Genomic DNA, 350,218 nt, shown 5'->3' on the forward strand with positions numbered 1-350,218 from the left:
CTTTATTACTTTATTTGAATGTTAAAGAGCCTCTTGAAATAAATGGTGGACATGACAGGAGTCGAACCTGCGACCCCCTGCGTGCAAAGCAGGTGCTCTCCCAACTGAGCTACACGCCCACAAGATAACTCATCATCTGTTTTAAGCAGTTGATTTGTTTCGTTCATCTCTCAAGGTGAAACGTAATTTATGTGACCTCGTTTCATATGTCAACACTGTTTTTTCTTTTTTTTTACTTTTTTTGCATTTTTTTTAATTTCCTATCATAATTTCATTATGCAAAGGAGAATTTCAATAATGACTATTGTAAAGCTTGTAAGAATCTCACTATTTCTATGCATCTTTTTAAGTTGTAGCAAGAATAGCGATATAAAAACACAGGAAGAAGTATCGGACAAAAAGGTTGATGTCTTTAAAATAAATGTAGATCGTACTGGATTATCTGAATCTGAAGGAATTATTAAGACTTCACACGGTAATATTACCTTTAAATTCTATCCTAAAAAGGCTCCTAATACGGTTGCACGCCTAATTCAGTTAATTCAAAGTGGTTTTTATGATGGATTGGGCTTTCATCGAGTAATTCCTAACTTTGTAGTACAAACAGGGGATCCTATAGGCACAGGTAATGGCGGTTCAGGTAAAAAAATCCAGGCAGAATTTAATAATATAAGTCATGTTGCTGGAACAATGGCCATGGCCCGTACTTTAACAGATGAAAATAGTGCTGATTCTCAATTCTATATAGCACTAACAGCACTTCCTCACTTAGATGGTAAGTATACTGTCTTCGGGCAAGTAGTAGATGGATTAGACATCTTAAAAAAGATTAAAGCCGGTGATAAAATTATCAGTATTGAATACCTAGAATAAGAAAAACTTTTTTTAATTTTAAAAGACCTGCAGTTTGCAGGTTTTTTTTTACTTATTAGCTTAGAAATCATAGCTAAAATTTAGAAAAATTAAATTGCTCTTATCACTTATATAATGCAGACAAAACCGGGTTTAAAGCTATTACAAGTAATATAAGATAATGTGTAAGCGTAACCACTTTTACAAATAATAGTTTAACAAAAACAATCATTACATTTTTTATTTCTTCTTTACTGAAAGAGAAAAAATTTAAAACTAACAAACACACTTTCTAAATATGTTCATAAATTAAATAATTTATAAAGTTAGAACTGAATAACTTCTCCACCACTGTTTAGGCATGGAGATAAAGGAATGCATTCGAAAGAAGAAGAAAGCTTTTTGTATATAAAATTAACTTTATCAATTGCAACTCAAGAAGAGCTAGTAAAAGATTTCAGTACATATTTTTTGATTTTTTTTTCTGATAAAGAATTAAAACACTCAAGTTGCTTTTTAAATTTTCTTACGATTGAAAATCGTCTGGGTTATGGCGTCGGTGTATTTGTAAACAACTGTTTCGTTTTTGGGAAAGAAGGAATAAGGGCAAAAGATTTCTTGTTCAATTTATTTAAAAAGCTAAAAAAAAAGCCCGCATATTCTGCAGGCTTTTTTTATTTTCCATGTCTTTTTTTATCTTTTGTATAAATGAATGTTTTTAAAATCAGGAGCCCAACAATTAAAAATCCAATGATCCAACTTGTTTTCGCAGTAAATTGTCCATCTTTTACTGGTAATGGCTCTTTAGTTGGTACTTGTTGTGTAGTCGTATTCGTGTTTTCAGACATACAAACTCCTTTGTGTCTAATTATCTAAACATTGATTCTAAAATAAGCACAGTAGCATAAACACCTGCTGAAATTGGAATTGCAGCAATAAAACGTGTCCATTTAGTTTCTTCATTTAAGTGCATAAAGTAGTAAGCAACTAAGAAAGCTTTTCCAAGAGCTAAAAGTACTAAAGCACTATCGCGATAAAACTTTGCAATATTTGTCATACCTGGAATGATTAGTTCCACAGCTGTTAAAAACGTCAGTACGAAGAAAATGAAAATATATAATTTCTTGTGTGAATGATGTGCGCCTTCAGCCATTTTATTCTCCATTTATAATTAATTAATTTTTTAAATACTGTTCTTTGTTAACTAATAAACCAAGATCAATCATTAGCTTATTAATATCTTTACTTGTTGAATCGTAATACCCTCTGATTTTACCATGTCCATCAACTAGAACAAGTTTTTCAGAGTGTGCAATATCAAGCATTGTTACCTTTTCACCGTTAACATTGGCCTCAACTTCTTGTAATTTTCCCATCTGAGTACCGAAGCCATCTACTATTGTAGATTGCATATCTTCAGTCTTTCCAGTTAAGAAAGTCCAAATATAAGGATTTGCTTGATGTTTTCTTGCATACTTAAATAGTGTTTTAGGATTATCCGTTTCAGGATCAACAGTAAAAGATACAAGTGCAACCTTTTGCCCAAGTCCTCTTACTCTCTTTTGAATCTTTTGCATTTCTTCCGTTAACCTAAGACAGCTAGACGGACAATTAGTGAAAATGAAGTTTGCTATATAAACACGCCCTTCTAATTCTTTTGATCCAAATGTTTTTCCAAAACTATTAGTAAGTGAGAAAGCTGGTAATTGTTTCATGACTGGAAGTTCAGGAGGTAATTCTCTAAATACTGATTTGAAAAAAGGTACTGAGAAGAAATATAAAACAAATACTAACCAAAACGCTTTCTTTGAGACAAGCGTTTCGATTAGTGAATTTGATCTTTTTATACCTAAACTAGTCATTATTTAACTCTGATGATTCTTATTGATTCTTAATACGATCAAGTAACTCTTTACGAGCTTCTGTGTCTTTTAAGTTCTTAAGATACTCTACGTAGTGAGCAACTGCCCAGATTTGATCATCTGTAAGTGTTCCTTTCCAAGCGGCCATTGCTGTTCCACCAACACCTGCAGCTAAACGAAGAGCAATTTCTTCAACTGTATCTGCCGAACGAATCGTATTCCAAGTGAAATCAGGTGGAAGTGATTTGAATCCCCACTCAGTTTCTTGAAGCTTTGATTGATAATCACTATCAGAGAAATCACTCGCGCTCATACCAGTAAGCTTCGCAAGCTCATCCTTAGGAACGTAAGCTCTGTGACATGACCAGCACATTGCATCTGCGTGATAAACTTTCTTACCTTCTTCAATAGCAGACTTAACGTGAGCTACACCGTAAGGGTTTTTACCAAGAGTAACTTGTTTTCCAAGTTCCTTATCTTTACCTTCCCATACTGATGGAGCAAAAGTTTTAATGTATTGAACAACTTCAAACATTTGATCTTCAGTTAGATCCCATGGAAGCATTGCCGTACCATGAAGACCCTTCTCTAAGATTTTGTAGAAGTGCTTATCGTGTGGAAGAGTTCCCGCTTCAACTTCTCCAAACTTGAAGACACCTTTAGTAAAGTCACGTGGTGGAACTTTCATTGCCTTAGCTGCAACACCTTTTCCATCACCGTCTACACCGTGACAAGGCATACAGTATTCAGTGTAAATTTGCTTCCCTCTATTAAGAACATCTTTCTTAACATAGAGGCCACCTGCGAATACTTTATCTTCTTTGAAGTGGTTTTCCTGGCAAGAAACCAAAGATAAAATTGTAAACATTGCTGTTAAAGTTAATGCCATTTTCTTCATAGCTATCCTCTTAAAATACAAACATAACGATAAACATTACTAACCAAACGACACCTAAAAAGTGCCAAAACTTAGATACATTCTGTACCCAAGTTACTTTCTCCATACTGTAACCTTTCATTGAAACAGGAAGAAGAAATAAAAGTGCAATTAAACCTAAAACAATATGCGCAGCATGTGTCCAAGTAAGTGCATAAAATAAAGATGGGAATACTCCGCCAGAAGCTTGAAGTCCCATCGCTGCCATTGAGTTCCAAAGTTGCCATTGAACAAACATGAAACCAAGACCTAATAAATAAGTTAATGCGAAATAAACTCTCATGGCCTTAGTATTGTGCTTATTGAATGCAGATTCAAACAGCACTAAAGCAACAGAACTTAACGCAATTATTATTGTACTGACCATAGGGAGTGTTAGAGGAATTCTCGGCATTCCCATTGGTGGCCATACATCAACAGTTAAACGGTAAACAGAAAAACCAAGTAACATCGTAGCAAAGAGCATTGTAAATGAAACAAGAAGCACAATCATCGCAATTGATGATGTGAGCTGTTTTGCTTCAAAATCTTTGTTTGTCATTACTTGGTTCATTCTAATTATGCCTCAACTATTTCTTCAGTTTGATATTGGAAATCCTTACCTTCTGGAAGATTTGGGTTTCCTAGTTCGTGTGGTCCACACTTAACAACAGGAATCTCTTTAAAGTTATACACTGGTGCTGGTGATGGTATTGTCCACTCAAGAGTACCAACATTCCAAGGGTTGTCAGATACTGGCTCTTTTTCTTTCTTAAAGAAAATTGTGTAAACAAAGTTGATTACGAATGGAATTTGTCCAAGACCCATTAGTAGTGCAGAGTAAGTAACAAATGCATTAATTGGGATTAGTCTTTCCATAAATTCGTAAACAAATGGGTTATAAAGACGTCTGTGCATACCTGCGTATCCAACAATCATCATTCCCATGAATACACCATTTAGACCAATCATTGTGATCCAGAAGTGCACTTTACCCCAGAATTCATTCAGGAATTTACCAAACATTTTTGGCATCCAGAAATAAATTGCTGCGTATCCACCAAGAAGAACAGAAGCTGCCATCGTATAGTGGAAGTGACCTACTACAAAGTATGTATCGTGTAGGTAAAGGTCAGTTGTAACAGTTGCTAGATATAGACCTGTTAGACCACCAAGACCAAAAACGAATACAACACCAAGAGAGAAAATCATTGGCGTATCAAACTTGATTGATCCTTTCCAAATTGTCCCTAACCAGTTTGCAAAGAAAATTGCAGATGGAATTGAGATCGTCATTGTAAGAGTCATGAAAGTTTGAGTTAAAAGTGGACTCATTTGAGTCGTATACATGTGGTGACCATATACAATTGTTGAAAGAATTGTAATCGAAGTCATAGAAAGCGCAGTTGCTTTCGCACCAAATGCTGGTTTTCTAGCGAAGAAAGAAAGTAAGTCAGATACAATCCCCCACGCAGGAAGAATAAGGATATAAACTTCAGGGTGACCAAAGATCCAGAATACGTGTTGGTAAAGGATAGGATCACCTGTTCCTGTTGTTGCAGCAGCACCAGCAAGGAAGAAAGTTGTTCCAAATACACGGTCAAATAATAGAAGTAAAAGACCTGCACCAAGTACTGGAAGGAAAATTGCGTTTAGAATAGCTGTTAGCCATAGACCCCAAACAGATAGTGGCATATCAAAGTATCCCATACCTGGAGCTCTAAGAACGATAACAGTTGTAATATAGTTAACCGCACCCATTGTTGAAGATACACCAAGAAGGAAAAGAGCAAGAGTCCAAAGAGTTTGCCCGGCCCCTGGTGAACCAATTAGCGTTGATAGCGTTGGGTACGAAGTCCAACCACCTGCTGCAGCACCTAGTGGTAAACACAGAGAAGCAACAAGGATTAACGCTGATGCAGCTGCAATCCAAAAAGAAAGCATATTAAGTAATGGGAAGACCATATCTCTTGCCCCAATTTGTAATGGGATAAGATAGTTTCCGAACGCCCCAATTAGAATTGGTGTAATTGCGTAGAAAATCATGATCGTACCGTGCATAGTGAAAAGCATCGCGTACGTATCTGGTGGAACAACTCCTCCTGTTGAAGGGAAAAGTAAGTTACCTAGAATTGGGAATGCCTCTCCAGGAAACGCTAGTGTCCAGCGAATCATAAGGGCCATCATCCCACCTAAACCTAGACCAATGATTCCGTACCAAAGAAATTGTTTTCCGATCACTTTGTGATCATAAGAAAAAATATACTTTGAGATGAAAGTCTTTGGCTCTGAGTGAATATGTTGCTCGAAAAATGCCATTTTATATTCTCCTAAAAGTTATCTTAAAATTAGTACTGCCACTTCCAACCCCAGAATAATTCAGGGTTTTCAGGGTCATTCTCATGAATAGCTTTCTCTTGAGCTTCCGCAATCCAAGTTGCGTAGTCCTCAGCTGAATAAGTAGTTAGAGAAGCTTTCATTCTGTAGTGATATGTTCCACACATTTCTGCACAAGCAATATCCCAAGTACCAGCTTTAGTTGGTTCAAACCATAGACGAGTTAAACGACCAGGAATTGCATCAACCTTACGACGAGCATTTGGAAAATATAGTGAGTGAATTACATCTTTTGAAAGTACTTGAATAACAACTTTACGACCAACAGGTAGTCTTAAGTCATTTAACTGAACAACATCATCTTCTGTGTTGAAGATATTGTCTGCACCAGCATATCTAAAGTGCCATGCCCATTGCTGACCAAGCGCTTGAATACGAAGTGGATTCTCGTCCTCTTTTGGCCACTTAGCAAAAACATTTACATAATCCTCATTCGACATTCTTGTAATGTTCATATCGATTCCAAGGAATACCGATAGACCAATTACAGTCGCAATGATGATATGAATCTTCTTGTTCCCATAAGTATAATAAGGCTTTGGGTGTCTCTTAGCTGAATAAAAGTAAGAGAAACCAAATAATCCTGCACATACTAATGCAAAGAAAAAGAGGTTCATGTAAGTAGTGTAGCCAAATAACCAATCGATCAAGTGACCGTGCACAGAGATATCTTCAGGTGGTTTCATTCTTTCCCAAAGACTCATCTGCTTAGAAGTTGTACTAACAACTGTAGCTAAAACAGGTGTCAAAAATCCCATAGACCTTCCTTCTATTGAAATACTTTATTAATTTGAATTGATAAATTTTAACCCTTTTTTATAACATTTTCCACGATTTAGCTAAGGAAAATCATCAATGATAGCAAGAGTGGTAAATAGATTATAGAACCCCAAAAATATTGTCGGGCCCAAGCTACGTAACTCGGCTCATCATGAATAAAAAAACTTTGCAAACTCTGCGCAAAAAATAGCCCATTAACTACTAATGAAGCGATAAAAAAGTTCCAAGAATTGAGACCAAAGAAATATCCGGCACTACTAAATAAAAACAAGAGTAATGTCCAAAGAGCAATACAGATCTTCATTTTGGCAATTGAGTAGTAATGAGGATAAACCTTAATATCACCTTCCGCGTAATCTTGTTTATGGTAAATCGAGATGGCCATGAAGTGAGGAATTTGCCAAATAAACAAAATACCAAACAATAAAATTGCTAGACCATCAATTTCACCTGTCACAATTGTGCGCCCCATCACAGGAGGAATTGCCCCAGGAAGTGCACCAACAAATAACGCAGCAGGACTAGTTCTCTTCATCGGAGTATAGACATAAAGATAAGAAAAAAATGCCAACGCACCGAGTAACGCAGTAACTTTATTTACATAAATATAAGTTAGACTAAATCCGAGAATAAAAAGCAGCCATCCTTGAACAACAGCATAAATTGGTTTTATTCGTCCTGCTGGTAAGGCGCGATCTTTAGTACGAACCATATTGGAATCAACTTCAATTTCCATATAGCAATTAATTGTCGTTGCAGACATGACAATTAAAATTGAAAAAATAAGTGCATTAATCAGATAGAAGAAATCAACATATTGTCCAGTAAGTAAAATTCCTGAAATAATAGTCGAAACAACGAGTAGACCAAGTCTTGGCTTAGTTAAGCTTAACAAGTCACTTGCTACAGTATGCTTATAACCACCAAAAAACACTTCCTCAAAACGCTTGAACCACTGAAATAAGAAAAGTAAATTTAGCGTAATGATAATTGCTAATAAAAGATGAAGTACTTGGAAGTAAGTAGTATCAGTTAGTAAGAACAATCTCTTTGCATTAAATAAGTGAACTAAAAATAGTCCAACTAAACTTCCAGATAAAAGAGAGAATTGTTTAAATGCTCTTCCATGTAATAAAGTAATTGTTTTTCTTATACTAAAGAGAAACGCTAGTAGTACTACTAGAAACAGGACTCCTAAATACTTATGAAGAGAGTGTATTTGTGCTGCTACAGTAGTAGGCCAAAAGCGAAGGCCCTCTGCTGTTTGGCATAGGATATTAATATTATCCCCTACTCCACACACATCTTTTGTTGCAGTTTGATGAACAATACCACCAAAGAAGAACTGTCCAAATGCAATTAGTAACATAATAAAGACAAGATCTTTCGACGAAGGTGAATACCCTTTTAAATTCAGTTCTTGTTTTTTGATAACAGGATAAAATTGCTGAGAAAAGATTGCGATATAAGCAAAACTTAAAATTAAGTGGAAAACACTGACAAGAGTTGGAAGCTTATAAATGAAGTTAATTCCACCCAGTAGCGACTGAAGAATTAAAAGAAATAGTCCTAAACGAACAGACTTTTCTTTTGGATGCTTAATAAAAAGAAATGTATTTAAAACAATGATAATTCCAGCAAAAACTCTATGTAAAATTGGATATATTGATGACTTATCAACAGTAGCTGCATAACAGATTGGCCAAGAAGTACACTCTAGGCCAGTGAAGTCCGCACTCACTAACCCACCAATGACAATTAAACCTAAAGTTAATAATATATTGATGAAGGCAAGTGTACGATACATTACAGTTCCACCTCTTGTGATTTTTTAAGAATGATTAATAACTCATAAATAAAGTAAGAAAGTAAAATAGCAAATAATAAGTGAACTGGCTGAGCAAAGGCTGGAAATGCTAAATAAGCTAAGACTACTCCTGCTGTAATGACACCAATTAACACTAACATTATTGAGATACACTTCTTTTGTACAAATGAATTGTCTTTGAACTCTTCCATGATTTTTCTAAGAGTATACGAAAATCCAAGAAGTACTAAGATTGAGAAAGAACGGTGAATATAAAAAATCATATCAAGTCGTTCAACCCAATTTGTCCTAGCTAAATTCGGCTCTGTATTAGTTATCAAGTCAATTTGCTCTCTAACTTGAGTTCCTAAAACGATTTGAATCACAACTAGTCCCACAAGAACCCACAAGAAGTCTTTGTAGCGATCAACGCAGTGTTTGCGATGAAATTTGAGCTCCGTTACCTCATATTTTAAATGGGCAAGCGCAAATGCAAGAAATATCGCGAGTAACATATGAATTGTAATAACAGCTGGATGTAGATGTGAACTAACGACCATTGCTCCTACACCACCATTTAAAACGACTAGAAACAAGGCCAATCCAGAAAGCCATACAACCTTCTTATTATTCTTCTTATAAGCAAATGATAGTACTACTAAAATGATCGAAGCAATACCAGTCCATACACCGGCCATTCTGTTGAAGTACTCCGTCCATGTATGCACAGGATTGAAAATAGCAACAATGCGACCAGGCTTTGCAAAACGAGTTTGATAATCAGCTGGAAGTTGATCAACACTTGTAGGAGGAACAATTTTACCGAAACAAGTTGGCCAATCAGGACATCCCATTCCAGCTCCGGTGCTTCTTACCATCCCTCCAATGAGAATAAGTGCAAAAACAGTGATTATGACTACAGGCAAAAACTTTTTGAATCGTAATTTTTTAGAATTTTCCATTTCAACTTCAGCTTGATTTCAACTTTCTTAACCCAACTAGAAATATGAATAATTTTCAATTTCAAAGTGTTGGGATAGTATTTCTATATAGGAGTCAATATGCACAAAAATCACGGTCCTGTCTATTATGGTGACTATTTAGAACTGAATAAATTACTCGATACACAAAATCCTCTCTCTAAAAAATATGGAGATGAAGCACACGATGAAACACTTTTTATAGTCGTGCATCAAGTATATGAATTATGGTTCAAACAAATACTTCACGAACTACACTCGATAAAAAACATTTTCTCAGTAGATAAAGTTGAAGAATCATTGCTTTCAACTGTTTGTTCAAGACTTGAGCGCATTAAAAAAGTTCAAACTCTACTTCTTGGCCAATTAGAAGTGATGGAAACAATGACCCCGATGGATTTTCTTGAATTTAGAGATTTACTTGTCCCTGCTTCAGGATTCCAAAGTGTTCAATTTAGAGAAATTGAAATTCTGCTTGGACTTTCGACAAATCAAAGGAAAGAAGTTGATCGTGAATATTTCCTTGGAAGACTGAATGATCAAGATAAAGAAAGGCTTTTAAAAATTGAAGCTGAGTCAACATTATTTTCAGCTCTTGAGAAATGGCTAGAAAGAATGCCATTTACCTTTAACGAGGAATTTGATTTCTGGAGTGAGTATCAGGCATGTGTTGAAGATATGTTATGTGGTGACGAACTTACTGTCCTTGATAATATGGCAACACTTCCACCTAAGGCGCTAGAGATACAAAAGGCAAACCTTAAAAGTACACGCGATACATTTGAAACACTTTTTAATTCTGTAGAATATAATAAATTAGTAAAAGAAGGAAAAAGAAGGCTTTCTCAAAAAGCGACTCTAAATGCCCTCTTTGTTCTTCTTTATCGAGATGAGCCTATCCTAACACTTCCATATACTGTTCTTGCACACCTTATGGATATCGATGAGAACTTTACGACTTGGCGTTATAAGCATGCACTTATGGCACATAGAATGTTAGGGACTAAAATTGGAACAGGTGGATCTTCAGGTCATCAATACTTAAAAGATGCAGCAGATAACAATCGTTCCTTCATCGATCTTTTTAATCTATCAACTTTTATTATTCCAAGATCGCAGAGACCAATTTTACCTGAAAAGTTAAAAACAGCTATGAACTTTAATTACAGAGATTAGAATGTATAAGAAATATTTTAAAAGATTTCTAAACGCAAACGAGGGCAAACTTCACTTTGCTGCTCACTCACACCACTACTGGCCAGATGTCACTAGAGATGCACAGATCAAGTACTGGGATGATAGCGCTAAATATGTTGATGAAAAATGGGGATTATTTTTTTCCAATGAGTTTGTCGAATTACAAAAGAATATTGCAAACGTTTTAAATATTTCTAAACCAGAGCAAATTACATTTGCACCGAATACACATGAGCTTGCTTATCGTATACTTTCAGCTCTTCCTAATGGAGCAAAAGTCTTAACAACTGATAGTGAGTTCTACTCTTTTGATCGTCAAATCAATCGTATTTCAGAAGAAAATATTTTTGATGTAACTAAGATTGAAAATAGTAATGATAAAAACTTTATCGATAGATTTATTCAAGAAGCAAATACTGACAAATATGATCTAATCTTTATTAGCCAAGTATTTTTTAATTCTTCTTTTGCTATTAAGGATCTCATCTCATTTGTTAAAGCAATCAATTCTAAAGCTGAAATTGTAATTGATGCCTACCATGCATTTATGGCCCTCCCAACAGATCTAAAAGAAATTGAAGATCGAATTTTCTACATGGCCGGGGGTTATAAATACTGCGGATCAGGAGAAGGATCTTGCTTTCTGATATCACCAAAAAATACAAAACTTACGCCAAAAAATACTGGTTGGTTTGCACAGATGGGAGACCTGACAAATTTTAGTGAAGATAAGGTTCCATTTAGTAATGATGGTTTTAGATTTGCTGGATCAACCATGGATTTCACGGCAATCTATCGTATGAATGCAGTTTTAAATCTATGGAAGAATGAAAAGGTAACTGTCCATGATATTCACTTACACGTTGAAAAAAACCAAGCTGACTTTCTGTCTGGAATAAAAGGGACAACTTTAGAAAATAAAATTGTAACAACGGCCAATAGAGGACACTTTATCGCTTTTATTTTCACCACAGCTTTAGAGTGTGAAGAGTATGCCAAAAGTCTTAAAACAAAGAGAGTTAATGTCGATTACCGCCGAAATATTTTGCGTTTTGGCTTTAGCATTTATCAAGATAGTGATGATATAATTAAGCTTATTAAAATTATTAAAGATATTGGTTAGGGAAAAATGGAAGAGAAGAAAAAGCAATCACAGGAAGAACTTCAATCAGGAGCGTCTAATAAGAAGGGTCTTGCTAAGGTTTTAGAAAATATTTTTAGAAAATATCAGGCCATTGGATATATGGCAGCGATGATACCTCCAATTATAGTTTATATTATTTGTATTACTCTAGGATTGACTCCTGGATACATTTTTTTAACTACTGCATATGAAAATGTAGCAGGACAACACTTCATTATTCAGGCCCTAGCGATGTCATTTGCATTTGTTATGTCTTATGCAGCCTACTCTTTAACTCTAATTTTTATCGTACCATTCTTTAATTGGATTTATCCTCTGAAGATGAAACCATTTAAAGGGAGTTGGATTTCTCTAGAAACTCTTCCTTGGTATTATCACAATGCTTTAACACAACTAGTACGCTATACAGTTTTAGATTTTTTTCAAGCAACACCGATAATCACTCTTTTTTATAAAATGATGGGAATGAAGATTGGAAAGAATTGTGTAATCAATACGACAAATATTTCTGATCCATGTCTGATTACACTTGAAGACTATGTGACAATTGGCGGCTCTGCCACAATTTTTGCTCATTATGCTCAAGCTGGTTTTCTAGTTATTGCGCCAACAGTTATTAAGAGAGGTGCAACAGTTGGATTAAAAGCCTCGATTATGGGAGATGTTATTATTGGCGAAAAAGTTGTTGTTTCACCACATGAAGCGGTACTTCCAAAATCAAGACTAAATGCAGAAGATAGAAAGAAAGCAAAAAAAGAATCTAGTAATTAAGATATTTTAAAAAGAAAAAAATCATTACACCAGTTACTGAAACATAAAGCCAAATGGGTAAAGTCCACTTTGCCCATTTCTTATGGCTCTTAAAACTACCAGTCAAAGCATTCCAAAGAGTAATTAAAATCATTGGCAACATAACAATGCTTAATAAAACGTGTGAAATTAGTATTGAAAAGTACACAGGCCTTACAAAACCTTGCGCTATAAATTTCGTATCCCCATGGAAGTGATGATACAGAAGATATGAAACAAGAAAGAGAGCGGAAGTGGCAGTCGCCCCTGACATACATTTAATATGTGCAGAAACATTCTTATTTTTAATAAATCTCCAACCTACAAATAATAATGTCGCAGAAATTGTATTTAAAGCAGCATTTACCATTGGAAGATAATCTACCCACCATAACTTAACTGCAGCTTCTGGTTTGAAGTAAATAAACCAAACGAGAAAAAGTGCAATTAGACCACTTAAAATAAAAAGTAATGTATAGATGAAATTACTGTTGTTCTTCTTCATGAATCTTAGAAGCTACTGAGTTTTTTCTATATTTGTGAATTGTTTTATAAAGAATAAAAAACGGAATATAGATTAGACCAATGAAAGTCACAAGAATCCAAACTAACCTAGCATCCTTTGGATTATCCATAGATCCAGCACAACCAGGACACGCAAAAACGTAGTCTGAAAATAGTACTAGAATTAATATGCCAATTGGTAATAAGAAACTTTTCATATAATTGCCTTATATACCTTTCGGAAGGCTTAGTCCATTATTTTAGGTCAAAACAAAAAAGGCCCTACATAGGTAGGGCCTTTCTTACAACATATTGTTCACTAATTAAATTAAGTAAATAAATGTAAATACTAGAATCCAAACAAGGTCAACGAAGTGCCAGAAAAGACCACACACTTCTAGAAGTCCATAGTCACCTTTGTCAAAACGTCCCTTAAGAGCAAGTACGTACATATAAATAAGGAATATTACACCTGAAAGTACGTGAAGCCCGTGGAAACCTGTAATTGCAAAAAATGTCGAAGAAAATAAGTTATTACCATGCTCATATGTTGAGAATGTCATCCCCATATCTGACATAAGGTGCATATACTCATATGCTTGAATACCAAGGAAGATAACTCCACCGATAATCGTTGCAAGTAACCAACCTCTAATTGCTTTCGGTTGTCTCATCTTTACAGCATCAATCGCCATAACCATTGAAACAGAAGAACAAATTAGAATGAAAGTCATAATCCCTGAAAGGTGTACTCCACCAAGAGCTTCTACAGGGTTTGGCCAATGCTTAGTTGCACGAAGTACAGCATAAGCAATTAATAAGCCTGAAAATGACATGGCATCAGTTCCAAGAAATAACCACATCCCAATTTTATTTGGACTCGCGTGTCCAAATTGAGGGTCATTTGGATAACTAATTACACCGTCATGAACTAAATCTTTTGTATTAGCATGTCCTGCCATTTATAAACTCCCGTTATCTCTTTCCAGCTTTCTTAGCTTTTGGTGAGTAAAAATCACTTCCTAACTCAAGTACATACTTAGTAACTGCTTCGATTTGTCTCTTAGCATCACCGTCAAGAAGTTCTGGATCCGCAGCCTCTCCTTCTGGCCAGAAAGAAGGCATTGTTGTACCAGGCATAATCTTATCTGGACCTTCAAGCCACTTCTTAATCCAACTCTTTCTTAATCTTCTCTTAGCAAAGTGAAGATCTGGAGCAAGTGCAGGATCACTATTGAATCCAGTTGTGTGACATGAAGCACATGCTAAGTCGTTAAATAATTTAACAGCAGCACGTCTTTCTTCACTACTTTCCCAAACAACTTTTTCATTTTCATCAAAGATTGGTTGGTCAGCTTTTACACGGAACATATCAACAAGTTTTTCTTTTTCTTCTTTACTCATGTTGAAAGAAGGCATTCTTAACTTAAGCCATGGACGGATCTCATATACATCACCAAGGAAGTAATGGAACCAATCAGCTTGTACACGGTGCCCTTGTTCAACTAAACGTGGAGGCGCTTCGTTTACATCATCGTAAATTTTCAGCATATCACCGAACTCACCATCGATCTGGTGACATCCAATACAGTTAAACTTAACAGCAACCTTCATACCTTCATTTGCAACAGTTTCAGCAGCATCATATCTCTTAACACCTTTAAGAGGAATCTTCTGATCAACTTGACCGATAAGAGCTGTTGTAATTAGAGCAGCATCTTTCTCGCTCATATGGAACTGAGGCATTCTTAGTAGATCTTTAAATGGTTTATCAACACCATTGTCCCATCTTCTTGGGTTAAGTAGGTGCGCTTTAATCCAAGCTTCTCTTGAGTGCTCAACTTTCTCATGAGAGAAACCAAATTGAGTTAGAGGCTTAGAACCAATTTTTGAAAGTTCTGGACCAATTGGTGCACGATCTTCAAAACCTTTAATATTGTGACATGAGTAACAACCATATTTACCGATTGAACGACGTCCTAGTTCCATTGTTCTTTCGTGGTCGCTCATTGTCGCAAGCTTAGCTTTTGCAACTTCAACAGTATCAAAAGCAGAGAAGTAAGTTACAAGAATCTCATCTCTTGCACCTTTATCCATATCTGCAAACTTAAGCTTTTCAAATTGATTATTTTTAAGGCTCATTAGGTATGCAGTAATATCGTTAACTTCTCTATCAGATAGTCTGAAAGAAGGCATAATTGTATCTTCTTGGAAGTGACTTGGGTTTTTAAGCCATGAAGCCATCCAATTAGCATCTTTAACTTTAGAACCAATACCATCTAGGTAAGGACCTTTATGAGCATCAACTTTTTGAGACTCAAGTGCAAAGTCTTTAACACCGTGACAAGCAAGACATCCGATTTCACCAACCAGTTGCTTACCTTTTTCTTTATTACCACCAGTGTATTTCATGAAAGGCTTATAGCTTTCAGACTGAGCGTAAATAACTTCAGCGATTGCGTTTACTTCAGCGATATTCTTTTTAACAAACTCTGGTGAGTTATTATTATCGTTATTAAAGAACTGAGGCATTTTTGCATGCTTATTAAATGCTTTTGGTTCCCAAACCCAATTCTTAAAGAAATCTTTATCAAGCTTAGCAGCTATTTTCTCTAAACTAGGACCTGGTTTTCTCTTATGCTCCCAACCTTCAATCTTGTGACAAGCATAACAACCAAATTTTTCAAGAGCACGACGACCTTCATTTAAAGTAGTCGCTTGTGGAATATACTGAACACCACTGTGACATTTAACACATCCAGCTTCGTAATCACCACGTCTTAATTGTACGATAGGTACTTTGTGTGGCTCGTGCCAGTTGTACTTAGCAATCCAATCTTGTTTTTGTTCTTCTGTTGCAGGCATGTGAGCAGCTGCATTAAAGTCATTAACTCTATGCCCTTCACCACCGTGACATGAAGTACAACCAAAGTTCTTCATTGGGTGCTTACCATTAGCTCCAACCATAAGGTCTAAGTTAGGGTGAGTCTTATGTGGGTTTGGTTGATTTTCGTAACCTGGCTTATCAATAAATGTGTGACAAGTCATACAACGATCAACTTTTGGTACGTGTTGAAAGAATCTATCGTCAGTAATATTTTCTAATACTACTTGTTGAACCTTAACAGTTGGGTCCATGAAATCGATAAATGGTAAGTTTCTCAGTGCAAATACCGGAGTAACTTCTTTTCTCTTTTCAGCACCCTTAAGTAGCTCTAGACGACCAACAATACCGTTCACTTGCTTATTAATAGCATCAATATCAGTATTAAAGTCAGCTAGCTGTTTCTTAAGGTTCTTTTCTTTATCTTGAAGAGCTTTCTTCTTATCAGTCGATTTTGCAAAAAGATCTTTCTTCTCTTGAAGTTTTTTAAATAAAGAGCCTGCATTCGATGCATGTTCTGCGTGAGCAACACCGTAATTAAAAGCAAGTGCAGCAACGTCTGAGTTTAGACGACCATTAACGATCTGCTCTTTTTTAATATCTTTAATTACTTGGTTAAGCTCTTTCTCGATAGCAGCAATATCTTTGCTCTTAGCTTCAACTGATTTCTTAGCTGCCGCTAATTCGTCATTAAGAACTTTAACTTTTTCAGCACTGATCTTTGCTTCTTCTTCAGCAATATCTTTAGCAATTTTTTCTTTTTCAATTTTCATTGCTTCGATTTGAATTGCTTTCCAAGGTCTCATGTAATCATCTAGGAAAACCCATATTACCGTGACCAAAAGAACCAGTGAAAAGATCGCGAAGATCTTATTCAGTTTTTTCATATCATAGGCCATGCCTGGCTCATGTTTCTTTGACATTTTTATATACCCTTTATTACTTCTTCTTTAAGTATCTTTATATATCTATATCCAGATTCGCTTATAGGTTAAGTTCCCACTCTGGTAGAGCGATAATATACTTTAAGCTAAATAGCCATCTAAGAACCATCTTAATTGGTAATGAAGTCATACCAAGTACAAGAATGATGAAAATATAGTATCTAATCTGACCAGTGTTTTCGATAATCTTCTTCCCGTACTTTGACTTAGCAATTGCAACAGGAAGTACACAACAGTAAACAAGAGTTAGGATAATACCCACAATCTCTCTAACAACGATATTTGAAGGCATTGGAGTATTTAGCCACTTAAGCCATACAAATTCTGAAAGGTTTACGTTGTACTCAGAAACAACCTTGTGAAAGTCCCAGAACTCAAATGGTCCATAGAATGTCCAGTTTGGACCACGTAAGAAAGTACCAACGATAATTAGGTACATCCAAAGTACGATCCAACCATATAAGAATCCCCACATAGCGATTGGTCTTTCTTTAATTGTGAAATAACCATTCCCTTTTGGGTTTGTGTCAATATATGGAATTGCAATAAGACCAACAAGAATTAGACCTGGAAGTACAACCCCTGCCATCCAAGGGTCAAAGTATACAAGCATTTCTTGTAGACCAAGGAAGTACCAAGGAGCTTTCGCCGGGTTAGGTGCCCAAGTAGTGTTTGCAGGTTCTTCTAGAGGAGCTTTAAAGATAATCGCCCATACTACTAAGAAGATTGTCGTACCGATCATACACATTAACTCAGTAAATACTAAGTTAGGCCATACCCATACTTTTTCTCTATTTTCTGGAAGTGCTTCGATTGGGCACTCACCATTTTCAATTCTCTTGTCATTCTCTGCTGCTCTATAAAGTGCATACCAAGTAAGCCAAGCGATAAGAACGATAATAATGTTAATTGGAATATTATCTGGCCATAGGATAATTGCTCTAAAGTTTGCATCCATACAAAACCAAACTGTAATAGGTGCAGCAGCTATAAGTGCCCATTTAGCAAATTTCTTGCTTCCTACTACACGATAGTACTTCATCATGAAGAAGAATAGGACCGTCGTAATCGGGAATGATCTAATCGGATCGGCCAGCCAGTTTATAAGTTCTTTCATTTATATATCCCTTTCTCTCAAAATATATTTTCTAAAGTGGAGCTGAAATCCCACCGTCTTTTCTTACACGCCAGAAGTGAACTGCAATTAGAACACCAACAACAAGTGGAATGAATACACAGTGAAGAATATAAAATCTTAGTAGTGCTGGTTCCCCAACGAAACGTCCTGCAAGAAGCTGGAAACGAACGTCGTTTTTATCAGAAACCATCACGAAGTCACCAATTTGAGCTAAAGCTGCACCTGGACCACCATGACCTAGGAAAGGTGTTGCTTTTGCCATGTTCGAACCAACGGCAATCGCCCAAATCGCTAGCTGATCCCAAGGAAGTAGGTAACCAGTAAATGATAGTAGAAGAGTTAATACTAAAAGGATAACACCAACACCCCAGTTAAATTCTCTAGGTGGTTTATATGAACCAGTCATAAATACACGGAACATGTGAAGCCACACAGTAATAACCATGGCGTGAGCACCCCAACGGTGAATTTCACGCATAATCCCTAAAGGCACGTGCTCTTTAAGTGCGATAATATCGTTATATGCGTACTCTGCAGTTGGTCTGTAATAGAACATTAAAAGTACACCAGTAACAGTTAGCGCTAAGAAAATGAAAAATGTAAGTCCACCCATACACCATGTATAACCAAGCTGAACCCCTGATTTTTTTAGTTTGATTGGATGTAAGTGTAAAAACACGTTACCAGCTACGACAGCTGCTCTGTTTCTTGCGTTCGTTGGAGGCCCGTGTCTGAAGATCGATTTCCAGACCTGAGTTTCTCTAATGTAATCAACAACACCTCTTTTAGCCATTGTTATTCCTTCCTATTTATTAATCTAAATTAAACTTTTAAGTAACTTTGTGGATTGTCCCACTGACCTTTCTCATAACGATAAATTTTTGTTTTATCGACAATGATTTTTCCTTCAGCATTTAGTGAGATTTTATATCTCTCTAACGGTCTTGGAGCTGGACCTTCGAAGTTGATACCATTTTGGTAGTAACCAGAACCGTGACATGGACATTTAAATTTTAACTCGGCAGGAAGCCAGTTAGGAACACAACCTAAGTGTGTACAGATATTTGAAAGAGCGAAAAGACGTCCTTCCATTTTTACAATCCAAACACCGTAACCATTCTTCCAGCGCTCATCTACACCTTCTTCATAATCGTTAGGACGACCAGCGACGAAATCCATTTCTGGTTCAAAGTTAACGTTTGGATACGTGTAACGGAAAATTAAAGTTAAGAATCCTGCTACCGCAGAAGTGAAGGCTACCCAACCAACAGTAACAAAACTAAAGAACTCTCTTCGGTTTAACTGTTTTTTTACATCATCAGACATTTTAAAAAACCTCTATTTCTAATCATAAATACACAAATTTAAGTCACGATGACCCAATTTATGATTCATAAGTTATTGCAAATTCATTTTATACTTTGAAGGATGTTATCACTATTTCAACGAATTTAAAACTTCCTTTGCAAGACTAACTACTTTTATATCTTTCTCAATATTAATCATTTCCTCGACGCTAGGCGCCATCTTTTTCCAATTCGCTCTCTTTAATGCAGTGAGTACATTAAATTTTAGACCACTGATCTCCTGAACCGTTAACTTCTTACCTAAAGACTCATCATTTAGAGCAAGAATTTCATTTACAGTAGGGATCGCTTCATCACTCTTATATGCGATTAATGCTGTTGCTGCGGCATATCTCACAGAGAAACCAAGGTCGCTATTTAGCCTCTTAATAAATAAATCTTCTGTACCATCAACATTATGAGTAGCTAGAGTCAGAATTGTTACCTGAACCATGGCCGCGTCATTCTTCTCAATAAAGCTTTTTACGATGCTCCAATCAAATGAAATACCTTTAGGCATTTTTGATAGTGCAACCATCGCATGAAAATTAATTTCTGGATTATTTGTTTGTAGTGCATGCTCAAGAACTGGAAGTCCCCCTTCATGTCCAAGGGCACCAATGGCCACGACAATGAAGTCACGTGTTCTTGGGTCTACTGTCGTCTTATAAATATCTCTTAGGTTTGTTACTAACCAAGGGATATCTTCTTCTTTTACTGCTCCAGCAGAGATAACTTTAGAAAGCTCTAATGCTGCAATCCACTTATTACCAAAGGTTTTAGACTTCATCTCGTGGACAAGGTCTTTATAAGAGTGATCGTTAGAAAGCATCTTAGTCACACCAAAAATGATCAGTGCTCCTACTAGTACGATAGCAATAGGAACCATTAAAGAGCCCATTACCGGATTACTTTCGAGTAGTTTTTTATCTAACTTAGTGTTCTGATTTTTCTCGCTCACGAAGAAATTGCCTTATAGTAAATGTTTTATTAAATATGGGATAAGAATTAGCAAATTAGAGTATAGTTGACAATTATAAAAGGTGAAATTATGGCCTATCTACTTAGAGGACTGATCGTTATCATGGTTGCTGCAATTGGATTAACAACTTGCGTAGCACTAGGATTTATTGATGTGGGAATTAGCCACATTAAATTGGCCATTCCAGCCTATCTTTATACAATCTTCGCACAAGCATTTGTGATGTTTTATTTCATCGGTGTTTCACGCCTAGTTAATAACATCAATTTAATAGTGACTAGCGAACAAAATTTAAATGAGCTTTTTGATGAAGCACCAGGTGATTTAACTCCTTATAGAGAAAAAGTTAAAAGGTATGTTCACAAAGCTGACCTTGCAAAGAGACAGACTATTCCTTGGACAATGCTAATGATCATTCTAGGAATGATTGCATTCTTTCTTGGTGGTGCACATGATACGAATATGGTTGAAAAGACAACTCACTCTGGTGTTGCATATGGGTTCATCGCTTCAATGCTGATTGGATTTGTTAGACAATGGTGGTTCCTTGGTCAGACTCACCAATTACTTCGTGAAGTAAAGACGCTATTTAGTATTCCAGATGGACAAATGTAGGGTGCCATTCACCTAATTTCTAGATAGCCTTAAGCCAAATAAACACCTTATTTTTTCCAGGTGGGTTACGACGTGTTCGAGTTCTTGATTCGTAAATAATTACGGAGTCATCCCCTTTAACTTGGGCCATAAATTCTTTCAAGTAAGATCTTGGAACATAAAGGTTGTAATAGAAACCACCAGGTACCGCTAGCCCAGGCTTTACATTATCAACTTGAGTTACTTGATACAGGTCGAGAAGTTTACCAAGACGTTTTCTCGTATCATCAGTATCAGCGGAGTTCATCATAACACGATAAACTTTTGTGTTACCGTAACGACTATCACGATACCCACCACCTTTAATATCTTCTTCAAATGAAGACTGCTCTCTATCTGCTGACGAAATATCACGCGGAAGTGTATCAATAGAAGTTAGTACAACTTCCGATTCAACTTCATCACGTTCTTCATCTTCTAAAGTTTCCCCTAGGAAGTTTTCAGTATCATCAACATTTTCAATATCTTTAATATCTAATTCAAATTGTGCAATTTGCTCTTGATCAGCAATTGTTTCATCAGTGAACTTTAAACCTTCATTTTCCCAACGAAACTGAGGCTCGTAAACACTGATCTTATCTGATAAGTATTTTTCATAAGTTCTATTTGCAAACTCAATGGCCCACACAAGAAAAATTGCGATCCCAATGAAGGCAAAGACTTGAGCAAGGCTCTGCATTTTCGCACTTAAATTATCTCTAAGTTTTAACCTTGAGATATTAAAAGTTGTTCCACGAAAATCCTTCTCCATTTTTTTTACAAAATAAATCCACTCTTGATAGAGAGTAACTTCCATCGAAGTTAAGATTTCGTGATTATGGCTTCCTGAAAATGTCAGATCAACACCTAGTTCAGTAACTAACTTATTGGCGCTAAAATCACGATTCCTAGAAAGAATATCGTTAATTGTGAAATGCTCATTTATATAATCTTCATGCTGAGGAAAAACCTCGACAAAAAAACTACGCAGTAAAATTGAAGTATCACGCTCACTTTGGTGTAAATTTTTAGCAAGCTCTTCAATTGAAATATCTCGAGAAATAAAAACAAAACAAATAAATTTATCCCTAAGCCAAGTAAACCAAGACTCAAGTGGACCTACGTGAATATTGTCGATGATATAATAAAATCTTTTTGAAATTTCAAAAAGAGTTAAGTCTTCATCAAAGAATACATCCCAAAAACGTTCAAAATCTTCACGGTACTTTCCTTGCCAAGTAACATTTTGGATATCCAGGCAAAGCCAATCGCGAAAAGATGCATAATCATGATGAAAAAACTTTAATTCATCGTTAATATTTTTCATTTAAACTCTTTTAATTAAAATACCAATTCCTTGGCCACCACCGATACAAGCACTCGCAATTCCATACTCCTTACCTTCACTTGCAAGTTGATTTGCCAAAGTAGTCGTAATACGAGTTCCAGATGCCGCAAGAGGATGCCCTAATGCAATCGCTCCCCCCCAAATATTAACCTTATTTATATCTAGGGCAAGCTCTTTCATACAAGCAAGTGCTTGAGCTGCAAATGCTTCATTTATTTCCACAAGATCAATTTGATCAAGTTCCATCTTATTATCTGCTAAAAGTTTACGAATTGCCGGCACCGGACCAATTCCCATTATCGTAGGGTCAACACCAACGACTGCACCATCAATAATTTCAGCAATAGGCTTTAACCCATGCTCTTTAACAAAGTCTTCACTTGCCACAAGTGCAACAGCCGCACCATCAACAATACCAGAAGCAGAACCTGCAGTAACAAGTCCATCTTTTACAAAAGATGAGCGAAGTTTATTCATATCTTCAAGAGAAGCACCCTCTCTTAAATGTTCGTCTTTATTAACTGAACCTTTTCTAATTTCTACTTCACATATTTCTTTTTGAAGTTTTCCATCCTCGTAAGCTGCAGTTGCACGTTGGTGTGATAAAAGTGCGAATTCATCACAGTCCGAACGAGACACCTCATATTTTGAACCAAGATTTTCTGCAGTTATCCCCATTGGGCAACCTGCATGTTGATCAGTTAGAGCATCAAGGAGCATATCAACATTCTTCAATGATCCGTATTTCGTACCAAAACGTGAACCATAAGTTAAATGAGGAACCATCGACATATTCTCAGTTCCACCAGCAAGTACACAACTTGCTTCTTCTAATTTAATTAGGCGAACAGCATCGAGAATTGCCTGAATACCCGATCCACATAGTCGATTAATAGTAATTCCAGGAGTAGTTTCAGCGCAGCCGGCTTTTAAAGCGAGATGCCTTCCCCCATACATAGTATCTGTTGATGAAGGAACAACATTGCCCAGGATTACCTGATCAATTAGCTCGGCCTTAACACCTGTTTCACTAAGTAGTGAATTTGTGGCAGCAATAGCTAAGTCAACTGGCTTAATATCCATTAAAGAACCACCAAATTTACCAAATGGTGTTCGTTTTCCACCTACTAAAAATACGCGACGGCCTTTATTTAAGGACATATTTGCCTCCATTCACTTACAGTTAAATACTTACTAAAATATATTAGGACGCTTTTATGTCCTAGTCAAAGAAGAGTAATTTATGTCAACAGAAATCAATCGCCAACAGCTAGAGAGATTCAAACAGCAAGAGTACAAGCGACACTCCTATCAACTAAAGAAGGCAAAGCTTGAGAACTCTCAGGAGTATCAGAAGACTGAGAAAAAGCATCTTGCAGACCTAAAAAGACTCAACAAACACTATGAAACAGAAATTAAAAGTGTTGAAAACAGTACAGAACTTAAGTTAAAGCAAATTAGAGACAAGCAAACTGAACTTGTTAAAGAAGAACATGGTCGCATGGAGCTTGAGCTTGAAAATATGAAAAAGTCTCATCAGGCCAGAGTTGCAGAACTTAAAGAAACTCATGATAATCAGATCTCGCAAATGAATGAGTCCCACAAAGACACGCTTGAGCAAGCACGAGAGAAATACATGAAAGAAAAAATGAAATGGGAAGAGGCTTAATCTCCCAAAGGAAAGTAAATGGAAGCTAATAAGCAAAATGGTGGTGTATTTATAAATGGAAAGGCTCAAATTATTGAGATGCTGAAGTTTATGAATGCGGATGAAAGGGCGACTCTTTTGAAAAATATTCAAATGAGAAATCCTACACTTGCTAAAGAACTTTATGCTGAAAGTATTACTTTCGATACGATCTATGCACTAGATGAGATCGACTTAAATCAAGTAGTTAAATTTATTAAGGCACCAGTGATTGGTGTTGCACTTAAAGAATGTGAGAAATCTTTTCAAAAGAAAGTTCTTACAATTTTACCTAGAGAAGCGGCAGAAGAAGCCTACTCTTACCTAGTAAAAAATCTTGGTGCAAATGAAGCACGCGATATTCAAAGAGCAAGAAAGCGTGTCACAGATACTATTGTCGCCCTCAACAACAGAGGACGACTAAGTCTATAAATCACATTTATAATTAATTTTACGATCATCGATTTGGGGGCAGTTCTTGATATTGCCCTCAAATTCTGCCCTCAACTCTTTTGTATTTAACTGAAGATCTAATAGCTCTATCTGAAGAAGTATTCCATCCTCACTCAACTGATCAAGACATTTTGCCTTAATAGAATATTCACACTTGGCAGGATTTATCTTAGCAAGATTAACAAGAGCATTTTTTAGTCTCTCATTTCCATTGGCCTTCTTCTCTATCCAGCTATCAATATCATCGCGAACTCCATTTGAGTTAGCATCAGCTCCACCATGCCAATCATTATTATTGCCACTACATCCTATTAAGAACGCACAAAGAAAGAATAACGATAGTCTATTCATTGATTAACTTCCTAAATTTAGCTTCTACTTCATCAGTAAAAACAAAGTCGCTACTTTTAGTTGTATCGAATATTTTATGTTCTGCTAAAATATTAATAGCACTATCAAGACGATCGATTGTTGTGTTAACAATTTTTTTAAGCCACAGTTCATTTGAGTCGATAATTTTTGAAATTTCTGTAATTGGAATTGGGACGACTTCAACATCCTCAATTGTAAAACAAGACTCATCATAAACCTTACGATTGATTCCCCCCGAAACACCTAAGAAATCACCTTTCTTATGAGTACCAGTTGGTACAAGTCTTCCACTTTGTTCTTTTACAGTTAAAAGCGTTCCTGACTTCACAAGGAAGACAAATTCAGCACTTGCACTTTCTTTAAAAAGTAGGCTTTCAATCTCAACCTTACTCGTTTCATACGCGGTAAACGTCATCGATCTCTCCTCTAAGTGCCGTACCATAACGAAGTCCATAAGTTGAAAAATGGATATTCTTCGCTTCAATCTTATTTAGAATAGTCTGTGCACAAATCGCTCCAGACTGTATTGTTTTTGATCTTTTTCCAAGAAAAGCAAATTGTTTTCCAAGAGCTTTCGAATCTACTAATTGTATTCGATCAGTACTTTCATTAAAATCAGCTAATGAAATTGAATATTCATTAATAGCTTCCGCATTATAAGAATCTTCACCAGAAAACATTAATGCTAAACTAGTAAGAGTTCCAGCAACACCAATAACATCCTGTCCAAGATAAGATTCTAGGTTAAAGCTTTCAAAAATTTCATCTATTTTATTTCTTAGTTGGCCATCTCTAATCCAGTCATCAACTCGAACTGAACCAATTGGTAAAGAAACCGTTTCAATTATTTCAAACGGCTTTGTCTTTATTAAAATTAATTCACTAGAAGCTCCACCAACATCTAAAATAAGTTGTTTTTTGGATTTCTTCTTCATCATTTCATTTATACCAAAAGCAGTATAGAAAGCCTCTCCTTCTCCAGATATAATTTCAATATCCAAATCAAGTTCAGACTTAATTCTAGAGAAAAAATCAGGTGCATTCTTAGCAACACGAGAAGCTTCTGTTGCAGTAATAATAATATTTTTGCAACCTAATCTTAGACATTCCTCTTTATACTCTTTTAAAGCTTTAAAAGTATCTTCCATTGATTTTTCTTGAAAAACACCTTCTTTATCTAAACCTCGTCCAAGTCCTGTAATTGTAGAAAACTCTTGAACAATTTCCTTTGTATCGCGATCAATAACGAGCAAAAGTGTAGAGTTCGATCCGATATCGACCGAAGCAATTAAGTTTTTAGTCATTTTTAAAAATACCCTTAAATAATTTTTTAATTTTGCCTTTATTTTTTTGAAGGACTTTATCTGATTCTTTCTTTAATAAATTTTTTGCGGCACTCTTTGCTAACTCTTCGAGAGTATATTTATAGTCAGTATTTAGCGCATACCCAATACCTTCTAATCGAAAAGGAATTTTAGCTGTTCCATAGTCTCTATTCAGATCATGCTTTAATTCTTCTTCATTAACAACAACCGCTCCAAGTAATTCACCTGGGGCCTTGAAATCAATTTTCCCATTGCCTTCTAAAGCATATTTTCCTTCATCTAAAATAACCTTATAACTTTTAAATTGATGATAGCGATCGTCTAGGCGTCCATTAAAAGATACTTCGTTAATGTCACCGTTAATTGTAATATCTTTGCTCGCTAACTTATCAAGCTTCTGAAATAAGTTTCCAACTACCTTACCTAAGTTTATTTTATGCAGCTTAGCTTCTTTGATATTTAAAGCGACATTGAAGTCATACTCTTTACCAATCATTTTACCATCTAAATTACCCGACGCTTTACCTTCAATTGATTTAACAATACCTTTTGGAATAAAAAGAGCAGCGCTTACAATATCAACGTCAGTGAATGAAGCTTTTAGTTCAGTAGTTTTTCCCTTCTTATGAATCTCAGACTCAAGATTCAGATTCAAAGGAGCAGTCCCAAGTTTAAGCCTATTTGTAGAAATACTTAATTTCTTTCTATTTACACTTATACCTAACTGACCATTAATCGGTGATTCACCTAAAATAACATTCGAGAATTTAATCTTTGATTTTACAGGATAGTTTGAAAATACCTCACCACTTGTACTAGAAATATCAATATCAGTATTCTCATCTTTTTCTTCGACATCTCGAACCGTTTTATGTTCCGGCATCTTTTCTTTAATTTCTGTCGGAATTTGAATATCTTGTAAATGTAAATTCACTGTAGAAGTTTTTAAATAATCGAAACGGTCAACTCCTAAAACAAAAGGTGTAGACTGACCTACTTTTACAATACCTTCCAATAACTTCAACTCAATTGCAGATCGGATTTGCTTGCTATTGAGATTATTTTTCACATTAACATTTACAGGAATTCCAAGTGCAACGAGATTGCTATCAACTGTCGTTGTAAGACTTGGGAATAGCTTCTCATTTTTCGAAGTGATGCTTCCCTCAACTCTCAGATTGCCATCTTTAATTTTAACGCCATAATCTGCAACATTTACAAAATAAGAAACAATATTTTCAAGATTACTTTCTAAATTTATATTATGTAACTTTAATATTCCCTTTTCTAAGTCGTAGTCTAATTTCGATTTCATGAACTGATGTTCTTCCAGAGCAACCACAACCTTTGAAGACATCAATTTCTTTTCAACATCACCGTCCATTTTTACAGAGAATTTTTTTAATGGCTTAACAATTAGATTCGACTTTATGTTATTAATATCAACTTCGGCATTAAAGTTCAGTTTTTTCTCTTCTAACCATCTATCTAGTACCGTCTCTCCAATAATGAGAAGGTCAAATGATGTTTCATTTGTTTTTCCTTTCGAAAGAATGAAGTGAGACTTAAGTTCAAAAACAGAAGTTGTATTAAAACCAATATCTCTTAAAGCAAGTTTTTCAATTTTTACTTCACCAAAACCACTATCTCTTAATGCATAATTTGCATTAATATTTGTTACGTTAAAGTTTAGTGAGGCGTCAGAGAAAAAACTTAAGACGGCCAGACCAGGGCCATTATCTTCACTTTCTTCTTTTATCTTGATTGATTTTTTATCTTCCTGCTCAAAGCTTACAACTGCTTTTGAGGCAAAAGAGTTTTCCCAATTTGATCCCTTCTTAAATTCTATATAGCTAACTTTAGGATTATCAATATTAACAGAAATTGTTCCGTAACCCATTAACATCGTCCAAAATGGAATCTCTATTTGAAGATTTTCAAATGAGCATAGAGGTAGTTTTCTTCCACCATGAGGATAGAGAATATCAACTCCTCTAATATTCACTTTAGAGTTAAGGCCTAGGGAATAGTCTAGAGACTGCGTTAAAACTTCCGCATTAGGTAATGTTTTTTGCAGCTGTGTTGTAAAGGCTTGTCTAATTGCATCTGGTTTTAAGTTTCGTTTAGCAACAATTAAAATAATTGCAGAAAAAACAATTAGAAACGCTAAAAATAAAAAAATTATTTTTAATGGTGACTTAGTTTTCACATACCCTCCAATGGTATTTTAGATTAAAGTCAGTGGCGCAAACTTTGCCATAAATTTCTTTTGTGCACCGTCATTAAATTTAATCGTTACCTTTTCATCTCCTGAAGGTCCGATACATTCTAAAACCGTTCCTTCTCCATAAAGAGAGTGAACAATCCTTGAACCCTTAGGATAAGTTACTTTTTTTGCACTTATACTTGGCGATTTTTCAACTCGGTAAACTGGTTCATCATCGTAAACTGGATCGCATAGATCGTCCCAATCATCATCCATTGATTGTTGGCGTCCACCACCTAGCTTTTTCCATATATAAAATTTATTCGGTATTTCTTGGATAAATCGACTGAAGCCATTAAAGCGTAGCTGACCAAATAACATTCGACCTTGGGCAAATGTAATATAAAGTCTCTTCATCGCTCTTGTCATCGCAACGTAGAAAAGTCGACGCTCCTCCTCTATTGCTGTTTCTCCATTTTCAATCGATTGATAACTTGGAAAAACAGTCTCTTCAACTCCTGTCACAAAGACATATTCAAACTCAAGCCCTTTTGCTCCGTGAATCGTCATTAAAGAAACTTCGCCTTGATTCTCTTCTTCTTGTCCAATTGCTGAGTTATCAAGAGTTATCGTTTCTAGAAATGCTCCGAAACGTCCGTTAGGGTTCTGATCCTCAAATTGTGTAAATGCACTTCCAAGCTCTTCAAGGTTTTCCATTCGAGCTTGAGACTCATAGTCCTTTGCAGCTCGAAGCATTTCCCAATAACCAGATTCATAAAGGAGCTTTTCATAAACGGTCTCTAATGCTTCCCCCTCATCATGAGCTACTTTAGCTTCAGTAATGAGATGTACAAATTGAGACAGTGAAGACTTAACTCGAGACGAAAGCCTTATATGTTTAAAATCTTCTGGGTTATCCACAACTCTATTCACAACTTCCCAAAGAGAACTATCTGACTTAATCGCCTCCTCTTCAATCTTTCTTAAAGTTGTGGCACCAATTCCACGAGTTGGTACATTGATAATTCGACTTAATGCTAGCGAGTCCTTGTCATTAACAAGAAGTCTAATATAAGCAATTAGATCTTTAATTTCTTTTCTTTCGTAAAACTTAATCCCACCAACAACTCGATATGGGATATTTGATTTTCTAAGTGCATCTTCAATTTGTCTCGACTGAGAATTCGTACGATAGAAGACGGCCATTTCATCGTAATTGACTCCATCTTCACTATGATGATGGATTAATTGTTCAGCGACAAAATCAGATTCTTCTCTATCACTAGAGCACTCAACGATCTCAATTGATTCACCTTCTGGATTATCAGTCCACATACTCTTGCCTTTACGCTGAGTATTTCGTGCAATTACAGCTCCTGCTGCTTCAATAATATTTTTAGAAGAACGGTAATTTTGTTCCAACTTTAAAATTTGAGCATCACTATAAACTTCTTCAAAGTCTAAGATGTTTCGAATATCCGCTCCACGCCAAGAATAGATCGATTGATCTTCATCCCCAACAACACAAATATTCCTTCTTTTCTTTGCTAGTTTTGTGACTAGGTCGAATTGGGCACGGTTCGTATCCTGATACTCGTCGACAAGAATATAACGAAAACGCTCTTGATATCTTTCGAGTACTTCTGGAAATTTTTCAAATAATTGAATAACACCAGAAATAAGGCCACCGAAGTCAGTGGCGTTAGCTTTGTGCAACTCTTTTTCGTATTCAAGATACATATCGTAGAAAATATCATCACTTTCTACTTCATAATCTTTATCTGAAATATCACGATCAGGATAATGACCGTGATTTTTTAGGTCTTCAATAAAATATAAAACTTCAAATGGAGAAGTTTCTTTTTGCGAAATTCCACGTCGATTTAAAATCGCTTTAACAACACTTTTTTGCTCACTAGTATCATAAATCGTAAAATTTCTACTAAGGCCTAAGTAATTTGCCTCAGACCTTAGCATTTTTGCACAAAAAGAGTGGAAAGTAGTAACTTGAAGAGCACCAACATCACAACTTACATCACGTCCGACACGATCTCGCATTTCTTTAGCGGCTTTATTTGAGAAAGTAAGTGCCAATAGTTGAAATGGAGAAATATTCTTCTCTTCTAAAAGATACGCAATCTTTGTAACAAGAGTTCTCGTTTTTCCAGATCCTGCACCAGCAAGGATCATCATTGGTCCATCAATCTCTTTAACGGCTTGACGTTGTTGAATATTGAGGTGGTCTAACTTCATTAAAATTCCTATTTACTCTTTTCTTTTTATTCAACAGTAACTGACTTTGCCAGGTTTCTTGGCTTATCAATATCTGTCCCTAAATTCTTCGCAATATAATAAGCAAGAAGTTGGTTTACTACGTTTACGTAAAGTGGTGCCAAGTCTCCAAGCCCGTCAAAGTCTAATTCAATATAGTGATCAGAGATCTCTCTTAAATCTTCCTTACCTTTTGGACCAATTGAAACAATAAGACCTTTACGTGCCTTAATTTCTTGAATATTCGAAACTGTTTTTTCAAATAAATCTTCACCGACTAGGGCAACGTTAACTTTCTCTTCATCAATAAGAGCAATTGGACCATGCTTTAACTCACCTGAAGCATAACCTTCGGCGTGAACGTAAGCGATTTCTTTGAGCTTTAGTGCTCCTTCTAGGGCAATTGGAAAATATGCTCCACGACCAGTATAGAAGAAACCTTTATACTTATAAATTGCATCAGCAACATCTTTAATTGGTTTTGTATTATCTAAAAGTTGCTCAACTCTTTCAGCAAGAAGACTATAGCGTGAAGAAAGAGAGTTTCTTAAATCATCAGACATACCACCATTAGAAATAACTTCTGAAAGAGTCTTTCCAGTTAATACTTGTTGAGTAAATGCCTTTGTTGAAGCAACACCAATCTCAACACCTGCGCGAATCATAAGATTCACATCACAGTCACGATAAAGAGTAGATCCTTCAGTGTTTACAATTGAAAGTGATTTCATTCCTTTCTCTTTACACATCGTTTGCGCAGCTAAAGTATCTGCTGTTTCACCAGACTGAGAGATGAACATTGCTAGTTCATTTTGACTAAGAATTGGATTGCGGTAGCGGAACTCACTTGCAACTTCTGTAAAACATCTAATGCGATTATTTGATTCGAAGTAATCTTTAATTACAAGACCAGCATAGTAAGCAGTACCACAAGCTGTAATACTAATTGCATCCATTGGTAGTTTAATTGCTGACTCTAAACTCTCTTTTCCTTCACCTTGAAAGTAATATTGAGTTAGAGAACGAATTAACTCAGGCTGTTCGTGAATTTCTTTAAGCATATAGTGCTCAAAATCACCTTTAGATGCAGGATCGTGATCGATCGTTTGCTCTTTTGACATATAACGATGAGTCTTAGATCCATCAAGCTCATAAAAATTTAATAGCTGATTATTTTTTACACTTAGGTGACAAAGAACATTATCTTCAGGGAAGTAAATTCGAGTGGCCATACCAGCAAGAGCATATGGATCACTTGAAACAAATACTTCAGAATTTACTTCATTACTTCCACATACTAATGGAGCACCTTTTTTAATTGCAAAGATTTCATCTGTTTCACGATTTAATACAACAAATGCAGAAAATCCTTCAATTCTTTCAAATGATTTAATTACAGCTTCTTTGATTGGAGTACCTTGGCGTTTATGAAAAATTAAAAGCCCAAGAAATGTTTCCGAGTCAGTTTCTGATTCGAAATAAATCCCTTGTTCTTTAAGTTCGTTTCTAATTTCATTGGCATTTTCAATGATTCCATTGTGAACCATCGCAATTCCATCTTTAGTCGAAACGTGTGGGTGCGCATTGTAATCTGTTACACCACCGTGAGTGGCCCAACGAGTGTGCCCAATACAAGATCTTGCATGAATATCTTTACCTTCAAGCTCAGCTTCAAGGTTTCCAATTTTTCCTTCTTTTTTATAAACGAGAAGCTCATCATTTTTGCTGATGAAACTAACTCCAGCTGAATCGTACCCACGGTACTCTAATCTTCTAAGTCCTTCTAGAACAACGTCAACTGAATTTGATGGCCCAAGATGCCCAACAATTCCGCACATAGTCACTTCCTTATATGTTTAAAAAATACTAATTAAAGAAAGATACCATTATGCGGGCGAAAATAAAATTTTTGCGAGCCTATTTGTCGCTTTTTTTCCTAATGAAACGCCTTGCCATTCCTTCTTTCGTCTCTTGACGCCCTCTGGCAATTGCAAATGATCCATCTGGCATACTTTTGCTAATTGTTGAACCTGATGCAACATAGCATTCTTTACCAATCTCAATAGGTGCAATCATTTGTGAATCTGATCCAATAAAAGATCCATCACCAATAATTGTTTTGTGCTTATTGGCCCCGTCGTAATTACAAGTAATGAAGCCACAACCAATATTTACATTGTCGCCAATTTCAGCATCTCCTGCATAGCTTAAGTGTGAAACAGCTGACTTTTTACCAATCTTAGATTTTTTTATTTCGACAAAGTTTCCAATTTTTGCACCTTCACCAATATCACTTCCTGGACGAAGCTGCGCCATCGGTCCAATTGAAGCGCCTTTTGAAACTTTTGAATCTGTAATATATGAATTGGCCTTAATAATGGCTCCATCTTCAATGATTGAATTCTTAATTGTTACACCTTGCTCAATCACTACATTTTTTCCAATCACTGTTTTGTCATCGATAAAAGCATTTTGATAAAGTTGTGTTCCTTGTCCAATATTTTTAGAATAACAGTAAGTATGCGAAGGATCTGAGAAACGCACTCCCGCTTCTAACATCAGGAAACGAGCAATTGAGCGCCTTAGATAAATATCTGCATCTGAAAGTTGAATAAGGTTATTTACACCTAAAAACTCACGAGCATCTTCAAAAAGAAGTGGAGTTACATTGGCTTCAGGGTTAAAGGTATCCGTAAGGTAAAACTCACCTGACTTATTATTATCAGAAAGATTGAATACATGATCCATTAAATAAAGTGTTTTAAAAATATAAAGACCCGAGTTAACTTCTGTCACAAGTCTTTGCTCTTCAGTTGCATCTTTTTCTTCAACAATCTGAAAGCCTGTCCCCTTACGAATAATTCTTCCGTAACCTGTAGGATTACTTGCTGAAAAAGTTGCACAAACTGCATTTGAACCTTTCTCAATCTCTTCAATGAGAGCGTTAATTGTTTCTTTTGTAATTAATGGTGTATCTGCACATGTCACAATTGTATAATCATAGCCACGAGAGTTTTCAAAATCCTTCAAATAAGTCTGAACGGCATGCCCTGTCCCTAATTGCTCTTTTTGATAAACGTAATTTATACCTGTAAAGCGTTCATTAACATGTTCTTCAACAAGTTCACGTTGATGACCAGTAACTAAAGTGATATCTCCAAAATCTTTAAATGTTTCGATGACATAATCGACTAAAGTATTTTGGTGTAAAGGTGCAAGAGGTTTTGGAATATCCATTTTAAGTCTTGTTCCCTTACCTGCAGCTAATACAACTACCGCAACTTTCTTCGTTGTCTTCTGTGACATATAAAAACTCCTAATAACCGACTATATCGGTCTCTTTTCACTCTATGCGATTACAACACATTAACTAAATCATAGCAAAAAAATCAGTTAAAAAACTCAAAAAAATCACGCATTTTCGCTCTTTTTATTAAAGAGTTTTTTTTATTGCCCGATGTTAATTAAGAACAAATTGCCTATATTGCGCCGACCTGTTGGAGGAAAGATTTATGGTTACAAATTACGAGGGTGAGAACATTGAGTTTAAGGAAGAATTGGCCCTCTTACCAATCCGAGACTTAGTTATTTATCCATTTATGATTTTACCTCTATTTGTTGGTAGAGAAGCATCAATCAAAGCTATTGACCACGCTATTAATCATTCAGATCGTCTGATTCTACTTTCGAGTCAGAAAGATATTGTTGCGGAACATCCTGCACCAGAAGAGATTTATGAACTTGGTACTGTTGCCATGATCATGAGAATGAGAAAACTTCCTGATGGAAGAATCAAAATTCTAGTTCAAGGTTTATCAAAAGCTAGAATTACTTCATTTGAACAACAATCACCTTTCTATATTACTAAAGTTGAAAAGGTTGAAGATATTACGACTGATAGCTCTAATATTGCAACGACTGCACTTATGAGAACTATTAAAGAACAACTTGAAAAAGTTATTCAACTCGGAAAAGTTCTTTCTCCAGATATCTTAATGGTTCTAGAAGATATTACAGATGCCTCAAGACTAGCGGATTTAATTGCATCAAACTTAAATCTACACGTTTCTGAAGCACAAACAATTCTTGAAACATTAGATCCAGTTGATCGCCTACACGCAATCAATGATATTCTAAATCGTGAATTAGAAATCCTAATGATGCAACAGAAGATGAAGACAAACTCTTCAACTGAAAGTGCAAATCAAAGAGATGTATTCCTTAAGGAACAGATCAAGGCAATTAAATCAGAACTTGGTGATGGTTCTTCAGAGCAAGATGAATTCGCAGAATTCAAGAAAAGAGTTGAAGAAGCAGGTATGCCAGAAGAAGTTCTTAAAGAAACGACAAAGCAACTGGCACGTCTAGAGAAGATGCACCCAGATTCATCTGAAGCAAGCATCATGAGAAATTATATTGAGTGGATGTGTGACCTTCCATGGAGTAAAAAATCTGAAGAGCATATTGATCTTGACTCAGCTCTTGAGATTCTTGATGAAGATCACTTTGAACTTACTCAAATCAAAGAAAGAATTCTTGAGCACCTAGCAGTTAGACAACTTAAGGGTGATGATATGAAAGGACCAATCCTATGTTTCCAAGGTCCTCCTGGTGTTGGTAAAACTTCACTTGGGAAGTCAATTGCTCGTGCTACGGGAAGAGAGTTTGTAAGAATTTCTCTTGGTGGTGTTAAAGATGAAGCAGAGATTAGAGGTCATAGAAGAACATATGTTGGAGCAATGCCAGGTCGTTTTATCCAAGCGATGAAGCAAGCAAAAACAAACAACCCTGTTGTTCTACTTGACGAAATCGACAAGCTATCTGGTGACTACAAAGGTGATCCATCTGCAGCTCTACTTGAAGTACTTGATCCTGAACAAAATGTAGAGTTTAGAGATCACTACCTAAACGTACCATTTGATCTTTCAAACTGTATGTTTATTGCGACTTCAAATATGCTTGAAAATATTCCAGGTCCATTAAGAGATCGTATGGAAGTAATCAATCTATCTGGTTACACAAGAGAAGAAAAAGTTGAAATCTCTAAGAGATATATCATTCCAAAGCAAATGGATGAAAATGGTATCAATGATGAGCACGTAGTATTTACTGATGAAGGTGTTGAGAGTGTTATCGAGCACTACACATCTGAAGCGGGCCTTCGTAATCTAGAAAGAAGAATCGGTACACTATGTCGTAAAGTTGCAATGAAAATTGCAAAAGGCGATATGGGAAAAACACACATCGTGAAAGATACTGTTGTTAAATACCTTGGTCCACCAATCTTCGTAAAAGAAGATCACAAAGATGAGGATGAAGTTGGAGTGTCAACTGGTCTAGCTTGGACATCTCATGGTGGTGAAGTTCTTTACATCGAAACAACAAAGATGAAAGGACAAGGACTAACTCTTACAGGTCAACTTGGTGACGTAATGAAAGAGTCTGCAAAAACAGCAATTAACTACATCAGATCACGTGCACTTTACATGGGAATTGATGAAGATATTTTTGAAAACCACGAGTTTCACGTACACTTACCAGCTGGAGCCACTCCAAAAGATGGACCTTCTGCAGGTATCACGCTAGCAACTGCCCTAGTATCAAATTGTACAGGCGTTCCAGTAAGTCGTGATGTTGCAATGACTGGTGAGATTACTTTAACAGGTAAAGTTCTTCCAATTGGTGGACTAAAAGAAAAAGCATTAGCTGCTCTTAGAATGGGTATCTCAACAGTTGTTATCCCATGGGGCAACAAGAAAGATCTTGTTGATATCCCTGAAAACCTAAGAGAACAGATTAATTTTGTTCCTGTTAAAACAATTGATGAAGTTCTTGATATCGCTCTAGTAGATTGGGCAGGTTACAAGAAAGAAGTTCAAATGAAAAAAGTGGACGAAAAACATCAAGAAAAAAGAAAAGCAGGCGTTGCCGCTTAAATAATGAGGGCCAACAAGGCCCTCTTTTTTTTTATCCAACATTAACTTAAAATGGAATGTATATGGGAAAAGAAGAAATGAAAGTAATGATTGTTGATGACTCTGAGATCTCTAGAACTTCTGTTAAAGATATTTTAGAGCAAGAAGGATATGAGGTCGTTGGCTGTGTTGGAAATGCACAGGAAGCGCTAAAACTATCTTTTGACGTTTCGCCAACTCTATTTATCATTGATGTTATTATGCCTGAAATTAGTGGCCTAGAACTAGCTGAATCAGTAGCAAATAACTTCCCTAATGCAAAAATTATGATGATGTCTTCACTTGATATTGAATCTGTTTGTATTGAAGCGATTTCATCTGGAGCGCAAGACTTCTTAGTAAAGCCATTTAAGCGTGAAGATCTACTTAGAGCAGTTGACAAGTTGACTCACGATATAGCATCAGAAAAAGCGAGTTAATTTAATGTTTAGGTTTTTAATTTATTTCACAATTAGTTTTCTTATTTTAGCTTTTCCAGTTTCTAAAAGTTCAACAGTATTTGATAGTGTAAATAAACCTTTGAAGCCTTATACTCAAAAAGTTTACTCAACGATAGCTTTTTACCTAAGTACTAGCCTTAGTGAAGGTAAAGAAATAACTGTAAAGCTATTCAATAATACTGCAAAAAAAGTGGATTATGTTAAACGAGAATCTTCTGGGTTTGCGAAGCCTGTCGCAAAGAAAGCTCAGGACCTCGACGCTCTCGATGACTATCAACATGGTGAGTACACTGTTGAAGAACGTGAGGCCCTTTTAAAAGTATTACGAGAAAGTGAATAGATTATTGATTGATCGACTTTGACTCAGTCTCTCTTTCAACTGTCCCACCAGAACTCGCAATTAACTCATCAATTTCTTGCATTTTTTGTTTGAGGTTTAGTCCCCTCGTTTCACAAATAGAATCATCAGATGTATTAGTCGATGCTTCTTTTACTCCGGCAAACACCTGAGCTGATAGTAGTGTTAGTACAGATAATAAAAATAACTTTTTCATAATACTTCTCCTTTTGTAGTCACTATATTCAATGCATGATGTATGCCAACAAAAGGACTTGTGTTTTCAACAACTTAAACACTAGTAAATGTTTAAGATGTATACGATTTTTCGTTGCTGTCTAGATTTTTAACACTTACCTTACAACCTTTAGTATCTTACCCGAATCAGTCGTTAAATAGAGCTCTCCGGCCGGTGAAATAGCTATCTGGCGCATCCTTTCTTCAAGCTCCTCAAGATAGCTTTCTTGTGCAATAACCTTATTACCATCCATTTTAAGCCTTCTGAGATGCTCACTTCCCAAGGCCGCTAAAAAGATATCTCCTTGCCAGTCCTTATATTTATTTCCTTCATATACAACCATACCAGATGGCGAGATACTTGGTGTCCAGTGCACAAGGGGCTGCTCCATTCCCTTCTTCTTCTCTTCACCAATGCTTGGGCCCCAATATTCTTTTCCATATGTAATTACTGGCCATCCATAATTAAGCCCAGGTTTTACTAGATTGAGTTCATCGCCACCACGCGGCCCAAACTCACAGCTAAAGACATCTCCTTTCTGGTTCATCCCAATGCCCTGTGGATTGCGATGTCCATAACTCCAAATTTCTTTTAGGGCACCACTTTTATTCTCAAATGGGTTTCCTTTTGCAGCACTACCATCAAAATTTAAACGAAGAATTTTACCATTATGATAAGAGAGATCTTGTGCATATTTTCTTTCTCCGCGATCTCCTACAGTCATAAATAAAAAGTTACCTTTAAATAATAAACGTGAACCGAAGTGGCGAGTCGTATCACTTATAATCTTAGTTTCTAAAAGAACTTCAGACTTTTTCAGTTGAGCATTAGAGTATTGCGCACGAGCTAAAGTTGTAACAACGGCCCCTTTAACTTCAGAAGAATATGTGAAATATGCATAGGACTTATCACCTATTTTTTTATAGACAATATCTAGCATTCCACCTTGGCCACGGGCCTTCACACTAGGAGCGAGTAAGTCTTTTGTTTGTTTAGTTTCAAAGTTATGATACTTGATCTTTCCACCTCTTTCAGTGAAAAGAATTTCATTTTCATTGATAAAAGTAAGTCCCCAAATAATGTCATTTGTTTTAAAGACTTCTTTTGCAGCTACTTTAGCTAGGGTAGTAATTGATAAAAAACAGCTTAAGATTAAAATAATTGTTTTGAGACTTTTCATAGAAAAAGTCTATCATGTTAGAAAGATTACGGAAGTAAAAACATATTAAAGTCAAATTGATTACTAGACTGATCAACTTCGATTATATCTCCTCCACCTATGGATTCTTCATGGCGACTTATACGGGAAGAGAACTTCAATCTTTTAACTTTTTCATTAGCAACTCTATAGTCTGTGGATGAATGCATTTCGTCATATTCAACAACATCTCCAGTCCTAAGGTCTAGAATAAGATTTAGTGATTCATTATTTTCATTTCGTATAATGAGCTCTGGGTATAAACTATGTTTTGATAATTCAGAAATAATATTTTCTTCTAAACGATAAGGAGGCTGTCCTCCATATAAACGAATAGAATTAACATCACCCAAGATCTTCACAAAATCTGAAATTGCGCCATTCAACTTAGTCCCACTATCAAGATGGGCCAATATCGATTTTCCATCTGCATTACTCATAACGACAGCAACACAAGTTGTAACTCCATATGTCTGTACAAATGAATGCCTCTGCGAAGATGTATAGATATATTCTCTTTGAAAAACCTCAGGGATATCAGCACGATCTAAAATAGTTAGTGCTAAAGAAGAATTAGCAAATATAAGTGAGCTTAATAAAAGAATATAAAAATGGGCCATTTTCATGACCCTATTATACTAATAATTAATATAAGTTTTTGAGTATTGAAAAGCTTTCAATGACCGTAAATTATTAAGACAGTAGATTCATAATTTTACGGACAAATGAAACCTTCTTTTCATAAGGAGGGTAACGTAGATCATTTTCTAAACAAAAGCTTCTCTTCATAACGGCTTTTTCATGAGAGAAAAGCTTAAATGAGAACTCACCGTGATATGCCCCCATTCCTGACTCACCTACGCCACCAAATGGCAGCTTTTCATTTGATAAGTGTACAATCGTATCATTAATGACCATTCCACCACTGCTAATGCTTTCAATAACCTTTTTCTTATCGCTATTAGAATCAAGAAAAGCATAACAAGCAAGCGGCTTATCATAGCTTTTAACAAACTCAATTGACTCATCTAAACTTTCAGAGTTGATAATAGGCATAATAGGGCCAAATATTTCATCCTTCATAATTGCACTATCTTTGTTGGCCCTTACATAAGTTGGAGAAATATATAATTGTCCCTTATCAACATCTCCACCAATAACAATGTCGTCTTGATTGATCAGAGATGAGAGTCTATCAAAATGCCTCTCATTAATAATTCTACCGTAGTCACCACTTTGTTTAATTTCATCACTATAGAATTTTCTTAAATATTTTTGGGTCGCTTTGAGAAAAGCATCTTCATCTGATTTTTTTATTAGAATATAATCTGGAGCAACGCATGTTTGACCAGCATTAAAAAATTTCCCCCATACAATTCTCTTAGCAGCTAAATCGATATTCTTCGTTCCAACAATCGCTGGTGATTTACCACCTAACTCGAGAGTTAAGGGTGTTAGAAACTTGGCCGCTGCCGCCATCACAATTCGACCGACATGACCATTTCCAGTATAGAAGATATAATCAAATTTTAAACTCAATAGCTCTGTTGTCTCCGCGACACCACCTTCAATAACTGCAGCTATCTCACTATCTAAAGCGTTAGTTATAATTGTATTAATTATTTTAGAAGTGGCAGGCGCTAACTCTGAAGGTTTAACAATAACTTTATTGCCTGCCGCAATTGCTCCAATTAGAGGAACCATGGCCAATTGAAATGGGTAATTCCAAGGAGCGATAACTAAAACTTGTCCATACGGTTCACTATGTATAGCACTTCGAGCAGGCATAAAAGGAAGCGGAGAGAAAACCTTTTTAGGCTTCATCCACTTTTTCAACTTTTTCTTTATGAGCTTAATTTCATGTAAACAAAAATCAATTTCAGAAAGATAAGACTCAAATGCACTCTTGTTTAAGTCAGCTTTAAGTGCAGCTAAAATATCCCTCTCACGGGCCTTTATTTCAGCTTCTAAAGCTTCAAGGGCACTGATACGGTCATAGTAGTTTAAATTTTCACGCCCTTTCTGAGCACAATATGCAGTCGTTATATTATTGTCCATAAATGTATTATAGCTGTATTTGAGGAGTTCAGGCAAAAAAAAGCCTGACTACGTGGCCAGGCTTTTTAAGGAGTTGAATATAATTGTTTGAGTTAAATTTTATTGTCCAATCGATTGAGTTGATGAACTTGATGATGTTGGTGCTGCTGCTGGAGCTTCCGCTTCTACACTTGCTACACTATCAGAGCTTGCATACATATCATCACAGCTAGTTCCTGACTCATCTAATGCAAATACATTTGTTACACTTAATAGAAATAAAAATACTAATGCTAACTTTTTCATAATTTCCCCCATTATGGTTTTGTTTCTTTGCTATTTATAAAGCAAGGAAAATGCCAACTTTTCGGATGTCTTTTTAAGTAGTTAGAGCAATAGAGGGTGTAATATTTTGTACAGTGTTTAGATTTTTAACAAAAAAAGGCCCGTTTCATAACGGGCCCTTTAGTATAAGATAATAAATTTAAAATAATCTTATTGTTGATCAGATGTAGTTCCACCTGGTGTTGCCGGCACTTCAGATGAAGATGGTATAGCAGTTGTAGGTGATGTATCTCTGTTATCTAAGTTAACTTTTGGACACTCACCATCTTTTTCACCAGTAGCCGCACTTTCTGCAGCAAAAATACTAAATGATCCAAGAACCAATAAAAGCGTTAGTAGTTTCTTCATATATCCCTCCAATTACATATTTAGGTTTACACCAGCAGGCTTAACAATTGCTAAGAGTGATTGGAAGGCCTGAGTAACTTGTAAGGCCATCTTATGTCCTGCTTTCGATTCTACTTTTAGAATCTCACCGTAGTTATCGTATTTAACGTTGATCTTTCCTACTTTATTCATAGTAATCTCAACTGGCTTACCTTGAGCATTGTATTGAAACTCAAGAGCTCTTTTCTGCTTAGTCTTTTTATTTAAATCCATCATTTTTGAAATACGACCTTTAGAATCGTAAAGTAAAACAACAGACATACCTTTAGAGTTATTAGCTTTCTTAAGGTTACCCTTCTTATCATAGTCAAACTCTGTCCAACCACGTGGGTTAACTACTTTAGTAATCTTCTTAAATTGCTTGTGATACTCAAGCTCTACAAAGTCACCTCTTGAAGAAGCCTTTTTAACAAGTAGTCCATCTTTATTATATTCAAAATTAGTTACGTGATTTCCTCTCTTAATCTGTTTTGGAAGAGAACAACACTCTGTATAAATCGTCTCTGTTTTAAGTCCATTAATTACAGTAAGGATTCTGTAAGTATAGTGAGATCCGTCTGGTTTCTTCTTGATCTCGTACTCATAACGATTTACAACTTCTTTCTTAGTTGGTGATTTCTTTGCTACTAAAGTCCAGTAGTGGAAATCAGGGTTTTTAGGATTACTCTCATATGAGTACTTAATTACTTCACCACTTCTCTTTGTAAGTTCTTTTACAAATTGAGTTTTCTTTTCATAAGCAATCTTTTGAGTTGATCCATCTTTATAAGTAATAAGAGTCATATTATGATTAGCATCGTAATCATACTTGAAATGATTCCCTGAAATATCTTTTGCATCTACTAAGTTATAATTTGTGTCATAAGTATAAGTCGTCTTTTTACCAGCACCAGATTCTACTGATTTCACAAGACCATTTGGATACCACTTAAAAAAGATTTGCTTGGCCATTGAGTCCTTGATTGACTTTAGTGAACCTTCTTTCGTGTAATCAAGATTAACAACATATCCGTTCTTATCTTTTACTTGAATAAGCTTACCTTCTTTATCAAAGTGGTTCTCTTTTCCATCATTATACTTTCTAATATAACCTTTAGCTGTCTTTACGACTTTTTGCAGCCCGCGAACATTTGAGTATAGTTCAGTTCCCACTGCAAGGTTTGAAGATACATTGAACTTCTTAGCATATGCTTGTCTAAGTTCAGCATCATTTGTAAGCTTCGTAACAAGAGTCTTTGCAACTGTCGTCGAAAGAGAAGTTTTCTTTCTCATCACATCAACGATTTTCTCTGCCGCTGCTTTAGGATCTACAGCCTGTCTTGGAGTGAAACGAGTCTTAGCACCTGAACCATTCTCGTGAACTGTTACAGAACCATCTGCTGAAACAACTAAGAAAGTTTCATAATCAGAACCCCAACCATAACCAAACCACCCCTTTCCAGGAGATTTAGAGTTGTACGTTCTTTCAACAACTAGGTCATTCCCACCACCAGGTACGATAATATCCGTGTACGTAATGTAGAAATTTCCGTTTTTCAGATTTACACCAGCAATCGATGCCAGTGAAAACAAACATAGTACTAATAGTTTTAAACTGATCCTCATGACTTGTATCCTTATTTAGTTAAAGAATCTTCATTCTCTCCATAGGCATATCGGAGGCCTTTAACTAAAACTTAAACATATAATAACTTTATTCTTTAATTTTCACTATTTTAAGAATGAAGAAGGTTCCAACACCGTCTAAAACACAGGCGACTACAAATAAGACAATCCCAATGGCCGAAGAAAACATCTTTGGTAGCAGAGTTGGATCATTTGCAGAGAAAATAGCTAGAATTACAAAGGGCATGGCCGCAATTGTGAAGCCCTGAAACTTTCCCTGGGCCGTGGCGGTATCGATTTTTTGCTTCAATCTAATGCGTTCACGAATAACAGTGACAATAGTGTCAAAAACTTCAGCAAGATTACCACCGGTTTCGCGTAAAATATTAACACTTGAAACGAACATATCATTGTCTTGAGTAGGAATTCTTTCTGCCAAGTTTTCGAAGCACTCCTCTAAAGTTACCCCAACTCTGTTCTGCTGCAGGATAATATTAAATTCTTCAGAAATAGGAGGAGGCATCTCATCAACAACCATACCAAGAGCTTGAGGTACTGATAGACCTGCTCTAAGACCATTTGAAAGCAGAGTTAGACCATCTACCATCTGGTTTTGATAAGCTAAAATACGACGATTAACGAGGTAATCAACAACAGGTTTAGGCGCCTTAAATCCTACAAAACCAACGATTAGGCCAAGAAACGCTCCACCACCCCAACTTCCAAATAAACCAAAAGTAATAAGAGTTAGAGTTCCAAGTCCAAATGACAATGCTAGGAGTGCATACGTAACATGATCTGGCTTAACGTCGATAAAAAGTAATTCAAACTTTTCTAAAATATATGTTCGAGTACCAAATGTTTGTTTTTCAATTAAATCAAAAATACCAACTGAATAGCGATAACAAAATAGAAAGAAGATTAAACCAATAAGTCCAATTAATCCACTTCGTCCTATTTGTTCAATAAAAAAACTCATTTATACCTCTATATCCTAAGCCTTCTTCTTCACAGGTGGTGCACCATTGCCTGGTCTTGGTCTAGCTTGAGGCTGACCCGGTCGTGGCCTTTGTTGTCCCTGCTGTGGAGGTCTCTTATTTGGAGGTGGTGGTGCTTTCTTATCAGCGTTAGCAGGTGTGGCCCCACCACTAGCACCAGGAGCATTCGAAAATAAACCACGAGGAATATTGTAACCTTGTCTTTCAAGGGTTTCGATAAACTTTGGAATAAAACCAGTCGCCTGATGGGAGCCAATAATTTTCCCGTTCTTATCGATATCTTTTTGTTGAAAGAGGAAAATATCTTGAAGAGTAACAACCTCTCCCTGAATACCACCAATTTCAGTAATATGTGTAATCTTACGAGAACCATCATCCAGACGTGAAGCTTGAATGATCAAATGAACTGCGTTGGCAATCATTTCACGAATTGCTTTTGGAGTAAGACCAGCTCCTGCATACTGTACAAGGGTTTCAATACGTCCAATACACTCTCTTGGATTGTTTGAGTGAACTGTCGTTAGAGAACCATCGTGCCCTGTCCCCATAGCTTGGAGCATATCCAGTGTTTCACCACCACGACACTCACCAACAACAATACGCTCAGGACGCATTCTTAGACATTGCTTTACTAGACAACGAATATCAATTTCTCCATCGCCTTCAAGTGAAGGAGGGCGTGTTTCTAAACGAACAACGTGCTCTTGAGGAAAACTAAGTTCAGCAGAGTCTTCACAAGTAATAATACGTTCATTGGCCTGAATAAAACTTCCCAAAATATTTACCAGTGTTGTTTTCCCGGAACCAGTACCACCAGAAACAATTATATTCTTATGTCCTTCAACAGCGATACGTAAGAAGTCCGCCATATTCTGAGTGAAAGAACCGAATTGAACAAGGTGTTTATAAGTAAGTCTCTCTTCAGGGAATTTACGAATTGTAATACAGCATCCGTCAATTGCAGAAGGAGGAATAATTGCATGAACCCTAGAACCATCATGCAAGCGGGCATCAACGTATGGAGTCTTTTCATCAATACGACGACCAATTGGAGCAACAATTCTTTCAATAACGTTAAGAACCTGTCTATCGTTTGAAAAAGTTACTTTTGAAAGCTTAACCTTTCCATCTTCTTCATAGTAAATCTTATTAGGTCCAACAACCATAATTTCAGAGATTGACGAATCAGCAAGCAAGTCCTCTAGAGGCCCTAGTCCCAAGGCTTCATCTAGAATTTCTTTAACAATGCTATTCATATCATCGCGATTGTTTAAGATGCCTTTTGTATCTTCTTTACCAAGTAAATCAATAACGACTTTCTTAGTCTTTTCTTTAAGAATAATTTTCGCTTTCGGATCGTTATCATCATCTTTAGATAGATCCATTTCTTCAACAAGACCTTTATGAATTCTAAGTTTTAGATCTCGCCATCCATTTGCAGCAGCTCCAGTTGGACGCTCTTGTTTTGTACCAACATCATTAGGTTTATTAAGCTTAGCCAATTGACTAAGAATTCCCTTTCCATTGATTGTACGAACTAACTCTGTGACACCTTTAGCAAAAGCACTATTTTTAGCCGCCAGCATAACTGGTTTCTTCTGATTAATGGCCATTGCACAAGTTTGTTCATCTTTTTGAATTTGAGCTAAAACAGGGCGACCAACAGATTTCCCGGCCACATCAGCAGTTACAGGATGACCTTTTTGCGCCTGATTAAAAACAAAATGAATCATTTCTTTAGGAAACATCATTGTTATTAATTCTGAAACAAGGCGCTTAGTCTGATTTAGAGCAAGAAGGTCTGGAGTTATCACAACTAAAATCATCGTTGAATGCTCTAAAGCCTTTGCAGTGAGATCAGTGATTTCCGTTCCAACGTCAATAACAGTGAGTGGATACATGCTTTTTACGGCTTTAAGTACCTTACCAGCTCCATCAACACTCATCCCTTCAGTTGCTACAGGATCATTTGGTAAACCAATATAATGAACACCACTTGGGTGCATATTTACGAATGGCTGAAAAGTTCGTGGATCAATATTTCCATTAAAATTAAAAAGATCTTTTAAGTTCTTATTTGTTTTAATTCCAGTTAACAAATTTAAGTCACCACTAGCTCTTTGATCGAAATCAAGAAGTAATGTCTTAGATCGCTTTTCACCACTGAAAGCAAAAGCTAGGTTTGTAGCAACTTGGGATTTCCCTACGCCGCCTTTACCACCAATGACTGTAATAATATGACCTTCGGCCACTATGGCCCCCTCTTTCTAAATTTTCTTTTAATATCTTCAGTACCAGTTGAGGCACTCTCAATAATCTCAGGAGTGATAAAAACAACAAATTGCTCTTTAGATTTTGAAACATCTTTTGAGCGTACAAATGAGAACAAAGAAAAAACTTGTCCTTCTTCACTTCCATCACTACCAGTTGTTGAAACACCATCAGGTGGGTCTTTGTCATATTCGGTAGCAGTTTTATTAATTGAAATACCACCAACAACTGCTGATTCACGAGACTTAACAATAATTTTCGTATCGAGATTATTAGTTTGTTTATCTGTTCCTTGAGAAGAAGAAACACCAAGAATAATATCAAGATTAATTTTTTCTTCTTGTAGAATCTTAGGTGTTACATCTAAGTTAAATCCCGCTTCGATAACTTTTGCTTGTTGGAACTCCCCAGTACCAACCGCAACGTTCCTCTCAGAACCCTTAGATAACTTTGCCTTTTCACCATCTTTAGTGATCACCATCCCAGATTGAACAATTCGAGCATAACCAGCTGCTTTAGCAGAACTCAGTTTAGGAAATAGTTGTGAGATTGTTCCACCAAAACTACCAGCAGATGAAGTCGTTACTGTTCCACCATTTTCAGTACGTCCAAAAACGATCTGTCCACCTGTTGTTCCAACGCTTGGATTCCATTTAAATCCAAAGACACGATTATAATCTTTTGAAAGCTCAACAAATTGAGCAGTTATTTTAATAAGTTTTGCGGCTTGAGGTGGCTGAGGCTTTCTATTGATGGCCAGAAAGTTTCTAATAATCTCACCCTTATCAAGTTGCTGAACAGAATCTGTTCTTCTAGCTAAACTTTGAATTCTATCAGGTAAGTATGTCGCCGCGATTTTAACAGCAAGGTTACTTTCTTCTTCTGAGTTTACAATTCCTTCTAATAAATATGAATTATTAAAGAATCTAACTGTTACATCTTTTAAGTTATTTCTTCTTAGACCTTCTTGCATTTCTCGAGAAATAATTAAATAAGTCTGTGGTGAAACTTCAACAAGGTTCTTAACATCTGGGTAATCTTCTAAAACTTTTACAATTCGCCCAATATCTCCAGGAACAATAATCTTTCCTTCAACAAAGACCTTACCACCCTTCAAGTTTATTTCTAAACCTTCAATTGGTCCTAATTGTTCTTTAATTTCTGCAATAAGCTTTGACTTCTCTGTTGCAGTAACAGTTACAAGATAACGCTTTTTAATAGCACCTAAGCGATCTCGAACAGTAACAGAAGTAATACCAGGTGCTTCACCTTTTAAAACAAGCTCACTTGTTCCCGCCGCAGTATTAACTGGTTGTACTTTAAGAATTCTTTGATTTGCAATTTGTACACTTCGAGATGTTATTGTGAAATCAATTGGTAAAACTTTATCAATACCAAGAACTACCTCTACTTTTTCTTCAGATACCCCAATACCAGAAGAGGCCTGCTGAGCGCTGGCCGTTAATGCAAATATAAATAGAGTTAAGTACGTTAATATTCTCATTAATTCTTTTTCTTATATTTTTCGTTAAAGAAGGCCCTTGCCTCATTCTTATCAGTATCCGAAAGAATATCGTAGAGTCGAGTTCCTTCGATCATTGCCTTCTCACCATCATTAATATTTCTTAAAGTCAGAATTGGTTTATTTGGTTGGAATACATAAAGATGCGCAATCTTCTGAGCTTGAAATGGACTAAGCTCTAACGTTACTGTTGTATAATTAGAGTAAGTGTTAAGTTTCATTTTTCTTACAACTTCCTCTGTTTTAACACCAATTAGAGGAATATTATTTGAAACACTCATCCCTGTTGAAAGAACACGAACATCTTGAAGGATTGTAACGATTTTTTCTTGATCTTTTCTCGCTCCACCTGTGTAATCAATCGGTGCTAGAACATCGACACGATCACCAGGACGAATAAGCTTTCCTACTGAACTTCTTTCATCAACTTGGAAAGCAATTGCACGCATCCCCACTGTAACTTCTCTTGAAAGACCTGTACTCTCTCCAGGATATGTTACACGTGGTTTTGTAATTTGCTCGCCTTTTAGAATTGGAACTGTCGCAATTGTATTTTCAATTTCTTTTACTGTTTTAAAACTTCCAGGAGCTAAGAATTTCTGTGGAACTGTAATAATTGAAACCTTCGTTTCATCCAGTAGATCGAACTCGCGAATATCTTCTTTAGCAACAAGAACAGAACTCATTGTTCCATACTTTTTAATCAAAGCAGATTGTTGATCTTCGATATAAGTGTGGACCATAAACATGGCAACACCTGCAATAATAAGGGCCAGCGTAAAAGCTCTAGTATTCATAAAACATCCTGTTTTACTTCGTTAAGTAATCACTTAATATTTTAACAAAAAACAAGCATTTAGTTACAATGAGGCATTTTTGGCTACTTATAGCTACAAGAAGTGACCGGAGAAAGGATAGTGGCATCATTGGCCCTAAATAAAACATCACCTGGTTTAGTGAAGGTCTCACCACAGACTCCAAACAAAGTGAACACCTTAATACAATTTGTATCCTCTGGATCACCTGCTTCTTCGCAATTTTCATCTTCAGCTGCGGCCCAAGGAAGAGTTGGAATTTTAAAGCTTGATGAAATCGGTGTACTATTAGATTGTAGTGTTTTATTCCAACCAATCATAAAGCCTCCAACCTCAGTGAACGTCCCACTTAAGCTTCTGATATCATTTCCACCAATTCCATCAGAGTTTCCTTTAAGAATATAAAATGTATATGTTCGAGTTGCTTTATTCTGATTAATCGATGCATTGATTGAGTTGCCTACTGTAATGAGCATCACAACCATATAAAGAAGAATTGGAATAAAAATCATCGCCTCAAATAAGGCCTGTCCTTCTTCATTGTTAAATATTGTTCTTTTCTGATCTGCACTCAAGTTAACATCCGTTATCATAGATCGTTGAGTTCGTACTTGAACAATTCCCATTTCCTAGATCAGTGGCAACCTCAGAAAAAGCTCGACAAACCTGAGCAAGACACTCTCTTATCGTAGGCTCTTTTCCTAGAAACGATTCAATTCGAAAGTCTAAGTCAATATCACCTGTTAATACCTTCATGACAGAGAATTTTGTTTTATAATCTAGATACGTTCCACTTAAGAACCACTGGTTTGTTGTTTTTGAATTAAATTTTATCTGACAATCAGTGCCGCAATTAACAACATTATATGAGTTGAAAACTTCCGTTGCATTTTGACGTGCAAGAGAGTCATTTTGAATTTTATTATCTGCAACGAGATACGCTCGTGATGCCATAAAATTTGCATATTGAAGAAGATAAGTATTTGTATAATTAATTGCAATCTTTGCAAAAACAAAAAAGAAAGCGATCACAAAAGTAAAAGTTGATAGGAACTCAATTGTCGATTGCCCATTTTGATTTCTTATCTTCTTATAATTGCTCATCATAAATTCCTACAGGAGAGAAGAAGTGAGACCTTCCTTCATCATTATTATAATAGAGAGGATGAACTGGATTTCCATAAGTTTTTCCATATGAATCGACACTACCTTTATCACCATAGCGAGCTGAGTATTCCATAGAGCGGGCCAATGTACCAAACATGCCCTCTCCAATCATGCCTTGAAAACCTTCACTTTTGAAGACTAGCATTGCAAAAGATGTCACAACAACAAAAAGTAAAATATACTCTACTGTCGATTGTCCCCTTTCATTTAAAAGAATATATGCTTTTTTATTTTCCATCCTAGAAATATCCATGAAATAAGTATAACAGGGGCAAACGCAAATTTCTTCCCAAAAATCTTTTTAATCTGAACGATATTACCTTCTTTAAAAGCCTGAATAATAAACTCAAGATTTTTAAGAATATTCGTAATAAAAACTGAAAGCCCGACAATCACTGTTACAACAGAAAGGGAGATCAAAGCTTGATCTTGATGAGCGACTGGAATTAAAAGAAATAAACTAGCTAAATATTTCGAATCACCACCGCCCATAATTTTTAAAATAAAAAGTAAAAAACCTGCGAGAAATATCCCTAGAGGGTAAAGAAGTGTTTCAATTCCAATAATGTAGTTATTCGGGAAGAACAATACGAGAACTAAAAATAAAAAGATGTTTCCAATTGACCATACGTTTGCAATCTTTCGAGATTGAATATCGATATAAGAAACATAGAGTAATTGAATAAAGATAAAAACATAGACACTAACGGGCACTCTAACCTACCTATCTTGGTTTACATATGGTGAATGCCAACAGCCATTAGGACACGAGCCTGTTGCAAGCTCCTGCGATAAATGGAATGCAAAACTTTTAAAAAAGCCTGTAGTATAAGCCCCTATTCCCCTTGCCATTGCAATGGAAATACCAGCAAAGAATGCTAAGATAAAAATATACTCTATTAAAGCCTGACCGCTTTGAGACTGACGTGACATACTTAATATTCTACATTAAGTATGCAAAAGGTTTTGGTGAGAAAGTTTTTCCTCCGCTCTCTAGAGTAGAGTGCTTGATAGTCGCATCAAACTAAAGAGCGGAAGAATTAGTTTCCTTGTAGTTCGCGAAGTAGGTTATCCGTGTTCCCGAAAACACCATCAGTAAGAGTTGTAATACCCTCTGATGCCTTTTCCTTAAACTTCATAACAAGCATCGCTGCAACAGCAACAAGTAAGATATACTCTGTTGATGTTTGACCTTCTTCGTCTTTTAGAAACGCTAGCAAGGTTTTCATTTCATACTCCTTTCAATCGCCCCCATTCAGCGGGGTTGAAACTTAAATAACTACTTGAAAGTTTCGGCAATAACTGAGTAAAGCTTTAACTTTTCTTAATAATATTTTAACACTTCGCGCATTTGGTTCAAAAAAAAGGTGTATTTGTTCATAAGTATCTGTAAATACTACCGTCAAGTGCTTTTAATTATGCCTATTATTGTTGCCGTTTACGTTTTTCGGGTATAATTTATGAGTGAGCTAGATGGGCACCAAATAAAGTTGTTTCGCCCTACAAAGCTTAGAAAGGAAGTGGTCACTGGTCACGGTGAGCAGGCCCATGAATCAGTGGGAAGCCTAAAGTGATTATCACTACATCCCCCTGTCGTACGACGGGCGGAAACTTTCATCGCTCATCTAGCTCATTCACACTGCCCTTTCCATTGCGCAATCCAAAAAATTCTTTTCAAATCATCAATATCTAGTAGAATTTAAGTTATGGATATTACAAAATTTGAAAGAAACACGGAAGTATCAACAAAATGGATCGAAAATCTTGCTCTCGAAGAGATCAATATGGACGAGAGTGGTGTTGTAAGTTTTAACGACCACTTAAATCCAGCATTCCAACTTGAAGAATCTTCAATTAACTTCATGAATAAGCTCAGAGATCTTTTTGAGATTTATGTCCATAAATTCAATGAATACCGCGGTGATAATAATACGATCAAAATTTTTAAGATTGCTAATACAATCAATGACTTTATGATCTATCGCAATTCACTTCGTCTTATTTTTGCAAGAAAATCAGATGATCTTATTTCAATTGGCTTCTTAGCGAATGGGAAAGACATCTTTAGTGCTAGAACTAATGAATCTCAAGTTCATGGCGGTGGACATCTTCACGAGATCCGCGCACACATCGGGCCATTTAATCAAATCACATGGCGTTTTGAAAATGAAGTTGTTGATTGTGATGCACTTGTAAGACACTACTTAAGCGAATTTATCAAGCTTTCTGCGCGCTAAGAAGATTTAGATATAGTTAATTGTATCCTTAGACTCATGTGCTTCCTTAGCATCAAGGCCTACCCGTAACTTTTGAGCTGAATATTCTAAAGACTCTTCTACAGTTGGTAGACGCAAATGCAGATAGCCCTCAGCATTAGTGATATTCATATTAAAATTTAGAACACCTGAACTATTATCTCCAACCTTTGCTGAACTCATAATTGGATATGGCCATTTGGCCGATGCAATCAACTTTTGTGGTTCTTGAAATTTTTGACAATACAGTTTTCCAAAAGAATAAGTCGACATAAAATCATTTGAACTAATTTGTAACAAACGATTCTTAAGACCTCTTTCGATGCAAATTTTGATAACCATTCCAAGGTAGTCAATATCGAGAAAGCCCGTTTTAATATAGTCATCAAGTTCAATCTCTTCTCGTGCATGAAGCTTTGCTTGAATTTTCTCAAAGAGATTACGACGAACGTGTACACCGCCTCTTCCATATAATCGACAAACTCTAAAAACTAAGTAATTTAGAGAGGATTTTTGAATATAAAATTCCGCAGCCGCCTGAGTCTTGCCATAAGTAGTAGTTGGATCAGGAATATCTAACTCAAAATTTTCAGATGATTCACCTGAGAAAACGAAACTTGAAGATAAATAAATAATTTGTGATTTATATCGCTGACAAACATCTGCCACAGTAAAGAGTCCACTTGTATTTAAAGCATCCGCCCTTCTCTCACTTAGTGCACAATCCACAATTGAAGATAAACCTACCGCATATATTGTAATGTCTGGTTTAAATGTATACATGATTAACTGAACTTCTTGCTTACTGTGAACATCACATGGAACAGTTGTTATGCCATCAATAGAAACAGGGTTCTTATGATAAGTACCAATGATTTTGTAGTCTTTCTTTAAAAAGCTTGCAAGTGATGAGCCCACAAATGAAGAAATACCAAAGATTAGAATTGTCTTGGTTCTTTGTTCAGTCATGATTCTATTATATAGGTAAGATTTGTTTTTTGAGAAAAAAAAGAGGAGGCAACTATGTCCTATTCAGGACCATAGTCGCCTATATGATTAGTTTATCCGATTAGTTTTAACGCCACATTTGGCACTTGGTTTGCCTGTCCAAGAACAGAGGCTCCCGCCTGAATTAAGATATTGTTTTTAGTCATGTCGGCAGTTTCTTTTGCCACATCAACATCTCTAATTCGCGATTTTGCCGCACTCAAGTTCTCATCACTGATCCCCAAGTTATTGACTGTTGATGTGAGTCGATTCTGTAACGCACCCATACTGGCACGATAACCGTTGACTGCGACCAACGCATCGTCAAGTTTTTGAAGAACTGCTTGAGAGCCTTCTTTAGTGGACACACTATCTGAGGCAAGTCCAAGTGCTGTGATTGTAGCATCTGATCCTGCTGCATCGTAAGTAAGTCGATCAAGCATTGGATCATTGTGAATCCCAACTTGAAACTCGAGCTTGCCACCTGTTCCATCGAGTAGCTGTGTTCCGTTAAAGTTAGAAGATTTTGCGATTCTATCAATCTCTTCTTTAAGCTGTTGGAACTCGATGTCTGAAAATGCTCTTTCAGTATCCCCAATCGTGTCAGAGGCAGTCTGTACTGCAAGCTCTCTAAGACGAATGATGATATTTGAAACTTCATTTAATCCACCTTCTGCTACCTGGACAAGTGAGATTGCATCGTTTGCGTTTCTCTTTGCTTGCCTCATACCTCTGATCTGAGCTTTTAAGTTTTCACTAATTGCCAGTCCAGCGGCGTCATCTCCAGCCTTTGTAATACGTTCACCTGAAGATAGTTTTCTTAAGTTGTCCCCAACTCTTTTATTTGTAAGTGACATTGCTCTTTGTGCTGCGATTGATGCCACGTTTGTATTAATTCTGATTCCCATGATTAGTCTCCTTTAATCATCATATAAACCTCCTGTTTGATAATTGAGCATCCAGCTCAATAAATTCGTTAATAATTAAATAATGCTTCTACGGATAAACCAATCATTCCTCTATATATATTTGCCAAGCAATCAAAGGTTGCAGTCTCTAATTGCCGTACATAACTTATCCAGTAGTATGCATATTATTGACTCCGTGTTCTTTACTCTAAAATTTTCTAAACAATGCTAGTGCCATCCGGCGCTGTCAGGGATTATTACCCTTGAGCAGCAGCCTGGATTAAGCTTAGTGCACTGTTTGTACTAGTGTTCGCCTGAGCAAGAACCGAAGTACCGGCAGTCATTAAAATGTTTTGTTTTGTTAAGTTTGCAGTTTCTGCTGCTACGTCAGTGTCTCTTACACGAGAGTTTGCCGCACTTAAGTTTTCAATCGACGTTGCAATATTATTTACCGTTGACTGAAGTCTGTTTTGAAGGGCACCAAAGTCCGCTCTAATACCAGATACAGAGATAATCGCCTGATCAATTGATGATAGAGAGTTCTGTGCAGAAATCTTATCAGCAACTGATGCTAAGTTAAGACCAAGAGCTGCTACGTTTACGTCAGCTGATGATGCATCAAACGTTAAACGATCTGATATAGGGTCATTACGCGTACCGATTTGGATATCAAATACTGCACCTGTACCGTTTAGTAGTGGTACTCTGTTGAATTCTGTTGAGTTAGCGATACGATCAACTTCAGAAGTTAATTGTTCGAATTCTACGTTTAGGAACTTTCTTTCAGTTGCTCCAATAGTATCCGAAGCTGCTTGTACTGATAGTTCTCTAAGTCTAATTAGGATATTTGAAACTTCCCCTAAAGCACCTTCAGCGATTTGAACTAGTGAAATACCGTCTTCTGCGTTTCTTTCAGCTTGTCCAAGACCTCTAATTTGAGCCTTTAGGTTTTCAGAGATTGCTAGACCTGCGGCATCGTCACCCGCTCTGTTAATTCTCTGACCTGATGATAATTTTTCTAGAGATTGTTGCATACCAAGACGTGTTCCACGTAGGTTTCTCTGTGCGTTTAGAGATGCAACGTTCGTGTTAATTCGTAGTCCCATTCGATCCTCCTTGACTGGGTACCGACAAGATTCCTTCCTGTCAGTCAGCTGAAATCCATACAGCTGTACAATTGTTACACCACCTTATCGCTCCAATTTCTTAACTCTTTAGAAAAAAATTGTATATTTCTTATACGAAACTTTTTGCCTAGTTAAGAATTAACCTCAGTGTTTATGGGGCTTTTGAATTCTGGATAATTTTATTCAAGATTTTATTTGCAATTAAATGTAAAATAAATCGACATGATATTTACAACTCTAGAACAATATTCTCATTTAAAAAATGCTCTCAATAAAGAAATTGAAAAGGCTTTTCATTATAAAGATGAAAACAGCTTTAATACTGACTTCTATCAACTAATGAAGGAGAGCAATCATCACAATTGTCATCTGCTTCTTGATGATAATGAAAATATCGTCGCGCATATTGGTGTTAGACCAGTAACACTACATTATAAAGGGCATGAGTTAAAAACATTATTACTGGGTGGAATTGTTACTAAGGAAGAGTTCCAAGGACAAGGTCATTTTAAAGAACTCTATAATCACATAAAGAGCATCTATAAAGATAACTACTCTCTCGTCATTCTTTGGAGTGATAATATGAGTGTCTATAAGAAGCTTGGCTACACTCAGTTTGGATTAACTGCTGTAATTGGAGATACTCCAGTAACAGAAGAGAAAATACGACAGAGGGGTTACTGGCCGATTAATATTCAAGAAATTGATAAAGAAAATTTAGAAAAAAAATATAATAAATCTTATAAAGACACCATCTCAATTCAGAGATCTCTAAAAGAATGGAACGATATTAAACAAATATCTTCAATGAAGACTTTTACAAACGATAATGGCGATTATCTATTCTTTGAGAAAGGACAAGACTTAAAAGGAATTATTCACGAGTGTTCTTTTTCAAATAATAGGCAAGAACTTGAGAAATTTAAAGGACTTCAACTATTAAACCCTACTCCACTTGATGAAGAGTCTTTTTTTATTCATCTAGCCTGGGGTAAAATTATTAATACTTGTGAATTTTCGAATTTTTTAAAGGCCATCACTAAAAATGCCGTGTCTATTTCAGACTTTAAGCCAGATTTAGATAAGGTAACACTTACTATCAACGAAGAATCTTTTTTATTTAATAAAGAAGAACTTTTACCACTACTTTTTGGACCAGAACAAGCCATCGAGCTACAAGAGTTGATTCCTCAAATTTATATTACTGGAGCAGATAGTATTTAATTTCTGTGCTTCAAAGTCCCATAGCCAATTGCTGATATTGAAAGCACCCACAAAATTATAGTAAGAGTTGGGTAATCGAGTAATGCACCCTTATAAAGATCTTGTTCAGAAACAAATGACTTCCCAGCAAAAAAGAAAACACCGCCAAGAACATAAAATGAAAGTAATCTCACGCTACTGGCAAGAGATGCAATTGGTTTCCAAATTCCTTTGTGTCTAATTTTTACTGCATAGTTATTCTTCGCAAATTCTTTGAGAAACCATTTAAGATGTCTTGGAACAATTCGAGACGCACTTAAGACATCCTTAGCAATCCACATTCCATCTTCAATAAAGCTATCAGTAGAGAAACTATCTCTAATAATATCATTGATATCTCCTTCTAAAAGACTAAAGATATCAAAATCAAGATCTAACGATTGACCTACTCCATCGAGTGTTATTAGAGCTCTAAAGACAACAAACCATTCACTAGGTAAGAAAATATGATGTTCTCTTAGGGTTGTGATGATCGAACTAATAATTAACGAGAAATTTGTTTGTTGAACTGTTAGTCCAATTTGCGGACCAATTGCATTCTTAATATCAATAATTAATTTATCAACATCCGGTACTGTTTCATAGATGGCAACATCCAAGAACTCATATACTAAGTTTTCGAAGTTTTGAGTTAGAATTGCATAAATAATAGCAATAAAATTTTGACGAGCATTTTTAGAAAGATTTCCAACTAGTCCAAAATCAATCAGAGCAATCTTTCCATTTGGAAGATAGAAGAAATTCCCACCATGAAGATCTGCATGGAAAAAACCTTCATTTAGAAAACATCGCATAAAAATTTTCACACACTCATCTAACTTTGAATCAAGCTCTTCTATATGCTCACTGATTTTTTCACTATCACTAAATGGAATTCCCTCAATAAGCTCCATGACTAATAAATCATGGCAAGTAAACTCTTTATATATTTTAGGTAAATGAAAAATTTCAGAGTGATCATATTTTGCAATTATTTTCTTAAGTTTTTCACAATTAAGTGCTTCTACATTGAAATTCAATTCACTTTGAAGGGAGAATGAGAAATCCTCTAAAACTTTAGAAAAGCCTAAGAACTTAAAATCATCTGCTGCTTTTTCCGTTTGTGTCGCTAAAAAGATAAGTATTGAAAGGTCTGTTTCAATAATGCGATCAATACCTGGCCTCTTAACTTTTAAAACAACTTTCTCACCTGTTAAAAGCTCTGCTCGGTAAACTAAGCCAATAGAAGCCGTTCCAATCGGTTGATCTTCAACACTTCTAAAAACATCTTCAATTTTTTTTCCAAGTGATGACTCAACATTTTTCTTTATTCCAGAAAAAGGGATTGGTTTAACTTCATCTCTTAGCTTTTTCATATGCTTAATGAAGTCTTCATCAAAAATATCTTCTCTCGTACTTAAAAGTTGTCCAAATTTTACAAATGCAGGACCAAGTTCTTCAAAGCAAAGTCTTAAGCGATAACCCATCACGTCTCCCCATGAATTATCATGGACAGATACTTTTTGAGATTCTTCACTCTTTCTAGGAAAAACAAAATTAGGAATTATATTAATTACGTTTTGAGAAACAAACTCATCTAGGCCATTTTTAGCAAAAACAGTAGCGATTTCCCTTAAACGAGAAATATTTCTAATTGTTTTTGTTATTTTAAAACTAGTCGTTATTAAGCCCACATAATATCCTTTAGAAAATATCTATTATTTTATCACGATAGAATCAAAAGGTGCATAGCCCTATTGCCAGAAAAATGGTAAAAATAAAGAGTGAAAGAATTTATTATAATTACATCGCTTTTATTTTCTCTAGTGACTCATGCAAATGATGAGACTTGCTCGCGCATTGCAGTAATTAATCAACAAGAAATTCTTATTGACCCAAGCTCATCTTTAAAAGGTGAAGGTCTTCGCTACCATCTTGAAAAAGATAAAGTGGCCCTAAGTTATCTAAATGATTATCAATCGCTACAAGAAGATATTTGGCGTCCTGCAATAATGGGTACTGTTGGATCAGGCCTTATCCTATCGGCTTTTCTAACAAACCCAAGTTCAAATACCAGGAGAAGTCTTATTGCTTCTGGTACCGTCGTTTTAATTCTTAATTACTTATTAACGAAAACAATTCAAACAAGTAATGAAGAGTTACTCTATAAGAGTATTGATGAGTACAATAAGAGACAAGAGCCAAAAATTTACTTGAAGTCTGATGACCAAATTAATACGCCCGAAGTTTATATAGAGAAAAGCTGGAGCTTCTAATGTTGGACAATAATGAAATCACTTGCCATGCGTGTCATAAGGCACTAGATCTTGAACCTGGACAAAAAATCTCATTAAAAGAGGAGTGTCCATATTGCTACGCTAGTGTTCATTGTTGTAAAATGTGCAAGTTCTACGACATTACAGCATATAATGAATGCCGTGAATCAAGTGCTGATCGCATTGTAGAAAAAGAAAAAGCTAATTTTTGTGACTACTTCGTCCTTAAGGGAGCTGGAGATGGTGACGATAGCAAGAATGATATTCTTGCCGCTGCAAACGCATTATTTAAATAAAGGAATTATTAATGGCAAATCCAATAACAAAACAAGGTTACGATATTATTCAAACTGAGCTTGACCACTTGATCAAAGTAGAAAGAGAAGAGCTTAAGGTAACAATTGCAGAAGCAAGAGAACTAGGCGACTTGAAAGAGAATGCTGAGTACCATGCTGCAAAAGAAAAACAAGGTGTTGTAGAAGGTCGAATCTCTCAACTTCAAGGTATCCTTGCACATTGTGAAGTAATTGATCCAAGTACGACTAAATCTAACAAAATTGTTTTTGGTGCAACTGTTACTATTTTAAATATCGAAACAGACGAATCACAAACGATTAAAATTGTTGGTGAGTCTGAATCAGATATGAAAAAAGGCTTAATCTCTTACAATAGCCCACTAGGTAAAGCACTAATTGGTAAAGAAGAAGGCGACGAAGTTGTTGTTCGTGCACCAAAAGGTGATATTGAATATGAGGTGGAGAACATTGAGTTCAAATAAGGATATCCTATCTACTCAAATTTCTGATCTCTACTCAAAGCCTACCAAAACTTTAGAAGCGCTTAATAAAAAAAATATATATACAATCAATGATTTGCTTTGGCTGATGCCAAGGCGAATCGTTAAGTTACCTGAGATTGCAAATTTTCAATATGCAAATATTGGTGACTTTTTTAGAGGACGTGGAACGATTGTTTCCATGCAGGCCAAGCCTAATTTTAAATCAAGAGGAAAAGGACGAGCGGTTCTTTTAAATATTGCTGTTACAGTTAAAGATGATCTTAGTGATAACTATATTACTCTTAAATGGTTTAATGCCTATCAATCGATTCAAAAGAAACTAGAACAACTAAAGCATCTTGAATTCTTAGGTGTCGTTTCTGTATTTAATGATTCGTTACAAATTGTGAATCCAGAGCTTTTTGAAATTGGTAAATCAGATTCCGAAAGTGGTTTACGTATTACCTACCCTACAATTGAAAGTGTTAAGTCTCATCATATTCAAAAGGTTTTCGATAAATTACCAAATGGATTTTGGGACAAAATTCCAGAAATAATCCCAAGTAATATTCTAGAAGACAAGGGCCTTCTCTCTCGCAGTATGGCCTTTAAATACCTACACGGAAGAGTTCCATCTAATGAATGGAGTCAAGACAAGTTTGATCAAGCAAAACGTCGAATTATTTATGAAGAATTTATCTATGATCAACTAAAGATCAAATTACGAAAAAATAAGAGAACGGAATTATCGAGGAAAAGCCTAAAGATTAGTTTAGATCAGATTCAAAAAGCAAAATCGCTCTACCCCTATCAGTTAACTATTGATCAAGATAAGGCTTTAGATGATATTGTATCTGACTTTTCAGGAACAACGCCAGCGATGCGATTAATTCAAGGAGATGTTGGTTGCGGAAAAACAACAGTTGCCGTCGCCTCAGCATACTTAATTCTTAAGACTGGTGGACAAGTAGCACTCATGTGCCCAACAGAAACACTAGCACTACAACACTTTCGTGAAATTGAAGAAATTCTTGGAAATGAATTTAAAGTGGAACTTTTAGTTGGAAGCACGAAGGCCAGTGAAAAGAAAAAGATTAACGAATCACTAGAGAGTGGAGATTGCGATATTGTCATTGGCACACATTCTTTATTTCAAGATAGCGTGAATTTTAAAAATCTTGAATTAGCGATTATTGATGAACAACATAAATTTGGTGTTGAGCAGAGAATCAAGCTAATGAAAAAAGGTGAAAATCCTCATTGCTTAATTATGTCCGCTACACCTATTCCACGCTCTCTAAGTTTAACAAAGTATGGCGATCTCGATATCTCGATAATTAAAACAATGCCAGGAGGTAGAAAGGGGCAGAAAACAAGGATTGTTACAAATGCCAACTTAAATAACTATTTGAGTTTTGTAAAAACAAGACTTGAAATGAAAGAGCAAGCTTATATCGTTGTTCCGGCCATTGAAGAATCAGAAAATGATGATATCAGAAACCTTGAACATACATACGAGCTATATAAACAATACTTTCCTGAATTTAGAATTGCTTACTTACACGGAAGAATGTCTCCAGATGAAAAACAAGCAGCTATAACAGACTTCAAAGAACATAAAACTGATATTCTAATTGCGACCTCTGTTATTGAAGTAGGTATTAATATTATCAACTCCACTATAATGGCGATTCTAAGCCCTGAAAGATTTGGACTAAGTAGCCTCCATCAAATGAGAGGACGTGTTGGAAGAGGAAATAAACCAGGCTTCTGCTTTCTTGTTACTGATAGAGAAATAACTCCTGACAGTATGCAACGACTACAAGTAATCGAAAAATATACTGATGGCTTTAAGATTGCGGAAGAAGATTTAAAAATACGTGGAGAGGGAGACTTATTTGGTCAAGAGCAATCCGGAGTTGTGACGCAAAAAAGATTGGCCAATATTGTACTCAACCAAGATATCCTCTATGAAGCGATTGAAGATATCAAAAAATACCCTAATGACTTTGATTCCATCATAAATTTTATGAACCATGATGAAAAAGTTTTCACTACGATTTAACTTAGCAAAAAACTCAGATCGAGTATAAAATAAAGCTATGATTCATCTTAAAGTATTAAAAACTAACGATCTACTATCTCTTGGAGAATATCAATTTCAACTACCAAGAGTTTATATTGGAAGCTCGGTTCACAATAATCTAATTATTGAAGACAAAACATTATCAAAAGAGCTTGGTGTTTTAAAATCCATCGGCCATCACTTAGTTTTTGAAACAAGCTCAGCTTACAAAGTAAACTCTAAGTCAGTTGAAGGAATTATAAGATTAGAACAAAATGATATTCTTGAATGCCAAGGTATACAGATACAAATAATAGAATTTCAAAAGAGTGATGAAAATGACTTTCAGGACTACTATAAATATCTTGAGCGTATTAAAGAAGAAGATCCTGCAAAATACGACTTTATTCAATCACTAGAAGAACATTACGTAACTTTAACTGGAAAATATGACAATGACCTCTTGGAGAAATAAAGCGAAGTATCACCAAGTTGATGAGACAACTAAGATTCAATATTGGACAAATATTGAAAACTTAGATGAAGAACATAATCAAGTTATTGTTTTTAACTATGGCCTTGTTTGTAATGTAAGACACTTTGTTTACCAAATTGATCACTTCGAAAAGCTTGGCTATAAAATACTTCTTCATGACTACAGAGGACATTACAAGTCAGAGACGACACAGGGAATTGAATCAATTACCTTCAAAAATATTATTAATGATATTAACTCATTAGTTCGTGCATTAAATATTAAAACAAGTATCCATATTGGCCACTCAATGGGAGTGAATGTAACACTCGACTATGCTCATAAATATCCTGAAGAAGTACAAAAAATTGTATTAATTTCTGGAACAATCTTTCCTCCTCAAGATGTCATGTTTGATTCTAATATAATTGATATGACTGAGCCTTATATCAAAGAACTTAAAGATAGATGGAAGTCACAATTTCAATTTATTTGGAAAAATGTTTATCGCAACCCTCTTGCAAGTGCATTAGTCTGGAATGGTGGATTTAATATAAAGAAAACAAATATTGAATTTGTTGAATACTATATGAAGAAACTAGGTGAACTTTCACCTGATATCTTCTTCCAACTCCTTGATCAAATGAGAGATCAAAAGATCATTAAAGAACTTGAAGAAATTAAAATTCCTACGCTAATTATTGGTGGGGATAAAGATAAGGTGATTCCAAATTATCTACAACAAATCTTACATGATAGCCTTAAAAACTCCGAACTATATATCATTAAGAATGGAAGCCATGTTCCACAAGTAGATTTTCCCGAATTCATCAATGAACGAATCGATCTATTCTTGGACTAAACCTTTGTGAATTAGAAGTTTTTTGAAAACACGATTCATTGCATAGATTCGTTGTGCTTTCTTATATTCACTGTGAGACGCCTCGCCTTCAGAATTAATTCTATAAGAAGTTTCATCAACAACTTGAACTTCAAAAGGATAGAAAAATCTAATATCTCTAGCAAGGGAAGAGAAGTCTAAACCTAGTAATTCCTTTGCAACTGCTGAATCTTCCTCTTTGGCTAACTTTCTTAACTTAAAGAACTCTGCCAAAAAAGGATTCTTATATTTTATAAGTTGGCGACAAGTGAATTGAACAGAACGATACTTTGTAGAAGAATGGAGATTATTCTCATTCTTTAAATTATCAAAGCTACATTCATCAATCTCTCTATTGACTGCTGACACAAATCTTTCTTCAGAAAGATTGTTTCTTAAGGCCATCTTCACTAAGCTTGAGTACTTAGTTCTAAAATGACTAATATCAAAGATTGTATTTAGAGATCTTGATGGCTTAATATTGTGAGGAGTAATAATATAATTACGAATCAAAAATTGAATCACTTTTAAAATATCTAATTTATTCTTCGTAACTAATCGTACTCCTACTCTATCAAATAATTCTTCCGCTACGTTTTCGGCCTTGTGGAGTAGCTTAATAATTACACTATCACGTGACTTCTTAGACTTTGTTTCAAAGTCCACTAAAGGAATTGAAATCTCTCCAGACTTTAAGAAAAGATTATTTTCTTGGTCGCGGTGAAGGTAGCGATAAAATTTATCAAATATTTGAGTTTGAATTTGATTAAAGTAGTTAGAACGTAGGTCTTTGTCTGCATGCAGAATTGTGTGCATTACTTTTAAAACAATTTCTGCCCACAATTGTTCTTCTACAGTGTGATCCGAATTACCAGTTGCCATTAAAAACAGGCCACTTATATCAGTAACAGTATAAAGAGAATTAGGTATCTCTAAATCAAGACCATCCGGTGTTCCATCTTTTAAAAAGTAACGTTTAATAAATTGGACGGCCTCTTGAAAATTTCCAAATAACTCCGCCCTTGAGACTGGATCTTCAGTATCAAGTCCGTAGCCTTTTAAGAATTTATTTACTTCTGTAATGTCATCTAATTTAGCTACAAAGAAGTTTGAGTCGAGTGCTGATTTACCACCAACAACAACATCAATTACATCCCAGTCAAAAATATAATTTTTTAAATAATCAGGTCGATTCATAAAGTTACTTTGTTCTATCGTTGAGTAATGCTACCATAAGCCCATGAAGACAGAAAATCAGCTAAAAAATACAAAAAAACTGACATTAAAGTCACTAACTGACTTAAGAATTCTATTTCTTACTTTTTTTGGAGCAGGACTAGCTCCTAAGGCCCCTGGAACTGTTGGAAGTTTAGTTACAATTATCCTTCTTTATTTTATCGGAAAGCTTAATGCGCCATTCTTCTTCTTCATTCCATTTCTCTTAATACTTACAATAGGCGCAGTGTTTATCACTGGTGTTATTGAAAAAGAATATGATTGTGTCGATCCTTCTTGGATAGTAATTGATGAAGTAATCGGGATTTGGATTGCGTCATTTTTTTTACAAGATCAAAGTTACGTAAGTTACGTAGCTATTTTTGCCCTATTTAGACTTTTCGATATCTGGAAAATAGGACCAGTTAAATACTTCGACAATCGCAAAGACGCTCTAGGAACAACATTTGACGATATCGCAGCGGGTCTTATGGCCGGAATCAGCTACATCCTTACTTTTAAATTGTTAGAATTTATCTCTTGACTTACGCAAAACTTACGCTAAAAATATTAATAAGCGAAAAGTAAAAAACTGGAATTCAGTTTTGTTGTGTTCATTAAATCCCCGCACTTAAAGGGAAGTTAAAAATACCGCTTTTTGCATTAGCTGATAGAAGATAAATTTGATAGAACTTATAAAAAAACACGGAGAGCTTATGGCCACAACATCTAACGAGAACAAGCAAAAAGCATTAGACCTAGCACTTTCAACAATTGAAAAACAATTCGGAAAAGGTGCAATTATGAAACTGGATACTGAAAATGGTCCAGAAAGAATTCCAGCGATTCCAACAAGCTGTTTAGGACTAGATCTTGCACTTGGTGTAGGTGGTGTTCCAAAAGGTCGTATCATTGAAATCTACGGACCTGAATCATCAGGTAAAACAACACTAACTCTTCACATTGCAGCAGAAGCGCAAAAGCAAGGTGGTACTGTAGCATTTATTGATGCTGAGCACGCACTTGATACAGTTTATGCTCAAAAGCTAGGTGTTGATATTCCAAATACACTTATTTCACAACCAGATAGTGGTGAGCAGGCCCTTGAAATTACAGATATGCTTGTACGTTCAGGTGCTGTTGATCTTCTTATCGTTGACTCTGTTGCTGCACTTACTCCAAGAGCAGAACTTGAAGGAGACATGGGTGATTCACACATGGGTCTTCAAGCAAGACTAATGTCACAGGCACTAAGAAAACTTACTGGATCAATTAATCGTTCAAATTGTACAGTAATTTTCATTAACCAACTTCGTATGAAGATTGGTGTTATGTTCGGAAACCCAGAGACAACAACAGGTGGTAACGCACTTAAGTTCTATTCTTCAGTAAGACTGGATATCAGAAGAACTGGTGCAATTAAAAATGGTGACGAAGTAATCGGTAACAGAACTAAAGTTAAAGTTGTTAAGAACAAAGTAGCTCCTCCATTTAAAGTTGTAGAATTTGATATTATGTACGGACAAGGTATTTCACAAACAGGTGACCTACTAGATCTTGCTGTTGCAAATAATATCGTTGGGAAAGCTGGTGCATGGTTCTCATATAATGATGCAAAAATTGGTCAAGGGCGTGAGAACTCAAAACAATACTTAGCTGATAATCCAGAGATTGCATTAGAAATCAAAAATAAGATTCTAGCTCTTCACGGACTAATCGAAGGTAACACTGTAGTTGATCAAACAACTGGTGAAATTATCGAAGATGAGCCAGTAATTGAAGAAAAGAAGACGAAGGCAAAATCTAAGTCTAAAAAAGTAGTACAATAAACAAATATAGCCCCTTAAGTTTCTATCCTATCGAATGATAGATATTAATATTAAGGGGCGCCCTTTCTAATGACTCTCAAAGAAACCATTGAAAAACTACCTCTAGACGACTCAGAAACGAAGTCTGAAGACATTCGCTCGTTTAAAAGAGCTTATCAATACTGCATCTGGCTTCTATCAAAGAGAGACTACTCAAGATATAAATTATCTCAAAAATTATACGAGAAAAAATACACTCCTTTCATAGATCAGCTACTAGATTTTCTAGAAGAATCTAAATATCTTCAAGAAGAACAATACATTCGTACACGTATTAAAACATTTATGTATAAAGGCTTAAGTAAGAGAAATATTCTCAATAAATTAAGGGCCGAACGAGTCGAACCTAGTACAGAGCTGATCGATGAATTATACGAAGAGTATCGATATACTGAAGATGGTCAACTAAGAGAGCTAATTAATAAGAAATTGCGTTCTAAAGGCGTTTCGGCCCTCGAAGATTTTAATTTTAAGCAAAAGTTGATACGCTTTCTTTTGTCAAAAGGACATTCATACGACAAAATTAATACTGAACTTAAAAATGTCCAAAATGATGAGGAAAGTAATGAGCAAAACTCCCCTTTTTAATTTTATTCTGATTATTCTGTTACTGCCTCTAGTATCTTGTAGAGTTGATAAAGATGATAAGAATACACTTCGATTTCCACTAACAGAATCGATCTCAACAATTGACCCCGTAAATGGCTATGACTCTGTTTCTATGTCAGTTATTTATCAAGGTTATGAACAATTATTCGAATATCACTATTTAAGAAAACCATTAAAGCTTGTGCCTCTTCTTGCTGAAGAAATGCCACAAGTTTCAGATGATGGACTTACATATACTATTAAAATCAAAGAAGGTGTGCAGTATCATGACCATCCTGCTTTCAATGGTCAGCCACGTTTTGTTGAAGCTCAAGACTTTATCAACCAAATTAAACGCCTCGCCTTTACTCCATATAGAAGTAATGGTTGGTGGCTCTTCGACGGTAGAGTAGTCGGTCTTAATAAGTTTAGAAAAGAAGTTGGAAGTGATTTTGATAAGCTTCTATCTACTGATGTCGACGGACTTAAAGCAATTGATAAAAGAACATTACAAATCAAATTAATTGCACCATATCCACAAATGTTAAACGCTCTGGCAATGAGTTTTACTTCACCTATGCCAGCAGAAGTTATTAAGAAAGAAACATTTCTTGATGAGCTCATTGGTACAGGCCCATATAAACTAGATAAGTGGTTTCGCGGTTCAAAACTCTTTATGAGCCGTTTTGATAAGTATCATAAATCATTCTATCCAGGAAAAGGTGACCGCTTCGCTCATAGTAAGAACTTACTTACTGATGCAGGTAAGAGAATTCCATTCATTGATAAAATTGAATTCCATATCATTAAAGAAGCCCAAACAAGATGGCTACAATTTATGTCTGGGAAATTAGATTTCCTAAGAGTTCCAAAAGACAATTATCACTCACTTGTATCCCCTAGCGGTGAACTTACAGAAGACTTTCGTGATAAGAATATCACTCTTGATATTTTTTCGAGTTTCACATACTGGTGGTTCTCATTCAATATGAAGGATCCAATCGTTGGAACAAATAAGAATCTAAGGCTTGCTATTGCACATGCTGTAAATGTTGAGAAGTATATTAAAACTTTTACAAATAATATTGGATTAAAAGCTAACTCAATTTATCCTCCAGGAATTCCTGGATATGATCCATCAAGAAAACTTCCATATTCTTATAACGTAGAGAAGGCCAAGGAATATCTAAGGAAGGCCGGATATCCAGATGGAAAAGGACTTCCAACTCTTGTTTACGATACGAGAGCATCTTCTACAACTCAAAGACAACGAGCAGAGCTTCTTAAACAAGATCTTGAGAAAATTGGGATTAAAATGAAAATCCAATTGAATACGTTTCCTGCGTTCTTAAAGAAATCGAAAGAAGGTAAATTACAAATATGGCTAGATGGTTGGACTCTTGATTATCCAGATAGCGAAAATGTTCTACAACTTTTAACAACGAAGAACCAAGCTCCTGGACCAAACGTATCAAATTACTCTAATTCAGATTTTGATAAAAAATTTGAAAGTATTAAAGTAATGAACGATAGCGATGAGAAATATCTACTTATGTCACAGGTAGAGGATATTGTTCTAGAGGACCTTCCTTGGGTACTTCTGTACTACTCTCGTGATTATATTGTTTACCATAACCGACTAAAAAACTTCAGATATAACGACCTAGTTGTTAATAAAGTTAAATACTTAAGACTAAAGTAGTTAATAAGCTAATTATTTTGGGGGAATATATTTCCCCCAATTTCCGTTAAAAACGCCCCTATCATTTTTTACCTCATTTTTCCGAATAGTAGATCAGTATGCTTGCAAAGTGTACTACTGCAACAAAGGAAGTAATGAATGAAAACTCTTGCACATTTCATACTCGTCATCATCGGAATCCTATTTCAAACGCAAGTTATCGCGAATGGCTACATGATCTATTCTGTGGAACATGAATTACCTATGACCAATGACGTACAAGAAATTCAAAAGAACTACTATGTGAACCTTGGAGAAAAACAAGGTATAAAAAATGGAACGTTACTCGATGTATACCGAGTCGTTATTTTGAATGATCCATATGACCGAGAGAAGCGCTACCGTCATAAAATGAAGGTTGGCCAGCTCGAAGTAATTCATCACGACTCAGATACTTCTATTGCGATTACTAAGAACTTTAATGACAAAGATAGACAGCCAATTCTAGATATTCCTGCCTTTATGGTTGGTGACCAGGTTAATGTAAACCTTAATTAGAACGCTCATGGAGCAGAAATCTTCTTTCTTTTAGAAGCTCTATCTGCTCTTTAATCGCCTTTGTCGCCTTCTTCTGTCTTCTTATTATATCTTCATCTCCGCCTTGCTCTTCTAATAGCTTTAAAACTTTAGCGGCCATTCCATCCGCGATTGCAAGCTTATTAGACATTTCGTGCAGAAACTTCCTTTCTTCTAAGGCCAGTTCGACTATTGTAGGATTATCCATTATTCACCAAAATATTTATAACTTAACACTTCACCAAAAAGTGTCTTTGATTCAATTTTTATAATATCAATCTTAAAAATATAGTAACCAATTGCCAAATCACATGGACCATTTTTAAAAATTAAATCAATTTTTCTTAATATATTACCTGCACAGACGCCACTGAACTTTCTTTGATAATGTTTAACAGATTTTGAGACGGCCTGTTGTTCAATAAATATAAATAATTGCTTCTTCATATAAAATATAATTTGCAAGTAAAATGCTCAACAATTGCGACCTAAGTTACTTAAATCACGTGAGGCATATTCCTGTATTTCTAAATATTTTAAATATTTAGGCCCAATCTCTAGACAAAAACAGCGCTTTGTCCTATAAAAATAACTTAAGTCACATTTAATTTTTCGGAGTGCACAAAATGGCAAGAATTACGATTGAAGACTGTTTAGAAAAAGTTGAAAACCGTTATGAGTTAGTACACCTAACAGCTAAGCGAGTTAAGCAACTAAGAGATGGTGCAGACCAACTTGTTAAAAGTAAAAATAAAGATGTTGTTACAGCACTTAGAGAAATTGCAGCTGGTAAAGTTAAGCATGCTCCAGTAAGTGAGTACGACTCAGACGAATTCTAAGTCGAATTCTAATTTGAATTTAAATTTTTTCATATAAGAAAGGCCCTCCATGAGGGCCTTTTTTATTACTTAAACTTTGGCTTAAATTTTGGAATCGCAATTTTTAGAACTTCATCAAAATGCGCAACCGGATAAAATTTCATTCCCTTTCTATGTCTTTCAGGAACTTCTTTTAAATCCTTCTCATTATCTATTGGTAGAATAATATTTGTAATACCAGCTCTCTTAGCTGCTAATACTTTTTCTTTAATACCACCAACTGGAAGTACCTTACCTGTAAGTGATAACTCACCAGTCATTGCAAGATTACTCTTAATTGTCACATTATGTGCAAGAGAATAAAGGGCCAATGCCATTGTAATACCTGCTGAAGGACCATCTTTAGGAGTTGCACCTGCTGGAAGGTGAAGGTGAACTTCTCTTTCAGAAAGGAAGTCTTCCATCTCATCTTCTTCATTTTCATCAGAAACCTTTCTCTTTGGTTTCATCTTGAAATACTCATCCATTTCATTTTGAAGAAGTTGTTTTACATAACTATAAGCAAGGTTAGCTGACTCGTTCATTACATCACCAAGCTGACCAGTTAACTTAAACCCTTTACCATTCAATGAAAGAGTTTCGATATAAAGAATATCTCCACCATAACCAGTCCAAGCTAAACCAGTAGTCATACCAGGACAAAGCTTCTTAAGGGCCTTTTCACTTTGGTAGCGAGCAGTTCCTAGAATATCTTCTAGCTCCGTAGGTTTAGGATTGAATACCTTATGTCTCTTTGCCTTAACTTTTTCAAGTGCAGCACGACGACACATTTTAGCAATCATTTGCTCCATGACACGAACACCAGGCTCACGAGCGTAGTCTTCAATAAGCTTCTTAAGAGTAGCTTTTGATAAACTGATGTCTTTCTTTTCTAAACCATGCTTTTTAATTTGCTTTGGAATTACCCATTTAGAGGCAATTGAAAGCTTCTCTTCCATCGTATAACCACTAAGTTCAATGATTTCCATACGATCTAATAATGGTTCTGGAATATCACCAATGTAGTTTGCTGTAGATATAAAAAGTACTTTTGATAAATCAAAAGGAACATCTAGATAATGATCGATGAATGTATGATTTTGTTCTGGATCTAAAACTTCTAATAATGCTGAAGCTGGATCACCCTGAAAAGATTGTCCAAGTTTATCAATCTCATCAAGCATGATTACTGGGTTATTAACCTCAACACGTTTCATTGCTTGAATTAAACGACCTGGCATCGCTCCAACATAAGTTCTTCTATGTCCTTTAATCTCTGCTTCATCTCTCATACCGCCAAGAGAGAAACGATAGAACTTACGTCCTAGAGATTCAGCAATAGATTTCCCCATAGATGTCTTACCAACACCTGGAGGACCTGCAAGACATAGAATTGTTCCATCAAATTGTGGCTTAAGCTTACGAACAGCTAAGAACTCCATGATTCTTTCTTTTGCTTTTTCAAGGCCATAGTGTTCTTTTTCAAGAATCTTTTGCGCCTTATCCATATCTACATAATCATCAGTAGACTTAGACCAAGGAAGGTCTACAATCCAATTTAGGTATGTACGTGTTACGTTATACTCAGGAGAAGAGTCTGGAATTACTTCTAATCTCTCTAACTCTTCATTTACAGACTGAAGAACTTCTTCAGGAAGCTTTGCTTCAAGAACTCTCTCTTTAAGCTTGCTAATATCACGGGCCTTATCATCTTCTTCAAGCCCAAGCTCAGATTTAATTACCTTAAGCTGTTCACGTAAGAAGTATTCTCTCTGATACTTATTTACTTTATCGTTAACTTCGTCTGAGATTTTCTTTTGAATATCTGCAACATCTTTTTCACGCTTTAGATAAACAAGTAGTTTTCCAAAACGCTTTTTAACAACAAGAGTTTCTAAAAAGTCTTGAGCTTCTGGAATATCAAGTGATAATGCAAAGGCAACTAAGTCAGCAAGTGCACCAGGAGAAGAAGAGTTAATCATTGCAAGCTTCATCTCTTCGTTGAAGTATGCGTTTACTTCACTAAGCTTTTTAACCTGATTAATGATAGAACGAGTGTATGCATCTAGTTCTTCATCTTCCTCTAAAATATCATCAAATACTTCATACTTTGCACGTAGTAATGGTGATTGTTCATAGATATTAGATGCACGATATCTCTTAATACCGTGAACTAAAACGTTAACTGACCCATCTGGCAGCTTTAGCCTTTTTACAACTTTACAAAGAACACCTACTTTATAGATATCTTTTGAAGTTATTTCTCTTGAATCAAGATCTTCTTGAATTGTAGGATCAATCTCTCCTTCTTCATTCTTAAGATCATTTTTAACCAAGTTAAGTGCAAGGTAACCACTCTTGATTAGATACTCATCTAATTCAGCTGTAAACTTGTCTTCAGTTAAAATAATTGGTGCAATCATTCCCGGAAAAATCGGGCTATTCATAATAGGTATGATTACAACATCTTCAGGAAATTTTTCATCCCCTGCTGAGTCTTTAATTTGCACGTTGTACTCTTCGTATTCATTCATAATAAATCACACCTACTTTTTAATATCGATTACTAATCGACCTGGATTTTTTAATGTAAAAACATCAATTGAATGTTTTCCATCGATAACAAGTTCTGCAGAGAGTGTATCGTCTCCTACAGGATAAAAATCAACTTTCTTCACAAGCTTAGAAGTTCCAAATGAACCAACTTTCTTATTAAGTTTTGTTTTAAAAAAATCTACATAGATCTTATTCTCTTTTTCTGACTTATATCCATAAACTCTTGGAGCTTCATTTGTTTCAAAGTCGAATACCAATCTTTCAAATCCTCTTGAGCTACCATTTCCATGACGAATTGATTTCAAGACAGAATTGGTATTACTATTTGTCGAATGAAAGATTCCTTTGTTAAAAAAGATTGATCTCTTCTTATCCGGAATTTTGCGAATTCTTTCGTTTAATAAATCTTGTGAATAGGCCTTGTGACCCAGTGAAAAAACTGTGATTAACAAAAGTACTTTTAATAGATTCATATTTACCTTCCATGGGATAATTAGTTAAATTTTACTAAATTGCGCGTCAAAAATGAATAGTAAATTTAGATAATTAGACTTTTGATTTTCTTAACTGTGCCGCACCAAGTAATCCAAAAAGAAGTGCTAACCAATAGATGTGAATTTTATATTCGTTTGATTCTGAAGAGACGTTGAGTGAAGCTATTTTTCTTCCACCCTTTTTCTTATGAAAAATATCCTTATCAGTTCCAATCCCTTTTAATCCTTCGCCATAAATACTGCTGATCCACAGATTAAATGTACTGAATGAATTTGAACCAAACTTTGGGTTATCAGGAAATGCTTGAGAGATGACTGCTTCTTCACCACTTCGTCCAATTACATTATAGACACCAAGTCTTTCATTTAGAGGATAAAAGTCATATTCGCCTTTTCTCAAGAGTACGATATAACGGCGACCTTCAACGAAACGAGGTCGTAATTTATTAGGATACTCAATCCCCTGCCAAGTCCCACCATCGTAGACAAAGCTGAAGGAATTCTTATTCATCAATTGTCGACTTCCTAAACCTACAGATTTTTCTAATTTAAACGAGACATTCGTAACAACGGAGCCGTTGCTTAACTTTTTAGGGAAGCTTCCCTGATAAATTCCCATAATAATCGCATTTGATTCTGAGAGTTGCTTACTCAACGGAATTTGGAATAACTCTTGTGCCGAAACATTCACAGAAAAAAGAAAAGAAATAGTGCACAACAAGAACTTTAACATACTGTTCTTATCGGATAATACTCTTAATACTTTAGCGTTTTAATCAAGCTCTATCGTATTGAAATTGCTAAAAATTTCATGGTTATCGAGTAAAATTAGCGTATTCCCCTGCCTTGTTAACCCCTCAAGTAATTCACAGATTGAATTCAGTTCATTAATTGATAATCCGTAAGAGATATTCGTTAGAACAATAACAGAATTCTTTACCTTCTTATCAATGGCCTTAAGAAGTTTTACACGCAAGCGCTCTCCACCAGATAGCGACGGAATGATACGATCAAGAGTTAGGTAATCGAGATTTAATAACTTTAAATATTCAATTGTTCTCTTAATTTTCGGCGTCGTTGGAATTGACTCAAACAAAGTTGATATAGGAGTTTTACAAGCATCAATAATTGTATATTTTCCATCAGTGATAGTTGCGTAGAATTTTTTTAAACCAGTTCCACCACACTCATCACAATCGAATGTTACATCTTCAAGAAATTGCATATCTATTTCTTGAATACCCTTTCCTTCACAAACAGCACATTGTCCTAATTTACTATTTTTAGAAAAGTGACCTTTTTCTAGTCCAAGTGATTTAGAGACAGGTAGCTTTGAAAAATAGTTTCTGACATGACCACTTAAATCGAGAGCCGTTCCAACAGTAGAGCGACTTGTTGATTTTTCAATCCTTGTTTCATAAATAAAGATATTTTCAATCCCCTCAGGATAACTTAAACCATCTATTTCATAAGAAGTTTCAAAGTCATATTTTTCATTAAAGATATCTTCATTTAACTCATTAAAGAGTGCATTAATAACAAGTCTCTTATCAAATGAATCCATCTGAGTTTTCACTTGATTAATTGTACCGACTTGAAATTTGATCTCATTATATCTAAAGCCTTCAAACTCAATATTTTTAAAGATAATCTCCTCATCAGATAGAGATTTTTTAGAAACTTTCTTTTTAACTGTTTCTAGTTTCGGAAGTTTATGAGCAACAACTTCACCACCTAAATGGCCTGCTCCAGGTCCAATAACAATATTATGGTCACTTCCTTGTTGTAAGACTCTACTATGTTCAACCATTACTACAGTATTATTTGAAGATAGTTTTTTTAGAAACTTCAGTAAAACTTTCTGCTCTTCAGAATTCATTCCAAGACTAGGCTCATCAAGTACAAACAATGAACCACTACCTTGAAAACTTAAATAGCGTACTAGAAGTGATTTTTGATATTCACTAGTTTCTAGTGATTTAAGTTTTGTCATCAAAGGGAATTGTCCTAGACCTAATTCTATTGCAATTTCTAACTTGGCCAATATTTTTTTTACGATCGTCTCATTCTTATCCACGAATATATTTTCATATAGCTCTTCAATAGTGAGAGATAAACATTCTCCATATGAATTTATATTCTGTAAATTTCCACGGTGATGAAGTGCACTTGGGGAAACCCTTCTACCTTCACATAAGTGACAACACTTTTCACTCTGAAGTGATCTCAAAAAGATTCTAGCAGAACGCTTGTATCTTTTTTCTTCAAGGCCATAAAGAAAGTTTAAAACACCATAAAAGCGTCCACTTCCTTTCATTAAAATATCTTCGATCTCCTCTTTAACATCGCAAAAACGACTGTCAGGAGAGATGCCTACTTTTTTAATTTCTGCTACAAAATATTTATAATGATCATTATATTTTGAGTATTCTAAGAAAGTTATTGCACCATCTGATATTTTTTTCTTTGGATATTTAACAATTTTATTAATGTCATAACTTAGTGTCGATCCATAACCCTTACACTCAGAGCAAGCACCAACACCATTGTAAGGAAGCAAGTCACTAATCTGACGTGCACTTCTCAATTCTTCTTGCGAACATTTAGGGCAATAAGCGCTAGTGTTTAAATTGAAGTGTTTTAACAAATCTTGACCTGCAAGAAAAACACTTAACTGAGATACAGCATTATTTTTTATAAGCTCAGTCCACTTTTTACGAAATTGATTCATACTCTTCGGTTTAATTCTAAAAATTTCCCATTGAGAGTCTTCTTTATCAAATTCTCGAATAGTTGAAGTTTTAGAATCAAAACTTCTAGCAGGCATACCATTAATATTCTCAAGATAATGGTCTTTACCAATAAGAACATGAATGACTTTACAGTCATCACTCACGGATTCATTAATTTCAGTCTCAACTTGTGAAAGACCATCAACAAACTCATCACCATGAATCAAGCATTTTGTGGAAAAAGGCTCAAAATATAATTGGGCCAATTCATAACTAATCTCTAACTGGTCGGCCATATTTAATCGCGAACCAACTATTGGATTATTTTGTGCCAAACTCCAAACAGGAAGAACTGGCGAAATACTATCGACTTCTGCACTTGTTGGAACTCTTTCAAAAAAATTCATTGAAGAAGGAAGTGAATTTAAAAATCTTCTCTTAGACTCATTTGCCAATGTATTAAAAACTAAAGATGACTTTCCTGAACCGGATACACCTGAAACACAAGTGATCTTATTAATTGGAAATTCAACATCAATATTTTTTAAATTATTAGTTCTTACGCCTTTAAGCTGAATGGATTTTGCCATAAGGATTTATAGCATAGAAGAAAAGTTTTTGGTAGGCCCATGAATAAACAAGGCCCACAAAAGTGGGCCCCGCATATATTCGAAAATATTGTAAGATAAATCTTAACGCTTCGAGAATTGGTACTTTGCTCTTGCACCTTTCTGACCAGCTTTTTGTCTTTCAACTTTTCTTGGATCTCTTGTAAGGAATCCAGCTGATTTAAGCTCGCCTCTAAGTGCAGCATCAATCTTAAGAATTGCTCTTGCAACACCAAGACGAACAGCACCCGCTTGACCAGTAGTTCCACCACCAGTTACGTTGATTTTTAGATCATATTTGTCTGCAAGCTTAAGTAGGTTTAGAGGTTGGTTAACAACGTATCTATCTGTACCTTTTGTGAAGTACTCTTTGATATCTCTATTATTAACAACAACTTTACCAGTCCCTGCAGCCATGTAAACTCTAGCAACTGAAGATTTTCTTCTACCAACTGCCTGTGAATCCCAAGTTTTTCCTTTAGCCATAATAATAACCTCTTACTAGAATTTGTATTCTACTGGTTTTTGAGCTTCATGTGCATGCTCAGATCCAGCAAAAACCTTAAGTTTTGTTAATTGTTTTCTACCTAGAGAATTCTTAGGAAGCATACCTTTAACAGCGCTCATAAGAATCGCTTCTGGCTTTCTTTCTAATTGTTCTTTAGCAGTTCTTTCTTTAAGTCCACCAGCATACCCTGTGTGTCTGTAGTAAACTTTATCGTTCCACTTATTCCCAGTAAATCTAACTTTTTCTGCGTTAATAACAACAACAAAATCACCAGAATCTGTATGAGGAGTGTACTTTGGTGAGTTCTTCCCTCTTAATACATTAGCGATTTCAGTTGCTAAACGTCCAACTACCATATCAGTAGCATCAATTAAGTGCCATTTTTTGTCAGCGTCTGCTGGCTTCAACACAAATGATTTCTCAGTGTACATAGTAACCTTCCACTTTAATAATGTTAAAAATCAATAAAACGTAAACGCATCATCAGAATAAAATGATTTGTTTACAACACTTAAGGACCTAAAGGCCCATAATTCCGTTGTTTGTGGGGTAACGGGTTTCGGCAGATATTAAACAATTTGTCCCAATAAAACAATGGGAAATTGTTATTTTTTTGGCCATGCGTAATATTTTCTTCGGCCATAAGGCACTGAAAATACGTTTTTTATTAGAATTGGCCAATTGTGATGTGAAAACGGCCAAAAGAGTCGCCCCCGATGCGATCTAATTTCACTCCGTAGTCAAAATCTAGAGAGCCAATTGGTGTAAAAAACTTGAAGCTCATACCAACAGATTTCAGTAAGTCAAAATTATCAATTTTATCAACAAATACTCGCCCTGCATCAAAAAATACAGCAATAGCAGAATAGTCACCAATATAATATCTTGGCTCCAGTCTGAAGTTTACAAAATATGCCTCACCTCTAACTGTTGTGTCATTAATATAACTACCGTCATTAAGTCTTCCACTCTCTAGATCGCTATACCCACGCAAATAATCACGTCCAATTAAACGAAATACCTTTAATGGAGGAATATAGCCTGTAGTCATTGGTTTTCCATCTGAATCAATAATTACATTACCGCTACTATCTTTAACGATGTCACTAGAAAAGTTATGTTCATATCCAAGTGCTATTGAAGTCGCTAAAGTAATATCACCCATAGGTATATAGTTAAAATTTCTAACAACTGCCTTATGGTAATCAATCGTTAAATCTTCACTTTCTTGAGAACCTAAATAAGGATTAGCAAATTCCCAAGAAAAGTTAAACCATGAGCCCTTCTTTGGAAGTGTTTTATTGTCTCTAAAATCTAAAGTCAGCTCAGGTCTAATTGCACCAATAATATACTTATCTTCATCAATAGCATCCGTTGCATCAAATTGCCTGATATTATCAAATTCATATGTAAGACTCATCGATAAGACATCAGAGAATGTCTTTATAAGTTGAGGTGAAAAACTAATAATATCAGCGTCAAAGTCAGAATATCTTTTCCTTTCATATCGTGCAGTGGCCTTAAAAGTTACCTTCGAATTAAATAGATCGTAAAATAAATAAGGCTCTACATATTGAAACTGTACTAGCCCTTCTAAAAGCTTTCTAGAATCCTGTTTTCTACGGTCATCAAGATATGAAAAGTCAGTTCTCCAGTTAGTCTGCGCCTTGAAGATAAAAGAACGGTTCATTCCATTAAAGTTGTTATACGAAATAGTTGAAGAAAACTTTAGACCAAGATCAGTACGAAAACCTGGGGCAATTTCAGCAAGCCCAAAATCCTTTTCAGTAACTTTGATAACAAAGTTCAAATACTTTTCAGTAGGAGAAATTTCCTCTCCAACAAATGAAGAGATATTTACGTTCGAAAATAAGCCTAACTCTCTTAATCGTGCAATAAAATCATTCATCGCCTTTGGTGTAACGAGATCACCACGAACAAGAGGAAGCTCTCGTCTAATTACGACGTCCTTAGTTGCTGAATTACCTGTTACAATGACATTCCCTAAGTAAGTTTTTACACCTAGGCCAAACTTGAGATTAAGTTCAATTTCATTAGTTGCTGAGTTAACATTTACAATTTTCTTAGGTCGCTTTTCACTATAAGAACTAAAATAATAACCTCTTGTCTTTAGAGAGATTAGCGCATTTTTCAAATCTTCATCTATATGTACAACGTTGAATGGCTTACCTATTTTATTTTTTAAAACATCTTCTATAAAATATTTAGCCTCTTCATCCTCAATGCCCTCGATATTTATCTTACTTAAAATATACTGTGCACCTTCCGAGATTGAAAAAGATACTACTGCAGCATCGCCACCATCTATAAAGTCAACTTTAGGTTTTTCTATATTTACAAAAATATATCCATCTTTAACGTATAACTCTTTTATTTTTTCAGAAGCATTTTCTAGTCCTCTTTCATGAAGATAGTCTGCTTTGAGTAAGTCAGAGTCTGTTTTATAATAAATATTTCTTAGTCGTTTATTGTCTTTATAGTGATTTCCGTTAAAGTTTACTTGTGAAACTGTAACCTTTCGACCTTCATTAATCGTGAAGTATAGATTTAAAATATTATTTCCATTTAAATCAAATCCCTTCGCTTCCGTAAGTTTAGACTTTGCATAATAGTAACCATTTTCACGATAGAAATTTACAATATGTCGATTGAGAGAAATATCATCAAATCTTCCCTTATTGTTTTGTATATACTTCTTAACATGAGAAAGTAGATCATTATGATTGAGTCGGTAATTATTATGAAAATTAACACCAAATCTAGAACCAAGTTCGATATTAAAAATTAACTCATAATTCCCATTGTTCAAAACTTTAAGTTCTTCTTTTACACGCGATAACCAAAAGCCATCCCTAATAAGCAGGGTACGATACTCCTGCAGCATTTTTTTATAATTAGTAAAATCTAGAGAAGTACCTCTTATACGATGCCAGAACTTTTCTGACTCTTTAAGCTTCACGCCAAATAAACCATTAAGCCTAATTTCTTCTAATCTTCTAATTTCATTCTTCAAAAGATTTAAAGTAAGCTTCACCCCTTCTTGATTTAACTCTTTAGTAATGGTGCCTACTTTAGAACCTTGTTTAAAGTATTCCTTACCGATTGCCTTAAGTCCCTCTTGTGCAGTTGTCTCATCATAATAGTCACCCTCTTTCAAATTAAAATCATTTTTTATACGACGATTAAGAACAGAGTCTGTTCCCTTAACATATACTGATAAAATTCGAGGCTTAGTCTCTACAACAATATTAAGTCGCCCTTTTTTAACTTCATAAAAGAATGTTTTATAGTATGGCTTTGCTAGTTCAAATTGAATCACTCTATTTAACTCCTCACGAGTTAAATCTTTGCCTTCATACTTTTTGAAGCTTTCGATAATATATAAACACTCCTCACGTCCAGTACAATCAATATCAACATTTTTGATATTAATTGATTCGGCTCCAAAAACTGGAGTGATTAGAAGAAAGAATGTGGCTATCAATCTTAGAATGACCATTTGTATTTTATATCGGCTCCTACAGAGCCATCTGTCCCTTCTTTATTGTTTGTATCATCTTCACTTTCAAAAATACCTTCAATCGAAAGTTTGTCACTTATGCTGTAATCAACATTAATTGATTGCTTATTACTTTCACTATCAAAAGTATTGGAAAACTTTAAATTAATATTGTCATTCACTTTTTTCGTTATCTGTAGTTTAGTAGCAGTTTTAACTGATTGCTCAGATTTTGTAGCTTCTTCAATAGGACTATCCGAACTTTCAGTAAATTCAGGTAATACACTCAATTTCAACCCGAGTGCAGCATCTAAACCTTCGTTGATATTAAGTTGATCAACTAAAAAGGTTCCAATCCCAATTGTTGTTAAGTTTGTTCTTTGACTATCTTCTAAGTTCTGTGAGAAGTCTGAAGTTACACCTAAAGTTAATAATGAGAAGATATTATCTCTTGAAAGTGAAGGGGTTGATTCTAGATTAATAGAGATATCATCTACTGAACCAGTTATTCCCATTTCAATGTCATACTGACCAATTGTTGAATTCGCTAAAAGGTTTAATGTAATTGGATCCATATTCTCTTCTTTAGTAAAGTACACAACTCCTTCAGAAAGAATAAAATCATTTCCTCTAAATTTAAACTTACTAAGACCTGGAACAATGATAAGTTGACCTTGCATAGCCGGGTTTGTGAACTGGCCATCAATATGTAAGTCTCCCGCAATTAGTAAATCAGCTAAGCGGTTTCTTAAACGGACAGTTTCCTTTACACTTAAATCAATATCGAGATTAATAAGATCTGGAATTCCTCTTTGATTTTGAGTGATATACTTACTTAAACTTTTATTGAATTCAGAGGAAGATTTAAAATCATTAAATTCGTTTTCAATAAGTCCACCATTAACAAATACACTTCCTTTAATTAAATAAGGAAAACCTCTTCCACTCAGAGTTAAGTTTCCATCTGTATTAACGATAGATCGAGATTCAACTTGATAACCTACATTTGTATAATTTGAAGTTATATATACTTCAGGAAACGGAAAATTAGCTTTAATGTAACCAGAAAGATTAAAATCTCCTGAACCAATTTCGCCACTTAAATTATTTATTAGGATTTTTTGATCACGGTATGCACCAACTCCATTAGCATTTGATATTTCTAACGGAACACTTTTAAGCTTTAATCCAAAATTAGAAGTGCTAAGAGAATGTGATAGGTCATATTTTTTTCGATTACCAACAATAATCCCCTTTCCTTTGATTGATCCTAAAATCCTTTCAATCTCACTAGTAAGTAATGTTAGATAACTTAGATTAATATCTAACTCTTGAACTAATTGAAAGTTAGTATCAACATTACCACTTCCTGACAATTGATAGTATCCTCCGGATCCACTGAGAGAGAGACCTAATTGTTTAATTTCAGATTGTTCTATCTCTATTGAAGTTGGCCTTCTTAAAGTTAAGGATCTTCCATAATTACTTATATGAAACTGAGTTAAATTCATGATAGAACTGACGGGTTTATCAGGATTGAAGTCATAAGACAGTTGACCGCTCATTTGTACAAAACCATTAAGCTCGTTGTTAAAAGAATTGTGCTCAGAAATAAATGCAAGAGATGGTTTAATATCAGGCATATCAACTGCATAATTCAAAATAACTTTAGGTTGTGATTTACTAAAATCTAGCTCACCATCAATATGTATTCCTTGATTAAGAATATTAGTATTAAAATTAATGATCTTATCAATGAATTCAAATTCTAACTCAGAAGCTCCAATTTCTTGGTTTCCGATCTTGGTTTCCGTTAAATATGCGTTACCTTTTCCTTTTAAAACACCATTTCTTTTTGCATCAATACTTGCAGAGAAATAACCATTATACCCAAGGCCAAGATCACGATATCGATATAAATCACTTAATTTAATTGGAGTCGTAATAAATGAAATTTTTTCGAATCCATTTTTGAAATTGTAAACAAAGTCAGCGGATGCACTTGAACGATTCTTCTTTATTATTGCATTTTTTACTTCGACTTCCCTATTCGAGACAATTAGTTCTAAAGATATATTGTCAATAGGCTCTTTATAAGCACTTACTTTATCTGAATCTATTTTCAACTTAGTTACTAAATTTGAAAAATTTCCAGATAGATTTACATCAGCATTAAAAACACCTTCAAGTGGTGTGGTATATACCTTAACATCTTCCCATATAGGTTTAATATTTCTATGTAGAAGACTTAGGTCAACACTCTTCATTTTAATATTTAAATCGACATTTTCTTTTTCTAAATTTACGACACCATAAATATTAGACTGTCCATTTGTTGTATTATTTAAACTATCAACATAAATGATATTTTCGTTAATTGAATACTTAAGATTTGCTTTGGATTTCTTCTCAAGCAAGAAACCAAAAACATCAACATACTCAACATCTGATGAGTTCACATCAATTACAACATTATCAGTTCCCTTTATAGAAATATCAAAGTCGCCATGTCCTTTTGCAACCCCAGCAATTTCACCACCAAGATCTGATATCGAGAAGTTCTTTGCTTTAATATCAAAGTCAACAAGATTACCTATTACTGAACCTTTCCCATTTAACAATGAATTATTAGTTTTAGCATTAACACTTATATTAAAATCACGTCCTGCTACTATATTTAAGTTCTCTAGGCTAATGTTAGAAAAATTTATAATGTTATCACTACTTGGTCTTAAAGCTAAGTTAGTGATTGAGATAGGACTATTCTTAAAGGTATCGACTAAGACTTCACCAGAATTATTCATTCTCAATAAAACCTTTCCATTAGCTCGGCCCTTTAAAAGGACAAAATCCTCGCCTAGAAAATATAAAATATCATTGAGATGAAGATTAGTTGTTTCAACAACGACATCATTATCAATAACTTTGTCAGAATTAAAATTTAACACTAATTCATCAGCTACTTTAACTTTTCCACTATTCACTTCACCAGTGAAATTTCTAATCGTTAACTTGTTATTATGAAAAGAGTGTTTCGTTTTAAAAGAATCAAGATTTACATAATCAGAATGTATATTACTACCATTAGTAAAACCACTAACGTATATATCCTTCTTATCAACAGCACCTGTGATAGTCGATTTCCCTTCTATTACGCCATCAATATTTATATTGTATTTTCTTTTTATGTCCTCAAAACTATCAAAGTTTATTTTGTAATCGATATCGGAATGAACTTTCTTACTGCTAAATTCATATTTTCCTGATCCGCTAATTTTAGAATCTTTAATGAATATATATCCATTTCTGACACGAATATTGTTTTCAACAATTTCAGCGTCAAGATAAAGATTATCGACTACAGCACCTTCCCACTTAACATTTTCAATATCAAGAAGGATGTCATAACTATACTCAAATGGACTAAGTGCTAGGTACTTGATCGGTATATTTAATTTATTTTCAGCAATATAAAAATCAGAGTTTTTAATTTCAATCTTGTTAATTTTAAAAGGTAATTGGTTAGTAACATTGGAAAGAGTATTAAAAATACTTACTTGAGAATTATCATCTTCACTCTTTTCTAATTTCTCTAGAACAACATAACCATCACTAAATTCAACAGAGTTAAATCTTATATTTGATGAGAAAAGACTTAAAAGAGAAAATGCTGCTGAAACATCCTTTACCTGTACTTCAAGTTCATCTCTTACTTTGAAATTAACATCCTCTAAAATAGTTCGAGGAGGGAAAAATCCACCCGAAACTCTAGTGAAAGAAAGAGACATATTTGAATCAATGATTACATTTTTATTAATATACTCTGTTAGTAATGTTGATACATATTTTGACTGTATAAAACGCCAGGCTCCTACCGTGAGAAGTCCAAAGACAAGAGTAAATATAATCAGAAATTTATTTACAAATCTCATCTCTTTAACATTACCTCAACATTCCTATAGCCTGGACTTAAACGATTAACAATAACTGCCATAAAGAAAGCTCGTTCATTATTTCCAAGTCGCTTATAAGCTGCAGCCATTTCAAATAGAGTATTTACATATTCAGTTTTAGACTCACAGCCATCAATTAGTTTTTCTCTTAATTCTACTAACGATAGCAACTCATCTTTCCTATTTGGAGGTAGATACAACGCCTCAACATAATCCCTGTTAAATACGTGCTCTTTCGTATTCTTAGTATGTTCTTCTATACCTGTATAATCTTTCAAATAATGATTAATCGCTCTAATCAAATCATTATCGTCTGAACGTTTAACATAGTTGTATAAAACATCTTGAAATTCTTCAGACTCAAAAAATAGAGGAATGATCTTGAATAGGGATTCAATAAACATCAAAGGATCTATTAAGTTAATATCATTCACTAACCTTTTTCTAATGGCCGATATTTGAAAATATATTTCAGGGTTTTTAACAGCAGTAATTGTTGTGATGATATTAGAGATATCTTCCTTTAACTCTTGGCCACTTATTAATTTAATGTACGATAATAAATCATTTGAATATGTAATATCAAAGTGTGTGAATATTTTTGTTAATTCATTTAAGCGATTAATTTTTTTTCTTTTTATCAAGTAAGTAGTGAGGCTACTAATTTCTAAAAATAATTTTTGAACTTTTCCAGTGGAGTGAAAAAATAAAATTTTTGAGAGTGAGTCTAGATAAAAAACATCAATTGAAGATTGCTCTTCATTATCAATACGATTTGATTCTAAAAAAATAATAAGCTCTTGAGTGTTACTCATTACTTTTTCAAATTCATATTTTGTCATTTCGGTTGTGTTATTTGACACATTTCCTCTGGTATATAAATACAACTAACTATCTAAAATTATTATATCAAATAATTATTTTAATTAATGTTAAGCGTACTTTTTACCACAGAAAGACATGGATTAGAGATAAGAAAAAGGCCCTTTAAAAGGGCCTTTATATTTAAGAAATTATTTGTTTACACGCTCGACGTAATCACCAGTTCTTGTATCAATTTTTAAGATTTCCCCTTCTTTGATAAATAGTGGAACGTTTACTTGAAGACCTGTTTCCATAATTGCCTTCTTTAATCCACCTTGAGCTGTATCACCCTTAAGACCTGGGTCTGTTTCAGTTACTGATAACTCAACAAAGTTAGGAAGTTCAATCGAAATTGGTTTACCTTTATAATATAATAGTCCTACTTTAATACCTTCTTGTAGGTAGTTAGCAGCATCATCAATGTATTCAGTTGCAACGTGAATTGTTTCAAAAGACGATTGGTCCATGAAGTTAAATCCATCAGGATCATTGTATAAATACTCTACTTCTTTTTCTTCTAGATCTGGCTTAAGAGCACCAGTTGCTACACCAGACTTGAAAGTTCTTTCAATAACTGCACCTGTTTCTAGGTTTTTGATTCTTAACTTATAAAAAGCTGAACCTTTACCTGGGTTAGTGAAGTCACATTTAATACAAACATATGGTTTGCCATCGATTTCTAGTTTTAAACCTTTCCTAAAGTCGTTTGTCGATATTTCCATAAAAACCCTTTAAATTAATTGCGATAATATTGCTAGGAAGTAACCTTTTTCTTTTAAACCTTCTATCACAGCTGTTGAAGATTTTGCAGTAATTTTATTCTTTCTAAACTCCTCTCTTAGGTTTGTGTTTGAAAGATGTACTTCAATTACTGGGCATTTCATCACCCGCAAGGCGTCTAAAATAGCAATACTAGTATGAGAGAAAGCTGCTGGGTTGATAATCAGCGCTTTAATATCACTTTCTGACGCAGCATGTATTTTTTCAATGATCTCTTGCTCACCATTAGATTGGAACCATTCAACATCAACTTTATGCCCGAACTGCCCGAGTTTTTCATTGGTGTACTTTTCAATGGCATCAAGATCAAGTGTGCCATAGATAGATGGTTCTCTTTTTCCTAATAAATTTAAATTAGGACCATTAATGACTAAGAATTTATCCATTTAAAACTTCGCTGCTTCTTTTCTTTAAGTATGATTCGAATAGCTCAAAGGCCATTGTCAGTTTTTCCAGTTCTACTTTTGGTTTTTGCTCTAATTTCTTAGCTGTCGATTCAAAAGCGGCCATTAAGTCTTCACGGCCCTTACTCTCACTGATCTCGTCTTGTCCCTCAAGCTCAAGTAGTCTATCTTGGATACGTTGATCTTCAGGATTTTCAGCTAGCGCACTGTTAAGAACTTCTATCGCCTTTTGTTTTGCGCCTTGTTTTAGATAAAGGTCAACTAGAGTATGGCTAAAGATTTGTCCTGGTTCACTCTTAGGTTTATCTTCAACGACTGGCTCTTCTTTAACTTGTGGAACTAAACTTAAGGTACTCCAACTTTCTATTTCATCATCTAAATTCGATATATCAAAAGTTTTTTGAGTTAGATCTTCATTTTCAATACTGTCAAAATTATCATATTTTACAATAAACTCAGTTGCTTCATTATCCTTAGGTGAAATAAAAAGAACTCTTTTATATGTATTTAGGGCCTCAAGGATCAAATTCTGTTTAAAACAAGAATGAGCAAAAAGTTTAAGAAACTTAATATTATCGCCATTAATAGAAAGTTGTGGCTTTAATACAGTGTAAGCTTCTTCAATCTCTTCCCTCTCTAATAATAGCTGGCCATAAACAATAATAGCAGCAGAGAAGTTAGGATGATGAATTAGTCCTCTTTTAAGTAAAGCTAATGCTTCATCATTCATTCCAACTTTTCTGTATATTTCGGCCAAAGGAGCAAAGACCTTCGATCGAGGGTCTTTCTCCAATTGACTTTTATATTTTGTGATTAGATTATTGTAATTTTTCATCTACAAGCTACTTGTTAAACCTGCACGTTCTTGATTAATAACTCTCGGTGTAATGAAAATAACAAGTTCTGTTTTACTTACCTGTGGATTATACGGAGTTCTAAATAGCCAACCGACAATAGGTACATCCTTTAAATAAGGAACACCAGAATGTGATTCAATTTTAGAATAACTATAAAGTCCACCTAGAACAATTGTTGATCCATTTTCAACAAGTACATTTGTCTTTACCTGTCTTTTAGTTTTATCAGGTGGAGCTCCCGCTGCTGGAGCAGTACCAAATTGCTCTTTAGATAGTTCGACAATTAAATCAATTGCCCCATCATTAGCAACCTGAGGAGTAACGGCCAAACTTAGCTCGGCAGTTGTCTCTTTGAATGTAATTGTAATATCTTCACCAGTCCCTTCTCTTTCTTCAAAAGAAGTTGTGTCTGTCGAAATAATTTCTGCTTTTACGTTATGTTTAGTTACAACTCGAGGAGAAGCAATGATCTTACCTTTTGATTCACTTTCTAAAAGTTGTAACTGAAAATTTAAATCAAATAAGCGTCCAAATCTTGAGATTGTAACACCAAGTAAGTTCCTTGTGTTCTCACCAGTTGTTGGAGCACTTGAAAAGCTTAGCCCTGGACCAGAAATACTAGTCGAACTGGCCGAACCTGTTAAATCTGTAGAAGTTGGTATTTGTCCAATTGGGTCATATCCAAAATTGAGTCCATTCTGCAGACCAATTTGTTTTTGATAACCTTCGTTAACTTCAACAATTTTTGATTCAATAAGAACCTGTGGAGTTTGACGATCTAGAATATCAACGATCTTTGCAATTTTTTCTGTCGTCTCAAGAGTATCATTAATGATTAAATTATTAGTTCTTTCATCAGCAATTAAAGAACCTCTTGCAGGAGTAACATAGTCCTTTAAAAGAGTCGTTAAGTCTTTAGCTTTAGAATAAGAGATAGGAAGAACTTTAGTTACGAGAGGTTCTGCTACTTCTTTGATTTGCGTAGCTTCTCTTTCTTTTCTTTTCTCTTCTGTTGCTTGAGCAAGCGTCTTAATCGTTAGAATTGCACCATTTTTTTCTGCTACTAACTTATTAATAGATAAAACTGTATCGAGTGCCTGGTCCCATGGAACATTTACTAAGTTAAGTGATAATGGTTTTAACTCAGCAACATCATTTGTCATAATAACGTTGAAACCTGAGGCATCCGCAATAAGATCAAGAATGTCATTGATCTTCATATCCTTAACATTCAAGGAAATCTTATTACCAACATACTTTTTTTGCCCTGAAAGAGTTAAGTTTTCTAAGATATCTTCCATGCTTTTAGATTTTGGCTTTAGAAGTCTTTGACTCTTCTTTTCTTCAGCTGTTGTTAAAGCACCTTCTTCCTCTTTAGAACTAGCAAATGCACCGTAACGATTTTCAAATATGATACTTGCAAGGTTTCCTGAAGTTTGAAGTTTAGAGCGAACATTATCTCTTAATTGTACGACGACTCTAATATCTTGAGACTTCCCTGGAGCCTTAAAAGCAGAAACAAATACTACCGAACCTGAAAATTCAGAAGTATCAAAAGCTCTAAGAACTCTTTGAGTGGATACTGTATTTTCAATATCAATAATGACTTGTTTGTCTTTAACGACTTGGAACTTTTTAATTTTGAAATCGTTCTTATCAAAATTGAAATTCAAATAACTTAAATCGTCTTTCTGTTGAAAATCAATTTTTGTTAAATTTGCTGATAGTGCAAGAAATGAGTATAGAATTGATACTGCAATAACTATTTTTTTCATTTTTACTCTTCCTAAGTAAAATTATTATATTTTTATGATATCATAAATTGAATTTTATAAAAGTATTATGAACTACTCTGATAAAGGAAGTATTGTTTCCAAGTACTCTTCTTCATCGTATACATTAATAATTTTCTCAACTAATACTACCCCACCAGGTAGAATTGCTTTAACCTCAACTTGATCTGGGCCGATTTTCATACCTTCTTTTATGATTACAGCTTGAGATAATCCTTCTTCTTCAACTTGTTTTATAATCGCTCGTGGATCTTTACCTAAAAAGATACCTGTAACTCTTAATCGATCAATACGAAGATGATCTGTCGTAAGCTTATTAGAGAAACCAGTAAACTTTTCTCTTCTCGCTTTTTTGTTTCCCATTTTTTTCTTATATTTAACTTTAAACGGGTCTCTAATATTTCTTCCGGAACCTAGTTCAACAGGCGCTTGTCCTATTGCTAAGAAACAAAATAAGCATGCTAATATTAATTTGCTCTGATTTTTCAATTCTTATTCCTAGTTCTTTTCTTTCTCGCAGGTTTTTTAGATTGTTCTTGTTTAAGTTTCTGCTCAATTTCTTCAATACCACGCTTTTCTCTATGGTTTTGATTATAAATATAACTCTCAATCGTAGCGTATAGATTAATTATTTCGTAACGAGACTTATTTGTTTTTGTAATTTTACTTAAATTAATATCTCTAACATTTAAAATTCTTTCTTGTTTAGAAATGTTTTCTAGTAAAAGTAAGAATTGTAGATATGTCCCTTTCCCTGAAAATGTATAATATTTCGTAATATAGAATCCATTTTCTTCTTGTCCGCTTGGATTAATTTGTACATCTTTGATCTTTAAGCTTTCCCCGAGCTTTTTGATTAAGTTAATACTTTCATTATCACTAATATCTTTAGGTAGACGTCTTTGTGTCTCTTCAAGTTTTTGAGCAACTATTTCAATCTCTTCTTTCTTTTGCTCAACGTCTCTTTCGTAATCCTTAAGTTTTTTTAATTCTTTTTTCTTCTTACTAATTCTACCGTTTACAATATTAACTTCTTCTTGAAGACTTGCTCTTTCAATTTCAACTTCGTTGTACGCTTCATAAGCCTGGAATGCGCCCCAAACGATTAAGATTAAATATAGCTTATTAATTAGAGATAGCATTACTCAAGATCTCCATATGATTGGATTTTCCCTTCAATTGAAAAACTTTGTAATGTAACACTTTCACCGTAAAGCTGATCTGAAGTTTCTTTAAGTTCTTTCATACCAAATGTTTCAGAAGAGTAGCCATTTCTTGGTATGAAATACTCAAGTTCTTTAACGTTGTTAATAAAGTCCCCGACCGATGAAAAAGATATTGATTCCCCATCAATCTTGATAACTTTTTTGTCGTCAATTGTTAGAGAGTTAAACCAAATATCATCATTCAATGATCCCGAAAGTCCTCTTAGTACTTTATATGGGTTAGATTTATTAGACATAACTTGCGCTACAAGTGCTTCTCTACTTTTTAACTCTTCAATTCTTTTTGTAAAAGCATCCATAACTTCAGTTAAAGAACCAAATGAATCAACTTCTTTTTTTAGTCTGTTAAAGACTGCCTTTTGCTGAACAATCTCATCACGTACATCTTGATTTTTATTTTTAAAACCTGGAATTAGAACAGATGTAAGTCCGTAATAAACAGCATAACCAATAAGAAGCGATTTCTTATTTACCTTATTAAAATCAACACCAAGAATTACTGGTAGCTCTAAAGGTTTCTTTTTTTCTAATAAGTTTATTTCTATCATTTTGGAAACTCCCTAAGGGCCAATCCAAATGAAACAACACCTTCGTGGGCCATATCATTTAATTCATCATCATCGAAATCATTTTCATTAAATTCGATTTCATTAAATGGATTCAATACATTAACATCAACACCAAAAGATGATCGGATTTCCTCAAGTAAATTAGGTAATCGCACTGAACCGCCAGTTACTGTAATATTCTTTAAAGAATCATCAGAAGTTGCATTAATATAAAAGTCATGAGCTTTTTTTAGTTCGTTAACAAGAGTTCCATTAATCTCATTAATAATCATTAACACATCATCAGGAACACCTTCACCAGATGACATCTTCTTTAAGTCTTCCGCTTCTTGAAATGTTACCCCTAATTGTCTCTGAATCTCTTCTGTAATACTCGCGCCACCAATAATGATTTCTTTAACAAAGACTGGAATACCTTTTTTAAGGACGATAAAAACAGTTGCCTGAGAACCAATATCAATTAGCAATGTCGATGGAATTAGAATTTTATTTATATCTGTACTTGAAGTATTTTCAAATATTTCATCTTCTGACTCATCATCAATATCTGATGATAAATCCTCTTCAGAAGCTAGCTCGTAGATATTAGTAATCGAAATAGAGCACAAATCAACGACTTTTACGATCTTACCTAAGGATTCAATTATTGTTTTGAATGATTCAAGGACATCTTTCTTTACCGCACAAACAATAACATCAAGACCACCACCCATGTTTTCACCGATGACATACCAATCGATATTACAGTCCTCAACCGGAAATGGGAGGTATTGCTCTGCTTCCCAAATTACTTGATCTTCAAGTTCTTCATCATCTCCACCGGCCAATTGTAATTTTTTAATTACTGTATTAGGCCCAGATAGACCAAGGCAAATATAGGGCTCTGTGACTTTCGCTTCTTTAAAAGCTTCTTTTAAAGCTTCTTTTAGAGCTTCTTCATCTTGAATTTCATCTTCTATGATTGCAGCTTCCGGAAGTGGAACAGATGCATACTTAACTAATTTATAAGTATCATTCTTGGTAACTATTTTAGAGACTTTTACTGAGCTTTGACCAATGTCAACACCAATAAGTTCTTTAGGAACTAAACCTAAAGCTTCCCTAATTTTAAATATAACATCCTGTATATCAATATTCTTCTTCATCCGTGACCTATCAAAGTATTATTTTATTATACTCTGCACAGTCCAGTCATTTCAAGAAGTTATTTAAAACAACAATGCGCCCAGCATCATTTCAAAGGTACTTGGAAAGTAGATTTGAATAACGGCCACAATAATAATAAATGGCCCAAATGCTATTGCCTGGTCTCTTTTAATAACTTTGAAAAGTAATAAAGGCATCATTAGCAAACTTCCTAGAATACATGAAAAGAGCATATTATGAATAATTCCTAATGGACCAAGATAAATTCCGAGAACACCAAACAGCTTTATATCACCTCCACCCAGGCCGATGACACCTTTAATTTTATAAAATAGGTAAGTAATTAAGTAAGGTACTAAAAATCCAATTAATCCACCTAGAACCCAGTGCTTCCAATGATAAAAAAATACGACATGGATAAAAAAGATTATTCCCAAATATACATTAATTACATCTGGTAATATTTGGTGACGTACATCAATGACAAAATGAACAAGGAGGCAACAAGCAACAGTAAAAAAGAATAAATAAGAAGTTAATCCATGAAGACTTATTTCGCCTCCAAATAGAAATAACGATATAGTTGCCGTAAGTAACTCGATAACTGGATATTGAAAACTAATATTCGTCTTACAGTTAGCACACTTCCCTCTTAAGCCAATGAAGCTTAAAATTGGAATATTGTGAAACCACTTAAGTTGAAAGCCACATTTTGGACAACGTGAGCGATCGATAAAAAACTTTTCATTAGTAGGTAGTCTCAAAATGAGAACATTTAGAAAACTTCCTATCATTGCTCCAAAGATAAACGCATATATTTTAAATAGTAATATCATTAGCTAAGCTCTTTATTTTTGAATACGTATGCATTTATAAAAGAAAGCACTAAAATATAAGCAAGCCCATATAAATAACTATTCATGATATTTTGATTTGACACAAGATTTGAATTAAATACGAATGGCTTATAATTTAATAAGTTTAAATCTGGGAGTACTGCTTTATATATTCGCAGTATTAGTTCAAGTCCTTCTCTATCCTTTACAAAAGATAAACTTGAAATATGAGTTATTGCATGTCCAACAAAATAAATAACGACAGTATTGATAACACTTAGTGCACGTGAAGTTATTAAACTAAAGAAAAGCACAATCAAGAAAAGTAAAATTGACTCTAATATTCCTAGGAATAGTGAATTAATTATAACTCCATCAAGAGCACCACCACGTAATAAGTAAACTATTAACGAAGTTCCAAATATTACAAATGAGCTTAAAACAAGAATTGACGAGACTCCTAAGATTTTACCAAGTAAAAACTTAACTCTCGAAATAGGTCGAGACAAGGTTATATATATAGTTCGCGATTCAATTTCATCTGACAAAACATTTACACCAACAAAAATTGCAAGAATATTTGCTGCCAATGAAGCTCCCCCTAAACCAAAGTCTATTGAAATTCTTAAAACGTTTCCATAAGAGAATTCTGAAGTTATATAACTTAAAGTTAAGATAAAAAGAGCAATCCAAAAAGTAAGATAGAGCACTCTACTCTTAACAATATCTTTAAATGTAAACTTTGCGATTGTTAATATATTCTTCATTTGTTTAACCGATACACTATTTCTTCTAACGACGAGCTTTCTCTATTTAGTTTTAAAACATTTGATCCAGCTTCAATTAATTCTAAGATTTTTTGATCTTTCAGATCTTCATCTACCACTAATTCATGATCCTTATCTCCATCATTGTACTTAATGATAAATTTATTACTTGTATTTTGTGATACTAATTCTTTAATCGTCCCGTTATAAATGATCTTACCACTCTCTAGAACAACAACATCGTGGCAAACTTCTTCGACATCATTCACAATATGTGAAGAAAAGAATACACCAACACCCTCTTCATTAACCTCTTTAATAACGTCTTTAAATTCTTTACGTCCGATTGGATCTAAGCCTGAAAGTGGCTCATCTAATATAATAAGTCTTGGATTATGTAAAAGTACTGAGACAAAACCTAGTCGTTGTAACATCCCTTTAGAATAGCCTTTAATCTTCCTGTCTAAAGCGAATTTAATCTCTAACTTAGTCGCCCATTTTTCAATATTTTTCTCAATCTCTTCGTTCTCAATTTCTTGTAGTTCTCCACAATAGGTTAAGAACTCATAACCTGTTAAATTCTGATAATAGTATGGTCGCTCTGGCATATAACCAATTAACTTTCTTACCTCATCTTCAGTCCAATCAATATTCAAAATTTTAACCGAACCAGTGTTCGGCTTAATGAATCCAAGAATAATTTTGATTAGAGTTGTTTTTCCTGCACCATTAGCACCAAGAAAACCAACGATTCGTCCAGCATTCAGTTCAAAAGTTACATCTTGTAATGCTAAAAAATCTTTATTCCAAAAATCTTTCTTAAATGATTTTGATATATTTTCACAAATTAACATAGAAGCCTTTTTATTTTTTTTAATATTAGTATAATCAGATATGCTCATGAAGAAAACACAACTTACAAATAAATTGATTCCTTTGATCCTATTCATACTTTTAATAGGTATTAACTATAATCTCTCATTTAAAAAACCAGTTAATCCTGAGTTATTTACTACTTTAAATAGTGATTTTATAAAAATTGTTTCATTTGGAAACTACCGTTTTATTTCAAGCTACTATTGGACAAAAACGCTTCTTGACGCTGATATTGAACACGTAAAGAACCAAGAGAAGTCATGGCTATATTATAGGTTTAAACTAATTGCTGATTTAGATAGAGAGTTTTACGAAAATTATCTTCATGGTGGTATCTACTTATCAATCATTAAAGATGATATTTTGGGAGCGGAGATAATATTCAATAGAGGTTTACAGGTTTTTCCTAACGATTACAGACTTATGTACAATGCCGCCTTTAACTATCACTTTCAACTCAAAGATTACGACAATTCCCTATTAATGTATCAAAAGATTCAAAAGACACCTTATGCTGTAAACTTTGTAATTCTCCCAAGATTAATTGAAGAGGCTAAGAATAAACGTAAGTCTAAACAGTCTCACCTCCAACTCCTTCAATTACAATTGAATAGAACTAAAGATATAAAAGAACGAGAAGTTTTAATTAAGAAAATAGAAGAAATAAAAAAGGCCTCAAATTAATGAGGCCTTCTATTTTCAAGATTATTAAATTAAAGATTAGTAACCTTTATTAATCTCTCTAAGTACTTTGTCTTGGTCAATTGCCCATTTACTAGCTCTAGCAGTTGTAATGTTATCTGTATCAATATAGCCAATTGCTCCAGCTACAAAGTAACCACCTTGAGCATCAACACCTGGAGCAGTTTGTGAACCATTCCCCATGTTTGAAACAGCGATCGTAGAAATGTTAGCAACAGTTGTTCTCTGTCCACCAACCTTCTTAAATGCAGGTGCTCCAAATTCGATATTCTGACAAGTTCCGCCGTTATCTCTAACAATTTGGTTTGGTGTCGAGTTAGCAGCACTAAATCCGATTGAATAATAGTTACTTCCACTAGTTGGAGTAGATGAATCCCATGCACCATTTGGAGATACATAACCAGCATCACCTAAACATGTACCGAAGGCATCATAATCAGTTTGGATAGCTGTCATCGCTGAGTAAATTGAAGCTAACTGAAGTTTCGCTTCAGAAGTTTTCGTTTTCGCTTGATACTTTTTAAAGTTTGGAATTGCTACCGCAGATAGAATCCCGATGATGGCAACAACGACCATCAACTCAACTAGGGTAAACCCTTTTGAGTTTTTCAACTCGTTCGTAAATTTCATGTCTTTTCTCCTCGTTAATCTAATTTAGATAGATTAATTTAAATAACTTTAAGAACTTAGCTAAAATTAAGATTTAACCAGCCCTATAACTACTTTACGGCATATTTAAGTTAAAAATTAAATCCCAATAATATCAATGCCTTATCTTAAAACAATAAATAATTTTAACTACTTTTTTGCCTCTAATCTTAGTCAATTTAAGTATTTATGCCCCCGCTGACATGAACATTGGTAAGTAAATTGCTATAAGAACACCACCAATAATTCCACCAAGAACGACAAGAACTAAAGGTTCTAGCATTTTTGTTGCTGCAGTAATTGCATCATTAACTTCATCTTCAAAAACAACAGAGATCTTTGCCAGCATTTGATCAATGGCCCCTGTTGACTCACCAACCTTAATCATCTGAGCAACCATTTCTGGAAAGTAGTCAATCTTAGTTAATGGTTCAGTAAGAGTTTTACCTTCAATAACTTTCTTTCTTACTTCTTTGATATCACCAGAGATAACACTATTATCAATTGTTTCAACACAAATTTCTAAGGCATCGATGAGTGCTACACCTGAACCAAGCAGTGTTGAAAGAGTTCTTGAAAACTGAGCTAAACTCCCCTTAATAATAACAATACCAAAGCCTGGTACACTCATTGAAAACTTATCAAATACAATTTTTCCTTGAGGTGTTTTTATGAAGTAAGTTAGAAAAATTAATAAAGCTATTCCACCTAGGATCATCTTGCCAGAGTATTCACCAAAAAATTCTGAAGTATCAATTACAAATTGAGTAATCCAAGGGAGCTCTTGTCCAGTGTCCGCAAGCATTCCAGTAAACTGAGGCACAACATAAGTAATTAGTCCCCAAACTACTAAAGCACCAATACCTGAAACAATTAATGGATAACTCATAGCTGATTTAATTTGTTTTTTAATCTTCTCTTGCTTTTCTAAGTGCTCTGTTAGTTTAGAAAGAATCTCATCTAGAATCCCTCCAACCTCTCCGGCCTTAACAAGGTTACAGTAAAGGTTATCAAAGCCTTGTTGCTTACGCATACTTTCGGCTAGCGTATTACCTTCTGAAACATCAGTCGCAATATTTTTAACAGCATTCTTTAAAGAAGGATTTTTCTCTGATTTATAAATAATCTCAAGCGCCAAAATAATAGGTACACCTGCATTGATCATAATAGACAATTGCTTTGTAAAGTTCATAAGCTCGGCTGCACCGAAAGCAGAACCAATACCTTTTTCAATTAACCATGTGTTAATATCAAATTCTAAGATCGAAGGTGGAATAATTTTACGTACACGATTTCCTTGGGCGCGAAGTCTTTTCTTAGCGTCCTTCTCATCATTGGCCTGTATTTGACCGTTGGTCTTCTTTCCGTTTTTATCTAGTCCTTCCCATTTATAAATTGGCATATCTTACTCTATCTCTCCTTAAGACCTAGTTGCGGCCCAAGTTCTTCCGGATTCGTTGAATACGACATTGCTGTCTCTGCATCAATTGCCCCTGAATCAACATGTTTTTTAATTGACTGATTCATTGTCGTCATACCAGTCTTATCTTGACCAATCTGCATCTGAGAATAAATTTGATGCATCTTATCTTCACGAATTAGATTTCTAATTGCCGGTGTAGGTCTTAGAATTTCTAAACAAGCGACACGTCCTGGTTCATGTGTCTTAGGTAAAAGCTGTTGTGAAACAACACCTTGTAAAACAAATGAAAGAAGCGTTCTAACTTGATCCTGTTGATCTGAAGGGAATACGTTAACGAGACGGTTAATTGTTTGCACACATGAGTTAGTGTGTAGTGTTCCAAAAACCAAGTGTCCTGTTTCCGCAATCGTTAGAGCGGCTTCAATTGTCTCAACGTCTCTCATCTCCCCGACAAGAACAATATCCAGATCTTGTCTTAAGAGACCTTTTAAAGCATTTTCAAATGAATGAGTATCTCGTCCAATTTCACGTTGGTTTACAATACTCGTTTTGTGAGGATGGACGAATTCAACAGGATCTTCCAGTGTCACAATATGCGCAGGCTCCATTTCATTTAATCGATTTATAAGAGCTGCAAGAGTCGTCGACTTACCAGAACCAGTAGGCCCAGTAACTAGAAATAAACCATTTGAAACATCAGTCATTTCCATTAAAACATTTGGTAAGTTAAGTGCTTTAAAGTCAGGAACAGCACTTGGAATCAAACGAAATACTGCCGCAACTCCACCTTTAGAATAAAAAATATTTGCTCTAAAACGTGCTAGGCCTTTTATCCCAAATGCAAGGTCTAGCTCTAAATTCTTTTCAAACTCATTTCTCTGTTCTTCAGAAAGAATTTGATAGATAAGTGATTTACTTGAGGATGCATCAAGGGCCGGTAGTTTAACTCTTACAATATCCCCGTTGACTCTCATTGCAGGAGCTGTACCAGGAGTTAAGTGCAAATCGGATCCACCATTATCAACCATCAGCTTAAATAACTGTTGAATCTTCAAAGACTCCGCACTCGTGATAGCACCTGTTTTTGTTTCGGTTTTAGTTTTTGTTTGCGTATTATCGCTACTCATCTATATCACCCATTTATATTTTTATAATTTATCAACACTTGAGTTTTTAATTGCTTCCGCTAAAGTTGTGACACCCTCTGCAACCTTGGTTAATGCAGACATTCTTAGAGTTTTCATACCGTCAGCTATAGCCTGTTTTTTCAAATCATCAGAAGAACAATGCTTTAAAACGAGGTCCCTTGCAGCAGGAGTCATTTCTAGAACTTCATAGATTGCGACACGGCCCTTATATCCAGACCCATCACAAAACTCACAACCTGTACCATGATAGACTTTTAAGTTCTTTGCAGAATTAGGAGTAACTCCACATGCAACAATCTGATCAACAGTTACGCTTTCATCTATAGTCTTACAATTTTCACAAATCTTTCTACATAACCTTTGTGCAACAACAACATTCAACGCACCAGTTACAAGAAATGGTTCAATTCCCATATTTAACAATCGAGTTACCGTTGAAGGCGCATCATTCGTGTGAAGCGTAGAAAGAACCATGTGGCCAGTAAGAGCGGCCTCAATAGCAATCTCTCCAACTTCTTGATCTCTAATCTCCCCAACCATGATGATATCAGGATCTTGTCTAAGAAAGGCCTTAAGGGCCCTTGCAAAGTCTAAACCAATATCTTTTCTAACGTTAACCTGATTGATACCTTCCAAGTTGAATTCACAAGGATCTTCTGCAGTGGAAATATTTTTTTCTATATTATTAAGTTCTGATAGTGCTGAATAAAGAGTCGTCGTTTTTCCAGACCCTGTTGGTCCAGTTACAAGACACATTCCATATGGCTGCTTAATCCCTTCTAAGAAAACTTCTAGCTGTTTCTTTTCAAAACCTAACTTAGTCATATCAAGCTGTAGATTTGATTGATCTAGCAGTCGCATTACAACCTTTTCTCCAAACAATGTTGGAAGTGTTGAAACACGGTAGTCAATTGGATTACCATCAATTTCAAGCTTAATACGCCCATCTTGTGGGATTCTTCTTTCAGAAATATCTAACTGTGAAAGAATTTTCATTCTAGAGACAAGTGGTAAAAGCATCGATTTTGGAGGTGCTGCATATTCATGTAAGGATCCATCTAAACGAAACCTAATTCTAAAATTATTTTCATAAGGTTCAACATGAATATCTGAAACCTTTTTAATATACGCTTCAGCGAGTACCTTATTTACGTAAGAAATAATATCTTCTCCGATATCTTCTTCTTTAACATTATCGTCACCAGTAGCTTGATCAGTTCTAACTTCTCTAACCGTCTCAAGTATTTCATCAATAGAGGCTTGAATATTTTGATATAAAGTTTTCCAAGCTGATAATGAAGTAAGAACAAACTCAACGTTTGATTGAATTTCTTTTTGAATCTCTGCTCTAATTTCCACAAGAGAGGGATCAAAGATTGCTAAAGATAAAGTACCGGACTGTCTTTTTAAAGGTACGATTCGAAACTTTGTTGCGACACCTTTTTTTACCAACTGAAGTGTAGAGCCAGGAACACGAGTTTCAGAGAGATCAACATATGTAAGCCCACTTAACTCTGCAATTGCTTTTGCAAATTTAATATCATCGAAGAAATTAAACTTTAACAAATCGAGTTCTGAAACAACACCTGGGTTTTTATTTGCGGCCAAAGGCACCAAATCTTTTCTTGGTACCATACCCGTTTTTGAAATGACCTCTAGAAATTCTTTTCTTATCACCTTACGTTATCCTAAGATTAGTTTCTTTAAATATTGAATACTTAGATACACTAACTATTTACTATTTATTTACTATTATAACGTAAAGTTCCAAAATTTTTTTGCTGCTACGGCTTGTAGGTAAAGAAGTTCACTTCCATCTATATAAGTGAGTTTATTGCTCAGAAAAGAGTGATGAAATGGATGGGAATAGTTCATATCCCAGAAAATAGACTTAGTTGATAACGATAAATTAAATTGAAATTGACGAGCACAACAGTTGATAATCAATAGATTATCTAGTTCTACATATTGTTCGTATTTAACTGCATTAAGGTCACCATCTTTTCGCCTAGAAAATTGATGATAGCTAATATTTAGCTCTTCAAATAAGACCTTAAACATATCCGTCATTGCGCCATCACCAAGCATGACGATATCTTTCTTATGATATGAATTATTTAATATGATCTCCTTGGCCGCTAAGAAGTCCGTATTTGTGCCATAAAATTGTGTACCATCAAATTTAATACAATTTATCGCCCCTATTTTTCGAACACTCTCTTCTAGAATTACATCATTTAAAAAGTGTTTCTTGTATGGTGCTGTAATCGAAAGGCCTTGTAACGTTTTAAATATATCTTTAAGGCAAGGAATCTTATCTTCAGAAGAGACATCTAAAAGACTATATTCTACCTGACCACTATATAATTCATCATAGATTTGTGGTGACTTTGAGTGTTGAATATCTTTTCCCAGTAAACCAAGCTTAAGCATTAAAATATTCTCGAGTCTTTTCTACATCAAGCTTTATTTGTTCAATAAGCTCATTAACTGAAGAGAATTTTTTTTCATCTCTTAGCCTCTTTACAAAAGAAACTTCTAATTCATTTCCATAGATATCATTATCGAAATCTAAAATATGTGTTTCCACAAAAACGTTATTACCGTTAGTAAATGTAGGATTGTGGCCAATATTTGTCACAGAAAACCAAGTTGATTCACCAAATTTCGTTTTAGTTATATAAACACCATTTTTAGGATAGCGACGATAGCGATCAAGTGCTAAATTCGCAGTTGGAATTCCAATCTGACGACCTCGACCTGCTCCTTTGATTACTCGTCCGCGAATAAAGTATTCGCGCCCTAAATATTTAGCAACGCTTTCAACATCACCGACAGATAGTGCATCTCGTACGATCGTACTTGATACTTTATCCCCTTCAACATCGTAAGAGCATAGAACATTAACATCTGTTACTTTATCAGCACAAAATTTCTTAACAAACTCATGGTTCCCTTTTTTCTGAGCACCAAAGGCAAAATCATGTCCTAAGTATATTCTTTGTGGTTCAACGTGATTGAAAATATATTCGTTTAAAAAATCATCTGGTTCTTTCATTGAAAGATCTCGATTAAATTCAATTTCAAGAAGATAATCAATACTTAATTCAGATAGAAGTTCTCTTCTTTCCTCATAACTATTGATAAGATAGTGTTCTTTAGGGTTAAGAATTTCTACAGGATGTGGCGTGAAAGTGATAACAACGAGCTTTAAATTAGCTTCGCTACACTCACTATAAATTTGCTTAATAATTCTTTGATGTCCTCGATGTACACCATCAAAGTTTCCTATGGTTATAGCAAAGTTATCACATTCAATATCTTTTAAACTTTTAATTATTTTCATTATTTGCTCTAGCTAATTCTTGCCAATATTCTTTTTTATACTTAAGAGGTAACTTGGCTCCCTTGTATTCATTTTTTCCAGCATTATCAACCAAGTCATTAAAGTACTTTCGTGCCTCAGGAGAGACTCTCATCCCCTTAATACGATCATTTAAACTATCACCATGCACATCTGGTGTAAATGTCGTGATATGGTGAAAAATATTAGAATAGTTAAATTCTCTTTTAAGATTCTTAAATGGGTCTCTATCAAAGAAGCGAATGTAAGGAAATGCTGTTAGTGCAATTACAAAAGCGGCGATCCCGATTAAAGAGTAATTAATAATGTCCCACAAATTCCTTTTCTTAGAATTCGTAAAAACAGGGGCCATAATATTTCCAGAAACAACAGTCTTCACTTCGGCAGGAGCTGTCTGCTGAACTTTCTTAACAACGTCATTAGTCTCATCAGAAGCTATATTTGAAGCCGCAGAACCGGAACCTATGATAATCAATGGATCAATTGTTAATTCTGTCGTTTCAAAATTCCCTGTTAGTGGGTTAAATGTAGATAGTTCTATTTTCCTTTCCGATACGAACTCTGCCCTCTTCGCTAGAAACGTATAATCAAAAACTTTATTTTTAACTAAAGCTGTTTGTTCAATCATTTCTGCTCTTGTTTCGAAAACTTCAAACGCATCTGATGTTATCAAGCGAGGAGCATCAAACTTCTCTAAAGCGCCATCACCACGAATTTCTAAACGTGCCTCAAGTACGTCATTTACGACAATCTTACTTTTATTCAGGCTTAGGTTGAAAGTATGTTTACCAACTAGACCAGTAAATGATTTAGGCATATTTTCAACAGGTATAGGCAATGCCTTAATCTTAACTCGATCACTCCTTAACACTTTAGTTTTTTCGGAACCAGTACTAAAGGTAAAGGACATCCCAAAGGCATTCCCACGTCTACTTGTATAATCGGGATGTTGAAAACGTATTTCAACTGGATCTATCGATAAGTCACCTGCTTTTTCAGGATATAGTACACTTTTATACAAAGCGGCTCGTTTATAAATTTCTCCCTGAATACTTACACTTTCAACCGAAGATCTTGGTAATTCAAATCTTTTTAAAAAGTTCTTTTGAACAGGGAATTTTACAAATTCAGGATTTGAAATCTGCCCTTTAAAGTAAATGTAATAAACCAAGTCGATCTTTTCACCTACATATGCCTGTGTCTTATCAACTTCAGCACGTACAAAATAATCTTGCAATCTTGCTCTTTGACTAAGAACTCTAACAGTTAATGATCTGTGTTTCACAACTTGGGCACCAAAATCAACTTTAATATCTCTAATGACTGCAGAACCTGTTTTAATGGCCCTCAATTCATAAACATAGTTATAAACTTTCTTTTGAACCATCTTACCGCCAGCAAAGTAACCCTTTATCATAAGACGGCTTGCATCGTTCGTATTATCAGATACGATCTCAGCATTATTCAATTTGAAATTTACATATGGTTCAGTCTCTCCTTGATATTCGAAATTTATTATCAACTTAAAAGAGTCTTCTAACGATACTTCTGATGAACTTACCTTAGCAGTTATCGTTTGTGCTAGCGAAGAAAATGTTAACAAAAATAAAACTATATACTTAAACATTACCAATCCTTACGATTATTACCATCTGAGGTTGAATCAAAAAGTTTCTTTTGCAACTGAGAGTCATCATTCATGATTTGTTTGAAGACACCATTTGCCTTTCTCATACGCTTCTTTTTCTTAGCTTGATCTTCAAGTTCTTTCCATTGTTGCTGCTGAGTTTTTTGTTTCTTCTTCTCATTTTTATTTTGATCACCTTCAGACTGTTGTTTATCTTTATTTTTATCTGAAGAGTCTGATTTCTTATTGTCCTTATTATTTTTAGAGTCCTTTCCTTGTTGACCCTTGTCTTTTTGATCTTTATCATCTTGTTGACCTTCTTTTTTCTGTTGGTCATCATTATTATCTTTATTCTCGTTATTTTCCTGATTATCCTTATTCTCTTTATCTTTCTTTTCTTGTTGCTTCTTTTTTTCTTCTTCTTTCTTCTTCTGTTTGTCTTGTTTTTGCTTTTGTAGGGCAAACTTAATTTGCTCCTTAATGACTTGCTCTAATTCTTTATTGTTTGAGTTCTTCTCCAATATGTACTTATACAAATTAATAGAGTCTACGAATTGATTATCTTTCAAAAGTGCAGTTGCATAATTAAATAGATCTGCCGGTGCTTCATCTTCATAATTCTTTAATGTTTCATTATAAATTTCTGCAGCTTGCTTTTGCCCCTCTTTTTGCCTAAGAAAAAGCTCGGCCAGTTTCAACTTCTCTTCTTTAGAAATATTACCGGCCCTCATTTTATCTACAAGTTCCTGCTGTAAGGGATCAACTGGAGTTTCTTCATCGTCCTGAGCAAAAGTATTAACTTCAGGCAAAATAAAAAGACACATAAGTAAAACTAAGACAGCTGGTTTAAAAGTTCTAAAGCGCCCAAGTAATACAGAAAACACATACAACAAGATACTTGAAACAATAAGCCAATATCCTAAAACCGGCCTAGACCTCAAAGTTCCTTTTGTAAAAGAATTTAAATGTACATCCTTAAAGAAAGCCAATATTTCTTGCGTCGGTAAACTATATGATTCAACAAACCATACTTTTGCATATTTTGACTTACCGACTAAATCTTCAAAAAATTGTTTATTCATTTTTGATATAATTTCAACACCATTAAACTTTTTATATCCGAAGAAGTTTCCACGTTTTCCACGCATTGGAATTTTTCCACCTTCTTCAGTTCCTACGCCAATAATAGCAAGGCTGATTTCGTCTGGTATTTCAACATCAACACTTCCATGCTCTTCACCATCAGTGATTAAGAGGATATTTCCTTTAGAAAAACCTTCACTCGTTTTAAAAAACTGAAAAGCTTCTTTAAGAGCAAGACTCACATTAGATCCACCTTCTGGTGTTGCGCTCAGCATACTTCCTAAACGTGACTCTAAAATATCAACATCATCAGTAAAGGGTACAATTTTTCTTTGTATGTCAGAAAAGACACTTAATGCAATCTGGTGCCCATATGCATTTTTCACAAGATGTTTAGCAATAATTGCAGCTTTAGCTATACGATTAGGTCTGATATCTTCAACTAACATACTTTGCGAGTTATCAATTAGAATAAGTGTACGTTGATTAGGTATATTAGATTCAACAAGTTCCTCCGGCCCTCTTAAGTCACCTAAAGATAAGGCAAAACCTAAAAATGCTAACGCATATAAGAACATAGATAGCTTAGAAATAAAACGCGAATCAAAATTCCATACTTGTTTAACAATCTTGAAAAATTTCTTTCTTAATAAGGTAAGAAAAAATATAAATATAGCGACTACTATAATAGATATAATCAATAGCTTTGTATTAACGAAATCCATTATGCTACTTCCCTTAAATATAATCTACGAGTACTTTCAATTAATATCAAAAGTAAAACGCCAGCAAGTAAGAACTTGTAATAGTCCTCTTGATAAATAATTCGCCCTTTAATTTCAAGGCCCTTTCTTTCCAATTTATTAATTTCAGAAAGTACCTCATTCAAAGATTCATTATCAGAGGCAACAAAATCTTTTCCACCAGACATCTCAGCTATTTTTTGCAAAGTTTCAAAGTCCATACTTTGACCAGGCATATTTTGATATCTCATTCTACCAAATGCATCACGACCAACTGGTAGTTTAGCATCAGGATCACCACCAATACCAATTGTGTATATTTTAATGCCAAGCTCTTTAGCTTTTTCTGCTGCCTGCATCGGTGACATTAATCCGGCATTGGCACTACCATCAGTTAGTAAAATTATAGATTTGTTTTCAGCAACACTAGTTTCAGATCGTGCTAGTGCAAGCCCTAAGGCATCCCCAATATTTGTGCCTGAGCCTAGAAAACCAATATTAATTTGTTCTACCGATTGTTCGACTAATTTCAAATCAGTAGTCACAGGAATTAGTGTAAAAACTTTATCTCCAAACATAATAATACCGATGCGATCAACAGGAGATAGTTCAATGAACTTTCTTATTTGCCCTTTTGCCGCTTCCAAGCGGTTTGGCGGAAAGTCCTCTGCCAACATAGATCTAGAGACGTCGACTACAAAATAAATGTCATTAATCTCTTTCTTTACATTGCTTTTACCCATTGGAGTTTTTGGACCCATTAATGAAAAGCTTATTAATGCCCAAGCACCAATGGCCATTAGAAACAGCAACCCTCTTAGAAATGACGGCCTTTTCTTTAAGCTATATTTAGGAGGTAAGATAAGTTCACCTTTTTTAAAAATGGCAAAAAAATCAGCGCACCAAAAAAGAAAGCCAATAACTCCAAAGATGAATAAGTATTTATTATGAAAGATATAGTTACTTAACAACGATATTCTCCTTTGCTTTTTCATGGAGAGCTACAATTGCTACATCATCTTCAGGTGTCCAAGCTCTTTTATATTGAACTTCATTTACTTTATTCAAATAATTTTTAAAGGCTTCGCGGTTTTCAAATAATTCAAAAAAAGAATCCTTCTCACTATATATAAGTTCATGCTTTTCACGTGTATCAGCACTTTTAAAAGTTAAAACTCTTTTTTGCCAATTTTGATGCTCTCTTCTTTTTTTTGAAAATTGTAGATAACCATATATGGCCAATCCAAGAACCATAAGAACGATAAGAAGATAAATTGAATAATCTAAAATCGATTTATTTTCGTTTAGCTTTTTGTTAAATACAAAAAAATCCTGTTGTTTAATTGTAGTATCTTGAAAACTAATGTCTGAAAATGTAACCCCTAGGGCCATTCCTCGATAATCCCAGATTTTTGGAAACGAATCTTTTGGTGTAGCAATAAGTACACCACTGGCTTCAATAATATAATATTCTGGATTAGCAGCTAGGAAATACTGTTTATTAACTTTTGATATTTTAATAATATCAGCAAAATCACGTGATAATAAATGAGCCTTTATATCTTCATCTACTATGTCATTTATTGGATAAATAGTTAGCTTAAAGTCTTTAATTTCACCAACACTCCAAACATTATTCTCACTATCAATACTTATCTCAATTTTGGTGTCTAAAGCTAAGGAGCTAAATGACATACAAATTAATAAAATTGAAAAGAATGCATAAAAGAAACGTGCTTTCACTACAACATCTCCTTAACAAAGTCTTCTAAATAGCGATCCCCTACATTTATATCTTTTAAACGAAATCCAAAATCTAAAACTTCCGCCTTTCCTTTTAATCTAGTATCAACCTTACCACTACCTTTACCAGCGATACGTCCAACAATAGAGAATCGAAACTCATTAGAAGTATCGAGGGGACAGAGCAAACGAAAAGCATGAACATGTTTACGTGCAGTTAGTCTCTTTAGGGTTTCTGGAGATAAGAATTCATAAAAGTCACTTAGAATAACGACTTCTCTTTTCTTATAAAATTCACGAACTAGTTCGGCATCAAATTTAGCGAAATTTCTTTCTTTTTGAGAAACCAGATATTCAACATCAATCTCTCCGGCTTGATTAATAACATTCGTTTTCCTCAAGGCGTCAACAAACGCAACGAGACCTGCCTCTCCTCTCTTTTTTTGAACTCTTAAGACTCGATCATTCAAACAAATAATTGTCTCTATATAGTCATGTGTTTTTTCTGAGAGTAAATAAAGTAACGATATAATTTCAAAAGCTGCTGCAAGCTTAGACTTTCCGTTGTGTCCGATAACCATACCGGGACTACAATCTAAAAGAATTGTAATCTCAACATTTCTCTCTTCTTCAAAAGTCTTAATATATGGAGTATTTGTTTTTGCGACCATCTTCCAGTCAATAAAACGAACATCATCACCATGAACATACACCTGATGTTCCTTAAACTTTAATCCCGTTCCTCTGAAGTGAGATTTAAGCATACCAATAGAAAATGAGTTTGATCGTTTGAACAAACTATTTTTCATATTTTGAACAATTTGATGTACTTCAAGTGTCTTCATATTAAATCATTTTCTGAGCAATCTTAACTGCTAAGTCTCTCGGATTAATTCCATCAATGGATGCTTCATAAGTTAAAATAATTCTATGCCCTAGCACTGAGGCAACGACTTTCATTACATCATCTGGTGTAACGAAATCACGTTGGGCCATAAAGGCATTAAAACGACCTAGTTTCTGTAGCCAGATTGCTGCACGCGGAGAAGCTCCTGCTTGTACAAGTCCTTTAAAATCAGGAGAAAAATGCTTATCTCCAGGTCTGGTTGCTCTTACAATTTTAATAATTAAATCTTTCATCTTATCATCGACGTATACTTTATCGATCTCTTGGCGAATCGATAGGATATCGTCGGTTGAAAGAAAAGAGCCTAGGTCTTGCTTTACATTTTCTAAATCTAAAATAGATTTTTCCGCTTCGAAGTCAGGATAATTTACACTAACTTTCATCATAAAACGGTCTAACTGCGCTTCTGGAAGCGGATAAGTTCCTTCCTGCTCAATTGGGTTTTGTGTTGCTAGTACAACAAATGGGCTCGATAACTTATGAGTAGAGTCACCAATTGTAACTTGTTTTTCGGCCATCGCCTCAAGTAAAGCTGATTGTACCTTGGCAGGAGATCGATTGATCTCATCCGCAAGTAAAAGTTGTGTAAAGATTGGACCAAACTTTGTAGAAAACTCTTCCTTTTGTTGAGAGTAGACCATCGTTCCAACTAAGTCAGAGGGAAGTAGGTCAGGCGTAAACTGAACTCTTTTGAAAGTTAAGTCACATAGCTTACTCATTGTAGAAACAGATAAAGTTTTACCCAGTCCAGGCATCCCCTCAATTAAGAGATGTCCTTCGCAGACTAAAGCCGCAATGATACTATCAAGCATTTCATCTTGACCATAAACAATACGTTTGGCCCTATCTAAAACACTATTAACCTTCTGTCTTGAACTATCAGTCATTTCTTTCCACCTTATATGCTAAATATTTTATGTAATTTGATTTTGATTCTAATTTGCTAATTGGATGATCTAGTCCTTGTATTCCTGTGTCAATTAAGCGGATTGATAAATTATTCTTCTGCGCACTACGAGCTACACATTGATCTAGTTCATTCATTGAAATATTTTGAGTACAAGATGCAGCAGCAAGAATTCCACCCTTGTTTATCATTTTGAATATTTTTGTATATAATTTTTCATAGCCACTTATAGCAGCCTTTTTGTCTTTATAACTCTTACTAAAAGCAGGAGGGTCACAGACAATTACATCGTAACTTTTCCCTTCACTCACTTTTTCATCTAAGAACTTAAATACATCATTACGAGTAAAGTTTCCTCTGCCACTGAAATTATTACTTTCAAGATGATTATGTACAACTTCACTCATATTAGCTTGGTCAACAAACTCAACATTTTCAACACCAGCTCTGAGAAGGTGTAATCCCCATGATCCCACATAGGTAAAGAGGTCTAAACCAGTCTTATAATTCTGTCCTGTTCTTTTAATTAGATCTTCAAATTTTCTTCTATTTTCTCGGTGGTCGTAATAATAACCAACCTTCTGCATTAGATCTTTCTTGATTTGATATTGAAATTCTGTTTCTTCAATTTTTATAACATCTGGTAATTCATCACTTTCAAAAACAGGAAGCTCTTCTATATCTCTATATTTCTTATTATCAAGAAGGATCACTTCTTTATCTACTAAGCTTTGGATATGTGATTTTATCTCGTTACGAAAGCCATCCATTCCAGCTGTATTGATTTGTAGAATTGCACAGTTCTGATATCCATCGAGAATAAGTCCAGGCAGTCCATCCTCATCTCCATAAATTAACCTAGCATTTTTACCATAACCAATTTCATTTCGATAACGAATCGCCTTTTCAATTGTTTTAGAGATGTAATCCCATGGCCCTAAAGTTGAATTCAAGACAACGACATTCTTTTTTCTTGTCGAGTTTGGATTCACAAAGCCAATATACTTATTTTTCAAATGATTGAAACTACACCATTCCCCCGGACGAAAAGAGCGTAGAGAATCCTCAATATCAATTTCAGATAAATGGATAACTTTACTTTCAAAGTAAAGTCTAACTTTTTTATTAATTTCTATTTGTCTCATTTATAGGCCTATAATCTTTTTGGCTTGCCCAGTATTAATTTGATAATTTTGAATCTTCAAATCTAACTTACCTAGCTCAACCTTTTTATCGCCAGTTATGGCATACGATACTGCTTCGATATTACTAGGTAATCCGAAAGTACCAAATTTTTCATATTCAATTTCAATTTCTTTGAGAATTGAAGAAGTACCTCTTCCTTCAGAAATTGATATCTGTGAAATAACACTTTTCCCTTTTGCCCATGATTTTTTTGAATATGAAAAAGAAGTTTTTGTATGCAACTGTGGACTACTTGATTCAATCTCTTTAATTTGTCCACTTGAATACAATTCAATACTCAAATCTAATAATTCTGCTTGATCCTTCACTCGTATGAATCGACTATTATTTTTAGGATCCTTCTTAAATGCACTCATTTCTAAAGGAGTCGTTAGATTTTTCGCTAAAACTAATTCTACGTAAGGTTTAACTTTTGCAATCAAAGTCTGCTTTAATAAATCAAAACCTTTTTCAGGTAACCCTTCAACTCTAATTCTAATATTGTTTGGATATACCCAATAAACACGATAGTAAACATCATCAGGCTCAAGGGCCGTATTTGCTCTTACATACTTTTCAAGATTAGGTTCTCGAATATCGAAAAATAAATCTTGAATCTCCCCTTCTAATGGAGTGTAGGTTCTTAATTTGTGATCATTAAAAATACTACTATTGTTAGAAAATACAGATGTGACAGAAAGTAATAAAACAACAATTAGGGATAAGTTAAATTTTAGCATAATATGTCCTTTTAACTTATTTTAAAAGGGACACAGACCTTTACCAACTAGTTGAAATTATTTCCTTCCAATTGACTTTAGGTAAAATCAAATGCTTTTCCTTCTTATAAATAACTTTACCTGCAGAGCCCTTAACACCTTTTAAATTCTCTACCTGAGTAAATATAACAGGTATTTGATCAGCACTAAACTCACTGTAATCAGCTAGAATTGAAGCAACTACACTATATTTATCAAAATCAAAGCCTTCTAAATTCTTAACAATAACGTGAGCACTCTTATCTCCATCTATATGAAACCAAATATCACCCTTACTAGACCATTTACTTCGGATATAATCATTTCCCTTAGTATTTAGTCCAACAGCAATTGATATCTCATTCCATTTAAAAATTGAATGATCATCCGACTTATTAACTTCAGTATTTTTGGGTGCTACTTTCTTCCAAACTGGTACATTCACTTTTTCTCGAACAAATACTTCCTTCTTGGACTCAATTTCTTTAATAACATCAGCAAGACGTTTTTCAAGAAATTCCTCACCTTTTCGCAATTTCTTAATCTTCGTGAAAAGAATATTCTTCTTTTGATAGTAACTAAGGCCAAAATCAAACTTAGCTTTGAGTGATTTATATTTGAAAACGTGTTCATTTAAATCTAATTCATCGTTAATTAATTTCTTTTCAAGCTCATGTCTAACCTTACAGTTTTCAAGGTCTTTTTGAATAAAATTTTTCTTACGCAACAATTTTTTGTTATAAGTTGTCTCTGCTTTTTTATTAAAAACATCTTCTTCAGCTAGAATAAGCTTTTTTTCCTTAACATCTTTTGTATCAAGTTGTTTTCTTCCTAATTCATTGAAGATGTCGAAATAATTTTCAAAATCAAAAACTTGCTTCTTATTCGATTGCCATGGAGAAAAGTGAAACTTCTTCCCCTCGTTTATATAAACATAACTAAAGAATAGTTGTCGTCCTTTCCAGAAAAGCAAAAGGTTACTCTTATCGTAAAACTTGAAATTTAAGCACTTATCTTTGGTATCAGTTTCAATTTCAATAAGTCGACTATTTCGAATATTAGATCTTAGAAATTCTAGAAACTGATCACGTGTAATTCGATATTCTGAAGGAATCGATTGAATTGAGTCCCAAATACCACAATGCTCTCCTCCTCTTCCAATTGTAATGCAAAGATTCTTTCCTCTAAGTCTAAGCTGTAATAATACGAGCTTTCCCGATGAGAAGATTTTTTGTATTCGAGGATTTGTTGAAGCGCCATTTTCAATTAATTGATCATTAATTCTATCGACATTTCGCCCTAGCTCTGAGAAATTTAAATTCATGAATAATCCAACAATTTTGTCACAAACACTGAGTAATATTGACTGGAGCAAGATAGCTTCTGAAATAATCACCCACGCAAGATTTCAAGTTAATAAAAATATTATAGAACATAATCCAAAGATATTCGAATCTGAACAATTAAGTGAGCATTTTTTTGACTTAAATGAGATTATTAAGAAAATTGATGAGTCAGGTAGTTTAGGAGACTATTTTTTTAGTAATTTGAGAGATAGTGAAGAAAATCACAATGCCCTAAATTACATCTCTAAAGGTGGCGTTGCGACATTAGATCAGCTTAACTTTCTGGCAAATACAATTGAAAACCTTTTTTCAGCCAAAAGAGTTCTTAATTTTAGCCACTATCGAATTTATCTAGATGAGTTAGTGAATAAAACTCAAAGGCTAAAGCAGAAATTTATCAATCCATTTAGAAAGTTTGTCGATGCAGACGGCAGTGTTCATCTTGAAAGACACCCTATTATCGCACCACTTATCCAAGAACAATTAGGATTAGAAAAAAGAATTCGAGAAACAATCAATTTTATTCTTAAGGATGAAGACATTTCCAAGCGTCTTCAAATGGATACTTTTGATATTATTAATGAAAGATTTGTCATTCCAATCAGAAGTGACTCTTATAGAAGTGATCTAGGCAGTATCGTTGCAAGGTCTTCAACAGGTAACACACTTTTTGTTGAACCAGTTGCAACGAGAAAGATGTCTAATGATCTTATCGAAATAAACTCTAAAATTGACTATGCCATATCACAAATATGTAAGAATTTTTGTGACCTAGTGAATAACGATCTTTCAACAATGCATGATGTGTATTCATTTTTTATAGAATTAGATTATACATATACATTAGCTAGTTATTCACACGCGAAAAGTTTTTGTTATCCAGAAGTTAGTATTGATGGTTCAACAAACTTGGTAGATTTTTATCATCCATTAATTGATAATTGTGTCAGAAACACAATCGAAGTTGATAGTGAAAAAAGAGGTATTATTATCTCTGGTCCCAATACAGGTGGTAAGACAGTATCCATCAAAAGTATTGTTATTGCCCATTTATTCCTAAAACTTGGGTTATTCATTCCTGCGCAAAAAGCAAAACTACAATATAAAAGTGATGTATTCTACTTTGACAGCGATTACCAAGATTTAGAAATGGGACTAAGCTCATTTGCGGGAGAAGTTCAGGTAATCTTATCAATGCTAGAAAATATTCAAAATGATTCACTTATTGCTGCAGATGAGATTTTTAATTCGACATCTTCAGATGAGGCATCATCACTTGCTTATTCAATTATTAATTATGTTACAAAAGAGCTTGGTTGTGATGTTCTTATTTCGACACACCACCAATTACTTAAAACCAAAATCCAAGAAAGTGAAGAATTTATCTCGGCCCATGTAGGTTATGATTTTGATAATAATACTCCTACATACAAACTAATCATTGGAACACCTGGTTCATCAATGGCACTAGAGATATTTAAGCGACTTAGTAAGAAACACAATATTCCTGAATTTATTTTAGATGATGCTAAAAAAATGCTTGATACTAAATACGTTACTTATGAAAGGCTTCTTCAAGATCTATCTAAGAAACAAGAAAAAATCAGCAAAACACTTAAAGAAAACATTCAGCTTAATCATGAACTTAAGAATCAAAAAAAATCTCAAGAAGGTATTCTCTTCTTAGAGAAACAGAGAGCTTATGATCAATATGAAAAAGAAATTAAAAAGATCATAAAAGGTCTTAATGATGTTAAGACTAAAAGCTTAAGTAATGAAATTTCTACCTTAAACAAGCAATATGAAAGACTTAAACCAAATAGAAATGAAAGGTCAAAAGAAGAAAGACAAATTGCAACTGAGATAAAAGTTGGTTCTCGCTATTTTTGCGACCGTCTGAATTCGACATGTATTGTTTCTGAAATAAAAGGTAAGAATTGTGTTGTTGAGGTTAATGGAAAGAAAATTTCTGTTCCAAAGGCTTCCCTTTTTGATCAACAAGGTATCAACAATAAGAAGCCACAAAAAGCAAAAAAAGTTGAAATTAATGTCTTTAAGACCATTAACTACACTACAGAGGTTAATTGTCGTGGGATGCGTTTAAGCGAATTCCAGCAGAAAGTTTTTTCATGCATTGATGATCTAAGAATGGGACATATTCCCTATTTAATCATTGTACATGGCCATGGCGATGGTACATTAAAGAAATGGCTGAGAAATGAGCTTAGAAGACAGAGAGATCTAAATTGGTCACCAGATGAAGGAAATGATGGTGCAACAAGAATCGATCTTACTCAATCGACTTAAAAATACGCTCTGATTTTATATTCATTTGACCAGTATAGCTATCTTGCATCATTGAGAACCAAACGAAGAAGGCGCGTCCTCTAATATTTTCAAATGGTACGAATCCCCATGCTCTAGAATCAGAAGAGTTGTCTCGATTATCTCCCATTACGAAATAATGGTCTTTTGGTATTTTTGTTGCGGGATAGTTTAGCTTATAGATATTATCCATATCTTTTTTAACAACAAATGTTTTCTCATTCATCTTAGTTTCAAGATAATCGTAATTATCGTTGAATCTTGTTGCAATTAATTTTTCGTTTATTGGTTTACCATTGATATAAATCTTCTTGTTTTTAATCTCAATAGTTTCACCAGGTAGTCCAACGACTCTTTTAATATAATTAATTTTTGGATCGTTTGGATATTTAAAAACAATGATGTCTCCACGTTGAACATCATTAGTTCTAAGTAGATATACAGGGTTTGAATTAACCCCACCTAGGGCAATATCAGAAAAGGGTAACTTTAGGCCATAGCTGAATTTTTCAACTAAAATAAAATCACCTATTTCTAGTGTCGGGATCATTGAACCAGAGGGAATTCGATATGGCTCATAAAAAGAAGATCTAAAAACCAAAAGAAATAATATTATTAGAAATGAGTCTCGACTCATCCTTAGAAAACTTTTCTTACGACTAGCAATTTTCTCGTCTAAAATATCACTCACTTAATTCCTCGATAATACTTTGAAATAATTTCTTGCGCCAACTTAGTCGATTTCACATACCATTTCTTATAGTTAATAATCATGACACAAACAGAGATACCCTTATCGTCTAAATTATTTTTCGGTTTAGCATAAGATGTAAACCAATCTCTTTTCCCAAACGGAAAACCACCAGTAATTGAACCAGTTTTACCGCCTATCTCGAGTTTATTAGCAATACGTCTACTCATGTATCTTCGAAAAGTTCTTCTTGCAGTACCGCGTTTAATCGTTCCTTGCATTAGTTCAGATAGTTCTTTAGCAGTATCTTGGCCAATAACCTGATCTTTACGAATTTCGTTTTGCCAAACCTTTTGATTCTGTTCATCAACTAAGTCAGTTGCCAGTCGTGGATATTGTAAAACCCCATCATTAGCAACAACACTTGATAGTACAGCACAATGAACCGGAGAGATTTGCGTACGTTTATTAAAGCCCGACGCTATTTCGGCCATTGCATAGTCTGTTTGAGGAATTTCAAATGTCGACTTGGCCAAGTCAATTTCCTTCATTAACTCGTCATTAAAGCCAAGGCGCTTTGCCATCTCCTCTAACTCTTCAGGAGTTGTATTATTAATTGCAGCCTTTCCAAAAATTACATTATTAGAATATGCAAAAGCCTTATCAAAAGATGTTGTTCGCTGCCAACGCGATTTTTTATTCTTTAACTGATATTTATAAAGAGTCGTTCCGCGACCACGATATTTAAACTTATCATGAATATTAAAATCTTCATTATTAATAAGATCTGCACTTGTAACAATCTTAAAAACACTTGCTGCCGGATGTGTCCCAGTAAAAGGAAGAAGGTAATCAAAAACCTTTCCTTCTCTTGTAAATCCAATACTGACTAATAGATTACCGTTGTTATTATCCATAACAACAATAGCTGCTTTATCAGGACGATAATAACGAAGTCGTTTTCTTACAAAGCTCTCTAATTCAGGATCTGTTGAATAGTTCACTTTGTAAGATTTCGAATTATGTGAAATTGTTTGTTTAAATGGAGTTTTAGGATCTAAAAGTTGGCTTGAGAGGTAGTGCTTCAATTGATGATTATCAATTTCACTCGCCTTTGGCTTAACTTCTATTTTCTTTTGCTCGTCTTTTCCTACTAAAAAATATCCTATTAAAGCGAGCGGAGCTAAAACTAATAAATACTTATACAAAAACCTATATTTGAACACCTTTATAGCCCTTACCAATCACAAAGAACTCCTTACTAACCGAACGTGTAGATTTCGGCTTTAGGAAATGGAATTCTTTAAAAATACTTCTTTGTGATTTTAAAAAGACTTGGGCCTCATGGCCATCAAATACTTTAATTACAAAGTTTCCATCTTTTTTTAAAAAGACATCAAGATGTGCAAAAACTTGTTCAATTAAATTTAAACTTCTTAATTGGTCTACAGAGCGTACACCAGTAGTGTTTGGGGCCATATCAGAAATCACAACATCAAATTTGCGATCAAAATCAAGCTCCTCCACAGTTGTTACATCAAAAATCGACTTTTCAAAAAGCCTGACATTCTTAACTCCTAAAAGTTTCTTATTTACTGGCTTGATATCAATACCCACTGCAAAGCCTTCTGGCCCAATCTTCTTGCTCGTATACTGCATCCAAGAGCCTGGAAAATAGCCTAAGTCGAGTACATTATTACCCTTTTCGATAACCTTATACTTCTTATCAATTTCTTCTAGCTTATAAATAGAGCGGGCCAAAAAGTTTTCTTTCTTAGCCTTGTTGTAATAATAATCTTTTACTTTAAACGTCATTAACTAAACCTTATATCTGATATTAGACCAACATTATTCAAAAAACTGAAAAAGTCGCTTTTTGTAAGTCCACGACATTTTTCTTACATCTGAGCGCGAAAAAAAAATTTCTTTTGTGAAAAAACTTATTGACTCAGGTTTTTTACTAACATTATTAACAGAGTTATCCACACTTGACCATAATACTTGGTTATTTTTCATTAATTTAACTTTTACTAATGAAATGCCTTATTTTCAACACTTTACCTTAGATGTTGCGATGTGATGACAGGTTTTGACAGGTCGCAAGTAAACTTACCAACAAAAAAAGCTAACTTATCCACATATGCACATTTCAAAGTGCTTTTAAAGCTTGTCAATAATATTTTTCGAATATCTGAAGTAAGATTTTGAGGGATGGATTTCCCTTATGCTCAAAGCACAATAATAGTTATTTCAGTAAGGTAGAGGCAGTTACTCGGAAGTAACCATGAATTCTAATTCTTCACTACCTGCTAGGATCGCTCCATACTCTTCACCATCATCATAAGTAAATGAACTAGCTATCAGCTTGATACTACTATCAGCTGGGTCGACAAATACAAATGGATGTGAAGTGGCCGCGTCTTTACGCATTTTGTAGGAATCAGAAAACTCTTCAAACAATTGTCTTGTTATATGAGACTTAAACAGATGAAACTCCCTTTCATCGTTAACGTTAATTAAATTATAAATTAATTCTCATATAAATAAATAATTTTAAGTCCTAGGATTTTAGTCAATTGCTCCGATCGTTCTTAATAGGATTTTAACTCGTCCTTCAAAGTGTGAGTCCAGTAGACAGATAATAATATAAACCGCGTATATCATATTCCTAGAGCTTCTAAGCCCTCTGATTTTCTGGAAGATAACTTCAATAAGTAAGACACTAAAAAATGCCAATAACCACAGTATAGAAAAGTCCTGAAATGTTCGCGAACTAAAGAGAACGTCAATTAGAAGGAGGCACAGAATAGAGATCGCAACCTTAATGGAAGAATCATGCGAGATATTTAGTATTTTGTGCTTCTCACTTCGCGTTTGCCCTAAAATTTTATACATAAAAACTATTAGGCCAAAAATTGAGAGAATAAAGAATGATTTACGAGACACGAGCCTCATAATCTCTGCAGAAATTATGTTTACACTTTCAATCATTTCGATTGAAACGGTGCTCGTTGATAAAAAGAACAGAGAAATAGAGAGAAAGACTCCCAACAATGTATATTTGAAAAATTGTCTCTTATACCATGCAGTTTCCTCTTTGAAGAAAACAAAATGGATTAATAGGAGTTGAACTATTAATAAGATTATATTCGACTTATCAATAACTGTTCCCCAAGCACCTAGCAGACCTATAAACAGCCCTGAACGGTACGTAGAACTCTTTGTCGACCAGAGTGTAGACCATACCCACACAACAGAAAAAGTCGTTAAAAGGGTAAATCCGTAGTTATTTGCAAGTATCTTTGAAAATGACCAAGAAGAAACTAACGCGAATACTCCAAGAAGAGATAGTCTCCTTGAAACAAAATTTCGAAGAAGAGCGTAGAAGGTCATCAAAAATAGAGACATCGTTACAAAGTAAAAATGAATCGACCATGATAGATTTAAAAGCTTTGGATACTTACTAAATGGAATATAGTTAATTGATATAAAGTTCCAGAATGCTCCTGAGACTCGTTCACTTGGATCAAAGAACAGCCTTAGAGAACTTGTCGAAAATAAATTCGGCAACTGAGGTAGCGAAGTAAAGAACATAACTACTGTTAAAAATAGTACTGTCTTTTCAAACTTATCAAGATAGCGATACTCATGGAAGTTAGTCGAAACCGACTCCTTAATGATCTTTCCTCGCGTAGGCCATGAATAAAATAGCCCCATCACAATCCACGTAAGCCAAAAAATATTATAACTCCACTTGTGAGGCAAAAGGCTTAGCAAGTTGAAATAAATGGCCATAAAGAACATCCCCATAAAAAGTCGATAAACGACTCTATCGATGGATGAGTTCACTTTGAAATATATCTTTAATCGGTGGTCAATTTCCTTTCCCAGTAAGAACCACTGAGAAACAATAAACATTGAAAAGAAAATCATTGCGATAATTTGCCAAATTGGCTCGAGATTAACTTCTTTTTGCAAATAGATTGGCAATAATAAGAATGTAAAATATGTAACTAGTCGAAATAACAAGAATTTTGTCTTTTCAATGTAAATATCCGACTTTTTCTCTAAAGTTTTCACAGTAATACCCGATAAATTTAGTACAAAATCCCAATCCCAAAAAAATTACTTTCTCGAAAAGTACCCGCCCACAAGGCGGGTTTTTTATTTTCAGGGATTTATCTATTATAGCCCCTAAAACATCAAATGACGAAGAGGCCTTGCCTAGAAAATTCTTCCACTAATGATGCGACGGAAAAAAAAGCTCAAGTGTGATAAAATCAGAGTTGGAGACAAGTGTGAAAAGGATTTTCACATCTAAAATCAGGAGGATTTTTGTCGATAGCAATGGGCTCCATTAACACGGGACTTCCAAAGGATATTGTTCAGCAAATTATGAAAGCTGAACGAATTCCTATTCAAAATATGGAAATGCGTAAAGGTAAGATCTCTGACAAGAAAGCACTTGTCCAAGAGCTTACGTCCCTAGTTGAAGGTATGCGTGGAACCCTCCTCCAAAACGGTAGTGCCAGATCTCTAAGAGAATTAAGTGTTATTGGAAATGATGATATCGTAGGAATTACTGCGGATAAGAACGTTGCGGAACCAGCAACATATCAATTCGAAGTTAAACAACTTGCACAGAAGTCTTCGGCCATGACATCTGGTTTTGCTGATCCAGATGAAAGTTATATTGGTGTTGGGTTTATTCAATACTCACTACCAAGTGGCGATACAAAAGAAATATACGTAGATACTGACAACGCTTCATTAAAGTCAGTAGCAAAACTAATTAACAAAGATGAAGAATCAGGACTAAGGGCCAGTGTTATCAATGACGGTTCGGAATCAGATACACCTTGGCGCCTAATCCTATCGCTAAAAGATACTGGTGATATTAACAAGGCAGAATTTCCACACTTCTATTTCGTAGATGGTGAACAAGATTTTTATATTGAATTTGAAAGAGAGGCCCAAGACGCTGTCGTTGCACTTGATGGTTTTGAAATCGAATTACCTGAAAATAAAGCGGCAGAACTAATACCTGGTGTAACTCTTGATCTTAAAAAGGCAAAGCCTGGTGATGAGTTCACTATCAATATTAGTGAAGATGCTGGAAAAATTGGAGAGAAAGTAAAATCTCTAATTGATCAAATTAACGGTGTATTCTCATTCATTAAACAACAAAACACAATGGATGAAACGACTGATACCTCTCGAACTCTAGGTGGAGATATTCTTCTACAATCAATCGAATCTCGATTAAGAAGTGCAATCTTTAAAGATATTCCTCTTAAAGACGGAGGGACTTCTCGTATTGGAGAACTAGGTATCCAATTTTCAAGGGAAGGTTTACTTGAGTTTGATCAGAAGAAATTTCAAACAGTAATGGAGAAAGATTACGATCATATTGCTGAAGTTCTAACTGGTCGCTACGAAGACGGTACAAAAACTAATGGATTCATCGATAACCTCAAAGAAACTGTAGGCCAGCTTCTTCAGTTTCCAAATGGTCTACTCTCTTCAAGAAAAAGATCACTAGAAAATAATATTGAAACAATTGATAGAAGGATTGCTCAAAGAGAGAACATGCTTCAACAAAAAGAAAAGAACTTAAAAGATAAATTTTCACGCTTAGAAGGAACCATGTCTAGGATTCGTTCACAAGGTGCAGGCCTTGGCGGACCTCAGCCGATGGGATAATTAAGGAGAAGTAAATGAGTTACGGTTTAGGTGCCTACAAACAAACATCTGTAAAAACAGCAAGTAAGGAGCAAATCCTACTTATGCTTTATCAAGCTGCTATTAAAAATTGTAAAAAAGCAATTGAAGCAATTGAAAAGAAGGACTTATCTGCGAAAGGACAATTTATTGGAAAGCTACAAGATATTATCATCGAGCTTAACAGTAGTTTAGACTTTGAAGTTGGTGGAGATGTGGCCAAAGAACTTTCATCTTTATATGACTTTATGCTTTTTTCAAGTACACAGGCAAATATCAAAATTGATAAGGAGCCATTAAAAGGAGTCCTTGAAGTTTTAACGACGCTATATGAAGGTTGGCAAGAAGCTGTTAAGCAACTTAGAGTTGAGCAAAAGGCTAAATAATGAACACAATAGAGATCTTTAATAAGATCACTAGACATCTAGATTTACTGGGACTTCTCGTTAACTCTACAAAGTCTATGATCACTTCATGTAACAATGGAAGATTTGACCTCGTTGATAATATCTCTGAAAATAGAGAGCGACTGATTAATATCATTCGCCTACTCCAAGATGATATTGAAGCTGAAATTCAGAATAATAAAGTGATTTATCCACAAGAAGATATCGAAATCTTTAAATCTTGGATACAAGATGTCACGGAACTTGTTCATGAAAATCAAAAGCTTGATGATGAGTGCTTAAACCTACTATCACAAGCAAAAGAGTCAACTACTAAAGAAATCTCAACTGTCTTCAAAAAACGTCAACAATTTCAGGGCTACAACCTGAACAATGTAAAAAACAGGTAATACTAGACCAGTTTGCCCCCTTAATCGAAATTATAGTATAATATGGTGGAGCTCTAGGAAAGAGCTTCACTTTATATAAAGACCATTGGGCCTTAGGACGAGGAAATTATGGAACTAGCAAAAGAATTAGTACAAGCAATTCCTGCAAAATCACTTTCTTTCTTAGATATACATTCGTACGAAATTAAACAATCACGAAGTAATTTAAAGGTACCTGTTATTAACGGCGTACACCTACATTCGAATTACCATCCTGCAAAGGAAGCTAAAAAGCTAATCGCCAATATCGAGCATCAACTTAAAGAGAATAAGAATTTATTAATTTTAGGTTTAGGTTTTGCCTACCACGTCTATGAAGCATGTAAGCTTCTTGAGATATACCATGGTCAAGATTATAAAGTTATTGTCATCGAACCTAATGAGCAAACATACACAGAATGTATAAAGAACAATTTATTTCCAAATAAAAACATCGAAGTATATGCCACTGATGATGTGGCGAGTATCTATAAAGAAAAGAATGTCGCATCATTTCTTTCTCAAAAACCAACTATACTTACTCATGCTCCTTCATTCTCTCTTTACAATAAGTTCTACAAAGACTTTTTAGATTTTGAAGCGAGTAGCAAAATCGGTGACTGTATCGAGCATATTAAATCAAGCGAACTTAAGTCCCTACTCTATAATGCTGATCAAGACTTAACAATTGATCAACATATCGACAGAGCAATATATCAAACAAATCAATTTAAAAATAAAAATGATTTTTTACTCCTGGCTTTTGATGCCGTAATCAAGCAAGGTTAAGAGGAATAGATGAAAGATATACTAATTATCAACTTCAAAAGACATGGTGACATTTTTCAAATGGGACGACTTGTCTCATCACTAAAGAACAAACACCCTGAAGCAAATATAACGATTTTAATTAACAAAGAATTTGAAAAGTCTGCTGAGTTACTAAATGGTGTTAAAAATATCATCACACTTGATAGAAAAAAGATTGTTAGCTACAAAAAAAATAAGATCTATTCAAACGGCTTTGCTCTCGATGAATTTGGTAAAACGATAAAAGAAATAAATAAAAGTTGGAATTTAGTAATAAACTACTCTAACGATAGAATCTCAACGAGTTTAGCATCATATATAAACAAAGAATTTAAAGGTATTCAATTTGACCTTAACTGTAATGTTAAATACTCAAATGAATGGGCTGTTGTATTTAATGACGTACTTACACAACAAAAATATGCTCCACTAAATTTCAATGATTGCTATCATAAGATGGTTGGAATTGAAGAAAACAACTCATTCAATGCCCTACACGTTTCAAATGAATACAATAAGGTATGCCATCAAAATTTCTTAAAAATGAGAAAGGCCGAAGGAAAAATCGATCCTAAGCTGATAGCTATTCAACTAACAGCATCAAACATTAATAAAATGATTGAAAGGCAAGAACTTATCAATCTAATCAACAAACTTAATGCACAAGAAGATACGATCCCATTGCTAGTGATCGCTCCGTCATCAGACGAAAGATCTTATGCTAATAAAATCAATTCCGAATTAGACAAGAAAGCTGTAACAATTGAAGCACAGTTCAGTGCTCTTCCATCAGTGTTAATCAACTGTGATCTTTTAATTACACCAGATACAGCAATAAAGCATATGGCAGATATATTAGATGTTCCAACAATTGAGCTTTCAATGGGTCCTTCACCATTTCTTAAACAAGGAACAACAAATCTAGAAAGTATGATTATCACTCCACGAATTAAAGATCGTGACTTTGCTTATGGCCCAAGTGCACACACGGAAAAACAAGTTAGAAATAATGAGATCATTAAAGCTGAAGATATTATTTATGTACTTAATAAGTATTTCCTAAATAAAGAAGAACAATATCTACAAAACACTGACATATCGATCTATCAAATCAAACACGACGAATTAGGTGGTTTTTATAAAAATATAGAAGGACGTATCGATACAGAAATAGAGCTTGAAAGGTATCTATCAAGAGATTTCTTATATCGAAAAATAGAACGAAAAACACTTTCTGGACACGGTATTGTCGAAAGTGACTTAAACTTTACGTACAACTGGCTAGAGCAAGCTCAGGGGGAATTAATTAAATCCTCACGTCATGTGTTAGCAGCAATTAAGGCAACACTTGCACAAGACACGCAAAAACTACAAGCAAAGTTAGCGGATATTAATTTATATATAGGTCATACATCTGATTACTGCGCACTTCCATTTTTATTCTACAGAGCAAAAATTAATAATATCGAAACACCGACTCTATCAGAAGTAGAGCATATTTTAATCGCTTTAAAAAATGATCTACAAATACAATTTGAACAAATTAAAGAAGTATCAATTTTAGTAAGAGAGAGTCGTAGTAGATTACGAGAAGAATCTACAAAGGAATTATTAAATGAATCAAGATCATAACAATTTAAGGACTGAATTCTTCAAAGAACTTGAAAGAATTCAAGAGAAACAAGTCAAAAGAGAAAACTTGAGCGAAGACGACATGGCCTTTTTATATCTATGTTCTGTCCTAGAAGAAGAATAGGAGCAATCAATGAACGCCTTAAAAAACGAAGCAGATAATAAAAAGACCATTGCAATAATTCAAACAACAAGAATTGGTGATCTTCTGCAAACATCTCATGCCGTTAAGCTACTAAAAGAAAATCATCCCGAATATAGAGTTGTCCTAGTAGCGCGTAAAAAATTTGCTACACCGATCATGTTCTTATTAGAAAAGGTATTTGATAAAGTTGTAACAATTGAGCACAAAACAGCAATGTTTGGAGCTGACAATGTGAGAGAGGCCCTCTCTAAATTAAAGAAACAACTTAAAGAAATTAATGAACAAAATATCGATGTATCAATCAACCTCGCTTTTTCTAAATCTGCGACATACCTTCACTCGCTAATTGAATCAAGTAATAAAGTAGGTCCATACTTCAATGACTTACATGAGAGAGTAATCACAGACAGATGGTCACAATACCTTTACTCAACAGTAATGAGAGGTGATCTTAACCCATTTAATCTAGTAGACCTATTCTCTTCAATCATTGGGACAACAAAGAAGCTCACTCATTTAAGTAATAAAGATTATTCAAGTGAAAAGAAAACAAATTTATTAATTCACCCATTTGCATCAAATGAAAAAAAAATGTGGAAAGCGAACCGATGGGTTGAAGTTATTTACCAAACATTAAAAAAGAATGAGAATGTAAAAGTATATATTTGCGGCTCTAATCAAGATCAAAAATCAGCAGATGAAATTTTAAATTCCGAGCTAATTAGGCCATTTAAGGATCGTGTTAATCTATGGATTGGTTTAGATCTAAAAGAACTATATTCAAAAGTCGATAGTTCTTTTTTATTCGTGGGCCATGATTCAATGATTGGGAATCTTCTAAGTTTCAAAAACATAAAAACTTTAACAATATCCCTAGGTACTGTTAGGCCGCATGAAACAACTCCTTATGCTCTAGACAACTACAACCTAGCGCCTAAAACAGAGTGTGCTCCTTGTTTCCCAAAGGATGAGTGCACTGAGTTCAAATGTCACAACGATGTTCCATACAACATTACTCATCAATGTATTGGACAGTTATTAAATAATAACAAGATTAATATCGAGGAATTAAATAGCTCATGTTCGTCTCTCTCTTTAAGTAGAGTAAAGCTTTATCATTCTGACATGCTTGATAATGGAGACTTATATATTAGAGAATCACTACATAAGGATCAAGATGCAAAAGAAGTTATGCGAAATTTCTATCACATTGCGTGGACTAGCATTTTTACTGAAATTAACACTAGCATGGATATCCCTTCTTTTAATATTCAAACTAAAGCACAACTAAGTTCACAGTCAAAAGGTATTGAAACATTATATGAGCTGTCAGAATTTGGTAAAAAGTACTCACGATACATAATCGAAGAAATTAGTAAGAATACACCAAGCTTAGAAGAGATAAGGAAGTTTTCAGCAAAACTAGATGAAATCGATCGTCTTAGTGATCTTGTATCGACTTCTTATCCACTACTAGCACCAGTCATAGACTTTGCAAAAGTTGCTAAAAACAATCTACAAGGAAATAATCTTGTAAAATTATCCGAAGCTGCATTCTACACGTATAACGAGATATCTCTTATGTGTAGTGTCCTTTACGAATTTTTCGAAAAATGCTCACTCATTAACAAGTCCAAACCAGAGGCAAGGGAAAATATATGATCACATTAGAACTAGGAAACGATAGCTTTTCTTTAGATGGAAATTCGATTTCCCTTAGACAGGCCATAACAGCAATTGAAACAGATGGTATATCAGATAATGAATCAATCACAGCAGTTGTCATTGAAGGCAAATCTTTTTCAATTGATGAAGTTGGAGAATTATTAGACTACACGCTCGAAGAGCTTGGCTACCCTAGTCTACAAATTAAAAACTCTTATGAATTGGCTTTTGAAGCATTGGAAGATTGTAAAAGATATATTGATGAATTAGTTGATAAAATCTTAATTACTACAGATGAGTTCAATAAAGGAAATATTGATCAAGGGAACTTATTTTTTGCAGATTTAATTGAGTTACTCGATCTATATGTTCACTTAATTACGAGAATTCATGCTACGGCAAGAAAAGCAAACAAGAATTTCTTCTCAGATAAAGAAGTAATTAAGAATCTTGAGATTCACCTATTTTCTGTTATTAAAGCACTTATCCCAGCACGTGAAAACAATGATATTGTGATGCTTTCTGACTTGCTAGAATATGAACTAATAGATAATCTTAAACAGTGGAAAATCAGAGCAATACCACTCATTCAAGAGTCAAAGATAAATTTTTAAATATTTATGCAGATAAAGCTGTCTTGGATTCATTATTTCAAGACAGCAATTTTTTAACTACCTCAAAAAAAAATTCTCAACTACAGATCGTTAAATATAATAAAGATGAAATTGAATTAAAAATCAATAGTAAGAAATTCGTTCTAATGAATTCGACAGATTTTCTTTCTGATAAAATATGTGATGCAAAAGAGCTAACTCTACTACCAAGCAAAGAATTTCAATTTAAAAAGAAAGATAGTATTCGATCATTCCTAAAGGCACTTACAAATGCAGATGAGTTAAATGGATTTAGCTCCTCTCAAATGCTCATTCATCAAAAAGGTACTACTAATATATACTCTATCACCTACAAAAATGATGAATATTATGAGACTTATCAAGAACCTACTTTTTTTAACACTTTATTCGCAAAAGTTAGAAAAAGTAAAAATAAGTCTTTTGATCAAAAAGAGTTACTTAATAAGCATATACAATTAGACGGACATTTCTTAGCAAAAGAATTATCGTTTCGTGACTTTAACTTAATTATTCTCCTATCACGTAATGACCTATTCCCTGTTGCAGATATAGACAGAACAAACTTCGACAAGTTGATCATTAAATCTATTCCTAAGTTATTTAATATAATAACTGTAGAAAGTAGCAGGCAATCAAAGATCGAAAGAGATAAAATTCTCTCTAATTTCCCTATCAATTCTTTTGTTATTGAAGATGACGGAGTTAAGATCAATCAAATCGGTATTGAAGATCATCAACAAGACACAAGCTCACTTCATCATGAAAGAATTCTACTAATGGGAGAACTCTTAAACACGCTAAGGCATGAACTCAGTAACCCACTTTTTGGAATTGATCTTTCTCACAATCTTCTAATAGAACAAACTGAAGACTTCGATGTAAAAGATACACTTTCGCATATATCAAACAGCGTAAAAAGATCACAAGCTATTATTCAAGAGTTTTCAAATTTATATAAGGATGATGAAGAGTTCACTTCAACATCATTAAAAAACTTAATTGCTGAAACAATCATTTTAACAAAATCGGAATCTAGATCCCACAAAGTTAATTTTGACATGAGCAATGATATTGAAATAATGACTAACGGAACATTATTAAGTCAGGTTATATTTAATTTACTTATTAACAGCTCACAATCACTTAATGTTAACAATATTGCAAACTCAAGAATCGATATTAACGTTAGTGAAGTTAATAATAAGATTTTGATCGATATAATTGATAATGGGCCTGGAATATCTAAAGATATAGAAAACAATATATTCAATCCGTTTTTTACAACAAAAGACACTGGAACAGGACTAGGCTTAGCAATTTGTAAAAATTTAACTAAAAAGATTAATGGTGATATTTATCTCATTGAATCCGAAAAAGGCGCCCACTTCCAAATAAATATTCCCAAGGTAAATCATGAAAATACTAGTTGTTGAAGATGAGCTTCTGATACAGAAAACTATTGTAACTCTACTTAAACGAAAAGGGGTAGATGTTATGTCTACGGCCAGTGGAAAAGAAGCAATAGAACTTATCAAAGAACACAATTATGAGCGTATTATTTGTGATTTAATGCTTCAAGATATTACTGGTTTTGATATAATAGAAGAATCCAAAACTAAATATAATGAATCAGAAATATCAAAGATTTTTTATATTATTACTGCATACAGTTCTGAGCAAATTGTTCAAAGGGCTGCAAGTTATGGTTGTAAAGTAATACAGAAACCTTTTGATGATATAAATAACTTTTTAAATGAAGTTATAATTGAGGAATAAATGGCAATAACAAACAAAGTAGCAATAATCTTAAAGCCAAAAGTAGTGACAGAATTTTCAACTGTTCTACCAAACTTAACAAATTGGCTAATAAGAAGAAAGGTCGATGTCTACTTTGAAAAATCTCAAGAATCACGCATCTTAAAAATATTCAAAAACAGCCAACCTGAAAATTTTAATTTCATTAACCGAGATGATATTGCTAAAAAATGCAAAATACTAATTACGCTTGGTGGTGATGGGACCTTAATTGGTGCTGTAAGAAGTAAAGATATTAAAAAGGTGAATATCTTTGGAATAAACATGGGTAATCTTGGATTTATCGCTGAGTTTGCGAAGCACGATTTCTATGAAGGTCTTGAAATGGCACTGAAGGGAAAATTAAAAACTCGCAAAGTTCAGATATACCAAGCTGAGATTACACGCCCTGGACACAAGAAAATTAAACTTAACTTTATGAATGATGCTGTTATTACTAAATCTGGTATTTCAAGAATGTTTAATCTTGAACTAGAGGCAAATGGCGAGAGTATATACAACCTAGCAGGAGATGGATTAATCGTGAGTACACCGATTGGATCAACAGCATACTCACTAGCTGCGAATGGACCAATCCTACACCCTAGTGTTAAAGGAGTTGTCCTCACTCCAATTTGTCCACATGCCCTAACCCATAGACCGATGGTTCTACCAGATAACGAAACATTAAGTATTATTATTCCACGTGGGCAAGAAGACATTTATCTTACTATTGATGGACAAAAAGAATTTAAGCTAGAGCCTAAAGACGAGATTCAAATAAAAAAATCTAGAAGTAGTCATGTTAACTTCTATATTAACGAAGAAAGAAATTACTTTAGAACGTTAAAAGAGAAGTTTAAATACGGAAGAAGATAAGATTAAATTAATTCTTCAAAACTATAGTCATCATTGATAATTAAAAACTTATTTGAAGCTGGTACGTATCCACAGTTATAGTATGAAAAATTCTCAGCAACGAATTCATCTTGATAATGACTATGGCCACAGATAATTATATCGACATTGTATTCTCTTGAAGCAATTTCAGCGCTCTTTCTAAACTTATCGCGAATTCCATCATTCAATTGTGTTTGACCATATCGTTTTTCATTTCTTTGTCTACTTTTATGAGAAAGGTAATCCCCAATGGCCTTTACGATCTTATAATTGAATATATATTTTGAAATAAGCGCTAAAGGGTAACTCCTAATAAAGCCACGCCATACTCGGTAATTGAAATTTTCAATTTCTATCTCATCACCATGGCAGAATAAAACTTTTCTTTCATTCACAATTTCTACAAATGGTTTAGTTTTTACAATAATTCCATTATCAGTTAGTAAGTCTTCAATATGAAAATCGTGATTTCCTTGTATATAGAAAATTGTCGCACCTATATCTTTAATTTCCTTGATACGTTTAAAGAACCAGTCGTATTGCTTTTCATACTCTTGGTAGCTTCCAACCATTAAGTCAAAAATATCACCTAGTAAATAAATACGATCATTTTCATTGAAATCAATAGATAGAAATTTTTTAAGAAATTCAGAATTTTTTTGATCCCATTTCACGTGGACATCAGAAATCACATAACAACTCATAAAGTAATCATATAGGATTAGCGCAGATAATCAAAGTAGATCTTTAATAAGATTATCACAACCCGCTTGAAGCTTTTTCACATGCTTTCGATATTCGGGGTTATTATCAATTGCAACTGCAATTCGATAAGCACCGTATGGAAATCTTGAAATCTGATAAGGTCTAATCTTCTTTTTATTTACAACATGGCCTTTCACATGAATTTTTTCTTTCGCAAATCCTACCTCAAAATTTAATACCTCATTCTTATTACTAAAGAGCTGTTCATATTGAGATGCACCCAAGACAAAAGAAATCCCTCCTTCACTTATATCGAAGATTTCATATTTTATATTTTGAAAACAACTATAAAGTGGAATCAAAGGCTCAAAGCGTTCATGTTCACGTCTCTCGAGTCTCTTCTCCTTTACTGGATACGAGATCTCTAAGCTATTACCATGTGATGCATTTAACTCGCTAATGAATATTAATTGTAAATCTGGAATATAGAACTTTAATAGTCCTGGCCCTCGAACAAAGTGCGCCAAGCTATCTCTTAAGCCATCTTCGATTGTTAAAAAGATTTGTTTGGCAAAGGCATTAAGACTTTTTATTTTGGCCGGAAGTCTAACAATGTTATGATCAATAACGTCCCAGACAATAACTTCACTGTTTTCATTTATTGATTCAATAATATCTTGTTCAAACTTCTTTGTGCTCATTTGTCTCTCAACCTTAACATACTTCTTTCTCCTAAAAAGGCGGCCTTGGTCTCTCCTACACAAGGCCGCTTAATTATTTAAGAAAGGAGTGGGGGCAGGACCCCCATATTTATTAACCTACTAATCTAAGTGCTGCAGAGTTCAGATTATTAGCCTGTGCTAACGATGAGATACCTGCTTGCTTAGCAATATTAGAAGAAGCTAATTGAGATGACTCGAAGGCCACGTCAGCATCCTCAATTACAGATCTAGACGAGTCTAAGTTAGTCGCTTGAATCTCAAGGTTATTAACCGAAGATTGCAGCCTTGACTGAATCGCACCGAGATTCGCTCGTTGCTCTGATAAACTCGTAATGGCCTCATCCACGTTCTCCATTGACGATCTTGCATCATCTTTAGAAGAAACGCTTAAACCTGAAATATTCAGTGCGGATGAAGTTGCATTTGTTTGAGAAGGGTCATATTGGATTTGCCCACTATCGCCAGCAAAAGTACCAACCTGAATATCCATCTCGGAACCTGATCCATTTAATAATTCAATCGATCCATACTTTGTCGACTCAGCAATACGATCAACTTCTTTAACCAATTGCTGATATTCTTTATCAAGGAAGCCACGTTCAGTATCACCAATCGTATCCGATGCGGCCTGAACTGATAGCTCTCTCAATCTTACTAAAATATTACTTGTTTCATTCATGGCACCTTCAGCAGTCTGAACCATTGAAATACCATCATTTGCGTTTCGAGAAGCCTGACGTAAACCCTTAACTTGTGCTTCCATATTCTTAGCAATCGCTAAACCGGCAGCATCATCTGCGGACTTATTAATCCTCTTACCACTCGATAACTTCTCCAAGGCCTCCCCGGAAGCTTTACCTGTTTGTTTAATGTTTTTCTGCACCATTTGCGCAGCGGTATTAGTTGCAATACGTAAACCCATTTTTTTCTCCTTTCCTCACGTCCTACTTAAATAGCTTTCAGACAAAATTAGTGTTCACAAATACCTGTTCGTTACACTCGGTTAAATACTTTAGTTAATCCCTCAAATATTTGGAAAAAAGTATACAAATTAACATAAATTCAATAGGTTAGAAATTAAGGTATCAATAATAAGTACTTAAAAAGTGGATGAAAATCGACATTATTTTTTGCCACTAATAAATGATTAGGATCATATTTTGAAATAAGATTTATGAATATAATTAGAAATGAGCGATTCTCTCTCCTGAGTTTCTGCTCTTTCAAGATTCTAGTGGGCCACGTGAAAACGTGGTCTATTTATTTAAGCTCAATTTTTCAAAATGAAAGTATAAGATAAATGAATAAGGGCCTTCCGAAGAAGGCCCTTACTTGTAGATGTTGCTTTCGATTTAGATTTTTACTTAACCGATCAGTCTCAGTGCAGATTGGCTCGAAGCGTTTGCTTGCGAAAGTACCGAAGTTGCAGAGTTAGTAAGGATATTCGCCTTAGCTAAGTTTGCAGACTCTGCTGCTACATCTGTATCTCTGATTCGTGAATTTGCGGCACTCATATTTTCATTAGAGATTTCTAGGTTATTAATTGTAGACTGTAGTCTATTTTGTAAAGCCCCTAGCTCCGCACGTCCACCAGACACTGATGTCATCGCCTTATCAATAGCCTCAAGGTTAGTCTGAGCGTCACCTTTTGTTGCAACAGAAAGCCCACCAATACCTAGGTCTTCTGTCTTAACTGATACTGCTGATGGCTTGTAAGCAATTCTGTCATTAGTTTCATCATTATATAAACCAATTTGGAATTCCTTATCGTCACCTTCACCATTAATTAGTGATGTTCCGTTAAACTGTACTGACTCTGCAATTCTATCAACTTCTTTAGTTAGTTGTTGGAATTCTTTATCAGTAAATTCACGTTCAGTATCACCAATTGTATCTGATGCAGATTGTACTGAAAGCTCTCTTAGACGAACTAAAATATTTGATACTTCGTTCATCCCACCTTCAGCGATCTGAATCATTGAGATACCATCACCCGCGTTTCTTGCCGCTTGTTGAGTACCTCTGATATTCGCTCTTAACTTTTCAGATATCGCAAGTCCTGCAGCATCGTCACTTGCCTTGTTAATTCTTGAACCTGATGAAAGCTTGTTTAAAGACTCATCTTGTGTTCTCTTAACTTGACCTAGACTTCTTTGTGCTGAAATTGACTGTGTGTTCGTGTTAATTCTTAATCCCATTACTATTCTCCTCGAATAAGCAACCTCCTTGTGTAATTTGCGTTGAAACTCCTTGTCTCAACAATTTTAAATCCCAAACAACCAGACCCATCTGGTTGCAATACCCATAACGGTTACTCGGAAATATTCTTGAGAGAAAAGTGGAAGATTTTTTACTTTTTTGGACGCAGTATTTGCTACGATGACAATATGATACCGAACAACTCCGACCGACTACTAAAGGAGCTCAGGAGAATCAATTACTTAAGAAACAAATCGTTCAAATCAAGCATATACTGGAGCATTTCACTCGGTGATTTAATTTTATAATCAATAGGAAATCTATTTTTTAATGAAGTATTAATAAATGCAAAATCATTATTAGCAACATAGTGCTTACTTCTTAAATTTGATAATTTAAAATTACAATCTTGAAATTTTACAACAACGACTAATCCAGATTTGAGAGTAGCTTTAATTGTTTTTAAAATTTGCGAAAAAGGAATTTCAATACTAGATTCTTCGTTAGAAATAACAGCGTAATCTTGATGTAAATGTATATACACTTACGATCTACCTTGAATCTTTTCGATTAAATTCGTCGTAGAATAGCCGTCTTCAAAGTTTAGACTTAGCACTTGTCCACCATTGGCCGTTACAACATCATGTCCAACAATTTGCTCAATGGCCCAGTCACCACCTTTAACTAGAGTATTTGGTAAAACAGCATTAATCAATTCATACGGCGTATCTTCATCAAAAATAAAAACCTTATCAACGGCTTTTAAATTTTCAAGCATAAATTGGCGATCATTCTCTGGATTAACAGGTCTATCTTCACCTTTCAAACGCTTAACGCTGCTATCTGAATTAAGTCCAATGATAAGTACATCACCGAGCTTCTTCGCTTCATTTAAGTACATTAAATGTCCACGATGGAGAATATCAAAGCAGCCATTAGTAAAAACAATTTTTTGCCCACTAAAGTTAGCTTCAACATAATCCTTTGCTTCTTGATATTTCATTACTTACTCTTTTTTAAACTATTTCCAAAGAACTTCTTATCAAGTCCTAGAATATATGGAAGACCTAAAAGTGGAATTGAAATGAATTCAAATAAAGTTCTTTCAATAATAGTATTAAATGCTGCTTCATTAGAAAGCTTTGGTTTTAATCCACAGATGTATTGACCAAAAGTAGGTCTATAAACTGATGTTATACGATAGATAATATGAATCAGTACAAATAAAGCAATCAAAAATCTATAATTTGAATTTTGAAGTGTGATTTCAATAAATGACTCTTGAGGTAGGCCACTTACTAAAAACATTGCAGCTAATGTGACAGCAAAAACAACTAAAGACACACTCATATCAATTATGTAAGAAGCAAAACGCCTTGCAATTGAAACATCTTGAGCTTTACTCTTAATTTCAATTTCACGATTTACTTTAGGAATCTCAGACTCAGTTCCTTTACGATAGAAAGCTTCAAGTTCTGATGGAACACTCATTTCTTTTTCACGGCCAAGAACTTTATTAAAGTTATTAACATGTGACTGAGTTGGTGTAACTTCAACTCTGGCACTTTTTAATACTTCTTTACTTGCTCTTCCATGGTGAAAGCCTAGACCTTCATTAATTGGCTTAAATGGTATATCTTCAATTTCAAAGTCTTCAAATTCTTCGAAGTCATTTAAATTTATTGGTTTCTTATTATGTTGTGTATCTAAATTCATCCCTGAGCCCTCTTATAATAGGATGACACATTTTTTATTTAACATCAAATTTTCCAAGTACATAGCCCACAATTGTCAGTACTGCACTTTCCGTTTTGAGAATAGGTGTCGCTAGCCTAAGGCCAATTACATTATTCTCTTTAAACATAAGTTCTTCTTCACGGTTAGAGAGACCACCCTCCGGTCCAATGATAATTAAAATACGTTTATCTTTGATGCTTTTAATGTCTTCGATATCATTACCATTTGCACGGGATAATGTCGTTAGGAATATATAATCATACTGATGGAAGATCTCAAAAAGAGCATCTAAACTAGCAGTTTCATGATGCACAATCGGCATATAAGGATTATTAGATTGAATTAACGAGCTTTCAATTACAGAGCTAACACGATCAAAGTTCTTTATTGACCAGTTAGAATAATCTGCTTGAAACGGAAATACTTCAGAGATACCGACTTGAGTTGCATTCTTAAGTGCGTTTTCAAAAGCCTCTCTTTTTGGAAGACCTATTGCTAAGTCGATATTTGAAAACTTATCTACTTTCTCAAAGGATTTTATTTTAAGAGAAACTTCTCTCTTGGTGCAATTTATAACTTCACTTGTATAACGACCACCTTGACCATCAAGTAGTAGTACTTCATCGCCTTTTTTAACTCTTACGACTTTAATTAAGTGGTGGCTTCGATCATCTGAAAAGCTTAGTATTCCATCAATCGATGGAGAAAGATCATCTCGAGTATAAATAGCACGCATGAACTACTCCTTTCTTAAAAGAATTGCAGACCAATCACCTTTAGATAATACATCAATTTTCTTCAAAGACTTATACTCTTCAATTACATCATTAACTTGTTCATTTAAGATTCCAGATAAAACTAAATAACCATTATCATCTAGGGAATCTAGGAGTACTTCCTTTTCTGAAACAAGAACATGCATAAGTATATTTGCAAAAACTAACTTGTACTTATCATCAAGATTAAAGCGTTTACGAGCAACTAGTCGATGTCCATTTAAGCGATCTTCATCTAAATTAAGTTTTAAGTTTTCATGACAATTATCAAGTGCTGCTGGATCAATATCAACAAAGTCTACGAGCATATTACTCTTTTTGATTGCACCAATACCTAGAATTCCAGATCCACATCCAAAGTCTAGACACAGATCTTTATCCTTAAATGAATCCTTAACGGCCATAAAATGTTTCAAGCATAAATAAGTTGTTTCATGCTCACCTGTACCGAAGCCCATTCCAGGAATAATATAGATATTGTTATTATTTGATTTGTAATCTTCTTCTTTAAACCATTCAGGAATTACACTTAGCTCTGGAGTTACTTCAATAGGTGCATAGTGCTTTTTCCAAACTTCATTCCAATCTGAGTATTCCTCATCCTTAACTTCAATAGATAAGTCCATACCTTCAATCGCTTTAACAAAATCATGGGCCCTATTAATGTCACCTTGGAAGAAAAAGTAATTAAACTTTTTCACATCTTGGTCATCTGATATATCAACGACTTCATCAATAACAGATTCTGGAACATCTCCACCAGAATAGGCTCTTTCTCCTAAAATTTCATCAACACGAGCTTCTTCCATTGAGAATTCTTCAATCCCATCAACTTCAAAGTCATTAAGGGCGATTTTATTTACTTCTTCACATTGTGAGCTACTTTGAAACTCGATCGTAACAATTTTAAAGATTTCAGTTTTTACAGACATTCTCAATTTCCTTTAAAACTAGAAAGTTTCCATTTGGATAAATCTCTTTCAGTTTTATACATTTACTCATCACCCAAATAACATGCGGGTGCCATAAACTAATATATGGGTATTGTTCGTTTACTACAATATTGGCTTTTTTATAAAGAGCAACTTCCTTCTTCTTATCAATAGTTTGCTCTGCCTTTACAATTAAATTATCGAATTCTTTATTATCAAAAAAGACACGATTTGCACCTTTTGGGGCCATATTTTCAGAGTAAAAAGCGAACTTAAGCATATCTTGACCAGTAAAGCCGATCCAACGCCCTAAATAAAGATCATATTCCCCTCTTTTGACTCCCCTAAGAAATGTTCCCCACTCCTGAGGGACAACATTAACAACGAGACCAAATTTTTCGAATTCATTCTTGATAATTGTAACAAGTTCTTGTTGAAACTTATTACTACTAGTCTTCCAAGTTAGAGAGAATGTCTTACCTTCTGGGTCGTACCAAACACCATTCTTCCTTACAAAGCCCGCTTTTAAAAAAAGATCATAAGCGACTTTAGGATCAAACTCATCGACGGGCATGTCTATATAGAAACTCTTAAATGATTTTGCGAACAGTCCATTAGATGCAACAGCATTATTTTTAAATTTATATTCTATAATTTTGTTACGTGGAACGAGATGGCTTAACGCCTTTCTAATATTAACATTTTGTAGAACACCCTTCTTTTGATTTAGTCCTATAAAATTATAATCTGTTCCCAAAACCTTTTGAACATTCACATCACTATTCTTTTCTAAGTAGTTAACCTTACGAGGTGAAATATTAGCGACAGAAAGATCAATCTCACCTTTAATAAGCTTCAAAGAAAGGGTTGTTTCATCTTTAACGACAACAAAATTTAAATCATAATGACCTTTCTTAAGTGACTTCAAGTCGATTTGTAGTGGAGCAATTTTAGTAATCTTATAATCACCTGCACCTACAATATCGACCATTTCAACCTTATCGACAACGTCGTAATTAGGAATTTGAATAATTTTAAATAGAACTAAGTTGGGAAGATGATCAAGGCCAAAACTCTTATAAATTAATTCGAATGTTAATTTATCTATAATCTTAACTTCTGTTATATTTCCAAATGCGAATCTAAAAATTGATTTGATCTTAGCCGTTTCTGTGAAATAAAAATGAGACTTTTGAACATCTTTAGAAGTTAATTCTTCACCGTTAGAAAATTTGAGACCTGGCTTAAGTTTAAAGCGAATCTTATAATTTTCCTTTGTGCGAAATTCCTTGAACGATTCACACAACTGACAAATAGGTTGCATATTACTGTCAAAGTCGATTAGTGATGCATTAATAAGACGATTGATATTTTGCGAATTTGCATCAGTTGAAAAAAATGGGCTTAAGCTATTAGGCGATGATGAGATTGCGACATTAAGACTCGCTCCGTAAACCATTGAACTTAGGAAAGAAATTAGCAAAATAGATAAAATTCTAGACATCGAATATCCCTGACGAATGACACAAATGTAATTATTATAAGATTATCACCTCTTTTATTTGATGTGAACTCAATCTGTGATAAGTTACTGAAAACATTCAAACAAAGGTCATCTATGAAGCTAATTGGAATCACTGGTGGTTCAGGTTCAGGAAAAACTACTTTTGCATCAAAGGTAATTTCTAAACTACCAAAAGAGAAAGTGTCAGTTCTATCAATGGACTCTTACTATCTACCAGAGCAACCAAAAGAGCATTATACGAAATCAGGACGACCAAATTACGACCATCCTCAAGCATTTGACTGGCCTCTCCTTCAACAACATATTACAGCACTGAAGAATGACGAGTCGATTGAAGTTCCAAATTACGATTTCAAAACGAGTAATCGTACCGCTACAACGACGACTTTAAAACCTACACCAGTTGTTCTCTTTGAAGGAATCTTCACACTTTTTGATCAAGAAATTAGAGAGAAATTAGATATACGTTGCTTTCTCCATGTTGAAGCAGATATTCGCTTCACAAGAAGACTTAATCGAGATGTTGCAGAAAGAGGTAGAAGTTTAGAAAGTGTTATCAATCAATACTACGATAGCGTACGTCCAATGTATGAAAAGTTTTTAGCACCTCAAAGACAATATGCAGACTTCATCGTTGGAGAAGAAACTGATGTTGCATCTGAGATATTAGCTGCAAGATTACTACAATTAGTTGAACACAATAAAGAATTCGAATTATTGCTGAATTCGACAAAAGGATCTTAATGTCTAACTTAAATATTTCACCTCTCGGCGGAGTTGGACAGATTGGTTCTAACGCGACTTTAGTATCATATAAAAATACAAACCTGATTATCGATAGTGGAATTCTATTTCCTTACGAAGACTGTTTTGATATCAACTACTTGATTCCAGATTTAAAAAATGTTGAAGTTGAGATTGATGCTTTAATTATTACTCACGGCCACGAAGATCATATTGGTGCGATATCTCACTATATTGAAAGATTTCCTGAAGCAGAAGTATATGCTCCAACTTTCGCAAAAGAACTAATTGAAGATAAATTATCGTATTTGAATCTTTCAAAAAAAATAAATCGCTTAGAGAGTCAATTAATCCTCAATGAAATTGAAATAGACATCGTCCATGTTAATCACTCTATTCCAAACACTAAAGGGATTCATCTTGGTATCAAAGAAATCGATACTGGAGTGCTTTTTATTTCCGATTTCAAGTGTGATTTTAATTCGGAATACGAGGAACCTATTGAATTAGAAAAGATCAATCTTCTGTCTAAGAAATTTAGTAATAGAATTGCAATGCTAGATTCTACAAATATTACAAGCAGCAATGATAGAACGACATCAGAGTCGGAACTAAAAAAAGACTTATCCACTTTTATTTCAGACGCTAAGGGACGAGTATTCATAACTTGCTTTGCTTCTAACATTCATCGCCTACAAACTATTTTCAATATTGCTCAAGAACTCAAATTGAAAGTCGTTCCCTATGGTCGTTCATTACTTAAGTACACACAAATTGCTAGAGAATGTGAAATCTTCAATGATCATGGACTAGTGCGTGAAGTTGAGTCAGTAGCAGACTTAAAGAAAAAACATATTATTCTTTGCTCAGGTAGCCAAGGCGAGTTCAGAGGAACAGTAAAAAGAATTACAAGTACAAGTGATAAGTATTATAAACTTAATGAAACCGATACTTTCATCTTTAGTTCAAAAGCTATACCGGGAAATGAAAAAAAATTATCTCTTCTTTATAATGAAATTACAGATAAGGGTTGTGAAGTCATAACACATTACAATGGAATGATTCACGCATCTGGCCATCCTGGTAAAGCAGACCTTAAAGATGTATACGATCACTATAAACCAACGATTGCTATTCCAATTCATGGGGAAACATATTTTCTAAGAAAGCATTGCGAATTTATAAAATCAATCCTTCCTAATACACAAGCTATTGAGATTAAAAATCACGACTGCATTTCATTTACACAAGATGGTAAATTAAAAGTTAATCGTTCACAGGAGATTCCTCCAATTTTAATCCACGGCAATAGAATTGTTATTGAGCGCGAAAAAATTTCAGAAAGAAGAAAAATGGCCACCCTCGGTACAGTCTTTGTTTCTATTTCAAATAATAGTCTAAAACGTTCAAAACATAGAGTTCACGTAACAACAATGGGGATACCTGAGGATTCAGATCAAATTAGTCAACTACAAGAAATTTGCTTTGATTACTTTAACGAAAATGGAACGATCGATCAGAGAACAGAACGCATCAGGGTAGCGGTAAGAAGATATTTTCAAAATATACTAGGATATAGGCCTCTGGCCATTGTTCATATTTGCTAAGTCCATTAAACTAATAACATGGACAATTCAGTTATCATCATTGCATTACTTGTAATCATTGCTATTGCGCTATTTATGCTCATTGGGGTATTTGCATTCATTGCTTTTCGCAAAGAAATAAAGAAAGAAGAAACTCAAGACGGAAAGCTAACTGATAAAATTAATAATCTCTTAGAAAAAAACAAGCCTCAAGAAAAAATTCTTGGTCTTTGTAGTATTTGTGAAAAAGAACTTGTTGAAAATGATTACTTCAATGTTGATGCTCTTCACCTATGCCGTGAACACTTCAACTTGTACTCAAAACACGAGTGGGTATCTATCACAAACGAAAGAACAACTAGTGAAACACCAGAAAAGGGTGTTTATATTTATAATTTTAAAAAGAATACTTGGAATAAACATAAAATCCCAACTTTCATCTTATGCGAGTACAAAATTGATGTTGAAAGTGACTTAATTGAAACTTATGTACAATTGCACGTTCAAAAAGAAATTGAAGATGAAATGAGGGAGAGATTGAAAATAGAAAAGTAAGGAAGTAAAAGTGAACGATCTTGAAATACTAAAAGGCCAAATTAATCAGATCATGAAAGAGAATAAACCAAATATTGTCTTTGACTCTAAACATGACCGCTTAATTAGAGAATGTGAAAAGGATTTAACATCAGCTGGTTTAAAACAAAAAGTATCTTATACTATTGATGCTTTAATGCCTGAAAAAAGAGATGTGAAATTTGGTGGTGGTCAATTTAGTCGTTGGCAATATGAATTGAGCTGGCAAGAATGGGAAGGAAACTACAGACTTGTCTTAAGAAATATTCCGCATAATAATTCAAAACTCTTAATTAAGCTTCCAGAAGATTTTAAGGCCGATACAGCAGAGCTGTTAGAATCATTCAAATCAAATATTTTAAAATCAAATTCATTATAAAAAAAAGGGCCCTTACGGGCCCTCTTTTTTGATGTTTCCATCAAATATACTTTGGGGGGAATCCTATCGCTCTACTTGGCGAAAAGTTTCAGTTCCAGAAGGTTGTTGTGTTTCTTCTTTTCTTAAGTATGAAGGAGTATCTAATTCATCTTCATCAAAATTGATAAAACCTAGTTTTTCCGCAATTGATTTTGGACGATCTGATTTCTCAGCAGTATTGTTCCCAGTTAATACTTTCTCATTGGCCCATGGGTCTACTTCAGACTTTGAAGCTTCATATTGAGATGCAGCTTCTCTAATTGAATCAGTAAGACTTGGTCTTTGAGTCGTTTCTAAGTTATCACCATCAAATGAGTGAGCTCTTGAACTTTCAACTACTGTATCTTGTACAAGTTGTTCACGTTGAGCTTCCATTTGAATCTCTCTCATTGCATCTACCTGTGGGTTAGATTGAACAGGAGCTTCATGGTAAGCAGCTTGTTGCATAGCAGGTTGAGCAACTGGTTGCTCATAAACTGGCTTTTCTTCAACAAGTGGAGCAGCTGGAGCTACAGGTGCTACATATACTGGCTTAGACTCTTGAACAACTGGTCTTCTAAGTTCTTGTTGAGGAGCTACATTAACAGCTGCTTCACGACCACCAAGACCAGTAGCGATTACTGTTACTTTGATATTATCTTCAAGCTCATCATCAACTACAGAACCAAAGATTACTTCTGCATCTTCATCAGCTGCTTCCATAATTAAAGTAGCTGCTTCATTTACTTCATGCATAGTCATTGAAGAACCACCAGTGATGTTAATGATGATACCAGTTGCACCATCAATTGAAATATCTTCCAGTAGTGGTGAAGAGATAGCTTCATTAGCTGCTTTAATAGCTCTATCTGGACCTGCACAAAGACCTGTACCCATTAGAGCAAGTCCTTTATTAGACATAACAGTTGAAACGTCTGCAAAGTCAGCATTGATATGACCAGTAGTATTGATAAGGTCAGAGATACCTCTAACTGCATTTAAAAGTACTTCATCAGCTTTCATGAAAGTTTCTACTAAAGATAAGCTTTCACCTGCTAATTGAAGAAGTCTTTGGTTAGGAATTGTAATTAGTGAATCAACATTTTCCTCTAGAGTTTGGATACCAGTTGATGCTTGTCTCATTCTCTTCTTACCTTCGAAGATAAATGGTTTTGTAACAACACCAACAGTAAGAGCACCAAGCTCACGTGCAAGTTTTGCAATTACAGGAGCTGCACCAGTTCCTGTTCCACCACCCATACCGGCAGTGATAAATACCATGTCAGATCCCTCTAGAACCTGGCTTAGCATTTCATACTCATCTAGAGCTGCTTTACGACCTACTTCTGGGTTGGCCCCAGCGCCAAGACCTTTAGTTAGCTCAACACCTAGTTGTACTTTTGTTGGTGCTAAGTTTACAGCAAGTGCTTGTGAGTCAGTGTTAGCAACAATATATTCAACACCAGTTAGACCGGCCTTAATCATTGTGTTTACGGCATTACAGCCACCGCCACCAACACCAACAACGCGAATCTTCGCGCCTTCAGTTAGTTTTAATTCGTTGTTGTCAGAAATTTCGAACATAAGTTCCCCCTTATTTAAAAAATTTCTCTGAATACTGATTTAATAGATCCTGATAATTTGCTTACAATATCTATTTGATTAATATCTTCTTCCTCTTCTACTTCAACTTCTCTGCCTTTTGAGGCTTCAAGTAGAAGACCTAATACAGTTGAAAATTTTGGATTTTGCATAATATTTGTCATGCCACCAAAAGCTATTGGGAAACCTATTTTAAGTGGTCTCTCTAGAAGATACTCACCAATCTCAGGCATTCCCTTAATCATGGCACCACCACCAGTAAGAACAACTCCCCCACTGATTTCATCACCAAGATTTTTTTCTTTAATAATATTTTTAATTAGATCAAATAATTCTTCCGCTCTTGCACCAAGTACATTTGCGACTGTGTGCAGTTGTACTTCTCTTGGCTTAGTTCCAGAAATCCCTTGAACTGTAATGTGAGCTGATTGATTAACTTGTTCTGGAAGAACAGATCCGTGGTTAATTTTAATTCTTTCAGCTTCTGCATGAGGAATCTTAAGTGCTACAGCTAGATCATTTGTGAAATGATTTCCACCAACTGGAATTACCTGTGTATGAACAAGAGCACCATCTTTCCATAGTGCAAGATCTGTTGTTCCACCACCGATATCAACTAGTAATGTCCCCATTTCTTTTTCTTCAGGAGAAAGAACTGATTCAGAAGAAGCAATTGGTTGAAGTGTAACGTTTTCAACTTTAACACCTGTATGCTCAACACACTTTACTAAATTTTGAATCAAAGAGATTGATCCAGTAACAATATGAACGTGTGCCTCTAGACGAGTTCCACACATACCAATTGGATTTTTAATACCAGTTGTATTATCAACTTTATACTCTTGTGCAATTACGTGAATGATTTCGCGATCACTTGGCATTACAACAGCCTTTGCTGCTTCAAGTACGCGATCAACATCATCTTGAGAAATTTCATTTCCTTTAACAGCAACAACACCAGAACTATTGAAGCTGTAGATATGACTACCAGCGATTCCAATAGTTGCGCTATGGATATCAACTCCTGCCATTAGCCTAGCTTCTTCAAGCGAGTTATGAATTGAGCGTACTGTTTTATCGATATTTACAACACTGCCTTTCTTTAAACCATGACTTGGATGTGTACCAATACCAATGATTTCAAGCTCAGCTTTACCAGTGTTTTGATTAGAAATGTTTTGGATACCTACGATTGTGCAGACTTTAGTTGTACCAACGTCTAAACCGACAACGATGTTTTTTTCTTTCATTGAGAATCCTTTCTCTAGTTTTTCTTACAGAATCATTCTGTTAATAAAGAAATCTAACGGCAATTTTTACCGCATATAATGAAATTTTAGAATTAGTCGTTGAACTTGACAACAACTTTTTTGGAATTTGTAATATTTATCACAGATGGAATTTTCTTTTTCTTGTTCATATAACCAATGATTTGAGTCAACTTTTCAACTTTAAGAGGCCATTCATCTTTACCCATAAAGACGCTCGAAGGCTTTCCTTTAATTGAAAGAATCATCGTTAACTCTTTATCATCACTGATGATAACTTCAGAAATTAACTTTCTAAAAACAAGATCAAGATCTGCAATAATACGAGTGATATTTTTCTGAACAGTCTTATCCATTTCCCCTACTGGGATAGCAAGGTATGGTAGAGCATAATTTAATTTTTTTTCAGTTCTTAGAAGTATCTCATAAGTAGGATCAAATAGTTGACCATTATCAACAAGAATTGCTTCATAAGACTCCATCCCATTCTCTTTATAGATTTGAACTTTCATTAATGGGGATGGACATTCGTAGATAAAGTTTAGCATTCCTTCCATTGGATCATACTTAATAGCGTAATCTGATAAGAAATGTTTTTCTTTCAATTTATCTGCTGCAATAAGATTCTTCATACTTCTTAAAGAACGATTCTTTTCAAAGTCTTTCACTAGTTTCAGTGTAAGTGTTCCAGCAGCACGTGAAGGACATTTACCAAAAGCTGTCTTATATTTAATCTTCTCCGTAGGTTGAGAGACTGCTAATGCAGATCCACTCAAAAGAAGAAAAGAAATAATTGAAATAGCTTTTTTCATTAAATATCTATCCTGACTTCAGGCTCAAACTTTAAACCGTAATTGAGGTAAAGCTCATCCTGAACAATTTTAATAAGTTCTTTTACATCGCTGGCCGTGGCTTTATCGAAATTCTCCATAAAATTCCCATGGAGATTACTTACTCGTACGTCACCAACCTGTAATCCTTTCAAATTAAGTATATCAATAAATTGTCCTGCAGTGCAAGTTCGCTTATCTCCAACGATATTTTTAAAGACACTTCCACAAGTTTTTTCCTTTAATGGCTGTGACTTATTTCTCATTAGTAAGTAGTTACGAATCTTTTCTCCAAGGTATTTATCTTGCCCATTAGCAACTAGCTCGACTTTATAAACAACATCACCTGGCTTTAGAAAGTTGTTTTGACGATAAGAAAAACTATCTTTCGTTACCTCATGAAGATATTCATTCCCCTCTTTATCAATATACCAAACGCAGGCGATGATTTCACTAATCCAGCCAAGGCCTGTGCCAGCATTCATAAATACGGCCCCACCAAGAGTTGCAGGTATCCCTGTTATAACCTCCCATCCTTTGTTACCAAATTTTGAGGCATGAGAAGTTAAGCTTGATAACTTCACTGACGCAGGAAGAATATAACTTTCTCTATATTGATTAAAAATCGCACGATCATAATCAAAGTCTAAATTAATTATTGGATTTACAATTCTCTCATTTAAAAGTTGGTTAGCACCAAGACCTAAAAGCATATAAGTTATATTTTTAGATGTAAGTGTTCTTACAACTTCTTTAAGGGCAACCAAATCCTTTACAGTAATTAGGTCACCTTTAGACTGAAGTCTCATCGTTGAATATTTTGATAGATCTTTATCTATCTCAACTTCAATATTTTGAATATTACTTAGGATATCTTCAATCTTATTCATTGCGATCGTTATCTAAAACCCATTCTCTAATCACACGGCCAATAGAACCAGCTCCCAAAGTCATAATTGTCGAATTCTTATTAGACTTAATAATTGTATCTAAATCTTTAAGCTCAATATTCTTTGCAAGTCCAGGGTGAAGACGATTAATATCTTCAACTAATCTTTCTGAAGTAATTCCTGGGATAGGACTTTCACTGGCAGGATATATTGGACACATATACAATTCATCAACATCATTAAAGCAATGTAGGAATTCATTCCAACAGTCTTTAGTTCTTGAAAAACGGTGCGGTTCAAAGATTGCAATCTTCTTATGTGATCTAATTTCTTTTAAAGTATTTAGAGTGTTAGCAATTTCTGTTGGATGATGACCATAATCATCTAAGATTTCCACTTCATCTGTTTTATATAGTAACTGGAAACGACGCCCTACATTTTCAAAGCTTCGAATTGAGCTTCTAATCATGTCGACAGGAACTCCCATTTTATGTGCAATAGAGATAGCCCCTAGAGCATTTTGAACATTGTGCTTACCTGGAAGATTAATTGTGAAACGTCCAAGATTTTGCGACTCAACAATAAGATCAAACTCAGAGCAAAGGTCAGACATTTTAATATCGACGGCCCTATAATCTGCTTCTTTTTCAATTCCAAAAGTAACAATAGGTTTTTTAACCTTTGGCACGAGACTCATTAGTCTCTTGTCATCTGCATTTAAAGAAGAAAGACCATAGAATGGAACTTTATTAATAAATTCTTCAAAGCTATCCATTAATACATCTTCACTTCCATAGTGATCCATGTGATCAAGATCGATGTTTGTTACGACAGACATAATTGGATTTAGCATAAGAAATGATCCATCTGATTCGTCCGCTTCTGCAACAAGATACTCACCAGTACCAACCTTTGCATGACCAGCAAGATTGGAAACAATACCACCAATTATATATGTTGGCTCATAGTTACTGGCCTGTAAGATCGTCGCTAAAAAACTCGTTGTCGTCGTCTTGCCATGAGTACCAGCAATTGCGATTCCTCTTTTAAGTCTCATAAGTTCAGCTAACATCTCAGCTCTTCTCATAATAGGAATTTGTTTTTCACGCGCCATCTGCATTTCTGGATTTGTTTCGTTAACAGCAGATGAGTAAACCACCACAGTAGTATCCGGTGTGATATTCTCACGCTTGTGTCCGATAAATACTTCAGCTCCTAGACTTCTAAGTCTTGCAACATTTGCTGATTCACTAATATCTGAACCTGTTACTTTATAGCCAAGGCTTAGTAGAATTTCAGCGATACCGCTCATACCAATTCCACCAATTCCAATAAAATGCACGCTAATATTTTGAATATTAATATTCATACTTGTTCCTTTTCACAAGATTACTTCTTCTAAATTTAGCGCATATAATGGCTATTGTTGAGAAAAAAACGGCTTCTCATTTGATATCGATCGTTGACGTGACACACAAGAGAAGATTACACCGATTGCAATTAGATTACTCATTAGAGATGAGCCTCCATAACTAACAAAAGGAAGGTTTAAGCCTTTAGTTGGAAGAAGTCCTAAAACCACACCCATATTTAAACATGCTTGAACACCAATGATAAAAATAATGGACATGACCATTTTCTTAGCGATGTCGTCTTTTAAAGTTAAGGCAAGCTTAAAACCAATATGAGTAAAGGCAATGAAAAGTACGACAAAACCTAGAACCCCTAAGAAACCAAATTCTTCACCAATAACTGAGAAAATAAAGTCGTTATGTGCTTCTGGAAGAAAAAATAATTTTTCCAAACTATTGCCAATTCCCTTTCCAAAAAAGCCACCATTAGCAAACCCAATCCATGATTGAATTACCTGAAAACCACTTCCTCTTGGATTGGCCCAAGGATCAAGAAATGCCATTAAACGCTTAACACGATAAGGCTGAGCAACGAGAATTAGCGCCGAGAGAATCGTGCCTGTTACGCCCATGATATAAAAGTACTTTCTATTGAAGTTTGAAATGAAACAAGAAAAACCCATTCCTAAAGCACAAATAAAAAATGTACCAAAATCTGGTTGTAAAAGAAGTAGTAATAAGACTAAGCCTATATTTGCAACGTACTTTAGTCGATTCTTTAAATTTAGCTTTTCATAATTTTCAAAAAAGAAAAGAGACATCATAAGGATTGTGTACTTTGCAAGCTCTCCTGGCTGAAGAGATCCAAATCCTAAGTTGATCCATCGGTTGGCACCTTTTGCAACAACCCCTAATCCAGGAATAAAAGTTAGAACTAATAGAAAAGCGACCACAAGATTTAAGTGAAATGAAAACTTAATCCAAAATTGATACTTCGTCTTTGCGACAACATAGGCCATTGCTACGCCTACTAGTGCAAAAAGTATTTGTCTTGAAAAGAAGTGAAGACTTGTACCGTAAACTTCTTTTGAAAACATATAAGATGAGGAGTAAACCATGACAATACCAACACCAACGATAATTGATGTGATAATTAAAAAGAGTTTTCCAAAACGATCCGTGTTTTCAAGAGTGTTCATATATTCATAATATATGAATTTTGAATTCGATGCAGTATAAATATAAGAAGCTGTGCGTTGGATTACTTGATGTACATCTGAGCAAATTGTCTTATTGGATCAAATCCACGCTCATCAAAACAAGTATAGGCGTTGAATGGATCCAGACCTTCTCTTTGAATGATACTTAAAACGCACTCTCTTTCTTTTTTATTTTTAACTAATGCCGCTACTGTTACGTGAAAACTATTCACACTACTGTGGTAATACTTGGCCACTTCACGAATACTTGCATAAGTCTCTGCGCTCTTCACATATGTACAAGCATTAAACTCAACTAGGCTTAAGGCCCTTCGATTATCTAAAATATCTGTTAAGCATTGGTACTGATACTTTGTTGTAATTTGCGAGCATTGTTTTTTAAAACGAAATTGATTGTACTTTGTTAAGCGCTTATCAACTAGATTTTCACAGACTTTTACATAATCTGGATTAGCTTTGATTTGAGTAGAAAAAATAGAAACAAAAATAAAAAATAACAGAACCTTCATGACGAGATCATATGACTTAAAACTTGTTCTGTATTAGGCATAAAAAAAATGCCTGCATTAAGCAGGCATTTCTATAATTATTATTTCAAAAAATTACAATTGATAAACAAGTTTTTTGAAGTAGTTCCCACGCTCTTCGTAATCTCTAAAGAAATCCGTTGCAGGGTTACCTGGTGAAAGAATAATCGTGTCACCAGTTCTCGACTTTTGATAAGCAAATAGAACAGACTCTTCAAAAGATCCAACAATGAAAGTTTGTGGGTGCTCACCAAGAGCACGGTTCATTCTTTCTTTTGCCTCACCAACTAGAACAATGATTCTTGTCGTTTGGATTAGCTCATCAGTGAATGCTTCATACTCAAGTTCTTCAATGTCTTTCCCACCAGCAATTAAGATAACAGGAGTTTTAAACGCCTTAGTTGTCTCAACTAGTGTTCTCATATCAGTAGCTTTTGAATCGTTATAGAAAGATACACCGTTCTTTTCCATTAAGAATTCAATTCTGTGTGGAATTCCTGGGAATTTTGTTACACATGTTTGAATTGCTTCATCAGAAAGGTCTAGTGCCTTACATGCAGTGATAGCAGCTAGTAAGTTTTCACGGTTGTTTTGACCAATGATTCTCATTTTCTTAACAACAAATTCTGAGTGGTAATTGATATTTGAATGGATACGACGATCGTGGAAGTGCGTTCCTTGAATCTCTTCCATTACACCAAGCTTAACGAATGACCTTCTCGAGTACCAATAAGTTTGGCAATTTGCATTTCTAAAGAAGCTATTATTTGCAAGCTTATCGAAGTTAACAATTAAAGTGTCATCAGGAGATAAAGTCTTAATGATACTTAGTTTTGTTTCCATGTACTCACCCATCGACGTGAATTGTCCTTGTGGGTAAGTATCTGCGATATCAGTAAAGACAACCATCTTAGGGTGGAAGTCTGTTAGACGTCTCATTTGTACTGCTGAAACTTCAACAACTACGTAATCGATTTCATCTTTGTTTGGAAGCATTGAATACTCAATAAATGGACTTTCACTTGTTCCACCAACGAATACATTCTTTCCATCTTGTCTTAGAGTAAATCCAATCATGTGTGCTACAGTTGTACGACCATGAGATCCACAAACAGCGATGATTGGCTTACGGCAAAGCTTATTACCAAGAGCGAATTCTGAGTAAACCTCTTTACCTTCACGTCTTGCAAGCTCTAGTTGTGGCATATTCGGATCAACCGATCCAGAGTACACAACAACGTCTGCATTAATAAAGTCATCGTCAAGGTGTTCACCAAAAGTCATTTCAACTGCTGGCTTAATCTTACGAAGTTTCTTAACTGCTTTATTGAGATCGAAGATAGGTTTAATATCTGTTACTCGAATATTACATTCAAGACGATTAAAGAAGTTTATGAGTCTGAAACCAGTTTTTCCAATACCTACGATTAGAATATTCTTGTTTCTAAATCTATCCATTAATTACCTCATCTTCAAAGTTGCGATTGCTAGAATCGCTAAAAATATACTTATAATCCAAAATCTAACAATTACTTTTGGCTCGGCCCAACCGAGCAGCTCAAAGTGATGATGTATCGGCGCCATCTTAAAAATTCTCTTCTTGCGAGTTTTATAAGAAGCAACCTGTAAAATTACCGAAACTGCTTCGGCAACAAAAACACCACCAATAATAACAAAAAGTAATTCACTTCTTGTCAGTACGGCCATTGTCCCTAGTGTACCACCTAAGGCAAGGGACCCCACGTCACCCATAAAAATCTGAGCTGGGTATGTGTTATACCATAAAAATCCAACGCCTGCACCGACGATTGCAGCACCAATGACAGCTAATTCACCAACATTTTCAACGTACGGCACAAAAAGGTATGATGCGATCTCTCTGTGACCTGTTGCATAAGCAATAAAGCCAAGAGTTGCTGCAGATGTGATAATTGGACCGATGGCCAAACCATCTAGACCATCCGTTAAATTTACGGCGTTACTCGAGCCGACAATAACGATGGCACCAAAGATGACAAAGAAACTCATCAAATTAAAAACTGGCCCCTTAACAAAAGGAACGAATAGTTGTGTATCAATGACATTAAAATGGACCATTGCAAATACCGCAATAAGCGCTGTTGCAAATTGCCATATAAGCTTACCTCTGGCCGAAACACCTTTTGTATTTCCTTTAGAGATCTTTGCGTAATCATCAATAAAGCCAAGAACGAAATATGATGCTGTAACACCACAAGTGATAAGAACTGGAAGAGAATTAAAATTACCAGTTATTAACAGAGTCAACAGAATCGTACCCAAGATAAAAACACCACCCATTGTTGGAGTTCCGGCCTTTTTTAAGTGAGACTCTGGTCCATCATCACGAATCACTTGTCCAAACTGCTTTCGTTGCATGAAGCCGATAAAGTACTTACCCCAAATAACTGAGATAACTGTCGCGAGCAAGAAGGCCACAACTGTTCTAAATGTGATGTATTTAAAAATATTAAATGCGAAGAATTCATCCCTTAAGGGATAGAGGAAATGATACAGCATGTAATCACCTGGTTTTTAAATTATATTACATAGTTATATCTATTAGCCTCTCTAGTTGTAAAGAACGAGAAGCTTTTAAAAAAATATAATCGTACGAATTTAATACTGATGGCCAATTTGGGATGAAATCATCAAGATTTTTAAACGTTTTAGACTCGCCGCTATATTTATTTGCATAAAATTCTGAAAATCGTCCAATAAAGATAGCATCCTTAATCTTTAAATCATTTAAGAGCTCTGCTATTTCTTCATGATGCTCTTGGGTCTTATCCCCCAACTCATTCATGTCACCAATTACAAAGATAACATTTTTTTGAGATGGAACTTGTTTTGCAAACTCTGTGATCGCTAACTTCATAGAAGTTGGATTTGCATTGTATGCATCTAAATATATTTTTGAATCATTAACATTAATCCACTGCGCTCTTTTATTTTCTGGCAGCCTCAGTTTTTTAAGTTCATGAAATAAACTTAATGAAAAAATATTTTCTAAAATAAAACAGGCAGCTTGAACATTCCAGCGATTGTATGATTCCTTAATAAACTCACTTTCAAACTCACATACATTATCTGAAGAAACAGGAATAATCTTATCAGTAATCGCAAGTGTTGCTAGTTTTTCATCTTCCATATTTAAGAAGAATTTCTTCCCATGATCTTTTACCCAACGATAAAGAGCAGACTTCTCTTTTAATACTCCATCAAGATCAATAAGGAATTCTGTGTGGGCATGGCCAACATTTGTTATATAACCATAATCAGGTTGAGCTATTTCACAAAGAACTTCAATCTCACCAAAATGATTTGTTCCCATCTCAACAATCGCAAATTTGTGATCATCTTTAATTGAGAATATTGTGAGTGGCACTCCTATATGATTATTTAAATTTCCCTGAGTACAAATAACTGCATCATGAAGAATAGATTTTGCTAAGGAAAACAATAATTCCTTTGTCGTTGTCTTTCCATTTGAACCAGTTAGTCCAAAAACAAAACCTCCATTACTCTTCCATTCAGTAATTCTATATTTTGCAGCTTCTTGGAGAAATGAAAGGCTGTCATTAACAAGAAAGAAACATGTCTCAGTGTATTTATTTGAAAGAGTTTTAATTTGTTCTTCTCTCTCAAGCGAATAAGTTAGAACAATCGATTTCGCGCCATTTTTAATGGCATCCTCTATAAAGTCATATGCATCAAAGCGCTCACCTTTTAGAGCTACAAATGTATTTTTTCCATTAGGCATACGCGAGTCAGTTGATAGAAGAATTTCACTATCTAAATCCTTACCAATCTTTTTTACTAGACCAGTGATTTTATTAAAATCTGAAATTATCATAATTCACCTAATGCACTCTTTACTTCTTCTATATCACTAAAGTGGTGTTTTACACCTTTAATGTCCTGATACTCTTCATGTCCCTTACCTGCAATAATCACTGCAGTAGGACGTTTATATTCTCTTACATATTTATGAATTGCTTCTTTTCGATCAACAACAACATCGACTTCGCTTTCATTGCCCTCAAGAATATCATTAATAATATCTGAAGGTTCTTCAGTTCTTGGGTTATCACTTGTAACGACAACCTTGTCACTAAACTCAAGTGCTGCTGCAAGCATCTTTGGACGTTTTGTACGATCGCGATCGCCACCACAACCAAAAAGAGTAATAATGTCATAAGAGGCAAAATGCTTTTTTGTTTCACGACAAATATTTACAATAGCATCTGGAGTATGTGCGTAATCGACAATAAATACACTATCGCCTTTTCTAAAAAGATTAAATCTTCCTTTTGGTAAAGATAGCTTTATATTTTTATTTAACTTAATACCGCAAGCTCTTTCACATAGAGCAAAGGCAAGCTCTAAGTTATCTATGTTATAGCTGAGGTTAAATTCCTCTCCATATAAATTCTTAGTCTCTGGGGCTAAATCAAAATCTAACTTATCTTGGAATTCATTTTTTTGTGAGCGCGGTATGATAAAGTTTGTATCACAATACTTAGCAAATTTTGCTTTGGCATTAAAGTAAGATTCCATTGTTCCATGATAGTCGAGGTGATCTTGAGTAAAATTAGTCCAACCTATCGAATCAAACTTCATTTTCTTAACACGCTCTTGCTCTAATGCGTGAGAACTAACTTCTAAACAAAAGTAAGTAATATTTTTTAACTTGAAAATTATTCTTCGTAGGTCAATGAAAGAAGGTGTAGTAGCTGATAAGCTCTCCATGATTTCACTTTCATTTTTAACGACACCTACAGTACCAATACAACAAGCATCTAAATTATTTGCATTCAAAATTAACTGACACAAATGAGCAACCGAAGATTTTCCATTCGTCCCAGTAATACCAATTAACTTCACTTCACGATTTATAGGATATAGCTCTTCTACAAGCTCTTCTTGTAATTTATAAAAATCATTATCATCTACTACGAGAGTTGTAATATCTGAGACTTCTCTATTTGTTATAACAAGTCCTGCACTTCCTTTTTGATAACGCTCACGAAAAAGGGCCATAGCCTTTTCATTGTCATGAATACGATAAAAAGCAATATCACAAGGTTTTGCTTGATCAAGATTGGCAGTTAAGTCGCTTAGACCTTTTAATATAATTTTATATTTTGAGATTAATTTATTCATATGTTGGTGGTGCGTACTTAAGCTTTACAATGACTTCTCCATCGCGAGTACTTCCGGCTTCAGGTGTTTGTTCCTTAACAACACCAACTCCGATATGACTTAAGTCGATTTCTAACTTTTGCGCCAGTGCCATTGCAGACTTTTTATCAAGGCCCACAAAATTTGGAACTGTGCCACGTCCAGTATAGCGCTTAGCTGATTGAACCCTCTTTACAGAGTCGAATGCAATATCGTTCTTATAAGCTTCATTCTCAGCTAGACCTTCAAATTCTTTATTTTTGTAAAGTAGGTATTCAGTTACTTTTCTAAAGACCGGTCCTGCGACAGAGTTTCCATAATATGATTTACCACGCGCTGGTTTATCAACATATGAGTAAACGACAAACTTCTTCTTAACTCCTACTGGAAAGCCTAGAAATCCAGGAATATAACCAGTATAACGGCCGTTATTATCAGCTCTTTGTGCTGTTGACGTTTTTGCAGCAATTTTAAAATAAGGAATTCTTCCTTTTCTCGCAGTTCCTCTCTCAACAGTATTTACCATCATATCTGTTATAGATTTTGCAATCTCTGGTGGTAGAACTCTTTTTGACTTAACTTTCTTCGGGTCATCAACTTTTAAAATTGTAGGTTGAACATAAACACCGTCATTTGAAATTGCTGCAAAGGCTGCAAGCATTTGAATTCCAGTTGTAGCAACGCCTTGTCCGAAACTGATATTACTTAATGACAGAGGCGATACATTTTTATCGTCTGTAAAAATTCCACGTGACTCAGCAGGAAGTTCAATTCCTGTCTTCTCACCTATTTTGAATTCATTTAGAGTTTTCTTTAATTTTGGAAATGTTAAATCAAAGGCAATTTTAGTTGTTCCAATATTAGATGAATACATAAGAATTTCTTCGACAGAAAGCCATTCAAATTTCTTTCTTGATTCAGCTTCTTTAATAATATGATCTTCAACTTTTAAACGGCCTTGTTCGCAGTAGTAATTAGTATCGGGACGAACAACCTTATTTTCTAAGGCAGAAGCTAATGTTAGAACTTTAAGTGTTGAACCAGGTTCAAACGGATCACTAATAAACGCCAATTTACGATCACTACTTTTTGAGTCACCAACATCATTAGGATCAAATGTAGGATAATTGGCCATTGCAATGATTTCACCTGTTTCGGCATCCATTACACCAACACCACCACGTTTCGCATCAACATTCTCTACGGCTTCTTTAATGGCCTTTTCAGCAACCGCTTGAACTTCTTTATCGATCGAAAGATAAACATCGTTTGCTCTTTCCGTTGGGATATTTTGACTTACATATCTTACTGGACGACCTTTATTATCCTTAAAGTATTTAATAATTTGTGGCTCACCTCTAAGTTCTTTATCAAATCGGTGCTCAATACCAGCAAGCCCATTATTGTCTAATCCAACAAAACCTAGTGTTTGAGCAGCTAACTCATGGTTTGGATAAATCCTCTTTGGTATCTCTTCAATATAAATACCCTTAAGTTTTTTAATCGCGGCAACCTGCTCTTCTGTTAACTTAGATTTTCTGGTAATCCAAGTAAAACGATTTCTCTCAAGAGCTTTCTCAGCTATGCCCTCTAATTCCATTTCAGGTAGAATGGCCTTCAATTTTTCATAAACTTTCTTATCTGAAATATTCTTAGGAATTGTGAAGATAGAATATGTTCTAATATTGATAGCAAGAGGATTTCCATTACGATCATAAATATGGCCACGTCTAGGAAAGACTTTTCTCTCTCTAAAGAACTGCTTCTTAGATTGTGATAATAAATGTCCGCGATCGACTACTTGAATACGAAATGCTTTCACAAGTATAGCAACAAATGCAATTGTGAAAATTACGTATATAACTTTTAATCTGTTCTTTAAATTATTATCACTCACTATATTTACTTCTTAGCTGGAACAACAATAATTTGATGCTGCTTCGGCTGTGCTAAGTTATAGTTACGGGCCATCTTTCTTAAATTCGATACAGATAGAAGTCTAGCTTTTTTAGCTTTCAACTCTTTGCCCTCAACTTTAATTCTCTCTACTTCTTTTTTAACTGTTGCGATTTCATAGTTCAGTTCTATCCCTTTCATTCTAAAAAGAACAAATAAAACTGTAATCACAACTAAACTAAGAACAATTGGTAAACCTTGTGAACTTAAAACTATTCCTTTTAGCTTTGATCCAATACCATCACTCTTAGATTTTGTTCGACTCATCCTTGAGGCCATTTAACAATCTCCTATTGTTACTCATTTTCAATCTTTGAAAACTTTTCGTATTTATTCTTCGATTTCTTACTCACGACTCTTTTAAGAATTCTAAGCTTAGCACTTCTTGATCGAGAGTTTTCAGCAATCTCTTCATCACTTGGGATAATTGGCTTTTTAACTTCATTTTCAAAAAGCATTTCTCCAAGTCCATTTTTTTCATAATCTTTAAAAAGTTTCTTCACTATTCTATCTTCTAATGAATGAAAACTTATAATTAATATTCTACCACCAATCTTTAATAATGGTAGCACCTGATTAATTACATCGGTTATTACATCAAGCTCGCGATTAACTTCGATTCTTAACGCTTGAAAACATTTTGTTGCTGGATGGATTCGACCAAATTGTAATTTCTTCGGATAACAATCTTTAATCAATTCTGCTAACTGAAAAGTTGTATTAATCGGGCCATTCTTATCCCTTTCAAGGACAATTCGCTCAGCGATTCTCCAAGCGTATTTTTCCTCACCATAATCTCTAAAAAGATTTGCTAAGTCTTGGGCAGAGTATCGATTGATAATATCTTTAGCGGTTTGAATACTGTCATTATCGTAATCCATTCGCATATCAAGCGGCGCATCAACACGAAAAGAAAAACCACGTGAGCCTTCATCAAAATGGTGAGAAGAAACACCTAAATCAAGAAGGACACCATTGAGTCCGCCATTTTCTTTTACGAGATCAGCATGGTTGCCCATGACAATATTTTCAAAATGACAAAAGTTTGAATCGTGTAAGAAGAGTCTGTCCTCAACACCGTTTTTCTTAATTAATTCACGTCCATTTTTTAACGCATCAGGATCTTGGTCGAAAGAAATTAACTTGGCCTTAATATCTCTTTTTACAATTGCTAGTGAGTGGCCTCCGGCCCCAAATGTGCAATCAGCAAAAAGTAATTGATCATGTTCTTCACTATCTAAATAAAGATAGTCGAGACATTCTTTTTTTAAGACCGAATAGTGCTCTTTATATTCATCAACCATTAAATAACCTTATTTTACAACTAGTTAGCAGTTACAATTTACACGAAAAAAAAGTGAACAAACTTTTATTATCTTTCATTTATTTGACTTGTATACACTACCAATGCCAAAATTTTACATCTAGCGCAAGGAATTTAAAAGAACTATGAGAGATACTGATTTAATTTTAAATAAATATATTGAATCAAAAGTTTTAGATTTTAAGAATCGTGTTAACGCATATAACGCTAGAAAAAATTATTCTAAAAGCTTCTTAAACTCTGCAAAAGAATTAACTAAATCAGATCTACTTGAAAGATTTAATTTAGTTAAGAATAATCTCTCACCTAATGAAGCACTTAAGCTTATGCGAAATCTTGTTACCTCAAGTGCTTGGATTAGCTTTTCAACTGCTCGTTATATTCATTCACTGACTAACTTCAAAAGCTTTGATAATAAATTTGATTTTGATAAGGTCAATTATCGTTTCTTCAACGATTTAAAGGCACGTAAACCGATAGAACTTACAGATGAAGAAATCTTTAAAATAATCTACAACGAAGTAGAATATGCAAAGTATCATCCGACATATATTTCTAACCTAGACGAGCCAAAGACAGATATTACTATTGTTCTAGTTCCAGGAGTATTCAATGAGTTATTCTCTACTCCTTCATTCGAGAGAGCATGTCAGCACCTGAAAATGAATTATAATATTAAGTATTATACTCCAGAAGTTAACGGTTTTGATAATTGCTTAAAAAACTCTAAGTCACTGCGTGATCAAATCTCTCAATATGTAAGTGAACATCCAGATGAAAAGTTGTGGTTAGTGGCATTTTCTAAAGGTGGACTAGACTCTCTTCATTACTTAACAGAATATAGTAAAGAACAAGACTCGATTATAGGACTTTCTACAATTGCTTCTCCTATCTTGGGATCAAATTCATTTAATAAGAAATTTATTAAAACGCTGAATCTTATTCATAATTTCTCTGATTCAAAACTCTATCAACTCATTGATGGTAAAAAAGATATTTTAGCAAAAGAAATGCAAAAATCTCTCTCTTCAACTTTTCGAAGGCCATGGATGAGAAATAATCACGAAAAACTAAATCCAAATTTATTTTATACATCGATTGGATTTTCTTCAAAGTGGTACGAGAGTCATCTATGGATGATGTTAATGAAAATGTTCATTAGAAGTAAAAATGACAATGACGGAGTTGTTGATACGGAAAGCTCTTTATTTCCCTACTACTTTGAACGAGGAATTAAGCTAGGTATCCTTGATGGCCACCACCTCATTGGGAGAAGATCATCTTTCTACTGCCAAGAGGCACTAATCGAAGCTCATATTCACTTTTTAAAATATAAAGGGCTACTCTTTTAAGCCGCCCTTTAAATTCATTAGTACTAATTTTGACATTACTTTTAGGGTTTCAAAGACACCCACACCCTTAACTGCAACAGCATCAAATGCTGGCCTTTCATCGGCATTGAGTGTTTGATTCATATCTTCTACTGGTGTTACGTTTGGTAGATCTCTCTTATTCCATTGAAAAACAATTGGAATTTGATCAATATCGTAACCCTGTTCAGTTAAATTCGCTTCAAGACTTTTTAATGATTCAATATTAGCTTCCATTCTCTCTAGTTGAGAATCTGCTACAAAGATCACACCATCAACACCACGAAGAATTAACTTACGTGAAGATTCATAGAAAACTTGACCAGGAACTGTATATAAGTGAAAGCGAGTTTTAAATCCTCTTATCTCACCTAGATCAAGTGGTAGGAAATCAAAGAAGATTGTTCTCTCATTTTCAGAATCGAGAGAAACCATCTCACCTTTATTTCCACCAGCAGTTTTCTGATATATGTATTGGATATTCGTTGTCTTACCGCCAAGACCTGGCCCGTAATAAACGATCTTACAATTAATTTCCTTCGTATTGTAATTTACAAAAGACATCTGGCCCCCGTTATCCTAAAACGCCTGCAAAGAGGTCATCGACTTCGTTATCACTAATATCATCAAATAGAAAAACCTCATTTGGATCACTATCCCCTGATAAGTGTGCTTCAATAAATTCTGGAAGCTTCGATTCAATACTTCTAATTCTTGATTTTAATTTGGCCGGATTATCGACATCAAAATAGATAAGGCTTAGATAAATGTCATCGAAAAGTCCTGAGAGCTTTGTTATATAAATCCCTTTTGATGAAGTCGCATAATTAAATCTAAATTCATCTTGTGTTTCTTCAGGGATAAATTGAGAAAGAACTGAACTTGCCTGCCATACACCAGCAATTAGTGCACCAGCAGTATCACTATCGAAATCAGTTTCAACGCTTTTAAATGAATAAAGTGGTATTCCATCTTGTCGACAGACAATCAATCCACTATTTACAAGAGAATCTAGTCCACTATATTCTCTAAAAAACTCTTGAATAACGACTTCAATGTTATCCATAAACCTTCCTTACATTTTGGTTTTATTTTCTAATGCCTTAGATATAGTCATTGTATCTAAGTAGTCGAGATTCCCTCCCATAGGAATCCCGAAGCCAATTCTATCAACATTAACTTCGTCTGAAAGTACTGATTTTATGTAGCTACAAGTAGCGTCGCCTTCAACAGAAGGACCAATAGCAAGAACCACTGATTTGATTTTTAACTCATCAACACGTTTTTTAAGCTTATCAATATTCAGTTCCGCTGGACCAACTCCAAGAAGAGGATTAAGAACTCCACCTAGAACATGATACAATCCGCGATATTGGCCACTTCTTTCAATGGCCATATAATCTGTAATAGACTCAACAACACAAATCTCTGTTGATTCTTTACGATGAATATCACTACAAACTGCACAGATATCTTCATCCGCAAAAACGCCACATTGATTACATTTTTTTAATTCTGCTAATTCATTTAGTGCGATTGCAAAGTCGCTTAACTCTTCTTTAGTCCACTTGGCCAGGCTGAGAACATGTCTTAGAGCACTCTTCTCACCGATACCAGGTACTTTAGAAAATGAATCAACAAGATTATTAATTCTTTCAGGTAGTTTCATTAAGTTATAGCCTTAGAAAAGTCCTGGAATGTTTAGACCGCCAGTTACCTTACTCATTGCATTCGAAACCATATCTTGAGACTCTTTAATAGCCTGGTTAACAGCAGTTAAAACAAGATCTTCAAGAGTTTCGACATCATTCGGATCTACTGCTTCAGGATCAATTTTGATAGCTTGAATTTCTTGCTTACCAGTAATTGTAATTTTAATAGCTCCACCACCTGAAGATACTTCAAGCTCACGCTTTTCAAGTTCTTTTTGAAGTGTACTAATTTTTTGCTGCATTTGTTGAGCCTGTTTCATTAGGCCTTGCATTCCCTTTGCCATTTTATTCTCCGATTTTATTCATCTTCATTTAAGATAATTTTATCAATTTTAGAATTAAATATTGAACTGGCCAATTGAAGCATTTCATCACCTTCAATTTCCTTTCTTTGATTTTGCTTTTCAATATTTTCATTTTCTATATTAATTTCAAACTTTGATTTAAAGTCTGTCTCTTCTGCTTTTTTCTTTTCAACTAATTCAATAGAAAGATCGATATCCTGAACTTGAAAATAACTTCTAAGATGCTCTCTTACCTTTTCAAGTGTTTCCTGATTATTCATATGATCGTAAAAAACTTTTGCGCCAATAGGATAACCAATAAGAAGTGATACCTTTTCGAGCTGAACAACAAGATCGCCAATTAAGTTACCTTGTTCCATGTTGGCACCCATTACTGGTGATGTCTTTGCCAAGTAAGCAAGAAATCCATCCCATGTTCTTGGACCTTCAATAACAACTTCCTCAACGGCCGAAACTTCATTAATTTCTTCGGCTTCAACGACTTCTTCAGTTGATTGTTCTACTGGTTCTATAGGATCATCAAAAATAATCTTATGAGGTTTTGTAACTTCTTCAACTTTAGGCTCTTCAACTATTATTTCAGCCTCAGATTCTATAACTTCAATTTTTTCTGGTTGTGGTTGTGGCTGTGTTTGAATTTCACTAGTATTTACTTCATCAGCTTGGGCCACAACTTGGGCCTTAGGCTTTCCCGCAGTATCCTCCACTTGGGTATCTGCAATAATTTGATGTCTTAATGCTACTTTTCTCATCGCAAGCAGAGTTGCATCTGTTGGGATGATTGATTCAAGCGTCCAAGTAAAATCTTTAGCAAGAGTCTCATAAACCCAGTAAAGCTCTGCTCGTGTCGTTTTATCAAAAATTTCACCATCAACTTTTGATAAAACTCGTGATCTATCATTGAAATCTTTAGCAATAACGATTGAAAAAAGGTTTTCAAGAATTGATTTCACAATATTTTGAAGTGAGATATTCTGTGAGATCAATGCACTAAACATATTTGTTAACTCTTCTACATTACCAGAAAGAGTTGAATCAATTAGTGTTTTAATAGAGCTAAGTTTTGCTATCCCTAAGGCTTGAGCAAAAATATCTTCATTAATATCTTGGCCGTAAGAGAAACTTAAAACTTGATCAAATAGAGAAAGAGTATCTCTAAAAGATCCGTTCCCTAATTTTGCAAGTGTTTCAATTAACTCTGAATTAGCAAAAGTAATATTTTCAAGTTTTGCAATATTAACAATGTGAGACTTTAATTCCTCAACTGTTGCATTAACAAAATCAAAGCGCTGACATCTTGAAAGAACAGTTCCAAGTAACTTTTCAGGCTCTGTCGTTGCCATTAAAAATATGGCATGTTCCGGTGGTTCTTCTAATGTTTTTAAAAGTGCATTGAAAGCACTATTAGAAAGCATGTGAACTTCATCAATAATATAAACTTTATATTTTCCACTAGAAGGAAGATAAGAAATATTACTAATTAACTCTCTAACATCATCAACACTATTATTAGATGCACCATCGATTTCAATTACATTCATCGAAGCTGCAGAATCAAAATCATGACATGCATTACATTCACCACATGGATTTTGGTTTTCATCACGAGCTTCACATCTTAATGCTTTTGCAAAAATTCTTGCTATTGTTGTCTTACCAATTCCACGAGTACCAGAAAAAATATACGCATGACCAAGTCGATCTTCTCTTAAAGAATTAACTAAAGTTTTAACAATATGTTCTTGCCCAACAAAATCTTGAAATTTTGCAGGACGATATTTTCTGGCCAAGACCTGATATGACATTGAGCACCATCACTTTATATGATTTTAAAAATTTTACTTGTTAACTATAGGAAAAATTATAGGTATTGGAAAGGGGCAGCCGATACAAACACAATGCAACAAAGGTTACCGTTGCTTCGTTCCCGACCTGGCGGAGTTAGCCCCGCTGCATTTGTCTGACCGGCTACCGTCCTTGAATATAATATTTATCTTAGCACGATGTCAATGAAAGCTAGTATTTAATGATAATCGTCTCACCTTTCAGACTCACTGAGTCGGAATTAATGAACTTCATAACAAATTTTAAAACGAATTTTGTTGCTGTCATACCAGCAACACGGGCCCTATCAACTTTAATACGTACTTCTCGTTGATCAGGATGGACATCCAATTTACCAGCGGCCTTAAAATTAAATGTGAAAACAGATTTCAACTTGGCCTTCATACTAAAATGACCATTTGCAACAGTGATTTTCAAATCACGGATACGATTCTTATCTGACTCGGCCTTATCTTCACTAATCTTTTGAATACTGAAATCAGATCTTCTCAGACAGCCTTCATAAATAGAGACTGCATCAACTTCTTTATCTGTTGGCTCAATCTTCACACATCGAGCTTCTATTTTTGTGAAAGTGAACTCACCTTTCTTCGTTCTTGCCTCTAGCTGGTTAGCAATTAGACCAAGGTGTTCTCTCTCAAAATATACTTGGCCATCAAAAACATTAAACGGCATTCCTTCTCTTAATAACTTAATCTCTTTCCCGGCAATTCGTGACTCTTCTAGGCAGCCAGCAAAAATTAAATCAATATTAAAAGCATTAATATTAGGATCTTTATAACAGTTAATATTTATATTCTTAAAGTTGATCGAGCTATTTAATAAATTACCCGTAGCGCTTTGAGCGTCAATGACTATGCTATCTTCAGTAAAGGCAACTTCTTTTCCTCTAATGTTTACATTCGATTGACTCGTACTATTTTGCTTAATTTCGACAATTGCAAATTCCTTACCTTCAAGAGGTTTGATATGCATATCTTTCAAGCAAATCTCATCAAGCTTAAATGTAAACTCATCACTCTGACATTTAATATCAACATCTTTGATATCAAAAAGGAATTGATCAGCACCAATGCTTAACTGAGGTCCATTAGCAAAGAATCCAGACTGTGCAAATTCAATTTTCGCTTCCTTTGCATAGATCATGTTAAGAAAATCAATTTCTGTAAACTGAGGTAGATGTGTTGTTAGGTTCAAATTATCTTTTTTGAAATTGATTCTGTTATTAAATAAGAAAGTATCAACTAAAAATAATTCCCCATTTTCAGCTAAATCAAATTCCACTGCATCATACTTAATATAAACATCTCTAGCATGGGCCTTTCCACCAAGAAAATCACTTCCAATTGCTCTATTAAGATTGATTGAATCAACCTCAAAATACATTGAATTTGCCATGCACGAAAGTGCGAATGTTGCAGGTAAGAAAAATTTAAACATATGTTATATGTTCGATAAATAACGTCAGAATGTAAATACTAGAGATTTAACTTTGACGCTTTCGATAAGTTTTTCGACGTAATTTAAAGAAATCCGATAATACTTTCGAGCATTTAAAGTGCTCGACACCACCGATGATAGAAAATTTATGATTAAATCTTTTATCTTTTTGAAAGCTATAGCCAAGTGATACTGAACCAGCTTTTTGATCATAAGCACCGAAGACAACATTTTTGAAACGTGCCTGTAAAATCGCATAGAGACACATCGGACAAGGTTCAAGAGTTATATAGATTGTACAATTAAGTAATCTCCAATCCCCCATTTTTTCACTTGCTTCTTTAATAGCAATTATTTCAGCATGCGCTGTTGTATCTTTTTGCTGCTCTTTTAGATTATGGGCCCTGGCAATGACATTATCATTTTCATCAACAATAATTGCTCCAACAGGCACTTCTCCGGCCTTGAAAGCTATTTCCGCTTCTTCAAGTGCCAAATTCATATTCCATATGTGAGATTTAATATTCATGATTTAAATTTTTTGTCTTTCTTAGCTTTTCGCTCAAAGTTCCAGTACTTCTCTAATTCGCCGTATCGACGACGAGAATCTTCATCGGTATTGTGAAACCTTACCCCGTAAGTATATGGCCTACCAATTGAATGTTGTCTCTTAGATACCACCTCAGCACTTAAGCGTCCATCAATGCTTGTTGTGAATGGCTCGATTTCAAGCTTTTGACCAATTTTCAAATCATCAAATAAAGTTAATCCACCTGCTTTACGTCGTAAGTCTACTAACCTTCCTTCAATCCCATCTATGTCATCGCAATATACTTTAGTCTTTAAGTCATTACGGTATCTAAAATCGTATTCCCACCAACCAATGACAGGATAGAAAACAGGTGTATATAAAGAAAAGCAGAGCACACCTAATAGCATCAATGACATTGTATAAAGAAAGAATAGTGAAAAATCATTGTAGTAGTATAGGGATCTTAAAATATAAAAAATAATAAATAGTCCTACGACGACACTTAATGTCCAAAAAGAATAGTGAACATTTTTTTGCATGCGATAATAGAGTCTATATAAAATTACAGAAAAAATTATTCCAAATAAGGCAATAAAGTTAAATTGGAATTTGAAGAATTCATATCCCTTCGCTAAGAAGAATAAAAACATGTGTAGCGAAAATAACGCCTGAACTTTATTAAAATCACTTTTGATCGATAGCTTACTTATACTTATTAACATTGTTCTATTTTAACAAAATAGGATTATTTGATAATTAGTGGAACTATTTGCTTAGCTCCTTTTTCACGAGTAAATTTATAGCCTTTGCCATCAATCTGAAGTTCATATTCACCAGGGGCCAAATTCAAAGGATACATGTAAATATGATCATAAATACCATACCAAGATCGTAGGTCTGCCAATTCAGATTCTTGTATTGCTCGATTTCCGGCTGCATATGCTGCACTAGCTGATAAGTAAGCAATCAAGCTACCGTTGTTATAGAGACTACGATATGTTTGATAAGCAGAAGTAAGAAGCGCAATATGTTTGGCGGCAAGCCTTGCACCAACCTTGGCCTCTAATAATGCGACATCATTCTTAAGAGAACTACTTAAGACTTCCGACGTATTTGCCATGAGGATCAATTCACCACTATCTAGTTCTTCACCCTTTGAGTTTTTAATATTAATCTTTTTAGGTGTAGATATATCTTTTGAATCTATTTTAGGAAGTTCAAAGTAAATTTTTGGTTCTGCTCCTCTTGTAAGAGCAAGCATTTTTAAAGAGAAAGAGACAAAATCGTCCATACCTTCATTATTAGAAATATAAACTCCTACAGGTAAACCAAGAGGAAAATCATATACCTTGGCAGTCTTTTTAATTACATGTCCATTCATAATGATAAGATAAGTGTTAAACGATTTCTTACTATTAAAAAAATCTTGTGTACGCTTATAAGTTTGCGTCTCAGTTATATATTTCGATAATTCATCTTGAGAAACTAAGTGAAGTTTCTTGTAGTCTTCCTGATATTTCTTATGTGAAGAATTAAAACTTGGATAAAGACCCATCTGTTGTACTAAATCTTTTTTTCCAATCATTTTGAAATTGTTAACAATTGATCGATCCTTTGCTCTACCATAAGTATCATGAACAACAATACCCATGAGATCGATAAAGGTTGATCCTTTATAGACTGCACGACCTCTATTTTGGGCCTTGAAATTTTCAATATAGGCACTCCAATCTCTTAACGTTGAAACCATCGCCTGTTGATGAAATCTTCTTTTATTATCAGAATCAACTTCTTTGCTTTTCATATAGTGAGCAAGGATTTCATAAAATCTAATATTGGCTTGCTCAAATTGATTTGGGTAATAAATATCAGTAGCTTCACCAATGAATAGAGATTCTACTTTATTAGAGATACTAATTTTATAGAGATCATTTGCAATTTCTTTAGCATTGTTCAGATGAATAAGAGCATTGTCATAATCTTTTAAATTAAAGAAAGCAATTCCAAGCTCGGCCTGTTTTAAAAAACGATCCTCATCTCTTTTATAGACTTCACCTTTATTGATTTTTTCAACAACTGACTTGTAGTCATTCTTAGAATATAAAGAAGAGATTAGATCTCCTTCATCCCTTACTTTTCTGGCTGCACATGAGACAAATAAAATAAGGAATGAAAGAATAAGAATTCTATTAAAATAGGCTTGCTTCAACTAATTACCAACCTACTTTAGATTTCTCAGAGTATTTATTTACACGAGTTCTTGTTCTCATAACTTCAACACCTCTTGAGATATCAGTCATTCGAATATTCATCGTATACTCTTTTAGAGTTTTTCCGCTTCTAGAGCGTGGTTGCATTCTTACATTACCAAAAATCATAATATCAGCACCAGCTGCATTACCAATTTTTTTAGCTTCTGCAGGACTTACCATACCGTCATTTTGATATTGAATTTCTTTTAAAAGAGCTTCACGCGCAGACGCATCAATTAAAATATACTCACCTGACTCACTTAACTGAGTTAAGAATTCATCTGAAATATCATCTGAAGGAAAGTATGGCTCAGCAGTTTGATTACTAAATTCAGCAACAAACACCTTTGGACGACGACCTAGCTTTAATAAATAATTTTTAAAACCTTTATGTTGTTTCATTTTTTGAATTACTGTTTCAACTGAGTTTTCAGTGTCTCGAGTAACCCATGCATCTGTAATTTCTAATGACTTCTCATCTGAAGTATCACCTGAAACACGTTCTGCTTGAAATCCCCCACAAGAAGCTAGTGCGAAAAGCATTGTTAGCGTTAAAATCTTTTTCATATATCCTCCATTAAATTTTTAAATCTACAAAAATATCAGGTATATCATCTGCAAGTTCATCAACAACCTGTTTGATAATTGCATTTTCAGAACGGCCTGTCTGTGTATACCTTTTTGTAATATTCAATTTTCCTTTTCTGAAATTAATTTCTAATGTTTTCTTTACGAAACCATCAACGTTTAAAAACTCGTCGATAAGAGCTATCGCAATATTTAAACGTGTCTCACTTTTTCCAGAAAATACATTATTCTTATTCAATTCACTTATTAACAATTTATCAACTATTTCAAACTTAGGTTGTGAATAAATATGTAATGTAATGTCTTTCTTAGATCGAGAGTCATATTTTTTAATATTAGATTTATATTTATCCACTAAAGTCATCATATATAATTCTAATTTTTTAATGACGCTATTATTGGCCCTAATCTTAGAAAAAACTAAATTATTACCACTATTATATAGCTCTTCATTTTCTTTCTTAAGATCTGAAATATCACTTCTCAATTTAGAGATAAACTTCTTCGTGTTCAACCCCATCAGGACACAATAATATGAATCCTCATCGACAAAGGATTCTATCATTTCAACGCCAAAAAGATTCTCTGAAACTTCTTCACTTACAAAATCAGAATATTCACCTTCATCTAATTTGCCATTAGAACTTTCTATTGAGGTAAACTTAGCTTTTACTTTAACTTGAAAATTTTTTGCTATTTCAACTCGTGCATCTTCCGTAGCTTCTTTTTCACTAAGGCCACAAGTCTTCGCACATAGGAAATCCTTTGGACAAGACTTAATTTGTCCAAATGAATATAGACTAACAAGTGATAGTAATAAAATTTTATTCTTCAAATTTCTGTCTCAGCTCTTCTTTGTGTGAATCTTTTGCAACAGCAATAGCTTTTTCTTGAGCATAACGAATCGCTCTTTGTAGCGTTTCTTCCTTAATGCCAACTAAAGAATAACAAGCATAGTATGGATCACCAATTAACTTATCATCTTTCATTTTCTGTCTCTTTTCCCAATACTGTTCCTTAACTCTAACACCAGATACTTTAGTTCTAATTGATTGAGTAAGAGTTTCAGAGAATGTTTTCACCTCTTGTGAGTCTTCATCAAGATTTGTTACTTCAGTATAATCGTTTGCAATTTCTTGAGAAATTTCAGAAGCAATTACTGCTGTCGATCTTGCTGTTGCTGACTTTACACAAAGTCTTCTATTTCTATTTTCTGATTGAGATAAGAAGTAATGATAGTCTTTATCACCTTTGTAATTGTCAGTACTTTCTAACCAATCAGGTTCAATTTTGTTTGAAGCATTTAAGATTTTATAATCAATTTCAAACTCTCTTGCCTTCTTACCAGAGGAACAAGAAAATAAAGTAAATGATATTAAAAAGAATGATAAAATTTTTGTCATGGTATCTCCCGAAAAAATAGCCTTATTAGACTTTTCTAAGTCAATTAATTTTACTTTACGTTGAGATATAATCAATGAAAAATTATTTTAATAATTCCTTAACGGCGATGTGACTGAGTAAGAAGCCTACTGTTCCTGTCATGTATGTGGCAGTACCTAGACCACCATCACAATCAAGCTTTAGTGCAGCTGAAGTATTATCTAATTCGCACTTTTTAATCTTCTTAGAAGGCTCTGGTGAATATACACATTGAACTTTTGCTTTTGAGCGGCCTAGTGGATAAAGATGTTTCTTTTTTAGCTCTTGCCTTACTTTACGATAAAGCATGTCTTGTTTTGTTTTAGATAACTCAGCGACTGTAATCATTGTAGGATCAACTTTGCCACCAATGGCCCCAGAACTTACAATTTTGACTTCACGCTTATAGCATTCGTTAATAAGAATTGCTTTCTCACGAGGGGCATCAATTGTATCAATAATAATTGATGGTGATTCTGCAAAAATCTTTTCCATATTCTTTTCATTGAAAAAGCAATAATGGCAGACGACTTCACAGTCTGGATTAATAGTAGCGATCCTCTCCTTAAGAGCATCAGCTTTCATCTTTCCATAATTTCCATCATGAGCATGTAGTTGACGATTTGTATTTGAAACACAGATATCATCAAGATCAACTAAAGTGATTTTGTTAACACCAAGACGTGCGATAGATTCCACACACCAAGTCCCCACTCCGCCAAGGCCAATAATCATAAAGTGTGAATCTTTAATAACAGAAAAAGCTTCCGTTCCCAGTAGGGCGGCTATTCCATTAAATCTTTGTTCGTGATTTGACATAGGCTTGTAAAAACAGGTGCTTAAGAACATGGCGCACTCGGCAGGAGTCGAACCTGCGACCTTCTGATCCGTAGTCAGACACTCTATCCAGCTGAGCTACGAGTGCGCATGTAGAAGTATTTATAGCCCCTAACTGCTCATATTGTCAATGCGTTCTTGCATTCAGGGAAATAATTTGTCAGAGAGGGCCAAATCATTGGACAATAGCCTCAATTTATTAATTATTTACAGCTATTTTACATGAACAAATTTCTAATTATATTTTTAATACTTCCACTTTTTTCATTCGCACAAGAAAGTAGTGAACTTCAACAATCACTCGAGAAAAGAATAAAGGAAGATGAGCATTCAAATCATACGTCTTCCCTAGTTACAGCACATAGGCCAAATTACATTTTACCAATCACCTATATGCACGATCCAAATGAGGCTCCTTATCCTGCAGATGATGAATTAAAAAATATTGAAACAAAGTTTCAACTAAGTTTTAAATTTACGGTCCTCTCGCAAATTTTTGGTTCGAAAACTGATTTAGATTTTGCCTATACTCAAAAATCTTTTTGGCAACTTTATAATAAGAAAAATTCGGCAGCTTTTAGAGATACTAATTATGAGCCTGAACTATTTATATCGTTTGAACCACTTAAAGAAGATTGGCGTATTTTTAAAAATTACTACCACTTTGGTTTTGTTCATCAATCAAATGGTAAAGACTTACCACTATCTAGAAGCTGGAACAGAGTCTTTGCTACAACATTCTTCGAATGGCAAAAAACTCTTTTTATGCTTAAGGTGTGGTATCGCATAAATGAAGAGCCAAAATCAGGGCCAACCGATTATACAGGTGATGACAATCCAGACATTACTGATTATCTTGGCTACTTTGAGCTTACAGGTATTCATAAAATAGATGGGCATACACTTTCTTGGATGGTTAGAAATAACTTAAAAAAAGATAATAAAGGTGCCTTAGAAATCGATTGGTCTTTTCCATTACCTGAAACTCGTCTTAAAGGTTATGTACAATTTTTTACTGGCTATGGTGAGACACTAATTGATTATGATTACAATATGACTCGCATTGGACTTGGGGTCGCATTTACAGATTGGTTATGATGAAAAAAATCTTAGTTACAATTTTATTCTCTACTTTTACTCTTGCGAGCAACTATAAACCACAGTACTGGGGTATAGGTTTCGGTTACAGAAATGCGGACATACCATTTAAAGTAAAAGATAAAAAAGTATCTGATATTATTCCACTATTCTTTTACAAGCGTGGTGACTTTCATCTTGACGGGCTATCTGCGCACTTCACTTTCTATAGGCCATTAAAAAATCTCAATATTAATTTAATGTCACAATATCGCTTTTTTGACATACCAAAAGATAGTCAAAATACGATTAGAAATGCCGGTTTTGACTACGGTCTCGAAGCACAATATGAACACTCAAAAATGTGGAGAACAAGTGCTCAACTTCTAGCAGATCATTCAACTAGAAGTTATTTAACGTTAAAAACTGAAGCGGATTATGTATGGAAGAATGTATTCTTTCGCCCATATGCTTTTTTAACAATAAGAAGTGCTGAATTTAATAATAAGTATTATGGATTAGATGTATCAAGACCTGGGACAGGTTATGAAATTGGAACAGGTGTAAAAGCCGCCATTAGAGTACACAAAGACTTCAACATTCTTACTCATGTAAAAGTAAGTACTTTGGATAATGAAACAGCAGATGCTCCAACTATTCGCAACCAAGTAAATACTGAAACCTTTTTAGGCATTGGCTTCATGGACCCTCACTTAATTCATATGAATGGTCATGATATTTCAAAGCGCACTAAGCTAAAATCTAAAACTTTTGTTAGAGCTGCTTATGCAATGGCCACTCCATCAAACCTAAGCGATATCCTTTCTTTTCATACGGCTACTGATAAATATAATAATGACATGGTTTCTTTTGCCTATGGTATTCCAATGGCCGATAAGTTTCTTGGATCAGATATTCCCGTTTATCTACTGCCACAATATGTTGGTCACCTTAAAAGTGAAGTTCAAGAAAGAAGTAATGAATTTGCATTAGCAGTAAAGATCTTTATTCCATTTCACTGGCCGATTAACTGGCGTCTTGGTTTGGCCGAAGGTATTTCATATGCTGATCAAATTACCTATATCGAAGAATTCGATATTTCAGGAAAGGGATATCGTAGTAGTAAGTTCATGAATTACTTAGATTTTTCAATCGATTTTAGCTTAGAAAAGGCCGGCCTTAAACATACTTGGCTAGGACTTATGATTCATCATCGCTCAGCAATTTTTGAATCATCATCTATGTTTGGAAGAATCAAAGGTGGTAGTAACTACATAGGAACTTATATTCAACAAGATCTGTAGAATCCCCGAAGGTTTAAATTAAAAAAGTTGAAAAACTCAATGATTTCAATAATCTCTATAGTGGAAAATTCTTCTTTCCTGACTATTATCAGTAAAATTTCGCTCTAGAAACATGATATTCATCCGATAATGAGTGCATGAAAAATATAAACTATGTATTCACTCCATTATTTTTATCGACCACTATCACAGGACTTAGCGTTTACTATAGTCAGATTAGTCTAACTCAAGGACTTGCTTTCTTTAGTGCACTTATTCCTTTCACAATCTTTGCAGTTAAAGAAAGAAGAAAGCATCGAATTAATCTTCAATCATTTGTACAAAAGCTAGATTACTTACAACGAAATATCGTTGGAACGAATGCACAGTTTTTTGAATCATGTGAGCAACTAGACGAAAGTACAGAAGAGCAAGCAAGTGCCGTTATTCAAACAAGTGCAACGAGTGATGAAATCAGTGCCATGATTACTAAAACGACAGGATCAATTGACTCATTTGAAGCAAATATAAAAGAGATCAATGGACTAATCAGTAGAAGTGATCACTCTCTATCTAAACTTGAAAAGAATATCCAATCAAGTTTAACAACAAGTCGTGATATTACTAATTCTCTTAGTGATATCGTTGTGAATCTAAATGGATTCCTATCAACATTTACTGACGTTGAATCAAAAGCAATGCTTATTAATGATATTGTCTTCCAAACAAAACTACTTTCATTCAATGCTTCGGTTGAAGCCGCACGTGCTGGTGAGCACGGAAAAGGGTTTTCAGTTGTAGCGGAAGAAATCGGTAAGCTTGCATCAACTAGTGGAGAAAGTGCTGAGGCGATCAATGCGACTCTTCATGAAGCACAATTAAAACTTAATACTCTAATTTCAAATATTCAAGAGAACAGCAAAAGCCTTAACGAAAGGCTTGATCAAACAGCAGACTCTTGTGACAACACACTTCAAGAATTTAGACACAGTTTTAATCAAACTAATGATGAAACAATGAAGATGAACGAGCAAATTCAAGAAGTAACAATTGCGGCGAAGGAACAGGAGAATGGTGTTATCGAACTTCGTGATGCAATTCACGCAATTAATAACTCGACTCAAAGAAGTGCACTTGTTGTATCGCAAACACTAAATCTAGCAAATACAATTAGTCAGTACCTAGGTGAACTTTCGGGATCTATTAATAACACTAAGAAAACACAAAATATTACAATTAACGAAAACATTGAATTAATCCCTTGGGAAGATAAGTACAACATTGGAATTTCAAAAGTAGATGGTGAACACCAAGAATTACTACGTAAAATTAATGGCCTTATTAATTCAATGAATACTGGTAGAGGTATGAAAGAAGCTTTCCAGACGCTTAAAGAATACACTGTGTTCCATTTTGATGAAGAAGAAGAATACATGTTAAGCATTAACTACCCTTCTTATGAATCACATAAAAGGGTACACGAGAAACTTCTATCTGCCGTAGCACGTTTTGAACAACAGCTACACAATGGAACGCTAGAAAAAGATAAGCTAGCAAGTTTCTTAAAGAACTGGTTATTTACACATATTATGGGTATTGATACTAAATATGCAGATCATGCGAAAAAGCAGCGAACGACAAAGTTCGCTGCCTAAGCAAAATTAGAATTCGGGATAAAAAACTTTCGCGAATCGAGAATAATTTTCAAATTGAGGCATATGCCCTAGGCCATCTAATTCAATCAATTTTAGCTTAGGGTTATTTTTCTTTATGTCTTTACCAAGTTTTTGATATTGACCAAGTTTTCTCTTCACACCTTTTTTCTTCCACCCTCGACCTGGACCAGTTCGGTCACGAGTTCCTAAAATTAAAACTGTTTTTGCTTTAATTTTTGGAAATTTAACAACAATATTATCATTGAATATTGGCCCGTAAGTTAAAGCGGCATTCCAGGCAACAACATCATAATCAGGACCATTTAGCCATCCTTTAAAAGGAGTCAGAAGCTCTTCATAAGAATCGGCCCAAGTGCCATCATAGTAGTTTTTCTTTTGATAGTTTCTCGCACCATCAACTGTTTTATTTTTTTCAATATTATAAAAGAAGTCAGGATCTTTATATTCAGCATAATCCAGATAGGCTTCAAGACCGATTGGATTTACTAGAATAATTTTTTTAATATCTCGATACATTGAACCCATATTTACTGCAAGCATCCCTCCCATAGAGTGACCAACAAGAGTATATTTTTTTACGCCTATCGATTTTAGTAGATCATGAGTGTTCTTTGCCAACTGAGGAAAGCTGTAGCTATAGCTCTTTGGTTTAGAGCTTTTCCCAAAGCCAATTTGATCAGGAATGATAACTCGGTAACCTTTCTTCACAAGATCATTTGCGACTCTCTCCCAATAAAATCCTGCAAAATTTTTACCGTGCAGAAGTACTGCTACTTTATGTTTCGAACTTCCTATATCCATATAGCGCATTTTTAGCTTTTGCCTTTGTGACGAAAGTTCAAAAGTCTTTACAGGAAATGGGTAGCTAAATTCAGTTAATTCAGCGTCAAAGCTCAATTCATTTTTTGTATTAGTGGAACAAGATACAAGAAACACCGCTAGAATTAGCGTAGTTATAATTTTCATTTTACATCCTTTGTTAGCTTTCTAAATTTTAAAAATGACTAACAAGGATGTAAACCCATCTAACAAAGAGTTAACAAATCAAATGTTTAACTCGGATATTAGATTCGGATACCAAATCCTAATGATGACTGGAGCTCTTCTTTATCATCAGTGAAGATAACATTTACACCTGCATTTAGTGTAAATACATTCATTAGATTTATCGCAAGACCGGTACCAGCGTATGGATTAACATAGGTAGCAGGCTCTACAATCGTCGTTACACCGGCTTCTGTTCTTTCGTACTTACTATCTCTAGCATGAGCACCAGCTCTCAAATACCAATTAAGTGCACGTCCAAGATTAAATGAACTTCTAAGCCCAAGCATATAATTTGTCGATGAATCACTAATATCAATACCTGAATCAAATGACTCATCTTCCTTGGCCTGAGTTACCTCTGCTTCAAGTGATAGGTACTTTGGTCCATAATTAGCTCTAAGGCCATAAAACAGACGACTAGACGTATGAGGAGTAGGAAGAATTTTTTGTACACGCTCATATCCTACAACTGGTTCAATTTCTAGATTGCCACTTTTAAAGCCACCAAAACTTCGCCCTTGAGCAAAAGTAGAAAGAGAAATAATAATTGTCAGTACTGCTAATAATAGTTGAGTCTTCATGAGCTTATTATCGCATGTCTATAGGGGCAACGTATCGAAGGGGTAAATTTGGCCTAACCTTAAATTTAGGCACAAAAAAAGATCGCTTTTGCGATCTGATAATAATTGGGAATTTTAAAATGGCGGAGAAGGCGAGATTTGAACTCGCGGTACCCGGAGGTACGACACCTTAGCAAGGTGCTGGATTCGGCCACTCTCCCACTTCTCCATTAAGAAAAAAAGTGGCGGAGGACACAGGATTCGAACCTGCGGAGCTCGCGCTCAACGGTTTTCAAAACCGCCGCTTTCGACCACTCAGCCAATCCTCCGCAAAATACAAATATTTTGCATTCGTGAGATATATTATTAAGATTCTTACACACATTTGTCAACGCTTTAATGCATTTATTAATGCAAGAATATTTTCCCTGTCTCTTGCAGCTGGGCTAAGCGTCAAATATCTCTGAAATTTATCAATTGCAAGGTTAGGTTGACCTAGCTCTTTATAGAGAAATCCCATCATCTTATTTAAGTCCGCATCGTTCGGATTAAGCCTGTTAGCGCGCTGAAAGAACTGTAGCGAGGGTACAAACTCTCGTGTTTGAAACGTTAGCTTACCCATTGAAAAGATCGCATCAAAGTAGTTCTTATTAATCTGGATTGCCTTAGATAAATTCTTTTTGGCCTCCTGAACTTTTTTGCCTATTAAATAAATTTCTCCTAGTACATAGTAACCAAATTCAGAATTAGGATGCTTTTCAATTTCAACAAGTGCTGCTTTCTCTGCTTCTTTAAACTTTCTCTGGCTGAATAAAATTTTAGAACGATAATAATTAATTCTAGGATATGTAGGTAATCTCTTTTCTAAAATATCGATATGTTGATTAGCAAGGCCAAAATTATTCATATGAATATAAGTAATAATCAACTTCTCTCTTACAAGAAGATTTCCAGGCTCATAGACAAGTAACTTAATAGCATTCTCTACAAGTTCTTTATAATTTCTTTCAATTTCTGAAACTTCTACTAAGTAAGAATAAAGTGCACCATCTTTCTTATTAAGACGATCTAGTACTTCTTTCATTTCACGATAAGCTTCATAGTTTTGATCACGATAGTAGAAGACAGCAATTTGGCCATATAACTTTGGATTATCTCTATGCTCTAATAATTCTTGGCGTAGATATCCAATAGCGGTTGTAACACCGTCTGTTTCATAAAGGACCTTACTATTTAAAATCTTATAATCAATATTAGAGGGATTCAGTCCCATCGCTTCATTAAGGAAAATCTTAGTTTGTTTGAATCTCTTATTCTTAAAAGCAATTTTGGCCATTTCAAATTGAGCAACATCACTTAATGGGTTAACTCTTATGGCTGCTTTAAATTTATCAAATGCCATTTTATCATTTGAAATAAGATTGTAGTAAAGACCAAGTAACATATGAAATTCAAAGGTCTCTCTAAACTTCTCACTTGTTGAAAGTGCCGATAATAAGCGTTTGGCCTCATCCTTCTTATAAGACATTATATTGGCCTTAATAAGTGCGTAGTTGATACGTGGGTTAACTGGATGTAATGCTCTTAGCTTTGTAAGCGTCGTGATAGCAAAGTCAAAATACCCTCTTTTAACTTGCAACTCTGCTAAATAGAGTTTTGCATCAATACTTGTTTCATCTAATGAAACAGCTCTAAGGGCCAACTCAAATGCTCTATCCCAGTTTAGAAGAGCGACTTCGTCCTTAGATTGTCTAATTAAGACTTTAATCTTACTCGTTGAAATAACCTTCTGTGTAAGATCACTACCTGCAACATCCAAAGTTGCTAGAGTGTCGCGTAGAGATTCGTCATCATATATTTTTAATGATTGTTGAAAAAGCTTAGTCGCACCCTGGATGTCTTTATTATAAGCTTTAATAAAGCCCATAAATTTTAAACCCTGAGCAAAATTATAAGGAGATCCACCACCGTATTTTGCAATCAAAATTGATGCAATCTTATTAAGCTCCCCCATCTTTTCTAACTCTAAAAGTAAATCACCATAGATGATTAGAAATCGATAATCACTTTGAAATTTAGACTGATTCTCTGTAATAAGCTTTAAGGCCTGAGTACTATTTTCATTTAAAAGCAAATAATTAACCATCGCATCGATAGATTCGACGGTTCTAATTTTTGCGTTAAAAAGCTTATCATAGACAATCTTTGCCTTTTCAAGCTCTCCCGCCTTAAGTAGATAATTTAGATAAATTGAAAATAGCTTAATCGATGGTTTATTTGATTTTAAATAATTATATCTTTCTATTGTAAATATGGCAGTTTCATACTTTTGAAAGTAAGCATAGAATTGAGCTGCACCAATTACAACGTCAATATCAGATAAGAGCTTCGAGTCTTCGATTCTAATCAACTTCGATAATACTTGTCCCGCTTCAAACTTATTTTGAGTATCAATTAGTAAATCACTATACGAATGTATTAGTTTGCTTATCGCCGGATTACCTGAGAACTTATATCGAAGTGAAAGATTAAATTTGTTTGCAGCACTGATTCTGTTTACGAATCCATCTTTTTTAAAAAAAGCCAAACCTTCTGTATAAGCAATCTGAGCCTTTTGAGGCTGTGCGATTTCAGTTGCAACAGGAAAGGAGATTTTTGGAACAACTACTGTCTCAATTTCCTTCTTTTCTTCCGGCATTAAAAATATAATGGCCACGACCAAAAAGAGTGCAACAGTAAGGTTTCTTTTCTTATTACTTGTTACTATTTTTTTCTCGGCCTTCTTCTCGATAATTTTCTTTTTAGGCTTCTTTTTGAGTCTACGCTCTTCTTGCATAATCTGAAGTTCAATATCACTATAATCTTCAGTTTTTGTAGGAAGCTCTTCCCTCTTAAGTTCTGCAAGATTAAACATCTGTGTTGCAGCATCTGCATCTACGATTTCTTCAGGCTCTGGCTCAGGCTCTTTTTCTTTGGATTCACCTGATTCACCATTATCATCATCTTCGTCATCAAGATCAAATTCATCTTTGAAATTATTGATGACAACCGTCTTTGCGATATCCTCATCGTCATCTGCTTGCTGCTTTTGTTTTTTGAGACTTGAAACATTAACAAGAACTGTTTTATCAATTGCAGGAGGCTCTTCCTCTAATTCGACTTCGTCTCGTGCTTCATCTTCAAGCTCTTTTTTCGCTTTAAATTTTTCTTCAATTTCCTGATAGTCGATATCAATATCTTTATCTTTCGAAAATTTGAATTCATTAAATGCGGTTTTATCTTCGCCTATTAACGTATGATGTTTTTGCTCACTATCTGTTTGAGCATATTTCACTTCTTTTTCTGTTTTATCTTTAACTTGTGTAGGCTCTTCTATTTTTCTGAAAAGGTCACTAAGTTCTGGAATAGCATTTACAGGGGCCCAATCCCCTGTTGGAAATTTTTGGAATAGACACGAATCATCGATTGCATCTTTATGACCCAGCTCAATTAATTCGGAAAATACAAAGGGGCCCAAAACCTTATTTGCTTTGGTTTTGACACGAAACTTTATCATGCCTTTATTATCCTAAGTATATGAAATTAAATCAAATATAGGCTTTGCGTGGACTATTTTTCACAATACCAAAAATATTTTGCCTGTAAGCTAGCGAAATAATCAGGAATATCGTTGAAAGTAACTGTAAATTCGTTAAATAATCAATATGCAAATAAACGATATGCCCAATAAGAAATAGATAAGCTACATGAATAATACTCATGAGCTTAGAAACTAGTGGTGAATAATCAACTTTATTTGCAAAAACTAACAAATATACGACTAGAAATAACTGATAAAAACTATCAAGACCAAAAGTCGGTAAATAGATGATTGCACTTGCTAAACAAATCGACATCAATTGAATCGCTTGAAAGCGAGTATCTACTTTAATAAAAGAAAAGATAACTTGCAGACTTAGAAATAGAAGATAGAAATAAGGACTAAGCTCAATATTTAAACCAATAAATCTCTCTAATACTGAAAGACAGAAAATATACTGTAGAATCGATAGATAAGGACGATTCTTCTCTTTAGGCATTAGTAGTGCCGTTGTTACGACAATCAAAATTTCGTAAAAGAAGTTACCCAACTCTACGCCTTGAAATTCTTTCACAAAGAAATAAACAACAGCAATTACAATCCAAGCAAGTATATAAAATAAACTATGCTCGCTTTTTTTGTCTGTATCAAAGAAACATAAAGCCCCTAAGAGAAGAACAATATCCGTAACACCTGTAAAATTCCAAATATTAAAAAGTGAGAACCAAAGGAGCGTAAAACCTTTGAATAAAGATCGAAGATCTCCCTTACTATTAAAAAAGAAAAAAGAGAAAGTTACGGCCATTACAGCGAAGTAGCTTCTTTCTGTTGAAGAAAAAACATAGTCTTTAAATAAGAAATAGAAAACACCCAGAAATATTACTGATAGTATTGAAGTTCTCTGCTTCTCATTAATACCAGAATACTTTTCTAAAATTGAATTTAAAAAATATGTTACAGGATAAAAAAGTAGTAATGAATAAAAACTAGCTTGCATGGTTTAACTCCACACTCTTATTACAGAACTCGACAAAAATTGAGAGTAGAACAACTAACGGTATTAGCTTCGCTAGTCCAGTAAGAAATGAAAGGGATAAAATAATCGTTAGCATCGCTATATTCGATGTAATGATAAATTGTAAGCGATCCTTATATCCCTTAATAAATTCAGATAGGCCGAGTAAACTTAAAGCCGTTAATAATAACGGTAGGCCATTAACTTCATTTAATAATAAAATAGATATCGCAAGGATATTAATTGAATTAGTAACGCCTTCTCTGAAGTGAAGAAAAACTAATAAAATTACAATTAGTGGTATTACTAACAAAGACGTACTTACAACATAATCAGAATAATTAATTAAAGTTAAATATTTTAAGATGAAAAGTGATAAAAAAACACTTTCGTCTTTAGAGAAAAATATGAAAATCAAAGATGAAATGACAAGCGCGTAAAAAAGGTAATAAAACTTATCTTTAAAAATTAACAGTCCTAATAAATTTATAAATAAATAAGCTAAGAACTTAAAGTTATGTAACTTAGCAATTGATAGTAGCGACATTGATGCCAGTACAAATGTTGCCAAGTTTGCTGCGCCAAATGTGACAAAGGACAACGGTGCCATCAGTGTTAAACTTAATGAATCTGACTTTCTCATTAAATAAAGAGTAAAAAACGCCCCAACCACAGGAAGAAAACCAAAGTTTATCCCTAAACTTAATCCTGAAAAACCAGTGTAATACATTACGCCACTTAAGAAGAAGCACAGAAGTGTAGAAAGGATGATCGAAGTCGCAAATGTTAGATGATCTCTATTTATTCTCATTTAGTTACCACCTGAATAATTAATACAAGAAAATAAGTGGCCATAATTATCATGCTTAATGCTCGTACACTACGATATGATAGAGCAAATACGCCCAAATGCGATTTTTGAATATTAAACTGCTGCTTAGAGCTATCCTTAAGAGCAAATACTCCATCTAAAAACGCAAATCGCTTTAAGTTACCTAAATTAATTTTTGTTCCGATTAAAGAAACACTAACCGGTAATTTCGATACAAATCCAAACACTATAAGACTCAATATAAGATAAGAGCTAATCGCATAATAAATAGAAGTCTTATCAACCTCACCGATGGCCCCTTGAAATAAAATTAAACCGAATGAAATTAGGCTCATTGTTATCAAACTATAAAGAAACTCAAACCATTGTAATCCGAACTTATTGTGTATTGTTGAATCCGTATTCAGTAATAAGATTATGATGGCAATAACAAAACTCAAAATAATAATTGTTAAATTTTGAATAGAGAAAGCTAATGTGAGTAAACCAACTATCCAGATCTGATCAAAAAGCTCATAAGAAAAGTACTTTTTTAGTACTTCTGACTCTAAAACTAATAGATTCTTTGTTGTAATAAGTGACTTACTTACGTAATAAAAAACTATAATCGACATAAGTAAGGTTTCTAAATTTAATAGTACCGCTATGATTGAAGAAAGTAAGAAAACTGTTTTAAATATAGTTGCCTTACTGATTACAGTTATAAATAGTAAAATCGACAATGAAATCAGAAAAACATTAAGCGTTGGAGATATATGCTGAATATTAGAAAGCAATAACACTGACATGATCACACCGTCAGTAATTGCAAAATCTTCATCGCTTGAATGCATAAAACTTAAAAGTAAATATACTGTAAATAAATACTTAAAAGATGTAGATTTATCGACCAAAGTTAAAAAGCAAATAATTGCAATCTTCAAAATATCCAAAGAGCGATATTTTAAATCAGGCTTGGCAAAATTAAATAAACTACATGCACTAAAACCAATTATCTTTAGATTTATATCAACTGGCAGAAGTAAAACTGCAAATGGAAGTACTTCATAAACCTTACGTTGCCCCTGATCAATAACTAGATATGAGAGAACGAAAGGTATAATTGTATTGAAAAAATCAAACTCGACACCGGAGAAGAAATAAATAAAGTTCAATAAAATAGGAAAAATACTAATAAATGCTTTTCCATAATTATTTATACGATTACTAAAGTGTAATCCTATTAGAGAAAGGATAAATAATGAGATATTTATATAAATCATTTTAACCCCTGCCTTACTTTAAACTCTTTAAAAATAGAATTAATGATTAAGAAGATTGGTGCAGAATAAATAAAGATCATCACACCATCACCTAAACTAATCGACTCTTGTACTCTTAAATCGATCAGTAGTAGAAAAATTGTTATAATAGTAAAAAGAGAAAACAGCTTCTTAGTAAATCTCTTCGTAAAAAGATAAACGCCAATATTTATAACAAATAAAATTGAAAGAAGTGAAAATGGATCGATATTATGCATTCTTATCTCCATCTAAATTTACGATTGATAAAAATGCTATAAAAACAAGCAAAACACTAAATTTCAGTAATATTGTCCAATCAACATGTGTATCGACATTAAAGTTATTAATGGCCCCAATTAAACCACCAGAACTTTTAAGGTGATAAATATTAACAGAAAACACACCTAATATAATTGTCGTAAATAAAAAGTACGGTAAGTATTCAAAACGCTTAAAGCGTACTTCTGAGGTTGGAAAGCAATATTCAATAACACTTAAGATTAATATAAAAAGTGATAAGAAAATAAATAAGAAATACAATAATACCGTTGAAGATACTCCTAGAAAATTTAGAAGTAACATCGTAAGAGATATTGGATAGATAATCATTGTATATCTCTTTCTAGAGAATGCAGCTAATAAGAAAAATATTATAATTAAGATATTAAAATACATTGAATACCTTTGTTATACATAGAATCATAACAACCACTAAGCTATAGACAGTTCTACTTCTCGCACTAAGAAGTATTGTCGAGTAATCTTTCAAAGGCTGAAATTTTAAATATGTATTACTTAAAATAATTAACACTGCCTGAAAAAAGAGTACAAATAACGTTAAGACAAAATAATATAGTGGTACTGAATCAAACTTAGCTTTAAATAAATGTGACCAATCACTATTAGTAAAAGTTAAATTGATAAAGAATAAAGTAACTAAACACTGATATAAGAGTCTAACGTAAGAACACTGTATGCTTATATACTTCTTATCTGAATAAATAGTGCCGGCCTTAATAACTTCAACTTCAGTAGTATAAAAAAGAATTAATAACGGTAAGCTGAAACAGAGTTTTAAGAGAAAGATATTTGATTGAATCAGGGAATAAACTAATAATAATATGCTTAGGATAATTGCCTGAGTAAGTACAATTTGTGTTTTTTCAATTATTTCTGAACGAATAAGTGATAGCCTAAATCTGAAAATACCTACAAAAACTGTAGTTGCAATAATTAGAGCATAAAAAGGCAAGATGTAGCGTATTTCATTAGTTAATAAGAAATATGCACTAAGTGTTTGTCCAAAAATAGCTAAAAACAAAATAACTATAAAAGAATTAAAACTTAGAGCATCAACTCTTTCAATATTGTGAGTTGAAGCTAAGTACCTCTTTAAACTTAAGATCGGTAGTATCTCTTTTGAATTAAGAAGAGAACCCATTAATTGAATAACGATAAGCCATAGTGGCAAAGTAATAATTAGTTCCAAGAACTATCCTCTTTAATTTTAGATAATTACAAAATTAGTAGTATTAAAATTGTAGCAAGACCAATCAATATTGAATACGCTTCTTTGTAAAAATCTAGGGTTTGAGCACCTAGAATCACTACTGTAATCATGGCCACAACTTGAAAGACAATAAGAAGTTTAAAAGTAGCTTTAAGTGATTTTAAATTAGATTTGGCCAGATGAGACTCGCGATTAAGTTTCTTAAATGGAGCCTGGGCCACTTTAGGTTTGAAAAACAAGGGGTAGCCTAAGACTACCCCAAGAATTAAAAAGAAAATTAAAGATGTTAGTAGTACTAATTCCATACTACTTAATTAGGAGCAATGCTCCGTTAGCAAGAGCGATAAGCTTTTGCCAGAAAATACCAAGAAGTACAACTGGAAGCGTGTAAGCTCCGATTACTAGTTGGTTTACGAATCCTAGGCCACCAATTTGCTCATCAGACTCAGCATCTTTAAGAACCATTACACGAACAACTTTCATGTAGTAGTAAAGAGAGATTACAGAGTTAAGAGCTGTGATTACCGCTAGTACGTAGAATTTCTTATCAATAATTGCAGCTAAAATGTTGAACTTAGCAACGAATCCAGATAAAGGAGGAAGACCTGCTAAAGAGAACATTGTAATTGCCATAGCAATTGCCATCGCCGGATGCTTTTTAATAAGACCAGAGAAACGATCGATGTGATCATTACCGTAGTGATCTTGAATAAATGAAGCAACATAGAAAGCTACAAGTGTCATAAATAAGTAAGTTACAGAATAGAAAAGAATTGCAGTCCATCCTGATTTACCAAGTACGATCGCACCTAGCATCATTACACCAGCGTGAGAAATTGAAGAGAAAGCTAGCATTCTCTTAATTGAGCGCTGACCGATTGCTGATACGTTACCAACTGTCATTGTTAGAGCAGCTACAATACTTAGAAGAACTAACCAAGAGTCCTTAAGAACACCAACATCACCACCAAAGAATACTTGAGTAAGACGAGCAAATGCTACGATACCTGCAAACTTAGGAACTAGTGAGAAGAATGCTGTAACTGGCAGAGGTGAACCTTCGTAAACATCTGGTGACCACATGTGGAAAGGAACACAAGAAATCTTATAACCAATCCCTACAAAGAAAAGTAGAAATGAAGGAATAAGAATTGCTGTTTGCTCAGTTGAAAGAGTTGTTAGCATTGGCATAAGTTCAGAGAAGTTAATCGTTCCAAGCACACCAAAGATGTGACTCATACCAAATAACATCATACCAGCTGTTACACCACCATATAGAACATACTTAAGACCTGCTTCAGTTGAACGTTCATCGTTCTTCTTAAGAGCGGCCATTGCATATGAAAGTAGTGAAAGTGTTTCAATACCTAAGTAGAATAGAAGCATATTGTTTGCAGAAGCTAGAAGCATCCCACCGACTAAAACTCCCATTGCAAGGATTGTGTATTCAGCTTTAGTTCCTTCGTAAAGATCTTTTGAAATCTTAGAAAGATAAATAACACCAGCTGTACTTAGGATCATTACGATCTTTGCAAAACCTGAGAAGTGATCAATAACTAAAGACTTAGTAAAAATTTGTGTTGGCTCAATACCAAGTCCTTTGACTTGATAAATAAGCGCACAAAGTAGTCCAAGCATTGAACCCCAGTAAAACATGTTCTTTGAGCTACCTTTTTCATCATTTCCGTAAGTAGCTTCGATGAGGATTAAGGCCCCCATCGTGAAGCATACTAAAAGCTCCGGAATATAATGTGAGATACTCGCTAAATAATTTAAAGCCATCACTTCACCTATTGACTATTAAAAAGTCGCTAATAATGAAACTAGTTTACCTACAGAAGCCTTCATCATATCTAGTAATGGAGATGGCCAAATACCAAATAGGATTACTGCGATACATAGTGGAACCATGTAGAAGATTTCTCTAGCATTCATATCTGTATAAGATTTGTTTTCTTCAATAACTTCACCAAAGAACATTCTCTTGAACATCCATAGAAGGTAAGCAGCACCAAGAAGAAGACCAATAACTGCAAGAACAGTAATTGTTGTAAATCTATTGTAGATCCCTAGGAAAATTAGAGCTTCAGAGATGAAACCTGAAAGTCCTGGAAGACCCATTGATGCGAACATCGCAATGATGAAAACAATCGAGAATTTTGGTAATTGTGTATAAAGACCACCAAAACCTTTAGTTCCGTCTGGTCTAACGATCCATCTGTGGTGAGATCTTTCATAAAGAATACCAATAAGAAGGAACATCATAGCTGTTGAAGTACCGTGGTTGAACATCTGAAGAACAGCACCGTTCATACCTTGAACTGTCATAGCAGCAAGACCTAGCATTACGAATCCCATGTGAGAAACTGAAGAGTATGCAACAAGTTTCTTAACATCTGTTTGTGCCATTGCACAGAACGCACCGTAAATAACGTTAATTAAACCTAGCCATGCGATAGCATCTGCAAAGTAAACAGAAGCTGATGGGAAGATTGGGAATGCAATTCTTAGGAAACCATAAGTACCCATCTTAAGTAGTACACCGGCAAGGATAACTGAGATCGCTGTTGGTGCCTGTACGTGAGCGTGTGGTAGCCAAGTATGGAATGGGAAAACTGGAACCTTGATTGCAAAACCGATGAAAAGTGCTACGAAGAATACTTTTGCAAATGGAAGTGCCATACCAAAGATATTTACAGTTTCGTTTACAAATTTACCGCCTGAAAGCGCTAGAATATTGAATGAATCAACACCTTGTCCTGTTACGAAGTATAGTGCAACCATACCAACAAGCATTAGGATTGAACCAAAGAATGTATATAAGAAGAATTTAACAGCTGCATATTCTCTGTTCTCACCACCCCAAATACCGATAAGGAAGAACATTGGGATTAGCATTACTTCCCAGTAAACATAGAACAGGAAGAAATCCATTGATAAGAATACACCGTAAACAGTTGATTGAAGCATTAGTAGTAATGCAAAGTATCCCTTAACTTGCTTTTTAACTGTCCATGAAGAAAGGATACAGATCGCAAAAAGTAGCGAAGTTAAAAGAACCATTGGTAATGAAATACCATCAATTCCTAGGTGATAAAAAATGTTAAACTGTGAAATCCAAGAATGTTTAATTGTAAACATTTCTTGCATACCTGGCACAGTGTTGTCGAATTTCATGTATAGACAACCTGATAAAACCAGCGTGATCACAGTATTAATCAAAGACCATACTCTAATTGCCGTCTCTTTCGTCTTAGGTAATAAAAGTACCCCAAGAACACCGATCATAGGCATCCACAGAATCCAACTTAATAGATTAGAATGTGCGTTCACTGTAACTCCTTAATTCTCTTATAAAGCTAAAATATAACCAAATAGTACTAAAATAATCATTGCGATGTAGAACTGGATCTTCCCGTTTTGGAAAGTTCTTAAGATAACGTTAAATAAACGTACACTTGCACCAGTACCATCTACCATCATTGTGTCGACAAATAAGTTATCGAACCACGCAGAAACTCTCATAATAAACTTCGTAACTGAAGCCCAACCATCAACGGCGTATCTGTCATAGAATCCCATGTCAAACTTAGCTAATAGGTTGTTAAATGGAAGTAGTCCCTTCTTGATGAAACCACCAATATAAAGATCATCCATAAAGTATTTATTCTGTAGAGTTCTGTAATAACGGTTAAACGAATTAACCCAGAATCCTGGATTCCATTTACCCCATAGGTACATCATCATCGCGATGAACACACCAGAAAAAGCAATCACAATCGACATACCAGCACCAATATAGTGAACCTGGTGGATGTGGTGTGCTTCTTCTTCAGAAAGTCCGTAAGTTGAGTCGTACTTAGAAGTTGTAAATGTACCTTTTTCACGTACATCAATTTGTCCAAGTTGCTCACGCTTATAATTTTCAAACTGACCTTTCTTAGGTTTTTGAATTAAAGTTTGGAACCACTCATATTTTCCGTTTGCTTTATCTGCAACTTTAACAAAACCTTGTCCTGTTAATGAACCAGAGAACCAAACACCAAGAGTAAATACCGCTAGGATAAGTAGAGGTACGTTTCTGTTCCAAGTAAGCTTTTCTTCATGACAGTGATCGTAAACTTCTTTGTCTCTTGGCTTACCGTGGAAAGCAAGGAACATCATACGACACATATAGAAAGCTGTAAGAAGTGCACCCATGAAACCAAGAACGGCCGGAGCGATCATTACTGGTGAGTGAAGTGCCTCAATTAAAGCATCTCCTAGAATTCTATCTTTCGATACGAAACCTGAGAAGAAAGGAATACCTGCAATTGCAAGAGTACAACACCACATTGCAATCCAAGTAAATTTCATTTTATGTCTTAGACCACCCATTCTTGGCATCTCTTGTACGTGAGCATGCGTGTGGTGATCGTGAAGTGAGTGAATTACAGAACCAGCAGCTAGGAATAAACATGCCTTGAAAACAGCGTGTGTAATCAGGTGCATGAATGCAGCATTATATGACCCAACACCAATACCAAGTACCATGTAACCTAGTTGAGAGATTGTTGAGAAAGCTAGTACCGCTTTAAAGTCTGTTTGAACTAGTGCAATTGTTGCAGCACCGAAAGCAGTAATACCACCGATATAAGCAACAAGAGTTAATAGTCCACCAGCATCAAGAAGCGGGTAAATTCTTAGTGAAAGATAAACACCAGCAGCAACCATTGTCGCAGCGTGGATAAGTGCAGAACATGGAGTTGGACCATTCATCGCATCTGGTAGCCAAACGTTTAAAGGGAATTGCGCTGACTTACCAATTGTTCCCATAAAGATACAGAAACCTGCAAATGTTGCTAGAGGGATACCAAGTACCGCCTGACCAGCTAATCCACCAGCATCGATTGCTTTATATAGGTCTACAAAACTTACTGAACCAACAACAGTCCAAAGAGCAACAATACCTAGAAGGAAGAAAACATCCCCTACTCTTGTTGTCATGAAGGCCTTAACGTTAGCAGCACCAGCAACTTCTTTCTCGTAGTAGTGACCAATTAGAGAGTATGAACAGAATCCCATAAGCTCCCAAAAGATAAATACTGAAAATAAGTTATCTGAAAGTGCAAGACCAAGCATTGCAGAAGTAAAGAGTGACATATAAGTGAAGAAACGACCGTTTCTACCGTAGTTCATGTCATCTTTCATATACCAAGTTGAGAAAACGTGGATAAGTGTAGCAACGGCCGTAACCATCATAAGAAGTACAGCAGTCATGTTATCAATATAGATACCCATGTTTACTACGAACTCTTGCCCACCACCAGTTAGGTCAAACCAAGTGAATACTTTGTGAATGTGATAATTAGCAGAGTACGTTCCGAAAACGAAGTCGCTAAAAATTCTCCACGCATAAATTGTCGAACCTGCGATTGCTGCACAACTGATTGCTACAGCTGTTCTAGTAAAACGTGAAGCGATAAACGCATTTATCACGAAAGCAAAGAACGGTAGTAGAACAATTGGAGCAATACTTGAAATCGTATAATCCATTTTTTTCCCTTATATCTCTAATTAACTTTTTAGTTCAGTTGCATCATCAATATGAATCGAATCTTTAACTTGGAAGAAACGAATCACGATTGCTAAACCAACGGCCGCTTCAGCAGCAGCAACAATAATAATGAATAGAGACATGATATTTCCGTCAATATTCTGGTTTGCGTATCTTGTGTACGCAGCAAAGTTAAGAGCAGCTGCGTTTAAAATTAGCTCAACACCAAGAAGGATCGCGATAATATTCTTTCTCGCTACCATTACTGCAATACCTGCAAGGAATAAGAAGAAAGAAATTAGTAAGTAAGAAGATAAAGTCATCATTTTTTTAATCTCCTTGGTCTAGAAATTACTGCAGCACCAACAAGTGCACCTAAAAGAAGGATTGAAGAAATTTCGAAAGCTAGTACGTGATCTGTAATTAGCTTAGTTCCGATCTCTTCTACTGTTGATTGCATATCTTCCAGTTGCACATGTTTTTGAATTTTAAGTACAGGTGCTAGGATTTTCATTAATACAAAACTGATTACAAGCATCATGATTGCTGCAATAGTGTATGTTTTAGTTGTTCCCATTGCTGCTACTTTCTTGATCCCTAGCTTATTGTAAGCTTGTTCGATCCCACCAGTTAACATGATGGCAAATAGCATGAGAATTACAACACCACCTGCATATACAACTAATTGAGTAGCAGCTAAGAAGTCAGCTCCTAAAGTTGCATAAAGACCAGCTACTCCAAAAAGAGTAAGTAGTAGGTAGATACATGCATGCATTAAATTTTTTGAAACGGCGACAAGGAATGCTCCTATAACTGTAGCCGCTGCTGAAATTAAAAACATTGAGTTAATAAACATTTCAAATATCCTTAAATATTAGTGTCCGCCCGCACCAGCAGATGCAGATGCGATTACTTTTCCAAGAATTGCCCACATAGACTTACCGTTAAATAGGTAAAGCCATACAGCACAACCAATCATATTAAATAGTGCAATTGGAGTTAGATATTTCCAACAAAGTACCATAAGAGAGTCAACTCTCATTCTTGGTAGTGTCCATCTGATCCAAATTACAACGTAATAAAGAGCAAGAGTCTTAGTTACGAAAGATCCAAGTTGTAAAAAGTTTCCAATTTGCTTACCGATCATAGGGTGAGCTGAAGGAATAAGTTTATTTACGAATTCACCTGAACCAAGACCGAAAGGAACTTGATAACCACCTAGGAATAAAGCAGCACAAACACCACAAACAACGAAAACTTCGATGTATTCTGCAAGTGCAAAGAATGCAAACTTCATACCTGTAAATTCAGTGTGGTAACCAGATACAAGTTCTGATTCCGCTTCAGGTAGATCAAAAGGAGCTCTGTTTGTTTCAGCAAGTGCACCAATAAAAAGTACGAAGAACCCAATAAAAGTAAATGGGTTATGAAGAACAAACCATTGGTGTGGTAATCCACCCTGAGCTTCTGTAATTGTTTTAAATGATAGTGAACCAGTCATGATAACAATTGCTAGAATTGAAAGAGTTACTGGAACTTCGTAAGAGATGATTTGTGAAGCACCCCTCATACCACCAAGCATTGACCATTTAGAGTTAGATGCATAACCACCAAGGAAAATACCTACACCTACTAATGATGAAACACCTAGTAAGTAGAAAACACCAACATTAAGGTGAGTTAGAGTAAATCCACTTGAGAATGGTACAACAGCAAGTGACATGAAAACACCAACTAGTGCAAGAAGTGGTGCAATGTTAAACAAGAACTTGTCAGCATCACGTGGAACAACATCTTCTTTAAGAAGCATCTTCACACCGTCAGCTAAAAACTGAAGAATACCAAAAGGACCAACACGGTTAGGACCCTGTCTCATTTGAAGGTCAGCAGAAATCTTTCTTTCAGCATAAGTACCAAGACCACCAACTGTAGCAAGAGCTCCAACAACGATTAATGAGAAAACTAAGAAAAGTAAAAACGTTACGATTCCAGTTGCATCAGTTCCTAAAAGTTTTGATAGTGCATCCACGGCCATTGAGTAGCCTGGTGCTTGTGATAAATACGATACAATCGTTGAATTCATTATTTATCCTTTCCATTAATATTTGCTTGGAAAGATTTTACCCAATCAAGGTCACCTTTCTTCCAGCAATAAACTAAACCTAAACTTAAAATAACAATGAATAGAAGAAGTGATCCAAGAACTGCACCACCCTGTCCGATGTCGACAAAGTTTTTATAAACTGTTGCAACAGGGAACATTAAAGCTCCTTCAACATCAAAGATTAAGAATACTAGAGCGATAACATAGAAACGTACGTTAAAGTTAGACCACGCAGTACCAGTTGGTTCCTCACCACATTCATATGGCGTAAGTTTCAATTCTGTTGGATTATTTGGCCTTACAAGACGACCGACAAGTAATGTTCCAAAGAAAGCGACTACTGCTACAGCGGCTAAAATTAACACCGGCATATAGACGTCAAAGTTTTGCGACATCGATTTATCTCCATGTATAAGTAAAGTAAGTTCCCAAATATTACACGATTACTAGCACTTTGGAAATAAATTGGCCCCTCTTTTTTTGAGTAATATCTTCTATTTAGTAACGCATGGGCCAATGCATAAATTCTTTGTTCTCACTATATTTTATGTTAAAAAACGACATGGATTTATTTGCACCACTACGCACAAAACTAGAAAGCTGGTTAGACACTAGGCAACACGACCTTACCATTGACGGTATTAACAGGGAGCACTGGGCATTTGCTAAGTTCTTGTTACAAGAAAAAAATGGTAAAATTAATCCATCGAATTTATTTATTTTTGAAGATTATGATGATGCAGAACAATTCTATGAGCTAGTCAAAACAAGCTTTTCTAAAACAAAACTTGTTTTCTACCCAGGACTAGACGCGTCACCATATTCCGGAATGTTTGCGTCAGAAAGTGCACAACTTGCCCGACACTCAGCATTAGAAAAAATAATCCGTTCAGAAAATAAAGAATTAATAGTTATCACTTCAATAGAATCTCTTGGACTAAAAGTTCCACCAGCTAATTTCTTTAGCGATACAAAAATTGAAATTAATGAATCTGATATAATTTCTCCTGACGAGTTAGCAGGAAAATTAGTTCAACTTGGCTACAGTTCTTCTTTCACTGTTGAGGAACAAGGGACATTTTCTAAGAAAGGTGAAATCTTTGATATTTATCCAGTTGGTCATCATCCAATTCGAATTCATTACTTCGATGAAATGATTGAAGAAATTTATGAAATTGATAAAGAAACATTAAAGACTATTAAAGATAAAAAACTTGATTCAATTATTATAGCACCTGGGCCAACTATTTTTTGTGAATCTCAGTATTCAAATAATCTAAGAAATAATATTCCGCGACCTAGAGCAAATCAAAGAGAGTTATTAGAAAAAAGAAATGATATCTTCAGTAAGCTTTCAAGCGGAATGCTTTTTGAAAATCATCCGATTTATACACCACTCTTTTTTAATACAGAAGAAACTCGCACACTACTCGATTATATAGATGATAATTGGCTAGTTTCAATTTTTGATCGCGATAATGTAGAAGACTTCTATTCTAATTATTGTGATGAGCTAGCTAAAGATTTTGAAGACTGTGAAGAATTACTTCCTGAACCAAAATATTTTTATGACTTATCAACAATTGAGCGACTGAGAGATATTGCTTGTCTAAATCTCAACCATTTAAATATTACTGTTAACCTTGATAATGACAGTAATATTGTCGATCTAGGATTTAGACCTTTTAAATCTTATATCTCTTACCACGATATTAATTACTTAGTTAAAAAGGAATTTTTAACAGGTCTTTTTAAGCATATTAAAAGTGAATTTAAATATTCTGGAAAAATCATTTTCACAATTCAAAATGAAAATTCACGCAAAGAAATTGAACACTTAATTGAAACATTTGAAGTTGATGGTGAGATAAAAAAAAGAATTGAGTTTGTACCATTTAAATTAAGTGAAGGCTTCTTCTACCCTAGTGATAAATTACTTACTATTTCAGATAGTGATCTATTTTCAATTAGAAGAGATAAGGCCAAGGTTTCAAAAATTCACGACTACGATCTCTTTGCAGAACAACTTGCTTCACTGAAAGAAGGTGACTACATCATCCACTCTAAGCACGGTATTGGAAAATATCTAGGTTTAGAAGCAATGGACATTGGTGGTTCTAAAACAGACTATTTGGTTCTTCTTTATAAAGGTAATGATAAAGTATTCGTACCAATTTATAAGATGAATCTAATTCAAAAGCATGCTGGCGGCGAACTTAATGTTAATGTCGATAGCTTAAGAACTAATAAGTTCTCTGCACTAACTTCTAGAGCACGTGAATCGATTAAAAAGTTAGCTTTTGATCTTTTAAAGCTTCAAGCAGAAAGAGCTTCTGCTAAGGCTTTTCAATTTTCTCCTCCTGATCATGACTATAAAGAGTTTGAGCTTTCATTCCCATTCAATGAAACGCCAGACCAGAAAAATGCCATCGATTCAGTAATTGATAAAATGCAAGCAAGTACAGCGATGGATTTTCTTGTGTGTGGAGACGTTGGTTTTGGTAAAACAGAAGTGGCCATGCGAGCAGCTTTTAAAGCAGTACTTGATGGAAAACAAGTAGCAGTATTAGTTCCAACAACGGTTCTTGCCCTTCAACATTATAATTCTTTTGTTAAACGCTTTGAAAAGTTTCCAGTTCGAATTGATTATCTTTCACGTTTTAAAACTGGAAAGGATGAGAAAGAAACAAAGGAAAAATTAGAAAAAGGCGAAATTGATATTATCGTTGGTACTCATAAACTTCTTGGTAAAACTATTCGTTATAAAGATTTAGGTCTTGTTATTGTCGATGAAGAACAACGCTTTGGTGTTGGCCATAAAAACCAACTTAAACTGCTTAAGTCATCAGTTGATTTCTTAACGTTAACAGCAACTCCAATTCCTAGAACGTTACAATTATCTTTCTTAGGACTTAAGGATCTTGCACTAATTAAGACGGCTCCTCCAAGAAGGCAGTCTATTAAAACTTATGTTATTAAAGAAGACGATCATACGATTCAATCGGCCATTAATCGTGAATTAAAGCGTGGTGGCCAGGTCTTTATCGTACACAATCGCGTTCAAGATATAGAAAATTACACTGCATATATTAGGGAGCTAGTTCCTGATGCAAAGATTGTTTTTGCTCACGGACAGATGGCCGAAAAAGAACTCGAGTCTCGAATCTCTGCTTTCTATAGTGGTGCTTACCAAATCCTTATTTCAACGACTATTATCGAATCTGGAATTGATATACCAAATGCAAACACAATGATTGTTGATCGTGCAGATCGCTATGGACTAGCGCAGCTTCATCAACTTCGTGGACGAATTGGTCGATCAGACAAGAAGGCTTACTGTTACTTTGTCGTTCCAAATAATCGCAATATAACTGAAGTAGCGGCCAAAAGACTAAAGGCACTACAAACTTATGCTGACATGGGAAGTGGCTTTCAAATTGCAAATTGTGACCTTGAAATTCGTGGTGCAGGAGATATTCTCGGTGCTCACCAATCAGGACATATCGAGGCCATTGGTCTTGAGCTTTATATGGAACTTCTTACAGAAGCAATTCAAGAACTTCGCGGTGAAAAGAAAGTTATCACGAAGGATATCGAAATCAATACTCCGTTTGCAGCATTCATTCCTGCTCACTTTATTAGTGAATCGAGTGAGCGCTTAAAATATTACAAGCAGCTATCTAACTCAAAATCGATCGATGAAATTACTGCATTGAAAGAAACAATCTTTGATATCTATGGGCCAGGCCCTGAGGAATTTAATCAGCTTATTGCTATTCTTGAGGCACGCTCTCACCTTATGCCTTGTGGTGTAAAGTCAGCGCAATTAATAGACAATACTATCGTATTTCAATTTGATCAGAATATGGTTGAAGCCAATGAACAGCTTCGAAATAATATTTTAAATAACTTCTTAGCAATGCCTCGAAAATATCGTTTCACACCGGACTTCAAGCTAATTTTTACGAATAAAACGACAATATCTCCGAGTGGATTAGTCGAGTTCTGTCAGGAAATTGCGGAAAAAATAGTTCCATCTTAGTGAAATTTATAAGTTTTTAAGAATTTTTGGTACAATTAGATATAGTTTAAGAATTTGATTTCGATAATTTGAAAAGGATATCTATATGTACGGTAAAATCATTTTAGTTTTACTACTTGCACTAGGACTAGAAGCTGCACCAAAAAAAGTTGTAGCAGAAGTTAATGGTCAGAAAATTACAAAAGAAGAGTTAGATCAAGCTTACTTATTAAATAAGTATGTTGTTTCTGATGATCCTGTAACAATGAAGAAAGTGCTTACAGACCTTATTAATAAAAAATTAGGTGTGGAAAAAGCAAAGAAAGCAAAGTTAGATCAAGATCCAATTGTTGTAAGAAAGCTTGAAGAAGTAATATTCAATGCACAAGTTTCAAAAGATCTGGAAGGAGAATTCCAGAAAATTAAGGTAACTGATGCAGATGTAAAGAGATTCTATAGTGAATTCCCAGAGTACCGTACAGCTCATATCTTACTAAGAGTTAGAGTTGCTCCTTCAGAAAATGAGATTAATGCTGCTCAAAAGAAGATTTTCGAAATTCATGAACAAGTTACTCAAGAGCCATCTAAATTTGCTGAACTTGCAAACAAATTCTCACAATCACCAAATGCTCACACTGGTGGAGATGTAGGATATCAACCAGCTTTCTTTATGGCACCTGAGTATTTTGCGGCCATCAAGGGTAAGAAAGACGGATTTATCACTCGTCCAGTACGCACACAACTTGGTTATCATGTAATCAAGGTACTTGGTGTGAAAAAGTATGAAGATATCAATCTTGGCGCTTACAAAAAGTTTGTTTATGACAGGAAGCGCGATAAAATTATCGAAGATTATTTCGCAGGCTTACGTAAAAAAGCCAATATTAAAATTTTAGACAAAAATCTAAAGTAAATAAGATTAAATAATTTGCACAAGCCTCATGGGCACGATAAATTATTGTTCTATATATCGCACATATAAGAACAGTAATAAGAGGTGTTCATGAGGCTTTTTCTTTTTTTGGCCCTACTTTTTTCAACATTAAATCTACAAGCAAAAAATACAAAATTATTAGATAAAATTACGGCCGTTGTTGATGAACATGTCATCACAAAGTCGATGATCGAACGTGTTAAGAAATCGCTTCCAATTCGTCAGAATATTTCTCCTTTCATTTATAAGAAAGAAATGAAGTATACAGACAAGGAAGTTGCTGATCTTATCATTAGAAAATTTATTATTCGCTCTACTCTCGCAGAACAAGGTTATGTAATTTCAGATGCAACAGTAGAGAAAGAAATTAAAAGAAAAGAGCAAAGACTAGGTCTTAGTCGTAACGATCCAATCGCATTTCTAAAAAAGTCTAATACGAATTTTGAAGAGTTCTTCGAACTAAACAAAGAGGCCATTGAATTCAATCACTTTAATTCAGTTGTTATCATTCCATTAATTTCTGTAAGTGAACAAGAAATTAAAAATGAATTCTTTAAAGAAAATGTAAACAATAAAACTGTTTCATACCGATACACATTAGTTGACTTCTCTATTGATGAATCAATCGTAACAAAGAAAGACTATGCAATTTTTAAGAAGACAATGGAATCTTTTCAAAAAGGTGGGCCACTACCTAGCAAGTATGGATCTATTGAGACTTCAACACTTGGAGATATCACAGCAGATGGTTTAACTGCAGACTTACAAAAGCTTCTTAATAAGACACAAGAAGGGCAATTCACACAACCAATCAATATGATGGGTGAAACACATATTTTCTATGTAAAAACACGTGACGTTGTTGAATCTTCTCTATTTCAAAATGCAAAGAATAGAATTAGAGCGCTTCTATATGAATCAAAAGCGAAAGAAGTTACACAAATGTGGTTTGAGCGTGAAAAAGCTAATCACTACGTAAAAACATTATAAAAGAAAATGATCTATGTTACTGCTGGCCATGAAAGAGGAATAGGACTTGAAGTTTTTTTAAAAGCTTGGAGCCTTCTTTCATCAAGTCAGCAGGAAGAATTTCACCTCTTTGTTGGTGATGAATTCAAAAACGATCTACCATCTGAATTAAAATATACACTTGTTCAAAAACCCTATTCTCACAACGCACTAGAACAGGCTTGTGACCGATGTGGACCAAATGACATTCTCGTAACAATGCCTACAACTAAGAATGAACTTTTCTTTGATGGCAAACCTGTTTCAGGACACACAGAATACTTTCGTAAAAGATATCAAAACGAAAATCTCGTGATGTTCTTTAAGTCATATGATGCAAATTTTTTATTAATTACGGATCATATACCGCTTAGAGAAGTCGCAACAAAAATAAATCATGAGCTTATTCACAGTAAAATTAAAATCTGTGTTGATAATTACAAAAAATATTTCGGACATTTAAACGATGTCATTATTTCTGGTATTAATCCCCATGCTGGTGAAGGTGGGATACTAGGAACAGAAGAAAAAGAAATTGTTAAAGCTATTAAAGATCTTGATCTGAGTGAGAGAATTATTGGCCCACTTCCTGCTGATGGACTCTTTCTAAATGATAGTTTTGCAAGCGATAAGCTTTACGTCTACATGTACCATGACCAGGGATTAGCGCCATTTAAAACGATGTTTAAATCTAAGGGAGCAAATATCACTCTGGGAATGCCCTACCTTCGCCTAAGTGTTGATCACGGTACGGCATTTGATCTCTTTGGAAAGGATAGCGCCAATTATATGGGCTGCTATTATGTTTTAAAGTTAGCATTAAAGGTTATTAAAAAATGAATAATGAAATTAAAGTAGTAAAAGCACGTGTTCACAATTTGAAAGACGTCACTATCAATATTCCTAAAAATCAATTAACTGTCATTACAGGTCCTTCTGGTTCAGGAAAGAGTTCACTGGCCTTTGATACAATCTATGCTGAGGGACAAAGACGCTATATTGAATCACTCTCTTCGTATGCCAGACAATTTTTAGGTCAACAACAAGCTCCGGATGTTGAATCAATAACTGGTCTCTCACCGGCCATTGCCATTGACCAAAAGACCACAAGTAAAAACCCAAGATCAACTGTTGGAACAATTACTGAAGTTTACGATTATATGAGAGTACTCTTTGCGAGAGTTGGTGATCTTTACGATCCAAACAATGGTGAAAAAGTTATTAGCTATACTCCGGGTCAAATTACGAGAGACCTAATGGAGTTACCTGAAAAGACAAAATTACATATTACAGTTGAAATAACAGATGAAACCAAAAAAGCACTTGAGCAGCAAATGGCCAAGTATCTTTCAATGGGATTTTCACGATTTATTGTAAATGATGAAATCATGTTACTTGATAGTAGTGAAATCAAATCATTAAAAGCATCTGATGAAATTCTTGTCGTTATTGATCGAATCTTAGTTAAAGCAGATATAGAAAAACGCTTAACTGATTCAGTTGAGTTAGGACTAAAGCTAGGAAATGGAATTATTCACGTCATGATTGATGATGAATACCACACATACTCTGAAATCAATATGTCTCATGTAACCGGAGAAGTATTTCCTGATCTAGAGCCAAGGCTATTCTCTTTCAACTCACCTGTTGGAGCTTGTGGAAAATGTAATGGCCTAGGTGAATCAAAAGAATTTGTTCTAAGTGAAATTATCTTTGATGACTCACTCCCGGTTTTAAAGGGGGCGATCCCTCTTCTTACGAAGAAGAATAATTTTCTTCATAAAATGGTAGAGTGCATGCTTAAAGAAGAAGGTTTTGATTTAAAGCTTCCTCTGTCAAAAATGCCAAAGAAGATTTTTAAAATTCTTACTGAAGGTACTGATAAGGTTTATACATATAAATTTAAGTCAGAAAATTCAGTTTTTGAATTTTCCAAACCATTCCCTGGTCTTATCAACTGGCTAGATAAGAAGTATCAAGAGTCTACTTCTGAGCGAGTACGCTCAGAGCTTGAAAAAAGCATGCGTGTTCAAAAATGTTCAGAGTGTAAAGGTCGCCGCCTTAACACTATTGCTCTAAGTACTAAAGTTGGGGAAAAGAATATTATTGAATTATGTGAAGTACCTTTAAGTGAAACTTATCAATATTTCGATAATTTAAAACTAGAAGGCATTAAAGAAAAAATTGGTGCTAAGCTTCTCGTTGAAATCACATCACGCTTAAAATTTCTTAATGATGTTGGCCTGGACTATTTAACACTTAATCGCTCGGCAGGAACACTAAGTGGTGGAGAATCACAACGTATTCGCCTAGCTACTCAAATTGGTTCAGCTCTTTCTGGCGTTCTCTATGTTCTAGATGAGCCAAGTATTGGTCTTCACCAAAGAGACAACGTAAGGCTTATTCATACACTTAAAGAGCTACGTGATCTCGGTAATACTGTTCTTGTCGTAGAACATGATGAAGATACAATGAAAGCTAGTGATTATATTATTGATATGGGACCAGGTGCAGGTGTTCACGGTGGAGAAATTGTTGCACATGCAACAACTAAAGACTTCTTAAAGAAGAAATCTCTGACTGCAGACTATTTAAATCATAAAGTAAAAATTGAAGTTCCAAAAGAGCGTCGCAAACTTAACGAGTTTATCAAACTTCGCGGAGCTGAACACAATAACCTCAAAAAGGTTGATGTCGACTTCCCTCTAGGTGGACTTGTTTGTATCAGTGGAGTTTCTGGTTCAGGTAAATCAACTCTTGTGCACGAAGTTTTAATTCCAGCAGTTAAGAGTAAACTAACTCGAATCAATCGCTCAATTTATGAGAAAGCAAACTACAAATCAATTACAGGACTCGATAAAATTAAATCTGTAATTGAATTAGATCAATCACCTATTGGACGTACACCTCACTCAAATCCAGCTACATATTCAGGTCTCTTTGATGATGTAAGAAAGCTATTTGCAGCAACAAACGAGTCGCAAATCCGCGGTTATAAGCAAGGACGTTTTAGTTTTAATGTTAAAGGTGGCCGTTGTGAAGAATGTGAAGGAAATGGAACACAGAAAATTGAAATGCACTTTCTTCCTGATGTTTACGTAACTTGTAATGAGTGTAATGGACGTCGCTATAATAATGAAACTCTTTCAGTTCTTTATAAAGGTAAGTCTATCGCTGATATTCTAGAAATGACGATTGAAGAAGGGTATGAATTCTTCAAAAATCATCGTAGGCTTGGAAAAATTCTAAAGACGATGAATGATGTAGGTCTTGGTTATATGACATTAGGTCAACCAGCAACCACACTTTCAGGTGGAGAAGCACAAAGGCTTAAGTTAGCTAGAGAATTAGCAAAATCGACAAAAGGCCACACGCTTTATGTTCTTGATGAGCCTACTACTGGTCTTCACTTTGAAGATATTAAAGTATTAATGAAAGCAATCAATGAACTTGTAGAAAGTGATAATTCTGTTCTTATCATTGAACATAACTTAGATGTACTAAAAGTAGCTGATCAAATAATTGATCTAGGACCTGAAGGTGGTCATCGAGGTGGAACAATTGTTGGAACAGGAACACCAGAAGAGATTGCAAAAATTAAAGCTTCTCATACGGGTAAATTTTTAAAGGAAATTCTGAAGTGATAAATGGTTTTGAAGAATTCTATAATTTAAAAGATAAGAATCTAATTAAAGAAGATTATTGTATCGCTGAAACAGAAAAAGTTGTGTGTAAAGCACTACGATCAAATCATGAAGTTGAAAAGATTATAGCAACTCAAGAATTTTATGATTCAAATAAAGAGTTGATTGATAACAACTGCAAGCACGTTCTAATAAAAGACAAGAATGATTTAGAGGAGATTACAGGCTTTAAACTTCATCATGGAATTCTTGCTAAAGTTAAAACAAATGGACTTAAAAAAATTAATGAGCTTGGTGATCGTATACTCATCTTTAATGGAGTAACTTCTCCAGAAAATGTAGGAACGATGACGAGGGCAGCGATGGCCTTTGGTTTTGATAACATTATCTATGATGCAAAAAGTGCATCTCCTTATCTAAGACGTTGTATCAGAGTTTCAATGGGAAATGCATTTGAAGCTAATATATGTAAGTCACTTAACTTAATTGATGACATTTCTTTACTTCAAAAACTTGGCTATACAGTTTGTGCTACGGCCAACGAAGAAGGTGCCTTATCGATTACTGACTATAAGTATCCACAAAAAGTTGCTTTAATTATTGGAAATGAGGGCAATGGTATGGATCGTGAAGTAATTGACGCTTGTGATAAGAAGCTATTTATTCCGATAACAAATTACGTTGCACACTTAAATGCAGCAAGTGCAGCTTCAATTTTTCTTTATCATTCGATCTTTTAATTAGATTTTAATTTATTTTTATTAACCTGACATTCGTGATGATAGTCTATAACTTAGGCCCATAAGCTCATCACCACACACCGATAGAGTTTGTATCTTTTTCGTTTTTTCCAATAAAAAAGGCCACTGTCGAGTGGCCTTTTCTTTTACTATATTTTCAAATTTAATTAGTCGATTGATTTAAGAAGTGTCGCCATCTCAATTGCAGACATTGCAGCTTCCCAACCTTTATTTCCAGCTTTAGTTCCTGCTCTTTCAATTGCTTGCTCAATTGTATCAACAGTTAAAACACCAAATGTTACTGGAACTCCTGTTTCAAGAGATACTTTTGAAATACCTTTAGCAACTTCATTAGAAACAAAATCAAAGTGTGGAGTTGATCCACGAATAACTGCACCAAGTGTGATTACAGCATCATATTTTTTCGAAGCAGCAAGTTTTTGAGCAATTAAAGGAATTTCGAAGGCACCTGGTACCCAAGCAATATCCATTTCATCAATATTTCCATCATGTCTTTTAATGCAATCAATTGCACCACCTAATAGTTTGCTTGTAATTAGTTCGTTAAAACGTCCTGCTACTACAGCAAATTTCTTTCCAGATGCATTTAAGTTACCTTCTAGATTTCTAGGCATGTGTTTCTCCCAAATTATCGGCACTTTCACCAAGTGCTTCTTTTCTATATTTAATTAAGTCTTTAATTGTTACAAATTTTAAACCATGTTCCTCAGCAATCTTAGAAAGCTCAGGAGCTTTTGCCATTGTCCCATCAGCGCTCATGATTTCACAAATCACACCAGCAGGGTAACAACCAGCAATTCTGGCCATATCTACAGCAGCTTCAGTGTGACCATCTCTTTCTAAAACACCACCAGATTTTGCAATAAGTGGAAAGATGTGACCTGGTCTCATAAAACTATCGGCCGTCGAATTTTTATTAGCAAGTAGTGAAATCGTTAATGCACGATCTTGGCATGAAATACCAGTACCACCATTTGCAGCATCAATTGAAACAGTGAATGCTGTGTGATGAACAGAGTCGTTTTCTTTCACCATTAGTGGAAGATCTAATTCATCTGCACGCTCTTTAGTAATTGGAGCACAAATTAATCCGCGACCAACTGTCGCCATAAAATTAATGGCCTCAGGAGTAATTCGGTCAGCTGCCATAACAAAGTCTCCTTCATTTTCACGGTCTTCATCATCAATTACAATTACCATCTTCCCAAGACGAATATCTTCAATGGCCTCTTCAATTTTATCAAATTTAATCATTTAGAAATGACTCCAAATTTTGTGTGCTTGCTCCATTACTACGTCTAGCACCGTTAAAAAGCAAGTTTTCTATATATTTTCCCAGGATATCCACTTCAATATTCACCAAACTCTGAACACTGCGGTTTCTTAGAACTGTGTTCTGCCAAGTATGTGGAATGATTGATAGTTGAAATGACGAGTCGGCCTTAAATACATCCGCTACAGTCAGTGAAATTCCATCAATTGTTATTGAACCTTCTTTCACAATATATTTCATTTGCTTTGAGTTAACTTTAATTGTCACCAGATAGTTGTTACCGCGACTTTGAATTTGAACAATTTGACCAACGTCATTAACGTGACCTTGAACAATGTGTCCACCAAGTCGATCACTTGCACGTAGCGCAAGCTCGAGATTAACTTCATCTCCAGATCTTAAATTTCCAAGTGTCGTTTTCTCCAAACTAGTATGTACTGTTTGCACAACAAATGTAGAATCAGTAACTTTAACAGCAGTTTGGCAGGCGCCATTAATTGCAACTGAATCATCAATTTCAATTTCTGGAAGAAGCTCTTTACAGCTAACTTCTATAAGTTTCCCCTCAGCATTTGAGCGTACACTTACAACTTTTCCAATTTCTTTAACTAGTCCAGTAAACACTATGACCTCGTATCAATCTCAAACATTGCTTGAGATCCTATATTTTTAACTTCAACGTTTTTAAAATTTAAAGCATCGGCCATCGAATCAAGTTGTTCATCGTAATAACCTATGCCATTTCCTAAAATTTTAGGCGCTACAAAAATTGTCATCTTATCTGCAAGTTGCTTCTTCAAAATAGTCGAAGCGAGCATCCCACCACCTTCAACAAGAATCGAATGAACACCAATTGCTTTTAGTTGTGCCAGTGCATCTTCAATAACAATTTCATTTCTTTCACATTTCGCAAAAACAATTCGAATCTGTTTTTCAGTAAAGAATTTAACAACATCATCTGGTGCTGATTGGTAATCTGCTCCAGTTGTTACAATGATAGTCTTCTTTGTGTATTGATCATTGAATACTTTTGAAAGAGGATCCATTTTAGAAATTGAACCCATCACAATTCGATAAGGAATCTTTCCACTATCATCTAAACCAAAACGAATATTTAAACTTGGATCATCGTTATTAAGAGTTTTACGTCCAACCATAACCCCGTCGTATCTTTTTCTAAAAGAATGAACCATCTTTCGTGCAGACTCATCAGTAATCCATTTCGAGTCCCCGGTCATTGTAGAAAGCTTTCCATCAAGAGTTTGTGCAAGTTTAAGGTGAACAAAAGGAAGATTACTTTTCATTGATTTAAAGAAAACGCGATTAAGCTCCATCGACTCTTGTTCAAGAACGCCTACTTCACATTCAATCCCCGCAGCTTCCAATATCTTGATTCCATTTCCTGCAACTTGCGGATTTGGATCAAGACAAGCAACCACAACACGAGCAAATCCATGCTTTAAAAGTTCGTGTGCGCATGGAGGTGTTCTTTTATTTGTATGGCAACAAGGCTCAAGAGTTACATAAATTGTGGCACCCTTAAGTTCGTCCTTATGTTCTTCGGCTACATCAGCAATTGCTTCAGGCTCTGCATGTGGAAGCCCGGCCTTTTTATGCCAACCCTTTCCAAGTACAATTCCGTCTTTAACAATGACAGCACCTACCATTGGATTTGGAGAAGTTGTTCCTTCACCCAATTTCGCAAGATTAAGCGCCATTTGCATATAAGCAATATCTCTAGAAGCCTGATTTTCCATGCCTTTTCATAACATATCTAACCATATGGTTCCAGCAGACTTTTACGTAAGCGCTGCATCGAGAATTTTTTGTACGGTACGGCGGTACTTTTCGAACAATCAATAACTTAAAGGCTTAACTCTTAATTAACGAAATAGACTCTTTTAAGTATTTACTATTAACTTTATAGACAAATTTTTTACCCTGCTTATGTTCAGAAACATAACCCTTGGCCTTAAGATCTTTCAGCTCTCGACGGGAAATCTCACGAGATTTATTTATATCCAAAGCATATTCTTCAATTGATATGGCCTTGTATTTATTTAGCGCCATCTTCTGCAAGAGAGAAACTTGAGTCTCGCTAAGACCATCTCGTGTGATAAGTTCCGAAATTGTAATTAGAAAATTCACTTTCTCTTCGACCCTTTTGAGTGACAATAGTAGTGAGTCTAGGCAGAAATCAATGAAGTAAGTTAGATCTAATTGGTGTTCTTTAACCAGATCAAATGATCTTTCATATCGCTTACCATGTTGCTTTAAATTTGCAGAAATAGAAAGTAGTTCAACAAATTTTAAGTTGTTCTTCATGGCCTTGAAATAGAATAGTGTTCTTGCTGTACGCCCATTTCCATCGAAGAACGGGTGAATATAAGCGGTAAAGTAATGAAGAAGTATTCCCTTAATGAGCCCATGAAGATAACGTGGATTATCTGTCGTTAGTGCTATCACTTCATCAAGAGTATCCTCAATTTTTGTATAGTCTACACCTTCATGTGTTCCTACATACACTTTGTCATTTCTAAACTTTCCGCTGAAGTTAGCATCATCACCTTCTAAGGTATTTTGAGAAACAATTTCATGAACCTTCAAGATCAGATCTTTTGAAACCTGCTTAGAAACATTGTCCTTAATCCACTTCATCGCTAAGTAATTATTAATGAGCATATACTCATCCTTGTCCTTTGGTTTATCACCGGACGAAATGAGTGCCTTGGCCTTTGAACGTGTGCTGTTTGCACCCTCATAAATAGCAGAAGTGATGGCCTCTTCAACTGCAGCATTAATTAAAAACTCTTGCTTAAAATTTTGATGACGTTGGATTAAATCAAATAAAGTTCCACCTAGGCTTTCAATTTGATGTAACTTTTTATTGATACAATCAGCTGGATAAAACCAAAACTTTTTATCAATTTCTTTTATGTATAATGGAATCGAACTTGCTCTACGTAAACGTTGTACCGTGTCCTTTACTTCTGGCCACTCTTTAAGAGTCATCCCCAAAGCATCAAGCCTATACCTAATATCATCAAGTGGCGTATATCTCTCATGAGTATACTTAAGCCAAAGTGGTGTATTTAAAAATTCATAATCTTTTAAGTTATCCATTGGATGTATTGTATATGTTTTTCTACAATTTTCTAGTTCAAAAGTTGTAGAAAGAAAGGATTACCGGTGAAAACTACGGACTATCAATAACTTACAACTACAACAGTTGTTGTAGCTGGCCAAAAAAGTCTTGTATTTACTACAAGTTTTAGTGTTCATATTTGTAGCAAATTACACCATCAAAACAAAATTAAATGATTTCAACAAGTTACAACTACAACAAAATACGCTAAAAAGTACGTCGATACTTTTAACACCCTCTAAATAAAATTCACTAAACAACACCTAAATTAAATATTTCGCTAAATTGGTTTTATGAACAAGTTAATCGCACCACTTATCTTAATCTTAGCTTTCTCTTTAGCCTCGTGTTCGAAAGATACGCAAAGAATTATCAAATCCAACACACCAGCTCAATCTCCAGTTGGGCCAACTGTTAGTGATTCAGATAAGGTCATTTTAAATGCAAAGCTTGGAAATTTCTGTGAAGGACTGGATTGTCCAGAAGGAATTGTAGCGGTTAAAACACTCGATAAATCAGTAACTTGCCCAGGAATTATAAAGTCAGAAACAGAAGTACTGATCTCTCAAAACTGTGCCGACACTAATGAGACGTTTCATATACAAACAACTGATGGCGAAATTGTAAAAGTTGCATCAGTAGAAGAAGAGCTTTCAAACGAATTTAACGACAAGGTTCTTAAACTTACGACGGCCAAAGAAATTAAAAGCCTGGCATCTATTTCTATTCCAAGCTCAGATAACAACTCTGTAGAAGTTCTAGCTTTTGATAAGTATGGAGCTCTCACAAAACAAAGCTGTGAAATCACTTACGCTTCACTCGCCTATGCCAATTCATTTGATAATGAATCACAACTCTTAAATATCAAAAACTGTGATGGTGTAAAAGACGGTTCACTAATTTCTCAAGATGGAAATGTCATTGGTTTTTTAACTAAGAAGCATGATGAGATTGCGTTGTATGAAGGGATTAGTCTTGAGGGTTCTCGTTCTAATAATAATTACATAGAAAAAATTGATAACATTACAAACCATTTAGATAATGAAGATCTTTGGGTTTATAGCTTCACATTAAATGAAGCATCACCTATCGAAATGAAAAACTCATATCAGAAGACAATTATATCTTCGGATTTAACAAATATAAAACTAATTACTGAATGTATTAAAAATGACTTTGATGAAGTATTAATTGATAATATTTTTAAACTTTCATTCAATAATGAAATCCTAGAAATAAGTAAAGATAGTACTGTGACGATTGAAAACCATCAGGCTTTTGTTAGTAAAAACAAGATAAAAGTAATCTCTTTTTCAGATAACTCAAAAATAATTGATAGCGACTACTATGTGTTTAAAGGAGATATCAAAGATTTACAGACGATAAACGAAAATAAATATATTGGTGATGATAAAATCGGTTCAAAGTTTGATTTAAATAACTATACATCTATTAGTTACTATTTATACAGTGGTGAAACCGATATATTTCATTCTGTAAATTTACCTAAATGCAAATAAAAAGGGAGGTTAGAACCTCCCTTAACTATTTAGTATTTAAAGTCATTAAGAATATAATTTTTAAATTTCAAAGTATTCTTTAACTTTTTCTCCAAAAGTTTTTCATTATAAAATCTCGAATATTTAATTTTAATATTTTCTTTTGATGAATCTACTTCTTCCTGCTTAAATCTATATTTATCAATTAGTTCAATTTTCTTTACACTAAGCACTCTTGTTTTTGTTTTAAGCATCCATCTATTACTAGTTGAATCATAATCATATTCTCCAACCTTTGCTAAATCATCGAACACCTTCCATGTATCATCTCCTGTTACAGTTCCTGATTTAGATGTCATGTCAACTACATCAAGAGCTCTCCAAGTATCATCACCAGAAACGACACCAGCCATTACATGGCTACTTAATAATATGTAAATCGATATAAAAAATTTCATAAATCCTTCCTACATTTCTCTTAAAAGATTACTTACTACAACAATGTTTTCACCTCTATTTTTTGGATTAAACATTATTTTCTTCACATTATAGAAATATTCATCAGCTAGCTCTTTCAACTCAGCCTTTACTTTACTAGCATCAACTGACTCGTAGCACATGTCATATTTACTTTTTTGAGCACGTGAATGGACTCTAATTTCATTCAACATTTCTTCATAAATCAAAGAGATTACTTTTGCACCTGTTGCACCATCTAAAAACTTCGTCTTATCGCCATGATAAAATCTACCATTTTCATTTTTTAAAATTCCATCTGCAGCTAACTTCATAAAAGTCGTGTGCCCAGATCGACCATATTCTTGCAATATTTCATTTTCACTTATCCCAGCACACGTTGTTGCTCCAATCATCATCTTAAATGTAGACTGATCTCTAAAATACTCTTCCACATTTGACTCGTACTTATCTAATTGATTAGAAGTCATGAAATGTGAATAAAGGCTATCATGCACTTCCGGGAAGTACTCACGTACAAACTCAGCTGTCTCTTTCTTTGAGCACAGGCCGTTAAGGACTGTTACACAAATGTCGAGACCAGGGTTTTTAACATCACCCATTTCTAGACGATGAAATGTTGAAGGTGGAAGTCCAAGCCTTCTAGCAATTTGATTGCTACTTAAGCGGGAATGCTCTTTTTTGTATTTTCTGATCTTGTCCCGCAAAACTTCGTTAACCGAAGGTCTTTCTAAAAAAACCTTGTCCATTCTGCTCTCCTCTCTCTATTAATCCCAATGTTGTTTAGTAGTTCTTCATACAACAGAATCCAATAGAATTTATGAACACTGTAAAAACTATTAATAAAACTTATTGTTAAGTATTTGATGGGACATAAATAAAATTTCATAAGTGAAATTTCTCGATTTTTTCGAAAGTGGAATGATTTATTTCAAATTGGAATAACTGATACTGTAAGTAGCTGTAATTATGACAGGACAACTATAAAATAATTACTATTAATGGAGTATCTTACTGAATTTACTGTAATGAGAAGTATTTTTTTGCAACTAAAAGTGAGATTAGAAATTCTCTATCCTCATCCTTAAACTGCTCTACCCACTCATTTGCATTCTTGGTAATGAGTTTAGCTTCTTCTGGATGTGCTAAATAATATTCGATTTTCTCTGGTAGATCAGAGTAGTCATCTTTCACTTCAACATAGTGCTTACCAGCGACAAGTCTTCCTTCCATGAACCAAGTTTCATATTTAGGTTGCGACATAATACAAACAGAGTTTGAAGACATGGCCCACTTTAAATTTGTAGCAACATCATTACCCTCCATACATAGTATGAATTTATAATGAAGTTGATCTTCAATACTTAGAAAATCTTTAAGCCAAGCAACATCTTTTTTAGGTGCTGTTTGTCCAATATCGCATAGTGGATGATCGTAGAACTGCTTAATCACAATATCTCGATGTGGCATTGTATTAGTTCCACGCCATACAACTTTATCAAGCTTCTCTTCAAATGAGATTTTGTCTTGTATGAAATTAAAGTGCCTCACTTTATTAAGTTTTAAAACAACAGAGTTCTCATTGTCGACAACAGGCCTACTCTTTACGATAGTTGGAATTGATGGTGCTTCAACGACATCACCTGCTTCGTAACGAAACATATAATTGCCAGAGAAGTTTCTAATAACTTCAAGAATATCAAAGTAGTATGTTGTTCCATCTACTTTTTTGAAATCTTTAATTTTTAGTGCGTGTGGAATATGTCTTCTATTTGTATTTTCATTTTCGAGTACTAACTTAAATGGTTCATTTAACTTATTATAATAACTTACTCGATCTTCAATATATTCATCTGGCGCTTGCTCATAAGCACTTAAGATTTTACGTGCTTTGTTTTGATACCAGCATTTTGGAATCAGAAATTTAAAAGCATTTTTTATATAATAGAAGTGTTTCATTTATTTATAAAATACCAAAAATCTTTCTAAGTCTTAAATTAATAACGTTAAAGAAAGCTTCAAAAATAATTCCTCCACCCATCTTTGATTGTCCATCACGACGTTCATAAAAAATGATTGGAACTTCTTTTACTGAAAGACCTTTTGCCCAAACCTTATAATTAAGCTCTAGTTGAAAGATATATCCATTAGAAATTATTCCATCTAGATTTAGAGATGATAGAGCTTTTCGTGTAAAACACTTAAATCCACCAGTCGTATCTTGAACAGGAATACCTGTCATGAATCTCGTATAAATTGAAGCACAGTATGATAGTAATAGTCTTCTAAATGGCCAATTGATAATTCTAATTCCATCAATATAGCGTGAACCGATGACAAGATCATTTTCTTGAGCAGCAGCTAAAAGATCTTTTACTGAATCAGGATCATGAGAAAAATCACAGTCCATTTCAAAGACAAAATCGTACTCTCTTTCAAGCGCCCACTTAAACCCTGTGATATATGCAGTTCCTAGACCAAGCTTTCCTTTTCTTTCAATAATGTGAAGATTTGAATTTTTTTCCATTTTCTTCTTCACGATATCGGCCGTTCCATCTGGTGAGCCATCTTCAATAATAAGTAGAGATACCTCTGGGTATTTTTCAAAGATAGTATCGATCATGCGCTCGATATTCATGATTTCATTATAAGTAGGAATGATAATTAACGACTTGTTCCAAGGCAGTTGATTCACTGATTTCTCCATAATTTATGAGGATTCAAGATATCGTTTATTGCACCAATTTTCCAGAGTTTTTAGCCTTAAATACGATCTCCATCTCAAGCCCACACGCCTTGGCATACTTATTTAAAGTCGATAATTTTAAATCAAGGCGACTTTCAATTTTTGAAACATCCGGCTGATCAATACCAATAAGATCAGTTTGTTTCAAACCGAGTGATTTTCTTAAGGCCTTTAGGTCAATGTCATAGTAATCGTTTTGTTTGATGGCCGTCTTGGCATACTCAAAAAACTCGAGGTCTAAGTTGTCATAACTCATTAAGTTTCTCCCTGTTTCATCCGTAAAACAGATATTGATTTCTTATAATTATAACATGAATCAAATTTTGTGCGATTATTCCTTACAATGCATATCGAAGCACTCAAGTATTCACTCTAGTGAATATAAATCACGGCCTTCAATCTAATATGTACTTAAGTGCATATATCTAAGCATTATCCACAAAATATTCAATTGTGTGCATAAAACTTAAATATGAAGTTTCTATATGCACTCCAAGTAATAAAAATTATGCATTAAACTGAATATTTTTTCTTACTTATATAATTCGATATACTTTTGTGCGCTTAATTCCCAAGAAAATCTATTCAAGTTCTCTCTACACTTGGCTTCCCAAGTACTAGCGTCAAACGTCTCCATTGTAGACTTGTATAAATTCTGCATCGAATCAGAATCGAATGATTCAAAAGCAATAGCTGCATCACCACCAATTTCTGGAAGAGAAGTCTTATTACTTATAAATACTGGTTTATTGAAATACTGAGCTTCAAGAACAGGAAGGCCAAATCCCTCCAGAAGACTTGTCATAAAAAAAGCCTTGCAATTCTCATATAACCAAGATTTTTCACCTTCTGAAACTTTTCCGATTAGAAATACACGATCAGAGATACCTAACTCTTTTGCTCTTTCAACTAGCTCACTTGCATACCCAGTTGAATTATCACCTGCGATAATAAGCTTTAAATCAGGATTAGCTTCGATTAGTGGATAGATAGCGTGAATATTCTTCTTTGGCAGAAGCTTAGAAATGGTGAATAAAAAATCACCTTCAAAATTGAAATCAGGCTTCTTCGGCTCAGAACTTAAATCGAGTGTAAGCCCATTGTAAATTATATGATTTTCAATATTCGATATATCAAAATACTTTTCAAAATCTTTCTTTGTACTTTCAGAAATAAAAGTCAGAACGTCCGTATACTTCAATTTTTTTTCAATATACTTCATGTAAGACTCCACCTTATTTTTTCGGTGAACTCTTTGATGAATATAATTTAAATCATGAACAGTTAAGATCGTCTTCTGCTTCTTACTATAAGGAAAATATGATGAATCCTGATGAGTCGAATGCCACACCTTAGCTTTCGGCAGAAACAACCCAAGTTTTTGTAAAGGATTTGTATAAAAAAGAGTGTCATCCTTTGAAAACAAATCAGCGCTAGAGCGATCAATCAGATAGCTCGCTTTAGTCATGGCCGAAATATTCTTATATAAATGATGCGAGAATTGCCCAAGGCCTGAGTGGAAATCTTTAAGTCTTTCTAAATCGATGATTATGTTATGCATTTTTACTCGCTTTTTCTTTTTCTAAATTATGAGTCACAATGCTTAAGTTAAAAACTAATAGTATAAAAGCAAATAAATTCGTCTGATTAAAAACATCGAACTGAGCACAAATAAAAGCATTCACAACAAGAGCTAGTGTGGACTTTGTAAAAACGGATGTACTTGTTAAAGTTATAAAAGCCCATGAAAAGAACCAACCTGAGAACGCAAGTAATCCAAAAACTCCAATATCTGCAGCTACATCTAAAAAGGTATGATGTGTTCTTAATACATAGAAAAGGTTTTCTATCTTATTTTCTTTTGCAACTCTTCCAATTTCATTAATTGATTGTCCATAGCCAAAGCCAGTTAGCGGTCGCTCTTTAAATACTGCAAGTCCTGCTTCATATAGTGCAATTCGATGCTGTGTAGACTTATTCATTAGAGTCACCATACGAAATGACTTTTCATACTTTGAACCTTGCAGAGCGAACATAATTCCGATTAAGACAAAGAAAGAGCAGAATAGAACTAGGGCCAGCTTCTTACTTTTGAAATATATCGTTGAGCTTAAACTTATAAGAAGTGACAGCAATGCACCTCTCGTTTTTGCTGCCAACACGCCAAATACACCTAGACAAGCAACTAAAATACCACAAAATCTATTACGCTTATCCAAGTTTCCTAGTAATAAAAGAGAAGTAAGTAAGCTAGTTAAAAATGAACTTATATATGCAAATTTAGTAATATCGACAGCCGCCGCTAATCTTATACTTAATAATTTTGAGATCACAAAGCCGTGTTGAATTATAGCTTGATATATTCCATATCCAATTGACAACGTGAAGCACACTAATACAAATGGTAAATAATATTTTCTGGCCTTTTCAAGTAAGCCTTTGCCTTCCTTAAAAAAGTACATAAATGGAAGGTAACTTAAGCCCCCTATCAAAAAGTAGCGTGCTTTTTTAATCGACTTTAGTGCTATAATCTTATCATCAATAACAATGAAAGCGATTATTACAGCAATAGCAAATGTCACTAATAAGAAAATATTAGGCAAAGGTAATTTTACTTTATTCTTTCTTGCCCAAAAAATTGAAAAAACAAGGGGGATTAATAATAAGATATCCCCAATTCCCAGTACTGATGGTGAAAAGAAAATTCCTAATGTCGTAAAGATAATACTGCTAAATATAAGATAGTTCATATATTGATGTTAAATCTTGTGCACAAAATTAGTAAAGGTATATTAACTATATTTATTTCATTTCTTAACTAGCTTCTGTTATTATTTGGTCCTATGAATTTAAAAGAATTTATCAAAAATCCAATTGAACTTGAATATTTCGAAGGTTTGCTTTCTCAATTAAACGAGAAAGCTGAACAGCTTATAATTGCTACCCCAGAAAATGACACAGGAGTCTACCCTACTGCGATAGCTCCAAGAAAACTTCTACGAGATGAACTTCCTTTTCATTCATATGAAGATATCAAACAACGCTACTCTACAAAGGAAGTCGTTGACTGCACACTTTGGCTAAGAAAGATGCATGGTGGGCTTGGCTCAAGCCTTGATCGTTCGGACTACTTAAAAAAGTATGGCCGTTCAATTCCTGGTTCAAAATCTACTGACCTCTATATTGAGACAGAGCAATTCGGTGCAATTAGCTTAGCAGAAGCTCAAATCATTCAAGCATCTAAGAAAGCAAGTTCATTTAGAAAAGTGGTCCTACAGGACCTCGTTAATAATGATGTGAAACCAATCCTCGATGAAATGTGGAAAAAATATGAACATCTTCTAAATGATAACTTCTCTCGTCTCGACTCTGTCATTCAACAAAAGCTTCCTACCATTAAAGATGGCAGGCTTTCACTCGAACGCCTTGCTCCTGCTGGCCACGGTATTTTTGGTTATGAAGTCTTTAAAGGTCCTCGTCCTGAAGGCGAAAATATTATTGCCTGTATTGGAAATGGAGAAGATCTTAGTTCTACTCCAGATCGTGCCATCGTTAATTGGATGCTCACAGAGAATATTCCAGTTGTTATGGTTACAACGACTAAGACTGAACGAGATATGAAAGGTGGTCAAATTGCATTAAAAGTTGAAGGTGGAAAAACTTATCTTACTATCGTAGAGAAAGCTCAAGCCGAACAAGCTGGCCAACTAGAGTATTTTGAAAAGCTTGGTCTGCGCGAAGAAGACGAAGATGCATTTTTTAATACGAATTTAGTACTCGTGAACTTCAATGCTCTTGCTGATTGTAAAATTGCACTTCCCGATTTGATTGAGAATCAAAAAGGTGAGTTTGTTCAACTTGAAGGAGCGATGGGATCAGTTCTCTTGAACTCAGATAAAAACTATAGAAAAAGTGGAAAGATGTTGGTTCACATTCTTAATGTTAACAAAGAGAATAGAACGAAGTTTTTCAATCCTATAAAAAAAATGGATGATTTTAACTACATAAAGAAAGAAATGAAACTAAATGAGAACAATTTTCACTTCAAAAACATATAATTTAAGTTATATCGTCTCATTATTTTTCACTCTAGGCTTCACGGTAAGTTTACCGTTTGGACCAATGCCTTTATATATTTACAACTTTGATTTAAATCATATTTTTATTATTGGCTTATTCTCAATTGCAGTATTAAATATAAAGAAAGTAGATAAAAATATTTTAAAGAGTTTTGGTATTTATTCTTTTTTATTATTAATAAGTGTAATAACATCCACTAAATCTTATTATTCCACAATAAACTTTCTAAAATTTATTACTTTAGGGACTATTACTTTTTACCTAATATACGGTTTTAAAAAAAATAAATTAATAATACTATTTAATTATTACATAGGGATTGCAAGCTCTACTCTTATTATATTATTACGATGCTTATTCAATTACGGTGTTCACTACAGGTTTACTTATAGTTTCGCACCTATTGAATTCCGTCAGGCAATAATTAATAACATACCTGCAGTTGACCCAAATATTACAGCATATGGCTTATGCCTATCATCTCTTGCATTAGTCGATAGACTTTTTTCTAAGAATAAAAGACACAGGATCAGCTATATCTTATCTTTATTTCTTTTTTCTACAGCCATAATTATCACAGGAAGTAGAAGTGCTTTCCTAGCATTTATTTTCAGTTTAATCGCCACCATTCTATTTCAATGTAAGAAGACAAATAACTATAAAAACATCAAGTATTTTATAGCCTTTAGTTTTATTGCATCTGCTATACTCCACTCTTTAGGACTAATGAGTATGCTAATACATAAGTTTTCAGATTATACTAATGATGCTAGTAGAATTTATTATTATAAGAAGTTACTTTTATTTGTTTTCTCAGATCTTAAATCATTTTTAGTTGGGAAAGGTTTTCAAACCATGAATCCTCATAACGAGTATCTTAGGGTTATAATAAACTCCGGGCTAGTTGGATTAATAGGTGCGACGATATTTTATAAAAAAGTACTAAATATAATTTCTAAAAAGATTACTTACAATACAATTGCTATTTCTGTCTTCACTTTAATTGTAATACTATTTTATAGGCATACTAAGATTACTTGGTTTGCTATATACTTATTAATTCACTTTTCAAGAACCGAAGATATTCCTAAAACAGCTAAACTATAGACTCTATAACACTATAGTACATTTTCAAAATCTCCTGTTCATCAAACTTTGACTCTGCTAGGAGCCTAGACTCCTTTGCCATTTCTAAATAACTATTTGGAGATAAATCAAGAGTCTTTTTAATTGCATCTACTAGGCTATCTATACTATTTTTTTCACATAGGTAGCCATTTATGCTCTCTTTAACAACATCTGTACATCCTACGTTATTAGTTGCAATTAAGACTTTACCTAATGCAGATGCTTCTATTAAAGATCTTGGAACACCTTCTCTATATAAGGTAGGTAAAACAACGAAATGATAATCTTTAACGATATCCTTTACTGAATCAGATACACCTAAATACCTCAAATTCACATCCTTATCCCAACTAGCAACCTCTTCTTTAGAAATTGCATCATCTCCACTTGAGTAAATTCCAAGAACATCAAACTGCAAGTCTTCGCCGAATTCCCTTTTCAATATTTCTGCAGCAGCTTTTAAAACAAGTACACCTTTTGATTTTAATAAACGGCCACAGAATAGAAAACGCAAAGGCTTTTCAAAGTCAACTGGGCTAAATCTAAATTTTTTTAAATCTACACCTGATCCTGAAATTTTGTAAGCTTGATTAATGCTGATTAATTCATTTTCTAAAAAAAACGACTTATCCTCATTATTTTGAAAAAAGCATGCAACGACATCCTTTAAGGAAATTTTATACAGAGTAGTTACAATTTTTGTTAAGAAATTATCAGAGTTAAAGGATCTACCTAAACCCGATATGTTAACTATAGTAGGAGTTTTTATTAGCCTAGTTATTAATGAAGTATAAATTGTAGCCTTAGGAGTAAAAGTTAAGACACAAAATGGACTATAAATTAGAAAAAAATATAAATAAGACATTACAGTAAAGGAGTCTCTTAATGGCGATACACCTCCTGTATGAACATATAAGTTACTAAACGTACAACCATATTTTTTGAGCTTTGAACTATATTCATCCTGAGGAGCTAGAACTATAATTTTATAATTTCTTTCCTGAAGATATCTTATCGTTGATAATCTGAAATTATATATGTACCAAGAGCTATTCGCTGTTATTATTATTTTTTTCATCATTCTTCTTTATAAATTTTCATTAATAAATTCATTTGGTTTTCAAAAGAATACTTATTAGCATATTCTAAACAACACCTTTGAATATCTTCAAAGTTATCCTGAATAAAACTTACCGCATTTTTAAATCCTTCAAAATCATCTATAAATAATTCCTTTGGATAGTCGCTATATAAACTTTTAAAAATCTCAATATTACTCATTATTATAGGCATTCCAAAACTCATTGCCTCTAATACAGATAATCCAAAGCCCTCATGGAGAGAAAGAGCTATGAATACACTATTCTTTGAGTAGTGCTCATCTACGTTATTACTAAATCCATGAAAAACTATACTTTTTAGATTTGAATTAGTGACTAAATCTTTTAATTTTTTCTCTTCGGGACCCGTTCCAACAATATTTAAGACAGAGGTTGAATTATTAATTCGACCAAAATAGCTTATCACTTTATCTATTTGCTTAACCTTATGAAGCCTTGATAATGATAAAAATTTAATACTATCTTTAGGTTTTGATATCTTTTCGAATCTTTTTTCAACACCATTAATTACGACAATGGTATTCTTTAAGCTGTATCTTGAAATCAAATATATTTGAACTGTACTCGATACACATAAAACCTTATCAAAACTACGATATAAGTACTTATTGAACATACGCCCAAAAAAGGTATTATCCCTCCTAGTATTCAAAGAATGTACTGTTGTAACAAGCTTAATTCTCTTGAGCTTTAATAGTGGATAAAGAAGAAATGTATAAAGCTGACATGGAGTAAGGTGCGTATGCAAAACATCCCCACGTTTTAATTCTTTTGTAACAAAGCTTAGAAAAATAAGGAAACTATTTATAGAGTAAAACCTACTTGCACCAAGTGACACGAGGCCATTTTCTACATTCCCATCACCCTTTAGAACTATTAACCTAGTATCGCAATGCTTAGCACTTCGCATCGCACCATGCAATTTAAGAACTACCTTCTCTGCTCCACCATTTCTGACTTCAGAAATAAAGTTGTAAATCATTACTCTCTCTTAGTTTCTAATATAATTATGCCACTTATTAAAATTATTATTAATAGAAAATGGAATATTCATAAAATTTACAATAGTATATATTTCTAAACACACCAAATATTTAAAGGATTATATATGAAAAAAGCGCTAATCACAGGTGTAACTGGCCAAGATGGATCATATTTAGCAAAATTACTTTTAAAAAAAGGTTATGAAGTACATGGCATTAAAAGAAGAAGCTCTAGTTTTAACACACAAAGAGTTGATTCAATCTTTCAAGACCCACACGAAGAAAATGTTCGTTTCTTTATGCACTACGGCGATTTATCTGACTCAACTAACATAATTAGAATAATTCAAGAGGTTCAACCTGATGAAATATATAACTTAGGCGCAATGTCTCATGTAAGAGTCTCTTTTGATACACCAGAATACGTTGCAAATGTTGATGCTGTTGGAACATTAAGAATTCTAGAAGCGATTCGAATTTTAAAACTAGAAGAAAAAACAAAAATATACCAGGCTTCAACAAGTGAACTATATGGACTTGTCCAGGAAACACCACAAAAAGAAACAACTCCATTTTATCCAAGATCACCATATGCAGTTGCAAAACTCTATGGTTATTGGATTACTGTGAATTATAGAGAAGCATACAACATGTACGCTTGTAATGGGATTCTATTTAACCACGAGTCTCCTGAAAGAGGTGAAACCTTTGTAACCAGGAAAATTACCAGAGCAGTCAGTAGAATTGCACTAGGATTACAGGATACAGTATATCTAGGTAATCTAGATGCTAAAAGAGATTGGGGCCATGCCGAAGACTATGTTGAAGCAATGTATCTTATGCTTCAGCAAGATAAACCGGAAGACTTTGTTATTGCTACTGGAGTAACTACTAGGATTAGAGACTTTCTTATCTTAGCATTCAGAGAAGTTGGCATTGAAATATACTTTGAAGGTAAGGGCGAAAATGAAATTGCTAAAGTTAAAGAATGTAAAAATTCAAAATACCAAGTTAGCAAAGACCAAGTTATAGTAAAAATTGATCCAAGGTACTATAGGCCAACAGAAGTCAGCCTATTACTTGGTGACGCTACGAAGGCACAAGAAAAATTAAACTGGAAGCCAAAACACGATTTAAATTCAATAATTAAGGATATGATGAGATCTGATATCGACCTTTTTACTAAAGACAAACTATTAAATGATAATGGTTATGATATTCTGAACTATCACGAGTAACAATATGAATAAAAAAGATAAAATACTTATACTAGGAAGAACTGGCTTAGTAGGGTCTTCAATTGTTAGAAAACTAGAAAAAGAAGGCTACGAAAGAATATTAGCACCATCACGAAGTGAATTAAATCTTCAAGATCAGAATCAAGTTAATAAATATTTTGAAAAAAATGATCCACATTACGTTGTACTTGCTGCTGCAAAAGTAGGAGGTATTTTAGCCAATGATACCTACAGTGCAGACTTTATATTTGAAAATTTAACAATACAGCAAAATGTAATTGGTGCAGCAGCTTTTAAAACCCAAAATTTAAGTAAGTTCATTTTTCTAGGTAGCTCATGTATTTATCCTAAAGAATGTTCGCAGCCAATAAAAGAAGATTATCTTCTTACTGGTCCACTTGAAAAAACAAATGAAGCATATGCAATAGCAAAGATCGCTGGTCTTAAACTATGTCAGCATATAAGAAAACAATACAATAAAGAATTTATCTCATTAATGCCTACAAACCTTTATGGAGTAAATGATAACTACGACTTAAACAATTCGCATGTAATACCTGGGCTAATTGCAAGATTACAAAATGCTATTGATAACAATGAATCTGATTTTAAGGTTTGGGGAACAGGTACTCCAAGACGTGAATTTTTATATGTCGATGATTTAGCAGATGCATGTATACATATTTTGAAACATGATGATCCTAATATTTCTGATATCATAAATGTTGGTACTGGTATTGATATTACAATTAGAGAATTAGTTAATATTTTAACAGAGCTTATGCAGTATAAAGGAAAAGTATCATATGATTCTTCAAAACCAGATGGAACAATGTTAAAACGACTAGATACAACTCTAATTAATAAGTATGGATGGCAACCGAAAGTAAGCTTGAAAGAAGGATTAAAAATTGCAATAGAATTTTACAGAAGAGATGTCTTAAAATAAAGCGGCTTTAATTGCAAAAGACCAATTCTCTATTGAAAAAGTAGAAGAGTGCTTACTGCTTAAGAATCTTTCGATTTCGCTTTGATATTCCAAATAACGATCTTCAGAAATATTAATAAGATAGCTATACATATCATTGATATCTTTAAATTCTCTATAGTCAATAAAACAACTTTTTGGTATGAATTTAGTTACATTAGGAGCACCAAAATAAATTGGAACTGCACCGGAAAGAAAGCAGTCGAATATTTTTTCCGTGATATAATTGTTATTATTTTTACTATTTTCAAAACAAATAGCAAATTTATATCCTGAAAGACATTTCAGTTTATTATCAATTTCACCTCTCCATGACGGCCTGATAAATAACGGCTTTTTCAGCCTTAAAAACTTATTTCCCAACTTAATAGTAAACTTATCCCAACCTCTCCCCCAAAGATCAAAGACATCTGGTTGATTTCTCTCGAACCATTTTGCAACATTTACACGTTCGGAATATAGTTCACCTTTAACTCTTGATGACAAATTTCCATTAATTAAACAAAGAAATTTTTTATCACAATAGCTTATTTCTCGTTTAACAAAATTTTCTTTAAAGAATCTTGTACTTGGATAAAAAATATATTTTCCACCTTTTTCCAAAAGTTCTTCATTCCATGTTAAAACTTTATCGAAATCTTTATGCTTATTAATATCATAGTTATCTTTTCTAACTAAATATGGCTCTCTTAAGATTAATATCTTTTTAACATCAGAAGGAATTATTGATCTAATAGATTTAAATGGCATATCTAAAAAGATACAAAAATCAGGTTTAATTTTCTTTAAGTCATAATTTCTATATGTATCTAAAGAGTATCCAATTTTATTAAAATATTTTTGTAAATATGAATATTCGTGATCTCCTTCTAAGAAATCAGATTTCAAAAATCTCTTATCATTATCACAATATAAAGCTATATTAATCATATATTACCTATATCTAAGAAAGCTGAGCATAGCATCATGTTAAAATATATTAAAAATAAGTTTATTAATAATACCATATGGTTGCTCGCTGACAAATGCCTAAAGATGATACTAGGCTTTTATGTAATTACACAATTATCTCGTAGCCTAGGGCCCGAAAACTATGGAATACTTTCCTTCTCACAAAGTATTATCAGTATTTTTATTGCAATTACTTCATTAGGAATAAACTTTTTAGTAGTAGAACAATTAATTAATTCTAAAAACAGAGACGATACAAACATTATTCTTGGCTCTATATTTATAATGCGTCTTTTCGTCGGATTTATATGTTTTTTCATAACTATTTTCTTAAACTTATATTTTAATAATTCAGAATCAAGTGAAATAATAATAATTCTTTCTATTATATTACTTTTCGAACCATTAAATATTATTGATTCTTTTTATCAATCAAAAGTAAAATCTAAATATATAGTTATTTGTACTAATCTCAAATTCATAATTGGTAGTGCTGCAAAGCTGTATGCAATATCTCATAATTTTAGTTTAAGAAATATTGCAATTATATTTCTTTTTGAAAGCATTCTACAATATGTGCTTTATCTCTTATTATATAAACTTCATGGATTCTCTTTCTTTTCATGGAAGCCCAGCGTTGCAAAAATTAAAAAATTACTTCATAGAACCTGGCCTCTTGCCTTAGTTGCAATATTTACAAATATGTATAATAGAGTTGATCAAGTAATGCTTAACAGTCTACTTGATAACTATAGTGTAGGTATTTACTCAGCAGCAAATAAAATTAACGAATTATTTTTTTTCATACCTATTGTCGTATCGTCCTCAATATTTCCATTACTTGTTTCCAAGCAAAATACAAGTTCATATATACCAACATTGCTAAAAGTATATAAAATAAATTTTCTAATTTCACTTCCAGTAAGTATTTTATTGTTTATCTTTAGTGAATTCTTAGTCCTAACTATATATGGACAACAATTTAATGAAGCTATCACGATATTAAAATGTCTCGCAATAACTATAGTTATCAAATCAATCAATTTAGTATTCGTTAAATATTTATATATTGAAGGCTTAGAAAAGAAATATTTAAAAATGAGTATTATAGGCTTTTTAATAAATATTGTTCTAAACTTCTACTTAATTAGAGAATTTGGAATTATTGGAGCAGCTCTCGCAACTCTTTCATCTCTATTTATTACAACATTTTTATTTGAATTATTTGATTCAAAGTTAAGAAAAGTATATTATTTAAAAATACAATGGTTATTACCTATAAACACTAACGAGAAAGATGAGTAGAATGATTAAATTACACCTAGGCTGTGGGTCTAAAAAACTAAATGACTATATTAATATTGATATTCTAGAAACAGATGCTGTCGATGAAATACATAATATAACTGATCTCTCTAAATTTGAAAACAATTCTATTGATGAGATATATGCTTCACATGTATTAGAACACTTTTCTAGAAATGAAGTTAAGAATGTACTTCAAGAGTGGACTCGCGTACTTAAAAAAGGAGGAATAATAAGATTAGCCGTCCCTAACTTCGAAGCAATAGTAAAAGTATATCTAGAAAACAAAAACCTTAAAGAATTAATGGGATTGTTATACGGAGGTCAAGACAATAAATACAATTTCCATTATGTAACTTTTGACTTTATTTCTATTAAAGAAATACTTACAGAACTCCAATTTAAAAATATAAATCAATATAACTGGAAAGACTTTCTCCCTAATGATTTTGATGACTTCAGTAGAGCGTACTTACCCCATATGGACTTTGATAACGGTCAACTAATGAGCTTAAATATAATTGCAGAGAAAATATAGTACAAATAATTAATATATAAATGGCTTATTTATGACTAAAATCTCAACTAATGAAATAATTGAAAAAAAATTAGTAGATTCGCATTTTTTTAGATTACTAAAGAGCCCAAGCTATGAAACAAACATAAAATCACCATCATTTTTTTTAACGAATAAACGGTTCGACCTTGGATTTAAACTAACTTATTTAAAATATAAAAATACAAAATCTCAATGGCCGAAAGACCTCTATATTTCTCATATAAATGCATTTTCATTAGGCGAATTTACTGAACCAGGAAATCCTAAAAAAAACAATTCCGAAATATTCCTGGAATCCTTTGATTCTATAACCAAAGATATAGCAGCAAATGGCTTTAGAGAGGATGAATCACTTATTCCTATCAATCATAATAATATCATTTTAAATGGAGCACACAGGGTTTCATCTGCGATACATAATAAAAGAACAATTTCTACTATACAAATAGATGAACCAGATCCTAATTACGATTATATTTTTTTTAAAAAAAGAAATGTAAAACAACAATATCTAGACTGTGCTGCACTAAGCATCATAGAGAACAAAGAAGATCTCTTTGCAGCAATTCTTTGGCCGAGTTCTAATTCAAAAATAACAGATATTGAAAAATTGATTCCAAACATTTTCTATATAAAATCTATCAACCTGAATAAAAATGGAGCTCATAATCTTCTCTCTCAAATATATTTTGAAGAAGAATGGATTGGTAGCCCTCAAGATAACTTTAAAGGATGTTATGGTAAATTGACGGAATGCTTTCAAAGTAATTCACCATTAAGGATTGTTATTTTTCAATCTAAAAACTTGAATGATGTACTAAAAATCAAGAATAAAGTTCGTAGTTTTTACAAAATTGGTAAACACTCAATACATATTACAGATGACCATGAAGAAACGTTAACTACAGCAAACATATTACTTAACGACAACACTGTGCATTTTTTAAATAATGCACATCCTAATAAGTTTTTGAATTTTAGAAAAAAAATATCAAAACTTAAGGAATATATAAACAAAAACAAGATTAATAGTGAAGACTTACTAATTGATACCAGTAGTACACTTGCAATTTATGGAGTCAGAGATGCTAATGATATTGATATATTGACAAGACTTCCAAAAACTTTATTTTCCGATTCTGATATTGATATACACAATGATTCAATTAAGTTTCACCAATCATCAATAGAAGAACTTATAACTAATCCTAGTAACTATTTTACTTATGAAGGTTTGAAATTCTTAAGCCTGAATAGGTTAAAAATATTTAAAGAAAACAGAAATGAAATAAAAGACAAGCTAGATCTTGAGATGATTGAAAGACTAGTAAAAAAAGAAAAAAGTGCATTATTAGTTAAACTTCTCCACTACCTTAATTTCAAATTATTAAAAATTAGAAAAGTAATTATAAAAACTTTAAAACATATAAAATTATACAATCTAGTACGTTTCATTTATAGAAAGTTGAAAGGTTAATATGAACGTTCAAATCTCAGTAGTAATGTCTGTATATAACAACGTAGATTTTTTAAAAGAATCAATAGAAAGTATATTAACCCAGAGCTTTAAAGATTTTGAATTTGTTATTATAAATGATGGATCAACAGATGGTTCAGATAAAATTATTGAATCATATGCAAAAAAAGATAAACGTATCAAATATATCTCAAGAGAAAACAAAGGTTTAATAGCAAGTTTAAACGAAGGAATTATAAATTCAAAAGGTAAATATATAGCAAGAATGGATGGTGATGACATAGCTCATCCTGATAGATTCAAAATTCAGTACAACTTCTTAGAACAGAACAATGATATTGATATCTGTGGTACTTGGTTAGAAAGATTCACAACAGATCCTAAAAAATCGACGAACTGGAAATTCCCTCTAAATGATAAAGACCTTAAAACTTTATTAATCTTTTCAACACCTTTTGCACATCCAACCATAATGATGCGTAAAAGTATATTTCAACCATACGATGAAAACTTCAAAAATGTAGAAGACTATGAATTATGGTTTAGATTAAGTGACAATAATAAGTATGCAAATATACCTAAATACTTATTAAAGTATAGATATCATCAAGAAAGTGTTAGTAGGATTGCGAATAAAAAATATGAACTACGTAAAAGTCTGTTTTCAAACATATATAAAAATCTCTTTAATAAACTCAAGCTTCCTTACAATGAATATACTCTAGACCAACATTTTATCGTCAGCTCAAATGAAAGAATGAAAGAATATGAAGTTGATCTTAGCTTTCTTAAAAAACATATTAGACAAATTATTAAAAAAAATATTGAAATCAATTTATTTGATAATAAAGCGCTCCTCAAATTTTTATCTAGTAAATATTTTATAGCAACTATTTATCAACTAAAAAAAGGTAATTATTTAGAGTTTAAAAATATTTTTTCCACTTATTTCTTTTGTGGATTATTTATTAATATTAAGAAAAAACTATACCAGTACTAAACCATATAAAAACTTTTATACCACTCAACGAATTTTGCAATACCTTCATTTAATGAAGTACTTGGTTTAAAATCTATTTTCTTGAAAAGATCTACTACATCGGCATAAGTTCTTGGAACGTCTCCAGGCTGCATAGGCATCATATCTTTCTTTGCAGTAACTCCTATACACTTCTCTAAAATTTGAATAAACTCTAAAAGATTTACAGGAGAAGAGTTCCCAATATTATATATCACATAAGGAACTGTAGAAACATTAGGTAAACTTCTATTATCGCCCGCTACTGGAATATGATTTAGTAATCTTAATTGAGCCTCTACTATATCTTCTACATATGTAAAATCTCTTTCCATCATACCATTATTAAAAACTTTTATTTCATTTCCTTCAATTATATTTTTTGTAAATATAAAGGGCGCCATATCAGGACGTCCCCAAGGACCATATACTGTAAAATACCTTAGACCTGTCACAGGAAGTCCATATAAATGAGAATATGTATGGGCCATTAGTTCATTAGATCTTTTAGTAGCTGCATATAAGCTTACAGGGTGATCCACAGGATCTTTTGTAGAAAAGGGAACTTTAGAATTTTCTCCATATACTGAAGATGATGATGCATAAATAAGATGTTGAATATTATTATGTCTACATCCCTCTAAAATATTTAAAAATCCCTCAGAGTTCGATTTTATGTATGAATGAGGGTTTGTTATTGAATACCTAACACCTGCTTGAGCTGCTAAATGAATAACTTGATCAAAACATCCTTCCTCAAATAATCTAGCCATAGATAAATCGTCAGCTAAATCAATCTTTTTAAAGCTTAAATTTTTATATTTTGTTGAAATAGAATCATTATTATCTAACCCAAGTTCTTTTAAACGAGCCTCTTTTAATGCTACAGAGTAATAATTATTCAAATTATCAATTCCAACTACATCATGACCAAGTTCAACAGCTTTTTTTGCAGTATAAAATCCTATAAAGCCTGCTATTCCTGTTACTAGAATTTTCATAATTTACTTTCCCAGTTTGCAGCAGTCTTACAAATTAATTTAATATCGTTATACTTCGGCTGCCAATTAAGTTTACTTTTAATTTTATCACAATTTGCAACTAAAACGGCATCATCTCCAGGCCTTCTACTTGAAATAGAAGCTGGAATTTCATGTTCCATTGCTTGTCTCATTGCATTTAATACTTCATGAACTGAGTAACCTTGATTATAACCAACATTAAACACAACAGACTCATTTTTTTGAAAAAGGTATTCAAGGCCTTTTATATGTGCATCAGCCAAATCTAAGACATGGATATAGTCTCTAATACATGTGCCGTCTTTAGTTTTGTAATCTTCTCCATAGATATACATTTTATCGCGTTTACCTACCGCAACCTCAGATGCAATCTTTACTAAATGAGTTGAAGTCTTGCCAGCTTGACCAATAACACCATCTAAACTAGCGCCTGCTACATTAAAATATCTTAAAATTAAATAGTTAAAGTCAGGGTATGCATTAGAAATGTCTTCCAACATCCATTCAGTCATATACTTTGTTTTTCCATATGGATTACCTGGCTTTATGAGATCATCTTCCTTATATATACCTGAATCATTTTGAGCATATACTGCGGCTGTTGAACTAAAGACAAACTTATTAACATTATATTTAAGACACAGTTCAATTAAACACAATGTCTTTACTGTATTATTTTTATAGTATTTTATTGGATCTGAAACACTTTCTGGAACAATAATACTTCCAGCAAAATGAAAACATGCATCGAATTTTTCGTTTTTGAGTAATTCTTCTAATCTTTCAATATCACCGATATCGAAATTCTCATGTCTACCATATAGAATAGATTCTTCTCTTCCTGTTTCAAGGTTATCTACTACAACAATTTCATGATTAGTCGTGTCACCCAAAAGACGTAATACATGTGAGCCTATATATCCTGCACCACCAGTAATTAAAATTTTTAATTTTTGCATAATTTATCCAAAATCAAATACTTAATGTACAATACATTAAAACATTAAATTCACTTTATAAATAATTAATCTTATGATTATTAAAAACCTGAGTATTAGGTATATATAATGATTTTAACAAGTATTTTAACACTAATTTCATCTTTAATAATCACGTATGTGACGATTCCCATTCTCATAAAGTTTGCAGAATTTACAAGCTTATACACTGACTCTAACCATAGAACTTGTCATAAGCATAAAGTACCCTCACTTGGTGGAATCGCACTATTCATGGGTATCTGTTTTTCATCTCTTTTACTCACACCTAATGATCAATTTGGAAGTATTCAATACTTATTGGCAACTCAGTTCATTATTTTCTTTCTAGGCTTGAAAGATGACATTTTTGTCCTCTCTGCTAGGAAGAAGCTACTTGTTCAAATCATCTGTGCACAGATCATCTTTTTCTATTCAGGAGTTAGAATTGATAACTTCTATAACGTTTTAGGAATTGGTGAATTGAATATAATCCAATCTAATATAATCACAACATTGACTTTTGTAGGGCTCATTAATGCATTCAATCTAATTGATGGGATAAACTGGCTCGCAGGACTTATTTCAATTTCAGCATGTTTATTTCTAGCTGCTTGGTTTAGTATAAACGGCTTTCAAGTTGAACTTTGTATTACTTTATCACTAATTGGTTCACTTTTAGCTTTTTTAAAGTTTAATAAAACACCTGCAAAAATATTTATGGGAGATACAGGCTCGCTTTTAATTGGCTTAACAATTTCATACCTTCTTATTCGTTTTATAAACTTAAACCACAAGAGTACTGATTTAGTCTTGGTATTTAGATCTGCACCATCAATAGCTATTGCAGTCGTATTCGTACCTTTATTAGACACGCTTAGAGTTATGTTTATCAGGATTCTGGAAAAGAAAAGTCCATTCACACCAGATCAAAATCATCTACATCACATATTACTGAAAAAAGGGTTAAGCCATATTCAAGCTGCATTAATTCTATTCGCAATTAATACAGCCTGTATCATAATCGCAATCGCTCTACATAGAATTACTGGCAAAATCGTCATTACGTCGATGTTTATCGTACTTTTCACATTTTTCAATTTAATTACATTTAATAGAATGAGTAAGAAATATTTTAATATAACAATCTAATCGTATAATTTAAATTTCTTATACTACTAGAACTTGTCCACCATGGTTCAAGACACACAAAAGGCGCTCCAGGTGGAGACCAAACACCAAGTAATTCACTATCATAGGTTAGAACAAGATCACGCTCTAAACAAACCTGACTTTGCTTTAACGAATTATTAAATACAAGAGCATCATCCGTAAATGTATTCTCATTAATAATTAATACTTCCGAACCGATTTTATATGAATTAGATTTATCAATAACACCATCAAGTAATTTGTAATAATCACACTTATTTGAGAAGCGTAAATCGACAGGAAAAGAATCTATATTAAAAGCCGGGTGCCCCCCAATCATAAATGGAAAATCTACCAAAACCTCATAACAAACTTCTAGACTATTTTCGATAAGCTCATACTTCACAATTAATTCATCTTTCATCTTAAATGAAAGAGAAGTAGAACTTTGTTCAATTAAAATAAACTCTGTATCACGAGCATAGCCATGCTTAACAATATTATGTTTCTCTATATACTCATTCACCTCGTAACCAATACGAGGAAATAAATGAGGCGCAGATCTCCCCCACCACTTAGGATCGCCTTGCCATAGATATTCTTTTAGTTTTGTTTTTGAATAAAGACTTTTTAACTCTGCCCCCATAGAGGCGATTTGAATTCGAAGTTGATTATTTTCTAAGATATACATCTTATAATTTTAGCTTATGTAACATGGAAATACTATTTACAAGAAACCCTCTCTCCCTTACGGTCAGGATGACCTGTATGTCAGCGAGAGGCAGGAGCCGAAGCTGACCGCATCGTGCTCGGTCGTACAGGGTTATACAGCTTCATTTAGCATCCTGCTAAATGCCGCATACAAAAAAAGGCAGTCTTACGACTGCCTTCCTTTTAAAATCAATTTTAGATTTTCGAATTAACCAGCAAGGAATACTGAGATAAGTACGAAAATTACAAGTGATTCCATAAGTGCAAGACCTAGAATCATTGGAGTTTGAATCTTGTCAGCAGCAGATGGGTTTCTTGCGATACCTTCTAGAGCTACAGAAGCAGCTTTTGATTGTGCAGCAGTACCACCGTATGCAGCGATAGCCATTGCTAAGAAATACGCGATGTACTTAATTGCTTGAGTGTTTTCCATAATAGTCTCCTAAAACGTTCGTTACTTTGATCAAGTAACTGTTAAATTATTAAGTTTAAGTTTTTATTAGTGTGCGTGGTGCTCATCATGATCGTGGTGAGCAGTTGCAAGACTAATATAAACCATTGATAACATTGTAAATACGTAAGCTTGGATAAAACAAACTAGAAGTCCAAGTAAGTAGAATGGAATTGCAGCACCAAACATACCAACGTTCACACCAAGAATTTCAAGGTTAAGGAAAGTTGTTAATACGTGGTGGTCACCCATCATGTTACCTCTAAGACGTAATGCTAGAGATAGAGGACGAATAAAGTTTGAAAGAATCTCAATTGGGAAAATTAAGATTGCCATGTACCAAAGTGGACCTGCAAAGTGTGCAAGGTAGTTCATCGTACCAAGTTCTTTACAACCTTTGATGTTGTAGTAAACAAATGAAAGTACACCAAGAGCAAGAGTTGTGTTGATGTATTCAGTTGGAGGTAAGAAACCTGGAACAAGACCTATTACGTTCGCTAGGAAAATTGTAATAAATAGGAACGAAATGAACTTGAAATATTTTGGTGCATCTTCTTCACCGATTACGGCACGACATTGAGTCATGATAAATGATCCGTACATCTCAACGATGTTTCTTAGTGAAATTCCTCTATCTGGAACTACTGTCTCTTCAAGAGTCATTTTAGAAACGCGCATTCTGTAAAGAAGAGCTACAAGTAAAATGATGATTGCAACAAAAGACTTAGTGAAGATGTGATCAACGTAACCTAGGTGAAAAACATGAGAAAGTTCACCAAGCCACAGAAATCCACCTGCTGCGTATGTATTTGTCGCTAATAAAGTAGTTAAAAGAAGGGCTATTTTTTTCATTATTAGTCCTTTTTGATGCTGGCGCCCAGCACAAATATATTTAAGAAATAATTTATTACCGGTATAATTATCTTACTTTGAAGAATTTGTACACCAAATAATAGGGCCCCGATTAAAATAACAAGCTTCCCTATAAATAAAAACGCTAGATACTTTCCATTGGCCTTATAACCATCGATGCGATGTGGCTTTATCAGCTCATCTACGGCCATCCAGAACATCACTAAATATAAGACAGTTGCTACGTAACAAACAGCGAACGCTGTCCACTCCATGCCTGGAGTCAATAAATATAGACACGCTGCAGCCATGGGAAGTGACAACATAAAAAAGCGAGGGAAACTAATTTTATTAGATAGATCTTTAATCATGATGATTATTTACTTAATTTGAGTGCGTCCGTCGATATTTTTATAGGCTCTGGCCATACTCATTATCTCCCAAAAATTTCTCTCGTAATTTCTCACCAATTCTAATTTCACCAATTTTAATTTTTGATTTTGACTTCGTAAAATTAACTATTTTATTGGCTATATCCAAAATTTTTAAAGAAGAATCTTGTTTTAAAAAGTAACGTCCATTTTCAAGACCTAATGATTTTAAAATGAAATGGCATGCTTCATCACAAGTAATAAAAAATCTCTCCATTTCTTCACTAGTAATAGTAAGATCTATATTTTCACATGCTTGATTATAAAAAGTTTCAATTACACTTCCAGAGGAACCTACAATATTACCAAAGCGAAGAACTTTGATAGAAAAATCAGATCCATACTCGAAACATAGCTCTTCTGCAGCAAGTTTGGTTTTTCCCATCACACTTACAGGTTCACAAGCTTTATCTGTAGAGCAAAATATGAAATCATTACATCCATATTTCTTTGCTAAATCTAGCAAATTACGAGTTCCCTCTACATTTGTTCGCCATGCTTGTTTTTCAAGATTTTCAAGCAAAGGAACATGCTTTAACGCCGCTGTATGAAAGATGATATCAAATTGATATTTTTCAAATATATCTTCCAAATCTTCTTTATAATTTATATCGCAAAAAATTTGATCTAATTGAAAGACTCCATACTCATTATTATCAACTCCTATGACATCATAATCTGAAAGTATTTCTAATAAATTTGAACCTATTGTACCAGCAACACCCGTTATAAGAATTTTCTTATTTTTTAAATAATCAAATTCAATATTAAGATCGAAAGAAAAACGATCTCTTTCTAATAACAAATTCTCTAGATCAGTTCTTATTTTTTTTGAGAGCATAGACAACCATCGAAATTAAAATATTTCCAATTACCGCTAGAAAAATTCCTACGGCCCATCCTTGAGTGATGACACCTTTTTTTACGAGCTCCCAAAGTCCCCAGGCCACAACTAGGGCCGTTGAAGGAAGTGACATGGCAAGTGCCATTGGTTTTATCCATTTTGGGTCATAAAGGGCCATAATTATCGCTTCCTCGCAACACGACGCTCATATACTGAGTTCAGTCGATCTTGGATAACCTTGTTATTTGGGTACTCACCTAAGATTGAATAGTAGAGATCGTAGGCAGTTTGTAGGCGCTCCAATGTCTCATAGCAATTGGCCATAAGAAAGATGGCGCGAACTTTTAGGTCACGTCGATCTTCACGCTTGATGTATTCACGAAAGTATTGAACAGCGCGGTTCCAATCTTGCGATTCAAAATACATGATCCCAGATTGAAAAAAGCTATCAACGAAGTACTTATGGTTTCCATTATTGTGCATAGAAACTAAATGCTCAGTCGCCTTATCATATTCCTTAAGTTTGATATATGAACGAGCAAGACGAAACTCATAAAGATCGTGATTTGAAAGCTTAGGTCTGAATCCTGAAAGCTTATTATAAACCTCGGCCGCTTTTGCATAATCATTAATATATAAAAACGCGATCTCTCCAATGCGCTCTTGCGTTTTTACAAGCCATACTGGATCTGTCGTAAGTTTTGGAATTTTTTCGTAGAAAGCAATTCCACGTTTGTATTGTCCAAGAGACACAGCATAGAGCTCAGCAATCTGATAATTGATTTTAATTTTGATTTCATCATTTGGCGCCATCTCTAAAATCTTATGATACTGCTTCACGGCCTGAGCGTATTCTTGATTTGAGATATGATTTTGCGCAATGAGAATGTCCTTGTGGATTCTTGGCGTGAAATCACAAGACGTAAGTAAAACGAGGGCCAGTAAAAAACTGGCCCTTATGAATTTATTCTTCAGAAGTTGATCCATCTTCGTCATCTGCTTCAATAATTTTTGCAATTGAAACAACCTTCTCACCTTCTTTAGGCTTAATTAGACGTACACCTTGAGTCGCGCGTCCCATTAGAGAAACACCACTTACTTTCGTACGAACAACTTGCCCGCGGTCAGTAATGATCATTAGATCATCTTTGTCAGTAACAGGTTTAATTTGAACAATCTCACCATTCTTATCTGTAAGTCTCATTGCAAGAATACCTTTCCCACCACGAGTTTGCTTACGGTATTGTGAAGATTCAGTACGTTTACCGTACCCATGTTCAGTTACAGATAGGATTTCCATTTGGTCATCAATTAATTCCATACCGATGATTTTTTCTTCATCTGTATTGATGTTGATACCCTTAACACCTTGAGATACACGTCCCATTGGCCTTGCATCATTAGTATCAAAACGAATGATCTTACCAGCTGAAGAACATAGAAGGATATCTTTTGATCCATCATTAATTCTTACGTTAACAATATGGTCACCGTCTTGCAGTTTAATTGCAATTAGTCCCGATTGCTTAACGTTTGAATATTCTTCAAGAGCTGTCTTCTTAACTAGACCTTTGTTAGTTGCAAAGATTAAGTACTTCTCATTAAGATCCATATCGTGTGGAACACAGATAATTTCTGTTACACGATCACCACTTGGGATTTGGATAAGGTTTGCAATATTGCGTCCCTTAGAAGTTCTAGTTCCTTCAGGAATTTCGTAAACTTTCTTTGAGAATACTTGCCCACGGCTTGTAAAGAATAGAAGCTTATCGTGAGTATTTGCCGTAAAGATATTTGTGAAGAAGTCATCATCGTTTGCAGCACCCTTAACACCTTTACCACCACGCTTTTGCGCTTTGTAAGTGTCAAGTGGCATACGCTTAACGTAACCTTTGTGAGTGATTGTAACAATCATCTCTTCACTTGCTACAAGATCTTCAATTTGAATTTCGTCTGCTTTTGCAACGATTTCTGTTCTTCTCTCATCACCGTATTTTTCAATAACTTCAGTGAATTCTTCTTTAATGATTGCTTTGATTTTATCTTCAGAACCAAGAATTCCTTCTAAGCGATCAATCTCTTTCATAATTGCTTCGTAGTCAGCAATAATCTTATCTCTTTCTAGACCTGTTAGACGTTGTAGTCTCATGTCTAGAATTGCTTGAGCTTGAATCTCGCTTAATGAGAATGTACTCATTAATTTCTCACGAGCATCAGTTGGCCCGTCAGATTTCTTGATCATCTCAACTACTTCATCAATATTTTCAACAGCTACTTTTAAACCTTCTAAGATATGCGCGCGCTCACGTGCTTTCTTAAGTTCGTATACTGTACGACGAATAATGATTTCTCTTCTGTGATCAATGAAACACTCAAGCTGTTCTTTGATGTTTAGAACTTTTGGTGATGAGTTAACAATTGATAAGAAAATAATACCAAATGATGATTGTAGTGCAGTTTGCTTATAAAGCTTATTCATGATTACAGTTGCGATCTCACCTTTTTTAAGGTCGATTACAACACGAATCCCTTCACGAGATGATTCATCACGAAGGTCTGAAATACCAACAAGTGATTTAGAGTTTACAAGTTCAGCAATCTTTTCAATTAGCTTAGCTTTGTTAACTTGGTATGGAAGTTCAGTAATAACAATTCTTTCACGATCTTGTTTCTTACCGTGAATTTCCACATCCATCTTTGCACGCATCTGGATAACACCCTTACCTGTTTTATAAGCAGAGCGAATACCTTCAGTTCCGTGAATTGTTCCAGCAGTTGGAAAGTCTGGACCTGGGATAATCTTCATAATGTCTTCAATCGACATTTCACGATTATCTACAAGCTCAGTAAGCGCCGTCATAACTTCTGTTAAGTTATGTGGAGGAATATTTGTTGCCATACCTACAGCAATACCAGCTGAACCGTTAACTAATAAGTTAGGGATTTTTGTTGGAAGAACTGTTGGCTCTTTAAGTGAGTCGTCGTAGTTAGGTTGCCAATCAACTGTTTCTTTATCTAAGTCTTTTAGCATCTCTTCAGAAAGCTTTTGCATTCTGATCTCTGTATACCTCATGGCTGCAGCGTTATCACCATCAATTGAACCGAAGTTACCTTGACCTTGAACCATTGGATATCTCATTGAGAAATCTTGGGCCATACGTACGATTGTATTATAAACCGCAGAGTCACCGTGTGGGTGATACTTACCAATAACGTCACCAACAACACGGGCAGACTTTAGGAATGGTTTATTATGGTAGTTACCTAGAGAGTGCATTGCATACAGACAACGACGGTGAACAGGTTTCATCCCATCACGTACATCTGGAAGTGCACGACCTACGATTACCGACATTGCGTAATCGAGGTAACAGTTTTTCATTTCATCGCGAATACCAATTTGTTGAATATTCCCGTGGTTATGGTTTCCACCATCACCATTATCATTTTCATTTGTGATATTTGTTTCATCAGTCATAAATTAGTCCTATACGTCCAGATTTCTTACATTAAGTGCGTTTTCTTCAACAAATTGTCTTCTTGGTTCTACTTGGTCACCCATTAGAACAGAGAATACTGAATCTGCTTCAATAGTATCTTCAATCTTTACTTGAAGAAGAGTTCTATTTTCTGGATTCATTGTTGTTTCCCAAAGTTGTTCAGGGTTCATTTCTCCAAGACCCTTATAACGTTGGATGTACGCGCCTTGTTTAGCATCATCGATAATATAAGAAGCAAAACCTCTTAGTGATTCGAATTCTTTTGCATCACCTTTTTCACCTTTAACAATGAACTTACCAATTTTAAATTTATTGATACCATCGTAAAGGTTCATAAGATCTGCGTATTCTGAAGACTCTAGGAAGTATGAGCTAAGTTTAAATTTCTTCGTACGTGCTGTTGTTTTAACATTGATACGAATAAGATTTGATGCATGCTCTTTGTCTTCTTCAATTGAGAATGAGTAATTTCTTAATGTTTCAGACTCTTGAGTTTTAAAGTGTTCATCAAGTTTAGAAACAATACCATCAAGTTTTGAGCGATCTTTAAGATCAGCTGCAGTGATACCAATTTCTTCAATTAAGTGTCTTAGTAAGAACGTATCGAAGTGAATATCGTAAGACTTAAGAGTTTTGTCGTATTGAGTGAATTTATTAATAAGACCTTTAGCTGTCTCTTCTTCAATCATTTCACCATTGAAGTTAATTGAAGTTCCTTCAATTGCGTTTGCAACAAGGAATGTCTCAAGTGCTTTTTCGTCTTTTAGATAAATCTCTTTCTTACCTTTCTTGTATTTATATAAAGGTGGTTGAGCGATATAAACATAACCTTGCTCAATCAGCTCAGGGAACTGACGATAAAGAAGAGTTAAAATAAGTGTTCTAATGTGAGAACCATCGACGTCGGCATCTGTCATGATAACTAGTTTGTGGTAACGAAGTTTTGAAATATCAAAGTTACCTTTACCAATACCTGTACCCATCGCTTGAACGATCATCTTAATTTCGGCGTTACCAAGCATTTTATCATAACGAGCTTTTTCAACGTTAAGGATCTTACCTTTAAGAGGAAGAACTGCTTGATACTTACGATCACGTCCCTGCTTTGCAGAACCACCGGCAGAGTCACCCTCTACGATGTAGATTTCAGAAAGAGCTGGATCTTTTTCCTGACAGTCTGCCATTTTACCTGGAAGACCACCCATATCTAGAACTGACTTTCTTCTAGTTAATTCACGAGCACGTCTTGCCGCTTCACGAGCTGCAGCTGCATCAACTGATTTTCTAATAATTGTTTTTGCAGTTTGTGGATTTTCTTCTAAGTATCTCTTAAGTGCATCCCCTACTAGAGAGTTAACGATACCTTCTACTTCAGAGTTACCTAGCTTATCTTTTGTTTGACCTTCGAATTGAAGCTCAGGAAGCTTAACAGAAATAATCGCTGTTAAACCTTCTCTCATATCATCACCTGTTAAATTCGTTTTAATTCCTTTAAGCAGGTTATTATCTTTTGCATATGCATTTAGAACACGAGTTAGTGCAGTTTTAAAACCAGAAATGTGAGTCCCCCCACCTGGAGTTGTAATTGCGTTGGCATAACCAGAAAGAACTTCTGAGTATGAATCAGTCCATTGCATTGAGATTTCTACTTCGTAATCTTCTCTTGATTCTGCAATATAGATTGGATCTTTATGTACTACTGTTTTAGCTCTGTTTAGATATTCTACGAACTGAATAAGACCACCCTCGTAGTGGAAAGTTTCATTCTTATCTGTTCTCTCATCTTTAACAACGATCTTAAGACCTTTGTTAAGGAAGGCCATCTCTCTAAAACGATTTGTTAATGTATCGTAATTAAATTCGTGAACTTCAAAAATTTCATTATCTGGTTTGAAAGTAACAGATGTACCTGTTTGACTTTTATCTTCTAATTCACCAACAACTTTTAGTGGCTCTTTAGTTACACCATGGTTAAATTCAACTTGGTGAATCTTTCCATGCTTTTTAATTTCAACTTTAACCCACTTAGATAGTGCGTTTACAACAGAAGCACCTACACCGTGTAGACCACCTGAAACTTTATAAGCTCCACCTTCTTCGTTAAACTTTCCACCTGCGTGAAGTTTTGTATATACAAGTTCCGCGGCCGATACACCTTCTTTCGGGTGAATATCAACTGGGATCCCTCGCCCATCATCGATAACTGTTACAGAGTTATCAACGTGAATAATAACTTTAATTTCGCTACAATAACCTGCAAGTGCTTCATCGACTGCGTTATCTACAATTTCATATACACAGTGATGTAGACCACGATTGGCAGTATCACCAATATACATCCCTGGTCTTTTTCTTACGGCCTCTAGTCCTTCAAGAACACTAATCTGGCTTGCACCATATTCCTGTCCGACCTTACCAATACTTCCTGCTTGATTTTCTTGATTTTCCAAAAGGAACCTCTCTTCCAATTTCTTGTGTCAGTGTGTTGTTTTAAAAATATAATTTTTTGGAAGACTAGTTAACGGAACCGTTCGAAATATAGATCTTATTTGCGCCATTAATTTTTTCTAATTCTTCCTTAAATTTTTCATTTGCCGTCGTGATTAAAACTTGGAACTCTCGTTGTTCCAAAAATTTAACCAGCCTACCCCATCTCGCCTTGTCTAATTCCCCTGAGACGTCGTCGATAAGTACAATTGGATAGGTGTTAAAGTTATACCTAAATAGCTCTATATAGGCAAATAAGAGGCTCAAATAAGACATTTTTTGTTGGCCTAAAGAACAAAATTCGTAAGCATTCATCCCATCAAAAAGAAGCACGTAGTCATCTTTGTGAACTTGATAAGTCGTATGACCTACAATTAGGTCCTTTTCTAGCCTTTGTTGCATATAATCAAAGATCATCTCTGGCGAAAATCCATGAAAACGAGAATCAACTTCAATTTTAAGTGAATGATCTTCTGAAAAGATGTCACGATATGTATTTTCACAAAACGGAATTAGTTCAGTTACGAATTGATTTCTCATGGCAACTAGCTCATAAGCATAATCGGCCATTTGGCGATCAATTACATTTAACTGCTCACGAAATTGTGATGGTTTCTTAGATAGAAGAATATTTCTAAACTTAAGCGCGGAATTGTACTGATTTAATACTTTCTTATAATCGCGACTAAGCATTGATAAATGATCATCAAACCACTTTCTTCTAAAACTTGGAATATTTGAAAATGAATAAGAATCAAATGGATTGATAAAAACTAACTTTGCATCAAGCTTCTTTTTCGTATTCTTCCCATTAAGTGCCCAGGTAGATCCTTGAGGATTCATCTTTCCACTGAAAGTTACGTTATCGCCATCATCGAGAAATAGAGATGAAAATAATATCTCAGGGTTATCCCCATCAATACTTAATAGCTGTGGAAAAGTTGTATTTTTACGAAAAGATTTTCTCGTCACTAGAACGTGTAGAGCTTCTAATATATTTGTTTTTCCATTTCCGTTTTCACCTAGGATACAATTAATATTTCCATTGAAAGAAATTATATCTGGTTCTAGATTTCGAAAATTTGTTACCTGAAGTTTTACAAGTTTCAAAGCGTCTCAGTACTAGATTCTAAGTGGCATGATAATTCCAAGATAATTTTGGATATCATTTGATCTAACGATTACCGCTGAAAATTCATTGTTAAATTCGAAAGTTACATTTTCAGTATTTAAAATTGCAATTGAATCTAATAAGAAACGAGCGTTAAAACCAATTTCAATTTCCTTACCTTCGTAATCAACTGGAATCGTCTCTTTAGCATCACCAAGAGAAGGATGGTTTGCAGAGATCGTCATATGGTTTTCAGTTAGCTTAAGCTTTACTGCATTTGATTTCTCATTAGACATAATTTTAATACGTCTAATAGCGTTTTGAATTACTTCTTTATCAGCTGTTAGTGAGTAAGTAGTCTTAGCTGGAATTACAGCTTGATACTTAGGATACTCTCTAGCAATTAAACGAATACCTAATTGGTATTGCTCATTAGCTGTTACATATAAATATGAGTCATCAACAGAAATAAACAGATTTGCACCTGGATATGTTTCAGCGATTTTTCTAAGTTCTGCTACACCCTTCTTAGGAATAATAATTCCATTAATTAGAGCTTCATTATTTTGTTCAGCAATATCATTTTCGATTAGAGATAAACGATGTCCATCAGTTGAAACAGCTCTTAGCTTCCCTTCTACTTCTTGGAAATAGATTCCGTTAAAGTGAAGTCTTGTTTCATCATTTGAGATTGCATATGAAGTTTTAGTAATTAGATTTAAAAGATCATCTGAATTTAGTGTGAAAGTATTTTCGCTTCCAAAGTGAAGCTTTGGAAATTCATCTGCTTCGTAAATTAAAAGTGAATAATGAATTTCTTCACAATTTATTTTTAGTAGATTTTCACCATCTTCTAACTCGATGTTGATATCTGTGTTAGGAAGTTCTTTTAATATATCAAATAGATTCTTAGCGTTTATACAAAATGAAGCTGTTCCTTCAGTTGATGCATTAATTGAATACTTTGCTGATACCTCAAGATCTGTTGCTGAAAGATATATTTTATCATTGCTAACAGTTAGTAACGTATATGTTAATATTGGTCTTGAATTCTTCTTATCAATTACAGTTAAAATTTTATTTAATGCATCTCTTAAGTTATCTGTATCAACCCTAAGCTTCATCTTTATTCCTATCAGAAAATTATTTGTATTGTTGTATAATGGAAAACACTAGTTAGCAAGGCTGTCTAGAGCATTTAAGTGTTCTTCTTATTATATATATTTATATATATATTATATATAATCCTGTGGATAAGTTCATAAGTGGCAACTCCCCTTTTAACAGCGTCTTTTCTCAACTTGGCCATTGTTAGCAATCGTTGACTACTTTTTTTTGTGCCTTGCATTTATTCGTATATTACTTAAAACGTAACAAATATGTGGTGTTATTAGTTTTTTGCTCACGGCCTATTGTGGATAATTTTTTGGCCAAGAAAATTTCTTTAAATTTTGTTAAATTGGCCAGTCATTTACTCACAATTTACAAACATGTTGATAACTTTTTTATCCACGGCCGACTGGCCAAATGGCCGGCCAATATTGAGGATGTGAAAATATATAAGAAAGGCCGTGAATAACACGGCCTATGTATTGGTTAGTCAGTTGACTAGTTAGTAATTTAGTAGGGGATTATAACGAATTTTCAATCGTCATAATTGTCTTAGAAAGCATTGGATCTTGAGACAATTGTTTTGAAATCTTTTGTTCAGCGTGAACAACAGAGCTGTGATCACGTCCTCCAAAGAACTGTCCAATTTCTTCATGTGTTAAGCTTGCAAGTTTACGACATAAGTACATGGCAACAAAGCGTGCATTAGCGATATCTTTTACACGTGATTTAGACTTAAGATCAGCAACTGGAATTTTAAAGTATTGTGAAGTCTGCTTAGCAATTCCTTCAATTGTAATTTTCTTTTCGTCTTCGTAATCTCTGAGTCCTAGAACCTCTTTAACCATTTCTAATTCGATATCAACCTTCATGATATCAGAGTAGGCTGAAAGCTTAATTAGAGCACCCTCAAGCTCTCTAATCGAGTTTTTAACATTACATGCAATCAGGTTCACAATGTCTTCAGAAAGGAATAGGTCGAGATCATCAGCCTTAGCATTAATGATTGCAACACGAGTTTCAATATCTGGTTTTTGAATATCAACGACAAGACCCCATTGAAGGCGAGTCTTAATTCTTTCTTCAAGTCCATTGATCTCTTGTGGAGTTTTATCAGAAGTGAAGATTAGCTGTTTTCCTTTTTGATATAGCTCATTAAAGATATGGAAGAATTCTCTTTGCGTTCCTTCTTTACCTTTAAGTTCATGAACATCATCAATCATTAGAACATCAACTTTATCAGAATATTTTTGACGAAACTCTGGAAGCTGTTTATTGCGAATCGATTCAATCATTTCCTTCATGAAATCACGTGCTGTAATTAAGCAGATAACATAGTGAGGGTATTGATTGTGAATACCGTTGGCCATCGCATGTAAGAGGTGAGTCTTACCAAGTCCTGAATTAGAATGAATATAAAGCGACGGATATTTACCAGCTTTACCAGGACTTTTAGCAATCGCTACTGAAGCAGCGTAGGCCATATTATTTGATGGTCCAATAACATAATTTTTAAACGTTTTAGACTTATCAATGACGATATTATTGTAGTCATCACTTACGTGATCAATATACTTAGACTCAACTTGTGAAAGTAGGTCTTCTTGTACAGGCTCTAGATCGAGCGAAAATGAGATTTCATTTGCTGACCTAGGTTTCGTATGACTTGGTTCTATAGGACCATTATTTAAGTGTTGAGATAAGTTATTGTTATTATTAGCAATAATCTCGATTTGATACGATTTACCTAACGTATTTACAATACTTTGGCTGATTTGGTTTAAATTCTTCTCGATAAATGACTTAATAAAGTTAGTCGTTGTCGAAAATATCGCTCTTTCACCGTCAATATTCTTAAGACGAAAAAAGTCTCCTTGGAAAAAAGAAGCATATTTTTGTGGATTTACTAATGATTTTAATGAGTTATGAATCTCGTTATTCATCATATCCAGCTCATCAGCGCTAAAGAAATCGTCCGATAGGCTAGAGCTATTATAAGGTTGATTTAAATTTTGCTTAATATTGAAGGGATCTTCGATAATATTCTTATTGGCAAGATCTTCTATGTTATTGATTTTATTTGTTGTTGGGTTAGAATTCTTCAAAAATTCATTAAAAGGAAAATTTCCCTGCATGATCCATTCCCTTGAGTGGTTTACTCGTCAATTTTTCTTTAATTACGTGTTGTGGGGAGAATTTGTATCATGGCCCAAAATCCTAGGCCAATAAAAAAATGGGTTTTTTACGCATGGCCAAATAAATCAAATATTTTGGCCTGCACTATGTACAGGGCCATTGACCAGTGATGCGAAATGGTATAATACTAGCCCTTACAATATTAATTTTTAGTTAAACAGTTATAGTTAGGTAGGTTGAAGATGTCTAAAAGAACTTGGCAGCCAAAAAGAAAGAAAAGAATGAGAGTACACGGTTTCCTTAAAAGAATGGAAACAGCTGGTGGTCGCAACGTTATCAAAGCTCGTAGAGCTAAGGGACGTAAGCAACTTACAGTTTCTCACGGTAAGAAATAATGACATCAGTTGATAGCACTTTTGATAAAAGTTCAAGACTGCTATCAACTGAAGATTTTTCTTATTTAAGAAAAAATTCTCAAGTAATCACTGATCGTTGGCTTCGTATTTATTACAAGCCATCACGTCTTAACTCTGAAGTTTCAAGAGTAGGTTTTTCTGTAACTAAAAAAGTCGGTAAAGCTAATAAGCGTAATCTTTGTAAGAGAATTATTAGAGAATTCTTTCGTACAAGTTCGTACCGTAACAACGGTAAGGATTTTATGATTGTAGTTTCTAATCGACTTTTTAAAAGTTCACAAAATCCAAAAGAAGATCTTCGAAATTCCCTTGTGAACGCCTTTGCAAAAATTCAATAAAAGATTAACAACTCCTTTATAGCGTGTTAAAAATCTCCATACTTAAAGACTTAAGAAAATACACTTTAGGAGTATTAAAGAATGAATAATGATCAAAAACGCACTGTTTTAGCGTTTGTTCTTACTGGTGTTATTGTTTTCACATGGCAAGCACTTTTCAGTTCAAACCAACCTGTACAACAACCAGTAAAACAAGAACAAGTACAAACACAAAACGCATCTTCTAATTCATCTGAAACGAAGCCAATTGCAACACACTCGAATAAAGCAACAAACCTGACGTCTGTTACTCTTAAAGCAGGATCATTTTTCTATACAGTTAATAGTGATCTTTCTTTTAGTGAAGCAGCTGGTAATAAAACTTCAATGACTTTAAAAGAGCTTTCAGACAAGGATAACTTTTTTAATTTCAAGTTAATCGATACTAATAATAATCTACAAAACTTTAACTTTGTATTCGATGAACAAACAGTTGAAAACGAAGTAGTAGGTAATGATCTTAATAAGCAAATTTCGATTCGTTTAAAATTAGAAAATGATGGCCGTTTAACTTATGAATTAAATGGTGCTCAGGATTTTAGACTTTCATACAATATGGCAGCTACTGAAAAGCAATCTGATAACAGAACTTATCGTCAGTATGTTGTTCAAGGTATGGATACTGATCGTTATAACTTAGAATCAGATGAGAAAGGTGAGGGGAACTTAAAATGGGTTGCTCTTGATTTCAATCATCACGTTTTCTTCAACGTTTTTAATGATAAGCAAACAATCAATTATATGGCCACTGAAGGCGGAGAGATCTTCTTTCAAGCTGTTAATGGAAAGAAAAACTATAATGGTTATATTCTTTATGCTCTTAAAAATTATGATTACCTATTAGGATTTGATAATCAATTAGATCTATCAATCGACTTTGGTATCTTTGGAATTTTTGCAGTTCCAATTCTAAAAGCAATGCAAGTTCTCTACACATATGTAGGTAACTACGGTGTTGCAATTATTCTTTTAACAATTGTAATTCGTCTTGCAACTTATCCATTACAAGCTAAGTCTTTTAGATCAATGAAGAAGATGCAAGTTCTTCAACCAGAGATTGCAAAGCTAAAAGAAAAGTATGCTGACGATCCAATGAAGCAACAAAAAGAAACAATGGAATTATTTAAAAGATCAGGTGCTTCACCTTTAGGTGGATGTCTTCCAATGGTTCTTCAAATTCCAATCTTTATTGCTTTCTACCAAGCTATTTCAAACTCTGTTGAGTTAGTTGGTTCTCCATTTTACTTTTGGTTAACTGACCTTAGTGCAAAAGATCCATATTACATTCTTCCAGCAATTATGGGGATTACAATGCTAGTGCAAACTAAGCTAAATCCTTCGACATCTGCTGATCCTAATCAACAGAAGATTATGTATATTATGCCGATCGTTTTCATTTTTATTATGAAAGATCTTCCAGCAGGTTTAAATCTGTATTTTACAGTTTCAAACATCCTGGGAATTGCACAACAACTTTACGTTTATAAAACAGCAGAAGCTTAATAAACCATGATATACGAAACGGATGACCTTCCTATTGTCGCTTGCTCGACTGGCCTAAATGAGAATACGGCCATAGGGGTTATCCGTTTATCTGGTTTTTCCGACATTGGTTCTATAGGACCATTTTTCAAAAAAGATTTATCAAATCTCGAAATTCGCAAGGCCACTTTTACAAAGTTATACGACCAGGATGGAAACTTCCTAGATGAAGTCGTTATTACGTATTTTGAGGGCCCGCATAGTTACAATGGTGAAAATATATTAGAGATTGCAGCACACGGTAATACACTCAATTTAAAGCGTATTATGAATGCATTCATTAACTCTGGTATGTTTCGTTTAGCAAAGAATGGTGAATTCACTTATCGAGCACTAAAGAATAAGAAGCTTTCTCTTGCACAAGTCGAAGGACTTGATGCTCTTTTAAATGCTTCTTCTTCTCTAATGCTTGATGAAGGTCTTAAACTATTAAATGGTAGCCTTTATCAAAAATATACTGATCTCTACGACAAGTTTTTAAAACTTAAGGCTGCAGTCGAAATTAATATCGACTTTGCAGAAGATGTAGGGGAGGAACAGTCCCAGAAATTACTTGATGATGCTGTTGCTGATATCAGTGGTCATATTACTTCACTTCACAGAAGTGCTAGTGTTAATGCTAAAAGTTTAATGTCACCTGATATTGTTCTTTGTGGTGAGCCTAATGCAGGTAAGAGTTCTTTATTCAATTTATTTTTAAATGAATCGCGCTCAATTGTTTCAGATATTGCTGGTACAACTCGTGATTATATTTCTGAATATATAAGTTTAGGAAATGAAACTTTCAAACTCGTTGATACTGCCGGGCTTCGCAATACGACTGATATAATTGAAGAAGAGGGGATCAAAAGAAGTCGTAATTTGATTGAAAATGCCTTCTATAAAATCCTTCTCGTTAATATCAATGAAGTAGAAAAATATCAGTACCACGATATTAAAGAGACTCTTTTTGATGCTTTAATCTTCACACACTTTGATGAATTTAGCGGTGACATTAATTTAAACGAATTACAGCAGAATCTTCCAAAAGCTATTAAATACTATAGTGCAGACACTTCAAAAGGTGAGGGAAGTCTTGTTGAAATAAGTGGTCCTATCGGACCAGATTCAGAAAGTGGTTCTATAGAACCACAAGAATCAAAACTTGGTCCTATGGGGGCAAGTCTAGAAAATGGTCCTATAGAACCACAAATAAAAACTGGTCCTATAGAACCAGATCAACTACATATAACAGACTTAATTACTCAAGATATATTAGGTAAATACTTGAAATTACGTAACAGTGACCCCATTTCTATTGAAAGACATCGTGTCGTAATCAATGATATTTATGGGAAATTTACTGATTTTGCTAATAATATCAAATACTTAGATGATATAGCTATCATTTCATCCGAAGTTTCTATCCTAGAAAAGAAAACTGCAGAACTAATCGGAATCATTAGCCCTGACGATACACTTACACATATCTTTACCAACTTCTGCATAGGTAAATAATATATAAACCATTGATTTTTCTGAAAAATTAGCTTAAATGTTCCACGTAGAACATTATTATTACAATTGCGCACAATTGTTCCACATGGAACATTAATCGCAGAAAGTTCCACGTGGAACAAAATGAGAAACATATGTTTGATGTAACAATTATTGGTGGGGGACATGCCGGACTAGAAGCTGCTTGGGCCGCCGCTCAGTTTGACCTAAAAGTAGCAATCGTTACTATGCCTGGTGTAAGTATAGCATCAGCTCCATGTAATCCAGCAGTTGGTGGAGTGGGTAAGGGTCAGGTTGTAAGAGAGATAGATGCCTTAGGTGGTATCATGGGGAAGCTTGCTGACAGAAGCGCTATTCAATATCGAACTCTTAATGAATCTAAAGGTTATGCTGTACAGTCAACTCGTGTACAGATTGATAAAGAAGTATATGCTAGAAATGCAGAGGCGGAAGTAGCTGCTAACGATAATATTACTGTTATTCGTGAAATGGTGGAAAGAGTAAGTAAAGATCAGGACTCTTTTCTCATTAAGACAACTGAAGGCGAGTATCTCTCAAAGAAGATTGTAGTTACTACTGGTACTTTTTTAGCAGGTAAAATGCACACTGGAGAAGAACAATCTGACGGTGGTCGTGTAGATTGTCTTAAAGCTGATTCTCTTGAGAATATCTTTGTAGGTGTAACAGCACTTAAAACTAGATTTAAAACAGGAACTCCTGCTCGTTTAAAGAGAGATACCATCGATTTTTCTAAAATGGTGGAGCAAGAAAGTGATCCTACAGCAGTAAACTTTCATTTTAATCACGGATTAACTGAACGATTTGTGGATCAGGTTTCATGTCACCTTACTAAGACCAATGAAAAGACTCTTGGAATTATTCGCGACAATAAAGAGAGAAGCCCTATATTTAACGGACAGATTAAGGGTGTTGGGCCTAGATATTGTCCATCTATTGAAGATAAAGCTTATCGCTATGAAGATAAGGACGTGCACCACGTATTTGTTGAACCAGAATCACTGGAGCTGGATACATTTTATCCAAATGGTATCTCTACATCACTTCCACGTGAGATACAGCTAGACTTTATCCGCACTATTGAAGGATTAGAAAAGGCAGAGATTGCAGTATATGGTTACGCTGTTGAATACGATGTTGTCGATACAACATGCTTGGATAGAACATTACAATCGAAGGAAATGCCTGGATTATATTTTGCTGGTCAGGTAAACGGTACTTCAGGTTATGAAGAAGCTGCAGGACAAGGTTTAATAGCTGGTATAAATGCAGCTCGATCTGCTATTGGCGCAGATAAGTTTATATTGGATCGCGATGATTCATATATTGGTGTAATGGTAGAAGATCTTGTTTCGAATAAGAGAGATGAGCCTTATCGATTATTTACTGCACGTAACGAAAACCGTCTTTATGTACGTGAGGATAATACTATTCTACGTATGAAGAAATATCGCCAAGAATTAGGTTTGTATGCAGATATAGATCGCTATCAAGACAGCTATGAGCAGGGCTTTAACATTATCTGGCATATCGCTAAGAATTATACATATAAAGCTAATCCAAAGAATAAGGAATACTTTGAGTCGAAGGGCTATGGACCACTAAGTTCAAATATTACCTTGGCCGAATTGTCTAAGAGAGCACACTTGAATCCAGTGGATGTCTTAGTGGCAGAGTTAGCTGAGAATAATCTTCATTTTGATTTAAATGTTATTCGTACAGTAGCTATCTCACTAAAGTACGAAGGGTATATTGATCGTGCTCTGGTTGAAAATGCTAAAATCAACAGACTTAGTAAGAAGCCTGTGGATTGGCAAAAGCTAGTAGCTAGTGAGAATATCTCATTTGAGTGCAGACAACGTATTACAGAAATAAAGCCTGAAAGTTTTGGGCAGTTACAAAGAATAGTAGGAATTAGGCCAGCTACCTTAGCATATGTAGCAGGAAATATATTATGATGAAAGATACAGTATTTTGTGAACGCTACCTTGAGCAAATCAATGGCCCGTTTGCTGGAATTAACCTTACAAGAATTAATACAGCAGAAGAGTTCTTCGATAAGCAATATGTAGACAGTGTTAAACCTATTGAAGACATTCCTTCTTTAAAGAAGATCTATGATCAAACTAAGATACATGTAGACATTGGTTTCGGTGGAGGATTTCCTTTATTACCATTAGCAAGCTTGAATCCTGATAAGAAATATATTGGTTTTGAAGCAAGAGGTAAGAAGTCCAAAGTAGTTAATCAAATTGCAGAAGCAATTGGTCTTGATAATGTGAAGACATACCATCAAAGATTTGAGCATGTATATTTTGATCGTGACTGTACGATAACATTCAAAGCTGTTTCAACAATACAAAACCTTCTTCCTCTTATTATTACAGATAAGACTGTAAATGTGATCTTTTATAAAGGTCCAAACTTCTACGAATTAGAAGACCTGGATTGGCTTGGTAACAAGTGGGAGATAGTAGAAGAAACATTGATCGATATACCTAATACTGAGGGGCGTATGATGATTGCTCTTCGTAATAAGAATGTTCTACGTGGAACAGAAATCACTAGTTTTAGAAAAAATAAAAATAAACAACTTGTCACTTTGTCTTCATTTCTTTAAAAATATAGTAACAACTATATCTTTTGGGAGACATAAATGGCTAAAATTATTGCACTCATGAATCAGAAGGGTGGTGTTGGTAAAACAACAACTACAATTAACCTTGCTGCCTGCCTTGCAGTAGCCGAGAAAAAAACTCTGGTAATTGACTTAGACCCTCAGGGTAATGGTAGTGTGAGTTTAGGACTTGATTCAGCGCAGCATAATGGAAGCAATATCTATCATGCAATGATTGGTAAAACAGATATTCGTGAATGTATTTACGAAACAGAATTACCTAATCTACATATCTGTCCTTCTGATAACAATTTATCGGGAGCAGAGATTGAACTAGTAAGTGAATTTGCAAGAGAGTCGAAATTAAAGACTGCATTCATGCCTGTTATGGACGCTTACGATTATATTCTAATTGATTGTCCACCTTCTCTTGGTCTTTTAACTGTGAACGCATTAAATGCTGCTCATAGCTTTATCGTACCGATGCAAACTGAATACCTTGCAATGGAAGGTCTGGCCCAACTAGTAAACACTGTAAAATTAATTAAAGCGAATTTAAATCCTACATTAGAAATGGACGGAATCGTCCTTACTATGTTTGATGGAAGAGCGTCTCTTCACAAGCAAGTTGCAGAAGAGATTAGAAGGCACTTTGGCGAAAAAGTATTTCAATCGGTAATACCTAGAAATGTAAAACTCGCCGAGTGTCCATCTTTTGGTAAACCAATTATCCTTTACGATATTGAATCAAAAGGTTCTGAAGCTTACTTATCACTAGCTAAGGAACTTATTATTAAAGATCGTGCACAATCAGTAGAAATTCAAAATGAGCTACCACAAGTTCCATCGGTTAATGAAATCGATAATACTTTAGCTGGTAACATTCAATAGGTAAGGGGAAGAGAGAATGGCTAAGAAAATGGCATTAGGAAAAGGAATGGGATCTTTACTTGGAGGAACACAAAATTCTTCTCAAGTATCAAAAGCTCAAGCAGCTTTTTCTGATCTACAAAAAGTTGCAGCAGATAATCCGGCAGCAGCTAAACCAGCACTTAATACAACTCCTGCTGTACAAGTAGAAACGAATCCTTCAATGCTTGATATTACTGTAATTCATGCAAACCCAAACCAACCAAGAAAAATCTTTAAAGAAGAAGAGCTTCATGAGCTTTCAAACTCAATTAAAGAAAATGGCGTTATTCAACCACTAATCGTTGTTAAGGCCGATAATGGATATGAACTTGTTGCAGGTGAAAGAAGACTTCGTGCTTCTAAACTAGCAGGTCTTACTCAAGTTCCTGTCGTAATAAAGAGAGCAACTGATCGTGAAAAAATGGTTATGTCGATCATTGAAAACGTACAAAGATCAGATCTTAACTGTGTAGAAGAAGCTCTTGCTTACTTTGCACTAATGGAAGACTTCAACTTAACTCAAGAAGAAGTTGCAAAAAAAGTTGGTAAGGAAAGATCTACAATTGCTAACTTCCTACGTATTCTTAAGCTTCCACGTGATGTAGTAGAATTAATCCAAAAGGATCAGCTTTCATTTGGTCATGCAAAAATTCTTGCTAGTATCAAAGAGAGAGAAGATTGTATTCGTATTGCAAATAAAGCAGCTCTTGATAATCTATCTGTTCGTGAAACTGAAAAATTAATTAAAGCAGCTAAGCGACCAACAAAAGTTGGCAAAGAAGATGATAACTTCGACTTTTTTAATGGAAAAATGTCTCAATATAGAGAAAAGTTAGAACAAAAAACTGGTTATCATTTCGGGATTAAAACAAATAAAAACGGTGGTGGAGAAGTTGTACTGAAATTCTCTAATGAAGCCGAATTTAATGATATTTTTGAATACTTACTTTTAAATAGATAATGTTTTTATTGGTCCTATGGGACCAGTCTTTATGGCCGGTCCTATAGAACCATTTTTCAAATCAAATATGGTCCTATAGAACCAGCCACGGAAAGGGTAGATTTATGACACAAGGAACAATGGCAGCGATTATCGAAGATGGTTGTAAGCTCGAAGGAAATATTACACTGAACGGTGTAGGGCGTATTGCGGGAATTGTGAACGGAACTATTTTTTCAAATGACACGGTAATTATTTCCGAGGCCGCTGTAATTAATGCAGACATTATTGCTGATGTAATTATGATTAGTGGAATCGTTAAGGGCGACATCAAAGCGACTTCTCGCGTCGAAATTATCAAGCCTGCTCGCTTCGAGGGGACTATCACTACACCTTCGCTTATTGTGGAAGACGGCGTTATTTTCCATGGTACAACGAAGATGCATGACGAGAAATAATTAAATAAATTTGATTATTTACAACTTAATTAAATGTTAACAAACATTCAGAAAAAAGCTGTTTAGCTTGACGATAGGCCAGATAAAGTTTAATTATTAGTGAACTTTTAACCAATCTTATTACACAATTTGGGGTAGTCACTAATGGATACTATCAATACAGTATTAAACTCTCTAGGTATCAACTCTACATTTTTCATTCAATTGGCCATCGTTACAGTTCTTTATTTTGTAACAAGAAACTTAATCTGGTCTAAACTTCAAGAAGTTCTTGAAAACCGTGAAGCAAAAACTACTAAAATGGAATCAGGTGCTGATGAAAAAACTCGTCTTGCAACTGAATTAGAGAAAGAATACAAGTCTAAAATTGAAGGCGCACAATCTGAAGCTTTTAATTTAATTCAAAATAGAAAAGAAGAAGTTACTAAGCGTGAAGCTGTTAAAGTTAAAGAACTTGCTAATAAGCTTGAAGCTGAAGCTAATTCTGAAAAGGCAAAATACTCTCAAGAGTTAGAAGAGAAGAAAGTTGCAATCATGAAAGATGCTGATGAACTTTCATCACTTCTAGTTGATAAAATTGTACAGTAGTCATTAAAATTATAAGGATAATAAATGAAATTATTATTAGCTCTAGTTTTTAGTAATATCGTATTTGCAGCTGGTGGTGAATACCACGGTGGTCACTTATCTGACCTACTTGTTCCTGCAATTAACTTCACAATTGTATTTGGTTTTATGGCATGGAAGATTATTCCATTCATGAAAAATTCATTTGTAGAAAAAGCAGATTCTATTAAGGATCTTGTTGAGTATGCAGCTGAAAAAGATGCAAAAGCAGAAAAAGTATTATCAGCTTCAAAAGCTAAGCTAGATAATATCGAAGGTGAGAAAGAACAAATCATCACTAATGCAAAAAAAGATGGTGAAAAGTTCGAAGAAACTTATGTTCAAGAAATCAAAGCATCAATGGAAAAAATGGAAGTAGATTCTGCACACAAGTTAGAATCTGAAAAGAAGATGATGCTTAAACAACTTAATGAATCGCTATTAGATGAGGTTATTTCTAAAACGAAAACTAAAATTCATTCTGATAGTTCATTATCAAATAAAGCAACAAGCAATTTAATTTCAAGACTATAGTTCTAGGGTTAGTAAGATGAAAGAAAAGAATGTAGCCAAAGCGTATGCAAAAGCGATTTTCAGCCTAGGTAAAGAGTCTAATATTAATACAGCACAAGAGCTTACTGCTCTTACAGAAGTAATCAATGCAAGTAATGATCTAGAAAACGTAATGTTTTTAGATGTATTTACTGTTGAGGAAAAAGCTTCTGTTATAAGTGACGTATTAACAAAGTTAGGGCTTTCTCAAGTTGTAAAATCATTTATTAATTTCCTACTTCAAGAAAAGAGAATTGGAATTCTTCCACTCATCTTTAAAGAAGTAATCGTTATGGATGATCATGAAAGAGGTTTCATGAGAGGAACAATTGAAGGTAATGCAGATTCAATTGATACAGAGTCACTTAATAAGATTAAATCTTTTATTAAGTCACAACTTGGATCAGAGCCTGAGTTAACTTATACAAAAAACGAAAAAATTACAGCAGGTGTTCGTGTGACAGTTGAAGACTATCAAATCGATGCATCTGTAGATAAACAACTTAATACTTTAAAAGAATCAATTATAAATGGCTAATGGCCAATTATTGTAGAGGTAAATGATGTCAATGAATCCAGAAGAAATTACGAGCATTATCAAAGACAGAATTGCTAACTTCGAAACTAAACTTCAAGTAGACGAAGTAGGTACAGTTCTTACTGTTGGTGATGGTGTTGCTAGAGTTTTCGGTCTTAAAAACGTAATGGCCGGAGAGCTTGTAGAATTTGCTACAGGTACAAAAGGTATGGTTCTAAACCTAGAAACTAACAACGTTGGTGTTGCTATTCTTGGTGATGATCCAAAAATCACAGAAGGTTCAACAGTTAAAAGAACTCAAAAGATCGTTGAAGTACCAGTAGGTGACGCTCTTTTAGGTCGTGTTGTTGATGCTATTGGTAATCCAATCGACGGACAAGGTGAAATCGTTTCTGAACACTCAAGACGTGTTGAAATTAAAGCTCCAGGTATTCTAGGTAGAAAATCTGTACATGAGCCACTTCAAACAGGTATTAAAGCTATCGACGCTATGATCCCAATCGGACGTGGTCAACGTGAGCTTATCATTGGTGACAGAAAGACAGGTAAAACTGCTGTTGCAATCGATACAATCATCAACCAAAAAGGTAAAGATGTTGTATGTATCTACGTAGCTATTGGTCAAAAGAACTCAACAGTACGTCAAGTACAACAAAAACTAAAAGAAGCTGGTGCTCTTGATTATACAATCATCGTATCTGCTACTGCTTCTAACTCTGCACCTCTTCAGTACCTAGCACCATATACTGGTTGTACAATGGGTGAGTACTACAGAGATAGCGGTAAGCACGCACTAATCGTTTATGATGATTTAACAAAGCAAGCACAAGCATATCGTCAGCTTTCACTACTTCTTAGACGTCCACCAGGACGTGAAGCATTCCCAGGGGACGTTTTCTACTGTCACTCAAGACTACTTGAGCGTGCGGCGAAACTATCTGATGACCTAGGAGCTGGTTCACTAACTGCACTTCCAGTTATTGAAACTCAAGAAGGTGACGTTTCTGCATATATTCCAACAAACGTAATCTCGATTACAGATGGTCAGATCTTCCTAGAAGGTGACCTTTTCAACTCAGGTATCCGTCCAGCTGTTAACGTTGGTATTTCGGTATCACGTGTTGGTGGTTCTGCTCAGATTAAAGCAATGAAAAAAGTTGCTGGTACATTAAGACTTGATCTTGCTCAGTACCGTGAACTTCAAGCTTTCGCGGCTTTCGGTTCAGATCTAGACGAAGCTACTCAAAAACAACTTTCAAAAGGTGAGAGACTTGTTGAGCTACTTAAGCAAGCACAATATTCTCCATTTGATGTAATCGACCAAACTGTATCTGTATACGCTGGTACAAAAGGTATGTTCGATTCAGTACCTGTTGATAGAGTAAGAGATGCTGAAAAAGATCTTCTAGATCACCTAAATACTTCTCACTCAGATCTTATGAGTTCACTAAGATCAGAGAAACAAATCTCTGGTGAGAATGATGGTAAATTAGCAACTGCAATTAAAGAATTTATTGCAAGTAAGAACTACTAATTAATTGAGGAGCCATAATGGCAAATATTAAGGATCTTAAAAAGAAAATCAAAAGTACTAAGGGTACTTTAAAGATTACGGAAGCTATGAAACTTGTTTCAGCTGCAAAGCTAAACAAGGCTCAGAATGCTATTCTGAATGCGCGTCCTTATGCAAATGAATTAGAAGATTCAATTAAAACAATTTCTGCTTTAGTAGAAGGTTACAATCACTCTTTCTTAAATAATAACGAATCTAAGAAAGAAGTACTTCTTGTAATCTCTTCGAATAAAGGTCTTTGTGGTGGTTATAACTCTGGTCTTGCAAAAGCTGTTAAGGCTTATATTGCAAACCATGAAGACACTAACAACCTTGAAGTGCACTTTATTGGTACTAAGGTAAAAGAACTTGTTGTGAAACTTGTTAACGCTGGTGAATCATACGGTTTTGAAAGAACTGAACCACAATTTCATGAAGTTCAAACGATTGCTAATAAGCTTTCAGAACTTTTTGCAACTGGTGAAGTAGGAAAGGTAAGTGTTGCTTACAACATTTTCCATTCTGCAATACAAATCGAGCCAACAGTTAAACAAGTACTTCCAATGACTCTTGATTCATCTGAAAGAGATGAGCTAAAGGAAAAGTATCCGTTTGATTTCAGATACAACCCTGGTGCGGAAAGTATTTTAGATGGCCTAATCCCAGAGGCGTACACGAGTGCAATGTGGACTGCAGTATTAGATGCTACAGCAGCAGAGCACGGATCACGTATGTCAGCAATGGATAGTGCCGTTGGAAACTGTAAAGATGCAATTAGAACACTAACTATTAAAATGAATAAATTGAGACAAGCGGCGATTACAACTGAACTTATTGAAGTTGTATCTGGTGCTGAGTCCCTCAATGGTTAAGGAGCGTAGAATGTCACAAGCAAAAGGTGTTATTCGTCAAGTTATGGGTCCTGTTGTAGACGTTGAATTTGCTGATGGAAATTTACCGGAAATCTATAACGCCCTTTTAGTTACAAACTCAACAATCAACGACAAAGAAAATAACCTTGTTCTTGAAGTTGCAACTCACCTAGGTGATAACGTTGTTAGAACGATCGCTATGGACCAAACTGAAGGTCTATCAAGAGGTTTAGTTGTATCTGACACTGGTGCTCCAATTCAAGCACCTGTAGGTCGTGAATGTCTTGGTCGTATCATCAACGTAGTTGGTGAAGCGATTGATGAAGCTGGTGAATTAGGTAATAAAAAATCTTACTCAATCCACAGAGAAGCTCCATCATTTGAAAATCAATCAACAAAACTTGAGCCATTCTTTACTGGTATTAAAGTTATTGACCTTCTTGCTCCATACTTAAAAGGTGGAAAGATTGGTCTATTCGGTGGTGCTGGTGTTGGTAAAACAGTTCTTATTATGGAACTTATCAACAACATTGCTACTCAACACGGTGGTTTCTCTGTATTCGCTGGTGTTGGTGAAAGAACTCGTGAAGGAAACGACCTTTACGAAGAAATGAAAGAGTCTGGGGTTATCGATAAAACTGCACTGGTATACGGTCAGATGAACGAGCCACCAGGTGCACGTGCTCGTGTTGCTCTTACAGGTCTTTCTCTAGCGGAATATTTCCGTGATGAAGAAAAACAAGACGTACTATTCTTCGTTGATAATATCTTCCGTTTTACTCAAGCTGGTTCAGAGGTATCTGCACTACTTGGACGTATTCCATCTGCCGTAGGTTACCAACCAACTCTTGGTACTGAGATGGGTGCTATGCAGGAGCGTATTACTTCAACTAAAGATGGTTCGATTACTTCTATCCAAGCTGTATACGTACCTGCCGATGACTATACTGACCCGGCTCCAGCAACTACATTCGCTCACTTAGATGCGACTACTGAACTTTCACGTTCAATTGCTGAAAAAGGTATCTACCCAGCGGTAGACCCACTAACATCATCTTCAACAATTCTATCTCCAGCTATCCTTGGTGACGATCACTATGATACTGCTCGTTCAGTTCAACAGATCCTTCAAAGATATAAAGAGCTTCAAGATATCATCGCGATTCTTGGTATGGACGAACTTTCTGAAGAAGATAAAATTCTAGTTGGTCGTGCAAGAAAGATTGAGAAATTCCTTTCTCAACCATTCTTCGTTGCTGAGCAGTTTACAGGTATCCCAGGTCAATTCGTTGATATCAACGATACGATCAAAGCATTCAAAGCTATCCTAGCTGGTGAGTGTGATGAAGTTCCTGAGCAAGCTTTCTACCTTGTTGGTAACCTAAACATGGTATATGAAAAGTGGGAACAACTTAAGAAGGATGCTTAATAAGTAGCAAGTTCCATGGGGTAACCCATGGAACTACGCAAAGGATTAAATGATGAGTAACTTTGTTGTAAATATTCTAACGCCTAGCTCAGTTGTTGCGAAGAACGTACCAGCAGACTCTGTTTTCGTTCCTACTCTAAAGGGTGAAATCGAAGTTCTTGCAGGTCACACTCACATTGTTGAGAAGCTAGCTACTGGTAGCGTTGCTGTACATGGTGATGATTCGGAAAGATTTTTCACTGTTACTAACGGTATCGTAAAGGTTTTAAACGACCAAATTACTATCCTATCAATGACTTCTGAAGAAGATTGTCAAATTGATGAGGAAAGAGCTACAAATGCACTAATTTACGCTCGTGAGAAGCTGAAAGGTACTTTAACTGATGAAGATCTAGTTAAATTCCGTCGTAAGCTTGATAGAGCGCAACTTAGGTTACAACTAGTTAAGCAAATTTCGAAATAATAGATTAGGCCCTGGAAACAGGGCCTTTCTTTTTCTACTTCACTCGGCAAAATCTGCCACCTAAGTTCTAAATAACCTAATGATGCGAAAATAGAGCTAATGATTATTAGGTTTATTTGTATCTTTATTTCTTTATTAGTAGCTAATGCTTATGCATTAACAGGCGGAGATATAGTTACTCTTAAGCCAAAGAAATTTGACCTTAGAGAAACATTTGAACTTCACAAAAAATTTGTTCCTCCTATTGCTTATCAGGGTGAGGTGGAAACAGATGAGATTGTATTAGCAAGCTCAGGAGTACAAAAAGGCGCTAAGGTAAGTGGCAATATTAAAGAGAGTGATGATCTCGTCTTTTTTTCCTATGGTGCTCAAGACGCTAAGAAAGATGCAACTGCAAAAACTCCACAGTTTAAAGCACCAATAGTTAAAGGTGTATCTAAACAGGCTTTAGGGCCAAAGAATTATAAGCCTGTAATTGATTTCTCAAGCTTTATTCAGTCAGCTGCTCGTAAAAAGAAAGCGGTTTCTAATTTTAAAGTTAAGTTGCGTGAGTTTGGCGAGAAGGGTATTTCGAAAAATAATCTTACAGATTTTGATTTAGTGCCTACATATAATTTAAATGAATTATTTACTGATTCTGGAACTGGAGAAGTTCTAATTCCGATATCTAGTGACGATAGTTTTTCTACATTTAGGGGCTCTATTGCCGCCAGAGATATAATTAGAACAAATTTTGAACTTAGTGCTCGAAGCGAAACGACCTTCGATATCCCTGTAATCAATTCTGATTATCTACGTAAGATCTTAGAGAGAAACAAAGTAAAAGAGCATAGTGGTGCACATATTCTAGTTGATTTAGGTGATAAAATAGATACTTCCACCTTTATGGGATCCTTTAAGAAAAAAGTATATCTCGATCGAAATTTCAAAGAAGTTGATCCTGGGGATTCATTTGTTTATGAACTCTATCTTGATGTTGAATTGGGTAATCACTTAATTAAGTATATGGATTTCAAAGGCAAAGTTGCGCAAAAAATTATTCATCTTGTTCAAGATGAAATTACTTACGAAGCGCCATATTTATTAGATGCAAAGGCCATTAATTTTTCTGTTTATGAAGAAAATTTGGCGGCCAAGACCTTACAATCAATGAACTTGAACGATAGCGATATTCGCTATTTTAATCGTGAGATCACTGCTTCTAAGGTAGGACTAAATCGCTATAAAATTCTTACCCCATTGCGGGACGCTAGTTTTAAACACTATATTGAAGTTGGCAAAGAAACTTCGGTCTTTGTTGGCTTTAATGACATTAAGAAGGTGGTGATACCTTCTATTGAATATATCGATTATTTGAAGGAGCTATTTCAAAACCGGGCGGATAATGGAGCTTGTGTTATTCAAGTTAATTTGAATAAGCCACTCGTCAGTTTTGAAGCTTATATTTCTTCGATAAGTCCATCAGGATCATATGATTTTTATTATATGGATAAAGATGGAACAGTTAGTGCTGAAATTACAGGCTTAACGGAGAAGGTTTTTATTATTTCTCATGATTATGGAATTTTGAATACGAAAATAGATTCTGGGGAAGGAAGTATTCAATACACGCAAAGTTTCTGTACTGAAGGTTTATATATTATTGAAAATATCTAGTTTGAGAGAATATTACTAGATTTATCTTATGAGGAGATTGTATGAAAAAGATTTTAGTTGCAATGATGATTATGATTGCTGGTTTCCAAGCGCAAGCTGGAATTTATGTTGAGCCGTACCTAGCGTATAATATTCTAGGTGATACTGATGGTGAAGATACAACTGGTACCAATATTGGTGGCCGCCTAGGTTATTCACTTCCTATGCTGGTAAGTTTTGGACTTGATTACAATATGGGTTCATATACTATTGATGGTGCAACAGGTGATGTTGATGCTGATACTACTAATCTAGGTGTTTTCGTTGCTGTTGATCTTCCAATTCTTTTAAGAGGATATGCAAGTTATTACTTCTCTTCTGATATTGAAGCATCAGGAGCAAGCTTTGATGGTTCGGGAATTGCTGTTGGTGTTGGTTTTACAATGCTTCCATTTGTTTCACTTAACTTAGAGTACCGTGCTATGAGTTACGATGGTGCTGGTGGTTTCCCAGACTTTGATGGAAAAGAAATCTTAGTTGGTGTTTCACTACCACTTGATCTTTAATTAATAAAAGATTTTAAATATGAAGGCCCACATTAGTGGGCCTTTTTTTATTTCATTGAATTTTTAAGATTCGTATTCTTTATTATTAAATATTTCCATCGTTCGCTTGTAGCCAGCTTCAAGCATCTTAGTCATCTTCTTTGGATTTAAGCTGAAGATATCAGCGAAGAAGAGGTTGTAGTCATCATGCTTAGGAAAGATATCGATGAGTTTTACATCAGGATTAAAGTTTAGTTTTCGCTCAATAATTGATGTTATATGACGACGTTGTTCATTACTAAATTTTTCATTGAGCATATACTGATTTACAGTATCAATAATATCCTGTGCGGCTATACGTCTTGCTCTTGAATCAACAATTTTCTTTTGAATCATTAAGTAAATAGCCTGCGTACAAATGGCAGGAAGGCCATAGTTAGCAAGGGAGCCAATTTCATCTTGATAGTGATAAGGCGTATGGGTCCAGCTTGAAATGATATATTCACAACTATTATCAACGGCAACGTGAGTTGAAAGTGTTTCACGAATTTCACCATCAATATAGAAATCTGTCGTATCTGTAACAGTGTTATGAATTGGATAAGGCGTATAGAATGGCGGTACACTCATTGAAGCAGTTGCAGCCTCAGCAATTGGTATATCAGTATAGTAGTGTGCCGTCGGATCATGGCTAGGATTAGGGTAATTATAGCGAGAAAATATTGTCTTTCGCGAATTATCTAATTGTGTTGCAATGATAAAAAGATCCGCATCATAGTCATCGAAATTGTTCGATTTTATTACGTTTTCAATTATGTAGTCGTGCAGTCCTGTTGTGGAAAATAGTCCTGAGACTGTCATGATTGGTTTCAAAAGACTTTTGATAACAAGTGGAAAACCATCCAGTGGATCGTAGAGATTCGGATGGTGAGGCTTTAGACTAGGTCTCTTTAAAGAGAGCATGTCCTTATATGTAATTGGTTTCAAACCTGTTTTGTTTTTTTGAATAAAAGCTTCAATAACTTCAAGTGGTGAGTGACCCGAGGCTAAGAAGAGACTAATTAGAGCACCTGCACTTGAGCCAACATATGTTGATATTTCGTAATCTGGATTTACATCCGAATGATTGTGCTTAAATGTGAAACCAAGATCGTGAAGGGCCCAGCTTACTCCAAGGTGCCATGCGGCAGCCTTTACGACACCGCCAGAGAGAACTAAGGCAGTCTTTTTATTCCTGAAGTTTTCTATATCAACTCTGTTCATAAAAAAATTATACTCGAAATACGAATTTATGTATTGATAATTTTTGGCAAAGCACGTCAAGTTGGTTAAAATTAAGAAATGATTTGGATGGACATAAATGACTATTCATTGTTGAAGGGAATCTCAATATCAACAATTCGTCGCTACATAAAAAGAGATAAATTAATTTGGAAATTTGATCAGGGTAAATATCTGATTCAAATGAACGAGTGGGAATATAACGATTCACTAAGTGCATCGAACGCCATCGTATACCTAAAGCGTTTACAAGAAGAACATGAACTTCTTAAAAAAGAATTAATTAAAACCAAGCAAGAAAATAATGAATATAAAATGCTCGTAGATCTCTACGAAGGTCGTCTCAATGAAAACAATCAAATTACTTATAACTAGTTTACTTCTCATTTTAGCAGTTGATACTTTAGCTGCTCCAAGTGCTCGTCGTTGTATGATCCTACCTGTTAGAGATTCTGTCGGTGGCGCTCTTGGTTATGAAGTCTTTGCTAAAATAGAAGGTTATTTGAAATCTTCTCGTTGGTGTTACTACCAGTACAACTCTGAAATTATAAATATCTTATCAAATTATAAAAAAAATCTTGATGCAGCTTTAGAGAACCCAAAGGTTTTAAAACTTGTTTCTGAAAAAACAAATGCAGGTTCATTAATCAAGGTTAAAATAGAAAGTCTTCCAAAAGGTGTTGCAGTAAATATGCAAATCTTTGGGGCCAATGGAAAAGATATCTACTTCAATGAAAAGATTGAGCTTAATAGTGATGATCCAGGACTAATTGCACAAACTGCAAATAATTGGCTTGATCAATATGAAAAACAAATCCCATATGATGCCCGAGTCTTAGGTGTTTTAGGTCAGCAATTTTCAATTGATCTCGGTAAAGATGCAGGAATTTTTACTGATTATGAAGTAAAAGTTGTTCGTCCAATGCGCCGTCGCAAGCACCCTCTTTTACAAGAGGTTGTTGATTGGGAAACGAAAACAATAGCAACTGGAAGAATTATTCACGTAGGTGAATCTTTATCACAAGTAAAAGTTTTACGTTATGAAGATAAAAGCTTAATTCAAGCTGAAGATTGGGTATTAATTTCTAAGAATACAAAAGATTCTGAAAAAAGAGACTTAAAGTATGATCCAGTCGAAGGAAATGATCGTACTTCTTCTTTTGGAAGATTAGGGGAATTTGGTCTTGCTCTAAAAATTGGGACAGGCTCAAATAATAACTCATCAATTTCAAATGGTACAAAATCAATTAATGGTGTGGACTTTGCAATTGCCTTTGACGGTGAACTTTGGGTAACGAGAAATTACTGGGTGGGCTTAGAGTTAGAAAAAGGTTTTGGAAAGTATTCTAAGGATGCTGGAAATCTTGTTTCAGATTCTAATTCAATGGATTCTTCTCGTTTTAGACTTCTATTTGGATATAAATACCTTCCGATGGGCTTTTTCTATGGGCCACAAGTCGATGTCTTTTTTGGTTATGGATCATATACTCATGGTTTTGATAATCAAGTTGCAGATGGTTTCACAGAAATTAATTTTAGTGGCCTATTAGTTGGTGCAAGAGCAAGTATGCCTCTTATTCGCGGTGTACGTGTATATTTTCAATTCGATTTCATGCTTGATCCTGGATACGAAGAAGATGTTTCGATCTTTGGTAGTGCAAAAGATACGAGTAACTTTCACGTAGCTGCAGGTGTCGAGTATAAGTACGGACCAAATATTAATCTCTATGGTGGAATTGACTACCTAAGTGATAAAGCTGAATTTGCAAGCGATGGTACGAAAGTAACTGTTAAAAACACGGCCTTAAAGGGCGGAGTGAAGTTTGCGTTCTAAAAAGACTTTCTAAAATTAGACGAGAATAAAATGAAGCGTATAAAAGAATTAGCAGATCAAATAAAGATCCATAAGGCATTATACTATGCTGGTAAACCAGAAATTTCTGATAGTGAATATGACAAATTAGAAGATGAGTTAAGAGAACTTGATCCCGAGAACTCTGTACTTAATTTAGTAGGCTCAACTATAACGTCACTTGATAAAGTGAAACATGATAAGAAAATGTTATCACTTGGTAAGACTTATAAGATGGAAGAACTGATTTCTTGGGCAAAGGAATACGAAGTTTTAGGAATCTATAAGGTTGATGGTGTTTCTTGTTCGCTTATCTATGAAGATGGTCATCTAGTTTTAGCAAAGACTAGAGGTGATGGAACTTATGGTGAGAATATCACTCAAAAAGTTCAATGGATGAAGGGTGTTCCTGGATCCATCTCTATTAAAGAAAGAATAGAAATTAGAGGTGAGATGTATTGTGATGAAGAATCATTTTTTCACCTTTCTGAAACGATGGTTGCTCAGGGATTAGAAAGGCCATCTTCTCAACGCAATATCGTAGCTGGGCTTGTTGGACGTAAAGAAAATATTAGTCTTTGTTCTTTTATAAATTTTAAAGCATTTGATTTAATCGGCATAGATTTCGATAAAGAAAGTCAAAAGTACGAGACTCTTAAAAAAGAAGATTTCGATATTCTAGAATATACACTGATGCATACAAAGAAAGATTACGAGTCTGCAATTGAAGACGCAAAAGATTTCATGGCCAATGGTGAATATCTTATTGATGGACTAGTCTTTGTATATAATGAAATTAAACTTCATGATGAACTTGGAGAAACTGCTCATCACCCTCGCTATAAAATGGCATTTAAATTTGAAGGGGAAACAGTACAAACAATTCTTAAGTCGATAACGTGGCAAGTTTCTAGAAATGGAATCTTAACACCTGTTGGTGAAGTTGAACCTGTTTCAATTAGTGGGGCGGTTGTATCCCGTGTGACATTACATAATTATGGAATGGTAAAACAACATAATTTAAAGGCCGGAGATAAAATTGAAATTATTAGGAGTGGAGAGGTAATTCCAAAGTTTTTACAAACTATCGAAGAATCTGAAAATGATTTCACTATTCCAGAATGTTGTCCTAGTTGTGAGTCAAAAGTAATTATCGAAGATATTCGCTTGTTTTGTAAGAATTCTGCATGTCCCGCTCAAGTAAAAGAAGCGATCTTAAATTTTATTCAAAAAATTGGAATCGATGATTTAAGCTCAAAGCGTCTTGAAGAGATGATTCGTAAGAAATTAGTTATGACAATCGAAGATCTCTATAAGTTAGAGATGGATCAACTTTTAACTTTGGATAAAGTAAAAGATAAGTTAGCAACTAAACTTCTAACAAGTATTGAAGGATCAAAGAAAGCTGATTTGATTACATTTATATCAGCTCTCGGTATTACTGGCGGAGCCTATAATAAGTGTGAAAAAGTTGTACATGGTGGGTTTGATTCAATTGAAAAACTTTTAAATATGAATGCAGATGAACTTGCAACTTTAGAAGGGTTTGCAGAAAAATCTGCAACAACTTTTGTAAACTCACTACAAGAGAAGAGAGATTTAATTAATAATTTGCAAGAATTAGGTTTCACATTTGAAGTAATTGAAGAAGAAGTTGGTACAGGATTGGCTGGTTTAAAAATTTGTATTACTGGTTCTCTATCACGTAAACGTAGCGATATCGAAAAAGATATTAAAGCAGCTGGTGGTACACCAGTTGGTTCAGTTAGTAAGAATACAGATATTCTTCTTACAAATGAAACAGAAGCTAAATCTTCTAAGTATAAGAAGGCATTAGATTTAGGTATTTCAATTAAAACTGAAGATGAAGTAATGGGAATGATTAGCTAATGGCCAAGAAAAGTAAAAAAGTTTTTGAATGTTCGAATTGTGGATTTCAAACTGCAAAGTGGATGGGTCGTTGTACTGACTGTGGTGAGTGGAATAGTTTTGTCGAAGAAACATTTACTCCAGTACAAGAGAGTATAAAAGTAAAAGCCGTAGGTGAAACAGCACCAAAGAAACTCAAAGAAATTGAAGTTGAAACTTATAATCGAGTTAGTACTGGTATTGGTGAATTTGATAGAGTTGTCGGTGGAGGACTCGTTCCAGGATCACTTATTCTCATTGGTGGAGAGCCTGGTATTGGGAAATCGACTTTACTGACTGAAATGTTATCTAAGCTTTCAGGACAACAAAGTGATCAGAGCTTTCTTTATGTGAGTGGTGAAGAAAGTGAAGGACAGGTTGCTGGACGTGCTAAACGCATGGGCCTTAAAAATGATTCGTTTTATATTTATAATGAAACAAACTGGCAAAATATTTTAAATCAAATTAAAAAAATTAAACCACGTTTTATGGTTCTTGATTCAATCCAAACGACTACTTCTAGTGAGCTACAATCGCCTCCAGGTACTGTTTCTCAAATTCGAGAAGTTACCTATGAGTTAATGAATCATGTCAAAGCTACAGGGATAACTTGTTTTATTGTAGGTCATATTACTAAAGACGGTGCTATTGCAGGGCCAAAGATTCTTGAGCACATGGTGGATACAGTTATCTATTTTGAAGGTGATCAATTTGGTCATTATAGAATGCTTAGAGCAATCAAGAATCGTTTTGGAAATACAAATGAAGTAGGTATTTTTGAAATGCAAGAAGATGGGCTTAATGAAGTAAAAAACCCATCACAGTTTTTCTTGGATGATGATCTTGAGGATAGTTTTGGAAAAAGTTTAACTTGTATCAAAGAAGGAACAAGACCTTTATTTGTAGAAGTTCAAGCCTTAGTTGCAGAAAATAAATTTGGTAGTGGCCGTCGTACGACACAGGGACTAGATAATAATCGAGTAGCAATGATGGTTGCAATTATTGAAAAATATGCAAATATTCCAATGGGAATGAATGATATCTATGTGAATGTTGTCGGTAGCATGAAGCTTACAACACGTGAGTCAGACTTAAGTATTATCGCAGCATTACTAAGTTCTTATAAATCAAAACCAATTCCAAAAGATACTGTCTTTTTAGGGGAGGTTGGTCTTACTGGTGAAGTTAGGACTGTTCCTCATATGGAAATGCGAATTAAAGAAATGGAACAACTTAATTATAAAACGTTGGTTGCTTCACCGAAAGTAGCAAAAGACTTTGCTCAAAAATCAAAATTGAAAATTATTCCCGTAAGAAAAGTTACAGATATATTTAAAGTACTAGGGGACTAGCCCCTAGTATTTTAAAAATTAATTTGAATATATTTATCCCAAAGTTTCTTCTTGTAGTCGAAGTATTCGCTGTTAGCTGAAGAAGATTCGAAGAATGATTCTTTTTCCCATTGTTTACTAACATCATCGATTGTCATAAGACCTGCACCAATTGCAGCCGCGAGGGCCGCTCCGTAAGAAGTTGTTTCAATAACTTTTGGTCTTGTAACATTTACTCCTGAAATATCGGCTTGGATTTGCATTAGAAGATTATTTGCTACGGCACCGCCATCAACCTTAAATTCTTCGAGGTTACTACCCATGTCGCTTTTCATTGCTTTGATAAGATCATTGATACTTAAAGCGATTCCTTCAAGGGCCGCTCGACAGATATCGTTAGTGTCAGTTGCACGAGTCATTCCAATTAATGCAGCTTTTGCATGTGGTTTCCAGTATGGAGATCCAATTCCTGTGAAAAATGGAAGAAGAATGAGATCTCTGATTTGATTTAAGTCTTTGACTGCATTCGCCTTATCTTCTGTCTGAGCTGCATTATCGATAATTTGGAGATTGTCACGTAACCATTGTACACAGGCTCCAGCTATATAACATGAACCTTCAAGAGCGTAATATGTCTTACCTTGATACTTATAGGCAACAGTAGTTAATAGGCCATGTTCAGAGTACTTCTTTTCTTCCCCAGTGTTAACTAGCATGAAGGCACCTGTACCATATGTACATTTTCCTGTTCCTTTTGTGAAACATGCTTGTCCAAATAAAGCAGCTTGTTGATCACCTAATATTCCATTTATTGAAATACCATCTGGCAGAAAATCTAAACCTTTTGTTGTTCCAAAATCACATATTGATTCACATATTTCTGGTAAGTCATTTTTAGCAACGCCTAAAATTTCACAAAGGTTAGTATCCCAGTCACATGTATCTAAAGACATCAGAAGAGTTCTAGAAGCGTTAGATACATCTGTTTTAAATGAGTCACCATTAGTTAAACGGTAAAGTAAGAAAGTATCAATAGTCCCAAAACGAAGGTCGTGATTCTTATGTGCTTCTTTTACGTATTGATTATTATTTAATAACCAATGAATCTTAGTACCAGAAAAATATGGGTCGAGAGGCAGGCCAGTGATTTTCTTAAAACTGTCTTCGTGTGTCTTCATAGAATCGCAAAAATCTGCGGTACGACGATCTTGCCAGACAATGGCCTTTGCAAGTGCTTCACCTTTTCGATTGAATGCACATGTTGTTTCACGTTGATTTGTAATTCCAATAGAAGCAATGTTATTTGGATCAATATTATTTCTTTTAAGAACAGTTTGAACTGTACTCTTAACGCTCTTCCAGATTTCATCAAGATCGTGTTCAACCCAACCAGTGTTAGGAAAGTACTGTTTAAATTCTTGATTTTCTTTATCAACAAATTTGAAAGTTTTGGCGTCGATAATAGTAGCAGTGGTACCAGTAGTACCTTGGTCTAATGATAAAATATACATTTTTACTCCAGTATAAAGAGTTAAATAATAGTAAAAAGCTATTCAGTTAATTTTACACCGGGGTTGTGGCCTGGGTAATTACGCACGATGCTGTTAACAGCAATTTCCCATTGTTTTGCTAAAAATGAGTTACTACCCTTTAGAAGTGAAACCGATAGACCGATTAAGATAACAAGTAAAAAGATGAACTCGACAAAGGTTTGCCCAGCTTGATTAAGAATATTTTTCTCTAGCTCTTTGTCTTGTGTTTTTTGCATAGTGCAATCTTACCTAATTAAGTGTATAATACCATTCTAACTGGGGTTAAGAGTTGAGTATACAAAGAAAAAAATTTCCATATAAGATCATTCTGGTAGCTTGTGTACTGGTTTTAGGATCGTTATTTGTAACTGATGACAGTTTTACGACTGCTAAAGTTGCAGGTGTGGATGTTAAAAAGATTCAACATTATGAATCGATGCTCGTTCGACCAGATCTAAAATCAACTGAAGGCAAAACTTTTAAGAAAGAAGAACTTTCTAAAGGTGTTGTTATCCTGAACTTTTGGGCAAGTTGGTGTACTCCATGTCTTGAAGAATTTCCAAGTTTAGTTAGCCTACGTTCTGAGATCAAAGACCCTAAGCTAAAGATCATTGCAATTAATTCAGACGAAGGTCAAAAGCAGCTTAAGAAAATTAAAGATGTCGTTAAAAAGTATAAAGTTAACTTTGATGTTGTAAAAGATGGTCAAGGTAAGTTAACAGATGCATTTATGGTATCTGCCATCCCTGTTTCTATTGTTTACAAAGATGGCCGTGTCGTTGAAGTTGCAAAGGGTTCTAAAGACTTCAATTCGGAAGAATTCAAAGAAAAAATTCGCGAATGGCTTAAATAGAATTCTTATCTACCGCTAGATTTCGTCCCCAATTATAAGTAATTTCAGAAATCGTATTTGTTTTAAATATACTAAAACGAGGCTTAAATCTTTTTATGATTGCACCTTGATCATACTTTCCAACTGCAGCTGCAGCATTTAAAGTAATTCCGGCCCACATTTGAGTCATGTTAATTTTGTACATTGGTGCACAAATTGAAGCTAATAGTAGTAGGTTATCGCAATGGCAAGATCCTGGATTATAATCAGATGCAATTGCCAACTTACACCCACCATCTGCTAATTGCTTTGCATCAGCTTTAGGTTTTCCTAAGAAAATTCCTGTTCCAGGAAGTACTGTTGCAACTGTTTTTGATTCAGCTAATTTTTTAATTCCATCTTCGGTTGTACATAGAAGGTGATCCGTACTCAGAGCACCTAGTTCGCAAGCAAGTATAGCCCCTTTATTATCATTAAATTCATCGGCATGAGTCTTTAATGGTATTCCGTACTCTTGTGCAACAAGTGCAAGTTTTTTCACATCTTCAGAATCGAAATAGCCTTGCTCATGAAAGATATCAACACAATCAATAATATTAAGAGGTGCTACTTCATGAAGTAAAGGAATTACGATTTCATCCATGTATTTTTGTGTTGAATCGTAACTCTTAGGAAGAGCATGTGCAGGCATGAATGTATTAAAGATTTGTATATCAGGTGAAAATTCTTCTTTTAGTTTTGCAATTAACTTAGTCATTCTTAATTCACCTTCAAATGAAAGTGAATAACCAGATTTTACTTCAATTGTACCTACACCGTAACTAGCGATTCGTTTGATTCTTTCTCGACAACTATCAAGAAGTTGCTCATCACTTGTATTATTTGTCCCATTTGAAGTCGCAACAATACCACCACCGGCCTTAGCAATTTCTTCGTAGTCAGCACCATTAAGTCTCATTTGGTATTCATTGGCACGATTACCACCAAAAATTAAATGAGTATGTGAATCGACTATCTCGGGAGTAACAACATAACCTTCAAGGTCTTTTACTGTCTTCGCTTTCTTTAGATACTCTACAGGAATATTTTCGCTATCTCCAACCCATACGATTTCATCTTCTTCAAATACAATTGTACCATGCTGAAGTATTGAGATATCTTCAGCTAGAAGATTGCGGCCGTCTTTTTTTTGGGCCGCTTCAAGAGTTAGGATTTCGTTAATATTCTTGTAGATGATCATTATTGTAATTTTCCTGTATGCTTCTCAACTGCACGTAGTAATTCACCATTTGCAATAAGCGCTTCGATATTATTGATATCGCGATAGAAAACTCTATCTTCAACAATTTTATCAACAGACTTTCTGATATGTGAAATTAACTCTTCAATTGCAGGTGAAGATTTAAGAGGGCGATGAAATTCAATAGCTTGCGAGTTACAAAGTAGTTCAATTGCTAAACATTTCGTAGCATTCTCAATAACTTCATGAAGCTTACGTCCTGAAGTTACACCCATTGAAACATGATCTTCTTTATCTGTTGAAGTTGGAACAGAGTCCACACTTGCAGGATGACATAGGTATTTATTTTCTGATGTTAATGCTGCTGCTGTAACGTGAGCAATCATTAACCCACTATTAAGTCCTGATTCAGGAGTTAAGAAAGCTGGTAGATCAGAGAAAGTTGGGTTCATCATTTTCTCAACACGTCTTTCACTGATATTACAAAGTTCTGCTACACCAATTGCTAGATAATCCATGGCCATTGCGATTGCTTCACCATGAAAGTTTCCACCTGAAATAACTTCATCTTCACCTAGAAAGATAAGTGGATTATCTGTAACAGCATTAAGTTCAATTCCTAAAACTTCTTTTGCATGAGAAAGAGTTTGTCTAGAAGCACCGTGGACCTGAGGTACACATCTTAGAGAATATGGATCTTGAACCTTTCCACAATCAACGTGTGAATCTAGAATTTCACTTCCAGCGATAATATTATTTACGTTAATGGCACTTGCAAGCTGACCTGGGTGTGGTTTTAAACCATGAATTTTATGGTCATATGCTCTAAGTGTTCCACGAACACCATCAAGAGTTGTTGCTGCACAAATATCAGCAATACGAACAAGGTTTTCAGTTTTCTTAATTGCTAGCGCACCAAGTGCCGCCATAACAGCTGTACCATTTATAAGAGCAAGGCCATCTTTTGGTCCAAGAACTACAGGCTCTTTCCCAATATCTCTAATAGCAAAGTCTGAGCGAACTTCTTTGCCACCGTATATAACTTCTCCTTCTCCAATTAATGCAAGTGCAATATGTGATAATGGAGCAAGGTCACCTGATGCACCAACTGAACCTTTTTCTGGAACAACTGGAATAATGTCATTATTTAAAAATGCGATTAACATATCGACAGCTTCAATTGAGACACCAGAAAAACCTGATGCAAGACAATTTGCTCTAAGAAGCATGATTGCTTTTGTGATTTCTTTTGAAAAAGGTTTTCCTACACCAGTACAGTGTGAGCGAATTAAGTTTACTTGAAGTTGAGCTAGGTCTTCCTTTTCAATATACTTATCTGATAAAGCACCAAAACCAGTGTTAATTCCATAAACAGGCTTTGCTTTATCGACAATATTTTGTACGTAGGCTTTTGACTTAACCATATTTTCACGAGCTATATCACTTAGTTTAACTTTAACAGTATCTTTTTTTGCAAATGATACTTCGTAAATATCGTCTACGCTTAAGCTGTGTCCATCAATAATAATTTCTTTCATCTTTTTATTCCTGTCTCTTATCTTAATGATTCTATTTGTGTTTGATATTGGTTTTTTTCTTTGCCAAAAATATATGATCCAGCAACGAGGTTGTGGGCACCTTTATCAAGACAAAGCTTTGCAGTGTCTTGGTTGATTCCACCATCGACTTGGATTTGTAATTTCAGGTTATGTTCTTCTTTCATTCTTTTAAGGTACGCAATTTTATCAAGTGAGTTTGGCATAAAGCTTTGGCCACCAAATCCTGGCTCTACTGACATAACAAGTAATAAATCAATTTCCTTCAGCAGTTCTAAAGGAATTGACTCAATATCTGTTGCTGGTTTTAGGGAAAGACCAATACTCTTGTAGTTATCGCGATATTTTTTGATCATTTCAAAATGATCACATTCGATTTCGTAGTGATAAGTTATATTCTCAATGCCTGAATCTTTTAACGCTTCAAAATGAAATGCTGGATTTGTTACCATTAAATGTACATCGAGCGGGATATTTGTAATTTTCTTAATTTGTTTAATCACTGGAATTCCAAATGTTAAATTTGGTACAAAGTGACCATCCATTACATCTAAATGCAGCCAAAGATCCTTAACATCTTCTATTACTGAGATATCAGATATTAGGTTTGTAAAATCAGCTGCTAAAATGCTTGGTGAGATGATTGTTTGCATCTAAATCTCCTTAGCAAATATCGTTAAGAAATTTTGAAACTATCGTATTTGTTAGTAAGTCCGTTGACAGCATCTGTATCACGGCATGCTTTCTTACCTTCAAGTTGAATTACATCTAGTCTGATTGTTGCGTCTTTACATCCAACTAAGATCTTGTTGTCTGCAACTTTAACTTCACCAGCTTGAAGTCCCAAATTATCATATTTAGAAATTTCAATGACTTTTAGACGTTTTTCATTCAAGAAGCAGTAAGTACCTGGCCAAGGTTTAAGTGCTCTTACTTGATTGTGAATTGTATTAAAGTCACATTCATTAAATTTAATATGGCCGTCTTCTTTTTTTAGAGTAGGTGCAAAGCTTACTTTTGCTTCATCTTGCTCATATGAAGTCACTTTGTCATCTAACATATCTACGATGAAGTCGTTAAGTGTTAATGATGCTGCAAACTTTAGACGAGTATAAAGTTGTCCACCAGTCTCTTCAAAAGCAATATTGATTTTTGATTCTTTGACAATATCGCCCGCATCCATTTTCTTAACCATTCTTTGAATTGAAACACCTGTTTCAGTATCACCGTTTAAAAGCGCATATTGAATAGGAGCTGCTCCTCTATATTTTGGTAGGAGAGAAGTGTGGATATTGAAACAACCAATTTTAGGTTTATTTAAAACTTTTGATCCAAGGAATTGGGCAAAAGCTAATACGAGATAAAAGTCTGCATCAACTTCATCTAAAAGTTTAAGAAGCTCTTCATCCTTGTTTATATTTTCTGTTTGATAGAAATTGATTCTATTTTCTTTACAATAAGTAATAACAGGAGGGGATTGAAGTTTTTGTCCTCTTCCTGCAGGTCTATCTGGCATACTAATGACAAGTTTCAGATCAATTTGTGGATGATTGGCCAGAAGTTCTAAACTTGGGCATGAGAAGTCTGGTGTACCAAAGAAAACTGCCTTAAGTTTTTTCACTATCTACCCTTAACCCTTTTCATATATCTCTTCGTTAAGAAGTTTCTTTTAAGAGTTGAAAGCCTTTCAAGAAAAACAATTCCATCGAGGTGATCATTTTCGTGTTGAATACATACTGATAGCAGTCCATCAACTTCTAGAACTTGCTCATTACCTTCGATATCTTGATAAGTTACTCGAATTTGTTCTGAACGTTTTACTTCTTCATAAATCCCAGGAACTGAAAGGCATCCTTCTTCATAAAGAATTTCACCCTGAAGTTTTTCAATTTTAGGATTGATAAAAATTCTCGGATTGAAGTTTGATAATTCTTGATCTTTCGTACCATCAGCACGAGTAATTTCTTTGCTATGAAAATCAATATCCATGACAAAGATGCGATCTGAAACACCAATTTGTGGTGCAGCTAAACCAATTCCAGGGGCATGGTACATTGTAAAAAGCATATCCTTACAAAGCTTCTTTAGCTCGTCGTCAAACTTTTCAACTGGAGATGCCACCTTCTTAAGAACAGGCGCAGGGTAAGTATAAATCTCTAGTTTTTCACCTTCTAGAGTGTAATCTTTTAAAAATTCTTCTGATTTATTCATGGAATTCTTATAGCATGTGTGCGGCGCACAAGTCCAGCTTTCCTCTATTTTTCATTTACGTTAAACGTCTGTTTTTAAAGAAGATAAGTCCGATGACTAAGGTGAATATAAAGGGAACAGAGAATGTTGCTAAGAACGGACTAATTTTCAAGTTTTTACCTAGCTCAATAAAATATGATTGCACTAGCCAATACATAATTGTGAACGCAAAAATAAATGCAACGCTTCGACCAAACGAACTATTACGTCTATTTGGATTGAATATACTCGTGGCCGCAATTAAGGCAAAGATAATGCAAATTAGTCCTTCCGAAATATGCATGTAGAACATAACAAGATATTCGTTTACATTGATTCCATTATTATTTAGCTGAGAAATATAATCATAAAGTCTTAAAAATGTGAGTGTTGAGATATCTGCTTCAATTTTAGCGAACTCTTCAATACTTTCATTCAAGGTGATTGGTAATTCTTCGATTCCAATTTTTGGAAATGATGGCGTTTCAAGCTCGTCAAAACTAGTTCCATTTGTTGGCCACCATCTCTCAGTTCGAGAGTCATAACTTAACATTTTATAAGTATCAATTTTCGTAAGTTCACGATTTTCACTATAGTGATAAATCGTTACCTCGTTTAAAGTATTGGTTTTCTTATCAAAGCTTGAAAATGCAAAGTAGTATTTAGGTGACTTGTACCAAATCTTTCCTGATTTAATTGTTGATGATGAAAGTCCTTTCTTTTTGAAAACTCTAAATTTTTCATCTGGACTGTCTAAGATACTAAATCTTCTCGAGTTAATATAAGGACTAATGTAAGCACTTAGAATAAATTGAAAAATTGCAATATAGATCGATGTTAGCAGTATATCTTTCAAGTAATTCTGACGAGAGTATCCACCAGCAAAAATTGCAACCAGTTCATTTCTACTTTTTAGTTTATTGATTGAAAATAAACTTCCTATCAGACATGAAATTGGAATTACCTTTATGAGAAAACTAGGAAGTTGGATGAAATAACTTAGTAGTACTTCTTTAGCTGTAATATTTTCGCGTAAAAATCCAGTAATTAAATTTCCCAAAGAAAGCAATAGGAGAAGAACAACTGCCGAAGCAGCAAAAAATTTTAGCCATTCTCTTGTAATTAAGTTTCTTACTACGCTCATTTTACGATTTTATAAATTAAATAAATTAGAGGTTTAATTAATAACTTATTAAAAGTGAAATCTAAAGTTTTATTCTTTTGAAATAAGCTAACTATATGTGGTGATATTTCATAGTAACGATTAATGAATACTTGTCCAAGTTTATAACTTGCTATTCCTGGCTTCAATCCTCTAAGTGTATCAAGTAGATCTTCATTATGTGGATATGCATGAGTAGCTAAATAACAATTTTTTGAACGTACATTAATCTTATCATATGCCTGTTGAAAGGCCTTCTTATTATGGGCCTGTCCTGATCTTAAAAATTTCCTAACGATTTGAGCATTTGCATGTTGATATTTGTATCCAATAGAAAATGCAATAAATTGCTGTAGACATCGAAGAGATTCACCGCGAAGTTTCGGGCTTTTATCATATGACTTAGCAAGATTCCAATATGCTTGGCTTATCAAAAGTAGTTCAGAAATATCCTTTTGAGGATCAAACATCTTTGGAGTTAGATGCCTTTCAGTTGTTCGATTATATGCTGCTAAAATCCCAAGATAATGATTAAATTTCTCTACACTGTGTGGAATATCATTTTTTGCAACAAAGTCGAGAGCTTGTTTTAAAGTTTTCAAACGCTCAGTATAAGCATTCTTAACACCTTCATTAAGCTCTTCATCACCATCTTTAGGTTTGTTTTGGGGCTTCTTTGTTGCCATTATTTTACCCCTAGAAGCGATATGATACGGAAAAAGATGTTTCTTTGATGTCTTGTGCTACTTGTTTTAGCTCAATTGAATCTTCTAAACTAATATTTCTAATCGCGAAATTTAGTGTAAGTTTTGGTTGAATCCAGCTTAAGCCAAAACCTGATCCAGACTCCATTGCAATTTTATCGTCATACATTCCTGCACGTAAGTAAAAGTCACTAAGTACTTTGAATTGAATTGCCGCGCGCCAAAGAGAATGCTCTGAGATCTCCTCATTATAGTTTGCACCAGCATCAAGCATAAGTGAGATGTATTGTTGAAACTGGTATTGCATACCAAGCACTGCTTTCGTGTTATTTGGAGATTTTTCAAATGGATCCATTGCTACAAGTCCAAGTGAAAAGTTTTGTGTAATAGCGTGGAAAACACCAATATTTAATTGTTGATACTCAATCTTTTCCTTCACTCCTAGATATACATCTTCACGTTTCATATCCTGGTATGTGAAACCTAGTGCAGACTTTCGACCGATAGTAGAGGCGAAAGAAGTCGAGAGTTGTTTATAGTTTTCATCTCCACTCTTTGCTTTTACATAAGAGATTGAGCCCTTTAGAGCTTTTGAACTATCAGAAGCAATAACTGCGTAATTAGTTGAGTCTCCTAGAGGCGAGTCGTTCATATCGGTATTATCTGCTTTTGTTTGTTCAAGATATAATGAAGACATATTGAAAAAGGCTATTGGTGCAGGATTTAATACTGTAGCTTCATCCATTAATAAAGAAGCAACACCAGCTCCACCTGTGGACTTTAATCGTGTTGTTTTATAGTCCATTATTTTTGCAGATGTATTAAATTGAATTACTAATAAAGTTACAATTAATGAAAGTATTTTAGTCATGTAATATCCTTATTTATAGTCTAATTATAATCATATTTTCGAAATTCGTCATTTATTAGTGATTGACTAAAATACTCAATGTTTTAGTTGTTACGACGAGAATATTTTTTGGTATTATAAGGTGGTAATTTAGGAGATTTATGAAAGTAATAACTATATTGGCAACTGTATTAAGTTTAAATGTTTTCGCAGCAATTCCATCTTTAGAAGGATTAATGAGAAACTCTTCAAATAAGGAATTAGATAAAGAACTAGTTGTTGCTCACGTTGTTGTAAAACGAGTCGCAGCAGATGAAGAATTTGCAACGAGTGAAAATGTGGTTACGAATTATTTTAAATACATGTTTATTACTGCAGAAAACGAAAAAGATTATAAGAAATCATTAGTTATTAGATATGATGATTCTTCTTATCAAGTATCGGGGGTTTCTAATGTAACTGCATATGAAAATCTTGATAGTCTGTTTGGTAAAGACACGACAAAAGATATTCTTCAAAGTTCAATCCTTAGCTACACATTCAATAGTTCATTTGGTTTTAATAAAGTTTTTAAGGCAATCGAGCCAAGTTATAAATCTAACTCTGATTTGATTAATAAGGAAAAGGCTTCTTTAATTGAAGATTACAAAACGTTTCTTGTTAAAAAGAAAGACTATGAGAAAAAAGCCAAAGAGTATGAAGAGTCTGTTGGCGAAGCCCCTGTGTCACCACTTGAGTCTGATAATGATCAAAAACAAGCACAGTTAAAAAGTATCATGAACTCTTCTTTATATAAGGGAAGTAATAATTTAAAACTTGTTAAACGCAATAGAGAATTTGTTTGGGCAATTCAGCTTGATAATATCAAAGGTGAGTTTAAAAATGAAAACCATCAATTAATTTATTTAGATCTAAATACAGATAATGGAAGTTATTCAATTGTTCCAAAAAGTTTTGTTACTTACAATGGTCAGTATACTTTACCAAAGTACATTGAAGTTACGACATCTGATTACCGTTACGAAATAGAAATACCAACATACTATCTTCTAAACTCGACAAATAAGACGATTGCCGATCGAAATCGTGAATACGTAAAGTATCTTGAGCGAAATCAACAAAGACAAGGTACTCAAGTTAATATCGAGGGACAAGAAATTCAGGAAAATATTAATTTATTATTCTAGTTAAGTATCTGTAATTACAGACAAGTAACTAATAGCCTTTAAGTATTTATAAAATTATCCGATATGACTTAAGCGATACTTTAAGTAGGGTAATATATGAAAAAGGCAAATCAATTAAAGTTTTTAATTTGTACACTAGCTCTGGCTTCTACACAGGCCAAGGTAGTATTTTCAGGAATGGGTTCAAGTGGAACTCGTAGTACAAATCAATCAACGGCCGGAACAGTTACAGTTTCATCATCGAGTCAGTCAACTACGATTGAATGTCGTAGAGATGATGCGGTTTCATATGGGTTTATGAAAACACTCCTTTTAGGAGATACTCCAAGTTATACAATTGCAAATGGAAAAATATTGGTAAATCTACCAACTAGAGTTTCAGCGTGTATTAAAGACATAAGTGCGCAAGCTATTACAAACCCTGTTGATAATAATGTTTACTTGAAGTTCAATGTGAAAATTGATTCTAGCCAATATCCTGCTGGTACTCAATCAATCGAAAAAGAATATGAAAAATGTATGGCCCACTTAGCTGGTGGAGACTCTTCATTTTATACTGTCGATAAACTAAGAGAAAAAGGTTATCTTGCATCACCTGTAACACTTGATACAGATCTTCCTGATATTGATACTAATAGAAATTCTGAATTAGTTATCGCCTCTACGAATAAAGATTTCGATTATAAAAATGATATGCCGTTTGGATTAGCAAATGTTGCGCAACATACATCTTTTAGTGATCCGTCATTCAATTGTATGGATTATGCAAAGCCTGCTGAACAAAAAGTAATGGCAAATAAAACTAATGAATATGAACTTCGTGAAGAGGCTATTGCTGCTTGTAACGGAAAAAATCTTACTGATATTTCGAAAAGTCTTAAGAAGCTTAGAAGTGACTCAGGTGGAAACTATGATGATCTAACTAGAATTCTTTCTGGTATTCAACATCAACTTATCAATGAAGAAGTTGAACAAATGGTTTCAAGAATGGAGCAAATTGAAAGTGATATTTCTCCTTCTGTTGAAGATGTTAAAGAAGGTGATAAGTTTGGTGTAAGCAAAGAAGCGAGAAAGAAGCTTCTTCAGGAATACGCAAATCACATGAATAAGTTTTCTAAAGAATTACTTCCAGCTATGAAAGAAGAATTAAAGCATTTAATGGAAGAATATGCAGAGCTAGGTGATAGCGAGGCAGATGAAAGACGTAAAGATCAAATTAATGAATCAATTGAAAAGATTAATGACGTTATTGCTAAGTTTAATCGTCAAAATGAAAATGGTGCTGAATATAAGAAAGTTGTTGAAGCACTTCGTGAAGGCAATATGCAAACTTCAGGTAGAAAGATTTTATCTGGAATTATTCTTGCTCAAGAGTTTTCACATGTAAAACTTGAAGGGACTAATAAAAGAAATGTTGAAGAAGCTGAAAATAATAGTGAGAGAAGTATTGCTCGTCTTAAGCAAGGTACGCTTGCTGATTGGGGTGACGAAGCTCTAATCAGGGCCGGTGACAATTCTCCAATTAAGAGACGTCAGCAAATTCTTAAAGGTATTCAACAAAGAGCTTCTAAAGATCGTCAAAATTATATGACTAAGCTAAATGCTTATGATGATTACATCCAACAGTATGCTCAAGATCTTGCTAGTAGTTATTGTACATCAGGTGGTAGCTATGAAGATTGTATGACTGTTAGAAGTACTTATCTTCCATACATCTATAACCAGTATAGTTCATGGAAGCAAAACTCTTATCAAGATTATAACCAATCTTATAATGCAAAATACGGAGCTGCCTATAATGAGCAGAAAAGCATACTAAGTCGCTTTAATGGTCTTTATAGTAATTACAAGTTAAATGCTATGCAAAACCAATTAGCAGGAGCAACAGCGAGTAGTCCGTTTGATTTATGGACAGGAGCTGACACTTCTTATTCTTCTGGTATTCCTGGATTGAATTTTGATTTCAATGGGGCCGCTGGTGGAAACTTTAACAATAATAATGGTTGGAATAATAATTTTAACTTAATGCAACCACAACAAAGAACACCTAGCAGTTCAACATGGACTAATCCATATCGATAAAAAAAAAGGCTTCCAATCGGAAGCCTTTTTTATTTCTTAAAACTTAATATCTGCACCAAGATAAATTAGGTAAGTATCATTTGTTTCGTTAGGAGTCGCAGTATTTGAGAATGCGTAGTAGTCGCCAACGAAGAAATAACCTAGGTTTGCATTTAGTGTTACTGAAGTATTCCACTTGTAAGAGAAGTTTGAATCAATTTCAAATCCTAGATCATCTGCTTGATCTGCTGCCGCAGTAAATCTCTTGTTCTTCTCATGGTTAATTGCATCTGAACCAGCTTCAGCAACTTTATCGGCCTTTGCCCAAACAACAGAGTTAGTCCAAGACCAAGTTCCTGAATCATATCTGTGAGCAAATTTTGCATAAGAAGTATTTGCAATACCCGAATTAAATACGTTTAGATCAGTATTTGCAATGGCCGCTAAGTTATAGCGAAACATGATATTTGCAATTTGAAAGTTAGGGTTAAGATACATTGCTCCATAAGTTTGGTTATCTGCATCTGAACCTGAAACCATACCAAAATCAAGATGAAATGAGTGATTTGTGTTTAACTTATAAGTGTTATTAAGTAGGAATGCTTTTGCATCAACTTCAGTATCAGTAACACCAGGGTAGATTTCACCCATATCACCAGTCATTAATGGAATTTCTGCTTCAACAGTGTATTTGCCGAAAGTCTTCTTAAGGTAAAGGTCGATCATTGTCACACTAGTTGCACCAAGGTTTGTAGCAAAAGTGTCACCATCTACATCAGTTTCAATTCCAGATGCAGCTCCAGAAGTATTCTTGTTGTAAAGAGCTCCGAAAGTGAATTCTTTATCTAGGTTTTCATATAGTAATGAAATCCCCATCTCTTTAACACGACCAGTTTTTGTAAGGTTATTTGCTTTGATTTTTGAGTAGTAAGGAGAGAACTTAAAGTTACCGATCTTGAAATCAATTGTAATCCCATCTCTCATTGAAGCAAATCTTGATCCTGGAGCATTTCCATCATTATAAATTGCACCCATACCCCAGTTAAACTTTTGGCGACCTACTGTATAAGTTGCTGTATCAGAATAAAATACTGCATTGGCCTGAGTTAGGTTCACAGGATTACTTGTTACTGTATTGAAAGAGTAGCGAGCATTTGCATATGAGTTTAATGGATCTTGAGTCTTTGTTCTTCCATCATTTGAAGAATCACCAAAATTTCCACCGTATCCATAACCTGAAGTTAGTTCAGCATTAATCGTTGTTGAGTCATTTACAATGATTGTTGGCTGAAGCTTAAAAATATAAGTTTGAAAGTTCGATGAGTCAGGATCAGCATCTGTCATATCAAATGCTTGGTCACCATTATCAAGTGGTCCAGCACCTTGCTGAACTGAACGATTATAATCACCTAAAGAATGTAGGTCTGTTTGTAGTTCACCATGCCAGTCAATTGGTAGTGCCAGAGTAGAAGTAGCTAAAGTGGCAAGAATTGCGGCCTTATTTAAGTTGTTTAACATAAGTTGTTATTCCTTTTATAATTTAACAAAATTGTACTGAAATAATATAAGATGACTTTATATAACGTCAAAAAAATAGGTGTATTCAAAGGTGCTTAATAAACGAATAAAGATATTATTATTCTTGATGGTTGGATTATTTGGCTTGTGTGTCATTTATTCCATAAATACAATCAATGACGCAGACTTAACTAGAATTATTACTCCTAAAACACCTGATACGAATTCGAAAACTATTCTTTTTGAAGAGGGAAGTTTTGTTAAGAAACGTGACTTCTTATTTTTTAAGGCCAATTCACGTGATGAGAGATTTAACTCTGTCTTTTTTGAGAAGTTTGACGATGAAAAGAGGTCAATTCTAAGTGTGAAAGAAAGCTTCGAGTTAAATTCTATTAGAAGTAATGATTGTAATTACAACCGCTGTCTTCAATATAAAATTAACTTTTATAATATTCCTATTATCTTATCTAAAGGTCTTATTGGTATTGAAGATTTTCGTTTTCTTGATCACATAGGTATTGATTATATTTCTATCATTCGTGCGATAATTGCAGATATTAAAGCTGGTGCTCTTGTACAAGGTGGATCAACACTGACACAACAACTAGTAAAGAATATCTATTTTACAAATGAGAAGTCATTTAGCAGAAAGATTAAAGAAGCTATCCTGGCCGTTTATATTGATTTTAAATTCGATAAGTCAGCAATACTAGAAGCTTATTTCAACGAAGTGTATTGGGGAAGTCTTGGTGGAATTAGAATAAAAGGTGTGAACACAGCAGCTGTTTTATATTTTAATAAACCTATTTCTGAGTTAGATCCTTATGAATCAGCTATATTGGTCTCAATGTTAAAAGGGCCAAGTTATTATCATCCTATCTATCGTACAGATCGTCTTAGAGGGCGTGCTGATTTTATTTTTAATAAATTACAAAGCTTAGATCTTTTTGATCAAAACACAGATTATCAGTGGTCTGATGAGAAGTGGGAAAATTGGAAAAAACAATTATCTGTTTTTCAAGATGACTCATTTTATGAAGCGATATATTTGACATCGACTCGAGTTAATAAAGATCCAATGCTTAGTGAATTTCGATTTTTTAAAACAGTCTTAGCTTCTAAAAATCTTTTAAGAGATCTGAAAGGGATCGAAGAGAACTTGGCGGTTAAAATTGCTTTTGGAAATCCAAAGCATAAAAGTTTCTACTATTCTAAATTTGAAAGAAATGTTGATAAGGCCTTCAAAGAGGAACGTCATGGTGTAGGTTCAACACTAAAGCCAATCCTGTTTCAAATATACCTTGAGCAGGGCCATAAAATAGATGATTTAGTTTCAACGGAGCCGATAACTTTAGATCTTGTTAGTGGAAAGTGGACACCCTCGGAATCTCATACACCTTCTGCGAGTGAGTATCCTATTTCTCAAGCTTTACAAGAGTCCTTAAATAATCCAGTTGTTAGATTGGCCCATGATATTGGTTTTGAAAAAGTTGAAGTTATATTGAAGGATAAGATTAAACATCTTAAAACACCGTTGGCCCAATATCCTGCCCAGCTTCTTGGTGCCATTGAATTATCAGTTGATGAGCTCTATCAATTATATGAAGACTTTATGCTTGCGCAATGTCGAGTAGGGGCCGGAGTGTACGAGTCCCTTGCAGATCCAAATCAAACGACAATTAGAAGAATGGTAAAGCCAGCGCTTAAGCAACAACATTTCTTCGGGAAAACAGGAACATCTAATAATGGTTTTGATAATCTCTTTGTCGGTTATGATGGACATGATCTTTTTACGATCTGGGTCGGTTATGAAGGTGTTCGTACAAATAAGAAAGGTTTAAGATTATACGGAAGTACGACAGCTTTCAGACTTTATCAGGAGATTATTCTGTATTCAGGCCAACGAATTGCGTCTTTGGCATGCGAATAAGTAGGCAAATTTAAAAATTTCTTGTCAAAAATAAGAAACTAGCTTATATATTACATACAAATCTACATTGCTGGGGTATCGACAAGTGGCTAAGTCAGCAGATTTTGATTCTGCCATTCGAAGGTTCGAGTCCTTCTACCCCAGCCATTTTCTCACGGATCAGAGAAAGGAATAAGATCATGAAAAGGATCGTTCTCGTATCAGGCACGTCAAATCCAAAGCTTTCTTCCGATATCTCGAAAATCTTAGATGTTCCGTTAGTTGACCCCCAAGTTATTAAATTTGCCAATGGTGAAACATTTTGTGAAATCGAACAAAACGTTCGTGGTGCTGATGTCTTCATTATTCAATCAACATGTGCGCCGGTAAATGATAATTTAATGGAGCTTCTGATTATGATCGATGCTCTTAAGAGAGCGTCAGCGTCTTCGATTACAGCAGTTATTCCTCATTACGGATACTGTCGTCAGGATAGAAAGGCATCGCCGAGAACTCCTATTTCAGCAAAGCTGGTTGCCGATCTTATTACAGTTGCAGGCGCTAGTCGTGTTATTACAATGGACCTTCACTCTGGACAGGTTCAAGGTTTCTTTAATATTCCATTCGATAATATTTTTGCTTCTCCTGTTCTTCTTAGTCATATTAAAAGAGAACTTGTGACAGAAAATACGATCTTTGTTTCACCAGATGCTGGTGGAGTTGAGCGTGCTCGCCATTACGCTAAAAAGTGTAAGTGCGATATCGCTATGATCGATAAGCGTCGTACGGGAAAGAACGTTGCAAAGGCCATGAATATTGTGGGTGATGTAAACGGTAAGGACTGTATCATCTTAGATGATATGATTGATACTGCAGGAACACTTATCGAAGCTTGTAATGCTCTAAAAGATAATGGTGCAAGAAGTGTTGTGGCATGTGCTACGCACCCTGTATTTTCTGGGCCTGCTATTGAGCGCATCAATAAAGCAGAATCTTTAAATAAGGTTCTTGTGACAAATACAATTCCTCTGAGTAAAGAGGCGCGTGAGAGTGGAAAAATAATTTCTGTCTCGGCCGCTGAAATATTGGCCAAGTCGATTCATCGCACGTTTAATAACGACTCAGTTAGTTCATTATTTTTATAAACGGGTAACCTATGAATTATTTAATTGTTGGACTTGGAAATCCAGGTTCAGAATATAAAGGTACCAGACATAATATTGGCTGGGACGTAATGAATTTTATCAAGCCAATCAAGGACTTGCCTTTTAAAGAGAAATTTAAAGGAATTTGGTCTTCGTTTGAAACGGATGAAGATAAGTTCTACGTGTTAATGCCTCAAACTTATATGAATCTAAGTGGTGAGAGTGTTATTCCTTTTGCTCAATACTTCAAAATCGAACCAGAAAATATTTTAGTTATTCACGATGAATTAGATTTACCGTGGGGAACTGTTGCCTTTAAAGATGGTGGTGGCCTTGCGGGTCACAATGGTCTTAAGTCAATTGCAGGACAATTAGGTCATAACAATTTTAAGCGCTTACGTATGGGGATTGGACGTCCACAACATGGAAGTGTATCTGATTGGGTTTTGGGCCGCTATTTTGGTTCGGAGGCTGACTTTATTGACGATTACTTAGAAAAAGCTTCAAAAGCCGTTGAATGTTATGTAAAAAGTGGCTTTAAAACAGCGATTCAAAGATATAAAAAGAAACAATTACTAGATTTAAGTAAATAGATATCAGGAGAAAATAATGGCCCTAAATTGTGGGATTGTAGGACTTCCAAACGTTGGTAAATCAACGATTTTTCAGGCTCTAACTTCGGCTCCAGCTGAAGCAGCTAACTTTCCATTTTGTACAATCGAACCAAATATTGGGATTGTAAACGTTGGTGATATTCGTATGCAAAAAATTGCGGAAATCATTGGGCCACAAAAAGTTATTCCAACTATTGTTGAATTTGTTGATATTGCAGGTCTTGTAAAGGGTGCTTCAAAAGGTGAAGGTCTTGGTAACCAATTCCTTGGAAATATTCGTCAAGTAAATGCAATTGTTCACGTTGTACGTTGTTTTGATGACACTAATGTTATCCACGTTCACGGTGAAGTTAATCCAGTTGATGATATTGAAACAATTAATATGGAACTTGCTCTAGCTGACCTTGAAGTTGTTCAAAGAAAGCAAGCAAACCTTCCTAAGTTAATGAAAAACCAAAATAAAGAAATTGCATCAAAAGCAAAGATGCTTGTACCTGTTCTAGAAAAACTTACTGCTCATTTAGAGCAAGGTTTTGCTGCACGTACTCTTGAGATGGATAAGGAAGATATCGAGTTAACTCGTGATCTTAACCTAATTACTCTTAAGCCAACTCTTTATCTATGTAACGTAGATGAAGAGAGTGTTGATGAAGATAATGACTATGTAAAAGCAGTAAAAGAATTTGCACAGAAAGAAGGTTCTCGTGCAATTAAGATTTGTGGAAAGCTAGAGTCTGAAATTGCGGCACTAGAAGATGAAGCAGATAAGAAAGACTTTATGGAAGCTGCTGGAATTGAAATTTCTGGTTTAGAAACGCTTACTCATGAAGCATATAATATGCTTGGTCTTCGTACATATTTTACGGCCGGTGTTAAAGAAGTTCGTGCTTGGACTTTCAAAGAAGGAGCTAAAGCTCCTGAAGCTGCAGGTGTAATTCACTCAGACTTTGAAAGAGGATTCATTAAGGCAGAGATTTATCACTATGATGACTTAATTGCTAATGGATCAGAGGCGAAGGTTAAGGAAGCCGGAAAGCTTCGTATGGAAGGTAAAGAGTACATCGTAAAAGACGGTGATATTATTCACTTCCGTTTTAATGTTTAAGCACCCGCAGCATTGATTGCCCAAAGGCAATCTATTGGCTGCGGTGCTAGCGCAGTCGCTTGTAATGATGACTGTAATAAACTAAATGAGCTTTAGCTTATTTATGTTTCCTCAGCGTAAACTTATTTGAGAATAATTTACAAAAAAGGCTTCCAATAGGAAGCCTTTTTTATTTCTATAATTGAGATGATATTTCACGTTTCGCTTCCTTCTTAGGAAAGGCATTAAAAGTAGAAGCTACACTCTTTTCTAAAATATAATTATCCTTCATTAGATTATAGAAAAAGAAATTTCGGTAAATAAGCTTTACGTATAAACGAGTTTCTTTATATGGAATTTGTTCAATTTGAAAAATAGGATCTTCTACATCCATAAGATTCTTTGCCCACTTTGTTACCTTGTGTGGACCTGCATTATATGAAGATAATGCATAGATTATATTTCCATCAAACTTATTAAGTAGAGACTTAAAGTAGCGTACACCAGCATCGATATTTCTATGTGGAATTAAGATCTCGTCTGTTTTTCTAAAATTAGTCATCTGTCTTGCCGTAGCTGGCATAAGTTGCATTAGTCCTAGTGCGCCTACTGCTGAACGTGCGTTCGGATTGAATGCGCTTTCTTGTCTGATAATCGATAAAACTAGAAGCGGGTCAATTTCAGCATTTACATCTTTAATCTTATCAAGATGTAGAACCGGAAAGAGAGTCGTAATATCAATTTTTGAAGGCCTTATGAGATTTAAGTCAATTGTCCTTGAGACGAGTTTGAAACTCGATAAAAAATCGCCACTTTCTTTGAAATGATGAAGAAAGTAATTAAATATAGCCACACGTTGTTCTTCTAATGGAAGAGAGTCTAACTTGGCCCTATTGATAATATCAGTTTCAGGATTGAAACGGATAAATTCATAAATTAACTTATCAACCTTTCCGACAAATTTTAACTCATGCCAAATATTTGATTCTTTAATATTTCTTTGTTTGGCCTGGGTGAAGTCCGCTAATTCTAGTTTGGGAAGATTAACTGTATTCTTATGGAAATAAAGTGATTTAACATAATTCTTATCAAACTCAGGAAGATAGTCCTGGGCAATAATTGAATAGAAGCTTAATGGGTTTCCATTAATCATTAATTTGAATAAGTGTTTTGCAAGGGATTCATTCCCATCTTTCATATAACTATAAGCAATCCAAAATTTTGTCTTAGTGTATAGATTAGAAAACTCATCTATTAATTTATAGTTTTGTACTGTTACGATACTTTCCTTATAGTTTTCATTTTTTATTGAATTCCAAAGTAGAAGGAAGAGTGATTCATTTTTTGATTCATCATCATAACTAATCTCATATGAGCGTGCAAAGTAACGATTGGCATTGGCAATATCATCATTATTTAAAAGAAGTTTTCCAATATAGCGAACACGTTTCCATGAAGACTTTTTATAAATATAGTCTTCATTGGCTTTTTCAAAAGTTAAAAACTTTGAAAGTTGTTCATTGATATTTGCTTTCTTTTTCTCATTATTTTTTACTAGATTTTTTAATTGGCGATATTGTTTTATAAATTCGTTCGTAATGGTTAATTTGTTCTTCTTAATTCTATGTAGATTATTTTGGAATAAAAGAGTGATATCTTTATCAAAATCTATATGTGAATAAAGCTTAGAATCAATCTTTAGCCCATTGATCAAAGTTATTTCGATAAGCTGTTTTTTAATATGTTGATAAATTTTAGATTCTTTATCAACTTCTTCTAGTTTACTAATGAAAAGTGAGTTTCGAGATGTTGCAAGATATTGAATGGCCTTAGAGAAGTTTTCATCATCAGCAATAATATCATTGTAATACTTATCGTTAATTAAATAATTAACAGTGTGAAAACAGTAATTTCTAATATTTGAAACAAATTCATCCTCAACGCGATTTGTTCTGTGACTTTTAATATTACATGAAAAATACTTATCTTTTTTTAGTGATGTTTTTAGATCACTTAAAAACTCCAAGTGAGTGAGATAATTTTTAAAGATACCACCATCTTTAATGGCCTTAATTGCATTATTGATTTTATGATTAGGTAATTTCTTTCTTTTTAAAATGCGTTCAATTTCTGAGATGTGACGTGCAGCTGTAAGCTCTTTGTCTTTAAGAGAACGAGAATCTTTAGCAAAGCTTGTAAATGACAAGCTTGCCGTTAACGATAAAAGAATAAACTTCTTACCCAATAAACTCATTGAAACGACCTTCCATACTTTTTAACTTAGTGACTACATCACTTAAGATTAATTTTTTATCGTCAGGTACAACTTGTTGTAGGTTCTTTAAATAGTTACAGATTTCATCAATATAAACAGTGTCTTCCTTAAAATGAGTTTGGAAGTACTCAACTGTTAAATTAACTTCATCTGCGACATCTTGAAAGTAATCACCTTCTCTAAATGAAAGCTTTCTTTCAAACCCTGTGTGTCTTAGTCCAGCAAGATATTGTTTTAATTTATAAAGTGGGCCTGCAACTTTGTGAGTAAAGAAAATACAAACTACAAAGATGAGGATCCCAAAAAATGCTTGGCATAAAATGAGAAAGTTTAAAAGATCACTCTTCATTGTTGCAATATGCTCAGCAGATTGTGGAAATTTTTCTGAAATATTAGTTAGCACTTGGTAAATAACAAGTGGATAGAATGCACTTAGTACTAGAATTACAATACAAATTAATGCACTGAATCTCAGCTGAAATTTAGAGTCGACTATGATTATGGAACGCTTATATGGCTTAGACACAATTTCTCCAAACTTTAATTTAGTTTCTTTAGTAATTATAACATCTTATGAATTTTGTTGTAGGGCAAAAATTTGCTTTACTCATTGAATAAGTGCCCAATATTTAATAGAATTCACGCATAAAACGATAAAAAACTGAGAGAATTAGTATGCTAAATATTGAAATAGTTAAAAGTAAATTAGTTGAGGTTAATAACCCAAACACTGGAAAATCCCTATTAGATGAGAATCGTTTCAAGGATATTGCAATCGAAGATAAGAAGCTTACGATTGTTTATAATCGTGATGGCATTACTCCTGCACAAAAACGAGATATTGAGGATTCAATTGTTAATTCTCTTTCAGCTATTGTTAGTGAAGATGATCTCTTCATTAAAACTATTTCTACTCAAGAAATGCCAGCTCAGCAACAGCAAAAGCCCCAACAACAAGGTGCGAAGTTAGAAGTCGGTCACGCTAAGGCTGCACCTCAAAAACGTGATATTCCGGGCGTGAAGAAGATTATCGCTGTTTCATCTGGAAAGGGTGGTGTTGGGAAAAGTACAGTTTCTGTAAACTTAGCTCTATCTCTTAAAAACCAAGGAAAGAAAGTAGGTCTACTAGATGCCGATATTTATGGGCCATCTATTCCGATGCTTCTGGGTCAAAGAGATGCGAAGCCTCTTGCAACTGATGATAAGAAAATTGCCCCTATAGAAGCACATGGAATTAAATTCATTAGCTTCGGTTTATTCATTGAAGAAAAAGACGCTGTAATCTGGCGTGGGCCTATGCTCGGTGGGGTTCTAAATCAATTTCTTTTTGATGTTGATTGGGGTGAGCTTGATTACCTAGTATTAGATCTGCCTCCAGGAACTGGTGATGTTCAGTTATCAATTGCTCAAACTTTAAATCTAAGTGGGATTGTTGGTGTATCAACACCACAGGATGTTGCTCTACTTGATTCTAGAAAAGGCTTCAATATGTTTGAACAGGTCAATATTCCTGTTTTAGGACTTATTGAAAATATGAGCTACTTCGCACCAGATGATATGCCTGAGAAGAAATACTATATTTTCGGTGAAAAGGGTGGAGCTGATATCGCAAATGAGCTTGGTTATCCATTCTTAGGTGAAATCCCTATTGAAATTGCTTTACGTGAATCTTGCGATAATGGTGTGCCTTACATGTCTAATAATTCATACGAAAGTAGACCAGTATGGAAAGCATATTCCGGTATTGCAAAAAAGATCATTGAAATAGAAAATAATGATGGTGAGGGGAAAGGTTTTTTCTCAAAAATTTTCAAAAGGTAGAAAATGTCCATCATACAGAAAATAGAGGAGCAATGCTCTTTTAATTTCACAGGCAGAATCAATATTCTTAAAAGGGCCGATCGTCAGTTCCTAGGCGTTATATATATTAGCGAGGGAATTGTTGTTGCGGCCCAGTTTTCTAAGAAGACAGGCCTTAAAGCCTTATACTCGTTAGTAATTTTTGAAATGGATCATATCGAGGAGTTCACTCTTGTGGCCGAGCCAGAAGTTGTTTCTGAGAGTGACTACGAATTCAAACTAAAATTTAGTGAGTTAAAGTCGAATATTGAAAATGCTTATTCTCAGCATTTAAAGGCTAAGTCCCTTCGTCCACCAGAAAATATTCACATTTTGATCAATCCTGTGTTCATAAAAAATGGAAAAAAGACTGGTGCAAATGAATTTTTACTATTAAAAACTATAGCTGAATACAGCAAGGTTAAAGATATTTATAGCAATTGCGAATTATTTGATTTTGAAGTCACCCAAGCATTAGTAAATCTAAGAAAAATGGGCGCCTTGAAGGTCGTAAAGTAGGAGTTTTAAATGAAAGATCAAACGCATAACCAAGGCAACCTTAAAGAGCTTAAAGTTATGATCGAAGAAAACGTTGTTACCTCTTTTGAGTTAATGTCTCAGAATACTGGGATTGAGCTTGAAGAGCTTATTGTAGTCGCTCTAAAGCGCTTTAGAGCTTCTCATAGTGACTATGAGAAGAAGACTTTCCAAGTTGATTAATTCTTATTCATATTAGAGTAGGCACACCCCTGGGGTGTGTTTACTTTTTCTACAGTGTTAAAAGTTTAACAGTCTAATACCTAAACAATTCAATAAATTCCATTAAATACGAACGCGTTTTCAGTAAGTTAGCAAATATACGTATTTGTTCAATTTGGCATGAGTGTTGCTTCTATATATGCATATAGGTTTTAGGAGCACTGTATGAAAGCAACAGCTATTTACAAGAAATTCATTATCGCATCAGTACTATCAGGATCATTCCTTGTATTCGGTGGTATCTATCAAGGGATTTCAGTAACTGATAACTCATTTATGCAACAGAAAGATATTTCTTTTGAAAAGAGAGTTGATGAGAGCGTTGATCGTATCGTAGCTTCATCTGATCGTGAAAAAGTATCTGTACAATACTTACCTGTTGCAGAGTATGCACAAATTATCGACGGTAAATGGGAAATTGTAAGAGTAGAGAATCACGAAGGAAATGAAATTTTTAATGAGAAGAAAGCAAACTCTAAAAGAGTAGTTGATATGAAGTTAATTGGAACTGGTCTAGTTCAACTTAACGATAATAATGAGTACACTTTTGATGTTTCTTTCCTACACGAGAATAATAAAAATATCTCAATCTTTAGAGCTTATGAAGATGGATTTGAATTAATTGAAGCAAGAAGAGTTTTAGAAGCAAATAATGAAGTAGCTACTCAAGATGTTATTGTTGATGAAGCTTTAGAAGAAGCAGCAATGATTAATGAAAATGAGAGAAAAGAATTTATTATCGAAAGAGTAGTTCTTCCTCAATTAAATAACGAGCTAATTCGTGGTGAAGATAAGATTGAAGGAAGTGTTACAGTTGGACCAAATGGTGTTCAAGGTCTTTACTTCAACGTATTCGATAAAGATATTAATGAAGTACTTGGTGATATTAAACTTAAAGATGGAAGTGCATTTGAAGTTGAACTTCAGGGACAACTTTCACACGGAGTATTTGCTAGAAATGGTGAAAATGGATACCGTCTAAGATTTACAACTGGTCCATATGCTGGTGGGTTAATTAACTTTGTAACTTACGATGAGCTAGAAAGAGTAAATGCTGAATTCGAAAGCATGGAAAGAGCAAAAGAAGAGTCACGTTTTGAAAGATCTCTGACAGAAGAAGGGTCATTTGAAAACGATATTAACTTAGCTCAAGGTAATGTTAGCGCTGAAAATAATGAAAAACAAAATGTGGAAGAAGTTGAAGAAGAAAGATACGAAGAAGAAGTTCTTGTAGACGATCCAGCTGAAAGATTTGAAGAGCAAAAAGAACTTGAATACGAAAGACAAGAAGAATTAGACAGACAAGGTTACGGATTCTAATCCATAAATATAAAGAGAGAAGAGAAGAAAAACAAAGGCCCTCAAAATTGAGGGCCTTTTTTATGTATTATATATGCGAAGTTTTTTTGCTCCTGAGACGAACCGCTCGGGCTTTATGGTTACGATGACCTGTATGTCTGCTAGAGGCAGGAGCCGAAGCAGACTGAACCCTCGCTCTCGATCAGAATGTGCTCCTTGCATGGGGAGCTAGCACCGCAGGGAGTAGATTGATTATTGCACAAACTTTCCCATAGGCCTAGAGACAACAAAGCCGGGCTTGAACCCGGCTTGTTGAATATGTAATTCATTTCATTGCACTGAGGCCTAGCACCGCAGCCAATAGTTTGCCTTTGGGCAAACAATGCTGCGGATGCTTAAAGAACTTTTTTAAGTTCTTCTTTAAGAATTGGAACGATTTGGAAAAGATCTCCAACAATTCCGTAGTCAGCTTTAGTAAAGATTGGCGCATCTGGGTCAGTGTTGATTGCAACGATAACCTTAGATGTTCTCATCCCAGCTAAGTGCTGAATAGCACCTGAAATACCACAAGCGATGTAAAGAGATGGAGCAACTGTTTTACCAGTTTGACCAACTTGCATTGCGTGTGGAGCATATCCTGAGTCTACAGCAGCACGTGAAGCACCAACTGTTGCACCAAGAACTTCTGCTAGTTCTTCAAGGATCTTGAAGTTTTCTGCAGATTTCATAGCACGACCACCAGATACGATGACATTTGCTTCTGTCAGGTCTAGCTTCTCAGAAGCACCCTTAACGATTTCTTTGATTGCAGCTTTGATGTCACCAGCGTTAGCAGCAACTTCATTTGCAGCACCTGCACCAGCAGTTGGAGCTTCTGGCATACCAAGAGCGTTAGGTCTTACAGTTACGAAACCTGGCTTAGGTCCGTCTAGTTCTACTTTAGCTAGAACTTTACCAGCAAATAGTGGTCTTGTTCCTGCAAAGTTGTCACCTTCCATTACAAAATTTGTAACTTCTGATGCCATACCTGCATCAAACATACCAGCTAGTCTTGGCATAAGGTCTTTTGCTAGAGAAGTTGCACCAGCAAATACGTAATCGTAGTTTGAACCGATAAATTCTTTAAGTGCATTAGCGTATCCTTCTGGAGAATACTTATCTAGGTTTGCACCTTTTAGGTTGTGAACATTAGCAGCACCATACTTTGCAAGATCTGCAGTTGCATTAGCACCCATGTCACCAACGATTGCTACGTCAACAGTGTGACCAGCAAGTTTTCCTAAGATTTCAAATGTAACAGACTTAACTGTTTCACCACTTGTTTCAGAAAATACTAATATCTTTGCCATTTTAATAATCTCCTTAGATAACTTTAGCTTCTTCTCTTAAAAGCTTAACAACTTCAGCTACAACACCTGCTTGAGCAGCTTCGTCCATTGCATCAAACTTCTTCCCAGCTGGTTTTTCTGGTGGAAGTTGGAAACCAGAATACTTAACACGACGATCGTCAGCAGATACACCTACATCTGAAAGTGAATGTTGAGCAAGAGGCTTTCTCTTAGCTTTCATAATCCCTGGAAGAGAAGCATAACGTGGGCTGTTTAGACCTTTGTTGGCCGCAATTAATACTGGAGCAGTTACTTCGTAAACTTCTAGTGCTCCACCTTCAACTTCTCTTTTAAGAGTATATGAACCACCTGCTTCTTCACAACCGTCTACAACAGTTACTGAAGGCATTCCTAGCATTTGAGCTAGAAGTTGTGGAACTTGAAGACAGTCGTCATCAATTGCTTGTTTTCCAGTGAAGATAACATCTGGAGTTTTTCCAGATTTTTCAATAGCACCTTTAAGTGCTTTAGCTGTCATATATGAATCTAAGTTGTCATCAGCTTCAACTAGGATTGCATCGTCAGCACCCATTGCTAGGGCAGTTCTTAGAGCTTCAGTGTCTTTAACACCACCAACTCTTACTACAGTAACAGTAGAACCACTGTTTGCAGCTTTAGTTAATAGAGCTTGCTCTACTGCAAATTCATCATATGGATTCATGATCCACTTGATAGAACTTGTTTCGATATAAGATCCATCACCATTTGGAGTAATTTTAGTTTCCGTGTCTGGAACTTGTTTAATACATACAAAAATGTTCAATTTTAGCTCCTTGTAAAAATTTCTTTAGCAATAACTAATCTTTGTATTTGTGAAGTGCCTTCATATATTTGAATGAGTTTGGCGTCTCTCATTATTTTTTCAACTGGATATTCTTTACTATAACCGTAGCCACCAAATACTTGTACAGCATCAGTTGCTACTTTCATAAACATATCAGCGGCTTTAGCTTTTGAGTATGATGAAAGTTCTGGATTTGGTTTTCCATTATCAATTGACCACGCAGCCTTTTGAACAAGTAGTCGAGCTGCTTCAATTTCAATTCCCATGTCGGCGATCATCATTTGAATGGCCTGATGACGAGATAGTGGAACACCAAATTGTACTCTCTCCCCAGCATACTTAACCGCATGATCCATAGCACATTGAGCTCCACCTACTGCGGAACTCGCAACCATAGGTCTAGAGTGATTTAATGTTGCCATTGCAATTGGCCAACCTTGACCAAGACCACCTAAAATATTCTCTTTTGGAACTTTTACGTTTGTAAAAGTCACTGCTCTAGTATCAGAACAACGATGTCCCATTTTATTTTCTTTTTCACCAAGCTCAATTCCCTCGGACTTTCCATCAATAACAAGTGCCGTAATACCTTTGTGCTTAAGTGTTGTATCAGTTGTTGCATAGACAACAAAAAGATCTGCATATCCTGCATTTGTGATCCACATCTTATTTCCATTTAATAAGTAGTGATCTCCACTTTCTTTTATAGTTGTTTTGATACCCGCTGCATCTGACCCATAGCCTGGTTCTGTTAAGCAGAAAGCTGCAATTTTATAATCTTCAGTAAAAGGAGTTAAAAATCTCTTTTTTTGTTCTTCATTCCCACCAATAACAATTGGTAGAAGTGCAAGATCATTTGCCATGATTGCGGTATTCATTCCTAGACAGCCATAGGCAAGAGCTTCAGTAATGATCATTGAATCAATAGTAGAAAAACCTGCACCACCATATTCAGCTGGAATACAAGTATTAACTAAACCAAGCTCCCAAGCTTTGCGAAGAATGTCCAAAGGCATCTGTGCCTTTTCATCATATTCGCCAGCTTTAGGCATCATCTCATTTTTTGCAAATTTCATTGCAAGTTCACGAATTTCTTTTTGCTCGGAAGTTAATTCAAAGTTGATCATGATGGAACCTATTGTTCTAAAGATAATGTGACATTATTATAGATAGTTTTTCAGTATTTAGTAAATAGGTAATAAAGGCTTAAGATAGTGTAATAAAACACCTTGGTACTATTTGAGTGGTGTTGCATCATTATGCTTCAATTCAGCAATTTCAAAATATGATTTGTATTCGCTATAGCTCGGTAAATCCTTCAAGGGCTCGAGCACAAAGCTTCTATTTCTAAATTCTTTATGGGGTATAATTAAGTTCTTTGATTCATATTTTAATTTATCAATAAAAATAATATCGATATCAATCTCTCTAGGGCCCCAGTGATAGCGTCGTTTGCGACCAAGTTTATTTTCGATTTCTTTTGCTATGTGCAAAAGAGCTTCTGGCTCTATGTTTTGGGATGTCTCAATTTCAAGAGCAATATTATAAAAATTTGGCTGATCTTGTGGCCCGTATGGTGGGGTTTCGAAAATCCTACTAATAAATGATTTGGCATCTAGGGCCAATTCGATTTCTTTAGTTGCGCTAAGAAGAATCTCTTCTTTATTATTTAAATTTGAGCCGAGACTGAAGATTATTTTCATTAGTTCGAAGACTTTTTAGATTCTTTTTTTGAATCTTCATCTGAGCTTTTAGATTTAAGCTGTGACTTAGGTCTTAGTACTTTTTTATTTTGCTCAATGAATGAAGGAAAGTTATCATTCTTTGGCTTGGGAGCAGTTTTTACACCACAAGAAGTTAGTGCAAAAGTAGTAAAAAATAATAAAAACTTAGAACTCAAGTGCAAGACCTACTCCCATTACATCTGTTCCAATATCAACCCTTAAAAACCATCCAGGTACTAATCTTTTAAATCCTGTTGCACCAAAAACAAACTCATCTTGCTCAACACTTGCAACGAGGTCAAGTTCTCTTTGGGCTTGGTCTGAACCAACTTTAGAAACGTCACCAGCACCAGGACTATCAGCAGTTGCAAATTTATATCCAACATATGGCATAAATACTGTGTATAAAGGACCTTCAAATGAGTACTTTGCTCTGAAGATATACTGATTTACTGCTGTATCTATATCATCTGCAGGGAAAGCACGAATAAGATGACGACCAATAAAGCCTTCGATCCAAATATTTTTTTCAACTTGAAAAGACCATGCGGCATTATATTGAGTATTTGTATCTTGCTTTCCGGCAGTGTTAAATCCATCCACAAGACCGATACCAACAGAGGCGATATTATCATTTTTAATGACACCTGTTTGTTGACTTTCATCACCATACAAGTCTTCCTCTAGTAATGTCGTATCATCATAAAGAGATTCTGAATCAGTGATTTTAAATTGATCATCTTGATTGTCAGCGGGCTTACCGTAAGCTGAGTCATCGCCACGTAAGATTTGAACATCTTGGTTTACAAAGAAATTTTTAAATAATTCTTCATCGTACACTTTTGTGACTTTAACAGCTGCTTGATTCTCTTCTTGTTTCGGAACAACTCCACGTGCAACAGGTACCTTATTTATTAAGATAGTAATGTAGTCACCTTTTGCGAAGCTATCTTGACTATTACTGACAAGAATAATTCTTTTGGTTCCAGAAATTTTCAATAGCTTTTCATTAGCTAGTTCAAAATTAGCTGCATTTGAGAAATCATTAACCGCACTTTGAGAAAGAGCAGTAGTTGATAAAAATAGTAAGAATAGGATCATTATATTCTTCATACGGAAAAATTGTACATCGCATGAAGAAATTAGTCTAGGCGGTTAAAATTTAAATATCTATTTAAAAGTAACCGAAGGGAATTACATATAATTGTTACTATTTAAAAGGGGTAATATACCATGAAGAAGATATTCTTATTATTATTAGTTTCGGCACTAACTTTCACTTCATGTTCAAACAATGAAAAGAAAGAAGGGGAAGTAGCAGCGGCTGAACAATCTGAAGAGATTTCAATTGATGATTCTGACTTCGTTGTTGATGCGAATGAAGATCTAAATCAACTAGAAGAAGCAACAATGCAACCGACCGATGAATCAGTTGCTGTTCTTGGAAGTGAAGCACCATCACCAACAGATGAAATTCTTCTTGAAGAAAATGTAGCTTTAGAAAAAGATGTTATTGTAACTGCATCTGATTACTATGAAGTTCAAAAAGGTGAAACACTAATGTGGATTGCTTTTAAGCTATATGGTGACTATAGAAAGTGGCGTGATATCCAAGCGATGAATCAAGAAGCTTTAGCCGATGGTCTTCAAGCAGGAGATAAAATCAAATATCAAAGTGGACAATTTAATTGGAATCCAGTTGGACTACCTCACTTAATTAGAAGAGGAGAAACACTTGGTGTTATTTCTCAAGATAAGTATGGAACACCGGCCAAGTGGAGATCAATCTGGGATAATAATAGAGATATGATTAAAGATCCAAATCTAATCTTTGCAGGTTTTACACTTTATTATGTTCCTGAGGAAAGAGATGTTGCTTCCGAGTCTATGTAATTCATGTATAATAGATTAATTATATAAAGCTCTCATAACGAGAGCTTTTTTATTTTTTACCTAATAGAAGATGAAAATTTTAATTCTACTAACACTATTTAGTTTCACGTCTTGTACTTATCTTTATAAAAAAGATAATGATTATCCATACAACTATCAGGATACGTTTACATCTCAAGATTATCTGACGCACCTTGAAGGAATAGCAGAACTTTTCATCAAAAATAATAAGGTAAGAAAGCCAAATAGAAGATCATTACGATACTTGAATACAATTGCAAAAGAACTTTATTTAAATAATCAAGGGCTCTTTCAAAAAGACGATTTTGGTATCAATTTTTATATTGTTGATGACAATAGGAATTTCTACTTCTCCCTTCCAAAAAATAACGTTTTTATGTCTCGTGGTTTACTTAAAAATTATATGAATAGTGAGAATATTTTCGTGGCCGTTCTCTTAGGAGAATTGATAAGAAGTAAAATTGGCATCTATGAGAAGAAAAAACTGATTCCACTAAATTCTTACACTATCGATGATATGATTCGTATTAATAATTTAGACTTGAATGCTAAAAGAGACTTAAATAATTTGGTCTACGAAGTATTGATCAAATCTGGATACGATCCAGAGGCACGACTTCTTTGGCTCCAGACTCTAAACCGTCAATCGATTAGTTTTAGTGTGCAAGGTGTACACTCACATGAGCTTTCGAAAGAAGAATTTTTACTTAAAAATTATATGGTTAATAGTGGAGAGGATGAGAATTTAATTTTTGAAAAAAACTCATCTCGTCTATTCTATTATTTCAAAGAAAGTATCTAAAGAGTAAATAGGATGAATAAAGAATCAATTGTAAATAAGTTAGAAAATGTTGGTTATTATACTGAAGATAGTAAACTGCAGAAATTGTCAGGTGATGCTTCTAGCCGTGAGTACTATCGTTTAAATCACGAGAATAATACATATGTAGTGTGTGTTGAGATTTCAAATGGCCAACAAAGTTGTGACTTCAACACTGTCACAAATAATATTTTAAGTGATATTAAAACACCTAAGATTCTATTCTACGATCCTGAGTTTTCAATCCTTATTCTAGAAGATATTGGAAGTATTTCGTTAAAAGATTTTTATCTTTCTTCAGGACTTTCTAAGCATGTAGAAGCTGTAGGCGATATTAAAAAATATCAAAATATGCCACTTGAGTTTTGCATGGGAAGAGACTTTGATCGTGAAAAAATTGGTTTCGAATTTGATTTAGCATGCAATTATTTTCTACAGCAACATTTAGGAGTTGAACTAAATAATGATGAAAGTTTACTTCTTAAAGAAGTGAGAGAATACATCATTAACTATTATGAATCTCATAAGGAAGTTGTTTGTCATCGCGATTATCACTCAAATAATCTTTATGTTAAGGATGGTGTTCTATTCCATATTGACTATCAAGACATGAGGGTTGGCCCAAAAATGTATGATTTAGTTTCACTTGTGGACGACTGTTATATTAATTTCTCTGACGCCGAGAAAGAGAAGTTATTATTAAGTTATGATAATGACTTTTATAATAAGTACAAAAATGATTATCATATTGTGCAAATTCAAAGAACTTTTAAGGCCCTTGGAAGTTTCGCCTATTTAAATATCGATAAAAAGAAAGATAATTACCTACAATTCATCCCTGTAAACTTAGAGAAGCTCATTAATACTTGTAAAACGAGTACAATTGAAAAGTTTAATGATTTCGCAAAAATTTTAGAGCGAGGTTTGAATGATTAAAACTTGCTTTATTGCTAGTGCTGGTTTTGGCACACGCATGGGAAATCTAGGAAAAATAATACCTAAACCTTTATGGCCATTTTTCAATCTACGTCTGCTGGATTTACAAGTAGCTTATGCAAAAATGTTAGGTTGTAATAATATCTATATAAATTCTCACCATTGTCATGACGAAATGCTAGTTTGGGCAAAAGATAAGGATGTTGTCTTACTACATGAACCAGATATCTTAGGTAGCGGTGGCTGTATTCATAATTTGAAGAAGCATATTGATGATGAGGTTATATTCATTATTAATTCTGATCAATTTTATTTTTTTGATTTTGAGCAGATTCAAAATGATGTTGAACGAATGTTATCTGCTAATGCGATTGCTCACTTATATGCAATTGAAGTTGATAAAGATGCTTCTTACAACGAGACTAAAGTTATTGATGGAAAGCTTACAAGTATTTCACCTCATGATGCTGATCGTAATTATTTAACTTACTCAGGTGTTGGTATATTAGATTTAAGAAAGATTCCACTGGTTGAAGGTGAATCATCTTTCTTCAAAACGGTAGCGGACTATAATAATAAAACAGTCCATATGAGCCTTCCTAAAAACCCAGTGTTTCTCGACTTGGGTACACTGGACAAGTATATTGATGTAATTTCAGACCTTGAAAAGCTTCCAGCTGTGGTTAAAAAATTTGTTGCCTCTATCGAGGAACTTGAAGGAACTGATTTTAGATCGACATCGATAATGGATTGGCTTGGTGTTCGATTTGATTTCGATTCGAGAATTATTACTTATAAGGAAAAAGATTATTCTTTCTGAGTAACTTCTTTTATACAGTCGACAGGGCAAACAAGTATACATGCGTTACACAACGTACAGGCCCAAGGTTCTATTGTGTACTTACCTTTATCCATAAAAATTGCCTTTTCTGGACAGATAAGCCTGCAGTTATCACACTCTATACAACGTGAAGAAATTTCGAGATAATAATCCATATATTAATTATAACAAATTTTAAAATTTAAGGTAATAAGTGCACAATTCTGACACTCTGACATTCAAATTGCTAAATATTCTGTTTGTGGTATTTTCGCTGTTTTTCCTACATACGTGTTATTCACTTGATGCAGATGTTTCAGCAATTGACTTGAATCGTTTTATCGGAATTGTTACGACCTATAAAATTACAACTGCCTTAGCTATATTTTTAATTTTTAAGATTCTCTACATGGGAGAACTTACTGTAGTGGTTCTGTCGGTCTTTGTTTTAAATATCTTTTATAAGGTATTTTCATTATTCCTAGTGGAGTACGACAAGATTATACTTTTGATGGCGGTAATCTTTTTATTAGTTTCATATAATATGATTCTTCTTTTGAAGGAAGAGCTTGGACAAGCAATCTTCAAACCAATTTTTACAAAAGAAAATTTTAATTTCGACGGCTTTTGTTCTCTTGAAGGAAATGTATATCTTTCGTCAGGCTCTTGTTTACCTGTTAAAATTTCTAACTGTGATGATAAAGGAATTGTAATCTACACAAGTGAAAAAATATCTAAGGGTGAAAAGTTAGAATTTGAGTTAGAATATGAAGGTAGAAAATTTGTTGATAACTTTTGTGTTGAGCTCGTTTACCCTAACGGCTATGGATTAAAATTATTATCAAAGTCAGAAAATAATAATTACAACTGGATTACACTTTATAATATTCTGAAACGAAGAGGAATTGTTTCATTATAATCTAGGAAGGAACTCTAAATGTTTAAGTATCTAATCATTGCATTACTTTTTATTTCATGTAACTCAAATAAGTCTCCTGAAGGAGTGCTAACTGCATTTATCGAGAAAAGACTGAATGATGAAATTAAAGTTGATGAGCTTAAAGATTACCTTACTGGTACATTACTTGAAGAATATACTCAGGCACTAACTGAGGACGCGAAGAAGCTCAATGAAATGTCTAATTTCAAGAAATCTAGACTTTCGATTGTCTATAAGAACTGCTCGGGGGATGAGTGTTCAATCACTTATTCAGTGGCCTATGATGATGAGGCCACGGATGGTAAGACAAAACAAGATGTTTCGATCTCTGTTAAGAAGATTGCTCTTATTATTAAGAAGGATGATAAGTGGTTGATTTCAGATATCAGTGATGTGAAGTCTTTTTACGAGTTTAAAGAAACAGACGCTCGTTAAGATATCTTCGAACTTACCGATAAGTAAGTCGTGAAAAGTAGCAAAATATTAGATCTTTCTTTCGATAAACTGGTTGGTGAAACTTTCAACTTAACTGAAAGTGCCAACTCTAATGCTCATCAACTAAATTATATTTCAGAAATAAAGTCTTATCGTCTCTGGATCGGTGGTACTTTCATAGATTTTCCACAAGGACTTTCATTTATTAATGACTTGAAAATAAGCAGTTTTCTTGAACTTAAACTTTATGATAAAGCCCTTAATGATGGCCTAAAAGAAGTTCTTCAAACACATGATGACTTAGTTGTTTATATGATGGATGAAAATATTTATATCGAAACTAAAGATTTTGAAGAGATAAAAAAAGCGGCTTAAAAGCCGCTTTTTTTTTATAGTGAATTGTAGTAATTTTTAAGCATTAATGCATCGTCTTCTAGGTTTGGTGAGTTACAGATCATGTATCCACCACAACCATTCTTCTTAAGAGACTTTAGAAGATCTTTCCAGTTAAAGTCAGATTTCTCTAGGTTAAGGTGTTTAAGATCACCTTTAGAGTTAGTGCTAATACCTGAAATATGGATGTGCATATTTTTAACTGAATCTTCACCAAGTTCTTCTTTAAGTTTATTGATTACTTCATCAAACTCTTCTTCAGAGTTGTACTGGTTAGTACGTGCATATAAGTGAGAGAAGTCCATACATGGGCGACAAGAGTCTACGTTCTTAGTTAGGCTGATAAGCTCTTCTAAAGAACCAAACTGTGAAGTCTTTCCTGTAAGCTCTGGACGAAGCTCAATCTCAATATCAAGTCTGCTTAATCTTTCTTCGATTACATTCATCGACTTTTCAACTAGGTCGAAAACATCATATGGAGAATCTTTCATGTAGAAAGCTGCGTGGAAAGTCATTGATTCTGCACCACAAAGGTCAGAAATCTTAGCTGTTTGGATGATTCTTTCAACAGAAGAATCAATTTTATCCTGCTCTCTAGCATTTAGGTTGATATAGTATGGGCCGTGAGAAGTTAATGGAACGCCTAGCTCATATGATACTTTTCTTAGATTTGAAGAAACTTCTTCCTTCATTCTTACGCCGTGTGCAAACTCGAGTTGCATACAATCAAGTCCAAGTTCGTGAATTCTTTTAACACCTTCTACTGGATTGTTCTTTTTAACTGTAGAATTAGGAACACCTGCTGTACCAAAAAGTAGCTTAGTATGCATTCAAAATACCCCTTCTGCTTATATTTAAAACGTTAATGCCTTGTGTATCACAATTACGGAATCCACAATAGGTGCGCTGCGAAATTATATATCAATCGCTTCATATATATCTGCTTTTGTCTATCTGTGATTCAGATGACTTATAGCCGTATTTTGGATTTGGGTCTATAATTAGAGAATATCTTGTAAAAAAAATAGGGACAAAATTTTGTTTAGTGTATTAATTTCATATTTATTAAGTCTTTTTATCGTCTTTATTCAGGTATTTTTCCTGGCCGGTGGATTCATTGTCTTCAGTACAAATCTCCACATTTCGAGTTCGGTAGCATTGGCGACATTAATCTATGTAATTTCGTTTACTTACATCATACCTTCCATTGTGCTGTCTAAGCTAAACCCAATAAGATTAGATAACAAAGAACATGTGGCCATTTTTAATAAAATAAATGGACTTCACTTTAGAGGCAATAAGGGAAGATTGAAGTTTTTTGAGAGTAAAAATGCTCCTTTCTTTATGATGGGAAGCTTGCTTGGTTCTGGTTATGTGATCATCAACTCAGCTATCATAAAGAATTTATCGCCATCTGAAATGGATAAGTACCTTGAGGCTGAACTTAGTTTCAATGAGACAATTAATGCAAAGATACTAACTCACATCTTAGTGGTTCTTTTGTTTTGGCGTACGATTTTTAATTGGGTGTTCAAGTTGGCAAGAGCTGAAGCCGTTTTCCGTTATATGTTTGTGGTACCTCGAAGATTATTTAATCGCCTTTCAAATAGTTTTAAAGAATATCACTTTAAAAAGAATGAGAGTGTCGATATGAGAGGAGTTGCTCAGAAGGTAATTTACCTTGAGAATGCGATGATTAATGTTGTGCATTTTAATGTCGCTTCAACAACAATGTGGTCAATTCTACGTACTCCAGATGCTATGGATGAGCGATTTCATCAAAGTGAGTTACTATGAAGAACTTTTTTAAGTACTTCAGAGAATTAGATTTTACAAAATATTACCCAGCGCTTTTTACAGTCGTCTTCTTGTCTGTTTTATTTCAGTATAAGTTTCAATCTATTGAAGCAATCTTTTATGATCTAAGACTAAAGCTAGATATGACTCTCGTTCACGATGATAATATCGTTCTCATTAAGATTGATGAAGAGAGTGATGAGTTTCTTGGCGAGAGTTATCCTTATACCTATACAACTTATCTAAAGCTTTTTAGGAAAGTCTTAAAGGATAAACCAGCAATTATAAATTTCTTTGGAGATCTCTCTGCTCCATTAAATGAAAGAGAGGCAGCGTCTCTTCAATTGCTTCATGATGAAATTAAAGATTATATGAAGCAAGGTGGACTTTATCGTTATGGGACAGAATTAGATTCTTGGGGAGAGCGTCTTCCTCCACAAGAATTAAGAGACTTAGGATATTCTCCAGCAGTTGTGAATATTGATAGTAAGCTCTTTGCTAAAGATGATGTCGTTAGAAGAATGGTTCTCAATATTTCAGGTGAAGAGACTCTTGATTTTTGGACTGCTAATGAATGGCGAATAATTAATAATGAAGAACCACTTGTTTTAAATAAGCTTAAGAGTGCTTACTATATGCCAGAAGCTGATGCTAGCTTCAGCTTATTTCGTTATCCATTACGAACACTAGAGCACTTAGAAAAACTACCTGTTCACAGAGTTGTTGTTGGAAATATTCCAAGTGGCTACTTTAATGGAAAAGTTGTTTTAATTGGCCCTGCCTATATTTCGAATTTGAGACATTATGCAAAGACTCCATTTGATAAAGATCAGAAGAGAACTTCGAAATTAGAAATCCATGCCAATATGACAAAAGCATTAATGGAGAATCAATTAATTTATTCAATACCTCTTTGGGTGACTAAAATTCTTTCGATGTTAATTGGTGTCATTCTTTCAATTGTTATATCTAGAATTCAGCCAGCTAAAGGACTTCTTATTACGTTTGGGATTATTGTTGGAACAGTTCTCTTTTCATATTTAATCTTTTTACTCTTTGGACTTTGGCTTTATATTACGCATATCTTATTAACAGTGTTTGTCGTTTACTATATTTGGGTACCATTTAGGGCGATTGGTGAGTATCAACGTCGTTATAAGATTCAAGAAGAAACAAAGCTACTTAAGAGAGTTGAAAACTTAAAGCAAAACTTTATTTCGTTAATGAGTCATGACCTGAAGACACCGGTAGCCAAAATTGCAGGTGTTGCTGATAATATGCTGCAAAGAAATCGTGGTGGTGAAACCTACATGCACGATGGACTAAAAACTATTATTGATTCAACAAAAGAACTTAATAATTTTATCACTTCAATTTTAGACCTTACAAAAGTTGAGTCTCGAAATATCTCTCTTAATCTACAAAGTAAGGATGTTAATAAAATTATTGAAGATTGCGTAAATAGCTTAATGTACCTGGCGCGTTCAAAAGAGATGTCAATTGAGACAGAGCTCGGACCACTATTTCCAATTGAGATTGATGTTAGTCTCGTTAATCGTATTGTTTCTAATATTGTTGAAAACTCGATTAAATATGCTGGTGAAGGTAAGACAATTAATATAAAGACTTGGGACGATGATACTTGGGTCTATATTGAAATTTCAGACAATGGTGTTGGTATGGGCCAAGACGATGTCGATAATATATTTGAGAAGTTTTATCGGGTTAAAAATGATGCGTCCCATATTATTAAGGGGAGCGGTCTAGGTCTTTATCTGGTAAAATATTTCGTAGAACTTCATGGTGGTGAGATTTCTGTAACTTCATCACTTGGAGAAGGAACAAGTTTTCTAATTAAATTTTTGAATAAATAAATGGAGTGCATATGCATAAGGTTTTAGTTGTCGATGATGATAAAGTTTTACAAACCTCAGTAAGAGAGGCGTTGGAATTTCATCACTTTGCAGTTGATGTTGCCGACAACGGGAAAGAGGCGTTAAGTGCTGTTTATAAGACTAAGTATGATCTAGTTGTTATGGACGTGAACATGCCTGAAATGGATGGTATTGAAGCGTTAACAGAGATTAAGAAACATGATCCTTCAGTAATTGTTATTATCTTAACTGCGTATTCAAATGTTACTGATGCGGTAAAGGTCGTAAAAGAAGGCGCTTATAATTACCTTGAAAAGCCGATCAGCTCAGACAATCTTGTTTCATTGATTAAGCGTGCCCTTAAAGCAAGATCACTTGTTGAAACAGTTGGTTTCTCGGCTCCAGTTTTATCACTTGGTGATACAAAAAATAAATTTGTTGGTGAATCAGATGTTATGCAGAAGGTTTTCAATGTTATTGGAAAGCTTGCGCAAGTAAACACTCCGGTTTTAATTCGAGGTGAGTCTGGTACAGGTAAAGAGCTTGTTGCTCGTGCAATTCACTATAATGGTCCAAGAAAAGATGAAAAATTTGTAACGATTAACTTGGCAGCTATTCCTGAAAACTTAATAGAGTCAGAATTATTTGGTCACGAAAAAGGTGCATTTACTGGTGCTAACGAAAGAAAAATCGGTAAGTTTCAATTTGCTGATGGTGGAACTCTTTTCTTAGATGAGATCGGTGATGTTTCACCAACGATGCAAGTTAAACTACTGCGCGTTCTTCAAGAAGGTACCTTCACTCCTGTCGGTTCAAATAGAGAGATTAAAGCTGATGTTCGTGTAATTGCAGCTTCACACAAACCATTTGAAAAGATGATTGAAGAAGGAACATTTAGAGAAGACTTATTCTACCGTTTAAATGTTCTTCCTGTATATCTTCCTCCGTTAAGAGAGAGAAACTCAGATATTCCTCATCTTGTTGAATACTACGTTAAGTATTTTAATAATGTTCATAATCTAGAAATTAGTGGACTTGATGAAGAAGCAATGAAGATTATGCAAGGTCATGATTGGCCAGGTAATATTCGTGAGCTTAGAAATGTTATCGAGCATGCTTTCATTATTGAAAGTGGTGATATTATCAAAGCCAGCTCTTTACCAGATAAGATAAGAAAATCAGTTACAGTTGAAAATCTTGTCGAAGAATCTCAAGCTATTATTGATTACGATGAAATTAAGGACTCTGTTCTTACAGATGCGGGACAAGATGAACAATTAATTGCAAGTGCACAAGGTTATCAATTTGTTTTTGCAACTAATGAAGTTGACGGTGAGCTAAGGCTTAATTTTTCACAAGCTAAAGATATTTTTGAAAAAGAATTTATCATCCAGGCTTTAAAAATTAATAATGGAAAGATTAATCAAACAGCATTGAAAGCAAATATTCCTAAGAAGACACTTCTTAGAAAGATTGAAAAGTACGAGATTAACCCTAAGGAATTTTATAAATGAATCGAATTTGGCAAATGACATTACTTATTGTTGGAATTCTTTTCTTGGATCAATTTTCTAAGGGAGCAATTCAATCTAGTTTTAAGCTTGGGGAAACATTAACAGTTATTCCTGGCTTCTTTAATCTTACTTATGTGAAGAATCCTGGTGTAGCTTTTGGAATGGGGAGTGAGTTTCCTGACGTAGTTAGAATGATTCTTTTTAAAATCCTGCCGGTAATTGCATGTCTTTGGTTTGTCTATTTAATCTGGGACTCAAGAAAGAAAAGTTATATGCTTTGTTTAGCTTATTCAATGATCTTCGCTGGAGCTGTTGGAAATCTTATTGATCGTATCTCATTAGATTACGTCGTCGATATGTTTGATTTCTATTATAAGGGATGGCACTTTGCTGCTTTCAACGTGGCAGATGCTTCAATATCTGTAGCAGCAGGTATATATATTGTTGATTATTTTTTAACTGAAGTTCGTGGAAATAAAAAGAGTGCTAAAGCCTAGGCTTAAGCACTCTCTTCTTCTGTATTTGTTTCTTCACTTGGTTTTTCTTTTGTAATTCCAAATTCGCTGTGTAGCTCGTTAAGAGACTCTTCTGAAACATAGAGTTCTGACTTAAGAGTTTCACGTCCCCAAATTGCAAAAGCATCATTGTGCTCATACATTGTAATCGTTTCCCAAGGACAGTCTTGAGAGCAGTTTTGACAACCAATACATCTAGCTAGGTCGATTTCAACTGTTTGATTGAATTGTGGGTTATTTGGATTTGGACCAGGTACTAGTTCAATTGAGTCTACTGGACAACCTTGGATACAGATTTCACATCCTGTACATCCTGACTGGTGAACAACAGCTAGTAGCTTAGGGCCCTTCTTACCTTTTCTCGCTGGCTTAAAGCGTGCCGAGTGGTAAGGATTCTCCACTAAAAATTTAACATCTTCGCTCATTAGCAATTCCTAATACTAAGTTAATTAGCAGTATTTTAACGTATTTCAACGCATCATAAAAGGGATTTTTGCCTGATTAAAATACATTAGGTATAGTCCTTTAGCAATATTGAATGATAAAAAGCTTGGGTAAATAATTGTTTTTACCTGACGTGATTTCAGAGGTTTAGAGTGAGAAAATTAAGATTTGTCACAGCGGCCAGTTTATTTGATGGCCATGATGTATCAATAAATATTATGAGAAGGCTTCTTCAGTCAAAAGGTGTGGAAGTTATTCACCTTGGACACAACCGTTCTGCACAAGAGGTTGTTGATGCTGTTTTACACGAAGACGCAAATGCTGTTGCCTTGAGTTCTTATCAAGGTGGGCATAATGAATACTTTGCTTATGTACGTGAGCTTTTAGATGAAGCTGGGGCAACTAACGTTCGTATTTTTGGCGGCGGTGGTGGTGTAATCACTCCAAAAGAAATTAAGGCCCTGCACGAAAAAGGTATCACAAGAATCTATTCTCCTGAAGACGGGATGAAATTAGGTCTTGAGGGAATTATTGACGATATGATTGAGAGAGCTACTCACTCAACACTTGATGGCTTCACTCTTGATGCAAAAGCAAAGGATCTACCAAAGACTCAATTAGCAAAAGTAATTACTGCTATTGAAGATGGAGCCGATATTGAAATTCCTTCTTCAAATAAAAATATTCCAGTTCTTGGTATCACGGGGACAGGTGGTGCTGGTAAGTCATCTTTAATTGATGAAACACTTTTAAGATTTCACCGCTTTTATCCAGAAAAGAAAGTTGCACTTATTTCAGTTGACCCAACTAAGAAGAAAACTCAAGGTGCTCTTTTAGGTGACCGTATTAGACTTGGTTCTGCTAATTTTGAAAACTTCTATATTAGATCACTGGCAACTCGTGACTCTGGTACAGAGCTTTCTCCTCAAATTAAAAAGACTGTTAACTTTTTAAAGGAACAAGATTTCGATTTAATTATCGTTGAAACTTCAGGTATTGGTCAGGCTTCTGATGAGATTACAAAGATCTCAGATAAGTGTGTATATGTAATGACTCCTGAGTATGGTGCTGCAACTCAACTTGAAAAAATTGAGATGCTTGAACAGGCTGACTTTGTAGTTCTAAACAAGTTTGAAAAGCCTCGTTCAGAAGATTCAATGAGAGATATTAGAAAGCAATATCGCCGCAATCATCAACTGTTTGCTGGTCATCCAGGTTCTCCGACGGATGAAGAGCTTCCAATTTTTGGAACAATGGCATCTAAGTTTAATGATGTTGGTGTAAATGCTTTATTTCAGGCTATTGCTCAAACATTTGACTTTGATCAATCACCTCTAGAAGGAATCATCGCAAATCGTGCAAGTAATGATAAGACGAGAATTATTCCTGCAGAGAGATCATTATACCTAAGAGAGATTGCTAAGGCTTCTCGTGACTATAATAACGAAACTGAAATTAGAATGGAAAAACTTCGTGACATCGAAGCACTTGAGATCACAAGTAAAATTGTTCCAAGTAACGAAGTTGATGCAAAGCTTGCTGAGCTTAAAGCAGAGCTTGGTGAAGATGTTGAAAAAGAGATTGAACAATTTCAATCAGTTTTAAAGCAATACCAAGACGGAACTTTCACTTATCACGTACGTGATCGAGAGTTTAAAGTTGCAACTAAATATACTTCACTTTCTGGATTAGAAATTCAAAAAGTAGGAACTCCAAGATTCTCTTCTAAAGTTGATCAGTACCGTTTCATTAGAGATGTAAATATGCCAGGCTTCTTTCCATTCGGCGCAGGGATTTTCCCATTTAAGCGTACTGATGAAGATCCAAAGAGAATGTTTGCAGGAGAAGGTGGCCCAGCAAGAACGAATAAGCGTTTTCACTACCTTTCAAAAGATGACAAAGCGAAACGTCTTTCAACTGCTTTTGACTCTGTAACTCTTTACGGAGAAGATCCAGATCTTCGTCCAGATATCTTTGGTAAAATTGGTGAAGCCGGAGTTTCGATTGCGACAGTTGAAGATATGGAATTACTATTTGATGGCTTTGATCTATCTGATCCATATACATCTGTATCAATGACAATTAATGGCCCTGCACCAATTATGTTAGCTTTCTACTTAAACACTGCTTTAAGACAAAAGTTAAAAGGTGAGGATTATTACGATAATGAAAAACGCCTAGCAATTCTTCAACAAATTAGAGGTACTGTACAAGCAGATATCCTAAAAGAAGATCAGGCACAGAACACATGTATCTTCTCTCTTGAGTTTGCACTTAAGATGATGGGAGATGTTCAAGAGTATTTCTGTCAGCAGAAAATTAAAAATTACTATACGGTTTCAATTTCGGGATACCATATTGCAGAAGCTGGCGCGAACCCTATTACTCAAGTTGCTTTCACTCTTGCTAATGGTTTCACTTTTGTTGAGTACTACTTAGCTCGTGGATTAAATATTGATGAGTTCTCTCAAAACTTATCTTTCTTCTTCTCTAATGGTCTTGATCCTGAATACTCAGTGATCGGACGTGTTGCTAGAAAGATTTGGGCGATCACAATGCGTGATAAATATGGTGCAAATGACAAGTCTCAAAAATTTAAATATCACATTCAAACTTCAGGGCGTTCTTTACACGCTCAAGAAATTGATTTCAATGATATTAGAACGACTCTACAAGCTTACCTTGCACTTTCTGATAATTGTAACTCTCTTCATACAAATGCTTATGATGAAGCGATTACGACTCCAACTGAAGAGTCTGTAAGACGTGCAATGGCAATTCAGATGATTATTAACCGCGAGTTTGGTTTAAATAAATCTGACAACCCTATGCAGGGAGCTTACGTAATTGAAGAGTTAGCCGATCTTGTTGAAGAAGCTATCTTAGCAGAATTTGAAAGAATTTCTGATAAGGGTGGTGTTCTTGGTGCAATGGAAAGTATGTATCAAAGATCAAAAATTCAAGAAGAGTCTCTATACTATGAGACACTAAAAGATACTGGTGAACTTCCAATCATTGGTGTTAATACTTATATTGCAGACAATATTGATGAGCAGTTAAACCAAGAAATTGAACTTTCACGTTGTAGCGACGAAGAAAAGAAAGGTCAGATTTCACGTTTAAATGATTTCAAATCTAGAAATGCTGATAAATCTGATGAAGCACTAAATAAACTAAGAGCAGTTGCTTTATCTGGTGGAAATATTTTTGCTGAACTTATTGAAACAGTTAATTATTGTTCTCTTGGACAAATCACTAATCTTCTTTATGAAATTGGTGGGAAGTACAGAAGGAATATGTAATGAAGAAGTCGAAGATCTACACTCGTACAGGTGATAAAGGTGAGACTAGTCTTGTTGGAGGCCAACGAGTATCTAAAGCAAGTGCTCGTATAAATCTTTATGGAAATCTTGATGAGCTTAATAGCTATGTAGGTCTATCGCTCTGTTACATCGATGTTTCGAGAGTAAAAAATACTTTTAAATCAATTCAAGAAAATCTTTTTGTTCTCGGTTCTAACTTCGCAACGCTTAGAGAGGACCGAGATAATTTTAAATTACCGAAATTAAGTATTGAAGACATCCTTCATTTAGAAGGAGAAATCGATTATTTTGATTCTGTAGTAGATCCTTTAAAATATTTCATACTTCCTGGTGGAAGCGTTGCTGCCTCTAACGTTCATATTTGTCGCACAAAAACACGCCAAGTTGAAAGAGAAGCCGTGGAGCTTGGGGATGTAGATCCAATTGATTTAGAGTATTTAAATCGACTATCGGATTATTTCTTTATCGTTGCTAGATTTTTAAATAAGCATGAAAATATTCAAGATATTCCTTGGGTACCAAAAAAAGATTAAGAAGGCTTACTTGAAGAATTTTAAAATCTTAGTCATGACAGTTTTGTCTTCTGGCTCAGGTTTTTTCTTTTTTGCGACTTTCTTTCTAACTTTTTGAATAGGCTGTTTCTTATTAATTTCGGCTCTTAACTTCTGTTTTTCAAGTGATAATTGGTTTAGGGCCAAAAATCCGGTTTGATCAGATAGCACAGTAGATGTTTGAGTACTATTATGAGAGATCTCATTAGCGTCTACTGGCTTTGTTAGAAATTTATACTCAATATCAGTTAAGTCGTTTAGATCAATACAGATGATGCAATTTCCAATACGTACCGTTTCATAAATATAGAGACGCTGCTCATCTATTAATTTTTTATTGTTAATATAGGTACCGTTTGTCGATCCTAGATCCTTAACAATTATTTCCTTATTATGATAAGTAATTTCTAGATGTTTTGATGAAATTTTAGAGTCATCGATTGAAATATCAACAGACGACTTAGAGCGTCCAAAGCTTAATTTAGGTTTAATTAGAACCTTTGCTTTATTTTCACCGCTCTTAATAATCAATGAGATAGACATTGTTTCTTGCTCCTATATAAAGTATATCATCATTGTGATATAATTCAGTTATTGGTCATTATTACCTACGTAATATTAGAGGTTTATATGAACGAGTTATTAAATGTGACGCCAAAAGCAGTTGCACAAATAAAAAATATTTTCGAAAGTGAGGATCGATCGACTCAAGACTTCGGCTTACGCCTTGGAGTTATTGGTGGAGGTTGTTCAGGTCTTTCTTATAATATTGATTTTGATGCTCCTAAAGAGTCAGACAATATTATTGAACTAGATGGTGTAAGGATTCTCGTGGATCCAAAGTCATCGATCTACTTAAGTGGTATTACTTTAGATTTTAAAGACGGCCTTAATGGTAAAGGTTTTGTTTTTGAAAACCCAAATGCAAAGAATACTTGTGGTTGTGGTGAAAGCTTTAGTGTTTAGTTAATGACCGCTCAAGTTTTAAGTAATTTCTTTTTTTATGATAATCAATTTTCATTTGAAGATCATAAGGTCTATGCATTTATTGGTAACGAGACGAAGGACTATCTTCAGCGTCAGTTAACTGTTGACTTAAATGAAGTTGTAAATAGGGCATCTCTGGCCTGTCGCTTAGATCGTACAGGTCGAGTGTATTCTTTTTTCTATTTAATTAATAATGCAGATAGATACTACCTTGTTGTTAATAATGATCTTGCTCAGGCCACGATAGAAGAGCTTGAGAAGTTCATCATTATGGAAGACATCGAAATTAAAGAATTAAACAAAGTCGCAACTATTTCAACACATAAGAAAGACGACTTTGTCCCAGTAACTATATTTGATGGACAGGCTTATATTGGTTTAACTGATAAGGCAGTTGAATCAACTATTTCTAAAGAATTTTTAGATAAGCTTATTACATTATCAGCTTGGCCTATTTTTAACTTAAATATTACTCAAAAGGATCTCGTGAATGAAACGAGATTGAATGAGTACGCTGTAAGCTATAAGAAAGGTTGTTTTTTAGGACAGGAAACTGCTGCTAAAATAGAATCTCGTCGTGGAGCTGCTCGCTTTCCTGTTTTAGTTGAATCAAGAATCAAACTTGAGGGTGATGAGTTAAGTGCAGAAGGAAAAAAGTTAAAAATTCTTAGTTCATATGAAGAGCAAGGTATGTTCTTTTATAGTGTTAAAGCACCTCGTGATTTCTTAATCAATGATCTTGATATCGATTCTAACATGAAGATCAAAACATATCCGATAGAGAATTTATCTGCGGATGGTTTAAGTGAAGTGTTTTTTAATAAGGCGGTAAGTCTATACCATAAGAAAGAAGTCGAAAAAGCTATCGAATTACTTGATATGGTAATAAGCTTCAATCCTCATTATGCTGATGCCTATGAATCAAAGGGCGTTATTTTAGGTAATAGTGGTGATCATCAGAAGGCCATAGATGTAATGGATCAACTCCTAAAAGTTGATGAAAATTCTGTTATGGCCCACACAAACAAGTCTCTCTATCTGATGAAGTTAGGTAAGATTGAAGAAGCTGAAGAAGAGAAGTCTCTTGCGACAGTTGCTTCATTCAAGCGATTTGGTGATGAGGCTAAATTTAAAAAAGAACAAGAAGAGCGTGAGCGTGCGGAAAAAGAAGACAGAGCTCGACGTTTTGATATGTTTAATAAAGTTTTGGCCATTGACGAAAATGATGTCGTTGCCAACTATGGCCTAGCCGATATTCATTTTAGTAATGATAAGTTTGATAAGGCCATGGGGCATATTGAGATTGTCTTAAATGAAAATCCTAAGTACTCAGTTGCGTATCTTCTTAAATCAAAGATTTTATTTAAACAAAAAAAATATGATGATTGTTTAAGTGTTATTGAGAAGGGGATGCCAATAGCAACTTCTCAAGGTGAGTTAATGCCCGCAAATGAGATGCAGGCACTAAAATCAAAAATTTCAAAATTATAATTAATAATATTCATTTCGTGCTGTTAGAAGTTCATTTTTAAGTTCTTCTACAGCACTAGAATTTAAGCTCTTCTCTAGAGCAAATATATGATCCCTGTGAGAATTAACCATTGATTTGAATTGTAAATATACTTCATATCCTTCAGGAGAGATGATCTCTTCTCTGTAGGCTTTCTCTAGATCTAGTTCACAGAATTGAAGCATATAGTATTCTTCAATAGCACGTTCTTGAATCTTGCTAAACTCAGCATTAGAGAAATCATGTTCTTCAAGTCGTGAAAGTGATGAGAATAGTTCAAGGGCCCAATAAAACGTCATATAAGCGTGATAAATGCCCCTAATAGGCCTTAGGGCGCGTCTCCATGGACTGTAGTATATTTTTTCTTCAAGCTCTTCTAAAAGCTCCTCTTGATTAAGATAGCTGTTTAAAACGTGGTGACCATTTTCATGAAGTAGATCATCCATTAAGTCCATATCATCACGATCATATGTGTTAATTGACGAGTATCCAGGAAGAGTTTGCATTGAGTAGCTTACTATTCCTTTTTCTCGAATTGGAATAATGTTTTGTGTAAACTCTTTGAATACTTCAAAAAGTTCTGGTGTGTATTTTTGAAGGCGACGATAAGCTTTTTCAATTTTTATCGTCATCTCCTGAGCTGTTTCTTCTAATTCGGAATAGAAAATTATATTTAAATCATCTATTTTAGAAATAACTGCTGGCTTCTTTTGTGATGAGCTATTCAGCTTTGCCAAAACCTTATCTTCTAAATTATCAAAGATAATTCTTTGACCATTTTGATAAGCTGATAAATTATCATCACCTAGTTCAGGTACATTCAAATAAGTTAATTCGCTGTCAATATTCTCATCAATGTGAATCTTGAAGAAAGCAATAATATTCTCTTCTAAAATTGTTACTAGTTTTTTGGACTCAGCTAACAGGTCTTTTGAATCATTTAATGAATTTAAAAAAACTTTGGCCAAGTTACTGTCATGCCAGAAGTTAAAAATTGCATCTTCAGATTCACTCATTTCGAATTCACCACCAACTTCAAATTCGCTATGATAAGAAATGATCTCAATAAGTGCCTCTATTAGATTGAACCAATAGAAATTAAGGTTGGAGTAGTCATTAAGCTTATCCGAAAAGATGGCCTCTTTATAAAAGCTTTGAAACCTTTGTGAGAGAAGCTCATTTTCATCTTCGTTCGCAGAAGCATCTTCACGATATAGTGCTAAACCTTCTAGGTATGATTCTTTAAAGGCATTGTTGTTTTCAATGAAATGATTAAAAGTGTTCATAAGAAATCCGTAAGTAAAAATTCATTACAGATATAACACTATATCAAGATAAGATAAATTCTTATGATGTTAATTCGTTTAATATGAATATTTGGGGGATTTAAAGCGGATACAAAAGAATGGCTGGGATGGCGAGATTCGAACTCGCGACCAATAGATTAACAGTCTACTGCGCTACCGCTGCGCCACATCCCAGCAATCTTAAGTAGTTAATTTTATAAACTCGTTTTTTCAAATTGTAAATATTTTCTTTTATGGGAAAAATATTTAGTTTTTAGTAAGTGCTTGAATTTATTGAATCTCAATTAAAATTACTAAATTTTTTTTTTCAAAAACCGACAAGCATACTCAGATATTGAGGTAAAATAACGACTATGATGACTCAAAATAACCTTATTCGTAATTTATTAAGAGTGTTAACACCAGAGGAGGTCTCTGATTTAACGACTCTTGGTGATGCGTCTGCAAAAGATGCACTTACGGATTTATTACTAGGTCATAATCGCGGTGATAAAATTTCTTATTCACCACATGGCCTTGCTAAGGTTATTCCCTTTCCTGAGCGCTTTGAAGCTTCTGATACCCCTTCAATTCAAGCTGATGAAGAGATTGTTACTGGTCCTCGTGTTGATCAGTTTATTAATCAATTTGTGACTAAGGTTAAATTTGAAGCAGGAAAAGTGCATCCTGGTGCTAAGCCTGTTGAAACGAGTACTTTTATTCTTGATCAGAAAGAGAAATTTAAGGCCGTATATACGAGATTAAAGAGTCGTGAAGTTTTAGATTTATATGCAAAGAATTCGGTAGTCGATCTTGAGCAAGAAAGAAAGAACCGAAGAGACCTGTCAAAGAATTCTTCGACAGGCGTCCTCGTTAATAAGAAACATTATTAATCAGCTAGGCCTTTAATATTCCCGCTTGCACTTGGAGAATCAATCTCGAGTGTAGCAAGTTGGTATACACAGTGATCAACAGTAGCAACTGCTGCTGGACGATAGTTTCCAGAGTTTTTTACACCACCAAATGGAAGTTTAGAGTGTGCTCCAACTGTTGCGCGATTAAGGTTTACTAAACCAGCATCAATATTATTAACAGCGTGTTTAAAACGTGCATGATCTTTCGTGAATACTGAAGCGGCCAGTCCATACTCTGTTGAGTTTGCAATATTAATCGCTTCATCAAAATCACTATAACCAACAAATGTAACGTTAGGACCAAAGATCTCATTTGCAAGGAAGTGACTCTTTGGAATTAACTTATCAGCATAGTGTATTGAAGGAGAAACATAGTAACCTGGAGTTTCTCTCTCTAATTGCTTTCCACGCATTACTTCTTGTAAGCCTTCTCTTTTTGCCATGCCCATAAATAGTAGATACTGATCTAGTGAAGCTTGATCGATTAGAGGGCCCATAAATGGTTCAACCTTGTGGTCAATTGGGTGGTCGACAATAATTCTCTTTGCTAGATCATGAAAGCGAGAGATGAATTCATCTTTGATTGAATCATGAATTGCAACTAGTCCAGTTGAAGTACAACGCTGTCCAGCTGTTAAGTATGATCCTGTAAGTAGCTCTTCAATAGCATAATCAAGGTCAGCTGTTTCATCGATAATAGATGTATTTTTTCCACCGAGCTCAAGTGACACTAACTTAGAAAGATCAGTATGAGTTGTTTCAAGAATCTTTTGACCAACTTCTTTTGAACCAGTAAAGAAGATACCCTTAATTCTTTTATCTTTGATAATTCTTCTGGCTACTTCTCCGTCACCTTGTACAAGGTTTACGACACCCATTGGAAACTTCGCTTCAGCAAGACACTCAAACATTAATTGTGCTGAGTAGCATGTCTTCTCACTTGGCTTAAAAATAATTGAGTTACCAGAGATTAAGTTTGCTGTAATTTGTCCGTTTGCTAAGTGACATGGAAAGTTAAAAGGACCGATGATGAAGCTTGGTCCAACTGGCTTGAAGTAAATATGTGCATTTGTACCAGGTGCAATTCCTTCCATATTTTTAGTTTCGATTCTAGGAAGAGATGCTGATATCGTAACATCTACTTTTGCAATTAAAGCAGCAGCTTCAGTTCTTGCTTCCCAGAGTGGCTTGCCTACTTCAAGTGCAATTGCTGTCGCAATTTGTTCTTGTTTCGTTTTAAGAACTTCCTGATATCTTCTTAGAGCTTCAATTCTTTCTTCAATTGAAGTATTTCTCCAAGTTTGAAATCCTTTGTGAGCAGAATCGATAAGCTCATCAATATGTGCATAATTTACGTTTAAGTTCCAAAGTGTTTTCGTTGTATCACTTGGACATTCACGTGAAATAGTTCTGTCATTTCTCAAATTTGCCGAGTCATCAAACTTAACAAATTCGTTATTATAAAAAGATCCTTTTAGTTGAAACATTTCTTCTCCTAGATCGCCATTATTGTTTTAACTGCACCATCATCTAATCCAAATGAAGATGGTTCTTCTACAGTTAGTATATCATTATTTAAACTACCTTTTAGACAAACAACTTCAAATTCTTCATTGTCCAAAAGGACTAAGTAAAATTTAGGTGAACTTGTTTTACCTTTCTTGATTTGCGCTTGTTGAATTGTCTTTACTGGTTTGATGTCATCGAGTTGACAACGATAGTGAGGGCCACCATCGAATGGATCAACTTCATGAGTGTATTTAAATCCTATTGATTCAAGCATTCTTTTAACAGGTTCAGTGTCTGCACCAACTTTACCTACAGCATCTCTTGCTTCAATAGGTAAGAGTGTTTCGTAGATTGTTCCAGAAGGAAATAGGCTTAGAATAAACTCTTTGTTCTTTCTACTAAGAACATCAGCGTCATGATACTCCATGTTTAGAAAGCGTCTTCCAATCGCTTCCCAAAGTGGTGACTTTCCGTCAGCGTCAAACGGTGGCATTAGTTCCGAATGTATTGTTTCTTTAAATCGATCTCTATTAAGACCCATATAAAGAAAGCGACAGAAAGAAAGAACTTTACCTAGTTTAAAAGGATTTCCACGATAAGTTGGATCTAGGATTAAGCCTCCAATTTCAGTCGGCCCATCTGTATCATATCCAAGCTTTAAGGTACCGTGAATAAAGCCAGTATTGATTGATTCTGAAAACTTATTTTCTTGTCCCACTTTTAAGTAGAAGTGTGGCTCTTCTTCATCACCGTGTCTTGCGTGAATCATAGAACATCCAATTACACGTTGTGATTCAAGATCTTCCAGAACAAAAATATAATGATCTTTAGAAAGATTATCGCTTTTTTGTTTGAAAGATCTTAGTGAACTATCAATTTTTGAACTGATAATTTCTTTGTCTGGGGGAAGGTTAATAAATGTATAGAGACCTGAAAGGTCATACAAGTCTTCTAAGTCATCTGCTCTTACGGGTCTAATCTTAAACATCTAGTCTTCCTATTTATTTCTATTTAATTTGTTCAAGTATGGTTGATTCAATAATTGTAATAATGTCATCAATATGTTCATCAGTCATTGCTAGAGGCAGTAGTAAACGAACTCTAGTCGGCTCTTTTCCTGCCATAAATGCAATAATTCCGTTATCAAATAATTTTTTAACAAAGTTTGATACTGTTTCAGTTGATGAGTCACCAACTTCAAATGCGATCATTGTTCCAATACCACCAACATAAGTAATTTTATCTTGGCACGAATTTTTCATTAGGTGAGTAAGCTTAGAAATGAATTTATGTTCAAGCTCTTTAATTCTTCCATTTTCACCGTAGAAATTTCCTTCAGTTAAATATTTAATCAATCGACTTCCAGTTGAAAGCGCTGAAACCGATCCGTTAAACGTTCCAGCAATTAATCCTGGTTTAGGGTTTAGTTCTTCACTGAAAAGTACTCCACATACTTGTAGGGCCTTACCAACAGAAACAATATCAACATATTGATCTAGTCCCATTGTTTGGAAAGCAAATAGCTCGTGAGTACGCCCAAAAGTTTGAACTTCGTCGACCCAAATATAAATACCTTTCTTTTTGGCCCATTTAAAAATCTCTTCATAATATTCTTTAGGACCGAAGATAAATCCACCTTCACCCTGAATAATCTCTAACATAAGTGCACAGTGTTGATTTGGGTATTTTGTTGTTACTTCTTCAAGTGCAGCTAAAGTATTTTTTAATGATTCTTCCGGGTTGTTTTGATCAAAGTGTGGAACATGATCAACATCAAGAGATTTTGGCATACCTTGGCGGTAACTAGCATTATGAGTGATATCTTGTGTTGCTACAGAACGTCCTGCAAATGCTTTAGTAAAAGCAATTACTCTGTAAGCAGGGTCTTTCTTTTGCCAAACTAGTTTAAGAGCAAGATCGTTTGCAAAACTTCCAGAACCAGTAAACCAAAAATGCTTTAACTTACTACCTTCTACAGCTTTAAGTAGATTACTTGTTAACTCAATGGCCTGTGGATATGGTTGTAGGTTTCCACACATTACCGTGTCACCAAGAGCTGCTTCTAGGTGAGCTTTAATATAAATAGGGTGAGAGTGACCAAGAAGATTTGGTCCAATTCCACCAATTAAATCATATTTAACTGAACCATCAATAAGTTCTGAGAAAGGGCCATGTCCACGTCCAGATGAAACGTAATTAAAGTAAATACCTTTCCCTCTTTCTTGATTATATATTTTTAAAGTATCTTCAACTAAGTGCTTTTTACCTTCTTCTGGTCCACGAACTTCCATGAAGTTTTTTTGTTCTTTAAGAATTGAAGAAAATAGTTTATCAAACTGATCATTTATTTCGTTATTTCTTACGCCGTATTCCATATCCAACCTCTTTTTATGTGGTAGAATTATCACTCACTTGCAAACGCTACAAGCCAATTAGATAATAAGTTTATGTCAGATACTAGCACAGGAAATCCACTAAAAGAATTAGAAGACCTTTATAAAAATAAAGATTATGAGGGCTATAAGAATTTGTTGATTAAGAACAAAGATTTATTTGTCGACGCACAATATTTCTATAATTTGGGCACTGCATATCTCAAGTTAGAAGATATTGGTGCGGCCCGTTTAAACTTGGAAAAATCATATCAACTAGGTCAACAAGACAAACTAGTCACTAATAATATCAATTATATTAAATCGCAATATGACCTTGTGAGTCAGGATAGTAACTTCATTGCAAAAGCAATGGATATTCCTGGCACTTATTTTGTAAGTTTATCGTTGGTTCTTTTGATTGTTACTTTAATAATGAATCTTAAGACAAAGCTGCATAAGGCCATTATTTTTATCTGCTTTCTTATCGCATTAACTCCAATAATTTTTAACAATGTGTATTTGAAAGGTAGTTATAAAAATGCCATTGTAATGAAGAACACTGATGTCTATGAAGGGCCATCTTCAATATTTGAACATAATCAAATTGCAAAGGAAGGACTTAGAGTCATCACTTCAAAGAAAAATGACAGTTGGTTTTTTATCTATTGGCCGAGCGAAGCTAAGGGCTGGGTGAAAGCTGAAAATATTGAATTCTATTAAAGGCCGGATATGACTGAAAAGTATTCAAAAGAAGATCGCATCGATATTAATCTCATTAAGTTTTTGTGGTCAATCAATCCTCTCATCAAAAGTAACAAGGTAACGATACCTTACTTATTAAGAGATACTGTTATCCTAAGAAGCTTAGGGGAGTTTGAATTATTCCAGTTGGCCAAATATTTTCACAGAAGAACATATGAAAAGGGTGAAGTTATCTTCAAGGAAGGTGACTTCGGTATAGGTTTTTATATTATTGTTTCAGGGCGAGTTGAGCTATCAACTGAGAGAAACGGAAAGAAATTTCATGTAACGAATCTTGATCGTAAAGATTACATGGGTGAGATTGGCCTACTTGAAGATGGCCATAAGAGATCTGTTACGGCCACTGCGGTAGAACCATTAGAGCTACTAGGAATTTTTAAACCTGATGTTCAATTAATGATTTCTGAGAGACCTGCATTGTCTTCAAAATTTTTACAAGCAATGAGTGAGCTTGTTGTTAAGAAGCTTCATATCCTGGCCCGTGAGATTAGAAAACTTAAAGTTGAAAATTCTCATCTTAAAGATGAAGTTGTTAATTTAAAAGAAGAGATCGCTAAGAATGACTAGTAATGATCGCCTAAGGGCCATTATTTTTGGATTATTTGTCATCTCTTCGATGATACTTTTCTTTGTATTTCCGCGAGTCGCAACGCCACTTTTAGTTTGTTATGTACTTACCTTAATTCTAAATCCACTTCTGTTGTTTTTTGAAAGGTTTGGAATTAATCGAACTGCATCGTCAGCACTTGTTGTTATTTTACTTCTTTTTTTAACAATCTATCCAATTGTAAAGGTAACACCTTTAATGGTTAGCGAAGTTAATAATCTAGAAGTATATATTCCAAAAGTAGAAAGCTTTCTTAAGTCACTCTATTCGCAACTACAGGCATTTGTAGCGGAGCGAACAGGCTACCACTTAAGTAGTGGATATCTTCTTCAATCAATGAATTTTATAAAAGATGAATTCAGTGCTTTTGTTCTACTTGTTCCAAAGTATCTAGGCTCGGCTTTAGAGTTGATTTTCATCGTTCCTTTATTTTTATTTTTCACATTGAAGGATATGAGAAATTTTAGAGAGCGTATAACAAGACTCTTGCCAAACAAGTACTTTGAAAAACTTTATCACCTATCGTTTCAATTTAATCGCCAGATTGGTGATTATATTTTAGCAAAAGTAATTGAGGCCAGTATTCTTGGAATAATAATTTTTACGGGCCTATTTTTTCTCGATATTAGATTTTCTCTTTTATTCGGCTTACTGGCTGCGGTAACAAATATTATTCCTTATTTAGGGCCAGTATTTGGTGCTATTCCTGCATTTATTTTCATCGCAGCTGAATATGGAATGGGAACTCACTTTGGTGGAGCCCTTATCCTTTATTTAGTCGCTAACGTTATTGATATTGCGATTGTATTTCCACTTCTAGTATCGAAGATTGTAGACCTACACCCAGTACTTGTTGTTGTTAGTGTTATCCTTGGTTCACAGTTATTAGGGATCACAGGAATGATCATTTCAATACCTCTTGCGGCAGCAGTAAAATTACTTATAAATCAGATGCTTAAGGACGTATACGAAGAGCGTTATTAGCTTTGACGGGCCTTGCTAGAAAGTGCTAGAATTGCCTCTATAGGGGGCAATGTGCACAAACTCATTTCAATCATATTTATTCTACTGATGACATCATGCGCAGTTAATCGTCCGCAAGGAAGTACTGAAGCAGAGGTTCTCTACAAAGAAGCAGAGAGATTAGTAAAATCTGAACGCTATATCATGGCGCTAGAAAAACTTAATAAAATCAAATCTCAATACCCATATAGTTACTATGCAACTTCTGCAGAACTTATGCAGGCAGATATTCTTTATAAACAAGAAAATTATGAAGAAGCTGCAGCCGCTTACTTATTGTTTAAGGATTTCCATCCTAAGCACCCTAAAATGGATTATGTGACTTTCAAAATTGCCGAAGCATATTATAAGCAAAAGCCATCAACTTTTGATCGTGACCTAACTCCAGCGAAACAAGCAATTAAGTACTTCAATGAATTAAGAAGTCTATATCCACAATCCGAATATCTAAAAGATGCCAGAGAAAAGATTGATGAATGTTATAAAATGATTAAGGACAAAGAATTATATATTGCTAATTTTTATTACAAAACTAAAGACTGGCAATCGGCTTCTTTCCGTTATGAACAATTACTTGCACAGTTTAACGATGATGAAGTGAAAAGACTTGCAAGTGATCGCCTTGTCACTATTGGTCTAAAAGGTATTAGACCAGACCTATGTGAATTAGTTTTTAAAAATTATCGCTACTTATACAAAGACAAAGATCTTTCTAATTTAAAGAAAGATGTTAAAAAGTGTTTAGAATAGGGGACTTTCACCATGATGAAATCTTTTGAACAAGAAAAATTATCAAAGAAGGCAAAAGTCGCTTTTGAAAATCGTGAATATAATAAAGCGATTTCAATCTATAACGAGCTTTTAGAAATTGATGCTAAAGATGCTGATGCACTTTTTAATATCGCTAATATTTTTCACTTAACAGGTGAGATATCAAAAGCGATTAAAGCTTTTAAAAAGGTTTTAGAAGTAAGACCGGATCATACAGATGCGGCAGTAAGTTTATCAGTTCTCTACAATGATATTGGTCAATATGAAGAGGCGAGTAAGATTTTTCAGATTGCTTCTCAGAAAGTTAAAGTAAACTCGAAGAGTGCTGAACTTAACGATAATCATATTGATAGGAAATTTGCTATTAAGCACTATGAACTTGCTGATCTATATTTAACATATAATCGCTACGATGAAGCATTATTTGAATATGGAAAGGTTCTTAAGCTCGATCCTTCAAATCTAGAAGCTAGAGTAAAGATGGCCAAGGTTTATGCGAAGAAAGGCTTCGTTAATAAATCTTTTGAAGAGCTATCAAATCTAAAGAATGAAAGACCTGACTATCTTCCAGGTAGAATTGCTCTAGGTGTTCTACACTATGGTAAAGGGGATATCCTAAGTGCGACAAGTGAATGGGAAAAAGTAATTTCTGTTGATCCTCTTAATAGCGAAGCGCAAATGTATTTAAACTTTGCAAAGAACGCAACTGAAACAACTCTTTAAAATTATCTAAAATTTAAAAATAAAAAAAGCACCATTACTGGTGCTTTTCTTTTATATGATTTCTTTTTGGGAAATTGAATTAAGCTTCTGCTGAGTGATCAACTGAAGTTTCTGTTGAAGAAGATTGCTCAACAACAGTTGGCTCAGTAGCAACACTTACATTTGTACGAACTGAATCATCAGAGTGGAAATTCATGATCGACTTTTTTAATGCATTGTACATTTCAAATTTAACTTCAAGCTTGTTGTCTTGAAGAACAATTTGACGAGCTTTATGTGAATCATTGTTAATAATGATTGGTGCCTTAAGGTTTGCAGACATTTGAGTTACATCCGTAGGAATCGTTAGGATTGTATAAACGCTTGCATTAGAAAGGTTTTCTAGTTTTAGGCTATTTAGCTCAGCCGGTAGTAGGCTTATTGAATAATCATCTTTAAAAATTTTTGGCTCAATGATTGGGAATGCTGTTGCACCGTCATCAGTTGATTGTAGCCATAGGATTAGAGTTTGATCGCCTGGATCAACAACAAAGAAATCCTTAAGGTTTTCAAAACCAAGAATACCTTCTTCGAACTTGATGATATCTTTATTGTTTACTTCTAATTCCCCAAATCGTGTTGTGCTTACTTTCACTGTCGTTCCTCCGAATTCAAGTTAAAGAACTTGATAACAGATTTTAGCAGTCGTAGGGGCAAAAGAGCAAGCGGAATTTATTTCTTGTTGCGCAACGCATCCGTTAAGTCACTCAGACTTTCTGGGCCAGCTTGGGAAGCTTCGTAATTTTGTTCCTGGATAGCTTTATAGACTTCTTCGCGGTGAATTTTCGTTTCTTTTGGGGCCTTTATACCAAGACGAACTTGTTTGCCTTTAATTTGCACAACGACAATCTTAATATGATCGTCGATCGCTATACTTTCCCCTAGCTTCCTTGTTAAAACCAGCATTTCACATCCTCAATTTTGAACCGTCCTGATTCATCAGGTAATGGTTCATATATTATTCATAACTTTAAAAATCAAGTAAAAAATCAACTAAATAAAAAAAAAGTAGCAGCAGCGTGTTAGCGTAGAAAGTCCAATAGGTTCTTGTTTAAGAGCCCCTCGGAAGTTTTGTACGCTGTTTTTAAGATCTCTTGTTGACGCGTGATGTCTGAGAATAACTCAGTTACATCTGCATCGACGAGCTTGCTCTTTCTTTCCATATTGTCGATATTATTTGCTTCAATCGAGTTCACGTTGGCCATAACTGAACTTGCAACTGAACCTACACGTGTTCGCAATGTAACGAGACGTGTTACCGCTGTATCAAATTTTTCTAAAAGATTTTGAATTTGATCAGGGTCATTATTTTCTAGAGAGATAGCTAGAGAATCGAGTAGTCCAAAAATATTGGCCGATTCTTTATATTTTCCAGCATCTTCACTGATTGGTGCTGATGCAATCTCTCGGTTATTTTCATCGGACATAATTTCACGATTTTTACTTTTTTCTCGTGAATCTGCCATCTCGGGAAATTTCTCCAGAGGATGCTTAACTTGTGAATCTGTTTCTGATTCGGCCATAAAAACTTCCTTGCCGTGCAGGTTAACCTGAACGAAAAAGTCTTTACCCACTTCAAGAGTGATATGACCATTATCTCCCTTGTACTCACCATTTTCATTAAATGGAGTATCGAGAGTTTTAAAGCCAGAGAAAATATAGCGCTGTCCTACTCGTTTGTTAGCAATCGATAGGGCAAGGTTTCGAAGTTGGTGAACTTCGTTTGCAACGTTATTTCTCACATCTTCATTATAAATATCTGAAGACTGTGCAATTGCAATCTCTTTGGCCTTTCCAAGAATATCTGTTAAATTTTCGAGAGCTTTCTCTGTGATATTTAATTGAAGAAGTGCAAAGTCTGCATTTCGCTTAAATTGAGAATTATCTTTAGTAACACTTGAGATTTGAAGTGCTTCAATATTTGCTGCAGGATTATCTGAAGGTTTACGCATACTCTTAAGAGTCGTTCCCTTCATTTGCAGGTCTTCCATCTTAGACTTGTGCTTGTTAAGCGTATGCCTAATTGAAAGAGTCGTTGAATTTTCTGACACTCTAGTCATTTTTCAATAATCCTAATTACTGCTTAATTGATAAAACAGTATCAAACATTTCATTTGCAGTTTTCATTACTTTAGCAGCAGCTTCGTACGCGTGCTGGTACTTAATCATATTTGCCGCTTCTTCATCGATTGAAACACCACTAATTCTTTCGCGAATAGAATTCGCTTGTGCAAGAAGTCCCTCTGATTGTTCAGCATCGAGTTTTGCCTTACCAGTTTCAAGTCCGACACTACCAACAGTTTTAAGATAATCTTCTTCTAATGTTGCTGTTCCGCCGGCCATTAATCTTTCGTGTTGTAGCTTAGAAATTGCAATGGCAACACGGTTATCCCCGGGGCTATTTGGTGATAGTGCCGTTGCGATATTAGATATATCTGATTTAATAGCATCACTTAAATCAATGTTAAGTGCAGCACCTTCTATTTTCATTGGTGTAGAGAAAAAGTTATTACCAGTTGTTGGACCTTTATTATCCATTGCAGCTGGGTTTCCATTAGCATCAGTTTGAATTTCACGATTCACATATCCTCTTCTATGGATAGCATTAACATAATTCATGAAATCATAAGCTGTCTGATCTAGTTTTTCTTTTAATTGCTTGATGTCGTTATTACGAACTTTAATAACTGCACCTAGAGATCCACCTTGGAACTTTTCTGTGATCTGTTGACCTGAGCGGCTTTCCCAGAAGATTTCCATTGAACCATCTTGGCCATTTGTTGACTCATCTTTACCAAATACATATGTTCCAAGTTTTTGTGCTTGGGCAGCAGTAACAAGTGTACCAACCCCTGGAGATTGTACGTTATAATTTCCACGCTCATCTTGATAAGTATGAATTTTAATAATTTTCGATAGTTCTTTTACAGATACATCTCGCTGATCTCGAAGGTCTCCAGTTTCATCACCCGTTGCTTCAAGTTCTCTAATTTTTCTGTTTAGAAGTGCAATCGAATCAATATGTTGATTTGCATCCTTAACAGAGATTGCAATTTTATCATCAATACTCTTAGAGATTTCATCTAGAGTCTCTGCAATTCTTCTAAAGTCTTTTACGATTAGTTGAGCTTTGTCACGTACAACGGAACGTACTGTTTCGTTTTCTGGTTGATTCGCAAGATCACGAAAAGAGTTGAAGAAATTGTTAAGGATTTGATTTAATCCTTCATTATCGATTTCGTTAAAGATATCTTCAACGCGACTCATTTGTTCAGCTCTGTTATTGTAGTACGATTCACTACTTTGACTATCTCGTAATTTTCTTTCAACGAATTTATCGTGAACACGATTAATACTTTTAATTCTTGTACCACTACCAGTAATTAAACCATCTTTGATCAGTGGCATATTTGATTGTTGGTGAACACGTTGACGAGAGTAGCCTTCTGTATTTGCATTGGAAATATTATGCGACGTCACCTCTAGTGATTTTTTAGAGGCGTTAAGTCCTGTATTCGCAATGTTTAACAGACGTGTAGACAAATAAGCTCCAATTAGGGATTTCGCTCAAGCGATCTTTGCTGAGTGATACCCTTGGCATTATATGTAGATACTGTCTTAGTACCCATTGCACTTTCTCTAATCTCGCGAAGAGAGTTTAGCGCTTTGTTAATAAATAATTGGTTCTTCTTGTTTTGAGTTTGAATTTTTTCAATGATATCAACCAAAAGACCATTGAATCGAAAAAGATGTTTTCCTTCTTTTTCAGCTTCAAACTTTGAGAAAAAATCAATAAGATCTGTAATCGAATTAATTTTTAATTCTTTATAATCCCTTTGAATATTTGCAAGAATTTGATTTCTTGCTTTTTCATTTACTTCTATTTTTGAAATGATTCCTGACTTTTCAGCAACCTTTTCTTCTAGTTCATCTATCTTGCTATCAAGTAGGAGAGCGTACTCATCACAAGTTAAGTCAAATAGCTTGTAGTGAAGTTCACACTGTGACTTCCAGATATCTGTGATTTGAAAGTAATATGTAGCTAGTTGCGTTTTCATTATACTCCGAACTCTTCCCCAAGAATTTTGTCTGCCATTTTGTCGTAATCCATTTTGTAGTTACCACCTTGGATTTGCGCTTTAAGTGCAGCAATTTTTGCAGAGTTATCAATCTCGGGAGCTGCATCAACAGCTTTCTTGATGTGAGCAAAGTCTTTTACAGCATCTGGAATAGAAACTCTGGCATCATTTCTTGTTTGGTTATCGATGTAAGCTTTTTGAGCGATCGTATTTCTTTGAACTGGAGCTTGCTTTTGGATCTCTTGCGATCTATCGGCCGTAGTCTTAGCATTTGGAAAGAAACTTGATCTCGTATTTGTTACACTACTCATACTTTACTCCAATTTGTTTTGCCTGCTTCATTGCTATTCCTTGAGAAGGTTGAGTTGGTCCCTCTTCAATGCGAATTTGGTTCTGTGCATACTTATTTTTATTGTCCAAATAATTCTGATAATTCTGTTCATTCCTCATATGCTTTGGATAAATCTCATTCAAAATCATCTTCTGTATTTGGCTGTCTTCTTTAACAAGTGCTTTAGCACGTTCACTTGTTATTAGACCGTTATAGAAATTACCTGCTGTACTTTGTACGCCACTGTTAAGTGACTTAGTCATTTCTTTAACCATTAACTCGTTAAATTGTGCTTCAAGCCCTTGGGCAGCACCTTTGATCTCTTCAGGAATATAGTTTTCAGAATTTACAGGACGAACAGAATTTTGTGCATTTCTGTTTTGAATTTGTGGTCTATGAATTTTGATTTCATTCATAATACTCATCCTGAGTTTCTGGCCGCTCAATCCTTGAAAAGCCCATTATCATTAATATTTTAACATTTTTTTTAGTTTTTTTATACCTAGCCTAAAAAAATGGTAAAAAATGCTATTTGACATTGAAAGTTAAATTAGCTCAATTTCTCCAACTAGGGCACCGTTTCTCTTAAGTGCTTGAAAAATCGAAATCAGATCTTCAGGTGTGGCCCCTAATGCATTCAAGCTTTTAACGAGATCATTTAGTGTAGTAGTCTTGTCAACTAGTCGTACATTTCCTTCACTCGTATCTTTCTTTTTGTCATTTACTTGAATATTTAAACCACCATGAGAAATTGCAACAGCTTTAACTGCAATATCTCCACCAGCTACAATTGTACCTGTTCTCTCGTTGATGATAATCTTCGCAATGCGATCCGTATGAACTTTAAAGTTTTCGATGATTGCTAGAAGTTGTACAATTTTTCTTTGGTACTGTATTGGTACAATAATATCAACAGTATTTGAGTCCTTTGCTATGGCATATTTTCCACCTAGCTCTTGATTAATTGTTTTTTCAATTCTAGCAGCTGTTGTGAAGTCTGGACTTTTCAGTGCTAATCGCAGTGATTTCTTCTTATCAAAATCTAATTGTAGCTCGCGCTCAACAATTGCTCCTTGAGGAATAAGTCCTGTCGTAGCAAATTTTTTACCGTTTTCTAAACCACCAATTGAAATTGATCCATTTGCTACAGCATATACGTTTCCATCACCACCTTTAAGAGGAGTAATAAGAAGTGTTCCACCTGCTAATGAAGAAGCATCACCAATAGATGAAACTTTAACATCCATTTTTTGACCAACTCTACTAAAAGACGGAAGTTCAGCTGTAACAATTACGGCAGCTACATTCTTTGAACTAATTTCATTTTGTGGGTTAAGTCCAAGTTTTTGGAACATACGCTTTAGAGATGTATTAGTTACTTCACCACCACCATCACCGGTTCCATTTAATCCTACGACTAAACCGTAACCAACGATCGGATTGTTTCGGACGCCTTTAACATCGACAAGATCTTTTAAACGGCTCATTTTGGCTTCAATATGTGTTCCAAAAGATAGAAGAATAAGACCAAAGATTAACTTTTTAAACATCAATTACCTCAATACCGTTACAGAGCTTTCTAAGAATTTTGTTGAATCAATTGTGTCGTCTTCATTAATATCTTTACGCGATATTAATGCTTGTAACTCAACAAGGTGTTTACGATTTTTAAATAAAACATTTTTTTGACCGCGAACAAGTAAGTGGTCACGGCTAATCTCTTCGACAATTACTCCTGAGATTTTGTCGTGAACTTTGTTAGATGCACTCATGTCTTCGCCCTCTTCAGCAGTTGTGTTAGCTTGGGCCTGACCTGGTGTTGTAGTCTGTGTTGTACTTTCTGGAGTTTGTCCACCAAGAGAAGGTACTGGAGGGAAAGCTCTTTTTAGTTCCATCGTGATGTCATTTTTAAGACGAGTTTGCACATTTACTAAAATAATATCACCATTTCTCTTCCACTTGTTTTTAGTAAATAGATAGTTCTCATTTCCGTTTCCGGCCCAAAGGCTACCGGTGTTTCCTTGATCATGGAAGCTATTAGCGGTTACTCTTTTTGGTTGTGCTGCTATTTGATTGTTGTTGTACTTTCTTTGCACCTGAGGTGTCATATTTGGCGTATTTGAAGAAGTCTTCCTTCTGTCAGGGTAAGAGTTTCGATATTGGTCAAATGTATTATCAACATTTGCTCTTTTTTGTTCAAGCTCTCTTTGGTTAACCCCGTCAAGCTCGTTGTACATTTTGTTAATGTAGTTAGCACAAGATGTTGTTAATAGTGCTAATGTTAAAAATAAAATTTTTCTCATAAATCTACCTTCACTTCATTGAGTCCAATTACTTTCGCTGTGAATACTTTATTTGTTTTTATGTTTTTCACTTTGATAAAATCTTGTAGCTTGCCTGTTGACATTGGAAGAGCTTGTCCTGTCAGTTTGATACCATTGGTGTTAAGTATGACTTTCACTGGAACGCCAAAAGAGACTAGGTTAATAGGGGATAAGTCTCTCTTATTAATTGTTTCACCCGGAGAGATAATTTTATTAGATTTATAAAATGCTATCTCTTCTAAGTTTTTGAATACAGCTTTTTCATCTGTTGTATAAATAGTCTTCTCTTCAACATTATTTGTGTTGATTGATTTAAAGTTAAGACCAATTTCATTTTTTGCAACAATAGCTTTAATAGGCTTTTGAACAATTATTTCAAACCACTTAGCTACGCCATCAACAGATACTTTAAGTTTATTATGACCAAGCTTGTTACACTCATTGCACATGAGCTCAATTGTTGTAAGGTTATCTGTTTGAAGAGTTTTAATAGGAGATCGTGATTTGAAATTAACTTTCCAATCGTCTTGAATTGTAAACTGAGTTTTTACAATATCTTCCAAATCGATAATGACGGAATCTTTTGTCAGTAGATTTATGTCATTCTGCTTTAGGTCTCTGCTGTGATTCAAATAGAAGTTTCCACGAGCAGAGATAAGCATTTCGTTTAAGATCTCTAGTTGAGAACGGTTACAATTTTGTGATTCATATGGAATCTCAGAGTTTTCGACACGATAATTCTTTTGTGCCAGAGAAATCTCGCAAGAGTTCGCATAAGAAAAGCTTGTTATAAATGTTAGAAGAATTAGTTTAAACACTCTCTCTCAACTTCCTATTATCTTGTAATATTGTTTACTGTTTGTAGCATTTGATCTGCTACTCCCATTACTTTTGAGTTCATTTCATATGCCCTTTGGGCCTTGATAAGATCTGTCATTTCATTCATAAGACTAACATTTGCCATTTCAAGTGCACCTTGTTGCATTGAACCTGCATTATTTGTTCCTGCAATTCCTTGAATTGGTTGTCCACTTGCTGTTGTTTGACGATAGAAGTTCCCACCATCATTGTGTAGGCCTGGGTTATTTACAAATGTGAATACTGGAATTTGACCAACAACTTGTGGTTCAACTTGACCATTGAAGTATGCTTCAACGTTTCCATCGTTTCCGATACTCACAGATGCTACACCTGGTGGAAATGTAATTCCTGGAAATACTTGGTAACCCTGTTTAGAAACAAGTTGTCCTTGTGCATTTACATTGAATGCACCATCTCTTGTATAAACAATTTGTCCATTTGGTTTAATGATTCCAAAGAAGCCATCACCATTGATCATTAGATCAAATGGGTTATTTGTGATTTTTGGTGCTCCGGCCGAAAATACTTTTCTGACACCACTAATTTTCGATCCTGAACCTACTTGTACACCTACTGTGTAATTTGAGTTTGCATCCGAACGTGATCCAGCTTCTGTAATTGTTTCATACATAAGATCTTCAGATTCAGCTCTTTGCTTCTTGTACCCAATTGTATTTAAGTTAGCGACGTTGTTAGAGATTGTGTTAACGTGCATCTCCTGAGTGGCCATCCCTGTTGCTGCAATATTAAGGGCCTTCATCATTCCAAATGAATAACGGGCCATGAGTAAGAATGTAATAAAAAGAACAATATTTTTCATACTACCTCAAAATTTGATCATTTCATTAACTGACTTAGAGCTAATTTGATCATAAGTTTTAATTGCTTTTTGTATTGATTCAAAATGACGGTGAGCTTTAATTAGCTCAGACATCTCAGACACGGCATTTACATTTGATTGTTCAATAAAGCCTTGGTGGACTGATGTATTAATCTGTTCTTTCAGATTACCTTCATTATTATTGATATAAAGTGAATTGCCTTCTTTTCTTAGTGCATGCATATCATTGAATTCAGCAATATTTAGTGAACCAACTTGATTGTTATTAGCGTAGACTGCACCATCTAGAGCAAATGTAATATTTCTCGTTCCAGGTGGAACTGATATTGGTTGGTTATCTTCTCTGTTTAAAACAGGATAGCCTTGCTGTGTTGTGATAACACCATCTTGACGTAGTGAAAGAGTTCCGCGCCTTGTGTAGCGCACACCTTTAGGTGTTTCAATGGCGAGAAATCCATTTCCACGAAGTCCAATATCTAACGGATTGCTAGTAGGAGATAATGTACCTTGCGTAAAATTTGTGAATGACCCATCTACCTTAACCATGGCATGCTCTGCTCCATAGCTTCGATAGAAGTCTTCAGGGGCCCATTCCTTATTAGGTAAATCAATATCTTCAACACCTTTATCTAGTGCTGTTAAGTATTCTTTGAAAGCGAGTTGATCTTTTTTAAATCCAGGCGTGTTTGCGTTTGCAACATTATTGGCAATTGTATCAACTTTCTGTTGTTGTGCGATTGCACCGGATAGCGGTACCCATAATTCTTTCATCTGCCCTCCTGGCAAATTCTTCTTTAACTATACCAATCGGGGTGCCAAATTACCTACATAGGTAAAAATGACCCATGATGTAAGTAGTGATTATCACACCTTTTTATTTAAAGAATATGCAAAGTATGGGAATATTAGTTCACATTGGAATTATTAATGTTGAATTTATGACACGGTGAGATATGGCCAAGAAAATTGATATTGAACAAAATTTAAAGAGATTAGAAGAACTAGTTCACGGACTTGAGTCGGGAGAACTTACTCTAGACGATAGTTTAAAAAACTTTGAAGAAGGGGTTAAGCTATATACTGATAGTAAGGGCTACTTAGAAAAAGTTGAAAAGAAAGTTCTAGAATTAACAGATAAGTTAGAAGAAAAAGAAATTGAATAAGCTAAATTTCATTCTTATATTTTTTGTTTTTGTCTTCTTAAGTAATACTTGCCAAAAACAACCTGAAGAAGAACAAAGAGTGGTCACAATCTCAGTCGATGCAGAGGAAACAAATATAATTCCTTCTGTCGATGAGCAGTCATCTTATACTGAGTATGGGCCTGGTCAGGTCAATCCAAATACACAAGCGTTACAAACTTCTGAAAAAATCAATACAGTAGGAATCATTATTGGTGCAAGTTCAGATTTTGATACTGATGTTATGGACTATGTTTCATGCCTGCTTAAAAATGATGTGAAAATTAATTTTGTTGCTGGTATTGGTAGTTCTTCGGCAATAGCAGCAATGTTAGCTCAAACAAAGAAGCCTGAACTTGTTAAGTGGAAGTTCTTTAGATTGAAAGAACGTACGAATGCACAAGAAATTGTAGAAAATTTAGAGCTAGATGCTAGGACAATAAAGAAGTCTAGTATCGCCTACTACTTAACAACAGTAGGAGTGAACGGTAACATCACTTTTATGACGAAGGGTAATATTGTCGAAGGCTTAAAAAATAATATTGAAAATAATAAGAAAATACTGGCCGCTCAAATTGAAATAACAAATGAAGATATCGCTCGTTTAATTGCCCAGAGAGTGTTCGTGTTTTCATATGAGAAAAACTTATCGGTTTCGAAAAATCAGATAAATGGTAAAATGATTCAAATCAATATGCCTAAGCAAAATTTTAGCTTAATGAAGAAGTGTGAAATTATAAAAGAGAATTTATGAAACATTTAAAAAGATTATTAGTATTAATGTCCTTCTTGGTTTTATTTGGAGGATTATTTGTTTTTTCAATACTAGTATACTTTTCTTTTACGTTACCAAAAATTAGTAGTCTTGCAGATTATAATCCACCAATCAAATCGAAAATTCTTTCAAAAGATGGTGTTGTTTTATATGACATTGGAAAAGAGAATAGAGAAGTCGTTGAGTTTAATGAGATACCTCCGCGAATTGTTGATTCCTTCTTATCTGCGGAAGATTCAAATTTCTACAATCATGATGGTGTTGATTACTTTGGAGTACTAAGGGCTCTAGTCGCTAACTTGAAAGCGGGGCGTGTTGTTCAGGGTGGTTCAACAATTACGCAACAGGTAGCTAAGTCACTTTTACTTTCATCAGAAAGATCAATTACAAGAAAGATTAAAGACTTTCTTTTAGCTCAAAAAATTGAAAAGAGATTTAATAAGGAAGAGATTTTATTTCTTTATCTAAACCAAGTTTATCTTGGTGGTGGATACTATGGAGTAAAGTCTGCATTTCGTGGCTACTTTAATAAGGAATTAAATGAAGCAACCGTTGCTGAGTCAGCACTAATTGCAGGGCTACTTGTTGCTCCTGGTAAGTATTCTCCTTATCGTAATCCACAACATGCAAAAACGAGACAGGCATATGTTCTTGGCCGTATGTTTGCGAATAAGAAAATTACTAAAGAAGAATATCAAGCTGCCCTAAAAGAAAAAATCAAGTATCAGCTTAGAAAAAATAGTCCATTCCTTGCGGGATATTTCACTGACTGGGTACGTAGACAGGCAATTGATATTGTTGGAGAAGAGAAGTTTTTAACTGAAGGCTTCACTGTTCAGACAACTCTTAATTATGACCTTCAAAAGACTGCTGAAGAAAATATCAAGATCGGTGCTGAAGAAATTGATAAACGCCAAGGTTTCCAAGGACCAATCGGTCATATCGAACTAGAAGAACTTGATAAGTATATTGAAGAGTTTCGAGTTGAGCTTTACAAAGATAAGTCTAATTATTTTACACTTTCTGAAAATAATGAAAGGGAATATGAACTGCAATTAAAAGAAGATGAACTCGCAGTACTTAAAGAGTTCACACAAGAGCATATGTCAAAGCTCTACTCTTCGAGATTCTATCCTGGTTATAATGCTGATGATCAGTTATTAGGTCAACTTGAAAAGGATAAGTTGTATAAAGCAGTAGTGCTTCGTCTTGATGGCCGTATGAGAAATATTATTATTTCTGTAGGTGGTATTACTGGAGTAATCCCTTATGAATCATTTCGTTGGGCACACGAAAGAAAATATACGGATGCACGTAAGTATTTCCCATATATAAAGAACCCTAATGATATTTTAAAGAAAGGGGATATTATTCATGTAAAGATTAAAGATTTCAGCACGAAGTTTTCAGAACATGTCTATTCACAATATGCCAATACTTATAAAAAGCTAAAAGATTATAAAACATTAGAAGAGCAAATGTATTTAGAGTGTACGCTTGAGCAAGAACCTAAAGTTCAAGCTGCTTTAATGAGTTTGAACCCATTTACTGGTGAAGTGATTTCAATGGTTGGTGGTGTTGATTTCGATAAAAGTGAATTTAACCGTGCACTACAATCTAAGCGTCAACCTGGTTCTGCCTTTAAACCGCTTCTGTTTGCCGCTGCTTTAGAAAATGGTTATCAACCCAATACAATCATTCTTGATACTCCAGAAGCACTTGGAGGAGCTAATCAGGCCCTTAATTGGAAACCAAGAAATTATGATGGTAAATTTAAAGGTCCAATGACTTTTAGAGAGTCACTTGAATACAGTCGAAATATTCCAACAATTAAGATTGCTCTTGATCTTGGAATGGATAAGATTTTTAACTATCTAGATCGAATCAATTTTCATGCAGATATGCCAAATGATATGTCGATTTCTCTTGGCTCTTTTGGTGTAACGTTGCTAGAAATGATTCGTGCATACTCTATCTTCCCTAATGGAGGAAAGAAGGTTCTGCCGAAATCAATTATTTCAATTACAGATAGAAATGGAAAAGAGTATTACTTTCAAGATGACTTTGCGACTCAGTCAAAACTTGAGCTAGAAAAATTAGCTAAAGAGTCAAAGAATCTAAATCAAACTGAAAATGTACGTGAGAAAGAAGGTGATTCTCATAATGAGTTTGAAAAAGAAGCAGTCAATCCGTATTTATTAAATTTAGATGAAGAACAGGTATACGATCCAAGATTAGCATTTATTATGACTAACCTTTTAAAGGGTGTTGTTCATAATGGTACAGGACGAGGCGCTCTAAGTGTAAGTCAATTCTTAGGTGGTAAAACAGGTACAACAAGTAGTTATGTGGACGCTTGGTTCTTAGGATTTTCTCAAAATATCGTAACAGGTGTTTGGACGGGGATGGATGATAACCAAACTATGGGATGGCCGGAAACAGGAACAAGAGCTTCGATGCCAATTTGGAAATCATATATGCAACGTTCTATTCAGATCTACGGTGAAAGAGACTTCCAAATGCCTCCAGGAATTGTGAATGTTTCGATCGATAAGAAGACAGGTGAGTTAGCAAATGGCTCTGGATCAAAGTTTTTGGAAAGTTTTGTTGAAGGAACTGAACCTGGCTCTAATTCTAAGAATAACTTCTTTAAAAAAGAGGAAAATAGTCAAGAAACAGGTGCAATTCTTGAAGATGACGATTTCTTTAACAATTAATCAAAATATGTAGTAAATTTTTCGATATTTTCTCCGAGAAGGCTAAAGAATACTTAGTTTCTCGGAGACACTTTGGAATTAGTTCATAAAAATCACAAGACATATATATATCTAGCAATAGCTCTATCGCTAGTTGTACATATCTCTTTGATGCCTTCAAAGCTAACTTCAATTTCTTTGTCATTAACTAAACCACAAGAAGAAAAAGAACCTGAGCGAATCCGTCTAAGACTTAATAGAGATAAGCCTCGTCAGATCGTGACAGCGGCCAAGACAAATCAAGAACTCGCAGATGATGCAAAATACTTGAGTGAAACAAATAATAAAGTCGATCGTGAAACGAAGGCGAAGGAAGTTGCTGCATTTAACATCGGTGGTGTCGGTAACTCAAAAATTGATCAAAAGAAACAGGGTTCAAAGACAAAGAAGAAAGAGCAACGTAAAATGACAAAGTCAAAATCTGGTCGAATCAGTTTTGAAGACTTTGCAGTCGCACAAAATTCTCCCCTCCAAAAGGATCAAAACCTAGTTAAAGGTACTAAGACAGGTAGCAAGAACCACAGAGGTATTGCTAGTTCAAATGATCACCTTGAAGATGTTAAATTAGGTGATTTCACTAAACTAAATACAGTTGAATATAAATACTACGGTTTCTACTTCAGAATTAAGCAACAGTTAGAGCAACATTGGGGCGCTACTCTGCGAGAAAAGATGGAGTCCTTATATCGTCAAAATCGTCGTGGACCAGCTGGTGAAAAATTTCTCACAAATGTACGTGTCGTTTTAGATAATGACGGTAAGATTATTAACGTTATTGTAAATGGTACTTCTGGAGTTAAAGAATTAGATGACGCCGCTGTAGAAGCTTTCAATAAGGCCGGGCCATTTCCTAACCCACCATCTGGTTTAGTTAAAAATGGTCACGCAAATATTGATTGGGGTTTTGCAGTTACAAAGAACTAAGTCTTAGTGCTTTGTATTTCCTTTAAGCATCTTCTTAATGTTGTTAATACCTTCCATGAGAACGTAGTCAGTCCAAACCTGATCTAATTCTTTAATCGTTTCAACGATTTTAATAGCGGCTTGATCGTATGAGATACGATCTGTCTCTGCTAGTTGTTGAATGGCATTTGAGATTGCAGCAATAGCAGACGAATTACAAGCTTGGTTTAATCTATCCTCATAAGTAGTATCGATCTTTTTCTCTTTACCCTTGATGATTGCAGTATTGATTAGCTGAATAGATTCTTGATTATGCATTTAATACCTGTCTCTATTTAATGATGAACATTGGAGATTGCGAGTATGAAGCCTTCGTAGGACTTCGTAAAGGAAAAAGTTGGTCAATTGAAAATATTTTTAAGATATAAATTTGTAAGTTACTGAAATAAAAAAATGCCCTCATTTCGAGGGCATATGTAAGAATTTGAAATAGATTTTATTTTGTTTATTCTTGACAAAGGCTTTCGTATTCTTCGTTAGAAAGTAACTCAGAAAGCTCTTCTTGATCTGTAATTTTAACTTTTATCATCCAAGATTCATATGGTTCAGAGTTTAAATTATCTGGTGAATCTGGTAGTTCTTCATTGATTTCAGTGATAACACCTGAAACCGGAATATAAAGATCACTTGCCGATTTAATTGATTCAACAACACCAAAAGTGTCGTCTTTTGAGAACTCTTGACCTACTTCTGGTAGCTCAACAAAAACAATATCACCTAAAGAGTTTTGAGCGAAATCTGTAATACCTACAGTTACGATATCACCTTCAATCTTTGCCCATTCGTGCTCTTTTGTATATTTAAGATCAGTTGGAATATTAGTCATTATTTGTGCCCTCCGGTAACAAATGGTTTTGTATGATAGTTTGAATCTATTACATTCTTTCGAATTTGTATTCTAAATTTCTTATTTTCAGGAAATAAATCACGCTTAACTAGCCCTAGGCAAATTCCTTGAGAGTTAGTTACTGACATCGTACCACTTGTTACTTTACCGATAACTTGATCTTGGTCATTTAGAATCTCGTAACCTTCTCTTGGAATACCTTTATCAATAGAAAGTTTAACTAGTCTATAGTTTGCAGCGGCTTCTAATAGTGCTTCCTTTCCAATAAATCTTTCTTTATTTAGTTTAACAGTCCACTTTAGAGCAGCATCGAGTGGAGTTAATTCGTCATTAAGCTCATGGCCATATAGTGGATAACAAACTTCAAGTCTAAGAACATCACGTGATGCTAGGCCACAAGGTGTAACTTGTGCACTTAAAAGATCCGACCATAGTTTCTGTATTGTTTCATGTGAACCAAATACTTCGAATCCATCTTCACCAGTGTATCCTGTTCTTGCCATGATTACCGCAGCACCATTCCAATTACTTTCATAAGCAGAGTAGTAAGCAGCATTTTTAACAGAATCAAAACCTAGTTTAGAAAGTACTTCTTCAGTTTTAGGACCTTGAATCGCAAGAAGAGAATAGTCATCAGACTGATTTGTTAGTTCAATATCAAAACCTTCCGTTTTCGAAGATATCCAATTCCAATCTTTTTCAATATTGGCCGCATTTACACAAATTAAAACTTTTTGTTCTTCAAGTTTATATGCAATAAGGTCATCAATTACTGTTCCATTTTCACGGCATAGTGGCGAGTAAACAGCTTTTCCTGTTTCCGCATTAGTAAAATCGTTAGTGATAACATAGTCAACGAAGGCTACAGCATCTGGACCAGTTACAAAGAATTCACCCATATGTGAAACATCGAAAACACCGATGTTGCTTCTTACGGCTTCAACTTCTGCTTTTACTCCAGCGTACTGAATAGGCATTTCATAACCTGCAAAGTCTGCCATTTTTGCCTTAAGGTCGCGATGCGCCTGTGTAAGTGATGTTTGTTTCATAAATTTCCTTAGGTTTTTATTTTTTAGCTGCGCTAATTAAATTTTGAGAGACACTGAAGATTGTCATTGGGCCAATTCCTTTAGGAACTGGAGTAATTGCCGCAAGTTGATCTTTTATATTGTCAAAGTCGCAGTCACCGCAAAGTTTGCCATCAATACTTCGATTAATACCGACATCGAAGACAACTTGTGTCTGATCATTTCTGAAATATTCTTTAGTAAGGAGCTTTGGTGAGCCAATTGCTGTCACAATAATATCGGCTGACTGAGTTAGCTCTTTTAAGTTTTGAGTTTTAGAGTGTGCAAGTGTAACAGTTGCATTTAAATTTGTTAGGAGAAGTGAAAGTGGTTTCCCAACGATAAGACTTCTACCAACGATAACAACATTCTTTCCTGTAAAATCAATTCCGTAGTACTTGGCCATTGTAACAATACCTTTTGGCGTACAAGGAATCATTGATGTTTCACCAAGTTGCCCACGGTAAAGCTTAGCAACATTTTCGTAGTGAAAACCATCAACATCTTTATGAGGAACAACAAGGTCTGTTGTATCTACTTGAGAGAGTGATTTTGGTAATGGAAGTTGTATAAGGATCCCGTGAACTGATGGATCTTTATTAAATTGGTTTACGATTTTGAGGAATTCTTCCTCACTAATCGAATCTTCTAGATTAACGATTTCGCAACTTGCACCAATTTTTTCTGCAAACTTCTTCTTACTATTTGTATAAATAACGCTTGCTGGATTATTACCTACAAGAATTACTTTTAAACAAGGTGTCGTACCCAAACTTTTTAGGGAGCCACACTCTTCTTTAAGAAGTTCAACCTGCCTTTCTATGACGGGTTGCGCATATAGTAATTTTGTCTCATTTTGCATTATCACATATTATCTTTATAGCTTGGTATTGGCAATTTCAGAATTAAGTCGTATTCAATTGATATGTTTTTTTGGTTAGGACTTGCATTACAATTAATCGGTTTCGCGTCAGTTGGGCTTTGTCTTTTTGTAGGTTTACAAAAAGGTGACTATGAAATGCTTGAGCTCTATCAATTTATTGGTGGATCTGCAGTTTTTTATATTGGCCACATGATAAAAGGCGTAGATCGCTCGTAAATTCGAATTTTTCGTTTATACTAAATCTATGTATATTCTAGGAATTGACCCGGGATCTCGTACCACTGGTTGGGCGGTTATCGAAGTTGAAGGTCGAAAATTTAAATATGTCGATTCGGGTGTTTTAAAATTTGATAAGATACCGGAGTTTCTTGATCGTTTAGCAACGATTTCTTCTTCAATTAAAGATATTGTCTCAATGTATAAACCTGATGAGATTTCAGTTGAGGCTTTGATTTACGTAAAAAGTATTCCCGCATTATCAAAACTTGCTCAAGCGAGGGGAGCACTAATTGCAGGTTTATCTGGTAAGTATCAAGGTAAAATCACAGAGTATTCACCGAACTTAATAAAATCTAGTGTTACTGGACATGGTCTTGCTTCAAAAGAAAGTGTTGATCGATCTCTAAATATGATTTTTGGTAAGCTAGATTTCAAGTCACATGATGAGTCGGATGCCCTTGCTATAGCGCTTTGTCACGCGTTGAATCGTGGACAAAGGGCAAAAATAAAGGGAAAATCGTCTCATACTCGTACAAAAGCACGTACATTAAAAGAAGTATTTTCTAAGTAGGTTATATGATTGGTCTATTACAAGGCGAAGTTGTTTTCAGCGATGGAAACGAATTAATTCTTTTTACTCCTTCTGGGGTAGGTCACCAAATTTATTTTCAACATGTTTTACCAGAGGGCTCAGTTGCTGCAATCTTCATCTCACATATTGTGAAAGAGGCAAGTGAAGAACTTTTTGGTTTCCGATCTTTGAGAGAGAAGAAAACATTTGAATTACTTTTAAGTGTTAAAGGTGTTGGTCCTAAAGGAGCATTTGCTCTTGTGACAAGTATTGGTGTGGATAACATAATTGATGCTATTACTTTTGATAATAAGAAAACACTACAAAAGGCACCAGGTGTGGGAGCGAAAGCTGCTTCACAGATCATTCTTGATTTAAGTGGAAAAGCACAAAAAATAAAAATGTATTCTAAGGCTTCTGCTTCTGCGAATCAGACAGCACAATCAATCTCTCAAGCACCTCTAAATCTTGAGCTATTTGAAGAAAGTGTATCAGAAGTTGTTAATCATGATTCGGCACTAATGAATGATGCAATCATGGCCTGTAAAGAACTTGGTTTTACTGAAGAGAAAGTGATGCCACTTGCAAAAAGAATTTTAGATGAAAACCAAATTACAAGGGCCGAACAATTAGTTCACCTTGTTTTAAAAGAGGTGTAAATGTCTGAAGGACGTTTTTTTGATCCAACACTTGATGAAGAAGAAACAAGAAAAGAAATTGTTTTAAGGCCGAAAGATTTTTCTGAATATATAGGTCAGAAAAAAATCGTACAAAATATTGATGTGATGGTTACTTCCGCTGTTAAAAGAAAACAGTCTATGGACCATGCACTACTTTCAGGTCCTCCTGGACTAGGAAAGACATCTCTTGCCATGATAATTGCTAATGCGCTCGGAAGCCAGCTTCATGTTATATCGGGACCGGCCATTGAGAAGAAGGGTGATCTTGCGGCGATTCTTACGAATTTAGAGCCTCGTGATGTTCTTTTTATCGATGAAATTCATCGCATGCATATTTCTGTTGAAGAAATTCTTTATTCAGCAATGGAAGATTATCGCCTCGATATTGTTATTGGTGATGGTGCCGCTGCAAGAACTATGCAAATTGAAATTGCTCCATTTACATTAATTGGGGCCACGACAAGATCAGGGTTATTGTCAAATCCTCTTCGTGATCGTTTTATGGCACATTTTCATTTTGATTTTTATAAAGCTGATGAACTAGCAAAAATTATTTCTAATAACGCTAAGAAAATCGGAATTCAAATAGACGAAGATGCAGAGCACTTAATGGCAAGATGTGCTCGAGGTACTCCAAGAATCGCTAATCGTGTTCTTCGTCGCGTGCGTGACTTCGCTATTGTTCGTGATTCTTCTCACGTTAATATTAATGATGTGAAAAAATCTCTAGAAATGATGGAAATTGATGAACACGGGTTGGATCGTATGGATAGACGCATCCTTTCTGTTATTCAACAGTATTATGGGGGAGGTCCTGTAGGTATAGAAGCACTTTGTGCAACTCTTGCTGAAGACCGCTCTACGATTGAAGATGTTTATGAACCCTTTCTTTTAAAAGAAGGTTTTTTAATACGTACGCCAAGAGGTCGTGAGATCTCACAAATTGCAAAAGAGTTGATTAATGAAGAATAAGTTTTTATTTCTGTGTTTATGTCTTATTACGTTTAACATTCAAGCAACATATGATTTATCCGCATCAGCTGGGTATCGTTCTTATATCCTAGGAGCAGCGGCGAGAGTTGACGCTGGAATCAGTCAGGAGATGTGGCGATATAACGAACAAATTTATGGCTTCATTCGTGAGTCTGCTTATTTCAATACAAGTGGTTCGATCAATTCCGTTGGTGGCCGTATCGATTTTTTTCCAGTTTCAATTTTAGGCTTCACTGCCGGAACTGAACAAGTTTGGCGTTCATCGAAGGAGCTTTCAACTTTTGATTGTGAAACACAGATATGTGATGCAGACGGTACACGTTCGTATTTAAGAATAGAAAATGTTCTAGCTTATAAAAAGTTTGTCACAATAAACGATTATCAGAGAGAGTTTTTTAAGTACAGCGGCTACTCAGGACTTGTTGTAAATGCTCTTCATTCAATGGAAATAGATACGAATGATATTGTGAATGTTATGAGAAATATCATCGCTTACCAGTATAGCGATACATATACATTTGGAGTTCTTCACTTTCGTTCTTGGTCAGAGAAAAGTAAGCAAGATACTGCTTATGTTGGAATGTTAAATCAGTTTAAAAAAGATAAGTGGACTTACGATACTATCTTAGGGGTAAATCACGACCGTGATGATCATGATCACTTCAGTGTGCTTCTACAAGTTAAATACGACTATAAAAAAGGTCTAAGGTTATTTTAATGAAAAATTTATTATTTATTACTCTCGCAATGCTATTGTCATCGTGTTCTCTCCTCTATGGAAAACTTGGTGGCGATTTTGATTACAAACCAAATGAATATGAAAAACTTCCTAAACATGTAAAAGACTTTGTTGAAAAGTCTTACGATGGAATTGATCTAAAGAAATTAAGAGATACTCACTTACATATCGTGGGTCTTGGGAATAGTAGAAGTGGTATTTGGGTAAACCCAGATATGCAAGATTGGTATAATCACTTATCAAAATACAATCGTTTTAATGTTTATATTTCCGCTTCTGGAGTTGATGATAAGTCGCAAGCAGATGAGCAATATGTGGCCCGTCTCGTTGAACTGATGACTTACCAGCCACACTTTATTCCAGCCTATGCACTTGCTTTTGATTATCATTATAAGTTAGATGGTACAAAAGATCTTACGCATTCAGAATTTCATGTGCCTAATGAATATATTTGGAAGTTATCACAAGAACATCCTGTGAATTTTAAAATGGTTGCTTCAGTACATCCTTACCGTAAAGATGCAATTCAAGAGTTAGAAAAATGGGCCGCTCGTGGTGTGAAGTTTGTAAAATGGCTACCAAATGCAATGGGTATCGATCCTGCAAATAAAAAAGTTATTCCATTTTATAAAGCGCTTAAGAAATATAATATGACTCTTATTACACATGCCGGTGAAGAGAAAGCTGTAGAGGGTGATAAGTTTCAAGAGTTAGGAAATCCACTTCGCCTACGTCATGCACTTGATCTTGGTGTTGATGTAATTATCTCTCACGCCGCTTCACGTGGAAAATGTGAGGATCTAGATAATGGTGGAGTACAAGCAGAGTGTTCTGATTTATTTTGGAGACTTTTCAAAGAAAAGAAATATGAGAAAAACCTCTTCACAGACCTATCGGCACTTATCATTTATGAAAGACTTAGTGAGCCTCTAATTGAAATGATTGAAAATAAACAATTTCACTCACGTGTAATGTATGGATCAGATTATCCTCTTCCTGCAATTAACTGGATTTACCGTACGACTGATCTTGTAGAGAAAGGATTTATTACAGAGGAAGAAAGAGAGATCTTAAATGAGATCTACTCAATCAATCCACTTCTTTTTCACTTCGTAGCACTGAGAACTGTTAGGCACCCAAAGACTGGTGAGAAACTCACTAACGAAGCCTTTGAGATGCCAGCTCGACTTCTTAAAAAATAAAAATTTATTTCTTAATAACTGCCATCGTCAGGCGAGAGATACAAACTAATTTGTCTTTCTCGTCTGTGATGCGGATATCCCAGATGTGTGTCGATTTTCCAAGATGGATGGCCGTTGCTTTTGCAGTAACAATTCCTGATTGAACTGGACGCACATGATTTGCATTTATCTCCAAACCAGCAGCATAGAATTTTGAAGAATCTAAAATAATATTTGAAGCGATTGATCCAACTGATTCCGCAAGGACACAACTTGCTCCTCCATGAAGAACGCCGTATGGCTGTCTTGTTCTTTCATCTACAGGCATCGTCGCAACTAAGTAGTCGTTTCCTGCCTCAGTAATTTTTATATCAAGGTGCTCAACACAGCAGCCAGCATTGAACTTATTCACCTCATTTAGATCGAGATTATTAAATAAATTTTCCATCAATAAACCTTCTTTAACGTATTCATGAATTTAAATTAACGTTGTTTTAACATCTGCATTTATTTTACGGTTATTATTAAAAGAGTGGAAGGGTTGGTTAAATTTTGTTACAAAAGCCTCTAGGACAGGAAATTCAGTAATATTTTGCTCATGTATGACGATACTTGCTATATATTGCTGCTCAGTTTAAAATTACAGAAAGTACTTAAAATTAGGTGATTTTTAATGTTAAACCAAAGAACTATAGCGAAAAAAGTGATGATTACAGGAATTGGGATCCATTCTGGAAAGAAGGTGACAATGACTCTACATCCTTCAGAAGCAGATTCTGGTATCCAGTTTAAGAGAACTGACATTAAAGATTCACAAGTGCTAAAGGCTACTGCAGATACTGTAGGAGCTACTGAGAACAATACAGCAATTGGCTCAGGTCCAGGTGCAGTTCATACTGTTGAACACCTTCTATCAGTTCTTTATGGTTTCGGAATTAATAATTGTTATATTGAAATTGATGGGCCAGAGGTTCCAATTATGGACGGTTCAGGCGCTTCATTTCTTTATGTTATTAAAGAGACCGGAATCCAACAACTTCATAAAACTAAGAAATTTCTAGTAGTTACTAAAGCAGTAGAAGTAAAAGTTGGCGAAAAATGGGCGAGAATTGAACCTTGTGAAAAGCTAGTGATCGATTCTACTATCGTTTTTAAGCACCCTATTATTAAAACTCAACGTAAAGTATTTGAATTTACTTGCGAGAATTACATCGCTGAAATTGGTCGAGCGCGTACGTTTGGTCTATTAAGAGATGTTGATATGTTAAAGAGAAAAGGCCTAATTAAGGGTGGATCTCTTGATAATGCAATTGTTTTAGATGATTTTAAAGTTATGAATCCAGATGGATTACGTTTTGATGATGAATTCGTAAGACATAAGATTCTTGATACTGTAGGTGATATCAGCCTTCTAGGTTATGAAATTGCCGGAAAAATCACAACTTACATGTCTGGACACCACGTTCACAACGTTCTTTGCCGCAAGCTTCTTGAGACACCTGATGCATATGAAATTGTATCGGCAACATCACTTGAGAAAGAAGCAGTTCAAGCGTTTGATCTGCCCATGGCCCTTGCGCCGTCATTTTAATCAGTCGATATAAAAATATTTAACATTTATTGTGTGAATTACAGCGTGTACAATGGTATGGATTTTCACGCGTTATAAAAGAGAGAGAATACTATGATTCTATCAAAGGGATTTTGGCAAACTTATAAAGAAGTGCCAGCGGATGCAACAATTGCATCACACCAGCTAATGATGAGAGCAGGTTTAATTCATAAGTCAGCAGCTGGACTATATAATTATCTACCAATGGGTTATCGTTCAATTCGCAAAGTAGAACAAATTGTTCGCGAAGAAATGGATAAGGCCGGATGTTATGAAATGCTAATGTCTGTTGTAACTCCAGGAGAGCTTTGGCAAGAAACTGGGCGCTGGGACAAGATGGGTGGCGAGATGCTTAAGTTTAAGGATAAGGCAGATCGTGATCTTTGTATTTCGCCGACAAATGAAGAGGCCATCACTGATGTTTTTAGAAAAACAATCAAATCATACAAAGATCTACCTTTAACGGTATATCAGATAAATACAAAATTTCGTGATGAGATTAGACCTCGCTTTGGACTGATGCGTGGACGCGAATTTATCATGAAGGATGCATATTCATTTCATGCGACAAAAGAGTGTCTTGATGAAGTCTATGACAACCTTTATCGAGCATATGAAAATGTCTTCAATCGTTTAGGTCTTGAATTCTCCGCTGTTGTTGCAGATGGTGGGGCCATGGCCGATGGTGAAGCGAAAACACACGAGTTTCAAGTGATCGCAGATGCAGGTGAAGATGCAATTATTTATTCAAATGAAGCAGGATATGCAGCAAATATTGAAACGGCAAAAACTTTAAGAAAAGTCGAAAGTGCAGCTAGAACAGGTGATATGGCCGAAGTTGCAACACCTGGTAAAGCAACGATAAAAGACGTTTGTGATTTCTTAGGAAAGAAAGAATTTCATTCAATTAAGTCTCTAGTTTATAAAGCAAAGAATGAAGAAGATGAAATTTTTGTACTAGCACTTCTATTAGGTGATGATGAGTTAAACGAACTAAAACTAGAAAAAGTTTATCCAGGTCGTGACTTAATCGCTGCTACTGATAATGAACTAAAGACATTAGGTCTTGAGAAAGGTTTCATTGGTCCAGTTGGGATCGATAACTTAGAAATTGTATTTGATGCACAGATCGATTTAGACGCGGCTTACATCGTAGGTGCAAATAAAGTTGATATGCACTTAGAGAATTTTGTCGCAAATGAGCAGCTTAAAGATATTAAGATTGCTGATCTTAGACTTGCCTGTTCTGGTGATTATACTCTTGATGGAAAACACCAAGTTGAGCTTAAAAGAGGAATTGAAGTAGGGCACATTTTCCAACTTGGTGACAAGTATACGAAGGGAATGGGGGTAACTATTCTCGATCAAAATGGAAAAGCTGCGACACCTTTAATGGGTTGTTACGGTATTGGTGTAACTCGTTTAGTTGCAGCAGCGATTGAGCAAAACCATGATGAAAATGGAATCATATGGCCAGCAGCAATTGCTCCTTATAATTTATCTTTCGTTGCAATTACTAAGTCTGATGAATACAAAGCCAAAGCTGATGAACTTCATAAAGAGCTTATATCAGCAGGGTTAGAAGTTATTTATGATGATAGAAAGGCTGGACCTGGATTCAAATTTAAGGATGCAGATCTTCTAGGGTTACCTCTTCAAGTTGTTCTTGGAGAAAGAGATCACAAAGAAGATGGTCTTCTAGAAATCAGAGTTAGACGTACTGGTGAAAAAATAAAAGTATCTCAAGACCAACTTATTTCGAAAGTTAATGAGCTTTTAAAGGACCTGTAATGGAACAAGATATCATTGTAGGAGTACATTCGATTGTACATGCAATTCGTAATCCTAAACGTAAAACAATTGAGCTTGTTGCCTGTGAAGAGGGAATTGATAAGCTATACAAGATGGGTGGGATTAAGAAACAAGAACTTGATGGAATCAAAGTTAAATTAGTTTCTTCTCACAAAGTTCAAGAGCTTGCTAAGGAACTTTATACTGAACAGGAATTTCAATACTCAAGAGTTCCGTCAGGTGTTTTCTTGTTAACAAGTCAAAAAGAAATTTTAGAAACAAAGCCATTATTTGATTCAATTGATAATGTTGAAGAAGTTAAAATCTTATGTCTAGATGGAGTAACAGATGTCCACAACGCTGGTGCAATCATGCGTACAGCAGCGTTTTACAATGTTACTCATATTGTTTTTGCAGTAAAAAATAATTTCAATATTGGACCTTCGATGGCCCGTATTGCTTCTGGTGCTCTTGAGTATATTGACATCGTTAAATGCAATTCTTTACCTAAGTTTTTATCTGCACTAATTAAGCGTAATGTAACTCCTATAGGGCTTACAGAGCATACTGATGATAATGAGCTTGGTGAAATTAATGGAATTAAGTGCCTTGTACTTGGGGCAGAAGATAGAGGACTGTCACATGCAACAGTTCGTCTGCTGGAAAAGAAAATCCGTTTAGAGCCAATGGGTAAAATTGAGTCTCTGAATGTATCGGTTGCTGCGGCAATTGCAATGGAAAAAGTTTTTTCTAAAAAATAAGTTAAAAAAAGCTTGCCAGGTTTTTAATTCTACTTTATAACTTATTTCCATCGCAAGAATGTTTGCTGGCATAGCTCAGTTGGCTAGAGCAGCGGTTTTGTAAACCGCAGGTCGTAGGTTCGAGTCCTATTGCCAGCTCCATTTTTTTACAGCGGTTGTGGCGAGGTTGCCGAGTGGCCAAAGGCAACAGACTGTAAATCTGTCGGGGTATCCCTTCGATGGTTCGAATCCATCTCTCGCCACCATTTTAAAAATAAATCTTTACAGATTGTTTTTGAAAGGTTATAAAAATTAAATCTTATGCGGGCGTAACTCAGTTGGTAGAGTGTCAGCCTTCCAAGCTGAATGTCGCAAGTTCGAACCTTGTCGCCCGCTCCATTAAAAAGATCCTCCTAGAGGATCTTTTTTTTTGCCAAAAATCCAAACTCATTATTAAAATACACTAATCTTATTTTTTTGCTCGCGTGGCTCAGGGGTAGAGTACTTCCTTGGTAAGGAAGAGGTCACGGGTTCAAATCCCGTCGTGAGCTCCATTTTGTTTTCTATTAATAAACTTTTTTGTGCCCTTAAGTATAGATTTTACTGGCAATTCAAGTTTTTTATGTTATCAAAATGGCACTATGTAATTTGTGGGTTAGATTTTAGCTTGGATGGCATTTTTTTTATGTTGAATCTAAGATGAATATAGTCGATACTTACAACTCAAATTAGCTTTTAGGTATATAGTTATTAAGACAAACATAATGTTTTGTTTAACTTTTTTAAGGAGACTTAAGTCATGGCAAAAGAATCTTTTGACAG

General features: G+C 34.6%; 346 protein-coding genes, 10 tRNA genes, 2 other RNA genes and 1 pseudogene. 135 read left to right on the forward strand and 224 right to left on the reverse strand.

Annotation, left to right across the window (positions count from 1 at the left end; translation table 11 throughout):
• Positions 1 to 43: 43 nt before the first annotated feature.
• Positions 44 to 119, reverse strand: a tRNA-Ala gene (locus C0Z22_RS10765).
• A 178-nt stretch (positions 120 to 297) separates the two neighbouring features.
• On the opposite strand from C0Z22_RS10765, the gene C0Z22_RS10770 reads away from it, so the two are divergent.
• Both C0Z22_RS10770 and C0Z22_RS10775 read left to right on the forward strand, forming a co-directional pair.
• Positions 298 to 873, forward strand: coding sequence for a peptidylprolyl isomerase (locus tag C0Z22_RS10770; RefSeq protein WP_103218383.1), 576 nt, complete (start codon positions 298 to 300; stop codon positions 871 to 873).
• 354 nt (positions 874 to 1,227) lie between these two features.
• Positions 1,228 to 1,560, forward strand: a complete 333-nt coding sequence (locus C0Z22_RS10775; protein WP_103218384.1) for a hypothetical protein — start codon at positions 1,228 to 1,230, stop codon at positions 1,558 to 1,560.
• On the opposite strand, the gene C0Z22_RS16040 is transcribed toward C0Z22_RS10775, so the two are convergent.
• The 9 genes from C0Z22_RS16040 to C0Z22_RS10815 form a co-directional block, all read right to left on the reverse strand.
• Positions 1,527 to 1,700: a hypothetical protein gene (locus C0Z22_RS16040; RefSeq protein ID WP_158246899.1), complete on the reverse strand. Its 174-nt coding sequence runs from the start codon at positions 1,698 to 1,700 to the stop codon at positions 1,527 to 1,529. The genes C0Z22_RS10775 and C0Z22_RS16040 overlap by 34 nt on opposite strands.
• Before the next feature lie 20 nt (positions 1,701 to 1,720).
• Positions 1,721 to 2,005, reverse strand: coding sequence for a cytochrome C oxidase subunit IV family protein (locus C0Z22_RS10780; RefSeq protein ID WP_158246900.1), 285 nt, complete (start codon positions 2,003 to 2,005; stop codon positions 1,721 to 1,723).
• A 22-nt stretch (positions 2,006 to 2,027) separates the two neighbouring features.
• On the reverse strand, positions 2,028 to 2,714 hold the full coding sequence (locus C0Z22_RS10785; protein ID WP_103218386.1) for an SCO family protein: 687 nt from the start codon (positions 2,712 to 2,714) through the stop codon (positions 2,028 to 2,030).
• 19 nt (positions 2,715 to 2,733) lie between these two features.
• A complete protein-coding gene (locus C0Z22_RS10790; protein ID WP_103218387.1) occupies positions 2,734 to 3,612 on the reverse strand; it encodes a c-type cytochrome in 879 nt (292 codons plus the stop codon).
• Positions 3,613 to 3,622: 10 nt separating this feature from the next.
• The gene (locus C0Z22_RS10795; RefSeq protein ID WP_103218388.1) at positions 3,623 to 4,204 is read right to left on the reverse strand and encodes a cytochrome c oxidase subunit 3; all 582 of its coding nucleotides are present in this window, start codon (positions 4,202 to 4,204) and stop codon (positions 3,623 to 3,625) included.
• Between the two features lie 5 nt (positions 4,205 to 4,209).
• A complete protein-coding gene (locus tag C0Z22_RS10800; protein WP_103218389.1) occupies positions 4,210 to 5,949 on the reverse strand; it encodes a cbb3-type cytochrome c oxidase subunit I in 1,740 nt (579 codons plus the stop codon).
• Positions 5,950 to 5,978: 29 nt separating this feature from the next.
• Positions 5,979 to 6,785, reverse strand: coding sequence for a cytochrome c oxidase subunit II (locus C0Z22_RS10805; protein WP_103218390.1), 807 nt, complete (start codon positions 6,783 to 6,785; stop codon positions 5,979 to 5,981).
• A gap of 77 nt (positions 6,786 to 6,862) precedes the next feature.
• Entirely contained in the window at positions 6,863 to 8,614 is a 1,752-nt protein-coding gene (cyoE, locus tag C0Z22_RS10810; protein WP_103218391.1) for a heme o synthase, read from the reverse strand.
• Positions 8,614 to 9,576: a heme A synthase gene (locus C0Z22_RS10815; RefSeq protein WP_103218392.1), complete on the reverse strand. Its 963-nt coding sequence runs from the start codon at positions 9,574 to 9,576 to the stop codon at positions 8,614 to 8,616. The genes cyoE and C0Z22_RS10815 overlap by 1 nt, the downstream gene beginning before the upstream one ends.
• 99 nt (positions 9,577 to 9,675) lie before the next feature.
• Here C0Z22_RS10815 and C0Z22_RS10820 point away from each other — a divergent pair, with 99 nt between their 5' ends.
• Genes C0Z22_RS10820 through C0Z22_RS10830 form a run of 3 tightly spaced genes read left to right on the forward strand, consistent with a single transcriptional unit; the run spans position 9,676 to position 12,706 of the window.
• A complete protein-coding gene (locus tag C0Z22_RS10820) occupies positions 9,676 to 10,770 on the forward strand; it encodes a tryptophan 2,3-dioxygenase family protein (protein ID WP_103218393.1) in 1,095 nt (364 codons plus the stop codon).
• 1 nt (position 10,771) lies between these two features.
• Positions 10,772 to 11,914 (forward strand): aminotransferase class V-fold PLP-dependent enzyme, encoded by a 1,143-nt coding sequence (locus C0Z22_RS10825; RefSeq protein WP_103218394.1) that lies wholly within the window; start codon positions 10,772 to 10,774, stop codon positions 11,912 to 11,914.
• Between the two features lie 6 nt (positions 11,915 to 11,920).
• The gene (locus C0Z22_RS10830; protein WP_103218395.1) at positions 11,921 to 12,706 is read left to right on the forward strand and encodes a hypothetical protein; all 786 of its coding nucleotides are present in this window, start codon (positions 11,921 to 11,923) and stop codon (positions 12,704 to 12,706) included.
• Here C0Z22_RS10830 and C0Z22_RS10835 read toward each other — a convergent pair.
• The 8 genes from C0Z22_RS10835 to C0Z22_RS10870 form a co-directional block, all read right to left on the reverse strand.
• A complete protein-coding gene (locus C0Z22_RS10835) occupies positions 12,696 to 13,229 on the reverse strand; it encodes a DUF420 domain-containing protein (RefSeq protein ID WP_103218396.1) in 534 nt (177 codons plus the stop codon). The two genes, C0Z22_RS10830 and C0Z22_RS10835, sit on opposite strands and share 11 nt — an antisense overlap.
• Entirely contained in the window at positions 13,210 to 13,446 is a 237-nt protein-coding gene (locus C0Z22_RS10840) for a hypothetical protein (RefSeq protein WP_103218397.1), read from the reverse strand. Before C0Z22_RS10840 ends, C0Z22_RS10835 begins: the two co-directional genes overlap by 20 nt.
• Before the next feature lie 105 nt (positions 13,447 to 13,551).
• Positions 13,552 to 14,190 carry a cytochrome c oxidase subunit 3 gene (locus C0Z22_RS10845; protein WP_199177553.1) on the reverse strand — a complete coding sequence of 213 codons (639 nt, stop codon included), beginning with the start codon at positions 14,188 to 14,190 and terminating at the stop codon, positions 13,552 to 13,554.
• 13 nt (positions 14,191 to 14,203) lie between these two features.
• A complete protein-coding gene (locus C0Z22_RS10850; protein WP_103218398.1) occupies positions 14,204 to 17,035 on the reverse strand; it encodes a c-type cytochrome in 2,832 nt (943 codons plus the stop codon).
• A gap of 61 nt (positions 17,036 to 17,096) precedes the next feature.
• On the reverse strand, positions 17,097 to 18,173 hold the full coding sequence (locus C0Z22_RS10855) for a hypothetical protein (protein WP_199177554.1): 1,077 nt from the start codon (positions 18,171 to 18,173) through the stop codon (positions 17,097 to 17,099).
• A 31-nt stretch (positions 18,174 to 18,204) separates the two neighbouring features.
• Complete coding sequence (locus tag C0Z22_RS10860) at positions 18,205 to 18,987, reverse strand: cytochrome b N-terminal domain-containing protein (RefSeq protein ID WP_103218399.1); 783 nt, start codon at positions 18,985 to 18,987, stop codon at positions 18,205 to 18,207.
• Positions 18,988 to 19,016: 29 nt separating this feature from the next.
• On the reverse strand, positions 19,017 to 19,520 hold the full coding sequence (locus C0Z22_RS10865) for a ubiquinol-cytochrome c reductase iron-sulfur subunit (RefSeq protein WP_021267552.1): 504 nt from the start codon (positions 19,518 to 19,520) through the stop codon (positions 19,017 to 19,019).
• 111 nt (positions 19,521 to 19,631) lie between these two features.
• Positions 19,632 to 20,501 carry a HEAT repeat domain-containing protein gene (locus C0Z22_RS10870; RefSeq protein ID WP_103218400.1) on the reverse strand — a complete coding sequence of 290 codons (870 nt, stop codon included), beginning with the start codon at positions 20,499 to 20,501 and terminating at the stop codon, positions 19,632 to 19,634.
• A 90-nt stretch (positions 20,502 to 20,591) separates the two neighbouring features.
• Here C0Z22_RS10870 and C0Z22_RS10875 point away from each other — a divergent pair, with 90 nt between their 5' ends.
• Positions 20,592 to 21,137 carry a hypothetical protein gene (locus C0Z22_RS10875; protein WP_103218401.1) on the forward strand — a complete coding sequence of 182 codons (546 nt, stop codon included), beginning with the start codon at positions 20,592 to 20,594 and terminating at the stop codon, positions 21,135 to 21,137.
• 19 nt (positions 21,138 to 21,156) lie between these two features.
• On the opposite strand, the gene C0Z22_RS10880 is transcribed toward C0Z22_RS10875, so the two are convergent.
• Positions 21,157 to 22,482, reverse strand: a complete 1,326-nt coding sequence (locus C0Z22_RS10880; protein ID WP_103218402.1) for a hypothetical protein — start codon at positions 22,480 to 22,482, stop codon at positions 21,157 to 21,159.
• Entirely contained in the window at positions 22,483 to 23,664 is a 1,182-nt protein-coding gene (locus C0Z22_RS10885) for a thiolase family protein (protein WP_103218403.1), read from the reverse strand. It lies immediately after the preceding gene.
• Positions 23,665 to 23,746: 82 nt separating this feature from the next.
• On the opposite strand from C0Z22_RS10885, the gene C0Z22_RS10890 reads away from it, so the two are divergent.
• Both C0Z22_RS10890 and C0Z22_RS10895 read left to right on the forward strand, forming a co-directional pair.
• Complete coding sequence (locus C0Z22_RS10890) at positions 23,747 to 24,172, forward strand: hypothetical protein (RefSeq protein ID WP_103218404.1); 426 nt, start codon at positions 23,747 to 23,749, stop codon at positions 24,170 to 24,172.
• 18 nt (positions 24,173 to 24,190) lie between these two features.
• Positions 24,191 to 24,622: a FliG C-terminal domain-containing protein gene (locus C0Z22_RS10895; RefSeq protein WP_103218405.1), complete on the forward strand. Its 432-nt coding sequence runs from the start codon at positions 24,191 to 24,193 to the stop codon at positions 24,620 to 24,622.
• Here the strand turns inward: C0Z22_RS10895 and C0Z22_RS10900 are convergent.
• The 7 genes from C0Z22_RS10900 to glmU form a co-directional block, all read right to left on the reverse strand.
• Complete coding sequence (locus tag C0Z22_RS10900) at positions 24,617 to 24,994, reverse strand: hypothetical protein (RefSeq protein WP_103218406.1); 378 nt, start codon at positions 24,992 to 24,994, stop codon at positions 24,617 to 24,619. The two genes, C0Z22_RS10895 and C0Z22_RS10900, sit on opposite strands and share 6 nt — an antisense overlap.
• Positions 24,987 to 25,430: a cyclic nucleotide-binding domain-containing protein gene (locus C0Z22_RS10905; RefSeq protein ID WP_158246901.1), complete on the reverse strand. Its 444-nt coding sequence runs from the start codon at positions 25,428 to 25,430 to the stop codon at positions 24,987 to 24,989. The genes C0Z22_RS10900 and C0Z22_RS10905 overlap by 8 nt, the downstream gene beginning before the upstream one ends.
• Positions 25,411 to 26,319 (reverse strand): hypothetical protein, encoded by a 909-nt coding sequence (locus C0Z22_RS10910; protein WP_103218408.1) that lies wholly within the window; start codon positions 26,317 to 26,319, stop codon positions 25,411 to 25,413. The genes C0Z22_RS10905 and C0Z22_RS10910 overlap by 20 nt, the downstream gene beginning before the upstream one ends.
• Positions 26,312 to 28,549 (reverse strand): hypothetical protein, encoded by a 2,238-nt coding sequence (locus C0Z22_RS10915; RefSeq protein ID WP_103218409.1) that lies wholly within the window; start codon positions 28,547 to 28,549, stop codon positions 26,312 to 26,314. Before C0Z22_RS10915 ends, C0Z22_RS10910 begins: the two co-directional genes overlap by 8 nt.
• A gap of 18 nt (positions 28,550 to 28,567) precedes the next feature.
• A complete protein-coding gene (locus C0Z22_RS10920; RefSeq protein ID WP_103218410.1) occupies positions 28,568 to 30,799 on the reverse strand; it encodes an ATP-dependent helicase in 2,232 nt (743 codons plus the stop codon).
• Positions 30,800 to 30,825: 26 nt separating this feature from the next.
• Entirely contained in the window at positions 30,826 to 32,655 is a 1,830-nt protein-coding gene (gene glmS, locus C0Z22_RS10925; protein ID WP_103218411.1) for a glutamine--fructose-6-phosphate transaminase (isomerizing), read from the reverse strand.
• A gap of 79 nt (positions 32,656 to 32,734) precedes the next feature.
• On the reverse strand, positions 32,735 to 34,123 hold the full coding sequence (gene glmU / locus C0Z22_RS10930) for a bifunctional UDP-N-acetylglucosamine diphosphorylase/glucosamine-1-phosphate N-acetyltransferase GlmU (RefSeq protein ID WP_103218412.1): 1,389 nt from the start codon (positions 34,121 to 34,123) through the stop codon (positions 32,735 to 32,737).
• Positions 34,124 to 34,329: 206 nt separating this feature from the next.
• On the opposite strand from glmU, the gene lon (C0Z22_RS10935) reads away from it, so the two are divergent.
• From lon (C0Z22_RS10935) to C0Z22_RS10945, 3 genes are all read left to right on the forward strand, one after another.
• Complete coding sequence (lon, locus tag C0Z22_RS10935; RefSeq protein WP_103218413.1) at positions 34,330 to 36,753, forward strand: endopeptidase La; 2,424 nt, start codon at positions 34,330 to 34,332, stop codon at positions 36,751 to 36,753.
• Positions 36,754 to 36,815: 62 nt separating this feature from the next.
• Complete coding sequence (locus C0Z22_RS10940) at positions 36,816 to 37,211, forward strand: response regulator (RefSeq protein WP_158246902.1); 396 nt, start codon at positions 36,816 to 36,818, stop codon at positions 37,209 to 37,211.
• A gap of 4 nt (positions 37,212 to 37,215) precedes the next feature.
• On the forward strand, positions 37,216 to 37,572 hold the full coding sequence (locus C0Z22_RS10945; protein ID WP_103218415.1) for a hypothetical protein: 357 nt from the start codon (positions 37,216 to 37,218) through the stop codon (positions 37,570 to 37,572).
• 1 nt (position 37,573) lies between these two features.
• On the opposite strand, the gene C0Z22_RS10950 is transcribed toward C0Z22_RS10945, so the two are convergent.
• From C0Z22_RS10950 to C0Z22_RS11025, 17 genes are all read right to left on the reverse strand, one after another.
• Positions 37,574 to 37,786, reverse strand: a complete 213-nt coding sequence (locus tag C0Z22_RS10950) for a hypothetical protein (protein WP_103218416.1) — start codon at positions 37,784 to 37,786, stop codon at positions 37,574 to 37,576.
• 136 nt (positions 37,787 to 37,922) lie between these two features.
• Positions 37,923 to 38,987 carry a PQQ-dependent sugar dehydrogenase gene (locus tag C0Z22_RS10955; RefSeq protein WP_103218417.1) on the reverse strand — a complete coding sequence of 355 codons (1,065 nt, stop codon included), beginning with the start codon at positions 38,985 to 38,987 and terminating at the stop codon, positions 37,923 to 37,925.
• A gap of 26 nt (positions 38,988 to 39,013) precedes the next feature.
• A complete protein-coding gene (locus C0Z22_RS10960; protein WP_146037870.1) occupies positions 39,014 to 39,631 on the reverse strand; it encodes a hypothetical protein in 618 nt (205 codons plus the stop codon).
• 67 nt (positions 39,632 to 39,698) lie between these two features.
• The gene (locus C0Z22_RS10965; protein ID WP_103218709.1) at positions 39,699 to 41,063 is read right to left on the reverse strand and encodes an aldehyde dehydrogenase family protein; all 1,365 of its coding nucleotides are present in this window, start codon (positions 41,061 to 41,063) and stop codon (positions 39,699 to 39,701) included.
• Positions 41,064 to 41,162: 99 nt separating this feature from the next.
• Positions 41,163 to 41,348: a hypothetical protein gene (locus tag C0Z22_RS10970; protein ID WP_103218419.1), complete on the reverse strand. Its 186-nt coding sequence runs from the start codon at positions 41,346 to 41,348 to the stop codon at positions 41,163 to 41,165.
• Between the two features lie 189 nt (positions 41,349 to 41,537).
• A complete protein-coding gene (locus C0Z22_RS10975; RefSeq protein WP_103218420.1) occupies positions 41,538 to 41,735 on the reverse strand; it encodes a hypothetical protein in 198 nt (65 codons plus the stop codon).
• A 12-nt stretch (positions 41,736 to 41,747) separates the two neighbouring features.
• Entirely contained in the window at positions 41,748 to 43,379 is a 1,632-nt protein-coding gene (locus C0Z22_RS10980; protein ID WP_103218421.1) for an RHS repeat domain-containing protein, read from the reverse strand.
• Between the two features lie 88 nt (positions 43,380 to 43,467).
• The gene (locus C0Z22_RS10985) at positions 43,468 to 44,358 is read right to left on the reverse strand and encodes a type II secretion system F family protein (RefSeq protein WP_103218422.1); all 891 of its coding nucleotides are present in this window, start codon (positions 44,356 to 44,358) and stop codon (positions 43,468 to 43,470) included.
• A gap of 15 nt (positions 44,359 to 44,373) precedes the next feature.
• Entirely contained in the window at positions 44,374 to 46,629 is a 2,256-nt protein-coding gene (locus C0Z22_RS10990; RefSeq protein WP_103218423.1) for an ATPase, T2SS/T4P/T4SS family, read from the reverse strand.
• Positions 46,629 to 48,152, reverse strand: a complete 1,524-nt coding sequence (locus C0Z22_RS10995; protein WP_103218424.1) for a pilus assembly protein N-terminal domain-containing protein — start codon at positions 48,150 to 48,152, stop codon at positions 46,629 to 46,631. The genes C0Z22_RS10990 and C0Z22_RS10995 overlap by 1 nt, the downstream gene beginning before the upstream one ends.
• Positions 48,152 to 48,967: a Flp pilus assembly protein CpaB gene (gene cpaB / locus C0Z22_RS11000; RefSeq protein ID WP_103218425.1), complete on the reverse strand. Its 816-nt coding sequence runs from the start codon at positions 48,965 to 48,967 to the stop codon at positions 48,152 to 48,154. The genes C0Z22_RS10995 and cpaB overlap by 1 nt, the downstream gene beginning before the upstream one ends.
• An 83-nt stretch (positions 48,968 to 49,050) precedes the next feature.
• On the reverse strand, positions 49,051 to 49,560 hold the full coding sequence (locus C0Z22_RS11005; protein ID WP_146037871.1) for a hypothetical protein: 510 nt from the start codon (positions 49,558 to 49,560) through the stop codon (positions 49,051 to 49,053).
• 1 nt (position 49,561) lies between these two features.
• Positions 49,562 to 50,089 carry a hypothetical protein gene (locus C0Z22_RS11010; RefSeq protein ID WP_103218427.1) on the reverse strand — a complete coding sequence of 176 codons (528 nt, stop codon included), beginning with the start codon at positions 50,087 to 50,089 and terminating at the stop codon, positions 49,562 to 49,564.
• On the reverse strand, positions 50,076 to 50,390 hold the full coding sequence (locus C0Z22_RS11015; RefSeq protein WP_103218428.1) for a hypothetical protein: 315 nt from the start codon (positions 50,388 to 50,390) through the stop codon (positions 50,076 to 50,078). The genes C0Z22_RS11010 and C0Z22_RS11015 overlap by 14 nt, the downstream gene beginning before the upstream one ends.
• A complete protein-coding gene (locus C0Z22_RS11020) occupies positions 50,360 to 50,866 on the reverse strand; it encodes a prepilin peptidase (RefSeq protein WP_103218429.1) in 507 nt (168 codons plus the stop codon). Before C0Z22_RS11020 ends, C0Z22_RS11015 begins: the two co-directional genes overlap by 31 nt.
• A gap of 6 nt (positions 50,867 to 50,872) precedes the next feature.
• The gene (locus C0Z22_RS15920) at positions 50,873 to 51,085 is read right to left on the reverse strand and encodes a Flp family type IVb pilin (RefSeq protein WP_146037872.1); all 213 of its coding nucleotides are present in this window, start codon (positions 51,083 to 51,085) and stop codon (positions 50,873 to 50,875) included.
• A gap of 107 nt (positions 51,086 to 51,192) precedes the next feature.
• Positions 51,193 to 51,381 carry a Flp family type IVb pilin gene (locus C0Z22_RS11025; RefSeq protein WP_021267549.1) on the reverse strand — a complete coding sequence of 63 codons (189 nt, stop codon included), beginning with the start codon at positions 51,379 to 51,381 and terminating at the stop codon, positions 51,193 to 51,195.
• 234 nt (positions 51,382 to 51,615) lie between these two features.
• On the opposite strand from C0Z22_RS11025, the gene ssrS reads away from it, so the two are divergent.
• A non-coding RNA gene (ssrS, locus tag C0Z22_RS11030) (6S RNA) lies at positions 51,616 to 51,788 on the forward strand.
• A gap of 70 nt (positions 51,789 to 51,858) precedes the next feature.
• Complete coding sequence (locus tag C0Z22_RS11035; protein WP_103218430.1) at positions 51,859 to 52,389, forward strand: hypothetical protein; 531 nt, start codon at positions 51,859 to 51,861, stop codon at positions 52,387 to 52,389.
• A gap of 6 nt (positions 52,390 to 52,395) precedes the next feature.
• Here C0Z22_RS11035 and C0Z22_RS11040 read toward each other — a convergent pair whose 3' ends face one another.
• The 3 genes from C0Z22_RS11040 to C0Z22_RS11050 all read right to left on the reverse strand — a co-directional run bounded on the left by C0Z22_RS11040 (position 52,396) and on the right by C0Z22_RS11050 (position 55,408).
• Positions 52,396 to 53,376, reverse strand: a complete 981-nt coding sequence (locus C0Z22_RS11040; RefSeq protein ID WP_103218431.1) for a sugar nucleotide-binding protein — start codon at positions 53,374 to 53,376, stop codon at positions 52,396 to 52,398.
• Between the two features lie 92 nt (positions 53,377 to 53,468).
• A complete protein-coding gene (locus C0Z22_RS11045) occupies positions 53,469 to 54,302 on the reverse strand; it encodes a flagellin (protein ID WP_103218432.1) in 834 nt (277 codons plus the stop codon).
• Positions 54,303 to 54,559: 257 nt separating this feature from the next.
• Entirely contained in the window at positions 54,560 to 55,408 is an 849-nt protein-coding gene (locus tag C0Z22_RS11050; protein ID WP_021267425.1) for a flagellin, read from the reverse strand.
• A 243-nt stretch (positions 55,409 to 55,651) separates the two neighbouring features.
• Between C0Z22_RS11050 and C0Z22_RS11055 the strand changes: the two genes are divergently transcribed.
• Positions 55,652 to 56,653, forward strand: coding sequence for a GNAT family N-acetyltransferase (locus C0Z22_RS11055; protein ID WP_103218433.1), 1,002 nt, complete (start codon positions 55,652 to 55,654; stop codon positions 56,651 to 56,653).
• On the opposite strand, the gene C0Z22_RS11060 is transcribed toward C0Z22_RS11055, so the two are convergent.
• Positions 56,650 to 58,365: an AarF/ABC1/UbiB kinase family protein gene (locus C0Z22_RS11060; protein ID WP_103218434.1), complete on the reverse strand. Its 1,716-nt coding sequence runs from the start codon at positions 58,363 to 58,365 to the stop codon at positions 56,650 to 56,652. The genes C0Z22_RS11055 and C0Z22_RS11060 overlap by 4 nt on opposite strands.
• A gap of 90 nt (positions 58,366 to 58,455) precedes the next feature.
• Between C0Z22_RS11060 and C0Z22_RS11065 the strand changes: the two genes are divergently transcribed.
• From C0Z22_RS11065 to C0Z22_RS11090, 6 genes are read left to right on the forward strand one after another with little or no spacing between them, the layout of a single operon-like run.
• On the forward strand, positions 58,456 to 58,947 hold the full coding sequence (locus C0Z22_RS11065) for a hypothetical protein (protein WP_103218435.1): 492 nt from the start codon (positions 58,456 to 58,458) through the stop codon (positions 58,945 to 58,947).
• Positions 58,947 to 59,243, forward strand: coding sequence for a hypothetical protein (locus C0Z22_RS11070; RefSeq protein ID WP_103218436.1), 297 nt, complete (start codon positions 58,947 to 58,949; stop codon positions 59,241 to 59,243). Before C0Z22_RS11065 ends, C0Z22_RS11070 begins: the two co-directional genes overlap by 1 nt.
• Positions 59,244 to 59,254: 11 nt before the next feature.
• Complete coding sequence (gene greA / locus C0Z22_RS11075) at positions 59,255 to 59,725, forward strand: transcription elongation factor GreA (RefSeq protein WP_103218437.1); 471 nt, start codon at positions 59,255 to 59,257, stop codon at positions 59,723 to 59,725.
• Positions 59,712 to 61,790: an ATP-dependent DNA helicase RecG gene (locus C0Z22_RS11080; protein ID WP_158246903.1), complete on the forward strand. Its 2,079-nt coding sequence runs from the start codon at positions 59,712 to 59,714 to the stop codon at positions 61,788 to 61,790. The genes greA and C0Z22_RS11080 overlap by 14 nt, the downstream gene beginning before the upstream one ends.
• Before the next feature lie 37 nt (positions 61,791 to 61,827).
• Positions 61,828 to 62,265 (forward strand): hypothetical protein, encoded by a 438-nt coding sequence (locus C0Z22_RS11085; protein WP_103218439.1) that lies wholly within the window; start codon positions 61,828 to 61,830, stop codon positions 62,263 to 62,265.
• The gene (locus C0Z22_RS11090) at positions 62,246 to 63,127 is read left to right on the forward strand and encodes an alpha/beta fold hydrolase (RefSeq protein WP_158246904.1); all 882 of its coding nucleotides are present in this window, start codon (positions 62,246 to 62,248) and stop codon (positions 63,125 to 63,127) included. Before C0Z22_RS11085 ends, C0Z22_RS11090 begins: the two co-directional genes overlap by 20 nt.
• On the opposite strand, the gene C0Z22_RS11095 is transcribed toward C0Z22_RS11090, so the two are convergent.
• On the reverse strand, positions 63,113 to 64,342 hold the full coding sequence (locus tag C0Z22_RS11095; RefSeq protein WP_103218441.1) for a TIGR04552 family protein: 1,230 nt from the start codon (positions 64,340 to 64,342) through the stop codon (positions 63,113 to 63,115). The genes C0Z22_RS11090 and C0Z22_RS11095 overlap by 15 nt on opposite strands.
• A 43-nt stretch (positions 64,343 to 64,385) precedes the next feature.
• On the opposite strand from C0Z22_RS11095, the gene C0Z22_RS11100 reads away from it, so the two are divergent.
• From C0Z22_RS11100 to C0Z22_RS11120, 5 genes are all read left to right on the forward strand, one after another.
• On the forward strand, positions 64,386 to 64,904 hold the full coding sequence (locus C0Z22_RS11100; protein WP_103218442.1) for a phosphatidylglycerophosphatase A: 519 nt from the start codon (positions 64,386 to 64,388) through the stop codon (positions 64,902 to 64,904).
• 172 nt (positions 64,905 to 65,076) lie between these two features.
• Entirely contained in the window at positions 65,077 to 66,189 is a 1,113-nt protein-coding gene (recA, locus tag C0Z22_RS11105) for a recombinase RecA (protein WP_103218443.1), read from the forward strand.
• A 69-nt stretch (positions 66,190 to 66,258) separates the two neighbouring features.
• Positions 66,259 to 66,816 carry a regulatory protein RecX gene (locus C0Z22_RS11110; RefSeq protein ID WP_103218444.1) on the forward strand — a complete coding sequence of 186 codons (558 nt, stop codon included), beginning with the start codon at positions 66,259 to 66,261 and terminating at the stop codon, positions 66,814 to 66,816.
• The gene (locus C0Z22_RS11115) at positions 66,794 to 68,518 is read left to right on the forward strand and encodes an ABC transporter substrate-binding protein (protein ID WP_158246905.1); all 1,725 of its coding nucleotides are present in this window, start codon (positions 66,794 to 66,796) and stop codon (positions 68,516 to 68,518) included. Before C0Z22_RS11110 ends, C0Z22_RS11115 begins: the two co-directional genes overlap by 23 nt.
• Positions 68,519 to 68,656: 138 nt before the next feature.
• A complete protein-coding gene (locus C0Z22_RS11120; RefSeq protein WP_103218446.1) occupies positions 68,657 to 69,055 on the forward strand; it encodes a hypothetical protein in 399 nt (132 codons plus the stop codon).
• On the opposite strand, the gene C0Z22_RS11125 is transcribed toward C0Z22_RS11120, so the two are convergent.
• On the reverse strand, positions 69,048 to 69,281 hold the full coding sequence (locus C0Z22_RS11125; protein ID WP_103218447.1) for a hypothetical protein: 234 nt from the start codon (positions 69,279 to 69,281) through the stop codon (positions 69,048 to 69,050). The genes C0Z22_RS11120 and C0Z22_RS11125 overlap by 8 nt on opposite strands.
• A complete protein-coding gene (locus tag C0Z22_RS11130; protein ID WP_103218448.1) occupies positions 69,281 to 69,520 on the reverse strand; it encodes a hypothetical protein in 240 nt (79 codons plus the stop codon). Before C0Z22_RS11130 ends, C0Z22_RS11125 begins: the two co-directional genes overlap by 1 nt.
• A 179-nt stretch (positions 69,521 to 69,699) precedes the next feature.
• Between C0Z22_RS11130 and rpoZ the strand changes: the two genes are divergently transcribed.
• Positions 69,700 to 69,912 carry a DNA-directed RNA polymerase subunit omega gene (rpoZ, locus tag C0Z22_RS11135; RefSeq protein WP_103218449.1) on the forward strand — a complete coding sequence of 71 codons (213 nt, stop codon included), beginning with the start codon at positions 69,700 to 69,702 and terminating at the stop codon, positions 69,910 to 69,912.
• A 65-nt stretch (positions 69,913 to 69,977) separates the two neighbouring features.
• Here the strand turns inward: rpoZ and lon (C0Z22_RS11140) are convergent, their stop codons facing one another.
• The 20 genes from lon (C0Z22_RS11140) to C0Z22_RS11235 all read right to left on the reverse strand — a co-directional run bounded on the left by lon (C0Z22_RS11140) (position 69,978) and on the right by C0Z22_RS11235 (position 94,397).
• The gene (lon, locus tag C0Z22_RS11140) at positions 69,978 to 72,464 is read right to left on the reverse strand and encodes an endopeptidase La (protein ID WP_103218450.1); all 2,487 of its coding nucleotides are present in this window, start codon (positions 72,462 to 72,464) and stop codon (positions 69,978 to 69,980) included.
• Between the two features lie 12 nt (positions 72,465 to 72,476).
• Entirely contained in the window at positions 72,477 to 72,959 is a 483-nt protein-coding gene (locus C0Z22_RS11145; RefSeq protein ID WP_103218451.1) for a hypothetical protein, read from the reverse strand.
• 73 nt (positions 72,960 to 73,032) lie between these two features.
• A complete protein-coding gene (locus C0Z22_RS11150) occupies positions 73,033 to 73,491 on the reverse strand; it encodes a hypothetical protein (RefSeq protein WP_146037873.1) in 459 nt (152 codons plus the stop codon).
• 261 nt (positions 73,492 to 73,752) lie between these two features.
• The gene (locus tag C0Z22_RS11155) at positions 73,753 to 76,302 is read right to left on the reverse strand and encodes a hypothetical protein (protein ID WP_103218453.1); all 2,550 of its coding nucleotides are present in this window, start codon (positions 76,300 to 76,302) and stop codon (positions 73,753 to 73,755) included.
• Positions 76,303 to 76,404: 102 nt separating this feature from the next.
• Positions 76,405 to 76,806: a 30S ribosomal protein S9 gene (rpsI, locus tag C0Z22_RS11160; RefSeq protein WP_103218454.1), complete on the reverse strand. Its 402-nt coding sequence runs from the start codon at positions 76,804 to 76,806 to the stop codon at positions 76,405 to 76,407.
• 15 nt (positions 76,807 to 76,821) lie between these two features.
• Complete coding sequence (rplM, locus tag C0Z22_RS11165) at positions 76,822 to 77,259, reverse strand: 50S ribosomal protein L13 (RefSeq protein WP_103218455.1); 438 nt, start codon at positions 77,257 to 77,259, stop codon at positions 76,822 to 76,824.
• 236 nt (positions 77,260 to 77,495) lie between these two features.
• On the reverse strand, positions 77,496 to 80,348 hold the full coding sequence (locus C0Z22_RS11170) for an outer membrane protein assembly factor (protein WP_103218456.1): 2,853 nt from the start codon (positions 80,346 to 80,348) through the stop codon (positions 77,496 to 77,498).
• Positions 80,336 to 84,280 (reverse strand): translocation/assembly module TamB domain-containing protein, encoded by a 3,945-nt coding sequence (locus tag C0Z22_RS11175; RefSeq protein WP_103218457.1) that lies wholly within the window; start codon positions 84,278 to 84,280, stop codon positions 80,336 to 80,338. The genes C0Z22_RS11170 and C0Z22_RS11175 overlap by 13 nt, the downstream gene beginning before the upstream one ends.
• On the reverse strand, positions 84,277 to 85,164 hold the full coding sequence (locus C0Z22_RS11180; protein WP_146037874.1) for a hypothetical protein: 888 nt from the start codon (positions 85,162 to 85,164) through the stop codon (positions 84,277 to 84,279). The genes C0Z22_RS11175 and C0Z22_RS11180 overlap by 4 nt, the downstream gene beginning before the upstream one ends.
• 150 nt (positions 85,165 to 85,314) lie before the next feature.
• A complete protein-coding gene (efp, locus tag C0Z22_RS11185; protein ID WP_103218459.1) occupies positions 85,315 to 85,887 on the reverse strand; it encodes an elongation factor P in 573 nt (190 codons plus the stop codon).
• 9 nt (positions 85,888 to 85,896) lie between these two features.
• A complete protein-coding gene (locus C0Z22_RS11190; protein WP_103218460.1) occupies positions 85,897 to 86,331 on the reverse strand; it encodes a type II 3-dehydroquinate dehydratase in 435 nt (144 codons plus the stop codon).
• Positions 86,324 to 87,184, reverse strand: coding sequence for a tetratricopeptide repeat protein (locus C0Z22_RS11195; RefSeq protein ID WP_103218461.1), 861 nt, complete (start codon positions 87,182 to 87,184; stop codon positions 86,324 to 86,326). Before C0Z22_RS11195 ends, C0Z22_RS11190 begins: the two co-directional genes overlap by 8 nt.
• A complete protein-coding gene (pilQ, locus tag C0Z22_RS11200) occupies positions 87,185 to 88,981 on the reverse strand; it encodes a type IV pilus secretin PilQ (protein ID WP_103218462.1) in 1,797 nt (598 codons plus the stop codon). It lies immediately after the preceding gene.
• 72 nt (positions 88,982 to 89,053) lie between these two features.
• Positions 89,054 to 89,362, reverse strand: a complete 309-nt coding sequence (locus C0Z22_RS11205) for a hypothetical protein (RefSeq protein ID WP_146037875.1) — start codon at positions 89,360 to 89,362, stop codon at positions 89,054 to 89,056.
• Between the two features lie 122 nt (positions 89,363 to 89,484).
• The gene (gene pilO / locus C0Z22_RS11210) at positions 89,485 to 90,141 is read right to left on the reverse strand and encodes a type 4a pilus biogenesis protein PilO (RefSeq protein ID WP_103218464.1); all 657 of its coding nucleotides are present in this window, start codon (positions 90,139 to 90,141) and stop codon (positions 89,485 to 89,487) included.
• Complete coding sequence (locus C0Z22_RS11215; protein WP_103218465.1) at positions 90,141 to 90,773, reverse strand: PilN domain-containing protein; 633 nt, start codon at positions 90,771 to 90,773, stop codon at positions 90,141 to 90,143. The genes pilO and C0Z22_RS11215 overlap by 1 nt, the downstream gene beginning before the upstream one ends.
• Positions 90,770 to 91,939 (reverse strand): type IV pilus assembly protein PilM, encoded by a 1,170-nt coding sequence (gene pilM / locus C0Z22_RS11220; protein WP_103218466.1) that lies wholly within the window; start codon positions 91,937 to 91,939, stop codon positions 90,770 to 90,772. Before pilM ends, C0Z22_RS11215 begins: the two co-directional genes overlap by 4 nt.
• A 63-nt stretch (positions 91,940 to 92,002) precedes the next feature.
• Positions 92,003 to 92,776, reverse strand: a complete 774-nt coding sequence (locus C0Z22_RS11225; protein WP_103218467.1) for an A24 family peptidase — start codon at positions 92,774 to 92,776, stop codon at positions 92,003 to 92,005.
• Entirely contained in the window at positions 92,776 to 93,543 is a 768-nt protein-coding gene (locus tag C0Z22_RS11230; protein ID WP_103218468.1) for an ABC transporter permease, read from the reverse strand. Before C0Z22_RS11230 ends, C0Z22_RS11225 begins: the two co-directional genes overlap by 1 nt.
• Positions 93,540 to 94,397, reverse strand: coding sequence for an ABC transporter ATP-binding protein (locus C0Z22_RS11235; RefSeq protein ID WP_158246906.1), 858 nt, complete (start codon positions 94,395 to 94,397; stop codon positions 93,540 to 93,542). Before C0Z22_RS11235 ends, C0Z22_RS11230 begins: the two co-directional genes overlap by 4 nt.
• Positions 94,398 to 94,443: 46 nt before the next feature.
• Between C0Z22_RS11235 and C0Z22_RS11240 the strand changes: the two genes are divergently transcribed.
• On the forward strand, positions 94,444 to 95,103 hold the full coding sequence (locus C0Z22_RS11240) for a hypothetical protein (RefSeq protein ID WP_103218470.1): 660 nt from the start codon (positions 94,444 to 94,446) through the stop codon (positions 95,101 to 95,103).
• Positions 95,104 to 95,139: 36 nt separating this feature from the next.
• Here the strand turns inward: C0Z22_RS11240 and C0Z22_RS16345 are convergent, their stop codons facing one another.
• The 15 genes from C0Z22_RS16345 to C0Z22_RS11315 all read right to left on the reverse strand — a co-directional run bounded on the left by C0Z22_RS16345 (position 95,140) and on the right by C0Z22_RS11315 (position 111,981).
• On the reverse strand, positions 95,140 to 95,751 hold the full coding sequence (locus tag C0Z22_RS16345; protein WP_103218471.1) for a type IV pilin protein: 612 nt from the start codon (positions 95,749 to 95,751) through the stop codon (positions 95,140 to 95,142).
• Positions 95,752 to 95,956: 205 nt separating this feature from the next.
• Positions 95,957 to 97,171, reverse strand: coding sequence for a type II secretion system F family protein (locus C0Z22_RS11250; protein ID WP_103218472.1), 1,215 nt, complete (start codon positions 97,169 to 97,171; stop codon positions 95,957 to 95,959).
• Between the two features lie 8 nt (positions 97,172 to 97,179).
• A complete protein-coding gene (locus C0Z22_RS11255) occupies positions 97,180 to 98,319 on the reverse strand; it encodes a type IV pilus twitching motility protein PilT (protein ID WP_103218473.1) in 1,140 nt (379 codons plus the stop codon).
• A gap of 21 nt (positions 98,320 to 98,340) precedes the next feature.
• Positions 98,341 to 100,017: a GspE/PulE family protein gene (locus tag C0Z22_RS11260; RefSeq protein WP_199177555.1), complete on the reverse strand. Its 1,677-nt coding sequence runs from the start codon at positions 100,015 to 100,017 to the stop codon at positions 98,341 to 98,343.
• A 75-nt stretch (positions 100,018 to 100,092) separates the two neighbouring features.
• Positions 100,093 to 100,773 (reverse strand): hypothetical protein, encoded by a 681-nt coding sequence (locus C0Z22_RS11265; RefSeq protein WP_103218474.1) that lies wholly within the window; start codon positions 100,771 to 100,773, stop codon positions 100,093 to 100,095.
• Positions 100,766 to 101,686, reverse strand: coding sequence for a bifunctional riboflavin kinase/FAD synthetase (locus tag C0Z22_RS11270; protein ID WP_103218475.1), 921 nt, complete (start codon positions 101,684 to 101,686; stop codon positions 100,766 to 100,768). The genes C0Z22_RS11265 and C0Z22_RS11270 overlap by 8 nt, the downstream gene beginning before the upstream one ends.
• Positions 101,673 to 103,331: a BatD family protein gene (locus tag C0Z22_RS11275; protein WP_103218476.1), complete on the reverse strand. Its 1,659-nt coding sequence runs from the start codon at positions 103,329 to 103,331 to the stop codon at positions 101,673 to 101,675. The genes C0Z22_RS11270 and C0Z22_RS11275 overlap by 14 nt, the downstream gene beginning before the upstream one ends.
• Positions 103,331 to 104,992: a VWA domain-containing protein gene (locus C0Z22_RS11280; RefSeq protein ID WP_158246907.1), complete on the reverse strand. Its 1,662-nt coding sequence runs from the start codon at positions 104,990 to 104,992 to the stop codon at positions 103,331 to 103,333. The genes C0Z22_RS11275 and C0Z22_RS11280 overlap by 1 nt, the downstream gene beginning before the upstream one ends.
• 146 nt (positions 104,993 to 105,138) lie before the next feature.
• Positions 105,139 to 106,152, reverse strand: coding sequence for a VWA domain-containing protein (locus C0Z22_RS11285; RefSeq protein WP_103218478.1), 1,014 nt, complete (start codon positions 106,150 to 106,152; stop codon positions 105,139 to 105,141).
• Positions 106,118 to 106,900: a hypothetical protein gene (locus C0Z22_RS11290; protein ID WP_103218479.1), complete on the reverse strand. Its 783-nt coding sequence runs from the start codon at positions 106,898 to 106,900 to the stop codon at positions 106,118 to 106,120. The genes C0Z22_RS11285 and C0Z22_RS11290 overlap by 35 nt, the downstream gene beginning before the upstream one ends.
• Positions 106,900 to 107,745, reverse strand: coding sequence for a DUF58 domain-containing protein (locus tag C0Z22_RS11295; RefSeq protein ID WP_103218480.1), 846 nt, complete (start codon positions 107,743 to 107,745; stop codon positions 106,900 to 106,902). The genes C0Z22_RS11290 and C0Z22_RS11295 overlap by 1 nt, the downstream gene beginning before the upstream one ends.
• Position 107,746: 1 nt before the next feature.
• A complete protein-coding gene (locus C0Z22_RS11300) occupies positions 107,747 to 108,694 on the reverse strand; it encodes a MoxR family ATPase (protein ID WP_103218481.1) in 948 nt (315 codons plus the stop codon).
• A complete protein-coding gene (locus tag C0Z22_RS11305) occupies positions 108,687 to 109,859 on the reverse strand; it encodes a class I SAM-dependent rRNA methyltransferase (RefSeq protein ID WP_103218482.1) in 1,173 nt (390 codons plus the stop codon). The genes C0Z22_RS11300 and C0Z22_RS11305 overlap by 8 nt, the downstream gene beginning before the upstream one ends.
• The gene (locus C0Z22_RS11310) at positions 109,860 to 110,639 is read right to left on the reverse strand and encodes a hypothetical protein (protein ID WP_103218483.1); all 780 of its coding nucleotides are present in this window, start codon (positions 110,637 to 110,639) and stop codon (positions 109,860 to 109,862) included. It abuts the gene before it with no gap.
• A 40-nt stretch (positions 110,640 to 110,679) separates the two neighbouring features.
• Positions 110,680 to 111,981, reverse strand: a complete 1,302-nt coding sequence (locus C0Z22_RS11315) for an NFACT RNA binding domain-containing protein (RefSeq protein WP_103218484.1) — start codon at positions 111,979 to 111,981, stop codon at positions 110,680 to 110,682.
• Here C0Z22_RS11315 and C0Z22_RS11320 point away from each other — a divergent pair.
• Complete coding sequence (locus C0Z22_RS11320; protein ID WP_103218485.1) at positions 111,980 to 114,310, forward strand: Smr/MutS family protein; 2,331 nt, start codon at positions 111,980 to 111,982, stop codon at positions 114,308 to 114,310. The genes C0Z22_RS11315 and C0Z22_RS11320 overlap by 2 nt on opposite strands.
• Here C0Z22_RS11320 and lepB read toward each other — a convergent pair.
• The 5 genes from lepB to C0Z22_RS11345 all read right to left on the reverse strand — a co-directional run bounded on the left by lepB (position 114,294) and on the right by C0Z22_RS11345 (position 118,997).
• Positions 114,294 to 115,019 (reverse strand): signal peptidase I, encoded by a 726-nt coding sequence (gene lepB, locus C0Z22_RS11325; RefSeq protein ID WP_103218486.1) that lies wholly within the window; start codon positions 115,017 to 115,019, stop codon positions 114,294 to 114,296. The genes C0Z22_RS11320 and lepB overlap by 17 nt on opposite strands.
• Positions 115,016 to 116,227, reverse strand: a complete 1,212-nt coding sequence (locus tag C0Z22_RS11330) for a penicillin-binding transpeptidase domain-containing protein (protein ID WP_146037876.1) — start codon at positions 116,225 to 116,227, stop codon at positions 115,016 to 115,018. Before C0Z22_RS11330 ends, lepB begins: the two co-directional genes overlap by 4 nt.
• Positions 116,228 to 116,231: 4 nt before the next feature.
• Entirely contained in the window at positions 116,232 to 116,834 is a 603-nt protein-coding gene (locus C0Z22_RS11335) for an RlmE family RNA methyltransferase (protein WP_103218488.1), read from the reverse strand.
• Positions 116,835 to 117,287: 453 nt separating this feature from the next.
• Complete coding sequence (locus tag C0Z22_RS16045; protein ID WP_158246909.1) at positions 117,288 to 117,449, reverse strand: hypothetical protein; 162 nt, start codon at positions 117,447 to 117,449, stop codon at positions 117,288 to 117,290.
• A 138-nt stretch (positions 117,450 to 117,587) separates the two neighbouring features.
• Complete coding sequence (locus C0Z22_RS11345) at positions 117,588 to 118,997, reverse strand: hypothetical protein (RefSeq protein ID WP_146037877.1); 1,410 nt, start codon at positions 118,995 to 118,997, stop codon at positions 117,588 to 117,590.
• A 357-nt stretch (positions 118,998 to 119,354) separates the two neighbouring features.
• Between C0Z22_RS11345 and fliD the strand changes: the two genes are divergently transcribed.
• The 11 genes from fliD (at position 119,355) to C0Z22_RS11395 (ending at position 129,114) form a co-directional block, all read left to right on the forward strand.
• The gene (fliD, locus tag C0Z22_RS11350; RefSeq protein ID WP_146037878.1) at positions 119,355 to 120,722 is read left to right on the forward strand and encodes a flagellar filament capping protein FliD; all 1,368 of its coding nucleotides are present in this window, start codon (positions 119,355 to 119,357) and stop codon (positions 120,720 to 120,722) included.
• Between the two features lie 14 nt (positions 120,723 to 120,736).
• Complete coding sequence (fliS, locus tag C0Z22_RS11355; RefSeq protein WP_103218492.1) at positions 120,737 to 121,126, forward strand: flagellar export chaperone FliS; 390 nt, start codon at positions 120,737 to 120,739, stop codon at positions 121,124 to 121,126.
• Positions 121,126 to 121,536, forward strand: coding sequence for a hypothetical protein (locus tag C0Z22_RS11360; protein ID WP_103218493.1), 411 nt, complete (start codon positions 121,126 to 121,128; stop codon positions 121,534 to 121,536). Before fliS ends, C0Z22_RS11360 begins: the two co-directional genes overlap by 1 nt.
• Before the next feature lie 108 nt (positions 121,537 to 121,644).
• On the forward strand, positions 121,645 to 122,343 hold the full coding sequence (locus tag C0Z22_RS11365) for a hypothetical protein (RefSeq protein WP_103218494.1): 699 nt from the start codon (positions 121,645 to 121,647) through the stop codon (positions 122,341 to 122,343).
• Between the two features lie 9 nt (positions 122,344 to 122,352).
• Positions 122,353 to 123,996 carry a glycosyltransferase family 9 protein gene (locus C0Z22_RS11370; protein WP_103218495.1) on the forward strand — a complete coding sequence of 548 codons (1,644 nt, stop codon included), beginning with the start codon at positions 122,353 to 122,355 and terminating at the stop codon, positions 123,994 to 123,996.
• The gene (locus C0Z22_RS16050; protein WP_158246910.1) at positions 123,980 to 124,120 is read left to right on the forward strand and encodes a hypothetical protein; all 141 of its coding nucleotides are present in this window, start codon (positions 123,980 to 123,982) and stop codon (positions 124,118 to 124,120) included. The genes C0Z22_RS11370 and C0Z22_RS16050 overlap by 17 nt, the downstream gene beginning before the upstream one ends.
• Positions 124,121 to 124,129: 9 nt before the next feature.
• The gene (locus tag C0Z22_RS11375; protein WP_103218496.1) at positions 124,130 to 125,803 is read left to right on the forward strand and encodes a glycosyltransferase family 9 protein; all 1,674 of its coding nucleotides are present in this window, start codon (positions 124,130 to 124,132) and stop codon (positions 125,801 to 125,803) included.
• Entirely contained in the window at positions 125,800 to 126,420 is a 621-nt protein-coding gene (locus C0Z22_RS11380; RefSeq protein WP_103218497.1) for a hypothetical protein, read from the forward strand. The genes C0Z22_RS11375 and C0Z22_RS11380 overlap by 4 nt, the downstream gene beginning before the upstream one ends.
• 23 nt (positions 126,421 to 126,443) lie before the next feature.
• Positions 126,444 to 127,874 carry a sensor histidine kinase gene (locus C0Z22_RS11385; RefSeq protein ID WP_146037879.1) on the forward strand — a complete coding sequence of 477 codons (1,431 nt, stop codon included), beginning with the start codon at positions 126,444 to 126,446 and terminating at the stop codon, positions 127,872 to 127,874.
• Positions 127,855 to 128,217 carry a response regulator gene (locus C0Z22_RS11390; RefSeq protein WP_103218499.1) on the forward strand — a complete coding sequence of 121 codons (363 nt, stop codon included), beginning with the start codon at positions 127,855 to 127,857 and terminating at the stop codon, positions 128,215 to 128,217. The genes C0Z22_RS11385 and C0Z22_RS11390 overlap by 20 nt, the downstream gene beginning before the upstream one ends.
• Positions 128,218 to 129,114 (forward strand): NAD(+)/NADH kinase, encoded by an 897-nt coding sequence (locus C0Z22_RS11395; RefSeq protein ID WP_103218500.1) that lies wholly within the window; start codon positions 128,218 to 128,220, stop codon positions 129,112 to 129,114.
• A 2-nt stretch (positions 129,115 to 129,116) separates the two neighbouring features.
• Here the strand turns inward: C0Z22_RS11395 and C0Z22_RS11400 are convergent, their stop codons facing one another.
• The 10 genes from C0Z22_RS11400 to C0Z22_RS11445 form a co-directional block, all read right to left on the reverse strand.
• On the reverse strand, positions 129,117 to 129,839 hold the full coding sequence (locus C0Z22_RS11400; RefSeq protein ID WP_103218501.1) for a UDP-2,3-diacylglucosamine diphosphatase: 723 nt from the start codon (positions 129,837 to 129,839) through the stop codon (positions 129,117 to 129,119).
• 30 nt (positions 129,840 to 129,869) lie between these two features.
• Entirely contained in the window at positions 129,870 to 130,541 is a 672-nt protein-coding gene (locus C0Z22_RS11405; protein ID WP_103218502.1) for a PilZ domain-containing protein, read from the reverse strand.
• Positions 130,542 to 130,653: 112 nt separating this feature from the next.
• A complete protein-coding gene (locus C0Z22_RS11410) occupies positions 130,654 to 131,484 on the reverse strand; it encodes a flagellin (RefSeq protein ID WP_103218503.1) in 831 nt (276 codons plus the stop codon).
• A gap of 442 nt (positions 131,485 to 131,926) precedes the next feature.
• Positions 131,927 to 132,760, reverse strand: a complete 834-nt coding sequence (locus C0Z22_RS11415; protein WP_103218504.1) for a flagellin — start codon at positions 132,758 to 132,760, stop codon at positions 131,927 to 131,929.
• Positions 132,761 to 132,999: 239 nt separating this feature from the next.
• Positions 133,000 to 133,305, reverse strand: a complete 306-nt coding sequence (locus tag C0Z22_RS11420) for a hypothetical protein (protein ID WP_103218505.1) — start codon at positions 133,303 to 133,305, stop codon at positions 133,000 to 133,002.
• Positions 133,306 to 133,764, reverse strand: a complete 459-nt coding sequence (gene rfaE2, locus C0Z22_RS11425) for a D-glycero-beta-D-manno-heptose 1-phosphate adenylyltransferase (RefSeq protein ID WP_103218506.1) — start codon at positions 133,762 to 133,764, stop codon at positions 133,306 to 133,308.
• Positions 133,764 to 134,477, reverse strand: coding sequence for an RDD family protein (locus C0Z22_RS11430; RefSeq protein ID WP_103218507.1), 714 nt, complete (start codon positions 134,475 to 134,477; stop codon positions 133,764 to 133,766). Before C0Z22_RS11430 ends, rfaE2 begins: the two co-directional genes overlap by 1 nt.
• A 34-nt stretch (positions 134,478 to 134,511) precedes the next feature.
• Positions 134,512 to 135,234, reverse strand: coding sequence for a 16S rRNA (uracil(1498)-N(3))-methyltransferase (locus tag C0Z22_RS11435; protein ID WP_103218508.1), 723 nt, complete (start codon positions 135,232 to 135,234; stop codon positions 134,512 to 134,514).
• Positions 135,235 to 135,237: 3 nt separating this feature from the next.
• Entirely contained in the window at positions 135,238 to 136,206 is a 969-nt protein-coding gene (locus C0Z22_RS11440; protein ID WP_103218509.1) for a 50S ribosomal protein L11 methyltransferase, read from the reverse strand.
• The gene (locus C0Z22_RS11445) at positions 136,190 to 137,710 is read right to left on the reverse strand and encodes an ABC transporter substrate-binding protein (RefSeq protein WP_103218510.1); all 1,521 of its coding nucleotides are present in this window, start codon (positions 137,708 to 137,710) and stop codon (positions 136,190 to 136,192) included. Before C0Z22_RS11445 ends, C0Z22_RS11440 begins: the two co-directional genes overlap by 17 nt.
• Positions 137,711 to 137,824: 114 nt before the next feature.
• Between C0Z22_RS11445 and udk the strand changes: the two genes are divergently transcribed.
• Genes udk through C0Z22_RS11465 form a run of 4 tightly spaced genes read left to right on the forward strand, consistent with a single transcriptional unit; the run spans position 137,825 to position 141,013 of the window.
• Entirely contained in the window at positions 137,825 to 138,475 is a 651-nt protein-coding gene (gene udk, locus C0Z22_RS11450) for a uridine kinase (RefSeq protein WP_103218511.1), read from the forward strand.
• The gene (locus tag C0Z22_RS11455) at positions 138,475 to 140,082 is read left to right on the forward strand and encodes a ribonuclease J (protein ID WP_103218512.1); all 1,608 of its coding nucleotides are present in this window, start codon (positions 138,475 to 138,477) and stop codon (positions 140,080 to 140,082) included. Before udk ends, C0Z22_RS11455 begins: the two co-directional genes overlap by 1 nt.
• Positions 140,083 to 140,100: 18 nt before the next feature.
• Entirely contained in the window at positions 140,101 to 140,616 is a 516-nt protein-coding gene (locus tag C0Z22_RS11460) for a hypothetical protein (RefSeq protein ID WP_103218513.1), read from the forward strand.
• Positions 140,617 to 140,626: 10 nt separating this feature from the next.
• Positions 140,627 to 141,013 (forward strand): hypothetical protein, encoded by a 387-nt coding sequence (locus C0Z22_RS11465; RefSeq protein ID WP_103218514.1) that lies wholly within the window; start codon positions 140,627 to 140,629, stop codon positions 141,011 to 141,013.
• Between the two features lie 63 nt (positions 141,014 to 141,076).
• On the opposite strand, the gene ftsZ is transcribed toward C0Z22_RS11465, so the two are convergent.
• The 14 genes from ftsZ to rsmH form a co-directional block, all read right to left on the reverse strand.
• Positions 141,077 to 142,615 (reverse strand): cell division protein FtsZ, encoded by a 1,539-nt coding sequence (gene ftsZ / locus C0Z22_RS16425; RefSeq protein WP_103218515.1) that lies wholly within the window; start codon positions 142,613 to 142,615, stop codon positions 141,077 to 141,079.
• 14 nt (positions 142,616 to 142,629) lie between these two features.
• Positions 142,630 to 143,883 carry a cell division protein FtsA gene (gene ftsA / locus C0Z22_RS11475; RefSeq protein WP_103218516.1) on the reverse strand — a complete coding sequence of 418 codons (1,254 nt, stop codon included), beginning with the start codon at positions 143,881 to 143,883 and terminating at the stop codon, positions 142,630 to 142,632.
• Positions 143,884 to 143,975: 92 nt separating this feature from the next.
• Positions 143,976 to 144,713: a hypothetical protein gene (locus C0Z22_RS11480; RefSeq protein WP_103218517.1), complete on the reverse strand. Its 738-nt coding sequence runs from the start codon at positions 144,711 to 144,713 to the stop codon at positions 143,976 to 143,978.
• Positions 144,713 to 145,621: a UDP-N-acetylmuramate dehydrogenase gene (murB, locus tag C0Z22_RS11485; RefSeq protein WP_103218518.1), complete on the reverse strand. Its 909-nt coding sequence runs from the start codon at positions 145,619 to 145,621 to the stop codon at positions 144,713 to 144,715. Before murB ends, C0Z22_RS11480 begins: the two co-directional genes overlap by 1 nt.
• On the reverse strand, positions 145,614 to 146,990 hold the full coding sequence (gene murC, locus C0Z22_RS11490) for a UDP-N-acetylmuramate--L-alanine ligase (RefSeq protein WP_103218519.1): 1,377 nt from the start codon (positions 146,988 to 146,990) through the stop codon (positions 145,614 to 145,616). The genes murB and murC overlap by 8 nt, the downstream gene beginning before the upstream one ends.
• Before the next feature lie 51 nt (positions 146,991 to 147,041).
• The gene (gene ftsW / locus C0Z22_RS11495) at positions 147,042 to 148,172 is read right to left on the reverse strand and encodes a putative lipid II flippase FtsW (protein ID WP_103218520.1); all 1,131 of its coding nucleotides are present in this window, start codon (positions 148,170 to 148,172) and stop codon (positions 147,042 to 147,044) included.
• A 62-nt stretch (positions 148,173 to 148,234) separates the two neighbouring features.
• Positions 148,235 to 148,702: a hypothetical protein gene (locus C0Z22_RS11500; RefSeq protein WP_103218521.1), complete on the reverse strand. Its 468-nt coding sequence runs from the start codon at positions 148,700 to 148,702 to the stop codon at positions 148,235 to 148,237.
• A gap of 93 nt (positions 148,703 to 148,795) precedes the next feature.
• Entirely contained in the window at positions 148,796 to 150,178 is a 1,383-nt protein-coding gene (gene murD, locus C0Z22_RS11505; RefSeq protein ID WP_103218522.1) for a UDP-N-acetylmuramoyl-L-alanine--D-glutamate ligase, read from the reverse strand.
• A 3-nt stretch (positions 150,179 to 150,181) separates the two neighbouring features.
• The gene (gene mraY, locus C0Z22_RS11510; protein ID WP_103218523.1) at positions 150,182 to 151,258 is read right to left on the reverse strand and encodes a phospho-N-acetylmuramoyl-pentapeptide-transferase; all 1,077 of its coding nucleotides are present in this window, start codon (positions 151,256 to 151,258) and stop codon (positions 150,182 to 150,184) included.
• A 25-nt stretch (positions 151,259 to 151,283) separates the two neighbouring features.
• The gene (gene murF / locus C0Z22_RS11515) at positions 151,284 to 152,594 is read right to left on the reverse strand and encodes a UDP-N-acetylmuramoyl-tripeptide--D-alanyl-D-alanine ligase (protein ID WP_103218524.1); all 1,311 of its coding nucleotides are present in this window, start codon (positions 152,592 to 152,594) and stop codon (positions 151,284 to 151,286) included.
• Positions 152,591 to 153,904: a Mur ligase family protein gene (locus tag C0Z22_RS11520; protein WP_103218525.1), complete on the reverse strand. Its 1,314-nt coding sequence runs from the start codon at positions 153,902 to 153,904 to the stop codon at positions 152,591 to 152,593. The genes murF and C0Z22_RS11520 overlap by 4 nt, the downstream gene beginning before the upstream one ends.
• The gene (locus C0Z22_RS11525; RefSeq protein WP_103218526.1) at positions 153,897 to 155,819 is read right to left on the reverse strand and encodes a penicillin-binding transpeptidase domain-containing protein; all 1,923 of its coding nucleotides are present in this window, start codon (positions 155,817 to 155,819) and stop codon (positions 153,897 to 153,899) included. Before C0Z22_RS11525 ends, C0Z22_RS11520 begins: the two co-directional genes overlap by 8 nt.
• Before the next feature lie 5 nt (positions 155,820 to 155,824).
• On the reverse strand, positions 155,825 to 156,157 hold the full coding sequence (locus C0Z22_RS11530; RefSeq protein ID WP_103218527.1) for a hypothetical protein: 333 nt from the start codon (positions 156,155 to 156,157) through the stop codon (positions 155,825 to 155,827).
• A gap of 17 nt (positions 156,158 to 156,174) precedes the next feature.
• Positions 156,175 to 157,182, reverse strand: a complete 1,008-nt coding sequence (gene rsmH / locus C0Z22_RS11535; RefSeq protein WP_103218528.1) for a 16S rRNA (cytosine(1402)-N(4))-methyltransferase RsmH — start codon at positions 157,180 to 157,182, stop codon at positions 156,175 to 156,177.
• A gap of 145 nt (positions 157,183 to 157,327) precedes the next feature.
• Here rsmH and C0Z22_RS11540 point away from each other — a divergent pair, with 145 nt between their 5' ends.
• A complete protein-coding gene (locus C0Z22_RS11540) occupies positions 157,328 to 158,554 on the forward strand; it encodes a triacylglycerol lipase (protein WP_103218529.1) in 1,227 nt (408 codons plus the stop codon).
• Here the strand turns inward: C0Z22_RS11540 and C0Z22_RS11545 are convergent.
• The 15 genes from C0Z22_RS11545 to C0Z22_RS11615 all read right to left on the reverse strand — a co-directional run bounded on the left by C0Z22_RS11545 (position 158,543) and on the right by C0Z22_RS11615 (position 169,593).
• Positions 158,543 to 159,136, reverse strand: a complete 594-nt coding sequence (locus C0Z22_RS11545; protein ID WP_103218530.1) for an ATP/GTP-binding protein — start codon at positions 159,134 to 159,136, stop codon at positions 158,543 to 158,545. The genes C0Z22_RS11540 and C0Z22_RS11545 overlap by 12 nt on opposite strands.
• A gap of 10 nt (positions 159,137 to 159,146) precedes the next feature.
• Positions 159,147 to 159,638: a hypothetical protein gene (locus C0Z22_RS11550; RefSeq protein WP_103218531.1), complete on the reverse strand. Its 492-nt coding sequence runs from the start codon at positions 159,636 to 159,638 to the stop codon at positions 159,147 to 159,149.
• 9 nt (positions 159,639 to 159,647) lie between these two features.
• Entirely contained in the window at positions 159,648 to 160,241 is a 594-nt protein-coding gene (recR, locus tag C0Z22_RS11555; protein ID WP_103218532.1) for a recombination mediator RecR, read from the reverse strand.
• Between the two features lie 12 nt (positions 160,242 to 160,253).
• On the reverse strand, positions 160,254 to 160,568 hold the full coding sequence (locus C0Z22_RS11560) for a YbaB/EbfC family nucleoid-associated protein (protein WP_103218533.1): 315 nt from the start codon (positions 160,566 to 160,568) through the stop codon (positions 160,254 to 160,256).
• Positions 160,569 to 160,582: 14 nt separating this feature from the next.
• Positions 160,583 to 162,394 (reverse strand): DNA polymerase III subunit gamma/tau, encoded by a 1,812-nt coding sequence (dnaX, locus tag C0Z22_RS11565; protein ID WP_103218534.1) that lies wholly within the window; start codon positions 162,392 to 162,394, stop codon positions 160,583 to 160,585.
• Between the two features lie 71 nt (positions 162,395 to 162,465).
• Positions 162,466 to 162,562: signal recognition particle sRNA small type (gene ffs, locus C0Z22_RS11570), an RNA gene on the reverse strand.
• A 43-nt stretch (positions 162,563 to 162,605) separates the two neighbouring features.
• Positions 162,606 to 163,874, reverse strand: a complete 1,269-nt coding sequence (locus C0Z22_RS11575) for a hypothetical protein (RefSeq protein WP_146037880.1) — start codon at positions 163,872 to 163,874, stop codon at positions 162,606 to 162,608.
• 46 nt (positions 163,875 to 163,920) lie between these two features.
• A complete protein-coding gene (locus C0Z22_RS11580) occupies positions 163,921 to 164,376 on the reverse strand; it encodes a nucleoside deaminase (protein WP_199177556.1) in 456 nt (151 codons plus the stop codon).
• Positions 164,377 to 164,399: 23 nt separating this feature from the next.
• Entirely contained in the window at positions 164,400 to 164,945 is a 546-nt protein-coding gene (locus C0Z22_RS11585) for a PilZ domain-containing protein (protein WP_233189723.1), read from the reverse strand.
• Between the two features lie 206 nt (positions 164,946 to 165,151).
• Complete coding sequence (locus C0Z22_RS11590) at positions 165,152 to 166,615, reverse strand: hypothetical protein (RefSeq protein WP_103218538.1); 1,464 nt, start codon at positions 166,613 to 166,615, stop codon at positions 165,152 to 165,154.
• Positions 166,616 to 166,619: 4 nt separating this feature from the next.
• On the reverse strand, positions 166,620 to 167,225 hold the full coding sequence (locus tag C0Z22_RS11595; protein ID WP_103218539.1) for a CsgG/HfaB family protein: 606 nt from the start codon (positions 167,223 to 167,225) through the stop codon (positions 166,620 to 166,622).
• A gap of 10 nt (positions 167,226 to 167,235) precedes the next feature.
• Positions 167,236 to 168,081 (reverse strand): LPP20 family lipoprotein, encoded by an 846-nt coding sequence (locus tag C0Z22_RS11600; protein WP_103218540.1) that lies wholly within the window; start codon positions 168,079 to 168,081, stop codon positions 167,236 to 167,238.
• Entirely contained in the window at positions 168,071 to 168,649 is a 579-nt protein-coding gene (locus tag C0Z22_RS11605; RefSeq protein ID WP_103218541.1) for a hypothetical protein, read from the reverse strand. The genes C0Z22_RS11600 and C0Z22_RS11605 overlap by 11 nt, the downstream gene beginning before the upstream one ends.
• A gap of 82 nt (positions 168,650 to 168,731) precedes the next feature.
• Positions 168,732 to 169,487, reverse strand: a complete 756-nt coding sequence (locus tag C0Z22_RS11610; RefSeq protein WP_158246911.1) for a ThiF family adenylyltransferase — start codon at positions 169,485 to 169,487, stop codon at positions 168,732 to 168,734.
• A 29-nt stretch (positions 169,488 to 169,516) separates the two neighbouring features.
• Positions 169,517 to 169,593, reverse strand: a tRNA-Arg gene (locus C0Z22_RS11615).
• 134 nt (positions 169,594 to 169,727) lie between these two features.
• Here C0Z22_RS11615 and C0Z22_RS11620 point away from each other — a divergent pair.
• The 3 genes from C0Z22_RS11620 (at position 169,728) to C0Z22_RS11630 (ending at position 173,520) form a co-directional block, all read left to right on the forward strand.
• Positions 169,728 to 170,603 (forward strand): phospholipase A, encoded by an 876-nt coding sequence (locus tag C0Z22_RS11620; RefSeq protein WP_103218543.1) that lies wholly within the window; start codon positions 169,728 to 169,730, stop codon positions 170,601 to 170,603.
• Positions 170,600 to 171,886, forward strand: a complete 1,287-nt coding sequence (locus C0Z22_RS11625; protein ID WP_103218544.1) for a MipA/OmpV family protein — start codon at positions 170,600 to 170,602, stop codon at positions 171,884 to 171,886. The genes C0Z22_RS11620 and C0Z22_RS11625 overlap by 4 nt, the downstream gene beginning before the upstream one ends.
• 137 nt (positions 171,887 to 172,023) lie before the next feature.
• Entirely contained in the window at positions 172,024 to 173,520 is a 1,497-nt protein-coding gene (locus tag C0Z22_RS11630) for a bacteriohemerythrin (RefSeq protein WP_103218545.1), read from the forward strand.
• Positions 173,521 to 173,526: 6 nt separating this feature from the next.
• Here the strand turns inward: C0Z22_RS11630 and C0Z22_RS11635 are convergent, their stop codons facing one another.
• From C0Z22_RS11635 to C0Z22_RS11725, 19 genes are all read right to left on the reverse strand, one after another.
• A complete protein-coding gene (locus C0Z22_RS11635; RefSeq protein WP_103218546.1) occupies positions 173,527 to 174,507 on the reverse strand; it encodes an alpha/beta fold hydrolase in 981 nt (326 codons plus the stop codon).
• 98 nt (positions 174,508 to 174,605) lie between these two features.
• Positions 174,606 to 175,169 (reverse strand): outer membrane beta-barrel protein, encoded by a 564-nt coding sequence (locus tag C0Z22_RS11640; RefSeq protein ID WP_103218547.1) that lies wholly within the window; start codon positions 175,167 to 175,169, stop codon positions 174,606 to 174,608.
• A gap of 120 nt (positions 175,170 to 175,289) precedes the next feature.
• Positions 175,290 to 175,377 (reverse strand) — tRNA-Ser (locus C0Z22_RS11645).
• A 14-nt stretch (positions 175,378 to 175,391) separates the two neighbouring features.
• Positions 175,392 to 175,477: transfer RNA gene (locus C0Z22_RS11650), tRNA-Ser, on the reverse strand.
• A 59-nt stretch (positions 175,478 to 175,536) separates the two neighbouring features.
• Positions 175,537 to 178,704: a hypothetical protein gene (locus C0Z22_RS11655; RefSeq protein ID WP_103218548.1), complete on the reverse strand. Its 3,168-nt coding sequence runs from the start codon at positions 178,702 to 178,704 to the stop codon at positions 175,537 to 175,539.
• Positions 178,705 to 178,735: 31 nt separating this feature from the next.
• Positions 178,736 to 179,725 (reverse strand): hypothetical protein, encoded by a 990-nt coding sequence (locus C0Z22_RS11660; RefSeq protein WP_103218549.1) that lies wholly within the window; start codon positions 179,723 to 179,725, stop codon positions 178,736 to 178,738.
• A complete protein-coding gene (locus C0Z22_RS11665; RefSeq protein WP_103218550.1) occupies positions 179,715 to 180,554 on the reverse strand; it encodes a hypothetical protein in 840 nt (279 codons plus the stop codon). Before C0Z22_RS11665 ends, C0Z22_RS11660 begins: the two co-directional genes overlap by 11 nt.
• Positions 180,551 to 181,837 carry a hypothetical protein gene (locus C0Z22_RS11670; RefSeq protein WP_103218551.1) on the reverse strand — a complete coding sequence of 429 codons (1,287 nt, stop codon included), beginning with the start codon at positions 181,835 to 181,837 and terminating at the stop codon, positions 180,551 to 180,553. The genes C0Z22_RS11665 and C0Z22_RS11670 overlap by 4 nt, the downstream gene beginning before the upstream one ends.
• Complete coding sequence (locus C0Z22_RS11675; protein ID WP_103218552.1) at positions 181,834 to 182,094, reverse strand: hypothetical protein; 261 nt, start codon at positions 182,092 to 182,094, stop codon at positions 181,834 to 181,836. Before C0Z22_RS11675 ends, C0Z22_RS11670 begins: the two co-directional genes overlap by 4 nt.
• Entirely contained in the window at positions 182,087 to 182,467 is a 381-nt protein-coding gene (locus C0Z22_RS11680; protein ID WP_146037882.1) for a hypothetical protein, read from the reverse strand. The genes C0Z22_RS11675 and C0Z22_RS11680 overlap by 8 nt, the downstream gene beginning before the upstream one ends.
• Positions 182,468 to 182,522: 55 nt before the next feature.
• Entirely contained in the window at positions 182,523 to 183,347 is an 825-nt protein-coding gene (locus C0Z22_RS11685; protein ID WP_103218554.1) for a hypothetical protein, read from the reverse strand.
• A 26-nt stretch (positions 183,348 to 183,373) separates the two neighbouring features.
• Positions 183,374 to 183,673 (reverse strand): hypothetical protein, encoded by a 300-nt coding sequence (locus C0Z22_RS11690; RefSeq protein WP_103218555.1) that lies wholly within the window; start codon positions 183,671 to 183,673, stop codon positions 183,374 to 183,376.
• 1 nt (position 183,674) lies between these two features.
• Positions 183,675 to 185,150, reverse strand: a complete 1,476-nt coding sequence (locus C0Z22_RS11695; protein WP_103218556.1) for an NADH-quinone oxidoreductase subunit N — start codon at positions 185,148 to 185,150, stop codon at positions 183,675 to 183,677.
• A gap of 18 nt (positions 185,151 to 185,168) precedes the next feature.
• Positions 185,169 to 186,701 carry a NuoM family protein gene (locus C0Z22_RS11700; protein WP_233189724.1) on the reverse strand — a complete coding sequence of 511 codons (1,533 nt, stop codon included), beginning with the start codon at positions 186,699 to 186,701 and terminating at the stop codon, positions 185,169 to 185,171.
• A gap of 18 nt (positions 186,702 to 186,719) precedes the next feature.
• Positions 186,720 to 188,903 carry an NADH-quinone oxidoreductase subunit L gene (locus C0Z22_RS11705; RefSeq protein WP_103218557.1) on the reverse strand — a complete coding sequence of 728 codons (2,184 nt, stop codon included), beginning with the start codon at positions 188,901 to 188,903 and terminating at the stop codon, positions 186,720 to 186,722.
• A gap of 21 nt (positions 188,904 to 188,924) precedes the next feature.
• A complete protein-coding gene (gene nuoK / locus C0Z22_RS11710; RefSeq protein ID WP_103218558.1) occupies positions 188,925 to 189,230 on the reverse strand; it encodes an NADH-quinone oxidoreductase subunit NuoK in 306 nt (101 codons plus the stop codon).
• On the reverse strand, positions 189,227 to 189,760 hold the full coding sequence (locus C0Z22_RS11715) for an NADH-quinone oxidoreductase subunit J (RefSeq protein WP_103218559.1): 534 nt from the start codon (positions 189,758 to 189,760) through the stop codon (positions 189,227 to 189,229). Before C0Z22_RS11715 ends, nuoK begins: the two co-directional genes overlap by 4 nt.
• A gap of 18 nt (positions 189,761 to 189,778) precedes the next feature.
• Positions 189,779 to 190,987, reverse strand: coding sequence for an NADH-quinone oxidoreductase subunit NuoH (nuoH, locus tag C0Z22_RS11720; RefSeq protein WP_199177557.1), 1,209 nt, complete (start codon positions 190,985 to 190,987; stop codon positions 189,779 to 189,781).
• Positions 190,987 to 191,403: an NADH-quinone oxidoreductase subunit A gene (locus tag C0Z22_RS11725; RefSeq protein ID WP_103218560.1), complete on the reverse strand. Its 417-nt coding sequence runs from the start codon at positions 191,401 to 191,403 to the stop codon at positions 190,987 to 190,989. Before C0Z22_RS11725 ends, nuoH begins: the two co-directional genes overlap by 1 nt.
• A 152-nt stretch (positions 191,404 to 191,555) precedes the next feature.
• On the opposite strand from C0Z22_RS11725, the gene mfd reads away from it, so the two are divergent.
• The 6 genes from mfd to C0Z22_RS11755 all read left to right on the forward strand — a co-directional run bounded on the left by mfd (position 191,556) and on the right by C0Z22_RS11755 (position 201,355).
• Entirely contained in the window at positions 191,556 to 195,050 is a 3,495-nt protein-coding gene (mfd, locus tag C0Z22_RS11730; RefSeq protein WP_158246912.1) for a transcription-repair coupling factor, read from the forward strand.
• 85 nt (positions 195,051 to 195,135) lie between these two features.
• Complete coding sequence (locus C0Z22_RS11735; protein WP_103218562.1) at positions 195,136 to 195,942, forward strand: peptidylprolyl isomerase; 807 nt, start codon at positions 195,136 to 195,138, stop codon at positions 195,940 to 195,942.
• A 90-nt stretch (positions 195,943 to 196,032) separates the two neighbouring features.
• The gene (locus C0Z22_RS11740) at positions 196,033 to 196,953 is read left to right on the forward strand and encodes a hypothetical protein (protein WP_103218563.1); all 921 of its coding nucleotides are present in this window, start codon (positions 196,033 to 196,035) and stop codon (positions 196,951 to 196,953) included.
• 6 nt (positions 196,954 to 196,959) lie between these two features.
• On the forward strand, positions 196,960 to 197,811 hold the full coding sequence (locus tag C0Z22_RS11745; RefSeq protein WP_103218564.1) for a PdxA family protein: 852 nt from the start codon (positions 196,960 to 196,962) through the stop codon (positions 197,809 to 197,811).
• Positions 197,808 to 200,615: an excinuclease ABC subunit UvrA gene (uvrA, locus tag C0Z22_RS11750; protein WP_103218565.1), complete on the forward strand. Its 2,808-nt coding sequence runs from the start codon at positions 197,808 to 197,810 to the stop codon at positions 200,613 to 200,615. The genes C0Z22_RS11745 and uvrA overlap by 4 nt, the downstream gene beginning before the upstream one ends.
• On the forward strand, positions 200,612 to 201,355 hold the full coding sequence (locus tag C0Z22_RS11755) for an RNA methyltransferase (RefSeq protein WP_103218566.1): 744 nt from the start codon (positions 200,612 to 200,614) through the stop codon (positions 201,353 to 201,355). The genes uvrA and C0Z22_RS11755 overlap by 4 nt, the downstream gene beginning before the upstream one ends.
• A 167-nt stretch (positions 201,356 to 201,522) precedes the next feature.
• On the opposite strand, the gene ribE is transcribed toward C0Z22_RS11755, so the two are convergent.
• The 5 genes and pseudogenes from ribE to C0Z22_RS11780 all read right to left on the reverse strand — a co-directional run bounded on the left by ribE (position 201,523) and on the right by C0Z22_RS11780 (position 205,772).
• Positions 201,523 to 201,990, reverse strand: coding sequence for a 6,7-dimethyl-8-ribityllumazine synthase (gene ribE / locus C0Z22_RS11760; protein WP_103218567.1), 468 nt, complete (start codon positions 201,988 to 201,990; stop codon positions 201,523 to 201,525).
• A gap of 40 nt (positions 201,991 to 202,030) precedes the next feature.
• A pseudogene (gene ribB, locus C0Z22_RS11765) lies at positions 202,031 to 202,630 on the reverse strand (3,4-dihydroxy-2-butanone-4-phosphate synthase); the annotation flags it as partial.
• Complete coding sequence (locus C0Z22_RS11770; protein WP_158246913.1) at positions 202,623 to 203,273, reverse strand: riboflavin synthase; 651 nt, start codon at positions 203,271 to 203,273, stop codon at positions 202,623 to 202,625. The gene C0Z22_RS11770 and the pseudogene ribB, both read right to left, overlap by 8 nt.
• The gene (gene ribD, locus C0Z22_RS11775) at positions 203,273 to 204,406 is read right to left on the reverse strand and encodes a bifunctional diaminohydroxyphosphoribosylaminopyrimidine deaminase/5-amino-6-(5-phosphoribosylamino)uracil reductase RibD (RefSeq protein ID WP_103218569.1); all 1,134 of its coding nucleotides are present in this window, start codon (positions 204,404 to 204,406) and stop codon (positions 203,273 to 203,275) included. The genes C0Z22_RS11770 and ribD overlap by 1 nt, the downstream gene beginning before the upstream one ends.
• Positions 204,407 to 204,521: 115 nt before the next feature.
• The gene (locus C0Z22_RS11780; RefSeq protein ID WP_103218570.1) at positions 204,522 to 205,772 is read right to left on the reverse strand and encodes a Fic family protein; all 1,251 of its coding nucleotides are present in this window, start codon (positions 205,770 to 205,772) and stop codon (positions 204,522 to 204,524) included.
• A 315-nt stretch (positions 205,773 to 206,087) separates the two neighbouring features.
• Between C0Z22_RS11780 and C0Z22_RS11785 the strand changes: the two genes are divergently transcribed.
• Complete coding sequence (locus tag C0Z22_RS11785; protein WP_103218571.1) at positions 206,088 to 207,314, forward strand: hypothetical protein; 1,227 nt, start codon at positions 206,088 to 206,090, stop codon at positions 207,312 to 207,314.
• 29 nt (positions 207,315 to 207,343) lie between these two features.
• On the opposite strand, the gene C0Z22_RS11790 is transcribed toward C0Z22_RS11785, so the two are convergent.
• The 7 genes from C0Z22_RS11790 to C0Z22_RS11820 all read right to left on the reverse strand — a co-directional run bounded on the left by C0Z22_RS11790 (position 207,344) and on the right by C0Z22_RS11820 (position 213,266).
• Complete coding sequence (locus C0Z22_RS11790; RefSeq protein WP_146037883.1) at positions 207,344 to 207,751, reverse strand: hypothetical protein; 408 nt, start codon at positions 207,749 to 207,751, stop codon at positions 207,344 to 207,346.
• A 9-nt stretch (positions 207,752 to 207,760) separates the two neighbouring features.
• Entirely contained in the window at positions 207,761 to 208,519 is a 759-nt protein-coding gene (locus C0Z22_RS11795) for a helix-turn-helix domain-containing protein (RefSeq protein WP_103218573.1), read from the reverse strand.
• Between the two features lie 271 nt (positions 208,520 to 208,790).
• Positions 208,791 to 209,729 (reverse strand): glycosyl transferase family 90, encoded by a 939-nt coding sequence (locus C0Z22_RS11800; RefSeq protein ID WP_103218574.1) that lies wholly within the window; start codon positions 209,727 to 209,729, stop codon positions 208,791 to 208,793.
• A gap of 4 nt (positions 209,730 to 209,733) precedes the next feature.
• Complete coding sequence (locus tag C0Z22_RS11805; protein WP_103218575.1) at positions 209,734 to 210,477, reverse strand: polyprenol monophosphomannose synthase; 744 nt, start codon at positions 210,475 to 210,477, stop codon at positions 209,734 to 209,736.
• A 25-nt stretch (positions 210,478 to 210,502) separates the two neighbouring features.
• On the reverse strand, positions 210,503 to 210,772 hold the full coding sequence (locus tag C0Z22_RS11810; RefSeq protein ID WP_199177559.1) for a helix-turn-helix domain-containing protein: 270 nt from the start codon (positions 210,770 to 210,772) through the stop codon (positions 210,503 to 210,505).
• A 276-nt stretch (positions 210,773 to 211,048) separates the two neighbouring features.
• Positions 211,049 to 212,077: a glycosyltransferase family 1 protein gene (locus tag C0Z22_RS11815; protein WP_103218576.1), complete on the reverse strand. Its 1,029-nt coding sequence runs from the start codon at positions 212,075 to 212,077 to the stop codon at positions 211,049 to 211,051.
• Positions 212,070 to 213,266, reverse strand: coding sequence for an O-antigen ligase (locus C0Z22_RS11820; protein ID WP_103218577.1), 1,197 nt, complete (start codon positions 213,264 to 213,266; stop codon positions 212,070 to 212,072). The genes C0Z22_RS11815 and C0Z22_RS11820 overlap by 8 nt, the downstream gene beginning before the upstream one ends.
• Before the next feature lie 93 nt (positions 213,267 to 213,359).
• Between C0Z22_RS11820 and C0Z22_RS11825 the strand changes: the two genes are divergently transcribed.
• Both C0Z22_RS11825 and C0Z22_RS11830 read left to right on the forward strand, forming a co-directional pair.
• Complete coding sequence (locus tag C0Z22_RS11825) at positions 213,360 to 214,574, forward strand: UTP--glucose-1-phosphate uridylyltransferase (RefSeq protein WP_103218578.1); 1,215 nt, start codon at positions 213,360 to 213,362, stop codon at positions 214,572 to 214,574.
• Positions 214,543 to 215,703: an O-antigen ligase gene (locus tag C0Z22_RS11830; protein ID WP_103218579.1), complete on the forward strand. Its 1,161-nt coding sequence runs from the start codon at positions 214,543 to 214,545 to the stop codon at positions 215,701 to 215,703. Before C0Z22_RS11825 ends, C0Z22_RS11830 begins: the two co-directional genes overlap by 32 nt.
• Here the strand turns inward: C0Z22_RS11830 and C0Z22_RS11835 are convergent.
• Together C0Z22_RS11835 and C0Z22_RS11840 are read right to left on the reverse strand one after the other, a co-directional pair.
• Positions 215,693 to 216,802 (reverse strand): glycosyltransferase family 4 protein, encoded by a 1,110-nt coding sequence (locus C0Z22_RS11835; RefSeq protein WP_233189726.1) that lies wholly within the window; start codon positions 216,800 to 216,802, stop codon positions 215,693 to 215,695. The two genes, C0Z22_RS11830 and C0Z22_RS11835, sit on opposite strands and share 11 nt — an antisense overlap.
• Complete coding sequence (locus tag C0Z22_RS11840) at positions 216,802 to 217,827, reverse strand: glycosyltransferase (protein ID WP_103218581.1); 1,026 nt, start codon at positions 217,825 to 217,827, stop codon at positions 216,802 to 216,804. Before C0Z22_RS11840 ends, C0Z22_RS11835 begins: the two co-directional genes overlap by 1 nt.
• 126 nt (positions 217,828 to 217,953) lie before the next feature.
• Here C0Z22_RS11840 and gmd point away from each other — a divergent pair, with 126 nt between their 5' ends.
• Both gmd and C0Z22_RS11850 read left to right on the forward strand, forming a co-directional pair.
• Complete coding sequence (gmd, locus tag C0Z22_RS11845) at positions 217,954 to 219,066, forward strand: GDP-mannose 4,6-dehydratase (RefSeq protein ID WP_103218582.1); 1,113 nt, start codon at positions 217,954 to 217,956, stop codon at positions 219,064 to 219,066.
• Between the two features lie 4 nt (positions 219,067 to 219,070).
• Entirely contained in the window at positions 219,071 to 220,015 is a 945-nt protein-coding gene (locus tag C0Z22_RS11850) for a GDP-L-fucose synthase (RefSeq protein ID WP_103218583.1), read from the forward strand.
• Here the strand turns inward: C0Z22_RS11850 and C0Z22_RS11855 are convergent.
• Positions 220,007 to 220,984, reverse strand: coding sequence for a glycosyltransferase family 10 domain-containing protein (locus C0Z22_RS11855; RefSeq protein WP_103218584.1), 978 nt, complete (start codon positions 220,982 to 220,984; stop codon positions 220,007 to 220,009). The two genes, C0Z22_RS11850 and C0Z22_RS11855, sit on opposite strands and share 9 nt — an antisense overlap.
• A gap of 36 nt (positions 220,985 to 221,020) precedes the next feature.
• Here C0Z22_RS11855 and C0Z22_RS11860 point away from each other — a divergent pair, with 36 nt between their 5' ends.
• Genes C0Z22_RS11860 through C0Z22_RS11875 form a run of 4 tightly spaced genes read left to right on the forward strand, consistent with a single transcriptional unit; the run spans position 221,021 to position 225,346 of the window.
• On the forward strand, positions 221,021 to 222,310 hold the full coding sequence (locus C0Z22_RS11860; protein ID WP_103218585.1) for a flippase: 1,290 nt from the start codon (positions 221,021 to 221,023) through the stop codon (positions 222,308 to 222,310).
• A 1-nt stretch (position 222,311) separates the two neighbouring features.
• Complete coding sequence (locus tag C0Z22_RS11865; protein ID WP_199177560.1) at positions 222,312 to 222,848, forward strand: methyltransferase domain-containing protein; 537 nt, start codon at positions 222,312 to 222,314, stop codon at positions 222,846 to 222,848.
• Between the two features lie 31 nt (positions 222,849 to 222,879).
• The gene (locus tag C0Z22_RS11870) at positions 222,880 to 224,346 is read left to right on the forward strand and encodes a hypothetical protein (protein WP_103218587.1); all 1,467 of its coding nucleotides are present in this window, start codon (positions 222,880 to 222,882) and stop codon (positions 224,344 to 224,346) included.
• 1 nt (position 224,347) lies between these two features.
• Positions 224,348 to 225,346, forward strand: a complete 999-nt coding sequence (locus C0Z22_RS11875; RefSeq protein ID WP_103218588.1) for a glycosyltransferase — start codon at positions 224,348 to 224,350, stop codon at positions 225,344 to 225,346.
• Here C0Z22_RS11875 and C0Z22_RS11880 read toward each other — a convergent pair.
• Positions 225,343 to 226,365, reverse strand: a complete 1,023-nt coding sequence (locus tag C0Z22_RS11880; RefSeq protein ID WP_103218589.1) for an NAD-dependent epimerase — start codon at positions 226,363 to 226,365, stop codon at positions 225,343 to 225,345. The genes C0Z22_RS11875 and C0Z22_RS11880 overlap by 4 nt on opposite strands.
• Complete coding sequence (gene galE / locus C0Z22_RS11885; RefSeq protein ID WP_103218590.1) at positions 226,362 to 227,345, reverse strand: UDP-glucose 4-epimerase GalE; 984 nt, start codon at positions 227,343 to 227,345, stop codon at positions 226,362 to 226,364. Before galE ends, C0Z22_RS11880 begins: the two co-directional genes overlap by 4 nt.
• 108 nt (positions 227,346 to 227,453) lie before the next feature.
• Between galE and C0Z22_RS11890 the strand changes: the two genes are divergently transcribed.
• Positions 227,454 to 228,515, forward strand: coding sequence for an MraY family glycosyltransferase (locus C0Z22_RS11890; protein WP_103218591.1), 1,062 nt, complete (start codon positions 227,454 to 227,456; stop codon positions 228,513 to 228,515).
• Here C0Z22_RS11890 and C0Z22_RS11895 read toward each other — a convergent pair.
• From C0Z22_RS11895 to dnaA, 12 genes are all read right to left on the reverse strand, one after another.
• Positions 228,499 to 229,206, reverse strand: coding sequence for a hypothetical protein (locus tag C0Z22_RS11895; protein WP_103218592.1), 708 nt, complete (start codon positions 229,204 to 229,206; stop codon positions 228,499 to 228,501). The genes C0Z22_RS11890 and C0Z22_RS11895 overlap by 17 nt on opposite strands.
• 228 nt (positions 229,207 to 229,434) lie before the next feature.
• Entirely contained in the window at positions 229,435 to 229,659 is a 225-nt protein-coding gene (locus C0Z22_RS11900) for an ATP synthase F0 subunit C (protein ID WP_103218593.1), read from the reverse strand.
• Between the two features lie 66 nt (positions 229,660 to 229,725).
• Positions 229,726 to 230,529, reverse strand: a complete 804-nt coding sequence (gene atpB / locus C0Z22_RS11905) for a F0F1 ATP synthase subunit A (protein ID WP_103218594.1) — start codon at positions 230,527 to 230,529, stop codon at positions 229,726 to 229,728.
• 2 nt (positions 230,530 to 230,531) lie between these two features.
• Entirely contained in the window at positions 230,532 to 230,900 is a 369-nt protein-coding gene (locus tag C0Z22_RS11910) for a hypothetical protein (RefSeq protein ID WP_103218595.1), read from the reverse strand.
• A gap of 40 nt (positions 230,901 to 230,940) precedes the next feature.
• Positions 230,941 to 231,801, reverse strand: a complete 861-nt coding sequence (locus C0Z22_RS11915; protein WP_103218596.1) for a polysaccharide biosynthesis protein — start codon at positions 231,799 to 231,801, stop codon at positions 230,941 to 230,943.
• Entirely contained in the window at positions 231,776 to 231,982 is a 207-nt protein-coding gene (locus C0Z22_RS11920; protein WP_103218597.1) for a hypothetical protein, read from the reverse strand. Before C0Z22_RS11920 ends, C0Z22_RS11915 begins: the two co-directional genes overlap by 26 nt.
• A gap of 2 nt (positions 231,983 to 231,984) precedes the next feature.
• The gene (locus tag C0Z22_RS11925) at positions 231,985 to 232,821 is read right to left on the reverse strand and encodes a lipopolysaccharide assembly protein LapB (protein WP_146037885.1); all 837 of its coding nucleotides are present in this window, start codon (positions 232,819 to 232,821) and stop codon (positions 231,985 to 231,987) included.
• Positions 232,769 to 235,282, reverse strand: a complete 2,514-nt coding sequence (gene gyrA, locus C0Z22_RS11930; RefSeq protein WP_233189727.1) for a DNA gyrase subunit A — start codon at positions 235,280 to 235,282, stop codon at positions 232,769 to 232,771. The genes C0Z22_RS11925 and gyrA overlap by 53 nt, the downstream gene beginning before the upstream one ends.
• A 9-nt stretch (positions 235,283 to 235,291) precedes the next feature.
• Positions 235,292 to 237,754: a DNA topoisomerase (ATP-hydrolyzing) subunit B gene (gyrB, locus tag C0Z22_RS11935; RefSeq protein WP_103218599.1), complete on the reverse strand. Its 2,463-nt coding sequence runs from the start codon at positions 237,752 to 237,754 to the stop codon at positions 235,292 to 235,294.
• Positions 237,755 to 237,818: 64 nt separating this feature from the next.
• Positions 237,819 to 238,901, reverse strand: coding sequence for a DNA replication/repair protein RecF (locus C0Z22_RS11940; RefSeq protein ID WP_103218600.1), 1,083 nt, complete (start codon positions 238,899 to 238,901; stop codon positions 237,819 to 237,821).
• A 12-nt stretch (positions 238,902 to 238,913) separates the two neighbouring features.
• Positions 238,914 to 240,026: a DNA polymerase III subunit beta gene (dnaN, locus tag C0Z22_RS11945; protein ID WP_103218601.1), complete on the reverse strand. Its 1,113-nt coding sequence runs from the start codon at positions 240,024 to 240,026 to the stop codon at positions 238,914 to 238,916.
• A 507-nt stretch (positions 240,027 to 240,533) separates the two neighbouring features.
• Positions 240,534 to 242,117, reverse strand: coding sequence for a chromosomal replication initiator protein DnaA (gene dnaA / locus C0Z22_RS11950; protein ID WP_233189728.1), 1,584 nt, complete (start codon positions 242,115 to 242,117; stop codon positions 240,534 to 240,536).
• 273 nt (positions 242,118 to 242,390) lie between these two features.
• Here dnaA and rpmH point away from each other — a divergent pair, with 273 nt between their 5' ends.
• The 18 genes from rpmH to C0Z22_RS12040 all read left to right on the forward strand — a co-directional run bounded on the left by rpmH (position 242,391) and on the right by C0Z22_RS12040 (position 259,138).
• Complete coding sequence (gene rpmH / locus C0Z22_RS11955; protein ID WP_103218603.1) at positions 242,391 to 242,543, forward strand: 50S ribosomal protein L34; 153 nt, start codon at positions 242,391 to 242,393, stop codon at positions 242,541 to 242,543.
• Entirely contained in the window at positions 242,543 to 242,902 is a 360-nt protein-coding gene (rnpA, locus tag C0Z22_RS11960; RefSeq protein ID WP_103218604.1) for a ribonuclease P protein component, read from the forward strand. Before rpmH ends, rnpA begins: the two co-directional genes overlap by 1 nt.
• 81 nt (positions 242,903 to 242,983) lie before the next feature.
• The gene (yidC, locus tag C0Z22_RS11965; protein ID WP_103218605.1) at positions 242,984 to 244,444 is read left to right on the forward strand and encodes a membrane protein insertase YidC; all 1,461 of its coding nucleotides are present in this window, start codon (positions 242,984 to 242,986) and stop codon (positions 244,442 to 244,444) included.
• A gap of 6 nt (positions 244,445 to 244,450) precedes the next feature.
• Entirely contained in the window at positions 244,451 to 245,980 is a 1,530-nt protein-coding gene (locus C0Z22_RS11970; protein ID WP_103218606.1) for a tRNA modification GTPase, read from the forward strand.
• Between the two features lie 134 nt (positions 245,981 to 246,114).
• Positions 246,115 to 247,956 (forward strand): tRNA uridine-5-carboxymethylaminomethyl(34) synthesis enzyme MnmG, encoded by a 1,842-nt coding sequence (gene mnmG / locus C0Z22_RS11975; protein ID WP_103218607.1) that lies wholly within the window; start codon positions 246,115 to 246,117, stop codon positions 247,954 to 247,956.
• Positions 247,953 to 248,618, forward strand: coding sequence for a 16S rRNA (guanine(527)-N(7))-methyltransferase RsmG (locus C0Z22_RS11980; RefSeq protein ID WP_103218608.1), 666 nt, complete (start codon positions 247,953 to 247,955; stop codon positions 248,616 to 248,618). Before mnmG ends, C0Z22_RS11980 begins: the two co-directional genes overlap by 4 nt.
• A gap of 36 nt (positions 248,619 to 248,654) precedes the next feature.
• Positions 248,655 to 249,506: a ParA family protein gene (locus tag C0Z22_RS11985; RefSeq protein ID WP_103218609.1), complete on the forward strand. Its 852-nt coding sequence runs from the start codon at positions 248,655 to 248,657 to the stop codon at positions 249,504 to 249,506.
• 16 nt (positions 249,507 to 249,522) lie between these two features.
• On the forward strand, positions 249,523 to 250,488 hold the full coding sequence (locus C0Z22_RS11990; RefSeq protein WP_103218610.1) for a ParB/RepB/Spo0J family partition protein: 966 nt from the start codon (positions 249,523 to 249,525) through the stop codon (positions 250,486 to 250,488).
• 104 nt (positions 250,489 to 250,592) lie between these two features.
• A complete protein-coding gene (locus tag C0Z22_RS11995) occupies positions 250,593 to 250,925 on the forward strand; it encodes a polymer-forming cytoskeletal protein (RefSeq protein WP_103218611.1) in 333 nt (110 codons plus the stop codon).
• A 144-nt stretch (positions 250,926 to 251,069) separates the two neighbouring features.
• Positions 251,070 to 251,513, forward strand: coding sequence for a hypothetical protein (locus tag C0Z22_RS12000; protein ID WP_103218612.1), 444 nt, complete (start codon positions 251,070 to 251,072; stop codon positions 251,511 to 251,513).
• A gap of 24 nt (positions 251,514 to 251,537) precedes the next feature.
• Entirely contained in the window at positions 251,538 to 252,065 is a 528-nt protein-coding gene (locus C0Z22_RS12005; protein WP_103218613.1) for an ATP synthase F0 subunit B, read from the forward strand.
• Positions 252,066 to 252,081: 16 nt separating this feature from the next.
• Positions 252,082 to 252,621, forward strand: a complete 540-nt coding sequence (gene atpH, locus C0Z22_RS12010; protein WP_103218614.1) for an ATP synthase F1 subunit delta — start codon at positions 252,082 to 252,084, stop codon at positions 252,619 to 252,621.
• Positions 252,622 to 252,646: 25 nt separating this feature from the next.
• A complete protein-coding gene (gene atpA / locus C0Z22_RS12015; protein ID WP_103218615.1) occupies positions 252,647 to 254,155 on the forward strand; it encodes a F0F1 ATP synthase subunit alpha in 1,509 nt (502 codons plus the stop codon).
• Positions 254,156 to 254,172: 17 nt separating this feature from the next.
• Entirely contained in the window at positions 254,173 to 255,045 is an 873-nt protein-coding gene (atpG, locus tag C0Z22_RS12020; RefSeq protein WP_103218616.1) for an ATP synthase F1 subunit gamma, read from the forward strand.
• Positions 255,046 to 255,055: 10 nt separating this feature from the next.
• Positions 255,056 to 256,474, forward strand: coding sequence for a F0F1 ATP synthase subunit beta (atpD, locus tag C0Z22_RS12025; protein ID WP_103218617.1), 1,419 nt, complete (start codon positions 255,056 to 255,058; stop codon positions 256,472 to 256,474).
• A 52-nt stretch (positions 256,475 to 256,526) separates the two neighbouring features.
• Positions 256,527 to 256,937, forward strand: a complete 411-nt coding sequence (atpC, locus tag C0Z22_RS12030; RefSeq protein WP_158246914.1) for an ATP synthase F1 subunit epsilon — start codon at positions 256,527 to 256,529, stop codon at positions 256,935 to 256,937.
• Positions 256,938 to 257,036: 99 nt separating this feature from the next.
• Positions 257,037 to 258,593, forward strand: coding sequence for a hypothetical protein (locus tag C0Z22_RS12035; RefSeq protein ID WP_103218619.1), 1,557 nt, complete (start codon positions 257,037 to 257,039; stop codon positions 258,591 to 258,593).
• 41 nt (positions 258,594 to 258,634) lie between these two features.
• Positions 258,635 to 259,138 carry an outer membrane beta-barrel protein gene (locus C0Z22_RS12040; RefSeq protein ID WP_103218620.1) on the forward strand — a complete coding sequence of 168 codons (504 nt, stop codon included), beginning with the start codon at positions 258,635 to 258,637 and terminating at the stop codon, positions 259,136 to 259,138.
• A 63-nt stretch (positions 259,139 to 259,201) separates the two neighbouring features.
• Here C0Z22_RS12040 and C0Z22_RS12045 read toward each other — a convergent pair whose 3' ends face one another.
• Positions 259,202 to 260,380, reverse strand: a complete 1,179-nt coding sequence (locus C0Z22_RS12045) for a patatin-like phospholipase family protein (protein ID WP_103218621.1) — start codon at positions 260,378 to 260,380, stop codon at positions 259,202 to 259,204.
• A gap of 78 nt (positions 260,381 to 260,458) precedes the next feature.
• Here C0Z22_RS12045 and C0Z22_RS12050 point away from each other — a divergent pair, with 78 nt between their 5' ends.
• Genes C0Z22_RS12050 through radA form a run of 4 tightly spaced genes read left to right on the forward strand, consistent with a single transcriptional unit; the run spans position 260,459 to position 265,510 of the window.
• Positions 260,459 to 260,773, forward strand: coding sequence for a hypothetical protein (locus tag C0Z22_RS12050; RefSeq protein ID WP_146037886.1), 315 nt, complete (start codon positions 260,459 to 260,461; stop codon positions 260,771 to 260,773).
• Positions 260,745 to 262,232 (forward strand): hypothetical protein, encoded by a 1,488-nt coding sequence (locus C0Z22_RS12055; RefSeq protein ID WP_103218622.1) that lies wholly within the window; start codon positions 260,745 to 260,747, stop codon positions 262,230 to 262,232. The genes C0Z22_RS12050 and C0Z22_RS12055 overlap by 29 nt, the downstream gene beginning before the upstream one ends.
• 30 nt (positions 262,233 to 262,262) lie before the next feature.
• On the forward strand, positions 262,263 to 264,140 hold the full coding sequence (ligA, locus tag C0Z22_RS12060) for an NAD-dependent DNA ligase LigA (RefSeq protein ID WP_103218623.1): 1,878 nt from the start codon (positions 262,263 to 262,265) through the stop codon (positions 264,138 to 264,140).
• On the forward strand, positions 264,140 to 265,510 hold the full coding sequence (gene radA, locus C0Z22_RS12065) for a DNA repair protein RadA (RefSeq protein ID WP_103218624.1): 1,371 nt from the start codon (positions 264,140 to 264,142) through the stop codon (positions 265,508 to 265,510). Before ligA ends, radA begins: the two co-directional genes overlap by 1 nt.
• Positions 265,511 to 265,521: 11 nt before the next feature.
• Here the strand turns inward: radA and glpK are convergent, their stop codons facing one another.
• Complete coding sequence (glpK, locus tag C0Z22_RS12070; RefSeq protein ID WP_103218625.1) at positions 265,522 to 267,000, reverse strand: glycerol kinase GlpK; 1,479 nt, start codon at positions 266,998 to 267,000, stop codon at positions 265,522 to 265,524.
• Between the two features lie 38 nt (positions 267,001 to 267,038).
• The gene (locus C0Z22_RS12075; protein ID WP_103218626.1) at positions 267,039 to 267,257 is read right to left on the reverse strand and encodes a hypothetical protein; all 219 of its coding nucleotides are present in this window, start codon (positions 267,255 to 267,257) and stop codon (positions 267,039 to 267,041) included.
• A 53-nt stretch (positions 267,258 to 267,310) separates the two neighbouring features.
• On the opposite strand from C0Z22_RS12075, the gene C0Z22_RS12080 reads away from it, so the two are divergent.
• The gene (locus tag C0Z22_RS12080; protein WP_103218627.1) at positions 267,311 to 267,874 is read left to right on the forward strand and encodes a TlpA disulfide reductase family protein; all 564 of its coding nucleotides are present in this window, start codon (positions 267,311 to 267,313) and stop codon (positions 267,872 to 267,874) included.
• Here the strand turns inward: C0Z22_RS12080 and hutI are convergent.
• Genes hutI through C0Z22_RS12120 form a run of 8 tightly spaced genes read right to left on the reverse strand, consistent with a single transcriptional unit; the run spans position 267,867 to position 275,615 of the window.
• Positions 267,867 to 269,093: an imidazolonepropionase gene (hutI, locus tag C0Z22_RS12085; protein ID WP_103218628.1), complete on the reverse strand. Its 1,227-nt coding sequence runs from the start codon at positions 269,091 to 269,093 to the stop codon at positions 267,867 to 267,869. The two genes, C0Z22_RS12080 and hutI, sit on opposite strands and share 8 nt — an antisense overlap.
• On the reverse strand, positions 269,093 to 270,631 hold the full coding sequence (gene hutH, locus C0Z22_RS12090) for a histidine ammonia-lyase (RefSeq protein ID WP_103218629.1): 1,539 nt from the start codon (positions 270,629 to 270,631) through the stop codon (positions 269,093 to 269,095). Before hutH ends, hutI begins: the two co-directional genes overlap by 1 nt.
• 17 nt (positions 270,632 to 270,648) lie before the next feature.
• Positions 270,649 to 271,302: a ribulose-phosphate 3-epimerase gene (gene rpe, locus C0Z22_RS12095; RefSeq protein ID WP_103218630.1), complete on the reverse strand. Its 654-nt coding sequence runs from the start codon at positions 271,300 to 271,302 to the stop codon at positions 270,649 to 270,651.
• Between the two features lie 23 nt (positions 271,303 to 271,325).
• Entirely contained in the window at positions 271,326 to 272,270 is a 945-nt protein-coding gene (gene fmt / locus C0Z22_RS12100; protein WP_158246915.1) for a methionyl-tRNA formyltransferase, read from the reverse strand.
• On the reverse strand, positions 272,270 to 272,860 hold the full coding sequence (gene def / locus C0Z22_RS12105; RefSeq protein WP_103218632.1) for a peptide deformylase: 591 nt from the start codon (positions 272,858 to 272,860) through the stop codon (positions 272,270 to 272,272). The genes fmt and def overlap by 1 nt, the downstream gene beginning before the upstream one ends.
• Before the next feature lie 55 nt (positions 272,861 to 272,915).
• Positions 272,916 to 274,022 carry an LptF/LptG family permease gene (locus tag C0Z22_RS12110; protein WP_103218633.1) on the reverse strand — a complete coding sequence of 369 codons (1,107 nt, stop codon included), beginning with the start codon at positions 274,020 to 274,022 and terminating at the stop codon, positions 272,916 to 272,918.
• The gene (locus tag C0Z22_RS12115) at positions 274,019 to 274,726 is read right to left on the reverse strand and encodes a hypothetical protein (protein ID WP_103218634.1); all 708 of its coding nucleotides are present in this window, start codon (positions 274,724 to 274,726) and stop codon (positions 274,019 to 274,021) included. The genes C0Z22_RS12110 and C0Z22_RS12115 overlap by 4 nt, the downstream gene beginning before the upstream one ends.
• A gap of 10 nt (positions 274,727 to 274,736) precedes the next feature.
• Entirely contained in the window at positions 274,737 to 275,615 is an 879-nt protein-coding gene (locus C0Z22_RS12120) for a hypothetical protein (RefSeq protein ID WP_103218635.1), read from the reverse strand.
• Between the two features lie 140 nt (positions 275,616 to 275,755).
• Between C0Z22_RS12120 and C0Z22_RS12125 the strand changes: the two genes are divergently transcribed.
• A complete protein-coding gene (locus tag C0Z22_RS12125) occupies positions 275,756 to 276,781 on the forward strand; it encodes a hypothetical protein (protein WP_103218636.1) in 1,026 nt (341 codons plus the stop codon).
• Between the two features lie 96 nt (positions 276,782 to 276,877).
• A complete protein-coding gene (locus C0Z22_RS12130) occupies positions 276,878 to 278,863 on the forward strand; it encodes a hypothetical protein (RefSeq protein ID WP_103218637.1) in 1,986 nt (661 codons plus the stop codon).
• 36 nt (positions 278,864 to 278,899) lie between these two features.
• Here the strand turns inward: C0Z22_RS12130 and C0Z22_RS12135 are convergent, their stop codons facing one another.
• On the reverse strand, positions 278,900 to 280,360 hold the full coding sequence (locus tag C0Z22_RS12135; protein WP_103218638.1) for a hypothetical protein: 1,461 nt from the start codon (positions 280,358 to 280,360) through the stop codon (positions 278,900 to 278,902).
• Between the two features lie 127 nt (positions 280,361 to 280,487).
• Between C0Z22_RS12135 and C0Z22_RS12140 the strand changes: the two genes are divergently transcribed.
• The 5 genes from C0Z22_RS12140 (at position 280,488) to ychF (ending at position 285,133) form a co-directional block, all read left to right on the forward strand.
• On the forward strand, positions 280,488 to 282,290 hold the full coding sequence (locus C0Z22_RS12140) for a transglycosylase domain-containing protein (RefSeq protein ID WP_103218639.1): 1,803 nt from the start codon (positions 280,488 to 280,490) through the stop codon (positions 282,288 to 282,290).
• 71 nt (positions 282,291 to 282,361) lie between these two features.
• Positions 282,362 to 282,437: transfer RNA gene (locus C0Z22_RS12145), tRNA-Gln, on the forward strand.
• A 29-nt stretch (positions 282,438 to 282,466) separates the two neighbouring features.
• The gene (locus tag C0Z22_RS12150) at positions 282,467 to 283,414 is read left to right on the forward strand and encodes a ribose-phosphate diphosphokinase (RefSeq protein WP_368667187.1); all 948 of its coding nucleotides are present in this window, start codon (positions 282,467 to 282,469) and stop codon (positions 283,412 to 283,414) included.
• Positions 283,415 to 283,425: 11 nt separating this feature from the next.
• Positions 283,426 to 284,007 carry an aminoacyl-tRNA hydrolase gene (gene pth, locus C0Z22_RS12155; protein WP_103218641.1) on the forward strand — a complete coding sequence of 194 codons (582 nt, stop codon included), beginning with the start codon at positions 283,426 to 283,428 and terminating at the stop codon, positions 284,005 to 284,007.
• Positions 284,008 to 284,023: 16 nt separating this feature from the next.
• The gene (gene ychF, locus C0Z22_RS12160) at positions 284,024 to 285,133 is read left to right on the forward strand and encodes a redox-regulated ATPase YchF (protein ID WP_103218642.1); all 1,110 of its coding nucleotides are present in this window, start codon (positions 284,024 to 284,026) and stop codon (positions 285,131 to 285,133) included.
• Between the two features lie 175 nt (positions 285,134 to 285,308).
• Here the strand turns inward: ychF and C0Z22_RS12165 are convergent, their stop codons facing one another.
• A complete protein-coding gene (locus tag C0Z22_RS12165; protein WP_103218643.1) occupies positions 285,309 to 287,366 on the reverse strand; it encodes a lytic transglycosylase domain-containing protein in 2,058 nt (685 codons plus the stop codon).
• Complete coding sequence (locus C0Z22_RS12170) at positions 287,350 to 287,913, reverse strand: hypothetical protein (RefSeq protein WP_103218644.1); 564 nt, start codon at positions 287,911 to 287,913, stop codon at positions 287,350 to 287,352. Before C0Z22_RS12170 ends, C0Z22_RS12165 begins: the two co-directional genes overlap by 17 nt.
• 149 nt (positions 287,914 to 288,062) lie before the next feature.
• Between C0Z22_RS12170 and C0Z22_RS12175 the strand changes: the two genes are divergently transcribed.
• The 4 genes from C0Z22_RS12175 to C0Z22_RS12190 all read left to right on the forward strand — a co-directional run bounded on the left by C0Z22_RS12175 (position 288,063) and on the right by C0Z22_RS12190 (position 291,305).
• Positions 288,063 to 289,208, forward strand: a complete 1,146-nt coding sequence (locus C0Z22_RS12175; RefSeq protein ID WP_103218645.1) for an Mrp/NBP35 family ATP-binding protein — start codon at positions 288,063 to 288,065, stop codon at positions 289,206 to 289,208.
• Between the two features lie 3 nt (positions 289,209 to 289,211).
• Complete coding sequence (locus C0Z22_RS12180; protein WP_103218646.1) at positions 289,212 to 289,745, forward strand: hypothetical protein; 534 nt, start codon at positions 289,212 to 289,214, stop codon at positions 289,743 to 289,745.
• Between the two features lie 9 nt (positions 289,746 to 289,754).
• On the forward strand, positions 289,755 to 289,946 hold the full coding sequence (locus C0Z22_RS12185) for a hypothetical protein (RefSeq protein WP_021267727.1): 192 nt from the start codon (positions 289,755 to 289,757) through the stop codon (positions 289,944 to 289,946).
• Between the two features lie 204 nt (positions 289,947 to 290,150).
• Positions 290,151 to 291,305 (forward strand): hypothetical protein, encoded by a 1,155-nt coding sequence (locus tag C0Z22_RS12190; RefSeq protein ID WP_103218647.1) that lies wholly within the window; start codon positions 290,151 to 290,153, stop codon positions 291,303 to 291,305.
• Between the two features lie 374 nt (positions 291,306 to 291,679).
• On the opposite strand, the gene C0Z22_RS12195 is transcribed toward C0Z22_RS12190, so the two are convergent.
• From C0Z22_RS12195 to C0Z22_RS12220, 6 genes are all read right to left on the reverse strand, one after another.
• Complete coding sequence (locus tag C0Z22_RS12195; RefSeq protein ID WP_103218648.1) at positions 291,680 to 292,633, reverse strand: electron transfer flavoprotein subunit alpha/FixB family protein; 954 nt, start codon at positions 292,631 to 292,633, stop codon at positions 291,680 to 291,682.
• Between the two features lie 13 nt (positions 292,634 to 292,646).
• Entirely contained in the window at positions 292,647 to 293,435 is a 789-nt protein-coding gene (locus C0Z22_RS12200; RefSeq protein ID WP_103218649.1) for an electron transfer flavoprotein subunit beta/FixA family protein, read from the reverse strand.
• A 2-nt stretch (positions 293,436 to 293,437) separates the two neighbouring features.
• Complete coding sequence (locus C0Z22_RS12205; RefSeq protein WP_368667188.1) at positions 293,438 to 294,580, reverse strand: acyl-CoA dehydrogenase family protein; 1,143 nt, start codon at positions 294,578 to 294,580, stop codon at positions 293,438 to 293,440.
• Between the two features lie 111 nt (positions 294,581 to 294,691).
• Positions 294,692 to 295,159: a 2-amino-4-hydroxy-6-hydroxymethyldihydropteridine diphosphokinase gene (folK, locus tag C0Z22_RS12210; protein ID WP_103218651.1), complete on the reverse strand. Its 468-nt coding sequence runs from the start codon at positions 295,157 to 295,159 to the stop codon at positions 294,692 to 294,694.
• Positions 295,159 to 295,356 (reverse strand): hypothetical protein, encoded by a 198-nt coding sequence (locus tag C0Z22_RS12215; protein ID WP_158246916.1) that lies wholly within the window; start codon positions 295,354 to 295,356, stop codon positions 295,159 to 295,161. The genes folK and C0Z22_RS12215 overlap by 1 nt, the downstream gene beginning before the upstream one ends.
• The gene (locus C0Z22_RS12220; RefSeq protein ID WP_146037887.1) at positions 295,346 to 296,293 is read right to left on the reverse strand and encodes a hypothetical protein; all 948 of its coding nucleotides are present in this window, start codon (positions 296,291 to 296,293) and stop codon (positions 295,346 to 295,348) included. The genes C0Z22_RS12215 and C0Z22_RS12220 overlap by 11 nt, the downstream gene beginning before the upstream one ends.
• A gap of 120 nt (positions 296,294 to 296,413) precedes the next feature.
• Between C0Z22_RS12220 and C0Z22_RS12225 the strand changes: the two genes are divergently transcribed.
• From C0Z22_RS12225 to C0Z22_RS12240, 4 genes are all read left to right on the forward strand, one after another.
• Positions 296,414 to 297,073, forward strand: coding sequence for a LysM peptidoglycan-binding domain-containing protein (locus C0Z22_RS12225; protein ID WP_103218654.1), 660 nt, complete (start codon positions 296,414 to 296,416; stop codon positions 297,071 to 297,073).
• 70 nt (positions 297,074 to 297,143) lie between these two features.
• Complete coding sequence (locus C0Z22_RS12230; RefSeq protein ID WP_103218655.1) at positions 297,144 to 297,896, forward strand: hypothetical protein; 753 nt, start codon at positions 297,144 to 297,146, stop codon at positions 297,894 to 297,896.
• Between the two features lie 12 nt (positions 297,897 to 297,908).
• Positions 297,909 to 298,850 carry a phosphotransferase gene (locus tag C0Z22_RS12235; RefSeq protein ID WP_103218656.1) on the forward strand — a complete coding sequence of 314 codons (942 nt, stop codon included), beginning with the start codon at positions 297,909 to 297,911 and terminating at the stop codon, positions 298,848 to 298,850.
• Positions 298,843 to 299,670 (forward strand): sugar phosphate nucleotidyltransferase, encoded by an 828-nt coding sequence (locus C0Z22_RS12240; RefSeq protein ID WP_103218657.1) that lies wholly within the window; start codon positions 298,843 to 298,845, stop codon positions 299,668 to 299,670. Before C0Z22_RS12235 ends, C0Z22_RS12240 begins: the two co-directional genes overlap by 8 nt.
• On the opposite strand, the gene C0Z22_RS16395 is transcribed toward C0Z22_RS12240, so the two are convergent.
• Positions 299,658 to 299,846: a DUF362 domain-containing protein gene (locus C0Z22_RS16395; RefSeq protein ID WP_103218658.1), complete on the reverse strand. Its 189-nt coding sequence runs from the start codon at positions 299,844 to 299,846 to the stop codon at positions 299,658 to 299,660. The genes C0Z22_RS12240 and C0Z22_RS16395 overlap by 13 nt on opposite strands.
• Before the next feature lie 86 nt (positions 299,847 to 299,932).
• Here C0Z22_RS16395 and C0Z22_RS15925 point away from each other — a divergent pair, with 86 nt between their 5' ends.
• Genes C0Z22_RS15925 through C0Z22_RS12260 form a run of 3 tightly spaced genes read left to right on the forward strand, consistent with a single transcriptional unit; the run spans position 299,933 to position 301,420 of the window.
• On the forward strand, positions 299,933 to 300,589 hold the full coding sequence (locus C0Z22_RS15925) for a hypothetical protein (RefSeq protein WP_146037888.1): 657 nt from the start codon (positions 299,933 to 299,935) through the stop codon (positions 300,587 to 300,589).
• Positions 300,590 to 300,607: 18 nt separating this feature from the next.
• Positions 300,608 to 301,045 (forward strand): hypothetical protein, encoded by a 438-nt coding sequence (locus C0Z22_RS12255; RefSeq protein ID WP_103218660.1) that lies wholly within the window; start codon positions 300,608 to 300,610, stop codon positions 301,043 to 301,045.
• 30 nt (positions 301,046 to 301,075) lie between these two features.
• Positions 301,076 to 301,420, forward strand: a complete 345-nt coding sequence (locus tag C0Z22_RS12260; protein WP_103218661.1) for a hypothetical protein — start codon at positions 301,076 to 301,078, stop codon at positions 301,418 to 301,420.
• A 14-nt stretch (positions 301,421 to 301,434) separates the two neighbouring features.
• Here C0Z22_RS12260 and C0Z22_RS12265 read toward each other — a convergent pair whose 3' ends face one another.
• On the reverse strand, positions 301,435 to 302,268 hold the full coding sequence (locus C0Z22_RS12265; RefSeq protein ID WP_103218662.1) for a TIM barrel protein: 834 nt from the start codon (positions 302,266 to 302,268) through the stop codon (positions 301,435 to 301,437).
• A 208-nt stretch (positions 302,269 to 302,476) separates the two neighbouring features.
• Here C0Z22_RS12265 and C0Z22_RS12270 point away from each other — a divergent pair, with 208 nt between their 5' ends.
• The 4 genes from C0Z22_RS12270 to lspA are packed head-to-tail and all read left to right on the forward strand — an operon-like array spanning position 302,477 to position 307,120.
• Entirely contained in the window at positions 302,477 to 303,235 is a 759-nt protein-coding gene (locus tag C0Z22_RS12270; protein ID WP_146037889.1) for a hypothetical protein, read from the forward strand.
• Positions 303,232 to 305,109 (forward strand): ATP-binding protein, encoded by a 1,878-nt coding sequence (locus tag C0Z22_RS12275; protein WP_103218664.1) that lies wholly within the window; start codon positions 303,232 to 303,234, stop codon positions 305,107 to 305,109. The genes C0Z22_RS12270 and C0Z22_RS12275 overlap by 4 nt, the downstream gene beginning before the upstream one ends.
• A gap of 11 nt (positions 305,110 to 305,120) precedes the next feature.
• Positions 305,121 to 306,623, forward strand: coding sequence for a sigma-54 dependent transcriptional regulator (locus C0Z22_RS12280; protein ID WP_103218665.1), 1,503 nt, complete (start codon positions 305,121 to 305,123; stop codon positions 306,621 to 306,623).
• Positions 306,620 to 307,120 (forward strand): signal peptidase II, encoded by a 501-nt coding sequence (gene lspA, locus C0Z22_RS12285; protein ID WP_103218666.1) that lies wholly within the window; start codon positions 306,620 to 306,622, stop codon positions 307,118 to 307,120. Before C0Z22_RS12280 ends, lspA begins: the two co-directional genes overlap by 4 nt.
• Positions 307,121 to 307,122: 2 nt before the next feature.
• On the opposite strand, the gene C0Z22_RS12290 is transcribed toward lspA, so the two are convergent.
• On the reverse strand, positions 307,123 to 307,563 hold the full coding sequence (locus C0Z22_RS12290) for a 4Fe-4S dicluster domain-containing protein (RefSeq protein WP_103218667.1): 441 nt from the start codon (positions 307,561 to 307,563) through the stop codon (positions 307,123 to 307,125).
• A 171-nt stretch (positions 307,564 to 307,734) separates the two neighbouring features.
• Between C0Z22_RS12290 and icmF the strand changes: the two genes are divergently transcribed.
• Both icmF and C0Z22_RS12300 read left to right on the forward strand, forming a co-directional pair.
• Positions 307,735 to 310,884 carry a fused isobutyryl-CoA mutase/GTPase IcmF gene (icmF, locus tag C0Z22_RS12295; RefSeq protein ID WP_199177561.1) on the forward strand — a complete coding sequence of 1,050 codons (3,150 nt, stop codon included), beginning with the start codon at positions 307,735 to 307,737 and terminating at the stop codon, positions 310,882 to 310,884.
• The gene (locus C0Z22_RS12300; RefSeq protein ID WP_103218668.1) at positions 310,884 to 311,438 is read left to right on the forward strand and encodes a cob(I)yrinic acid a,c-diamide adenosyltransferase; all 555 of its coding nucleotides are present in this window, start codon (positions 310,884 to 310,886) and stop codon (positions 311,436 to 311,438) included. Before icmF ends, C0Z22_RS12300 begins: the two co-directional genes overlap by 1 nt.
• A 6-nt stretch (positions 311,439 to 311,444) precedes the next feature.
• Here the strand turns inward: C0Z22_RS12300 and C0Z22_RS12305 are convergent, their stop codons facing one another.
• Positions 311,445 to 311,999: an FHA domain-containing protein gene (locus C0Z22_RS12305; RefSeq protein ID WP_103218669.1), complete on the reverse strand. Its 555-nt coding sequence runs from the start codon at positions 311,997 to 311,999 to the stop codon at positions 311,445 to 311,447.
• A gap of 87 nt (positions 312,000 to 312,086) precedes the next feature.
• On the opposite strand from C0Z22_RS12305, the gene C0Z22_RS12310 reads away from it, so the two are divergent.
• Entirely contained in the window at positions 312,087 to 312,422 is a 336-nt protein-coding gene (locus C0Z22_RS12310; RefSeq protein ID WP_103218670.1) for an iron-sulfur cluster assembly accessory protein, read from the forward strand.
• A 3-nt stretch (positions 312,423 to 312,425) separates the two neighbouring features.
• Complete coding sequence (locus C0Z22_RS12315) at positions 312,426 to 313,934, forward strand: CDC27 family protein (protein WP_103218671.1); 1,509 nt, start codon at positions 312,426 to 312,428, stop codon at positions 313,932 to 313,934.
• Here C0Z22_RS12315 and C0Z22_RS12320 read toward each other — a convergent pair whose 3' ends face one another.
• Entirely contained in the window at positions 313,935 to 315,239 is a 1,305-nt protein-coding gene (locus C0Z22_RS12320) for an HEXXH motif-containing putative peptide modification protein (protein WP_103218672.1), read from the reverse strand.
• Between the two features lie 120 nt (positions 315,240 to 315,359).
• Positions 315,360 to 315,434: transfer RNA gene (locus C0Z22_RS12325), tRNA-Asn, on the reverse strand.
• A 179-nt stretch (positions 315,435 to 315,613) separates the two neighbouring features.
• On the opposite strand from C0Z22_RS12325, the gene C0Z22_RS12330 reads away from it, so the two are divergent.
• A complete protein-coding gene (locus C0Z22_RS12330; RefSeq protein WP_103218673.1) occupies positions 315,614 to 316,132 on the forward strand; it encodes a hypothetical protein in 519 nt (172 codons plus the stop codon).
• Here C0Z22_RS12330 and C0Z22_RS12335 read toward each other — a convergent pair.
• Genes C0Z22_RS12335 through C0Z22_RS12345 form a run of 3 tightly spaced genes read right to left on the reverse strand, consistent with a single transcriptional unit; the run spans position 316,129 to position 320,037 of the window.
• Positions 316,129 to 317,640 (reverse strand): aldehyde dehydrogenase family protein, encoded by a 1,512-nt coding sequence (locus C0Z22_RS12335; RefSeq protein ID WP_103218674.1) that lies wholly within the window; start codon positions 317,638 to 317,640, stop codon positions 316,129 to 316,131. The two genes, C0Z22_RS12330 and C0Z22_RS12335, sit on opposite strands and share 4 nt — an antisense overlap.
• 8 nt (positions 317,641 to 317,648) lie before the next feature.
• Positions 317,649 to 318,650, reverse strand: coding sequence for an arginine N-succinyltransferase (locus C0Z22_RS12340; RefSeq protein ID WP_103218675.1), 1,002 nt, complete (start codon positions 318,648 to 318,650; stop codon positions 317,649 to 317,651).
• 19 nt (positions 318,651 to 318,669) lie between these two features.
• Positions 318,670 to 320,037: an aminotransferase class III-fold pyridoxal phosphate-dependent enzyme gene (locus C0Z22_RS12345; RefSeq protein ID WP_103218676.1), complete on the reverse strand. Its 1,368-nt coding sequence runs from the start codon at positions 320,035 to 320,037 to the stop codon at positions 318,670 to 318,672.
• 72 nt (positions 320,038 to 320,109) lie between these two features.
• Between C0Z22_RS12345 and C0Z22_RS12350 the strand changes: the two genes are divergently transcribed.
• The 5 genes from C0Z22_RS12350 to C0Z22_RS12370 are packed head-to-tail and all read left to right on the forward strand — an operon-like array spanning position 320,110 to position 323,923.
• The gene (locus tag C0Z22_RS12350; RefSeq protein ID WP_103218677.1) at positions 320,110 to 320,757 is read left to right on the forward strand and encodes a tetratricopeptide repeat protein; all 648 of its coding nucleotides are present in this window, start codon (positions 320,110 to 320,112) and stop codon (positions 320,755 to 320,757) included.
• A gap of 9 nt (positions 320,758 to 320,766) precedes the next feature.
• On the forward strand, positions 320,767 to 321,366 hold the full coding sequence (locus C0Z22_RS12355) for a cyclic nucleotide-binding domain-containing protein (RefSeq protein ID WP_103218678.1): 600 nt from the start codon (positions 320,767 to 320,769) through the stop codon (positions 321,364 to 321,366).
• Positions 321,359 to 322,390 carry an AI-2E family transporter gene (locus C0Z22_RS12360; RefSeq protein ID WP_103218679.1) on the forward strand — a complete coding sequence of 344 codons (1,032 nt, stop codon included), beginning with the start codon at positions 321,359 to 321,361 and terminating at the stop codon, positions 322,388 to 322,390. The genes C0Z22_RS12355 and C0Z22_RS12360 overlap by 8 nt, the downstream gene beginning before the upstream one ends.
• Positions 322,391 to 322,441: 51 nt before the next feature.
• Positions 322,442 to 323,179, forward strand: coding sequence for an outer membrane protein assembly factor BamD (gene bamD / locus C0Z22_RS12365; RefSeq protein WP_103218680.1), 738 nt, complete (start codon positions 322,442 to 322,444; stop codon positions 323,177 to 323,179).
• 12 nt (positions 323,180 to 323,191) lie between these two features.
• A complete protein-coding gene (locus C0Z22_RS12370; RefSeq protein ID WP_103218681.1) occupies positions 323,192 to 323,923 on the forward strand; it encodes a lipopolysaccharide assembly protein LapB in 732 nt (243 codons plus the stop codon).
• Between the two features lie 79 nt (positions 323,924 to 324,002).
• Here the strand turns inward: C0Z22_RS12370 and fliW are convergent, their stop codons facing one another.
• From fliW to flgF, 12 genes are all read right to left on the reverse strand, one after another.
• On the reverse strand, positions 324,003 to 324,557 hold the full coding sequence (gene fliW / locus C0Z22_RS12375; protein ID WP_103218682.1) for a flagellar assembly protein FliW: 555 nt from the start codon (positions 324,555 to 324,557) through the stop codon (positions 324,003 to 324,005).
• Between the two features lie 77 nt (positions 324,558 to 324,634).
• Positions 324,635 to 324,868, reverse strand: a complete 234-nt coding sequence (csrA, locus tag C0Z22_RS12380) for a carbon storage regulator CsrA (protein ID WP_021267493.1) — start codon at positions 324,866 to 324,868, stop codon at positions 324,635 to 324,637.
• Positions 324,869 to 324,984: 116 nt separating this feature from the next.
• Positions 324,985 to 326,022 carry a flagellar hook-associated protein FlgL gene (flgL, locus tag C0Z22_RS12385; protein WP_103218683.1) on the reverse strand — a complete coding sequence of 346 codons (1,038 nt, stop codon included), beginning with the start codon at positions 326,020 to 326,022 and terminating at the stop codon, positions 324,985 to 324,987.
• 16 nt (positions 326,023 to 326,038) lie between these two features.
• On the reverse strand, positions 326,039 to 327,505 hold the full coding sequence (gene flgK / locus C0Z22_RS12390; RefSeq protein ID WP_158246917.1) for a flagellar hook-associated protein FlgK: 1,467 nt from the start codon (positions 327,503 to 327,505) through the stop codon (positions 326,039 to 326,041).
• Positions 327,506 to 327,516: 11 nt separating this feature from the next.
• Entirely contained in the window at positions 327,517 to 328,020 is a 504-nt protein-coding gene (locus C0Z22_RS12395; RefSeq protein ID WP_103218685.1) for a flagellar protein FlgN, read from the reverse strand.
• Positions 328,020 to 328,352 (reverse strand): flagellar biosynthesis anti-sigma factor FlgM, encoded by a 333-nt coding sequence (gene flgM / locus C0Z22_RS12400; protein WP_103218686.1) that lies wholly within the window; start codon positions 328,350 to 328,352, stop codon positions 328,020 to 328,022. The genes C0Z22_RS12395 and flgM overlap by 1 nt, the downstream gene beginning before the upstream one ends.
• A complete protein-coding gene (locus C0Z22_RS12405) occupies positions 328,345 to 328,788 on the reverse strand; it encodes a hypothetical protein (protein WP_103218687.1) in 444 nt (147 codons plus the stop codon). The genes flgM and C0Z22_RS12405 overlap by 8 nt, the downstream gene beginning before the upstream one ends.
• Before the next feature lie 129 nt (positions 328,789 to 328,917).
• Positions 328,918 to 329,922: a flagellar basal body P-ring protein FlgI gene (locus C0Z22_RS12410; protein WP_103218688.1), complete on the reverse strand. Its 1,005-nt coding sequence runs from the start codon at positions 329,920 to 329,922 to the stop codon at positions 328,918 to 328,920.
• A 3-nt stretch (positions 329,923 to 329,925) separates the two neighbouring features.
• A complete protein-coding gene (locus C0Z22_RS12415; protein WP_103218689.1) occupies positions 329,926 to 330,675 on the reverse strand; it encodes a flagellar basal body L-ring protein FlgH in 750 nt (249 codons plus the stop codon).
• Entirely contained in the window at positions 330,672 to 331,514 is an 843-nt protein-coding gene (gene flgA / locus C0Z22_RS12420; RefSeq protein WP_103218690.1) for a flagellar basal body P-ring formation chaperone FlgA, read from the reverse strand. The genes C0Z22_RS12415 and flgA overlap by 4 nt, the downstream gene beginning before the upstream one ends.
• 17 nt (positions 331,515 to 331,531) lie before the next feature.
• A complete protein-coding gene (flgG, locus tag C0Z22_RS12425; protein ID WP_233189729.1) occupies positions 331,532 to 332,377 on the reverse strand; it encodes a flagellar basal-body rod protein FlgG in 846 nt (281 codons plus the stop codon).
• Positions 332,378 to 332,383: 6 nt separating this feature from the next.
• A complete protein-coding gene (gene flgF / locus C0Z22_RS12430) occupies positions 332,384 to 333,169 on the reverse strand; it encodes a flagellar basal-body rod protein FlgF (RefSeq protein ID WP_103218691.1) in 786 nt (261 codons plus the stop codon).
• A gap of 182 nt (positions 333,170 to 333,351) precedes the next feature.
• On the opposite strand from flgF, the gene xseB reads away from it, so the two are divergent.
• The 4 genes from xseB (at position 333,352) to C0Z22_RS12450 (ending at position 338,034) form a co-directional block, all read left to right on the forward strand.
• Positions 333,352 to 333,561: an exodeoxyribonuclease VII small subunit gene (gene xseB / locus C0Z22_RS12435; RefSeq protein WP_199177562.1), complete on the forward strand. Its 210-nt coding sequence runs from the start codon at positions 333,352 to 333,354 to the stop codon at positions 333,559 to 333,561.
• Positions 333,554 to 334,333: a hypothetical protein gene (locus C0Z22_RS12440; protein WP_103218692.1), complete on the forward strand. Its 780-nt coding sequence runs from the start codon at positions 333,554 to 333,556 to the stop codon at positions 334,331 to 334,333. The genes xseB and C0Z22_RS12440 overlap by 8 nt, the downstream gene beginning before the upstream one ends.
• A complete protein-coding gene (locus C0Z22_RS12445; protein WP_103218693.1) occupies positions 334,330 to 337,071 on the forward strand; it encodes a penicillin-binding protein 1A in 2,742 nt (913 codons plus the stop codon). Before C0Z22_RS12440 ends, C0Z22_RS12445 begins: the two co-directional genes overlap by 4 nt.
• A gap of 72 nt (positions 337,072 to 337,143) precedes the next feature.
• Positions 337,144 to 338,034 (forward strand): energy transducer TonB, encoded by an 891-nt coding sequence (locus C0Z22_RS12450; protein ID WP_103218694.1) that lies wholly within the window; start codon positions 337,144 to 337,146, stop codon positions 338,032 to 338,034.
• Between the two features lie 3 nt (positions 338,035 to 338,037).
• On the opposite strand, the gene C0Z22_RS12455 is transcribed toward C0Z22_RS12450, so the two are convergent.
• The 4 genes from C0Z22_RS12455 to C0Z22_RS12470 form a co-directional block, all read right to left on the reverse strand.
• The gene (locus tag C0Z22_RS12455) at positions 338,038 to 338,331 is read right to left on the reverse strand and encodes a hypothetical protein (protein ID WP_021267699.1); all 294 of its coding nucleotides are present in this window, start codon (positions 338,329 to 338,331) and stop codon (positions 338,038 to 338,040) included.
• Between the two features lie 187 nt (positions 338,332 to 338,518).
• Positions 338,519 to 338,899 carry a glycine cleavage system protein GcvH gene (gcvH, locus tag C0Z22_RS12460; RefSeq protein ID WP_103218695.1) on the reverse strand — a complete coding sequence of 127 codons (381 nt, stop codon included), beginning with the start codon at positions 338,897 to 338,899 and terminating at the stop codon, positions 338,519 to 338,521.
• Positions 338,899 to 339,969: a glycine cleavage system aminomethyltransferase GcvT gene (gene gcvT, locus C0Z22_RS12465; RefSeq protein ID WP_103218696.1), complete on the reverse strand. Its 1,071-nt coding sequence runs from the start codon at positions 339,967 to 339,969 to the stop codon at positions 338,899 to 338,901. The genes gcvH and gcvT overlap by 1 nt, the downstream gene beginning before the upstream one ends.
• 16 nt (positions 339,970 to 339,985) lie before the next feature.
• Entirely contained in the window at positions 339,986 to 340,849 is an 864-nt protein-coding gene (locus tag C0Z22_RS12470) for a bifunctional 5,10-methylenetetrahydrofolate dehydrogenase/5,10-methenyltetrahydrofolate cyclohydrolase (RefSeq protein ID WP_103218697.1), read from the reverse strand.
• Between the two features lie 63 nt (positions 340,850 to 340,912).
• Between C0Z22_RS12470 and C0Z22_RS16055 the strand changes: the two genes are divergently transcribed.
• From C0Z22_RS16055 to C0Z22_RS12495, 6 genes are read left to right on the forward strand one after another with little or no spacing between them, the layout of a single operon-like run.
• A complete protein-coding gene (locus tag C0Z22_RS16055; RefSeq protein WP_021267658.1) occupies positions 340,913 to 341,086 on the forward strand; it encodes a hypothetical protein in 174 nt (57 codons plus the stop codon).
• A gap of 28 nt (positions 341,087 to 341,114) precedes the next feature.
• Positions 341,115 to 341,660, forward strand: a complete 546-nt coding sequence (gene ruvC, locus C0Z22_RS12475; RefSeq protein WP_103218698.1) for a crossover junction endodeoxyribonuclease RuvC — start codon at positions 341,115 to 341,117, stop codon at positions 341,658 to 341,660.
• A 5-nt stretch (positions 341,661 to 341,665) separates the two neighbouring features.
• Entirely contained in the window at positions 341,666 to 342,319 is a 654-nt protein-coding gene (ruvA, locus tag C0Z22_RS12480) for a Holliday junction branch migration protein RuvA (RefSeq protein WP_103218699.1), read from the forward strand.
• Positions 342,320 to 343,312: a Holliday junction branch migration DNA helicase RuvB gene (gene ruvB, locus C0Z22_RS12485; RefSeq protein ID WP_103218700.1), complete on the forward strand. Its 993-nt coding sequence runs from the start codon at positions 342,320 to 342,322 to the stop codon at positions 343,310 to 343,312.
• Entirely contained in the window at positions 343,302 to 344,051 is a 750-nt protein-coding gene (locus C0Z22_RS12490; protein ID WP_103218701.1) for a hypothetical protein, read from the forward strand. The genes ruvB and C0Z22_RS12490 overlap by 11 nt, the downstream gene beginning before the upstream one ends.
• Entirely contained in the window at positions 344,051 to 345,274 is a 1,224-nt protein-coding gene (locus C0Z22_RS12495) for an amidohydrolase family protein (protein WP_103218702.1), read from the forward strand. The genes C0Z22_RS12490 and C0Z22_RS12495 overlap by 1 nt, the downstream gene beginning before the upstream one ends.
• Positions 345,275 to 345,278: 4 nt before the next feature.
• On the opposite strand, the gene C0Z22_RS12500 is transcribed toward C0Z22_RS12495, so the two are convergent.
• Positions 345,279 to 345,701, reverse strand: a complete 423-nt coding sequence (locus C0Z22_RS12500) for a hotdog fold thioesterase (protein ID WP_103218703.1) — start codon at positions 345,699 to 345,701, stop codon at positions 345,279 to 345,281.
• Between the two features lie 225 nt (positions 345,702 to 345,926).
• Here C0Z22_RS12500 and lpxC point away from each other — a divergent pair, with 225 nt between their 5' ends.
• The 7 genes from lpxC to C0Z22_RS12535 all read left to right on the forward strand — a co-directional run bounded on the left by lpxC (position 345,927) and on the right by C0Z22_RS12535 (position 349,950).
• A complete protein-coding gene (gene lpxC, locus C0Z22_RS12505) occupies positions 345,927 to 346,844 on the forward strand; it encodes a UDP-3-O-acyl-N-acetylglucosamine deacetylase (protein ID WP_103218704.1) in 918 nt (305 codons plus the stop codon).
• Between the two features lie 93 nt (positions 346,845 to 346,937).
• Positions 346,938 to 348,656: a proline--tRNA ligase gene (locus C0Z22_RS12510; protein ID WP_103218705.1), complete on the forward strand. Its 1,719-nt coding sequence runs from the start codon at positions 346,938 to 346,940 to the stop codon at positions 348,654 to 348,656.
• On the forward strand, positions 348,656 to 349,417 hold the full coding sequence (locus C0Z22_RS12515; RefSeq protein WP_103218706.1) for an RNA methyltransferase: 762 nt from the start codon (positions 348,656 to 348,658) through the stop codon (positions 349,415 to 349,417). Before C0Z22_RS12510 ends, C0Z22_RS12515 begins: the two co-directional genes overlap by 1 nt.
• Before the next feature lie 64 nt (positions 349,418 to 349,481).
• Positions 349,482 to 349,558 (forward strand) — tRNA-Thr (locus C0Z22_RS12520).
• Between the two features lie 18 nt (positions 349,559 to 349,576).
• Positions 349,577 to 349,662: transfer RNA gene (locus tag C0Z22_RS12525), tRNA-Tyr, on the forward strand.
• A gap of 57 nt (positions 349,663 to 349,719) precedes the next feature.
• Positions 349,720 to 349,795, forward strand: a tRNA-Gly gene (locus C0Z22_RS12530).
• Between the two features lie 80 nt (positions 349,796 to 349,875).
• Positions 349,876 to 349,950: transfer RNA gene (locus C0Z22_RS12535), tRNA-Thr, on the forward strand.
• Positions 349,951 to 350,218: the final 268 nt, after the last annotated feature.

Source organism: Halobacteriovorax sp. DA5 (assembly GCF_002903145.1).
Classification (GTDB): Bacteria; Bdellovibrionota; Bacteriovoracia; order Bacteriovoracales; family Bacteriovoracaceae; genus Halobacteriovorax_A.

Bases quoted from the DNA above. Each gene is read 5' to 3' on its own strand.
- C0Z22_RS10875 (WP_103218401.1), top strand. From the start codon at position 20,592: ATGGCCTATCTACTTAGAGGACTGATCGTTATCATGGTTGCTGCAATT.
- C0Z22_RS12300 (WP_103218668.1), top strand. From the start codon at position 310,884: ATGAAGAAGTCGAAGATCTACACTCGTACAGGTGATAAAGGTGAGACT.
- C0Z22_RS11575 (WP_146037880.1), bottom strand. From the start codon at position 163,874: ATGTTTAAATTTTTCTTACCTGCAACATTCGCACTTTCGTGCATGGCA.
- C0Z22_RS16040 (WP_158246899.1), bottom strand. From the start codon at position 1,700: ATGTCTGAAAACACGAATACGACTACACAACAAGTACCAACTAAAGAG.
- C0Z22_RS11610 (WP_158246911.1), bottom strand. From the start codon at position 169,487: ATGTCAAATCACGAACAAAGATTTAATGGAATAGCCGCCCTACTGGGA.
- C0Z22_RS11010 (WP_103218427.1), bottom strand. From the start codon at position 50,089: ATGAGCAATTATAAGAAGATAAGAAATCAAAATGGGCAATCGACAATT.
- recR (WP_103218532.1), bottom strand. From the start codon at position 160,241: ATGAAACTACCTGAAAGAATTAATAATCTTGTTGATTCATTTTCTAAA.
- C0Z22_RS12110 (WP_103218633.1), bottom strand. From the start codon at position 274,022: ATGAGCGTAGTAAGAAACTTAATTACAAGAGAATGGCTAAAATTTTTT.
- C0Z22_RS12005 (WP_103218613.1), top strand. From the start codon at position 251,538: ATGAAATTATTATTAGCTCTAGTTTTTAGTAATATCGTATTTGCAGCT.
- C0Z22_RS11415 (WP_103218504.1), bottom strand. From the start codon at position 132,760: ATGGGATTAAGAATTAACACGAACACACAGTCAATTTCAGCACAAAGA.
- C0Z22_RS10795 (WP_103218388.1), bottom strand. From the start codon at position 4,204: ATGAACCAAGTAATGACAAACAAAGATTTTGAAGCAAAACAGCTCACA.
- C0Z22_RS10830 (WP_103218395.1), top strand. From the start codon at position 11,921: ATGGAAGAGAAGAAAAAGCAATCACAGGAAGAACTTCAATCAGGAGCG.
- ruvC (WP_103218698.1), top strand. From the start codon at position 341,115: ATGTATATTCTAGGAATTGACCCGGGATCTCGTACCACTGGTTGGGCG.
- C0Z22_RS11825 (WP_103218578.1), top strand. From the start codon at position 213,360: ATGAATTTAAAAGAATTTATCAAAAATCCAATTGAACTTGAATATTTC.
- C0Z22_RS12185 (WP_021267727.1), top strand. From the start codon at position 289,755: ATGAAAGATCAAACGCATAACCAAGGCAACCTTAAAGAGCTTAAAGTT.
- C0Z22_RS11660 (WP_103218549.1), bottom strand. From the start codon at position 179,725: ATGCAAGCTAGTTTTTATTCATTACTACTTTTTTATCCTGTAACATAT.
- C0Z22_RS11380 (WP_103218497.1), top strand. From the start codon at position 125,800: ATGATCACATTAGAACTAGGAAACGATAGCTTTTCTTTAGATGGAAAT.
- C0Z22_RS11125 (WP_103218447.1), bottom strand. From the start codon at position 69,281: ATGGATAATCCTACAATAGTCGAACTGGCCTTAGAAGAAAGGAAGTTT.
- C0Z22_RS10985 (WP_103218422.1), bottom strand. From the start codon at position 44,358: ATGAGTTTTTTTATTGAACAAATAGGACGAAGTGGATTAATTGGACTT.
- dnaX (WP_103218534.1), bottom strand. From the start codon at position 162,394: ATGTCATATCAGGTCTTGGCCAGAAAATATCGTCCTGCAAAATTTCAA.
- C0Z22_RS11025 (WP_021267549.1), bottom strand. From the start codon at position 51,381: ATGAAAACCTTGCTAGCGTTTCTAAAAGACGAAGAAGGTCAAACATCA.
- C0Z22_RS10995 (WP_103218424.1), bottom strand. From the start codon at position 48,152: ATGAGAATATTAACGTACTTAACTCTATTTATATTTGCATTAACGGCC.
- C0Z22_RS11585 (WP_233189723.1), bottom strand. From the start codon at position 164,945: ATGCAAAAAAATGTTCACTATTCTTTTTGGACATTAAGTGTCGTCGTA.
- C0Z22_RS16050 (WP_158246910.1), top strand. From the start codon at position 123,980: ATGAATCAAGATCATAACAATTTAAGGACTGAATTCTTCAAAGAACTT.
- mraY (WP_103218523.1), bottom strand. From the start codon at position 151,258: ATGCTGTATCATTTCCTCTATCCCTTAAGGGATGAATTCTTCGCATTT.
- C0Z22_RS11205 (WP_146037875.1), bottom strand. From the start codon at position 89,362: ATGGGAAACAAAAAAGCGAGAAGAGAAAAGTTTACTGGTTTCTCTAAT.
- hutH (WP_103218629.1), bottom strand. From the start codon at position 270,631: ATGAAAGAAATTATTATTGATGGACACAGCTTAAGCGTAGACGATATT.
- C0Z22_RS10885 (WP_103218403.1), bottom strand. From the start codon at position 23,664: ATGTCCTTAAATAAAGGCCGTCGCGTATTTTTAGTAGGTGGAAAACGA.
- C0Z22_RS11310 (WP_103218483.1), bottom strand. From the start codon at position 110,639: ATGCTAAAATTTAACTTATCCCTAATTGTTGTTTTATTACTTTCTGTC.
- C0Z22_RS12275 (WP_103218664.1), top strand. From the start codon at position 303,232: ATGAAGAACTTTTTTAAGTACTTCAGAGAATTAGATTTTACAAAATAT.
- C0Z22_RS11785 (WP_103218571.1), top strand. From the start codon at position 206,088: ATGAACAAGTTAATCGCACCACTTATCTTAATCTTAGCTTTCTCTTTA.
- C0Z22_RS10825 (WP_103218394.1), top strand. From the start codon at position 10,772: ATGTATAAGAAATATTTTAAAAGATTTCTAAACGCAAACGAGGGCAAA.
- C0Z22_RS16045 (WP_158246909.1), bottom strand. From the start codon at position 117,449: ATGCGTAAAGACGCGGCCACTTCACATCCATTTGTATTTGTCGACCCA.
- C0Z22_RS12075 (WP_103218626.1), bottom strand. From the start codon at position 267,257: ATGCAAAAAACACAAGACAAAGAGCTAGAGAAAAATATTCTTAATCAA.
- C0Z22_RS11455 (WP_103218512.1), top strand. From the start codon at position 138,475: ATGTCTAACTTAAATATTTCACCTCTCGGCGGAGTTGGACAGATTGGT.
- C0Z22_RS11445 (WP_103218510.1), bottom strand. From the start codon at position 137,710: ATGTCTAGAATTTTATCTATTTTGCTAATTTCTTTCCTAAGTTCAATG.
- C0Z22_RS11370 (WP_103218495.1), top strand. From the start codon at position 122,353: ATGAAAGATATACTAATTATCAACTTCAAAAGACATGGTGACATTTTT.
- pth (WP_103218641.1), top strand. From the start codon at position 283,426: ATGAATTATTTAATTGTTGGACTTGGAAATCCAGGTTCAGAATATAAA.
- cyoE (WP_103218391.1), bottom strand. From the start codon at position 8,614: ATGTATCGTACACTTGCCTTCATCAATATATTATTAACTTTAGGTTTA.
- ftsW (WP_103218520.1), bottom strand. From the start codon at position 148,172: ATGAACACTCTTGAAAACACGGATCGTTTTGGAAAACTCTTTTTAATT.
- atpH (WP_103218614.1), top strand. From the start codon at position 252,082: ATGAAAGAAAAGAATGTAGCCAAAGCGTATGCAAAAGCGATTTTCAGC.
- C0Z22_RS11545 (WP_103218530.1), bottom strand. From the start codon at position 159,136: ATGTCTTTTGTAAATTACAATACGAAGGAAATTAATTGTAAGATCGTT.
- flgF (WP_103218691.1), bottom strand. From the start codon at position 333,169: ATGAAAGAATTATGGGTACCGCTATCCGGTGCAATCGCACAACAACAG.
- C0Z22_RS11740 (WP_103218563.1), top strand. From the start codon at position 196,033: ATGAGGCTTTTTCTTTTTTTGGCCCTACTTTTTTCAACATTAAATCTA.
- C0Z22_RS11045 (WP_103218432.1), bottom strand. From the start codon at position 54,302: ATGGGAATCAGAATTAATACAAACGTGGCATCAATCGCAGCACAAAGA.
- C0Z22_RS11870 (WP_103218587.1), top strand. From the start codon at position 222,880: ATGACTAAAATCTCAACTAATGAAATAATTGAAAAAAAATTAGTAGAT.
- C0Z22_RS11790 (WP_146037883.1), bottom strand. From the start codon at position 207,751: ATGAAATTTTTTATATCGATTTACATATTATTAAGTAGCCATGTAATG.
- C0Z22_RS12190 (WP_103218647.1), top strand. From the start codon at position 290,151: ATGAAAGCAACAGCTATTTACAAGAAATTCATTATCGCATCAGTACTA.
- cpaB (WP_103218425.1), bottom strand. From the start codon at position 48,967: ATGAATACTAGAGCTTTTACGCTGGCCCTTATTATTGCAGGTGTTGCC.
- C0Z22_RS11835 (WP_233189726.1), bottom strand. From the start codon at position 216,802: ATGAAAAAAATAATAATAACAGCGAATAGCTCTTGGTACATATATAAT.
- C0Z22_RS11655 (WP_103218548.1), bottom strand. From the start codon at position 178,704: ATGATAAAGTTTCGTGTCAAAACCAAAGCAAATAAGGTTTTGGGCCCC.
- C0Z22_RS11430 (WP_103218507.1), bottom strand. From the start codon at position 134,477: ATGAATTTAGATACACAACATAATAAGAAACCAATAAATTTAAATGAC.
- C0Z22_RS10910 (WP_103218408.1), bottom strand. From the start codon at position 26,319: ATGACTAAAAACTTAATTGCTTCGGTCGATATCGGATCGAACTCTACA.
- C0Z22_RS11745 (WP_103218564.1), top strand. From the start codon at position 196,960: ATGATCTATGTTACTGCTGGCCATGAAAGAGGAATAGGACTTGAAGTT.
- C0Z22_RS11230 (WP_103218468.1), bottom strand. From the start codon at position 93,543: ATGAAGAATATATTAACAATCGCAAAGTTTACATTTAAAGATATTGTT.
- C0Z22_RS11480 (WP_103218517.1), bottom strand. From the start codon at position 144,713: ATGAAAAAAGCTATTTCAATTATTTCTTTTCTTCTTTTGAGTGGATCT.
- C0Z22_RS10775 (WP_103218384.1), top strand. From the start codon at position 1,228: ATGCATTCGAAAGAAGAAGAAAGCTTTTTGTATATAAAATTAACTTTA.
- glpK (WP_103218625.1), bottom strand. From the start codon at position 267,000: ATGTATATTTTATCATTAGACCAAGGTACTACTGGTACCACTGCTACT.
- murB (WP_103218518.1), bottom strand. From the start codon at position 145,621: ATGAATAAGATTGAAGATATCCTAAGTAATATTCAAAATATTGAAGTT.
- C0Z22_RS11130 (WP_103218448.1), bottom strand. From the start codon at position 69,520: ATGAAGAAGCAATTATTTATATTTATTGAACAACAGGCCGTCTCAAAA.
- C0Z22_RS11395 (WP_103218500.1), top strand. From the start codon at position 128,218: ATGGCAATAACAAACAAAGTAGCAATAATCTTAAAGCCAAAAGTAGTG.
- C0Z22_RS11225 (WP_103218467.1), bottom strand. From the start codon at position 92,776: ATGATATTACTATTTAAAATATATGCGTTTATCTTTGGAGCAATGATA.
- C0Z22_RS12175 (WP_103218645.1), top strand. From the start codon at position 288,063: ATGCTAAATATTGAAATAGTTAAAAGTAAATTAGTTGAGGTTAATAAC.
- C0Z22_RS11995 (WP_103218611.1), top strand. From the start codon at position 250,593: ATGACACAAGGAACAATGGCAGCGATTATCGAAGATGGTTGTAAGCTC.
- ftsA (WP_103218516.1), bottom strand. From the start codon at position 143,883: ATGAAAGAAAAAAACATCGTTGTCGGTTTAGACGTTGGTACAACTAAA.
- C0Z22_RS11175 (WP_103218457.1), bottom strand. From the start codon at position 84,280: ATGAGATTTGTAAATAAATTTCTGATTATATTTACTCTTGTCTTTGGA.
- C0Z22_RS11910 (WP_103218595.1), bottom strand. From the start codon at position 230,900: ATGATTAAAGATCTATCTAATAAAATTAGTTTCCCTCGCTTTTTTATG.
- galE (WP_103218590.1), bottom strand. From the start codon at position 227,345: ATGCAAAAATTAAAAATTTTAATTACTGGTGGTGCAGGATATATAGGC.
- C0Z22_RS11155 (WP_103218453.1), bottom strand. From the start codon at position 76,302: ATGGCAAAATCCATTCAGCTTAAAGGCGTAAGAACTAATAATTTAAAA.
- ribD (WP_103218569.1), bottom strand. From the start codon at position 204,406: ATGGAAAATCAGGCTTCTAGAGATATTGCTTATATGCAAATGGCGCTT.
- C0Z22_RS12135 (WP_103218638.1), bottom strand. From the start codon at position 280,360: ATGTTAAACAACTTAAATAAGGCCGCAATTCTTGCCACTTTAGCTACT.
- C0Z22_RS12035 (WP_103218619.1), top strand. From the start codon at position 257,037: ATGATTATTAGGTTTATTTGTATCTTTATTTCTTTATTAGTAGCTAAT.
- C0Z22_RS11275 (WP_103218476.1), bottom strand. From the start codon at position 103,331: ATGTTTAAGTATATAGTTTTATTTTTGTTAACATTTTCTTCGCTAGCA.
- C0Z22_RS10905 (WP_158246901.1), bottom strand. From the start codon at position 25,430: ATGACGTTTACCGCGTATGAAACGAGTAAGGTTGAGATTGAAAGCCTA.
- C0Z22_RS11300 (WP_103218481.1), bottom strand. From the start codon at position 108,694: ATGACTGATAGTTCAAGACAGAAGGTTAATAGTGTTTTAGATAGGGCC.
- C0Z22_RS11810 (WP_199177559.1), bottom strand. From the start codon at position 210,772: ATGAGTTATGACAACTTAGACCTCGAGTTTTTTGAGTATGCCAAGACG.
- murF (WP_103218524.1), bottom strand. From the start codon at position 152,594: ATGATAATTTCAGATTTTAATAAAATCACTGGTCTAGTAAAAAAGATT.
- xseB (WP_199177562.1), top strand. From the start codon at position 333,352: ATGGCCAAGAAAATTGATATTGAACAAAATTTAAAGAGATTAGAAGAA.
- C0Z22_RS12140 (WP_103218639.1), top strand. From the start codon at position 280,488: ATGGTTGGATTATTTGGCTTGTGTGTCATTTATTCCATAAATACAATC.
- C0Z22_RS11805 (WP_103218575.1), bottom strand. From the start codon at position 210,477: ATGGAGAAATCAGTGAATCAACTGCCTTGGAACAAGTCGTTAATTATC.
- C0Z22_RS11035 (WP_103218430.1), top strand. From the start codon at position 51,859: ATGGATATTACAAAATTTGAAAGAAACACGGAAGTATCAACAAAATGG.
- C0Z22_RS11605 (WP_103218541.1), bottom strand. From the start codon at position 168,649: ATGACAAAAATTTTATCATTCTTTTTAATATCATTTACTTTATTTTCT.
- C0Z22_RS12230 (WP_103218655.1), top strand. From the start codon at position 297,144: ATGAAAATTTTAATTCTACTAACACTATTTAGTTTCACGTCTTGTACT.
- rpe (WP_103218630.1), bottom strand. From the start codon at position 271,302: ATGCAAACAATCATCTCACCAAGCATTTTAGCAGCTGATTTTACAAAC.
- atpA (WP_103218615.1), top strand. From the start codon at position 252,647: ATGTCAATGAATCCAGAAGAAATTACGAGCATTATCAAAGACAGAATT.
- C0Z22_RS10835 (WP_103218396.1), bottom strand. From the start codon at position 13,229: ATGAAGAAGAACAACAGTAATTTCATCTATACATTACTTTTTATTTTA.
- folK (WP_103218651.1), bottom strand. From the start codon at position 295,159: ATGAAAATAATCTTCAGTCTCGGCTCAAATTTAAATAATAAAGAAGAG.
- hutI (WP_103218628.1), bottom strand. From the start codon at position 269,093: ATGATCATCTACAAGAATATTAACGAAATCCTAACTCTTGAAGCGGCC.
- C0Z22_RS11985 (WP_103218609.1), top strand. From the start codon at position 248,655: ATGGCTAAAATTATTGCACTCATGAATCAGAAGGGTGGTGTTGGTAAA.
- flgL (WP_103218683.1), bottom strand. From the start codon at position 326,022: ATGACTAGAGTGTCAGAAAATTCAACGACTCTTTCAATTAGGCATACG.
- gcvT (WP_103218696.1), bottom strand. From the start codon at position 339,969: ATGAAACAAACATCACTTACACAGGCGCATCGCGACCTTAAGGCAAAA.
- C0Z22_RS11335 (WP_103218488.1), bottom strand. From the start codon at position 116,834: ATGACGTTTAAAGTAAAAGATTATTATTACAACAAGGCTAAGAAAGAA.
- lpxC (WP_103218704.1), top strand. From the start codon at position 345,927: ATGTTAAACCAAAGAACTATAGCGAAAAAAGTGATGATTACAGGAATT.
- C0Z22_RS11390 (WP_103218499.1), top strand. From the start codon at position 127,855: ATGAAAATACTAGTTGTTGAAGATGAGCTTCTGATACAGAAAACTATT.
- csrA (WP_021267493.1), bottom strand. From the start codon at position 324,868: ATGCTGGTTTTAACAAGGAAGCTAGGGGAAAGTATAGCGATCGACGAT.
- C0Z22_RS10845 (WP_199177553.1), bottom strand. From the start codon at position 14,190: ATGGCAGGACATGCTAATACAAAAGATTTAGTTCATGACGGTGTAATT.
- ftsZ (WP_103218515.1), bottom strand. From the start codon at position 142,615: ATGTTCGAAATTTCTGACAACAACGAATTAAAACTAACTGAAGGCGCG.
- C0Z22_RS11040 (WP_103218431.1), bottom strand. From the start codon at position 53,376: ATGACTGAACAAAGAACCAAGACAATTCTAATCTTTGGTATTTCTTCA.
- C0Z22_RS11800 (WP_103218574.1), bottom strand. From the start codon at position 209,729: ATGAAACACTTCTATTATATAAAAAATGCTTTTAAATTTCTGATTCCA.
- yidC (WP_103218605.1), top strand. From the start codon at position 242,984: ATGAATAATGATCAAAAACGCACTGTTTTAGCGTTTGTTCTTACTGGT.
- ychF (WP_103218642.1), top strand. From the start codon at position 284,024: ATGGCCCTAAATTGTGGGATTGTAGGACTTCCAAACGTTGGTAAATCA.
- C0Z22_RS11295 (WP_103218480.1), bottom strand. From the start codon at position 107,745: ATGAAGACACTTGAAGTACATCAAATTGTTCAAAATATGAAAAATAGT.
- ligA (WP_103218623.1), top strand. From the start codon at position 262,263: ATGAAGCGTATAAAAGAATTAGCAGATCAAATAAAGATCCATAAGGCA.
- C0Z22_RS11375 (WP_103218496.1), top strand. From the start codon at position 124,130: ATGAACGCCTTAAAAAACGAAGCAGATAATAAAAAGACCATTGCAATA.
- C0Z22_RS11520 (WP_103218525.1), bottom strand. From the start codon at position 153,904: ATGAATAAATTAATCTCAAAATATAAAATTATATTAAAAGGTCTAAGC.
- C0Z22_RS12305 (WP_103218669.1), bottom strand. From the start codon at position 311,999: ATGTCTATCTCATTGATTATTAAGAGCGGTGAAAATAAAGCAAAGGTT.
- murD (WP_103218522.1), bottom strand. From the start codon at position 150,178: ATGGATAGATTTAGAAACAAGAATATTCTAATCGTAGGTATTGGAAAA.
- rpsI (WP_103218454.1), bottom strand. From the start codon at position 76,806: ATGGCTAAAGGAAAAACTTGGGATTCACAGGCAGTTGGTAGAAGAAAA.
- gmd (WP_103218582.1), top strand. From the start codon at position 217,954: ATGAAAAAAGCGCTAATCACAGGTGTAACTGGCCAAGATGGATCATAT.
- C0Z22_RS11595 (WP_103218539.1), bottom strand. From the start codon at position 167,225: ATGAAAAAGATTTTAACGCTAACAATGCTTTTCGCACTAGCTTCTTGT.
- C0Z22_RS12120 (WP_103218635.1), bottom strand. From the start codon at position 275,615: ATGACTAAAATACTTTCATTAATTGTAACTTTATTAGTAATTCAATTT.
- C0Z22_RS11890 (WP_103218591.1), top strand. From the start codon at position 227,454: ATGATTTTAACAAGTATTTTAACACTAATTTCATCTTTAATAATCACG.
- C0Z22_RS12240 (WP_103218657.1), top strand. From the start codon at position 298,843: ATGATTAAAACTTGCTTTATTGCTAGTGCTGGTTTTGGCACACGCATG.
- ribE (WP_103218567.1), bottom strand. From the start codon at position 201,990: ATGCCTAGAAATCTAGAAGGTAACTTAAATGCATCTGGAAAGAAATTT.
- C0Z22_RS11735 (WP_103218562.1), top strand. From the start codon at position 195,136: ATGTACGGTAAAATCATTTTAGTTTTACTACTTGCACTAGGACTAGAA.
- C0Z22_RS16395 (WP_103218658.1), bottom strand. From the start codon at position 299,846: ATGGATTATTATCTCGAAATTTCTTCACGTTGTATAGAGTGTGATAAC.
- nuoH (WP_199177557.1), bottom strand. From the start codon at position 190,987: ATGAATTCAACGATTGTATCGTATTTATCACAAGCACCAGGCTACTCA.
- C0Z22_RS12050 (WP_146037886.1), top strand. From the start codon at position 260,459: ATGATTTGGATGGACATAAATGACTATTCATTGTTGAAGGGAATCTCA.
- C0Z22_RS10880 (WP_103218402.1), bottom strand. From the start codon at position 22,482: ATGAAAAATATTAACGATGAATTAAAGTTTTTTCATCATGATTATGCA.
- atpC (WP_158246914.1), top strand. From the start codon at position 256,527: ATGAGTAACTTTGTTGTAAATATTCTAACGCCTAGCTCAGTTGTTGCG.
- C0Z22_RS12330 (WP_103218673.1), top strand. From the start codon at position 315,614: ATGATGACTCAAAATAACCTTATTCGTAATTTATTAAGAGTGTTAACA.
- lspA (WP_103218666.1), top strand. From the start codon at position 306,620: ATGAATCGAATTTGGCAAATGACATTACTTATTGTTGGAATTCTTTTC.
- C0Z22_RS11690 (WP_103218555.1), bottom strand. From the start codon at position 183,673: ATGGAATTAGTACTACTAACATCTTTAATTTTCTTTTTAATTCTTGGG.
- C0Z22_RS10860 (WP_103218399.1), bottom strand. From the start codon at position 18,987: ATGGCTAAAAGAGGTGTTGTTGATTACATTAGAGAAACTCAGGTCTGG.
- C0Z22_RS10975 (WP_103218420.1), bottom strand. From the start codon at position 41,735: ATGAAGAAACTACTAACGCTTTTATTGGTTCTTGGATCATTTAGTATT.
- greA (WP_103218437.1), top strand. From the start codon at position 59,255: ATGGCAAATCCAATAACAAAACAAGGTTACGATATTATTCAAACTGAG.
- C0Z22_RS10865 (WP_021267552.1), bottom strand. From the start codon at position 19,520: ATGTCTGATGATGTAAAAAAACAGTTAAACCGAAGAGAGTTCTTTAGT.
- C0Z22_RS11695 (WP_103218556.1), bottom strand. From the start codon at position 185,150: ATGGCTTTAAATTATTTAGCGAGTATCTCACATTATATTCCGGAGCTT.
- C0Z22_RS12345 (WP_103218676.1), bottom strand. From the start codon at position 320,037: ATGGAATACGGCGTAAGAAATAACGAAATAAATGATCAGTTTGATAAA.
- C0Z22_RS11670 (WP_103218551.1), bottom strand. From the start codon at position 181,837: ATGATTTATATAAATATCTCATTATTTATCCTTTCTCTAATAGGATTA.
- C0Z22_RS11780 (WP_103218570.1), bottom strand. From the start codon at position 205,772: ATGGATAACTTAAAAGATTATGAATTTTTAAATACACCACTTTGGCTT.
- C0Z22_RS11440 (WP_103218509.1), bottom strand. From the start codon at position 136,206: ATGTCTGTAAAAACTGAAATCTTTAAAATTGTTACGATCGAGTTTCAA.
- C0Z22_RS11360 (WP_103218493.1), top strand. From the start codon at position 121,126: ATGAACACAATAGAGATCTTTAATAAGATCACTAGACATCTAGATTTA.
- C0Z22_RS12455 (WP_021267699.1), bottom strand. From the start codon at position 338,331: ATGCATAATCAAGAATCTATTCAGCTAATCAATACTGCAATCATCAAG.
- C0Z22_RS12265 (WP_103218662.1), bottom strand. From the start codon at position 302,268: ATGCATACTAAGCTACTTTTTGGTACAGCAGGTGTTCCTAATTCTACA.
- C0Z22_RS10780 (WP_158246900.1), bottom strand. From the start codon at position 2,005: ATGGCTGAAGGCGCACATCATTCACACAAGAAATTATATATTTTCATT.
- gyrA (WP_233189727.1), bottom strand. From the start codon at position 235,282: ATGACTGATGAAACAAATATCACAAATGAAAATGATAATGGTGATGGT.
- C0Z22_RS11970 (WP_103218606.1), top strand. From the start codon at position 244,451: ATGATATACGAAACGGATGACCTTCCTATTGTCGCTTGCTCGACTGGC.
- C0Z22_RS11270 (WP_103218475.1), bottom strand. From the start codon at position 101,686: ATGAAAATAATTAAAAGTTTAAAAGATATTGAATGTGATAACTTTGCT.
- C0Z22_RS11980 (WP_103218608.1), top strand. From the start codon at position 247,953: ATGATGAAAGATACAGTATTTTGTGAACGCTACCTTGAGCAAATCAAT.
- C0Z22_RS11150 (WP_146037873.1), bottom strand. From the start codon at position 73,491: ATGAATAAGAATTCCTTCAGCTTTGTCTACGATGGTGGGACTTGGCAG.
- C0Z22_RS11895 (WP_103218592.1), bottom strand. From the start codon at position 229,206: ATGTATATCTTAGAAAATAATCAACTTCGAATTCAAATCGCCTCTATG.
- C0Z22_RS12340 (WP_103218675.1), bottom strand. From the start codon at position 318,650: ATGTTTAAGATTAGACCCGTAAGAGCAGATGACTTAGAAGACTTGTAT.
- C0Z22_RS11880 (WP_103218589.1), bottom strand. From the start codon at position 226,365: ATGAAAATTCTAGTAACAGGAATAGCAGGCTTTATAGGATTTTATACT.
- rpmH (WP_103218603.1), top strand. From the start codon at position 242,391: ATGTCTAAAAGAACTTGGCAGCCAAAAAGAAAGAAAAGAATGAGAGTA.
- atpG (WP_103218616.1), top strand. From the start codon at position 254,173: ATGGCAAATATTAAGGATCTTAAAAAGAAAATCAAAAGTACTAAGGGT.
- radA (WP_103218624.1), top strand. From the start codon at position 264,140: ATGGCCAAGAAAAGTAAAAAAGTTTTTGAATGTTCGAATTGTGGATTT.
- C0Z22_RS11530 (WP_103218527.1), bottom strand. From the start codon at position 156,157: ATGGCCTCAAGGATGAGTCGAACAAAATCTAAGAGTGATGGTATTGGA.
- C0Z22_RS12370 (WP_103218681.1), top strand. From the start codon at position 323,192: ATGATGAAATCTTTTGAACAAGAAAAATTATCAAAGAAGGCAAAAGTC.
- C0Z22_RS12415 (WP_103218689.1), bottom strand. From the start codon at position 330,675: ATGAGAAAAATTTTATTTTTAACATTAGCACTATTAACAACATCTTGT.
- C0Z22_RS11560 (WP_103218533.1), bottom strand. From the start codon at position 160,568: ATGGCAAAGGGAATGCAAGGCCTAATGAAACAGGCTCAACAAATGCAG.
- C0Z22_RS10790 (WP_103218387.1), bottom strand. From the start codon at position 3,612: ATGAAGAAAATGGCATTAACTTTAACAGCAATGTTTACAATTTTATCT.
- C0Z22_RS12115 (WP_103218634.1), bottom strand. From the start codon at position 274,726: ATGGCAACAAAGAAGCCCCAAAACAAACCTAAAGATGGTGATGAAGAG.
- pilQ (WP_103218462.1), bottom strand. From the start codon at position 88,981: ATGAAAAAAATAGTTATTGCAGTATCAATTCTATACTCATTTCTTGCA.
- C0Z22_RS10940 (WP_158246902.1), top strand. From the start codon at position 36,816: ATGGGAAAAGAAGAAATGAAAGTAATGATTGTTGATGACTCTGAGATC.
- C0Z22_RS11365 (WP_103218494.1), top strand. From the start codon at position 121,645: ATGGAACTAGCAAAAGAATTAGTACAAGCAATTCCTGCAAAATCACTT.
- recA (WP_103218443.1), top strand. From the start codon at position 65,077: ATGGCCACAACATCTAACGAGAACAAGCAAAAAGCATTAGACCTAGCA.
- C0Z22_RS11665 (WP_103218550.1), bottom strand. From the start codon at position 180,554: ATGAGAATAAATAGAGATCATCTAACATTTGCGACTTCGATCATCCTT.
- C0Z22_RS11900 (WP_103218593.1), bottom strand. From the start codon at position 229,659: ATGGAAAACACTCAAGCAATTAAGTACATCGCGTATTTCTTAGCAATG.
- C0Z22_RS11095 (WP_103218441.1), bottom strand. From the start codon at position 64,342: ATGAATCGACCTGATTATTTAAAAAATTATATTTTTGACTGGGATGTA.
- C0Z22_RS11875 (WP_103218588.1), top strand. From the start codon at position 224,348: ATGAACGTTCAAATCTCAGTAGTAATGTCTGTATATAACAACGTAGAT.
- C0Z22_RS12350 (WP_103218677.1), top strand. From the start codon at position 320,110: ATGTCAGATACTAGCACAGGAAATCCACTAAAAGAATTAGAAGACCTT.
- C0Z22_RS10805 (WP_103218390.1), bottom strand. From the start codon at position 6,785: ATGGGATTTTTGACACCTGTTTTAGCTACAGTTGTTAGTACAACTTCT.
- def (WP_103218632.1), bottom strand. From the start codon at position 272,860: ATGAATAAATCAGAAGAATTTTTAAAAGATTACACTCTAGAAGGTGAA.
- C0Z22_RS11410 (WP_103218503.1), bottom strand. From the start codon at position 131,484: ATGGGTTTACGTATTGCAACTAATACCGCTGCGCAAATGGTGCAGAAA.
- C0Z22_RS11550 (WP_103218531.1), bottom strand. From the start codon at position 159,638: ATGGATAACATTGAAGTCGTTATTCAAGAGTTTTTTAGAGAATATAGT.
- C0Z22_RS15920 (WP_146037872.1), bottom strand. From the start codon at position 51,085: ATGTCACGTCAGTCTCAAAGCGGTCAGGCTTTAATAGAGTATATTTTT.
- C0Z22_RS11265 (WP_103218474.1), bottom strand. From the start codon at position 100,773: ATGCTTAAGCTTGGTTTACTGGGAAAAGATATTCAACACTCAAAGTCA.
- C0Z22_RS11285 (WP_103218478.1), bottom strand. From the start codon at position 106,152: ATGAAAAAGCAAAGGAGAATATCGTTGTTAAGTAACTATATCTTTCAT.
- C0Z22_RS10850 (WP_103218398.1), bottom strand. From the start codon at position 17,035: ATGTCAAAGAAACATGAGCCAGGCATGGCCTATGATATGAAAAAACTG.
- C0Z22_RS11215 (WP_103218465.1), bottom strand. From the start codon at position 90,773: ATGATAGAAATAAACTTATTAGAAAAAAAGAAACCTTTAGAGCTACCA.
- C0Z22_RS12165 (WP_103218643.1), bottom strand. From the start codon at position 287,366: ATGAGTTTATTGGGTAAGAAGTTTATTCTTTTATCGTTAACGGCAAGC.
- C0Z22_RS11725 (WP_103218560.1), bottom strand. From the start codon at position 191,403: ATGTCGCAAAACTTTGACGTCTATATGCCGGTGTTAATTTTAGCCGCT.
- C0Z22_RS10960 (WP_146037870.1), bottom strand. From the start codon at position 39,631: ATGAAAATGGCCCATTTTTATATTCTTTTATTAAGCTCACTTATATTT.
- C0Z22_RS11090 (WP_158246904.1), top strand. From the start codon at position 62,246: ATGACCTCTTGGAGAAATAAAGCGAAGTATCACCAAGTTGATGAGACA.
- C0Z22_RS16345 (WP_103218471.1), bottom strand. From the start codon at position 95,751: ATGAAATTTACGAACGAGTTGAAAAACTCAAAAGGGTTTACCCTAGTT.
- ruvA (WP_103218699.1), top strand. From the start codon at position 341,666: ATGATTGGTCTATTACAAGGCGAAGTTGTTTTCAGCGATGGAAACGAA.
- C0Z22_RS11850 (WP_103218583.1), top strand. From the start codon at position 219,071: ATGAATAAAAAAGATAAAATACTTATACTAGGAAGAACTGGCTTAGTA.
- flgG (WP_233189729.1), bottom strand. From the start codon at position 332,377: ATGAAAAATATTGTTCTTTTTATTACATTCTTACTCATGGCCCGTTAT.
- C0Z22_RS11405 (WP_103218502.1), bottom strand. From the start codon at position 130,541: ATGAGCACAAAGAAGTTTGAACAAGATATTATTGAATCAATAAATGAA.
- mnmG (WP_103218607.1), top strand. From the start codon at position 246,115: ATGTTTGATGTAACAATTATTGGTGGGGGACATGCCGGACTAGAAGCT.
- C0Z22_RS12495 (WP_103218702.1), top strand. From the start codon at position 344,051: ATGAAAAATTTATTATTTATTACTCTCGCAATGCTATTGTCATCGTGT.
- pilM (WP_103218466.1), bottom strand. From the start codon at position 91,939: ATGAAGAAGAATATTGATATACAGGATGTTATATTTAAAATTAGGGAA.
- C0Z22_RS12125 (WP_103218636.1), top strand. From the start codon at position 275,756: ATGAAAGTAATAACTATATTGGCAACTGTATTAAGTTTAAATGTTTTC.
- C0Z22_RS11920 (WP_103218597.1), bottom strand. From the start codon at position 231,982: ATGGCCCTTTATGACCCAAAATGGATAAAACCAATGGCACTTGCCATG.
- C0Z22_RS11915 (WP_103218596.1), bottom strand. From the start codon at position 231,801: ATGCTCTCAAAAAAAATAAGAACTGATCTAGAGAATTTGTTATTAGAA.
- C0Z22_RS12290 (WP_103218667.1), bottom strand. From the start codon at position 307,563: ATGAGCGAAGATGTTAAATTTTTAGTGGAGAATCCTTACCACTCGGCA.
- C0Z22_RS11840 (WP_103218581.1), bottom strand. From the start codon at position 217,827: ATGATTTACAACTTTATTTCTGAAGTCAGAAATGGTGGAGCAGAGAAG.
- gcvH (WP_103218695.1), bottom strand. From the start codon at position 338,899: ATGACTAATATTCCAACTGATCTTAAATATACAAAAGAGCACGAATGG.
- C0Z22_RS12395 (WP_103218685.1), bottom strand. From the start codon at position 328,020: ATGAAAACGCAACTAGCTACATATTACTTTCAAATCACAGATATCTGG.
- uvrA (WP_103218565.1), top strand. From the start codon at position 197,808: ATGAATAATGAAATTAAAGTAGTAAAAGCACGTGTTCACAATTTGAAA.
- atpB (WP_103218594.1), bottom strand. From the start codon at position 230,529: ATGAAAAAAATAGCCCTTCTTTTAACTACTTTATTAGCGACAAATACA.
- C0Z22_RS11705 (WP_103218557.1), bottom strand. From the start codon at position 188,903: ATGGATTATACGATTTCAAGTATTGCTCCAATTGTTCTACTACCGTTC.
- C0Z22_RS11460 (WP_103218513.1), top strand. From the start codon at position 140,101: ATGGACAATTCAGTTATCATCATTGCATTACTTGTAATCATTGCTATT.
- efp (WP_103218459.1), bottom strand. From the start codon at position 85,887: ATGGAAATATCGACAAACGACTTTAGGAAAGGTTTAAAACTAGAAATC.
- C0Z22_RS10955 (WP_103218417.1), bottom strand. From the start codon at position 38,987: ATGAAAAGTCTCAAAACAATTATTTTAATCTTAAGCTGTTTTTTATCA.
- fliS (WP_103218492.1), top strand. From the start codon at position 120,737: ATGAGTTACGGTTTAGGTGCCTACAAACAAACATCTGTAAAAACAGCA.
- C0Z22_RS11635 (WP_103218546.1), bottom strand. From the start codon at position 174,507: ATGAAAATTATAACTACGCTAATTCTAGCGGTGTTTCTTGTATCTTGT.
- C0Z22_RS11280 (WP_158246907.1), bottom strand. From the start codon at position 104,992: ATGTTCTTATATGCGTTAGCATTTTTAGGTTTTGCCTTATCTTTAGGT.
- C0Z22_RS12500 (WP_103218703.1), bottom strand. From the start codon at position 345,701: ATGGAAAATTTATTTAATAATCTCGATCTAAATGAGGTGAATAAGTTC.
- dnaN (WP_103218601.1), bottom strand. From the start codon at position 240,026: ATGAAGCTTAGGGTTGATACAGATAACTTAAGAGATGCATTAAATAAA.
- C0Z22_RS12055 (WP_103218622.1), top strand. From the start codon at position 260,745: ATGAAAACAATCAAATTACTTATAACTAGTTTACTTCTCATTTTAGCA.
- C0Z22_RS10800 (WP_103218389.1), bottom strand. From the start codon at position 5,949: ATGGCATTTTTCGAGCAACATATTCACTCAGAGCCAAAGACTTTCATC.
- C0Z22_RS10895 (WP_103218405.1), top strand. From the start codon at position 24,191: ATGGAAGCTAATAAGCAAAATGGTGGTGTATTTATAAATGGAAAGGCT.
- rnpA (WP_103218604.1), top strand. From the start codon at position 242,543: ATGACATCAGTTGATAGCACTTTTGATAAAAGTTCAAGACTGCTATCA.
- C0Z22_RS10855 (WP_199177554.1), bottom strand. From the start codon at position 18,173: ATGAAAGAACTTATAAACTGGCTGGCCGATCCGATTAGATCATTCCCG.
- C0Z22_RS11115 (WP_158246905.1), top strand. From the start codon at position 66,794: ATGAGCAAAACTCCCCTTTTTAATTTTATTCTGATTATTCTGTTACTG.
- C0Z22_RS11795 (WP_103218573.1), bottom strand. From the start codon at position 208,519: ATGGACAAGGTTTTTTTAGAAAGACCTTCGGTTAACGAAGTTTTGCGG.
- C0Z22_RS16055 (WP_021267658.1), top strand. From the start codon at position 340,913: ATGTTTTTTTGGTTAGGACTTGCATTACAATTAATCGGTTTCGCGTCA.
- C0Z22_RS12280 (WP_103218665.1), top strand. From the start codon at position 305,121: ATGCATAAGGTTTTAGTTGTCGATGATGATAAAGTTTTACAAACCTCA.
- rfaE2 (WP_103218506.1), bottom strand. From the start codon at position 133,764: ATGAAATATCAAGAAGCAAAGGATTATGTTGAAGCTAACTTTAGTGGG.
- C0Z22_RS11195 (WP_103218461.1), bottom strand. From the start codon at position 87,184: ATGAAAAATTACAATAATCTAATCACAAAATATAAAAGTCAATTGGAG.
- C0Z22_RS11620 (WP_103218543.1), top strand. From the start codon at position 169,728: ATGAACAAATTTCTAATTATATTTTTAATACTTCCACTTTTTTCATTC.
- C0Z22_RS11120 (WP_103218446.1), top strand. From the start codon at position 68,657: ATGAAAACTCTTGCACATTTCATACTCGTCATCATCGGAATCCTATTT.
- C0Z22_RS11305 (WP_103218482.1), bottom strand. From the start codon at position 109,859: ATGAGACAAATAGAAATTAATAAAAAAGTTAGACTTTACTTTGAAAGT.
- C0Z22_RS11170 (WP_103218456.1), bottom strand. From the start codon at position 80,348: ATGGTCATTCTAAGATTGATAGCCACATTCTTTCTTCTAATCACTCCA.
- C0Z22_RS11715 (WP_103218559.1), bottom strand. From the start codon at position 189,760: ATGTTTATTAACTCAATGTTTTTAATTTCAGCAGCGGCTACAGTTATA.
- C0Z22_RS12045 (WP_103218621.1), bottom strand. From the start codon at position 260,380: ATGAACAGAGTTGATATAGAAAACTTCAGGAATAAAAAGACTGCCTTA.
- C0Z22_RS12315 (WP_103218671.1), top strand. From the start codon at position 312,426: ATGACCGCTCAAGTTTTAAGTAATTTCTTTTTTTATGATAATCAATTT.
- C0Z22_RS10970 (WP_103218419.1), bottom strand. From the start codon at position 41,348: ATGAAAAAGTTAGCATTAGTATTTTTATTTCTATTAAGTGTAACAAAT.
- C0Z22_RS12445 (WP_103218693.1), top strand. From the start codon at position 334,330: ATGAAACATTTAAAAAGATTATTAGTATTAATGTCCTTCTTGGTTTTA.
- C0Z22_RS11640 (WP_103218547.1), bottom strand. From the start codon at position 175,169: ATGAAGACTCAACTATTATTAGCAGTACTGACAATTATTATTTCTCTT.
- C0Z22_RS12235 (WP_103218656.1), top strand. From the start codon at position 297,909: ATGAATAAAGAATCAATTGTAAATAAGTTAGAAAATGTTGGTTATTAT.
- C0Z22_RS12360 (WP_103218679.1), top strand. From the start codon at position 321,359: ATGACTAGTAATGATCGCCTAAGGGCCATTATTTTTGGATTATTTGTC.
- C0Z22_RS12225 (WP_103218654.1), top strand. From the start codon at position 296,414: ATGAAGAAGATATTCTTATTATTATTAGTTTCGGCACTAACTTTCACT.
- C0Z22_RS12255 (WP_103218660.1), top strand. From the start codon at position 300,608: ATGTTTAAGTATCTAATCATTGCATTACTTTTTATTTCATGTAACTCA.
- C0Z22_RS12405 (WP_103218687.1), bottom strand. From the start codon at position 328,788: ATGAATGAAATCAAAATTCATAGACCACAAATTCAAAACAGAAATGCA.
- udk (WP_103218511.1), top strand. From the start codon at position 137,825: ATGAAGCTAATTGGAATCACTGGTGGTTCAGGTTCAGGAAAAACTACT.
- mfd (WP_158246912.1), top strand. From the start codon at position 191,556: ATGTTAAAAAACGACATGGATTTATTTGCACCACTACGCACAAAACTA.
- glmS (WP_103218411.1), bottom strand. From the start codon at position 32,655: ATGTGCGGAATTGTTGGGCATCTTGGGCCATCAAATTCAGTTGACGTT.
- flgM (WP_103218686.1), bottom strand. From the start codon at position 328,352: ATGAGTAGTGTAACAAATACGAGATCAAGTTTCTTTCCAAATGCTAAG.
- rsmH (WP_103218528.1), bottom strand. From the start codon at position 157,182: ATGGTTGATGAATATAAAGAGCACTATTCGGTCTTAAAAAAAGAATGT.
- C0Z22_RS11680 (WP_146037882.1), bottom strand. From the start codon at position 182,467: ATGATTATCTATCCAATATCTCTTACGATGTTACTTCTAAATTTTCTA.
- C0Z22_RS11240 (WP_103218470.1), top strand. From the start codon at position 94,444: ATGAAGAAAACACAACTTACAAATAAATTGATTCCTTTGATCCTATTC.
- glmU (WP_103218412.1), bottom strand. From the start codon at position 34,123: ATGTCACAGAAGACAACGAAGAAAGTTGCGGTAGTTGTATTAGCTGCA.
- C0Z22_RS11435 (WP_103218508.1), bottom strand. From the start codon at position 135,234: ATGCGTGCTATTTATACTCGAGATGATCTTTCTCCATCGATTGATGGA.
- C0Z22_RS12335 (WP_103218674.1), bottom strand. From the start codon at position 317,640: ATGTTTCAACTAAAAGGATCTTTTTATAATAACGAATTTGTTAAGTTT.
- C0Z22_RS10965 (WP_103218709.1), bottom strand. From the start codon at position 41,063: ATGGACAATAATATAACGACTGCATATTGTGCTCAGAAAGGGCGTGAA.
- C0Z22_RS11540 (WP_103218529.1), top strand. From the start codon at position 157,328: ATGAGAGATACTGATTTAATTTTAAATAAATATATTGAATCAAAAGTT.
- C0Z22_RS11860 (WP_103218585.1), top strand. From the start codon at position 221,021: ATGTTAAAATATATTAAAAATAAGTTTATTAATAATACCATATGGTTG.
- atpD (WP_103218617.1), top strand. From the start codon at position 255,056: ATGTCACAAGCAAAAGGTGTTATTCGTCAAGTTATGGGTCCTGTTGTA.
- lon (WP_103218413.1), top strand. From the start codon at position 34,330: ATGGTTACAAATTACGAGGGTGAGAACATTGAGTTTAAGGAAGAATTG.
- C0Z22_RS10945 (WP_103218415.1), top strand. From the start codon at position 37,216: ATGTTTAGGTTTTTAATTTATTTCACAATTAGTTTTCTTATTTTAGCT.
- C0Z22_RS10785 (WP_103218386.1), bottom strand. From the start codon at position 2,714: ATGACTAGTTTAGGTATAAAAAGATCAAATTCACTAATCGAAACGCTT.
- C0Z22_RS12470 (WP_103218697.1), bottom strand. From the start codon at position 340,849: ATGCAAAATGAGACAAAATTACTATATGCGCAACCCGTCATAGAAAGG.
- C0Z22_RS10900 (WP_103218406.1), bottom strand. From the start codon at position 24,994: ATGAATAGACTATCGTTATTCTTTCTTTGTGCGTTCTTAATAGGATGT.
- C0Z22_RS12195 (WP_103218648.1), bottom strand. From the start codon at position 292,633: ATGGCAAAGATATTAGTATTTTCTGAAACAAGTGGTGAAACAGTTAAG.
- C0Z22_RS10950 (WP_103218416.1), bottom strand. From the start codon at position 37,786: ATGAAAAAGTTATTTTTATTATCTGTACTAACACTACTATCAGCTCAG.
- C0Z22_RS11050 (WP_021267425.1), bottom strand. From the start codon at position 55,408: ATGGGACTACGAATTAACACGAACGTTGCATCTCTAAACGCACAGAGA.
- C0Z22_RS10815 (WP_103218392.1), bottom strand. From the start codon at position 9,576: ATGGAAAATTCTAAAAAATTACGATTCAAAAAGTTTTTGCCTGTAGTC.
- C0Z22_RS12355 (WP_103218678.1), top strand. From the start codon at position 320,767: ATGACTGAAAAGTATTCAAAAGAAGATCGCATCGATATTAATCTCATT.
- C0Z22_RS11015 (WP_103218428.1), bottom strand. From the start codon at position 50,390: ATGGAAAATAAAAAAGCATATATTCTTTTAAATGAAAGGGGACAATCG.
- C0Z22_RS12410 (WP_103218688.1), bottom strand. From the start codon at position 329,922: ATGTTTAAAAAGTTAATCTTTGGTCTTATTCTTCTATCTTTTGGAACA.
- C0Z22_RS11990 (WP_103218610.1), top strand. From the start codon at position 249,523: ATGGCTAAGAAAATGGCATTAGGAAAAGGAATGGGATCTTTACTTGGA.
- ruvB (WP_103218700.1), top strand. From the start codon at position 342,320: ATGTCTGAAGGACGTTTTTTTGATCCAACACTTGATGAAGAAGAAACA.
- C0Z22_RS11630 (WP_103218545.1), top strand. From the start codon at position 172,024: ATGAAAAATATAAACTATGTATTCACTCCATTATTTTTATCGACCACT.
- C0Z22_RS12490 (WP_103218701.1), top strand. From the start codon at position 343,302: ATGAAGAATAAGTTTTTATTTCTGTGTTTATGTCTTATTACGTTTAAC.
- C0Z22_RS10890 (WP_103218404.1), top strand. From the start codon at position 23,747: ATGTCAACAGAAATCAATCGCCAACAGCTAGAGAGATTCAAACAGCAA.
- C0Z22_RS11675 (WP_103218552.1), bottom strand. From the start codon at position 182,094: ATGCATAATATCGATCCATTTTCACTTCTTTCAATTTTATTTGTTATA.
- C0Z22_RS12040 (WP_103218620.1), top strand. From the start codon at position 258,635: ATGAAAAAGATTTTAGTTGCAATGATGATTATGATTGCTGGTTTCCAA.
- C0Z22_RS11100 (WP_103218442.1), top strand. From the start codon at position 64,386: ATGAAGACAGAAAATCAGCTAAAAAATACAAAAAAACTGACATTAAAG.
- rpoZ (WP_103218449.1), top strand. From the start codon at position 69,700: ATGGCAAGAATTACGATTGAAGACTGTTTAGAAAAAGTTGAAAACCGT.
- C0Z22_RS10820 (WP_103218393.1), top strand. From the start codon at position 9,676: ATGCACAAAAATCACGGTCCTGTCTATTATGGTGACTATTTAGAACTG.
- C0Z22_RS11625 (WP_103218544.1), top strand. From the start codon at position 170,600: ATGATGAAAAAAATCTTAGTTACAATTTTATTCTCTACTTTTACTCTT.
- C0Z22_RS12320 (WP_103218672.1), bottom strand. From the start codon at position 315,239: ATGAACACTTTTAATCATTTCATTGAAAACAACAATGCCTTTAAAGAA.
- C0Z22_RS11830 (WP_103218579.1), top strand. From the start codon at position 214,543: ATGAGAACAATTTTCACTTCAAAAACATATAATTTAAGTTATATCGTC.
- C0Z22_RS11110 (WP_103218444.1), top strand. From the start codon at position 66,259: ATGACTCTCAAAGAAACCATTGAAAAACTACCTCTAGACGACTCAGAA.
- C0Z22_RS11085 (WP_103218439.1), top strand. From the start codon at position 61,828: ATGATTCATCTTAAAGTATTAAAAACTAACGATCTACTATCTCTTGGA.
- C0Z22_RS12180 (WP_103218646.1), top strand. From the start codon at position 289,212: ATGTCCATCATACAGAAAATAGAGGAGCAATGCTCTTTTAATTTCACA.
- C0Z22_RS12510 (WP_103218705.1), top strand. From the start codon at position 346,938: ATGATTCTATCAAAGGGATTTTGGCAAACTTATAAAGAAGTGCCAGCG.
- C0Z22_RS11500 (WP_103218521.1), bottom strand. From the start codon at position 148,702: ATGAAGGTTCTGTTATTTTTTATTTTTGTTTCTATTTTTTCTACTCAA.
- nuoK (WP_103218558.1), bottom strand. From the start codon at position 189,230: ATGATGACTTTATCTTCTTACTTACTAATTTCTTTCTTCTTATTCCTT.
- C0Z22_RS11315 (WP_103218484.1), bottom strand. From the start codon at position 111,981: ATGAATTTAAATTTCTCAGAGCTAGGGCGAAATGTCGATAGAATTAAT.
- C0Z22_RS11815 (WP_103218576.1), bottom strand. From the start codon at position 212,077: ATGCATAACATAATCATCGATTTAGAAAGACTTAAAGATTTCCACTCA.
- lon (WP_103218450.1), bottom strand. From the start codon at position 72,464: ATGAATGAATACGAAGAGTACAACGTGCAAATTAAAGACTCAGCAGGG.
- pilO (WP_103218464.1), bottom strand. From the start codon at position 90,141: ATGCTATCTCTAATTAATAAGCTATATTTAATCTTAATCGTTTGGGGC.
- C0Z22_RS11235 (WP_158246906.1), bottom strand. From the start codon at position 94,397: ATGTTAATTTGTGAAAATATATCAAAATCATTTAAGAAAGATTTTTGG.
- C0Z22_RS11580 (WP_199177556.1), bottom strand. From the start codon at position 164,376: ATGAATTTGGCACTTGAAGAAGCGGAAATAGCTTTCAAGGCCGGAGAA.
- C0Z22_RS11855 (WP_103218584.1), bottom strand. From the start codon at position 220,984: ATGATTAATATAGCTTTATATTGTGATAATGATAAGAGATTTTTGAAA.
- C0Z22_RS12310 (WP_103218670.1), top strand. From the start codon at position 312,087: ATGAACGAGTTATTAAATGTGACGCCAAAAGCAGTTGCACAAATAAAA.
- C0Z22_RS11400 (WP_103218501.1), bottom strand. From the start codon at position 129,839: ATGAGTTGTTATGTGATTTCTGATGTCCACGTGAAATGGGATCAAAAA.
- C0Z22_RS10980 (WP_103218421.1), bottom strand. From the start codon at position 43,379: ATGAGGATCAGTTTAAAACTATTAGTACTATGTTTGTTTTCACTGGCA.
- C0Z22_RS11250 (WP_103218472.1), bottom strand. From the start codon at position 97,171: ATGCCAATTTATAAATGGGAAGGACTAGATAAAAACGGAAAGAAGACC.
- C0Z22_RS11865 (WP_199177560.1), top strand. From the start codon at position 222,312: ATGATTAAATTACACCTAGGCTGTGGGTCTAAAAAACTAAATGACTAT.
- C0Z22_RS10770 (WP_103218383.1), top strand. From the start codon at position 298: ATGACTATTGTAAAGCTTGTAAGAATCTCACTATTTCTATGCATCTTT.
- murC (WP_103218519.1), bottom strand. From the start codon at position 146,990: ATGAATATTAATATTCAAAATATTAGCGTGCATTTTATTGGAATTGGT.
- C0Z22_RS11320 (WP_103218485.1), top strand. From the start codon at position 111,980: ATGAATAATCCAACAATTTTGTCACAAACACTGAGTAATATTGACTGG.
- C0Z22_RS10840 (WP_103218397.1), bottom strand. From the start codon at position 13,446: ATGAAAAGTTTCTTATTACCAATTGGCATATTAATTCTAGTACTATTT.
- C0Z22_RS11055 (WP_103218433.1), top strand. From the start codon at position 55,652: ATGATATTTACAACTCTAGAACAATATTCTCATTTAAAAAATGCTCTC.
- C0Z22_RS11190 (WP_103218460.1), bottom strand. From the start codon at position 86,331: ATGGATAAATTCTTAGTCATTAATGGTCCTAATTTAAATTTATTAGGA.
- C0Z22_RS11145 (WP_103218451.1), bottom strand. From the start codon at position 72,959: ATGAATCTATTAAAAGTACTTTTGTTAATCACAGTTTTTTCACTGGGT.
- C0Z22_RS11820 (WP_103218577.1), bottom strand. From the start codon at position 213,266: ATGAACTATCTTATATTTAGCAGTATTATCTTTACGACATTAGGAATT.
- C0Z22_RS12220 (WP_146037887.1), bottom strand. From the start codon at position 296,293: ATGAAGAATATAATGATCCTATTCTTACTATTTTTATCAACTACTGCT.
- C0Z22_RS11255 (WP_103218473.1), bottom strand. From the start codon at position 98,319: ATGAGTAGCGATAATACGCAAACAAAAACTAAAACCGAAACAAAAACA.
- C0Z22_RS10920 (WP_103218410.1), bottom strand. From the start codon at position 30,799: ATGAAGTTAGACCACCTCAATATTCAACAACGTCAAGCCGTTAAAGAG.
- C0Z22_RS11070 (WP_103218436.1), top strand. From the start codon at position 58,947: ATGTTGGACAATAATGAAATCACTTGCCATGCGTGTCATAAGGCACTA.
- C0Z22_RS12000 (WP_103218612.1), top strand. From the start codon at position 251,070: ATGGATACTATCAATACAGTATTAAACTCTCTAGGTATCAACTCTACA.
- rplM (WP_103218455.1), bottom strand. From the start codon at position 77,259: ATGTACACTGAGAAATCATTTGTGTTGAAGCCAGCAGACGCTGACAAA.
- C0Z22_RS12130 (WP_103218637.1), top strand. From the start codon at position 276,878: ATGAAAAAGGCAAATCAATTAAAGTTTTTAATTTGTACACTAGCTCTG.
- C0Z22_RS12515 (WP_103218706.1), top strand. From the start codon at position 348,656: ATGGAACAAGATATCATTGTAGGAGTACATTCGATTGTACATGCAATT.